Annotated in this window: 406 protein-coding genes, 1 tRNA gene, 1 other RNA gene, 7 pseudogenes and 1 riboswitch (2 of these 416 only partly in view); of the genes and pseudogenes, 219 read left to right on the plus strand and 196 right to left on the minus strand. The window is 59.6% G+C overall.

The window, feature by feature from the left end:
- A protein-coding gene (locus tag ACI77H_RS09175; protein ID WP_109634772.1) for a hypoxanthine-guanine phosphoribosyltransferase crosses the window boundary here: on the plus strand, window positions 1–355 show its 3' portion. Its footprint begins 203 nt before the window's first position; only the last 355 of its 558 coding nucleotides appear in the window; its start codon lies beyond the left edge, outside the window; its stop codon occupies window positions 353–355.
- Between the two features lie 4 nt (window positions 356–359).
- A complete protein-coding gene (locus tag ACI77H_RS09180) occupies window positions 360–833 on the plus strand; it encodes a WbuC family cupin fold metalloprotein (protein WP_407011630.1) in 474 nt (157 codons plus the stop codon).
- A gap of 7 nt (window positions 834–840) precedes the next feature.
- Here ACI77H_RS09180 and dauA read toward each other — a convergent pair whose 3' ends face one another.
- Complete coding sequence (gene dauA, locus ACI77H_RS09185; RefSeq protein WP_407011632.1) at window positions 841–2562, minus strand: C4-dicarboxylic acid transporter DauA; 1722 nt, start codon at window positions 2560–2562, stop codon at window positions 841–843.
- A gap of 151 nt (window positions 2563–2713) precedes the next feature.
- Here dauA and ACI77H_RS09190 point away from each other — a divergent pair, with 151 nt between their 5' ends.
- Both ACI77H_RS09190 and ACI77H_RS09195 read left to right on the plus strand, forming a co-directional pair.
- Complete coding sequence (locus tag ACI77H_RS09190) at window positions 2714–3199, plus strand: hypothetical protein (RefSeq protein WP_407011634.1); 486 nt, start codon at window positions 2714–2716, stop codon at window positions 3197–3199.
- Window positions 3200–3262: 63 nt separating this feature from the next.
- Entirely contained in the window at window positions 3263–3550 is a 288-nt protein-coding gene (locus ACI77H_RS09195) for a PA4642 family protein (RefSeq protein WP_392891246.1), read from the plus strand.
- Between the two features lie 140 nt (window positions 3551–3690).
- On the opposite strand, the gene mqo is transcribed toward ACI77H_RS09195, so the two are convergent.
- Both mqo and ACI77H_RS09205 read right to left on the minus strand, forming a co-directional pair.
- Complete coding sequence (mqo, locus tag ACI77H_RS09200; RefSeq protein WP_407011635.1) at window positions 3691–5199, minus strand: malate dehydrogenase (quinone); 1509 nt, start codon at window positions 5197–5199, stop codon at window positions 3691–3693.
- 738 nt (window positions 5200–5937) lie between these two features.
- Entirely contained in the window at window positions 5938–6171 is a 234-nt protein-coding gene (locus tag ACI77H_RS09205; protein ID WP_407011636.1) for a hypothetical protein, read from the minus strand.
- Between the two features lie 205 nt (window positions 6172–6376).
- Here ACI77H_RS09205 and ACI77H_RS09210 point away from each other — a divergent pair, with 205 nt between their 5' ends.
- Complete coding sequence (locus ACI77H_RS09210) at window positions 6377–6961, plus strand: YajG family lipoprotein (RefSeq protein WP_407011638.1); 585 nt, start codon at window positions 6377–6379, stop codon at window positions 6959–6961.
- Window positions 6962–7051: 90 nt separating this feature from the next.
- On the opposite strand, the gene ACI77H_RS09215 is transcribed toward ACI77H_RS09210, so the two are convergent.
- Window positions 7052–7258 carry a hypothetical protein gene (locus ACI77H_RS09215; RefSeq protein ID WP_150633098.1) on the minus strand — a complete coding sequence of 69 codons (207 nt, stop codon included), beginning with the start codon at window positions 7256–7258 and terminating at the stop codon, window positions 7052–7054.
- A gap of 195 nt (window positions 7259–7453) precedes the next feature.
- On the opposite strand from ACI77H_RS09215, the gene ACI77H_RS09220 reads away from it, so the two are divergent.
- Entirely contained in the window at window positions 7454–7738 is a 285-nt protein-coding gene (locus ACI77H_RS09220) for a hypothetical protein (RefSeq protein WP_407011639.1), read from the plus strand.
- A 63-nt stretch (window positions 7739–7801) separates the two neighbouring features.
- On the opposite strand, the gene ACI77H_RS09225 is transcribed toward ACI77H_RS09220, so the two are convergent.
- Entirely contained in the window at window positions 7802–8965 is a 1164-nt protein-coding gene (locus ACI77H_RS09225; RefSeq protein WP_407011641.1) for a 1-acyl-sn-glycerol-3-phosphate acyltransferase, read from the minus strand.
- A gap of 142 nt (window positions 8966–9107) precedes the next feature.
- On the opposite strand from ACI77H_RS09225, the gene ACI77H_RS09230 reads away from it, so the two are divergent.
- Genes ACI77H_RS09230 through ACI77H_RS09240 form a run of 3 tightly spaced genes read left to right on the plus strand, consistent with a single transcriptional unit; the run spans window position 9108 to window position 10219 of the window.
- Window positions 9108–9290 (plus strand): CPXCG motif-containing cysteine-rich protein, encoded by a 183-nt coding sequence (locus ACI77H_RS09230; protein WP_407011643.1) that lies wholly within the window; start codon window positions 9108–9110, stop codon window positions 9288–9290.
- A 9-nt stretch (window positions 9291–9299) separates the two neighbouring features.
- Window positions 9300–9560 carry a putative signal transducing protein gene (locus ACI77H_RS09235; protein ID WP_407011644.1) on the plus strand — a complete coding sequence of 87 codons (261 nt, stop codon included), beginning with the start codon at window positions 9300–9302 and terminating at the stop codon, window positions 9558–9560.
- A 35-nt stretch (window positions 9561–9595) separates the two neighbouring features.
- A complete protein-coding gene (locus ACI77H_RS09240) occupies window positions 9596–10219 on the plus strand; it encodes an SOS response-associated peptidase (RefSeq protein WP_407011646.1) in 624 nt (207 codons plus the stop codon).
- Window positions 10220–10324: 105 nt separating this feature from the next.
- Here ACI77H_RS09240 and ACI77H_RS09245 read toward each other — a convergent pair whose 3' ends face one another.
- The gene (locus ACI77H_RS09245; RefSeq protein WP_407011972.1) at window positions 10325–11167 is read right to left on the minus strand and encodes a methyl-accepting chemotaxis protein; all 843 of its coding nucleotides are present in this window, start codon (window positions 11165–11167) and stop codon (window positions 10325–10327) included.
- Window positions 11168–11179: 12 nt separating this feature from the next.
- A pseudogene (locus tag ACI77H_RS09250) lies at window positions 11180–12583 on the minus strand (HAMP domain-containing protein); the annotation flags it as partial.
- Window positions 12584–12739: 156 nt separating this feature from the next.
- Here ACI77H_RS09250 and ACI77H_RS09255 point away from each other — a divergent pair.
- Entirely contained in the window at window positions 12740–13558 is an 819-nt protein-coding gene (locus tag ACI77H_RS09255; protein WP_407011648.1) for a M48 family metallopeptidase, read from the plus strand.
- Between the two features lie 148 nt (window positions 13559–13706).
- Here ACI77H_RS09255 and ACI77H_RS09260 read toward each other — a convergent pair whose 3' ends face one another.
- The 3 genes from ACI77H_RS09260 to ACI77H_RS09270 all read right to left on the minus strand — a co-directional run bounded on the left by ACI77H_RS09260 (window position 13707) and on the right by ACI77H_RS09270 (window position 16542).
- Complete coding sequence (locus tag ACI77H_RS09260) at window positions 13707–14291, minus strand: TMEM165/GDT1 family protein (RefSeq protein ID WP_150633105.1); 585 nt, start codon at window positions 14289–14291, stop codon at window positions 13707–13709.
- Window positions 14292–14380: 89 nt separating this feature from the next.
- Window positions 14381–14504: riboswitch (yybP-ykoY riboswitch) on the minus strand.
- A gap of 40 nt (window positions 14505–14544) precedes the next feature.
- Window positions 14545–15543, minus strand: a complete 999-nt coding sequence (locus tag ACI77H_RS09265; protein WP_407011649.1) for a methyltransferase — start codon at window positions 15541–15543, stop codon at window positions 14545–14547.
- Between the two features lie 33 nt (window positions 15544–15576).
- Window positions 15577–16542 carry a 2-hydroxyacid dehydrogenase gene (locus tag ACI77H_RS09270; protein WP_407011650.1) on the minus strand — a complete coding sequence of 322 codons (966 nt, stop codon included), beginning with the start codon at window positions 16540–16542 and terminating at the stop codon, window positions 15577–15579.
- Between the two features lie 91 nt (window positions 16543–16633).
- On the opposite strand from ACI77H_RS09270, the gene ACI77H_RS09275 reads away from it, so the two are divergent.
- From ACI77H_RS09275 to ACI77H_RS09305, 7 genes are all read left to right on the plus strand, one after another.
- Complete coding sequence (locus tag ACI77H_RS09275; RefSeq protein WP_407011651.1) at window positions 16634–17263, plus strand: LysE family translocator; 630 nt, start codon at window positions 16634–16636, stop codon at window positions 17261–17263.
- A gap of 233 nt (window positions 17264–17496) precedes the next feature.
- Window positions 17497–19179: a fatty acid--CoA ligase gene (locus ACI77H_RS09280; RefSeq protein WP_150639811.1), complete on the plus strand. Its 1683-nt coding sequence runs from the start codon at window positions 17497–17499 to the stop codon at window positions 19177–19179.
- Between the two features lie 337 nt (window positions 19180–19516).
- Window positions 19517–21487 carry a DUF1302 domain-containing protein gene (locus ACI77H_RS09285; protein WP_407011652.1) on the plus strand — a complete coding sequence of 657 codons (1971 nt, stop codon included), beginning with the start codon at window positions 19517–19519 and terminating at the stop codon, window positions 21485–21487.
- 28 nt (window positions 21488–21515) lie between these two features.
- Entirely contained in the window at window positions 21516–22880 is a 1365-nt protein-coding gene (locus ACI77H_RS09290) for a DUF1329 domain-containing protein (RefSeq protein WP_150633111.1), read from the plus strand.
- Between the two features lie 174 nt (window positions 22881–23054).
- Window positions 23055–25793, plus strand: coding sequence for a LuxR C-terminal-related transcriptional regulator (locus ACI77H_RS09295; RefSeq protein ID WP_407011653.1), 2739 nt, complete (start codon window positions 23055–23057; stop codon window positions 25791–25793).
- 86 nt (window positions 25794–25879) lie between these two features.
- Window positions 25880–26521: an MBL fold metallo-hydrolase gene (locus tag ACI77H_RS09300; protein WP_008025937.1), complete on the plus strand. Its 642-nt coding sequence runs from the start codon at window positions 25880–25882 to the stop codon at window positions 26519–26521.
- A gap of 102 nt (window positions 26522–26623) precedes the next feature.
- Window positions 26624–27328, plus strand: a complete 705-nt coding sequence (locus tag ACI77H_RS09305) for an OmpA family protein (protein WP_407011654.1) — start codon at window positions 26624–26626, stop codon at window positions 27326–27328.
- 203 nt (window positions 27329–27531) lie between these two features.
- Here the strand turns inward: ACI77H_RS09305 and ACI77H_RS09310 are convergent, their stop codons facing one another.
- The gene (locus ACI77H_RS09310; protein WP_407011655.1) at window positions 27532–27966 is read right to left on the minus strand and encodes a YhcB family protein; all 435 of its coding nucleotides are present in this window, start codon (window positions 27964–27966) and stop codon (window positions 27532–27534) included.
- Between the two features lie 144 nt (window positions 27967–28110).
- Here ACI77H_RS09310 and ACI77H_RS09315 point away from each other — a divergent pair, with 144 nt between their 5' ends.
- The 3 genes from ACI77H_RS09315 to zapE all read left to right on the plus strand — a co-directional run bounded on the left by ACI77H_RS09315 (window position 28111) and on the right by zapE (window position 31306).
- Window positions 28111–28740: an alpha/beta hydrolase gene (locus ACI77H_RS09315; RefSeq protein ID WP_407011656.1), complete on the plus strand. Its 630-nt coding sequence runs from the start codon at window positions 28111–28113 to the stop codon at window positions 28738–28740.
- 24 nt (window positions 28741–28764) lie between these two features.
- Window positions 28765–30120 (plus strand): tryptophan--tRNA ligase, encoded by a 1356-nt coding sequence (locus tag ACI77H_RS09320; RefSeq protein WP_407011657.1) that lies wholly within the window; start codon window positions 28765–28767, stop codon window positions 30118–30120.
- A gap of 91 nt (window positions 30121–30211) precedes the next feature.
- The gene (gene zapE / locus ACI77H_RS09325) at window positions 30212–31306 is read left to right on the plus strand and encodes a cell division protein ZapE (protein WP_407011658.1); all 1095 of its coding nucleotides are present in this window, start codon (window positions 30212–30214) and stop codon (window positions 31304–31306) included.
- A gap of 88 nt (window positions 31307–31394) precedes the next feature.
- On the opposite strand, the gene ACI77H_RS09330 is transcribed toward zapE, so the two are convergent.
- The 5 genes from ACI77H_RS09330 to ACI77H_RS09350 all read right to left on the minus strand — a co-directional run bounded on the left by ACI77H_RS09330 (window position 31395) and on the right by ACI77H_RS09350 (window position 37865).
- Window positions 31395–32375 carry an asparaginase gene (locus tag ACI77H_RS09330; RefSeq protein ID WP_407011659.1) on the minus strand — a complete coding sequence of 327 codons (981 nt, stop codon included), beginning with the start codon at window positions 32373–32375 and terminating at the stop codon, window positions 31395–31397.
- Between the two features lie 69 nt (window positions 32376–32444).
- Window positions 32445–33647, minus strand: coding sequence for a hypothetical protein (locus ACI77H_RS09335; RefSeq protein WP_407011660.1), 1203 nt, complete (start codon window positions 33645–33647; stop codon window positions 32445–32447).
- Between the two features lie 15 nt (window positions 33648–33662).
- Window positions 33663–34550: a nitrilase family protein gene (locus tag ACI77H_RS09340; protein WP_407011973.1), complete on the minus strand. Its 888-nt coding sequence runs from the start codon at window positions 34548–34550 to the stop codon at window positions 33663–33665.
- A gap of 205 nt (window positions 34551–34755) precedes the next feature.
- Entirely contained in the window at window positions 34756–36702 is a 1947-nt protein-coding gene (locus ACI77H_RS09345; RefSeq protein WP_407011661.1) for a flavin monoamine oxidase family protein, read from the minus strand.
- Window positions 36703–36968: 266 nt separating this feature from the next.
- The gene (locus ACI77H_RS09350; RefSeq protein WP_191623776.1) at window positions 36969–37865 is read right to left on the minus strand and encodes a GlxA family transcriptional regulator; all 897 of its coding nucleotides are present in this window, start codon (window positions 37863–37865) and stop codon (window positions 36969–36971) included.
- A 244-nt stretch (window positions 37866–38109) separates the two neighbouring features.
- Here ACI77H_RS09350 and ACI77H_RS09355 point away from each other — a divergent pair, with 244 nt between their 5' ends.
- On the plus strand, window positions 38110–39246 hold the full coding sequence (locus ACI77H_RS09355) for an acyl-CoA dehydrogenase family protein (RefSeq protein WP_407011662.1): 1137 nt from the start codon (window positions 38110–38112) through the stop codon (window positions 39244–39246).
- A 90-nt stretch (window positions 39247–39336) separates the two neighbouring features.
- On the opposite strand, the gene ACI77H_RS09360 is transcribed toward ACI77H_RS09355, so the two are convergent.
- Window positions 39337–40377, minus strand: coding sequence for an NADP(H)-dependent aldo-keto reductase (locus ACI77H_RS09360; RefSeq protein ID WP_407011663.1), 1041 nt, complete (start codon window positions 40375–40377; stop codon window positions 39337–39339).
- Window positions 40378–40622: 245 nt separating this feature from the next.
- Here ACI77H_RS09360 and rplM point away from each other — a divergent pair, with 245 nt between their 5' ends.
- From rplM to ACI77H_RS09395, 7 genes are all read left to right on the plus strand, one after another.
- The gene (gene rplM, locus ACI77H_RS09365) at window positions 40623–41051 is read left to right on the plus strand and encodes a 50S ribosomal protein L13 (protein ID WP_007905295.1); all 429 of its coding nucleotides are present in this window, start codon (window positions 40623–40625) and stop codon (window positions 41049–41051) included.
- Window positions 41052–41065: 14 nt separating this feature from the next.
- Window positions 41066–41458: a 30S ribosomal protein S9 gene (gene rpsI, locus ACI77H_RS09370; protein WP_002555064.1), complete on the plus strand. Its 393-nt coding sequence runs from the start codon at window positions 41066–41068 to the stop codon at window positions 41456–41458.
- Between the two features lie 267 nt (window positions 41459–41725).
- Window positions 41726–42319, plus strand: coding sequence for a ubiquinol-cytochrome c reductase iron-sulfur subunit (gene petA / locus ACI77H_RS09375; RefSeq protein WP_150633468.1), 594 nt, complete (start codon window positions 41726–41728; stop codon window positions 42317–42319).
- Window positions 42319–43530 (plus strand): cytochrome bc complex cytochrome b subunit, encoded by a 1212-nt coding sequence (locus tag ACI77H_RS09380; RefSeq protein ID WP_008060256.1) that lies wholly within the window; start codon window positions 42319–42321, stop codon window positions 43528–43530. The genes petA and ACI77H_RS09380 overlap by 1 nt, the downstream gene beginning before the upstream one ends.
- A complete protein-coding gene (locus tag ACI77H_RS09385) occupies window positions 43530–44312 on the plus strand; it encodes a cytochrome c1 (protein ID WP_253431724.1) in 783 nt (260 codons plus the stop codon). Before ACI77H_RS09380 ends, ACI77H_RS09385 begins: the two co-directional genes overlap by 1 nt.
- 150 nt (window positions 44313–44462) lie before the next feature.
- On the plus strand, window positions 44463–45080 hold the full coding sequence (locus tag ACI77H_RS09390; RefSeq protein ID WP_007905304.1) for a glutathione S-transferase N-terminal domain-containing protein: 618 nt from the start codon (window positions 44463–44465) through the stop codon (window positions 45078–45080).
- A gap of 16 nt (window positions 45081–45096) precedes the next feature.
- Window positions 45097–45510, plus strand: coding sequence for a ClpXP protease specificity-enhancing factor (locus tag ACI77H_RS09395; protein WP_008037283.1), 414 nt, complete (start codon window positions 45097–45099; stop codon window positions 45508–45510).
- A 52-nt stretch (window positions 45511–45562) separates the two neighbouring features.
- Here ACI77H_RS09395 and ACI77H_RS09400 read toward each other — a convergent pair whose 3' ends face one another.
- From ACI77H_RS09400 to ACI77H_RS09415, 4 genes are all read right to left on the minus strand, one after another.
- Entirely contained in the window at window positions 45563–46141 is a 579-nt protein-coding gene (locus ACI77H_RS09400; RefSeq protein WP_008147477.1) for a BON domain-containing protein, read from the minus strand.
- A complete protein-coding gene (locus ACI77H_RS09405) occupies window positions 46138–46731 on the minus strand; it encodes a phosphoheptose isomerase (RefSeq protein ID WP_008025961.1) in 594 nt (197 codons plus the stop codon). The genes ACI77H_RS09400 and ACI77H_RS09405 overlap by 4 nt, the downstream gene beginning before the upstream one ends.
- 104 nt (window positions 46732–46835) lie before the next feature.
- Window positions 46836–47198: a YraN family protein gene (locus ACI77H_RS09410; RefSeq protein WP_019582357.1), complete on the minus strand. Its 363-nt coding sequence runs from the start codon at window positions 47196–47198 to the stop codon at window positions 46836–46838.
- The gene (locus ACI77H_RS09415; RefSeq protein ID WP_407011664.1) at window positions 47198–49009 is read right to left on the minus strand and encodes a penicillin-binding protein activator; all 1812 of its coding nucleotides are present in this window, start codon (window positions 49007–49009) and stop codon (window positions 47198–47200) included. The genes ACI77H_RS09410 and ACI77H_RS09415 overlap by 1 nt, the downstream gene beginning before the upstream one ends.
- A 176-nt stretch (window positions 49010–49185) precedes the next feature.
- On the opposite strand from ACI77H_RS09415, the gene rsmI reads away from it, so the two are divergent.
- The 18 genes from rsmI to lpxC all read left to right on the plus strand — a co-directional run bounded on the left by rsmI (window position 49186) and on the right by lpxC (window position 68678).
- Window positions 49186–50091 (plus strand): 16S rRNA (cytidine(1402)-2'-O)-methyltransferase, encoded by a 906-nt coding sequence (gene rsmI / locus ACI77H_RS09420; RefSeq protein WP_161990822.1) that lies wholly within the window; start codon window positions 49186–49188, stop codon window positions 50089–50091.
- A gap of 75 nt (window positions 50092–50166) precedes the next feature.
- Window positions 50167–50520, plus strand: an RNA gene (rnpB, locus tag ACI77H_RS09425) — RNase P RNA component class A.
- A 355-nt stretch (window positions 50521–50875) separates the two neighbouring features.
- Window positions 50876–51331, plus strand: coding sequence for a division/cell wall cluster transcriptional repressor MraZ (mraZ, locus tag ACI77H_RS09430; RefSeq protein ID WP_407011665.1), 456 nt, complete (start codon window positions 50876–50878; stop codon window positions 51329–51331).
- Entirely contained in the window at window positions 51328–52275 is a 948-nt protein-coding gene (gene rsmH, locus ACI77H_RS09435) for a 16S rRNA (cytosine(1402)-N(4))-methyltransferase RsmH (protein ID WP_407011666.1), read from the plus strand. Before mraZ ends, rsmH begins: the two co-directional genes overlap by 4 nt.
- Window positions 52272–52565, plus strand: coding sequence for a cell division protein FtsL (gene ftsL, locus ACI77H_RS09440; RefSeq protein ID WP_407011667.1), 294 nt, complete (start codon window positions 52272–52274; stop codon window positions 52563–52565). Before rsmH ends, ftsL begins: the two co-directional genes overlap by 4 nt.
- Window positions 52565–54304, plus strand: a complete 1740-nt coding sequence (locus ACI77H_RS09445) for a penicillin-binding protein 2 (RefSeq protein ID WP_214384926.1) — start codon at window positions 52565–52567, stop codon at window positions 54302–54304. The genes ftsL and ACI77H_RS09445 overlap by 1 nt, the downstream gene beginning before the upstream one ends.
- Window positions 54304–55767 carry a UDP-N-acetylmuramoyl-L-alanyl-D-glutamate--2,6-diaminopimelate ligase gene (locus tag ACI77H_RS09450; RefSeq protein ID WP_407011668.1) on the plus strand — a complete coding sequence of 488 codons (1464 nt, stop codon included), beginning with the start codon at window positions 54304–54306 and terminating at the stop codon, window positions 55765–55767. Before ACI77H_RS09445 ends, ACI77H_RS09450 begins: the two co-directional genes overlap by 1 nt.
- On the plus strand, window positions 55760–57127 hold the full coding sequence (murF, locus tag ACI77H_RS09455) for a UDP-N-acetylmuramoyl-tripeptide--D-alanyl-D-alanine ligase (protein ID WP_407011669.1): 1368 nt from the start codon (window positions 55760–55762) through the stop codon (window positions 57125–57127). Before ACI77H_RS09450 ends, murF begins: the two co-directional genes overlap by 8 nt.
- Window positions 57127–58209, plus strand: coding sequence for a phospho-N-acetylmuramoyl-pentapeptide-transferase (gene mraY, locus ACI77H_RS09460; RefSeq protein WP_407011670.1), 1083 nt, complete (start codon window positions 57127–57129; stop codon window positions 58207–58209). Before murF ends, mraY begins: the two co-directional genes overlap by 1 nt.
- Before the next feature lie 5 nt (window positions 58210–58214).
- Window positions 58215–59561, plus strand: a complete 1347-nt coding sequence (murD, locus tag ACI77H_RS09465; protein WP_407011671.1) for a UDP-N-acetylmuramoyl-L-alanine--D-glutamate ligase — start codon at window positions 58215–58217, stop codon at window positions 59559–59561.
- Window positions 59558–60775, plus strand: a complete 1218-nt coding sequence (ftsW, locus tag ACI77H_RS09470; protein ID WP_407011672.1) for a putative lipid II flippase FtsW — start codon at window positions 59558–59560, stop codon at window positions 60773–60775. Before murD ends, ftsW begins: the two co-directional genes overlap by 4 nt.
- Window positions 60765–61835, plus strand: coding sequence for an undecaprenyldiphospho-muramoylpentapeptide beta-N-acetylglucosaminyltransferase (gene murG / locus ACI77H_RS09475; protein ID WP_407011673.1), 1071 nt, complete (start codon window positions 60765–60767; stop codon window positions 61833–61835). The genes ftsW and murG overlap by 11 nt, the downstream gene beginning before the upstream one ends.
- Window positions 61828–63288, plus strand: a complete 1461-nt coding sequence (gene murC, locus ACI77H_RS09480; RefSeq protein WP_407011674.1) for a UDP-N-acetylmuramate--L-alanine ligase — start codon at window positions 61828–61830, stop codon at window positions 63286–63288. The genes murG and murC overlap by 8 nt, the downstream gene beginning before the upstream one ends.
- Entirely contained in the window at window positions 63285–64241 is a 957-nt protein-coding gene (locus ACI77H_RS09485; protein WP_407011675.1) for a D-alanine--D-alanine ligase, read from the plus strand. The genes murC and ACI77H_RS09485 overlap by 4 nt, the downstream gene beginning before the upstream one ends.
- A gap of 4 nt (window positions 64242–64245) precedes the next feature.
- Window positions 64246–65115, plus strand: coding sequence for a cell division protein FtsQ/DivIB (locus ACI77H_RS09490; protein ID WP_407011676.1), 870 nt, complete (start codon window positions 64246–64248; stop codon window positions 65113–65115).
- 15 nt (window positions 65116–65130) lie between these two features.
- Window positions 65131–66390, plus strand: coding sequence for a cell division protein FtsA (gene ftsA, locus ACI77H_RS09495; protein WP_008025987.1), 1260 nt, complete (start codon window positions 65131–65133; stop codon window positions 66388–66390).
- A 70-nt stretch (window positions 66391–66460) separates the two neighbouring features.
- Window positions 66461–67654: a cell division protein FtsZ gene (ftsZ, locus tag ACI77H_RS09500; RefSeq protein WP_150633452.1), complete on the plus strand. Its 1194-nt coding sequence runs from the start codon at window positions 66461–66463 to the stop codon at window positions 67652–67654.
- 112 nt (window positions 67655–67766) lie between these two features.
- Window positions 67767–68678 (plus strand): UDP-3-O-acyl-N-acetylglucosamine deacetylase, encoded by a 912-nt coding sequence (gene lpxC / locus ACI77H_RS09505; RefSeq protein WP_407011677.1) that lies wholly within the window; start codon window positions 67767–67769, stop codon window positions 68676–68678.
- Window positions 68679–68883: 205 nt separating this feature from the next.
- Here lpxC and ACI77H_RS09510 read toward each other — a convergent pair whose 3' ends face one another.
- From ACI77H_RS09510 to ACI77H_RS09540, 7 genes are all read right to left on the minus strand, one after another.
- Entirely contained in the window at window positions 68884–70386 is a 1503-nt protein-coding gene (locus ACI77H_RS09510; RefSeq protein ID WP_407011678.1) for a diguanylate cyclase, read from the minus strand.
- A gap of 69 nt (window positions 70387–70455) precedes the next feature.
- Window positions 70456–71766: an OprD family porin gene (locus ACI77H_RS09515; protein WP_407011679.1), complete on the minus strand. Its 1311-nt coding sequence runs from the start codon at window positions 71764–71766 to the stop codon at window positions 70456–70458.
- Window positions 71767–71960: 194 nt separating this feature from the next.
- On the minus strand, window positions 71961–72185 hold the full coding sequence (locus ACI77H_RS09520) for a hypothetical protein (RefSeq protein ID WP_407011680.1): 225 nt from the start codon (window positions 72183–72185) through the stop codon (window positions 71961–71963).
- Between the two features lie 234 nt (window positions 72186–72419).
- Entirely contained in the window at window positions 72420–73784 is a 1365-nt protein-coding gene (locus ACI77H_RS09525; protein ID WP_407011681.1) for a heavy metal sensor histidine kinase, read from the minus strand.
- Window positions 73774–74451 (minus strand): heavy metal response regulator transcription factor, encoded by a 678-nt coding sequence (locus tag ACI77H_RS09530; RefSeq protein WP_007916978.1) that lies wholly within the window; start codon window positions 74449–74451, stop codon window positions 73774–73776. Before ACI77H_RS09530 ends, ACI77H_RS09525 begins: the two co-directional genes overlap by 11 nt.
- Before the next feature lie 9 nt (window positions 74452–74460).
- A complete protein-coding gene (locus ACI77H_RS09535; RefSeq protein ID WP_407011682.1) occupies window positions 74461–77562 on the minus strand; it encodes a multidrug efflux RND transporter permease subunit in 3102 nt (1033 codons plus the stop codon).
- The gene (locus ACI77H_RS09540; RefSeq protein WP_407011683.1) at window positions 77559–78719 is read right to left on the minus strand and encodes an efflux RND transporter periplasmic adaptor subunit; all 1161 of its coding nucleotides are present in this window, start codon (window positions 78717–78719) and stop codon (window positions 77559–77561) included. The genes ACI77H_RS09535 and ACI77H_RS09540 overlap by 4 nt, the downstream gene beginning before the upstream one ends.
- A gap of 347 nt (window positions 78720–79066) precedes the next feature.
- Between ACI77H_RS09540 and ACI77H_RS09545 the strand changes: the two genes are divergently transcribed.
- The 3 genes and pseudogenes from ACI77H_RS09545 to ACI77H_RS09555 all read left to right on the plus strand — a co-directional run bounded on the left by ACI77H_RS09545 (window position 79067) and on the right by ACI77H_RS09555 (window position 81060).
- Complete coding sequence (locus tag ACI77H_RS09545; protein ID WP_407011684.1) at window positions 79067–79324, plus strand: hypothetical protein; 258 nt, start codon at window positions 79067–79069, stop codon at window positions 79322–79324.
- A 152-nt stretch (window positions 79325–79476) separates the two neighbouring features.
- Window positions 79477–79758, plus strand: a pseudogene (locus ACI77H_RS09550) (PAS domain-containing protein); the annotation flags it as partial.
- Between the two features lie 258 nt (window positions 79759–80016).
- Window positions 80017–81060, plus strand: a complete 1044-nt coding sequence (locus ACI77H_RS09555) for a methyl-accepting chemotaxis protein (protein WP_407011974.1) — start codon at window positions 80017–80019, stop codon at window positions 81058–81060.
- Here the strand turns inward: ACI77H_RS09555 and ACI77H_RS09560 are convergent.
- From ACI77H_RS09560 to norR, 5 genes are all read right to left on the minus strand, one after another.
- Entirely contained in the window at window positions 81057–81806 is a 750-nt protein-coding gene (locus ACI77H_RS09560) for a YkgJ family cysteine cluster protein (RefSeq protein ID WP_407011685.1), read from the minus strand. The genes ACI77H_RS09555 and ACI77H_RS09560 overlap by 4 nt on opposite strands.
- A gap of 83 nt (window positions 81807–81889) precedes the next feature.
- Window positions 81890–82216, minus strand: coding sequence for a hypothetical protein (locus ACI77H_RS09565; RefSeq protein ID WP_407011686.1), 327 nt, complete (start codon window positions 82214–82216; stop codon window positions 81890–81892).
- A gap of 162 nt (window positions 82217–82378) precedes the next feature.
- Window positions 82379–82837 carry a GNAT family N-acetyltransferase gene (locus ACI77H_RS09570; RefSeq protein WP_407011975.1) on the minus strand — a complete coding sequence of 153 codons (459 nt, stop codon included), beginning with the start codon at window positions 82835–82837 and terminating at the stop codon, window positions 82379–82381.
- 26 nt (window positions 82838–82863) lie between these two features.
- Window positions 82864–83766, minus strand: a complete 903-nt coding sequence (locus tag ACI77H_RS09575; RefSeq protein ID WP_407011687.1) for a chemotaxis protein CheV — start codon at window positions 83764–83766, stop codon at window positions 82864–82866.
- Between the two features lie 202 nt (window positions 83767–83968).
- Window positions 83969–85519, minus strand: a complete 1551-nt coding sequence (gene norR / locus ACI77H_RS09580) for a nitric oxide reductase transcriptional regulator NorR (protein ID WP_407011688.1) — start codon at window positions 85517–85519, stop codon at window positions 83969–83971.
- Between the two features lie 156 nt (window positions 85520–85675).
- Between norR and hmpA the strand changes: the two genes are divergently transcribed.
- Window positions 85676–86857, plus strand: a complete 1182-nt coding sequence (hmpA, locus tag ACI77H_RS09585) for an NO-inducible flavohemoprotein (protein WP_407011689.1) — start codon at window positions 85676–85678, stop codon at window positions 86855–86857.
- Between the two features lie 117 nt (window positions 86858–86974).
- On the opposite strand, the gene ACI77H_RS09590 is transcribed toward hmpA, so the two are convergent.
- The 5 genes from ACI77H_RS09590 to ACI77H_RS09610 form a co-directional block, all read right to left on the minus strand.
- Window positions 86975–87601: a transcriptional regulator gene (locus ACI77H_RS09590; protein ID WP_150633437.1), complete on the minus strand. Its 627-nt coding sequence runs from the start codon at window positions 87599–87601 to the stop codon at window positions 86975–86977.
- Window positions 87602–87691: 90 nt separating this feature from the next.
- Entirely contained in the window at window positions 87692–88819 is a 1128-nt protein-coding gene (locus ACI77H_RS09595; RefSeq protein ID WP_407011690.1) for an NAD(P)/FAD-dependent oxidoreductase, read from the minus strand.
- Between the two features lie 144 nt (window positions 88820–88963).
- Complete coding sequence (locus ACI77H_RS09600) at window positions 88964–89911, minus strand: ornithine cyclodeaminase family protein (RefSeq protein WP_407011691.1); 948 nt, start codon at window positions 89909–89911, stop codon at window positions 88964–88966.
- Window positions 89912–90052: 141 nt separating this feature from the next.
- Window positions 90053–91540, minus strand: coding sequence for an ATP-dependent RNA helicase RhlB (rhlB, locus tag ACI77H_RS09605; protein ID WP_407011692.1), 1488 nt, complete (start codon window positions 91538–91540; stop codon window positions 90053–90055).
- 98 nt (window positions 91541–91638) lie between these two features.
- Window positions 91639–92295, minus strand: a complete 657-nt coding sequence (locus tag ACI77H_RS09610) for an alpha/beta hydrolase (RefSeq protein WP_407011693.1) — start codon at window positions 92293–92295, stop codon at window positions 91639–91641.
- Between the two features lie 469 nt (window positions 92296–92764).
- Between ACI77H_RS09610 and ACI77H_RS09615 the strand changes: the two genes are divergently transcribed.
- The 6 genes from ACI77H_RS09615 to ACI77H_RS09640 all read left to right on the plus strand — a co-directional run bounded on the left by ACI77H_RS09615 (window position 92765) and on the right by ACI77H_RS09640 (window position 99119).
- Entirely contained in the window at window positions 92765–93796 is a 1032-nt protein-coding gene (locus ACI77H_RS09615) for an amino acid ABC transporter substrate-binding protein (protein ID WP_407011694.1), read from the plus strand.
- A gap of 65 nt (window positions 93797–93861) precedes the next feature.
- Entirely contained in the window at window positions 93862–95043 is a 1182-nt protein-coding gene (locus ACI77H_RS09620) for an amino acid ABC transporter permease (RefSeq protein WP_407011695.1), read from the plus strand.
- A gap of 10 nt (window positions 95044–95053) precedes the next feature.
- Window positions 95054–96151 carry an amino acid ABC transporter permease gene (locus tag ACI77H_RS09625; RefSeq protein ID WP_407011696.1) on the plus strand — a complete coding sequence of 366 codons (1098 nt, stop codon included), beginning with the start codon at window positions 95054–95056 and terminating at the stop codon, window positions 96149–96151.
- A 10-nt stretch (window positions 96152–96161) separates the two neighbouring features.
- Window positions 96162–96926, plus strand: coding sequence for an amino acid ABC transporter ATP-binding protein (locus ACI77H_RS09630; protein WP_092272917.1), 765 nt, complete (start codon window positions 96162–96164; stop codon window positions 96924–96926).
- Window positions 96927–97171: 245 nt separating this feature from the next.
- Window positions 97172–97831, plus strand: coding sequence for a FadR/GntR family transcriptional regulator (locus ACI77H_RS09635; protein ID WP_407011697.1), 660 nt, complete (start codon window positions 97172–97174; stop codon window positions 97829–97831).
- A complete protein-coding gene (locus ACI77H_RS09640) occupies window positions 97821–99119 on the plus strand; it encodes a CynX/NimT family MFS transporter (RefSeq protein ID WP_407011698.1) in 1299 nt (432 codons plus the stop codon). The genes ACI77H_RS09635 and ACI77H_RS09640 overlap by 11 nt, the downstream gene beginning before the upstream one ends.
- Here ACI77H_RS09640 and ACI77H_RS09645 read toward each other — a convergent pair whose 3' ends face one another.
- The 9 genes from ACI77H_RS09645 to ACI77H_RS09685 form a co-directional block, all read right to left on the minus strand.
- Window positions 99120–99770: a DUF1120 domain-containing protein gene (locus ACI77H_RS09645; RefSeq protein WP_407011699.1), complete on the minus strand. Its 651-nt coding sequence runs from the start codon at window positions 99768–99770 to the stop codon at window positions 99120–99122.
- Window positions 99771–99844: 74 nt separating this feature from the next.
- Window positions 99845–100441 (minus strand): DUF1120 domain-containing protein, encoded by a 597-nt coding sequence (locus ACI77H_RS09650; RefSeq protein ID WP_407011700.1) that lies wholly within the window; start codon window positions 100439–100441, stop codon window positions 99845–99847.
- A gap of 106 nt (window positions 100442–100547) precedes the next feature.
- Window positions 100548–101165: a DUF1120 domain-containing protein gene (locus ACI77H_RS09655; RefSeq protein ID WP_407011701.1), complete on the minus strand. Its 618-nt coding sequence runs from the start codon at window positions 101163–101165 to the stop codon at window positions 100548–100550.
- A gap of 79 nt (window positions 101166–101244) precedes the next feature.
- Window positions 101245–101868, minus strand: a complete 624-nt coding sequence (locus tag ACI77H_RS09660; RefSeq protein WP_407011702.1) for a DUF1120 domain-containing protein — start codon at window positions 101866–101868, stop codon at window positions 101245–101247.
- Between the two features lie 82 nt (window positions 101869–101950).
- Window positions 101951–103093: a DUF1120 domain-containing protein gene (locus tag ACI77H_RS09665; protein WP_407011703.1), complete on the minus strand. Its 1143-nt coding sequence runs from the start codon at window positions 103091–103093 to the stop codon at window positions 101951–101953.
- Window positions 103094–103103: 10 nt separating this feature from the next.
- Window positions 103104–105569 carry a fimbria/pilus outer membrane usher protein gene (locus tag ACI77H_RS09670; protein ID WP_407011704.1) on the minus strand — a complete coding sequence of 822 codons (2466 nt, stop codon included), beginning with the start codon at window positions 105567–105569 and terminating at the stop codon, window positions 103104–103106.
- A 117-nt stretch (window positions 105570–105686) separates the two neighbouring features.
- Entirely contained in the window at window positions 105687–106403 is a 717-nt protein-coding gene (locus ACI77H_RS09675) for a fimbria/pilus chaperone family protein (protein ID WP_407011705.1), read from the minus strand.
- 52 nt (window positions 106404–106455) lie between these two features.
- Window positions 106456–107076: a DUF1120 domain-containing protein gene (locus ACI77H_RS09680; RefSeq protein WP_407011706.1), complete on the minus strand. Its 621-nt coding sequence runs from the start codon at window positions 107074–107076 to the stop codon at window positions 106456–106458.
- Between the two features lie 66 nt (window positions 107077–107142).
- Window positions 107143–107772 carry a DUF1120 domain-containing protein gene (locus tag ACI77H_RS09685; RefSeq protein WP_407011707.1) on the minus strand — a complete coding sequence of 210 codons (630 nt, stop codon included), beginning with the start codon at window positions 107770–107772 and terminating at the stop codon, window positions 107143–107145.
- Between the two features lie 352 nt (window positions 107773–108124).
- Between ACI77H_RS09685 and ACI77H_RS09690 the strand changes: the two genes are divergently transcribed.
- The 4 genes from ACI77H_RS09690 to ACI77H_RS09705 all read left to right on the plus strand — a co-directional run bounded on the left by ACI77H_RS09690 (window position 108125) and on the right by ACI77H_RS09705 (window position 110727).
- On the plus strand, window positions 108125–108757 hold the full coding sequence (locus tag ACI77H_RS09690) for a response regulator (RefSeq protein ID WP_407011708.1): 633 nt from the start codon (window positions 108125–108127) through the stop codon (window positions 108755–108757).
- Between the two features lie 114 nt (window positions 108758–108871).
- Window positions 108872–109342 (plus strand): nuclear transport factor 2 family protein, encoded by a 471-nt coding sequence (locus ACI77H_RS09695; RefSeq protein WP_407011709.1) that lies wholly within the window; start codon window positions 108872–108874, stop codon window positions 109340–109342.
- 82 nt (window positions 109343–109424) lie between these two features.
- Entirely contained in the window at window positions 109425–109703 is a 279-nt protein-coding gene (locus tag ACI77H_RS09700) for a GIY-YIG nuclease family protein (protein ID WP_407011976.1), read from the plus strand.
- 88 nt (window positions 109704–109791) lie between these two features.
- Window positions 109792–110727: a glutathione S-transferase family protein gene (locus tag ACI77H_RS09705; protein WP_407011710.1), complete on the plus strand. Its 936-nt coding sequence runs from the start codon at window positions 109792–109794 to the stop codon at window positions 110725–110727.
- Window positions 110728–110805: 78 nt separating this feature from the next.
- On the opposite strand, the gene ACI77H_RS09710 is transcribed toward ACI77H_RS09705, so the two are convergent.
- Both ACI77H_RS09710 and yejK read right to left on the minus strand, forming a co-directional pair.
- On the minus strand, window positions 110806–111156 hold the full coding sequence (locus tag ACI77H_RS09710; protein WP_407011711.1) for a glutaredoxin family protein: 351 nt from the start codon (window positions 111154–111156) through the stop codon (window positions 110806–110808).
- Complete coding sequence (yejK, locus tag ACI77H_RS09715) at window positions 111156–112160, minus strand: nucleoid-associated protein YejK (RefSeq protein WP_407011712.1); 1005 nt, start codon at window positions 112158–112160, stop codon at window positions 111156–111158. The genes ACI77H_RS09710 and yejK overlap by 1 nt, the downstream gene beginning before the upstream one ends.
- A 406-nt stretch (window positions 112161–112566) precedes the next feature.
- Here yejK and ACI77H_RS09720 point away from each other — a divergent pair, with 406 nt between their 5' ends.
- Window positions 112567–112848, plus strand: a complete 282-nt coding sequence (locus ACI77H_RS09720) for an HU family DNA-binding protein (RefSeq protein ID WP_007905514.1) — start codon at window positions 112567–112569, stop codon at window positions 112846–112848.
- A 202-nt stretch (window positions 112849–113050) separates the two neighbouring features.
- On the opposite strand, the gene rlmF is transcribed toward ACI77H_RS09720, so the two are convergent.
- The 5 genes from rlmF to ACI77H_RS09745 form a co-directional block, all read right to left on the minus strand.
- Entirely contained in the window at window positions 113051–114076 is a 1026-nt protein-coding gene (rlmF, locus tag ACI77H_RS09725; RefSeq protein ID WP_407011713.1) for a 23S rRNA (adenine(1618)-N(6))-methyltransferase RlmF, read from the minus strand.
- 268 nt (window positions 114077–114344) lie between these two features.
- On the minus strand, window positions 114345–117191 hold the full coding sequence (locus tag ACI77H_RS09730; RefSeq protein WP_407011714.1) for a valine--tRNA ligase: 2847 nt from the start codon (window positions 117189–117191) through the stop codon (window positions 114345–114347).
- Window positions 117192–117411: 220 nt separating this feature from the next.
- On the minus strand, window positions 117412–117801 hold the full coding sequence (locus ACI77H_RS09735) for a DNA polymerase III subunit chi (protein ID WP_407011715.1): 390 nt from the start codon (window positions 117799–117801) through the stop codon (window positions 117412–117414).
- An 8-nt stretch (window positions 117802–117809) separates the two neighbouring features.
- Window positions 117810–118238 carry a DNA polymerase III subunit chi gene (locus ACI77H_RS09740; RefSeq protein ID WP_008026678.1) on the minus strand — a complete coding sequence of 143 codons (429 nt, stop codon included), beginning with the start codon at window positions 118236–118238 and terminating at the stop codon, window positions 117810–117812.
- A gap of 60 nt (window positions 118239–118298) precedes the next feature.
- Window positions 118299–119789 carry a leucyl aminopeptidase gene (locus tag ACI77H_RS09745; RefSeq protein WP_407011716.1) on the minus strand — a complete coding sequence of 497 codons (1491 nt, stop codon included), beginning with the start codon at window positions 119787–119789 and terminating at the stop codon, window positions 118299–118301.
- A gap of 311 nt (window positions 119790–120100) precedes the next feature.
- Between ACI77H_RS09745 and lptF the strand changes: the two genes are divergently transcribed.
- The 8 genes from lptF (at window position 120101) to pdxJ (ending at window position 128534) form a co-directional block, all read left to right on the plus strand.
- Window positions 120101–121219, plus strand: coding sequence for an LPS export ABC transporter permease LptF (gene lptF, locus ACI77H_RS09750; RefSeq protein ID WP_407011717.1), 1119 nt, complete (start codon window positions 120101–120103; stop codon window positions 121217–121219).
- Complete coding sequence (gene lptG / locus ACI77H_RS09755) at window positions 121212–122273, plus strand: LPS export ABC transporter permease LptG (protein WP_407011718.1); 1062 nt, start codon at window positions 121212–121214, stop codon at window positions 122271–122273. Before lptF ends, lptG begins: the two co-directional genes overlap by 8 nt.
- A 171-nt stretch (window positions 122274–122444) precedes the next feature.
- Window positions 122445–124244 (plus strand): translation elongation factor 4, encoded by a 1800-nt coding sequence (gene lepA, locus ACI77H_RS09760; RefSeq protein WP_407011719.1) that lies wholly within the window; start codon window positions 122445–122447, stop codon window positions 124242–124244.
- Between the two features lie 5 nt (window positions 124245–124249).
- Window positions 124250–125104: a signal peptidase I gene (gene lepB / locus ACI77H_RS09765; protein WP_407011720.1), complete on the plus strand. Its 855-nt coding sequence runs from the start codon at window positions 124250–124252 to the stop codon at window positions 125102–125104.
- Window positions 125105–125288: 184 nt separating this feature from the next.
- Window positions 125289–125978, plus strand: coding sequence for a ribonuclease III (gene rnc, locus ACI77H_RS09770; protein WP_010463056.1), 690 nt, complete (start codon window positions 125289–125291; stop codon window positions 125976–125978).
- Window positions 125971–126873, plus strand: coding sequence for a GTPase Era (gene era / locus ACI77H_RS09775; protein WP_123405550.1), 903 nt, complete (start codon window positions 125971–125973; stop codon window positions 126871–126873). Before rnc ends, era begins: the two co-directional genes overlap by 8 nt.
- A gap of 175 nt (window positions 126874–127048) precedes the next feature.
- Window positions 127049–127738, plus strand: coding sequence for a DNA repair protein RecO (gene recO / locus ACI77H_RS09780; RefSeq protein WP_407011721.1), 690 nt, complete (start codon window positions 127049–127051; stop codon window positions 127736–127738).
- 49 nt (window positions 127739–127787) lie between these two features.
- On the plus strand, window positions 127788–128534 hold the full coding sequence (gene pdxJ, locus ACI77H_RS09785) for a pyridoxine 5'-phosphate synthase (RefSeq protein WP_407011722.1): 747 nt from the start codon (window positions 127788–127790) through the stop codon (window positions 128532–128534).
- 129 nt (window positions 128535–128663) lie between these two features.
- Here pdxJ and mltF read toward each other — a convergent pair whose 3' ends face one another.
- Window positions 128664–130124, minus strand: a complete 1461-nt coding sequence (gene mltF, locus ACI77H_RS09790; protein ID WP_407011723.1) for a membrane-bound lytic murein transglycosylase MltF — start codon at window positions 130122–130124, stop codon at window positions 128664–128666.
- A gap of 274 nt (window positions 130125–130398) precedes the next feature.
- Here mltF and purL point away from each other — a divergent pair, with 274 nt between their 5' ends.
- Both purL and ACI77H_RS09800 read left to right on the plus strand, forming a co-directional pair.
- The gene (purL, locus tag ACI77H_RS09795; RefSeq protein ID WP_407011724.1) at window positions 130399–134295 is read left to right on the plus strand and encodes a phosphoribosylformylglycinamidine synthase; all 3897 of its coding nucleotides are present in this window, start codon (window positions 130399–130401) and stop codon (window positions 134293–134295) included.
- A 5-nt stretch (window positions 134296–134300) separates the two neighbouring features.
- On the plus strand, window positions 134301–134612 hold the full coding sequence (locus tag ACI77H_RS09800) for an NGG1p interacting factor NIF3 (RefSeq protein ID WP_407011725.1): 312 nt from the start codon (window positions 134301–134303) through the stop codon (window positions 134610–134612).
- A 241-nt stretch (window positions 134613–134853) separates the two neighbouring features.
- Here ACI77H_RS09800 and ACI77H_RS09805 read toward each other — a convergent pair whose 3' ends face one another.
- Entirely contained in the window at window positions 134854–137262 is a 2409-nt protein-coding gene (locus ACI77H_RS09805; protein WP_407011726.1) for a glucose/quinate/shikimate family membrane-bound PQQ-dependent dehydrogenase, read from the minus strand.
- Window positions 137263–137475: 213 nt separating this feature from the next.
- Window positions 137476–138858 (minus strand): carbohydrate porin, encoded by a 1383-nt coding sequence (locus ACI77H_RS09810; protein WP_407011727.1) that lies wholly within the window; start codon window positions 138856–138858, stop codon window positions 137476–137478.
- A gap of 437 nt (window positions 138859–139295) precedes the next feature.
- Here ACI77H_RS09810 and ACI77H_RS09815 point away from each other — a divergent pair, with 437 nt between their 5' ends.
- Both ACI77H_RS09815 and ACI77H_RS09820 read left to right on the plus strand, forming a co-directional pair.
- The gene (locus ACI77H_RS09815; protein WP_007903672.1) at window positions 139296–139526 is read left to right on the plus strand and encodes a VF530 family DNA-binding protein; all 231 of its coding nucleotides are present in this window, start codon (window positions 139296–139298) and stop codon (window positions 139524–139526) included.
- Window positions 139527–139528: 2 nt separating this feature from the next.
- Window positions 139529–140164, plus strand: a complete 636-nt coding sequence (locus ACI77H_RS09820) for a Pr6Pr family membrane protein (RefSeq protein ID WP_407011728.1) — start codon at window positions 139529–139531, stop codon at window positions 140162–140164.
- A 122-nt stretch (window positions 140165–140286) separates the two neighbouring features.
- On the opposite strand, the gene ACI77H_RS09825 is transcribed toward ACI77H_RS09820, so the two are convergent.
- Together ACI77H_RS09825 and ACI77H_RS09830 are read right to left on the minus strand one after the other, a co-directional pair.
- A complete protein-coding gene (locus tag ACI77H_RS09825; RefSeq protein WP_407011729.1) occupies window positions 140287–141072 on the minus strand; it encodes a siderophore-interacting protein in 786 nt (261 codons plus the stop codon).
- On the minus strand, window positions 141069–141644 hold the full coding sequence (locus ACI77H_RS09830; protein ID WP_407011730.1) for a PadR family transcriptional regulator: 576 nt from the start codon (window positions 141642–141644) through the stop codon (window positions 141069–141071). Before ACI77H_RS09830 ends, ACI77H_RS09825 begins: the two co-directional genes overlap by 4 nt.
- 486 nt (window positions 141645–142130) lie before the next feature.
- Between ACI77H_RS09830 and ACI77H_RS09835 the strand changes: the two are divergent.
- From ACI77H_RS09835 to ACI77H_RS09860, 6 genes and pseudogenes are all read left to right on the plus strand, one after another.
- Window positions 142131–142622, plus strand: a pseudogene (locus tag ACI77H_RS09835) (CS1 type fimbrial major subunit).
- 102 nt (window positions 142623–142724) lie between these two features.
- Window positions 142725–145247: a TcfC E-set like domain-containing protein gene (locus tag ACI77H_RS09840; protein ID WP_407011731.1), complete on the plus strand. Its 2523-nt coding sequence runs from the start codon at window positions 142725–142727 to the stop codon at window positions 145245–145247.
- Between the two features lie 3 nt (window positions 145248–145250).
- Window positions 145251–146540, plus strand: a complete 1290-nt coding sequence (locus tag ACI77H_RS09845; protein ID WP_407011732.1) for a hypothetical protein — start codon at window positions 145251–145253, stop codon at window positions 146538–146540.
- 52 nt (window positions 146541–146592) lie between these two features.
- A complete protein-coding gene (locus ACI77H_RS09850) occupies window positions 146593–147333 on the plus strand; it encodes a molecular chaperone (RefSeq protein ID WP_407011977.1) in 741 nt (246 codons plus the stop codon).
- A 5-nt stretch (window positions 147334–147338) separates the two neighbouring features.
- Entirely contained in the window at window positions 147339–147836 is a 498-nt protein-coding gene (locus ACI77H_RS09855; protein WP_407011733.1) for a CS1 type fimbrial major subunit, read from the plus strand.
- A 48-nt stretch (window positions 147837–147884) separates the two neighbouring features.
- A complete protein-coding gene (locus ACI77H_RS09860; protein WP_407011734.1) occupies window positions 147885–149150 on the plus strand; it encodes a hypothetical protein in 1266 nt (421 codons plus the stop codon).
- Between the two features lie 199 nt (window positions 149151–149349).
- On the opposite strand, the pseudogene ACI77H_RS09865 reads toward ACI77H_RS09860, so the two are convergent.
- A pseudogene (locus tag ACI77H_RS09865) lies at window positions 149350–149934 on the minus strand (NEL-type E3 ubiquitin ligase domain-containing protein); the annotation flags it as partial.
- 154 nt (window positions 149935–150088) lie between these two features.
- Window positions 150089–153205: a transglycosylase domain-containing protein gene (locus tag ACI77H_RS09870; protein WP_407011735.1), complete on the minus strand. Its 3117-nt coding sequence runs from the start codon at window positions 153203–153205 to the stop codon at window positions 150089–150091.
- Window positions 153206–153968: 763 nt separating this feature from the next.
- On the opposite strand from ACI77H_RS09870, the gene ACI77H_RS09875 reads away from it, so the two are divergent.
- Window positions 153969–155390 carry an amino acid permease gene (locus ACI77H_RS09875; RefSeq protein WP_407011736.1) on the plus strand — a complete coding sequence of 474 codons (1422 nt, stop codon included), beginning with the start codon at window positions 153969–153971 and terminating at the stop codon, window positions 155388–155390.
- 121 nt (window positions 155391–155511) lie between these two features.
- Here the strand turns inward: ACI77H_RS09875 and ACI77H_RS09880 are convergent, their stop codons facing one another.
- From ACI77H_RS09880 to ACI77H_RS09895, 4 genes are all read right to left on the minus strand, one after another.
- Window positions 155512–156636: an OpgC family protein gene (locus tag ACI77H_RS09880; protein ID WP_407011737.1), complete on the minus strand. Its 1125-nt coding sequence runs from the start codon at window positions 156634–156636 to the stop codon at window positions 155512–155514.
- A gap of 218 nt (window positions 156637–156854) precedes the next feature.
- The gene (locus ACI77H_RS09885) at window positions 156855–157139 is read right to left on the minus strand and encodes a putative quinol monooxygenase (protein ID WP_407011738.1); all 285 of its coding nucleotides are present in this window, start codon (window positions 157137–157139) and stop codon (window positions 156855–156857) included.
- A gap of 57 nt (window positions 157140–157196) precedes the next feature.
- The gene (locus ACI77H_RS09890) at window positions 157197–158816 is read right to left on the minus strand and encodes an FMN-binding glutamate synthase family protein (protein ID WP_407011739.1); all 1620 of its coding nucleotides are present in this window, start codon (window positions 158814–158816) and stop codon (window positions 157197–157199) included.
- Window positions 158817–158992: 176 nt separating this feature from the next.
- Window positions 158993–159793 (minus strand): response regulator transcription factor, encoded by an 801-nt coding sequence (locus tag ACI77H_RS09895; protein WP_407011740.1) that lies wholly within the window; start codon window positions 159791–159793, stop codon window positions 158993–158995.
- A gap of 126 nt (window positions 159794–159919) precedes the next feature.
- On the opposite strand from ACI77H_RS09895, the gene ACI77H_RS09900 reads away from it, so the two are divergent.
- Window positions 159920–160741: a carbon-nitrogen hydrolase family protein gene (locus ACI77H_RS09900; protein ID WP_407011741.1), complete on the plus strand. Its 822-nt coding sequence runs from the start codon at window positions 159920–159922 to the stop codon at window positions 160739–160741.
- 225 nt (window positions 160742–160966) lie between these two features.
- Complete coding sequence (locus tag ACI77H_RS09905; protein ID WP_407011742.1) at window positions 160967–162292, plus strand: APC family permease; 1326 nt, start codon at window positions 160967–160969, stop codon at window positions 162290–162292.
- A gap of 123 nt (window positions 162293–162415) precedes the next feature.
- On the opposite strand, the gene ACI77H_RS09910 is transcribed toward ACI77H_RS09905, so the two are convergent.
- Genes ACI77H_RS09910 through ACI77H_RS09930 form a run of 5 tightly spaced genes read right to left on the minus strand, consistent with a single transcriptional unit; the run spans window position 162416 to window position 170808 of the window.
- Window positions 162416–163822 carry an ATP-binding protein gene (locus ACI77H_RS09910; protein ID WP_407011743.1) on the minus strand — a complete coding sequence of 469 codons (1407 nt, stop codon included), beginning with the start codon at window positions 163820–163822 and terminating at the stop codon, window positions 162416–162418.
- The gene (locus ACI77H_RS09915) at window positions 163819–165630 is read right to left on the minus strand and encodes a DAHL domain-containing protein (RefSeq protein WP_407011744.1); all 1812 of its coding nucleotides are present in this window, start codon (window positions 165628–165630) and stop codon (window positions 163819–163821) included. Before ACI77H_RS09915 ends, ACI77H_RS09910 begins: the two co-directional genes overlap by 4 nt.
- Window positions 165627–166586 (minus strand): cytochrome-c peroxidase, encoded by a 960-nt coding sequence (locus ACI77H_RS09920; protein WP_407011745.1) that lies wholly within the window; start codon window positions 166584–166586, stop codon window positions 165627–165629. Before ACI77H_RS09920 ends, ACI77H_RS09915 begins: the two co-directional genes overlap by 4 nt.
- Before the next feature lie 44 nt (window positions 166587–166630).
- Window positions 166631–168505, minus strand: coding sequence for a putative bifunctional diguanylate cyclase/phosphodiesterase (locus ACI77H_RS09925; RefSeq protein ID WP_407011746.1), 1875 nt, complete (start codon window positions 168503–168505; stop codon window positions 166631–166633).
- A complete protein-coding gene (locus ACI77H_RS09930; RefSeq protein ID WP_407011747.1) occupies window positions 168502–170808 on the minus strand; it encodes a putative bifunctional diguanylate cyclase/phosphodiesterase in 2307 nt (768 codons plus the stop codon). The genes ACI77H_RS09925 and ACI77H_RS09930 overlap by 4 nt, the downstream gene beginning before the upstream one ends.
- Before the next feature lie 258 nt (window positions 170809–171066).
- On the opposite strand from ACI77H_RS09930, the gene ACI77H_RS09935 reads away from it, so the two are divergent.
- From ACI77H_RS09935 to ACI77H_RS09950, 4 genes are all read left to right on the plus strand, one after another.
- Complete coding sequence (locus ACI77H_RS09935) at window positions 171067–172446, plus strand: HD domain-containing phosphohydrolase (RefSeq protein ID WP_407011748.1); 1380 nt, start codon at window positions 171067–171069, stop codon at window positions 172444–172446.
- 201 nt (window positions 172447–172647) lie between these two features.
- Window positions 172648–173082: an NUDIX domain-containing protein gene (locus ACI77H_RS09940; protein WP_407011749.1), complete on the plus strand. Its 435-nt coding sequence runs from the start codon at window positions 172648–172650 to the stop codon at window positions 173080–173082.
- A 22-nt stretch (window positions 173083–173104) separates the two neighbouring features.
- Complete coding sequence (locus ACI77H_RS09945) at window positions 173105–173743, plus strand: LysE family translocator (RefSeq protein ID WP_407011750.1); 639 nt, start codon at window positions 173105–173107, stop codon at window positions 173741–173743.
- A gap of 2 nt (window positions 173744–173745) precedes the next feature.
- Entirely contained in the window at window positions 173746–174243 is a 498-nt protein-coding gene (locus ACI77H_RS09950) for a GNAT family N-acetyltransferase (RefSeq protein WP_407011978.1), read from the plus strand.
- Window positions 174244–174430: 187 nt separating this feature from the next.
- Here ACI77H_RS09950 and metR read toward each other — a convergent pair whose 3' ends face one another.
- On the minus strand, window positions 174431–175348 hold the full coding sequence (gene metR / locus ACI77H_RS09955) for a transcriptional regulator MetR (protein WP_407011751.1): 918 nt from the start codon (window positions 175346–175348) through the stop codon (window positions 174431–174433).
- Window positions 175349–175456: 108 nt separating this feature from the next.
- On the opposite strand from metR, the gene metE reads away from it, so the two are divergent.
- The 3 genes from metE to ACI77H_RS09970 all read left to right on the plus strand — a co-directional run bounded on the left by metE (window position 175457) and on the right by ACI77H_RS09970 (window position 179937).
- Complete coding sequence (gene metE / locus ACI77H_RS09960; protein WP_407011752.1) at window positions 175457–177769, plus strand: 5-methyltetrahydropteroyltriglutamate--homocysteine S-methyltransferase; 2313 nt, start codon at window positions 175457–175459, stop codon at window positions 177767–177769.
- Window positions 177770–178012: 243 nt separating this feature from the next.
- Window positions 178013–179047 (plus strand): alpha/beta fold hydrolase, encoded by a 1035-nt coding sequence (locus tag ACI77H_RS09965; protein ID WP_407011753.1) that lies wholly within the window; start codon window positions 178013–178015, stop codon window positions 179045–179047.
- A 224-nt stretch (window positions 179048–179271) separates the two neighbouring features.
- Window positions 179272–179937, plus strand: a complete 666-nt coding sequence (locus tag ACI77H_RS09970; protein WP_407011754.1) for a DsbA family oxidoreductase — start codon at window positions 179272–179274, stop codon at window positions 179935–179937.
- Between the two features lie 41 nt (window positions 179938–179978).
- On the opposite strand, the gene ACI77H_RS09975 is transcribed toward ACI77H_RS09970, so the two are convergent.
- Genes ACI77H_RS09975 through ACI77H_RS10000 form a run of 6 tightly spaced genes read right to left on the minus strand, consistent with a single transcriptional unit; the run spans window position 179979 to window position 187287 of the window.
- Window positions 179979–181367: a sigma-54-dependent transcriptional regulator gene (locus tag ACI77H_RS09975; protein WP_407011755.1), complete on the minus strand. Its 1389-nt coding sequence runs from the start codon at window positions 181365–181367 to the stop codon at window positions 179979–179981.
- Window positions 181357–183129, minus strand: a complete 1773-nt coding sequence (locus tag ACI77H_RS09980; RefSeq protein WP_407011756.1) for an ATP-binding protein — start codon at window positions 183127–183129, stop codon at window positions 181357–181359. The genes ACI77H_RS09975 and ACI77H_RS09980 overlap by 11 nt, the downstream gene beginning before the upstream one ends.
- Window positions 183130–183139: 10 nt before the next feature.
- Window positions 183140–184267 carry a GNAT family N-acetyltransferase gene (locus ACI77H_RS09985; protein WP_407011757.1) on the minus strand — a complete coding sequence of 376 codons (1128 nt, stop codon included), beginning with the start codon at window positions 184265–184267 and terminating at the stop codon, window positions 183140–183142.
- Window positions 184268–184281: 14 nt separating this feature from the next.
- Window positions 184282–185175 carry an alpha/beta hydrolase gene (locus tag ACI77H_RS09990; protein WP_407011758.1) on the minus strand — a complete coding sequence of 298 codons (894 nt, stop codon included), beginning with the start codon at window positions 185173–185175 and terminating at the stop codon, window positions 184282–184284.
- The gene (locus tag ACI77H_RS09995) at window positions 185172–186566 is read right to left on the minus strand and encodes an aspartate aminotransferase family protein (RefSeq protein ID WP_407011759.1); all 1395 of its coding nucleotides are present in this window, start codon (window positions 186564–186566) and stop codon (window positions 185172–185174) included. Before ACI77H_RS09995 ends, ACI77H_RS09990 begins: the two co-directional genes overlap by 4 nt.
- Window positions 186559–187287: an MtnX-like HAD-IB family phosphatase gene (locus ACI77H_RS10000; protein ID WP_407011760.1), complete on the minus strand. Its 729-nt coding sequence runs from the start codon at window positions 187285–187287 to the stop codon at window positions 186559–186561. The genes ACI77H_RS09995 and ACI77H_RS10000 overlap by 8 nt, the downstream gene beginning before the upstream one ends.
- Window positions 187288–187518: 231 nt before the next feature.
- Here ACI77H_RS10000 and ACI77H_RS10005 point away from each other — a divergent pair, with 231 nt between their 5' ends.
- Window positions 187519–188280, plus strand: a complete 762-nt coding sequence (locus tag ACI77H_RS10005) for a MipA/OmpV family protein (RefSeq protein ID WP_407011761.1) — start codon at window positions 187519–187521, stop codon at window positions 188278–188280.
- Between the two features lie 113 nt (window positions 188281–188393).
- On the opposite strand, the gene ACI77H_RS10010 is transcribed toward ACI77H_RS10005, so the two are convergent.
- From ACI77H_RS10010 to ACI77H_RS10075, 14 genes are all read right to left on the minus strand, one after another.
- Entirely contained in the window at window positions 188394–188792 is a 399-nt protein-coding gene (locus ACI77H_RS10010) for an EamA family transporter (protein ID WP_407011762.1), read from the minus strand.
- A gap of 10 nt (window positions 188793–188802) precedes the next feature.
- Window positions 188803–189177, minus strand: a complete 375-nt coding sequence (locus tag ACI77H_RS10015) for an EamA family transporter (protein ID WP_192420029.1) — start codon at window positions 189175–189177, stop codon at window positions 188803–188805.
- The gene (locus tag ACI77H_RS10020) at window positions 189174–190094 is read right to left on the minus strand and encodes an arginase (protein WP_407011763.1); all 921 of its coding nucleotides are present in this window, start codon (window positions 190092–190094) and stop codon (window positions 189174–189176) included. The genes ACI77H_RS10015 and ACI77H_RS10020 overlap by 4 nt, the downstream gene beginning before the upstream one ends.
- 141 nt (window positions 190095–190235) lie before the next feature.
- On the minus strand, window positions 190236–190565 hold the full coding sequence (locus ACI77H_RS10025; RefSeq protein ID WP_407011979.1) for a GlpM family protein: 330 nt from the start codon (window positions 190563–190565) through the stop codon (window positions 190236–190238).
- Between the two features lie 8 nt (window positions 190566–190573).
- Complete coding sequence (locus tag ACI77H_RS10030; protein WP_407011764.1) at window positions 190574–191902, minus strand: sigma-54-dependent transcriptional regulator; 1329 nt, start codon at window positions 191900–191902, stop codon at window positions 190574–190576.
- Complete coding sequence (locus tag ACI77H_RS10035; protein WP_407011765.1) at window positions 191899–193800, minus strand: ATP-binding protein; 1902 nt, start codon at window positions 193798–193800, stop codon at window positions 191899–191901. Before ACI77H_RS10035 ends, ACI77H_RS10030 begins: the two co-directional genes overlap by 4 nt.
- Before the next feature lie 100 nt (window positions 193801–193900).
- Window positions 193901–194635 carry an amino acid ABC transporter ATP-binding protein gene (locus tag ACI77H_RS10040; protein WP_045058016.1) on the minus strand — a complete coding sequence of 245 codons (735 nt, stop codon included), beginning with the start codon at window positions 194633–194635 and terminating at the stop codon, window positions 193901–193903.
- Window positions 194632–195303: an amino acid ABC transporter permease gene (locus tag ACI77H_RS10045; RefSeq protein WP_150631210.1), complete on the minus strand. Its 672-nt coding sequence runs from the start codon at window positions 195301–195303 to the stop codon at window positions 194632–194634. The genes ACI77H_RS10040 and ACI77H_RS10045 overlap by 4 nt, the downstream gene beginning before the upstream one ends.
- Window positions 195303–196049: an amino acid ABC transporter permease gene (locus tag ACI77H_RS10050; protein ID WP_407011766.1), complete on the minus strand. Its 747-nt coding sequence runs from the start codon at window positions 196047–196049 to the stop codon at window positions 195303–195305. Before ACI77H_RS10050 ends, ACI77H_RS10045 begins: the two co-directional genes overlap by 1 nt.
- Window positions 196050–196241: 192 nt before the next feature.
- Window positions 196242–197156: a glutamate/aspartate ABC transporter substrate-binding protein gene (locus tag ACI77H_RS10055; RefSeq protein WP_407011767.1), complete on the minus strand. Its 915-nt coding sequence runs from the start codon at window positions 197154–197156 to the stop codon at window positions 196242–196244.
- A gap of 348 nt (window positions 197157–197504) precedes the next feature.
- Entirely contained in the window at window positions 197505–199043 is a 1539-nt protein-coding gene (gene glpD, locus ACI77H_RS10060; protein ID WP_407011768.1) for a glycerol-3-phosphate dehydrogenase, read from the minus strand.
- 234 nt (window positions 199044–199277) lie between these two features.
- Window positions 199278–200033: a DeoR/GlpR family transcriptional regulator gene (locus ACI77H_RS10065; RefSeq protein WP_007916700.1), complete on the minus strand. Its 756-nt coding sequence runs from the start codon at window positions 200031–200033 to the stop codon at window positions 199278–199280.
- A 94-nt stretch (window positions 200034–200127) separates the two neighbouring features.
- Window positions 200128–201633, minus strand: a complete 1506-nt coding sequence (glpK, locus tag ACI77H_RS10070; protein WP_407011769.1) for a glycerol kinase GlpK — start codon at window positions 201631–201633, stop codon at window positions 200128–200130.
- Window positions 201634–201708: 75 nt separating this feature from the next.
- Complete coding sequence (locus ACI77H_RS10075) at window positions 201709–202560, minus strand: MIP/aquaporin family protein (protein WP_407011770.1); 852 nt, start codon at window positions 202558–202560, stop codon at window positions 201709–201711.
- A gap of 369 nt (window positions 202561–202929) precedes the next feature.
- Between ACI77H_RS10075 and ybaK the strand changes: the two genes are divergently transcribed.
- A complete protein-coding gene (ybaK, locus tag ACI77H_RS10080; RefSeq protein WP_407011771.1) occupies window positions 202930–203400 on the plus strand; it encodes a Cys-tRNA(Pro) deacylase in 471 nt (156 codons plus the stop codon).
- 15 nt (window positions 203401–203415) lie between these two features.
- A complete protein-coding gene (locus tag ACI77H_RS10085; RefSeq protein WP_407011772.1) occupies window positions 203416–204198 on the plus strand; it encodes a PhzF family phenazine biosynthesis protein in 783 nt (260 codons plus the stop codon).
- 113 nt (window positions 204199–204311) lie between these two features.
- On the opposite strand, the gene ACI77H_RS10090 is transcribed toward ACI77H_RS10085, so the two are convergent.
- Window positions 204312–205421, minus strand: coding sequence for an ABC transporter ATP-binding protein (locus ACI77H_RS10090; RefSeq protein WP_407011773.1), 1110 nt, complete (start codon window positions 205419–205421; stop codon window positions 204312–204314).
- Window positions 205418–206338 (minus strand): ornithine carbamoyltransferase, encoded by a 921-nt coding sequence (argF, locus tag ACI77H_RS10095; RefSeq protein ID WP_407011774.1) that lies wholly within the window; start codon window positions 206336–206338, stop codon window positions 205418–205420. Before argF ends, ACI77H_RS10090 begins: the two co-directional genes overlap by 4 nt.
- A 407-nt stretch (window positions 206339–206745) precedes the next feature.
- On the opposite strand from argF, the gene ACI77H_RS10100 reads away from it, so the two are divergent.
- The 3 genes from ACI77H_RS10100 (at window position 206746) to grxD (ending at window position 209715) form a co-directional block, all read left to right on the plus strand.
- On the plus strand, window positions 206746–207036 hold the full coding sequence (locus tag ACI77H_RS10100) for a hypothetical protein (RefSeq protein ID WP_407011775.1): 291 nt from the start codon (window positions 206746–206748) through the stop codon (window positions 207034–207036).
- 134 nt (window positions 207037–207170) lie between these two features.
- Window positions 207171–209276: a molybdopterin oxidoreductase family protein gene (locus ACI77H_RS10105; protein ID WP_407011776.1), complete on the plus strand. Its 2106-nt coding sequence runs from the start codon at window positions 207171–207173 to the stop codon at window positions 209274–209276.
- A gap of 97 nt (window positions 209277–209373) precedes the next feature.
- The gene (gene grxD / locus ACI77H_RS10110) at window positions 209374–209715 is read left to right on the plus strand and encodes a Grx4 family monothiol glutaredoxin (RefSeq protein WP_150639462.1); all 342 of its coding nucleotides are present in this window, start codon (window positions 209374–209376) and stop codon (window positions 209713–209715) included.
- Window positions 209716–209905: 190 nt separating this feature from the next.
- Here the strand turns inward: grxD and bfr are convergent, their stop codons facing one another.
- Window positions 209906–210379 carry a bacterioferritin gene (gene bfr, locus ACI77H_RS10115; protein WP_150709830.1) on the minus strand — a complete coding sequence of 158 codons (474 nt, stop codon included), beginning with the start codon at window positions 210377–210379 and terminating at the stop codon, window positions 209906–209908.
- Between the two features lie 198 nt (window positions 210380–210577).
- The gene (locus ACI77H_RS10120; RefSeq protein WP_394506593.1) at window positions 210578–210796 is read right to left on the minus strand and encodes a bacterioferritin-associated ferredoxin; all 219 of its coding nucleotides are present in this window, start codon (window positions 210794–210796) and stop codon (window positions 210578–210580) included.
- Window positions 210797–211111: 315 nt separating this feature from the next.
- Between ACI77H_RS10120 and ACI77H_RS10125 the strand changes: the two genes are divergently transcribed.
- Complete coding sequence (locus ACI77H_RS10125) at window positions 211112–211714, plus strand: peroxiredoxin (protein WP_017340570.1); 603 nt, start codon at window positions 211112–211114, stop codon at window positions 211712–211714.
- A gap of 159 nt (window positions 211715–211873) precedes the next feature.
- On the opposite strand, the gene rnt is transcribed toward ACI77H_RS10125, so the two are convergent.
- A complete protein-coding gene (gene rnt, locus ACI77H_RS10130; protein ID WP_007938919.1) occupies window positions 211874–212551 on the minus strand; it encodes a ribonuclease T in 678 nt (225 codons plus the stop codon).
- Complete coding sequence (gene pyrC, locus ACI77H_RS10135; protein ID WP_407011777.1) at window positions 212548–213594, minus strand: dihydroorotase; 1047 nt, start codon at window positions 213592–213594, stop codon at window positions 212548–212550. The genes rnt and pyrC overlap by 4 nt, the downstream gene beginning before the upstream one ends.
- Window positions 213595–213753: 159 nt before the next feature.
- Here pyrC and ACI77H_RS10140 point away from each other — a divergent pair, with 159 nt between their 5' ends.
- Window positions 213754–214662, plus strand: a complete 909-nt coding sequence (locus ACI77H_RS10140) for a flagellar protein MotY (RefSeq protein ID WP_407011778.1) — start codon at window positions 213754–213756, stop codon at window positions 214660–214662.
- Between the two features lie 129 nt (window positions 214663–214791).
- The gene (locus ACI77H_RS10145; RefSeq protein ID WP_007898502.1) at window positions 214792–216009 is read left to right on the plus strand and encodes an argininosuccinate synthase; all 1218 of its coding nucleotides are present in this window, start codon (window positions 214792–214794) and stop codon (window positions 216007–216009) included.
- Window positions 216010–216150: 141 nt separating this feature from the next.
- On the opposite strand, the gene ACI77H_RS10150 is transcribed toward ACI77H_RS10145, so the two are convergent.
- Complete coding sequence (locus tag ACI77H_RS10150) at window positions 216151–216786, minus strand: hypothetical protein (protein WP_407011779.1); 636 nt, start codon at window positions 216784–216786, stop codon at window positions 216151–216153.
- Between the two features lie 486 nt (window positions 216787–217272).
- Between ACI77H_RS10150 and ACI77H_RS10155 the strand changes: the two genes are divergently transcribed.
- Complete coding sequence (locus tag ACI77H_RS10155) at window positions 217273–217899, plus strand: response regulator transcription factor (protein WP_008032148.1); 627 nt, start codon at window positions 217273–217275, stop codon at window positions 217897–217899.
- 89 nt (window positions 217900–217988) lie between these two features.
- Here ACI77H_RS10155 and ACI77H_RS10160 read toward each other — a convergent pair whose 3' ends face one another.
- The 8 genes from ACI77H_RS10160 to metG form a co-directional block, all read right to left on the minus strand.
- Entirely contained in the window at window positions 217989–218168 is a 180-nt protein-coding gene (locus tag ACI77H_RS10160; protein ID WP_007898493.1) for a PA3496 family putative envelope integrity protein, read from the minus strand.
- Window positions 218169–218275: 107 nt separating this feature from the next.
- Window positions 218276–218914 (minus strand): endonuclease III, encoded by a 639-nt coding sequence (nth, locus tag ACI77H_RS10165; protein ID WP_407011780.1) that lies wholly within the window; start codon window positions 218912–218914, stop codon window positions 218276–218278.
- A gap of 25 nt (window positions 218915–218939) precedes the next feature.
- Window positions 218940–219449 carry an Rnf-Nqr domain containing protein gene (locus ACI77H_RS10170; RefSeq protein ID WP_407011781.1) on the minus strand — a complete coding sequence of 170 codons (510 nt, stop codon included), beginning with the start codon at window positions 219447–219449 and terminating at the stop codon, window positions 218940–218942.
- Window positions 219442–220053, minus strand: coding sequence for an RnfABCDGE type electron transport complex subunit G (locus tag ACI77H_RS10175; protein ID WP_407011782.1), 612 nt, complete (start codon window positions 220051–220053; stop codon window positions 219442–219444). The genes ACI77H_RS10170 and ACI77H_RS10175 overlap by 8 nt, the downstream gene beginning before the upstream one ends.
- Window positions 220050–221039: an RnfABCDGE type electron transport complex subunit D gene (locus ACI77H_RS10180; protein WP_407011783.1), complete on the minus strand. Its 990-nt coding sequence runs from the start codon at window positions 221037–221039 to the stop codon at window positions 220050–220052. The genes ACI77H_RS10175 and ACI77H_RS10180 overlap by 4 nt, the downstream gene beginning before the upstream one ends.
- Window positions 221026–222243: an electron transport complex subunit RsxB gene (gene rsxB / locus ACI77H_RS10185; protein ID WP_407011784.1), complete on the minus strand. Its 1218-nt coding sequence runs from the start codon at window positions 222241–222243 to the stop codon at window positions 221026–221028. Before rsxB ends, ACI77H_RS10180 begins: the two co-directional genes overlap by 14 nt.
- A complete protein-coding gene (locus tag ACI77H_RS10190; RefSeq protein ID WP_407011785.1) occupies window positions 222240–222809 on the minus strand; it encodes an electron transport complex protein RnfA in 570 nt (189 codons plus the stop codon). The genes rsxB and ACI77H_RS10190 overlap by 4 nt, the downstream gene beginning before the upstream one ends.
- Window positions 222810–222940: 131 nt before the next feature.
- Window positions 222941–224992, minus strand: coding sequence for a methionine--tRNA ligase (metG, locus tag ACI77H_RS10195; protein WP_407011786.1), 2052 nt, complete (start codon window positions 224990–224992; stop codon window positions 222941–222943).
- Between the two features lie 268 nt (window positions 224993–225260).
- On the opposite strand from metG, the gene apbC reads away from it, so the two are divergent.
- Window positions 225261–226355, plus strand: a complete 1095-nt coding sequence (gene apbC, locus ACI77H_RS10200) for an iron-sulfur cluster carrier protein ApbC (RefSeq protein WP_150631185.1) — start codon at window positions 225261–225263, stop codon at window positions 226353–226355.
- 94 nt (window positions 226356–226449) lie between these two features.
- Here apbC and ACI77H_RS10205 read toward each other — a convergent pair whose 3' ends face one another.
- Window positions 226450–227208: an SDR family oxidoreductase gene (locus ACI77H_RS10205; protein WP_407011787.1), complete on the minus strand. Its 759-nt coding sequence runs from the start codon at window positions 227206–227208 to the stop codon at window positions 226450–226452.
- Between the two features lie 154 nt (window positions 227209–227362).
- Here ACI77H_RS10205 and ACI77H_RS10210 point away from each other — a divergent pair, with 154 nt between their 5' ends.
- The 4 genes from ACI77H_RS10210 to groL all read left to right on the plus strand — a co-directional run bounded on the left by ACI77H_RS10210 (window position 227363) and on the right by groL (window position 230871).
- Window positions 227363–228094 carry a HugZ family protein gene (locus tag ACI77H_RS10210; RefSeq protein WP_407011788.1) on the plus strand — a complete coding sequence of 244 codons (732 nt, stop codon included), beginning with the start codon at window positions 227363–227365 and terminating at the stop codon, window positions 228092–228094.
- Window positions 228095–228160: 66 nt separating this feature from the next.
- Window positions 228161–228637: an FxsA family protein gene (locus ACI77H_RS10215; protein ID WP_407011789.1), complete on the plus strand. Its 477-nt coding sequence runs from the start codon at window positions 228161–228163 to the stop codon at window positions 228635–228637.
- Between the two features lie 247 nt (window positions 228638–228884).
- Window positions 228885–229178, plus strand: a complete 294-nt coding sequence (locus ACI77H_RS10220; RefSeq protein ID WP_017340553.1) for a co-chaperone GroES — start codon at window positions 228885–228887, stop codon at window positions 229176–229178.
- Window positions 229179–229227: 49 nt separating this feature from the next.
- On the plus strand, window positions 229228–230871 hold the full coding sequence (gene groL, locus ACI77H_RS10225) for a chaperonin GroEL (RefSeq protein ID WP_149657969.1): 1644 nt from the start codon (window positions 229228–229230) through the stop codon (window positions 230869–230871).
- Window positions 230872–231081: 210 nt separating this feature from the next.
- Here groL and ACI77H_RS10230 read toward each other — a convergent pair whose 3' ends face one another.
- Window positions 231082–231825 (minus strand): phosphatase PAP2 family protein, encoded by a 744-nt coding sequence (locus ACI77H_RS10230; RefSeq protein ID WP_407011790.1) that lies wholly within the window; start codon window positions 231823–231825, stop codon window positions 231082–231084.
- Between the two features lie 54 nt (window positions 231826–231879).
- Complete coding sequence (locus ACI77H_RS10235) at window positions 231880–233829, minus strand: LTA synthase family protein (protein ID WP_407011791.1); 1950 nt, start codon at window positions 233827–233829, stop codon at window positions 231880–231882.
- Between the two features lie 204 nt (window positions 233830–234033).
- Between ACI77H_RS10235 and colR the strand changes: the two genes are divergently transcribed.
- The 5 genes from colR (at window position 234034) to ACI77H_RS10260 (ending at window position 237756) form a co-directional block, all read left to right on the plus strand.
- The gene (colR, locus tag ACI77H_RS10240; RefSeq protein ID WP_407011792.1) at window positions 234034–234717 is read left to right on the plus strand and encodes a two-component system response regulator ColR; all 684 of its coding nucleotides are present in this window, start codon (window positions 234034–234036) and stop codon (window positions 234715–234717) included.
- On the plus strand, window positions 234707–235987 hold the full coding sequence (locus ACI77H_RS10245; RefSeq protein WP_407011793.1) for a sensor histidine kinase: 1281 nt from the start codon (window positions 234707–234709) through the stop codon (window positions 235985–235987). Before colR ends, ACI77H_RS10245 begins: the two co-directional genes overlap by 11 nt.
- Window positions 235988–236139: 152 nt before the next feature.
- The gene (locus ACI77H_RS10250) at window positions 236140–236808 is read left to right on the plus strand and encodes a class I SAM-dependent methyltransferase (RefSeq protein WP_407011980.1); all 669 of its coding nucleotides are present in this window, start codon (window positions 236140–236142) and stop codon (window positions 236806–236808) included.
- 4 nt (window positions 236809–236812) lie between these two features.
- On the plus strand, window positions 236813–237526 hold the full coding sequence (locus ACI77H_RS10255; RefSeq protein ID WP_407011794.1) for a lipopolysaccharide kinase InaA family protein: 714 nt from the start codon (window positions 236813–236815) through the stop codon (window positions 237524–237526).
- A 2-nt stretch (window positions 237527–237528) separates the two neighbouring features.
- Window positions 237529–237756, plus strand: coding sequence for a hypothetical protein (locus tag ACI77H_RS10260; protein ID WP_253431340.1), 228 nt, complete (start codon window positions 237529–237531; stop codon window positions 237754–237756).
- Between the two features lie 167 nt (window positions 237757–237923).
- On the opposite strand, the gene ACI77H_RS10265 is transcribed toward ACI77H_RS10260, so the two are convergent.
- The 10 genes from ACI77H_RS10265 to ACI77H_RS10310 form a co-directional block, all read right to left on the minus strand.
- Window positions 237924–240962, minus strand: coding sequence for a multidrug efflux RND transporter permease subunit (locus tag ACI77H_RS10265; protein WP_407011795.1), 3039 nt, complete (start codon window positions 240960–240962; stop codon window positions 237924–237926).
- A gap of 13 nt (window positions 240963–240975) precedes the next feature.
- Window positions 240976–242124, minus strand: coding sequence for an efflux RND transporter periplasmic adaptor subunit (locus tag ACI77H_RS10270; protein WP_407011796.1), 1149 nt, complete (start codon window positions 242122–242124; stop codon window positions 240976–240978).
- Window positions 242125–242336: 212 nt separating this feature from the next.
- Window positions 242337–243437: a DUF1513 domain-containing protein gene (locus ACI77H_RS10275; RefSeq protein WP_407011797.1), complete on the minus strand. Its 1101-nt coding sequence runs from the start codon at window positions 243435–243437 to the stop codon at window positions 242337–242339.
- A gap of 14 nt (window positions 243438–243451) precedes the next feature.
- On the minus strand, window positions 243452–244516 hold the full coding sequence (locus ACI77H_RS10280; RefSeq protein WP_407011798.1) for an imelysin family protein: 1065 nt from the start codon (window positions 244514–244516) through the stop codon (window positions 243452–243454).
- A gap of 25 nt (window positions 244517–244541) precedes the next feature.
- Window positions 244542–245969, minus strand: coding sequence for a di-heme oxidoredictase family protein (locus tag ACI77H_RS10285; RefSeq protein ID WP_407011799.1), 1428 nt, complete (start codon window positions 245967–245969; stop codon window positions 244542–244544).
- 197 nt (window positions 245970–246166) lie between these two features.
- Window positions 246167–247510, minus strand: a complete 1344-nt coding sequence (locus ACI77H_RS10290) for an imelysin family protein (protein ID WP_407011800.1) — start codon at window positions 247508–247510, stop codon at window positions 246167–246169.
- 235 nt (window positions 247511–247745) lie between these two features.
- Window positions 247746–249797, minus strand: a complete 2052-nt coding sequence (locus tag ACI77H_RS10295) for a putative bifunctional diguanylate cyclase/phosphodiesterase (protein WP_407011801.1) — start codon at window positions 249795–249797, stop codon at window positions 247746–247748.
- A 481-nt stretch (window positions 249798–250278) separates the two neighbouring features.
- A complete protein-coding gene (locus ACI77H_RS10300) occupies window positions 250279–250875 on the minus strand; it encodes a superoxide dismutase (RefSeq protein WP_008034365.1) in 597 nt (198 codons plus the stop codon).
- A gap of 175 nt (window positions 250876–251050) precedes the next feature.
- Complete coding sequence (locus tag ACI77H_RS10305; RefSeq protein ID WP_407011802.1) at window positions 251051–251653, minus strand: LysE/ArgO family amino acid transporter; 603 nt, start codon at window positions 251651–251653, stop codon at window positions 251051–251053.
- Window positions 251654–251658: 5 nt separating this feature from the next.
- Window positions 251659–252060 (minus strand): ACT domain-containing protein, encoded by a 402-nt coding sequence (locus ACI77H_RS10310; RefSeq protein WP_407011803.1) that lies wholly within the window; start codon window positions 252058–252060, stop codon window positions 251659–251661.
- Between the two features lie 96 nt (window positions 252061–252156).
- On the opposite strand from ACI77H_RS10310, the gene ACI77H_RS10315 reads away from it, so the two are divergent.
- The 4 genes from ACI77H_RS10315 to ACI77H_RS10330 all read left to right on the plus strand — a co-directional run bounded on the left by ACI77H_RS10315 (window position 252157) and on the right by ACI77H_RS10330 (window position 256049).
- Window positions 252157–253050 carry a LysR family transcriptional regulator ArgP gene (locus tag ACI77H_RS10315; RefSeq protein ID WP_407011804.1) on the plus strand — a complete coding sequence of 298 codons (894 nt, stop codon included), beginning with the start codon at window positions 252157–252159 and terminating at the stop codon, window positions 253048–253050.
- A 54-nt stretch (window positions 253051–253104) separates the two neighbouring features.
- The gene (locus ACI77H_RS10320) at window positions 253105–254097 is read left to right on the plus strand and encodes an NAD-dependent epimerase/dehydratase family protein (protein ID WP_407011805.1); all 993 of its coding nucleotides are present in this window, start codon (window positions 253105–253107) and stop codon (window positions 254095–254097) included.
- Window positions 254098–254205: 108 nt separating this feature from the next.
- Entirely contained in the window at window positions 254206–255081 is an 876-nt protein-coding gene (locus tag ACI77H_RS10325; protein ID WP_407011806.1) for an ATPase, read from the plus strand.
- Window positions 255082–255200: 119 nt separating this feature from the next.
- A complete protein-coding gene (locus tag ACI77H_RS10330; protein ID WP_407011807.1) occupies window positions 255201–256049 on the plus strand; it encodes a cache domain-containing protein in 849 nt (282 codons plus the stop codon).
- Window positions 256050–256142: 93 nt separating this feature from the next.
- Here ACI77H_RS10330 and ACI77H_RS10335 read toward each other — a convergent pair whose 3' ends face one another.
- Complete coding sequence (locus tag ACI77H_RS10335) at window positions 256143–257660, minus strand: MDR family MFS transporter (protein WP_407011808.1); 1518 nt, start codon at window positions 257658–257660, stop codon at window positions 256143–256145.
- A 79-nt stretch (window positions 257661–257739) separates the two neighbouring features.
- Entirely contained in the window at window positions 257740–258933 is a 1194-nt protein-coding gene (gene pobA, locus ACI77H_RS10340; RefSeq protein ID WP_407011809.1) for a 4-hydroxybenzoate 3-monooxygenase, read from the minus strand.
- A 179-nt stretch (window positions 258934–259112) separates the two neighbouring features.
- Here pobA and ACI77H_RS10345 point away from each other — a divergent pair, with 179 nt between their 5' ends.
- Window positions 259113–260009 (plus strand): helix-turn-helix domain-containing protein, encoded by an 897-nt coding sequence (locus tag ACI77H_RS10345; protein WP_407011810.1) that lies wholly within the window; start codon window positions 259113–259115, stop codon window positions 260007–260009.
- Between the two features lie 9 nt (window positions 260010–260018).
- Here the strand turns inward: ACI77H_RS10345 and ACI77H_RS10350 are convergent, their stop codons facing one another.
- Both ACI77H_RS10350 and ACI77H_RS10355 read right to left on the minus strand, forming a co-directional pair.
- Window positions 260019–260195, minus strand: a complete 177-nt coding sequence (locus ACI77H_RS10350) for a hypothetical protein (protein ID WP_191623667.1) — start codon at window positions 260193–260195, stop codon at window positions 260019–260021.
- Window positions 260196–260408: 213 nt separating this feature from the next.
- A complete protein-coding gene (locus ACI77H_RS10355) occupies window positions 260409–261314 on the minus strand; it encodes a LysR family transcriptional regulator (protein WP_407011811.1) in 906 nt (301 codons plus the stop codon).
- Between the two features lie 114 nt (window positions 261315–261428).
- On the opposite strand from ACI77H_RS10355, the gene ACI77H_RS10360 reads away from it, so the two are divergent.
- Both ACI77H_RS10360 and ACI77H_RS10365 read left to right on the plus strand, forming a co-directional pair.
- The gene (locus ACI77H_RS10360) at window positions 261429–262307 is read left to right on the plus strand and encodes an MBL fold metallo-hydrolase (protein WP_407011812.1); all 879 of its coding nucleotides are present in this window, start codon (window positions 261429–261431) and stop codon (window positions 262305–262307) included.
- Between the two features lie 41 nt (window positions 262308–262348).
- The gene (locus ACI77H_RS10365; protein WP_407011813.1) at window positions 262349–262963 is read left to right on the plus strand and encodes an NAD(P)-dependent oxidoreductase; all 615 of its coding nucleotides are present in this window, start codon (window positions 262349–262351) and stop codon (window positions 262961–262963) included.
- A 94-nt stretch (window positions 262964–263057) separates the two neighbouring features.
- Here the strand turns inward: ACI77H_RS10365 and ACI77H_RS10370 are convergent, their stop codons facing one another.
- Window positions 263058–263939 (minus strand): LysR substrate-binding domain-containing protein, encoded by an 882-nt coding sequence (locus tag ACI77H_RS10370; RefSeq protein WP_407011814.1) that lies wholly within the window; start codon window positions 263937–263939, stop codon window positions 263058–263060.
- A gap of 160 nt (window positions 263940–264099) precedes the next feature.
- Between ACI77H_RS10370 and ACI77H_RS10375 the strand changes: the two genes are divergently transcribed.
- The 6 genes from ACI77H_RS10375 (at window position 264100) to ACI77H_RS10400 (ending at window position 271524) form a co-directional block, all read left to right on the plus strand.
- Entirely contained in the window at window positions 264100–265737 is a 1638-nt protein-coding gene (locus ACI77H_RS10375) for a 5-guanidino-2-oxopentanoate decarboxylase (RefSeq protein WP_407011815.1), read from the plus strand.
- The gene (locus ACI77H_RS10380) at window positions 265734–267182 is read left to right on the plus strand and encodes an aldehyde dehydrogenase family protein (protein ID WP_407011816.1); all 1449 of its coding nucleotides are present in this window, start codon (window positions 265734–265736) and stop codon (window positions 267180–267182) included. Before ACI77H_RS10375 ends, ACI77H_RS10380 begins: the two co-directional genes overlap by 4 nt.
- Before the next feature lie 217 nt (window positions 267183–267399).
- The gene (locus ACI77H_RS10385) at window positions 267400–268503 is read left to right on the plus strand and encodes an ABC transporter substrate-binding protein (protein ID WP_407011817.1); all 1104 of its coding nucleotides are present in this window, start codon (window positions 267400–267402) and stop codon (window positions 268501–268503) included.
- 194 nt (window positions 268504–268697) lie between these two features.
- On the plus strand, window positions 268698–269606 hold the full coding sequence (locus ACI77H_RS10390) for an ABC transporter permease (RefSeq protein WP_407011818.1): 909 nt from the start codon (window positions 268698–268700) through the stop codon (window positions 269604–269606).
- A complete protein-coding gene (locus ACI77H_RS10395) occupies window positions 269603–270451 on the plus strand; it encodes an ABC transporter permease (protein ID WP_407011819.1) in 849 nt (282 codons plus the stop codon). Before ACI77H_RS10390 ends, ACI77H_RS10395 begins: the two co-directional genes overlap by 4 nt.
- A 17-nt stretch (window positions 270452–270468) precedes the next feature.
- The gene (locus ACI77H_RS10400) at window positions 270469–271524 is read left to right on the plus strand and encodes an ABC transporter ATP-binding protein (protein WP_407011820.1); all 1056 of its coding nucleotides are present in this window, start codon (window positions 270469–270471) and stop codon (window positions 271522–271524) included.
- A 279-nt stretch (window positions 271525–271803) separates the two neighbouring features.
- On the opposite strand, the gene ACI77H_RS10405 is transcribed toward ACI77H_RS10400, so the two are convergent.
- Window positions 271804–272733: an AraC family transcriptional regulator N-terminal domain-containing protein gene (locus ACI77H_RS10405; protein WP_407011821.1), complete on the minus strand. Its 930-nt coding sequence runs from the start codon at window positions 272731–272733 to the stop codon at window positions 271804–271806.
- Window positions 272734–273067: 334 nt separating this feature from the next.
- Between ACI77H_RS10405 and ACI77H_RS10410 the strand changes: the two genes are divergently transcribed.
- Entirely contained in the window at window positions 273068–273421 is a 354-nt protein-coding gene (locus ACI77H_RS10410) for a putative quinol monooxygenase (protein ID WP_407011822.1), read from the plus strand.
- 42 nt (window positions 273422–273463) lie between these two features.
- A complete protein-coding gene (locus tag ACI77H_RS10415; protein WP_407011823.1) occupies window positions 273464–273694 on the plus strand; it encodes a hypothetical protein in 231 nt (76 codons plus the stop codon).
- Here ACI77H_RS10415 and ACI77H_RS10420 read toward each other — a convergent pair whose 3' ends face one another.
- Complete coding sequence (locus tag ACI77H_RS10420; RefSeq protein WP_407011824.1) at window positions 273695–274324, minus strand: flavin reductase family protein; 630 nt, start codon at window positions 274322–274324, stop codon at window positions 273695–273697. It abuts the gene before it with no gap.
- A gap of 210 nt (window positions 274325–274534) precedes the next feature.
- On the opposite strand from ACI77H_RS10420, the gene ACI77H_RS10425 reads away from it, so the two are divergent.
- A complete protein-coding gene (locus tag ACI77H_RS10425) occupies window positions 274535–275290 on the plus strand; it encodes a hypothetical protein (protein ID WP_407011825.1) in 756 nt (251 codons plus the stop codon).
- 111 nt (window positions 275291–275401) lie between these two features.
- Here the strand turns inward: ACI77H_RS10425 and ACI77H_RS10430 are convergent, their stop codons facing one another.
- The 4 genes from ACI77H_RS10430 to ACI77H_RS10445 form a co-directional block, all read right to left on the minus strand.
- Window positions 275402–276721 carry an MFS transporter gene (locus tag ACI77H_RS10430; RefSeq protein WP_407011826.1) on the minus strand — a complete coding sequence of 440 codons (1320 nt, stop codon included), beginning with the start codon at window positions 276719–276721 and terminating at the stop codon, window positions 275402–275404.
- Window positions 276722–277039: 318 nt separating this feature from the next.
- Entirely contained in the window at window positions 277040–278374 is a 1335-nt protein-coding gene (locus ACI77H_RS10435) for a sigma-54-dependent transcriptional regulator (RefSeq protein WP_407011827.1), read from the minus strand.
- Window positions 278368–280134, minus strand: a complete 1767-nt coding sequence (locus ACI77H_RS10440; RefSeq protein ID WP_407011828.1) for an ATP-binding protein — start codon at window positions 280132–280134, stop codon at window positions 278368–278370. The genes ACI77H_RS10435 and ACI77H_RS10440 overlap by 7 nt, the downstream gene beginning before the upstream one ends.
- Before the next feature lie 434 nt (window positions 280135–280568).
- On the minus strand, window positions 280569–285215 hold the full coding sequence (locus ACI77H_RS10445) for a SpvB/TcaC N-terminal domain-containing protein (RefSeq protein WP_407011829.1): 4647 nt from the start codon (window positions 285213–285215) through the stop codon (window positions 280569–280571).
- A 336-nt stretch (window positions 285216–285551) separates the two neighbouring features.
- Here ACI77H_RS10445 and ACI77H_RS10450 point away from each other — a divergent pair, with 336 nt between their 5' ends.
- Both ACI77H_RS10450 and ACI77H_RS10455 read left to right on the plus strand, forming a co-directional pair.
- The gene (locus ACI77H_RS10450) at window positions 285552–286058 is read left to right on the plus strand and encodes a hypothetical protein (RefSeq protein WP_407011830.1); all 507 of its coding nucleotides are present in this window, start codon (window positions 285552–285554) and stop codon (window positions 286056–286058) included.
- A 42-nt stretch (window positions 286059–286100) separates the two neighbouring features.
- A complete protein-coding gene (locus ACI77H_RS10455) occupies window positions 286101–287825 on the plus strand; it encodes a hypothetical protein (protein WP_407011831.1) in 1725 nt (574 codons plus the stop codon).
- 121 nt (window positions 287826–287946) lie between these two features.
- Here the strand turns inward: ACI77H_RS10455 and ACI77H_RS10460 are convergent, their stop codons facing one another.
- On the minus strand, window positions 287947–289470 hold the full coding sequence (locus ACI77H_RS10460; RefSeq protein WP_003214142.1) for a fumarate hydratase: 1524 nt from the start codon (window positions 289468–289470) through the stop codon (window positions 287947–287949).
- A gap of 435 nt (window positions 289471–289905) precedes the next feature.
- On the opposite strand from ACI77H_RS10460, the gene ACI77H_RS10465 reads away from it, so the two are divergent.
- Genes ACI77H_RS10465 through ACI77H_RS10475 form a run of 3 tightly spaced genes read left to right on the plus strand, consistent with a single transcriptional unit; the run spans window position 289906 to window position 292719 of the window.
- Window positions 289906–291012, plus strand: a complete 1107-nt coding sequence (locus ACI77H_RS10465) for a GGDEF domain-containing protein (protein WP_407011832.1) — start codon at window positions 289906–289908, stop codon at window positions 291010–291012.
- A complete protein-coding gene (locus ACI77H_RS10470) occupies window positions 291005–291940 on the plus strand; it encodes an iron-sulfur-binding ferredoxin reductase (RefSeq protein ID WP_407011833.1) in 936 nt (311 codons plus the stop codon). Before ACI77H_RS10465 ends, ACI77H_RS10470 begins: the two co-directional genes overlap by 8 nt.
- A gap of 29 nt (window positions 291941–291969) precedes the next feature.
- Complete coding sequence (locus tag ACI77H_RS10475) at window positions 291970–292719, plus strand: enoyl-CoA hydratase-related protein (protein ID WP_407011834.1); 750 nt, start codon at window positions 291970–291972, stop codon at window positions 292717–292719.
- A 222-nt stretch (window positions 292720–292941) separates the two neighbouring features.
- Here ACI77H_RS10475 and pyk read toward each other — a convergent pair whose 3' ends face one another.
- Window positions 292942–294393 (minus strand): pyruvate kinase, encoded by a 1452-nt coding sequence (gene pyk / locus ACI77H_RS10480; RefSeq protein ID WP_407011835.1) that lies wholly within the window; start codon window positions 294391–294393, stop codon window positions 292942–292944.
- A 176-nt stretch (window positions 294394–294569) separates the two neighbouring features.
- Here pyk and ACI77H_RS10485 point away from each other — a divergent pair, with 176 nt between their 5' ends.
- Together ACI77H_RS10485 and ACI77H_RS10490 are read left to right on the plus strand one after the other, a co-directional pair.
- Window positions 294570–294947 (plus strand): tetratricopeptide repeat protein, encoded by a 378-nt coding sequence (locus ACI77H_RS10485; RefSeq protein WP_407011836.1) that lies wholly within the window; start codon window positions 294570–294572, stop codon window positions 294945–294947.
- A gap of 251 nt (window positions 294948–295198) precedes the next feature.
- Window positions 295199–295558 (plus strand): PilZ domain-containing protein, encoded by a 360-nt coding sequence (locus ACI77H_RS10490; protein ID WP_407011837.1) that lies wholly within the window; start codon window positions 295199–295201, stop codon window positions 295556–295558.
- Between the two features lie 89 nt (window positions 295559–295647).
- On the opposite strand, the gene ACI77H_RS10495 is transcribed toward ACI77H_RS10490, so the two are convergent.
- The gene (locus tag ACI77H_RS10495; RefSeq protein WP_407011838.1) at window positions 295648–295839 is read right to left on the minus strand and encodes a hypothetical protein; all 192 of its coding nucleotides are present in this window, start codon (window positions 295837–295839) and stop codon (window positions 295648–295650) included.
- A gap of 112 nt (window positions 295840–295951) precedes the next feature.
- Here ACI77H_RS10495 and ACI77H_RS10500 point away from each other — a divergent pair, with 112 nt between their 5' ends.
- The 3 genes from ACI77H_RS10500 to ACI77H_RS10510 all read left to right on the plus strand — a co-directional run bounded on the left by ACI77H_RS10500 (window position 295952) and on the right by ACI77H_RS10510 (window position 306511).
- Window positions 295952–301117: a Tc toxin subunit A gene (locus ACI77H_RS10500; protein WP_407011839.1), complete on the plus strand. Its 5166-nt coding sequence runs from the start codon at window positions 295952–295954 to the stop codon at window positions 301115–301117.
- Window positions 301118–301270: 153 nt separating this feature from the next.
- A complete protein-coding gene (locus tag ACI77H_RS10505) occupies window positions 301271–305878 on the plus strand; it encodes a neuraminidase-like domain-containing protein (RefSeq protein ID WP_407011840.1) in 4608 nt (1535 codons plus the stop codon).
- 90 nt (window positions 305879–305968) lie between these two features.
- Complete coding sequence (locus tag ACI77H_RS10510; protein WP_407011841.1) at window positions 305969–306511, plus strand: hypothetical protein; 543 nt, start codon at window positions 305969–305971, stop codon at window positions 306509–306511.
- A gap of 77 nt (window positions 306512–306588) precedes the next feature.
- On the opposite strand, the gene ACI77H_RS10515 is transcribed toward ACI77H_RS10510, so the two are convergent.
- From ACI77H_RS10515 to ACI77H_RS10540, 6 genes are read right to left on the minus strand one after another with little or no spacing between them, the layout of a single operon-like run.
- Window positions 306589–307920, minus strand: coding sequence for a DUF58 domain-containing protein (locus ACI77H_RS10515; protein WP_407011842.1), 1332 nt, complete (start codon window positions 307918–307920; stop codon window positions 306589–306591).
- A complete protein-coding gene (locus ACI77H_RS10520; RefSeq protein WP_407011843.1) occupies window positions 307917–308918 on the minus strand; it encodes an AAA family ATPase in 1002 nt (333 codons plus the stop codon). The genes ACI77H_RS10515 and ACI77H_RS10520 overlap by 4 nt, the downstream gene beginning before the upstream one ends.
- Complete coding sequence (locus ACI77H_RS10525) at window positions 308915–310078, minus strand: DUF4350 domain-containing protein (RefSeq protein WP_407011844.1); 1164 nt, start codon at window positions 310076–310078, stop codon at window positions 308915–308917. The genes ACI77H_RS10520 and ACI77H_RS10525 overlap by 4 nt, the downstream gene beginning before the upstream one ends.
- Window positions 310075–311622: a DUF4129 domain-containing protein gene (locus ACI77H_RS10530; protein ID WP_407011845.1), complete on the minus strand. Its 1548-nt coding sequence runs from the start codon at window positions 311620–311622 to the stop codon at window positions 310075–310077. The genes ACI77H_RS10525 and ACI77H_RS10530 overlap by 4 nt, the downstream gene beginning before the upstream one ends.
- A complete protein-coding gene (locus tag ACI77H_RS10535) occupies window positions 311609–312586 on the minus strand; it encodes a stage II sporulation protein M (protein ID WP_407011846.1) in 978 nt (325 codons plus the stop codon). The genes ACI77H_RS10530 and ACI77H_RS10535 overlap by 14 nt, the downstream gene beginning before the upstream one ends.
- Window positions 312583–313308: an RDD family protein gene (locus tag ACI77H_RS10540; RefSeq protein WP_407011847.1), complete on the minus strand. Its 726-nt coding sequence runs from the start codon at window positions 313306–313308 to the stop codon at window positions 312583–312585. The genes ACI77H_RS10535 and ACI77H_RS10540 overlap by 4 nt, the downstream gene beginning before the upstream one ends.
- Before the next feature lie 184 nt (window positions 313309–313492).
- Between ACI77H_RS10540 and sbcB the strand changes: the two genes are divergently transcribed.
- A complete protein-coding gene (sbcB, locus tag ACI77H_RS10545) occupies window positions 313493–314923 on the plus strand; it encodes an exodeoxyribonuclease I (RefSeq protein ID WP_407011848.1) in 1431 nt (476 codons plus the stop codon).
- Between the two features lie 100 nt (window positions 314924–315023).
- On the opposite strand, the gene mvaT is transcribed toward sbcB, so the two are convergent.
- On the minus strand, window positions 315024–315401 hold the full coding sequence (gene mvaT / locus ACI77H_RS10550; RefSeq protein ID WP_007933316.1) for a histone-like nucleoid-structuring protein MvaT: 378 nt from the start codon (window positions 315399–315401) through the stop codon (window positions 315024–315026).
- Between the two features lie 339 nt (window positions 315402–315740).
- On the opposite strand from mvaT, the gene purU reads away from it, so the two are divergent.
- Entirely contained in the window at window positions 315741–316589 is an 849-nt protein-coding gene (gene purU, locus ACI77H_RS10555) for a formyltetrahydrofolate deformylase (protein WP_407011849.1), read from the plus strand.
- A gap of 85 nt (window positions 316590–316674) precedes the next feature.
- On the plus strand, window positions 316675–316872 hold the full coding sequence (locus ACI77H_RS10560) for a hypothetical protein (RefSeq protein WP_407011850.1): 198 nt from the start codon (window positions 316675–316677) through the stop codon (window positions 316870–316872).
- A 231-nt stretch (window positions 316873–317103) separates the two neighbouring features.
- Here the strand turns inward: ACI77H_RS10560 and ACI77H_RS10565 are convergent, their stop codons facing one another.
- From ACI77H_RS10565 to ACI77H_RS10585, 5 genes are all read right to left on the minus strand, one after another.
- On the minus strand, window positions 317104–318099 hold the full coding sequence (locus tag ACI77H_RS10565; protein ID WP_407011851.1) for a YbhN family protein: 996 nt from the start codon (window positions 318097–318099) through the stop codon (window positions 317104–317106).
- Window positions 318096–318872 (minus strand): DUF2334 domain-containing protein, encoded by a 777-nt coding sequence (locus tag ACI77H_RS10570; RefSeq protein ID WP_407011852.1) that lies wholly within the window; start codon window positions 318870–318872, stop codon window positions 318096–318098. The genes ACI77H_RS10565 and ACI77H_RS10570 overlap by 4 nt, the downstream gene beginning before the upstream one ends.
- The gene (locus ACI77H_RS10575; protein WP_407011853.1) at window positions 318865–319986 is read right to left on the minus strand and encodes a glycosyltransferase family 4 protein; all 1122 of its coding nucleotides are present in this window, start codon (window positions 319984–319986) and stop codon (window positions 318865–318867) included. Before ACI77H_RS10575 ends, ACI77H_RS10570 begins: the two co-directional genes overlap by 8 nt.
- Before the next feature lie 215 nt (window positions 319987–320201).
- The gene (locus ACI77H_RS10580; RefSeq protein WP_407011981.1) at window positions 320202–321209 is read right to left on the minus strand and encodes a methyl-accepting chemotaxis protein; all 1008 of its coding nucleotides are present in this window, start codon (window positions 321207–321209) and stop codon (window positions 320202–320204) included.
- 114 nt (window positions 321210–321323) lie between these two features.
- The gene (locus ACI77H_RS10585) at window positions 321324–322091 is read right to left on the minus strand and encodes a cache domain-containing protein (RefSeq protein ID WP_407011854.1); all 768 of its coding nucleotides are present in this window, start codon (window positions 322089–322091) and stop codon (window positions 321324–321326) included.
- A 174-nt stretch (window positions 322092–322265) separates the two neighbouring features.
- On the opposite strand from ACI77H_RS10585, the gene ACI77H_RS10590 reads away from it, so the two are divergent.
- A complete protein-coding gene (locus ACI77H_RS10590; protein ID WP_407011855.1) occupies window positions 322266–323753 on the plus strand; it encodes a helicase HerA-like domain-containing protein in 1488 nt (495 codons plus the stop codon).
- A gap of 48 nt (window positions 323754–323801) precedes the next feature.
- Here ACI77H_RS10590 and ACI77H_RS10595 read toward each other — a convergent pair whose 3' ends face one another.
- Window positions 323802–324257, minus strand: coding sequence for a DUF721 domain-containing protein (locus tag ACI77H_RS10595; protein WP_017340487.1), 456 nt, complete (start codon window positions 324255–324257; stop codon window positions 323802–323804).
- A 307-nt stretch (window positions 324258–324564) separates the two neighbouring features.
- Here ACI77H_RS10595 and secA point away from each other — a divergent pair, with 307 nt between their 5' ends.
- The 4 genes from secA (at window position 324565) to ACI77H_RS10615 (ending at window position 330442) form a co-directional block, all read left to right on the plus strand.
- Entirely contained in the window at window positions 324565–327300 is a 2736-nt protein-coding gene (gene secA, locus ACI77H_RS10600) for a preprotein translocase subunit SecA (protein ID WP_407011856.1), read from the plus strand.
- A gap of 122 nt (window positions 327301–327422) precedes the next feature.
- On the plus strand, window positions 327423–328640 hold the full coding sequence (argJ, locus tag ACI77H_RS10605) for a bifunctional glutamate N-acetyltransferase/amino-acid acetyltransferase ArgJ (protein WP_407011857.1): 1218 nt from the start codon (window positions 327423–327425) through the stop codon (window positions 328638–328640).
- Window positions 328641–328862: 222 nt separating this feature from the next.
- Window positions 328863–329495, plus strand: a complete 633-nt coding sequence (locus tag ACI77H_RS10610; protein ID WP_407011858.1) for a glutathione S-transferase family protein — start codon at window positions 328863–328865, stop codon at window positions 329493–329495.
- Window positions 329492–330442: a Nudix family hydrolase gene (locus ACI77H_RS10615; RefSeq protein ID WP_407011859.1), complete on the plus strand. Its 951-nt coding sequence runs from the start codon at window positions 329492–329494 to the stop codon at window positions 330440–330442. The genes ACI77H_RS10610 and ACI77H_RS10615 overlap by 4 nt, the downstream gene beginning before the upstream one ends.
- A gap of 121 nt (window positions 330443–330563) precedes the next feature.
- Here the strand turns inward: ACI77H_RS10615 and ACI77H_RS10620 are convergent, their stop codons facing one another.
- The 3 genes from ACI77H_RS10620 to ACI77H_RS10630 are packed head-to-tail and all read right to left on the minus strand — an operon-like array spanning window position 330564 to window position 334147.
- Window positions 330564–331145 (minus strand): cob(I)yrinic acid a,c-diamide adenosyltransferase, encoded by a 582-nt coding sequence (locus ACI77H_RS10620; RefSeq protein WP_407011860.1) that lies wholly within the window; start codon window positions 331143–331145, stop codon window positions 330564–330566.
- A 2-nt stretch (window positions 331146–331147) separates the two neighbouring features.
- On the minus strand, window positions 331148–333184 hold the full coding sequence (locus ACI77H_RS10625) for an ATP-binding protein (RefSeq protein ID WP_407011861.1): 2037 nt from the start codon (window positions 333182–333184) through the stop codon (window positions 331148–331150).
- 45 nt (window positions 333185–333229) lie between these two features.
- A complete protein-coding gene (locus ACI77H_RS10630; RefSeq protein WP_407011862.1) occupies window positions 333230–334147 on the minus strand; it encodes a putative 2-dehydropantoate 2-reductase in 918 nt (305 codons plus the stop codon).
- Between the two features lie 140 nt (window positions 334148–334287).
- Here ACI77H_RS10630 and ACI77H_RS10635 point away from each other — a divergent pair, with 140 nt between their 5' ends.
- Entirely contained in the window at window positions 334288–334773 is a 486-nt protein-coding gene (locus ACI77H_RS10635; protein WP_007906601.1) for a YajQ family cyclic di-GMP-binding protein, read from the plus strand.
- Window positions 334774–334913: 140 nt separating this feature from the next.
- Window positions 334914–335756, plus strand: coding sequence for a mechanosensitive ion channel family protein (locus ACI77H_RS10640; protein ID WP_407011863.1), 843 nt, complete (start codon window positions 334914–334916; stop codon window positions 335754–335756).
- 84 nt (window positions 335757–335840) lie between these two features.
- Here ACI77H_RS10640 and ACI77H_RS10645 read toward each other — a convergent pair whose 3' ends face one another.
- Entirely contained in the window at window positions 335841–337154 is a 1314-nt protein-coding gene (locus ACI77H_RS10645; RefSeq protein ID WP_407011864.1) for an OprD family porin, read from the minus strand.
- 917 nt (window positions 337155–338071) lie between these two features.
- Here ACI77H_RS10645 and ACI77H_RS10650 point away from each other — a divergent pair.
- Window positions 338072–338497 (plus strand): HIT domain-containing protein, encoded by a 426-nt coding sequence (locus ACI77H_RS10650; protein WP_407011865.1) that lies wholly within the window; start codon window positions 338072–338074, stop codon window positions 338495–338497.
- A gap of 3 nt (window positions 338498–338500) precedes the next feature.
- Entirely contained in the window at window positions 338501–338707 is a 207-nt protein-coding gene (locus ACI77H_RS10655) for a SlyX family protein (protein ID WP_407011866.1), read from the plus strand.
- A 62-nt stretch (window positions 338708–338769) separates the two neighbouring features.
- On the opposite strand, the gene ACI77H_RS10660 is transcribed toward ACI77H_RS10655, so the two are convergent.
- A complete protein-coding gene (locus tag ACI77H_RS10660; protein ID WP_407011867.1) occupies window positions 338770–339372 on the minus strand; it encodes a cold shock domain-containing protein membrane protein in 603 nt (200 codons plus the stop codon).
- Window positions 339373–339680: 308 nt separating this feature from the next.
- Between ACI77H_RS10660 and ACI77H_RS10665 the strand changes: the two genes are divergently transcribed.
- The 19 genes from ACI77H_RS10665 to nadA all read left to right on the plus strand — a co-directional run bounded on the left by ACI77H_RS10665 (window position 339681) and on the right by nadA (window position 354848).
- On the plus strand, window positions 339681–340151 hold the full coding sequence (locus tag ACI77H_RS10665) for a Dps family protein (RefSeq protein WP_407011868.1): 471 nt from the start codon (window positions 339681–339683) through the stop codon (window positions 340149–340151).
- Between the two features lie 259 nt (window positions 340152–340410).
- Entirely contained in the window at window positions 340411–340749 is a 339-nt protein-coding gene (locus ACI77H_RS10670) for a ribbon-helix-helix domain-containing protein (protein WP_407011869.1), read from the plus strand.
- Window positions 340750–340885: 136 nt separating this feature from the next.
- Complete coding sequence (locus ACI77H_RS10675) at window positions 340886–341107, plus strand: FmdB family zinc ribbon protein (protein WP_010457489.1); 222 nt, start codon at window positions 340886–340888, stop codon at window positions 341105–341107.
- Between the two features lie 100 nt (window positions 341108–341207).
- On the plus strand, window positions 341208–342983 hold the full coding sequence (gene aspS / locus ACI77H_RS10680; RefSeq protein ID WP_407011870.1) for an aspartate--tRNA ligase: 1776 nt from the start codon (window positions 341208–341210) through the stop codon (window positions 342981–342983).
- 120 nt (window positions 342984–343103) lie between these two features.
- A complete protein-coding gene (locus ACI77H_RS10685) occupies window positions 343104–343850 on the plus strand; it encodes a YebC/PmpR family DNA-binding transcriptional regulator (protein WP_008072427.1) in 747 nt (248 codons plus the stop codon).
- A gap of 179 nt (window positions 343851–344029) precedes the next feature.
- A complete protein-coding gene (gene ruvC / locus ACI77H_RS10690; RefSeq protein WP_019693260.1) occupies window positions 344030–344554 on the plus strand; it encodes a crossover junction endodeoxyribonuclease RuvC in 525 nt (174 codons plus the stop codon).
- Between the two features lie 115 nt (window positions 344555–344669).
- Window positions 344670–345284, plus strand: a complete 615-nt coding sequence (gene ruvA / locus ACI77H_RS10695; RefSeq protein WP_407011871.1) for a Holliday junction branch migration protein RuvA — start codon at window positions 344670–344672, stop codon at window positions 345282–345284.
- A complete protein-coding gene (ruvB, locus tag ACI77H_RS10700; RefSeq protein ID WP_407011872.1) occupies window positions 345285–346346 on the plus strand; it encodes a Holliday junction branch migration DNA helicase RuvB in 1062 nt (353 codons plus the stop codon).
- Between the two features lie 127 nt (window positions 346347–346473).
- A complete protein-coding gene (ybgC, locus tag ACI77H_RS10705) occupies window positions 346474–346941 on the plus strand; it encodes a tol-pal system-associated acyl-CoA thioesterase (RefSeq protein WP_407011873.1) in 468 nt (155 codons plus the stop codon).
- Window positions 346931–347626, plus strand: coding sequence for a protein TolQ (gene tolQ / locus ACI77H_RS10710; RefSeq protein ID WP_017340467.1), 696 nt, complete (start codon window positions 346931–346933; stop codon window positions 347624–347626). Before ybgC ends, tolQ begins: the two co-directional genes overlap by 11 nt.
- 23 nt (window positions 347627–347649) lie before the next feature.
- Entirely contained in the window at window positions 347650–348102 is a 453-nt protein-coding gene (gene tolR / locus ACI77H_RS10715; protein WP_162491085.1) for a protein TolR, read from the plus strand.
- The gene (gene tolA, locus ACI77H_RS10720) at window positions 348102–349181 is read left to right on the plus strand and encodes a cell envelope integrity protein TolA (RefSeq protein ID WP_407011874.1); all 1080 of its coding nucleotides are present in this window, start codon (window positions 348102–348104) and stop codon (window positions 349179–349181) included. Before tolR ends, tolA begins: the two co-directional genes overlap by 1 nt.
- A 17-nt stretch (window positions 349182–349198) precedes the next feature.
- A complete protein-coding gene (gene tolB / locus ACI77H_RS10725; RefSeq protein ID WP_191623732.1) occupies window positions 349199–350479 on the plus strand; it encodes a Tol-Pal system beta propeller repeat protein TolB in 1281 nt (426 codons plus the stop codon).
- Window positions 350480–350531: 52 nt separating this feature from the next.
- On the plus strand, window positions 350532–351029 hold the full coding sequence (gene pal, locus ACI77H_RS10730) for a peptidoglycan-associated lipoprotein Pal (RefSeq protein ID WP_003178634.1): 498 nt from the start codon (window positions 350532–350534) through the stop codon (window positions 351027–351029).
- Between the two features lie 6 nt (window positions 351030–351035).
- Complete coding sequence (ybgF, locus tag ACI77H_RS10735) at window positions 351036–351869, plus strand: tol-pal system protein YbgF (RefSeq protein WP_407011875.1); 834 nt, start codon at window positions 351036–351038, stop codon at window positions 351867–351869.
- Window positions 351870–352035: 166 nt separating this feature from the next.
- Window positions 352036–352683, plus strand: coding sequence for a 7-carboxy-7-deazaguanine synthase QueE (gene queE / locus ACI77H_RS10740; protein WP_407011876.1), 648 nt, complete (start codon window positions 352036–352038; stop codon window positions 352681–352683).
- A gap of 1 nt (window position 352684) precedes the next feature.
- Window positions 352685–353377, plus strand: a complete 693-nt coding sequence (gene queC / locus ACI77H_RS10745) for a 7-cyano-7-deazaguanine synthase QueC (RefSeq protein WP_407011877.1) — start codon at window positions 352685–352687, stop codon at window positions 353375–353377.
- 63 nt (window positions 353378–353440) lie between these two features.
- A tRNA-Lys gene (locus tag ACI77H_RS10750) sits at window positions 353441–353516 on the plus strand.
- A 273-nt stretch (window positions 353517–353789) separates the two neighbouring features.
- On the plus strand, window positions 353790–354848 hold the full coding sequence (gene nadA / locus ACI77H_RS10755; protein WP_407011878.1) for a quinolinate synthase NadA: 1059 nt from the start codon (window positions 353790–353792) through the stop codon (window positions 354846–354848).
- Window positions 354849–354982: 134 nt separating this feature from the next.
- On the opposite strand, the gene ACI77H_RS10760 is transcribed toward nadA, so the two are convergent.
- The 12 genes from ACI77H_RS10760 to arcD (ACI77H_RS10815) form a co-directional block, all read right to left on the minus strand.
- Window positions 354983–355471 carry an RDD family protein gene (locus ACI77H_RS10760; protein WP_407011879.1) on the minus strand — a complete coding sequence of 163 codons (489 nt, stop codon included), beginning with the start codon at window positions 355469–355471 and terminating at the stop codon, window positions 354983–354985.
- A gap of 96 nt (window positions 355472–355567) precedes the next feature.
- Window positions 355568–355780 carry a cold-shock protein gene (locus tag ACI77H_RS10765; RefSeq protein ID WP_007977299.1) on the minus strand — a complete coding sequence of 71 codons (213 nt, stop codon included), beginning with the start codon at window positions 355778–355780 and terminating at the stop codon, window positions 355568–355570.
- Between the two features lie 391 nt (window positions 355781–356171).
- On the minus strand, window positions 356172–357296 hold the full coding sequence (gene gcvT, locus ACI77H_RS10770; RefSeq protein ID WP_407011880.1) for a glycine cleavage system aminomethyltransferase GcvT: 1125 nt from the start codon (window positions 357294–357296) through the stop codon (window positions 356172–356174).
- Window positions 357297–357337: 41 nt separating this feature from the next.
- Window positions 357338–358714 (minus strand): L-serine ammonia-lyase, encoded by a 1377-nt coding sequence (locus ACI77H_RS10775; protein ID WP_407011881.1) that lies wholly within the window; start codon window positions 358712–358714, stop codon window positions 357338–357340.
- 206 nt (window positions 358715–358920) lie between these two features.
- A complete protein-coding gene (gene gcvP / locus ACI77H_RS10780; protein WP_407011882.1) occupies window positions 358921–361773 on the minus strand; it encodes an aminomethyl-transferring glycine dehydrogenase in 2853 nt (950 codons plus the stop codon).
- Between the two features lie 11 nt (window positions 361774–361784).
- On the minus strand, window positions 361785–362168 hold the full coding sequence (gene gcvH / locus ACI77H_RS10785; RefSeq protein ID WP_084318989.1) for a glycine cleavage system protein GcvH: 384 nt from the start codon (window positions 362166–362168) through the stop codon (window positions 361785–361787).
- Between the two features lie 433 nt (window positions 362169–362601).
- Window positions 362602–364110, minus strand: coding sequence for a sigma-54-dependent transcriptional regulator (locus tag ACI77H_RS10790; RefSeq protein ID WP_407011883.1), 1509 nt, complete (start codon window positions 364108–364110; stop codon window positions 362602–362604).
- A 234-nt stretch (window positions 364111–364344) separates the two neighbouring features.
- On the minus strand, window positions 364345–364704 hold the full coding sequence (locus ACI77H_RS10795; protein ID WP_407011884.1) for a DUF5064 family protein: 360 nt from the start codon (window positions 364702–364704) through the stop codon (window positions 364345–364347).
- A 63-nt stretch (window positions 364705–364767) separates the two neighbouring features.
- A complete protein-coding gene (gene arcC / locus ACI77H_RS10800; RefSeq protein ID WP_407011885.1) occupies window positions 364768–365697 on the minus strand; it encodes a carbamate kinase in 930 nt (309 codons plus the stop codon).
- Between the two features lie 172 nt (window positions 365698–365869).
- Window positions 365870–366880 (minus strand): ornithine carbamoyltransferase, encoded by a 1011-nt coding sequence (locus ACI77H_RS10805; RefSeq protein WP_407011886.1) that lies wholly within the window; start codon window positions 366878–366880, stop codon window positions 365870–365872.
- A 69-nt stretch (window positions 366881–366949) separates the two neighbouring features.
- Window positions 366950–368206: an arginine deiminase gene (arcA, locus tag ACI77H_RS10810; protein WP_407011887.1), complete on the minus strand. Its 1257-nt coding sequence runs from the start codon at window positions 368204–368206 to the stop codon at window positions 366950–366952.
- 35 nt (window positions 368207–368241) lie between these two features.
- A complete protein-coding gene (gene arcD / locus ACI77H_RS10815; RefSeq protein WP_407011888.1) occupies window positions 368242–369669 on the minus strand; it encodes an arginine-ornithine antiporter in 1428 nt (475 codons plus the stop codon).
- A 426-nt stretch (window positions 369670–370095) separates the two neighbouring features.
- Between arcD (ACI77H_RS10815) and arcD (ACI77H_RS10820) the strand changes: the two genes are divergently transcribed.
- Window positions 370096–371523, plus strand: a complete 1428-nt coding sequence (gene arcD, locus ACI77H_RS10820; protein WP_407011889.1) for an arginine-ornithine antiporter — start codon at window positions 370096–370098, stop codon at window positions 371521–371523.
- Window positions 371524–371565: 42 nt separating this feature from the next.
- On the opposite strand, the gene ACI77H_RS10825 is transcribed toward arcD (ACI77H_RS10820), so the two are convergent.
- The 5 genes and pseudogenes from ACI77H_RS10825 to gap all read right to left on the minus strand — a co-directional run bounded on the left by ACI77H_RS10825 (window position 371566) and on the right by gap (window position 377122).
- Entirely contained in the window at window positions 371566–372897 is a 1332-nt protein-coding gene (locus tag ACI77H_RS10825) for a CoA transferase (protein WP_407011890.1), read from the minus strand.
- Between the two features lie 194 nt (window positions 372898–373091).
- Window positions 373092–373847: a methyl-accepting chemotaxis protein gene (locus ACI77H_RS10830; RefSeq protein ID WP_407011982.1), complete on the minus strand. Its 756-nt coding sequence runs from the start codon at window positions 373845–373847 to the stop codon at window positions 373092–373094.
- 150 nt (window positions 373848–373997) lie between these two features.
- Window positions 373998–375230: pseudogene (locus ACI77H_RS10835) on the minus strand (chemotaxis protein); the annotation flags it as partial.
- Between the two features lie 286 nt (window positions 375231–375516).
- Window positions 375517–375981, minus strand: coding sequence for a methylglyoxal synthase (locus ACI77H_RS10840; protein WP_407011891.1), 465 nt, complete (start codon window positions 375979–375981; stop codon window positions 375517–375519).
- Between the two features lie 139 nt (window positions 375982–376120).
- Window positions 376121–377122: a type I glyceraldehyde-3-phosphate dehydrogenase gene (gene gap, locus ACI77H_RS10845; protein WP_407011892.1), complete on the minus strand. Its 1002-nt coding sequence runs from the start codon at window positions 377120–377122 to the stop codon at window positions 376121–376123.
- A 220-nt stretch (window positions 377123–377342) separates the two neighbouring features.
- Here gap and edd point away from each other — a divergent pair, with 220 nt between their 5' ends.
- The 11 genes from edd to ACI77H_RS10900 all read left to right on the plus strand — a co-directional run bounded on the left by edd (window position 377343) and on the right by ACI77H_RS10900 (window position 390961).
- Window positions 377343–379169, plus strand: a complete 1827-nt coding sequence (gene edd / locus ACI77H_RS10850; protein WP_407011893.1) for a phosphogluconate dehydratase — start codon at window positions 377343–377345, stop codon at window positions 379167–379169.
- Window positions 379166–380116, plus strand: coding sequence for a glucokinase (locus ACI77H_RS10855; protein WP_407011894.1), 951 nt, complete (start codon window positions 379166–379168; stop codon window positions 380114–380116). The genes edd and ACI77H_RS10855 overlap by 4 nt, the downstream gene beginning before the upstream one ends.
- 172 nt (window positions 380117–380288) lie before the next feature.
- Window positions 380289–381020, plus strand: coding sequence for a response regulator (locus ACI77H_RS10860; protein ID WP_007903365.1), 732 nt, complete (start codon window positions 380289–380291; stop codon window positions 381018–381020).
- Window positions 381010–382479, plus strand: coding sequence for an ATP-binding protein (locus tag ACI77H_RS10865; protein ID WP_407011895.1), 1470 nt, complete (start codon window positions 381010–381012; stop codon window positions 382477–382479). The genes ACI77H_RS10860 and ACI77H_RS10865 overlap by 11 nt, the downstream gene beginning before the upstream one ends.
- A 204-nt stretch (window positions 382480–382683) precedes the next feature.
- Complete coding sequence (locus ACI77H_RS10870) at window positions 382684–383943, plus strand: AGE family epimerase/isomerase (RefSeq protein WP_407011896.1); 1260 nt, start codon at window positions 382684–382686, stop codon at window positions 383941–383943.
- Between the two features lie 117 nt (window positions 383944–384060).
- Window positions 384061–385368: an ABC transporter substrate-binding protein gene (locus tag ACI77H_RS10875; RefSeq protein ID WP_407011897.1), complete on the plus strand. Its 1308-nt coding sequence runs from the start codon at window positions 384061–384063 to the stop codon at window positions 385366–385368.
- A 160-nt stretch (window positions 385369–385528) separates the two neighbouring features.
- Window positions 385529–386437 (plus strand): sugar ABC transporter permease, encoded by a 909-nt coding sequence (locus ACI77H_RS10880; protein WP_314531714.1) that lies wholly within the window; start codon window positions 385529–385531, stop codon window positions 386435–386437.
- The gene (locus tag ACI77H_RS10885; RefSeq protein WP_407011898.1) at window positions 386430–387275 is read left to right on the plus strand and encodes a carbohydrate ABC transporter permease; all 846 of its coding nucleotides are present in this window, start codon (window positions 386430–386432) and stop codon (window positions 387273–387275) included. The genes ACI77H_RS10880 and ACI77H_RS10885 overlap by 8 nt, the downstream gene beginning before the upstream one ends.
- Before the next feature lie 4 nt (window positions 387276–387279).
- The gene (locus ACI77H_RS10890; RefSeq protein WP_407011899.1) at window positions 387280–388440 is read left to right on the plus strand and encodes an ABC transporter ATP-binding protein; all 1161 of its coding nucleotides are present in this window, start codon (window positions 387280–387282) and stop codon (window positions 388438–388440) included.
- 207 nt (window positions 388441–388647) lie between these two features.
- Window positions 388648–389994: a carbohydrate porin gene (locus tag ACI77H_RS10895; RefSeq protein ID WP_407011900.1), complete on the plus strand. Its 1347-nt coding sequence runs from the start codon at window positions 388648–388650 to the stop codon at window positions 389992–389994.
- A gap of 112 nt (window positions 389995–390106) precedes the next feature.
- Window positions 390107–390961 carry a D-hexose-6-phosphate mutarotase gene (locus ACI77H_RS10900; RefSeq protein WP_407011901.1) on the plus strand — a complete coding sequence of 285 codons (855 nt, stop codon included), beginning with the start codon at window positions 390107–390109 and terminating at the stop codon, window positions 390959–390961.
- Between the two features lie 148 nt (window positions 390962–391109).
- On the opposite strand, the gene ACI77H_RS10905 is transcribed toward ACI77H_RS10900, so the two are convergent.
- Window positions 391110–391970, minus strand: a complete 861-nt coding sequence (locus ACI77H_RS10905) for a MurR/RpiR family transcriptional regulator (protein ID WP_172825977.1) — start codon at window positions 391968–391970, stop codon at window positions 391110–391112.
- A 242-nt stretch (window positions 391971–392212) separates the two neighbouring features.
- On the opposite strand from ACI77H_RS10905, the gene zwf reads away from it, so the two are divergent.
- The 4 genes from zwf (at window position 392213) to ACI77H_RS10925 (ending at window position 395973) form a co-directional block, all read left to right on the plus strand.
- Window positions 392213–393682: a glucose-6-phosphate dehydrogenase gene (gene zwf / locus ACI77H_RS10910; RefSeq protein ID WP_150634016.1), complete on the plus strand. Its 1470-nt coding sequence runs from the start codon at window positions 392213–392215 to the stop codon at window positions 393680–393682.
- On the plus strand, window positions 393669–394382 hold the full coding sequence (pgl, locus tag ACI77H_RS10915; RefSeq protein ID WP_407011902.1) for a 6-phosphogluconolactonase: 714 nt from the start codon (window positions 393669–393671) through the stop codon (window positions 394380–394382). Before zwf ends, pgl begins: the two co-directional genes overlap by 14 nt.
- A 17-nt stretch (window positions 394383–394399) precedes the next feature.
- Window positions 394400–395065 carry a bifunctional 4-hydroxy-2-oxoglutarate aldolase/2-dehydro-3-deoxy-phosphogluconate aldolase gene (locus ACI77H_RS10920; RefSeq protein ID WP_407011903.1) on the plus strand — a complete coding sequence of 222 codons (666 nt, stop codon included), beginning with the start codon at window positions 394400–394402 and terminating at the stop codon, window positions 395063–395065.
- Window positions 395066–395247: 182 nt separating this feature from the next.
- Entirely contained in the window at window positions 395248–395973 is a 726-nt protein-coding gene (locus ACI77H_RS10925) for an intradiol ring-cleavage dioxygenase (RefSeq protein WP_407011904.1), read from the plus strand.
- Between the two features lie 2 nt (window positions 395974–395975).
- Here ACI77H_RS10925 and ACI77H_RS10930 read toward each other — a convergent pair whose 3' ends face one another.
- Both ACI77H_RS10930 and ACI77H_RS10935 read right to left on the minus strand, forming a co-directional pair.
- Window positions 395976–397157 (minus strand): aminotransferase class V-fold PLP-dependent enzyme, encoded by a 1182-nt coding sequence (locus tag ACI77H_RS10930; protein ID WP_407011905.1) that lies wholly within the window; start codon window positions 397155–397157, stop codon window positions 395976–395978.
- A 9-nt stretch (window positions 397158–397166) separates the two neighbouring features.
- Entirely contained in the window at window positions 397167–397403 is a 237-nt protein-coding gene (locus ACI77H_RS10935; protein ID WP_003213031.1) for a DUF3820 family protein, read from the minus strand.
- 204 nt (window positions 397404–397607) lie between these two features.
- Between ACI77H_RS10935 and ACI77H_RS10940 the strand changes: the two genes are divergently transcribed.
- From ACI77H_RS10940 to ACI77H_RS10955, 4 genes are all read left to right on the plus strand, one after another.
- A complete protein-coding gene (locus ACI77H_RS10940) occupies window positions 397608–398075 on the plus strand; it encodes a PA2169 family four-helix-bundle protein (RefSeq protein ID WP_407011906.1) in 468 nt (155 codons plus the stop codon).
- Between the two features lie 157 nt (window positions 398076–398232).
- The gene (locus tag ACI77H_RS10945; protein WP_407011907.1) at window positions 398233–400221 is read left to right on the plus strand and encodes an FUSC family protein; all 1989 of its coding nucleotides are present in this window, start codon (window positions 398233–398235) and stop codon (window positions 400219–400221) included.
- Window positions 400208–400414: a DUF1656 domain-containing protein gene (locus ACI77H_RS10950; protein WP_407011908.1), complete on the plus strand. Its 207-nt coding sequence runs from the start codon at window positions 400208–400210 to the stop codon at window positions 400412–400414. The genes ACI77H_RS10945 and ACI77H_RS10950 overlap by 14 nt, the downstream gene beginning before the upstream one ends.
- A 10-nt stretch (window positions 400415–400424) precedes the next feature.
- On the plus strand, window positions 400425–401285 hold the full coding sequence (locus tag ACI77H_RS10955) for an efflux RND transporter periplasmic adaptor subunit (protein ID WP_407011909.1): 861 nt from the start codon (window positions 400425–400427) through the stop codon (window positions 401283–401285).
- A 38-nt stretch (window positions 401286–401323) separates the two neighbouring features.
- Here the strand turns inward: ACI77H_RS10955 and ACI77H_RS10960 are convergent, their stop codons facing one another.
- Window positions 401324–401794 carry a MaoC family dehydratase gene (locus ACI77H_RS10960; RefSeq protein ID WP_008151121.1) on the minus strand — a complete coding sequence of 157 codons (471 nt, stop codon included), beginning with the start codon at window positions 401792–401794 and terminating at the stop codon, window positions 401324–401326.
- Window positions 401795–401836: 42 nt separating this feature from the next.
- The gene (locus tag ACI77H_RS10965) at window positions 401837–402781 is read right to left on the minus strand and encodes an alpha/beta hydrolase (protein ID WP_407011910.1); all 945 of its coding nucleotides are present in this window, start codon (window positions 402779–402781) and stop codon (window positions 401837–401839) included.
- 214 nt (window positions 402782–402995) lie between these two features.
- Here ACI77H_RS10965 and fadD2 point away from each other — a divergent pair, with 214 nt between their 5' ends.
- Both fadD2 and fadD1 read left to right on the plus strand, forming a co-directional pair.
- Window positions 402996–404684 carry a long-chain-fatty-acid--CoA ligase FadD2 gene (gene fadD2, locus ACI77H_RS10970; RefSeq protein WP_407011911.1) on the plus strand — a complete coding sequence of 563 codons (1689 nt, stop codon included), beginning with the start codon at window positions 402996–402998 and terminating at the stop codon, window positions 404682–404684.
- 382 nt (window positions 404685–405066) lie between these two features.
- Complete coding sequence (gene fadD1, locus ACI77H_RS10975) at window positions 405067–406767, plus strand: long-chain-fatty-acid--CoA ligase FadD1 (protein ID WP_407011912.1); 1701 nt, start codon at window positions 405067–405069, stop codon at window positions 406765–406767.
- A gap of 124 nt (window positions 406768–406891) precedes the next feature.
- On the opposite strand, the gene ACI77H_RS10980 is transcribed toward fadD1, so the two are convergent.
- A complete protein-coding gene (locus tag ACI77H_RS10980; protein ID WP_407011913.1) occupies window positions 406892–407269 on the minus strand; it encodes a hypothetical protein in 378 nt (125 codons plus the stop codon).
- A 200-nt stretch (window positions 407270–407469) separates the two neighbouring features.
- Between ACI77H_RS10980 and ACI77H_RS10985 the strand changes: the two genes are divergently transcribed.
- The 3 genes from ACI77H_RS10985 (at window position 407470) to def (ending at window position 409325) form a co-directional block, all read left to right on the plus strand.
- Window positions 407470–407661 carry a CsbD family protein gene (locus ACI77H_RS10985; RefSeq protein WP_010457349.1) on the plus strand — a complete coding sequence of 64 codons (192 nt, stop codon included), beginning with the start codon at window positions 407470–407472 and terminating at the stop codon, window positions 407659–407661.
- Window positions 407662–407832: 171 nt separating this feature from the next.
- Window positions 407833–408789 carry a YihY/virulence factor BrkB family protein gene (locus ACI77H_RS10990; RefSeq protein WP_407011914.1) on the plus strand — a complete coding sequence of 319 codons (957 nt, stop codon included), beginning with the start codon at window positions 407833–407835 and terminating at the stop codon, window positions 408787–408789.
- Complete coding sequence (def, locus tag ACI77H_RS10995) at window positions 408786–409325, plus strand: peptide deformylase (RefSeq protein WP_407011915.1); 540 nt, start codon at window positions 408786–408788, stop codon at window positions 409323–409325. Before ACI77H_RS10990 ends, def begins: the two co-directional genes overlap by 4 nt.
- Window positions 409326–409458: 133 nt before the next feature.
- Here the strand turns inward: def and ACI77H_RS11000 are convergent, their stop codons facing one another.
- Both ACI77H_RS11000 and ACI77H_RS11005 read right to left on the minus strand, forming a co-directional pair.
- Window positions 409459–410277 carry a class I SAM-dependent methyltransferase gene (locus ACI77H_RS11000; protein ID WP_407011916.1) on the minus strand — a complete coding sequence of 273 codons (819 nt, stop codon included), beginning with the start codon at window positions 410275–410277 and terminating at the stop codon, window positions 409459–409461.
- A 60-nt stretch (window positions 410278–410337) separates the two neighbouring features.
- Window positions 410338–410775, minus strand: a complete 438-nt coding sequence (locus ACI77H_RS11005) for a GNAT family N-acetyltransferase (RefSeq protein ID WP_407011917.1) — start codon at window positions 410773–410775, stop codon at window positions 410338–410340.
- Between the two features lie 432 nt (window positions 410776–411207).
- On the opposite strand from ACI77H_RS11005, the gene ACI77H_RS11010 reads away from it, so the two are divergent.
- The 4 genes from ACI77H_RS11010 (at window position 411208) to ACI77H_RS11025 (ending at window position 414774) form a co-directional block, all read left to right on the plus strand.
- Window positions 411208–412149 carry a fatty acid desaturase gene (locus tag ACI77H_RS11010; protein WP_407011918.1) on the plus strand — a complete coding sequence of 314 codons (942 nt, stop codon included), beginning with the start codon at window positions 411208–411210 and terminating at the stop codon, window positions 412147–412149.
- A gap of 135 nt (window positions 412150–412284) precedes the next feature.
- On the plus strand, window positions 412285–413076 hold the full coding sequence (locus tag ACI77H_RS11015; protein WP_407011919.1) for a phosphate/phosphite/phosphonate ABC transporter substrate-binding protein: 792 nt from the start codon (window positions 412285–412287) through the stop codon (window positions 413074–413076).
- Between the two features lie 154 nt (window positions 413077–413230).
- Entirely contained in the window at window positions 413231–413764 is a 534-nt protein-coding gene (locus ACI77H_RS11020; protein WP_407011920.1) for a sigma-70 family RNA polymerase sigma factor, read from the plus strand.
- Complete coding sequence (locus ACI77H_RS11025) at window positions 413761–414774, plus strand: ABC transporter substrate-binding protein (protein ID WP_407011921.1); 1014 nt, start codon at window positions 413761–413763, stop codon at window positions 414772–414774. Before ACI77H_RS11020 ends, ACI77H_RS11025 begins: the two co-directional genes overlap by 4 nt.
- A 127-nt stretch (window positions 414775–414901) precedes the next feature.
- Here ACI77H_RS11025 and gstA read toward each other — a convergent pair whose 3' ends face one another.
- On the minus strand, window positions 414902–415504 hold the full coding sequence (gene gstA, locus ACI77H_RS11030; RefSeq protein ID WP_407011922.1) for a glutathione transferase GstA: 603 nt from the start codon (window positions 415502–415504) through the stop codon (window positions 414902–414904).
- A 99-nt stretch (window positions 415505–415603) separates the two neighbouring features.
- Here gstA and ACI77H_RS11035 point away from each other — a divergent pair, with 99 nt between their 5' ends.
- The 3 genes and pseudogenes from ACI77H_RS11035 to ACI77H_RS11045 form a co-directional block, all read left to right on the plus strand.
- Entirely contained in the window at window positions 415604–416476 is an 873-nt protein-coding gene (locus ACI77H_RS11035; protein ID WP_407011923.1) for a LysR family transcriptional regulator, read from the plus strand.
- Between the two features lie 580 nt (window positions 416477–417056).
- Window positions 417057–417614: pseudogene (locus ACI77H_RS11040) on the plus strand (PAS domain-containing protein); the annotation flags it as partial.
- Between the two features lie 165 nt (window positions 417615–417779).
- A pseudogene (locus ACI77H_RS11045) lies at window positions 417780–418211 on the plus strand (methyl-accepting chemotaxis protein); the annotation flags it as partial.
- 92 nt (window positions 418212–418303) lie between these two features.
- Here ACI77H_RS11045 and ACI77H_RS11050 read toward each other — a convergent pair.
- The 3 genes from ACI77H_RS11050 to ACI77H_RS11060 all read right to left on the minus strand — a co-directional run bounded on the left by ACI77H_RS11050 (window position 418304) and on the right by ACI77H_RS11060 (window position 420771).
- Entirely contained in the window at window positions 418304–418867 is a 564-nt protein-coding gene (locus ACI77H_RS11050) for a hypothetical protein (protein ID WP_407011924.1), read from the minus strand.
- Between the two features lie 158 nt (window positions 418868–419025).
- Window positions 419026–419658 (minus strand): glutathione S-transferase family protein, encoded by a 633-nt coding sequence (locus ACI77H_RS11055; protein WP_407011925.1) that lies wholly within the window; start codon window positions 419656–419658, stop codon window positions 419026–419028.
- Window positions 419659–419739: 81 nt separating this feature from the next.
- Window positions 419740–420771 (minus strand): LacI family DNA-binding transcriptional regulator, encoded by a 1032-nt coding sequence (locus ACI77H_RS11060; protein ID WP_407011926.1) that lies wholly within the window; start codon window positions 420769–420771, stop codon window positions 419740–419742.
- 215 nt (window positions 420772–420986) lie between these two features.
- Between ACI77H_RS11060 and ACI77H_RS11065 the strand changes: the two genes are divergently transcribed.
- Both ACI77H_RS11065 and ACI77H_RS11070 read left to right on the plus strand, forming a co-directional pair.
- Window positions 420987–421520, plus strand: coding sequence for a gluconokinase (locus ACI77H_RS11065; RefSeq protein ID WP_407011927.1), 534 nt, complete (start codon window positions 420987–420989; stop codon window positions 421518–421520).
- Between the two features lie 82 nt (window positions 421521–421602).
- Window positions 421603–422955, plus strand: a complete 1353-nt coding sequence (locus ACI77H_RS11070; RefSeq protein ID WP_407011928.1) for a GntP family permease — start codon at window positions 421603–421605, stop codon at window positions 422953–422955.
- A 129-nt stretch (window positions 422956–423084) separates the two neighbouring features.
- Here the strand turns inward: ACI77H_RS11070 and alaC are convergent, their stop codons facing one another.
- Complete coding sequence (alaC, locus tag ACI77H_RS11075) at window positions 423085–424296, minus strand: alanine transaminase (protein WP_407011929.1); 1212 nt, start codon at window positions 424294–424296, stop codon at window positions 423085–423087.
- A gap of 139 nt (window positions 424297–424435) precedes the next feature.
- Between alaC and ACI77H_RS11080 the strand changes: the two genes are divergently transcribed.
- The 9 genes from ACI77H_RS11080 to ACI77H_RS11120 all read left to right on the plus strand — a co-directional run bounded on the left by ACI77H_RS11080 (window position 424436) and on the right by ACI77H_RS11120 (window position 434730).
- Window positions 424436–425098, plus strand: a complete 663-nt coding sequence (locus ACI77H_RS11080) for a LysE family translocator (protein WP_407011930.1) — start codon at window positions 424436–424438, stop codon at window positions 425096–425098.
- 66 nt (window positions 425099–425164) lie between these two features.
- Entirely contained in the window at window positions 425165–425650 is a 486-nt protein-coding gene (locus ACI77H_RS11085; protein ID WP_407011931.1) for a GyrI-like domain-containing protein, read from the plus strand.
- 261 nt (window positions 425651–425911) lie between these two features.
- Window positions 425912–426010 carry a K(+)-transporting ATPase subunit F gene (gene kdpF, locus ACI77H_RS11090; protein WP_095130908.1) on the plus strand — a complete coding sequence of 33 codons (99 nt, stop codon included), beginning with the start codon at window positions 425912–425914 and terminating at the stop codon, window positions 426008–426010.
- 167 nt (window positions 426011–426177) lie between these two features.
- Entirely contained in the window at window positions 426178–427884 is a 1707-nt protein-coding gene (gene kdpA / locus ACI77H_RS11095; RefSeq protein WP_407011932.1) for a potassium-transporting ATPase subunit KdpA, read from the plus strand.
- 10 nt (window positions 427885–427894) lie between these two features.
- Entirely contained in the window at window positions 427895–428590 is a 696-nt protein-coding gene (gene kdpC / locus ACI77H_RS11100; protein WP_407011933.1) for a potassium-transporting ATPase subunit KdpC, read from the plus strand.
- Window positions 428587–430656: a potassium-transporting ATPase subunit KdpB gene (kdpB, locus tag ACI77H_RS11105; protein WP_407011934.1), complete on the plus strand. Its 2070-nt coding sequence runs from the start codon at window positions 428587–428589 to the stop codon at window positions 430654–430656. The genes kdpC and kdpB overlap by 4 nt, the downstream gene beginning before the upstream one ends.
- Before the next feature lie 54 nt (window positions 430657–430710).
- Window positions 430711–433404 (plus strand): DUF4118 domain-containing protein, encoded by a 2694-nt coding sequence (locus ACI77H_RS11110; protein WP_407011935.1) that lies wholly within the window; start codon window positions 430711–430713, stop codon window positions 433402–433404.
- The gene (locus ACI77H_RS11115) at window positions 433401–434093 is read left to right on the plus strand and encodes a response regulator (protein ID WP_407011936.1); all 693 of its coding nucleotides are present in this window, start codon (window positions 433401–433403) and stop codon (window positions 434091–434093) included. Before ACI77H_RS11110 ends, ACI77H_RS11115 begins: the two co-directional genes overlap by 4 nt.
- A gap of 139 nt (window positions 434094–434232) precedes the next feature.
- Window positions 434233–434730, plus strand: a complete 498-nt coding sequence (locus ACI77H_RS11120) for a GNAT family N-acetyltransferase (RefSeq protein WP_407011937.1) — start codon at window positions 434233–434235, stop codon at window positions 434728–434730.
- A gap of 134 nt (window positions 434731–434864) precedes the next feature.
- Here the strand turns inward: ACI77H_RS11120 and ACI77H_RS11125 are convergent, their stop codons facing one another.
- Window positions 434865–435470: a pyridoxamine 5'-phosphate oxidase family protein gene (locus tag ACI77H_RS11125; protein WP_407011938.1), complete on the minus strand. Its 606-nt coding sequence runs from the start codon at window positions 435468–435470 to the stop codon at window positions 434865–434867.
- Window positions 435471–435477: 7 nt separating this feature from the next.
- Entirely contained in the window at window positions 435478–435963 is a 486-nt protein-coding gene (locus tag ACI77H_RS11130; protein WP_407011939.1) for a GNAT family N-acetyltransferase, read from the minus strand.
- 141 nt (window positions 435964–436104) lie between these two features.
- Here ACI77H_RS11130 and ACI77H_RS11135 point away from each other — a divergent pair, with 141 nt between their 5' ends.
- The 3 genes from ACI77H_RS11135 (at window position 436105) to ACI77H_RS11145 (ending at window position 438234) form a co-directional block, all read left to right on the plus strand.
- Window positions 436105–436530, plus strand: coding sequence for a YybH family protein (locus ACI77H_RS11135; RefSeq protein ID WP_407011940.1), 426 nt, complete (start codon window positions 436105–436107; stop codon window positions 436528–436530).
- A gap of 67 nt (window positions 436531–436597) precedes the next feature.
- Window positions 436598–436942: a YciI family protein gene (locus ACI77H_RS11140; protein WP_407011941.1), complete on the plus strand. Its 345-nt coding sequence runs from the start codon at window positions 436598–436600 to the stop codon at window positions 436940–436942.
- 56 nt (window positions 436943–436998) lie between these two features.
- A complete protein-coding gene (locus ACI77H_RS11145) occupies window positions 436999–438234 on the plus strand; it encodes an RNA polymerase sigma factor (RefSeq protein ID WP_407011942.1) in 1236 nt (411 codons plus the stop codon).
- Between the two features lie 98 nt (window positions 438235–438332).
- Here ACI77H_RS11145 and ACI77H_RS11150 read toward each other — a convergent pair whose 3' ends face one another.
- Entirely contained in the window at window positions 438333–439187 is an 855-nt protein-coding gene (locus tag ACI77H_RS11150; protein WP_407011943.1) for a LysR family transcriptional regulator, read from the minus strand.
- Window positions 439188–439276: 89 nt separating this feature from the next.
- Here ACI77H_RS11150 and ACI77H_RS11155 point away from each other — a divergent pair, with 89 nt between their 5' ends.
- On the plus strand, window positions 439277–439708 hold the full coding sequence (locus tag ACI77H_RS11155) for a multidrug/biocide efflux PACE transporter (protein WP_407011944.1): 432 nt from the start codon (window positions 439277–439279) through the stop codon (window positions 439706–439708).
- Between the two features lie 38 nt (window positions 439709–439746).
- On the opposite strand, the gene ACI77H_RS11160 is transcribed toward ACI77H_RS11155, so the two are convergent.
- The 4 genes from ACI77H_RS11160 to ACI77H_RS11175 all read right to left on the minus strand — a co-directional run bounded on the left by ACI77H_RS11160 (window position 439747) and on the right by ACI77H_RS11175 (window position 444483).
- Window positions 439747–440469 (minus strand): TylF/MycF/NovP-related O-methyltransferase, encoded by a 723-nt coding sequence (locus ACI77H_RS11160; protein WP_056725897.1) that lies wholly within the window; start codon window positions 440467–440469, stop codon window positions 439747–439749.
- Window positions 440466–441332: a hypothetical protein gene (locus tag ACI77H_RS11165; RefSeq protein WP_407011945.1), complete on the minus strand. Its 867-nt coding sequence runs from the start codon at window positions 441330–441332 to the stop codon at window positions 440466–440468. The genes ACI77H_RS11160 and ACI77H_RS11165 overlap by 4 nt, the downstream gene beginning before the upstream one ends.
- Window positions 441333–441581: 249 nt before the next feature.
- Window positions 441582–443195 carry an inorganic phosphate transporter gene (locus ACI77H_RS11170; protein WP_407011946.1) on the minus strand — a complete coding sequence of 538 codons (1614 nt, stop codon included), beginning with the start codon at window positions 443193–443195 and terminating at the stop codon, window positions 441582–441584.
- 265 nt (window positions 443196–443460) lie between these two features.
- On the minus strand, window positions 443461–444483 hold the full coding sequence (locus tag ACI77H_RS11175) for a transporter (protein WP_407011947.1): 1023 nt from the start codon (window positions 444481–444483) through the stop codon (window positions 443461–443463).
- A gap of 268 nt (window positions 444484–444751) precedes the next feature.
- Between ACI77H_RS11175 and ACI77H_RS11180 the strand changes: the two genes are divergently transcribed.
- Window positions 444752–446374, plus strand: a complete 1623-nt coding sequence (locus ACI77H_RS11180; protein ID WP_407011983.1) for a methyl-accepting chemotaxis protein — start codon at window positions 444752–444754, stop codon at window positions 446372–446374.
- Window positions 446375–446436: 62 nt separating this feature from the next.
- On the opposite strand, the gene ACI77H_RS11185 is transcribed toward ACI77H_RS11180, so the two are convergent.
- On the minus strand, window positions 446437–446745 hold the full coding sequence (locus tag ACI77H_RS11185; protein WP_407011948.1) for a PepSY domain-containing protein: 309 nt from the start codon (window positions 446743–446745) through the stop codon (window positions 446437–446439).
- A gap of 186 nt (window positions 446746–446931) precedes the next feature.
- Window positions 446932–448059 (minus strand): glycerophosphodiester phosphodiesterase, encoded by a 1128-nt coding sequence (locus ACI77H_RS11190; RefSeq protein ID WP_407011949.1) that lies wholly within the window; start codon window positions 448057–448059, stop codon window positions 446932–446934.
- Between the two features lie 220 nt (window positions 448060–448279).
- On the opposite strand from ACI77H_RS11190, the gene ACI77H_RS11195 reads away from it, so the two are divergent.
- Window positions 448280–448606 carry a DUF2025 family protein gene (locus ACI77H_RS11195; RefSeq protein WP_407011950.1) on the plus strand — a complete coding sequence of 109 codons (327 nt, stop codon included), beginning with the start codon at window positions 448280–448282 and terminating at the stop codon, window positions 448604–448606.
- Window positions 448607–448709: 103 nt separating this feature from the next.
- On the opposite strand, the gene ACI77H_RS11200 is transcribed toward ACI77H_RS11195, so the two are convergent.
- Complete coding sequence (locus tag ACI77H_RS11200) at window positions 448710–448922, minus strand: hypothetical protein (protein ID WP_407011985.1); 213 nt, start codon at window positions 448920–448922, stop codon at window positions 448710–448712.
- Window positions 448923–449111: 189 nt separating this feature from the next.
- On the opposite strand from ACI77H_RS11200, the gene ACI77H_RS11205 reads away from it, so the two are divergent.
- Window positions 449112–449423, plus strand: coding sequence for a hypothetical protein (locus ACI77H_RS11205; RefSeq protein WP_407011951.1), 312 nt, complete (start codon window positions 449112–449114; stop codon window positions 449421–449423).
- Here ACI77H_RS11205 and ACI77H_RS11210 read toward each other — a convergent pair whose 3' ends face one another.
- From ACI77H_RS11210 to ACI77H_RS11220, 3 genes are all read right to left on the minus strand, one after another.
- Entirely contained in the window at window positions 449424–449954 is a 531-nt protein-coding gene (locus ACI77H_RS11210) for a DUF1003 domain-containing protein (RefSeq protein WP_407011952.1), read from the minus strand.
- A gap of 71 nt (window positions 449955–450025) precedes the next feature.
- Window positions 450026–451102, minus strand: coding sequence for a diguanylate cyclase (locus ACI77H_RS11215; protein WP_407011953.1), 1077 nt, complete (start codon window positions 451100–451102; stop codon window positions 450026–450028).
- A 157-nt stretch (window positions 451103–451259) separates the two neighbouring features.
- On the minus strand, window positions 451260–451868 hold the full coding sequence (locus ACI77H_RS11220) for a TetR/AcrR family transcriptional regulator (RefSeq protein WP_407011954.1): 609 nt from the start codon (window positions 451866–451868) through the stop codon (window positions 451260–451262).
- A gap of 213 nt (window positions 451869–452081) precedes the next feature.
- Here ACI77H_RS11220 and ACI77H_RS11225 point away from each other — a divergent pair, with 213 nt between their 5' ends.
- Window positions 452082–453122, plus strand: a complete 1041-nt coding sequence (locus tag ACI77H_RS11225; protein ID WP_407011955.1) for an MBL fold metallo-hydrolase — start codon at window positions 452082–452084, stop codon at window positions 453120–453122.
- 137 nt (window positions 453123–453259) lie between these two features.
- Window positions 453260–454738: an amidase family protein gene (locus ACI77H_RS11230; RefSeq protein WP_407011956.1), complete on the plus strand. Its 1479-nt coding sequence runs from the start codon at window positions 453260–453262 to the stop codon at window positions 454736–454738.
- 32 nt (window positions 454739–454770) lie between these two features.
- Here the strand turns inward: ACI77H_RS11230 and ACI77H_RS11235 are convergent, their stop codons facing one another.
- The gene (locus ACI77H_RS11235) at window positions 454771–455091 is read right to left on the minus strand and encodes a helix-turn-helix domain-containing protein (protein WP_407011957.1); all 321 of its coding nucleotides are present in this window, start codon (window positions 455089–455091) and stop codon (window positions 454771–454773) included.
- On the minus strand, window positions 455084–455446 hold the full coding sequence (locus ACI77H_RS11240; protein ID WP_407011958.1) for a type II toxin-antitoxin system RelE/ParE family toxin: 363 nt from the start codon (window positions 455444–455446) through the stop codon (window positions 455084–455086). Before ACI77H_RS11240 ends, ACI77H_RS11235 begins: the two co-directional genes overlap by 8 nt.
- 36 nt (window positions 455447–455482) lie before the next feature.
- On the opposite strand from ACI77H_RS11240, the gene cas5 reads away from it, so the two are divergent.
- Window positions 455483–455751: the 5' portion of a CRISPR-associated protein Cas5 gene (gene cas5, locus ACI77H_RS11245; RefSeq protein ID WP_407011959.1), read on the plus strand. Its footprint extends 7 nt past the window's final position; 269 of the gene's 276 nt are visible here — the first part of the coding sequence; it begins with the start codon at window positions 455483–455485; its stop codon lies beyond the right edge, outside the window.

Here is a 455751-nt window from a genome sequence, read left to right on the forward strand (position 1 = left end):
GGAAGCGTCCTACCTGCACGCCACCCGTTATCGCAACGAAACCAGCGGCGGCGACCTGTTCTGGAAAGCCAAGCCTGAAGTGTCGTTTATCGACCGTGACGTGCTGATCATCGACGACATCCTCGACGAAGGTCACACCCTGGGCGCGATCATCGACTTCTGCAAACACGCCGGCGCGCGCAAAGTGCACACCGCCGTGCTGATCGACAAGGACCACGACCGCAAGGCTCGCCCGGACCTCAAAGCTGATTTCGTAGGCCTGCCGTGCATCGACCGCTACATCTTCGGTTACGGCATGGACTACAAAGGCTACTGGCGCAACGCCAACGGGATTTTTGCCGTTAAAGGAATGTAAGCATATGGCCGCGCCGAGCTTTCTTGATCAAGCCCTGTTCACTGAATTGGCCGAGAAGTCTGCGGCCAACCCGCGTGGACGCCAGCACCACAACTTTCATCAGATGGAAGACGCTTGCCATCGCATGGCGGTGGGGTTGCAGCCGTCCACGTATATCCCGCCTCATCGGCATCTGGGGGGCAACAAGGCTGAAACCTTGCTGGTCCTCAAAGGGCGGCTAGGGGTGTTGATCTTCGACGAGTCCGGCGTGGTGGTGAGCAAGCAAGTCCTGCAGGCCGGTGGCGACTGTGTCGGTGTCGACCTGCCAACCGGTGTGTTTCATGGTTTGGTGGTGCTGGAAGCCGACAGCCTGATGTTCGAGTGCAAGGCCGGCCCTTATCGCCCCGTCGGTGAAGGAGAGCTTGCTCACTGGGCGCCGCGCGAAGGCGAGCCTGGTGTGGCTGAATATCAGACGTGGATGCGCGCGCAGTTCGCCTGAAGCGCGCTCAATTTTCCCCGGCCAGCCAGCGTTCGCTTTTGCGACGTGCCTGTTCCAGGTTGTTCACGTAGGCCAGCTGACGCTGCTCCCGATGGATACCCGCGCGTCTGAGCTTCAGGCGCACTCGTGGGGTGGTCGCTACCAGAATCAGGCCTATGCCGTCCGTGCGGTAATCCCGGAGGATATTGTCGAAAGCCGCCAGTGCCGTCATGTCCAGCATGGGCACGGCGCTCATCTCGACGATCACCACTTTGACCTCCGGACTGAATTTGCGCAGCACCCCCAAGGCTTTTTCGGCCGCGCCGAAGAACAGCGGCCCGCGTATCGCATAGCAACGAACATGCGCCGGCATGTCCTGCAAGGCTTGATGGTAGGCGCGTGGCAGTTCGGCGGTGTCCGTCAGATCGCTCATGCGCTTGATAAATAACCCGGCGGCCAGCAACAGACCGACGCCGACGGCCATCACCATGTCGAACAACACCGTCAGGCTCAGGCAGGTCAACAAGACCAGCACATCGCTGCGCGGCGCGATGCGCAAGGTATGTATCACGTGCCGGGCTTCGCTCATGTTCCACGCCACCATGACCAGCAATGCGGCCAGCGCAGCCATCGGCAGGTAGCTGAAAAGCGGCGCGAGAACCAGTATCGCCATCAGCACCACCGCGCTGTGAATGATGGCCGCCAATGGCGAAAAGGCTCCGCTGCGCACATTGGTGGCACTACGGGCAATGGCCGCCGTGGCGGTAATGCCGCCGAACAGCGGTGCGATCAGATTGCCCAGGCCTTGGCCCAGCAGTTCTGCGTTGGGGTCGTGTTTGCTGCCGGTCATGCCATCCGCCACCACTGCACACAACAAGGATTCGATGGCGCCGAGCATGGCAATGGCGAACGCCGGCGCCATTAATTGACGGATCAAGTCGTAGGACAGGTGCAGCGGCTGGCCGTCGGGACCGGGTAGATTCCACGGCCAATCGAAGCTCGGCAGGAACGGCGGAATGCCAGGATGGCTGACGCCCTCGACCAGATAGCTGAAACGCTCACCCAGTGTCGCCACCGCCAACCCGCCGTGCTCCAGCGCCAATCCCAGGAGGGCACCGATGGTCAGCGCCACCAAATGCCCCGGAATCCTGGGCACCCACCGTGGCCAGACAATCAGAATGGCCAGGCAGGCGATGCCGATAATCCCGTCCCCCAGCCGAGCGCTGGGCAACGCGAGAATCAGTACGCCCAGTTGTTCGATGTAGTGTTGTGCCTGGCCTGCGGTGTCCAGGCCCAGCAAATCCTTCAATTGCAGGGTGGCAATGACAATGCCGATCCCGGCGGTAAAGCCCAGGGTGACCGGGTACGGAATGTACTGAATCAACCGCCCGGCCCGAATCAGCCCCAGGGCAATGAGGATGACCCCGGCAAGCATGGTGCAAAGCAGCAGGCCGCCCAGGCCATATTGTTGGGTGATGGGCAGCAGGATGACCACGAACGCGGCGGTCGGCCCACTGACATTGAAACGCGAACCGCCAGTCAGGGCGATCAGGGGCGCGGCGATCAGTACCGTATACAACCCTTGCTGGGGCGGTACACCTACGGCAATCGCCAGGGCCATGGCCAACGGGATGGCGATAATCCCTACCGTCACTCCGGCACTGATGTCGCCGCGTAAGCGTCTGAAGGTGTAGCCGGCATGCCAGGTCTGACGCCAAGCGGCGAACAACGGGGGAACGGAGAACGACATGAGCACTCCACGGTAGACGGTGCGCCGTTGATCGACGGCTGAAAGCTCTTCCAGTATGGCCAGCCTGGTACTGCGAAGTATTGACCCATATCGCTAATTCGCGCGGTTGATCCTCATGCTAGAGTGCTCGGCTTCGCCCTGGGAGCCCGTCATGAGCCTTTTGATCCGCAGCTGCGCCGCCCTCTTGCTGACCCTCAGCCTGCCGTTGGCCGCCGCACCGGCGCCGATGCATGCGCAGTTCCTGCCACCGGACGACCTGACCCTGCGTGACGCCGAACCCGAGCAGCAACAATTGCTGCAGGTCACCGAGTATTCGGTGGTGGTCGGCAGTCAGCGTCAGTCCACCCAACAACCGATTCCGGTGACGTCACCGCTGCTGATCCGCCTCAAGGGCAAATCCTTGAACAAGGGCGCGACCATCAATCAGGTGCTGGTCAACTTCGATGGCGAAAGCAAAAGCCTGAAAAAGCCGATCTACGACGAAAAAGGCAAAACCCTGACGCTGTTTTATCCGATGGCGCAGTACCGCGTAGTCATCGATTTGCTGCGCAACGACACGGTGTATTGCCAGTTCCTCAGTTACGCCAACGGTCATGTCTGGGCCGATCTGCACACCGGGGCGGTTCGTCCGCGTTGAGCCCGGCGGCCAGTGAGGGGTAAACTGCCCGCCCCGTGAAATGTCTGCGAGCTGGAGTCGGCAATGCGTAAAGATAAGAAACAAGTGATTGGTGACGAGATCGGCGACGAGCAGATCAAGTTGTTTCTCGATTTCGAACCGGTCGACGCCACTTCGCCGTCCCTGCACAAACTGATCAAGGCCTACCGTGGCCTGCGCATCGATGATTTCGAGCGTTTTCTGACGTTCTTCGTCGAAGCCGGTTTTGATCTGGACGGCAAGGATGAGCACGGCAATGACTTTGTCGCGGTGATCAAGGATCAACGCAATGCGCCGGATTACATCGAGCTGATCGAAAAGGCGCGCGGTTAAGGCCCTTTCATTCGGCGAAAAAACGCCCCGCTTTTGTAGGCGCCAGCAAGCCGGCGCCTACACAATCTGATTCGTCGTGAAACAGGCATAAAAAAACGCCCCGCTCTCAAAGAGAACGGGGCGTTTTTTATGCGCGATGATCAAGCGAAGCTTGGGGTCTCGCTGCTTTCTTCAACCAGTTCCAGTGCGATGTTGTTCTGCGTGTTGATCTTGCGATACAGCGCAGCATCGGTTTCCAGAACCTTTTCCCGGGCCGGGAAGATTTCTGCCAGTTTGGCTGCCCACTCGCCGGATGCTTTGGTCGGGAAGCATTTTTCGATCAGCTCCAGCATGATCGAAACGGTCACCGACGCGCCTGGCGAAGCGCCGAGCAGGGCGGCAAGGGAACCGTCCTTGGCCGCGACCAGTTCGGTACCGAACTGCAAAACGCCGCCCTTTTTCGGGTCCTTCTTGATGATCTGCACCCGTTGGCCGGCCACTTCCAGACGCCAGTCTTCGGCTTTCGCTTCAGGGTAGAAGCGACGCAAGGAATCCAGACGTTGCTCCATCGACTGCATCACTTCACTGACCAGGTACTTGGTCAGGTCCATGTTGTTTTTCGCCACGGCCAGCATCGGGCCGATGTTGCCGGCGCGAACCGACATCGGCAGGTCCATGAAGGAACCGTGCTTGAGGAACTTGGTGGTGAAACCGGCGTAAGGTCCGAACAGCAGGGACTTCTTGCCATCGACCACGCGGGTGTCCAGGTGCGGCACCGACATCGGTGGCGAACCCACCGCAGCCTGGCTATACACCTTGGCCTGGTGATGCTTGACCACTTCCGGGTTGTCGCAACGCAGCCACTGGCCGCTGATCGGGAAGCCACCGAAGCCTTTGCTTTCTTCGATGCCCGAGGCCTGCAGCAACGGCAATGCCGCGCCGCCCGCGCCGAGGAACACGAACTTGGCGTCGACTTCACGGGAGTTGCCGCTGTTGACGTCCTTGATGCTGACGGTCCAGCCGCTGCCGTTACGCTTGAGGCCAGTCACGCGCTTGCAGTACTTGACCTGGGCATCGGGTGCGCTGGTCAGGTGCTTGAGCAGTTGGTTGGTCAGCGCGCCGAAGTTGACGTCGGTGCCGTTCATCACGCGGGTCGCGGCGATGACTTCGTCAGCCGGACGACCAGGCATCATCAATGGCATCCAGTCGGCCATTTTTGCCTTGTCTTCGGTGTATTCCATGTCCGAAAAGGCATGGTGCCTGCTCAGCACGTTGAAGCGCTCCTTGAGGAAGGACACGCCGCCATCGCCCTGGACGAAGCTCAGGTGTGGCACCGGGCTGATGAAGGTCTTGCACGAGCCGAAGGTGCCTTTTTTGGTCAGGTAGGACCAGAACTGCTTCGACACTTCAAACTGAGTGTTGATGTGCACGGCTTTCTTGATGTCGACGGTGCCGTCGGCGGCCTGCGGCGTGTAATTGAGCTCACACAGCCCGGCGTGACCGGTACCGGCGTTGTTCCACGGGTTCGAACTCTCCGCGGCACCGGAATCCATCAGCTCGACGACTTCCAGCTTGATCGCGGGGTCGAGCTCTTTGAGCAGTACTGCGAGGGTGGCACTCATGATGCCGGCCCCAACCAGTACTACGTCGACTGCTTCGTTATGCGCCATTTAACGCGTCTCCAAAATCTGCAGCACCAAATTGTCGGCATGGCTGCCAGGTGTTCCGGGGCGTGTCAGTGTTGCCCCTGGTACCCATGGCAGTGTCGCCATGTCCGAATCTTCGCAATTTATCGCAACTTCGACGGACGCTACCGGCCGGGTCAATGAGGTCTATGAACTCATTTCAACGCGCGACTGGCAATTCGACTTATGGTCGAGACATCCGTTTGTGCAACCAAATCCGTAGCGGACAGGCTTCAGGCTCCGGTGTTCGAGGAATACTCGGTCCTGTGTCGTTGGGCTGTTTCAGACGCTAATGGTGCATGTTCAGACGCAAAACTATTCATTTGCTCGCCACACTCTTGTGAAGTTGTGAAAACCCGTTTTTTTCACGCTCTTTTGAAGACGTGAACCTCAAAAAAGGGCTGTCCCAGCCTGGCACTGTGCCCGGATGGATGGCCGCCATGGGATACATGACAGGCAAAACGGGCAAACAGCTCAGTGACCGAGCGTAATGACAGCTCTGCAGATTCGCGAAAAGTGGGGGTTTTGCTCAAGGAACAGCAAGCGCGCCAGCTTCACTCGATCTGTGTGGGCGGCTCTCTGTGGGCGGTGCGGGGTGCCAATACCGAAGCATTGACGATTGCTGCGAGGCCCGATCAGGAGACGTCCTTATAATCGGGGGGAGATTGTATCTAAGAAACGCAGGGAAATGGACGTGTTTAATGACTTTTATTAGGCGTCTGGTCAGGTCGCCAGCAGTTGTTGAGCGCGAGCACGGGGTTGGCGCTGGTTGACACGGGCACTGGCGGGCAGCGGATGGTGCAGCCAGTTGAGGCGGATTTCTTCGATTTCGACCCAGCCATCGCCCATCGGCTGGAGGCTGCACTGCTTGAACGCCTGGCAGTGGCCGTTGCGGTCGAGCAGGGCGAAGCTGCGGTGCAGCGGGCGTGGCGCAAACATCGAAATGAGATAACGCATGGCGAAGTACCTTGTGGGGTGGCTGCGGTGAAGTGTCCCGCAGTGCCGTGACGCGAAAGTGTATGGGGGGTGACAGATGCGTGACAGGAACCGGCTTCTCAGGGGGTTGTCAGACATTTCAGTATTCACTGCGAGGTGCTAGTTAGCGACGATGGCGCACCGCTATACTGCCGGCCTGTTTGTGCCTGATTCTGGAGAGAAGAGCATGTTGCAACGCCTGTTGTTCGGTTTGATCACTGTGACCAGTTTGACGCTGGTCGGCTGCGCCCACAGCCCGCAACAACTGACCCCGGAACCGAAGCTGACGACTCAGCTGGCCCCGGTCGGCCATGGCCAGCAAGTCGTGGTTCGAGTGGTCGACGGTCGTCCGTCGCCAACCCTGGGCACCCGTGGTGGCTTGTACCCTGAGACCAGCGCAATCACCGTGCAGGGCGCGCAGATTCTGCCCAAGCTGCAGGCTCAGGCCGAAGCCGCCGTGCGTTTGCTGGGTTTCACCCCGGTGTCCAATGGCATGAATGCGCCGCAACTGACCGTGACCCTGGCCGAACTGAAGTATCAGTCGCCCAAAGAAGGCATGTACGTGACTGAAGCGACGATTGGCGCGACCTTCCGCTCCGATGTGCAGAACGCCAACCGTCGTTACAGCGGTCGTTACGGTGCGTCGCTGGATCAGCGTTTCGGCATGGCGCCGAATCAGGAAACCAACACCAAGCTGGTCAGCGATGTGTTGAGCGATGCGTTGACGCGTCTGTTCAAGGACCCGACCGTGGGTCAGATTCTCGGCGAGTAACTTTTCGCTGAAATCAAAAAGCCCGGCGCCAGTGATGGCTCCGGGCTTTTTTGCAGGTGCAGTCCGCGCAGCGGGGGGAGAGGCGCGGTGTCAGGCGGCTTGCGAATAAAACTCCAGCACACTCACCCCCGTCAGCAAATCCGCCTCCGGCAGATCCGCATGTTGGTGCCCGCCGAGCGCGCAATACACCAGCCAATGGCGATCCTGGACGTTGAAGGCAAGGCTGCCGACCAAAGCTTGTTGTTCGTCGCTTTGGGCAATGAGATAGAGGCGATCCTGATTTTCGGCGTGCAGCATGACGGTTTCCATGTCGGTTTCGGTGGGGCGGGAGATTGGCGCATTCAGATGACGAAGCCATGACGCAGGACAGGAATCTGCCAAATGGTTCGTTACTTGTCTTAAAGCCAAGCGCGGGGCAGAGTGCTTTCGGTAGAATCCGCGCCGCGGTCGTCGATCTGGCGTCCGCCACACCTGTTTTGTCCGAGGTTCGTGATGTCGCTGCATTTGATGACGCTGTTTACCGCCCATCCCGCCAAATTGATCAACCTGCTCGCCTTGCTGCTGGCCTTCCCGGGCAGCTGGCTGCTGCACGCTACGCGTCGTCGTGAACAGCGCGCGTTGGCCAACCTTGAAGCGCAGAGCCAGAGTCGTCGCATCGATGAGCCGATGGTGCTGCTGGATGGGGCGACCTTGCGCATGAACCGGTTTTTCTATCGCTTCGGTTTTGCTTGCCTGGGGTTGGCGCTGCTGGTGTCGTGGATCAGCACGCGGGTCTGACACCTTCAGCGTGGAAACAAAAACGGCGCCCGAAGGCGCCGTTGTCGTAGCTGGTAAAAAATCCTACAGCGGCAATCCCGCTTTCACACGGTACTGATTGCGTACCGGCGTGGCGTATTGCAGTACCAAAAATGGACGATGTTCTTCCGGGCAGGCATCCAGACGCTGCTGCCATTGTTCCTGAGCCTTGGCCAGTTCGTCGGCGGCAAACACTGCAGCGGCGCTCGGCACCTGCAACTGCGGGTCGGCGTCCTTCCACTGCGCATAAGCCAGGTAGTGCACCGGAAACAAGCGGTAGCCGCCGAGGATTTGCTTGTCCATTTCGATCGCCAATTGCTTGGTGTCTTCGAACAGCTCGGTGATCGGCGCGGCGAAGTTCACGTGGACCCGGCCCTTGTAACCGGTGATGCCCTTGGCGATGCTGACGTCGTCCTCGCCCGGCACTTTGCTGTAGCTGCCGGTGGTGGCGCGGATATAGAGCTCGCGGGCCTTGGCCTGGTCGCACGGGTCGTATTCATAGCTGATCGACACCGGGGTGACGTTCAGCGAGCGGATGACTTCGCCGAACGGCTCGTCCTTGCGGCTCATGTGGAACATCTTGAGGATCGCCGACTCGGTACGGTCGTCGCCATCCTTGGCCCGGCCTTCGGCCTGGGCGATCCAGATCGAGGCGCAATCGTTGCGGATCGAATGATTGATGTAGGCCGACAGCAATTGGTAAGCCGCCATCTTCTCGCGGCGACCGGTGATCGAGCGGTGCACGATGAAGCTCTTGTTCAGGCGCATCAAATCGCTGACGAAAGGCTTTTGCAGCAGGTTGTCGCCAATCGCGATGCGCGGCGTCGGCAGGCCAGCGTGGTACACGGCATAGTTGACGAAGGCCGGGTCCATCACGATGTCACGGTGGTTGGCGATGAACAGGTAGGCGCTGCCGGACTTGAATTGCTCGACGCCGGTGTACGTGACACCGTCCGTGGCACGCTCGATGGTGTGGTCGACGTAATACTCGACTTTGTCCTGCAGCGTGGCCACCGAATCGATGCCGGCGAACTCACGGCGCAGCCGATGAGCTATAAGAGGTTTGAGCATCCAGCCGAAGGCACCGGCAAAACGCGGGAAGCGGAAGTGGGTGAGGATATCTAGAAACGCCTTGTCGCCGAGCAACCGTGCCAGCACCGCTGGTACCTCGCTGTCGTCGTAAGGTCGGATGGCATCGAATTCGCCCATCATGCTCTCTTGTTAGAAACGGCTAGGGTAAGTAAAGGTTTTGATCGAAAACCAACGGGGCACGGTCTGAAAAGTCAGCCAGACAAAAATAGCCCTGCAAATAGACCGGCGATTATACGCACAAGTCACCTGGGAGACCGCGATGCTGGAATCTGTAGAGTATGAATGCCCGTATTGTGGTGAAGCGGTCGAGACTTCGGTGGATCTTTCTGGTGGAGATCAGACCTATATTGAAGACTGTCAGGTGTGTTGTCGGCCGATTAAGTTTGTGTTGCAGGTTCATGGAGAGGAATGGCATCTCGAAGTGTTCAGCGAGAACGAGTGAGGGGCATCCATGCAGCGAATCTACGAACCGGAAAACCTGATGGAAGGCGAGTTGCTGCAAAGCATGCTGGCCAGCGAGGGCGTCGAGGCGCATCTGGTCGGCCGCGATTTGCTCGGCGGCACCGGCGAATTGCCGGTCTTCGGCCTACTGGGCTTGTCGGTGGATAACGACCAGGCCGAATACGCCCGTGAGCTGATCACCGCGTACAATGCCGCGCTGCCGCTACCCGGCGATGAACCGGAAAGCTTTCCCGGCACGCTGGTCTGTTAGGCTGACGTTCGTTTTATCAAGAGTCGTGTTGCCCCATGTGTGGACGTTATGCCCTGTTTCGCTGGAATCCCGCCTTCGCGGCCCTGCCAGGCTTCCCTGCCGATCAGCAGGCCCAGTGGAATATCTCTCCCAATGATTCGGTGTTGATGCTGCGTGCCGGCGCCGCCGGCGAGCGTGAGTTGGCCCGCGCCCGTTGGGGGCTGACACCGCCGTGGCTCACGGATCTGTCGCGTACGCCGGCCCATGCCCGCGCCGAAACCGTGGCGGAGCAACCGATGTTTCGCCAGGCCCTGCGCGAGCGCCGCTGTCTGCTGCCGGCCAACGGTTTTTACGAATGGCGCGGCACCACCCGCAAGCGCCCGTACTGGCTGACGCCGGGGGAGCGCTCAACGCTGTTTTTCGCGGCGATCTGGGAGGCGTATCCGGTGCAGGAGCAGGTGTGGTTGAGCACCGCTGTGATCACGCAACCGGCAGCGAGTCAGCGTCGGCCGTTGATTCTGGATACGGCCGGGCAGGAGGCGTGGCTCGATCCCGAGACGCCGTTGCATGTGTTGCAAGGGTTGCTGGCCAGTGAACCCGCAGCGTTGCGCGAGCGGGTGTTGGCGAACATGGTCAATGATCCGAAGCTCAATGGGCCGGAGTGTCTGACCCCTGGCTGATGGGTTGTCTTTACTGGCCCCATCGCTGGCAAGCCAGCTCCCACAGAGATTTATGGCGTACACAAAACCTGTGGGAGCTGGCTTGCCAGCGATGGGGCCTCTGGATCAAACCTTGAACTGATTGATCAACCGCCGCTGCTGTTCCGCCAGTTTGGTCAGATCCGCACTCGCCGCGCTCGACTCATCCGCCCCGCCGGCCACTTCATTGGCCACTTGCCCGATGTTGATCACGTTACGGTTGATGTCATCCGCCACCGCACTCTGTTCCTCGGCCGCACTGGCAATCTGCGTGTTCATGTCATTGATCACCGACACCGCTTGAGTGATCGCATCCAGCGCTTCGGCCGCTTTCGCTGCATGTTGCACGCTTTCGTCGGTGCGGTTCTGACTGTCTTCCATCACCCGCACCACATCACGTGTGCCTTGTTGCAACTGCTGGATCATGGTCTGGATTTCTTCGGTGGCCTTCTGGGTTTTCTGCGCCAGATTGCGCACCTCATCGGCCACCACCGCAAAGCCACGGCCCTGCTCGCCGGCGCGGGCCGCTTCAATGGCGGCGTTCAACGCCAGCAGGTTGGTCTGCTCGGCGATGCCGCGAATGGCGGTGAGGATCGCGTTGATGTTCTCGCTGTCCTTGGCCAGGTTTTGCACCACACCGACAGCCTTGCCGATTTCCACGGCCAGCACGCCGATCGATTGCGATGTGTCCCGCACGATTTGTTTGCCCTGAGCCGCAGCCTGATCCGCATGGCTGGCCGCTTGCGCCGCCTGTGTCGCGTTGCGCGCCACGTCCTGGGCGGTGGCGGTCATTTCATGCACCGCCGTGGCGACCTGATCGATCTCGACCATTTGCTTCTGCACGCCAATATTGGTGCGGATGGCGATGTCTGCGGTGTGTTCCGACGAGTCGCTGACGCTCTGCACCGATGCCACCACTTGGGTAATCATTGCCTGCAACTTGGCGAGGAAGGTGTTGAAACCTTTGGCAATCGAGCCCAGTTCATCGGCGCGATCGCTGGTCAGGCGACGGGTCAGATCGCCTTCACCTTTGGCAATGTCGTCGAGCATGGCCACCATCTGCTTGAGCGGTCGGGCGATGCCGTGGCCCACCAGCCAGATCACCAGCAAGCCGATACCGGCAATCAGCAGACCGACCATGGCCATGCCGAAGGTGTCGGATTTGCGCTGGGTGTTCAGATCACCCTGAAGTTTTTGCAAGTCGGCCATCACTGCGTTCAACGGCAGTTGCAGCATCAGCGTCCAACGCGCATCGGTCTGGCCGATGCCGAACGGCAAGTACAACTCGATCCGGCTCTGAGCCTTGTCGACGGTGTAGGTGACTTCGCCGCGCTTGAGATTGGCCATGTTGGCGATCTGCTGGCTGTCGAGGATGTCGCTGACCTTCTCGCCGAATTTGCTCGGGTCCTTGGTGTAGGCAACGATCCGGCCGTTACCGCCGATCAGGGCCATTTCACCGGCGCCGCTGTACAACTTCTGATTCGCGCCGAGGAGCATTTCCTGAATGAAGTTCACCGAGAGGTCGGCACCGACAATGCCCTGGAACGCACCGTTGAGCATGATCGGTTCAATGAACGAGGCGAGCATGACGATTTTGTCGCCGACCTTGTAAGGCGCCGGATCGATCACGCAGGATTTTTTGGTTTCTTTCGAGCACAGGTAGTACTCGCTGGCGCGCACGCCGGTGGACAGGGTTTTCTGGTCGTCGACGTCCACCAGTTTGTCCAGCCCCAGGCTGCCGTCTTCGTTGCGGAACCACCACGGCAGGAAGCGCCCGTTGCTGGCGTCGATGCCAACCACTTTGGTGTCGACGTAGGCCGCATCGTTGTGGTCGAGGGCGTTTTTTTCCCAGCCGATGTAGGTGCCGAGGATTTTCGGGTTTTTGGCGACGTTTTCCTTGATCAGGCTGATCAATTGTTCGCGGCTCAGGTTCAGTTGCGGCTGACCATCGGCGCCTGGCGTGCCGATCAAGGCGTTGACCCGCACCAGCCCGCCGGCAATCAGCAGCGGCGCTTCGAGTTCACGCTGGATCTGGCTGACCTGGGTTTGCGCCAGGGACGTCAGGCGCTGTTCGATGACTTGCTCGAATTGCGCCTGGGTCCGCTCTTGAACCATGTCTTGCGTCCGTGCGCCGGAAAACAACGCGTACAGCACCAGGGCTGCCACGACACTTAATACGATGGCGCCAGCGAGGGCCGCCACGGAAAACTGGATCGACTTGAATTTCATGGGTGCTCCGCACGCAAGAGGACTTCTGCGGTGTTGTATCGGCAGGGGGTTGGAGGGCCATGAGTGAGACATGGCGAAATGGCTGTTTTGGAGTGGTAGATGTCGCAAATGAATCATTGCGGGCCGTTACGGGCCGTGACGTGGAGGGTTATGTGAATTTTTTCCTGCGGTGATAGGAGCTTTATCCGAAATTTGCGTCTGTATGTCTGTTGTATCTGGCGTCGATACAATTCCACGCCTAGGATACGCGGCATGTTTTCAGGGAGTCTTTTGATGAACAAGCGATTGGTTTTGTGTGCACTAGGCGCGGGTCTGCTGCTCGCCGGTTGTCAGTCGGTCAACACCACCAGCGGCGGCGCTGTGGGCGTCGAACGCAAGCAGTACATGTTCAGCATGTTGTCCACGGATGAAGTCAACCAGATGTACGCCCAGTCTTATCAAAAGACGGTTGGCGAGGCGACCAGCAAAGGTGTGCTGGACAAGACCAGTAACGATGCCAGGCGCATCCAGGCGATTGCCGATCGACTGATTGCCCAGGCGCCGATTTTTCGTCCGGATTCGGCCCAGTGGAAGTGGGAAGTCAACCTGATCAAGAGTGACGAGCTCAACGCCAACTGCGGGCCTGGCGGCAAGATTATTTTCTACACCGGGCTGATCGATAGCCTGAAGCTCACCGACGATGAAATCGCCGCGATCATGGGCCATGAAATCGCCCACGCCCTGCGCGAGCACGGTCGTGAAGCGATGTCCAAGGCGTACGGCATCGAAATGGCCAAACAGGGCGCTGGTGCCTTGTTTGGTCTGGGCCAGGACAGCCTGGCCCTGGCAGACACCGTGGCCAACTACGGCATGACGCTGCCCAACAGCCGCGCCAACGAAAACGAGGCTGACCTGATCGGCCTGGAACTGGCGGCCCGCGCGGGTTACAACCCGAATGCCGCGATCACCTTGTGGAACAAGATGAGCAAGGCTTCGGAAGGTTCACCGCCGGAGTTCATGAGTACTCACCCGGCGTCGTCCAGTCGGATTGCTTCGTTGCAGGCGGCGATTCCGAAGGTGATGCCGTTGTACGAGCAAGCCAAGAAGTCCTGATCGTTATGCGTTGATGATGCTGACGCCTTCGCGGGGCAAGCCCGCTCCCACAGGTTTTGTGCCTTACACAAGTTATGTGAACGACCGAAATCCTGTGGGAGCGGGCTTGCCCGCGAAGAACGATAACGCGGTCTAAGGATCTACCGCGTCAAACCCACCCACTGCTCTGCATCGCCTTATACACCGCGACAATCGCCAGGACGAAGAACGCCGACGCCGCCAGTCGACGAATCAGGGTCAATGGCAATTTGTCCGCCGCGAAGTTACCCGCCAAGACCACCGGCACGTTGGCAATCAACATGCCCACGGTGGTGCCGATAATCACCAGCCACAGCTCAGGGTATTGCGCGGCCAGCATCACGGTTGCGATCTGAGTCTTGTCGCCGATTTCCGCGAGGAAGAACGCGATCAAGGTCGTCAGGAACGGCCCGAACTTGCGGGCGGTGCTGGCTTCGTCGTCATCCATCTTGTCCGGCACGAGGGTCCACAATGCCGTTGCAGTGAAGCTCGCGGCGAGGATCCAGTGCAACACCGCATCCGAGAAGAAACTGCCGACCCAGGCACCTACCGCACCGGCGGCTGCATGGTTGGCCAGAGTGGCGGCGACGATGCCGGCGATGATTGGCCACGGTTTGCGAAAGCGGGCAGCAAGGATGAGCGCGAGCAGTTGCGTCTTGTCGCCGATTTCGGCCAAGGCAACGATTGCGGTGGGAACGAGAAGTGAATCAAGCATCAGGGTTTTCCTAAGGGGCGGGTCGACACGGCTATGACACGTACAGCCTTCCCGCCCCGGGTAAGGTGTTCGTGTCATAGGTCTTGTCAAACCCTGGCTATCCGTCTGATGCGGACGCTTGGGTCGCATACGCCATGGTCTGAGGACCAAGTATGTTGACGTATGCCGGACGAGCATGGCGCTCGTGGGAGACTACTCCCCTAGGACGGAGCGGATTCTGCCTAGGCAAATCCGATTGGGCAAGCACAAATTTCTAACCGCGTTTGGCCCGGTAGATTCGGAAACCCTGACCCTCGGCCTTGATCGCGCACACGCCGAGGTGCTCTTCGATCAGCGGTTGGTACTTTAGGAAGCTGTTCGCAACCAAGCGAAGTTCGCCGCCGTTTTTCAGATGTTTCGCTGCTTTTCGCAGCAAGTTCTCCGTGGCGAAGTAATCGGTGTGCACGCCGACATGGAACGGCGGGTTGCTCAGAATCGCACTCAAACCCATCGGCGCCGCATCGATACCGTCACCGGTAATCACCTCGGCTTCCAGACCATTGGCCGCCAGTGTCAGGCGACTGCTGGCCGCGGCAAAAGCATCCACGTCGAGCAGCGTGACCTGATTGTGCGGATAACGACGCTTGACCGCCGCCCCCAAAACACCGGCGCCGCAGCCGAAGTCCAGCAAATGACCGCTGGGCAATTTGTCCAGGTGCTCCAGCAACAACGCGCTGCCGCGATCCAGCCGACCGTGGCTGAACACGCCCGGTAAACTGATGACTTTCAGCGGGCCTTCGGCCAATGGCAATTCATAGGTCTGGGCCAGGCTTTCCAGGGATTTGGCTTCTGGCGCATTGGCCACGGTGACCAGCCAGAGCTGGCAGTGACGCGCGCTGTCGAGCTTGCGCGGTTTGCCAAACGGGTTCAGTTGCTTGGCCGCGCCTTCGATGCCGCTGCGTTTTTCGCCGACCAGATACAGCTCACGCCCGGCCAGGCGCGAGGCGAGGGCGTTGAGGATGTAATCGGTGAGGTCTTTGGATTTGGGCAGAAACACCACGGCTGTGTCGAATTCGCGCTCGGGCGCCGTCACGCCGAAATGGCTGCGCTCGGCGAAGCGTGCGTCCAGCGCGGCCTGGTCGCCGGCGTGCCAGCACCAGCCATGGGCGTCGGGCAGGCGCCCGAGCAGATCGTCGGCGGGCAAACCGGCCAGCAGCACCGAACCCTGGAATAACTCGGCCTGACGAAGCAGTACTTCACTGCGCGGATCCATACTCTGCTCCTGTAAAAAAAGTGCCGCAGTTTATCAACTGACGACCCGCAGCGCCTTACCGCTGAAGTATCCCTGCGCGTTTTCGGTCAATTGCCCCACGATCCGCTGCCGCGCTTCACGACTGCCCCAAGCGTTATGCGGCGTCACGATCAAACGTGGAATGTCGGCGGCGAGTAACGGGTTGCCGGCGCTCGGCGGTTCGACGCTCAATACGTCCGTGGCTGCACCGCCGAGGTGGCCGTTGCGCAAGGCATCGGCCAGCGCCTGTTCATCAATCAAGCCGCCACGGGCGGTGTTGACCACGAAAGCACCAGGTTTCATCGAAGCCAGTTCGCGAGCACCGATGAAGTGGCGAGTGTGTTCGTTGAGCGGGCAGTGCAAGGTCAGCGCATCGATTTGCGGCAGCAGTTCATCCAGTGGCAAACGGTCCGGTCGGGCCGGGCGCCCCGGAATCTGCCCAAGCAGCACGCGCATGCCGAAGGCTTCGGCCAGTCGCGCGACCGCGCCACCCAGTTCACCGTGACCGAGCAAACCGAGGGTTTTGCCTTCCAGTTCGACGATCGGGTAGTCCAGCAGGCAGAACTGTTTCGCTTGTTGCCAGCGACCTTCACCGACGGCTTTCTGATAATCGGCGAGGCGCGTTGCCAGGTTCAGCAGCAGCATGATCGTGTGCTGCGCCACCGATGGCGTGCCGTAACCCTGGCAGTTGCAGACCGTCACGCCATGAGCGCGGGCGGCGGTGAGATCGACGTTATTGGTGCCGGTGGCGGTGATCAGGATCAGCTTCAACTCGGGGCTGGCGGCGATGGCGGCGGCGTCGATCAGGATTTTATTGCTGATGGCGACGGTGGCGCCCTTGAGACGTTCGATCACCTGATCCGGCGTGGTCTGCGCAAACAGTTGCAAATCATCGAAGCAGGCGCGCAATGGACTGAGGTCGAGATCGCCGAGGTCCAGCGATGGATGGTCGAGGAAAACGGCGCGGCGAGAGTTCGTCATCAACTGTACCTTTTGTGCATTGAACTGAAGGCGTAATGTGCCGAGCCTACCAGATGAAACAAACAGTTACGCTTGGCCAAGAGGAGCCCCCATGTACTGGACAGAGTTTTTCACCGTCGCCCTGATTCACCTGCTGGCCGTCGCCAGCCCCGGCCCGGATTTCGCCGTGGTGGTGCGTGAGAGCGTGACCCATGGTCGTCGCGCCGGTACCTGGACGGCGCTGGGCGTCGGTACGGCGATTTTCCTGCACGTCGGCTATTCGTTGCTGGGTATCGGGTTGATCGTGTCCCAGTCGATTGTGCTGTTTAACGCCTTGAAATGGGCCGCCGCTGCTTATCTGTTGTACATCGGCTTCAAGGCCCTGCGCGCGCAACCGGCGAAACCGCTGGCCGATGATCTGCATAAAGAAGCGGGTGAACGCACCGCTCGCGGCGCCTTCACCTCGGGTTTCGTGACCAACGGTCTGAACCCGAAAGCCACGCTGTTCTTCCTGTCGTTGTTCACCGTGGTGATCAATCCGCATACGCCGCTGGCGGTGCAGGCGGGTTACGGGGTTTACCTCGCGGCCGCGACCGCGGTGTGGTTTTGCCTGGTGGCGATGCTGTTCAGCCAGCAGCGTGTACGCGCCAGTTTCGCCCGCATGGGCCACTGGTTCGACCGGACCATGGGCGCCGTGCTGATCGCCATCGGCGTAAAACTCGCGTTTACCGAAATGCATTGATCTTGTAGGAGCTGGCTGGCTGGCGACGGCATCGCTGCGGTCTGTCAATTAGACCTTGGCGCTCCTGTCGCCAGCCAGCCGGCTCCTACAGGTCTGGATTGAGGTTGAGTGCTGGCGCAACGCTAGCATTTGCTGAATGTTGCAAATCATTCCTTCGGCTGATTTGGTTGTCATGGAAGGGCACTAGAGTGCTTTCTTTCAGTCACGACCGTGCAGTCAGAAAAGGGATTCTTATGTTGCAGACTCGCGTTATCCCCCCAGCCGAAGGCGCTTACCAGTATCCGCTGCTGATCAAACGGCTGCTGATGTCCGGCGCGCGCTATGAGAAAACCCGCGAGATCATTTACCGCGACCAGTTGCGCTACAGCTATCCGACCCTGATCGAACGGGTCGCACGGCTGGCCAACGTGCTGACGGCGGCCGGCGTCAAGGCCGGCGACACCGTGGCAGTGATGGACTGGGACAGCCATCGATATCTGGAATGCATGTTTGCCATCCCGATGATCGGCGCGGTGATTCACACCATCAACGTGCGCCTGTCGCCAGAACAGATCCTCTACACCATGAATCACGCCGAAGACCGCTTCGTGCTGGTCAACAGCGAATTCGTCGGGCTGTACAACGCGATTGCCGGGCACCTGACCACGGTCGAGAAAACCCTGCTGCTGACCGACCTGCCGGAAAAAACCGCCGACCTGCCGAACCTCGTCGGTGAATACGAGCAGTTGCTGGCGGCCGCGAGCACGCAGTACGACTTCCAGGACTTCGACGAAAATTCGGTTGCGACCACCTTCTACACCACCGGCACCACCGGCAATCCCAAAGGCGTGTATTTCACCCATCGGCAACTGGTGCTGCACACCATGGGCGTGTCGACCATCATGGGCGCCATCGACAGCGTGCGACTGTTGGGCACCAACGACGTGTACATGCCGATCACCCCGATGTTCCATGTGCACGCCTGGGGCTTGCCGTATGTGGCGACCATGCTCGGGCTCAAGCAGGTGTATCCCGGCCGCTACGACCCGGAATACCTGGTGGAGTTGTGGCGCAAGGAAAAGGTCACTTTCTCGCATTGCGTACCAACCATCCTGCAGATGGTCCTCAACGCCAAGGCTGCGCAAGACACCGACTTCGGTGGCTGGAAAATCGTGATCGGCGGCAGTGCATTGAATCGTGCGTTGTACGAAGCCGCCAAAGCCAAGGGTATTCAACTGACTGCCGCGTACGGCATGTCCGAAACCGGCCCGCTGGTGTCCTGCGCACACCTTAACGATGAGCTGATGGCGGGCACCGAAGACGAACGCACCACGTACCGGATCAAGGCCGGCGTACCGGGGCCCTTGGTGGAAGCGGCCATCGTCGACACCGACGGCAACTTCCTGCCCGCCGATGGCGAGACCCAGGGCGAACTGGTGCTGCGTGCGCCGTGGCTTACCGAAGGCTATTTCAATGAGCCGCAAAAGGGCGCCGAGCTCTGGGCCGGGGGCTGGCTGCACACCGGTGACGTGGCGACGCTGGACAGCATGGGCGTGATCGACATTCGCGACCGGATCAAGGACGTGATCAAGACCGGTGGCGAGTGGATTTCCTCCCTGGACCTGGAAGACCTGATCAGTCGCCATGTAGCGGTACGCGAAGTAGCAGTGGTGGGCATTGCCGATCCGCAGTGGGGCGAGCGCCCGTTTGCCTTGCTGGTGATCCGTGAAGGCCATGTAATCGGGGCCAGGGAACTCAAGGAACACCTCAAGCCGTTTGTGGAACTGGGGCACCTGAGCAAGTGGGCCATCCCGAGCCAGATCGCGCTTGTTACTGAAATTCCCAAGACCAGTGTCGGCAAGCTCGACAAGAAGCGGATTCGCCTCGACATCACTGAATGGCAAGCCAACAACAGCACCTTCCTCTCGACGCTTTAAGCGCCTTCCGGCGTGCCCGAAATGGCACGCCAGCCCCACCAAGCAAGCGCTTGGCTTGTGAAATCCGAATTTTCAGCCATCCTTCCCGTGCCGACAGGTGTCGGCCTGGCGAAAGGACTGTTCCAGAGTGGCCGGCAGCTGCAAATCACACTTTAGAGGGATCAAGCAGTACTACCTGCTGGCTATAGTCCGCTCAAGGATTTTTAAGAACGGGGCACACGCACAAAACGGGGCGATGCAACTTTGGAGTGAATTCGGAATGCCTTGGCTTCCGGTCAACCACAGCGTTTTTAAAAGTACTCACTGCCATAACAATAATGCACATGGAGTAGCGTCGATGACATCAGTAAACCAGTTCTGGCGCCGGGCTAAACTGCCCCTGGCTGTCAGTCTTGCCTCTTCGCTCGCCGGGCCCGCATTCGGCGTCAGTTTCAACGTTGGTGAAATCGAAGGTCAGTTCGACTCATCCCTGTCGATCGGTGCCAGTTGGTCTACCGAGAGTGCCAACAAGAACCTCATCGGCGCGAACAACGGCGGCCACGGTCTGTCCCAGACCTCCGATGACGGTCACTTGAACTTCAAGAGCGGGGAAACCTTCTCGAAGATCTTCAAGGGCATCCATGACCTTGAATTGAAATACGGCGACACCGGCATCTTCGTCCGGGGCAAATACTGGTATGACTTCGAACTTCAGGACGAATCCCGTCCGTTCAAGGACATCAGCAACGACAACCGCAAGGAAGGCGCCAAGTCCTCCGGCGGGCAGATCCTCGACGCCTTTGTCTACCACAACTACTCGATTGCCGATCAGCCGGGTTCCGTGCGTTTGGGCAAACAGGTGGTCAGTTGGGGTGAGAGTACGTTCATCGGCGGCGGCATCAACTCGATCAACCCGATCGACGTTTCCGCGTTCCGCCGTCCAGGTGCCGAGATCAAGGAAGGCCTGATCCCGGTCAACATGTTCTACGTGTCCCAGAGCCTGACCGAAAACCTGTCGACCGAAGCGTTCTATCAACTGGAATGGGACCAGACCGTAACCGACAACTGCGGCACGTTCTTCTCGCAACCGGACGTGATTTCGGACGGCTGCGACAACAACCTGGCCGTACTGCGGACCCGTAACGGGCTCAACAACTCATTGGCAGCCGCTCGTTTGCCAGCCGGGGCGCGTACCGCTGTCCTCAACACGCTGGCGGCCAGGGGCGTGAACTGGGGTAATCCGGATGAAGGCGCGATTGTTCGTCGTGGTCCGGATCGCGATGCGCGTGACAGCGGCCAGTTCGGCGTGTCCTTCAAGTACATGTTCGAGCCGCTGGATACCGAGTTCGGTGGCTATTTCATGAACTACCACAGCCGTGCGCCGATTTTCAGTGGCAAGGGCGCTCCAGCGAGTGCCTATAACGCGCAGGCACTGGGCGGCGCACTGGGCGGCGCACTGGTTGGCGCAGGCATTCCGCCCGCCAACGCGGGTGCCATCGTGGGTGGCCAGACGGGTCTCGCTGCACAGTTGTTGCCGTTGCAAGTGGCGGCTAACTCCAGTTACTTCGTCGAGTACCCGGAAGACATTCGTCTGTATGGCGTCAGCTTCTCCACCACGCTGCCTACCGGTACCGCGTGGAGCGGCGAATTCAGCTACCGTCCGAATGCACCCGTACAGCTCAACACCACCGATATCCTTTATTCCGGCCTGACCCCACTGGACTCGCGCGTCTCCGTGCTGCAAGGACAGCCAGGTGCGGATCAACATGGCTATCGCCGTAAGGAAATCAGCCAGCTGCAGACGACCTTCACCCACTTCTTCGACCAAGTGATGGGCGCCGAGCGACTGACCGTGGTGGGCGAGGTTGGCTGGACCCACGTCGGCGGCCTGGAAAGCACATCGAAAGCACGTTACGGTCGTGACCCGAGCTACGGCCCAGGCCCATTGCCAGGCGGTCAGTGCCAGGCATTGAACGCTTCGACCCTGGCGGGTGGAGCGCAAAACAACGTCAGCCGCTACTGTGAGAACGATGGCTTCACCACCACAGACTCCTGGGGTTATCGCGCTCGTGCCATCTGGGACTACAACAGCGTATTCGCCGGTGTAAACCTCAAGCCGAACATCGTCTGGTCTCATGACGTGAGTGGTTATTCGCCAGGCCCTGGCGGCAACTTCGAGGAAGGTCGCAAAGCGGTCAGCCTGGGTCTCGATGCCGAGTACCAGAACACCTACACCGCGTCCCTGGCCTACACCAACTTCTTTGACGGCAAGTACACCACCGTGGATGACCGCGACTTCGTTGCGCTCAGCTTCGGCGTGAACTTCTAAGCACTGTATTTTCAGGACGAACACACCTATGAAAACAACAAAGAGTCTGTTCCACGCTGGATTTCTGGGGCTGACGCTGCTGGCGACCAGTGTGATGGCAGCGGTCCCTGCGGCCGAAGCGGACAAGCTGGGCAAGAGCCTGACGCCGATGGGCGCCGAGATGGCGGGTAATGCCGACGGTTCGATTCCGGCCTGGAAGCCGTTGCCGAAAAACGCTGGCGCTGTCGACAGCAAAGGTTTCCTGGCCGACCCGTACGCCAGTGAAAAGCCGCTGTTCACCATCACTGCGCAGAACGTCGATCAGTACAAGGACAAACTTGCCCCGGGCCAGTACGCGATGTTCAAGCGCTACCCGGAAACCTTCAAGATGCCGGTTTACCCGTCCCATCGCGGCGCGACCGTGCCGGATGACGTGTTCGCTGCTATCAAGAAAAACGCCACGGCCACGGAGCTGGTATCCGGCGGCAACGGGTTGAAAAACTTCGAGACAGCCGTACCGTTCCCGATTCCAAAGACCGGCATTGAGGTTATCTGGAACCACATCACCCGCTATCGCGGTGGCAGCGTGACCCGTCTGGTCACCCAGGCCACGCCGCAGCCGAACGGCTCGTACAGCCTGGTGTACTTCCAGGACCAGTTCGTATTCCGCGACAAGATGAAGGATTACGATCCGGCGAACCCGGGCAATATCCTGTTCTACTTCAAGCAGGAAGTGACCGCGCCGGCACGTCTGGCCGGTGGTGTGCTGCTGGTGCATGAAACCCTCGATCAGGTGGCGGAGCCGCGTTCGGCGTGGGTCTACAACGCCGGTCAGCGTCGTGTGCGTCGTGCGCCGCAAGTGTCCTATGACGGGCCGGGTACCGCGGCGGACGGCCTGCGTACCTCCGACAACCTGGACATGTACAACGGGGCTCCGGATCGTTACGACTGGAAACTCGAAGGCAAGAAAGAGATGTACATCGCCTCCGACAGCTACAAGCTCGACGATCCGAAGCTGAAGTACGCCGACATTATCAAGGCCGGTCACATCAACCAGGACCTGGCTCGTTACGAGCTGCGCCGGGTCTGGCATGTGGTTGCAACCCTGAAGGAAGGTCAGCGTCACATCTACGCCAAGCGTGACTTCTACATCGACGAAGATACCTGGCAAGCAGCGGTCATCGATCACTACGACGGTCGTAACCAACTGTGGCGTGTGGCGGAAGCTCACTCCCAGAACTACTACAACGTTCAAGTGCCGTGGTACACCCTGGAAACCCTGTACGACCTGCAGTCCGGCCGTTACCTGGCACTGGGTATGAAGAACGAAGAGAAATCGGCGTATAACTTCGGTTTCACGGCCACCACCAGCGACTTCACACCGGCGGCATTGCGTCAGTCCGGGGTTCGTTAACCTGAACTGAACAGAGGCCGCATCCTCGAAAAAAGCCCCGACTGGTTCGGGGCTTTTTTTTGCGCGTAGACTTTTTGTAGCCATTTGTAGCAATAACCTTCAATACCTCTTCGTTTACCGCTAGTCTGCGGACATCTGCAACGCCGCCAACAGCATTTCAAACAAGAGCCGGCCATGACTGATCTGTCCCCACTTCCGGACCCTGCAAGCGTTACCGTCGCGACACTGGACGGGCGTTTTTTTCGTCCGCCATTGCCTGACGGTCATGTGCTGCGGCCTCGTTTATGCGAGCGCCTTAGCGCCGGTCTCGGTGGCAGGCTGTTGCTGGTCAGTGCACCGGCGGGGTTCGGCAAGAGTTCATTGGCGGTGGAGTTTTGTCAGGGGCTGCCGGCTCACTGGCAAAGCCTGTGGCTGGGTTTGAGTCCAAGGGACAACGATCCGGGACGTTTTCTCGAGCGACTGCTCGAAGGTCTACAGGACTTTTTTCCGCAATTGGGCAGGCAGTCCCTGGGCCTGCTGAAAATGCGCCAGCGGCATCAGCCCTTTGCCTTCGAAGAATGGCTGGACGGTTTGCTCGATGAGCTGGCCGTGCATTTGTTGCCGACGTCGCCCCTGCTGTTGGTTCTCGACGATTACCATCTGGCCCAGGGGCCGGTGCTTGATCGCTGCCTGCAATTTTTCCTCAATCATCTTCCCGACGGCTTGCTGGTGATGGTCACCAGTCGCCAGCGTCCGGACTGGCATCTGGCGCGCCTGCGGCTGTCCCGGCAACTGCTTGAGTTGAATGAGCAAGACTTGCGCCTGACCCATGATGAAGCCTTGACCCTGCTTGATCGGCACAGCACGTCGCTGCGCGGCGAGGCGCTGGAGAGCTTGATCCAGCGCAGCGAAGGCTGGGTTGCGGGCTTGCGTTTCTGGTTGCTGGCAGCTTCCGAGGCCGGCTCCGAAGGTGAGTTGCCCCAGTCCCTGAATGGCGGGGAAGGGCTGATTCGCGATTACCTGCTTGAAGAAGTCATCGATTGCCTGCCCGCCGAAGTGCAGTCATTCCTGTATGACACGGCGCCTCAGGAACGTTTTTGCAGCGAGCTGTGCGACGCCGTTCGCGAGGCGCATGACAGTGCCGAAATCCTCGGTTTTCTGCTCGCGCATCAGGTGTTCCTGGTACCGCTGGACGAGCACGGTCACTGGTATCGTTATCACCATCTTTTTTCCGACCTGCTGCGCACCCGGCCTACCCGTCAGGCCATGGTGCCGGCGGCCAGCCTGCACTTGCGCGCCTGTCGCTGGTTCAATGCGCAGGGCCTGCTCGACGAAGCAGTGGAGCAGGCGTTGCGCGCCGGGCACCTCGACGTGGCGGCAAACCTGGTCCAGAACCTCTCTGAAGAACAACTGCTGGCCGAGCAGAACGTCGGCATGTTGCTGCGCTGGAAAATGGACTTGCCCGACAGCCTGCTGATCAGCACGCCACGATTGATCGTGCTTTACAGTTGGGCATTGGGGTTGGCTTGTCAGCTGGACGCTGCCGAGGAGCTGGCCAGTCACCTGAGCCGCTTCCTGCCAGCGCCGTCGGCCACCGCGCAGAAATCCATGTTGGCGCAATGGCTGGCCTTGAGCGGGATCATTGCCCGTGGGCGCGGCAATCGCGAATTGACGTTGCTCTATTGCACCGAGGCGCTGGACAGCCTGCCATCGAAACGCTACGGCCAGCGCCTGATGTGTCTCTCGACCCTTTCAAACCTGGCCATTGCCGACGGCGACTTGTGGCGTGCCCGCGGTTTGAACCGCGACTCTCTTGAACTGGCGCAACGGGTCGGCAATCCATTGTTCGAAGCACTGGCTCATTACGACCGAGCGCGCGTGTTGCAGGCGCGAGGGGAAATCCTGCGTTCGCTGGATGAAGTCCGTCAGGGGCTGCAGCGCCTTCAAGGATTGTCGCCACAACGCCTGTATGCCGTGCGCGCTCGATTGACCTTGTACGAGGGGTTTCTAATGGCCCAGCGTCTGCAGCCACAGACCGCGCGGCTGCGTTTGCAGGCCGGTTTGACCGAAGCCCGCGCCTGTCGCGACATCAGCGTTCTGATCGGCCATTGCGTGATCGCCCGGCTCGAAGGCAGCAGCGGCGAGTTCGCCAAGGCCTTTGCCGAACTCGCCGAAGCCGAACGGCTGATGCACATCTGGGACGTACCGCCGATCTACTATCTGGCGATGATCACCCTGGTCAAATGCGAACTCTGGCTGGCCCAGGGGCGCACCGATCTGGCGGAAGCCTGGCTCGCACGACTGGGCCAGACCTACAACGGCGAACAGCCTGCGGCACCTCCGGAATTCCATCCGCAACTACCGCTGCATATCGAGTTGCAGCAGGCCTTGCTGGAGGTCATTCAGGGGCAGCCGATGCTCGCCGAGGGACGATTGAATGCGTTGCTTGAACATGGCCAGCAAACCGGACGTCAACTGCTCAGCGTAATGGCGCTGACGCAAAAAACCGAACTGCTCCTCGCCCACAACCGTGAGCCTGAAGCCCGGCTAGCCTTCGCCCAGGCCCTTGAAGCGGCCAGCGGTGGCGTCTTGCAACCATTCGACGGCCTGCTGAGCAAGTCTCCCGACTGGTTGCGCGAACAGCTGCAAAATGGTGCAACAGCGACAGTTTCGCAGAGCCTGTCAGAGCGCTTGCCTATCGTGCATGCGCGAGTTGCGCTGGAGCCCTTACAGTCCTGCGAACAACTCAGCTCCCGTGAACTGGCCGTTCTGAAACTCATTGCCCAAGGCTGCTCGAACCAGGAAATCAGCGATCAGCTGTTTATCTCCCTGCACACAGTGAAGACCCACGCCAGCCACATCAACAGCAAGCTCGGAGTTGAACGGCGCACGCAAGCGGTAGCGCGGGCGAAGGCGTTGGGGGTGTTGGGCTGACGTAGTGTGACGAGACACAAGCGGTCAATGGCTGGACGCAATGTGTGCGAAAATCCACCGTCCCCGTTTTTATCGAGCATGCCCCGATGTCCCAGCAACCGACCCTCATCCGCGAAACCTTCCCCGTCGGCCCTTTGCAGTGCAACTGCACGATCATCGGCGATCCGGTGACGAAGAAGGCCATCGTGGTCGATCCGGGCGGCAATCACGAATTGATCCTCGCACGGCTCGATGCCCTGGGCTTGAAAGTCGTCAGCATCATCCACACCCATGCGCACCTCGATCACTTCCTGGCCTCCGGTCAGTTGAAGGAGAAAACCGGCGCGACCCTGCACTTACACAAAGAAGATCAGTTCCTCTGGGACAACCTCGAGATGCAATGCCAGATGTTTGGTGTGCCCTACACGCCGGTTCCATCCCCCGATCGCTGGTTGGCCGATGATGAAGAACTCGCCTGCGGCTGCGGCGTAGCGTTGCACACGCCGGGTCATACACCGGGATCCATGAGCTTTTGGTTTTCAGAGGCTAAGCTGCTGATTGCCGGTGACACGCTGTTTCGTCGCGGGGTCGGGCGCACGGATTTGTGGGGTGGCGATCAGGCCACCATCGTGCGTTCGATCAAACAGCGGCTGTACACCCTTGATGAAGACGCAACGGTGGTGACCGGGCATGGTCCGGATACGCGTCTGGGCGATGAAATGCGCGACAACCCTTTTGTGCGGGCGTAAGGGTAATCGACGGAATTTTCCGCGGCTGAAATGATCCAACGCCCGCAAAGATCCAATGCCTAAGTCCGTTGCATCCCAGAATGCAAAAACCAGGAGCTCTTCATGTTCACCAAGCAGCGTTTGATTATTGTCGCTACGGCTGTGGCCTTGCTGTCGGGCTGCGCCTCGCCTAACCCTTACGACAACCAGGGGCAGGCCGACGGTGGTTCCACGGGCATGAGCAAAACCGCCAAGTACGGTGGCCTTGGTGCTCTGGCCGGTGCATTGGCCGGTGCCGCTATCGGCCACGACAACCGTGGCAAGGGTGCGCTGATTGGCGCCGCCGTGGTGGGGGCATCGGCTGCCGGTTACGGCTACTACGCCGACCAGCAAGAGAAAAAGCTGCGCGCCAGCATGGCCAACACTGGTGTTGAAGTGCAGCGCCAAGGCGATCAGATCAAGCTGATCATGCCAGGCAACATCACGTTCGCCACCGATTCGGCGAACATCGCTTCGAGTTTCTACCAGCCTCTGAATAACCTTGCCGGTTCCCTGAAAGAGTTCAATCAGAACCAGATCGAAATTGTCGGCTACACCGACAGCACCGGCAGCCGACAGCACAACATGGACCTGTCTCAGCGCCGTGCCCAGAGCGTCGCGACGTACCTGACTTCACAAGGGGTGAGCGGTACCAACCTGAGCGCTCGTGGCGCCGGTCCGGATAACCCGGTTGCCAGCAATGCCGACGCCAATGGCCGGGCACAGAACCGCCGCGTCGAGGTCAACCTCAAGGCGATCCCGGGCCAGCAGTATGGTGGTCAGCAGTAACCCGGCACGGCTCGGCAGTATCCGTAATCGCCTGATTGAACCCCAGGCGTAAAAAAAGTCCGCCCGATCCTCGGCAGATCGGGCGGGTTTCTTATGTCGCCAGTTCTGACCTCATCGCGAGCAGACAACCAACCCATCAGCAACAAAAAAGCCCCCGGACAATTCACGTGTCCGGGGGCTTTTTCATGTCGCGCGAAACCTGATTATTTCTTCAGGCCGTAATGCTCATCAAGCATGCCCGGCGCGTTCGGGGCTTTGGGGGCGTAGTCGCGAGGCGGCTCCTGATTGCGCGGCGGCGTCAGGCGCTCCCGTGGGGCTGCTGCCGCGTCGGCGTGCAGCGAGGCCAGCAGGCGTTGGCGGGTTTGCTCGTCCAGGGCCAGGCGGTTGGCACCCTCGGCGAGATGATCCTGCACTTCCTGATAGCTCTGAGTCAGTTTCTTGACCAGGTTTGCAGTGCTGTTGAAGTGGGTAACCACCTCGTTCTGATAACTGTCAAAACGTTCCTGAGTGTCATCCAGCTGACGTTGCGTGCTGCTGGGCGCGGCGTTCGGCACCAGGCGAGCGATCAGGAATCCAATGGCGACACCCACAACCAGGGCAAGAGTCGGCAACAACCAAACTAAGAGCGAGTGTTCCACGAGTCCTTCCTCTATAAACGGCTTTGCTTTACGTTAACGGCTCGAACCTGCGCTGTATACCGCGATTCACTCGCAATACATCGGCACAGACAATTTGCTAGACGAGTCGACCCGATTCGAGGTCACGGAGTTCCTTCCTTGCTTATGCGCGAAACCCCTGTAGTGATTGATGGCCCGGTCGGCCAAATGGAAGCTCTTTACCTGAACAATGAAGCGCCGCGCGGCATCGCGCTGATCTGTCACCCGAATCCGGTGCAGGGCGGCACCATGCTCAACAAAGTCGTGTCGACCCTGCAGCGCACTGCGCGCGACGCCGGTTTGATTACCTTGCGTTTCAACTACCGTGGCGTCGGTGCCAGCGAAGGCACGCACGACATGGGCACCGGGGAAGTCGACGATGCTCAGGCGGCGGCCGAATGGCTGCGGGCGAAACACCCCGACTTGCCGCTGACCCTGTTCGGTTTCTCCTTCGGCGGATTTGTTGCAGCCAGTCTCGGCGGACGCCTGGAAGCGCAGGGCGAGCAGCTCAAGCATGTGTTCATGGTCGCGCCAGCGGTGATGCGCCTCGGCGACCAAGACCCACTGCCGCAACAAGGCGAACTGACTCTGATCCAGCCGGAAACCGACGAAGTCATCGACCCGCAAGCCGTCTACGACTGGTCCTCGAAACTCGAGCGCCCCCATGAGCTACTGAAAGTGGCAGAATGCGGACACTTTTTTCATGGCAAGCTGACCGATCTCAAGGATCTGATCCTGCCGCGCCTTTCGAATTGATTGCAGTCTGACAAGCGATTACCCATGACGACTCGTACCCGTATCCTCACCGGCATCACCACCACCGGCACGCCGCACCTGGGCAACTACGCCGGCGCCATCCGTCCGGCGATCCTCGCCAGCCGCGACAGCAATGCCGATTCGTTCTACTTTCTGGCCGACTACCATGCCCTGATCAAATGCGATGACCCGCTGCGCATCCAGCGCTCGCGTCTGGAAATCGCCGCGACCTGGCTGGCCGGTGGCCTGGACGTGGACCGCGTGACGTTCTATCGCCAGTCCGACATCCCGGAAATCCCCGAGCTGACCTGGCTGCTGACCTGTGTCGCCGCCAAGGGCTTGCTCAACCGCGCCCACGCATACAAGGCTTCGGTGGACAAGAACGTCGAAACCGGCGAAGACCCGGACGCCGGCATCACCATGGGCCTGTACAGCTACCCGGTGCTGATGGCCGCGGACATTCTGATGTTCAACGCGCACAAGGTGCCGGTCGGTCGTGACCAGATCCAGCACGTGGAAATGGCCCGTGACATCGGCCAGCGCTTCAACCACCTGTTTGGCCAGGGCAAAGAATTCTTCACCATGCCTGAGGCGCTGATCGAAGAAAGCGTCGCCACGCTGCCCGGTCTCGACGGTCGCAAGATGTCGAAGAGTTACGACAACACCATTCCGTTGTTCAGCAGCGCCAAAGAGATGAAGGACGCGATTTCCCGAATCGTCACCGATTCCCGCGCGCCGGGCGAAGCCAAGGATCCGGACAACTCGCACCTGTTCACCCTGTTCCAGGCCTTCGCCACCCCGGCGCAGTCCGACGAATTCCGCAGTGAGTTGTTGCAGGGCCTGGGCTGGGGCGAGGCGAAGAACCGTCTGTTCCAACTGCTCGACAGCGAACTGGGCGAGTCCCGCGAGCGTTATCACCAACTGATCGAACGCCCGGCAGACCTGGAAGACATCCTGCAGGTCGGCGCCAGGAAGGCTCGTTCCGTGGCGACCCCGTTCCTGCACGAACTGCGCGAAGCGGTCGGCCTGCGTTCTTTCGTGGCCCAGACCCAAGTCGCGGCGACTACCAAGAAAAAAGCCGCGAAAGCCGCGCGTTTTGTCAGCTTCCGCGAGGACGACGGCAGTTTCCGCTTCCGTCTGTTGGCGGCCGATGGCGAGCAACTGCTGCTGTCACGCAACTTCGCTGACGGTAAAACCGCTGGCCAGGTGACCAAGCAACTGCAAGCGGGCCAGCCTCTGGACGTGCGCAATGAAGACCTGAGTTTCAGTGTCTGGCTGGAAGGCGAGTGCGTTGCCGATAGCCCGGCCTTCGCCGACAGTACTGCTCGCGACGTCGCCATCGACGCCCTGCGGATTGCGCTGACGCCGGTTCAGGAATAAATCAGCGGCTCGGCCCGACCAAGGGCTGATTGCCATTCCCACGGGCCGTCGCTACAGTGACGGCCCGTTTTTGTTGCCTTGCTAACGAATTATGACGCCCCTAGAACGATATCAAGCTGATCTGAAACGCCCGGAATTCTTCCATGACGCCGCGCAGGAAACCGCCGTGCGCCACTTGCAGCGCCTGTACGACGATTTGGTCGCGGCCTCGCAAAGCAAACCGGGCCTCTTCGGCAAACTGTTTGGCAAGAAAGAGCAGACGCCGGTCAAGGGCCTGTACTTCTGGGGCGGCGTGGGTCGTGGCAAGACCTACCTGGTCGACACCTTCTTCGAAGCGTTGCCGTTCAAGGAAAAGACCCGCACGCACTTCCACCGCTTCATGAAGCGTGTGCACGAAGAGATGAAGACCCTCGGCGGCGAGAAAAACCCGCTGACCATCATCGCCAAGCGTTTCTCCGACGAGTCGCGAGTGATTTGTTTCGATGAGTTTTTCGTCTCTGACATCACCGACGCAATGATCCTCGGCACGCTGATGGAAGAGTTGTTCAAGAACGGCGTGACCCTGGTCGCCACTTCGAACATCGTGCCAGACGGTCTGTACAAGGACGGCTTGCAGCGTGCGCGCTTCCTGCCGGCCATCGCGCTGATCAAGCAGAACACTGAGATCGTCAACGTCGACAGCGGCGTCGATTACCGTCTGCGTCACCTCGAGCAAGCGGAGCTGTTCCACTTCCCGCTCGACGAAGCGTCCCACGAAAGCTTGCGCAAGAGCTTCCGCGCCCTGACACCGGAATGCACAGCGGCCGTCGAGAACGACGTGCTGATGATCGAAAACCGCGAAATCCGTGCCTTGCGCACTTGCGATGACGTGGCCTGGTTCGACTTCCGCGAACTCTGCGACGGCCCGCGCAGCCAGAACGATTACATCGAACTGGGCAAGATCTTCCACGCTGTGCTGCTCAGCGGTGTCGAGCAGATGAGCGTCACCACCGACGACATCGCCCGACGCTTTATCAACATGGTCGACGAGTTCTACGACCGTAACGTCAAGTTGATCATTTCTGCCGAAGTCGAGCTCAAAGACCTCTACACCGGCGGTCGCCTGAACTTCGAGTTCCAGCGTACCCTCAGCCGACTGCTGGAAATGCAGTCCCACGAATTCCTGTCCCGGGCGCACAAGCCGTAGGACGATTCGGAAAATAAAAAGGGCCTGCATTTGCAGGCCCTTTTTTGTGCGCTAAATCCCGTTGGGTTTGGCTCCCACAAGGGGGGTGTCAGATTTCTTGGAGATAAATCTCCAGTTGATGTTGCCGCTGACAACCAACGAGCAACCACAACAAAATACGGGCTTTGCGAGGGCAAAGAAATCCGGCCATCAACGCGCCTTTATGGATCAGGTCCATCTCGCCGCCAATAAAACCGTAGGTGGACTGCGCGGTAGAACCGGACCCTGTCCGGGTTGCAATGATGACAGGGATTTTTCCGACGATAGTTTCGATCACTTCAGACCAGTTTTCCGGAACATGCCCTCCACCAAATCCTGCGATTACAAGCCCGTCGTATCCGAGGTCGAGGACGTTGCTCAGAAAAAGGCTGTCCGCAGAAAGCGAGACTTCCAACAGGGCGATTTTCTGCGCTGTTTGCTGCGGTAGCGGCAAGATTTTCCGCTGGGTTGGCGGGCGCATATATCGGACGCTGTTCTCAATGAGCATGCCGGCAGGACCGACGATGGGAGAGGAAAACGCCTGCAATGCCAATGAATCGGTTTTTCGGACAGCGCTCGCGGCGTGAATCTGCCCGTTCATGACCACTTGAGTGCCTCGCTTACGACTATTTACAGCCAGTACAACCCGGCAAGCATCCAACAGGTTCGCGGGACCATCGGCCCCCACGTGAGCGGCTGAGCGCATGGCGCCTGTGAGGACCAACGGTTCATCGTGGTCCCACAAATAGTCGAAAAAAGTGGCTGTTTCTTCGAGGGTGTCCGTGCCTTGGGTAATGACAACTCCGGCTGCACCTTGCTTGATCTGGAATTTCGCCCAGGAAAGGACGCTCAGCAAGAATTCGAAATCCAGTGATGCACTTGACATAAGTCCGAGTGTTTCAACGTTGACGCGTGCCAGTGTCGTCAGTTCCGGTACCGAATCCAGAAGCGTTTCGCCGGTGAGCGTGGGAATGACACCTTCACCGGCGTTCCTGGTTTGCATGCTTACGGTGCCGCCGAGCGCCGCGATGGCCAGTTTGGGTAAGTCCATGTGCTACCTCGCTTGAGCGTGAAGAGGTCGGCTGTACCGCGTCCGCGCTACAGCCGAATGGCTTGGGGATTAGTGGGTCATCAGGAAACCGATGAATGGAATGATCAGCAGCGTACTGATGGCCATGGACAAAACGTTGCCGATGAAACCATGCATGTCCGCCGGCAACCGCTTGGCAATCGCCCATGCCAGGGGTGGTGCAATCAAGGCCCCCAGCAGCGCGCTCATGACGATTACTTGCCAGCTGCCGCCGTACGTCAGCAGCGCCGCCGGCACCACCGACACCAGCGGAACGTAGGTGGGATACCAGTCATACGATATCCAGTGCCGACGCCATATCAGTACACCCAGCGCTGAAGTCAGTGCCTGTGCACCAATCAGCTGTGGCAGCAGCTGCGAACCGTAGACGGGACTCAACGGGTTAAGCGTGAACGCCAGCAAGGCGCCAAAAATCAGGCCGAGGCTTGCCCATTCGTTGCCAAAGAATGGCGCTTCCGAAAAGTCCGCCAGGACTCGGCGCATACTCCAGATCACGCCGTAGTCAGGCGTTTTGGCGGCGGTGGGTTCGGGCGCTGGGTCGCATGGTTTCGTAGATGGCTCTGACTTCACCAGGCTTGGCAGATAACGGCAGAGCAGAAAGGCCAGCACGCTGGCGACCGCCATGCCCGAGACATTACCAATCACCACGGGCAGTCCCAGCGGGTTGCACAGGTAATTGACCATCAGCAGACACATCGGAGTGACGAGCATGGCCCCCATGATTGCGCCGTTGACCGTGACCTTCCAGCCACCGCCAAACATCAGCACCGTTGCTGCCGGCAGTGAAACGAAGGCGGCGAAGGTAGGTTGCCAACTGGTGGCGGTTACCGTCCAGCCCCAAAGCAAGTTACTCAGCAGCAGCCCAAGCAATGAACTGGTAACCAGCCACGGCCATAATCCGCTGCCGTACGAGATGGCAAACCCTTGCCAGGATCTCCCGGTCCGATTCGCCCAGTAGGCCAGATAGGCGCCAGCCAACAGTCCGAGAGAGGCGAACTCGTGCTTGTAGAACGCCACTTCGCTGATGTCTCCGAGCACCCAGCGTAACCAGGCACTTGGTTCGGGAAGACCTGAAAGCAAATCGCCGTAACCGGGCCAATGAGCGGACCAGGCAGTACGGTGGGTGAATGAAAGCCAGGTCACCAGCAGTAGGGTGCCGATAATCAGCAGGATGATCGCCGTATCGAATGGCGATCGGTGGGCAAGCCGTTTTTTCTGGGTTGTGGTTTGCATGAGTCAAACCCCCTGTCAGCGCGGGAGGCACGAATGCTGGCGGTAACCGAGCATCTGATCGTAGAGATCGGCTCGGCGATCGCGATGCAGATCGTTCAGGTCGTTCCAGATGGGCGCGCTGCGGGCGCTGGTCAGGTCAATGTCAGCAAACAGGATTTCTTGTTGGTCCGCCGAGGCGACAGCCCCAATCGGCCAGCCATTGGTTCCGGCAATCAGCGAGCAGCCCAGATAACGAGCCCCTCGTTCTTCGCCGATTCGGCTGGCTGCGGCGATAAACACATTGTTTACATGCGCTGCGGTCATTGTCAGATACGAAGCCATGCACTTGCCGGCGTCATCGAACAGAGGTGGTGGCGTCCAGACCCAGTTGTTCAGGCTGCAAATGATATCCGCCCCTTGCTGACTCAGAATTCGCGGCACCTCTGGAAACCATATATCCCAACAGATCAGCAACCCGATACGTCCGATCGGTGTATCGAAAACCGGAAAACCCAGATCGCCTGGCGTGAACCACAGCTTTTCCAGGTTCCACAAATGAGCCTTTCGGTATTTGCCGATTAGTCCCTCAGGTCCGACCAGAACACCGGTATTGAACAGTCGCATGCCGTCGCGCTCGGCCAGACCAGCCACCAGATAAACCTTGTGCTGACGGGCGAATTCCATCCAGGTTTGCACGCTTGTGCCGCTGGGAATCATTTCCGAGTGGTCAAACGCATCCTGTCTATTGCTGAAGAAATACCCGGTGTTCGAGAGTTCAGGCAGGACGATGAGGTTCGCCCCGCCGTTTACCGCTTCCAGCGCCAATTGCAGGCTGCGATGCAGATTTCCCTCTCGATTGTCCACGCCGACCTGAGGGTCGAATTGCACGACTGCTACACGAACAGGGCTTGTTGGCTCACTCATTGTCGATGACCTCTTTTTATTGTTATTCACGCTGTTGAATTGCGTGCTTATAAGAGGTGAATCAACAGGTCGACGTAAGTCAGCCGCTTCCGTTTTGGGTGTAGTCCGGATCCCAAGATGGATGAGCGAGCTGTTTGGTCGGCATGCATGGGGAAGGCGTGGGGCAGAGCCAATGCCGGCATGCATGGCTCTGGAACAGGTGATGTCAGGTTTTGACGTTGTAGTGCGGATAGTCGCTCATGGAAAAGCCGCCGTTGAACGTCGCAGCTGTTTTGTTGCAGATGTGAATGACTGCATCGACGGCTCCGCGGAAACAGGGCTCCGTCCAGCCAGCATCAACTGAAAATGACTCTCCGGACAAATACAGGCCTGAAACATGCGCGAAGTCTCTGTTGTACTTCATCAGGCCTACGGCGTTGTAGTAGGTGCCGGGTCGGTACAATTTTGCACATCCCAGTGCATTTTTGTCGGTCATCCAGCGTTGGACCACGGCTTGATCAAGCGCGATGTAGGGAGAGATTTTCTCCTGGATATTGGCCGAGTTCATGAGAATGCGGTCCAGTTCCTTGGCGCATTTGCTGACCAGTTCCTTGTCGGTAAATGAGGCAAGTTTGGTGGCGTCGTCCTCCCATGTGTAACTCAGAAGGATGCAGTCATAGCTGTAGGTCTCGTTGTAGCGATAGGTGTAGACGTCGTGGATAAAGCTGTCGGTGACGATGGCTTGCGGGATTTTGTTGTTTTTCGACAGGAAAGTTTTCTTCAGCGGTGCGAAGACTTTACAGCTGGTTTCCCAATGCGCCGTTTTATAGGCGTTGATCGTCTCGAAAGGCAGCATTTGCGGCGTGAAGTTTTCAAGCTTGATTCGAGTTTCGATCAGCCAGGAGGGTAGGGTCATAATGACCGAGTCGAAATCATCGAACTGTTCCTGGGTGTGCTCGGTCTGGCTATGTTGCCAGTTGTAGTAGACGCGTATTTTCTGGTCGGCCAGTTTTTCGAGTTTTGTGACGGATGAGTCCGTCAGGAAACTGCTGCCCCTTTCATTGCAATGGTCGTAAAAAGATTTTCCGGTTTCGTCGGTTTTCATGAACAGCAGGCATTCGTCTAGAGCTGCGAGCCCGATATAGCGGGGGCTGTCGAAACTCAGCCCATTCGAATCAAACACCGCGTTGCTGTGCAGATAAGGAGAGGTCAGCGGATTGCCCAGCGAGTCAACTCGGCCGTGTATCAATTGCAACTGGCTGCTAAAACCGAATATGGCAGTACGCAAGGGATAAAGAGAGCAGACATCGTAAAAGGCGCCCCAGCTACCGTCACCGATTCCGATGGCATAAAAAATCGCTGACTCCTCTGCGGACATGCCCATTCCGCCGAAGTCTCCCGGCGAGCGTTCGTCCCACTCTTCCAGGGCCGGCATACTCACCAGGTCGCGAAAGGAAATGCTTTCGTATTTTTCGACGATTGCGGCCCATATGGTTTCCCATTCCTGGCTGGAGTAGACCTCTGCGACGTGCCGGGTCATCAGGTCGGCAAAGGCCTTCCACTTGGCATAAACCTTTTGCAGTTCATCGCCGGGAGGTGGTGTCTGGCCATCCTCATTTTCCCAGATGAGCATTTGCGGAGTTTGTCCGTCGCCCATGCTGCCCTCTCGCAGATAGATACCGGTCGAGGTCACCCATTGACTTCCGGGATTGGCGAAATCCGAAAATGCCAAATCAAACGTCTTCGCGTAATAGGCCATCAGCGAACGGCCGTCTGTCGGTGATTCGTCTGCCCTGTTGAAGAAGGGCATGCGCATTGCGCCCATTTCAAAGGGTGTGTGGCTGATCGAGGAGCGCTGGCTTCCAGGAATGGTCAGGTGGCGGCCGCCAATTCTCCTGGATTGTTCAATGAGGGTGATATCGGTAAAGCCGCAACGATAGAGTTCTCTGGCGGCAGTAAGCCCGGTGACACCTGCGCCGATGATGCAGATTTTATGGTGTGGATTGGTTGCCTTAGCGATGCCGTTTTCCTGTTCGACCAGTGCTCGATAGTCGAAACAGAGGTCTGGGGGATTTGGAAAACGTCCCGTCCATTTGTTGTCAGTCGAGCGCTTTGTTCGAGCGGCAGTCTTGGTCGCGTGTGCCGGGTATTCGTAGCTTGATCCGATGGTCACTGTTGATCTTCCCTGATATTGATAGCAGGGAAGAATGCTGAGTTTTTTAAGGGACTGCGTCTGTCGGCCGAATCGGGGGCTTTGTCGTTCTGTTTTCCGTGATTCGCGTAGGAAAGTGCATTGCCAATCCACCGTACATGCAAATCCCAGTGTGGGAGCGAGACCGGCTTGCCGGCGATAACGGTGTCAGTCACATCATTGCTGAATGTGCCGACGCCATCGCGGGCAAGCCCGCTCCCACAGGGATTTGTGTTCGTTTTGAGAGTTTATGCCGCCTGTTGAAACTGCTGCCGATACTGGTTCGGCGACAATTCCGTGTGCTGGCGGAACAGCCGCGCGAAGAAACTCGCATCGTCATACCCGACTTCATAACTGATGGTCTTGATGCTCTTGCGGCTGCCGGACAACAAGCCCTTGGCGGTTTCGATGCGCAGGCGTTGCAGGTAATGCAGGGGTTTGTCGCCGGTGGCTGTCTGGAAGCGGCGCATGAAGTTGCGGATGCTCATGCCATGCTCGCGTGCCACGTCTTCGAAGCGAAACTTGTCGGCGAAGTGTTCTTCGAGCCAGTGCTGGATCTGCAGGATGATCACGTCCTGGTGCAGCTTCTGCCCGCCGAAACCGATGCGTCCCGGTGAATAGCTGCGCTGCACTTCATAGAGAATGTCGCGGGCCACGGCCTGGGCCACGTTGGCGCCACAGAAGCGTTCGATCAGGTAGATGTAGAGATCGCACGCTGAGGTCGTGCCGCCGGCGCAATACAGGTTGTCGGCGTCGGTCAGGTGCTTGTCCTGATTGAGATAAACCTTCGGGAAACGCTCGGCAAAGGCGTTGAAGAAGCGCCAGTAGGTGGTCGCTTCCTTGCCATCGAGCAGCCCGGCTTCGGCGAGCCAGAACACCCCGGTGGCCTCGCCGCACAGTACCGCGCCGCGCGCATGTTGCTGGCGCAACCACGGCAGGACCTGTGGATAACGTTGGCAAAGGGTTTCGAAATCGTCCCAGAACGCCGGGAGGATGATGACGTCAGCGTTTTCCAGGCCACCGTCCACCGGCATGATCACGTCGCTGAAGCTGTTGACCGGTTTGCCGTCGGGGCTGACCAGGCGCGTTTCGAACGCTGGTGTCAGGCCCTGGCCCAGTTGTTTGCCGTAACGCAGGCTGGCCAGGTGGAAGAAATCCTTGGCTTGCATGAGGGTGGAAGCGAAAACCCGGTCGATAGCCAGGATGCTGACGCGCCGTAAGGGCGTGGAGACTTGGTTAGACATAATTCAACTTTATTCTTATAGGGGAAAGTGGTCACCAGACGGCTGGATCGTCTTATTTTTTGTCTGATGTGTCCAGTGTCCTGTATCGGAAGCGAGGCTTAGTCTCTGAAGGTCTATTCCTTCTAACAATAACGACAGGTGCCGCATGATCCCCAGAACCTTGTTCAGTTCCGAGCACGAACTTTTTCGCGACAGCGTGCGAACGTTCCTCGAAAAAGAGGCTGTGCCGTTTCATGGGCAGTGGGAGAAACAGGGTTATATCGACCGCCAACTCTGGAACAAGGCGGGGGAGGCCGGGATGTTGTGTTCGCATCTGCCAGAAGAATACGGCGGGCTGGGAGCGGATTTTCTCTACAGTGCGGTGGTGATCGAAGAAGTTGGGCGTCTGGGGCTGACCGGGATCGGTTTTTCCCTGCATTCCGACATCGTCGCGCCGTACATCCTGCATTACGGCAGCGAAGCGCTGAAACACAAATACCTGCCAAAACTGGTGTCTGGCGAGATGGTCACCGCGATCGCCATGACCGAGCCGGGTGCCGGTTCCGACCTGCAAGGGGTGAAAACCACTGCAGTGCTTGATGGCGACGAATACGTGATCAACGGTTCGAAGACGTTCATCACCAACGGCTATCTCGCGGACCTGGTGATTGTCGTGGCCAAGACCGACCCGAAGGCTGGCGCGAAGGGCACCAGTCTGTTTCTGGTCGAAGCCAATACGCCGGGCTTCGCCAAGGGCAAGCGCCTGGAAAAAGTCGGCATGAAGGCGCAGGACACCTCGGAGCTGTTCTTTCAAGACGTTCGGGTGCCCAAGGGAAACCTGCTGGGCCAGGCCGGAATGGGCTTCGCGTATCTAATGCAGGAATTGCCGCAGGAACGTCTGACGGTTGCGGTTGGCGGACTGGCGTCGGCTGAGGCTGCGCTGCAATGGACTTTGGAGTACACCCGCGAGCGCAAGGCGTTCGGCAAGGCGATTGCGGATTTCCAGAACACCCGTTTCAAACTGGCGGAGATGGCAACCGAAATCCAGATTGGCCGGGTCTTTGTCGATCGCTGCCTGGAATTGCACCTGCAAGGCAAGCTCGACGTGCCGACGGCGGCGATGGCCAAGTATTGGGGAACGGACCTGCAATGCAAGGTGCTCGACGAGTGCGTGCAGTTGCATGGCGGCTACGGATTCATGTGGGAGTACCCGATCGCTCGGGCATGGGCGGATGCACGGGTGCAGCGGATTTATGCCGGGACTAACGAAATCATGAAGGAGATTATTGCCAGATCCTTGTAGGAGCCGGCTTGCCGGCGATCGGGTCGGCGCGGCCTGACAGGGCGCCGCGTCGTCTTTGATCGCCGGCAAGCCAGCTCCTACATGTTCGGGTTACGGCGCAGGATTCGGGTGATCCTTGTGGATCGCCTCAATTCCCGCCAGCACTTCATCGGAAAGTTTCAGCTCGAAACTGGCAATGTTGCTGTCCAGCTGTTCCAGCGTCGTCGCGCCAATGATGTTGCTGGTCACAAACGCTTGCTGCGTCACAAACGCCAAGGCCATTTGTGCTGGGTCCAGGCCGTGTTCACGGGCCAATGCCACATAACGGCTGCACGCAGCTTCCGACTGTGGATTGAAATAGCGGCTGAAGCGGCTGTAGAGGCTCAGGCGACCTTTCGGCGGACGCGCGCCACCTTCGTACTTGCCCGACAGGAAACCGAACGCCAGCGGCGAATAGGCCAGCATGCCGCATTGTTCGCGGATGGCGATTTCCGCCAGGCCGACTTCGAAGCTGCGGTTGAGCAGGTTGTAGGGGTTCTGGATCGATACCGCACGCGGCCAGCCACGGGCTTCGGCCAGCGCCAGGAAACGCATGGTGCCCCACGGCGTTTCATTGGACAGGCCGATGTGGCGGATCTTGCCGGCCCGGACCTGTTCGTCCAGCGCTTCGAGGGTGTCCTCCAGCGGGGTCAGGTTCGCTTCGCTCTTGTGTTTGTAGCCCAGTTGGCCGAAGAAGTTGGTGCTGCGCTCCGGCCAGTGCAACTGATAGAGGTCGATGTAGTCGGTCTGCAGGCGCTTGAGGCTGGCGTCCACGGCTTCAGTGATGTGCTGGCGGTTGTGGCGCAGGTTTTTGTCGCGGATGTAGTCGATGGTGTTGCCGGGGCCGGCGATCTTGCTGGCCAGGATCCAATCGGTGCGATCACCGCGGCTTTTGAAGTAATTGCCGATATAGCGCTCGGTGGTGGCGTAGGTTTCGGCTTTAGGTGGTACCGGGTACATTTCGGCGGTGTCGATGAAATTGATCCCGGCGCTTTTGGCCCGTTCAATCTGGGCGAAGGCTTCAGCTTCACTGTTTTGCTCGCCCCAGGTCATGGTTCCGAGGCAGATGGCGCTTACGTTCAGATTGGTTCGGCCTAGCTGGCGATAGTCCATCGTGTGCTCCTTGGGCAAAACAATCATAAAAGCAGGTTGAAATATTTTTCGCAATCTGCATAATTGCGCACCTCTTTCTGCAGTGGAAGTGATGCGCCGCCGCCGAAGAATCTTGCCGTTGAACGGACGCGCCGACCCGAGCCCCCGAAAGCGTCTGTATCCGGCTGCCTTTGACTTGTCAAAGTACGCACTATTCAGTAAGATCCGCCGTCTAATTTACAGGGCGGCCCCTGAGGCTATAAAGAATGAAAACTTTTACTGCTAAACCGGAAACAGTACAGCGCGACTGGTTTGTCGTCGACGCTGCAGGTCAGACCCTGGGTCGTCTGGCCACCGAAATCGCGAGCCGTCTGCGTGGCAAGCATAAAGCTGAGTACACTCCTCACGTTGACACCGGCGATTACATCGTCGTTATCAATGCCGAGCAGATTCGTGTAACTGGTGCTAAAACCACCGACAAGATCTACTACTCCCACTCCGGTTTCCCGGGCGGCATCAAGTCGATCAACTTCGAAAAGCTGATCGCTAAAGCCCCTGAGCGCGTGATCGAGACCGCGGTCAAAGGCATGCTGCCTAAGAACCCGCTGGGTCGCGACATGTATCGTAAGCTGAAAGTCTATGCGGGCGCTGTACACCCTCATACTGCTCAGCAGCCCCAAGAACTGAAGTTTTAACGGAATAGTTCATTATGTCGGCGACTCAAAATTACGGCACTGGCCGTCGCAAGACCGCAACCGCACGCGTTTTCCTGCGTCCGGGTACTGGTAACATCTCCATCAACAACCGTTCGCTGGATAATTTCTTCGGCCGCGAAACTGCCCGCATGGTAGTTCGTCAGCCGCTGGAATTGACTGAGACTGTCGAGAAGTTCGACATCTACGTCACCGTGATCGGCGGTGGTGTAAGTGGTCAAGCTGGCGCAATCCGCCACGGTATCACTCGCGCACTGATGCAGTACGACGAAACCCTGCGTGGCGCTCTGCGCAAAGCTGGCTTCGTTACTCGCGATGCTCGTGAAGTTGAACGTAAGAAAGTCGGTCTGCGTAAAGCGCGTAAGCGTCCGCAGTACTCGAAGCGTTAATTCGCTTTCTCGTTCAAAAAGAACGCCCAGTTTCCTCGCGGAGCTGGGCGTTTTTTTATGGGCGCGATTTATCAAAGAATTGCTCTGTGACAACTTGCCACATCCGCAGAGGCCCTATACTACAAGGCTTGGCAGTGGAGCCCTTCGGTAATTACCTTGTCAGAATTGGGGCTTTTCATTACCATTCGGCAAAATTTTTATAAGTACATAGTTTTACTTAGTAGATGCCTGATTTAACAGGCCACAAAGCTGATGGGAGAGGACTGAATGAGCAATGACGGCGTGAATGCAGGCCGGCGTCGCTTCTTGGTAGCAGCCACATCCGTGGTGGGTGCTGCAGGAGCGGTGGGGGCTGCGGTCCCGTTCGTGGGGTCATGGTTTCCCAGTGCCAAGGCGAAAGCCGCAGGTGCACCGGTGAAAGTGAATGTCAGCAAAATCGAGCCAGGCCAGCAGATGATTGCTGAGTGGCGCGGCCAGCCGGTATTCATTGTCCGCCGTACCGAGGAAATCCTGGGGAATCTGAAAAAGATCGAGGGCCAGTTGTCTGACCCGACCTCCAAGAACTCGACACAACCGACCTATGTCGACCCGGAAACGCGTTCGATCAAGCCAGAAGTTCTGCTGCTGATCGGTATCTGTACGCACCTGGGTTGCTCGCCAACCTTCCGTCCCGAAGTGGCACCTGCTGATCTGGGCAAGGACTGGGTAGGCGGTTATTTCTGCCCGTGCCACGGTTCCCACTACGATCTGGCTGGCCGTGTCTACAAGTCGCAGCCTGCGCCTTTGAACCTGCCAGTTCCCCCGCATTCCTATGAGACCGATGAGATCATTGTCATCGGCGTCGATACGGAGAAAGCGTGATGAGCAAGTTCATGGATTGGGTTGATGCGCGCTTTCCCGCAACCAAAATGTGGGAAGACCATCTCAGCAAGTACTACGCCCCGAAGAACTTCAACTTCTTCTATTTCTTTGGTTCCCTGGCGCTGCTCGTTCTGGTCAACCAGATCGTTACCGGTGTTTGGCTGACCATGAGCTACACCCCGTCGGCTGAAGAAGCTTTTGCTTCCGTCGAATACATCATGCGCGACGTCGAGTACGGCTCGATCCTGCGTCTGCTGCACTCCACCGGCGCTTCGGCGTTTTTCATCGTGGTTTATCTGCACATGTTCCGTGGCTTGCTCTACGGTTCGTACCAGAAGCCGCGTGAGCTGGTGTGGGTTTTCGGCATGCTGATCTACCTTGCGCTGATGGCGGAAGCCTTCATGGGTTACCTGCTGCCGTGGGGCCAGATGTCCTACTGGGGTGCCCAGGTGATCATCTCGCTGTTCGGTGCGATCCCGGTTATCGGTAACGACCTGACCCAGTGGATCCGCGGTGACTACCTGATTTCCGGTATCACCCTGAACCGCTTCTTCGCCCTGCACGTCGTGGCCCTGCCGATCGTGATACTCGGTCTGGTGGTGTTGCACGTTCTGGCGCTGCACGAAGTGGGGTCGAACAACCCGGACGGTGTGGACATCAAGAAATACAAAGACGAAAACGGCGTACCGCTGGACGGCATTGCCTTCCACCCGTACTACACCGTGAAAGATATCGTCGGCGTGGTGGTGTTCCTGTTCATCTTCTGCTCGATCGTGTTCTTCTTCCCGGAAATGGGCGGCTACTTCCTTGAGAAGCCGAACTTTGAAGTGGCGAACGCGTTCAAGACGCCAGAGCACATCGCTCCTGTTTGGTATTTCACGCCGTTCTACGCGATTCTGCGGGCGGTTCCGGACAAGCTTCTGGGCGTTATCGCCATGGGCGCGGCCATCGCTGTGCTGTTCGTCCTGCCATGGCTGGACCGTAGTCCGGTCAAGTCGATGCGCTACAAGGGCTGGATGAGCAAGATCTGGCTCTGGGTGTTCTGCATTTCGTTCGTGATTCTGGGCGTGCTGGGTGTTCTGGCGCCGACTCCGGGTCGTACGTTGCTGTCGCAGGTATGTACTTTCCTGTACTTCGCCTACTTCATTCTGATGCCGTTCTACACCAGGCTCGAGAAGACCAAACCGGTTCCGGAAAGGGTGACTGGCTGATGAAAAAGCTATTTGCTGTACTGATTCTTGCTGCTTTGCCTGTACTGTCCTTCGCCGCTGAGCACGGTGGTCCCGAGCTGGAAAAGGTCGATATCGACGTTTCCGACAAGGCCGCCATGCAAGATGGCGCACGTACATTCGCCAACTACTGCATGGGCTGCCACAGCGCCAAGTTCCAGCGCTACGAGCGTGTTGCCGACGATCTGGGTATTCCTCACGATCTGATGCTGTCGAAGCTGGTGTTCACTGGTGCCAAGATTGGCGACCACATGAACATCGGCATGCAGCCGGCTGACGCCAAGACCTGGTTCGGTGCGGCACCGCCTGACCTGACTCTGGTGGCTCGTGTTCGCGGTACGGACTGGCTCTACGGCTACCTGAAATCGTTCTACGAAGACCCGTCGCGTCCTTGGGGCGTGAACAACAAGGTCTTCCCGAACGTGGGCATGCCGAACGTCCTGGTGGGCCTGCAAGGTCGTCAGGTCGTCGGTTGCAAACAGGTGCAGATCGTCGAAGACGGCAAGAAGCAATATGATCCGCTGACCGGTACCGCGCTGACTCATGAAGCGTGCGATCAGCTGACCATCGTGCCGAAGAGCGGTGCTCTGACCGAAGAGCAGTTCGATGAGAAGGTCAAGAATCTGGTAACCTTCCTCGCTTACTCGGCTAACCCGGTTAAGCTGCAGCATCAGCGCATTGGTACCTACGTCTTGCTCTACCTGGCGTTCTTCTTCGTATTCGCTTACTTGCTGAAGCGCGAATACTGGAAAGATGTGCACTGATAAAGTTTCAAGCAATTGCTGTTAATCGCGCGCGCCCAAGGGTGTCTCTGAAGGTGTAACGAGTCTGGTGATCCAGGCGTTACGGGAGGCGCCCTCTGGGCGCGCGCGTTTTTCCGCTTCCGATAATTTCAACAAGCGAGGAGGACCGCCATGGGCGTGACCAATCGGTTGGCCTGTTACTCCGACCCCGCCGACCACTATTCCCACCGAGTGCGCATCGTACTTGCAGAGAAGGGTGTCAGCGCCGAGATCATTTACGTGGAAGCTGGTCGCCAGCCGCCTAAACTGATTGAGGTGAACCCTTACGGAAGCCTGCCCACCCTGGTCGATCGTGACCTGGCGTTGTGGGAGTCGACCGTGGTGATGGAATATCTGGATGAGCGTTACCCGCACCCGCCTTTACTGCCGGTTTATCCTGTGGCGCGTGCCAACAGTCGCCTGCTGATTCATCGTATTCAGCGTGACTGGTGTGGCCTGGTGGATCTGATCCTGGATTCGCGGACCAAGGAAGCCGCCCGTGTCGTGGCTCGTAAGGAGCTGCGTGAAAGCCTGACTGGTGTGTCGCCGTTGTTCGCCGACAAGCCGTTTTTCCTCAGCGAGGAACAAAGTCTGGTGGATTGCTGCCTATTACCAATACTCTGGCGCTTGCCTATTTTGGGTATTGAACTGCCACGGCCAGCCAAGCCGTTGCTTGATTATATGGAGCGCTCGTTTGCGCGTGAGGCTTTCCAGGCGAGTCTGTCTGGTGTCGAACGCGATATGCGCTAAGGCTTAAGGAGCCGCTATGAACTCCAGTCGACCTTATCTGGTCCGCGCGCTCTACGAGTGGATTGTGGACAACGATTGCACCCCGCACATGCTGGTCAATTCCGAGTATCCGTCGGTGCAGGTGCCACAAGGTTTTGCCAGCGATGGGCAGATTGTCCTGAACGTCTCGCCGGCCGCCGTGCGTCATCTGCACATGGATAACGAAGCGGTCAGCTTCGAAGGGCGCTTCGGTGGCGTGCCGCACACCTTGTACGTTCCTATCGCATCGATCCTGGGTATTTACGCCCGGGAGAACGGCCAGGGCATGGTGTTCGATCTGGAATCGCCTATGGAAGACGAGGAAGAGATCGAGCCGGATGATGATCTACCGCCACCCGACAGTGAGCCGCCGCGTCCAAGCGGTCGACCCAGTTTGAAAGTGGTGAAGTAATAAAAAAAGGCGATCCGGATGGATCGCCTTTTTTGTGCCTGCATGTTGCGTGTCAGTCGATGTACTCAAACAACTTCACAATCTTCTGCACGCCGGAAACGCCCTGCACCAGATTGGTTGCCTGAGCCGCTTCCTGCTTGGTCAGCAGACCCAGCAAATAGACGATGCCGTTTTCAGTGACAACCTTGATGCGCGAGCCCGGGATGTTCGGATCGGTGAGCATCTGGGTCTTGATCTTGGACGTCAGCCAGGTGTCGTTCTGGCGGGCAAGGAAGCCGGAGGGCGGCAGCACTTGCAGTTCGTTGTGCACCGTCTTCACGCGCTGGACGGCGGCGGCGGCCTGTTCGGCCTTGGCCTTGAGATCGGCGCGTGGCGTTTGTCCGGCGAGTAGCACGACGCCGTTGAAGCTGGTGACGACGATGTGCGAGTCGTTGTCCAGGGCCGGATCGGCCTTGGCGATGTTCACGCCGACCTTGGTGTCGATCAGAGAGTCGTCGATCTTGCTGCCGAAGGTGCGCGTGCCGCGGTCGTCTTCAATCGGTGCTTCGCGGCTGGCGTTAACCACCGAGGTGCAGCCGCTGATGCCGAGGCACAGGGTCAAGGCCAGAAGGCCTAGGCGATTAGGGGTCATTCTTCACTCCCGAACAGTTGGCTGTCGATCAAGTCGCAAAGGCAGTGGATCGCCAGCAGGTGGACTTCCTGAATACGTGCGGTGACGTTGGCCGGTACGCGAATCTCGACGTCCTCGGGCAATAGCAGCGACGCCATGCCGCCGCCATCGCGACCGGTCAATGCTACGACAATCATTTCGCGATCATGTGCGGCCTGGATCGCTTGAATAATGTTCGCCGAGTTACCGCTGGTGGAAATCGCCAGCAGTACGTCGCCCGGTTGGCCGAGCGCGCGGATCTGCTTGGAGAAGATTTCGTTGTAGCTGTAGTCGTTGGCGATCGAGGTGATCGTCGAGCTGTCGGTGGTCAGCGCGATGGCCGGCAGGCTCGGACGCTCGCGTTCGAAGCGATTCAGCAACTCGGACGAGAAGTGCTGGGCATCGCCAGCAGAACCGCCGTTGCCGCAGGAAAGCATTTTGCCCTCGTTGAGCAGGGCGTTGACCATTACTTGGCTGGCTTGCTCGATGTGCGGTGCAAGTACGTCCATCGCCATTTGCTTGGTGTCGATACTGGCCTGAAAAAGCTGGCGAATTCGGGATTGCATGTCCATCTGTGTGACCTTAATTAGCGCGGCTACTTGGCACATGAATGTGCAGCCCGCAAAGCAAAGAGCAAAATTGTTGGGTGAAAGTGCCCGGTTCGGGACGCACGCGATCAGCTGTCGAAGGCATTCTGCAGCCAGTTCAACTGATCGAGGTTGCTGTCGATGGCAACCACGTCGAAACGGCAGGGGGAATTGGCCCAACGCGACTCGCGCTGAAGAAAATACTGCGCGGCAAATATCAGCTTCTGCCGTTTGCGCTCATCGATGCTATCGAGCGCGCCACCCCATTGAGTGTTTTTTCTGTAGCGAACTTCAACGAATACTACTGTATCGCCATCAAGCATGACCAGATCAAGCTCGCCGCGTTTACACAACCAGTTCTGCGCCAGCAGGCGCAGACCCTGTTGTTGAAGATGCTCGAGCGCATGGCGCTCGGCATCTTTACCGCTTTGCTGGCGTGACCTGTCAGGCATTAGCGCGGGGTGTCCGGCAGGCGTTGAACCTGACCGCTGACGAACTGCGCCCACGGCAACTGACGCACGACGCGCTGGTTCTGAGTCATGCCCAAGCTGCCCGATTGACCCTCGATGCGGCTGTCCGGCAGTGCCTTGAGTTGTCCCAGGCGCGGAGCCAGGCGGTAGGCATCGACGCCCATCGCATACAAACGACCCAGGCTGCCGGCGGCTTGTGGCCATTGTGCAGTCACTTGCTTGCGCAGTGGGTCGTTGGCATCCAGTAACCATGGGGTTTCGCAGAAACGAATGCCGTTCATGTCGTTGTACTGATTCACGTCGCCGCTGGCACTGAACACGTGGGACGTGGCGTAAACCGGCACATCGCCTGCGTACTGGAAGTTCAGGGTCGGTTTGATCTGCTGGGCCTGCTGAGGTGTTGCGGCCAGGAAGATGAACTCGATGTCCTGGCGGCGCGAAGGTTGGGCGGCGACCTGCGAACCGACAGTGCTTTGCAGGCTTTTGGCGCGGCCTTCGCTCTGGCGCAGCTGGAACATGTCGGCGATCTGCTGGGCCAGTTGCACTGGCTGATCAACGCGCTCGGTGGCAACGATGCTGCCGCCGTTGGCTTGCCAATCCTGGCTGAACGCTCTGAGGACGCGGTCGCCCCATTCGCCTTTCGGCACCATGATCGCGGCGCGATGCAAGCCGTCGGCGCGAGCGCGACGGGACACTTCACGGGCTTCGTCTTCAGCGGCAAGACCGAACTGGAACAGCTGGGCCGGTCCTTGTTCGCCTTCGCTGTAGTTCAGCGCCAGGGTCGTGATCGGCAACTGCGGACGAGTGCTGAGTTGTTTGACCAGCGGTTTTTCCAGTGGGCCGACAACCAATTGCACGCCATCGGCCTGAGCCTTGCGATAGAACTCGTCCATCGATGTCAGGCGCGAGCTGTCATAGAACTCGATGGCAGGCGGCTTCTGGCCGGCCTGTTGAGCCTGGTAGTGCGCTGCCATGAAGCCTTCGCGAAGCGCTTTGCCGACCGATGCCAGCGGCCCGTCTTGCGGCAGCAGCAGGGCGATCTTGCTCAGGGGTTGGCTGGCCAGTTCCTTGAGTTTGGTCAGTGGCAGCGGCAGTTGAATAGCGGCCGGGTGCTTAGGGTTCTGGGCGCGCCAGTTGTCGATCGCGGCTTGTTGCTGCTCAAGCGTACCGGCCGTTTTAACCGCCAGCGCCAAGCCCATCCAGCCGCCGAGGTCGTCGTTGGTGGTCGGTTGCAATTGGTCGGTTGGCAGCGAGGCGATCAGAGTCCAGATCGCTTCGTGGTTTTTGCCTGCCGCTTCACCGCTCAACATCGGCGCGATGAAAATACGCTCCCGTGCGGCAGGGAGGGTCTGCCCATCGGCCTCAAGGGCGCGGGCATGCACGGTGCCGGTGCGAACCTGTTGCTCGACAGGCAATTCACCCAGGCGTTGCAGGCTCGGATGGCTTAGCGCGGTCAGTGCCGCTTTCGGCTGATTGCGCACCATGGCCAGTTCGGCTGCCAGCGTGCTGGCGAATACCTGTTGGCCGGGCTTGAGTTGCTCGACCGGCACTTGTTGCAGGATTTGCGCGGACTGGCCGGCATTGCCCTGACGATAAGCGAGGTCGGCCGCACTCAGGCGAAACAGCGCGGCTTGTTCCGGCGTTTTGCTTTTGGCGGCCTGATCGAGCAATTGCTCGATACTGGCATCCGGGGTCCGTGGAAGTTCGCCAAGGCTGGAAGAGGGCGAGCTGGCGCAAGCCGCCAGCAAGGCAGCGAGGCAGAGGGCAGTGAACAGCCGCAGGCAAGCGATCATGTAGTGTTCCTGATACTCGATCAAATTAGCGTGGAATTGTACCCAAGCACTGGCCGGGGCGCGATGTTACTGGCGTGAATCGATCAATTTAGCTCGTATAAATGTTGCAGCGCGGCACCAGAACCGGAAAAACCCGGGGGTGCTTGCACGTATCGCAAGCGTCGCTACGCGCTACAATGGCGGCTTTTACCGACCATGAGGTGTGCGCTTTGACTGCTCCAGGTGCTTTGAATTCCGCTGCTGGCTCGCTTTATGTGGTGGCGACGCCCATCGGCAACCTGGACGACATCAGTGCGCGCGCGCTGAAAATCCTGCGCGAGGTGGCATTGATCGCCGCCGAGGATACCCGTCATTCCCAACGGTTGATGCAGCACTTCGGCATCCCCACGCCGCTGGCGGCCTGTCATGAACATAACGAACGGGACGAAGGTAGCCGCTTTATTACCCGCCTGCTCGCTGGCGACGATGTTGCACTGATCTCCGACGCCGGGACGCCGCTGATCTCCGATCCGGGTTATCACCTGGTGCGTCAGGCCCGCGCGGCGGGGATCAATGTAGTGCCGGTCCCGGGGGCCTGCGCATTGATCGCAGCACTCTCGGCGGCAGGTTTGCCGTCGGACCGTTTTATCTTCGAAGGCTTCCTGCCGGCCAAGGCTGTCGGGCGGCGTGCTCGTCTGGAGTTGGTCAAGGAAGAACCGCGCACGCTGATTTTCTACGAAGCCCCGCACCGCATCCTTGAGTGCCTGCAAGACATGGAGCTGGTCTTCGGTGGCGAGCGCCCGGCGTTGCTGGCGCGAGAACTGACCAAAACCTTCGAAACATTGAAAGGCCTGCCATTGGCCGAGCTGCGCGAGTTCGTCGAGTCGGACAGCAATCAGCAGCGTGGTGAGTGCGTGGTGTTGGTGGCGGGCTGGTCCGCCCCCGAGACTGAAGATGCCGTCAGCAGTGAAGCGATGCGCATCCTTAATCTGTTGCTCGAAGAAATGCCGCTCAAGCGTGCCGCAGCATTGGCGGCGCAAATTACCGGCGAACGCAAGAATGTCCTGTATCAGGTCGCGCTGGATAAGCAGAAGGGCGAGTGAAACCCGACGTGCTGGAGTGGCTGCAGGTGTTTATCGCTTGTTCTTCGCCCGCTCTGCCGTTAACCTTCGCGGCGGAGAGTCGATCGGACAGTCGCTGCCCTCTATGAAAATTAGGGGGGGGAGGAAAGTCCGGGCTCCATAGGGCGAAGTGCCAGGTAATGCCTGGGAGGCGTGAGCCTACGGAAAGTGCCACAGAAAATAACCGCCTAAGCGCTTCGGCGCCGGTAAGGGTGAAAAGGTGCGGTAAGAGCGCACCGCACGTCTGGCAACAGTTCGTGGCTAGGTAAACCCCACTTGGAGCAAGACCAAATAGGGTCCCAAGGCGTGGCCCGCGCTGGGACCGGGTAGGTTGCTAAAGATGTCCAGTGATGGCCATCGTAGACGAATGACTGTTCAAGACAGAACCCGGCTTACAGATCGACTCTCCACCTTTTTCCCCCTCCCTGTTTGAATCGTTGAGCAGGGCGCTCGTAGTGGCAATTTCCCTCCTGCACAATCAATCGCATAACCTCTTTTGTAATACCGAAAAAATCTTACTCTTAACAAACTACTTTAACTTCTGAGCGCAGCCTTCTGTGCTGATTCAAGTTATTGAGAAAATTCATCCGCCAGATTGCCGTTACCCCTCCTGATACGCTCCTAAATCTCAGTTCTGTAAGGGTTTTCCTTTAATCCGCGCCTTGACGGTGCGGTGGCCGCATTCCTATAGTGTGCGCAAGTGGCGGAAAGTGGCATGAAGTGGGTTTTTTGAACGCAAAACGCTAACATTTGGAGAAACGCTGACGTGTTTCGCGGAGCTAACGCTATCAGTCTCGACGCAAAGGGCCGTCTCGCTATGCCGAGCCGGTACCGTGACGAGCTCGTTTCGCGTAGTTCCGGTCAGTTAATCGTCACAATTGATGCCGTTGATCCATGTTTGTGTGTTTACCCCCTCGATGAGTGGGAAATTATTGAAACCAAACTGCGCGCACTGCCTTCGCTTCGCGAAGAGAACCGCCGCCTGCAACGTTTACTGATTGGTAATGCCGTCGACCTCGAGCTCGATGGCAGTGGTCGTTTTCTGGTTCCACCGCGTCTTCGCGAATATGCCAGGTTGGATAAGCACGCGATGCTGGTAGGCCAACTGAACAAGTTCCAATTGTGGGACGAGGATGCCTGGGATGCGGTTTCTGCCGCTGACCTGGCTGCTATTCAACAACCGGGCGCCATGCCTGATGAACTGCGTGATTTGATCCTGTGACTATTGATAGCGGCTTTAACCACATCACCGTACTGCTTGACGAAGCCGTCGAGGCTCTCGCCGTACGTCCTGATGGCTGCTATCTGGACGGCACGTTCGGACGTGGCGGGCACAGTCGGCTGATTCTCAGCCAGCTCGGTCCCGAGGGTCGGTTGCTGGGGTTTGACAAGGATCCTCAAGCGATTGCCACCGGGCAGACGCTAGCGGCCGAAGACGGCCGCTTTGTCGTTGTGCAGCGCAGCTTTGCCGAGCTCGGTTCGGAAGTCGCCGAACGCGGTCTGGCCGGCAAGGTCAGCGGCGTTTTGCTCGATCTGGGCGTGTCCTCGCCGCAGCTCGACGACCCTGAGCGCGGTTTCAGTTTTCTCAATGATGGCCCGCTCGACATGCGCATGGACCCGTCCCGCGGGATCAGCGCAGCCGAATTCGTCAACACCGCGCCGGCGGAAGAAATCGCCCGGGTGTTCAAGGAATACGGCGAAGAACGTTTCTCCGGTCGCATGGCTCGTGCCGTGGCTGAGCGTCGCGACATCAAGCCGTTCGAGCGCACCGGCGACCTGGCCGAAGTCCTGAAAGTCGCCAACCCGGCGTGGGAAAAGGGCAAAAACCCCGCTACCCGTGCCTTCCAGGGCCTGCGTATTCACGTCAACAACGAATTGGGCGATCTGGAAGCCGGTCTCGAAGCCGCGCTGGAATCCCTGGAAATCGGTGGCCGTCTGGTGGTCATCAGCTTCCACTCGCTCGAAGACCGCATCGTCAAACTGTTCATGCGCAAACTGGTGAAAGGCGAAGCCGACAACCTGCCGCGCAACCTACCGGTACGTCACGTCGCTTTCGAACCGAAAATCAAAGTCCATGGCAAAGCGCAGTCCGCCTCCGAGGCCGAACTCAAAGCCAACCCACGTTCCCGTAGCGCCGTCATGCGCGTCGCGGAGAAGCTGCGGTGAGCAAGCTTTTCGCCAAGCCACTTCCCGGCGGAAGCTTTTTCATGCTGCTGCTGTTTGTGGGCGTGCTCGTGTCGGCCATCGGTGTGTCGTACAGCGCCCACTGGAACCGTCAGCTGTTGAACTCGCTGTACAACGAGTTGAGCGTGCGCGACAAGGCGCAGGCGGAATGGGGGCGGCTGATTCTCGAACAGAGTACCTGGACCGCGCACAGCCGTATCGAAGTGCTGGCCACCGAGCAACTGAAGATGCGCATTCCTGGCGCCGCTGAAGTGAAGATGGTGGCGCCATGATGAAACTCGAAGGCGCAATGTTCCCATGGCGGTTTCGCCTGGTGGTGGGTTTGCTCGGTGTCATGGTCGCAGCGATTTGCTGGCGAATCATTGACCTGCAAGTGGTCGACCGTGCCTTCCTCAAAGGCCAGGGCGACGCGCGCAGCGTTCGTCACATCCCGATTCCGGCTCACCGTGGTCTGATCACCGACCGTAACGGCGAGCCTTTGGCTGTCAGTACCCCGGTCACCACGCTGTGGGCCAATGCCAAGGAAATGCAACTGGCCAAAGAGAAGTGGCCCGCATTGGCGGCCGCATTGGGTCAGGATCCGAAAGCCCTGGCCGAGCGTCTCGAAGCCCAGGCCAACAAAGAATTTATCTATCTGGTGCGCGGGCTGACGCCTGAGCAAGGCCAGTCCGTGCTCGACCTGAAAGTGCCCGGTGTTTACGGCATCGAAGAATTCCGCCGTTTTTACCCGGCCGGCGAAGTAACGGCGCACATGGTCGGTTTTACCGACATCGATGACCACGGTCGTGAAGGTGTCGAACTGGCCTATGACGAATGGCTCGCCGGTGTCGCCGGCAAGCGTCAGGTGATCAAGGACCGGCGCGGTCGACTTATCAAAGATGTTCAGGTGACAAAAAACGCCAAGGCCGGCAAGCCCTTGGCGTTGTCCATTGACCTGCGTCTGCAATACCTGGCCAACCGTGAGCTGCGCAACGCGATCATCGAGAACGGCGCCAAGGCCGGCAGCCTGGTGATCATGGACGTGAAGACCGGCGAGATCCTCGCCATGGTTAACCAGCCGACCTACAACCCGAACAACCGTCGCAACCTGCAACCGGCGATGATGCGTAACCGCGCGATGATCGACGTGTTCGAACCGGGTTCGACCATGAAAGCGATTTCCATGAGCGCCGCCATCGAAACCGGCCGCTGGAAACCGACTGACACCGTCGAGGTGTACCCGGGCAGCTTGCAGATTGGTAAGTACACCATCAAGGACGTATCCAAGACCGAAGGTCCGGTCCTCGACCTGACCGGCATCCTGATCAACTCCAGTAACGTCGGCATGAGTAAGGTCGCGTTCGATATCGGCGGCGAAACCATTTTCCGTCTGGCACAGAAAGTCGGCCTCGGCCAGGACACCGGCCTCGGCTTCCCGGGCGAGCGCGTGGGCAACCTGCCGAACTACCGCGAGTGGCGCAAGGCTGAAACCGCGACGCTGTCCTACGGCTACGGCATTTCCGTGACCGCGATCCAGTTGGTCCACGCCTTCTCGGCCCTGGCCAACAACGGTCGCCTCGCGCCGCTGACCCTGATCAAGACCGACAAGGCGCCGCAGACCACGCAAGTGCTCCCGGAAGCCGTCGCCAAGACCATGCAAACCATGCTGCAACAAGTGATTGAGGCGCCGCGCGGTGTATTCCGCGCGCAAGTGCCGGCGTATCACGTGGGCGGCAAGTCGGGTACTGCGCGTAAAACGTCGGTCGGTACCAAAGGCTACGCCGAGAATTCCTACCGCTCGCTGTTCGCAGGCTTCGGCCCGATGAGCGATCCGCGATACGCCATTGTGGTGGTGATCGATGAACCGACCAAAGCCGGCTACTTCGGTGGTCTGGTCTCGGCGCCGGTGTTCAGCAAAGTGATGTCCGGGACCTTGCGCCTGATGAACGTCACGCCGGACAACCTGCCGCCGGTGCAACAAGCCAACGCAACACCGGTCGTTCCGCTGAAAGCCAATGGAGGGCGCGGCTGATGTCTCTGAGTCTGAACAAGATTTTCGCCCACGCCGGTCGCGATCTGTTGATCCGCGAACTGACACTGGACAGCCGCAACGTACGGGCTGGCGATCTGTTTCTTGCCGTCCCTGGCGGCAAGTTCGACGGGCGCGCACACATTGCCGATGCCTTGCAGCGCGGTGCAGCGGCGGTGGCGTATGAAGTCGAAGGCGCCACCGTGTTGCCGATCACGGACGTGCCGCTGATTCCGGTCAAAGGCCTGGCGGCGCAGCTGTCCGATATCGCCGGGCGTTTCTACGGTGAACCGAGCCGCCACCTGAACCTGGTCGGCGTGACCGGGACCAACGGCAAAACCAGCGTGACCCAATTGGTTGCACAAGCACTGGATTTGCTCGGCCAGCATTGCGGCATTGTCGGCACCCTGGGCACCGGATTTTACGGCGCGCTGGAAAGCGGCCTGCACACCACGCCGAACCCGATCGCCGTGCAAGCGACCCTCGCTGACCTGAAAAAGGCTGGCGCCAAAGCCGTGGCGATGGAAGTGTCTTCCCACGGCCTGGATCAGGGTCGCGTGACTGCATTGGCGTTTGATGTGGCGGTGATGACCAACCTTTCCCGAGATCATCTGGATTACCACGGCACCATGCAGGCCTATGGCGAAGCCAAGGCCAAGCTGTTTGCCTGGAATGATTTGAAATGCCGGGTGGTGAACCTCGACGACGATTTCGGCCGGCAACTGGCCGCCGAAAAACGTGAGTCGCGCCTGATCACCTACAGTCTGCTCGACAGCAGTGCCTACCTGTTTTGCCGCGAAGCGCAGTTCGACGACGAAGGCGTGCGCGCCACGTTGGTCACGCCGCAAGGCGAGCATCATCTGCGCAGCACCTTGCTCGGCCGCTTTAACCTGAGCAACGTCCTGGCAGCGGTCGGCGCCTTGCTCGGTCTCGACTACGCGCTGGACGAAATCCTCAAGGTCCTGCCAAAACTCGAAGGCCCTGCCGGACGCATGCAGCGCCTGGGCGGCGGCACTCAGCCGCTGGTGGTGGTCGATTACGCCCACACCCCGGATGCGCTGGAAAAAGTATTGATGGCCCTGCGTCCACACGCCAAAGGTCGTTTGCTGTGCCTGTTCGGCTGTGGCGGTGATCGCGATCGCGGCAAGCGTCCGCTGATGGCTGAAGTGGTCGAACGTCTCGCTGATGGCGTGCTGGTGACGGATGACAACCCGCGCACCGAAGACCCGGCAGTGATCTTTGATGACATCCGCGCCGGTTTCACCAACGTGGATAAGGTCACGTTCGTCGCCGGTCGTGGTCAGGCTATTGCGCAGTTGATCGCCAGTGCTTCAGTGGATGACGTGATTGTCCTGGCCGGTAAAGGCCACGAGGACTATCAGGAAATCAACGGCCAGCGCCATGACTTCTCGGATCTGGTCGAGGCTAATCATGCCTTGACCGCGTGGGAGGCGGCTCATGCTTAAGAACCTGAAACTGAGCGAACTGACCAGCGCACTGAATGGCCGCTTGATCGCCGTAGATGCCACGTTCCATGGCGTCAGCATCGACAGCCGTGCGATCAAGTCGGGCCAACTGTTTATTGCGTTGACCGGCCCGCGTTTCGACGGTCATGACTATTTGAACGACGTGGCGAACAAAGGCGCCGTGGCTGCCCTGGTCGAACGCGAAGTGGCCGACAGTGCGCTGCCGCAATTGCTGGTCAAGGACACACGTCAGGCCCTTGGGCAACTGGGTGCGATGAACCGTGCAGCGTTCACTCATCCTGTCGCCGCCATCACCGGTTCCAGCGGCAAGACCACGGTCAAGGAAATGCTCGCGAGCATCCTGCGCACCCGCGGTCCGGTGTTGGCGACTCGTGGCAACCTCAACAATGACCTCGGCGTGCCGCTGACCTTGCTTGAGCTCGCGCCGGAACACACCGCCGCAGTGATCGAACTCGGCGCTTCGCGCCTCGGCGAAATTGCCTACACCGTCGGCATGACCAAGCCCCATGTGGCCGTGCTCAACAACGCCGGGACCGCCCACGTTGGCGAGTTTGGCGGGCCGGAAAAAATCGTTGAAGCCAAAGGCGAGATTATTGAAGGGCTGGCGGCCGATGGCATTGCCGTGCTCAACCTTGACGACAAGGCATTCGAGATCTGGAAGACCCGCGCTGCCGGTCGCAAAGTGCTGACCTTCGCCCTGAGCAACGTCAGCGCCGACTTCTACGCCAGCGATCTGGACCGTGACGCGCGCGGCTGCCCGGCGTTCAATCTGCACAGTCCTGAAGGTGTGGAGCACGTTCAACTGAACCTGCTCGGCACCCATAACGTCGCCAATGCCATGGCCGCCGCCGCTGCGGCGCACGCCTTGGGCGTGTCGCTGTTCGGCATCGCCACCGGCCTCGGCGCGGTGCAGCCGGTCAAGGGCCGCACCGTCGCGCAGCTGGCCAGCAATGGCATGCGCGTGATCGATGACACTTACAACGCGAACCCCACCTCCATGTGCGCCGCCGTTGATATACTCGCCGGCTTTTCCGGTCGCACCGTTCTGGTGCTCGGGGATATCGGTGAGTTGGGCGATTGGGCGGAGCAGGGGCACCGCGATGTGGGTGAATACGCCCGCGGCAAGGTTTGCGCGCTTTACGCGGTCGGGCCATTGATGGCTCACGCCGTAAACGCTTTTGGCGAGCAGGCTTATCACTTCACCACGCAGGCTGAACTGATCAAGGCCCTGGGCGCCGAGCAAGACACAAACACCACCATTTTGATCAAGGGCTCGCGCAGCGCTGCGATGGAAAACATCGTCGCCGCTTTGTGCGGGTCCAGTCTGGAGAAGCATTAATGCTGCTGCTGCTAGCGGAGTATCTGCAACAGTTCTACAAAGGCTTCGCGGTCTTTCAGTACCTGACCCTGCGCGGGATTCTCGGTGTGCTGACCGCGCTGGTTTTGTCGCTGTGCTATGGCCCGTGGATGATCCGCACGTTGCAGAATCGTCAGATCGGCCAGTCCGTTCGTAACGACGGTCCGCAATCGCACCTGTCCAAATCCGGCACTCCGACCATGGGCGGTGCACTGATCCTGTCGTCCATCGGCGTCAGCACTTTGCTCTGGGCTGACCTGAGCAACCGCTATGTGTGGACCGTGTTGCTGGTGACGTTGCTGTTCGGTGCCATCGGTTGGGTCGATGACTATCGCAAGGTAATCGAGAAAAACTCGAAAGGCTTGCCGAGCCGCTGGAAGTATTTCTGGCAGTCGGTGTTTGGCCTCGCCGCGGCGATCTTCCTTTATAAGACCGCTGCGACCCCGGTCGAAACCACCCTGATCCTGCCGATGCTCAAGGACTACAGCATTCCGCTGGGCGCAGGCTTCATCGTCCTGACCTATTTCGTGATCGTCGGTTCGAGCAACGCGGTCAACCTGACCGACGGCCTCGACGGCCTGGCGATCATGCCGACCGTGATGGTCGGCGGTGGCCTGGGGATTTTCTGCTACCTGTCGGGTAACGTGAAATTCGCCGAATACCTGCTGATCCCGTACGTACCCGGAGCCGGTGAGCTGATCGTGTTCTGCGGTGCATTGATCGGTGCGGGCCTCGGGTTCCTGTGGTTCAACACCTATCCGGCACAAGTCTTCATGGGTGACGTCGGCGCGCTGGCGCTGGGCGCAGCCCTGGGCACCATCGCGGTGATCGTCCGGCAGGAAATCGTCCTGTTCATCATGGGCGGCGTGTTCGTGATGGAGACCCTGTCAGTCGTCATTCAGGTTGCCTCCTTCAAACTGACCGGTCGCCGTGTGTTCCGCATGGCGCCGATTCACCACCACTTTGAACTCAAGGGCTGGCCCGAGCCACGCGTGATCGTCCGTTTCTGGATCATCACCGTGATTCTCGTGTTGGTCGGCCTTGCCACCCTGAAGCTGAGGTAGAACGAGTGTCTCTGATCGCTTCTGACCACTTCCGCATCGTTGTCGGCCTCGGCAAGAGCGGCATGTCCCTGGTTCGCTTCCTGGCGAACCGGGGCACGTCGTTTGCCGTGGCCGATACGCGGGAAAATCCACCGGAACTGGCCACGCTCAAGCGTGACTATCCGCACGTGGAAGTGCGTTGTGGCGAGCTGGACTTCGAATTCCTGTGCCGTGCCGACGAGCTCTACGTGAGCCCCGGCCTGGCGCTGGCGACCCCGGCCCTGCAGGCCGCCGCCGCCCGTGGCGTGAAATTGTCCGGCGACATCGAGTTGTTCGCGCGTAATGCGAAGGCGCCAATTGTCGCCATCAGCGGTTCCAACGCGAAAAGCACCGTGACCACGCTGGTGGGCGAGATGGCGGCTGCGGCCGGTAAGCGCGTCGCGGTCGGCGGCAACCTCGGTACGCCGGCGCTGGACCTGCTTAGCGATGACGTCGAGTTGTACGTGATGGAGCTGTCGAGCTTCCAGCTCGAAACCACCGACCAACTCAACGCCGAAGTGGCGACCGTGCTCAACGTCAGCGAAGACCACATGGACCGCTACAGCGGTCTGCCGGCTTATCACCTGGCCAAGCACCGGATCTTCCGTGGCGCCAAACAGTTCGTGGTCAACCGTCAGGACGCCCTGAGCCGTCCGTTGATGGGTGAAGGTCAGCCATGCTGGACCTTCGGTTTGAGCAAACCCGATTTCAAGGCCTTTGGGATCCGGGAAGAAGACGGCGAGAAATACCTGGCCTTCGAATTCCAGAACCTGATGCCGGTGCGCGAGTTGAAAATTCGCGGTGCCCACAATCAGTCCAACGCCCTGGCGGCTCTGGCCCTGGGGCACGCGGTCGGCCTGCCGTTCGACGCCATGCTGTCGAGCCTGCGCACGTTCGCCGGTCTCGAACATCGCTGCCGGTGGGTCCGTGACCTGGACGGTGTGAGCTACTACAACGATTCCAAAGCCACCAACGTCGGCGCCGCATTGGCCGCCATCGAAGGGTTGGGCGCGGACATCGACGGCAAGGTCGTGCTGATCGCCGGTGGCGACGGCAAGGGCGCCGAGTTCAACGATCTGCGTAATCCGGTGGCGGCCAACTGCCGCGCCGTGATCCTGATGGGCCGTGACTCCGACAAGATCGGTGAGGCCATTGGCGACGCCGTGCCGCTGATCCGCGCCACTTCGCTGGTCGAAGCGGTTGAGCAATGCCGCGCCGCTGCGCAACCGGGCGACGTGGTGCTGTTGTCGCCGGCCTGCGCCAGTTTCGACATGTTCAAGAATTACGAAGACCGTGGTCACCAGTTCGTCCGCGCCGTGGAGGATCTGGCATGAGCCTGCTCAACATCATCAAGCCGTATCCTTCGCCGCTCATTACCGGACGCGGCATCGACCTCGACTTTCCGATGCTCGCCGGTTGCCTGGCCTTGCTCGGCCTCGGGCTGGTGATGATCGCGTCTGCTTCGACCGAAGTGGCGGCCGTGCAGTCGGGCAGTGCGCTGTACTACATGATTCGCCATTTGATCTACGTGGTGTTGGGCCTGGGTGCCTGCATCGTCACCATGATGATTCCGATCGCCACTTGGCAGCGCCTGGGCTGGCTGATGCTGATTGGTGCGTTCGGTTTGCTGGTGATGGTGATCATTCCCGGGATCGGCCGTGAAGTGAACGGCTCGATGCGCTGGATCGGTTTCAGTTTCTTCAACGTGCAGCCGTCCGAGATTGCCAAGGTGTTCGTGGTGATCTACCTCGCCGGGTATCTGGTGCGGCGCCAGAAAGAAGTGCGTGAAAGCTGGATGGGCTTCTTCAAGCCGTTCATCGTGCTGCTGCCGATGGCAGGTCTGTTGCTGATGGAGCCGGACTTCGGTGCAACCGTCGTGATGATGGGCGCTGCGGCGGCGATGCTGTTTCTCGGCGGGGTCGGGCTGTTCCGGTTCTCCTTGATGGTGGTTCTGGCAGTCGCGGCGGTGGTGTTGTTGATTCAGGTGCAGCCGTATCGAATGGCGCGTCTGACCAACTTTGCCGATCCGTGGGCGGACCAGTTCGGCGCCGGCTACCAGTTATCGCAAGCCTTGATCGCGTTTGGTCGCGGTGAATGGCTGGGCGTAGGCCTGGGCAACAGCGTGCAGAAACAGTTCTACCTGCCGGAAGCCCACACCGACTTCGTGTTCTCGGTCCTGGCCGAAGAGCTGGGAGCCGTGGGTTCCTTGTTCACCGTGGCGTTGTTCGTGTTTGTCTGTATTCGCGGCATGTACATCGGTTATTGGGCCGAGAAGGCCAAGCAATTCTTCGCCGCTTATATCGCGTACGGCTTGTCATTCCTGTGGATTGGTCAGTTCCTGATCAACATCGGGGTGAACGTCGGTCTGCTGCCAACCAAAGGCCTGACCCTGCCGTTCCTCAGTTATGGCGGCAGTTCGTTGGTGATCTGCTGTGCCTGTCTCGGTTTGTTGCTGCGCATTGAATGGGAGAGTCGAACCCATCTGGGCAGTGAGGAGATGGAATTCCATGAGAGCGACTTCGCCGAGGAGCCGACCCATGGGCGCTAACGTATTGATCATGGCGGGCGGCACCGGTGGTCACGTGTTTCCGGCACTGGCCTGCGCTCGCGAGTTCCAGGCCCGTGGTTACACGGTGCATTGGCTCGGGACGCCGCGCGGCATTGAAAACGATCTGGTGCCGATGGCCGGCATCGAGCTGCACCGCATCAACGCCAGCGGCCTGCGCGGCAAGGGCAAGTTGTCCCTGCTCAAGGCGCCGCTGATGTTGCTCAAATCCGTCTGGCAGGCGCGGGCGATCATTCGTCAGTTGCAGCCGGTGTGCGTGGTTGGCTTCGGTGGTTACGTGACCGGTCCTGGTGGCGTTGCAGCCAAACTGGCCGGCGTGCCGGTGATCGTTCATGAACAGAACGCCGTGGCCGGTACCGCCAATCGGTTGCTGGTGCCGTTGGCCGCCCGAGTCTGTGAAGCGTTCCCTGACACCTTTACCCTGTCGGACAGCCGACGGACCACCGGTAACCCGGTGCGCACCGAGCTGTTCCTCGATACCCCGCGACCAGCCCTGGCCGGTCGCAAGGCGCGTTTGCTGATCCTCGGCGGAAGCCTGGGCGCAGAACCGTTGAACAAGTTGCTGCCTGAAGCCCTGTCGCAAGTCGCCGTCGACCTGCGCCCGGAAGTGTTCCATCAGGCCGGCAAAAACCACGATGAAGTGACTGCAGAGCGCTATCGCGCGGCTGGCGTCGAGGCGCAAGTGCAGCCTTTCATCAAAGACATGGCCCATGCCTATGGCTGGGCCGACCTGGTGGTGTGCCGTGCAGGCGCGTTGACCATCAGTGAACTGGCCGCCGCCGGTCTGCCCTCGATGCTGGTGCCTTTGCCCCACGCGATCGACGATCACCAGACCCGCAACGCCGATTATTTGGCCCGTGAAGGCGCTGCCTTCCTGATGCCGCAAAGAACGACTGGCGCAGCGGATCTGGCCGCACGCCTGACAGAGGTCCTGATGCAACCACAACGACTCACCGACATGGCCACTGCGGCACGCCGCCTGGCCAAACCCGATGCGACCCGTAACGTGGTCGATACCTGCCTGGAGGTGGCCCATGGTTGAGAATCAGAAAGCCATGCCACAACCGGAAATGCGCCGCATCCGTCGCATCCACTTCGTCGGTATCGGCGGCGTGGGCATGTGCGGTATCGCCGAAGTGTTGCTGAACCTGGGCTATGAAGTGTCCGGTTCCGACCTGAAAGCTTCGCCGGTCACCGAGCGTCTCGAATCCTTCGGCGCCCAGATTTTTATCGGCCACCGTGCCGAGAACGCTGCCGCCGCCGACGTGTTGGTGGTGTCGAGCGCCGTGAACACCTCCAACCCGGAAGTCGCCACCGCGCTTGAGCGCCGTATTCCGGTGGTGCCGCGTGCCGAGATGCTGGCTGAACTGATGCGCTATCGCCACGGCATCGCCGTTGCCGGTACGCACGGCAAAACCACCACTACCAGCCTGATCGCTTCGGTGTTCGCCGCCGGTGGCCTCGATCCGACGTTCGTCATCGGTGGTCGCCTGAATGCAGCCGGCACCAATGCCCAGCTCGGCACCAGCCGCTACCTGATCGCCGAAGCCGACGAGAGCGACGCCAGTTTCCTGCACTTGCAGCCACTGGTGGCCGTGGTCACCAACATCGACGCCGACCACATGGCGACCTACGACGGCGACTTCAACAAACTGAAGAAAACCTTCGTCGAGTTCCTGCACAACCTGCCGTTCTACGGTTTGGCAGTGGTGTGCCTGGACGATCCGGTGGTGCGTGAAATTCTGCCGCTGGTCAAGCGCCCGACGGTCACCTACGGCTTCGGCGACGATTGCGACGTGCGCGCAATCAATGTCCGTCAGCAAGGCATGCAGACTTTTTTCACCGTGCTGCGCCCTGAGCGCGAGCCGTTGGATGTCTCGGTCAACATGCCGGGCAACCACAATGTATTGAACGCCTTGGCGACCATCTGCATTGCCTCCGATGAAGGCGTCAGCGATGAAGCCATTGTCCAGGGCCTGTCCGGGTTCCAGGGTGTCGGCCGCCGCTTCCAGGTCTACGGCGAACTGCCGGTTGAGGGCGGCAACGTGATGCTGGTCGACGACTACGGTCACCACCCGACCGAAGTCGCCGCCGTGATCAAAGCCGTGCGCGGTGGCTGGCCGGAGCGTCGCCTGGTGATGGTTTACCAGCCGCACCGCTACAGCCGCACCCGCGACCTGTACGACGATTTCGTCAATGTACTGGCCGACGCCAACGTCCTGCTGCTGATGGAAGTCTATCCGGCCGGCGAAGAGCCGATTCCGGGCGCGGACAGCCGCAAGCTGTGCAACAGCATCCGTCAGCGCGGTCAGCTCGACCCGATCTACATCGAGCGCGGCGTCGATCTCGCACCTGTCGTCAAGCCGCTGCTGCGTGCCGGCGACATCCTGCTGTGCCAGGGCGCCGGTGATATCGGCGGTCTCGCACCGAAACTGTTGAACAGTCCGTTGTTCGCTGGCGCCGTTGCCGCGCCGAGCGTGGGGAAGTTGAAATGACTGCTGCTTACGCCAACCTCGTCTCCACTATTGCGCCGAAAGATTTCGGCCGCGTCGCCGTGCTCTTCGGCGGCAAGAGTGCCGAGCGCGAAGTGTCCCTGAAGTCGGGTAACGCGGTTCTCGAAGCGCTGCAAAGCGCGGGTGTGGACGCGTTCGGTCTCGACGTCGGCGATGACCTTTTGCAGCGTTTGCTCAACGAAAAAATCGACCGCGCGTTCATCATTCTCCACGGTCGTGGCGGTGAAGACGGCAGCATGCAAGGCCTGCTGGAATGCCTGGGCATTCCGTACACCGGCAGCGGCATTCTGGCGTCGGCACTGGCCATGGACAAACTGCGCACCAAGCAGGTCTGGCACAGCCTCGGCATTCCGACGCCACGCCACGCGGTACTGAGTTGCGAGGCCGATTGTATTTCGGCGGCGACGGAACTGGGCTTCCCTTTGATCGTCAAACCGGCCCATGAAGGTTCAAGTATCGGGATGGCCAAAGTGACTTCCGCGCCCGAGTTGATTGAAGCGTGGAAAGCGGCCAGTACCTACGATTCGCAAGTGTTGGTCGAGCAATGGATTCAAGGTCCGGAGTTCACCATCGCCACCCTGCGTGACCAGGTGTTGCCACCGATTGCCCTGGGCACGACGCACAGTTTCTACGACTACGACGCCAAGTACGTGGCTTCCGATACTCAGTACCGGATTCCATGCGGCCTGGACAGCAACAAGGAAAAAGAACTGATGGACCTCACGGCGAAAGCCTGTGAGGCGCTGGGTATCGCCGGTTGGGGCAGGGCTGACGTGATGCAGGACGCCGAAGGGCAGTTCTGGTTCCTCGAAGTCAACACCGCACCGGGCATGACCGATCACAGTTTGGTCCCGATGGCGGCCCGTGCCGCCGGTCTGGATTTCCAGCAATTGGTCCTGGCGATCCTGGCCGCCAGTGTTGAGGTTCGAGGGTAAGACCATGCAAGGCGCACAGCTAAGACATCAGCCCCCTCCAGCACCCGGCCGCAAGCCGGTGCCGCGGGGTGCCAGCCGAATGGTGGCCAAAGAGCCGATGTCTGCGCGCCTGCCGAAAGCCAATTTTGGTTTTCTCAAAAGCCTGTTCTGGCCGGTGCTGCTGGTTGCGCTGGGGTTCGGCACTTACGAAGGCGCACAGCGTTTGCTGCCGTACGCCGACCGGCCGATCACCAAGGTCGCGGTGCAGGGCGACCTGAGCTACATCAGCCAGCAAGCGGTGCAGCAGCGAATCGCCCCGTACGTGGCGTCGAGCTTCTTCACCATCGACCTGGCGAGCATGCGCACCGAGCTGGAACAGATGCCATGGATTGCCCACGCCGAAGTGCGTCGGGTGTGGCCGGATCAAGTGGTGATCCGCCTGGAAGAACAACTGCCGGTGGCCCGTTGGGGCGATGAGTCGCTGTTGAACAACCAGGGTCAGGCGTTCACCCCGCGTGAGCTGGCGAACTACGAACACTTGCCACAGCTGTTCGGCCCACAACGGGCTCAGCAGCAAGTGATGCAGCAATACCAGGTACTGAGCCAGATGCTCAGGCCGTTGGGCTTCTCGATTGCACGCCTGGAGTTGCGTGAACGGGGCAGCTGGTTCCTGACCACCGGTGCCGGCAGTTCGGGCCCGGGGATCGAACTGCTGCTGGGCCGCGGCAACCTGGTGGAAAAGATGCGCCGTTTCATTGCCATCTACGACAAGACGCTTAAAGAACAGATTACGAACATTGCGCGCATCGATCTGCGCTACGCCAACGGCCTCGCTGTTGGCTGGCGGGAACCTGTAGCGCCCACGACAGCCCAACCCGCTGTCGCGAAGAATTAAGAAGAGGCAGGACCCATGGCAAACGTGCAAAGCGGCAAAATGATCGTCGGTCTCGATATCGGCACCTCCAAGGTGGTGGCGCTGGTAGGCGAGGTCTCGGACGACGGCACGCTGGAAATCGTCGGGATCGGCACTCATCCGTCCCGCGGCCTGAAGAAAGGCGTGGTGGTGAACATCGAGTCCACTGTGCAGTCGATCCAGCGCGCAATCGAAGAAGCGCAGCTGATGGCCGGTTGCCGGATCCACTCGGCGTTCGTCGGCGTGGCCGGCAATCACATCCGCAGCCTGAACTCCCACGGCATCGTCGCGATTCGTGATCGCGAAGTCAGCTCCGCCGACCTTGAACGCGTCCTCGACGCTGCCCAGGCCGTGGCGATCCCGGCGGATCAGCGCGTATTGCACACCCTGCCGCAGGATTACGTGATCGATAACCAGGAAGGCGTTCGTGAACCTCTGGGCATGTCCGGCGTACGTCTGGAAGCCAAGGTCCACGTGGTCACCTGCGCCGTCAACGCCGCACAGAACATTGAAAAATGCGTGCGCCGCTGCGGCCTGGAAATCGACGACATCATTCTCGAGCAACTGGCGTCCGCGTACTCGGTGTTGACCGATGACGAGAAAGAGCTGGGCGTGTGCCTGGTGGACATCGGCGGTGGCACCACCGACATCGCGATCTTCACTGAAGGCGCGATCCGTCACACCGCGGTGATCCCGATTGCGGGCGATCAGGTGACCAACGACATCGCCATGGCGCTGCGCACCCCGACCCAGTACGCCGAAGAAATCAAGATTCGCTACGCCTGCGCCCTGGCCAAACTGGCCGGTGCCGGCGAAACCATCAAGGTCCCGAGCGTGGGCGACCGTCCACCGCGCGAGCTGTCCCGCCAGGCCCTGGCCGAAGTGGTCGAGCCGCGTTACGACGAGCTGTTCACGCTGATCCAGGCCGAACTGCGTCGCAGCGGCTACGAAGACCTGATCCCGGCCGGCATCGTGCTGACCGGTGGCACGTCGAAGATGGAAGGCGCGGTCGAACTGGCCGAAGAGATTTTCCACATGCCGGTCCGCCTGGGCGTGCCGCATGGCGTCAAGGGCCTCGACGACGTGGTGCGCAACCCGATTTATTCCACCGGCGTCGGCCTGTTGATGTACGGCCTGCAGAAGCAGTCCGACGGGATTTCGTTCTCGGGCATCAGCAGCCGCGACAGCTACAGCAATGACGAACCGAAAGCCGCCCTGCTCGATCGCATCAAGAGCTGGGTACAAGGCAACTTCTGAAGAATTACCGCAGCACCGTTGTAGATACAGGCAGTAGGCGAAAAAACTAGAGAATCAAAGGAGAGGGAAAATGTTCGAACTCGTAGACAACATCCCCGCAAGCCCGGTAATTAAAGTTATCGGTGTTGGCGGAGGCGGCGGCAACGCTGTCAACCACATGGTCAAGAGCAACATTGAAGGCGTTGAATTCATCTGCGCCAACACTGATGCCCAGGCGCTGAAAAGCATCAGCGCGCGGACCATCCTGCAACTGGGCACCAGCGTGACCAAAGGTCTCGGCGCTGGCGCCAACCCTGAAGTAGGTCGTCAGGCCGCTCTCGAAGATCGTGAGCGCATTGCCGAAGTCCTGCAGGGCACCAACATGGTGTTCATCACCACCGGCATGGGCGGCGGTACCGGTACCGGTGCTGCGCCGATCATTGCCGAAGTGGCCAAGGAAATGGGGATCCTCACCGTTGCGGTGGTGACCCGTCCGTTCCCGTTCGAAGGTCGCAAGCGCATGCAGCTCGCCGACGAAGGCATCCGCCTGCTGTCGGAAAGCGTCGACTCGTTGATCACCATTCCTAACGAGAAGCTGCTGACCATCCTCGGTAAGGACGCCAGCCTGCTGTCGGCTTTCGCCAAGGCTGACGATGTACTGGCCGGTGCCGTTCGCGGTATCTCCGACATCATCAAGCGTCCGGGCATGATCAACGTCGACTTTGCCGACGTGCGTACCGTGATGAGCGAAATGGGCATGGCGATGATGGGCACTGGCTGCGCCAGCGGTCCGAACCGTGCACGCGAGGCCACCGAAGCGGCCATTCGCAACCCGCTGCTGGAAGACGTGAACCTGCAAGGTGCACGCGGCATCCTGGTGAACATCACCGCCGGTCCTGACCTGTCCCTGGGTGAGTACTCCGACGTGGGTAGCATCATCGAAGCCTTCGCTTCCGAGCACGCGATGGTCAAGGTCGGTACCGTTATCGATCCTGACATGCGCGACGAGTTGCACGTGACTGTGGTTGCCACCGGTCTGGGCGCGAAAATCGAGAAGCCTGTGAAGGTCATCGACAACACGGTTCACACTTCCATGGCGTCGCAGCCGCAACAATCGGCTCCCGCTCGTCAGGAAGCGCCAGCGGTTAACTACCGTGACCTGGACCGTCCGACCGTCATGCGCAACCAGGCTCAGGCCGGTGCTGCGACTGCCGCGAAGATGAATCCGCAAGACGATCTGGATTACCTGGACATCCCGGCTTTCCTGCGTCGTCAGGCCGATTAATGGAATGTATCAGGGCTATGAAGGTGATTGGTGTTCAGCAAAGGCGCGGTCTGCTATCATCGCCAGCCTTTGTTGATACCAGTTCGCAATTTGCGCTGAAGCGGCCCAAGCCATGATTAAACAACGCACACTGAAAAATATTATCCGTGCCACAGGTGTCGGCCTGCACTCCGGGGAGAAGGTATACCTGACCCTCAAGCCTGCACCTGTCGACACCGGCATCGTGTTTGTTCGTGCCGATCTGGACCCCGTGGTGCAGATTCCTGCTCGCGCGGAAAACGTTGGCGAAACCACGATGTCGACCACGCTGGTCAACGGTGACGTCAAAGTGGACACGGTGGAGCACTTGCTCTCGGCCATGGCTGGCCTGGGCATCGATAACGCCTACGTCGAGCTCTCCGCGTCCGAAGTCCCGATCATGGATGGTAGCGCTGGACCTTTCGTATTCCTGATTCAATCGGCCGGCCTGGAAGAACAGGACGCACCGAAGAAGTTCATCCGGATCCTGCGGGAAGTGACAGTGGAAGATGGCGACAAGCGCGCCACTTTCGTCCCTTTCGAAGGTTTCAAGGTGAGTTTCGAGATCGATTTCGATCACCCGGTTTTCCGTAACCGCACACAAAGTGCAAGCGTGGATTTTTCCAGTACTTCGTTCGTAAAAGAAGTCAGCCGCGCCCGTACCTTTGGTTTCATGAGTGACATCGAGTACCTGCGCAAGCACAACCTCGCACTCGGCGGCAGCGTTGAAAACGCTATTGTGGTCGACGCGGATGGTGTACTGAACGAAGACGGCCTTCGCTATGAAGACGAATTCGTGAAGCACAAGATCCTCGATGCAATTGGTGACCTCTACCTGCTGGGCAATAGCCTGATTGGTGAGTTCAAGGGCTTCAAGTCCGGACATGCATTGAACAACCAGCTGCTGCGCAAGTTGATTGAGCAGACAGATGCTTGGGAAGTCGTGACTTTCGAAGACGCCAGCACTGCACCGATCTCTTACATGCGTCCGGTTGCGGCGGTGTAAGCAAAAAACCTCTCTAGTTTTTAAAGGCTGCCTTCGGGTGGCCTTTTTTTATGCCTGCCGGAAAGTGATGCGGTGTTCATTCTGGCCCCATCGCGGGCAAGCCCGGCTCCCACAGGTTATGCGTCGTACCCAAATCTTTGGCATCCCCCGATACCTGTGGGAGCCGGGCTTGCCCGCGATGAGGGCGGTCGTAACACCTTGGACCTCACTGCGTAGCCACCACCCGATTCCGCCCACTTTCCTTCGCCTGATACAGCGCCTTGTCCGCCGCAAACAGCAACTGTTCAAGGCTGGTATCGGTGGTCGGGGTCCAGGTGCTGATGCCAATACTGACAGTGATCGGTGATTCCACCCCTGCCACAAACGGCAGTTGCTCCACCGCAGATCGAATGTGTTCAGCAATCTGCTGTGCCCCCGCGCTGTCCGTTTCCGCCAGGATGACCGAAAACTCCTCCCCTCCGTAGCGGGCGACCAGATCCGTCGGGCGCCGTACGTGCTCGGCGATCACTTTGGCCAAGGCACGTAGCGCATCGTCACCCGCCTGATGGCCATGTTGATCGTTGAACGCCTTGAAGTGGTCGGCATCGATCATCAGCACCGACAGCGGTTTGCCGGAGCGTTGCGCGCGAAACCACTCATGACGCAGGGTTTGATCGAGCATTCGGCGGTTGGCCACGCCGGTCAGCGCATCGGTGGCGGCCAATTGTGCGAGTTCCTGCTCGGCGTTGTGCCGCAGGCGCAACTCCCGACACAGCAGCCATGTCAGCCAGAGCAGGCCGATGCACAGAACGCCGGTGGCGAAGCTGATCACGATCGCGGTGCGTTTCCAGGTGGCGAACACCTCGTTGCCGGAGAGGGCGACGATCACTGTCAACGGCAGGTTGCCGACCCTGGAAAAGGTATACAGCCGTCGCTGCTGGTCAACGCTCGACACGCTGTCGAAGCTGCCACTGCCCTCGCGCAGGATGCGCACGACGTTCGGGCGGCTGGCGAAGGTTTTGCCGATCGAGTCGTTTTCCAGATAGGGCTTCTGCGCCAGCAAAATACCTTCGTCGTTGATGATCGACAGCGCACTGTCGGTGCCGATGTTCAGGCTATTGAACAACTGATCAAAGTAGCTCAAGCGCATCGACGCCACGGCGACACCCATAAAATCGCCGGTGGCCGAGGAGATGCGGCGGCTGAAGCTGATGCGCCATTCGTCGCTGTCGTCGCAGTCGCAACGGGGCTTGAACGGCCGACTGATGAACATGCCGCTGTCGCGGTTGAAGGCGTGCGCGAGGAAGTAATCGCGATCGGCAAAGTTGCCGGGCTTGGGCTCGATCAACGACGAGTCGGCCAGCACCTCGCCGTGCTTGTCCAGCAACAGAATGTCACCCTTGAAGCGTGCCGTGGTAGAGCGGTCAAACAGCACGAGGTGGCGGATTTGCGCTGACACCTGCTTTAAGTCATCCCGTTGCGAGGCGGCAATCAGGCCTTGCAGGGTCAAGTCGTAGAGTTCGACGGTACGCAGCACGTCGGCATTGATCAGTTGCGCAATCGTTGTAGCACCGCGTGTGGCCGCCTGCTGGGCGTTGGCGTGTTCGCGGATCAGCAGGAAGGTGACGATGCTGAGAATCGCAATGACTGTCAGGGAGCTGCCGAGGATCACCATGAGCTCCGGGCGGCCGGTCTTGGCTGAAACGAGTGGGGGGCGGCTCGCGAGCATGGGAAATAGGTCTGCTTGAGGAGCAAAAAAAAAGGCCAGCAAAACGCGCTGGCCTTTACTGCCTAGAGCTTAGAAGACATTGAGCGGGTAGTCGACGATCACCCGGTATTCGTCGGTGTCCTGATCCAGCGCGCCATAGCCATTGCCGCCACGGTTGGTGGCCCATTGCAGGCGCACTGCCAAGTCCTTGGCCTTGCCGTCCTGGACCACGTATTTGAGGTCGACATCGCGTTCCCAGTGCTGGGCATTTTTGCCGTCGGCGCTGTACCACGACGCATAACCGCGACTCTGCAGGTCGACCTTGGTCAGGTCCAGCTCGCCCCGGGAGTAAGACACTGCCGAGGTCAGGCCGGGTAGGCCGAGTCCGACAAAGTCGTAGGCATACTTGAGTTTCCACGAGCGTTCATTCGGACCGTTGAAGTCGGAATACTGCTGAGAGTTGTCGAGAAAAATGCTGTCGCCCTGGCTGATGTAATCGAACGGTGTATTGCCGTTGACCCGCTGGTAGGCGGCGGTGACGCTGTGATTGCCCACGCCGACGGTGAAATGCAGGCTGTAAGTGTTGTTGTCGATGTTGCCCAGCAGCGCATCACCGGTGTCTTGCGTGTGATAAATGTGCAGGCCCGGGTTGAGGCTGACTCGTTCGTTCAGCGCGTAGGTGTAATCAAGGTCGTAGTAGTACTGGTTCCAGATGTCCTTGAGCTCGGCGGCGTAAAGGCTGCTGGTCAACCCCGGCAGGCCGCTCCAGGCCACGCCGGCCCAATTCAGGTGCTGGCTTTCGTCGCCCTCGGCGAGGCTGCCATAAGAGGTGCCGATGCGCGTATGACCGCTTTGGTTGTAGGGCTTGGTGAAACTCGCCTGGCCACCTTCGATCAGAAAACCGTCGAAGCTGTGATTGCTCAGGCTGACGCCGCGAAAGGTCTGCGGCAGCATGCGCGTCTCGCCGCCGGCGATCACCGGGTTAGTGAGAAACAGGTCGCCCGCCTTCAGCTCGGTATTGAAGGCGCGCATTTTCAGTGTGCCCCCCGCCGTTGAAAACGACCCCGGCGCTTTGCCGTTGCCCTCGCCGATCGGCAGGATGCTCGAATTGTCAGTGCCGCCACCGCCGTCGAGCTTGAGCCCGAGCATGGCGTGGGCATCGACGCCGAAACCGACGGTGCCGTCGCTGAAGCCTGATTCGAAAATGCCGAGGAAACCCTGGCCCCATTCGATGTTATCGTCCGCCTGCTGCAGGCGGTTGCGGTTCATGTAGTAGTTGCGGGCATTAAGGTTGAGGCTCGCCCCTTCGACGAAACCCTCATGATCGGCTGCTTCGACGTTGATCGGCATCGTTACGGCAATTGCAATGAACAGCGGATTGAATCTTTGAGGGAAACGCACTAGCGGTACAGCTCCTTGGGTCAACTGAACACTTCATTGTTTTGAAGTGCGGGATGGTTCTTGTTAGCGAAAACGAACCGGACAGCGTGTGAACCACAACAAAAAAAAGCCGCTGATAGCAGCGGCTTTGAAGACAACTTTTCAGCAGGAAGAGCCGATGAAAAGTGTCGAGGGAAATGGAGCGATGTGAGCGATCAGCTATCTTTCTCGACCCGTGGCTGGGTCTGAGTGGTCGACGCTTGAGGGGTTTGCGCGGCGTCTTGAGCCTTGGCCGTCATTTCGCGCTGATGTTCTTCAAACGCCGCAGCGCGCGCGGCATTGTGCGCGACGAAGGCCTGCGACTCTTCAGCCATGGCGAACGGGGAGAGGAACAAAGAGGACAAAACGAAAGCGCTGGCAATACCCATAGTGTTGGACATCTTTAAAACCTTCTTGCTTGGCAAGTGCTGTTTGGTGGCGCAAAGATAAGGACCTTGGCCGATGGGAAACAGAGCTCATTCAAGAAAGGACTGTTGCGCGATAAGCAAAGATCCCAGTGTGTAGGCGCCTGCTTGCCGGCGATCGGTCTTCAGTTTTGCGCTGTTTTTGAAGACGCTATCGCTGGCAAGCCAGCTCCTACAGGGGGCGCGGCGTGGGGCGAGATTTTCAGGGCTTCAAACGGGAAGGTGGATGCCGAAGGTATTCATGCCATGGTCACTGCGCACAAACACATCCCCGCCGTGCATCAGCGCAATCGCCTTGACGATCGCCAACCCCAGACCATGGTTGTTGCCACTGTTGCTGCGCGACGCATCGACTCGATAAAAGCGCTCGAACAATCGAGGCAGATGTTCGTTGGCAATCGGCGCACCGGGGTTTGCCACACCGATACTCACCTGATGCTCTTCGACGTCGATCCGCACCTGAATCACCTGTCCGGGTTCAGTGTGCTGCACCGCGTTGCTCAGCAAGTTGATCAGCGCCCGGCGCAGATGCGCGATCTCGATCCGCACTTGCGCATCGCCACTGACCTGCACCTGAACCTGCGCATCTTCAAGAATGAAATCCAGATACTCCAGCGTCGTCGCCACTTCATCCGCCAGCGAGGTGGACATCAGTTTGGTGGCTTTGCTGCCTTGGTCCGCGCTGGCGAGGAACAGCATGTCATTGATGATCGAACGCAGTCGCTCAAGCTCCTCAAGGTTCGATTGCAGCACCTCGAAATAGTGTTCCGCCGAGCGCCCGCGCGTCAGCGCAACCTGGGTCTGACCAATCAGGTTGGTCAGCGGTGAGCGCAGCTCATGAGCAACGTCGGCGTTGAACGACTCAAGCCGCGAGTAAGCCTGTTCGACCCGTTCCAGGGTGGAGTTGAACGAGTTGACGAACTGATTGAGCTCCGGCGGCAACGACGACAGGCGCAAGCGCCCGGAACGCAACGGCGGCGCCAGGCGCTGGGCCTCCTGGGACAACTTGATCAACGGTTTGAGGCCGATCCGCGCCACCCAATAACCGAGGGCCGAAGCCAGCAACACGCCGACAATCGCCAGGCTGATCAGCGCAATCAGCAGATGATGTTGTGTTTGAAAAAACGTCTCGGTGTCGATGCCGATCATGAAGCGCAACGGCGGGCGTTGATCCTTGGCCGGGAATTGGCTGACCAGCACTTTCATGGGATAAGGCTGGTCCGGCAGCTGCAAGTCACGCATTCCCAGGGGGCCTTCGGCAAAGGCGCGGATCTGCGGTGTCGGGTTGCCATATTCGTAGTGTGGATCGCCGCTGATGATCCAGAAACTGATGCGTTTGTCTTCTTCGCCGAGCAGCTTGAGCTTGTTGTTGATCTTCACCCAATGCTCGGGCGTGCCGTAACGGCCGACGGTGGATTCGAGCACGCTGTAACGCGCATCCAGCTCGGCTTCGGGCAGCAAACCCAAGCCTTTATCGACCTGCTGATAGAGCGCCCAGCCAATCAACAGAAAGACCAATAGCGCCACCAGCGTGAACATTCCGCTGAGACGCAGGGCAATCGAATTACTGGACACCACGGCTCTCCAACACATAACCCATGCCACGGATCGTGTGCAGCAGTTTCTCATCGAACGGGCCGTCGAGTTTGGCGCGCAGGCGTTTGATCGCGACTTCGACGACGTTGGCATCGCTGTCGAAATTGATGTCCCAGACCATTTCGGCAATCGCCGTTTTCGAGAGGATTTCACCTTGCCGGCGGGCCAGCACGCTGAGCAGCGAAAACTCCTTGGCGGTCAGGTCCAGGCGCGTGCCGGCGCGGGTTGCCTTGCGGCTGATCAGATCGATCCACAGGTCGGCGATGCTCACTTGCACCGGTTCATGGCCGCCGCTGCGCCGGGTCAGGGCTTGCAGGCGCGCCACCAGTTCGAGGAAAGAAAAGGGTTTGCCGAGGTAATCGTCGGCGCCGTCGCGCAGGCCTTTGATGCGGTCTTCGACACGCTCGCGGGCGGTGAGCATGATCACCGGGGTTTGCTTGCGTGCACGCAAGGCGCGCAGCACGCCGAAGCCATCGAGGCCCGGCAACATTACGTCGAGGACGATCACCGCGTAGTCGCTTTCCAGCGCCAGGTGCAGGCCTTCGACGCCGTCCCGCGCCAGGTCCACGGTGTAACCCTGTTCCGTCAGGCCGCGGTGCAGATAGTCCGCGGTTTTTTCTTCGTCTTCGATAATCAGAACGCGCATGGCCCCGCCTCAGTCTGTGGTCGCCAGCACCGTCATGGGGGCTGGTTCTGGCCGATGGAAAAGCCGCTCCAGCCACAAGTATATGACCGGAGTGGTAAACAGCGTCAGCGCCTGGCTCACCAGCAAGCCGCCGACCACCGCGATGCCCAATGGCTGGCGTAGTTCGGCGCCGGTGCCGTAGCCGAGCATCAGCGGCAGCGCGCCGAGCAGGGCGGCGAGGGTGGTCATGATGATCGGGCGGAACCGCGTGATGCAGGCCTGGAAAATCGCTTCTTCCGGCGGCAAGCCACGGTTGCGTTGGGCGTCGAGCGCGAAGTCGATCATCAGGATGCCGTTCTTCTTGACGATGCCGATCAGCAACACCAGCCCGATCAGCGCCATGATCGAAAAGTCCTGGCCGCAAATCCACAGCATGATCACCGCCCCGAGCCCCGCCGAGGGCAGGGTCGAGATGATGGTCAACGGGTGTACGAAGCTCTCATAGAGCACGCCAAGAATGATGTACACCGCCACCAGCGCCGCGAGAATCAGCCACGGCTGGCTGGCCAGCGAACTCTGGAACGCCTGGGCCGCGCCCTGGAAATTGCCGCTCATGGCCGCCGGCATGCCGATCTCGGCCTTGGCCTGGTTGAGCATGATCACCGCATCGCCCAACGCGACGCCGGGCGCCAGGTTGAACGACAGGTTGGCGGCCGGGAACATCCCGTCATGGGCGATCGACAACGGGCCCACCGTCGGCGCATCGAATTTCGCCAGCGCCGACAACGGCACCATTTCTCCACTGAGCGGCGAGCGCAGGTAGAAATAGTTGAGGCTTTCGGCCTTGCCGCGTTGCTGGGTGTCCAGCTCCAGGATCACGTTGTACTGGTTGATCTGGGTCTGGAATTCGTTGATCTGCCGCTGACCGAATGCGTCGTACAGCGCTTCATCGACATCACTGGCGGTCAGGCCGAAACGTGCGGCGGCGCTGCGGTCGATGCTGATGTGGGTGATGCTGCCACCCAGTTGCAGGTCGTTGGAAATGTCGCGAAACCCCGGGTTGCTGCGCAGTTTTTCCGTCAGGCGCTGGGTCCAGGTGCTGAGGGTCGCGCCGTCGTTGCTCTTGAGCACGTATTGATACTGCGCGCGACTCGGGCCGGAGCTGAGGTTGATGTCCTGGCCCGCACGCAGGTACAGCACGATGCCTGGGACCTTCATCAGTTGTGGACGGATCCGGTCGATGAACTCGCTGGCCGAGACGTCGCGCTCGCTGCGTTTTTTCAGGGAGATCCAGAAGCGGCCGTTGGCGATGGTCTGGTTACTGCCGGAGACACCGACGGAGTGGGAAAACGCCGCGACCGCTGGATCTGCCGCGACGATTTCCGCCATTGCCAGGTGTTTTTTCACCATGTCGCCGTAGGAAATATCGGCGGCAGCTTCGGTGGTGCCGAGGACAAAACCGGTGTCCTGCACCGGGAAGAAGCCTTTGGGAATGAAGATGTAACCGGCGATGGCCAGCGCCAGGGACAAGCCGAACACCCCGATCATCAATTTCTGATGGGCGAGGGCCCGGCGCAGGCCTTTTTCGTACCACGCCAGCAAACGTTCGCCGAACGTGGGTTTGCTGTGGGCGTGATGCACCGGTGCTCGCATGAACAGCGCGGCGAGGGTCGGCGCCAAGGTCAGCGATACCACCACTGAAATCATGATCGTAGACGTGGCCGTCAGGGCGAATTCCTTGAACAGCCGCCCGACCACGCCACCCATGAACAGCAGCGGAATGAACGCCGCCACCAGCGAAAAACTGATCGACACCACGGTAAAACCAATCTCGCCGGCGCCTTTGATCGCCGCCTCGCGCATGCCATCGCCGGCCTCCAGGTGCCGGTGAATGTTCTCCACCACGACAATCGCATCGTCGACCACAAACCCCACGGCCACCACGATCGCCACCAGTGTCAGGTTGTTCAGGCTGAAGCCCATGATGTACATCAGGGCAAAACTGGCCACCAGCGAAACACCCAGCACCGCCGACACAATCAGCGTCGCCGACCACTGACGCAGGAACAGCGCCATCACCGCCACTACCAGCATGATCGCGATCAACAGGGTGATTTCTACTTCATGCAACGAGGCGCGGATGGTCTGGGTCCGGTCCACCAGCACTTTGACCTCTACCGATGCCGGCAGCATCGCTTCGAGGCCGGGCAGCGCCGCTTGAATGCGATCCACGGTTTCGACAATGTTGGCGCCCGGTTGCCGGGAAATCACCAGGTTCACCCCGGGCTTGTCTCCGGCCCAGGCTTGCACGTAGGCATCTTCCGAACCGTTGACGACCTTGGCGACATCCTTCAGGTGAACCGGCGCACCATCCTTGTAGGAAACGATGAGCTGGCCGTACTCCTCGGGATGGAACAACTGATCGTTGGTCGACAGCGTCGAGATGCTCGATTCGCCGTACAGCGCGCCCTTGGCCAGGTTGAGGCTGGTTTGCTGGATCGCCAGACGAATATCCGCCAGCGTCAGGCCGATGGCCGCGAGTTTGTCTGCCGAGGCTTGAACGCGAATCGCCGGACGTTGCTGACCGGTGATGTTGATTTGGCCGACACCGTCGATCTGGCTGATCTGACGGGACAGCAACGTTTCCACCAGGTCACTGAGTTCGGGGCCGGGCATCAGGGTTGAGTTGATGCTGAGAATCAGCACCGGGCTATCGGCCGGGTTGACCTTGCGCCAGGTCGGCAGGTTCGGCATGTCCTTGGGCAGTTTGCCGGCGGCGGTGTTGATCGCGGCCTGCACTTCCTGCGCGGCGGTGTCGATGCTTTTGTCGAGGGTGAATTGCAGGGTCAGGTTGGTCGAGCCGAGGGCGCTGCTCGAGGTCATCTGCGACACGCCGGGGATGGCGCTGAACTGCACTTCAAGCGGCGTGGCCACCGAAGAGGCCATGGTTTCCGGGCTGGCGCCGGGCAGTTGCGCGGCCACCTGAATGGTCGGAAATTCGGCTTCCGGCAGCGGCGCGATGGGCAGCCGTGGGAACGCAATGACGCCGAGCAGTACCAGGGCGAACGTCAGCAGGATCGTCGCCACCGGATGATCGATGCACCACGCGGAAACCGAGCCGTGGCCCTTCATGGTTTCGGCTCCGTTTGCACCACTTGCGGTGGTTCGGTCAGCACCTGCACCGTCGAGCCGGGCTTGAGCCGCGATTGGCCGTCGCTGACCAGCACGTCGCCGGGTTTCACGCCTTTGATGATGTCCTGGCCGCTGCCTTGGTAAACCATTTGTACGGTGACGGTTTCGACCTTGTCGCCCTTGACCCGGTACACGAAGTGTTGATCGAGACCGCGCTGTACGACGGTGGGTGGGACCACCAACGCACCTTTATCCAAAGCTGTCTGAATTTTTACCGTTACCAGCAGGCCCGGCCAAAGTTTTTGCCCGGCATTATTGAATTCAGCCTTGGCGCGGATGGTCCCGGTGTTGGCGTTGATTTGGTTGTCGATCAGGGTCAGGTGCCCTTCGCCCAGCAGGTTGCCGGTTTCGCCGTCGGTGTCGGCACCGATGTAGGCCTTCACCAGGGCGTGCTGCGGATCGTTGATCAGGCCTTGCAGGGTCGGCAGCATCTGCTGCGGCAGGGAGAACTCCACGGCAATCGGATCGATCTGCGTCACGGTGAACAAGCCTTGGGTGTCGGTCATGCGCAGGAAGTTGCCTTCGTCCACCGTGCGAATCCCGACGCGACCGGTGACCGGGGAGCGAATCTGTGTGTAGGAAAGCTGCACCTGAGCGGCGTCAATCGAAGCCTGATTGCCTTGAGCCGTGGCTTTCAGTTGGTTGACCAGCGCTTGTTGCTGGTCGTAAGTCTGCTTGGACACGCCGTCGTCGACGCTCAGCAGTTTGTAACGCTTGAGGTTGACCAGCGCCACTTGCAGTTGTGCCTGGCTTTCGCCCAGTTGCGCGCGGGTCTGGTCGAGGTTGGCGCGGATCGAGCGGTCGTCAATGGTGGCGAGCAGGTCGCCTTTGTTCACCAATTGGCCTTCTTTAACCAGGATTTTGGTGAGGATGCCGTCGATTTGCGGACGCACCACCACACTGTGCAGGGACAGCACCGAGCCGATGCCGCTGACATAACGCGGAACGTCTTTTTCGCTGACGTTGATCACTCGAACCGGGATCGCCGTGGGCGCGGCGAGTTTGGCCGTGGCCGGTTTGGTGGCGTACCACACGCCCAGCGCTGCCAGGAGAATCAGAAGGGCGGCGAGCAGGGCGGGTTTTTTCTGAATTCGCATGCGAGTGGGACGCCGGGGCTGGGAGGTCGGAGTTTGGTCAGGGTTATACCTTCCTTTATAAACCTGTTCACCGGTCAGGAAGGTGACTGCTAACTGACGGCGCTGTCAGTTTGGGATGTGTGGTGATTGATCTGGCCTCATCGCTGGCAAGCCAGCTCCTACACGGGATCGCGGTGTACACAAATCTCCCGTAGGAGCCAGCTTGCTGGCGATGGCGTCAGGCCTGTCACCACAAAACCCGACGGACTCGCTCGCCGCGTGAAGCCTGCCGCCCCCGACACAGGTATACTGCCGCCTTTCGCGGCCCGCTGACCGGGCCCGACTCTTTTGCATCACCCGGAGCTTTCATGACTTCCCCGACACAACCGCCGGTTGCCGACGCTTTGAGCGACGACCAGGCAGACCTGCCAGACAGCGTCGACTCCAGCGCAGACAGCGAAACCAAAGCCGCGATCCCGGCATTCAAGTTCCCGTTCAAACCGGGTGATCTGGCCGCCGCGAAGACGGCCAGCCAGCCCTGGTACAAGAACGGCGCCAAGAACGGCCACACCAAGACCCCCGGTGCAGCGCCTCCCGGCACCCGTCGTTCGATGGGCAAGCGCTGAGTTTCACCCCGCCACCATCGGCCATCGGCTGCGGTTTTCAATCGCGGTGATGGCTAAGTGCTCATATCCTGAGCCAGATCAACGTTTGTGGAATCAGTGCGCTTAGAGTCAGCAGCCCTGCCGACTCTTTCCATTCAACGAGCGCGCTTTCCATGAAGATCAACCTCCCGGTGACCGGCCGTAATGTCGACGTTGCGGCTGATGCGAACATCCTCTCGACCACTGATCTGACCAGCGCGATTACCTACGCCAACGACGACTTCATCAACATCTGCGGTTATAGCCGGGAGGAGTTGCTGGGCTCGCCGCACAACTTGCTGCGCCACCCTGACATGCCGGCGGCGGCTTTCGCGCACATGTGGCAGGCCCTCAAAAGCGGCCGTTCATGGATGGGGATGGTGAAAAATCGCTGCAAGAATGGCGATCATTATTGGGTCAGTGCGTATGCCACGCCGGTGACGCAGAACGGCAAAACCGTGGAGTATCAGTCGGTCCGGACCCAACCCTCGGCACATCAAATCGAAGCCGCGGAAAAAGCTTACACACAGCTTCGCAGCGATCGCACATCGCTTTGGCAGCGGCGGCCCGTGCTCGGTCCGGGTCTCAAGATGATGGCACTGTTCGGCGCAACATTGGCCTGTGTGGTGGGCATCGAAGCGTGGTTGAACCCTTCGTCAGCCATTTTCGGCGCACTGGCGTTTGTCGTGGGCAGTGGGTTGGCGGCGGTCGGAACAGTATTGGTGTTGCGCCCGCTGAAGGCGTTGACCGAGCGCGCCCGGCAGATTGCCGATAATCCGTTGAGTCAGGCTGTCTACACCGGCCGCCGCGATCAATTCGGCCAGATCGAGTTTGCCTTGCAGATGCTCGAAGCGCAGGTCGGCGCAGTGGTGGGGCGCATCGGCGATGCGTCGCATCGCCTGGCCGGGCATGCGGCGGAACTGGTCGATCACCTGCAAGGCAGCCACAACAGTACGCTGGCCCAGCAGACTGAAACCGATCAGGTGGCGGCGGCGATTGATCAGATGTCTGCCAGCGTGGCCGAGGTTGCCAGCCATGCGCAGCAGGCGTCGCAGGCGGCCGACCTGGCCGGCAGCGAAACCCGGGAAGGTCATCGATTGGTCAGTGAGAGTCGCCAGGCGGTGCTGCGTCTGGCCGAGGAACTGGCCAGCGCCACCGAGGTGATTCATCACCTGGAGGGGCACAGCAGCGAGATTACCGGCGTGCTGGACGTGATTCGCAGCATCGCCGAACAAACCAATCTGCTGGCCCTTAACGCAGCTATCGAAGCGGCGCGTGCCGGGGATGCCGGGCGTGGTTTTGCGGTGGTGGCCGATGAAGTCCGTGGCCTGGCCCAGCGCACTCAGCAATCGACCAACGAGATTCAGCGCATGATCAGCACCCTGCAAAACAGCACGCGCGACGCGGTGGTGGTGATGCAACAAAGCAGTGAACAGGTGGACAACAGCGTCGAGCAGGCCCGACGCGCCGCCGATGCGCTGGAGGCGATCAGTCGGCGGGTCAATCAGATCACGCAAATGAGCCTGCAAATCGCTTCGGCGGTCGAAGAGCAGAGTACCGTCAGCGAAGACATCAACCGCAACATCATCAGCATCCGCTCGGCCTGCGAGGTCACGGTCAGTGAGGGGCAGCAAAGCCAGGCGAATTCCTCCGATGTGGCGGGGCTGGCGGGGGACTTGCAGTTGTTGGCGCAAGAGTTCTGGCGAACACGTCGCTAAGCCGCCCGCAGGGAAATGAACGCATAGTTGAGCGGCGCCTCGGTGGCCACGTGCGCACCGGCCGCCAGCACTTGCCCGGCAATGTCGTCACCCGAAACGTGGAACTGCCAGGCACTGCCCGATCCTGTCAGCGGCTGTTGTGCCACCTGATCGACGACCGTGGCGAACGCGTTCATGTCTGGCAGGTAGGCGGTGAATCCATCGCCCTTCAGGGCTGTGGTACGAATCCCCAGAGATGCGCAAATCGCCTCTTTGCTGCGGATATCATCGCGATCCGCCTGACGGGAGTGCTGGATGAGACGTGCGAGCTCCTGATCGACCAGTTCACCGCCAATGATCAGGTCCGGGCCTTTTTCCCACGATTCGGGCGGACAGTCCTTGATCGCCGGGTTGAGGGGGATGTGCGGATTGATTTCCATCGGATAGATGCGGCACACCAGCGGCCGGCGTTCGTAGATGCGGCAGAGGTTGTCTTCGTCAAGATTCCGGCAGGGGCCGACGTTGTAAGCCGCAAACGTGATGGCCACGTACGCTTCGCAGGCGCCGCTTTGAACCACCACCGAACGCCGTTCGGCATGTTCGCGTTGCTGCATCGGCAGGCCAAGGCCGTTGCCGAGGAAGCCTTCCACCAGCACGATCACCTGACCGCCGTCGGCCGCCCACATCCGGGCCTCGGCCAGGGTCAGGGGGACGTGATGGTCATTGCAGCATTTGCCACAACCTACGCAGGAAAACGTTGTATTCATCGAAGGATCAGTCGCCTATCAGGGCCGGAAATGGCGACAGAATGCCACCGCAGAAGTCAGCGTCGAAGCAAGTTATGCGCCATTCACCGGGATTTGGCGGGTGTGCGGATGGAGTCCCATTCGGTCACGTAGGCGGTTTTGGTCTTTTTGTTGTAGAGACACAGCTCGGTGCCTTGCTGGCCTTTCATGTGTTTTTGCGGGTAGCGGCCTTGCAGGAGCACGGCGGTGTAGTCCACACGGTCGTCGAACTGTGCGGCTTTGCCGACGGGGGAGGCGTCTGTCAGGCCGCTGGCCTTGGTGCAGCTGGCGAGCATGGCTTTGTCGAAGGCGGCCCACGCCTCGGGGCTGGAGGCGTGCACTTGCGTGGCGAGGGCGGTGAGGCAGAGGAAGGTGAGGGTGGTGGCTTTCATTGTTCAGGCATCCTTGGGCGTATGTGGGCCGAGTATGCCTGATGGTATGAGGTTGAATGTGTCGACCTCTTCGCGGGCAAGCCCGCTCCCACAGGTTGTGTGTCGTATTCATCTTTTGCGAACGGCACACAACCTGCGTGGCTTGCCCGCGATGGCGGTGTATCAGACTGGAACCGGCTCGCGGCGGACCACAGTCATGCCGGCACTTTCATACAAACGCTGTGCCCGAAGGTTGTCTTCCAATACCTTCAAATCCACAAAACCTTCGCGCCGCTGCTGAAACACTCTGAATGCATTCAACAGCAACGCCCGGCCCAAACCCCGACCCTGTGCTCGCGGGTGCACCACCAGATTCTTGATGTAGGCGCTGGTCCAGCACTGGCAGACGCCAACGATACCGTCGGCATCCTGCGCAACGAAGCACAGGGAGGGATCGTATTCAGGGTCGGTTTCAAACCGCTGTTGCCAGACATCCAACGCCGGTACGCGACCGCCACCTTCCAGATAACCCAGCTCCATCAAACGATGAACGGCGTCTGCCAGTTCTGGCCGATATGCGTGCAGGACAATTCCCTGAGGCCAGGATATTACGGGCACAACCTCAACCAGGTTGCGCCGCATCAGCAAGCAAAATGCCTCGTCCACACTCAGTGACCTTGTTCGGCGACCGCTTTGGCCGCTTCGATCAGGCACTTGGTCAGCTCCGGTGAAGAGAACTTGGTCAGCACCGCGTTGGCGCCGGCCAGACGCGCTTTTTCGCTGTTCATCGCGCTGTCCAGCGAGGTGTGCAGCAGCACGTACAGGTGCGAAAAATCCGGGGTTTCGCGCAGGGTGCGGGTGAAGGCGTAGCCGTCCATCTCCGACATTTCGATGTCCGAAACAATCAGGTTGATCTGCTGGGCGGTGCCTTGCAGGTCCAGCAGGCAATCAATGGCTTCCTTGGCGCTGCGTGCGGTATGGCATTGCAGGCCGAGGTTGCGCAGGGTGTGCACCGATTGCTGCAGGGCCACCTGGCTGTCGTCGACCACCAGAATGCGCGCATTGCCGAGCACTTCGGCGTCTTCCATGCTCAGTTCGGTCGGGGCGGTTTCGATCTGCGCCGGGGCGATCCCGTGGATGACCTTTTCGATGTCCAGCACCTGCACCAGCGTGCCGTCCACCGAGGTCACGCCAGTGATGTACGAACGCACACCGCCGGAGCCGAAGGGCGGCGGACGGATGTCGGTGGTCAGGCAATGGACGATCTTGCTCACCGCTTGAACGTGCAGGCCCTGTTTGGAGCGACTGACGTCGGTGACGATCAGGCAGCCACCGTTCGGGTCTTCCAGCGGCCGCTCGCCGATCGCACGGCTGAGGTCGATCACCGACAACGAGGTGCCGCGCAGGGTGGCGATGCCTTTGACGTGGGGGTGGGACTCCGGCAGCTTGGTCAGCGGCGGGCAGGGGATGATTTCACTGACTTTGAGCAGGTTGATCGCCATCAGCTTGCCGCTGCGCAAGGTAAACAGCAGAAGCGAAAGTGAGTCTGCGCGGGCTTTGGTGGAGGACATAAAAACCTTCTGTGGAAAAAGGTGATGGGCGAATGGAAGTCGCCAAAAGCTATCGATGCCGGGTTATCGACTTGATAGGGGCATGCTTTAGGCTAAATGCCGATGTACAGCGAAATGCTGTCCGGAATCTGTAGGAGCCAGCTTGCTGGCGATGGCGTACTCAAGGGCGCCATCGCCAGCAAGCTGGCTCCTGCAAAAGCGGTCACTTCATGCCCAGTCTTTTGGCCATCCGCCCAAGATTCGCCCGATCCAAGCCTAGCTCACGCGCGGCGCTCGCCCAATTGTTGTGGTGCCGTTCCAGGCAAGCGCTGATCAATTGCCGTTGGTAATGTTCAGTTGCCTCACGCAAATCCCCCGACACCAACGCCAGCGGAGCCGCGACCGGTTGTTCGGCCGCCACTTCAACACGGCCATTGGGCAAATCCAGATCCGCCGCACTCAAGCTGAGAATCTTCGGCCGTTCCTTGCAGTTACCCAGCGCTTTCAGCGCGCTACGGCCAATCAAGTGCTCCAACTCCCGCACATTGCCCGGCCAGTCATACGCCAGCAACGCGGCTTGAGCATCACTGTTGAGGCGCAGGCTGTTGAGGCCCATGCGCGAACGGTTCTGCTCGAGGAAGAAACCGCTGAGCAGCAGCACATCCCGGCCGCGATCCCGCAGGGCCGGCACCAGTAGCGGGTAAACGCTCAATCGGTGGTAGAAATCGGCGCGATAGCGGCCGCTGCGCACTTCCTCGGCCAGATCACGGTTGGTCGCGGCAATGAGCCGCACATCGACCTGATGTTCTTTATCCGACCCCAATCGCTGCAATTGACCGCTTTGCAAAACCCGCAGCAATTTGGCTTGCACCGTCAGCGACAGTTCGCCGACTTCATCGAGGAACAGCGTGCCGCCATTGGCCAGTTCGAATTTGCCGCGACGGTCGCTGGTCGCGCCGGTAAAGGCACCACGCACGTGGCCGAACAACTCGCTTTCCACCAGCGTGTCCGGCAGCGCGGCGCAGTTGAGGCTGATGATCGGCTTGTCGGCCCGGGGCGAGGCGGCGTGAATCGCCTGGGCCACCAGTTCTTTGCCGACCCCGGTTTCACCGGTAATCAGCACGGTCAGGTCGCTGCCGCCGACCAGGCTGACTTCCTCCACCAAACGTTTGTGCGCCTTGCTCTGGCCGATCATCTCGCGGTTCTGCTGGCCGCTGGCCTGTCGGTAAACCTCGGCGCGCTGATGTTCGTCTTCAACACGATTGGCCAGCCGTTCGATGCGCTCGGCGGCATTGACCGTGGCGGCGGCGAGGCTGGCGAAGGCTTGCAAGGCGTCCAGTTCGATCGGCTCGAAACGCTCCGGGTCAAGGGCGTCGAGAGTCAGCAAACCCCACGGGCGCTCGTCGATAAACAGCGGGCAGCCCATGCAATCGTGGACTTCCAGGTGATCGTCGAGGCCATCGACCAAGCCGTCGTATGGGTCGGGCATGTCGCTGTCGGCGGCGAAGCGGGTCGGGCCGGGGCTGCTGAGCAGCGCCTCGAAGCGTGGGTGTTCGCTGACCTTGAAGCGTCGGCCGAGGGTGTCGGTGCTCAACCCGTCGACGGCCAGCGGCACCAGCCACTCGCCATCGAGGCGCAACAGTGCGGCGGCATCGCAGGGGAGCAGGGCGCGCATGGCTTCGAGCAGGCGCCGATAGCGCTCGCCCTCGGGGAGTTCGCGGGACAGGTCCGAGACCAGGGGAAGCAGCGTGGTGAGCAAGGATTTTGCAGTCATAGTGACTCCATGTAGTCGGGATGACTATAAGTCAGGCTGTGTCGTTATGACTATCGTGTTTTTAAGTTGTTGATTTATAAGAATTAAATAGCTGGCACGGAAACTGATAAAGAGAGCGTAATCAATTAGAAACCCAAGTAGCTCAGGAGTCACCTTATGCTCAGCGTTCAAGACCGTGCAATCGTCAAATCCACTGTGCCGTTGCTGGAAAGCGGCGGCGAAGCACTGATCACGTATTTTTACCGCATGATGCTCTCCGAATATCCGGAAGTCCGCCCGCTGTTCAACCAGGCGCACCAGGCCAGCGGTGATCAGCCCCGCGCCCTCGCCAACGGCGTGTTGATGTATGCGCGCCACATCGATCAGCTCGACCAGTTGGGCGACCTGGTGGCCAAGATCATCAACAAGCATGTGGCCCTGCAAATTCTTCCGGAACACTATCCGATTGTTGGCACCTGCTTGCTGCGTGCGATTTCCGAAGTGCTGGGTGACGAGATCGCCACACCGGAAGTGATGAGCGCCTGGGGTGCGGCTTACGGGCAATTGGCCGAGATCCTGATCGGTGCCGAAACCAGCATCTACGACCAGAAAGAACAGGCACCGGGCGGCTGGCGCGGGGCGCGGGAATTCATCGTCGCGGCCAAGGTCGAGGAAAGCGCGGAAATCATCTCGTTCTACTTCGAGCCGGCGGACAAAGGTCCGATCCTCGCCGCAGAGCCTGGCCAGTACATCGGCATGAAACTGATCCTCGAGGGCGAAGAGATTCGTCGCAACTATTCGCTGTCGGCCCTGGCGAACAAAGGCCAGTACCGTATCAGCGTCAAGCGTGAAGACGGTGGCCGCGCCTCCAACCATCTGCACGATCAATTGCACGTCGGTTCCAGCATTCAGTTGTTCCCGCCATCGGGCGAATTCACCCTGACCGACAGCGACAAACCGTTGGTGCTGATCAGCGGCGGCGTCGGCATCACTCCGACCCTGGCGATGCTCGAAGCGGCACTGGCGACCGAACGGCCGGTGCATTTTATCCACTGTGCCCGCAATGGCAGTGTTCACGCTTTCCGCGACTGGATCGATGGATTGGCCGAACGTCACCCGCAACTCAAGCGTTTCTATTGCTACGACGAAGATGACGGCGTGAGCCCGGCGGCGCACAAGGTCGGGTTGTTGAGTCAGGAACAACTGGGCGAGTGGTTGCCGCAGCAGCGTGATCTGGATGCGTACTTCCTGGGGCCTAAAGGCTTCATGGCGGCCGTGAAGCGTCACCTGAAAGCCTTGGGTGTGCCGGAGAAGCAAAGCCGCTACGAGTTCTTCGGCCCGGCTTCGGCGCTTGAATAACACCCTATCCTTGTAGGAGCCGGCTTGCCGGCGATGGCGATTTTGAGGTCGCCATCGCCAGCAAAGCCGACTCCTACAGTTGCGTGTTTCGCAGGCAATCCGGGGGGAGGCGGTTGTTTAGCCCTTCAATTCCTTCAAATGCTTGTACACCGTCGCTCTCCCCATGTTCAGCACGTTGGCCACATAATTCGAGGCGCTTTTGCCCTTGAAGGCGCCTTCGGCGTGCAAGGCCAGCACCAGTTCGCGTTTGTGGTCGCGGGTCAGCAGGTTCAGGCTCAGCTGACGCTCGCGCAGCCAGCCGTGGAGGAAGGTGTTGATCCGCTCCTGCCAGTCATCGCGGAACAGTGAGTCCGGTTGCGGAATCAGCTTGTTCGGCGACAGGAACAGGTCCAACGCAGCCTTGGCATTTTCGAACAGCGAAATATTCAGGTTGATGCACAGCACCGCCAGCGGATGACCGTCGCTGTCGCGCAGCACGCTGCTCAGGCTGCGAATCTTCTGACCATCCCAGTTCAACTTTTCGTATGGCCCGATGTTTCGTTCGCTGATGTCATCGCTGAGCATGTCTTCCAGCGCGGCATCGTCGCCGACTTCGCGTTTGGACAGATTGTTGGCGATGTAATCGATCTTTTGCGTGCGCAGATCGTGCAGCACCACCTCGGCGTGGGGGAAGAACAACGTGGCGATGGCATCGGCGATCGCGCGGAAGTTGTCCAGGGCCGGGTCTTTTACAGGTGCGTTCATACAGTGGAGCTCCAGGCAGCGTCAGCGCCCTGCAAAAAGGGCGCTGGAAGTTTGCCGTAATCGTGTCGACACGTCACCTGAGCACGTGGATCAGCCCAGGCGAGCGGGGGAGAGCATCCCGGCATCCAGGCCGAAGCGCGTGAGTTGCTCGGGCAGTGCTTCACCGCGTACCAGCGCGGCGCTGGCCTGGCCCATGGCGGGCGAAGTCTGGATGCCGTAGCCGCCTTGCGCCGCGACCCAGAACAGCCCCGGCACCTGCAGATCGAAGCCGGACAGCAAATCGCCGTCGGCGACGAAGCTGCGCAGGCCGGCCCAGGTGCGGGTCGGACGGCGGATGGTCAGGGTGGTGGCATCTTCGATCTGGTAGATGCCCATGGCGATGTCCAGTTCTTCGGGCTGCACGTCGTGTGGTTCGACCGGGTCGGCGTTGGCCGGCGAGCCGAGGAACATGCCGGCGTCGGGCTTCATGTAGAACGACTCGTCGAGGCTGACCAGCATCGGCCAATTGTGAATGTCCACGCCTTCCGGCCCGGCGAAGATGAACGCCGCACGGCGCTTCGGTTGCAGGCCCAGCGGCCTGGCACCGGCCAGTTCGCCGATCTTGTCGGCCCAGGCACCGGCGGCGTTGATGATGACCGGGGCGCTGAAGGTCTGGCCGTTGGTTTGAACCTGCCACACGCCTTCGCCGCCGCGGGTCAGGCTCAGGACTTCAGTGTCGGTATGCACTTCACTTTTGTTGCGTCGGATGCCGCGCAGGTAACCCTGGTGCAAGGCGTCGGTGTCGATGTCGCTGGCGGTCGGATCGTAGATCGCGCCATGGACTTTTTCCCGGCGCAGGATCGGCAGGCGCACGCAGGCTTCTTCGGCGTTGAGCAGTTGCATCTCCGGCACCGTGGCTTTGGCGCTGAGGTATTGATTGTTCAGTTCGGCCGGGTCGCCAGTGAAATCCACGGTCATCTCGCCACGCGGGGTCAGCAGCGGGTGTTCGCAGAAACCGGCGGGCGGGGCGTCGAAGAAATCGCGACTGGCCTGGGTCAGTGCCCGGACCTGCGGTGTGCCATAAGCGGCGGTGAACAGTGCGGCGGAACGTCCGGTGGAGTGGTAGGCCGGATGGGATTCGCGTTCGAGCACGATCACTCGGGCGTGCTGCGACAGCCAGAAACCGGTGGAAGCGCCGGCGATCCCGCCGCCGATGATGATGAAGTCTGCCTGGCTCATGAACGTCTCCTGTCGAGCGTAAATGCCATTGCTAAAGAGAAACCTGTGGGAGCCGGGCTTGCCCGCGATTGCATCACCGCGGTGTGCCTGATTGAGCTTGGCGTCTGCATCGCGGGCAAGCCCGCTCTCACAGGGTTTGTGATGTCAGTGCTGTAGGCGGTAGATGGCGTTGGCCACCGCGATGTCTTCCAGGCCCAGGCCGATCGAGCGGAAGAATACGTGGCGGTCGTAATCGGGGCGCTGGACCTTTTCGCTGATCAAATCCGGCAAGTCGCCGACGATCGCGTTCCTGTCCCAACCATGCTGTTCGCCGGCAATCAGCATTTCGCCCGCCGAGCCTGGCGTGGTCAGACGATAGTCGCAGAAGACGTGCATGTCGTTGAGGCTCTGCGGCGGCACTTCGTGGGCGCGAGGTGCGTTGGTGCTGATGGAGGTTATCAACGCTGGTTTGCTCAGGGTTGCCGGATCCATCACTGGCCCCGCTGACGACGTGCACAGCATGATCACGTCGGCTTCCTGAAGGGCTGTTTCACAACTGTCGACCAGCGTCAGGCGTGGATCGAGACCTTTGAGCTGGGCCAGTGCGTCTGGACTCAGATCGTTCAGGCCTTGTGAATAGAGGCTGATGCTTTGCCAGTCCCGCAGGTTCTTCACGTAATGCAGGTGCGCCTGGGCCACTTTGCCACTGCCGATGATTGCCAGGCGCCGGGCTTCAAGCGGAGCGAGGGCGTCCACCGCAACGGCGGTCGCGGCTGCGGTGCGCGCAACGGTCAGTTCACCGGCATCGCACAGCAACAGCGGCTGGCCGGTGTGCATCGACATCAGCAAGGTCCACGCGGTTACCAGCGGGCCTTGTTCGCGCACGATGTACGGCGACGTCTTGACCCCGTAGACACCGTCTTCGGCCAGCACGCCCAGGTAGTTGATGAAGTCGCCGGCGCCCTTGGGGAATTCCACCAGTTGCTGCGCCGGCTGCACCGCTTGCCCGGCAGCCAGGTCGCGGAACAGTTTGCGCAGGATCTGCGGAACGTCGACCTGTGCCAGCAGTTCGCGGGCCTGGGGTTGGGTGATCACATGAGGCGTGCTGGACATGGTCGGCTCCGGGAGCTGGAAGTAAACTAATTTGTCTATTATGGACTTTTAGTTCTGCCGAGCAAGCTCCTGTTGAAAAAAAACCGAACGAAAAAAAAGCGCAGTCCGTTGCCGGCTGCGCCTCTTTTAGTGCGACCCGCGTTACGGGTGCTTGCGCTCAACCGCCCGCAACAGATGCGTCGGTGGCGTTTCACAGCTGATTTTGCGACCCAGCAGCGCCTCGATGGACGGTAACTGGTAGGAGTCGTCTTCACCGGCAAAACTGATGGACACGCCATCGGCGCCGGCCCGACCGGTACGACCGATACGGTGCACGTAGTCGTCCGGGACTTCCGGCAGGGTGAAGTTGATCACGTGGCTGATGCCGTCGATGTGAATGCCGCGACCGGCGACATCGGTGGCCACCAGCACGCGGATCTTGCCTTCGCGAAAGCCTTCCAGGGTCTTGATGCGCTTGTGCTGCGGCACATCGCCAGACAATTGCGCGGCGTTGACGCCGTCGCGCACCAGGCGCTCTTCGATGCGCCGCACTTCATCCTTGCGGTTGGCGAAGACCATCACCCGCTCCCAACCGTTGTCGTTGATCAGGTTGTAGAGCAGCTTGTACTTGTCGGCGCCGGCCACCGCGTAGATGTGCTGCTCGACGTTTTCGCTGGCCACGTTCTGCGACTCGATCTCGACGATCGACGGCTCGGTGGTCCATTGCTTGGCGAGGTTCATCACGTCTTCGGTGAAGGTCGCGGAGAACAGCAGGGTCTGGCGCTCGTTCTTCGGCGGGGTCTGGCGAATGATCTGACGCACTTGCGGGATGAAGCCCATGTCGAGCATGCGGTCGGCTTCGTCGAGGACCATGACTTCGACCATGTCCAGGTGCACGTCGCCGCGCTGGTTGAAGTCGAGCAAGCGGCCCGGGGTGGCGACGAGGATGTCGCAATGACGCGCTTCGAGGTGCTTGAGCTGCTTGTCGAAGTCCATGCCGCCGACAAACGTCATGACGTTGAGGCCGGTGTACTTGGTCAGGTCGGCGGCGTCTTTGGCGATCTGCACCACCAGTTCGCGGGTTGGCGCGATGATCAGCGCCCGCGGTTCACCCATGTAGCGTTCCTTGGGCGGCGGTGTTTCCAGCAACTGGGTGATGATCGAAACCAGGAACGCCGCGGTTTTGCCGGTGCCGGTCTGGGCGCGACCGATGGCGTCTTTGCCGGCGAGGGTGAAGCCCAGCACCTGAGCCTGGATCGGCGTGCAGTACGGGAAGCCCAGGTCCTGGATGGCGTGCATCAGTTCCGGGGCGAGTTTGAAGTCGTGGAATCGGGTTTTGCCTTCCTGGGGTTCGACGACAAAATCTTCGAGTTTCCAGGGAATGACCGGCGCTTTTGGCTTGGGTTCGCGACGCGGTTTTGCCGGTTTCGGCACTTCGCTGCTCGGTTGTTCGGGGGTCGCCTCTTCAACAGGCGGGAGGGCCGGTGTCGCGACAGGCTCTTGTTTCGGTGCCGCTACGGGGGCGGTCCGGCCAGACTGATTACCGTCGGTGCGGTGGCTGGGGGTGTGAGACGGAGCGCTGGAGACTGGCGCGAGCTGCTCAGTCTCGCTTTTACCGAACATTTTCTTGAGTGCTTTGAGCACGGTCATCTCATCAATTGATTAAGGAATATACGGCGGCCAGTGTAATGCAAGAACCGGGCGCGGCGTAGGGGGATGGATCAATGGGCTGTTTTTCGCCTGAGCCGTTAACGCAGGCGTTCAGCGAGCCAGGCGTCGATGTCGCGAATTTCCTCGGGTAACACTTCGTGACCCATTGGGTATTCCTGCCATGTCACGGTGACACCATGCTGCTTTAAATACTCATAGGCGGTGCGCCCCATCGAGTTTTGCACCACGTCATCGTACTGACCGTGCAACGACAGCACCGGAATACGCTGTTGGCTCGCGGAGAGTTGCAGTTGATCGTTGAAGGTCGGTGCATAAGTCGAGAGGGCAAGTACGCCGCCCAATGCTCCCTGCCATTTCACAAACGCGGTGTGGAATACCACGGCGCCGCCCTGGGAAAAACCTGCCAGAAAAATCCGCGAGGCGTCTATTCCGCCCGCGCGCTGCTCTTCGATCAAATCAATCACCCTTTGCGCCGACTCTTCCAGCTGCTCGCGGCTGATTGCACGCGCCGGGCTCATGGCCAGAATGTCGTACCAGCTCGGCATCTCGTAACCACCATTAATGGTCACCGCACGGGTCGGTGCCTGAGGCAGGACGAAGCGGGTCGTCAGCAGGGTTTCTTGCAGAGCCTCGGCCACCGGCAGGAAGTCATAGCGGTCGGCGCCCAGGCCGTGCAGCCAGATAACGCAGGCGTCTGCGGGCTTGACGGGTTGAAGAATCAAGGGCTCGGTCATGGCTGCTCCAATTTTGTGCGTGCGCTCTCATTAAGTGCGAGATGTAAGTGCGCGTCTGGTTGATCCGTTAAGAAGATGTCGCAAGGCTACAAGTTTTGCTATTGACCTGTCGCTGAATCGCTTTAGCGAGCGGTCTGGTACGGGCTTTGCTATGGGAAAGCCTGTACGAAAATCCCACGCCTGTCGGTAACACTATCAGGCCATTGTTCCTGGTGGGATAGCAAAAAAAATCCGGTGATGGATGTTCGCCAGCGGCCGCTACGGGCTTCGCGAACGTGAAAGGGCTACAGCCCGTTCGGCCGATTGGTGAGAAGTGAGTGGTCCATGATTTGGATTTTCTCCTACTAGACTCATAGCTAAGGTCTTACGTCGGTCGACCCCAAAAAAAGCCAACACGGGTCGACAACGCCTCATAAGGGTGCGACTGGACTCACGCTCCGACACAACAAGAGCAAAACTGGAGGTTTGAATGAAGATGTTGAAATCCACCCTGGCCATCGTGACTGCAGCCGCAGTGCTCGGTGTCAGTGGGTTCGCTCAGGCGGGTGCAACCCTGGATGCAGTGCAGAAGAAAGGTTTCGTACAGTGCGGCGTCAGTGATGGCCTGCCTGGTTTTTCGGTTCCGGACTCCAATGGCAAGATCATCGGTATCGACGCCGACGTCTGCCGCGCTGTGGCCGCTGCCGTATTCGGCGACGCGACCAAAGTCAAATTCAGCCAGTTGAACGCCAAGGAGCGCTTCACCGCGCTGCAGTCCGGCGAAATCGACGTGCTGTCGCGTAACACCACCTGGACCAGCTCCCGCGATTCGGGCATGGGCCTGGTGTTTGCCGGCGTGACTTACTATGACGGCATCGGTTTCCTGGTAAACAGCAAGCAGCTGGGCGTGAAAAGCGCTAAAGAGCTCGACGGCGCCACCATCTGCATTCAAGCCGGTACCACCACCGAGCTGAACGTTTCCGACTACTTCCGCGGCAACGGTCTGAAATACACCCCGATCACTTTCGACACCTCCGATGAAAGCGCCAAGTCGCTGGAATCCGGTCGTTGCGACGTGCTGACCTCCGACAAATCCCAGCTCTACGCACAACGCAGCAAGCTGGCGACCCCGAACGACTACGTCGTTCTGCCGGAAACCATCTCCAAGGAGCCTCTGGGCCCGGTCGTGCGTAAAGGCGACGAAGAGTGGTTCAGCATCGTCAAGTGGACTCTGTTCGCCATGCTCAACGCTGAAGAAATGGGTATCACCCAGAAGAACGTTGAAGCTGAAGCCAAATCCACCAAAAACCCGGACGTTGCTCGTCTGCTGGGCGCTGACGGTGAATACGGCAAAGACCTGAAAGTGAAGAAAGACTGGGTCGTGCAGATCGTCAAGCAAGTGGGCAACTACGGTGAAGTGTTCGAGAAAAACCTCGGCAAGGGCACTCCGCTGGCCATCGACCGCGGGCTGAACGCTCTGTGGAACAACGGCGGCATTCAATACGCACCACCAGTGCGCTGATGGTTCTATCACCCGGTAGGCCAACTGCCGGGTGATGTTCTGTTCCATTACATCCGGGGCACTTCATGCAAAATTCAATCGGCGCACCAAAGCAGAGGCTCAGCCTCAGCGATCCCAAAGTGCGTGCGTGGCTATTTCAGATCATCACCATTGTGGCGGTGGTCTCGATGGGCTGGTATCTGTTCGACAATACGCAGACCAACCTTCAACACCGGGGCATTACCTCCGGTTTCAGCTTTCTGGAGCGCAGTGCCGGTTTCGGTATCGCTCAACACCTGATCGACTACACCGAATCGGACAGCTATGCCCGGGTGTTTGTCATCGGCCTGCTCAACACGCTGCTGGTGACCTTCATCGGCGTGATCCTGGCGACCATCCTCGGGTTCATCGTCGGCGTGTCACGGTTGTCGAAGAACTGGATCATCAGCAAGCTGGCGACTGTTTATGTGGAAGTCTTCCGCAACATTCCGCCGCTGCTGCAAATCCTGTTCTGGTACTTCGCGGTATTCCTGACCATGCCAGGGCCCCGCAACAGCCATAACTTCGGCGACACCTTCTTCGTCAGCAGCCGCGGCCTGAACATGCCGGCCGCATTGGCGGCGGACGGTTTCTGGCCGTTTGTGGTCGGCGTTGTCGTGGCCATCGTCGCCATCGTCCTGATGTGCCGCTGGGCCAACAAGCGTTTCGAAGCCACCGGTGTTCCGTTCCACAAGTTCTGGACCGGCCTGGCGCTGTTCCTGGTGATCCCGGCGTTGTGCGCGCTGATCTTCGGTGCCCCGCTGCACTGGGAAATGCCCAAGCTGCAAGGCTTCAACTTCGTCGGTGGCTGGGTGCTGATCCCGGAACTGCTGGCGCTGACCCTGGCCCTGACCGTGTACACCGCGGCGTTCATCGCCGAGATCGTGCGTTCGGGCATCAAGTCGGTCAGCCACGGCCAGACCGAAGCGGCTCACTCGCTGGGCCTGCGCAACGGTCCGACGCTGCGCAAGGTGATCATCCCGCAAGCCCTGCGCGTGATCATCCCGCCGCTGACCAGCCAATACCTGAACCTGGCGAAAAACTCTTCGCTGGCGGCCGGTATCGGTTATCCGGAGATGGTCTCGTTGTTCGCCGGTACGGTGCTGAACCAGACCGGTCAGGCGATCGAGGTGATTGCCATCACCATGAGCGTGTACCTGGCGATCAGTATCAGCATTTCCCTGCTGATGAACTGGTACAACAAGCGCATTGCGCTGATCGAGCGGTAAGGAAAAGCGCATGAGTACTCATACTTTCAAGCCTGACATGCCTCCACCGAGCAGCAGCATCGGTGTGGTCGCATGGATGCGCGCGAACATGTTCTCCAGCTGGCTCAACACCCTGCTGACCCTGTTTGCGTTCTATCTGATTTACCTCGTCGTGCCACCGATCCTCGAGTGGGCGATCATCGACGCCAACTGGGTCGGCACCACCCGCGCCGACTGCACCAAGGAGGGCGCCTGCTGGGTGTTCATCCAGCAGCGTTTCGGCCAGTTCATGTACGGCTACTACCCGGCGGACCTGCGCTGGCGCGTGGACCTGACCGTGTGGCTGGCGGTCATCGGCGTGGCGCCGTTGTTCATCTCGCGCTTCCCGCGTAAAGCGGTGTACGGGCTGAGCTTCCTGGTGCTGTACCCGATCATCGCCTACTTCCTGCTGCATGGCGGTCTGTTCGGCCTGAGCAACGTGGCGACCAGCCAATGGGGCGGCCTGATGCTGACCCTGGTGATCGCCACCGTCGGTATTGCCGGCGCGTTGCCGCTGGGCATTGTGCTGGCCCTGGGCCGTCGTTCGAACATGCCGGCGATTCGTGTGGTCTGCGTGACTTTCATCGAGTTCTGGCGCGGCGTGCCGTTGATCACGGTGCTGTTCATGTCCTCGGTGATGCTGCCGCTGTTCCTGCCTGAAGGCATGAACTTCGACAAACTGCTGCGGGCGCTGATCGGCGTCATCCTGTTCCAGTCGGCCTATGTGGCCGAAGTGGTGCGCGGCGGTCTGCAAGCGATTCCCAAGGGTCAGTACGAAGCGGCTGCCGCGATGGGCCTCGGTTACTGGCGCAGCATGGGCCTGGTGATTCTGCCGCAAGCCCTGAAGCTGGTGATCCCGGGCATCGTCAACACCTTCATTGCGCTGTTCAAGGACACAAGCCTGGTGATCATCATCGGCCTGTTCGACCTGCTCAACAGCGTCAAACAAGCTGCCGCCGACCCGAAATGGTTGGGCATGGCCACTGAAGGCTATGTGTTCGCGGCCCTGGTGTTCTGGATTTTCTGTTTTGGCATGTCGCGCTATTCCATGCATTTGGAACGCAAGCTCGACACTGGCCACAAGCGTTAGGAGTTCTGAAATGAGCGAAGCAATCAAACAGCCTGTGAGCCCTGAAGGCATTATTCAGATGCAGGGCGTGAACAAGTGGTACGGCCAGTTCCACGTGTTGAAAGACATCAACCTGAACGTTAAACAGGGCGAGCGTATCGTCCTGTGTGGCCCGTCGGGTTCCGGCAAATCCACCACCATCCGCTGCCTCAACCGTCTGGAAGAACACCAGCAGGGCCGCATCGTGGTCGATGGCGTGGAACTGACCAACGACCTCAAGCAGATCGAAACGGTCCGCCGTGAAGTCGGCATGGTGTTCCAGCACTTCAACCTGTTCCCGCACCTGACCATCCTGCAGAACTGCACGCTGGCGCCGATGTGGGTGCGCAAGATGCCCAAGCGTAAAGCGGAAGAAATCGCCATGCATTACCTGGAACGCGTACGCATTCCGGAGCAGGCGCATAAATTCCCGGGGCAATTGTCCGGCGGTCAGCAACAGCGTGTGGCGATTGCCCGCGCGCTGTGCATGAAACCGAAAATCATGCTGTTCGACGAACCGACGTCGGCCCTCGACCCAGAGATGGTGAAAGAGGTTCTGGACACCATGATCGGCCTCGCCGAAGACGGCATGACCATGCTCTGCGTGACCCACGAAATGGGCTTCGCCCGCACCGTGGCCAACCGCGTGATCTTCATGGACAAGGGCGAAATCGTCGAGCAGGCTGCGCCGAACGACTTCTTCGATAACCCGCAGAACGACCGCACCAAACTGTTCCTGAGCCAGATCCTGCATTGATCGAAGCCAGGCCGTGAAAAAAACCCGGACGCTGTTCCGGGTTTTTTTCGCCCGCAGAAACCCACCACGATCCCTGTACGAAATGGCGCTCCGGGCGCGAAATTGTAGGAGCTGGCTTGCCGGCTATAGCGGTGTGTCAGGCGATATCACGGGTGGCAGGCGGGGTAAACCCGTTTGCCCTGTCGGACTAAGCTGACTAACATGTCCGAAAATTCATCCTATGATTGGATGAAAGGGCGAATCCTATGTCAGAAATGTCTCCATTAATTAAGCGATCCCTGGTCGATCAGGCCTTGGACCAATTGCGCCTGCGCATCACCGAAGGCGTCTGGACCGTCGGCCAACGTCTGCCCACCGAGCCTGAGCTGTCGGCAGAACTGGGCATCAGCCGCAACACCGTGCGCGAAGCCATGCGTGTGTTGGCGTTTTCCGGTTTGATCGAAATCCGTCAGGGCGACGGCAGCTACCTGCGAGCGGTGATCGATCCGCTGGACACCCTGAAGGCGTTGTCGCGCTGCTCGCTTGAGCAAGCGCGAGAAACCCGGCACATTCTTGAAGTCGAGGCCATCGGCCTTGCCGCGATCCGCAGGACCGACGAAGACCTCATCGAATTACGCAAAGCACTCAACATCAGCGGCGATCACTACCACGGCGATCTCGACAGCTACATCGCCTGCGATCTGGTGTTCCACCGTCGCCTGGTAGACGCCGCGCACAACCCCACCCTCAGCGAGTTGTATCGCTATTTCTCCAGCATCGTCGGCGCGCAATTGCGCCAGACCTTGAACATCACGCCACGCCGTCAGGCCGTGTTCGACCTGCATATCGAACTGCTCGATGCCGTCGAACAACGCGACCCGGAACGCGCCAAAGCCTTGTCGAGGCAGTTGATCAATGAACCTTGAAACCGAGAACGCCATGTCCAGTCATAACGCTCAAGCCAAACGCACGGCGGAGCTTGAAGAGCTGCTGATCGACGCCGAGGCCGATGACGAAGCGGTCCAGCAAAGTCACCCGATCCTGCGCCGTCCGTGGCTGTTGTTACTGGGCCTGATTCTGGTGGCACTGAACCTGCGCCCGGCGCTGTCGAGCATGGCGCCGATGCTCAGCGAGGTCTCGAAAAGCCTCGGGTTGTCGGCGGCGCAGGCCGGTTTGCTGACGACCTTGCCGGTGCTGTGCCTCGGCCTGTTTGCGCCATTGGCGCCAATTCTGGCGCGACGTTTCGGCGCTGAACGCGTGGTGTTGGGCATTCTGCTGACGTTGGCCGGCGGGATCATTCTGCGCAGTTCCTTCGGTGAGATCGGTCTGTTTGCCGGCAGTGTATTGGCCGGTGCGAGCATCGGTGTGATCGGCGTTCTGCTGCCGGGTATCGTCAAACGCGACTTCGCCAAACACGCTGGAACCATGACCGGCGTCTACACCATGGCGTTGTGTCTGGGCGCGGCCATGGCAGCAGGCGCGACCGTGCCATTGAGCGAGCACTTCGACAAAAGCTGGGCGCTGGGCCTCGGCTTCTGGGTGATTCCGGCGTTGGCGGCGGCGATTTTCTGGTTGCCGCAAGTCGGGCAGAAACACGGCGCGCACAACGTGGCCTACCGCGTTCGCGGTTTGTTGCGCGATCGATTGGCCTGGCAAGTGACCTTGTACATGGGCCTGCAATCCTCCCTGGCCTACATCGTGTTCGGCTGGTTGCCATCGATCCTGATCGGTCGCGGCCTCACGCCGACCCAGGCCGGCCTGGTGCTGTCGGGTTCGGTGCTCATTCAACTCGCCAGTTCTTTGGCCGCTCCTTGGCTGGCCACGCGCGGCAAGGATCAGCGCCTGGCGATCGTGATCGTCATGGCGCTGACCCTCGGCGGTCTGTTCGGCTGCCTCTACGCACCGATCGAAGGCCTGTGGGGTTGGGCGATTCTGCTCGGTCTGGGGCAGGGCGGTACGTTCAGCCTGGCGTTGACCCTGATCGTGCTGCGCTCGCGGGACTCGCACGTGGCGGCGAACCTGTCGAGCATGGCCCAGGGTTTCGGTTACACCCTGGCGTCCATGGGGCCTTTCGCGGTGGGCATCGTGCACGACTGGACCGGTGGCTGGAACGCCATAGGCTGGATCTTCGGCGTGATTGGCCTCGGCGCCATCCTTGCCGGCCTCGGTGCCGGGCGTTCGTTGTACGTGCAGGTGGTCAGCGAAAAGGTCTGACTACAGGTAAACAACTTCCAGGGTCGCCGAGCCGTCGAGCTGCACCTCGGTGCTCAGGTCCAGTTCGGAGGTGGGCGCGATGACCGTTTCAACCGTCACCCGGCTGGTCAGATTGCGAATGGCAACCGGGCCGGCGCTGCTGCCTGCGCTGTCGGTAAAACCGAGATAGCTTCGGGAGCCAATCGGAATGGCCTGGCTGTTCGACGAACTCCAGGCTTTGCCGCCCGTGGTCGAGTCGGTTCGATAGACCTGCGTCAGGTCGTCCACCACCGTGCTGACGGGATCGAAGTTCAGCGAATACAAGCCGATTTTATTGTGGCTTTGGTCGTGGTTCAGGCCGTAATAAATCTCGCTGTTGACGATGGCCGAGCCGTCGCGGTTGTCGCGCATCAGCAGGGCAAATCGCGCGGGCGCATTGCACTGAATATTGAGGTCGAGTGTCTGGTCGCGCAGTCGCGTGCGTTTGTCGGCGCTGAGGTCCTGCCGGGAGATTTTTCCGTAGTCGACGAGTCCGCTGTTGGACAGCATCGGAGTGCAGGCGAGGGGGGTGATGGTGCCTTTGACGCTCAGGTCAACCGCAGATGTCGCGAGAGCGTGGTGGGCAGTGCTGAACAGTAAGGTTGCCGAGAGGGCTGTGAAGTATTTGTTCATTCATGAAAATCCTTTTCGTGGATTTGCCGTGTTCCAGTGCCGCATCACCGTTGCCGATAATGCGGCGCCCCGAATTACAGGTAGTTCATCTCAAGCGTTGCAGAACCATCGATCAGGACTTCGTTGGTCAGATCAAGTCCGTCGGCCCGCGCAATCGAAGCAACGATGCCCAGGTCCATAGTTACGTGCTGAATAGGGATCGGAAAGCCCGGATTTCCGGTGGCCGCCACCGACATGTATTGTCCGGGCCACATGAAAATCTGGGACTTCCAGTCGTTCTTCCCATCCACGGAGTTGATTGTCTGTACGGCTACGCCATCGGCGACGGCATTTATCATCGTCAGAAAATAATTCCCCAGCTTCTGGGTTTCATTGATTTTGCCCAAGCCGAAATTCAGGCTGGAGGCAGACGAGGCCGAGCCGGGGCGATTTTCCTTGGCAAACAGGGCGAAGGGCATGGGACCGTCGCACTTCACGTCCAGCGTCAGTGTTCGGTCTTCGAGGCGGGTCGACGTGTCCTGTTTCAAATCCTTTGCCGAAATCTTTCCATAATCGACGATACCGCCGCTGGACAGGTTCGGCGTGCACGCGTTCGGGGTGATGAGGCCTGTGACCGTCAGGTCTGTCGACGAGGCGAAGGTGAGTGGTGAAGCCAGGACGATGAACGCCATCGTCAGAGCCTGTGGAATTTTTGTCATGGGACAGGTTTCGCTGTGTGGGGTGAGCGGAATCAGTCCTTGCCCGAAGCAGGACCTCGGGCAAGGTCGGGCTACGGGGTTATGGGTAGTCGATGGTGAGGGTGACCGAGCCGTCGAGCAGGACGTCGTTGGTCAGGTCCAGTGAGTCGGCGCGGGCGATTTCGGTCCAGATTCTAAGGTCTGTCTGCAGGTCCTTGATTGCAATTGGCGTCGTCGGGCCACCGAGCGCACCAAACGCGGAGAGTTTTTCATTGTTGAAATACGATTCATTTATCCACGTGTTGCCATTGTCCAGGGATACCAATGGGGACACGGCAACGCCATCTCCTATCGGTGCCATAAACCGTACGTCGAAACTGCCGAGCTTCTGATCGACATTGATATAGCCCAGGCCGAATTGATTGCTACCAGTACGCGTTCCGGATTTGTTATCGGTCGGAAGCAGCCTGAACGCGACGGGTGCGTCACAGTTCACGGTTAGCTGCAAGATCTCGCTAGGCAGTTGCGTGGGTTTGTCCTGATTCAATTCTTTGGCTGAAAACTTGCCATGATCGACGATCCCGCCACCGGAAAGCGTCGGCGTACACGCGTTCGGGGTGATGAGGCCTGTGACCGTCAGGTCTGTCGACGAGGCGAAGGTGAGTGGCGAAGTCAGGACGATGAACGCCATCGTCAGAGCGTGTGGAATCTTTTTCATGGGACAGGTTTCGCTATGTGGAGTGAGCGGAATCAGTCCTTGCCCGAAGCAGGACCTCGGGCAAGGTCGGGCTACGGGGTTATGGGTAGACGATGGAGAGGGTGGCCGAACCATCGAGAGCGACTTCGTTGGTCAGGTCCAGTGAGTCGGCGCGGGCAATTCGAGCCAATACCCTAAGGTTTGTCTGCAGATCCTTGATGGCAATCGGCGTGGCCGCGCCCCCTACAGCGCCGAATGCCGAGAGCAGGTTAGGCTCCACTAAACGGCTAGCAAACCAAGTACTTCCATTGGTAGTGGACACCAATGGCTGTACGGCAACACCATCTGCTATGGGGTCCTGGATTCTTACAATGAAACTACCAAGCTTCTGATCAACATTGATAAAGCCGAGTCCGAAATCGCTGCCATCATAACTCGTGCCGGACTTGTTATCGGTCGGTAACAACCTGAACTCAGTCGCTGCGTCACAGTTCACGGTGAGCTGCAATGTCTCCCAGCCCAGTGACGTGGCTTGGTCCGGCCTCAAGTCTTTGGCTGAACGCTTGCCATAATCGACAATCCCGCCACCGGCAAGCGTCGGCGTACACGCGTTCGGGGTAATAACGCCAGTCACCGTCAAATCAGTGCTCGAAGCCGCCAGCGCATAAGGCGCAACGCCAATCAGCGCAGTGGCGGAGAGTGCTGCAAAGTACTTTTTAATCATTGTTTACTCACTTCTTAGGTAGTGCCCTGACTGCCCCGAGACGTTCAAGTGCGTCCCGGATCCAGCAGGATCGGGTTGGGTGTTACAGGTAAATAATCTCGATCGTTCCCGCGCCATCGAGGTCGATGGCGCTGCTCAGGTCCAGGCTGTTGGTGGGGGCGATGACGGCGTCGACGGTCACCGTGGCGCTGAGGTTCTGGATCAGCACCGGGCCGGCGCCGCTGCCGGCGTTGTCGGTGAACGCCAGGTAGCGGCTTTTGCCGATGGCAACCGGGCTGGCGCTGCCGGTGCTCCAGGCCATGCCGGCGGTGCTGGAGTCGGTTCGATAGAGGCGGGCGAAGCCGTCGGCATGGGCGGTGGCCGGGTCTACGCGCAGTGAAAAACGGCCAATCCTGTTGCCGCGGCTGTCCTTGCCCAGGCCGTAGTCGATCTCGCTGTCGAGCGTCGCCGAACCTGAGCGGTTGTCATGCATGACCAAGGCGAAGGACGCCGGCGCGTCGCAGCCGACCATCAGCGTCAACGACTTGGGCGGCAGGTGTGTGTCCTTGTCTGAGTGCAGGTCTTTTTTTGACAAGGTGCCGAAGTCGACCACACCGCCGTTGGACAGCACCGGCTCGCAGGCTGCCGGAGCGAAGCGGGCGCGCAAGGTCGCCTCGCGAGTGAGTCCGGGTGCGACGGCATCGAACGCCCCGAAGGCTTCCCAGGTCACCGCGTCACGCACTTGCATGCCTTGCTCTTGAACCCAGGCCGTCAGCTCAAGCTGCGCCGAGAAACTGCGGCCCTGCATTGGCGCGCCTGCCTGCAGCGGGACGACCCCGTGCTTCGGTCGCCAGATCAGGCTCGACGCCATCTCTGCCGGTGGCTGACCGACCCCGGCAATTAACCCGATCTCGACCGATTGCCCATCGAGCACGGCGTCGCGAATCCGCATCTGATAGCTGCCGCGTTCGGCGAAGTGAAAGCGTTCGGCGGTCGCGGCCATGGCCCGGTAGAACAGGCTCATGTCGATGGGCTGCGCACAGCTCAAGGTCAGGCTGAGCTGGCGCACACCGAGGTTGCGCTCCGGTGCGGCATCGGGCCGTATCGCCCGGTTCATCAGCCCGTAATCGAGCACCGGCTGGCTCAGGTTGAACTGGCAGTCGTCCGTGGACGCCGAGGCCAGTGGCGTGAATCCGCTCAGTGCCAGGGGCGCCAAGGTCAGCAGCAGATAGCGTGACAGGTTCATGAAGTCATCCTCAGAGTGCTCGGCACTTGGCGGGGGCGGTTTCGTAGTACGCGTTGGTGTCGGCGTCGGCGGGCAGTTCGAAGCGCAGTTCGCAGCGCTCCAGCCCCGGCGCGCTGATCCACAACGGGCGGCGGTCGAGGACGTTGGGCAAAAACACCAGGCCGCCGTCCTGCACCAGGGTCACGAACTCGCCATCCTCGGTATTCACGGAGGCCCCGCGCGGCAGGGGCGCGCCGTTGGCGGTGGTGGCCTTGAGCAAGGCGCGACGGGTCATCGTGATGCCGAATTCAACATTGTCGACGGCGCCGCGACCGGCCGAAATCACCGCCAGCCCGTTGTGAATGTCGGCGTTGCGCGGCAGGGTTTTGGTGTCGACTTCCACCGGGCTTTTGCCGTAAGCCGTCACTTGCGGGATCACCGCCTGACCTTGCCAGTCGGTCCACACCGGACCGCTGGGCGTCGACACTTTGATCGAACCCATGTCGCCCACCGACAGCAGCGCAAAGGTGTCGCTCACCGGGTACGGCGACAGCGTCACGCCGCCGCCGTGCAACACCGCGCCGCCGCGAGCGCTGGCCTGATAGCTGGAGCGCTCGGCATCCGCGCGGGTGTAATTGAGATCGAGCTGGGTGTAGCGCGGCAGCAGCGAAACGCCGGCCGTGGACTGCACCTGTTTATTGCGCGTGTCGTGTTCGACGCCAACCCGGTAACCCAGTTGATCGTTGACCCGTTCACTCAAGCCCACGCCGCTGCGGTATTCGCCGGCGGAACTGCGCACCCAGGTCCGCGCCCGGCGGTTCTCGCCCAGCGGAATGCTGAGGTTCAGGTAGACGCTGTCATCGTTGCGGTTCGAACCGCTGACCTGCCATTCGGCGGTCGCCGAGACGGATACGCCAGCGATGCTGGTGCCCCAGGACGCGAGGGCGCGGCTGCTGCTTTGACCGTCGAACGAGCTGGAGCGGCTGAAGCCGCTGCTGAAGGCGCCGAGCCATGGATGCGACCACGACAGGGCCGCGTTTTGCTGATCGCGGTAACGGGATTTGCTGTTGTCGGAGGTGTTGGCGAACACCGCATCTTCCAGCTCCCGGTAGCCCTGGGTTCGGTAAGAACTGCCGGCATTCAGCGCCCACTGATCGTTCAAGCGATGCGAGACGCTCAGGTCAGCCTGAAGCCCCTGACTGGCTTGTTTGCCGCTGGCGTCCGCGCCGGTCAGTGTGGCTTGCACCTGGGTCACGGGCGAGGGCAACAGGCCGACGCTGCCACCCGCTGCGCGATAGTCGGCGGCGCCGGTCAGGCCGGCGCTGAGCAACACTTGCGGGGTGAGCGCACCGCTCCAGCCGCCGCTGATGACCCAGGGATCGCCCCCCTGCGCGTCACCGACACTGCGCACCTGACCGACGCCCAGCGAATAACCGGGCGCGGGCAGGCCGATCCCCAACATGGCGGCCGGCACGGTAAAACGGCGCTCGCTGCCATCGTCCTCTTTGATCGTGACTTCCACGTCGGAGTGCGTGTTGAGCCGCCGCACGTTGGTCAGCGCGAACGGGCCGGCCGGCACCACCGTGGAATGGATCAGCGAACCGTTCTGGCGGACCTCGACCTGGGCCTGACTGTTAGCGATCCCTTCAATGACCGCGCCTTGCTCTTCGACTTGCAGCGCCTGCTCGTTCAGCACTTGCACGCCGGTGATCTGCGCACCGGCGAGCACCGGGTTGTAGAGGTTGATCTGACCCGCCTGCAGCACCGCTTCCTGGCTGGCGAAAGTGCGCTGGGCGTAGGCCGCAATGTGCGTGGTGCGGGAAATGTCGTCCTGCCAGGTCTGCACCTGACGGCTGCGCACGATCCAGTCACCGGCATTGAAGCCCAGTTCGGTGTTGGCCGAGGCGTAGCGGCTGGTGCTGTCGCCAGAACGGCTGTGCAAACCGGTGACGTCGTAGTTGATCAAACCGGCAATGCCGCCGGTTTGATAGCCGGAAAAATCCCGGGCAGTGGGGCGTATCGCGTCGGTGGGTACGATCAACGACAGGGCCAGGCTCGCCGGGTCCGGGTTGATGACGGTCTGCGGCGCGGTGCCGAGAAAATCGTGGCACTGGCCATCGTCCAGCGTAATTGCCGGCACCGTAAGGTTTGCCGCATCGAGCAGCGCGCGATCGAAGCACAAAGCCCCTTCGCGATTGAACGTGACGTCGACCCGGCCACGGCGCTGGCCGTTGACGGTGAGCGTGACCGGGTGGCGCCCGGCCGTGAACTGCGGCGCCTGCATCAGCAGCGTCGCCAACGCCGGATCGATGCCGCGTTGCAGCAACGTGTCTTTGTCGAACGACGCCGGCAGCGACACCTCACCGTAGGCGTCGAGCATCATCAGCGCATTGCTCAGCAGCAACGCCCATGTGGTTTGCCGCCATGGATGAGGGCGAGCGGCGGCCCGAATAGCGGGCACGGCTTCGCCATCACGGTAATTCGATACTGTGTTCATCAGGTTCACTTGGGTTATTGCGGCGTGCGGTTACAGGCACGCCTGTGGCAACGGCCAAGCGGCCATCGCCTTGAAACATGGGCGTTCATCGTTCCTTGATGATGCCGTCAGGGTGGTTCAGGACTGGATGGGCGCCTCGTAATGCGGCACTGCAAAGCCGTAGACCGTCGCCGGTTGAAAACGCACCTGGGTGGCGGCGCCTTCGGGCACCTTGATGCTGATGTGTTCACCGGGCAGCACGTAGGTTTTCGGCAACATCGCGTTGCCCGTCGACGGCAACAATTGCACTTCCTGGCCCAGACGCACCACATACGGCGTGTCGTTGCGCACGGTCAGTTGCCCGTCCTTCAGCGACCATTTCAGATCGGTCCACGGCGTGCGATTAGGCGCCAGGCCTTTGGGGTGCAGGATCACCGGCAAATTCTGCCGCACCGTTACGCCGACCCGCGCCTGACCTGCCTCGGCGGGCGCTTTGCCCTGGGGGATGCCTTCGAAGATCACCCGCTTCAAACGCTGGGTCAGCAAGGGTTTTTCCGATTGCAGAATGAACCGCACCAATTGAGTTTTACCCGCTTCGACGCGCGCCAGCGGTGGTGTCACGAACACCAGCGATTCGCTGTCTTCGGCAATGTCTTCGAGGGTGACGTGCATCAACGCCAGGTTGGCATCGGTGTTGGTCACGGACACGGACGCTTCGCCGTCGGCCTCGTTGACGATGACCACCGAAGTGTCCGGCACCATGCCGTCGGCCTGGGCGTGTGCGGTCAGCAGCAGGGCGAATACGCCGATGCCGGAATGGAACAGATGACGGGTGACTTTGGAAAACATCGTCATGACATGTCTCGTTGAATGTTCGAAAAAAATGGAGCCGGGAATACCCGGCCTATCAATAATTCAGTTGCACGGTGACATGCCCGTCGATGGGGATTTCGTCGGTCAACGGCAGGTCGTTGGCGCGAACGATGGTGGTAAACGCCGTGAGCCGCGCACGCAAATCCTTGATGGCAATCGGTGTGCTCAGGTCGTTCAATGCCGCGAACGCGGTCCGGCCGGCGTGCCCCAGGTAGGAGGACACTCGCCAGGTGGCACCGTCGTTGAGGGAAATGATGGATCTCACCGCAACCCCATCGGCCACCGTATCGAACAGGCCCAGTGCAACGCTGCCCAGGTTCTGATCGTCGTTGATGGCGCCCAGCCCGTGACTATTGGGGTGGAAGGCGGAAGTGCCTTTGCGGTTGTCGATCGTCGTCAGGGTAAACGGCGTGGCGCCACCGCAATTCACCTCCAGATACAGCGTGCCGTTTTCCAGGGCCGTGGGCTGGTCCGGCCTCAGGTCTTTTACCGTCACTTTGCCGTGGTCGACGATGCCGCCGCCGGACAGGCTGGGTGTGCAGGCGCTGGGGGTGATCAGGCCGGTGACGCTCAGGTGGGTGCTGCTGGCGGCGAAGGCCACGGGGGCGCAGGCGATCAACAGTGGGGTCAATAGAGCGAGGGAGCATCTGTCCATGATGGGTCGTCCTTTGAGTGAGCGGGCAACGCCGTGTGTCGGGCGTTACCCGTTGATGAACATGGCTTAACGGTAAATGACTTCGAGGGTCGCGGCGCCGTCGATCGGCACTTCATCGGTGAGGGTCAAACTGTCAGTCCGGGCGATGATTGCGCCCACTTCCATATCCACAGTCAGATTCTTGATTGGGGTCGGCAACAAGGTTCCCGTAGAACGATCGCCAAATGCAGTCCATGTTCCGGGAACATGTCCGGCGACGGTAGAGGGGGACCACGTAGTGCCCCGGTCCGCGGAAACGAGGACGTCTATTGAGCCGTTTTCCGTGGTTGCACCACTAAAGCCCAGATCAAACCCACCGAGCTTCTGGTTGGTATTGATCAGGCCGAGACCATACAAGTGCGAACGAAATGCGGAGTTCTCGCGATTGTCTTTCAGGTGCAATGCAAACGTTTGTGCGGCATCGCAATCAACGGTCAATTTCAACGAGGGGCGGCCTAGAAAGGTCCAATTGGTTTGGTTGAGATCCTTGACTGACCACTTTCCGAAATCCACGACACCGCCATTGGCCAGGCTAGGTGTGCAAGCCACCGGAGTGATGATGCCCGCGACGGTCAGGTCAGTACTGGATGCCGCGAACGCCGACGATCCACCGGTCAGCAGCAAGGCAGCGGTCAGAAGGGGTAAACGCTTGTTCATATATGGCTCTTCCTTGATGAACGATAGTTGGGAGTTGCCCTATACGGGCAGGGCGCAATCTATCGGTCGAAGTAGCCAGGCGGAATGCAACTAATACGAAAAGGGAGGGGGCGGTGTATGAAAGCGTGTTGCGGACTACAAATCGTTCTCCTAAATCACGTTGTCTGTAGTCCTTCTGTGCAGCCGATGTAGCTTGTAAATGTAGGGCGGTTCTTTTTGTTGCATAGGAGAAAGACCTGGCCCCCGAATACATTGGGTGAGGTGGTTTTACGCTCGGGAAAGGGCGTTGTGGTAGGACCCGGACAGCGCTATTTTTCGCGCATTCCAGTCACCAAACAGGATAAATCCGACAATGCGCGTAATCATTGCTGACGACCATCCGGTCGTTCGTATCGGCATGCGAATGCTCGTCGATCTGAACCGGACATGTGTGGTAGTAGGGGAGGCGGAGGGGCCCGACAGTCTGTTGAGTCTGCTGTGCACGATGCCTTGTGATCTGTTGATCACCGACTTTTGCATGCCGGGCAACTTGCAGGCCGATGGGCTGAAGATGCTGAGCCGGGTGCGACGTGGCTACCCGACGATGCCGATCATTCTGGTCACGATGTTTGCCAACGTCACTACGCTGAGGGCGGTGTTTGCACAAGGCGTGGTGGCGATCATCGACAAAGGCGCGTCGGCCAAGGAACTGCCCCAGGCGATCAAATCGGTGGGTGAAGGGCGTCGTTATATCAGCGAGTCGTTGCGCACGGCGCTGCTTCAGGCAGACGCGCGCGGTCAGTCGGGTTCCGCTGTGCTTTCGGCAAAAGAGCACGAAGTGGTCAGAATGCTCGCCAGTGGCATGACCGTCAGTGAGATCGCCGGTCACTTCAAGCGCAGCGTTTCGACCATCAGCAAACAGAAAAACATGGCCATGCAGCGGCTGGGCATTTCCACGGATGTGGACCTGTTTGCCTATGCCCGTGAGAGTGGCATGGTGCATTAGGCTTGGGCACACCAGAGGGTATTTGCGCCACGAATGCCAGTAGTGTTCCGGTCATTAGTTGACTATCGTGCAGGCAATTCTACGAAACCCGTTTTCAAACCAGGGAGCCTGTCCATGAGTGATGCCCACAACGCCTTGATCACCCGGTTCTACGAGGCCTTCCAGCGCCTGGATGCCGAGGCCATGAGCGCCTGCTACACCGACGACGTGGTATTCAGTGATCCGGCGTTCGGCGAATTGCGCGGGCGCGACGCGGGTGACATGTGGCGCATGCTCACCACCCGGGCCAAGGATTTTTCCCTGACCTTCGATAACGTGCGCAGCGATGAACGCAGCGGCGGTGCGCATTGGGTGGCGACGTATCTGTTCAGCCAGACCGGCAACACGGTGGTCAACGATATCCAGGCCCGTTTTGTCTTTCGCGACGGCAAGATCTGCGAGCATCACGACCGCTTCGACCTGTGGACCTGGTCGCGTCAGGCGCTGGGGTTCAAGGGCTTGCTTCTGGGCTGGACGCCGCTGGTGAGAAACGCCGTTCGCGCTCAGGCCTTGAAGGGGCTGAAGGCATTTCAGGCCAGTCGCTGATAAGATCGCGGCTTGTTTCCTTTCAAGCCTTGATCGTCACGTGAACCCGCCGAGCGAACCCGCCGCTATTGCCCTGGAACCGATGCTGCCTGTCAGCAAACCCTGGTTCGTCTACCTCGTTCGCGCGGCCAACGGTTCGCTCTACTGCGGGATCAGCGACGATCCCGTACGCCGCTTCGCCACTCACCAGAGCGGCAAAGGCGCGCGCTTCTTTCTCTCCAGCCCGGCCGTGGCGTTGGTCTACACCGAAGTCTGTCGCGATAAAAGCGAAGCGCTGCGCCAGGAACGGTTGATCAAAAAACTCAAGAAAAGCGCCAAGGAGTGCCTGGTGGCGACCTTTGCTGCCGGCTTATCAATCTGACTGATATGTTCCCATCAGGTGGATGGGTGGGATGCTCGCGCAATGCGCGCTAAGCTGCGGATTCCCTATCCATGCGGCGGAGCCGAGCATGTCCGAGTTGATTCTTCATCATTACCCGACGTCCCCTTTCGCCGAAAAGGCCCGCCTGCTGCTGGGCTTCAAGGGCCTGTCCTGGCGCTCGGTGAAAATTTCGCCGGTGATGCCAAAGCCCGACCTGACTGCTTTAACGGGGGGCTACCGCAAGACGCCGGTGTTGCAGATTGGCGCCGATATTTATTGCGACACCTCGCTGATCGCTCGTCGTCTGGAGCAGGAAAAAGCCTTGCCGGCGTTCTTCCCGGAAGGCCAGGAGATGATCGCCGCGACCTTCGCCGCGTGGGCGGACTCCGTGGTGTTCCAGCATGCGGTCAGCCTGGTGTTTCAGCCGGAATCGATCGCTGTGCGCTTCGGCGCTATGCCGCCAGAAGCGATCAAAGCGTTCCTGGCTGATCGCGCCGGGTTGTTCAGTGGCGGCAGCGCCACCCGGTTGTCCGCCGAGCAAGCCCGGCATCAATGGCCGACGATCATGGGGCGCCTGGAGCAGCAGCTTCAGCGCGAGCAGGGAGACTTCCTGTTTGGCGAACCGTCGATTGCCGACTTTGCTCTGGCGCATTGCCTGTGGTTCCTCAAGGCTACGCCGGTGACTGCACCGTTGGTCGATGCTTATCCGGCGGTTTCTGCGTGGTTCGGGCGGGTGATGGGCTTCGGTCATGGCGCGTCCAGCGAGATGACGTCCGAAGAGGCGTTGGAAGTGGCGCGCAACGCGACACCGGCCGTGTTGCCGGATGAGCAGTTTGATGAACCGAATGGGTTTGAGGCGGGCCAGCAGGTGGTCATCGCGGCGACCGATTACGGTGTTGATTCTGTGGCCGGGGAGTTGCTGTTTGCCGGGAGGGAGGAATTGATACTGCGCCGGGAGGATGAACGTGGCGGCGTGGTGCATGTGCACTTTCCGCGATTCGGATTTCGCATCGAAAAACAGTAAGCGCGGATTACTGGTCATGCACCGACCTGTAGGCGCTGGCTTGCCAGCGCCTAAAAAGGATTGAGTCGTGCTGAAGCGTTACTTCAGGGCCGCAAGAATGGCGTCCGGGTCATATCCGCGAATCAGCGTCCCGTTGACATCGATGATTGGAATCCCGCCACCACCCAACGCCTCGTAGGCCTTGCGCGCCTCGGCGTCCTTCTCGATATCGAATGCCTTGTACGGAATGCCTTTCTGATCGAGAAAGCGCCGGGTCAGTTTGCAGTAACCACACCATTCAGTGGCGTAGAGCACGACATTGGCCTTGGCCTGGGTTTGCTCCGACACCACCTGCGAAGGCTTGAACACCCGCTCGATCTTGCCCCAGTTCTGATAAACCACGACCACCAGCAAGATCAGCAGGCATTTCTTCAGCACGCTGCCAAGCATCAGTTGCGTCGCTTGAGCTGGTCAGTCAACTGAGTCGGCAAACCTTTGATGATCAGCGTGCCGGCTTCTTCGTCGTACTCAATCTTCGAGCCCAGCAGGTGCGCTTCGAAGCTGATCGACAGCCCTTCGGCGCGACCGGTGAAGCGGCGGAACTGGTTCAGCGTGCGCTTATCCGCCGGAATCTCCGGCGACAGGCCGTAGTCCTTGTTGCGGATGTGATCGTAGAAGGCTTTCGGGCGTTCTTCGTCAATCAGCCCGGAGAGTTCTTCCAGGCCCATGGGCTCGCCCATTTTTGCCTGGCTGCTGGCGTAGTCCACCAGGGTCTTGGTTTTTTCGCGGGCGGACTCTTCCGGCAAGTCTTCACTTTCCACGAAGTCGCTGAACGCCTTGAGCAGCGTGCGGGTTTCACCGGGGCCGTCGACGCCTTCCTGGCAGCCGATGAAGTCGCGGAAATACTCCGAAACCTTTTTGCCGTTCTTGCCTTTGATGAACGAAATGTACTGCTTGGACTGTTTGTTGTTCTGCCACTCGGAGACGTTGATCCGCGCCGCGAGGTGCAACTGGCCCAGATCGAGGTGGCGGGACGGAGTCACGTCCAGCTGATCGGTCACGGCAACGCCTTCACTGTGGTGCAGGAGCGCGATGGCCAGGTAATCGGTCATGCCCTGCTGATAATGGGCAAACAGCACGTGGCCGCCCACCGAGAGGTTCGACTCCTCCATCAGCTTTTGCAGGTGTTCCACCGCCACACGACTGAACGCCGTGAAATCCTTGCCGCCATCGAGGTATTCCTTCAGCCAGCCGCTGAACGGGTGCGCACCGGACTCGGCATGGAAGAAACCCCAGGCCTTGCCTTGTTTGGCGTTGTAGCTCTCGTTGAGGTCGGCAAGCATGTTCTCGATGGCGCTGGACTCGGCCAGTTCCGAGTCACGAGCGTGGAGAACTGCGGGTGTGCCGTCGGGTTTTTTGTCGATCAGGTGGACGATGCAATGACGGATCGGCATGGGCTTCTCGGCTGTTTGAAGCGGATGGTTGGAGAGAGCAGGGCAGGCTCCCGAAAAAGTGCCAAGTGTACCGCAACCACTGGTTTTGGCGCGGTGCGAAGGGCAATTCGCAGGCGTGCGGCAACGCTTATGCAATTTTTTCCGGTTTTAGAGCAATAAAGCTGACCAAATGGGTAGCTAGAGGCGGATATTTCCCCGTCTCTGTGCTAGTTTTGCCCCGTCTTACGCGAAGTCACTGCGTTAAGCGTGCATTCAGCATTTGTCAGGTCGAACCAAACCCTGATTTCGGTATCTATAACCCCGATCCCGTGGTTATTGGCCGAGGGTGCCAGATCCAGAAGATCGGGCTCGATGGCTGACACTGCACTCTGCAATCCATATGAATTTGATAGGGAAGGAACACTACATGGCTCTTACTAAAGACCAACTGATCGCCGACATCGCTGAAGCTATCGACGCGCCAAAAACCACCGCGCGTAACGCTCTGGACCAACTGGGCCAAATCGTTGCCGATCAGCTGGAAAACGGCGGCGAAATCACTCTGCCAGGTATCGGCAAGCTGAAAGTGACTGAGCGTCCTGCCCGTACCGGCCGTAACCCTTCGACTGGCGCTGCCATCGAAATCGCTGCCAAGAAAGTTATCAAGCTGGTTGTGGCCAAAGGCCTGACCGACGCTGTTAACAAGTAAGACGCAGTAAAAAAAACCGTGCTCCGGAGTGATCCGGGCACGGTTTTTTTGTGTCTGTGATTCAGCGACTGACTCGCAGACACCACTAAACCAATTGTGGGAGCGGGCTTGCTCGCGAAAGCGGTGTGTCAGTCACCATTAAAGTCGACTGATTCACCGCTTTCGCGAGCAAGCCCGCTCCCACATTGTTGATCTGTGTTGATCAGTTACCCTTGCGAGCCCAACGCTCGCGCCAAGCCTGCTGCTCGGACTTGGTCTGGAACGTCCACGCCACGAAGCGGCTCTGTTTCTGGCCCTGGGACATCTCCACCACCTGACTTTCCAGTACGCCAGCCTTTTTCAGCGCGGTCTGGATAGCCGGCAGGTTCGAGGCTTTCGAGACCAGGGTGCTGAACCACAGCACTTTGTGCTGAAAGTGCGCGCTCTCGGCGATCAGTTGCGTCACGAAGCGGGCTTCGCCGCCTTCACACCACAATTCCGCCGATTGCCCGCCAAAGTTCAATACCGGCAGTTTGCGTTTCGGGTCGGCGCGACCCAGAGCGCGCCATTTGCGCTCGCTGCCTTTGGTCGCTTCGTCCATCGACGCGTGGAACGGCGGGTTGCACATGGTCAGGTCAAAACGCTCGCCCGGCTCCAACAGGCCCAGCAGGATGTGCTTGGGATTGGTTTGCTGACGCAGTTGGATAGCCTTGTTTAGCCCGTTGGACTGGACGATGGCTTTGGCGGCGGCCACGGCCGTCGGGTCGATTTCCGAACCGAGGAAGTGCCAGCGGTAATCGCTGTAGCCGATCAGCGGATAGACGCAGTTGGCGCCCATGCCGATATCCAGCACCTTGACCGGCGCCCCACGCGGGATCTCGCCGTCGTTGACGCTGGCCAACAGGTCGGCCAGGAAGTGCACGTAGTCGGCACGCCCCGGCACCGGTGGGCACAGGTAATCAGCCGGAATGTCCCAGTGGGCCACGCCGTAGAACGACTTGAGCAACGCCCGGTTGAACACTCGCACCGCGTCCGGGCTGGCGAAATCGATGCTTTCCTTGCCGTATGGGTTGAGGATCACGAACTTCGCCAGTTCTGGCGTGCTCTTTATCAGCTCCGGGAAGTCGTAGCGACCCTGGTGGCGATTGCGCGGGTGCAGGCTGGCCTTCGGACGGGGTTCCACGGCGTTGGCCGGGGTGGCGGAGTCAGGCTTCTTGCGCGCAGGGCGGGGTGTGCGGGGGGCGTTCATGGGTGTGGTCGATTCGGGTATGGCTGAAAGTGGGGGGCATTGTCCCACATCCGGGCGTTGCGAACGCAATTGTGACGGAACAGCACGATCCCCTTGTGGGAGCGGGCTTGCTCGCGAAGGCGTCGCGTCAGTCGATATCATCATTGACTGATCCACCGCTTTCGCGAGCAAGCCCGCTCCCACAGGGGATGTGCGGTGTTTGGAGGAAAGTGGCAGGCACAAAAAAGGGAGGCCGTTGCGGGCCTCCCTTTTTCATTGCGATTCGCCGTTACAGGCTGGCAATCCGCGCATGCTGCTCGGCCAACTTGCCCAAAGCCTGTTCGGCCTCAGCCAGTTTGGCGCGTTCTTTCTCGATGACTTCGGCCGGGGCCTTGTCGACGAAACCGGCGTTGGACAGTTTTCCGCCGACCCGCTGGACTTCGCCCTGCAAGCGCAGGATTTCCTTGTCCAGACGCGCAAGCTCTGCATCTTTGTCGATCAGGCCGGCCATCGGCACCAGCACTTCCATCTCGCCCACCAGCGCGGTGGCGGACAGCGGTGCTTCTTCGCCAGCAGCCAACACGGTGATCGATTCGAGGCGAGCCAGTTTCTTCAGCAGGGCTTCGTTCTCGGTGAGGCGACGCTGATCTTCGGCGCTGACGTTTTTCAGGAACAGGTTCAGCGGCTTGCCTGGACCGATGTTCATTTCGCCACGGATGTTGCGCGTGCCGAGCATCAGTTCCTTAAGCCACTCGATGTCGTTCTCGGCGGCTGGATCGATGCGCTCTTCGTTGGCCACAGGCCAAGGCTGCAGCATGATCGTCTTGCCTTCGATACCGGCCAGCGGCGCGATGCGCTGCCAGATTTCTTCGGTGATGAACGGCATGAACGGGTGCGCCAGACGCAGGGCCACTTCCAGTACGCGCACCAGCGTGCGACGGGTGCCGCGCTGACGCTCGACTGGTGCGTTTTCGTCCCACAGCACAGGCTTGGACAGTTCCAGGTACCAGTCGCAATATTGGTTCCAGATGAACTCGTACAAGGCTTGTGCCGCCAGGTCGAAGCGGAACTGGTCGAGTTGACGGGTCACTTCGGCTTCGGTGCGTTGCAATTGCGAGATGATCCAGCGATCCGCCAGCGACAGTTCGTAGGCTTCGCCGTTCTGGCCGCAGTCTTCGCCCTTGTCCAGAACATAACGTGCGGCGTTCCAGATCTTGTTGCAGAAGTTGCGATAGCCTTCGACGCGACCCATGTCGAACTTGATGTCGCGACCGGTGGACGCCAGCGAGCAGAAGGTGAAGCGCAGGGCGTCGGTGCCGTAGCTGGCGATGCCGTCGGCAAACTCGTCGCGGGTCTGCTTCTCGATCTTCTTCGCCAGTTTCGGCTGCATCATGCCGGAGGTGCGTTTCTGCACCAGATCTTCCAGCTCGATACCGTCGATGATGTCCAACGGGTCCAGGACGTTGCCCTTGGATTTGGACATCTTCTGGCCCTGGCCATCGCGGACCAGACCGTGAACGTAAACGGTCTTGAACGGAACCTGCGGGGTGCCGTCTTCGTTCTTCACCAAGTGCATGGTGAGCATGATCATCCGGGCAACCCAGAAGAAAATGATGTCGAAACCGGTGACCAGCACGTCGGTGGAGTGGAATTTCTTCAGGAATTCGGTCTGCTCAGGCCAGCCGAGCGTCGAGAACGTCCACAGGCCCGAACTGAACCAGGTGTCGAGAACGTCGTTGTCCTGTTGCAGCGCAACGTCCGGGCCGAGGTTGTGCTTGGCACGCACTTCGGCTTCGTCGCGGCCGACGTAGACCTTGCCCGACTCGTCGTACCAGGCCGGAATCCGGTGGCCCCACCACAACTGACGGCTGATGCACCAATCCTGGATGTCGCGCATCCACGAGAAGTACATGTTCTCGTACTGCTTCGGCACGAACTGGATACGCCCGTCTTCGACAGCCGCAATCGCCGGTTCAGCCAATGGCTTGGTCGATACGTACCACTGGTCGGTCAGCCATGGCTCGATGATGGTGCCGGAGCGATCGCCTTTCGGCACTTTCAGGTTGTGATCGTCGACGCTGACCAACAGGCCGGCCGCGTCGAACGCGGCAACGATTTGCTTGCGCGCTTCGAAGCGGTCAAGGCCGGCGTATTCGGCCGGGATCTTGCCGTCGATGCTTTCGTTCAGCGTGCCGTCGAGGTTGAACACCTGACAGGCCGGCAGGACGGCAGCGTTCTTGTCGAAGATGTTCAGCAGCGGCAGGTTGTGGCGTTTGCCGACTTCATAGTCGTTGAAATCGTGGGCCGGGGTGATTTTCACGCAACCGGTACCGAATTCAGGGTCGCAGTAATCGTCGGCGATGATCGGGATGCGGCGGCCGACCAGCGGCAGCTCGACAAATTTGCCGATCAAGGCTTTGTAGCGCTCGTCGTTCGGGTTAACCGCGACGGCGGAGTCGCCGAGCATGGTTTCCGGGCGAGTGGTCGCGACGATCAGGAAATCGTTGCCTTCAGCGGTCTTGGCGCCGTCGGCCAGCGGGTATTTCAGGTTCCACAGGAAACCTTTTTCGTCGTGGTTTTCCACTTCGAGGTCGGAAATCGCCGTGTGCAACTTGGTGTCCCAGTTGACCAGACGCTTGCCGCGATAGATCAGGCCGTCTTCGTGCAGGCGCACGAACGCTTCTTTAACGGCTTCCGAGAGGCCGTCGTCCATGGTGAAGCGCTCACGGCCCCAGTCCACGGACGAGCCGAGACGGCGGATCTGACGGCTGATGTTGCCGCCGGACTGATCCTTCCATTCCCAGACTTTCTCAAGGAATTTCTCACGGCCCAGGTCGTGACGATTCTGGCCCTGGGCTTCGAGTTGGCGTTCCACCAGCATTTGCGTGGCGATACCGGCATGGTCGGTGCCCGGTTGCCACAGGGTGTTGCGACCCTGCATGCGGCGGAAACGGATCAGGGCGTCCATGATCGCGTTGTTGAAGCCGTGACCCATGTGCAGGCTGCCAGTGACGTTCGGCGGCGGGATCATGATGGTGTAGGACTCGCCCGCGCCTTGCGGGGCGAAGTAATTCTCAGACTCCCAGGTGTTGTACCAGGAAGTTTCAATGGCGTGCGGCTGGTAGGTCTTATCCATGCGCGGCGGGACCCTATTGGCATTAATTCAGGAAAAGCCGACGAGTATAGCGGGGCATCATGGATAGGGCGAGCAGGGGCAGACCGGGCGCGTCTTCGAAATGAGTGCGATCCCTGTGGGGGCGGGCTTGCCCGCGAAGGCGATGTGTCTATCAGCAGGTTTGTTTCTGACACTCCGCCATCGCGGGCAAGCCCGCTCCTACAGTGGGTTGCGTGTTCGTTTAATCGTTGTACTGGCTCAACAACCGCTCCAGACGCGCACTAAGGCGGCGTTTGATTTCGGTTTCGATGTGCGGGGCGAAGTCGTCGATCACGTCTTGCATGATCAGTTGCGCGGCGGCGCGCAGTTCGCTGTCCAGGTGCAGCAGGTCGTCAGGACCTTTGCTGGCGGAGGGTGCCGGTTGTGCGGTAACGGTGGTTGGCGTCGGTTCGACGGTGGGCTGGCTGGCGCTGACCGTGTCGAACAACATCGGAATCTGTTCCTGGTCACCGTCCTCGACCGTGTCGGTCAGCAGTGGTGGTTGCAGGTTGTCATCGCCGAGCAGTTGGCGGATCGACTCAAGGTCGTCCAGCAGATGCGCGGACTTTTGCAGCGGTTTTGGAGTGTCCATCGGAATGCTCAGAGTCGCTGTAAACGGTGATCTTGCAGAGGATAGCCCTGTTCGCGGTAGAAACGGAAACTCTCCCGCGCAGCCGTGCGTATCGCCGGATCCTCCACCACCACTTCCGCCACGCGGGCGAATTTGTTGGCGAAGGCCGGGACTTTCAGGTCGAGGTTGACCAGCAAATCCTGATGTTGACCGCAGTCATCGCCAAGACCCAGGACGATCAAACCGTCCGGCTCGCTTTCGGCGGGGCCGTGGGGCACGAAGCTTTCGCCCTTGAACGCCCACAGACGCGCATCGAGGTCGTCACGCTGGGCGGCATCGCTGCAATGCAGATAGATGCGGTGGCCCATGCGCCAGGCTTTATCGGTGAGCTTGCAGGCAAAATCCAGCCGCGCCGAAGGATCGGCGCTGGGCAGGATATAGAAGTCGACTTTGGTCATTGCGGTTCCTGAGCCTTGAGCGGCGTCGCCCGAAAGCAACGCCGCCCGAGGTCATCGGTTTCAGGCTTTGGCGCGGTCCAGCAGGTACTGGGTCAGCAATGGAACCGGGCGGCCAGTGGCGCCCTTGTCCTTGCCGCCGCTGGTCCAGGCCGTGCCGGCGATGTCCAGGTGCGCCCAGTTCAGGTTCTTGGTGAAGCGCGACAGGAAGCAGGCTGCGGTGATGGTGCCGGCTTTCGGCCCGCCAATGTTGGCGATGTCGGCGAACGGGCTGTCCAGCTGCTCCTGATACTCATCGAACAGCGGCAGTTGCCATGCACGGTCGTCGGCAGCCTTGCCGGCGCTCAGCAGTTGGCCGATCAGTTCGTCGTTGTTGCCCAGCAGGCCGGAGGTGTGCGCGCCCAATGCAACGACGCAGGCGCCGGTCAGGGTCGCGATATCGATCACGGCTTGTGGCTTGAAGCGCTCGGAGTAGGTCAGGGCATCGCACAGCACCAGACGGCCTTCGGCGTCGGTGTTGAGGATTTCCACGGTCTGGCCGCTCATGGTGGTGACGATGTCGCCCGGACGCGCAGCGTTGCCGCTCGGCATGTTCTCGGCGCAGGCGAGGATGCAGACCAGGTTGATCGGCAGCTTCAGTTCGAGCACGGCACGCAGGGTGCCGAAGACGCTGGCGGCACCGCCCATGTCGTACTTCATTTCATCCATGCCGGCGCCCGGCTTCAGGCTGATGCCGCCGGTGTCGAAGGTGATGCCTTTGCCGACCAGGGCGTACGGCTTCTCGGATTTCTTGCCGCCGTTGTATTGCATGACGATCAGGCGCGGCGGCTGGGCGCTGCCCTGGCCGACGGCGTAGAACGAGCCCATGCCCAGTTCCTTGATCTTCTTCTCATCAAGGACTTCGACTTTCAGGCTTTTGAATTCTTTACCGAGGTTTTTCGCTTGCTCGCCGAGGAACGTCGGGTGGCAGATGTTCGGCGGCAGATTGCCCAGGTTGCGGGTAAACGCCATGCCGTTGGCGATCGCGGTGGCGTGGGCCACGGCGCGTTCGACTTCAGCCTGGGCCGCCTTGATGGTCACGAGGGTGACTTTCTTCAGGGCGCGAGGTTCGGCTTTCTGGCTCTTGAACTCGTCGAAGGTGTATTCGCCGTCGACCAGGGTTTCGGCCAGCAGGCGGGTCTTGCCGTAGCTGTCGCGACCCTTGACGATCACTTCGTCCAGCGCCAGCACGGCATCGCTGCCGCCCAGGCCTTTAAGGGTGTTGAGGACACCGGCGATGATTTTGCGGAACGGGCGGTCACCCAGCTCTTCGTCCTTGCCTACGCCAACCAGCAACACGCGTTCGGCCTTGAGGTTTGGCAGGCTGTGCAGCAACAGGCTCTGGCCAACCTTGCCGGCCAGGTCGCCGCGCTTGAGTACAGCGCTGATGGCGCCGCCGCTCAGTTCGTCGAGTTGTTTGGCCACGGCACCGAGCTTGCGGCCTTCGCCGACAGCGACCACCAGCGTGGCGGTTTTCAACGTTTCCGGGTTAACGCTTTTTACAACCAGTTCCATGTCCGGGTCCCTGAATGATGGGTCAACACGCGAGTGCTCGACGACAGACGTTCGAGCCTGCTTATTTATAGTGCGAAAGACGCAAGTCACGGCTTGCGACAAAGGCCGCAGTTTGAACCTCGCTACCGGCGCCTGACAACCCTCGGTTGTACGATCTTCGGCGCTTTGACCGCCTGCGTAACCATGCGCAGTGACAGGCGCACCCAATCACAGGATAATGCGCCAACTTTTTTCGGCGGCTCTGTCTTGCGGGCTGCCTGATACGTTTGCTTGTTTGGCCGCCTTAGCCTGACAACCCTGGAGTGTCTGGTTTGATCGTCTTCCGTTACCTATCCCGCGAAGTCCTGTTGACCTTGAGCGCCGTCAGCGCCGTGCTGCTGGTCATCATCATGAGCGGACGCTTCATCAAATACCTCGCCCAGGCGGCGGCTGGTCTTCTGGACCCTGGCTCGCTGTTCCTGATCATGGGTTTTCGTCTGCCAGGCTTTCTGCAGCTGATCCTGCCGCTGGGCCTGTTTCTCGGGATCCTGCTGGCCTACGGTCGCCTGTACCTTGAAAGCGAAATGACCGTGCTCTCCGCCACGGGCATGAGCCAGCAGCGTCTGTTCACCATGACCCTGTTTCCGGCCACCCTGGTGGCACTGGTGGTGGCATGGCTGAGCCTGAGCCTGGCGCCGCAAGGGGCCAATCAGTTCCAGTTGCTGTTGAACAAGCAAGACGCGCTGACCGAGTTCGATACCCTCGAGCCGGGTCGCTTCCAGGCCCTGCGTGACGGCACCCGGGTGACCTACACCGAAACACTGTCGGATGACCGCATCAACCTCGGCGGCGTGTTCATTTCGCAAAAGAACATCTCGTCGGCCAACAAGGATCGCGGGATTTCCGTGTTGGTGGCCGAGAAGGGGCGTCAGGAAATCCGCCCTGACGGCAACCGCTACCTGATTCTCGACAACGGTTATCGCTACGACGGTAATCCGGGGCAGGCCGACTACCGTGCGATCAAGTACGAAGAGTACGGCGTGTTGCTGCCTAAACCGGACGTCAGCGACGAAGTCACCGACCGTGATGCAATGCCCACCAGCTCGTTGCTCGGCAGTGATGACTTGCGTTCGCGTACCGAGCTGCAATGGCGTTTGTCGTTGCCGTTGCTGGTCTTCATCGTGACCCTGTTGGCGGTGCCGCTGTCGCGGGTCAATCCGCGTCAGGGCCGTTTCCTCAAGCTGCTGCCGGCGATTCTTCTTTATATGGCTTACCTGAGCATCCTGATTGCCGCTCGCGGCGCCCTCGAAAAGGGCAAGATCCCGCCCGCGCTGGGCTTGTGGTGGGTTCACGCGATCTTCCTGGTCATCGGCCTTGGCTTGCTCTATTGGGAACCCTTGCAGTTGAAGCGGGCGAGTCGCCGCAGCGCGCTGGAGGTGGCCCGTGGTTAAGCTCGATCGCTACATCGGTAGCAGCGTCTTCATCGCGATCCTGGCGGTACTGGGGATTATTCTCGGCCTGGCGACGCTGTTCGCTTTCATCGATGAAATGGGTGAAGTCAGCGATACCTACACCCTGCTCGATGTCCTGAGCTACGTCCTGCTGACCGCGCCGCGCCGGCTCTACGACATGTTGCCGATGGCGGCGCTGATCGGCTGCCTGATTGGCCTAGGCAGTCTGGCCAGCCACAGCGAGCTGACGATCATGCGCGCAGCTGGCGTGTCGGTCGGGCGGATCGTCTGGGCCGTGATGAAGCCGATGCTGATCCTGATGGTGGTGGGTGTGTTGATTGGCGAATACATCGCACCGGCGACCGAAAGCACCGCGCAGGCCAACCGCTCGCTGGCTCAAGGCAGTGGCGACGCGCAGAGTGCCAAGCATGGCCTGTGGCACCGTCAGGGCGAGGAGTTCATCCACGTCAACTCGGTACAACCCAACGGCGTGCTGTACGGCGTGACCCGCTATCGCTTCGACGATCAGCGGCACATGCTGTCCTCGAGCTTCGCCAAGCGCGCGCAGTTCGACAAGGATCACTGGCAGTTGAGCGATGTTACGACCACGCTGTTCCATGACAAGAGCACCGAAGTGGTCACGGCCCCGGTCGAGCGCTGGAACGTTGCGCTGAGCCCGCAACTGCTGAGCACCGTGGTGATGTCGCCGGATTCGCTGTCGATCACCGGCCTGTGGGGTTACATCCACTATCTGGCGGATCAGGGGCTGAACAATGGCCGTTACTGGTTGGCGTTTTGGGTCAAAGTGTTGCAGCCGCTGGTCACTGCCGCGCTGGTACTGATGGCGATTTCCTTCATCTTCGGTCCGTTGCGCTCGGTCACCCTTGGTCAGCGGGTGTTCACCGGCGTACTGGTGGGCTTCACCTTCCGCATCGTCCAGGATCTGCTGGGGCCTTCAAGCCTGGTGTTTGGCTTCTCGCCGCTGTTTGCGGTGCTGGTGCCGGCGGGTGTGTGCGCCCTGGCGGGTGTCTTCCTGCTGCGCCGAGCCGGTTGATCACGGGTATTTCCCGACGTTGCTGGTGAGAAAAAACGCCCCTGTCGCAAGACCGGGGCGTTTTTGTAGGTGCCGTCTGACCTGTGAACGTGACGCTTGCGCCGTGGATCAGGTACAATTCCCGGCTATTTTTCGGCGGGCTATGCCTGCAGCCTTTTTGAGTGTTGATCCGTGAGTGATTTGAGTCATATCCGCAATTTCTCCATCATCGCCCACATTGACCATGGCAAGTCGACGCTGGCCGATCGCTTCATCCAGATGTGCGGCGGCCTTGCCGAGCGCGAAATGGAAGCCCAGGTGCTGGACTCCATGGACCTGGAACGTGAACGCGGGATCACCATCAAGGCCCACAGCGTCACCCTTTATTACACCGCTCGCGATGGCATCAAGTACCAGCTGAACTTCATTGACACCCCGGGCCACGTTGACTTCACCTATGAAGTCAGCCGGTCGCTGGCGGCCTGTGAAGGTGCGTTGCTGGTGGTCGATGCCGGTCAGGGCGTGGAAGCGCAGTCGGTTGCCAACTGCTACACCGCGATCGAACAGGGCCTGGAAGTCATGCCCGTGCTGAACAAGATCGACCTGCCGCAGGCCGATCCGGATCGCGTGAAAGAAGAAATCGAGAAAATCATCGGCATCGATGCCACCGATGCGGTCGAGTGCAGCGCCAAGACCGGCCTGGGCGTCGATGAAGTGCTCGAGCGTCTGGTTCACACCATTCCTGCGCCAACCGGTAACTACGAAGATCCGCTGCAAGCGTTGATCATCGACTCCTGGTTCGACAACTACCTGGGCGTTGTTTCCCTGGTTCGCGTGCGTCACGGTCGCGTGAAGAAGGGCGACAAGATCCTCGTCAAATCCACCGGCAAGATCCACCTGGTGGACAGCGTCGGTGTGTTCAACCCGAAACACACCCCTACGGCTGACCTCAAGGCTGGCGAAGTGGGCTTCATCATTGCCAGCATCAAGGACATTCACGGCGCGCCAGTGGGCGACACCCTGACCTTGAGCTCGACGCCAGACGTCGACGTGCTGCCAGGTTTCAAACGCATTCAGCCGCAGGTCTACGCCGGTCTGTTCCCGGTCAGCTCCGACGACTTCGAAGACTTCCGTGAAGCCCTGCAAAAGCTCACGCTCAACGATTCGTCCCTGCAATACACCCCGGAAAGCTCCGACGCCCTGGGCTTCGGCTTCCGTTGCGGGTTCCTCGGCATGCTGCACATGGAAATCATCCAGGAGCGCCTTGAGCGCGAGTACGACCTGGACCTGATCACCACGGCGCCGACGGTAATTTTCGAGCTGTTGCTGAAAACCGGGGAAACGATTTACGTCGATAACCCATCCAAGCTCCCGGACGTGTCTTCGATCGAAGACATGCGTGAGCCGATCGTGCGGGCCAATATTCTTGTTCCGCAAGAGCACCTGGGCAACGTCATTACCCTGTGCATCGAGAAGCGTGGCGTGCAGCACGACATGCTGTTCCTCGGGACCCAGGTCCAGGTGACCTACGATATTCCGATGAACGAAGTGGTCCTGGACTTCTTTGACCGTCTGAAATCCACCAGCCGTGGCTATGCTTCGCTGGATTACCATTTCGATCGTTACCAATCGGCTAGTCTGGTGAAGCTGGATGTGCTGATCAACGGTGACAAGGTCGACGCCCTGGCGCTGATCGTGCACCGTGACAATGCGCACTACAAAGGTCGCCAGTTGACCGAGAAGATGAAAGAACTGATTCCGCGCCAGATGTTCGACGTCGCGATCCAGGCCGCCATTGGCGGGCAGATCATTGCGCGGACCTCCGTCAAGGCACTCAGAAAGAACGTATTGGCCAAATGCTATGGCGGTGACGTTAGCCGTAAGCGCAAGCTGTTGGAAAAGCAAAAGGCCGGTAAGAAACGCATGAAGCAAGTCGGCAACGTGGAAATTCCACAAGAAGCCTTCCTTGCAGTGCTCAGGTTGGATAGTTAGGTCCTATGTCACTAAATTTCCCGCTGTTGCTGGTCATCGCCGTGTTCGTCTGCGGCCTGTTGGCGTTGCTTGATCTGGTTTTTCTGGCGCCGCGTCGGCGTGCCGCTATCGCTTCCTATGAGGGCAGCGTCAGCCAGCCTGACGGGTTGGTGGTCGAGAAGCTGAACAAAGAGCCGCTGCTGGTCGAATACGGCAAGTCGTTCTTTCCGGTGTTGTTCATCGTGCTGGTCCTGCGTTCGTTCCTGGTGGAGCCGTTCCAGATTCCTTCCGGCTCGATGAAACCGACCCTGGATGTTGGCGACTTCATTCTGGTGAGCAAGTTTTCTTACGGGATCCGCCTGCCGGTGATCGACAAGAAAGTCATCGAGGTCGGTGATCCGCAGCGCGGCGATGTGATGGTGTTCCGTTACCCAAGTGATCCGAACGTCAACTACATCAAGCGTGTGGTCGGCCTGCCGGGTGACCAGGTTCGCTACACCGCCGACAAGCGCCTGTTCGTCAACGGTGAGTCGATTGCCGAGCAGCTGGTCGGCTCCGAGCCGGGCACGCTGGGCAGCGCCGAGCTCTACAAGGAAAAACTCGGCGCCGCCGAGCACCTGATCCGCAAGGAAATGAGCCGTTATCGCGCATCGCCGGACCATACGTGGACCGTGCCCGCCGGGCACTACTTCATGATGGGCGACAACCGCGACAACTCGAACGACAGTCGTTACTGGGATGATCCGAGCATTCCCAAGGATCTGCTGGGCATGGTTCCCGACAAGAATATCGTCGGCAAGGCCTTCGCAGTCTGGATGAGCTGGCCGGAACCCAAACTCAGTCACCTGCCGAATTTCTCGCGGGTTGGCCTGATCAAGTAATCACACACGGCGCTGTTGAACACAGCGCCGAATGCATTTCTGGAGTCGCCACAATCGGCGCCAGAGGCATGAAAACAATGATATTCAGGACGTAATTTTTGAACACAGCGTTAATTGTCCCAAGCCTGCGCCGCACCACGGCGATGGCGGTGGAATCCAGCCACGAACTCAGCGTGGGTAAACCGTGAGCGTCTCCTTAAGCCGTCTAGAGCGTCAGCTCGGCTACACCTTCAAAGATCAGGAACTGATGGTCCTGGCCCTGACTCACCGCAGTTTTGCCGGGCGCAACAACGAACGCCTGGAATTCCTCGGTGATGCCATCCTCAACTTCGTCGCTGGCGAGGCGCTGTTCGATCGCTTCCCGCTGGCGCGCGAAGGCCAGTTGTCGCGTTTGCGCGCACGTCTGGTGAAAGGTGAGACTCTGGCTGTACTGGCCCGCGGTTTCGATCTGGGCGAGTACTTGCGTCTGGGTTCCGGCGAGTTGAAAAGCGGCGGTTTCCGTCGCGAGTCGATTCTGGCCGATGCCCTGGAAGCGTTGATTGGTGCGATTTACCTGGACGCCGGCATGGACATGGCGCGTGAGCGCGTACTGGCCTGGCTGGCCGGCGAGTTCGAAGGCCTGACACTGGTCGACACCAACAAAGATCCAAAAACCCGCCTGCAGGAATTCCTGCAGTCCCGTGGTTGTGAGCTGCCGCGTTACGAAGTGGTGGATATCCAGGGTGAGCCGCATTGCCGGACGTTCTTCGTCGAATGTGAAATCACCTTACTGAATGAAAAAAGCCGAGGTCAGGGTGTGAGTCGTCGTATTGCCGAACAGGTAGCGGCCGCCGCAGCACTGATTGCCCTGGGTGTGGAGAATGGCAATGACTGATTCAACCGCAACACGCTGTGGCTATGTTGCCATCGTCGGCCGTCCCAACGTGGGCAAGTCCACGCTGCTGAACCACATTTTGGGTCAGAAGCTGGCGATCACCTCGCGCAAGCCGCAGACCACCCGTCACAACATGCTGGGCATCAAGACCGAAGGCGCGATCCAGGCCGTCTACGTCGATACCCCGGGCATGCACAAGGGTGGCGAGAAAGCCCTGAACCGCTACATGAACAAAACCGCTTCGGCGGCGTTGAAAGACGTCGACGTGGTGATCTTCGTGGTTGATCGCACCAAGTGGACCGACGAAGACCAGATGGTCCTGGAGCGCGTCCAGTACGTGACCGGCCCGCTGATCGTGGCGCTGAACAAGACCGACCGCATCGAAGACAAAGCCGAGCTGATGCCGCACCTGAGCTGGTTGCAGGAACAGCTGCCGAACGCGCAGATCATGCCGATCTCGGCCCAGCACGGGCACAACCTTGAAGCGCTGGAGCGGGTGATTGCCGGTTACCTGCCTGAAAACGAGCACTTCTTCCCGGAAGACCAGATCACCGACCGCAGCAGCCGCTTCCTCGCCGCAGAACTGGTACGCGAGAAAATCATGCGCCAGATGGGCGCCGAGCTGCCGTACCAGATCACCGTCGAAATCGAAGAGTTCAAGCAGCAGGGGAAAACCCTGCACATCCATGCGTTGATCCTCGTCGAACGTGATGGCCAGAAGAAGATCATCATTGGCGACAAGGGCGAGCGCATCAAACGCATCGGCACCGAGGCGCGCAAGGACATGGAGTTGCTGTTCGACTCCAAGATCATGCTCAACCTCTGGGTGAAAGTGAAAGGCGGCTGGTCCGACGACGAACGCGCGCTGCGTTCGTTGGGTTACGGCGACCTGTAAAACTCGGATTTCTGCTACACCGATGAACCCCTGTGGGAGCGGGCTTGCTCGCGAATAGGATGTAACATTCAGCATTGATGTTGACTGTTACACCGCTTTCGCGAGCAAGCCCGCTCCCACATTGGTTTAGGGCTGTTTGTAAAACTGCGCTCCCTCATTGAGAACTGCGACGCCCATGTCCCAAACCCCGCCCCCCGGCCAACTCGCCTACGTCCTCCACTCCCGCGCTTACCGCGAAAACAGCGCGTTGGTGGACTTCCTCACGCCGCAAGGTCGGCTGCGGGCGGTGTTGCGCAGTGCGCGGGGCAAGGCCGGGACGCTGGCGCGGCCGTTCGTGCCGTTGGAGGTCGAATTTCGGGGGCGTGGTGAGTTGAAGAATGTCGGGCGCATGGAAAGCGCCGGCATTTCCACCTGGCTCAACGGTGAGGCGCTGTTCAGCGGCCTTTATCTGAATGAGTTGCTGATTCGCCTGCTGCCGGCAGAAGATCCTCATCCGGCAGTCTTCGATCACTACGCCGCAACCTTGCTCGCGTTGGCCGAAGGCCGTCCGCTGGAACCGTTGCTGCGCTCCTTCGAATGGCGCCTGCTCGACGATCTCGGGTACGGCTTCGCGCTGTCCACCGACATCCATGGCGAGCCCATCGCGCCGGACGGCCTTTACCGTTTGCAAGTCGATGCAGGTCTGGAGCAGGTCTATCTGTTGCAACCCGGTCTGTTCAACGGCACTGAACTGCTGGCCATGGCTGACGCCGACTGGTCAGCTCCCGGTGCGCTGTCCGCCGCCAAGCGTCTGATGCGCCAGGCGCTGGCCGTTCACCTGGGCGGTCGCCCCCTCGTCAGTCGCGAGTTGTTTCGCAAGCCCTGATCACCCCGTATGCTGTGCACCGAACTTTCCCCTCTTCAGGAGCGCTTCCGTGACCACCAGCAATCGCATTCTTCTTGGCGTGAACATCGACCACGTTGCCACCCTGCGCCAGGCCCGGGGCACTCGCTATCCCGATCCGGTCAAGGCTGCACTGGACGCGGAAGAGGCGGGCGCTGACGGCATCACCGTGCACCTGCGTGAAGACCGGCGGCACATCCAGGAGCGCGATGTTCTGTTGCTCAAGGATGTGCTGCAAACCCGCATGAACTTCGAGATGGGCGTCACCGAAGAAATGATGGCGTTCGCCGAGCGCATCCGTCCGGCACACATTTGCCTGGTGCCGGAAACCCGTCAGGAGCTGACCACCGAAGGTGGCCTGGACGTGGCGGGGCAGGAAGCGCGGATCAAGGCTGCGGTGGAGCGCCTGGCGAAGATCGGTTGCGAAGTATCGCTGTTCATCGATGCAGACGAGCGTCAGATCGAAGCATCCCGTCGTGTCGGTGCCCCGGCGATTGAATTGCACACCGGCCGTTATGCCGATGCCGAGACGCCGACCGAAGTGGCTGAAGAACTCAAGCGTGTCGCCGATGGTGTGGCGTTTGGCCTGGCGCAAGGGCTGATCGTCAACGCGGGCCACGGTTTGCACTATCACAACGTAGAGGCGGTCGCGGCGATCAAAGGCATCAACGAATTGAACATCGGCCATGCGCTGGTGGCGCATGCGTTGTTTGTCGGGTTCAAGTCGGCGGTGTCTGAAATGAAGGCGTTGATTCTGGCAGCTGCGTTGAAGGGCTAAGACCGAGGCGCTGCCATCGCGGGCAAGCCACGCTCCCACGGGTTTCGCGTCGAATACACGATTGTGGTTCAACACGGTACCTGTGGGAGCGGGCTTGCCCGCGATAGCGTCATTGAAAACGGCGTAGATCTAAAGCTGCGGGGTTTCCTGGCTCGGCTTGGTCTTGTCGACCCCCGGCACATGCAGATTGCCCTCGGCAACCTGATTGCCTTCAAGCTGTGGCTGCGTTACCCACGTCAGGATGTCGTAGTAACGACGGATGTTCGCCACAAAATGCACCGGCTCGCCACCCCGGGCGTAGCCGTAACGGGTTTTGCTGTACCACTTCTTTTCCGACAGGCGCGGCAGGATCTTCTTCACGTCCAGCCACTTGTCCGGGTTCAACCCTTCCTTGGCCGCCAGTTTGCGCGCGTCATCCAGGTGACCGCTGCCGACGTTGTAGGCCGCCAGTGCAAACCAGGTGCGATCCGGCTCCTGGATCGATTCATCCAGTTGATCCTTCATGTAGGCCAGGTACTTGGCGCCCCCCATGATGCTCTGTTTCGGATCGAGGCGATTGGACACGCCCATGGCCTGCGCGGTGTTCTGGGTCAGCATCATCAGGCCGCGTACGCCGGTCTTCGACGTGACGGCCGCTTGCCACAGGGACTCCTGATAACCGACCGCCGCCAGCAGGCGCCAGTCGACTTTCTCTTTCTTGGCGTAGGTTTTGAAGTGTTGTTCGTACTTGGGCAGCCGTTGCTGCAAGTGCTGGGCGAAGGTGGTGGCGCCCATGTAGCCGAGCACATCGACGTGGCCGTAATAACGGTCCTTCAGGCGTTGCAGAGTGCCGTTCTTCTTCACCTTGTCGAGGTAGGCGTTGATCTCGTTGAGCAGGCTGTTGTCGTCGCCGGCGGCCACGGCCCAGCTTTGATCGCTGGCGTCACCGAGGTCGAAGGCGACCCGAATGTTGCTGAAATAGACCTGGTTCATCGCCACTTCGTTGGAGTCAACCAGGGTCAGATCGATCTGGCCTTCATCGACCATGCGCAGCAGGTCGACGACTTCAACCGCGTCGGACTCTTCGTATTCAATGCCGGGAAATTTCTGCTTCAGCTCCGCCAGTTGCCCGGCGTGGGTGCTGCCCTTGAGCACCATGATCTTCTTGCCGACCAGATCCTTTGCATCGGTCGGCCGCGACTGGCCGTTGCGGTAGATGATCTGCGGGGTGACTTCCAGATAGGAGTGGGAGAACCGCACCTGCTGCTTGCGCGCTTCGCTGCTGACCAGACCGGCCGCTGCGATGACCGGGCCGTTGGGCTTGCCCACCTGGTTGAACAGGTCGTCGAGGTTGTCGGCGGTTTCGATCTTGAGTTCGACCCCCAGATCGTCGGCGAAGCGTTTCACCAGCTCGTATTCGAAGCCGGTTTCACCGTTGCGATCCTGAAAGTAGGTGGCGGGGCTGTTTCGGGTAACCACCCGCAGCACGCCATCCTCCTTTACGCGCTCCAGCGTGTTGGGTTTATCAACACAGCCACTGAGCATCAGGAAGAGTCCGGTTGCGATCAGCCATTTGGCGTACCGCGGACGCAAAGCCGTTGGGGAAAACATCTGCGCAGTATACGCAAAGGACCACGAGCGCCATATCTCGACAGCGAAGGCCTTGTCTGCTAGAGAGCGAAAAACCGCTCTGGAGCCCACAGGAATGGGCCCGAACTGCATTTTGTGACACAAAAAATAACACCTGGCTGACCGCTGTTTCGGCTCCGAATACCCGGCCCGACGTCCGGGTGACGCCGCCCGTACCGTTTCGGGTGATGTCGCGGGCGGTTTAGGCTAGAATGCACGGCCTCAAAGCACACCCCTTCCCGAGGCTGTCCCGAAGATGTTGATCCTGCGCGGCGCTCCTGCCCTTTCTGCCTTTCGCCACAGCAAACTCCTTGAGCAACTGAGCCAGAAGGTTTCGGCTGTCAGCGGCCTGTATGCTGAATTCGCTCACTTCGCCGAAGTTACCGGCGTCCTGACCGGCGACGAACAGCAGGTGCTCGCGCGCCTTCTGAAGTACGGTCCAAGCGTTCCGGTTCAAGAACCGACCGGTCGCCTGTTCCTGGTGTTGCCGCGTTTCGGCACCATCTCGCCGTGGTCCAGCAAGGCCAGCGACATCGCTCGCAACTGCGGCCTGAGCAAGATCCAGCGCCTGGAGCGCGGCATCGCGTTCTACGTCGCCGGTCAGTTCAGCGACGTTGAAGCCCAGCAGATTGCTGATGTGCTGCACGACCGTATGACCCAGATCGTCCTCGGTAACCTCGAACAGGCCGCCGGCCTGTTCAGCCATGCAGAGCCGAAGCCGCTGACCGCGATCGACGTGCTGGGTGGCGGCCGCGCCGCGCTGGAAAAAGCCAACACCGAGCTGGGCCTGGCCCTGGCCGAAGACGAGATCGATTACCTGGTCAACGCCTTCGTCGGCTTGAAGCGCAACCCGCACGACATCGAACTGATGATGTTCGCCCAGGCGAACTCCGAGCACTGCCGTCACAAGATCTTCAACGCCAGTTGGGACATCGACGGCCAGAGCCAGGAAAAAAGCCTGTTCGGCATGATCAAGAACACCTACGTGATGCACAGCGAAGGCGTGCTGTCGGCTTATAAGGACAACGCTTCGGTGATCGTCGGCAACGTCGCCGGCCGTTTCTTTCCGGACCCTGAAACCCGCCAGTACGGTGCGGTGCAGGAACCGGTGCACATCCTGATGAAAGTCGAGACGCACAACCACCCGACCGCGATTGCCCCGTTCCCGGGTGCGTCCACCGGTTCCGGTGGCGAGATTCGCGACGAAGGCGCTACCGGTCGTGGCGCCAAGCCAAAGGCTGGCCTGACCGGTTTCACCGTTTCCAACCTGCAAATCCCGGGCTTCGAACAGCCGTGGGAAGTGCCGTACGGCAAGCCAGAGCGCATCGTTACTGCGCTGGACATCATGATCGAAGGCCCACTGGGTGGCGCCGCGTTCAACAACGAATTCGGTCGTCCGGCCCTGACCGGTTATTTCCGTACCTTCGAACAGTCGATCACCACCCCGCGTGGCGACGAAGTTCGCGGTTACCACAAGCCGATCATGCTGGCGGGCGGCATGGGTAACATCCGTGCCGAACACGTACAGAAAGCCGAAATCACCGTCGGCTCCAAGCTGATCGTCCTCGGCGGCCCGGCGATGTTGATCGGTCTGGGTGGCGGCGCCGCTTCCTCCATGGCCACCGGCACCAGCTCGGCTGACCTGGACTTTGCTTCGGTACAGCGCGAAAACCCGGAGATGGAACGTCGCTGCCAGGAAGTCATCGACCGTTGCTGGCAGTTGGGTGACAAGAACCCGATCAGCTTCATCCACGACGTCGGCGCGGGCGGTCTGTCCAACGCCTTCCCGGAACTGGTGAACGACGGCAACCGTGGCGGTCGCTTCGAACTGCGCAACATTCCAAACGACGAGCCGGGCATGGCCCCGCACGAAATCTGGAGTAACGAATCCCAGGAACGTTACGTTCTGGCAGTTGGCCCAGCTGACTTCGAGCGCTTCCAGGCGATCTGCGAACGTGAGCGTTGCCCGTTTGCCGTGGTCGGCGAAGCCACTGCCGAGCCGCAACTGACGGTCACCGACAGCCACTTCGGCAACAGCCCGGTGGACATGCCGCTGGAAGTGCTGCTGGGCAAAGCGCCGCGCATGCACCGTTCGGCCGTTCGTGAAAACGAACTGGGCGACGATTTCGATCCGTCGACACTTGAGATTGCAGACTGCGTCGAACGCGTTCTGCATCACCCGGCCGTGGCGAGCAAAAGCTTCCTGATCACCATCGGCGACCGCACCATCACCGGCCTCGTGGCCCGTGACCAGATGGTCGGCCCGTGGCAGGTTCCGGTGGCCGACGTTGCCGTCACCGCCACCAGCTTCGACGTCTACACCGGTGAAGCGATGGCCATGGGCGAGCGCACTCCGCTGGCTTTGCTGGACGCTCCGGCGTCGGGCCGCATGGCCATCGGTGAAACCCTGACCAACATCGCCGCGTCGCGCATCAACAAGATTTCTGACATTAAGTTGTCGGCGAACTGGATGTCGGCTGCCGGTCACCCGGGCGAAGACGCGCGCCTGTACGACACCGTGAAAGCAGTCGGCATGGAATTGTGCCCGGACCTGGGGATCACCATTCCGGTGGGCAAGGACTCCATGTCCATGGCCACGCGCTGGAACGACGAAGGCGTCGACAAGACCGTGACTTCGCCGATGTCCCTGATCGTGACCGGTTTCGCGCCAGTGGCTGACATCCGTCAGACCCTGACCCCGGAACTGCGCATGGACAAGGGCACCACCGACCTGATCCTGATCGATCTGGGCCGTGGCCAGAACCGCATGGGCGCCTCGATCCTCGCTCAGGTTCACGGCAAGCTCGGCTCGCAAGCGCCGGACGTCGATGATGCCGAAGACCTCAAAGCCTTCTTCGCTGTGATCCAGGGCCTCAACGCCGACGGTCACCTGCTGGCGTACCACGACCGTTCCGACGGTGGTTTGCTGACCAGCGTCGTCGAAATGGCCTTCGCCGGTCACTGCGGTCTGAGCCTGAACCTCGACGGTCTGGCGGAAACTTCCGCCGACATCGCCGCGATCCTGTTCAACGAAGAACTGGGTGCTGTGATCCAGGTTCGTCAGGACGCCACGCCGGACATCCTCGCGCAGTTCAGCGCCGCCGGTCTGGGCGACTGCGTGTCGGTGATCGGTCAGCCGATGAACAACGGCCAGATCAACATCACCTTCAACGGCGAAACCGTGTTCGAAGGTCAGCGTCGTCTGCTGCAACGTACCTGGGCTGAAACCAGCTACCAGATCCAGCGTCTGCGTGATAACGCCGACTGCGCCGAGCAAGAGTTCGACGTGTTGCTGGAAGAAGATAACCCGGGCCTGAGCGTCAAGCTGAGCTTCGACGTCAACCAGGACGTTGCCGCGCCTTACATCAAGAAAAACATCCGCCCACAGGTTGCCGTACTGCGTGAGCAGGGCGTCAACGGCCAGGTTGAGATGGCTGCAGCGTTCGACCGCGCCGGTTTCAACGCAATCGACGTGCACATGAGCGACATTCTGGCCGGCCGTGTCGACCTGAACGAGTTCAAAGGTCTGGTCGCTTGCGGCGGTTTCTCCTACGGTGACGTACTGGGTGCCGGCGAAGGCTGGGCCAAGTCCGCACTGTTCAACAGCCGTGCTCGCGATGCGTTCCAGGGTTTCTTCGAACGTAACGACAGTTTCACCCTCGGCGTGTGCAACGGTTGCCAGATGATGTCCAACCTGCACGAGTTGATCCCGGGCAGCGAGTTCTGGCCGCACTTCGTGCGTAACCGTTCCGAGCAGTTCGAAGCCCGCGTGGCGATGGTTCAGGTTCAGGAGTCGAACTCGATCTTCCTGCAAGGCATGGCCGGTTCGCGCATGCCGATCGCCATCGCTCACGGTGAAGGTCACGCGGAGTTCTCCAGCGAAGAAGCGTTGCTGGAAGCCGATCTGTCCGGTTGCGTGGCGATGCGTTTCGTCGACAACCACGGCAAGGTCACCGAAAACTACCCGGCCAACCCGAACGGTTCGCCGCGCGGGATCACCGGTTTGACCAGCCGCGACGGTCGCGTGACGATCATGATGCCGCACCCGGAACGTGTGTTCCGCGCCGTGCAGAACTCGTGGCGTTCGGAAGACTGGAACGAAGACGCGCCATGGATGCGCATGTTCCGTAACGCTCGCGTGTGGGTGAACTAAGCGCCGTGTACAAGCTCAGCTTTTTTGTTCCGGCCAGCCATGTCGAGGTGGTCAAAAGCGCTGTATTCGCTGCCGGTGGCGGACGGATCGGTGCTTACGATCACTGCGCATGGCAGGTGTTGGGCCTGGGTCAGTTTCGCCCATTGGATGGCAGTCAGCCGTTCATTGGCGAAGCAGGGCAGGTCGAACAGGTTGAGGAATGGAAAGTTGAGCTGGTGGTGGCGGATGAGTTGATCCGGTCGGTGGTGGCCGCTTTGAAACAGAGCCATCCCTACGAGACACCGGCTTATGAAGTGTGGCGGTTGGAGGTTTTTTGATCCGCTGGCCGCTGTATTGAAAAACCCGCCAAGGCGGGTTTTTTGTTGCCCGCCATTTGTCGAACCTGCACGTAACCCCCTGTAGGAGCTGGCTTGCCAGCGATGGCGTCCTGGCAGCCAGCATCAACGTTGAATGCTGAACCGCAATCGCCGGCAAGCCAGCTCCTACAGGGAATTGCAGACCCACAAAAAAAGGCGACCCCCTCGCGGGAGTCGCCTTCGTTTTAACCGCCGCTAAAACTTACTCGGACAGTTTGTACGCAATCACATAGTCACCCTGTTTGGTGCCCAGCGAACCGTGACCGCCCGCCACGACCAGCACGTATTGCTTGCCGTCCTTGCCGGTGTAAGTCATCGGTGTGGTTTGCGCGCCGGCCGGCAGGCGACCTTCCCACAGTTGCTTGCCGTTTTTCACGTCGTAGGCGCGCAGGTACTGGTCGAGGGTGCCGCTCAGGAAGCCGACGCCACCCGCGGTGGTGAACGTGCCGCCCAGGCTAGGCACGCCCATGCTCAGCGGAATCGGAACCGGCGAACTGTCGCGCACGGTGCCGTTCTTGTGCTTCCACAGGACTTTGGCGGTGGTCAGATCGATCGCCGCCACATAGCCCCACGCCGGCGCCTGGCACGGCAGGCCCATTGGCGACAGCAGCGCTTCGAGGACTACACCATACGGCGCGCCTTTGTTCGGCTGCACGCCTTCGGTTTCGCTTTTGCGCGGGCCTTGGGCCGCGATTTCGGCGGCCGGGATCATTTTCGATTTGAACGCCATGTAGCTCGGGTTCACGAAAGCGATCTGACGCACCGGGTCAACCGAGAAACCGCCCCAGTCGAACACACCGAAGTTGCCGGGGTAAACGATCGAACCCTGCAGCGACGGCGGGGTGAACGGGCCGTCGTAGCGCATGGATTTGAAGTCGATCCGGCAGATCAGTTGATCGAACGGGGTGACGCCCCACATGTCGCGCTCTTGCAGCGGCGGCGGCATCAGGTTGAGGTCGGATTTCGGTTGGGTCGGCGAGGTGTGATCACCTTCGACAGCGCCCTGAGGCACCGGCACTTCGTTGATCGGCACGATCGGTTGGCCAGTGCTGCGATCCAGCACGTAGATGCTGCCTTGCTTGGTGGACGCCAGGACCGCCGGCTTCACGCCGTCAGCGGTTTTCAGGTCCATCAGGGTTGGCTGTCCACCGACGTCCATGTCCCACAGGTCGTGGTGGGTGAACTGCATGTGCCAGCGCACGTGCCCGGTGGCGATGTCGAGGGCCGTCAGGCCGGCGGCGTGCAGTTCCGATTCCGGCGTGCGTGCGCCACCGAACTGGTCCGGTGTCTGGTTGCCCATCGGCAGGTACAGCATGCCGAGTTTTTCGTCGACGGCGAACATCGACCACATATTCGGCGAGTTGCGGGTGTAGACCTTGCCTTCAGCAATCGGCGTGGTGTCGTCCGGGTTGCCGCTGTCCCAGTTCCACACCAGTTTGCCGGTGTGCACGTCGAACGCGCGGATCACGCCGCTCGGCTCGTCGGTGGAAACGTTATCGGTGACGTGGCCGCCAATCACCACCAGGTCCTTGGTGACCGCTGGAGGCGAGGTGGAGTAGTAACCGCCGGCGTTGAAACCGCCGATGTTGGCACTCAGGTCGACCTGGCCTTTGTTGCCGAAGTCTTCGCACATCTTGCCGGTGTCGGCGTTCAGGGCGATCAGACGGGTGTCGGCGGTCGGCAGGAAGATCCGGCGCGGGCAAGCGCTGGCGACAGGCGCGCTGGCGCTGCCGGTCGGGCTTTGCTCGGAGGCGTAAGCCGCGTCATCGTGATACGACACACCACGGCAGGTCATGTGCGCCCAACCCTTGAAGTTCGCCGCATTCTGCGTGGAGAGTTTCGGATCGAAACGCCAGATTTCCTTGCCGGTGTCCGGGTCCAGCGCGATCACCTGGCTGTGCGGCGTGCACACGTAGAGCATGCCGTTGACTTTCAGCGGGGTGTTTTCAGCGGTGGTTTCACCCGGATCGTTCGGCCCCGGCAGGTCGCCGGTGCGATAGGTCCAGGCCGGAACGAGCTTGTTCACGTTCTGCGGGGTGATCTGTGCCAGTGGCGAGTAGCGATCACCGTGGGCGCTGCGGCCGTAGGAGTTCCAGTCACCGTCGGGCATGGCCGGGGCGGTGTTGGTCATGCCCGGCACGCTGTCGCGGTCCAGTTGGCCTTTGATTTCACCGGGGTTGGTGAATTGGCTGGCCAGAGCAGCAACGCCCGCCAGCACCACGGCTACGCTCAGCGCGCCGGTGCCTTTCGGTGCAGCGCCTTCACGCAGCAGCGGACGGCGGAACCACGGCAGCAGCATGACAATACCCAGTGCGAACAACATCGCCAGGCGCGGCACCAATTGCCACCAGTCCAGGCCGACTTCCCACAGGGCCCAGACGGTACTGGCGAACAGGACCAAGGCGTACAGCCCCAAGGCTGCGCGGCGGGCAAGAAGCAGCAGCACGCCGGTCAGTGCCAGGCCGATACCGGCCAGCAGGTAATACAGCGAGCCGCCGAGCATGCTCAGCTTGATCCCGCCGGCCAGCATGGCCAGGCCCATTAGCAGAAGCAGAATGCCGAGCAGGGTCGGCAATAGACGGCTTCGACTCAAAGCACCATCAGTGCTCATAGTGTGGTTCTCCGTGACGTTTCAAGTAGTCCCGCGCAAGTTCACTGTAGATGACGATCTGGCGCGGGCATGGTTCAGATAAAAACTGTTTGGTTGATGCGATCCCTGTAGGAGCCGGCTTGCCGGCGATGGCGCTGTGTCAGTCGACATCTGTGCTGGCTGATCCACCGCCATCGCCGGCAAGCTTGCTCCTACAGGGTTTTGTGGCGTTGGTTAGAACGAGGACTGGATCTTGATCCCGCCAATCAGCGCGTCATCGACCTTGTCCACGCCACCGGGGTGGCGGATGTATTGCAGGTTCGGGCGCACGGTCAGCCAGTTCGTGACGTGCACGCCGTAATAGAGTTCGGCGCTGTATTCGGTGTCCTGCGGCGGCAGGAAGCTCGGATCGTCAAAGTCGTAGACCGCATGGGCCTGATTGCTCGCCTCGGCGTTCTTGCGGTACGCCGGATTGACATGAACCCGGGCCATCGCGAGACCGATGTCATCCTTGGACCGTGCATCGAACAAACCTTTGTAGACGACGCCGGCCTGGACATAGTTGTCGATGGCGTTGGTCTTCTTGTCGTGCATCGTGCCGTTGGCGAACACGCTCAGGCCACGGGAGTGGTCACTGGCACGACTGGTGAGTTGCTGTTGCACGCCGAGCCACACGCCGTGCTTGCTCGATGCGCTGCGGTAGGCCTCGCCACTCAGGGCGGCGGGCTGACCATTGCGGTCCTTGTAGGCATCGGTGGCGTTGGCGTTGCTGTAGTAATAACCGGCGCGGTATTCGCCCGGCAGGCCATTGAGCTTCGGCGTCCAGACCAGTTCCACCGGCAAAATCGCACCTTGGGTGCCACTGCCGCTGAGCTTGAAACCGTTGCCGCGATCGAGGTTCGACGGGTTCTGCTCATACGCGCCGACTTGCGCGTACAGCTCTGGTGTCAGGTGATATTTGACCCGCATCGCCCATTGGCTGACCGGCCAGTTGTACCAGATGCCGCCGACCCAGTTGCCGACCTGCGAGCCGCAGAACGCCAGGTTCTGGAAGTCGCAGGGGAAGCTGTTGAAGTCTTCGCCTTCACCGAAACGGCCGACCTTGATGTCGAGTTTCCGGTCGAAGAATTTCTGCTGATACCACATCTGCGTCAGGCGCCAGGTTTGCCCGCGACCCCAGACTTCTTGCGCTGAAGTGAAACCGCCGACCCGTGGATCATTGATCCGGTCGTTGCTGATGTTGTTGCCGTTGCGCTCGGTGATGGTTAGCTGGAATTCAGCGTCGTCCCAACCGAGGATCTTCTGCAGATCGAGATGCGTACCGAGGCCGAACTGATCGCTGTAGCGCGCGGTGCGGTCATGGTCGTAGCCGCCGTGCAGGTTGCTGCCCATTTCACCGGTGTAATCGACTTTGAAGTCGTAGCCTTTTTCCGAAAGTTCGGTGCGCGTGCCGTTCCAGTCGCCGAGCATCCACGGCGATTCGCTGTCGAAGGCCGGGGCGGCCTGAACGCAGGTGGCGAGGCCCAACGCGGTGAATCCGCTGATCAGGTTCAGGGCTTTTCGGTTGGCAACAGCGGCTAAGACAGCGCTGTCTCGCGATGATTGAAGATAAGGCATAGAGAGGGAATTCTTGGTCTTTTTCTGGGGAATGAACTGAAAGCAGCAAGGATGGAGCGATGAGCGGAAGCGTTTCAGCTTGTCGGGCGCAAGGATAATGTTCTGTTACAAATAGAGAAAGACCTTTTCCTGACATGAATTCTTTCGGATTTGGTAACAGTCAGCACACAAGTCGGGAGATGGGTGAAATCACTGTAGGAGCTGGCTTGCCAGCGATAGCGGCGTATCAGTCACCATCGTCGTTGCCCATGAAATTGCCCTCGCTGGCAAGCCAGCTCCTACAGGGGATCGCGTGATCCCGTAGATAAGCGATCGCATTCAAATGTTTTGTTCCGTTTCGCCTACATTCAACAGATAGCGCACAGAACCCTTCCACCCGAACACCCCCTCGGCTAAGGTGCGCGGCTTCCAATTCATCTCTCGCGTGAAGGCCCGGCATGACCGAACAGAACAACAACCCGCTGCACGGCGTGACGCTGGAGCAAATCCTCAACGCGCTGGTTGAACATTACGAATGGTCGGGGCTGGCCGAGCGCATTGACATCCGCTGCTTCAAGAGTGATCCGAGCATCAAGTCGAGCCTGACCTTCCTGCGTAAAACCCCGTGGGCGCGGGAGAAAGTTGAACGCTTGTACGTCAAGTTGATGCGCACCAAGCGACCGCTCTGAACATGGTCAGCCAGTCTGCCGCGAGGCGTCGTTTTGTCGCGGTGGCGGCGCTGCTCGGCTGGGCGGGATTGAGCATTCAGCTGTACCTGATTTTCTATTCGCGCTGGGCGCTGGGCGCCAGTCTGCTGGGTGGGCTGGTGAGTTTTTTCAGCTATTTCACCGTGCTCAGCAACACGTTGGTGGCCACTGTGCTGACCTGCGCACTGACGTCCCGCGAATCGGCAGCGCGACGCTGGTTTTTGCAGCCGTGGGTGAGCAGCGGGATTGCCGTGAGCATTACCTTGGTCGGCCTCGCCTACAACGTCCTGTTGCGCCATCTGTGGCATCCCGAAGGCTGGCAATGGCTGGCCGATGAACTGCTGCACGACGTCATGCCGCTGCTGTTTCTGGCCTGGTGGTGGGTGTGCGTGCCCAAAGGCACCTTGGGTCTGCGGCACATCGCGCTGTGGGTGATTTACCCGTTGGTGTACTTCGCGTATGCCCTGCTGCGCGGGCATCTGCTGGCGACTTATCCGTACCCGTTCATTGATGTCGACACGCTGGGTTATCCACAGGTGTTTGTGAATGCCGGCGGATTGTTGGCGGGGTTTGTGCTGATTGCCTTGCTGGTGATCGCGTTGGATCGTCGTCGAGGCTGATCACCGTAATTCTGAAAAACCCGGACCTGCAGGAGCCGGCTTGCCGGCGATGGCGTCCTTGAGATCAATGCAAGATTCAACGGCCCCATCGCCAGCAAGCTGGCTCCTACAGGTCTGCGTTGTTATTCCTCGTCGCTGTCGTCCAGCCGCCAATAGCCGACGGCTTTGACCAACTGATCGTTCAGCCCGTGCTCGTCCAGCAGCACCCGACGAATCTGCCGCGATACTTTGCTCTCGGTCGCCACCCACGTGTACAGATGGCCGGCGGGCACCTGTAATTCCTTCACCGTGGTCAGCAGATTGTTCTTGCCGCCGTCGCGCAACATCCAGATCACATGGACCTGCGCCGGGCTTTCGAGCTTCTGCTGTTCCGCGCCGTTCTCCACTTCAATGATCACCAGCGCCCGGCGATTGGCTGCCAGACCTTCCAGACGCCGCGCAATTGCGGGGATCGCCGTCTCATCACCGATCAGCAGATAGCTGTCGAACATGTCCGGCACGATCATCGAACCGCGCGGCCCGCCGATGTGCAGGAACTGCCCTGGTGTGGCCTGTTCGGCCCAGGTCGAAGCGGGGCCGTCGCCGTGCAACACGAAGTCGATGTCCAGTTCCAGGGTGTCGAGGTCGTAGCGACGTGGCGTGTAATCGCGCATGGCCGGCATCGGGCCGTTGTCCTTGCCGGCACCGAGCACCAGGGTTTCCAGCGCCGCGTGTTCTGCGGCGTTCTGCGGGAACAGCAATTTGACGTGGTCGTCGGTGCCGAGGCTGATAAAACCTGCCAGTTCAGGGCCGCCCAGGGTAATCCGGCGCATGCGCGGGGTCAGGTCAACCACGCGCATCACTTGCAGGCGACGGCGTTTGATTTCATGCATGACACGGTGAATGGTGTGCTCGATCACTTCAGTCATTCAGCTTTCTCCGCAGCGGGTTGAACGAAGGGGCCATCGACGATGGCTTTGGCGGTGTCGTTGAGCAGGGCGGCGACCCGAATGATTTCTTCCGCGCTCCAGCGACCGTGGTGCAGTTGCAGCGCATGACGCAGGTTATGCACCGCTTCGTGGATCTCGGGCGGCCGGTCATGGCCGCGCAACGAGCGCTTGCTGACATCGATGCGCATCCGCACGCCATCCAGTGCAACCGCTTGCTCACTTAAAGACAGACGACCGGCGTCGGTCACGCTGTAGCGTTTTTTTCCGCCTTCGGCATCGCCCTGGATCATTTCGCTTTCTTCCAGAAAGGTCAGGGTCGGGTAGATCACGCCGGGGCTGGGGCTGTAGGCGCCGTCGAACATGCCTTCGATCTGGCGGATCAAATCGTAGCCGTGGCAGGGCTGTTCGGCGATCAGTGCCAGCAGCAGCAATTTCAGATCGCCGGGGGCAAACACCCGTGGGCCGCGGCCGCCGCGTTCGCGACCGGGGCGTTTCTCGAAGCCGTCGCGGCCGTCGCCGTGTTCGCGGTGGGGGGAATGATGGTCTCTCATTTTTCCTTCTCTCTGTCGTGTTTAGATACAACTTAAGATATATCTTACCGAGAAGGCAAGCGAACAGGACCGACGGTCGCCTGGATGTAGGACGGTCTGACGGCTGAATGCGGAGGACTCTTATTTAGAGTAATTAAACTAATGTAGGCAGTTGTGAGTGTGTTCACACTGGCTGGATGAAATAAGTAGTATAGATCTTACAGAAGTTGTAACTGAATCTATCTGTATGATTTTTTATTTAATACTGTAGGTAGTATTTTTCTTACGTCTAGATAGTAGAAATCGTATTTTTAATATTTTTTCCTCATGGTTGTGGGCTGTTTTAACTACAAGTTAATCGGATTTATCCTACTTACTTTATCGAGCTGTTGATTGATCATGCCCCGGCGTCGAAAGTGGGGCCAAATAGCCATCGTTCGTAGCTGGTATTAGCTCCTTTGAAAGCTTTCTACGGTTCAATCCTATGAATAAAACAGGTACTTGATAATGTTCAAAAAGTTTGCAATCGCCGTTCCGATGACCCTCCTGGCCCTGAGTTCTTCGATGGCGTTCGCTGCGGAAGAATCGCGCAGCACCATCAACATTACTGCTGAAATTCCGAGCTCGATCTTTCATGCCTAGCCTGTAAACCCGGAGTTTGGTAAAGACGAGAAAATGAGTTACCGCGTCCTTGACGGAACCCTGGCAGATATCGTTGGCCAGTACGATATCAAGCACAGCGAGGGCCCGGTGCACGCCTACGTCGAAGGCGGTCCGCAACCCTTGTTCAACGGTTCTGTGGCGAAAAACATTACCCTGACTTATACCTTCAATGGAAAGGAATTGACCGGTACCAGTCAGGAAGTGGTAAGTGATACCGAAGCCACTGCCGGCATGCGTGCGGATCTGCGTATTTCCGCAACCAAACCCACTGCCACTCAGGTCGGCAGCTACTCCGCCAATCCGGTCGTGATTTTCGATGCCGTGCCCCGCACTTAAGCCTTGATCCAAGGCTCGTCCTTATTTGATGACCTGACCGATCGGCAGACGATTTTTTGTCTGTCGATCGGCCTACATATTTATCCATAGAGTATTTCGTTCATGTTCCCGATGACTCCCATCGCGGCGGCGCTTGCACTTTTTTTTTGTGCAACGGCCTTGGCCGCACCCACGGAAAACGGAACTACACCGAGAAGTTTGCTGGCGCAGGCCAAGGGGCTGCCGAGCGAGTTTGAAGAACACTTCTTTGAGGTGCCGCTGGCGGTGCGGGTGGAACTTGACCAACAGTTTCTCGGTGAGGCGATGGTCGTGTTAACCCGCGACGACCGCATCACCCTCGTCGACTTCACTGATGTCAGCGACAGCACGATCAAGCCCAGTGAACGCGACATCTGGGCCAACTATCTGAAACAAGGCGTGGCGCTGGGCGACTGCAAGGCGAAATGCCCCGAGCAGCTATTGGCCGTGCACTACAGCCTGGAAAACTCGCTGCTGTCGATCCTCACGGAAAACGCCGAGCGCGACAATCAGGAGCAGCGTTATTACAACCAGCCCGAAGGCGGCAGCACCGGGTTGATCGTGCGCAACCAGCTGAACCTCAACGGTGGCCAAAACCAGGACCTGGGCGGGCGATATGGTCTTGAAGCCAGCAGCAGCCTCGGTAACTGGACTCAAGCGGTGAACCTGCAATTGTCGCGACTGGGCGGTGTGGATAACCAGACCTATCACGCCGTGCATGAGCTTTATACCCAGCGTGAACTGGAAGGCAACTTTGTGCGCCTGGGCTATTTCACCCCCACCTCCGAAGGGCTGACCCGCCAGCCACGCTCCTTCGGCGCCAGCCCGGACACCGCAGTGGGTGTCATGTACGGCAGCTCCGACAGCCTGGCCATCAACAACCCGAAACCGTCGGTCTACCCGATCTACGTCACGGCCAATCGCCAGGGTTCGGTGGAAATCTATCGCGACGGTTTGCTGATCAACACGCAGGCGATGCCGGCCGGTTTGCAGACCCTCGACACGCGACCCTTGCCCGGCGGCATCTATGAAGTGGAAGTGCGCCTGATCGAAGACGGCAAGATCACCTCCAGCACCCAGGAGCTGGTCTACAAACCGAACAACTGGCGCAATCATGACGAGCGCTGGCGCTACAACCTGTTCGCCGGGCGTGAATCCAAATTGCTCAGCAACTGGGACGATCAGAACGACGGCGACCTGACGACCGGTGCCGCCTTCAACTTTCTGCTGCACCCGCGCGTCATCCTCGGCCTGTCGGGTCGACAGGTGAAAGACGCCCTGCAATACGGCACCTCGGTCGATTGGGCCATCGTCAACAATGCCAGCGTCTACGCCAACGTCTACAAAACCGAGGACTACGGCACCGGCCTCGATGTGCAGGGCCTTTATTCCTACGGCAACGGCAGCATCGTCGCCAGTCACAATCGCAGCTGGCTCGACACAACCCGGCTCTACGACACGCTGCCGGACGGCACGCGTGTGCGACAGCGCAACGTATTTATCGGCCAGACCAGCAACTCGTCGATGTCGGTGAACCATCGGCTCACCACCAAAAGTTCGGTCAATGCCCGGGTGTCTCATAGCGAAGGCAACACCGAAGGGGTCGGCGTCGATCTGGGTTGGAGCCAGCGCAGCCGATTGTTCGGCAGCGACGCCAACTGGCGCTTGTCGCTGTTCGACAGACCGGGCAGTTTCAGCTCCGGCAATGACCGCAATCGTGGTGTCGACCTGAGCGTCAACATTGCCCTGGGCGGTCCGGGCGAACAGATCTCCGGCAGCATCGGCACCCGTACCGCTCGCGACGGCGGGCGCGATAACAATGCCTCGATCACCTACCGCAAAGATTTGCAGGATCACCTGCTGCAAAGCGTTTCCGCCACGGCCATCACCGACACCTATGGCATCGGCATGAACGCGATGGCGACGATGCAATCGGACCTGGCCAACGCCGACGGTTTTATCCAGCGTTCCTCTTACAACAACGACTTAACCGGTGGCCTGAACCTCGACAGCACCGTCGCGGTCGGTGGGCAAAAAATGGTCGTGACCAGCCAGTCCCAACGCAACGGTGCGGGCATGATCATCGATGTCGAGTCGGACATCGATGACATCGCCCTGCGTGCCGACGATTTGAGCGGCGGCAGCGCAATCCTCAAGCCCGGGCGCAATTTCGTGCCGATCACCGCCTACAAAAGCAGCTCGGTCAGTTTCGACTTCGAGGGCAATCACGTTCCGGCCGCGACCATCCAGCCGGCCCGCTCCAGCTATCACCTGAACAAGGGCGGCGTGGACTACCGCAAGATCACCATCAGCAAAACCCTCACCGTGCTCGGCCGCTTGATCGACCCCCAGGGCAAACCGCTCAAGGGCCACCACATCATCAACCACGCCAGCCGTGGGGTCAGTGAAGTGGACGGGTTCTTCTCGATGGAAATGAAGGCCGGCTCGCCGACCCTGGAAGTGCGGTATGGCGATCAGTTGCTGTGCCAGTTCCGCCTCGACCCGAGTGGTGCGCGCCGTGAGAACGATGTGTTGATGATTGGGGATTTGCGGTGTACGCCGGATACGTTGGCGGATGTAACTTATAAAGCCGAGAGCGCTGGTTAAACTATGAATGGCTTGGATGGAATTAAACGAGTATTTAAAATAAGTGCGGTGTGTGCCTTGCTGTCGGGTCTGTTGATACCCGTGGTTGCCGTGGCGGATGTGGTGGAGATTAGTGCGGAGTTCGTACCTGATCCTTCGAATCCAGCATTTAACAGTTTCAAAAATACCACGCCGCCTAGTGGGTTCTGCGCGATACAACCGTTTTGGTGTAATGTAAATAAAGTATTTAGTATTCAAAGTAATATTACTGCCGAATCTAAAGATCCCATTCTGGCTAATCATGCGCTGCGTCAGGGGCCAATGTTTCAGATTCCAGCGCAGTGGCGTGATCTGGAAGTATTCCATGAAGGCGGTATCGAATCAGCAACCGTCCAGCTCCGTGTCGTGAGTATAGGCGCGAACTACCTTCTGAACCCCTCTGTGAGGGAGTTGATTGGAAGGCCTGAGGTGTCTCTTTCAAAGGCGCATGGACTTTTATGGGGAGGGCGCGAGACAGATTACTCTATTGGTCAATGGAGCAGTCCACCTCGTCCTTGCCGCTCGACAATCAATGTGCACTATTATGAGAACACTTGGGGCAGTTTCTACTGGACGGTTCCGGACGGGCAAGCATGTGGAAAAACAGCGGCTTTTGATATTCCCAGCTTCGCTTATTCAAGGCTGGACTTGATGTATGAGCTTGTGACACCCAGTCCACTGAAAATGAAGGCGGGTATTTACACTGGAAGAGTACGCTATGGCGTTGGCCCGATGATGGACTTTGACTTGGGGGACGTTATGGTGCCCAGTGATAACGAACTGGTCTTTAACTTCACTCTGAAGGTTGATCATATATTCAAGGTCGAGATCCCCCCGGGTGGCAACACCGTCGTCCTGCTGCCACAAGGTGGCTGGCAGGCTTGGATGAACCAAGGTCGCAAACCTACGCGATTGTTCCGTGATCAAACCTTCAATATCTGGACCTCTACGCCATTCAAGATGAGCCTGGAGTGCGAGCATTACGCGGCCAATAGTACCTGCGCGTTACAGGACGATAAAAATAATCAAGTGCCGGTGGATGTCTCGGTGAGTTTGCCCAGTGGTTTAAGCGACGCAGAACGGCAATCGGTGAGCCGGCGCCGATTGCGGGTAGATGGCGTCGGGACGGAAAACTTCGAACCCGCTCTTTACGTTGATCGCAAGCCCGGAACCTTGCACTTCGAAGTGAGTAAAGGGGCTGTGGAAGAAATGCTGACGCGAGACAGTCGTCACTATTCTGGCGATATCACCGTTATTTGGGATTCGGAAATTTAGTTAGCACGTTGGCGGTCGCGCCTGATGCTTTTTAATGAATGAGGTTTTAATGATGAAGCGTCTGTTGGCACTGTTTGGGTTTTATCTGTTTTCTCACGCGGTTCATGCGGGTCCAAGTATCAATGTGGGGGTGGTCTACGACTACCTGGATGGCGATAAAAGCACCTACCTGAAACGGGTGTTCAACGGTGGCGACAGCACCGCCTTCGTCAAGGTCAATATTCTCGAGATCGTCTATGACGCCGACGGCAAGTCGCAGGAAGTGCCGCTCAAATCCAGTGCCGACGGGAGCACCCGGGACGGCTTGATGGCCAGCCCGGCGCGGCTGATCGTGCCCGCCAGTGGTATGCAGGGCACGCGACTGTTGTACATGGGCGAACGGGATCGCGAGCGCTATTTCCGCGTGCGTTTTGTGCCGGTGGTGCCCGAGAAGGAAGACGAGTTCGCGGTTTCCGTTGAAGAGCGCGAGGAATACAAGAAAACCCTGTCCGCCGGGGTCACGGTACTGGCGGGGTATGGCACGGTGTTTTTTGTTCGTCCCAAAGACACGCGTTTCGCCAGCGTGATCGAGAACGACGCGAGCCATTACCGTATCCGCAACAACGGCAACACCGTGGTGGTGATCGATGAGTTCAAGGACTGCTCGGTCAAGAACGACCAGGACTGCATGCCCACCACCAAGCATCACATTCTGGCGGGCCGCACTTTCGAGTTCGAGAAACAGGCCGGTCGCGACTACCGCTTCACCCTGGTTGAAGGCGAGAGCAGCAAGAAACTCGACGTGAAAGGCTGATGATCATGTTCAGAAAACTGACGGTGTTGCTGCTGCCTGCGCTGGTGCTGTGGGCCAGTTCGGCATTTGCCGCCCGCGAGGTGCATCACTTCGAGGTGTTCGTGACGATCCCGAGCCAGGCGTTCTACGTCATTCCCGCCGACCCCGGCTGGATTCACCGCGAGCAGCAATTGCCGTGGAATCTGGTGACCTCGACCCTGGGCAGCTTGCGCAAGTATTTCGATGTGAAGAATGAAGCCGGCTCCATCGAAGCCCGGCTTGAGGGCAGGCCTTTTCTGTCCAACGGCACGGATGCCCATGACATCGGTTTGCGCGTGCTGTTCAACGGCCATGTGCTGAATGAACTGGACAGTAGCGAAGTGGTGTCAATGAGCGATGCCGCGCCGGGTAAACGGGTGTTGCTGGAGATCGTGCCAATGCCGCCTGACGATGGGGTTTACAAACCGGGCAGCTATTTCGGCAGCGTCAATTTGATTTTCAATGCAGTGCTGCCGGGTGCGTGATGCGATGAAAGACTGGCTGTCGACCTGACTCGTTTCAGAGGAAAAAACATGAATCATTCAGTGGGCCCGGGGCGACAGGTACGTTGCTGTGTCGGGATCGGGATTTTATCGTTGCTCACCTGTTCTTCAGCCTGGTCGGAAGAAGTCTCGATCCTGGCGTCGTTCAGACCGGATTCTGCAAACCCTGAGCAGAACACATTCAGGAATGACACACCTTCCAGTGGTTATTGCGCGAGTTATCCCCTCGAGTGCCATGCCAGCGAGACGTTCAGCCTGCGCGTGCCGATACAGTTCAACTCCAATGCGCCGATCGAGGCGAATCATCCGTCGTCGCGCCAGGGTGCTACGTTCAAAGTCCCTGCTCAGTGGCGCGAGTTTTCCGTGGTGCATGAAGCGACGGGCGAACCCGAGACGGTCAAGGTTCGAATTGCAGGTCTGGGCTCCCAGTATGTGACGGAGGACGTTGTCAGGCTTGTCGGTGGAGGGAGCGACTATCGACAAGCCCACAATCAACTGTGGGGCAACAGTTGGGTGAATGCGCCCGCTCCCTGTCGTTATAGTGGCGTAGGGGCTTACGGGTCGACTTACTATGCCTTTTTCTGGAAAACACCCGCCGAGGCCAGCTGCGATAAGCAGGCCAGGTTCAGCGTGCCCTGGCTGCGTTACAACTATCTGGACTTCGCCTATGAACTGATCACACCGAACCCGTTGGGTATGTCTACGGGCCGTTATTCGGGAAGCCTGACCTACAGCGTCGGACCGAACGGTGATTTCGACATGGGTGACGTTATGCTGCCAAGCGATTCGACACTGAAGCTGAATTTCACTCTGGAAGTGCAGCACACGCTCAAGGTGGAAATTCCACCCGGCGGCAATCGCGTTGAGCTGGTCCCGCAGGGCGGCTGGCAAGCGTGGCTGACGCAGGGGCGCAAGCCGGTACGGCTGTTCCGCGATCAGACGTTCAATGTGTCTTCGTCGAGTCGTTTCAAGATGAGCCTCGACTGCCAGTACACCCTGGATGGCAACCGCTGTTCGGTGCGCGATCCGGTTTCCAGTCATTTCGTACCGCTCGACGTCAGCGTGACCCTGCCCAATGGCCTGGTGGATGCCACAGCGCAACCGGTCAACCGCCGACCGTTGCGGCGCGACGGCATTGGCACCGAACTGTTCCAGCCACGCTTTTATGTCGATCGCAAACCGGGAACATTGCACTTCGAGATTGCCCGGGAGGAGGTCGGCGAAATGCTCAAACCCGGTGTCGCCCGATCCTACTCCGGCCTTGTCACGGTCATCTGGGATTCGGAAGTGGGTTAAGGGTTGAACCCTGATGCATCACCCGATGCATCAGGGTTTTGTGGTTATTGCCGTGCGTCTTTTTGCAGCGCTGCACGGGTCAGCTTTCTGCTCAGCTCTTTTTCTTCGTAGCCCATATCGTGAAGCAATCCGCCGTAGACCTCATCGGTCATGTCTTGATCCGTCAGCACCACACTCTCATCAATAACCGGGTTTCGGCGCTCACGCTTGCCAAACGGCGAAACAGCATCGACTCCGCTTGCCAGGGCAAACCGAGGCGCTGGGCCAGGCCGGTTTCGTTGGCGAGGTACACCTCCACTTCATCGGGATTGCCCGGCCGGCTGCCGAAATCGGCCCGGGCAATGTCATCCACGCGCGCGAGGCGAGCGGCACCTTTGGCCAGGTTCAGCAGTTTGCTTTCAAGCACGGCGTTGGACGTCGACAAGGCATGGGCTTCGGACGCGACATCGACGTCGACACCGAACTGTTTGAGCAACGCGTCGGTCAGCAACGGTTCGACGAACGCGTAAACGCCTTGCACCTTTTCCATGACCTGGTCGAGTGTGTTTTGAGCGGACCAGAGTTCAAGATTGGCTGCTTGTAATGGCGCGTGATCGAAATCCCTGGCGCTCTGTATCCATTGCCCTGAAGCCGTTTGTGTGAGGCTCAGTTCATGAATCCGTCGCAGTGAAGCGCCTTTGAAGGTGGGGTGGATGCGGTTCTGGATGAACGCGTAGTGGCGACCTTTGTTGTCGTCGTCCCCGGATGTCGGTAGCGCTGATATACGTCCGTGTAAGTCAGTCATGCTTTTAATAAACCTTGAGCATTAAGTGGAGTGACCAGCCTAACGCCCGAGGCTCAAAGTAAAAGTTTGAATTACCGCTGCTTGATCCGCGTTCCTCTGTGTAAAGGCATTGGAATTATCAATGCCGAAAATAATTAATTACCGCCATCGTTTATCAGCGTCGCGCCACCTCCACGGGCAGGCATTGGGTATGCGTGCCCGGTTGCAGATACGGCGTGAGAATCGGTGCCATGCCCTTGAGTACTTGCACCGGTAAGGCCGAGGTGAATTTGAAGGCTTCGGCGGTGCTCCCTGGGACGAATGCGGTCAACGTACCGAAGTGGCTGTCGCCGACATAGAACACAAAGGTCGCCGTGCGGTTGATCGACTTCGAACTCAGAATCCGCCCGCCGGAACCAATGGCTTCGATGCGGTTGTCGCCGGTCCCAGTCTTGCCGCCCATGGCCAGCGGCTTGCCATCGGGGGTGACGAACGTGCCGGAAACACGTTTGGCCGTACCGGCGTCCACCACGTGCGACAAGGCTTCGCGCATGGCCGCGGCCACTTCGGACGGCATCACCCGTTTGCCGACATCCGGGTCGTTGATCAGCTTGGTTTCGTAGGGCGTATTCGCCGCGAAGTGCAGGCTGTCGATGCGCAGCGTCGGCATGCGCACGCCGTCGTTGAGGATGGTGCCGATCAGTTCCGCCAACGCTGCCGGGCGGTCGCCGGAACTGCCGATGGCGGTGGCCAGCGAGGGCACCAGGTGATCGAACGGATAGCCGACTTTCTGCCAGCGCGCGTGAATGTCGAGGAACGCTTCGATCTCCAGCATGGTGCGGATGCGGCCATCGCGGGCACCCTTGTGTTTGCTTTTGAATAGCCAGCTGTAGACTTCCTGGCGTTCAAACTGGCTGGCCTTGACGATATCGCTCCACTTGGCGTCGGGATGATTCAACAAATAACCGATCAGCCACAGATCCAGCGGGTGGACCTTGGCGATGAAGCCCTGGTCCGGCAAGTCGTAGAGCCCGGGGCTGTAGTTTTCGTAAAGCCGTTGCAGACGTTCGTCCGTGAGTTTTTCGGTGAGCTTGGCGCCGGCGAGGTGCGAGCGCACGAAGGTGTTGAAGCTCTCCTGACTGGCTTGCGGCAACAGATAGCGATGCACCGCGGCCATGCGAATCGGCGTCGGGCGCATGCTGTCGAGGAAGGTTTCGAGCCGTGCCTGGGTGTCCTTGTTTTTGTATCTCTTCCAGAACTTCAGCAGGAACGAAGTGCCTTCGCGGTCGGCGAACTCGGCGAGGTATTCCTGACGCCGCGGGTCGCGGTCGTCCCCGAGCAGGGCGGCGCTGTTGTTCGGGCCGGAGTAGGTGGTGTAGCGCACCAGGTCACGCATCAGCCGAATGAACGGCAGGTTGATCGATTCGCGCAGGGCATCGCGCAAGGTCGGTATGCGACCGTTGTCTTCCTTGCGGAAGTTGACGAAGGTATGCAGCCCGCCGCCGGTGAAAAAGGCTTCGCCGGGGCTGGCCGAATATTTGCGGTCCAGTGCGGCGCTGAGCATGGCCGCCAGGTTGCGGTCCTTGTTCTGGATCAGGTACTCGACGGCCCATTGGCTCAGGCGATCCTGATCCGGGACGTCGACTTTCTTCAGTTCCGGGACGGTCATTTCGGCGTACTTGTCGTGCAGCTCGGCGATGATTTGCAGATAAGTCGTCAGCACCCGCATTTTCGCGGTCGAGCCCAATTCCAGTTTGCTGCCTTCGTTGATGTCGAATGGCTGATCGGTGCTGTCGGTCTGCACGCGCACCCGCGAACCGTCCGGGGTCAGTTCGAACAGGGTGAAGCTGTAGCGCACTTGCGTGGTGCTGGTGGGCGTGAGCAGGCGTTCGCCCATCAAACCGATCTGCGTGGCAAACGCCGGGTCGGCCAAATGCTTGAGGTACTCGGTGACCTGGGTTTGCAAATCGCCTTGCAGGGTGCTGGTGGCCGAGAGATCGAGGCGGTCGAGGTCGTACAGCGGACGATTGAGCAACCCGCCCAGGCGACTGCGCGCCACGCTGATGCCTTTGTTGGTTTCGATCGGTTGAATGGTCGGCTGGGTCTGCCAGTCGCGATACACCACTTTGCTGGCCAAGGCGGCGGCAGCGAACGGCGCGTCGATCACAAAGTTTTGCGCCAGCAGGCGAATGTGGCTGTCGGTGAGTTCGGCCAGTTCGTCGTGGCCCTTGGACAGGTAGTGGGAAGGGCGGCGCTGGGCAATCATCAACGACAGCATCTCTCGCAGGGCCAGGCCTTTTTCCGCCATGGCCTTTGGATCCGTGTCGGTACTGAGCAACCGTTCGTTGGCCTGGTTGAAATCGGCGCCGTACCAGACGCGCAAACCTTCGGCCATGCCGTGCACTTCGCCGTGGCCGGGCACGGCGGACAGCGGCACGCTGTTGAGGTAATCCCGCACCACGTTCTGCCGAGCTACAAGCGTTTCCGGCCCGGCCTGATAGGCGCGCACGCTGGCGGAAATCATCTGGCGGATTTTTTCCCCGCCGGATACGGTCAAGCCGTCGGGCGAATGCCGGTACTTCTCCAGCTGCGTCGCGAGGGTACTGCCGCCTGCCGATTGGCCAGGCATGTGCAGCAACTTGGCGACCTGCGACCACGCGGCCATGCCGAACCGTGGCCAATCCACGGCGGGGTTGGCCCGGGGCTGACGAGGGTCGAGCAGGAAGCGGTTTTCGATGAACAGCAAACTGCTGACCACCACCGGCGGGATCGCGTCAAAGCTCGAATAGAGTTGCTGTGGGTATTTGTACTGATACAGCGGTGCCGCGCGGCAATCGGTGATCGACAATCCGGCCTGGATCTTCTCCGCATAGGGCACGAAAAAGCCTTTGTCGGTGTAGTCCATCAACGGTTGGGAAAAGCGGGTTTGTGCCGCAACGACGTAGTCGCGCTTGATCAGGCGCGGCAGGAATTCACCCAGAGCGCTGTAGCCCAGACGCAAGTCAAAAGGCCCGGCCCCTGGATAGCGAATGGCATCGCTCGGGCCGGGCTTCAGTTCGTAGTTCAGGGTCGCGGCATATTTGCTGACTTCCCGGGATTGAAACTTCGAGGTACGCATTTCCCTGGCAGCGGCCAACCCCAGAACGATCAGGATAATCAACACCAATAACCAAAACGCCTTCCACCCGTGTTTGGTGCGACTACGACGGGGTTTTTCGGGTATAGGCGCTTCATCCACACGTTCAGTCGGAACCACAGTTTTACTCGTATCGGTTTGCCATAACGCGCCCATAGTCGACTGATCCATTCACGCAGATTGATCTGACTTGTCTGAAGCTTAGACGGTGGATGGTGCCGGTGAAAAAATTGTGAACACCCGGATATCGAATATTCACCGTCGCGAGTGATGAGCGACGGTTCTTTTTTGCCGGCGCTGGTTTGCCGGCGATGGCGATTTCACGGACGCCATCGCTGGCAAGCCAGCTCCTACAGGGTTGAAGTGACCCCGATGTTTTTGCCCCCCCCGATCCGTAGGAACCGGCTTGCCGGCGATGGCGATTTCATGGGCGCCATCGCTGGCAAGCCAGCTCCCACAGGGTTGAAGTGACCCCGATGTTTTTGCCCCCCCCGAGCCGTAGGAGCCGGCTTGCCGGCGATGGCGATTTCATGGACGCCTTCGCTGGCAAGTCAACTCCCGCAGGATGGCTGTAATAGAGCCATCGCTACGTAAATGCTGCCTAGGTAGGGGCATGACGATGCACCAATGCTGTGCAATACTTCGCGCCGTTTTAACGGTGGAAATTACTGAAAAAGTCAGGTAATGCACCTCCGTAAATCGCGCTATAGCCGAGATTTCTCGCTGAATGTTGTGGTTTATAGAGTGAAAACTCCTGTTGGAAGCTTTTTATACTGCACGCCCCGCTGATCTTGCAGGTTTTGTCCTACAAGACGGTCCTGCCCACGAAGCAGGTCCGGTTTCAGACAAGCAATGGCTTATCGGTCAGCGCTTCGACACTCGGTGGCCATATCCAATAACAAGACGAGGTTGTACCCCTATGCCAGTCGGCAATCACCTGCCCCACGGCGAGCCCGCTCAGGGCGGCCCGCTTAAACGCGAACTCGGCGAACGGCATATTCGCTTGATGGCGCTCGGTGCCTGTATCGGCGTCGGTCTGTTTCTCGGTTCGGCCAAGGCCATTGAAATGGCTGGCCCGGCCATCATGCTGTCCTACATCATCGGCGGTCTGGCGATCCTGGTGATCATGCGCGCCCTCGGCGAAATGGCCGTGCATAACCCGGTCGCCGGCTCCTTCAGCCGTTACGCGCAAGATTACCTTGGCCCGTTGGCGGGGTTCCTGACGGGCTGGAATTACTGGTTCCTGTGGCTGGTGACCTGCGTCGCGGAAATCACCGCCGTGGCGGTGTACATGGGCGTCTGGTTTCCCGAGGTGCCGCGCTGGATCTGGGCACTCGCGGCGTTGATCAGCATGGGCTCGATCAACCTGATCGCCGTAAAAGCCTTCGGTGAATTCGAGTTCTGGTTCGCCCTGATCAAGATCGTCACCATCATTGCGATGGTGATCGGCGGCGTCGGCGTGATCGCGTTCGGCTTTGGCAACGACGGCGTGGCGTTGGGGATTTCCAATCTCTGGGCTCACGGCGGCTTCATGCCCAACGGCGTGCAAGGCGTGTTGATGTCCCTGCAAATGGTGATGTTCGCCTACCTCGGTGTCGAGATGATCGGCCTGACCGCCGGTGAAGCGAAGAACCCGCAGAAGACCATTCCGAACGCCATCGGCTCGGTGTTCTGGCGGATTCTGCTGTTCTACGTCGGCGCGCTGTTCGTGATCCTGTCGATCTACCCGTGGAATGAAATCGGCACCCAGGGCAGTCCATTCGTGATGACCTTCGAGCGTCTGGGCATCAAGACCGCTGCGGGCATCATCAACTTCGTGGTGATCACCGCCGCACTGTCGTCCTGCAACGGCGGCATCTTCAGCACCGGGCGCATGCTCTACAGCCTGGCGCAGAACGGTCAGGCCCCGGCCGGTTTTGCCAAAACATCGAACAACGGGGTGCCGCGTCGTGCGCTGCTGCTGTCGATTTTCGCCTTGTTGCTGGGCGTGCTGCTGAATTACCTGGTGCCTGAAAAAGTCTTCGTCTGGGTGACCGCGATCGCTACGTTCGGCGCGATCTGGACCTGGGTGATGATCCTGCTGGCCCAGCTCAAATTCCGCCAAGGCCTGAGCGCCAGCGAACGGGCCGGGCTGAAATACAAGATGTGGCTGTACCCGGTCAGCTCGTACCTGGCACTGGCGTTTCTGGTGTTGGTGGTCGGCTTGATGGCGTACTTTCCGGACACTCGTGTGGCACTTTATGTCGGCCCGGCGTTCCTGGTGCTGCTGACCGTGTTGTTCTACGTGTTCAAGCTGCAACCGACCAATGTGTCGCAAGGTGCGGTGCGTTCGGCTTCGTAAGTCGTAACGCTTGAAATGAAAAAGCCCCGGTCAATTGGCCGGGGCTTTTTAATGGCAGATGAGATCTTCTGTGGTGAGGGGATTTAGCGAGTCGTCGCCACAAGGTTTTACACCGTCAATATCAGGCGGCGGCGACCTGTGCCGGCCGGGTCAATCGCTTATTGAAATCCAGCCAAGCCCCGAGCAACGCCATCAACCCCGCACCCACCAGGGCTGTGAATATCTGCATGGCAAACGCATCGTCGGTCATGGCATTGACCATGTCCGCCAGCGGCGCCAACAGCACGCCGAGGCAGAAGATCTCCAGCGAATAACGGCCCATGCGACAGCTTTGCTGCGCCAGCCAGTTTTGCGTCCAGCCGGTATCCGGCAACAGTTTCGCCGTGACGTACGCCAGCGCCAGGAAGTGCAGCAACCGTACCGGCGACAGGTCGGTCTTGCTGATCGGATACAACAGATTGCTCAGCCACGCGGGCATCAGCGCGTCATGAATTTCCGGCCACCGCCACGAGACGGTCAGCACGCCGGTGACCACCACGTACACCGCGGCGCTGACAAACAACGGCCGGCGCAGCAGCGGGCGCGTGTCGGGTAATCGGGGGCGCTGCCCGTGCGTCGCCGCCGCGCCGCCGAGTACGAACAGCAGTTGCCAGACCACGGGGTTGAAGTACCACACGCCATCCTTGATGGCCGCCAGGTTCCAGCCGAACCACGGCGCCAGCAAGTACACGGTCAACGACACGGCCACCACCGCCCACGGTTTGTGCACCAGCAGCGGCAACACCAGCGGCAAACCGGCCAGCAGCACGATGTACAGCGGCAGCGGGTCCATGAGGTTCGGTTTGAAGCGCAGCAGCAGTTCGTCGACCAAGGCTTGCTGCGGGTTGGTGATGAAATGGTGCATGCCCATTTCCTCCACCAGATCCCTCGTTTCCACGTGGCTGTTGGCGAAGAACACGATGCCCATCAGCATCGCCAGCAGGAAAATATGCACCACGTAGAGCACCCAGACACGGCGCAGGATCTTCACGCAGGCAATCAGATAACCATCGCGTCGGAAGATTTTTCCGTAGGCCAGAACGGCTGCGTAACCGGCGAGAAACACGAAAATTTCGGCGGCGTCACTGAAACCGAAATTACGCGGGGTGATTTGCCCGAGGGGGTTGTGAGGTACGTGATCCCAGAAGATGAAGATCAGCGCCAGGCCTCGAAAAAAGTCGATCCGGTGATCGCGTTCAAACGTCATGACAGCGGGCTCGTGAACGGGTGTTGAATAAGGAGTGGCCAGCGCTGCAAAAGGTTGCGCGCCGCACATCGGCGGCGCGCAGGGTGGCGTGATTCGACGGCAATTGCAAAAAACTCGCTATTACTGAATGTCTCAAATGTCCCTGGCTGAATGAATACGCCCGCTGGGCCATAAAAGAGTCGGCCCCGATCCAGGCGCTTCGCGGGTGACGACGGGCGTCAGAACGCATCCATCAGCACAACAATGCAATCCCGGGCCTGGAAACGGTTGATCTGCGGCACCAACCGCCGAAAATGTTCAGACTGGCAATGAGCATCCAGCGCCGCCTGATTCGGCCATTGTTCGATGAAGATAAAGTGGCCGGAGTCTTTTTGATCGATGAACAGGTCGTAAGCGATGCAATCGGGCTCCAGTCGAGTCTTCTCGACCAGTTCGGCATACCAGGGGCGAACGGTTTCAATGTGTTCGGGTTTGATGAAATCCCGAGCGATGACTTTCAGCACGAAGTTCTTCCTTGGTGTAAAGCCAGCCTCCCTATGAGACTGGCGTTCAAACAGTGTTTACGAAGCAGCCAACTCATTGGGCTCAAAACTGTCCGCCCGCGCCATCTGCCACATGCGCGAGTAAAACTCGCCGTTGACCTCGCCGGTGAGCAATTCCCCCGGTTTCAAAAACACATGCAGTTGCGAGAACAGTTTGATCTCGGTCGCCGACATGCGCCGCACCAGGTGCTTGGCCGACAATTGCGACGGATGATCGAGGCCGGCGGCGGCGAGCATTTCCGCCAGGGCCTTGAGGGTGTTGCGGTGGAAGTTGAACACCCGCTGGGCCTTGTCGGGGACGACGAGGGCGCGCTGGCGCAGGGTGTCCTGGGTGGCGACGCCGGTCGGGCATTTGTTGGTGTGGCACGACTGCGACTGGATGCAACCGATGGCGAACATGAAGCCGCGCGCCGAGTTGGCCCAGTCGGCGCCGATGGCCAGCACGCTGGCGATGTCGAAGGCGCTGACGATCTTGCCGCTGGCGCCGAGTTTGATTTTGTCCCGCAGGTTCAGGCCCACCAGCGTGTTGTGCACGAACAGCAGACCCTCGCGCATCGGTACGCCGATGTGGTCGGTGAATTCCACAGGCGCCGCACCCGTGCCGCCTTCCTTGCCATCGACGACGATGAAGTCCGGAAGGACGCCGGTTTCCAGCATGGCCTTGGCGATGCCCATGAATTCCCATGGGTGGCCGAGGCAGAACTTGAAGCCCACCGGTTTACCGCCGGACAGTTCACGCAATTGCTGGATGAAGTGCATCAGTTCGATCGGCGTGGAAAACGCACTGTGCCGCGACGGCGAGATGCAGTCTTCACCCATCAGGATGCCGCGGGTTTCGGCGATTTCCTGGGTGACTTTGTGCTTGGGCAGAATCCCGCCGTGGCCAGGTTTGGCACCTTGGCTCATCTTGATTTCGATCATCCGCACTTGCGGGGTTTGCGCTTGGGCGGCGAAGCGTTCCGGGTCGAAGCGCCCGTCTGCCGTGCGGCAACCGAAGTAGCCGCTGCCGAGTTCCCAGGTCAGGTCGCCGCCGTTTTCCCGGTGGTAGGCGCTGATGCTGCCTTCGCCGGTGTCGTGGGCGAAGTTGCCGAGCTTGGCGCCCTGGTTCAAGGCGCGAATGGCGTTGGCGCTGAGCGAGCCGAAACTCATCGCCGAGATGTTGAACACTGACGCCGAATACGGCTGCGTGCACTGCGGGCCGCCGACGATCACTCGAAAACTGCCCGGGTCACTCAACGGCGCCGGGCGCATGGAGTGGCCGATGAATTCGAAACCCGACTGGTACACGTCGATCAACGTGCCGAAGGGTTTGTCGGCGCTTTCGTTCTTGGCACGCGAGTAGACCAGCGAGCGCTGGGCCCGGGAGAAGGGCAGGGCGTCGCTGTCGGACTCAAGCAGGTATTGGCGGATTTCCGGACGAATGCCCTCCACCAGATAGCGGATGTTGCCGAGGATCGGGTAGTTGCGACGCACGGCGTGCGGGCTTTGCAGCAGGTCGAACAGGCCTACGAGGCTCAGGACGCCGGTGACTGCGGTGATCGGCCAGAGCCAGTCGTGTTCCAGGAACGGCAAACTGGCGAGGGTGAAAATCACGCAAGCGGCAAAGAAGGCGTAGCGGCTCAGGAGTGACAGGCTCATACGGTTTCCTTGGGTTCGGACTCGGTTGTTATCAGGCCAGGATTCACACTAAACCCTGTGGGAGCGGGCTTGCCCGCGATTGCGTCATGTCAGCTAACTGATATTTTTCTGAAAGGTCGCTATCGCGGGCAAGCCCGCTCCCACAGTGGAAAAGCGTCAAGCCCACCACTGGACAGTCAGGCATTCTGCGCCTGGAGAAAAATCGAAAACAGCTCGGACTGGGACTTGATCCCCAGCTTGCTGTACATGTGTTTTTTATGGACTTTCACGGTTTCGACAGAGATTTCCAGCTTACGGGCGATTTCTTTACTGGAGCAACCGCTGAGCATCAAACGCCCGACATCCAGCTCGCGCGCGGTCAGTTGCGCCCCTTTGAGTTGCTGCACCGAAGCTTCCAGCTGCACCCGCCAGTCGCCTTGCACCGGCGCCGGTGCGAGGGCCACGACTTCGTTGATTTCGTAAGGCAGGCGCTGGCGCAACAAGCCCAGTACCCACGGCTGGATCAATGACAGCAACGCGATCTGCTGGCCGCTGAAGCGCTGTTTGCTGCCCAGCGACAGGCACAGCGTACGGTCGCCTTCGAGCTGACAATTGAACTGGATTTCATCGGCCACCACATTCAGACGAAAGTAGCGCTGGTAATACTCGGTCAGCTCGAAATGCTCCGGCGCCACTTCCGACAGGCGATACAGCCCGGTGCGCGATTGCTCGCGGCAGGCAATGTAGAACGGGTCGAGCAAGTACAAACCGCGCAGGTAATCCTGAAACAACTGATCCGGGCTGCCGTCTGCACCCGGGCATTCGGCGAACACTTGCGGGTGCTGATCGGCGCTGAAAAGCAGCGCCACCCAGCTGTCGAAGGTCACGTATTGATCCAGTAACCGGACAAGCTGGGTCCAGAAATTGGGCTTGTCGAGGGCGTCGATCAGTTGCCCGACCGAACGGTGCCAGGCGATGTCGTCTAACGAGAGTGTCATGGGTCTACCCCTATCGGGTTACCCCGGCCGCGTGATTCCCTGGCCGGTTGCTTGCTGCGCATACTGGCGCACAGACAACGACCGGGCAATCTTTCTGCCGCCCGGCCACTCGAACAAGGACTACCCATGAAGGTCGAACTCGCCCAACTGGCGGGCCGTGACAACGACACGGCTTACAACCTCGAACGCGCGCTGGCGGCGATTGCGGCCTGCGCGGCCGATACGCAGCTGATCATGTTTCCCGAAAGCCACTTGATGGGCTTCCCGTCGGCCGAGACCGTGGCAGCCGTCGCCGAACCGCTGGACGGGCCGAGCGTCAGCGCAATCGTCGCCGCTGCCCGCGAGCGCAACATCGCCGTGGTGATCGGTACGGCGGAGAACGACAACGGTCGCTTTTTCAACACCACGCTGCTGATCACCCCTAAAGGCATCGCGCTGAAATATCGCAAGACGCACCTGTGGGCGTCGGACCGCGGCGTGTACGAGCCGGGCGACCGCTACGCCACGTGCCTGTGGAACGGCGTGCGGGTCGGCCTGCTGATCTGCTACGACATCGAATTCCCGGAAACCGCCCGCGCCCTCGCGCAACTGGGCGCCGAACTGCTGATCGTCACCAACGGCAACATGGACCCATACGGCCCGACACACCGCACCGCGATCATGGCCCGCGCCCAGGAAAACCAGGCATTTGCGCTGATGGTTAATCGGGTAGAAGCGGGGGATGGCGGATTGTTGTTCGCCGGCGGCAGCGCGCTGGTGAATCCGCTGGGCACGCTGTTGTTCGAGGCCGGGCGGGAGCAGGGGCAGTTCTCGGTGGCGCTGGATCTGAATCAACTGACGGCGGCGCGGCAGGATTATCGGTATCTGGATGATCAGCGGCTGAAGTTGCCGGGGGAGTTTGTTGAGCATGCTTCTGGATTGCGGGAGTTGCTGATTCCCAAGGGCTGATCCTGATTCTGTGTCGCCCGGGCTGACGCCTTCGCGAGCAAGCCCGCTCCCACATTGGTTTTGTGAACGCCCGAGATCAAATGTGGGAGCGGGCTTGCTCGCGAAGAGGCCCAGACAGGCAGCACACCTGTTTGACCTTTCTCCCAAGAACAACAATCGCAACACCCGTAATTTGCGCCGAACTCGGCTCTGCCATAAATCCAATAAAATTCGGAGTAGTCGCTCATGGCTCGTTTGCAACGCACCCTCTCATTAGGGTCGGTGGTGCTGTTCGGCATCGCCTACATGACGCCGATCATTGTGCTCGGCACGTTCGGCATCCTCGCTCAATCCACCGCTGGCATGGTGCCGGCCGCGTACCTCGCGGCGCTGGTGGCGATGTTTTTCACCGCCATGAGTTACGGCCGAATGGCTTCGGCGTTTCCCGTGGCCGGCTCGGCTTACAGTTATGTGCGCAAGGCCATCAGCCCGAAGCTCGGCTTCATTGCCGGTTGGGCGGTGCTGCTCGATTACCTGTTTCTGCCGATGGCGATCTGGCTGATCGGTGCGGCTTACCTCAACTCCGCATTCCCGGCGGTGCCACAATGGATCTGGGTGCTGGCCTTCATCGGCATCACCAGTGCGATCAACATCGTCGGCCTGAAACTGGCCAACGGCATCAACGCCTTGCTGATGCTGGTGCAGTTTCTGGTGCTGATCGCCTTCGTCGCGCTCTGCGTGCATTACGTCGGCGGCGATGCGAGCACGCCGTTGTGGTCGGTGAAACCGTTCTTCAACGGTGACATGCAGATGCCACTGATCATGAGCGGCGCCGCCATTGCCTGTTACTCATTCCTCGGTTTCGACGCGGTCAGCACCCTGACCGAAGAAACCCGCGACCCGCGCCGCACCATCCCGCGGGCGATCATGTTGATCACGCTGATCGGCGGGCTGATCTTCGTCGGCGTGTCGTACTTCGTGCAGATCGCGCACCCGTCGTTCCAGTTCGACAGTGTCGATTCGGCGGCCTATGAAATTGCCCGCAACATCGGTGGCGACCTGTTCGTGTCGATCTTCCTGATCGGCTTGATCGTCGGTCAATTTGCCTCGGGGCTGTCGGCTCAGGCCAGCGGTTCGCGCCTGCTCTATGCCATGGGCCGGGACGGGGTGCTGCCGAAATCCTTCTTCGGTATGTTGCATGAACGTTTCGGCACGCCGATCAACAGCATCCTGCTGTGCGCAGTGGTGGCGCTGCTGGCGCTGAAACTGGACGTCACCACCTCGACTTCCTTCATCAACTTCGGCGCGTTCCTGGCGTTCAGTCTGGTGAACCTGTCGGTGATCTTTCACTACTGGATCGGCGGCGAGAAGAAAGGCCTGCGTGAATGGGTGTTGTTCCTGATCTTCCCGTTCATCGGCCTGGCGGCGGATTTGTGGCTGATGGTCAGCCTCGATCACCTGGCGATTTACCTGGGGCTGAGCTGGCTGGCGATTGGCGTGGTGTACCTGGCGGTGCTGACCGGCGGATTCCGTCGCCAGCCACCGGAGATGGATTTCCAGGAAGCCACCTGACCTCTGAGCTGATGAGCAACCTGTGGGAGCGGGCTTGCCCGCGATAGCGGTGGATCAGCCAGCATGTCTGTTGGATGTGACTCCGTCATCGCGGGCAAGCCCGCTCCCACAGTTGACAGGTGTTCAGGCCGCTGAGTTTGATTGGTGAATCGGCAATTCGACGCGGAAAGTGCTGCCAACACCGACTTCACTGCGCACCAGAATATTCCCCCGGTGTTTCTTCACGATGCCATAGGACAGGGACAATCCCAGCCCTGTCCCCTGGCCCACCGGTTTGGTGGTGAAGAACGGGTCGAAGATTTTTTGCAGGCTGGCCGGCGGGATGCCGGTGCCGGTGTCGGCGACTTCGATCCACACCGTTTCACCGTCAATCCCCGTGCGCAAAGTGAGGGTGCCGCGTTCCGGGCCGATGGCCTGCGAGGCATTGACGATGAGGTTCATGATCACCTGGTTGATCTGTGAGGGCAGGCATTCGATGTCGGGGAGGTGCTGATAGTCCTTCACCACATCGGCCTTGTACTTCAGTTCATTGGCCACGATGTTCAGCGTCGATTCGATGCCTTGCTGCAGATTCGTCCACTGCCATTCCTGGTTGGAGTCCACCCGCGAGAAGTCCTTCAGGTCTTTGACGATCTGCCCGACGCGGCTGATGCCGTCCTTGGATTCCTTGATCAGCAACGGTATGTCGTCGCGCAGGAATTCCAGTTCGACCCGGTCACGCAACTGCTTCAAACGCTCGACCAGCTCGCGGGAACCGATCGCCTCTTCCGCATCCCGATAAGCGTCGAGCATTTCCTGCAGCTGTTTGAAATAGCCGTCGAGGGTGCCGAGGTTGGAAGAAATGAAACCGATGGGGTTGTTGATTTCATGGGCGACGCCGGCCGCCAGTTGTCCCAGTGACGCGAGTTTTTCCGACTGCACCAATTGCGATTCAAGCTGTTTGCGTTCGTCGATTTCCCGTTGCAATGCCTCACTGGCCTGTTTGAACTGGGTCGTTCTCTGGTCCACCAGATGTTCCAGATGGCTCATCTGCACAAGGGCCCGTTCGGTCATGTCCCATTTGGTCAGCAGGGTGTTGGCCATCTGCCGGACTTCAATGTTGTCGAAGGGCTTTTTCAGAATCAGCAGCCGGTCGTGCGCGTGCAAACGGTCCAGCAGCTCATCCCAGGAATAGTCGGAGTAGGCGGTACACACCACCACTTGCAGGCGCGGGTCTTCCTGCCACAGATGCTCGATGGTTTGTGCGCCGTCCCAGCCTTCGGGCATGCGCATGTCGACGAAGGCCAGCGCGTAGGGCTGGTTTTCCTGCAAGGCTTGCTTGAGTTTGCCCAGGCCCTCTTGCCCGCCATACGCCGAATCCAGATCGAACAGGGCGCGGCTGGATTTCACTTTACTGCCGAACAGCGCAGCCTCCATCTCGTCCAGTTCGAGGGTCTGCACGGGTGTCGGCGTGAGGATCTTGCGGAAGTCCACATGAATGGACGGCGTGTCATCGATCAGCAAAATACGTCGGTTCGACAGCTCGTTCATGCCTCCTCCGTAACGGTTTTCAGCGGGATCTGCAGGGTGAACTGTGCGCCCTTGCCCGGCCCGTCGCTATGGGCGGTGAGGTGACCGTTCATCTCGATGGCCGCCAGTGCGCAACTGTGCAGGCCGAAGCCGTGACCTTCCTTGCGGGTGGTAAACCCGTGGGCAAAGATGCGCGTCATGTTTTCCGGGGCGATGCCTTCGCCGTCATCCTTGACGCTGACTTGCAGCGTGGTGTCGTCGACGATTTTGACCCCGAGGGTCATCTGTCGCGGGCGGTTGCTGAGGTCGGACATCGCGTATTTGGCGTTGCTGATCAGGTTGATCAGGATCAGCAGCAAGCGGTGCTTGTCGCCCATGACCTGCGGCACCTCGCCGTACTCCTTGACCACCTTGACGTGATGACGGGTCAGCGCGCCGGAATTCATGCGCAGCGCGTCCTCCAGCAATTCGCTGATGTGCAGCGGCTCCATCAGGCTGTTGGCGCCCGCGTAGGATTGCTGGGTGGAGACGATGTCTTTGATGTGGTCGACACTTTTGCTCAGTTGGGCAAGTTCGTCGGTCATGCCTTGCTGTTCGAGGGCGATGGCCTCGACCAGTTGGTTGAGGTAGCCGGGCAGCAACTTGCCTTTCTCATCCTGGGTCAGGAAGGTGCCGAGGTCGCCGGGGTGCTCGTTGATCAGTTGCATGGCTTTGCCCAACCCTTGGGCCTTGCTGGCGCGCAGTTTGCGCGAGACCAGATCGGCCGAGATGTTGACGCTGTTGAGCACGTTGCCGACGTTGTGCAGCACGTTGGTGGCAATCTCGGCCATGCCGGCCTGGCGCGCAGTGTCGAGCAGCTCGCTCTGGGTATCCTTGAGTTCGCGGGTACGTTCTTCCACCCGCAGCTCGAGGTCGTCATTGGCGGTTTTCAACGCTTTGTTGACGCGATTGATGATGGTAAAACTGCGCATCAGGTGAATGGCCAGGTACACCAGCAGCAGGACCAGCAATACAGAGAACACCAACATATAGAGGTGATAGCGCTGCTCGACGGCATCGGCCTGTTGCTGGTCGGTGTTCAACAGGCTGGTAATGTCATCCAGACGCTCGGCGACAGGAATCGCTTCGATGTTTTCCAGCAGGCGATTGACCACCGGTTGTTCGCGCAGGATCAGTGAAATGTGCTTGCTCAGAATATCGATCGGGCTGTGAAACTGCTCTGGCAGGCGCAACTTGTTCACCCCGAGTTTGTTCAGCCCGACCAGAATCTCGGCGGCCTTGTCGTCGGAAGTGACTTGGGCGAATTCCAGGCTGCTGAGCAGCAAGTCGTAAGTGTCGGTGGCGATGTTCTGCAGTTGCAGTTTGTCGCCGTCGACCAACCGGGCCAGTTGCTCCTGAATGTCGTCCTCGGCGGTGGGCAGGAACGCCAGTGAATTGCGCAACACTGCGTTGTGGGACTTGAACTGCTCCACCAGCCGGGTCTTTTCCTGGATGGCGGCCAGGTACGCATCATGGCCGGCGCGCCAGGTCGGCGAGTCGTTGCGGCCATGGTTCGACTCCATAGTGTCGAACCGCTCCCACAACTGCGTGATTTCGGTCAGCGGTGTGACCAGCGGATCGTAGTTGTGGTTGGTGGCGATCCTGGCCTTGAGAATCTCGGTTTCCCATTGCGCATTCAGCTGTTTGATCTGGCCGATCAGGTCCCGGGATTCGGCGTAGCTCGAGGTCTGGTTCGAATTCGATTTGATGTACAGGAAGAGCAGCGTCGAGGCCAGTACCAAAGCGACGGCGCCCAGCAGGGCGAGACTGCGGCGGCGGGACATTTTCATAAGGGTTTGCCTCCCCATTCACCGGTCAGGGTCTTGAGGAATTTGATGATCAGGGTTTTGTCCTCGTCGGAAGGAATGCGCCCGAGCTGGAACGTGAACATCACGTCCACCGCCTCTTCCAGCGTGTTCGCCGAACCGTCGTGAAAATACGGCGGGGTCACCGCGACATTGCGCAGGCTCGGTACCTTGAACACATTGCGGTCCTCTTCATCCAGGGTGACCAGATAGCGACCCAGGTCGGTGTCGCTCGGGTTGCCGCGAACCTTGAAGTAATCGCCCATGACGCCGAACTTCTGGAACATGTTGCCGCCGATGTTCACGCCTTGATGGCAGGCGATGCAGCCATAATCCTTGAAGCGTTGGTAACCGTATTTTTCCTCGGTCGTGAGGATGTCGGTGTCCCCCAACAGGTATTGATCAAACCGTGAGTTGCTGCTGAGCAGCGTACGTTCGTACGTGGCCAGGGCGTTTTGCACATTGTTCATGGTCACGCCGTCCGGGTAGGCGTTGCCAAATGCGCTGCGGTAGTCCGTGTCGGCGGACAGTACTTGCACCACGTGTTCCCAGTTGCTGCCCATTTCGCTGGGGCTCTGCACCACTTCATGGACCTGGGATTCCAGGGTGTCGGCGCGCCCGTTCCAGAACTGTCGGAAGTTCAGGGAGGCGTTTAACACACTGGGGGTGTTGATCGTCACTGGCACACCGTTGAAGCCGATGGAAAACGCCCGGGTATCGGCACCCCCTTTGTCCAGATGATGACAACTGGCGCAAGACAGCGAGTTGTTGACCGACAGGCGCGGTTCATTGAACAACTGGCGGCCGAGTTCGACCCGCATCGGGTTTTGCTGTGGCACCGGGGGCAGCGGTTTGAGCGGCTCATCGAGCGGCGCGGCGACGGTGCTCAGGCAGAACCCGAGCAGCGGCACCAGGAGCAGACAGTGAATGGACGGCGACATCTGATAATTCCTTGGCTGATAGCCCATGTGTCGTGGCGCATCGTTCACGTGGCGGTGAATGGAGCAGACTTTGCGGACCGAAGATAACGGACGAAGCTATCCGGTTCCACGGCTTTGCTGAAGTAGTAACCCTGGCCCTCCTCGCATTGATGGGCCTTGAGGAAATTCAGTTGTTCGAGGGTTTCCACCCCCTCGGCGATGATGGTCAGCTTGAGGCTGCGGCCCAGGCTGATGATGGCGCTGACCAGCGCGGCGTCGTTGCTGTCGGTGCTTAAACCGCGAATGAACGACTGGTCGATTTTCAGCACGTCGATGGGAAAGCGACGCAGGTAGCTGAGGCTGGAGTAGCCGGTGCCGAAGTCATCGATGGCCAGCCGAATACCCATGACCTTGAGTCGGTTCAGGGCAGTGACGGTGGTATCGATGTTTTGCATCAACACGCCCTCGGTGATTTCCAGTTCCAGCAACCCCGGCTCCAGGCCGGTTTGTTCGAGGGTCTGTTCGATCCCGTCGACAAAGTCGCGCTGACGGAAATCGATGGCCGACATATTCACCGACATGCATATTTTTGGCAGTCCTTCGGCTTGCCAGGCGCAGGCTTGCCGGCAAGCCTCGGCCAGCACCCATTTGCTCAGTGGCACGATCAGGCCGCTGTCTTCGGCGACACTGATGAACTCCGATGGGTAGACCAGCCCGTGCCCCGGTTTTTGCCAGCGGATCAACGCCTCGGCACCGACCACCTGGCCGCTGCCCAGGTCCAGTTTGGGCTGGTAATGCAGGACAAACTCATTGCGCTCCAGCGCCAGGCGAATACCGGTCTCGATGCTTTGCTGATCCCGTGCACGCTGGTTCATTTCATCGATGAAAAAGCTGAAATCGTTCGGGCCGCTTTCCTTGATGTTGCGCATCGCGGTTTCGGCTTTCTTGATCAACTCGATGGCGTCGAAACCATCGTCGGGATAAATGCTGATGCCCAGGCTGGCGGTCAGGCTCAGGTCGTGGCCGGCGATGTGCTGGGGCGCACGGATGGCGGTCAAGAGTTTTTCGGCGATGCCCTTTGTCTGCTGGGGGTGGCGGATATCGGCAAGGATCACCACGAATTCGTCGGAGCCATAGCGAAACACCGAATCTGACTCGCGCACGGTGGTCACCAGATTGCGGCTGACCTGTTTCAACATCTCGTCACCGGCCGGATGACCGAGTGCATTGTTGATGCGCTTGAAGCGGTCAAGCCCCAGAAACATCACTGCCAGTTGCTTGTCATGACGGCGGGACAACGCCAGTGACTGGTTCAGCCGGTCACCCAACAACGTGCTGTTGGGCAACTCGGTCAACACGTCGTACTGCAGCAGGTGCGACACCTTGAGCAACTCGTAAACCCGCGCCTCGATGGTTTGCTCCAGGCTCAACACTTTCATTGCCGCGTCCTGCGCCATCTGCCACTTCCAGGTCAGGGCACTGGCCATCTGGCGGATTTCCAGGCTGTCGAAGGGTTTTTTCAGCACCAGCATCTGGTCGCCAAACTCCAGCCGTTCGGCCATGGCTTCCCAGGTGTAATCCGAATACGCCGTGCACAACGCGATTTGCAGGTGCGGGTCGGCCCGCCACAGTTGCTCGATGGTTTCCAGACCATCCCAGCCAGGCGGCATGCGCATGTCGGTGAACACCAGCGCATAGGGACGACCTTCGGCCAATGCGCGTTTAACCAGTTCGAGGGCTTCCTGCCCCTGATACGCCGAGTCGAGCTGAAACGTCAGGCGATCCATCTGCTGCGTGCCGAACAGTGCCGCTTCAGTACTGGCCAGGATCTGTTCTTCGTCGGTGTCGGGGCCGAGGATCTTGCGAAAATCATCATGGATCGAAGGCGTGTCATCGACGATCAGGATGCGCCGGTTGGTCCGCACGAAAGGCGCTTTCATCCTTTGTCCTCCGTGGACCGTTGCGGGTTGTCCCGGATCGGCCCGATGTCGTGCCTTGTCGGCACGATGCTTCCGGCTTTCAGCAACTCGGCGGCCTGCTGGCTGCTGACCGCTTTGCTGAAGAAGTAACCCTGGGCGTTCATTGGCGACCCGGTGGCCATCAATGAACTGCGCTGTTCCTGGGTTTCGACCCCTTCAGCGATGATTCCGATCCCTACGTCCCGAGCGAAATTGATGATGGCGCGCAAGGTGTTGGCACTGGCCGGGTCGCGGGCCGCGGTGTCGATGAAGGCCTGCGCGAGTTTCAGGTGGTTGACCTGGTAGGTCTTGAGGTAATCGAACGACGAATACTCGGTGCCGAAATCATCGATGGCGATCTTCACCCCCAGCTCACGCAAGCGCGGCAGCACATCGTTGTGGGTCCATTTGGTCTGGGCCAGCGTCGCCTCGGTGACGTCGAAGCGCAGGTCCCAGGCGCAGAGCTCCCAGCGGGCGGTGGTGCGCAGCACGTCATAGATCAGCTCCGGGCCGCTCTTGAGTTGGGCCAGGGACAGCTTGATCGCAATCACCGGGGGGGCGACGCCTTCATCCCGCCACTGGCGCATTTGCTGGCAGGCACGATCCAGCACCCAGTGACCGAGGGCGATGATGGTGCCGGTTTTTTCCGCGGCCGGCAGGAACGCTGAGGCATCGAGCAAACCGCGCTCGGGGTGATTCCAGGTGACCACCGCTTCCATGCCGAGGATCTTGCCGGTGCTCAGGTCCACTTCCGGCCAGTAATGCAGCTCCAGTTCTTCATGTTCGATGGCCTCCCTCAATTCGCTGGCGATGGTCATGCGTTCGACCACTTCCTGATTGATCTCCTCGGAGTGGAAGTGGTACTGGTTGCGGCCCTTTTCCTTGGAGCGATAGAGCGCCATGTCGGCCTGGGTCAGCAGGCTGTCGGCGCTGGTGCTGGCCGGGCTGTAACTGCTGATGCCGATGCTGACCGACACCCGGACCTCGTTGCCGGCCAGGGAGTAGGGCAGCACCAGCGCGTCGCGGACCTTGGTGGCCAGGGCCGCGGAGTGGGTCGGGTCACTGACGTCCAGTTGCAGGATCGCAAACTCGTCGCCGCCGAGGCGGGCGACGATATCGTTCTCACGCACGCAGGCCTTGATCCGGCGGGCGACTTCTTGCAGCAACAGATCGCCCACCGGGTGCCCGAGGGTATCGTTGATGCGTTTGAAGTGATCCAGGTCCAGATAGAAGATGGCAAACGGCATCGCGCCCCGACGGGCAGCGGCGAAGGCCTGGTGCAGGCGCTCGATCAGCGTCGCGCGATTGGCCAGCCCGGTCAGCCCGTCGGTGCGCGCCAGCAGGGCGATTTTCTCCTCGGCCAGTTTGCGCTCGGTGACGTCAATGATGATGCCTTCGACTTCCAGCAAGCGGCCTTCATCGTCGCGCACCGGGATGTAGCGGTTTTCCACCCAGCGCCAGTCACCTTCGCCGGTGCGCATCCGAAATTCGATGGAAGCCCCGGCGGCATGGCGGTCCAGCACCCGCGCCATCGCCGTGTCGACCTTCGCTTGATCCTCGGGATGAATCAGCTCCTGGGCCCAATTGGCCGAGGCGACCAGTTTCGCCGCGACGTGCCCGTATTTGGTGATGTTGTGCGAGATGTACATCAGTGGAAACGACGGCTCGCCCCGCAGCCGATACAGAATGGTCGGGCTGTTCTGCACGATGATGTTGGCATCGGACAGCTCGCGGGTGCGCTCTTCGACCGCTTGTTCCAGCAGCGACATTTTCAGCGCCGCGTCTTCGGTCATTTGCCACTTGGCGGTCAGGGCGCTGGCCATCTGCCGGATTTCGATGGCGTCGAAGGGTTTCTTCAGAATCAGCAGGCGATCGCCCAATATCAGGCGCTCGTCGATGTCCTCCCAGGAATAATCGGAATAGGCCGTGCAAAGCGCCACTTGCAGCTTGGGATCGACTTGCCACAGGCGCTCAATGGTTTCCAGGCCGTCCCAGCCGGGTGGCATGCGCATGTCGATGAAGGCCATCGCATAAGGCAGGTCGTTGGCCAGGGCCGTTTCGACCTTGTCCAGTGCTTCGAGGCCCTGAAACGCTGAGTCGAGGACGAAACTCTGCAGCGTGACGGCCGCCGTGGTGCCGAACAGGACGTTTTCAGCGCTGGTCAGGCTGTCGTCGTCAAACGAAGGCGGGCTGAGGATCTTGATGAAGTCCGCGTGGATCGAAGTGGTGTCGTCGACGATGAGAATCCGACGATTGGTCCGCGACAGCAGCGTATTCATCGCCATTTGCCGGGACTGGCAGCAGTTGAGTACACCGTGTTCATAAGGGGCATCCTTTCCCTGACCACCTGGCCGAACGTACAGATTATGGATCCGAGTGAAGTGAGCATAGTCGCCCGGATCGGACTTCGCGCAACTGACTGAAACGAATCGTTGCGGTGGTGGGTCGAAAATCATCTAGCCTGTAGGTCAGGATCCGGCAATAGGGGATGTTTGCCCGGTTCCCGACATATCGCTGTAGCTGTTTTCGCTTGAGGTAATGCCATGGAAGAGCAACTCCCCACCTCGTATGCCGATAAACCCAAGGTGCTGCTGGTCGACGATGAGGAGTCCATCCTCAACAGCCTGCGTCGATTGTTGCGCGGTCAGCCTTACGAGGTGCTGCTGGCCACCAGCGCTGCCCAGGCGTTGGACATCATGGCGCAACAGCCCATCGACCTGGTGATGAGTGACGCGCGCATGCCCAACATGGACGGTGCCACGCTGCTGGCCCTCATCCACCAGCGTTATCCCGAAACCGTGCGGATCATGCTGACCGGTTATGCCGATCCGTCAGCCATTATCAAAGCCATCAATGACGGGCAGATTCACCGTTACATCAGCAAGCCCTGGCACGATGAGGAAATGCTGCTGGTATTGCGCCAATCACTCGCCTTTCAGCATTCCGAGCGTGAACGGTTGCGTCTGCTGCAGGAAACGCGGGAACAGAACGAGAAATTGAAGCGGCTCAACGCCACCCTGGACAAACGCGTCGCCTCCCGCACCGCTGAACTGCAGCAGACCGCCGACATGCTCGACCTGGCCTACGAAGAGCTCAAGCACAGCTACGTCACCGCCACCGAAATGTTCTCGCTGCTGGCCAACTTGCGAATGCCGCCGGCCAAACAGACCAACCGCCAGATCATCGAGCTGGTGCGGGTGCACTGCAAGCTTCATGGCCTGGACGAAGGCACCAGCCGCGACCTGACCATGGCGGCGGCGCTCTACAACATCGGCAAGCTGAGCTGGACCGACAGCATGATGACCGCCCCCGTGGACCTGCTGCATCACAACGATCGCGAGCGTTATCGCAATTACCCGAAACAGAGCGAATCGTTGTTGATGACGCTCGATCCGATGAAGGATGCCGCCCGTCTGATTCTTCACCATCAGGAGCATTGGGACGGCAGCGGTTTCCCGGACCGGCTCAAGGGCGAGGCGATACCGGTTGGGTCCCGGCTGTTGAAACTGGCCGTGGATTTCATCGAGTTGCAGCGCGGGTTGATCCTGGAACGGCAGATGAACAGTGATGAGGCATTGGTGTATATCCGCAGCTATGCCGGAAAACTCTACGACCCCGGGATGGTGGAGGATTTCATTCAGGTGTGTGCCGCGTACCTGAGCGATGTTTCCCTGGCCGATCCGACGGTCAAGGTCATGACCACCCGGGAATTGGCGGCCGGGATGATCCTGGCGCGCAACCTCAATGCCGATAACGGCATGCTGCTGCTCAATGCCGGCAAGGTGCTGAACGGGCCGCTGGTGGAAAAGCTGATCGCCTTCGAAGCCATGGAAGGCGCGAGATACAGCATTTTTGTGAGGGTGCCGGAAGAATTGAGCGGCGCGATTCTCGAGACGGATCAGGTTCCCCCGGCCCTGCACTGATACTCTGCAGGAGCGAGCTTGCTCGCGATGAACCTGAGAACGCTGCGGGCTGCCAGGCCTACAGCGTTATCGTTGACGATCATCGCGAGCAAGCTCGCTCCTACAAGGGGCGGGTACTGCTCTGCCAGAGGTTTTTCGGCGTGACGACCTACCGATACACATGTGATCCTTGCGCCTTTCATCCAAGGCCGATCCAAATCCATGCCCCTTACATCCGCCACATCACCGTGCCTCATCCACATCGCCGCCGCCCTGTTGATCGGTCCCGACGGTCGCACACTGCTGGTGCGCAAGCGTGGTACTGAAGCGTTCATGCAACCGGGCGGCAAGATCGAAGCCGATGAACAACCGATCCACGCCCTGGCGCGTGAGCTGGAAGAAGAGTTGGGATTGGCAATCAATCCGGCGCATGCCACCTATCTGGGGCAGTTTTCGGCTCCGGCCGCAAACGAGCCGGGATTTGTCGTACAGGCCGAACTCTTTCAGCTGACCATCGATTCGGACGTATCGCCGGCGGCGGAGATCGAAGAGGTGCGCTGGATCGACCCCGCCACCGATGGCGATGTCACGCTGGCGCCATTGACACGCGACCTGATCCTGCCGTTTTATCGAGCCTCGCTGAACGCAATCGCCTGATCATTCATGCCAAGGAACCGTCATGATCCCGCTTCAAGACTTGCTGATCTTCGCCGCTGCCGCGTTGCTGATGGTACTGACGCCGGGGCCGAACATGATCTACCTGATCTCCCGTTCGATCTGCCAGGGGCGCAAGGCCGGAGTGACTTCGTTGCTCGGTGTGGTGGCGGGTTTTTTTGTGCACCTGTTCGCCGCCGCAGCGGGATTGACCGCTGTGTTCCTCGCGGTGCCGATGGCCTATGAAGTGTTGAAGTGGGCGGGCGCGCTGTACCTGGTGTGGCTGGCCTGGCAGGCGGTGAAACCGGGCGCGCGTTCACCGTTCGAGGCACAGCAGTTACCGCCGGACTCCTCGCGCAAACTGATCACCATGGGCTTTTTGACCAGCGCCCTGAACCCCAAGATCGCCGTGTTCTACCTGTCGGTGTTTCCGCAGTTCATCACCCCTGAGCATGGTTCGGTGTTCACCCAGAGCATCATCCTCGGCCTGACCCAGATCAGCGTCAGCTTCTGCGTCAACCTGTTGATCGCGCTGTTCGCCGCCGGTATCGCGTCGTGGTTCGTCAACAACCCGACCTGGCTAGCGGTGCAGCGTTACTTCATGGGGTTCGTGTTGGCGGCGCTGGCCGTGCGGCTGATGCTTGAGCAACGACGGACGGCGTGAACATGTGGATTGAACAGCTTGATGCCAGCCATGCCCTGGACTATCGGGCGTTGATGCTCGAAGCCTACGACCTGCATCCCCAGGCGTTTACCTCCACCGTGCGCGAGCGCGTCACGATGCCGCTGAGCTGGTGGGAATCGCGCCTGACCGGCAAGCTCGATGTGGTGTTCGGGGCGTTTGAGGAAGGGCGGTTGGCAGGCATCGTCGGCCTCGCTTTCGAACCTCGGGAAAAGGCCCGGCACAAGGCGACGCTGTTTGGCATGTATGTGTCTGGCAAGGTCCGTCAGCGCGGGCTCGGTTATCAACTGGTGCAAGCGGCCTTGAGCGAAGCGCAAACCCACCCGGGCCTGAGGCTGATCCAGCTGACCGTCACCGCCGGCAATGAGGCCGCGTTCAACCTGTACCGGCGATGCGGCTTCATCCAGTTCGGCCTCGAACCGCTGGCGGTGCGGGTGGGCGAGGACTACTTCGACAAGATCCATATGTGGCGAGAAATCTGAATCCACCACGATCCACATGTGGCGCGAGATCTGAATCCACCACGATCCACATGTGGCGCGAGATCTGAATCCACCACGATCCATTGTAGGAGCCAGCTTGCTGGCGATAGCGATGTGTCAGGCGCCATTGACGTTGACTGATCCGCCGCCATCGCCAGCAAGCTGGCTCCTACAGGTCGGTGTCGATCTAGCGGACGGCGCTGACGCCGTCCAAGGTGGAGAACGACGTGTCCTTGGCCGTCAGCAAAAAATCGCGCATGTACGGCGCATCCAGCATGTCCGCACGAATCCCCGCGTACAACGTCGCAAACAATCCCTTCTCGCCCAACCGTTTGGCCTTCACGTAGCCCCGTGAACTGTATTCATGCAGCGCCCAATGTGGCACGCCGCACACGCCGCGACCGCTGGCCACCAACTGCATCATCATCACCGTCAGTTCCGAGGTGCGGACCTGGGCCGGTTCGATGTCGGCCGGCTCGAGGAAGCGGGTGAAGATGTCCAGCCGATCACGTTCCACCGGATAAGTGATCAGGGTTTCCGGGAGCAAATCCTCCGGAACGATGTAGGCCTTGTTCGCCAAACGGTGCTGGTTGGCGACCGCGAGCATGGCTTCATAGGTGAACAGCGGCACATAGGTGATCCCGGCCAGTTCCAGCGGATCGGAAGTCACCACCAGATCCAGATCACCACGGGCCAACGCCGGCAGCGGCGCGAAAGAGAAGCCCGAGGCCAGGTCCAGCTCGACTTCCGGCCAGGCATCGCGGAACTGGTCGATGGTCGGCATCAGCCACTGAAAGCAACTGTGGCACTCGATCGCCATGTGCAAGCGCCCGGCGGTGCCACCGGCCAGCCGCGCGATATCACGTTCGGCGCCGCGCAGCAGCGGCAAAGTGGCGTCGGCCAGTTGCAGCAGGCGCAAACCGGCGCTGGTGAAGCGCACCGGCTTGGTCTTGCGCACGAACAGCGGCATGCCCATGCGCTCTTCCAGCTCCTTGAACTGATGGGACAGGGCGGACTGCGTCAGGTGCAGGCGGTCGGCGGCATCAACCAGGCTATCGGCTTCGCGCAAGGCGTGCAGGGTCTTCAGGTGGCGGATTTCAAGCACCGGATGGCTCCATGAGGAAAACTTGTGATCAACACGAAAAGGTTGAGTTTGTCTCATGTTGGGTTGGCTGTCGACAATGGCGCCATCTTTTACAGGGAGAAACACACCATGGCTCTGGCCCACACACTTGGTTTTCCGCGCATCGGCGCTGACCGCGAACTGAAAAAAGCCCTCGAATCCTACTGGAAGGGCGATCTCGATCAGGACGCGCTGAAAAACGTCGGTCACCAACTGCGCGCCACCCACTGGCAATTGCAGAAAGACGCCGGTATCGACCTGCTGCCGGTCGGCGACTTCGCCTGGTACGACCAGGTCCTGACGCATTCCCTGACGTTCGGTGTGATCCCGGAGCGTTTCGCCAGCGCCAAGGATGCCCAGGGCCTGCCGACCCTCGACACCCTGTTCGCCATGGCCCGCGGCGCTACCGCCACCTGCTGCGGCGGCGAACATGCCAAGGCGCAATACGCCCAGGAACTGACCAAGTGGTTCGACACCAACTACCACTACCTGGTCCCGGAATTCAGCGCTGACCAGCAGTTCAAGCTGAGCTGGGAACAGCTGTTCGACGAAGTCGACGAAGCCAGGGCGCTGGGCCACAACGTCAAACCGGTGATCATCGGCCCGCTGACTTACCTGTGGCTGGGCAAGGCCAAAGGCAACGACTTCGACAAGCTCGACCTGCTGGAGCGCCTGCTGCCGATCTACGGTGAAATCCTCGGTCGCCTCGCGGCACAAGGGGTGGAGTGGGTGCAGATCGACGAACCGATCCTGACCCTCGACCTGCCGCAAGAATGGAAAAATGCCTTCGAACGCGCCTACCACATCCTCCAGTATTCGCCGCTGAAAAAGCTGGTGGCGACCTACTTCAGCGGCCTGCAGGACAACCTCGGCCTGGCCGTCGGTTTGCCCGTACAAGGCTTGCACATCGATGCGGTGCGCGCGCCGGACCAACTGCTCCACGTGCTCGATCGTCTGCCGACCTACAAGATTCTTTCGGTGGGCCTGGTCAACGGCCGCAACGTCTGGCGCTGCGAGCTGGAGCCGGTGCTCGCACAACTGCAATTCGCCCAGGAACGCTTCGGCGACAACCTGTGGGTCAGCAGTTCCTGCTCGCTGCTGCACAGCCCGGTGGACCTGGAGCGCGAAGACAAACTCGACCCTGAATTGAAAAGCTGGCTGGCGTTTGCGGTGCAGAAATGTGGCGAAATCGCCGTGCTGCGCGATGCCCTCAACGATCCGCAATCGCCCAAAGTGCAAGCCGCGCTGGCCGAAAGCCGGGCGACTCAGGCCAGCCGTGCCGAGTCCCCGCGCATCCATAAAGCTCAAGTGCAAGCCCGCATCAATGCCATTGGTGCCGCCGACAGCCAACGCCACTCGCCGTTTGCCAAGCGCATCGAGCAACAGCGCGCACGGTTGCAATTGCCCGTGTTCCCGACCACCACCATCGGTTCGTTCCCGCAGACCGGTTCGATCCGTCTGGCGCGTCAGGCGTTCAAGCAAGGCAAGCTGTCGGCCAACGACTACACCGACGCCATGCGCAGCGAAATCCGTCACGCAGTGCAAGTCCAGGAGCGCCTGGGCCTGGACGTGATGGTGCACGGTGAAGCCGAACGCAACGACATGGTCGAATACTTCGCCGAGCAACTGGACGGCTACTTGTTCACCCGCTTCGGTTGGGTTCAGAGCTACGGTTCGCGCTGCGTCAAACCGGCGGTTATCTACGGTGACCTGAGCCGTCCGAAGGCCATGACCGTCGACTGGATCACTTATGCACAGAGCCTGACCGACAAGGTCATGAAAGGCATGCTCACCGGTCCCGTGACCATGTTGATGTGGTCGTTCCCGCGTGAAGACGTTTCACGCAAAGTCCAGGCGCAGCAGTTGGCATTGGCCCTGCGTGACGAGGTGGTCGACCTGGAAAACGCCGGTATCAAGATCGTGCAGATCGACGAAGCCGCGTTCCGCGAAGGCTTGCCGCTGCGCCGGGCGCAATGGCAGGAATACCTCGACTGGGCGGTGGAAGCGTTTCGCTTGAGCGCCTCCGGCGTGCGCGATGAAACCCAGATCCACACGCACATGTGCTACAGCGAATTCAACGACGTGATCGAATCCATCGCGGCCATGGACGCTGACGTGATCACCCTCGAAACCTCGCGCTCGGACATGGAGTTGCTGGAGGCCTTCGAAGCGTTCGATTACCCCAACGACATCGGCCCGGGCGTCTACGACATCCACTCGCCACGGGTGCCGGACACGGCCGAGATGGTCAAGTTGATGAGCAAAGCGGTGAAGCGCATTCCGGCGCAGCGGTTGTGGGTGAATCCGGATTGCGGGTTGAAGACCCGGGCGTGGCCGGAGACTGAGGCGGCGTTGGTGAACATGGTGGCGGCGGCGCGGCAGTTGCGCAGTCAGTTGGCTTAAATCTGCTGCGTTCATTCCGGCGCCTTCGCGAGCAAGCCCGCTCCCACAGTGGATTGAGGTCGTACACAATTCTGCGAAGGACACAAATCCTGTGGGAGCGGGCTTGCTCGCGAAGCAGGCGATCCGGTCCCGAATATGACCGTTCAGCACTCTTCATCAAACTGTCACGCAACTGTGGCAGCGCGCTTGAACAAATTTCATCAGACTCGCGCTCTACTGGGGTTCTGCGTTTCGGTGTTTTTCATGCGTGCACGATTTTTCTCAACGGCGGCCTTCCTGGCCGCATTGTTGTTTGGCCTGCCGTCCTTTGCGGCGTCTCGTTGCGATATCAATGTTCCGACCGAACGGGTCGATCTGGCGCAGGTCAGCCTGGCGTATCAGAGCATCGGCCGTGCCTCCGATCCGGCGTTGCTGCTGGTGATGGGTTTGGGGGGGCAGTTGATTCACTGGCCGGACGAGGTGGTGGTCGCGCTGTGCCAGCAGGGTTTTCGGGTGATTCGGTATGACAATCGCGATGTCGGCCTGTCCACCTGGCGGCAATCACCTGTCGACGCCAACCTGACCTTCGAAGTGCTGCGCTACAAACTCGGCTTGCCGGTATCGGCGCCGTACTCCCTGACAGACATGGCCGACGATGCGCTGGGCTTGATGGATGCCTTGCACGTCGAGCAATTCCACGTGCTGGGCGCGAGCATGGGCGGGATGATCGCCCAGCACATGGCGGCCATGGCGCCGCAGCGGGTCGAGAGCCTGACGCTGATCATGACCAGCTCCGGCGCCGAAGGCTTGCCGGCGCCGAACGCGGCGCTGGTGCAACTGCTTTCGCGCCGCGGCGCGCCGAGCCGTGAAGTGGCGCTGGAGCAGCAAGCCGACTTGCTGGCGGCGTTGGGCAGTCCGACGGTGAGCGATGACCGGCAGGTGTTGCTGCATCAGGCGGCACTGTCCTATGACCGTGCGTTCAACCCCGAGGGCGTGAAGCGCCAGATCATGGCGATCCTCGCCGAGCCGAGCCGGGTGGCACTGCTCAATCAACTGCGCGTGCCGACGCTGGTGGTCCACGGCACTGCCGATCCGCTGTTGCCGGTGATGCATGGCGTGCACCTCGCGGCGCATATTCGGGGCAGTCAGTTGAAGCTGATTCCGGGGCTGGCCCATCGTTTTCAGGAGGCCTTCAAAGCGCCATTGCTGGCGGCGGTGTTGCCTTATTTGCAGGCTCATCGCGAAGACACTTCGCATTGGGCGCAGATCGATCCGGTGGTTGAACACAACCTTCTGTAACGATGTCGGCCTTGACAGCGATGCAGGGTTTGGAGGCCCCATCGCCAGCAAGCTGGCCCCTACAGACCGGGTTAACCGAAATCTATCGGTACACGCGTAACCGTGTAGGAGCTGGCTTGCCAGCGATAGCTACCTGTCAGTCGATCAATTTCTGGCAGATGTACTCCGTTCCACAGGTGTATCGTTCAACCTTTGCGGCCCGTATCCAGCCTTCGAGGTGAGTGATGAGTACCCCCCTGAAAATCGATTTCGTCAGCGACGTGTCCTGCCCCTGGTGCGTCGTCGGTCTGTATGGCCTGACCCGGGCGCTGGATCTTCTGGGCGATGAAGTCCAGGCCGAGATCCGCTTCCAGCCGTTTGAGCTGAACCCGAAGATGGGCCCCGAAGGTCAGAACATCACTGAGCACATCACCGAGAAATATGGCTCGACCCCCGAGCAGTCGCAGAAGAACCGCGAAATGATCCGTGCGCGTGGCGCCGAAGTCGGTTTCGCCTTTCGCACCGACGCCAACAGCCGCATCTACAACACCTTCGATGCTCATCGCTTGCTGTACTGGGCGGGGCTTGAGGGGTTGCAGTTCAATCTGAAGGAGGCGTTGTTCAAGGCGTATTTCACGGAGGGCGGCAATCCTGCCGATCACGCTCAGTTGGCGCAGATCGCGCAAAGCGTTGGCCTGGACCGCCAGCGGGCCGAGGCGATCCTGGCGTCGGACGCGTTCGCCAAAGAAGTCCGTGAGGAAGAGCAGTTGTGGCTGTCGCGTGGGGTGAGTTCGGTGCCGACCGTGGTGTTCAACGGGCAATACGCGGTCAGCGGCGGGCAGCCAGTGGAGACCTTTGTCGGGGCGATTCGGCAGATCTTGAGCGAAACAAAAGGCGGTAGCGTTAGCTGATCGCGCGGCCGCCGAATTCCCGCAGGTGTGTGTTGCGGGAATTAGCGGACGATTTTGTCTACATGGATGCCCAGTTTTTTCAGTCGATACCAGAAGCTGCGCTCGGAAATTCCGATCAACTGCGCCGCCGCGGCCTGCACGCCGTTGCTCTGTGCCAGCGCCGCCAGAATGTAGGTTTTCTCCACCTCGGCCAGCGCCGCTTCGAGGTCGGCCGGTACGCTGCCCTCAGCGATCAGCGTGCCACCGCCGTCGGCACTTGCAGCAAACAGATACGCCGGCAAGTCTTCCTCTTCAATCACCGTACCCGACGCGACAATGGTCGCCCGCTCCACGCAGTTCTGCAGTTCGCGAATATTCCCCGGCCACGAATACCGGGCCATGGCCTGCAACGCTTGCGCGCTGAAACCGCTGAAACGTTTGCCGGCCGCAGCCCCCAGCGTGTGGGCGAAATGCCGGGCCAGCGGGGCAATGTCTTCGACCCGTTCGCGCAGGGCCGGCAGCGGAATCGGGAAGACGTTGAGGCGGTAGTAAAGGTCTTCGCGAAATTCCTTGTTGGCCACCGCGTCCAGCAGGTTTTTGTTGGTCGCGGCGATCACCCGCACATCGACTTTGCGTTCGCGCGGATCGCCCACCGGTTCGATCACTCGCTCCTGCAAGGCCCGAAGTATTTTTGCCTGCAAGGCCAGCGGCATTTCGCCGATTTCATCGAGAAACAGCGTGCCCTTGTCAGCCTGCTGAAAACGCCCGACGCGATCTGCCACTGCACCGGTAAACGCGCCTTTGCGGTGGCCGAACATTTCGCTTTCCAGCAGCCCCTCGGGAATCGCCGCGCAGTTCACCGCGACAAAAGGTTTGTCGGCGCGATTGCCGTGGGTGTGGATCGCCCGGGCGACCATTTCCTTGCCGGTGCCGCTTTCGCCGGTCAGCAGAATCGTCGCGTTGCTTTCGCGCACCGAATCGACCGCTTGCAACACCCGCCGAAAGCTTGGGCTGTCGCCGATCAGGCTGTCGATCTGCCGGTGTTCGTCGAGCTCGGCGCGCATGCGCTGGTTGTCTTTGAGGATGTCGCGAAATTGCAGGGCCTTGCTGACGGTGATGTCCAGCTCATCAATGTCGAACGGCTTGGCGATGTAATCGAAGGCGCCGTTACGCATCGACTGCACGGCGTTTTTCACCGTGCTGTAGGCCGTCATGACGATCACCGGCAATTGCGGGAAACGGTTTTTGATTTCCGCCAGCAGTTGCGGGCCGTCCATGCCGGGCATGCGCCAGTCGCTGATCACCAGGTCGATGTCCTCGCACTCCAGCACCTTGAGCGCGTGCAGGCCGTTGCCGGCGGTGAACACCACAATGCCGTTCTGACTGAGCGCCGAGGCCAGCAGGTCGCAGAGCTTGGGCTCATCGTCGACCACCAGTACGTTATGTGTCATCGCTGCCCTCGTCGAAGTCTTCACCGTTGGCCGGAATGTACAGGCTGAACGTGGCCCCGGCATCTTTTTCACTGACGCATTCAATGCGCCCGTCATGACTTTCCATGATCGAGAACACCTTGGCCAGACCCAGCCCGGTGCCTGAGGCTTTGGTGGTGACGAACGGTGTGAAGATCCGCTCGAGCATGTCCGGTTCGATGCCTTGGCCGGTGTCGGCAATGCTGATCACCGTGCAGTGCTGATCGCTGCTGATGCCGAGTGTCAGCCGCCCGCCGTCGGGCATGGCGTCGATGGCGTTGACGATCAGGTTCAGGCCGGCCTGCTTGATTTGCCGGGCGTCGGCGTAAAGGGTCGCGGTGGGCGATTGATCATCGATTTGCACATCGATGTTGTGGCTGGCCAGCTCGGGTGCGCAGAAACCGACCAGTTCATCCACCAGCGGGCGCGCCAGTTGGGTCGAGCGCATCGGCGCGCTGGGTTTGGCGAAGTCGAGGAAGTCGGTGATCAGGTCGTTGATCCGGCTGACTTCGCTGACCACGTATTCCAGGTGACGCTTGTCGGTCTCGGGCAAATCGGCGCGCCGGTGCAGCAGTTGCGTGGCGGTTTTGATGATCCCCAGCGGGTTGCGGATTTCATGGGCCAGGCCCATTGCGACTTCGCCCAGCGCATGCAGGCGATCACGCCGGCGCAGTTGCGATTCCAGATGCTGTAACTCGGCGAGGCGTTCGCTCATGTGGTTGAAGGTGCTGCTCAGTTCCGCCAGTTCGTCGCCGCCGCTGACCGGCAAGCGCTGGCGATAATCCCCGGCGATCACCGCTTGTACGCCTTTGGACAGCCCGCGCAACGGCTTGGTCAGGCGCTGCGACACCAGCCAGCCAACCGCCAGGGACGCTGCCGAGCTGAGCAGGAAAATCAGGATGAACAGGTTGCTCTGATTGACCAGCCCGACCAGGCTGGTGTGGCGCAGCAGACCGCTGAAAATCACCCCTTGCAGCTCGCCGTTCTCGTTGAGGATCGGTCGGTAGATGCCGCTGTAGCGGTTGGTGAACTGTTCGATCGGCTGCTTGGTGCTGCGCAGGATCTGCTCGATTTTTTCCGGCACCGCCGCCGGGTGATCCTCGAAGCGCTGGGTGGAGAAAATTTCCGAGAAGTCATTGGCCTTGGCCAGATACAGGCGCAGGTCCAGCGAGTGCACTTCGGCCACGCTGGTGAGGAAACTGCTGTCGAGGTAGGTGGCAATCACCAGTTTGTAGTTGACGCCGTCCTGGTCGGTTTCGAATGTCGAGACCACCGTGCCGGTAGAGACGCCGCCGACTTGCAGGGTCTGCAATACCGCTTTGGGCGCGGTGCTGATCTGGCGGACGATGTCATCGGCGGCGGTGCTGAACACCACTTTGTGATCGCTGGTGCGCACCAGCGCAACCACGTCGATGCCCATGGAGTCGGCGATGTCGGTGGTCAGTTTGTTGTGCTTCGCCGAGAGTCGATCGGTGGGCGATCGGGTGTAGCGCAGGAACAACTGCGCGGTCCGGGCGTTGTCGCGCAGGATTTCGCTGATTTCGTCTTCGACGATCTTGGTCGACTCCTGCAGCCAGATGCGCACGTTGCTGTCGAAAATCTGCGACAGCGTGGTGGCCGCCAGTTCGGCGGCGATCATCGTCGGAATCACGCTGACCAGCCAGAACGCCAGCACCAGTTTGCGCTGCAGGCTCCAGCCAGAGAGGGCGAAAGGTCGGGCGTTGGTGCGTGAGTCTTTGGTCATTGTGCTTCGCTTATTGCTGCTCGCTGATCGCAGCAGCCATGGCAGGGTCGGAACGGTCCGGTCGGATAAACACTTTCACGACGCGCAACAGGCTGTCGAGCAAGCGGTTGCGATGGCGGAAAAACACGGTGTTGCCGGTAAACGAGCAACCCAGGCGCAGCTTACTGGCATAACCGGCCTGGCCGCACGCGTAGATCGGGATGCCGTGCTCAATACAGTAGTCGACATTGGCCAGCCAGCTGCGCACGTAGAGGTTGTGTTCACGGGTGCGGGCCAGGTCGTGGGCGAAAAACTTGTCGACCAGTCGCTGATCGTCGAGCAGCACAAGGTTGAACGCCACCAGTTCTTCGCCAAGCCAATACAACACACACGCGGCACGTTCATCGAGGTGTTCCAGGACCTGGCGGAAGTAGCCGGGCGGCAGGCGTTCGAACGCGAGATCGCTGCGGCTCAGCGTGGCCTCGTAGAGCGCCATCATGCGCGGCAGCAGGTCATCGACCGAGCGCCGCCACTCTATGCGCGGCCCCTGACCGCGCAGGGTGCGGCGCAGGTCTTTGCGGGTGGATTTGCCGAGCGTGCCGAGGTACGCGTCCACCGAGCCAAAGCGGATCGGCAGTTCGGCGCTGGGCAGGCCCGGCATGCTTTGCAGACCCGCGTCCTGACACACCTGCAACCACTGAGGGTCGCGGTGAGAGGCATCCTTGACGGCCAGCAAACCGATCCCGGCCTGATCGGCATCGTCGCGCGCCAGCCGCAAGATTTGTTGAAGCAGGTCCACGCGCCGCACCGGGTCGATGTGTCGCGCGGTCCCGACATGGCACTGTTCGGCCACCGGCGAACCGAGGGCATACAGGCGCACGTCGAACAGTCCCGGCCACTGGTGACGCAGCCGTTCGCTGATGCGTTTGCCCAGCCCCTGAACCGTGGTGTCCAGCGAGTAAGCGGTGGTGAACGCCACGGCCGCTGCGATCAATATCTCGTCTTCGTACAGCGCCAGATAGCGCCATTGAAAGTCTGCGATGCCGGCCCGTTCAACCGCCCGGTAGTAATTCCAGTCCTCCAGCTCGGCAGGGAAACAGGCATTCCAGGCATCGCGGTCGATGGCCTCGATCGTCGAAAAGGCAAAGGCTGTGATCACTTGGTTTCCTTGGGTCAGGCCAGTTGCCGATAGTCCTGGCGCAGGGGTTTCGGGGGGCAGCGCTGTTGAATGAACCGTTGCTGGATGAAGTCCGCGCTCAGCTCCACCACGCGGCGGTATTGCAGGTCGACGGTGATCATGTGGTAGCAGTCGTCGAGCAGGATTTTCACTACCGGCCCGCCGAGTTTGCGTTCCACATAATCGGCGTTCCAGCGGCTGGTGATGTCGTCTTCGCGCGAGTGCAGCACCAGCGTTTGCGTGGTGATCTGCGGCATGCGTTTTTTCACCGCCGCCACCAGTCGATGCAGTTCCCGGACACTCACCCCGGACATGGTCAACAGCCCGGCGTTGCTGCTTTCGCCGGCCTTCATCTGCCGCTCGACGATCGCTCGCAGGCGTTCGTCCTTGATGCCGAACGGTGATTTTTCGTTGAAGCGGCACAGGTGCACGCCAAACGGAATCGACATCACCAGGCTGCTCAATTTTGCCACCCAGGGCATGTTCCAGCCGTCGTAACGCAGCGTGGTCGAATACAGCAGCAAGCCTTCGATCTGCCCCGGATGCTCGGCGGCGAGGTACATCGACAACACCGCGCCCATCGACAAACCGCCGACGAACACATGCTCGTGTTTGCGCCGCACGCCGATGAACGTGTTGCGTGCGCTCTCGTACCAGTCGCGCCACCCGGTGGCTTGCAGGTCAGCGTTGTCCCCGCAGTGCCCGGCCAGCGTCGGCACGTACACCGTGCAGCCAGCCTTGGCCAGACCGATGGCGACCCGACGCAATTCAGTCGGGGTGCCGGTGAGGCCGTGGATCAACAGCACCGCGACCTCCCCGCTGCCGAGAACGAAACCGGCGCTGCCTTCGCCCATGTCGATCTCGTCTGCCCTTGAAAAAGTGGGTTTCATCGTTTCATCGCCCGATGCAGCAGACGATCGAGCAGGGCGATGCCCAAGTCGATTTCCGGGTAGCTGATTTCCAGCGACGGCGCGAGGGTGATGACGTTTTTGTAGTAACCGCCCACATCAAGAATCAGGCCCAGGCGTTTGCCGTCGATTTCGATGTCGCCCTTCATGCCTTCTTCGACCATGAAGTCGAGTGTTGCCTTGTCCGGGGTGAAGCCGTCCGGGCCACAGATTTCGCAGCGCAGCGCCAGGCCCAGGCCATCGACATCGCCGATGATCCGGTAGCGTTTCTGCAAGTCTTTCAAGCCTTCGAGGAAGTACTTGCCCTTGTTCATGACCATCGCGCCGTAATCGACTTCGCTGGTCATCTTGAACATTTCCAGGCCCACCGCCGTGCCCAACGGGTTGGAGGCGAACGTCGAGTGGGTCGAGCCTGGCGGGAAGATTTTCGGGTTGATCAACTCTTCCTTGGCCCAGATGCCGCCCAGTGGGTTGAGGCCATTGGTCAGCGCTTTACCGAAGACGATGACGTCGGGTTTGACGTCGAAGTGCTCGATCGACCACAACTTGCCGGTGCGCCAGAAGCCCATCTGGATTTCATCGACGACCATCAGAATGCCGTGCTGGTCGAGCACATGCTTGAGTTCGCTGTAGAAGTTCATTGGCGGAATCACGTAGCCGCCGGTGCCCTGGATCGGCTCGACGTAGAAGGCTGCGTATTCGCTCTGGCCGACTTTCGGGTCCCAGACGCCGTTGTATTCGGTCTCGAACAGGCGAGCGAATTGCTGCACGCAATGGCTGCCGTATTCTTCCTTGGTCATGCCTTTCGGGCCACGGAAGTGGTACGGGAACGGGATGAAGTTAGCGCGTTCGCCGAAGTGGCCGTAGCGGCGGCGATAGCGGTAGCTGGAGGTGATCGACGATGCACCGAGGGTGCGCCCGTGGTAACCGCCCTCGAAGGCGAACATCAGGCTTTTGCCGTTGGTGGCGTTGCGCACGACTTTCAGCGAGTCCTCGATGGACTGCGACCCGCCGACGTTGAAGTGCACGCGACCGTCGAGGCCGAACTTCTTCTTCGCGTCGACCGCGATCATTTCCGAAAGCTCGATCTTGCCTTTGTGCAGGTATTGGCTGGCGATCTGCGGCAGGGTGTCGATCTGCTGTTTCAGCGCATTGTTCAGGCGCGGGTTGGCGTAACCGAAGTTGACCGCCGAGTACCACATTTGCAAATCGAGGTAGGCCTGGTCTTCGGTGTCCCAGACGTAGGAGCCTTCGCAACGGCTGAAGATGCGGGGTGGATCGATGTAGTGAACGGTGTCGCCGTAGGAGCAGTATTTGGCTTCTTTATCCAGGAGGATCTGGTCTTCTGCGGTGGCGATTCGAATATCAGACATGGTGGAGGCGTTCCTTTTTTTCCGCGTGGAGAGCTTCTGCGTTGAAAGTTTTTACGTTGAAGGAGCTGGCGTTGGCGGCACTGGCGCTTGGCAGCAAGGCCAGCAACGCAGGCAGTTCGGCAAAGCTGTCGAAGCGCGCGTAGGCGATACCGTTGCGCTCGCAGTGCTCGGCCAGGCGATCCTTGGCGAACACGAAATCGGCGGAGGCAGCCACGCACATGTCCGACTGGCCGTCGCCGATCACCAGCACCCGTTTGGTACTGGGGGTGGATTTGCATTTGCAGTTGCCGGAGGCGGCGCGGCAGGCGTCGCTGGCATGCGGGAAGTCGATGCGCCAACTGTCATGATCGAGCTGGCGCAGGCGGTTGGCGAGGATCGGCAAGAGGCTGACGTAGTGGCGTGCCAGGATCCGCGCGATGCCTTGTTCGATGCCATCGCTGACCACTTCGAGGGAGGCGCCGAGGCCGATCACGTGGTCGACGAAGTCGGGAAAGTCCGGGTCGATCTCGATTGTGTCGAAGAATCCGAGCAGCTCGGAAGGTGTGGCCTTGACCAGCGAGAGCTGGCGGCTGAGGCATTCACGGGAACCGATGTCACCCGCCAGCCACTCATTTTCGATCGCTTCCCAGCTCGGGTCGGCGAACCGGTGAAGGATGCTGTCGATCACGTCGGTGCGGGTGATGGTCCCGTCAAAATCACACACGATATGCCAGTCAATCATCTGCGTTACCTGTCTTGTAAAAAGTCTGCGCTGGGTGTGCTGTCTGCGCTGCAAAGGGGGTAGAGCAGGGACTGTGCCAAACGGGTTTGGCCCAGCAGGGCTGGGGTTGTGGCGTGTGTTTGTGTCGGCGAAGCTACAATTTTTGTAGGTCGCTACAAACAACATGAGTGCTTGCGCAGGGAGCGCGATCCGGGGATTGATGCGCGCATGTCCCGTTCAAGGAATTGCCTCATGTCGAGGATTACTGTTGCTCTATTCGCCGCGCTGACGTGCCTGTCGGCCAACGTTTCTGCGGCCGGCATCACCGGCGAAGCCGGGGTTGGCCTCAGCTATCAACCGCACGACCCGACCGGCAGCCGTTACGAAACCCGGCCGGTGCCGTACCTCGATCTGGACTGGGGCGATGTCAGCCTGAGCACCGATGACGGGTTGACCTGGAATGCGTTCAAGGCCAACGGCTTCAGCGCCGGGCCGTTCGTCAATTACCTGCCGGGACGCACCTCCAACGGCAAGCTGCAAGGCTTGCGCGATGTGCCGGACATGGGCGAAGTGGGCGGGTTTGTGCAGTACGCGCCGGCCGACTTCTGGCGGGTATTTGCCTCGGTGGGCCAGGCGGTGGGCGGGCGCGGCGGGCAGGGTGGGGTGTTGGGACGGGTCGGTGGGGAGGTGGGTTATCCACTGGGGGGCGGGGTGATCGGCAGCTCAAACCTGACCGCGCATTTTGCCGATGCGCGGCAGAATCAGACGTTCTTCGGCGTCAGTGCCGACGAGTCCCAGGCCTCGGGGATCCGCCCGTACAACGCCGGCGGTGGCTTGCAGAACGTGGCGCTGACCCAGAGCTTCGAGTTTCCCCTGGCGCCGCAGTGGTCACTGCTGACGAGCGCGAGCTGGATTCACCTGACGGGGGCGGCGGCGGACAGCAGCATTGTCAAACAGGTCGGGCATACCAACCAAGGTGAAGTGCAGGCTGCACTGGCCTACAAGTTCGACTAGAGAAGTTTGTTGTCAGGGCTGACGCCTTCGCGGGCAAGCCCGCTCCCACATGGGCGGTAAATAACCTGTGGGAGCGGGCTTGCCCGCGAAGGCGTCCTTGAATTCACAGAGAGCTAACTGTCTTCACCCTCCGCCAGCAACGCAATCCCCCCCATGATCACCGCCACCCCCACCCAGTGCAGCACGCTGATCTGCTCGCCCAGCCCCAGCCAAGAGCCGAGCAAAACCCCGACGAACACCAGCGAACTCAACGGAAACGCCAAGGACAAACTGCTGCGACGCAGAATCAGCATCCACACGAAAAACGCGCAGACGTAGCAAACAATCGCCAGCCACACCCCCGGATTCATCGCCACCGCCGTCAACCATTGCAGGTTGAAATCCATCTGCCCCAGTTGATCGCCGCCGACCTTGGTCGCGATCTGCCCGGCGCTTTCAAAACCGATCAACAGCGCCCACAGCACAACGGTGCCGAGGCGCTCATGCAGCCAGTCGGTCTTGCCTCTGATCATCGATTGAGCCTCATGCATGGGCGACACACACGAGCATCACGCCCGCCGTAATCACCAGGGTGCCGAGCCAGCGCCGCCGGCTGACGGTTTCGCCGAGGATCAGTTTGCCGGCCAGTACCACGCCGCAATACGCCAGCGCGGCGGCCGGAAACAGCAGGCTCAGCGGCGCGCGGGACAGGGCTTCGAGCCAGACAAAAAACTCGATCACGTAGGCACCGATCCCGCACCACAGCAGCGGCGCGTTGAACACTTGGCCCCAAAACGCATTCAGGCGAAAACCGCCTTCAAGCTCCGGCAAACGGTCGAGTCCGAGCTTGAAACAGAGCTGGCCAATGACGTCCAGCACGATGGAAAACGCCACGAGAACAATCACGGTCAGGGTCATGGGAACAGCTCCTCGAACAGCTCGATCAGCGCCTGATTGGTGGCCGAGTTACGCAGCAGATCGTCTGCGCTCCAGCGTTCCGCCGGCGGCTGGTCGGTCTTGGCTTCCCAGCGTTTGAAGGCGTTGCTGAAGGCGGGGCGGGCGTATTCGCCGCAGATGTCGATGCCGATGACTCGCTTGTGCGCGGCCAACACACGTATCGCTTGCAGCAGATGGCTCAGGCGCATACCGCCCTGATCCCAGTTGGTCGCCGCGTCTTCGCTGGCCAGCACGTCTTTGTCGATGGTGATCCACACCGCCTCGGTGGGCAGGCTGGTGATCAATTGTTCGAGAAACACCGGCCAGTCCAGTTCGGCGAGGTTGCGCCAGTGCAGCTGGTTTTCCAGTTGCCGATGCCCGGCACCATCGCCGACCCGGCCCCAGACTTTCGAGGGTGGATGCTGCCACGGAAACAGCTGCAACACCCCGCGTTTCAGGGCGCTGAGGTTGCCGCCCTTGATCTGTGGATTTTGCAGGTCATCGCTGCACGGGCCGAGGGTGACGATGCGCTGGATGTTCGGCAGCTTCAGTGCCTGGTTGACCCACGAACCACAATGTCGACGCGGCGCGAAGTGGACCCAATCGGGGTGATTGTCGAAGTGGATCAGGCTTGTCGGTGCCGGCAAATCAGTGAGAAAGGCCGGGGTCAAATGGTGGTAATCGCCGGAGCCGACGAAGAAGATTTCCGGTTGCGGGCCGCTGTGGCGCGGACGTTGTTGCAAGCGTTCGGCGAAACGGCGCCAGGTGCGCTCGCTGGACCACAGCCGCAATTTCGGGCCGAGGTCGAGCAGGTCCAGGCGTTTCGCGCCGCCGCTGTCGAGCAACCGTGCAATAGGGGCCTGGGCAGTCAGGCTGTGGTCGAGATCTAAAATGTTCAAGGTCGCAATTCACCCTTGGCAGACCCTCCCAGACACCGGCTCCATCCATCATGAAGGCCGGCCGAGAGGGCTTTTGGGGGTAAATGCAAGGGGCGGGCCAGCGCTGGCGTGTGTACCCGTTCCCCCTACACGGGAATGTGGTCAGGCCTGGAAGCGAAGCCAAACGCTGACGAGGATGGTAGCCGCCATCAACCACGCCACCGCAGCCACCGCGAGCGAAGCCTCCAGTCGCATCCGGTCGACCATCAGGTACAACGTCGCCAGATAGATGAAGTACGGAATGATCGACCACATGCCAAACACGATGGTGGTCTTCAAATCGTCCAGCGAGCGCCCTTTGCCGACGATGTAGTGCGCAATCAGCGCGAAGGTCGGAAACAGCGGCACCAGGCCGGCGATGTAATAGTTTTTGGTCTTGGCCAGCGCAGCGAGGATCAGCACCACCGCCGCGCCCAGGGTGGCCTTGAGCAGCAGGTCCATCAGTGGCTCAGTCCGTACTTTTTCACTTTGTCGAACAGCGTGGTTTTGGCCATGCCCAGTTCCAGGCTGGCCTGGGTCAGGTTGCCACCGCTGCGTTGCAAGGCGTCGCTGAGCAGGTTGCGTTCGAAGGCTTCCACCGCTTCGGCGAAGGCCAGGCCCTGATTGCTGCCGCTGGCGCCGGACTTTTTGAAGGCCGGCAAACCGAGGGCATACCGCTCGGCAACGTTGCGCAGTTCACGGACGTTGCCCGGCCAGTCGTGGCTCATCAGGTTTGACACGGTCTGGTTGTCCAGCTCCGGCACGGCGCGGTCGAAGCGCAAGGACGATTGCTGCAGGAAGTGTTCGAACAGTTGCAGGATGTCTTCGCGGCGTTCGCGCAGCGGCGGCAGTTCCAGGGTCACCACGTTCAGCCGGTAATACAAGTCGCTGCGGAATTCGCCGGCCTTGCTCGATTCGTCGAGGTCGGACTTGGTTGCCGCGATCACCCGGCAATCCACCGCCACACTCTGGTTCGAACCGAGGCGCTCCAGGGTGCGTTCCTGCAACACCCGCAGCAGTTTGATCTGCAACGGCAATGGCATGCTTTCCACTTCGTCGAGGAACAGCGTGCCGCCGTCGGCGTGTTCGATCTTGCCGATCCGCCGCTTGCCGGCGCCGGTGAAGGCGTTGGCTTCGTGGCCGAAGATTTCACTTTCGAACAGGTTCTCCGGCAGCCCACCGCAGTTCAGGGCAACGAACTGTTTGGTGTGACGCCGACTGAAGTCGTGCAGGCAGCGTGCGACCAGTTCTTTACCGGTGCCGGTTTCGCCTTCGATCAGCACGTTGGCCGAGGTATCGGCGACGTTGGCGATCAATTCCCGCAGGTTCTGCATCGCTGGCGAACGACCGATAATCCGGCCTTCCAGGGAATCCCGTTCCGCCAATTGCCGGCGCAACGTAGACACTTCCCGCGCCAGGCTGCGCTGCTCGAGCGCGCGGCGGGCGACATCCACCAGACGTTCGGGGGAGAAAGGTTTCTCCATGAAGTCATAGGCGCCTTTCTGCATCGCGCCGACGGCCATGGAGATGTCCCCATGGCCGGTAATCAGCACCACCGGCAGGCTGCGATCGCGCGCCTTGAGCCGGGTCAGCAATTCCAGGCCATCGATGCCCGGCAGGCGAATGTCACTGATGACGATGCCGGCAAAATTGTCGCCGACCCGTTCCAACGCTTCTTCGGCGCTGCCCACGCCGACGCAGGGAATGTCTTCCAGGGTCAGCGCCTGCTGGCAGCCGAGCAGCACATGAGGATCGTCTTCGACGATCAGCACACTAAGGTCGTTGTTCATATTGGCTCGGCTTGAAGGGGGCTTACCAACGGTAAACTGAGGACGAAGGTGGTACCACCGCTGGCCGGGTGCTCGACACCCAGGTGTCCGCCGGTGGCGGCGGCCAGGCTGGCGGAGAGGGTCAGGCCGAGGCCCAGGCCATGCTCGCCGGGTTTGGTGGTGAAGAATGGCTCGAACAGATGCTTGCGCGCTTCGGCGTCGATGCCGTGGCCGTTGTCGCGCACCCGCAGGCGATACTTGCCGTCGAACACTTCGCCTTCGAGCCACAACTCCGGTTGGGGCTGCGACTGCATGGCGTCAAGGGCATTGCCGATCAGGTTGACCAGAATCTGCTCCAGGCGGGTCTGGTCAATCTGCACCTGTACGTCGGCGAATTCGCGATGCAATTGCAGCGGGACACTTTCCACGCGAGCGCCGAGCAGTTGCAGCGCGGCGTCCACCGCTTTGCCGAGGCAGGCCTGGCCTTTGTCGTCGCCGCGCCGGGCAAAGGAGCGCAGGCTCGCGGTGATCCGGCCCATGCGATCGATCAGTTCGTTGATGGTCTTGAGGTTGGTGCTGGCCACATCCAGTTGCCCGCGCTCGAGAAAGCGCACGGTGTTGCCGGACAAGGTGCGCAGTGCCGCCAGCGGCTGGTTCAATTCGTGGGCGATGCTGGTGGACATCTGCCCTATGGCTGCGAGTTTTCCGGCCTGCACCAGTTCATCCTGGGCGCGGCGCAAGGTCTCTTCGGCCTGACGGCGTTCACGGATCTGGCTCTTGAGTCGCTCGTTGCTGGCGCGCAGGTCGGTGGTGCGTTCGGTAATCCGACGCTCCAGTTGATTGTTGGCTTCCTGCAAGGCTTCCCGGGCGGCGAGGCGGGTGGCGATCACCTTGCGGCGCTCGTTCCAGGCAATCAGCAGGAACGCCACCAGGGCAAACGCCACGGCCACCAGAATCCCCTGATTGATCGCTTCGCGACGCAAATCCTGCAGTGGCGTGAGCAGAGTGAAATTCCACGGGGTGTCGCTCAAGGGGCGGGTTTGCGAGAGGTAACTGATGTCCTCTTCGTCGGATTCCACTTCGCTGTTGGCCGGGAAGGTCAGTTTTTCCTCGCCTTCGGCCAGTTTTTCCCGGGCCAGCGGTTGCAGCTCGTTCAGTGGAAACCAGTAGTACTGAAGGCTGCGGGCGAGTTTTTCCTTGGTCTCGTCGCTCAACGGCACGACTGATTTCAACCGTCGCGCCGGATCGCTGGAAAGAATGATGATGCCATTTTCGTCGCTGACAAAGGCTTCGAGGCGCGCGCGCTGCCAGCGTTCTTCCATGGCTTCGAGGCGAACTTTGACCACCGCGACACCGATGATCTTGCCGTGTTCTTCCAGGCCATGGGCCAGGTAATAACCGGGTTCGCCGTTGGTGCTGCCGATGCCATAGAAGCGGCCCGGCTGACCGCGCACGGCGTTCTGGAAGTAGGCGCGAAAGGACAGGTCTTCACCCAGGTAACTGTCGACGTCGCGCCAGTTGCTGGTGGCCATGACGCGACCGGTGGTGTCCATCACGTAGATGGCCCGACTGCGGCTGCGCCGGTTCAGGCCTTCGAGGTATTCATTGACCGTTTGCCGGTGTTCCGGCGATGGGTCGGCCAGCAGCTTCGAAACGCTGGTTTCGAGCTCCAGCAGGCTGGGCAGGTAGGTGTACTTGCTGATCTCGCTCTCGACGGCGCGGGCGTGCAGTTCGAGCTGACGCTGGCCGTTCTCGCTGAGGCTGCGGATCCCGTAGTGCTCGCTGACCCAGAAGCCGAGGTAACCCAATCCGATCATCAGGGCGATGACCAGCGGTGGCAGGAACAGATGGCGGATCAGACGGGGTTTCACGACGAGTGATGGCGGCGCGGCGCGATAGAGAGTGGGGTCGCATTTCATCACAGATGCCTTGGGTCAACCACAACACAAATCTCAAACCATCACCGACCCCTGCAGGAGCCGGCTTGCTGCGGGCTCCTACAAGGACGCGGTGTCTTTCTTAGTGCTGCAGAATCTTGTTGAGGAAGTGCTGCGTACGCTCGGCGCGGTGGCTGATGTCGCCGAAGAACTCTTCTTTCTTGCAGTCTTCGATGATTTTGCCGGCGTCCATGAAGATCACCCGATCCGCCACTTTACGGGCGAAGCCCATTTCGTGGGTCACGCACATCATGGTCATGCCTTCGTGGGCCAGTTGCACCATCACGTCGAGCACTTCGTTGACCATTTCAGGGTCGAGTGCCGAGGTCGGTTCGTCGAACAGCATGACGATCGGGTCCATCGCCAGCGCACGGGCAATCGCCACACGCTGTTGCTGACCACCGGAGAGCTGGCCCGGATGCTTGTGAGCGTGCGCCGAGAGACCCACGCGCTCCAGCAATTGCAGGCCTTTTTTGGTGGCCTCTTCCTTGCTGCGGCCCAACACCTTGATCTGCGCGATGGTCAGGTTTTCGGTGATGGTCAGGTGCGGGAACAGCTCGAAATGCTGGAACACCATGCCCACGCGTGAACGCAGTTTCGGCAGGTTGGTCTTTGGGTCGGCGATGGAGGTGCCATCGACCACCACATCACCTTTCTGGAACGGTTCCAGTGCGTTGACGCATTTGATCAGGGTGGATTTGCCGGAGCCGGACGGGCCGCAAACCACGATCACTTCGCCTTTTTTGACCTCGGTGCTGCAGTCAGTCAGTACCTGGAAGTCGCCATACCACTTGTTGACATTCTTGATAGAGATCATACGGCAAACCTTTTTTGCAGACGCTTGACCAGCAGCGAGGCGGCAAAGCTGATTGTGAAGTACACGAGACCTGCGAAGATCAGGAACTCATTCGAGCGGCCGATGATGTCGCCACTGGCACGCGAGGCATTGAGGAAGTCCACCAGACCGACCGCATACACCAGCGAGGTGTCCTGAAACAGGATGATGCTCTGTTGCAGCAGCAGCGGGGTCATCTTGCGGAACGCTTGCGGCAGGATGATCAAACGCATCATCTGGCCGTACGTCATGCCCAGGGCTTGGGCGGCGCCCATCTGGCCTTTGGGAATCGACTGCACACCGGCGCGGACGATTTCGCAGAAGTACGCCGCTTCGAACATCATGAACGCCACGATGCACGAGGCGAATGCGCCGATCGGAGTGTCTTCGCCGGTGATCCAGCGCAGCACGAACGGCACCGCCAGGTAGAACCAGGTGATGACCAGCAGCAGTGGGATCGAACGGAAGTAGTTAACGTAGGCGCCGGCGATGTTCGACAGCAGCTTGCTGTGGGACAGGCGCATCAGCGCGAGGATCGTGCCGAGGATGATCCCGCCGACGACGCCCAGCGCCATCAGTTGCAGGGTCATGACCATGCCGTTCCACAGACCCGGCAGGGACGGGATGATGCCCGAGAAGTCGAATTCCATCATTTACCCCCTACGGAGATCAGGCCCGGTACGGCGACTTTCTTCTCGACCAGGCGCATGAGCAGCATCAGGCTCATGTTCAGGGTGAAGTAGATCAGCGTTGCCAGGGTGAAAGCTTCGAACAGGTTCGCGGAAAACTCGGCGGTCTGTTTGGTCTGCGCGAGCAACTCCATCAGGCCGATCAGCGAGGCGACGGAGGTGTTCTTGAACACGTTCAAGAATTCCGAGGTGAGCGGCGGAATGATGATCCGGTAAGCCTGGGGCAGCAGCACGTTCCAGTAGATCTGTGGCAGCTTGAAGCCCATGGCGCGAGCCGCGGCTTCCTGGCCTTTCGGCAACGCCTGAATGCCGGTGCGCACTTGTTCGCAAACGCGAGCGGTGGTGAACAGGCCCAGGCAGACAACAACGCTGAGGAACGCCGAGGTGGTCGGGTTCAGGTCTTGCTTGTACCAGTCCTGCAGGTTTTGCGGCAGCAGATCGGGCACCAGGAAGTACCAGATGAACAGCTGCACCAGCAATGGCACGTTACGAAACAGTTCGACGTAACAGGTCGCGATGCCCGACACGATGCGATTCGGTACGGTGCGCATGACGCCCAGGATCGAGCCCAGCGTCAGGGCGATGATCCAGGCCACGATGGCGATGGCAATGGTCCAGCCCAAACCGGTGAGGTACCAGTCGAGATAGATCTCACTGCCCACGCCGGTGGACTTGAAGAACACGCTCCAGTCCCAGTTGTAATTCATTAGGGTCTCCCCTCGGATTCGATCGATGTACTAGTGCCCGCCTGGGGAAGCTCCGTTCCCGCCCGACTTGAGAGTCAGGCACACGCGATCGGCTCGACAGCCACCGGTTCGAGTGTTTCCAGAAATACCAGCAGGGAGTGACAACCTCCTGAGAGAGTAGTAGCCCTCTCAGGAGGTAAGGTTAGTCAGAAATCAGGATTTCTTGTCGTCAGCCGCTTTATCGGTCGGATTGGCGATCAGGGCCTTGAGCTCGTCGCTCATCGGGAAGCTCAGGTTCAGGCCTTTTGGCGGGATTGGCTGCATGAACCATTTGTCGTAGATCTTGTTGATCTCGCCCGACTTGTAGGTTGCCACAATGGCGTCGTCTACAGCCTTCTTGAACGGCTCGTCGCCCTTGCGGACCATGCAACCGTAGATTTCGTAGGACTGTGGAGTGCCGGTGACGGCCCAGTCATCGGCCTTCTTGGCCTTGGCCGCTTCACCGGCCAGCAACGCGTCGTCCATCATGAACGCGACGGCACGGCCCGATTCCAGCATCTGGAAGGATTCGCCGTGGTCCTTGGCGGAGATGACGTTCATGCCCATCTGCTTGTCGGCGTTCATCGACTTGAGGAGGCGCTCGGACGTGGTGCCGGCAGTGGTCACGACGTTCTTGCCTTTCAGGTCGTCGAAATCCTTGTATGCCGAGCCTTTCTTGGACAGCAGGCGAGTACCGATTTCGAAGATGCCGACGGAGAAGTCAACTTGCTGCTGACGCTCGACGTTGTTGGTGGTGGAGCCGCATTCCAGATCCACGGTGCCGTTCTGCACCAGCGGGATACGGGTTTGCGAGGTCACCAGGTTGTATTTGACCTGAAGGTTAGGCAGGTCCAGGTCTTTCTTGATCGCTTCAACGATTTTCAGCTGGATATCGTGGGAGTAGCCAACCGGTTTGCCGGAAGCGTCCGCGATATAGGAAAACGGAATGGAAGCGTCACGATGCCCGAGGGTGATGGTGCCGGACTCTTTGATCTTCTTCAGTGTGCCGGTGAGTTCGGCCGCGAAAACTGGAGTGGTAATCAGAGCGGCAGCAATGGCTGCGCCCAGGATATGGGGAACGATGCGCATCAAATTTTCCTCGACATTGTTTTTTTTATGGAGCCAGTTCATCGGCCCTTTTGTGCTTCGAATGTCTGTCGGCTTCTTATAGGTCCGCGCAACAAGCATTCGTCCAAGAGTGTAGAGCATGACTCGTGCCAGACCAGGCGGCTAAGGTCAAATTACTGATTTATAAGGATATTTAATATTTATGGCGTGTTTTTTGGTGTTAGAGAATCCGGTTAACCGAATAGACCGATAGGTCATGTTCGGAAAACCGAATGCAAGGATCGCCGCTACAGCGGATTGATGTTTCCCGAATACAAAAAAGCCCCTGAATCGTGAGATTCAGGGGCTTTCGTTTGAACGGAGGTGAGATCAGGCCGCTTCGATCTTGCTACGGTTCTGCTCGACCTTGCTCAGGTAATCCGCGAGCTTCTGCTGCTCGGCCGGGGTGGTGAACAAGCCCAGTTTGCTGCGGCGCCACAGAATATCGTGCGCTGTGGTTGCCCACTCTTCGCTGCACAGGTAATCGACTTCGCGGGTGTAGAGACCGCCGCCGATGTGCTCGCCCAGGTCACTGAGGCTTTGCACGCCTTCGAGCATGCGCCAGGTGCGGCTGCCATAAGTGGTGGCCCAGCGGCGCGCGATTTCGGTCGGCACCCAGTCGAACTGGTCACGAAGCCGCGAGCTCAGCGCCTGCGGGGTGGTCATGTCTTCGCCGCCCGGCAGGGTCGCCGTGGCGGTCCAGCTCGGTTTGATGTGGGTGAAATACGGCGCCAGTTGCGCCAGCGCCGACTCGGCCAGTTTGCGGTAGGTGGTCAGCTTGCCGCCGAACACCGACAGCAACGGCGCTTCTTCGCCCGTGCCCGACAGCGCGAGGGTGTAGTCGCGGGTGACGGCCGACGGGTTGTCGGATTCGTCGTTGCACAGCGGACGTACACCGGAATAGCTGTGCAGGATGTCGTCGCGGCTGATCTGCTTCTTGAAGTGGGCGTTGACCACTTTCAGCAGGTAATCGGTTTCGCCTTCGGTGATCGCCACTTTGGCGGGATCGCCGGTGTACTCACGGTCGGTGGTGCCGATCAGCGTGAAGTGGTTGAGGTACGGAATGGTGAAGACGATGCGCTGATCTTCGTTTTGCAGAATGTGCGCGTGTTCGCCTTCGTACAGCTTCGGCACGATCAGGTGGCTGCCCTGGATCAGGCGGATGCCGTACGGCGATTCCATCTTCAGGTCATCACGAATGAACTTGGCGACCCATGGGCCCGCCGCATTCACCAGCGCCTTGGCGCGAATCGAAAACAGGCTGCCGTCGGCGCGTTCCAGGTGCAGATGCCACAAACCCTTGGTGCGGCGAGCGCTCACGCAGCGGGTCTGGGTGTGAACATGGGCGCCGTTCTCGCGGGCGGCCATGGCGTTCAAGACCACCAGACGCGCATCGTCGACCCAGCAATCGGAGTATTCGAAGCCTTTAGTGATTTCGCTTTTCAGCGGGCTGTCCGGGCCGAACTTCAGGCTTTTCGAACCTTCCAGTTTTTCCCGTTTGCCCAGGTTGTCATAAAGGAACAACCCCGCGCGAATCATCCAGGCCGGACGCAGGTGCGGACGGTGCGGCAGGACGAAACGCATTTGCTTGACGATGTGTGGCGCCTTGGCCAGCAGCACTTCGCGCTCGGCGAGGGCTTCGCGGACCAGGCGGAATTCATAGTGTTCGAGGTAGCGCAAGCCACCGTGGATCAGTTTGCTGCTGGCCGACGAGGTGTGGCTGGCCAGGTCATCCTTTTCGCAAAGGAACACCGAAAGACCGCGACCGGCGGCATCCGCTGCGATCCCCACGCCATTGATCCCGCCACCGATGACGGCGATATCGTAGACCTCGGCGAGTGGGGGCGTAGGCAAGGTAGAAGTGGGCATCGGCTGGCCTCGGTTTTTTTGATTTTGGTATTGGATTTCGAACATAAATGTTCATTTGCGAAAATGGTAGCCCATAAAGCCGCCCACAGCCAGTTAACTTCGATTGAAAATACTGATCGAAGGGCGGTTAAAGGAAAATTTTCGAACATTGAAGGTAGAGAGAGGGGGTATTGCGGAGGCATTACTGTAGGAGCCAGCGAGCCGGCTCCTACAAGGTTGTTTCAGTCTTCGGGGTTAAACGACCTCAAGCCGAATCTTGTGCTGACTCAACAACTGCGCCAGCGCAGGCACCGGCTGCTGATCCGTCACCAGGCAATCGATCAAGCTGATTGGCCCCAGGCGAATCATGGCGTTGCGCCCGAATTTGCTCGAGTCCGCGGCCAGAATCACCTGTCGTGCATTGGCAATGATCGCCTGCGACACCCGCACTTCCTGATAATCGAAGTCCAGCAGACTACCGTCTTCATCGATGCCGCTGATACCGACCAGGGCGAAGTCGACCTTGAACTGGTTAATGAAGTCGACACTGGCCTGACCCACCACGCCACCGTCGCGCCGCACATTGCCGCCCGTCAGCAGAACGTCGAAGTCATCCTTGGCACTGAGCATCGACGCCACATGCAGGTTGTTGGTGATGATCTTCAAGTGATTGTGGTTGAGCAGCGCCCGGGCGATCGATTCGGTGGTGGTACCGATGTTGATGAACAGCGAGGCGTGGTCGGGGATCTGTGCGGCAATGGCTTCGCCGATACGCTGCTTTTCATCGCGCATCTGATCGGCGCGCATCGCGTAGGCGGTGTTTTCGACGCTGGAATCGTAAGCTGCGCCGCCATGATAGCGACGCAGTAAATTGGCTTCCGCGAGCTGATTGATGTCGCGGCGGATGGTCTGCGGTGTGACGACGAACAGCGTAGCCATTTCCTCGATGCTGACATAGCCGCGTTCGCGGACCAGTTCGAGGATTTGCTGCTGACGGGGAGGCAGATTCATGGGGCTTCCTTTGGCTGCCGTGCAAAATTTGCCCATGATGCCGCAGGAATCTGCTCCCTACCAGTTACATACAGATACGAGTACTTACGTTGGCTTATTCAGCGCCTTCATGAGGTTCCCAGTCACGAGTGCGGCTGACCGCTTTTTTCCAGCCGGCGTAGAGTTTTTCCTTCGCGGTTTCGTCCAGTGTCGGTTCGAATTCGCGTTCGATGACTGCTTTGCCGCGCAACTCTTCCAGGCTGCCCCAGAAGCCACACGCCAGACCGGCCAGGTACGCCGCACCGAGTGCGGTGGTTTCGCGCATTTGCGGGCGCTCGACCTGAGTACCGAGGATGTCGGCCTGAAATTGCATCAGGAAATTGTTCGCCACGGCACCGCCGTCAACGCGCAAGGCTTTCAGGCGTTCGCCGGAATCCTGTTGCATGGCGTCGAGCACGTCGCGGGTCTGGTAGGCAATCGACTCCAGCGCTGCACGAATAATGTGATCCACGCGTACGCCGCGAGTCAGGCCGAACAACGCGCCACGAGCATACGGGTCCCAGTACGGAGCGCCCAGGCCGGTGAAGGCCGGCACCAGGTACACGCCGTTGCTGTCCTTGACCTTGTTGGCGAAGTATTCGGTGTCGTGGGCGTCATTGATGATTTTCAGTTCGTCACGCAGCCACTGAACGGTGGAGCCGCCGTTGAACACCGCGCCTTCCAGCGCGTAGGCCACTTCGCCACGCGGGCCGCAAGCGATGGTGGTGAGCATGCCGTGCTTGGACTTCACCGCTTTGTCGCCGGTATTCATCAGCAGGAAGCAGCCGGTGCCGTAAGTGTTTTTCGCCTGGCCTGGCTCGACGCACATCTGGCCGAACAGGGCGGCCTGCTGGTCACCGGCGATACCGCCGATGGCGATGCCGCTTTTGGTGTGGCCGTAGATTTCCGACGAGGATTTAACTTCCGGCAGCATCTCGCGCGGAATATCCAGCACCTCCAGCATCTTCGCATCCCACTCCAGGGTGTGGATGTTGAAGAGCATGGTGCGCGAGGCGTTGGTGTAGTCGGTGACGTGGACTTTGCCACCGGTAAATTTCCAGATCAGCCAGCTGTCGATGGTGCCGAACAGCAGTTCGCCGTTGCGCGCACGCTCACGGCTGCCTTCGACGTTGTCGAGGATCCACTTGAGTTTGGTGCCGGAGAAGTACGGGTCGGTGACCAGGCCGGTGGTGTCGCTGATGTATTGCTCATGGCCGTCACGCTTGAGTTGCTGGCAGATTTCGGTGCTGCGGCGGCACTGCCAGACGATCGCGTTGTAGATCGGCCGGCCGGTGGTCTTGTCCCAGACCACGGTGGTTTCGCGCTGGTTGGTGATGCCGATGGCCGCGACCTGGTCGTGATGCAGGCCGGCTTGCGCCAGGGCCTCGACCATCACGGCGCTTTGGGTGGCGAAGATTTCCATCGGGTCGTGCTCAACCCAACCGGCTTGCGGGTAATGCTGGGCGAATTCGCGTTGGGCGGTGCAAACCACGTTCGCGTCGCGGTCGAAAATGATCGCGCGGGAGCTGGTCGTACCCTGATCGAGGGCAATGATGTAGTTCTTATTCTGAATGTCGGTCATGTCGATTGCCTTGGACGAAATAAGGGAGTGAGGTGAGGCGCGCGATCAGATGGGCAGGACCACGCGCCAACGGTATCAAGAAGTTCTTGGTTTGCCGTCAATGGCCGGTGTTGCGTCCTTTGTAGCAGGTTCGGTGCTGGGCAGATGACGGGCAATCAACCCGCGATACGCTGCAGCACCGAGGCAGGCACCGACAATCGGTGCAAAAATCGGAATCAGGAAATACGGGATATCGCGCCCGCCAGTGAAGGAAATTTCACCCCAGCCGGCGAAGAAAGTCATCAGTTTGGGACCGAAGTCGCGCGCCGGGTTCATCGCAAAACCGGTCAGCGGGCCCATCGAACTACCGATCACCGCGATCAGCAGGCCGATCAGCAGCGGCGCCATTGGCCCGTTTGGCAGACCGTTGTTGTCGTCGGTCAGGGACATGATCACGCCCATCAGGACCGCGGTAATGATCACTTCAACCAGGAAAGCCTGGGCGGTGGACAAGGCTGGGTTCGGGAAGGTGGAGAACACCGACGCCAGTTCGAGGCTGGCTTGAGTGCCGCGGACCATATGGTGAGTTTGTTCGTAATCGAAGAATAGATTGCTGTACAGCGTGTAAACCAACAGCGCGCCACAGAAGGCGCCAGCCACCTGGGCAAGAATGTAAAACGGCAGTTTGCGTTTTTCGAAGTCGGCGAAAATGCTCAGCGCAATGCTCACGGCAGGATTGAGGTGCGCTCCTGAAACCCCGGCGGTCAGGTAGATCGCCATGCTCACGCCGACGCCCCAGATGATGCTGATTTCCCACAGGCCAAAACTGGCACCCGCGACCTTGAGCGCGGCAACGCAACCGGTACCAAAAAAGATCAGCAGTGCAGTGCCCAGAAACTCGGCCATGCATTGGCTCGAAAGTGACGGTTGTTGTAAAGCAGTTGTCATTGAAAACCTCTTTGTTTTTGTTGTCTGGCGCTTTTTTCGTCATGGCCAAAGCGCGATTTTCACCAGGGCAGGATCCCCATCCTGTTCCTGGCTTACTGCCGGGTGTTGCGTTGTCACGTTGTACGGTATTCAGATTCGAAAAAATATAGACAAGAAACACTGCTGTCAAAGGTCGAAAGTGAACTGTCGGTCACAATGTAACTATTAGTCACATGAATGATCGTTTTGTTTTGCGGGAAGGACGAACTCTGACGAACGGTAAAGAATCGCGCCAAACGCGGGAAAAGCTGCCGTGATAGAGCCTTTTATGGAGCAATGTCCTAGAATCCAGCGCAGTATTTTTTCTCTGCCGCCCAGTCTGGAGCTGTCATGACCCCCGCATTGGATTTGTTGAAAAAAGTTCGTGCCGAACATCGCGTGCACAGTTACGAACATGATCCAAAGGCTGCTTCCTATGGGCTGGAGGCCGCGGAGAAACTGGGTCTGGACCCGGCGCAAGTGTTCAAGACGTTGCTGGCGGCCAGCGAGAAGGGGGAATTGCTGGTGGCGGTGGTGCCGGTCGTCGGAAGTCTGGACTTGAAGGGCCTGGCTCATGCAGCCGGGGTGAAAAAAGTCGAAATGGCCGATCCGGCCGCCGCGCAACGCTCCACCGGTTATCTATTGGGCGGCATCAGCCCGCTTGGACAGAAAAAGCGCCTGCGAACCTTTATTGATCGTTCGGCCCAGCCCTTCGCCAGCATTTTTGTCAGTGCCGGCAGGCGTGGTCTGGAAGTGGAACTGGCCCCCGCAGTATTGGCCGAACACACACAGGCCAAGTTCGCCGATATCGGCCGCGCCTGAATCAGGGAGAAGGTTATGCAGCTTGAGTTTCATCAGGTCGATGCGTTCAGCGATCGGCCGTTCAGTGGTAACCCGGCGATGGTCTATCGGCTCGATGCCTGGCTCGCCGATGAGTTGATGCAGAAAATTGCCGCTGAACATAACCTCGCCGAAACCGCTTTCGTGGTGCGTGAAGGGCAGGGCTGGCACATCCGCTGGTTCACTCCGACCACCGAGGTGCCTTTGTGTGGGCATGCCACCCTGGCCAGCGCTTATGTGTTGTTCGAGATCTATAAAGAACCGGTCGAACGCCTGGACTTCATTTGTAAGTCCGGCCCGCTGAGCGTGAGTCGTGAGGGCGGTCGCTTATGGCTGGATTTCCCGGCAATCGTGCCGTCTGAAGTCGGCGTGACACTGGATGTTGAACGTGCCTTGGGCGTCGAAGTGGTCGATGTGCTCGGTTCAAATGAATTATTTGTGGTACTGGAGTCCGAGCAGGCGGTGCTCGATTGCCAGCCAGACATGGTCGCATTGGCCAAACTGCCGTGGCCGGGCGCCATTGTCACCGCCAAGGGCAGCAAGCATGATTTTGTGTCGCGGTACTTCGCGCCGGCGATCGGAATCAATGAAGACCCGGTGACCGGTTCGACCCATTGCAGTCTGATTCCGTACTGGTCGAAACGTTTGAGCAAGTCGAGCCTCACGGCGTATCAGTGTTCGAAACGCGGCGGGGAGTTGTTCTGTCGACTGGAAGGCGATCGGGTCAAGATCGGCGGGAATGCGACGCTCGTTGCGAGCGGAACATTGATGTTGGGTTGAGCGCAATCCTTGTAGGAGCAGGCTTGCTCGCGATGAACGATAACGTGGTGTCTCAGTTAAACCGCGGTGATGCTATCGCGAGCAAGCTTGCTCCTACAGAAGCGGTGGGGGGCTCAGTTGGCGGTGCTGTGCCGCCGGACACCGGAGTCCACCGCAGGAATCTGCGCCGCCATACTGCCAGACGCCTGGAACAGCACCAGATGATCGGCCGATACACGAATGCCAACCTCTGCACCCACCAAATGATCCGCATGGCTCGGGAAGATCGACTCAAGTTGCGCGCCTGTCGGCAACTGCAACCGATACAGCGTCGACGCGCCCTGGAAAGACTTGCCGACAATCCGCGCCTTCAAGCCACTGTCCGGTGCATAAACGATATCGTCCGGACGTAGCAGCACATCCACCGCACCACCAATCGGCCAGGTGTAAGCCCGATTGCCGCGCAACTCACCCAATTCGGTCTGCACCGATTCCGGGCTGCTCAGCTGGCCACGAATGAAGTAGCCCTGACCAATGAAACTGGCCACATAGGGCGTCAGCGGTTCGTGATACAGGTTGTAGGGCGTGTCCCACTGTTCCAGGCGACCTTCCTTGAAAACGCCGACGTGGTCGCTCACCGCGAAGGCTTCTTCCTGATCGTGAGTCACCAGAATGGCGCTGGTGCCACGGGTCTTGAGAATGTCGCGCACTTCATGGCTGAGCTTGCGCCGCAGTTCGCCGTCGAGGTTGGAGAACGGTTCGTCGAGCAGCAGCAGTTGTGGTTCCGGCGCCAGGGCGCGAGCCAGGGCGACACGCTGTTGCTGACCGCCGGAGAGCTCATGCGGAAAGCGTTTGCCGAGGTTTTTCAGGTTGACCAGTTCCAGCAGCTCTTCGATAACGCGATCCTTTTGTGGATGCTTGCGAATCCCGAACGCGATGTTCTCGGCCACGCTCAAATGCGGAAACAGCGCGTAATCCTGGAACACCATGCCGATCCGGCGTTTCTCCGGCGCGAGGGTAAAACCGGCGCTGGAGATCGTCTCGCCCGCCAAGGTGATTTCACCTTCGTACACCGGTTCGAAACCGGCAATTGCCCGCAGGGTCGTGGTTTTGCCGCAGCCCGAAGAGCCGAGCAGGCAACCGATGTCGCCGGCATTCAAATGCAGGTTGAGATTTTGCACAACGCGCTGGTCTTGATAGCCGCAAGCGAGGTTGCGCAGGTTTAGCAGTAATGGCTGGCTCATGCGTGGTGGTACGCCGGTTCGACGAGAAACTCGAGCAGGGCCTTTTGTGCGTGGAGGCGGTTTTCCGCTTGATCCCAGGCGACGGAGCGGCTGTCGTCCAGCAGGTCGACGCTGATTTCTTCGCCACGGTGCGCCGGGAGGCAATGCATGAACAGCACGTCCGATGCGGCCAGATCGAGCAGGGCGCGGTTGACCTGGAATGGCGCGAACAGCTTCAGGCGTTTGGCGGTTTCCTCTTCCTGGCCCATGGAGGTCCAGACGTCAGTGCTCACCAGATGAGCGCCGCGCACGGCATCCTTCGGATCCCGGACGATGGTCACCCGATCACCGGCCCTGGCCACGAATTCAGGGGTGGGCTCATAGCCTTCAGGGCAAGCGATGCGCAGCTGGAAGTCGAACTGGATCGCCGCTTCTATATAGCTGTTGCACATGTTGTTGCCGTCACCGATCCAGGCAACGGTCTTGCCCTGGATCGAGCCGCGATGTTCGAGGAAGGTCTGCATGTCGGCCAGCAACTGGCACGGGTGCAGGTCATCGGACAGGCCATTGATCAGAGGGACGCGCGAATTGGCGGCGAATTCGGTCAATGTGCTGTGGGAAAACGTACGAATCATCACCGCATCGAGCATGCTCGACATGACAATGGCGGCGTCGCCGATCGGTTCGCCACGGCCCAGTTGGGTGTCGCGCGGCGACAGGAAGATCGCCTGGCCGCCGAGCTGGATCATGCCGGCCTCGAACGAGATGCGGGTGCGCGTGGAGGACTTCTCGAAAATCATCCCGAGCACGCGGTTTTTCAGAGGCTCGAACAGTACGCCGCGGTTACGCAGGTCTTTGAGCTCAACGCCTCGACGGATCACGCTGACCAGCTCTTCGGGCGTGCAATCCATCAGGGAGAGAAAGTGCCTTGCGCTCATCATTGACTACCTTTTTGCTACAAACCGCAGATGCTCAAAGCCTTGTTTAACGGAACAACGGGCGAGACCTGCGGCGTAAGCCGCTCAGGGCGACGAAATAGGGGAAGGCGCGATCTTATAATTAAATGTCGCGTCTTACCAATAGGGCTACGGTTTTTAGGGGATTTCAGAGGGGCTATGGGGTGACCGCAGTAGCGCTTTTGAAGCCTGTTTCCTGACAGCAGCCGCTCATTTGTACACTGGGGCTGCGGGGCTTTGCAATCAAACAGGGCGGGAGTGGTGCGCTGATGGTCGGTTTCTGACCCTACATTCGAGACGCCTGTTGGCCATGTGCCTCGTCTGAAACACTTGCTAATGCAATGTGCTGGGTTATAACTAAGTCACGAGCGACGCAGGAAGCCTTCGGAATGGAATCGAAAGAACAGCAATTGATGGAATTACTTGGCCTCACGGCCCGCTCACTGACGCATCTCACCGCTTCCATGACCTCAATGTCCTTTGAGCTTTTGCGAAGTAACGACGACGTGACCAAAGCTGCTGGCCGGCGGATGATCGACCGCATGGCGACTATCAGCGCCGGGCTCGACGAGCACTGGCGGCTGATCGGCGAACTCACTGGCGTGCACGTCGCTCACGAACAGATAGAAACCATCCAGGAGATTCAGTTGCAGGCGCCGCCGAGGCTGCCGTCGACTTGATCACGAGCGGTCATCGGCTGGCCTGATGGCTGCCGATTCACAAGACGAACGTCGCTGGCGCGGCGGCGGGTCACGCGCCATAGTTTTGTTCCCGCGGCTGTTATTGCCCGCCCAGAACAAGACAGAGACTGGCCATGACCAAGACTCTCCATCACCGTGCCTGCCACCTGTGTGAAGCCATCTGCGGCCTGACTATCGAGACCACTGAGCTCGACGGCGATGTGCAGATCACCTCGATCAAGGGCGATGCCCTCGATACGTTCAGTCGCGGGCACATCTGCCCCAAGGCCGTTGCCCTGCAAGACATCCAGAATGATCCTGACCGTTTGCGTCAGCCGATGCTGCGTGTCGGCAGCGAATGGCAGCCCATTGCGTGGGAAGACGCCTTCAATCTTGTAGCAGAACGCCTGGCCGCGATACAGGAGCGCCACGGGCAGAATTCGGTGGCGGTTTATCAAGGCAACCCCAGCGTGCACAACTACGGGCTGATGACCCACAGCAATTACTTTCTTGGCCTGCTGAAAACCCGCAACCGGTTTTCCGCGACGTCGGTTGATCAGTTGCCTCATCACTTGACCAGTCATTTGATGTACGGCCACGGTTTGCTGTTGCCGATCCCGGACATCGATCACACCGATTTCATGCTGATCCTTGGCGGCAATCCGCTGGCCTCCAACGGCAGCATCATGACCGTGCCGGATGTGGAAAAGCGCCTGAAGGCAATTCAGGCCCGGGGCGGCAAAGTGGTGGTGGTCGATCCGCGCCGCAGCGAAACGGCCGCGATGGCCGATCAGCATCTGTTTGTACGTCCGGGTGGCGACGCGGCATTGCTGTTCGGGCTGCTCAACACGTTGTTTGCTGAAGGCCTGACCCGCGACAGCCATTTGCCGATCGACGGTCTGAATGAGGTGCGCGAGGCCGTCGCGGGTTTTACCGCCGAAGCCATGAGCCCGTTGTGTGCCGTGCCGGCCGAGCAAATTCGTCAATTGGCGCGGGACTTCGCGGCAGCGCCGACTGCGGTCTGTTACGGGCGTATGGGCGTTTCTACCCAGGCGTTTGGCACGTTGTGCCATTGGCTGGTGCAGTTGATCAACCTGGTCACTGGCAATCTCGATCGTGTCGGTGGTGCGTTGTGCACCGAGCCGGCGGTAGACCTGGTGGCATCTACCTCGGGCGGGCATTTCAACCTGTGGCAGAGCCGCGTGTCCGGGCGTCCGGAATACGGCGGCGAGCTGCCGGTGTCGGCGCTGGCCGAAGAGATGCTCACTGAAGGGGAGGGGCAGGTCCGCGCGCTGATTACCGTGGCCGGCAATCCGGTGCTGTCGACGCCCAATGGCCGACAACTCGAACAGGCGCTGGACGGGTTGGAGTTCATGGTCAGTATTGACCTGTACATCAACGAAACCACGCGCTATGCCGATCTGATCCTGCCGTCCACCTCAGCCCTGGAAAACGATCACTACGACACCACGTTCAATATGTTTGCGGTGCGTAACGTCAGCCGGTTCAACCGCGCGATCCTGGCCAAACCGGAAGGCGCGTTGCACGACTGGGAGATTTTCGTCGGGCTGGCCGAGGCGTTTGCCGCGAAGACCGGCAAGGAGCTGAAACCGACGATTCCCCCTGCGCAGATGATCGACCGTGGCTTGCGAATGGGGCTGTATGGCGACGCTGCGCCGCAGAAGCTGTCCTTGGCGACGCTGTTTGATCAACCGCATGGGGTCGATCTTGGCGCACTGAAATCCAACCTGGCGCCACGCCTGAAAACCGCCAATCAGCGCGTTCAGGCAGCGCCGGCGGCGATCCTTGCCGACCTCGCGCGATTTGCGGCGCTGCAGGCCCCGGCTGCAGATGAACTGCTGATGATTGGCCGTCGTCACGTGCGCAGCAATAACTCGTGGATGCACAACTACCACCGTCTGGTGAAAGGCAAGCCGCGTCATCAATTGCTGATGCATCCAGATGACCTCGCCAGTCGCGGGCTCAGCGATGGACAGCGCGTGCGGGTCAGTTCCCGGGTCGGCATGATCGAAGTGGAAGTGCTGGGCAGTCTGGATATGATGAAAGGCGTGGTCAGCCTGCCGCACGGTTGGGGCCATGCGCGGCCCGGTGTACAGATGACGATTGCCAGCGGACAGCCGGGGGCTAGCGCCAATGACTTGACCGACGAGTGTCAGCTCGATGAGTTGTCGGGGAATGCGGCGTTGAACGGTGTGCCGGTGACCGTGGCAGCGGCTTGATCGAGTCTGTCGGGGAGACCGAGCATGGCGCTCGGGTTTCCGTTACAATGCGCCACCGTGCCGACCCCTGAGTCGGAAAGTTCAGCCGAGGTGCTTCATGGATATCATCGAAACGATTAAAGAGCAGATTGCCAACAACACCATTCTGCTTTACATGAAAGGTTCGCCGAATGCCCCGCAGTGTGGCTTCTCCGCGAAAGCCGCGCAGGCCGTGATGGCATGTGGTGAAAAGTTTGCATACGTGGACATCCTGCAGAACCCGGAAATCCGCGCCAACCTGCCAAAATACGCCAACTGGCCAACTTTCCCGCAACTGTGGGTGGGTGGTGAGCTGGTCGGCGGTAGCGACATCATGACCGAGATGGCTGCCGACGGTTCGCTGCAAAGCACCATCAAGGCGGCTGTTGAAGCGGCTGCTGCGACCAAGACCGAAGCCTGATTCGGTCCTTTGTAGAAGCAAGCTTGCTCGCGATTAACGATGGCGCGGTATTCCTGCAAGATCGCGCCGCCCGCATCGCGAGCAATCGAGCGTCGACCGGCTGCTCCTACAAGAGAGAAAGCATTAAAAAGCCCCGCCTCTTCAAAAGAGCGCGGGGCTTTTTATTGTCTCGAGTTTAACGAGCGCTAACTTACTCTTCGCCCATCTGCGATTGCAGATAGTTCTCAAGACCGATTTTATCGATCAAGCCCAGTTGGGTTTCCAGCCAGTCGATATGTTCTTCTTCGGATTCAAGAATATCTTCGAGCAGTTCACGGCTGCCGAAGTCGCCAACGGTCTCGCAGTGAGCGATCGCGACTTTCAAGTCGGCATGGCCGGTGCGTTCGATACGCAGGTCGCACTCAAGCATTTCCTGGGTGTGCTCGCCGATCTGCAGCTTGCCCAGGTCCTGCACGTTCGGCAGGCCTTCCAGGAACAGGATGCGCTTGATCAGCTTGTCCGCGTGTTTCATCTCGTCGATGGACTCGTGGTATTCGTGCTTGCCGAGCTTGTTCAGACCCCAATCTTCATACATGCGCGCATGCAGAAAATATTGATTGATCGCGACCAGCTCATTGGCAAGGATCTTGTTGAGATGCTGGATGACTGTAATGTCGCCTTTCATATGGGGTCCTGCCCTGTAATAGCTGTCTATAAAGCGGAGTTTGAGCCGCACAACTAAGAGTGTCAAACCTAAGTTATTGAAACTTAAATGAAAATTAATCGGAATAAGAATGTTTGTGTTCCGCGTCTAGTGCGTAACCAATTGATTTTCAGGCATAAAAAAACCGGACATGAAGTCCGGTTCTTTGAAATAGGGTATTTACGCGGCAGTAAATTCTGCCGGGAAAGGAATCGCGGCCTGGGCTGTCTGCAATTTGGTCAGGGTTTCACGCACCACTTCCTTGGCAAGGCAGGCGCATTTACCGCATTGGCTGGCTACGCCGGTAGCCTGGCGGACTTCCTTGTAGCTGCAGCAACCTTCATAGATTGCTTCGCGGATTTGTCCGTCGGTGACGCCAGTGCAGAGGCAGACATACATAAGCTAAGAACCGTCGCTGGTGGTGACTCAGTTGCGATGGATCTTAATGTTAACGAGAATGATTGTCAAAGTGGTTTCTGAAAGCTTTCCGCTATAACCGTGCATGGCTGACGAACGGTTTGCTCGAGGGCAATCTGCCAGTAAGCGCTGCATCGGCAATTTAAGGTGTTGGCGAAAAACCGTTGAAGACAGCTCAAAAACGCAGTGTATGATGGCCGGTCCTTATGAAGCGGGTGGGTGTCACAGGGCTGTCGCCTGAGGGTGGCAGGCTGGCGCAAACCCGGAACTTCACGTTTTTACACCAGGAGATATTCAATGAGCGTACTCGTAGGCAAGCAAGCCCCTGACTTCACCGTACCGGCCGTACTCGGCAATGGCGAAATCGTCGACAGCTTCACCCTGTCTTCGGCCATCAAAGGCAAATACGGCCTGGTGTTCTTCTACCCGTTGGACTTCACCTTCGTTTGCCCATCGGAGCTGATCGCTCTGGACAACCGCATGTCCGACTTCAAGGCCCGCAACGTGGAAGTGATCGCCGTTTCGATCGACTCGCACTTCACTCACAACGCATGGCGCAACACCCCGGTGAACAATGGCGGTATCGGCCAGGTTCGCTACACCATGGCTGCCGACATGAAGCACGAAATCGCCAAGGCCTACGACGTCGAATCCGAAGGCGGCGTGGCTTTCCGTGGCGCGTTCCTGATCGACGACAAAGGCGTTGTCCGCTCGCAGATCATCAACGACCTGCCGCTGGGCCGTAACATGGAAGAGCTGATCCGTCTGGTCGACGCGCTGCAATTCCATGAAGAGCATGGCGAAGTTTGCCCTGCCAACTGGAAGAAAGGCGACAAAGGCATGACCGCTTCGACCGAAGGCGTCGCGGCTTACCTGACCGAGAATGCTGCTGCCCTGTAAGGCGCGTTCGAGGCATAAAAAAACCGGCCGTTGAGGCCGGTTTTTTTGTGGGCGGAAGAAACACAGGTCCCTGTAGGAGTCGGCTTGCTGGCGATGAACGACGACGCGATCTTGCTGTTAAACCGCGTCGCCTGCATCGCGAGCAGGCTCGCTCCCACATCAGTCGTTGTAGTCTTCCCAGCCGCCCATTTGTTTCCAGCGATTGACGATGCCGCAGAACAGCTCAGCCGTCTTCTCGGTGTCGTAGCGAGCCGAGTGGGCCTCACGACCGTCGAAGTCGATGTCCGCCGCCTGACAGGCCTTGGCCAATACGGTCTGGCCGTACGCCAAACCAGCCAGGGTGGCGGTGTCGAAGCTGGAGAACGGATGAAACGGGTTGCGTTTCATGTCCAGGCGCGCAACTGCCGCGTTGAGGAAGCCCAAATCGAAGCTGCTGTTATGACCGACCAGAATCGCCCGTTTGCAGCCGTTGGCTTTCAACGCCTTGCGGATGCCACGGAAGATGTCGGTCAGCGCCGCTTCTTCACTCACTGCCATGCGCAGCGGGTGATCGAGTTTGATCCCGGTGAACTCCAGCGCCGCCGCTTCGATGTTGGCGCCTTCAAAAGGCTCGACGCGGAAGAAGTAGGTGTGATCAGGGTATACAAAACCCTTCTCATCCATGGCGATGGTGGTGGCGGCTATTTCCAGCAAGGCGTCAGTGGCAGAGTTGAAACCACCGGTTTCAACGTCGACAACGACTGGCAGGTATCCACGGAAGCGAGCTGCCATCGGGTGGCGTGGACCACCTCCGCCGCCTTGACCGTCCTGTTCGTCGTCGAAATGGTCTTCACTCACGCGTGTTCCTCCAGCAGGCGCCAGCGCAGTTTTTCACCGGCGCGCAGCGGGATAACGGTCAGCTCGCCAAATGGCAGGCTGGTTGGGGCGGTCCACTCATCGCGGACCAGAGTAATGCGATCGGTGTTTACCGGCAGGCCATAGAAGCGCGGGCCGTTGAGGCTGGCGAAGGCTTCGAGCTTGTCCAGCGCGTTACGTTGTTCGAACGCTTCGGCGTACATCTCGATCGCCGCATAAGCGGTGTAGCAACCGGCACAGCCGCACGCGGCTTCTTTGGCATGCTGGGCGTGAGGCGCCGAGTCGGTGCCGAGGAAGAACTTTTCGCTGCCGCTGGTGGCGGCGTCGAGCAGGGCTTCCTGGTGGGTATTGCGCTTGAGTATCGGCAAGCAATAGAAGTGCGGCCGAATCCCGCCCACCAGCATGTGGTTGCGGTTGTACAGCAAGTGATGCGCGGTGATGGTTGCGCCGACGTTGGCCGGGGCCGCGTTGACGAACTGCACGGCGTCAGCGGTGGTGATGTGTTCGAACACCACTTTGAGCGTCGGGAAACGCTCGACCAATCGACGCATGTGCTCATCGATGAAGATTTTTTCGCGGTCGAACACGTCGACATCGCCACGGGTGACTTCACCGTGAATCAGCAAGGGCATCCCGACTTCGGCCATAGCCTCGATCGCCGGGAAGATCTTGTCGATACTGGTGACGCCAGAGTCCGAGTTGGTGGTCGCGCCGGCCGGGTACAGTTTGGCGGCGTGCACGAAACCGCTGGCCTTGGCTTCACGAATTTCTTCGGGCTGGGTACGGTCGGTGAGGTAAAGCACCATCAACGGTTCGAAACGGCTGCCGGCCGGACGTGCAGCGAGAATCCGCTGGCGATAGCCGTCGGCTTCAGCGGCGTTGCGCACCGGAGGTACCAGGTTGGGCATGATGATGGCGCGACCAAAGGTGCGCGCGACATCCGCAACGGTATTGGTCAACACGGCACCATCGCGAAGATGAATATGCCAGTCGTCGGGACGCAGCAGGGTCAGGCGGTCGGACATGAGGGGATTCCAGGCGGGTCAAACTGAGGGGAATGCTACCGGAAAAGACTCTCTCAGGCACTCGCTATCAAGTTTTGCAGGAAGCTTCCGATATCCAACAGGTATGCCGTAAACATGTGTGTGTCGGTCTTTTTGTTGTAGAAGCCAGTGGAGCCTCCCGTGCGCCAGCGTTATTTAGCCTTGCTCAGTGTGTTTGCCAGCCTTCCCGCAATGGCGCTCACTTTCCAGACCCGTCTGGAGAGCATCGAGTGGACGGTCGAAGGGGACAAGTTCGAGTGCCGCCTGACTCAACCGATCACCGATTTCGGTTCCGGTGAGTTCGTTCGCCGCGCCGGCGAGCAGGCGACGTTTCGTCTGAAAGCCTATAACTCGATGGTCGGCGGCGGCTCGGCGACCCTGTTGGCGGCCGCAGCACCCTGGCAGCCGGGGCGTGGCGACATCAACCTCGGCTCCGTGCAGATCGGCAGCGGCAATGTGCTGTTTAACAGTTCGCAAGTTCAGGCCGGGCGCCTGATCAGTGGCCTGATGGATGGGCGAAGCCCGGTTGTCCGACACTATTCGGGTGATGGCCGGGTGTCGGAAGTGCGGTTGTTGCCGGTCAAGTTCAGCAAGGCGTTTAACGATTATCAGGGCTGTGTGGCGAAGCTGCTGCCGAAGAATTTCGAACAGGTCAAACAAACGCAGATCGGCTTTCCCGGCGACGGTCTGGATCTCGATGCGCAAGCCAAGGCTCAGTTGCAGGTGATGCTGGAGTTCATGAAGGCCGATCCGACGGTCAATCACATCGAACTCGACGGCCACTCCGACAACAGTGGCAATCGCCTGACCAATCGTGACTTGTCGCGGCGACGGGCTCTGGCGGTCATGGAATTCTTCAAGGCCAACGGGTTTCAGGAATCGCAGATCACTGTACGTTTTCACGGCGAGCGCTATCCCTTGGCGCCCAACACCAACTCTGCCAATCGGGCGAAGAACCGTCGGGTCAATGTGCAGCTCGCACGGGTCGCCCCCACCGAGCACCCGGCGCCTCAGGCAACAGCAGCGGCGAGCGCGGCGAAGACGTCCTGAACCGGCTGTCATCGTCGCCCGTTCGACATAATCTGTCGCTTCGTCGTCATAAGCTGTCGCGCCTCTGTAAATTATTCTGCATGACCGGTAGACTTGACGGCTTTCCGTAGAACCCCGTGGAGTGATGGCATGGCGGACGTAAACAAGGTCGTTCTGGCGTATTCCGGCGGCCTGGACACTTCGGTGATCCTCAAGTGGCTGCAGGATACTTATAACTGTGAAGTGGTGACCTTCACCGCTGACCTGGGTCAGGGCGAAGAGGTCGAGCCGGCCCGCGCCAAGGCTCAGGCCATGGGCGTAAAAGAAATCTACATCGACGATCTGCGCGAAGAATTCGTGCGTGACTTCGTATTCCCGATGTTCCGCGCCAACACCGTTTACGAAGGCGAGTACCTGTTGGGTACTTCCATCGCTCGTCCGTTGATCGCCAAACGCCTGATCGAAATCGCCAACGAAACCGGCGCTGACGCCATTTCCCACGGCGCCACCGGCAAGGGCAACGACCAGGTTCGTTTCGAACTGGGTGCGTACGCCTTGAAGCCAGGTGTGAAAGTAATCGCTCCGTGGCGCGAATGGGACCTGCTCTCCCGTGAAAAGCTGATGGATTACGCTGAAAAGCACAACATCCCGATTGAGCGTCACGGCAAGAAAAAATCCCCGTATTCGATGGATGCCAACCTGCTGCACATCTCCTATGAAGGCGGCGTGCTGGAAGACACCTGGACCGAGCACGAAGAGGACATGTGGAAGTGGACTGTCTCCCCGGAGAAGGCTCCAGACAAGGCGCAGTACCTGGAACTGACTTACCGCAACGGCGACATCGTTGCACTGGACGGCGTTGAAATGACGCCGGCCACCGTACTGGCGACCCTCAACCGCATTGGCGGCGAACACGGTATCGGCCGTCTCGACATCGTCGAGAACCGTTACGTGGGCATGAAGTCCCGTGGTTGCTACGAAACCCCTGGCGGCACCATCATGCTGCGCGCCCACCGTGCGATCGAATCGATCACCCTGGACCGCGAAGTGGCTCACCTCAAAGACGAGCTGATGCCTAAATACGCCAGCCTGATCTACACCGGTTACTGGTGGAGTCCTGAGCGTCTGATGCTGCAACAGATGATCGATGCGTCCCAGGCCCACGTGAACGGCGTTGTGCGCCTGAAGCTGTACAAGGGCAACGTGATCGTCACCGGTCGCAAGTCCGACGAATCGTTGTTCGACGCCAACATCGCGACCTTCGAAGAAGATGGCGGCGCCTACAACCAGGCCGACGCGGCGGGTTTCATCAAGCTCAATGCGTTGCGCATGCGTATTGCGGCAAACAAAGGTCGCAAGCTGTTCTGAGATCTTTGACCCGCTGATGGGATGTGTGGCCTTGTCCTGGACAAGGCCACACATTTGAAAATAGGGATTTTCTGTCTGACATTGCGATTCAACATTCTTGTTGTTTTGGATACCTTCCTGTCTGCTCCTCTCCCATTGATCTTAAAGAGCTACTGCCTGCTGTGTGTCAGCCCGGCAATATTGATCAATGACCGTCACGTCATGTGAACTCAAATTGTAAGCAATACAGAACGTTGTGCTGCTGCGTTTTTTTGCGTTTCTGCAAAATTTGAGTGCGCTTTCTTTCAGTAACGTCTCCGACTCGCCAACAACGAGAAACACGATAACGCGTGTCGAATTCCCCATGGGCCGGCGAAGCTTTTCCAGAAGGGTGCGGAACTCATTTTTTTTGTTCATCCTCCGCGCGTCAATGATGTGCAGGTTTTTCATTGAGACGGGCAGCCGAATAGGGGGGTGGACCGAGAGAGTTGCCGGTAAATCAATCTCGTCGTGCGGACCTTGTGCGTTACCCGAACGCTCTGTGTTGTCCATGACTTTTATGAAATGCTCTCCCTTCTCAAAGTCGGAAGGCGCATACAACGATCGATAATTGAAGTTAAGTGTGGCAAAGAAAAGAAACAGCAGGTAAAAGGGGAAACTGATCAAAAACCAGATATAAATCGCCTTGTTTTCCTCGTCGAGAAAGGGCAGAGAGAGGGCGGCTGAAGTTTCAGACAGTGTTGCGAATATCGCGATGAGTGTCATGGGGTTGGTGACTCGTTGTTTGAGTTTTATCATATTTTTTACTCATATAAGTTTGTCTTTTCTCATTGGTTGGTTTGGGTTTGTCAGGGTGTTAAGTTGCTATGGTAACGGTGGATTTATAAAACGGATATATCTGTTTTGCTATTAATTACCTATTAATTGACTTTTGCTGTAACGCTTTATGTGTGATGTTTCTGGTGTAAGGAGCAGGCCGGAAAATATCGGTTACCCTACAAGCGTAGCTCACGTGCTGGCGTGTGTCGGATCATCTGGATTTACTGTTATTGTGTGGTGCGCTGGTTGTACGCCGATACAAAAAACCGTTGAAAGCTGAAATATCATGAGACAGATAAAGTTTCTGGTGCGCTGTGTTTCAAGTTTTTTTGTAAGAATATTCCGCGTTGTTTGTAGGGAATGTCTCTCGGTGCGGGTGGCCGGGGGGGGCGGCATGCCATGGGTGAAACGACTAGGCTATTGTGCGGGCTCTAAAAATTCGAACAGCGAAAATTGGAATTGCCCATGAATAAAGTGCTGATCGTGGATGATCACCCCGTCATTCGTCTTGCGGTACGTATGCTGATGGAACGTCATGGCTACGAAGTTATTGCAGAAACAGATAATGGCGTGGATGCATTGCAACTAGCTCGTGAACATATGCCGGATATTGTCATTCTGGATATTGGAATACCAAAGCTGGATGGGCTGGAAGTTATTGCACGTTTGGCTTCGGCAGCGATGCCAATGAAAGTACTGATATTGACTTCACAGGCCCCCGGGCATTTTTCGATGCGTTGCATGCAATCCGGTGCTGCCGGATATGTGTGCAAACAACAGGACCTCACTGAGTTGCTCAGTGCAATAAAGGCTGTATTGTCAGGCTACAGTTACTTTCCCAATCAAGCCCTGCACACCGTGCGCTCCAGTTTGGGGAATGCCAGTGAAGCCGATATGGTGGATCGTCTTTCGGGGCGGGAGATGATGGTTTTGCAGCAACTGGCCCGCGGCAAGACCAACAAAGAAATTGCCGATGGAATGTTTCTCAGCAATAAAACCGTCAGTACTTACAAGACACGGTTGTTGTTGAAACTTAATGCGCGGTCACTGGTTGACCTGATCGAACTGGCTCAACGCAATGGGCTGGTATGACTGCACAGTGCTTGGCGGGGCGTAAAGAGTGGGCATTTTCAAGGTTTCGCACCTAGTAAAAAGCCTCCGTTTCGGGAGGCTTTCAGGTGTCATAGGTCAAAATCATAATCGGCCAATTGCTTTTGCAGCCGGCGCTCCTCCAGAAGATTGTCGATGGTGCGGCGTTTGCTCAGGTTGGTCTTTGCCACTTCAACCACCGGTTCCGCGTCATCGGCCTCAACGGGTGTGAAGTCGTCTTCTACGTCCAATTGCTCTTTGCCAGTGCTCATTAGGTTAACTCCAGGCTAAGACTGCCTTTGGCGCCCCTTATATCGACAATCGCCCCGCGGGTAAAAAAGATTTTTTCAATCGATAAATCGAAAAACCTAATAGCGCCTCAATCGTCCGAAGTCTTTTGCTTGTATTCACACAGGTCTTCTATCCGGCAACTGCCGCAGCGAGGCTTGCGGGCCAGGCAAACGTAACGTCCATGAAGAATCAGCCAGTGATGGGAGTCGAGCAGATATTCCTTGGGCACGAACTTCATCAATTTTTTCTCGACCTCGACCACATTCTTGCCGGGAGCGATGCCGGTACGGTTACTGACCCGGAAAATATGGGTGTCCACAGCCATGGTCAGTTGGCGGAAGGCAGTATTGAGCACCACGTTGGCGGTCTTGCGGCCGACACCGGGTAACGCTTCCAGCTCTTCACGGGTCTGCGGCACTTCCCCGCCATGACGTTCCACCAGCAAGCGGCAGGTCTCGATCACGTTTTTTGCCTTGCTGTTGAACAGACCGATGGTCTTGATGTACTCGGACAGACCTTCCACGCCCAACGCGTAAATCGCCTGCGGCGTATTGGCGACCGGGTAGAGTTTGGCGGTGGCTTTATTGACGCCGACATCGGTCGATTGTGCCGAGAGAATCACCGAGATCAGCAATTCGAATGGCGAGGAGTAGGCCAGTTCAGTCTTCGGCTCCGGGTTGTCTTCATGCAACCTGCGGAAAATTTCCAGACGTTTTGTGGCATTCATGTGCAGTGCGTTTCCTCGAAAGTGATCAATGTGAGGGAGCGGGGCGGGGCCACGCTTGCCAGGCGGCGATCAGCAGTCCCAGCAGAATGAATCCGCCAGGTGCCAACGTGGCCAGGCGCAAGCCACCGTCGCCGAGGAGTTCGCGCAGCAGGCCCAGGCCGACCATCAGCGCGCCGAACAGGACACACAGGCGCAGGCGCTCCCGCCATGCACTCTGGAAAAATCCGGTGTGCTCCAACACGACGCATTGCAAAGCGATCAGTCCTGCATAAATCCCCGAATGCTGGTGCCATTGAAGTGACCAGACTTGGGCGACAAGTTCCGCGCAACTGGTCAGCGTGGCCGCCAGCAGGACACCGGCCAGCAAACGGGCTGTCGGGATCAGTCGGGATCGCAAGGCCGCCATGCTCGCACCAAACGCACCGATCACCGCGATAAACATCAACCACACACCCAGCGCAGTCAGTAACGAGTCAGTGGCGCCGATCAGCGGCGCGAGCATCAGCGCGTTCTGTACATTCGCGGACTTACTCATGGAGGTTGCTCCCGATCAACTGATGCGAGTGTTCATCGAAGTAGCGCAAAGCGTCGTGGATCGCATTGATCACGGCTCTGGAGGTAATAGTCGCACCGGTAATTTGATCGAATTGACCCTGATCTTTTTTCAAAGCCCACCCGCTGGCGGCGGGTTCGTTCAAGGATCTGCCAGTGAAACCCTGAAGCCAGGTATTGGGCCAGTCGGCGATTCGCGCACCCAGGCCCGGGGTCTCCGATTGTTTCAGGGTTTTGACCCCGAGCAACTTGCCGTTCGCGTCGATGGCAATCAGCAAATCGATGGCCCCCGCGTACCCGATGGTCTGGCTGCGCAGCAGGACAGCCGCGGGTTGGCCGGCCTTGCTGGCGAGGTAGCCGCTCAGCAAAGTGCTGTTGGTCAATGCCGTGTTGTCGAGGTGCAGCGGCTGTTCCAGCGGCTGATTGTCGTAACGGTCAGCGGGCAGCAGATCGAGTAGGTTGTGGCTGTCGATCCGTCGCTGTTCGGCCTCGATACGCGGCGCGCTGCTGTACTGCACAAGGTAGGTCGCAGTAATCCCCAGGCCTGCCAGCAACAGCAGAATCACAACGCTCGACGTTCGGCTCATGGCGAAATCTGCTCCTGCCTGGACGCGACACAGCGCTCCAGCGCCGGCACGCAGAGGTTCATCAACAGCACCGCAAACGCCACGCCGTCCGGATAGCCGCCCCAGGTGCGAATCAGGTAGGTCAGCAATCCCACACCCGCGCCGAACAGCAGGCGGGCGCCGGGGCTTTTGGCGCCGGACACCGGTTCTGTGACGATAAAGAATGCGCCGAGCATGCTCGCGCCGCTCAGCAGATGAAACAGGGGAGAGCCATGGGAGTCGGAGCCCGAGCCGTTCCAACAAAGCAGGCTGATGACGAACAGGCTGGCAAGCATGCCCACCGGCGCATGCCAGCTGAATACTTTCCGTTGCAGCAGAAACAAACCGCCCGCCAGAAAAGCCAGGTTGACCCATTCCACGCCGCGCGCGCCGAAGTGGCCGAACGCCGGGTTACCGGTAAAGAGTTCGTCCATGGTCAGGCTTTTGTTGATTCGCAGGCTGTCCAGCGCCGTGGCCTGGACCCAGGCATCCGGCGTCTGGCTGAGGCTGAAACCGAACACTTGCTGCAAACCGCCGAGCAGGTCCATGCCGTGCGACGAAGGCCAGTGAGTCATTGGTTGGGGAAAGGTCACCAGCACCAGAGCGAAACCGAGCATCGCCGGGTTGAACGGGTTTTTCCCCACACCGCCATACAGCTGTTTGCCGAACAGCGCGAATGCCGTGGCGCAGACCGTCAACCACCAAGGGCAGTACGGCGGCAAGGCCAGGGCCAGCAGCGTCGCACTGACCAGCGCGCTGCCGTCGCTCAAGGTCGGTTTGAGCGGGCGTTTGCGCAGCCACAACACCGCCGCTTCAACGGCCAGCGCGGTGACGCCGGCCAGCATCAGATTGATCAACACGCCCCAGCCAAACAACCAGAACAACACCAGCATCCCCGGCACGGTGGCCAGCAATACCAGCTTCATGGCCTGCTGAAGGCGCTCGTCGACCGATTCAAGGGCTGACATAGGCATCCACCTGACGCTCGGCTTCTTGCAAGCGGGCGCGCGCCTTGTCCATTAACTCGGCGGGGGTGTCGGTGCGACGTTCGAGTTTGCTGACATCGGCGCGAGCGTAGGCCAATTCGGTTTTCAGCTGTCGAAGCTGGCTGTCCATGGGGCGCTTTTCGACACGTGCCAGGTCAGGTAACGGTTGTTCGCTGGCGGCTTCTGCCGCGTGCAGGGCTTTTTCAGCGTCGCCGAGTGCGCGCTTCAGGGCTTCGATTTGCTCGGCCGGTGCGTCACTGGTTTGCGCTTTCTTGAGTTCGGCGCGGCGCATGGCCAACTGGATTTTCGCCCGTTTCAGCTCGGCGTCCTTTACTGGCGCCGCAGGCACAGCGGCGGGGGGGGCGCCGCTTTCCAACTGCGCCAAGGCGTGTTCGGCGGCGTCGAATTGCTGTTGCAGGACGATCAGTTGTGACTGCTGTTCGAAGGTTGGCGGATGGCCAAACGCCTTGAGCGATTTGTTCAGTTGCGCGCGGCTCATCGCCAGGTCGATTTTGGCTTGTTTCAACGCCGCGTCGGCATTGGCCGATTTTTGCGTGCGGACTCTCTCCAGTGCGGCTTGAACCGGGTCGAGCGTAGTCACTTCACTGTGCTGCTGCGCAGCGCGATGGGCCCGGGCCTGACGCTCGGCGAGTTTCTGTTCTTCTTCGCGGTGCAAGCGCGCGTTGCGTTGTTCAAAGCGACGCCGCGCGTGGTTGCGTTTTGCGGTGCGCGCCTGTTGTTCTTCAGGGCTGAGCGCCAGGCCACCGACAATCGGCAGCACCGTGGCCAGCGGCAACGGCCGCATTTCGATGCAATCTACCGGGCAGGGGGCCACGCAGAGGTCGCAACCGGTGCATTCGTCGATGATCACCGTGTGCATCAATTTCGCTGCGCCGACAATGGCGTCTACCGGGCAGGCCTGAATGCACTTGGTGCAACCGATACATTCTGCTTCACGGATATAGGCGATCTGTGCCGGGGCCGAACCGCGACTGACGTCCAGTTCCAGCACCGGTACTTTCAGCAATTCAGCCAGGGCCGCGATAGTTTCGCTGCCGCCGGGCGGGCACTTGTTGATCGGTTCGCCGCTGGCGATGCCTTCGGCGTATGGCTTGCATCCGGGATGACCACATTTACCGCACTGGGTCTGCGGCAAGAGGGCGTCGATGCATTGAATCAGACTCATGTTTTGATCAGTCCGCTGAAACCGAGAAAAGCCACTGCGATCAGTCCGGCGCCGATCAGGTCGATCGGCAGGCCGCGAAAGGGCAGGGGAACATCGTTATCGAGGGTGCGCTGGCGCAAGTCGCTGAACAGACTCAGCACCAGCCAGAAGCCCAGCCCGGCGCCCAGACTAAGGGCCGTGGCGTGGAAAAATCCTTTGTCGTCCTGAACGTTGATCAACGCCAGACCGAGCACTCCGGCATTACCGAGCAGCAGCGGCCAGAGCCCTTCGAACGAAAGCGTCGAAAACACCTTCGGCAGCAGCTTTAGCAGCGGCGTGATCAACAACACGCTCAGCGGCAAGAACACGAACAGACGCAATGAAGTCAGTTCCAGCGGCATCAGTAGCCAGTGGTACAGCGCGTAGCCGAGCATTCCGACGATCAGCATCAGGCACGTCGTCGCAATGCCCAGCGCATGCACCTGACGGCGCTCCGCGTTCAATAGCGGATCGACGCCCAGCGGCCAGTGCAACACGAAGTTGTTGATCAAGGCAGCGCTGATAAGCGTAAGAAAAATCTCGGTCATGGTCGTGCCGGCAAGAGAAGGCCTGTCTACCTGAAGGTTAGGCATTATCCGGCAAGGAAGGAGGGTGGGCCAGACATGAAAATCCCACAGGCGCGCCGGGCACGACTGTGGGATCGGTTTAGCGCAGGCGCTTACTTGATGCGTTGGCCTGGCTTGGCGCCGCTGTCGGGGCTGAGCAGGTAGATTTCTTCACCGCCAGGACCGGCCGCCATCACCATGCCCTCGGAGATACCGAACTTCATTTTCCGTGGCTTGAGGTTGGCGATCATCATGGTCAGGCGACCATCGAGCTTGGACGGATCCGGATAAGCGCTCTTGATGCCGGAAAACACGTTGCGTTGCTCATCACCGATGTCGAGGGTCAGGCGCAGCAGCTTGTCAGCGCCTTCAACGGCTTCGGCCTTGACGATCAGCGCAACGCGCAGGTCGACGGCGGCAAACGCATCGAAGTCGATCTCCGGCGACAGCGGATCCTTCGCCAGTTCACCGTTGCCGGCAGGTGCCGCGTCGCCGGTGTCGGTCTGGCTCGCGGTCAGGTCTTCTTTCGAAGCATCGGTCATGGCTTGCACTTTTACCGGGTCGATGCGGGTCATCAACGGTTTGAACTCGTTCAACTGATGATTGCTGAGCAAGGTCGCGTGATCGTTCCAGGTCAGTGGCGCAACGTTCAGGAATGCCTCGGCATCGGCGGCCAGCAATGGCAGCACCGGTTTGAGGAAGATCACCAGTTGGCGGAACAGGTTGATGCCCAGGGCGCAGATCGCCTGGACTTCGTCGTGCTTGCCTTCCTGTTTGTTCAGTGACCAAGGAGCCTTGTCGGCAATCCAGGCGTTGGCGCGGTCGGCCAGGCCCATGATTTCGCGCATGGCGCGGGCGAAGTCGCGGGCCTCGTAGGCCTCGGCGATGCTTGGCGCGGCAGCGAGGAATGCGTCGGTCAGTTCCGGCGCAGCGTTACCCGCCACCAGCACACCGGCGTTGCCTTTCTGGATGAAACCGGCGCAACGGCTGGCGATGTTGACCACTTTGCCCACCAGGTCGGAGTTGACCTTCTGCACGAAGTCTTCGAGGTTCAGGTCCAGATCGTCGACGCCACGGCCCAGCTTGGCCGCGTAGTAATAGCGCAGGTATTCCGGCGACAGGTGGTCGAGGTAAGTCCGCGCCTTGATGAAAGTGCCCCGGGACTTGGACATTTTCTGACCGTTGACGGTCAGGTAGCCGTGCACGTTGATGCCGGTCGGTTTACGGAAACCGGCGCCTTCGAGCATCGCTGGCCAGAACAGCGCGTGGAAATTGACGATGTCCTTGCCGATGAAGTGGTACAGCTCGGCGGTGGAATCCTTGGCCCAGAACGCGTCGAAGTCCAGGTCTGGACGACGGGCGCACAGGTTCTTGAAGCTGGCCATGTAGCCGATCGGCGCGTCCAGCCAGACATAGAAGTATTTGCCTGGCTCGCCTGGAATCTCGAAACCGAAGTACGGCGCATCGCGGGAGATGTCCCACTGCTGCAGGCCGGCATCCAGCCATTCGGCGATCTTGTTCGCGACGGCGTCTTGTAACGTGCCGCTGCGGGTCCAGGTTTGCAGCATCTCCTGGAAGTCCGGCAGCTTGAAGAAGAAGTGCTGGGAATCCTTGAGCACCGGGGTGGCGCCAGAGATGGCCGACTTCGGATCCTTCAGGTCGGTCGGCGCGTAGGTCGCACCGCATTTTTCGCAGTTGTCGCCGTACTGGTCTTCGGTGCCGCATTTCGGGCAGGTGCCCTTGATGAAGCGGTCGGCCAGGAACATTTTCTTTTCCGGGTCGAAGTATTGCGTGATCGAGCGCTGGGCAATGTGCCCGGCGTCGCGCAGTTTCAGGTAGATCTGGCTCGACAGCTCACGGTTTTCTTCGGCGTGAGTCGAGTGGAAGTTGTCGAAATCCACCAGGAACTCGGCAAAGTCGGCGCTGTGTTCAGCCTGGACGTTGGCGATCAGTTGTTCCGGGGTGATGCCTTCCTTTTCCGCGCGCAGCATGATGGCCGAACCGTGGGCGTCGTCGGCGCAGACATAGATGCATTGGTTGCCGCGGTGCTTCTGGAAGCGCACCCACATATCGGTCTGGATGTATTCCAGCATGTGGCCAAGATGGATCGAACCATTGGCATAGGGCAGGGCGCTGGTGACGAGGATCTTGCGTGGCTCGGACATGGGGCTCGGCTACTTGATGAAACGGAGGTCGGCCACTATAAAGCGCCGGCGCATATTTTTCACCCCGTGCGCCTGTTTCATTGGATGAGCAACAGGGATTCGCGCAACGGCACATGTCCCTGCAGGAGCCCGGCTTGCCGGCGATGGCAGACGTGTGGACACCATCGCCGACAAGCCGGGCCCCTACAAATCTTTTCGGCATCCCGCCAAACCATCAGAACAGGTACGATACCCGCCTGATTTTCCAGTCTTGCTATCGGAGTTGCCCATGAGCGCCGTCAATCGCGCAGCGGTGGAAGCCGTCCTTCGCCAGTACACCGACCCTTACCTGAACCAGGATCCGGTCAGCGCCGGGTGTGTGCGCAACATCGAGATCCAGGGTGATCGTGTCAGCGTCCAGCTGGAACTGGGTTACGCCGCCGGCCTGTTCAAGAGTGGCTGGGCGCAGATGCTGCAAATGGCCATCGAAGGCCTCGACGGCGTCAGCAGCGCCCGCGTTGACATCACCAGTGTGATCGCCGCGCACAAGGCTCAGGCACAGATTCCGGGCCTGGCCAACGTCAAGAATGTCGTGGCCGTGGCGTCCGGCAAGGGCGGCGTGGGCAAATCCACCACCGCCGCCAACCTCGCGCTGGCCCTGGCCCGCGAAGGCGCCAAGGTCGGGATTCTGGATGCGGACATTTACGGTCCGAGCCAGGGCATCATGTTCGGCATCCCCGAAGGCACCCGACCAAAGGTCAAGGATCAGAAGTGGTTCGTACCGATTGAATCCCATGGCGTCGAAGTGATGTCCATGGCGTTTTTGACCGACGACAACACGCCGATGGTCTGGCGCGGTCCAATGGTCTCCGGCGCGCTGTTGCAACTGGTGACACAAACCGCCTGGGGCGATCTGGATTACCTTGTCATCGACATGCCGCCCGGCACTGGCGACATCCAGCTCACCCTGGCGCAAAAAGTCCCGGTGGCCGGCGCGGTCATTGTCACCACCCCGCAAGACCTGGCGTTGCTGGACGCGCGCAAAGGCGTGGAGATGTTCCGCAAGGTCAACATCCCGGTGCTGGGCGTGGTGGAAAACATGGCCGTGCACATCTGCTCGAACTGTGGGCATGCCGAGCATCTGTTCGGTGAGGGCGGGGGTGTGAAGCTGGCCAGCCAGTACGGCGTCGAACTGCTGGCCTCGTTGCCGCTGGCAATGGCCATTCGCGAACAGGCCGACGGTGGCAAGCCAACGGTGATCGCCGAGCCGGACAGCCCGATTGCGATGGTGTATCAGGAACTGGCCCGCCACGTCGGCGCGCGGATCGTGTTGCAGGAAGCGGTATCGCCGGCGATGCCGAACATCACCATCAGCGACGATTGAGCTGCGCTTTTGTAGGAGCCCGGCTTGCCGGCGATGACGTATCCAAGTCCGCCATCGCCGGCAAGCCGGGCTCCTACAGGACTGTAGTGGTATTTTAGATCCGCAACCCGCCATCCATCTCCAGGATCCGGCCGGTGTAGTAGTCGTTCTCGAAAATGTACGCCGCCGAATGCGCGATCTCTTCCGGTTTGCCCATGCGTTTGAGCGGAATCCCGGAGGTCATTCTCTCCAGCGCTTCCGGTTTCATGCCCAGCGTCATCTCGGTTTCGATAAAGCCCGGCGCAATGCCTGCCACGCGAATGCCATAGCGCGCCAGTTCCTTGGCCCAGGTCACGGTCGCCGCAACGACACCGGCCTTGGCCGCGGAGTAGTTGGTCTGGCCGACGTTGCCGGCGCGGGAGATCGAGGAGATATTGATGATCGCGCCGCTGTTGTTCAGCTCGACCATTTTCGCCGCGACTTCACGGGTGCACAGGAACACGCCGGTCAGGTTGACGTCGATCACCGCCTGCCATTGGGCCAGACTCATCTTGGTCATCTCGCCGTCCTTGACCTTCAACAGCAGCCCGTCACGCAGGATCCCGGCGTTGTTGATCAAACCATGGATTGCGCCAAAATCTTCGGCCACCTGAGCGACCATGTGCGTCACTTGCTCTTCATTGGCGACGTTGCACAGATAGGCGCGGGCCTCGACACCCTTGGCCTTGCACGCGGCAACGGCGTCATCGAGTTTTTCCTGGTTCAAGTCAACCAGCGCAAGCTTCGCGCCTTTGCCGGCGAAATACTCGGCCATGGAACGGCCTAAACCCTGGCAACCGCCAGTGATAATGATTACTTTGTCAGTGAGTTGCATTCGCATGCCCCGGTAACAGGTTGGAGTGGTCTTCCTTCAAGAGAGCCTCTCGATCTGCACCGGACGTGCACATGAGAACTGCCCGATGGCGGACTGGAACTTTCACCAGTCGCCTGTCCGTTTTTTCGACGGATTCTATATAAGGAGTCATAAATTGAGCGTTGAAGCGGCCAAGAATGCCCGAGAATTGCTTCTCAAGGAATACCGCGCAGTGTTGTCGACGCACTCCAAGGCGATGCCCGGTTTCCCGTTCGGCTCCGTGGTTCCGTACTGCCTGGACGAGCAGGGCCGGCCGCTGATCCTGATCAGCCGCATCGCCCAGCACACTCACAATCTGCAGAAAGATCCGAAGTGTTCGCTGTTCGTCGGCGAGCGCGGGGCCGAAGACGTGCAAGCGGTCGGCCGCCTGACGTACCTCGCCGAAGCCGAAATACTCGAGGACGCGGCGGCGATTGAAGCGGCCGCCGAACGCTACTATCGGTACTTCCCGGACTCGCAGAATTATCACAAGGCCCACGATTTCGATTTCTGGGTGCTCAAGCCTGTACGTCACCGTTACATCGGTGGCTTCGGCGCGATTCATTGGGTCGATCAGCTGACGTTGGCCAATCCGTTCGCCGGCAAGGCCGAAGTGAGCATGGTCGAGCACATGAACGCCGATCACGCCAAAGCCATCGCCCACTACGTCGAACTGGCGGGCCTGCCGAACACCGAGCCGGCACAACTGGCCGGGATCGACACTGAAGGCATGCACCTGCGCATTGGTCAGGCGCTGTACTGGCTACCGTTTCAAGTCCCATGTAATACGCCGACACAAGTCCGCGAAGCCTTGGTTTTTCTGGCTCACGCCGAAGCCTGGCCGAAAAATGAAGTGGCCGATGCTTGAATTCACGAAAGGGCGACGTCATCTAGGGGAGACTGGCAAGGCATTCTTGCGTTGAGGAACCATTTGATGCGCCCTTTTTTATTGCTCTTTGTACTGTTTCCGGTGTTGGAGCTGTTCGTATTCGTCAAGGTCAGCGGTGCGATCGGGTTTTTCCCGGCGCTGCTGCTGGTCATACTCGGCTCGATGCTCGGTGTGTTCGTGCTGCGCATCGCCGGCCTGGCAACCGCGCTGCGTGCGCGTGAAAGTCTGAACCGCGGCGAGCTGCCGGCCCAGACCATGCTCGAAGGCCTGATGCTGGCCCTGGCCGGTGGTCTGTTGATCCTGCCGGGCTTCGTCACCGACGCGCTGGGGCTGATCATGTTGCTGCCAATCTCCCGTCGACTGCTGGCCAATAAAATGCGCCAGCGTGCCGAAGAGGCGGCGATCCGTCAGCGTGCGTTCGCCGAAGATCTTCAGCCACGTGGCGGCCCTGCTCCGCGCGAGCCGCTGGGCCGTGAGCCGAACGTGATCGAAGGTGAGTTCGAACACCGCGATTCCAAATAAATCGTTTCACCTGCGCGGCACCTTCGGGTGCCGTGTTTGTTTTCGGGGTATCAACGCAAAAAATTTCGATCTCCGCCCTTGTAATAAGCTTATGCGCCCTTATGTAACGGTCACCGCAAGGTTTCTGGCAATCACGCCAGACAGACTTCCGCGTCTCGCTTGTCGAGTCGCACCCGGCACCGCCGGATTTGTTAAACCCGCCGGGAATACACCGGCCGATGAAAACCACAATTAGGAGAGATCGACAATGAAGCTTCGTCCTCTGCATGACCGCGTCGTCGTCCGTCGCAGCGAAGAAGAAAAGAAAACCGCTGGCGGTATCGTCCTGCCAGGTTCGGCTGCTGAAAAGCCAAACCAGGGCGAAGTCCTCGCTGTAGGCCCAGGCAAAGTTCTGGAAAACGGTGAAGTGCGTGCGCTGTCCGTGAAAGTGGGTGACAAGGTTGTTTTCGGCCCTTACTCCGGCAGCAACACTGTGAAAGTTGACGGCGAAGACCTGCTGGTCATCGGCGAGAGCGAAATCCTCGCTGTAGTCGAAGGCTGATTCCCCGCTCATTTTCCCGCTACTACAAAGTATTTAAGGAATATCGATCATGGCTGCTAAAGAAGTAAAATTCGGCGATTCCGCCCGTAAGAAAATGCTCGCCGGTGTCAACGTCCTGGCTGACGCAGTAAAAGCGACCCTGGGCCCTAAAGGCCGTAACGTGATCATCGAGAAGAGCTTCGGCGCTCCGACCATCACCAAGGACGGCGTTTCCGTAGCCAAAGAAATCGAGCTGAAAGATCGCTTCGAAAACATGGGCGCGCAGCTGGTCAAAGACGTTGCCTCCCGTGCCAACGATGACGCAGGCGACGGCACCACCACCGCTACCGTTCTGGCCCAATCGATCGTCAACGAAGGCCTGAAAGCCGTCGCTGCCGGCATGAACCCGATGGACCTGAAACGCGGTATCGACAAAGCGACCATCGCAATCGTCAAAGAGCTGAAAGCCCTGTCCAAGCCTTGCGCTGACACCAAGGCCATCGCTCAGGTCGGCACCATCTCGGCCAACTCCGACAACTCCATCGGCGACATCATTGCCGAAGCCATGGAAAAAGTCGGTAAAGAAGGCGTGATCACCGTTGAAGAAGGCTCGGGCCTGGAAAACGAACTGTCGGTCGTTGAAGGCATGCAGTTCGACCGTGGCTACCTGTCCCCGTACTTCGTCAACAAGCCAGAGACCATGACTGCCGAGCTCGACGGTCCGCTGATCCTGCTGGTCGACAAAAAAATCTCCAACATCCGCGAAATGTTGCCAGTACTGGAAGCCGTTGCAAAAGCCGGCCGTCCACTGCTGATCGTGGCCGAAGACGTTGAAGGCGAAGCCCTGGCGACTCTGGTTGTGAACAACATGCGTGGCATCGTTAAAGTTGCAGCCGTCAAGGCTCCAGGCTTTGGCGACCGTCGCAAGGCCATGCTGCAGGACATCGCTGTTCTGACTGGCGGTACCGTAATCTCCGAAGAGATCGGTCTGAGCCTGGAAAGCACTACCCTGGAACACCTGGGTAATGCCAAGCGCGTGATCCTGTCCAAAGAAAACACCACCGTGATCGACGGTGCCGGCGTTGAGACTGATATCCAGGCTCGCGTTCTGCAGATCCGTCAGCAAGTGGCCGACACTTCGTCCGACTACGACCGTGAAAAACTGCAAGAGCGTCTGGCCAAGCTGTCCGGCGGCGTTGCAGTGATCAAGGTTGGCGCTGGTTCCGAAGTTGAAATGAAAGAGAAGAAAGCCCGCGTTGAAGACGCCCTGCACGCTACCCGTGCAGCCGTTGAAGAAGGCGTGGTACCTGGCGGCGGCGTGGCACTGGTTCGCGCTCTGCAGGCTATCTCCGAACTGAAAGGCGACAACGCCGATCAAGACGTTGGTATCCAGTTGCTGCGTCGCGCTGTTGAAGCGCCACTGCGCCAGATCGTTGCCAACTCCGGCGACGAGCCAAGCGTAGTAGTCGACAAGGTCAAGCAGGGTTCGGGTAACTACGGTTACAACGCTGCTACCGGCGAATACGGCGACATGATCGAAATGGGTATCCTGGACCCGGCTAAAGTGACTCGTTCGGCTCTGCAGGCAGCAGCTTCCATCGCCAGCCTGATGATCACGACCGAAGCCATGATCGCCGAGATCAAGGAAGAAGGCGGTGCTGGCGGCGGTATGCCAGACATGGGCGGTATGGGTGGCATGGGCGGCATGATGTAAGCCAGCCTTACCCCTGTACTAAAAACCCCGTCTGCGAAAGCAGGCGGGGTTTTTTATTGCATTCGATTTACCGAATCTTGAAATTGCATCGGACCACTGTGGGGAATGCAGACCGGCTTGCCGACGATAGCGGTATATCAATCACCATCAATAGTGAATGTCATGGCCACATCGCGAGCAAGCTAGCTGCTCCCTAATTGATTTTGTATTTCAGGCGCTGACCGGCTGTGCTTCTGACTCTCTCTTAGCCTTGGAAGCAGGTCGATACAGGATGTAGTAATACGACCCCAGACAAATCAGCCAGCAGAAAATCGCTGTCCACACGTTGTGCGAGAAAAAGTGCGCGCCCTGCAGCATCCGGCCAATAGAAAACACCGTGCCCAGCGCGAAAGCGAACACCAGTGCCTTGCGCGCCAGGCGCGGACGACGGTCGCGCAGCACGAAGAACAGCGCAAACAATGTGAAGCCGGTCGCGGCATGGCCACCCGGCCAGCAACGACCGGGTTTGTCGGTGGGTGGGCGCGGGCTGAGGAGTTCGCTGTAGGTTTCATGTCCGCCGAATTGCTCCAGGCTCCATGGGCATTGAACCGCGGTCACCGCTTTGACGGGCGTGACAAAAGACGTCGCCAGGCCAAGGGACAGCACCAGGCAGCCCAGTTCCCGTTTGAACGGTTTAAGCCTGTCGATGAAAAAGGCACCGATGAAACCGAAGATGGAGAACACCGAAAAGGCGATAACCACTTGCTTGGCACGGTCATGCAGGATGTCTTCGAGGAAAAAACTGTGGCGCCCGATGAAGTCTCCGGCCACCGGGTCATAGAACAGCCGGGCCAGGTCCATGTCCACGGACGTCAGTTCGAGCAGCAACAAAATGATCGCGGCAGCGGCGGGAACACCCAGGCACACCCAGAAATTGAGCGGGCGAGAGGCGGGGCGGACAGCGGTTGATGGCATAACGGATCCTGAACAATGGAAAACGCCCCGGGGCATCAGCCCGGGGCGATTGGATTAACGTTCGCTGACTTGGTCGGTGCCCTCCATGGGCGCCCTCCAGCCAAGCAGCTGTTGCTTGAAGCCATAACTGGCCGTTTGGTAATAGGTGATTGCCCGTGTGATCAAGGGATCGCTGTGCGTGGCGCGTGATTCGCGACTTTCGGTAAGTGCCTCATCATGACGGCGCAAGCCCTGGCGTGGACTCAGGATCGCCAGATCTTGCCCGTCGAACAGGCCCAAGTGCTGGTAATTGCCAACGACCACACGCGGCGGCAGTGGATTGTCTTGCAACAGGTTACGACCGAAGAACGTCGACTGATAGTCCAGATTCAGCAGACCCAGCAACGTCGGGGCCAAATCGATCTGGCTGGCCAGTTGCGCTGTTTCCCGGGCCTCAATCAGTTTCGGTGCATAAATGAACAGCGGAATCTGATAGTTGCTGATCGGCAAGTCCTCTCTGCCTGCACTGCCGGCCGTATGGTCGGCGACAAAGACAAAGAGGGTGTTATCAAACCACGGCTTCTGGCGTGCCTGATCCAGAAACTGACCGATGGCATAGTCCGTGTATTTCACCGCGCCGTCGCGACCATTGCCGGACTTGATGTCAATCCGGTTGTCCGGGTAGGTATAGGGACGATGGTTGGATGTGGTCATCAATTGCAGCAGGAACGGCTGTTGTTTGGCGTAGTCGGCGTCGGCCAGCTTCAGGGTCTGGGTATAGAGGTCTTCATCGGCCATGCCCCAGGCGTTTTTGAAGTGGATTTCAGACTCATCGACACTGCTCTGGTCGACTACACGGTAACCGTTGCCGCTGAAGAATGCGTTCATGTTGTCGAAGTAGCCGCGCCCGCCATAGACAAACACGCTGTCGTAACCCACGGCACTCAGTTGCTGGCCCAGGCTGGCGAAACCGCTTTCACGCCCCACACGCTTGACGATCGAACGTCCTGGCGTCGGAGGAATTGCCAGGGTGATGGCTTCCAGGCCGCGATCAGTGCGGGTGCCGGTGGCATAGAAGTTGTTGAAATACAGGCTCTGTTTGCGCAAGGCGTCAAGGTTGGGGGTGAGGTTGCGGTCATCACCGTTGCTGCCCATGTACTTGGCGCTGAAGCTTTCGATGGTCACCAGCACGATATTGGGTTTTCGCAGGGTGCCGGGATTGTCGATCATCCGGCGAATGTCTTGTGGGTCTTCGCCGACGAAGCGGGCGTTGGGTTCCCTTAACTCGTCACGAATTTGCTGCGCCACAACGGCGGGTGGCAGGCTGCTGTAGAACTGCGGGTAATCGAGTTCATTGTTACGAAAGGCGGCGAAGAATTGATACGGGCCGTTGCTTGCCAGTTCGTTCTGATAGGCGTTCCCACCCTGGGCGCGCGGCGCGTCCTGACTCAACAACTGTAAGCTCAGCCCTGCAACGACCAATAGGCCCAAGGCATTCAATAGACGGCCGCGCAAGGGCGGCAACGGTGCCTCAAGCGCGGCATTGAAGGGTTTGCGCAGCGCAAGACTCAGGGCTATGGAAAGTGCCGCCAGGATGCCCATCAGTGTGCCGATCGGGTAAGACTCGAGCAGGTTGTTCAGCACTTCGTCGGAGTACACCAGATAGTCAACGGCGATGAAGTTGAAGCGCACACCAAACTCATCCCAAAACAGCCATTCGGCCACGGACGTGAACAACATGGCGAACAGGCTGATTGTCAGCAGCCCCTGAAGGACCCAACGGTGGCCACTGCGGCGCCACAAGGCTGGCGGGCAGAACACCAGGTAGAGGCCCATCGGCAGCATCGCGTAAGCAATGAAACCCAGGTCATACATCAAACCAATGCCAAACACCGATACCAAGCCGCTGCCGGCTTCATCCAGGTGAGTGAGCAAGAGTAGCGTTCGGGTCAGGAAGAAAATGGCCAGCCAGATGCCGCTAACCAAAAGGAGAAAACGCATGGGTGCAGTCTTGAAAAAGTCCATTGTGTATACATTCCTTGATGCGGGTTGCGCGAGAGTCTCGCCTGGGTACTGTAGTCGGCTTGTGAATCGATAGTGAAAAACTTGTTAACGGAGCAAATCGGTTGAGCAAATTGATTCTGCGACCCGCAGCCCTAGCTCTCAGCCACACTTGGCCTTAAGCTGCGCGGGCCAAGACGGCCGTTACTGTGTACGGAGGAGGTGCCCATGCGAATTCTGTTGGTTGAAGACAACCGCGATATCCTGGCCAATCTGGCCGATTACCTGGGGCTCAAGGGCTACACCGTGGATTGCGCGCAGGACGGTTTGTCGGGCCTGCACCTGGCGGCAACCGAGCACTACGATTTGATCGTGCTCGACATCATGCTGCCGGGCATCGACGGCTATACCCTGTGCAAACGCCTGCGCGAAGACGCTCGCCGTGATACCCCGGTGATCATGCTCACTGCCCGCGATCAACTGGACGACCGCCTGCAAGGCTTCAAGTCCGGCGCCGATGATTACCTGATCAAACCCTTTGCCCTGTCTGAACTGGCGGCGCGGATCGAAGCCGTGATGCGTCGGGCGCAGGGCGGCGGTCGTCGCACCTTGCAGGTGGGCGATCTGAGTTACGACCTCGATACCCTGGAAGTCACCCGCGAGGGCCGCTTCTTGAAGCTCAACCCGGTGGGCCTGAAATTGTTGGCCGTACTGATGCAGAAAAGTCCGCACGTCTTGCGCCGGGAAATTCTCGAAGAGGCCCTGTGGGGCGATGACTGCCCGGACAGCGACAGCCTGCGCAGCCACGTCCACCAATTGCGCCAGGTGATCGACAAACCGTTCGCCAAGCCTTTGCTGCAAACCGTGCACGGTGTGGGTTATCGCTTGGCCGAGGGCCGTGATGGAGTTTAAGCAGAGCCTTGCTCAACGGATCATCATCGCCTTTGCGCTGATGAGCGCATTGGTGGCAGGCGCCTTTGCCATGGGCATTGTGGCGACCGTGCACCTGGTGGAAGAAAAACTGATTTCGGCAGGTCTGGGCGGCGATCTCCAGCGTCTGTTGCTGATGGACAGTGTCTCGGACTGGAGCCATCGCCCTGAGCCAGACCAGCTGTTTTATTTCAGCGGCGGGCCGGGCGATTTCGAGCTGCCCAAGGATTTGCGTCATCTTGAGCCGGGTTTTCACGAGGTGTTCCGAGAGCAGCTGTCGTATCACGCGATGGTCGAAGTCGTCGACGGCCGGCGTTATGTGCTGCTGCAGGACCAGAGTGATTTCGAAGAACGTGAACGGGTGTTGTTCGCGGTGGTGCTGGTGGGCTTCGTCCTGAGTCTGGCGTTGGCGGTATTCCTCGGCTGGATCCTCGCGCGCAAAGTGATGGCGCCCGTGGTGCGCCTCGCCCGGCAGGTGCGTCATCGCGATCAGCTCTTGGGACTGGCGCCCCCGTTGGCACCGGACTACGCCGCTGATGAAGTGGGCGAGTTGGCCGTGGCCTTCGACGCCACTCTAGGCCGACTGCGCCAGGCGTTGACCCGGGAGCGTTTGTTCACCAGCGACGTCAGTCACGAATTGCGCACCCCGTTGATGGTACTGGCCAGTTCCTGTGAGCTGCTGCTGGAAAACCCCGGCATCGACCAGCGCGGTCGGGCTCAAGTCGAGCGAATCGCCCGTGCCTGCGAAGAGATGCGCGAGCTGGTGCAGACCTTCCTGATGTTGGCCCGCGCCCAACGTGAAGACGCCAGCATGGCACCGCAGCAGTCCTTGAGCCAGATCGCCGACGGACTGCTCAATTTGTGGCGAGAACCGATCGAGACGAAAGGCTTGTCGCTGATGTTTGAACCGGGCAATCCGGCCAGCACCTGCTACAACGCCACCCTGCTGCACGCGGTCATGGGCAACTTGCTGCGCAACGCGCTGCATTACACTGAACGGGGTTTCATCCGTTTGACGCTGACGTCCACCGGTTTCACGGTCGAGGACAGCGGTGTGGGCATTCCCGAGGAAAAACGCGAGGCGATGTTCGAGCCGTTTGTGCGTGGCAGTGAGAAGCGCGGTGAAGGCTTGGGGTTGGGTCTGTCGTTGGTGCAGCGGATCTGCGAAAACCAGGGGTGGACTGTCGGCCTGACGAACATGGAACCCAATGGCTGCCGTTTTCAGGTGGAGTTGAGCCAGCGAGACAGTTGATTTCGTTGGTGGCCCTCGGCCATTGTCGTCACCCTGTAAAACCTTGAAATACATCGGGGTTTTACACCACGATTTTTTCACGAAGGCATGACCTGACGCTGACACGCCACTCACTAGGGTAGTGGTCATCAGACATTCAGGAGTCCTTCATGATGGCTGGCCCGATCAAACTTGATTTTTCCGAAAAATACGACGATCAACACGCACAGAAATACCTGCGCAAACATCAGGACGGGCTCGGTCGCCGACTGTCCCATTGGCGTGACGAGCAACTGGTGCGCAAGGCTTTGACACTGGCCGGTGAGCCTGGTCTGGTCCTCGATTTGCCCTGCGGTGCCGGGCGCTTCTGGCCAGTACTGGCGGAAAAAACCAACCGGGTGATTATCGGAGCGGACAACTCCGAGTCGATGGTGAGGATCGCTTTGAAGGCGCAACCGGCCGATGTGGTGAAACGGGTACAACCCTTGCACACCTCTGCTTTCGACATCGCCTTGCCTGATAACGCCGTCGACAGCATTTTTTGTATGCGCTTGATGCACCACATTGGTGAAGCCGAGCATCGACAGACCATTCTGCGTGAATTCGAGCGCGTCACGCGTGACAGCGTGATCCTTTCGTTGTGGGTGGACGGCAACTTCAGAGCCTGGAAACGCAGGAGGCTTGAAAAAACACGTGGGCATCTCGGTTACCAGAATCGATTTGTGTTACCGGCTGCTACGATCGAAAAGGAGTTCGAACAGGCGGGATTTCGTATTCAGGAACAACTGGACTTTCTACCGCTCTATGCCATGTGGCGGGTTTATGTATTACGCAAGAGGTAACTCAATGGCAGTGCAATGTGCAGCAGAAACGGACGTTGCTTCCCAAGACCGCTTTGACTATTTCTGGAATCAGCGCGGTGAATGGGTTGAAGAACCCAATGCCCGTCGCGGTGGCGAAAGTGGCGTACAGCGTATCAAGAGCAGCAGTGGACAGCTGCTCTACGCCAAACGTCAGACCGGACATATCTATCGTAGTTGGTTGCATCCATTCGGTCGGCCTACGGTGTTGCGTGAGCGAGATGCGCTCCTGGGAATGCGCCTGATCGACGTGCGCGTTCCGGAAATCGTTTTCTGCGGGGCGCAGCACGACCCGGTTTACAAGTGGCGCGCATTGCTGGTGACCAAGTCACTGGACGGTTTCGAAGAAATCGAACACTGGTATGCAGGCGGTGGTCGCGAGCGTCATGGCGAGGCGGTGCATGATCGGGTCCTGAAGGTTCTGGCCGAGAATCTGGCCCGCATGCACAAGAGCCGGTGGCAGCACGGCTGCCTTTATCCCAAGCACATATTCGTGCGCGTCACCGGCGAAGGCGAGGCCGCCCACGTTGAGGTTGCGTTGATCGATCTGGAGAAGTGTCGGCAGCGTTTGACCGCCCGTCGCGCCGCTGTCCATGACATGCGGCAACTGCGTCGCCATTCGTCGTTCAGCACCACGGACTGGAAAAATCTCGTCTACCTTTACGAGACGGCGTTTGGCAGCGCTATCAAAGGTTTATAGCAATGAAACTCGAAATTGCACGAGGTTTGTTCTTGATAGGAGCCTTGGCAGTTGCTTCACTGGCGGTGGCTGCTTGGGAGCAGCCCCGCACGCAAGTCCTCAGTTCGGTGAACGGGGACGCGCGTTGTCCGATGCCGCGGGTTGCGAAGGCGACCGTTGCAACCCAACCCGATCATGATTTATTGCTGTTCATGTTCGGACTTTCTCAAGGACTGAGGCCGCAGAGTTGACCAGATTGAAGCCCAAATAAAAGGCCTCGCATATGCGAGGCCTTTTTTGTGCCCGATGCCTCACGGTTTGCACCACCCTTTGTAGGCGCTGGCTTGCCGGCGATGGAGTCTCAGTCGACATCACCGTAACTGACACTCCATCGCCGGCAAGCCAGCTCCTACAAAGGTTATGCGCGCTGTACAGGCTTATCGGGTTTAGCCAGCAGCGTGTACACGCACGGCAACACAAACAACGTAAACAGCGTCCCGATCGACATCCCCGTAGCGATCACCATGCCGATGTCGAAGCGGCTGACGGCGCCCGCGCCCGTGGCGATGATCAATGGCACCATGCCGAACACCATTGCGGCGGTGGTCATCAGCACCGGTCGCAGGCGAATGGCCGCCGCTTCTTCCACTGCTTCGCGCGGCGTCAGGCCCTTGTCCTTGCGCAACTGGTTGGCGAACTCGACGATCAGGATCCCGTGCTTGCTGATCAATCCGATCAGTGTCACCAGCCCGACCTGGGTGTAGATGTTCATGCTCGACCAGCCGAGGAACAGCGGAATCAACGCGCCGCAGATCGACAGCGGCACGGTCACCAGAATCACCAGCGGGTCGCGAAAGCTTTCAAACTGCGCGGCCAGCACCAGGAAAATGATCGCCAACGCCAAGGCAAAAGTGACCCATAGCGCGCTGCCTTCCTGAACGTATTGTCGCGATGCCCCGGCATAGTCGACTGCAAAACCCGCTGGCGCTTCTTCCCGGGCAATCTGACGCACGGCGTCGAGTGCTTCACCCATACTCACCAGCGGAACCCCGGACAGGATGGCCGAGTTGAGCTGCTGGAACTGATTCAGTTGCCGTGGGCGTGCCCGGTCGGTCACGGTAATCAGGGTCGACAGGGCCAGCAGTTCACCCTTGGTGTTCTTCACGTAATAGTTGTTCAGCCAGTCGGGGTTGTCCCGGAAGGGCCGTTCGACCTGCGCGATGACTTTGTAGCTGCGACCTTCAATGGTGAAGCGGTTGATCTCCGCCTCGCCCAGCAGCGTCGCCAGCGTACCGCCCAGATCCTGCATCGACACGCCCATTTGCGCGGCTTTCGCCCGATCGATATCGACCACGACTTCAGGTTTGTCGAAGGCCAGGTCAACGTCGACGAAGGCAAATTTGCCGGACGCCATGGCGCGCTTTTTCACCCGGTCCATCACTTGCAGCAACGACTCGTAATCGTTGGCGGTATTGACGACGAACTGAAACGGCAGCCCCTCACCGGTGCCCGGCAGGGAGGGCAGGTTGAAGCCGAAAACCTGCAACCCTGGAATGCTTGCGAGTTTGCTCTGGACCAAGGGCAGGATTTCCATTTGCGTGCGGTCGCGCTCGTTCCACGGTTTCAGCAGGAAACCGCCAATCCCCGATTGCACGCCGTTGAAGCCGTTGATCTGGAACGAGGAGTAGTACTCGGGAAACGCTTTGAAGATGCTGATGAACTCGTCGGTGTAGGTGTTCAGGTAGTCGAGGTTGGTCGGCTGCGGGGCGTTGGCCAGCATGAAAATGATGCCCTGATCCTCGTCCGGTGCCAGTTCCGATTTGGTGAAGGTGAGCAGCACCGGAATCAGGCACAACACAATCACCGCGAACACCAGCACCACCGGCCGCGTGTTGAGCGTGCCGTGCAACAGGCGCTGGTAGCGGCGCTTGAGTCCCTCGAAGATCAGGTCCAACCGGTGAGCGAGGCCGCTGGGGTTTTCGTCGTGGCGCAGCAGAAAGGCGCACATCATCGGCGACAGTGTCAGGGCGACGATGCCGGAGATCACCACCGCCCCGGCCAGGGTCAGGGCGAACTCCTTGAACAGCGCCCCGGTGAGGCCGGTCAGGAAGCCGATCGGTGCGTAGACCGCCGCCAGGGTGATGGTCATCGAGACCACCGGCATGGCGATTTCCCGGGCACCTTCAATGGCTGCGTCCAGCGGCGTCTTGCCTTCTTCGATGTGCCGGTGGATGTTTTCCACCACCACGATGGCGTCGTCTACCACCAGGCCGATGGCCAATACCATTGCCAACAGGGTCAGCAGGTTGATCGAGTAGCCCATCATCTGCATGAAGAACATCACGCCGATCATCGACAACGGAATCGTCACCACCGGGATCACCACAGAACGCAACGCGCCGAGGAACAGGAACACCACGACGATAACGATCAACACTGCCTCAAACAGGGTTTTCACCACTTCGTCGATCGAGGCCTGGATGAACAGCGTCGCGTCGTAGGCAATTTCACCCTTGAGGTTCGGCGGCAGCTGGGCTTCCAGGTCCGGCATGATCTTGCGTACTTCCTTGATCACGTCCAGCGGGTTGGCGCCGGGCGTGGCCTTGATGCCGATGTACACCGAGGGCGTGCCGCCGAAGGAGCTGATGGTGTCGTAGTTTTCTGCGCCCATCTCGACCCGCGCGACATCGCTGAGCAGCACCCGACTGTCGCCGTCGACCTTGAGTGGAATCGCGGCGAAGGCTTCGGCGGATTTGAGCTCGGTGTTGGCGTTGATGCTGGTGACCACGTACTCGCCTTTCACTTCGCCGGCGGCGGAGAGGAAGTTGTACTTGCGCACGGCATCGGTCACATCGCTGGCGCTCAGGCCGAAACCGGCCAGTTTCAACGGGTCTAGCCACAGGCGCATGGCGAAAACCTGGTTGCCGAGAATCTCGGCCTCGGCCATGCCCGGCAGGGTCGCCAGTTTTGGCTGGATGACCCGTGACAGGTAATCGGTAATCTGCGGGTTGCTCAGCTCCTTGCTGAAGAAACTGATGTACATCAGCGCCGATGCATCGGCGGCCTCCTTGCTCAACACCGGGTCTTCAGCGTCCTGAGGCAACTGGTTTTTCACTTCGTTGGCCTTGGCCAGCAACTCGGTGAACAAGCGGTCGCTGTTGGAACCGATGCGTGCGTAGATCGAGATCACCGAGAAATTCTGGCGACTGACCGAGGTCATGTAGTCGATGCCTTCGGCACTCGCCAGGCTCTGCTGCATCGGCTGGGTGATGTAGCCCTGGATGGTTTCGGCGTTAGCCCCGGGGTACGCGGTGGTCACCGTGATCAGGGCGTTTTCCATTTGCGGGTATTGGCGCAACGGCAGCTTGCTCCAGGCCTGGAAGCCCAGCAGCACAATCAACAGGCTGACCACGGTGGCGAGCACCGGGCGACGGATGAACGGGTCGGTAAAAGCCATGGGGATTCCTTGATCAGTCCGCGCGCGGCGTGCTGCTCTTCTCGGCTAAGGTCTTGTCGTCGCTGATGGCAATGTGCGCGCCGTTGTCCAGTTTGATCTGGCCGGCCGTGACCACTTTTTCGCCGTTCTGCACGCCTTTGGTAATCATCACCTGACCATCGCGTCGCTCGCCGGTTTCGATGAAACGGCGTTCGGCGATCAGAATCGGTTGGCCCTTGTCGTCTTTTTCGACGCTGCCGTCTGCGGTTTTTTTCTGCGCAACCACGTACAGCGAGTTGCCATACAGCGTGTACGTGATTGCGCTTTCCGGCACGACGATGCGCGGCTGCGGGTCGGGCAGCATCACCTGCAGGCTGGCGAACATGCCCGGAAGCAGTTTGCCATCGGGGTTGGCCAGGGTCGCGCGGACCTGAACGTTGCGGGTGCTGTTTTCAACTTTCGGGTTGATCGCGCTGATGGTGCCGGGGAAATTTTGCGTCGGGTAAGCCGAGACACTAATTTGCACCGGTTGGCCGACAGCGATCTTTGGCACCGACTGCTCGGGCACGAAGAAGTCCACGTAGAGGCTGCTGAGGTCTTGCAGGGTGGCAATGATAGTGCCGCTGGCGAGGTAGTCGCCGACGTCGACCTGACGGATGCCGATGGTGCCGCTGAACGGCGCGACGATGCGCTTTTTGGCCAGCGATGCCTTGAGCTGGTTGACCGTTGCCTTGTTCTTTTTCAGCACCGCCGAGAGCCGGTCGAATTCACCTTTGGAAATCGCCTGGCTGCCCACCAGTTGACTGCCGCGGCCGTAATCTACCTGGGCCAGCCCGAGGTCGGCTTGCGCGGTTTCCAGCAAGGCGCTTTCCACGCCAGTGTCGAGTTGCACGATCGGCTGACCGGCCTTGACCTTCTGCCCGGACTCGAACTGCACGTCGGTGACGGTACCGGCGACTTCCAGGCTCAGGTCGACGCCTTGCAGCGCCTTGAGTGTGCCGACCGTGGGCAGGCGGGCCTGCCACGGCTGCTCGGTCGCGGTGGCCACCGCGACGCTGATCGGCGGTTTCGGCGCAGCGAAGCCTTGAATCATCGTATAGATGGAAAAGGCTTTATAACCGGCCAGGACCAGGACGATCAGCAGAACAACACCCAACATGATCAGCATGCGGCGACGCAGCATATTTCCACTTCCTTGGAGAAAATCAGGCGAGACAGTCGGGCACATTACTCCGAGTGCACAGGGTATTCCAATCGATGTTTTCGAGGTTTCCCCAGCCTGTAGGAGCCGGCTTGCCGGCGATGGGGCCTTAAGCTATTGCGGTGATCTTCAGATCGCCATCGCTGGCAAGCCAGCTCCTACAGGGTGAATGCGTTTGCCGAGGTGCTGCTCCATTACGCCATCAAATGCAGGTGGTTATCCCAGAGCCCCGCAGGCAGTTCGAGGGGTTTTGCAACAAGGTTTGTCTGGCGGCAATCGTAGTACCGGCATCGGCCCTGTCCCGACGTCACGACGAATCCGTCGGCCACCGCACCGACCCCTGCGCAATCGGGAAGCGGCGCATCCAGGCGCACTTCACCGCTGTCCAGGTCCCAGATGAAAAAGCGATTGCCCCGTGGCGCGGTCAACGCAACCAGGCGCAAATCACTGTGCACCGCGACGCTGGCGGTGTAATGCCCCATCGCTTGCAACTGGTGCTCAGGCACCGGGAACGCCACGAACGGTTGGCCTGGACGCTTGATTGCCAACAGCTCCGAAGACTCAAAGGAGGGCCCCATGAATTGCTGGCTGGCGACGATGGTGCCGTCGCTGGCGATTCCCAGGTGCCGCACGCTGTTCATTGGTTGAGCGAGGGTTTCCTTGCTCAGCAGCGTACCGTCGCGTTGCATCAGCACCAGGCTCGGTTCCATGGCGTTGAGGTTCATCTCGACCCGGCTTTCCGCCTCGGTGCGGATGCCGCCGTTGGCCACCACCAGGGTTTCGCCATCGGGCATCCACGACACCTGATGCGGGCCGATGCCATGGGTCGAAATCTCGCCGCTGTGCACCAGGCGCTCGCCTTCGAACCTGTACACACCCAGCAAGCCGCGACCGGGATCGGACGTGTCGTTCTCGGTGGCGTACAGCCAGTCGCCGCTCCGGTGAATCACCGCGTGACCGTAGAAATGCCGGTTCGGCTGTGAGGCCACGGTTTGCAGCAGCGTGCCGTCGCGCAGGTCGATCAGGTGGCTTTCGGTGCCCGGACGCCGGGCGACGAACAGCGCGATCGGCCGCGTCGGGTGGTTGATGATGTCGTGGCAACGCTGGCCGACCTGGGTGGCGAACACCCGCGTACCGTCCAGCCGATACCCGACGGCGTAGTGCTTGCCGTCGCCATCGTCCCGCGCCGACAGCAGCAGCGGGCTTTTGTCCTTTTGCTTGAACAGCGTCCAGCCGCCCAGTGTCACTGCTCCCAGCAGCAAACTACCTAACGTCAGAGCCTGTCGTCGCAGCATGGCACTCACCCTCATCAGTCACCGTCGTTGGCGTTGAAGCCCAGTTGGATGCCCAGCGCCTTGGCCAGTTCGCCTTCGTGCAGGCGGTGGACGACGTTGAGGCTGTCGTAGATATCGTTGAGCTGCTGGCGACCGGCGTCGTCATTGAGCATTTCGGTCAGCGAGCGCTGGTTGCTGGCGAACAGTTTCAAGGACGCGGCGTAAGCGGCGTCGATTTTGTCGGCCAGTGGTTTCTGCTCGCTTGGCAACAAACCGCGCAAGCCTTTGTTGTCGACACCTTCCCAGACCGTTTTGGCGGCGGCGAGGCTGGCTTCAAGGCCGGTCAGGGACGACTGGCTGCGCCAGGCATCGGCCTGGAACGGTTGTGGCACACCCTTGCTCTGGCGGCCCATCGGTGTGCCGAGTTTTTTCTTCAGGGTGTCGAGTGCGGTGACTTGCACACGCAGCAAATCGGCGATGGCTTCATGGGAATCGGCGTAGCGCTGGTTCGGGAATTTGCTCATCTGCGCGAGCATGCCGTCGGTGTTGTTCCAGCTCTTCAGAATCTCTTCGGCCAGCTGTTTCTGCCGTTCGCCAATGGCTTTGAGCAGTGGGCAGTATTTGGCTTTCTGCGCGTCGTTGGCCACGTCAGGCTTGCTGTCGAACAGGATGTATTCGTAGGCCGAGAGGCCCTGGACCACAACGCTGGATTTGGCCAGGGCCGCCGCATCGATCTGCGGCTGGGCGCTGACCAGTTGCTCGACCTGACGGCCGACGAGGTTTTTCTTGTCCGGCCAGAACTGCACTTGCCAGGCGCGGTTGCCCTCGGCCAGCGGCCCGATCAGCAACGGTTGCAGCTCGGCCCAGGCTTTCTGCGCATGCAGGAAGTCGGCGCGGGCGGTGTCGAGGTTTTCCTTGCCTTCGCAATAGGCCAGCGCGCTGACGGCCAACTGGCGGTCGGCTTCAACCCAGCGCGTGTAGGTGGGCAGGATCACCGACTTGGCGATGGCGGCCGAGGTGACGGCCTGCGGATCCTGCGGTGAGCAAGCGCCGAGGGCGAGTGCGGCAAGGCTGGTGAACAACAACTTGGGACGGAACATATCGGGCTCCCGCTAAGGAATACGTTTAAAGGGAATTCAAAAACGCCAGCAACGCAGCGCGCTGCTCGGCATTGAAAGACAAAACCTGTTGCTGGGCCGCTTTTGCTTCGCCGCCATGCCAAAGCACGGCTTCGAGCAGATTTCGGGCGCGGCCGTCATGCAAGAACTGAGTGTGGCCACTGACTGCCTGCGTCAGGCCGATGCCCCACAACGGCGGCGTGCGCCAGTCGCGGCCACTGGCCTGGAATTCGCTGCGGTTGTCGGCCAGACCTTCGCCCATGTCGTGCAGCAGCAGATCGCTGTAGGGGCGAATCACTTGATTGGCCAACTCGGGTTCCGCGGCGTTGGCGGCGGTGGTGTATTTCGGCGTGTGACAGGACTGGCATCCGGCCTGGTAAAACAGATTCTTGCCGGCCAGCACTTCTGGCGTGCCGACATCGCGGCGTGCCGGGACTGCGAGGTTGCGGCTATAGAACAGCACGAGGCGCAGGATGTTGTCGCTGACTTCCGGTTCGCCGTCCGGGCCGTTGCCATTCGGCGCCTGTTTGCAGGCGGTTTGCGCGTCGGTGCAGTCATCGATCGGTCTCAGGCTCGTCGTGAGGCCCATATCACCGGAAAACGCGTGAACGTTCTGTTGATTGAGGTTGGGTTGCCCGGCTTTCCAGCCGAATCGCCCAACGACCGTTTTCTGTTGCGCGTCATCCCAGACCTGATTCGGCCGACCATTGATGCCGTTTTTTTCTTTGGCTTGCGCGGCGGCATTGGCGAGGAGCGCGTCTTCCGGGATCGCCTCGAGCAGGCCGAGGCCAATCATCGGCGGGGCGACGCGCGCCGAGAAACGCGTGTCCGGGTGCATCGGGCCGTAGTTGAGCTGAGTCATCTGCAAGGTCGGTTTGCGCAACTCGACTTCGGTGCCGTCCTTGAAACGCACCGGTACCGGCGTGTAGTCGACCCGAACCTTGCCTTCCGGGGTCACGCCGGGCACCGACATGTCCTGGAACTGGCCGCCGTAGACCGGTTCCGGCACAACGCCGAGCTGCTCGATGACTCTGGCGTATTGCGGCGCATCGGGAATCGACAGGCGAACCAGCATCGACACCGCGTTGGCCGCATCGGGCGTGGGCGGATGACCGCGGCCGTCCTTGATGTGGCAGTTCTGGCAAGCATTGGTGTTGAACAACGGGCCGAGGCCATCCCGGGCGGTGGTGGTCGACGGGGCGATCACCCAGGGGCTGCGGAAAAAGCTGTTGCCGACGCTGAAGTCCACACGCCGCGACGGCGGCAGGTTGGCGGAGGGCAGGGAAAAGGCGTTCTGATCGGTCTTGCGCACGGTCGCGCTGCCACCGGACCGGGCTTCACCGGGTTCGGCCTGGGTAAAACGCGGGGCGTCATCGCAGGCACTCAGGCCCAGGGCCAGAAACAGTGCGGACAAGCGAAGAGGCAGCGAGGGCATCAGACATCCTGCAATACGAGCAAAACAAGGGCGCAAAGTCTAACAGGGCAGGGGAGTTTGAATAAGAGGAATTATCGTTTGGTTGATGTGGGGCAGGGTTTCCTGCAAACGGCGCTCTTACATTGGGGGGGCGGTGTTTGGCAGGCATGAAAAAGGCGACCCGAAGGTCGCCTATTTAATCACTCAGCCAGCGTTGATCAGAACTCGTGATCAGCGTTGTCCGGGTTCAGGTCGCTGATGCCCAGTTTGCCAGCGGCGGCTTCGATCGAACCGGTCTGCTTGACCAGCGACGCGATCGCGTCACGGACGATCTGGTTGCCAGCCGTGTTGCCGGCGGCGATCAATTGGTCGTAGTGCTCACCCTTGTTGGCGTGATCGACCATGATCTGGATCTTGGCTTCGGTCGCTGCCAGATCGGCTTTCAGCGCGGTGTCGGCGGCCGGATCGGCCTTGGCCACCAGGGACGACAGGCTGGCGCCGGTCATTTTGGTGCCATCTACGCGGGTGTATTCGCCGAGGTACACGTTACGAACGCCTTTGGCATCGTAGAAGTGCGAGTTGTGGGTGTTGTCGCTGAAGCAATCCTGTTCGTCTTCCGGGGAGTTGGCTTCCAGGGAAACCTTCATGCGCTCGCCCGCCAGTTCACCCAGGGACAGGCTGCCCATGCCGAACAGCATTTTGCGCAAACCGGTTTCGGCAGGCTCGGCTTCCAGGGTGGCGCGATAGTTGTCAGCCACGTTCGGCTTCCAGTTGCCGACCATTTCTTCCAGGTCGCTGACCAGCAGCTGAGTCACGGACTTCAGGTAGGCGCGACGACGATCGTTGTGACCGCCGGTGGCGCCTTTGCCTTCCAGGTAGTCGGAAGCTGGACGGTTGCCGGCGCCAGGGCCGGTGCCGTTCAGGTCCTGGCCCCAGAGCAGGAATTCGATGGCGTGGTAGCCAGTGGCGACGTTGGCCTCGGAACCACCCAGCTCGTTCAGGCTGGCAAGTTTTTCCGGGGTGATGTCTTTCACGTCGACCTTGTCTTCGCCGACCTGAACTTCAGTGTTGGCGATGATGTTGGCGGTTGCGCCCGGGTTACCCAGTGCGTGCTCGTAGGATTTGTCGACGTAGTCGATCAGGCCTTCATCCAGTGGCCAGGCGTTCACCTGACCTTCCCAGTCGTCGATGATGGTGTTGCCGAAGCGGAACACTTCGCTCTGCAGGTAAGGAACGCGGGCAGCGACCCACGCAGCTTTGGCGGCTTTCAGGGTGTCGGCGTTCGGTTTCGCGAGGAAGGCGTCGACAGCGGTTTGCAGGGTTTTCGCGGTGGATTCGGCATCGCTGTAAACGGCGAAGACGATGTCGGCGTAATGCGCGACAACGGCTTTGGCAGCGGCTTCGTCGACTTTGCCGGCAGCAGCAGGCGCAGCAGCCGGGGCCGTGGTAGTAGCGGCTGGCGTAGGCGCTGGAGCGGCAGCTTTGTCTTTGCCTTCGCCACAACCGGCGAGGGAAATAGCGATGGCCAACAGACTGGCGGTAGCCAGAGGCATACGAATCATGGCGAACATCCTGCTTCGAGAAGGGGGTGGAATAGCGCAGCGAGGGCGCAAAGCTGCGACATAATGCAAATCTTTCGCATTATCTGTAAAGGGTTGTGCTTGGAAATATTTCTTATTCAGGCCGTGATTGTGTCGCAGGTCAAAAGATCGCCGCCTCGTTTCACTCGACAGCTCCTACATTGGTGCGTCTGTAGGAACTGTCGAGCGAAACGAGGCGGCGATAGCTTTTTGATTTTTACAAAATGGCCGCATTGCTGCGCTGAGCCTGTTTCAGATAGGCGCCCAGTTCTCTTGCCGGCAGCGGCTTGCTGTAAAAGTAGCCCTGACCTTCGTGGCAGCCTTCGGAAATGATGTAGGCCTCTTGCTCGACGGTTTCCACGCCTTCGGCAATGACCTGCATGCCAAGGCTCTTGCCCAGCTGAATGATCGCTCGAACGATGGTCGCGTCATCGTCGTCATCGAGCAGATCCTGTACGAAGCTCTTGTCGATCTTGATCTTGTCCAGCGGCAGGCTTTTCAGGTAACTCAGCGATGAGTAACCGGTGCCGAAGTCGTCGATGGCAATCAACGCGCCGGATCTACGCAGGCTCAGCAGATGCTGGGCGGCGGTGCTGATGTCTTCCATCAGGCCGGTTTCGGTGACTTCCAGCTCCAGGCTGCGCGGTGGCAGGCGGTACATTTGCAACAGGTTGTTGACCACCCGTGGCAGCTCGGCGTGGTGCAACTGCACCGTGGACAGGTTCACCGCCATGCGCAGGTCGGTGAAGCCCTGGTCATGCCAGTCGCGCAACTGTTTACAGGCCTGATCCAGCACCCATTCGCCAATGGCAATGATGGTGCCGTTCTGCTCGGCCAGCGGGATGAACAGGTCCGGCGGTACCAGCCCGTGTTCGGGATGTTGCCAGCGAATCAAGGCCTCGACGCCGACCACCCGATGATCGCGGTAGCTGATCTGCGGTTGGTAGACGAGATAGAACTGGTTGCGGACCAGGGCATCGCGCAGGTCCTTTTCCAGTTCGCGACGGCGCCGCATCTCGGTGTCGACACTGGCGATATAGAACTGATAACGATTGCGTGAGCGAGTCTTGGCCAGGGTCATGGTCTGCTCGGCTTTTTGCAGCAGCTTCTCGGTGCTGTCGCCGTCCTCGGGGAACAGCGTGATGCCGATGGTGGCGCGCAAGCGAATTTCTTGATGATCGAGGGCAAATGCCGCTTCCAGGTCATCGAGAATGCTTTGCGCCAGTTCGGCGGCTTCGTAGGGTTGTTCGATATCGGCCTGAACCAGTGCGAACTGGTCGCCGCCCAGTCGGGCGAGGGCGCCAAGGCGACCGCTGTGGCCCCGCAGGCGATCAGCCAGCGCCAGCAGCAGTTGGTCGCCGGTCTGATAGCTGAACTGTTCGTTGATGCCCTTGAAGTCATCGAGACCGACACACAACACCGCGACCCGGCGTTGCAGTTTGCCGGCGTCGATGAGGATCTTGTCCAGTTGCTGTTGCAATTGCTGGCGGTTCGGCAGGCCGGTCAGGAAGTCGTACTGGGCCATGCGCAGCAGGCTGTTTTCCGCTTCGTGGCGCAGGTGGGTGTTGCGCTCGATGGACTCGAGCAACTGGTTGGCGGTGTTGATCCAGATGCCCAGTTCGTTTTTCTCGTGGCCTTTGAGCTGCGGAATCTTGTGCTCGCTGGGGCGGTCCGGGTTGATTTCGGTCAGGTGCTCGATGATCCGCGACAGCGGTTTGGTCAGTAGCCAGTGGTAGACCAGATACAGCACGAGCCCCATGGCGAGGGCGCGCAATACCCCGGAAATGAAAATGATGACTGAACTGACGATGAACCCTTGCCCGTAGGTGGCGGTATCGAGGGTGATGCTCAGGTCTCCGTAGTACTCGCTGTACGGGCCACGACCCACCAGTTGAGTGGTGAAGGTGCGTTCCTTGCCGAGGATCAGGTCGGTCAGCCAGCGGCTGCTGGATTGCTGCAACTCGCGGGACTTTTGCGCCAGCATGGCTTCATTGGGATGGCCGATGGAGGCCTGGCGTACGGCGTCGTCCTGAAACAGGCCTTCAATTACCTGCATGCCCATCTCCCGGTCCAGGCTGTAGACGGCCTGGGTCGAGGGGTCGCGGAACATGTCGAGGATGCGCTGGGCATCGCCGGCCACGGCCTGGCGTGTTTTATAGGCATCGAAAACGATCTGCGCGCAGCTCAAGACCACGCCGACGATCAATGCCGACAGGAGCACGACCCGGAGCAACTTCACCGACAAGCTGTTCTTGAGTTCCAGCTTCAAAGAGTCATTCCTTGTTCCGTGCAGGTAGCATCAAGTTGCCATGAGTATTGGCAATCCCGTGATGGCAGTCAAAGGGACAATCAAACACAGGGGAATTTGCCTGTGGGGTTGGCCGAAATGCTGTTGCCTGGAGTATTTGCCCAATTAGTACTGTGTCGGTAGTCGAGTCCTTCAACTTTAGGGGGATTTGGACATTTTTTCCTTTTGGTTGATGGTAGACGTCTGTGGCGTAGGGGCAAGGGGGGGGGACAGCTGGTTTCATTGTGGGAAATGCCTGTTCCACTGTAGGCGTTGGCTTGTCGGATCGCCGCACCGCAGCGATGGCGCTGTTTTTGTGGATGTACCCAGACCTTGCAGGAGCTGACTTGCCAGCGATAGCGGCAGAACGGCCGACCCAATCTCCCGGAATGCCGGACGTTCGAACGTTTTCGAACCTATAAAAAAACCCGGCAAAAGCCGGGTTTTTTGACTGGCGTCGAGCTTAAGCGGTGAAGGTTTTGCCTTCGAACTGCTCAGCCACGAATTTCCAGTTGACCAGGTTCCAGAACGCTTCGACGTATTTCGGACGAACGTTGCGGTAGTCGATGTAGTAAGCGTGTTCCCAGACGTCGCAGGTCAGCAGCGGGGTATCGCCGTTGGTCAGCGGGTTGCCGGCGCCGATGGTGCTGGCCAGGGCCAGGGAACCGTCAGCCTTTTTCACCAGCCAGCCCCAACCGGAACCGAAGGTGCCGATGGAAGTCTTGCTGAACTCTTCCTTGAACTTGTCGAACGAACCGAAGGAAGCATTGATGGCTTCAGCCAGTGCGCCGGTTGGTTGACCGCCGGCGTTTGGCGCCAGGCAGTTCCAGTAGAAAGTGTGGTTCCAGACTTGAGCGGCGTTGTTGAAGATACCGCCCGAGGAAGACTTGACGATTTCTTCCAGAGTCTTGCCTTCGAACTCGGTGCCTGGCACCAGGTTGTTCAGGTTCACGACGTAGGTGTTGTGGTGCTTGTCGTGGTGGTATTCCAGAGTTTCCTTGGAAATGTGCGGCTGCAGGGCATCGTGTGCGTAAGGCAGCGGCGGCAATTCGAAAGCCATGATGATTCTCCTAATCAGGTCAGTTGCGGTGAGCGCAAGGCCGATCACGGGCGGCCATACAAGCGCCGGGGAGTTTGTACTCTTTGCGGCGCATCGAACCGGATCATAGCACCGGGGGTGCGGCATAACCACGCAACAACTGTGTGGAATAGAGGTTCCAGAGCCTTTTGGAATATCAGGAAGCGATGATCAGTTGGCCGGCTACGGTGAACATCATGACGGCCACCAACAAATCAAGGATTCGCCAGGTACCTGGCCGGGCCAGCCACGGCGCCAGCCATGCGGCGCCGAGCGCCAGGGTGAAAAACCACAGCAACGACGCACTGGCCGCTCCGACCACATAAGCCCCAGGCTCGGTTTGTTGCGCACCGAGAGAGCCAATCAGCAACACGGTATCCAGATAAACGTGCGGGTTGAGCAAGGTCACCGCCAGGGCGCTGAGCATCACCGCGCGCAGCGAACGTACCGTCTGGGTTTCGCCCTGTTGCAGACTTTGCTTTGAGCAGGCCCGACGCAGTGCGAGGCTGCCGTACCACAGCAGGAACGCCGCACCACCCCAGCGAGCGATGGCCAGTAATGTCGGGTTTTGCGCCAGCACGGTCGCCAGACCGAATACGCCGGCCGCCACCAGCAACGCATCGCAGGTCACGCAGAGCGCCGCCACCGGCAGGTGATGTTCACGTCGCAGGCTCTGGGCCAGTACAAACGCATTCTGAGTACCGATCGCCATGATCAGCCCCGCGGCCACCAACAGGCCGTTCACATAGCTTTGCCACATAAGTTTTACTCCGCGTTGGCTGCCAGATCCCGCAGCACTTGCAGGGCGTGTTCGGCATCGGCCTGGCCGACAAATAAATGATCGTGGTAGTAACCGGCGATCACGTTGCAGCTGATCCCGGCCTGACCCAATGCGCTGGCGAATGCGGCGGTCAGCCCCACGGCCTCCAGGGCCGAATGCACGTTGAGGGTGATCCAGGCTGCAACGTAGTCGAAGCTGAAACCGGCCTGTTCTGCGTGGGAACGTTGCAGAATCACCGTCAGACCTTCCTGCTCGCGAAAGCTGCCAACAATTTCGAGGCCCGATGGCAACTGACCGTCACGCAGGGTGCAGAACACGTATTCGCCTGCGTTGAGTTGCGGGCTCATGCTGCGTAGCAATGTGGCCAATGAAGTTTCGCCAGCCATGTCGGTCATCCTTGTTCAAGAGTTCTTGCCGGGCATTCTCTGCTGCTAACCTGTATAAGAAAAACCAATCATGCTGATCGCTCATTAGGAAAACTGATGTTCGACTATAAATTGCTGTCTGCCTTGGCTGCGGTGGTTGAGCAGGCCGGTTTCGAACGTGCCGCGCAGGTGCTCGGGTTGTCGCAATCGGCGATCTCGCAGCGCATCAAATTGCTGGAAGCGCGGGTCGGCCAACCGGTGCTGGTGCGGGTTACGCCGCCCGCGCCGACGGAAATCGGTCGGCGCTTGCTCAACCATGTGCAGCAAGTTCGCTTGCTGGAGCGCGATCTGCAGACGCTGGTCCCGGCGCTGGATGAAGAAGGCCTGCCGGAACGTCTGCGTATCGCCCTGAACGCCGACAGCCTCGCCACGTGGTGGGCCGAGGCGGTCGGTGACTTTTGCGCCGAGCAACATTTACTGCTGGATCTGGTGGTCGAAGACCAGACCGTCGGCCTTAAACGCATGCGTGCAGGTGAAGTGGCGGCATGTGTCTGTGCCAGTGAACGTCCGGTGGCCGGGGCGCGCAGCGTCCTGTTGGGGGCCATGCGATATCGCGCACTGGCCAGCCCGGCGTTCATCGCCCGGCATTTTCCGCAAGGCGTTCGCGCCGAACAGTTGTCGAAAACACCGGCGCTGGTGTTTGGGCCGGACGATTTCCTACAGCATCGCTACCTCGCATCCCTCGGCGTAGACGGCGGTTTCGAACACCATTTGTGCCCATCATCCGAAGGCTTCATTCGCCTGACGGAGGCCGGTCTTGGCTGGGGACTGGTGCCGGAATTGCAGGTGCGCGAGCAACTTGAGCGCGGCGTTCTGGTGGAGCTTTTGCCAGATAAGCCCATCGATGTGCCGCTGTACTGGCATCATTGGCGCAATGGCGGTCAGTTGCTGGGGTTGCTGACTGATCAATTGGTGCGCTCGTCAAGGCAATGGCTGGTGCCGTTGACCTGAGCGGCAGCGTCAAGACCTCACGCACTACGCAAAACGAAATATTCGGAGCACTACATGAAGATTCTGGTCACCGGCGCAAGCGGCTTCATCGGCGGACGCTTTGCGCGTTTCGCCCTGGAGCAGGGCCTTGATGTACGGGTCAACGGTCGCCGGGCCGAAAGCGTCGAACACCTGGTGCGCCGTGGCGCCGAGTTCATTGCGGGCGACTTGAGCGACCCGCAACTGGCACGCGACCTGTGTTCCGACGTCGAAGCCGTGGTGCATTGCGCCGGGGCTGTCGGCGTGTGGGGACGCTATCAGGACTTTCATCAGGGCAACGTGCAGGTCACCGAAAATGTGGTCGAAGCCTGCCTCAAGCAACGGGTACGCCGACTGGTGCATTTGTCCTCGCCGTCGATCTACTTCGACGGCCGCGATCACCTCGGATTGACCGAAGAGCAGGTGCCCAAACGCTTCAAACATCCCTACGCCGCGACCAAATTCCTCGCCGAGCAAAAGGTCTTCGGCGCCCAGGAGTTCGGCCTCGAAACCCTGGCCTTGCGCCCGCGTTTCGTGACCGGTGCCGGCGACATGAGCATCTTCCCGCGACTGCTGAAAATGCAACGCAAAGGTCGCCTGGCAATCATCGGAAACGGTTTGAACAAGGTCGATTTCACCAGCGTGCAAAACCTCAACGAAGCCTTGCTCAGCAGCTTGTTGGCCAGTGGTTCGGCCTTGGGCAAGGCCTACAACATCAGCAACGGCACGCCGATTCCGTTGTGGGATGTGGTCAATTACGTCATGCGTAAAATGGACGTCCCACAGGTCACCCGCTACCGTTCCTACGGCTTGGCCTATGCGGTGGCGGCGCTCAACGAGGGCGCGTGCAAGCTGTGGCCGGGTCGCCCCGAGCCGACCCTGTCGCGCCTGGGCATGCAGGTCATGAACAAAAATTTCACCCTGGACATCAGTCGCGCGCGGCATTATCTGGATTACGATCCGAAGGTCAGTCTGTGGACGGCCCTCGACGAGTTCTGCGGCTGGTGGAAGGCTCAGGACATTCACTGACAAATCCCGTTACTGAACGCAGAGTAGGGTTCAGGGTCAATCGATGCGGCTGACGGGTTTATACTTCGCCGCATCAAGCCATCACCGCGTTCCACAAAGGTTGACTCAATGTCCATGCGTAACGATGCCAACGACGACTTCGACGATGTACCGAGCCTGCGTGCCGACAGCCTCGACGACGATGATTTTGTGCCCACCGCCCGCACCGCCGTGCATTCGCGTACGCCGCCGGTGGTCAAGGTCAGGGCTGCCAGCACCGGTCCGTTGTGGGCTCTGGTCGGCGCCTTGTTCTTTGCGTTCGCGGGCCTTGCCTGGTGGAGCTTTCAGCAGATTTCGCTGATGGAACAGCAACTGGTGGCGACCCAGGAAAGTTTCGCGCGTATCAGTGAGGATGCAGCGGGGCGCTTGCAGGACATTTCCGGCAAGGTGGTCGCCAGCCAGACCAACGTCACCAGCGACAGCGAAGCGCTGAAACTGCAAATCAAGCAGCTGGAAAGCAAACTCCAGGACCAGAGCAAGCAGCAGCAAGGCGTTGTCGGCCAGACCTCGGACCTGGACAAGCGCCTGGCGCAAATGACCGCGCAAACCACCGATCTGGACAAGCGCCTGGCGCAAGCCACCGCCCAGAACACCGAGCACCAGACCGCCAACACGCAATTGCAGGCCCAGGTCAAAGCCCTGGGCAGCGAACTGGCCGCCCTGAAAAGCGCCCCGGCGGACACTGACAAATTCGACGCGCAGCTGAAAAGCCTCGGCGCCGACATCGTTGCGTTGAAAAAACAAGGCAACCCGAGCGCCGCCATCGAACGACTGGAACAAGACATCATCGTGCTCAAAAGCGAACAGGACAACCGCCCGGCCGCCGGGCCTGCCTCGTCCAACACCGCCGAGTTCGACGCTTTCCGCGCTTCTGTCACCCGCAATATCAACACCCTGCAGGCGCAGATCCAGAATTTGCAGCAGCAGTTGCGGGCCAAGCCTTGAGGATGAAGGCGCGGTAATTCGCTGCAATACCATTTTGCAGACTGCGGTTCGCTGAATATCCATACATGCCCCATTGCCGTCTACGCTCTTCAAACACCGAAGAGAACGAGGGATGCGCAATGGGGTTTTTGCACAGGTTGGCCCTCCTGGGCGGGATGTTGTTGCTGTGCCTGGGGCAGGCGCAAGCCGCCGGGGCCGAGAAGGATGACAGCCAGGCCGCCAAGGCCTTGCTGGAAAAAGCTCTGGCTTATTACCACGACAATGGCGACAAGGCGTTTGCGGCCTTCAGTCGTCAGGGCGAGTTTGTCGACAAGGACCGCTACGTATTCGTGCTCGATACCAAAGGCGTGATGCTCGCCAGCGGTGGGCCTTCTTCGGCGTTGATCGGGCGAGAGGTGTCGGATGTGCTCGGGCCGGATTTGCAGAAAGCCTTCAAGGACGCATTGAAAGTGCCCGAGGGCAATGGCATTCAGCAGGCGGAGTATCGCTGGCAGAACTGGTCCGATGGCAAGGTCGAACGCAAGCATGTGTTCTATCAACGGGTCGGCCAGCGGATTCTGGCGGTGGGTTACTACTTGCCACGGGCCTCGGCGGAGCAGGCGATGGCGTTACTGAACAAAGCGGCAACCGACCTGGCCAAGGACGAGAAGGGCACGCTCACGGCGATCAACTCGCTCAAGGGCGGTTATTTGCAGGATGACCTGTATGTGTTTGTCGTCGATCTGGACACCCAGCGCTATGTCGCCCACGGTACCAACCTGCGGCTGATCAATACCGATTTCGGCAAGATCAAGGACCCTGAAGGCAAACCGGTTGGCGAGCCGATCCTCGCGTTGATTGGCAAGCAGGATTACGGCGAATACGCCTATCGGTGGAAAAACCCGGTGACCGGCAAGGTCGAGGACAAGCATGCGTACCTGAAGAAAGTCGGGCATTTTCTGGTGGCGGTCGGGTATTACAGCCCTTGATGATGGGGTGCATGGGATGACGTCATCGCCGGCAAGCCAGCGCGCGCTCCCTGTAGGCGCTGGCTTGCCGGCGATGGCCGCGACTCGGTGTATCTATCGAGCCTTGTCTTCGCGCCCACGCAACACCCGGTTCGGCATGGCAATCGCCGCCGCCAACCCGAGCAACGACACCGCTGCACTGACCATCAGCAAATGCCGGAAGGTCAGCAGCAACTCGGCACGCAAGGCGTTCTGCGCATCCCCCGGCGCGGCGTTCAGACCGTCCAGCAAGACGTTCCCCGAACTGCCCTCGGCAATCAGCGTCGAGCCAGCGAGGTGGGCGAAACTCGAGTCCTGCAGGAACGCCAGCAACAACGCCGACATCAACGCCACGCCCACCGCGCCGCCCAGGGAGCGGAACAGGTTGGTGGTGCTGGTCGCCACGCCGATGTCCTGTTGTTCCACCGAGTTCTGCGTCCCGACCAATGACGTCGGGAACTGCATACCGGAGGCGATCCCGCTGAGCACCATGAACAGACTGCTGAGTACCACAGCCTGTGGCGGACTGAACGCCATGCCGAGAATCGAGATCGGCATGAGAATGGCGCCCGTGAGGATCATCGGTTTGTAGCGTCCGGTCACCGAGGTTCGGCGCCCGGCGAAATACGCGCCGATCGGCAAACCCATGGCCAGTGGCAACAGGTGCAGCGCGGCACTGTCGGCCCTGGCGCCGGTCACGCTCTGGAAGCGCAACGGCATCAGCACAATCAGCGAAATCGCCTGGAAACTGGTGAAAAAAATCGTGCACCAGCACAGGATCGCATTGCGGTTGGCGAACAGGTGCATCGGCAGCAAAGGCTCCCGCGCACGGCGCTCATGCCAGACGAACAACGCCAGGACTACTACCGCACAACCCAGCAACCCCAACACCTCGGCGCTGCGCCAAGAATGACCCTGGCCGACCTGAGTAATGCCGAGCAACAAAGCCGTCAAACCGATGATCATCAACACGGTGCCGAGGTAATCGATGATCGGCTTGCGCTGCGGTATCGGGAGTCCGACCAAGGTGTGGCGGGCCACCAGCCACGCGCCCAGACCCAGCGGCAGATTGATCAGGAACACCCAGCGCCACGACAGGTATTCGGTCATGTAACCGCCGAGCACCGGCCCGGCCACGCTGGCCACCGCGTACATGCTGCTGAAATAACCTTGATAGCGACCGCGTTCGCGGGGCGGCACGATGTCGCCGATGATCGCCTGGCTGACCGAAATCATCCCACCGGCGCCAATGCCCTGAAGAATCCGCGCCAGCACCAATTGCTCCATGCTCTGGGCCATGCCGCAGAAAAGCGATGCAATCGTGAACAAGCCCATGCCAAACAGCATCAACGTGCGCCGACCGTACAGGTCGCCGAGTTTGCCGTAGATCGGCACCGCCACGGTCATCGCCACCATGTAGCCGGAAATCACCCAGGCCAGCAGGCTGACGTCCTTGAACTGCGCGGAAATGGCTGGCATCGATACGGCGACAATAGTCTGGTCCAGCGCGCCGAGAAAAATCGCCAGCATCAGGGCGATCAGCACGCTGCGGATGGCCGGTTTAGGCGTGTCAGGCTGGTTGAGATTGGTCACGTTGGAACCTGCGGGCAGTGAAAGTCCCGCAAGAGGTAATGGCGAGCGGGGATGCTCGCCAGTGTAAGTCGGTAGCAGGCTATTCGATAGCCTCGTAAGGAAGCCCGACATAATTTTCTGCAATGGTTTTTCGACCCGCCTCAGAGCTGACGAAGTAGTCCAGTTCCGACTCACTGATGCGCTGGCTGAACTCGTCGTGATCGTCAAAGCGGTGCAACATCGAGGTCATCCACCAGGAAAACCGCTCGGCTTTCCAGACCCGGCGCAGGCAGACCTCGGAGTATTTCGCCAGCAAGTCGACGCGGCCCTCGCGGTAAACCTTCAGCAGGATATTGAACAACGTACTGACGTCACTGGCCGCCAGGTTCAGGCCTTTGGCACCGGTCGGCGGGACGATGTGCGCGGCGTCGCCGACCAGAAACATCCGCCCGTATTGCATCGGTTCGACCACGAAACTGCGCAACGGCGCGATGCTTTTTTCGATGGACGGCCCGGTCACCAAGGACTCGGCCAACGCAGCAGGCAGCCGGGATTTGAGCTCATCCCAGAAACGCTGATCGGACCAGTTCTCGACGTGTTCGTCAGCAGGAACCTGAAGGTAATATCGGGTGCGCGTCGCCGAGCGCATGCTGCACAGGGCAAACCCGCGTTCGTGACGGGCGTAGACCAACTCATCGTGGACCGGTGGCGTGTCGGCGAGAATGCCGAGCCAGCCGAATGGATAAACCCGTTCGAACACCTTCTGGTTTTCAGCGGGAATCGATTGCCGCGCCACACCATGGAAACCGTCGCAACCGGCTATGTAATCGCAATCGAGCCGATACGTTTCGCCGTCCTTTTCGAACGTCACGAACGCTTCATCGGTTTTCATGCCGTGAGGTACGACATTGCTGGCTTCGTAGATCGTCTGCGCGCCGGCCTCCCGACGAGCGGCCATCAGGTCGCGAGTGACCTCGGTTTGCCCGTAGATCATCACGTTTTTGCCCCCGGTCAGGGCGTGCAGATCGATGTGCACCCGGCGCCCGTCGAGGGCCAGTTCGAAACCGCCGTGAACCAGCCCTTCGGCATCCATGCGGCGGCCGACGCCGGCCTGACGCAGCAGCTCTACCATGCCTTGTTCGAGGACACCGGCGCGAATTCGCCCGAGCACATAGTCCGGGGTCTGGCGTTCGAGGATGAGGGTGTCGATACCGGCGTTGTGCAGCAATTGGCCGAGCAGCAAACCAGAGGGGCCGGCGCCAATGATGGCGATTTGGGTTTTCAGCGTTTTCATTGTTTTTATGACTCGCAAGCTCCACACGACCTGCGTCGGTGAATGATTTTTATGGATCGAGTGCTTGCATTTTTCACTTGCGGGTCTGTCAATTGAAGGTGAAAACTGAGCCGATAGCTGAACATTCTGCCAATCGGTGCGATTATCGCCCGCCACCTCCCGAGGCCTGGATTGAAGTTATGAACAAGCCTGCCCTGCCTTCGATACCGGTGTTCAAGCTCTACGGTGAAAGCCTGGACTGGCCGACCCCGGACTTGCTGCACTGCGAAACCATTTCCAAACGCAGCCGCGAGCATCAATGGGAAATCAAACCCCATCGCCACGCCGATTTATGCCAGTTGCTCTTCGTGTTCAAAGGTCAGGCAGAGCTTGAAATCGAAGGCACGCGCACGCAGCTGAACGAGCCGGCAATCCTGGTTCTGCCGCCGTTATCGGTGCACGGTTATCGTTTTTCCGAAGATGTCGAAGGGTTTGTCGTGACGCTCGCCGCGCCACTGGTCGCCCATCTTCAGGCGCAACTGGGCAACTCGGTGAATGCCCTGGCCCAGGCCGAAAGTTATCCGGCCAGCAACGACAGCGATTACCTCAACAGCCTGTTTTCTGCGCTGCAAACCGAATACACCGGTCATCAACCGGCCCGGGAAATGCTTATGCATTCGCTGGTCAGCGTGATCATGGTGTGGGTCAGCCGTCAGGCGCTGCAGCGACGCTCGGCGACTCAGCGTCCGCAGCGCGCGCGGGAATACCTCAACGGGTTTATTCAACTGGTGGAAGAGACCTATCGCCAGCACGTCAAGGTCGAAGACCTGGCGCATCGGCTGGGGATTTCGGTATCGCACCTCAACGGCACGTGCCGTGAACTGGCGGGACAACCGGCGTTGCAGATCATGCACGAGCGGCAATTGCTGGAAGCCAAGCGCTTGCTGACCTACACCAGCATGACCATTTACGAAATGTCCGATGTGTTGGGGTTTTCCGATCCGACCAACTTCACGCGCCTGTTCCGACGGCGTGTGGGGATCTCGCCCAAGGCATTCCGCGACCGCTTGAAGGCCGATCAGGACAACGAGGCCTGAGCCCCTGCGTCACCGGAGGGCGTTGAGGGTCGCGTTGTGGGGGATACAGCGCTCGAAGTTACAGCTCGCGTACTCACGGGGCAGGTTGCGCAACTGCTCAACGCGCCAGGCCGCAGTGCCGTACAGCGCCAGCGTCGCCGCGCAGGTGATGAAAATAGCGAGGTATCTTCTTGTTTTCGTGTTCATGGCGTTGACCTCTGAACGAATACCCTTCGGTACTCCTTTCAGCATAGGTCAGCGTCGGTGAGTTGCCAGTCACGCGTTGTGCGCATGTAGGCCGACATTCAGAACACTGATGTTCCCTGTGGGAGCGGGCTTGCCCGCGATGACGGCCTTCCTGTCAACAATGATGTGACTGATAGATCGCTATCGCCGGCAAGCCGGCTCCTACAAGGGCGGTTACAAGCCGATATCCCACGCCGGTTCTTCCGGAAACCGCAGCACCAGGAAATCCAGCACGCTGCGCAGGGCCGCCGGCATGTGTTTGCGTGAGGCATACACCGCGTAGATATTCATCTGGCGCGGTTCGGCCTGGGGCAGCAGGCGGATCAGTTCGCCGCTGTGGATATGCACACCCGCCTGATAACTCGGCAGCATCGCCACCCCGGCACCGGCCATCGCGGCGCGCAGCAGGGTGCTGGCTTCGTTGGCGCTGATGTTGCCCTGCACCGGTACCGAGACCGGTTCGCCGTCCTGTTCGAAATGCCACAGGCTTTTGCCGAAGTAGGAGTGGGTCAGGCAGTTGTGCTGGCTCAGGTCTTCCACCCGTATTGGCGTCGGGTGCTCTTGCAGGTAAGCGGGAGAAGCGCAGATCACCGAGCGGCAGACCGTCAGCCGCCGCGCAATGAGGTTCGGGTCCAGGTCATTGCTGGTGCGAATCGCCAGATCGATGCGCTCATCCACCAGGTTCACGGTGCGGTCGAGCATCTGCAGGTCGATGCTGACGCCGGGGTAACGTTTGACGTAGGCGGCCATCGCCTCCGCCAATTGCGCCTGGCCGAACGAGGTGCTGACGCTGATCCGCAGCAAGCCACGTGGCGCATCGTCGGGTTCGCTGACAGCGGCCTGCATGTCCGTGGACAGGTCGAGCATCTGCCGACAGCGCGGCAGGATTTCACTGCCGGCAGCGGTCAGGCTCAATTTGCGTGTGGTGCGATGCATCAGACGCGCGCCGACCCAGTCTTCCAGTTCCGCCAGATACCGCGAAACCACTGGCCGCGACAGGTCCAGGTGATCGGCGGCGGCCGACTGGCTGCCGAGGTCGACCACCGTAACAAATACGCGCATTGCTTGTAGACGATCCATGATTTGCCCGATTTCAGAAACAAACTATGTTCCAGCATCGCATTTTTTGTACTGAGTCAGGCAACTAAGCTCTGTTCCATCGCCAATCATGGCACTCGGACAACGGAGAATCAGATGATCGGTTTCACCTCGCTCAAGCGTATTTTGCTGGCCACGGCCACCCTCGGTTTCGCGGCTCACGCGTCGGCATCGGCGCTGACGCTAGATGTTTACAACCCCGGCGAGAAAGCGATCTTCCCGGTGACCTCGGTGCTGGTCAGCGGCGAGAAAGACGCGATTCTGGTGGACGCGCAATTCGGCAAATTCCAGGCCGAGCAAGTGGTGGCAAAAATCCGCGCCAGCGGCAAGCAACTGACCACCATCTACATCAGCCACGGTGACCCGGATTACTACTTCGGCCTCGACACCCTGACTGCCGCGTTCCCCAACGCCAAGGTGCTGGCCTCGCAGCCGACCGTGGACCACATCAAGCAAACCGTGGACGGCAAACTGGCGTTTTGGGGTCCGAAAATGGGTGCCGACGTGCCGGCCAAAACCATCGTGCCGGACGTGCTCAAGGGCGACAGCCTGATGCTCGAAGGGCAGAAGTTGCAGGTCGTAGGTCTTGAAGGCCAACAACCGGATCGCACCTTTGTGTGGATCCCTTCGATCAAGGCAGTGGTCGGTGGCGTGGTCGTCGCAGAAAACATTCACGTGTGGATGGCCGATACCCAAACCGCGCAGTCCCACGCTGATTGGCTGGCTACACTGCATTCCATCGAAACCCTGAAACCGCACACCATCGTGCCGGGTCACTACCTCGGTGAGAGCGCCCGTTCTTTGGCTTCCGTGCAGTTCACTGCCGATTACATCAAGGCCTTCGACGAAGAAACCGCCAAGGCCAAAGACGCTGCCGCGCTGATCGCCGCGATGAAAAAACGCTACCCGAAGCTGGGCGAAGAAAGCTCGCTGGAGCTGAGCGCCAAAGTCGCCAAGGGCGAGATGAAGTGGTAACCCGATTGCCCCACTCAAACTGATCCACACGGGAGAACGTCATGAGCAACATCGCAATCATCGGTGCCACCGGCCGTGCCGGCAGCCAACTGTTGGAAGAAGCCCTGCGTCGTGGTCATAGCGTTACGGCCATCGCGCGCGACACCTCGAAAATCGGCCAGCGTGCCGGGGTGGTCAGCAAGAACGTTGACGCCCTCGATGCCCAAGCGTTGCAAGCGGCAATCGCAGGTCATGACGTGGTGATCAGCGCCGCACACTTCGCGACCCTTCCTGCCAGCGCCGTCATCGGGCCGGTGAAACAGGCCGGAGTGAAACGTCTGTTGGTGGTCGGCGGTGCGGGCTCGCTGTTGCTGCCGGACGGTACTCGCGTTATCGACAGCAAAGGTTTCCCTGAAGCTTACAAAACCGAGGCCAGTGCCGGTGCGTTGTTTCTGCAGAACCTGCGTCAGGAACCGCAACTGGACTGGACGTTTGTCTCGCCCTCGGCAGAGTTTGTCGAAGGTAAGCGCACGGGGTCGTTCCGGATCGGCAAGGATGATTTGCTGGTGAGTGCGGCGGGGCGCAGCTGGATTACGTTTGCTGATTACGCGATTGCGATGCTGGATGAAGTCGAGACGCCGAAGCACTCCCGTCAGCGGTTTACTGTCGGCTATTGATGGCGCGGCTTATACCTTCGCTGGCAAGCCAGCTCCTACAGGTGGGCAATATGAACCTGGTAGGAGCCGGCTTGCTGGCGATGCTTTTGGGCCTTCACCGACTCTGGGCCTGCTCCACCAACCACCCCATCAACTCACGTAACTTCGGCGAAGGCCCGGGTTTTTCCGGAAACACCAGGTAATACGCCAACCCGGTTTTCACCTTCAATTCAAACGGCATGACCAGCCGCCCGGCGCTCAGGTCATCGCCAATCAATGACCAATCGCCAATCGCCACACCGGTCCCTTGGGACGCCATCGACATTGCCAGGTCCAGGGTTTCAAAATGCTGGCCTTTGCTGACATTGCTCAAATTAAGGTCCGCCGCTTTCAACCAGGCATTCCAGTCGCGCTCATCCCGCGTCGGGTGCAGCAGCAAGTGTTGTTGCAGATCCGCCGGCGTCTGCAAGGCCTGTGGCCCTTCCAGCATCGGTCGTGAACACACCGGGGTCAGTTGCTCGTCGAACAGCAGATAAGACGTCAACGCACTGTCCGGCGGCGCGCCATACATCACCGCCGCATCGAATTGTTCGCGATGAAAATCCACGCCGTGCTTGACCGTCGTAGTCAACTCCACCGGCACATCCGGACGCTCCCGTTGCCACTGTAAAAGGCGCGGTAACAACCAGCGCATCACACAGGTCGGCGCCTTGAGTTGCAGGGTTTCGCGCTTCTCGCCGATCTGTTCGACCGCCTCGTCGATCAGGCCGAAAATCTGCTGTACCCGTGGCAGCCACTCCCGTCCTTCAGCGGTCAAATCCAGGCCGCGGGCCTGGCGAATGAACAGCTCATAACCCAAATGTTCTTCCAGCCCGGCGATCTGTCGACTCACCGCGCCCTGGGTGATGAACAGCTGTTCGGCCGCACGGGTGAAGTTGCAGCACTGCGCGGTGATCAGAAAAGTGTGCAGCGCCGGCAGGGGAGGCAATCGTTTCATTGGGATCCAAGGTATGACGTGAGGACATGGCTAGTATGACTTTTTATCCATTGTTGCGGCTACGTGTCGCCCGTTCCAATGAGGCCATCCCTGGACCTGCCCGCTCATCATAAACACTGCGCAGGCCCGGCGTCTCAAACGAACAAAAAGGGCAAAAAACATGGCGACGTGCGGCGAAGTATTGGTCAAGTTACTCGAAGATTACGGGGTTGAGCAGGTATTCGGCATCCCTGGGGTTCACACCGTGGAGCTGTATCGCGGGCTGGCCCGTTCGAGCATCAACCACGTCACTCCGCGTCACGAACAGGGTGCCGGTTTCATGGCTGACGGTTATGCACGCACCAGCGGCAAACCGGGTGTGTGCTTCATCATCACCGGCCCGGGCATGACCAACATCACCACCGCGATGGGCCAGGCCTACGCTGATTCGATTCCGATGCTGGTGATCTCCAGCGTGCAATCGCGCAGCCAGTTGGGCGGCGGTCGCGGCAAGCTGCACGAACTGCCGAACCAGAGCGCCTTGGTCGGCGGCGTGGCAGCGTTCTCCCACACGCTGATGTCGGCGTCGGAATTGCCGGGCGTATTGGCCCGCGCCTTCGCGCTGTTCCAGGCCGGTCGCCCGCGTCCGGTGCACATCGAAATTCCATTGGACGTGCTGGTCGAGGAGGCCGACGACCTGCTCAGCAGTCTGCCGGTCAACATCGACCGTGCCGGTGCTGCGCCAAGCGCGATCAGCCGCATGACCGAGCTGCTCGCTGGCGCCAAGCGTCCGCTGATTCTGGCCGGTGGCGGTGCCATCGATGCCGCTGCCGAATTGACTGAGCTGGCCGAACTGCTCGACGCGCCGGTCGCCCTGACCATCAATGCCAAAGGCATGCTCGAATCCAGCCATCCGCTGTTGATCGGTTCGACCCAAAGCCTGGTCGCAACCCGCGCCCTGGTGGCCGAGGCCGACGTTGTGTTGGCGATCGGCACCGAACTGGCCGAGACCGACTACGACGTCACTTTCGCCGGAGGTTTCGAGATTCCCGGCGTGCTGCTGCGCGTGGACATCGACCCTGACCAGACCGTGCGCAACTACCCGCCTAAGGTCGCCTTGGTGGCCGATTCGCGCAACGCTGCCCAAGCCTTGCTGAGCGCGCTGTCCCAAAAAACGCTGGCCGAGCGCCGCAACGATTGGGGTCAGGTCCGTGCCGCACGTCTGCGCGAAGACCTCGCCGCCACCTGGGATGCGCCGACACTGGCCCAGACCTGCTTCCTCGAAACCGTCCTGCAGGAATTGCCGGACGCGGTGTTCGTCGGCGATTCGACCCAACCGGTGTACACCGGCAACCTGACCTTCAACCCGGAACGCCCACGCCGCTGGTTCAACTCGTCCACCGGCTACGGCACCCTCGGTTACGCCTTGCCGGCGGCGATTGGCGCGTGGCTCGGCGGTAACGCTGAAAACGGTGAGCGTCCTCCGGTGGTGTGCCTGATCGGCGATGGCGGTCTGCAATTCACCCTGCCGGAACTGGCCAGCGCCGTTGAAGCGCGCACCCCGGTGATCGTCCTGCTGTGGAATAACCAGGGCTACGAAGAGATCAAGAAATACATGGTCAACCGCGCCATCGAACCGGTCGGCGTAGACATCTATACCCCGGACTTCATCGGTGTCGCCAAGGCATTGGGCTGTGCGGCCGAAGCGGTCAACGGCGTCGAGCAACTGCGCAGCGCCTTGCGCGTCGCCGCCGATCGTCAAGGCCCGACGCTGATTGAAATCGATCAGACCCAGTGGATGAAGGCGGTGTCGAAATGACTTTTCCCACCACCCTCGACGGTCTGTTCATTGACGGAAAATGGTCAGCCGGCAGCGAACACCTGCGTGTGATCAACCCGGCCACTGAAGCGCTGCTGACCACCGTGAATGGCGGCGATGCAAACGCGGTCGACCAAGCGGCAAACGCAGCGACCGAAGCCTTCAAGGCCTGGTCGCAAACCACTGGCGCAGAGCGTGGCGCGATCCTGCGCAACATCGCCGCCGGCGTACAGGCCGGTCGCGAGCAATTGATGCATCTGCAGTCGAGCAACAATGGCAAGCCGCTGTTCGAAGCGTCCATCGACGTCGATGACGTGATCGCCACGTTCGAGTATTACGCCGGCCTGGCCGAAGGCCTCGATGCCAAGCAAGACAGCAACGTCGAGCTGCCGACCGACGACTTCAGCGCCCGTGTGCGCCGCGAGCCTGCGGGTGTAGTCGGCCTGATCGTGCCGTGGAATTTCCCGATGGTCACCACTGCCTGGAAACTTGCGCCGGCCCTGGCCGCCGGTTGCTGCGTGGTGCTCAAGCCCTCTGAAGTGACGCCGCTGCCGGAGCTGGAGCTGGCGGCGATCATCGCTGACTCTGGTTTGCCGAAGGGCGTGTTCAACGTGGTCTGCGGCACCGGTCTGGCGGTCGGCGCGCCGATGTCGGCAGACCCGCGCATCGCCAAGATTTCCTTCACCGGCAGCAACGCGGTCGGTGTGCAGGTGATGCAACGCGCCGCCGAAACCGTGAAGGGCGTGAGCCTGGAGCTGGGCGGCAAGTCGTCACTGTTGGTACTCGCCGACGCAGATATCGAACTGGCCGTGGAAGTGGCCTGTGGCGGTGGTTTCTTCAACGCCGGGCAAATGTGCTCGGCCACCAGCCGCGTTCTGGTCGCCGATGAACTGGCCGACGAATTCCTCCTGCGCCTGAAGGCCCGCGCCGAAGCCATCCGCGTGGCCGACCCGTTCGACCCGAACGTGGAAATGGGCGCATTGGTCAACCAGGCGCAATACCAGCGCGTGCTCGGCCACATCGATCGCGGTTTGAGTGCCGGCGCCAAGCTGATTTGCGGCGGCAATCGCCCTGCGGACCTGCCTCGCGGATATTTTTTGCAGCCGACGATTTTCACCGAAGTGCCCCTCGACAGTGCGTTGTGGTGTGAAGAGATTTTCGGCCCGGTGATCTGCGTGCGCAGTTTTACCTCCGAAGCTGAGGCGATTGCCCTGGCCAACGACAGCCAGTTCGGTTTGGTGGCCAGTGTCGTGACGCGCGATGCCGAGGCGGCGGATCGAGTCGCCAACGCTTTGCAGGCGGGGCTTGTGTGGATCAACGCGCCGCAAGTGATTTTCCCGCAGACCGCCTGGGGCGGCTACAAGCAGAGCAGCATCGGCCGCGAATTGGGGCCGTGGGGCTTGCAGGCTTTTCAGGAAATCAAACACGTGATTCGCGCGGTCTGACGGCACGAAAAAGGTGAGCGCATGCCTTGAAAGGAGGCATGCGCTGGCGTCATGGCTTCAATGAATTTTTATCGATAGTCAGGTGTTTTGCACGACCTCAGGATGAAACCGCCGGCTCAGCTTCAGCCCTTTGAAACCGTGGGCTAACGCAGACCTGGCCGCGCGGATGCAACGGTTGCGACCAACCTCATACTTAAAAAAACAAAGGGAGTCCGTAATGGGCGAGCACGATCTGAACAGACGTCAATTCATCAAAACCGTGGGCGTGGCCTCGGTTGCAGCGGCGGCCATGAGCTTGCCCTTCGTCAAGGCCAATGCCAGCGACACTCGATTCCAAGGCAAGACCCTGCGCTTGTTGACCTGGTCCGACGACACCGGCCTGGCAGCGCTGCGCAACATTGCGGCAACGTTCGAAGACAAGTACGGCTGCAAGGTCATCGCTGACCGCACCGGCAGTACCTCGGAAATGGTCGCCAAACTGAAAGCCGGCGGTGATCGTCCGCAATACGACATCATCACCCTGGCCGGCGTCGGCGCCGAAGGTCTGGCCGCCGCCAACCTGCTCGAAAAACCCGACCTCAACCGCATTCCCAACCTGGTGGATGTTCCGGAGAAATACCGTACCGGCGCTAATGGTCATGGGATCGGTTACCTACTCTGGTGCAACAGCCTGGTTTACAGCACCCGCACCATCAAAGAGGCGCCGACCAGCTACGCCTCGCTGTGGGATCCCGAGTTGGCGCCGAACATCTTCCTGCCGCCGCCGAACTGGACCGAAGCGATGGACCTGATCATCATCGCCGCCAAACTGGCCGGTGGTGACGAACACAACATCGAACCAGGCTTCAAGAAGCTCGCCGAGTTGAAGGATCGCGTAGTGACCCTGGGTGAAAACCCGAACCAGATCGCCGAGCTGTTCCGTACCGGTTCCCTGGACATGGGTGGTTTGTACGCACCGGCTTTCTTCCCGAAACAGATCCGCGATCCGGCCTACGGTCTGGGCGCCACGTTCGGCATGAAAGAAGGTTTCTACACCGACCTGATGCTCTCGGTCATGCCAAAGAATCGTCCGGGCGATACCGACCTGACCTACGCGTTCATCAACCACTCTCTGGACCCGCTGGTGCAGGGCAAGATGGCTGAAGACATCTACAACGGTCCGGTCAACGCCAAGGCGATCATCTCCGCCGAAGCGCGCAAGAGCCCTTACATCCTCACGCCTGAGCAGATTGCCGAGAAGGCGATCATGCACGACAACGCCTTCCTGGCCACCGTGCATGACCAATGGATTCGTCGCTACACGGAAATCTTTTCTTCCTGATTGAGTGGCGAACACAAGTCTTAAGAGCACCACAAATCAAATGTGGGAGCGGGCTTGCTCGCGAACGCGGTGTGACATTCAGCATTGATGTCGGCTGACACGGCCTCTTCGCGAGCAAGCCCGCTCCCACACTAGAACGTTGTCGCTTCAAGTCTTGTGTTTGTCAGCTGCTTTCCATTGACGAGACCCTTGCTATGGAACACCAACCTCTGACTCATCCGGTCGCCGCCGCTGCAACGCGCGCCAATCGGGGTGTTTCGCCGACGACCCGTGCCTGGCTTTTCCTCACGCCATCGATGCTGTTTCTCGGCGTGCTGATTGCCGCCAGCCTGCTGGTGCTGCGCATGAGCGTCGGCACCAAAGGCGCGGAATGGACCGGGTTCAGCCTGGCCAGCTACGCCCAGTTGCTGGAACCGTATTACCTCAAATCCTTGCTGCTGACCTTGCGCCTGGCGCTGATCAGCGCAGTGATCGCCGTGGTGCTGGCGATCCCGGTGGCCTACACCATGTCGCGCCTGACTTCGCCGTTTGTGCGCAGAATCTTCCTCGCCGCGGTGCTGCTGCCGTTGCTGGTCAACCTGCTGCTGCAAAGCTACGGCTGGCTGGTGATTCTCGGCCCGGGCGGGATGCTCAATCAGGCGCTGATGGGCCTGGGCCTGATCAAGCGCCCGATCATGCTGCTGTACAACCAGAACGGCGTGTTGATGGGCCTGGTGCAAACCGCGTTCCCATTGGCCGTGTTGCCGATTGCCAGCGCCATGCGCGGCGTCGCCCGCACTTACGAAGAGGCCGCCGCCACGCTGGGCGCCAGTCGCTTTCAGGTGTTCCGTCAGGTGGTTCTGCCGATGAGTTTTCCGGGGATCATCACCGGCGCGACCCTGGTGTTCGCTTACAACGCCAGCAGCTTCGTGGTGCCGTTGTTGCTCGGTGGCCGGCGCGTGCCGATGCTGGCGGTGATGGTGCATGACCAGATCGCCCCGCTGATGAACTGGCCCGCCGCGTCCGCCGCCGGTGTGGTGCTGATTGTCACCACGCTCGCGATCATGACCTTGTCCGAATACATCACCGGCCGTCGTCGGCGCATGCTGGAGGCTTCGCAATGAGCTCTGTGATCAAGAAGCGTTATGGGCTGCTGCCCGGTGAAACCGGCAAGTTTGCCGGCATCCTCTCAGGCTTCATTCTGCTGCTGGCGGTGTTGCCGATCCTGACCATGATCGTCATGTCGTTCAGCGGTGCGTCGAACCTCGACTTCCCGCCGAGCAGCTACAGCCTGCAATGGTACAAGGCCGCCTGGCACACCTTTGTCTCGCCGGATTCCAGCGATGTGCTGAGCCTCGGCAAAGCCATGACCACCAGTCTGATGGTCGCGTGCCTGACCATGGTCTTCGCCACCCTCATCGCGGTGCCGGCGGCGTACGCGCTGACCCGTTGCGAGTTCCGCGGCAAAGCGGTGGCGTTGCAACTGATGTCGCTGCCACTGGTGTTCCCGATGGTGGTGTTGGGCCTGGCGTTGCTGCTGGTGTTCGACAGCCTGCCGTTCCAGATGACCACCTCGCGGCTGGTGATTGCCCACGTGATCCTGGCGCTGCCGTTTGTGGTGAAAAACTGCACGGCGGCGATGCTCTCCATCGGCAGCGAAGTCGAAGAGGCCGCGCAAATGCTTGGTGCTTCGCCAACGCGGGCGATCATCGATGTGGTGGTGCCGCTGATGAAGTCGGGGATTCTCGCGGGAATGCTGCTGGCGTTCATCGTCTCGTTCAACGAATTCACCGTGACCTATTTCCTTTACACCATCGACGTGATGACCGTGCCGATCTGGATGTACAGCCGCACCGTGTCGTCGCTCGACCCCACCGTATTTTCGTTTGCCGTGCTGATCGTGCTGATCGACTTCGTCCTGATCTGGGCGTTGGAGAAGCTGGTCGGTGAAGGTGGCGTTTCGTTCTGATTCTTGAGGTGATTCATATGTCTGGTCTGATTCTGGAAAACGTCGAGAAACATTACGGCTCGGCCTGCGCGGTAAAGGATGTGAACCTGCATTTGCCGGAAGGCAAACTGGTGTGTTTCCTCGGACCTTCGGGTTGCGGTAAAACCACCTTGCTGCGAATGATCGCCGGGCTCGAAACCCTGACCGGCGGCGAGATTCGCCTCGACGGTGAAGACATTGGCCACACCCCGGCGCATCAACGCAATTTCGGCATGGTGTTTCAATCCCTGGCGCTGTTCCCGCACATGACCGTGGGGGAGAACATCGCTTATCCGCTGAAACTGCGCGGGGTCAGCAAGGCTGATCAGCAGGCGCGGGTGGTGGAACTGCTGGAGCTGATTCAGTTGCAGGAAATGATTGATCGCCCGGTGGCGAAACTGTCGGGCGGCCAGCGCCAGCGTGTGGCAATTGCCCGGGCGATTGCCAGCCACCCGAAAATCCTCCTGCTGGATGAGCCGCTGTCGGCGCTGGACGCCAAGCTGCGTGAGTCGATGCAGGTGGAGATTCGTCAACTGCAACAACGCCTGAACATCACCACCATCATGGTCACCCACGATCAGCGTGAAGCGATGACCATGGCCGATATCGTTGTGGTGTTGGGTGAGCATCGCGTGCAGCAGGTGGGCACGCCGATTGAGATTTACCGGCACCCTGCCAACGAATTCGTCGCCGACTTCATCGGCTCGGGCAACATCTTCCCGGCCACGGCACTGGGCAACGGCAAAGTGGGCCTGCCTGGCGGCGATGCACTGGAAGTGCCGATCTGCAGCAGCATTGTGGTCGGCGAGAAGGTGAAAATGCTGATCCGTCCGGAAGACCTGCAACTGTCGCACCCGCAGGCAACGGCGGGGAATCGCTTGCTGGGCACCGTGACGTTCGTGCGTGATATCGGCGCGACGATCGAGACCACCGTGGAGTGTTCGGGCGTGTCGTTCACGGCGCTGAGCACGCCGTGTCAGGGGTTTGGGTTGAGCATTGGCAACCCGGTGTCGGTGACCTTGCCGGCAGAGGCTTGCCGCGTACTCGGCGCCTGATCCCGATTGATGTGGGCCTTACTGGCCCCATCGCTGGCAGGCCAGCTCCCACAGGTTCATCGGTGTTCACACGATTTAGTGATCACCCGCAATCCTTGTGGGAGGCTTGTCGGGTGCTCGGCGCCTGATCCTGAATTTTTATAGCCTGACCTGGCCTCATCGCTGGCAAGCCAGCTCCCACAGGTTACATCGGTGTTCACTTATTGTGTGATCACCCACAATCCTTGTGGGAGCTGGCTTGCCAGCGATGAGGCCAGTAGCGCCACCGCTGGTTCCGGATCAGACGGTCAACCGCAACCGCGCCAAATCCCTTAAAGGCGGCGCCCCGAACAACCGGCTGTACTCCCGGCTGAACTGCGACGGGCTTTCATACCCGACGCGATACCCCGCCGCCGACGCTTCCAATCCTTCCGCCAGCATCAACCGTCGCGCTTCCTGCAAGCGCAGCTGCTTCTGATACTGCAACGGACTCATCGCCGTCATCGCCTTGAACCGGTGGTGCAAGGTCGACACGCTCAAATTCACTTCCTTGGCCAGATCATCGATGCGCAGCGGCTGCTCGTAATTGCCGTTGAGCCATTTGATCGCCTGGCTGATGCGATGGCTCTGGCTGTTGGCGATGGCAATTTCGTATAACCGATAGCCCTGCTGACTGCGCAATAACCGATAGAGAATCTCCCGACGAATCAGCGGCGCGAGCATCGCGATGTCTTTTGGCGCGTCCAGCAAACGCGCCAGGCGTAGCACGGCGTCGAGCATCGCGGTGTCGATCCGTTCGACATACAAGCCACGACCGGTCGGCCGGGTTGGTACGCCCAAAGGACCGGCGTCGGCAATCAGCGCGGTGATTTCCGCCGGATCGATGTCCAGCCGTACCGAGAGGATCGGTTCCTCAGACGTTACGTTCACGATCCGCCCACTCAGGGGCATGGAAACCGACACCACCAGGTAGTTCAGCGGATCGTAATTGAAGAGTTCGTCGGCCAGCCTGACCTCTTTTCGCCCCTGCGCCATGATGCACAACGCCGGTTGCGCCAGCACCGGGGCGAAGTCATGGGACTGGCTGTGCTTGCCCATGAACAGCGAGGTGACGGCAGTGGCATAAGTGCCATCCTCCATCGTGTTGCGACGGATGATGGCCGCCAGTTCCGCGCGCTGCTTCTCCATGTCGGCGTCCAGCGGGGCTTGAAAGTGATCGAGCGACGACATGCAGGGCATCCTCGGCGAAGCAGTGGTGATGGGCAGAGCTTAAGTTTGTGCAAGTCAGGGCGGTAGACACATCCTGCGAAAAGCTTGCCTGATTCTGCACGGGGTTGCAGAGGTGGGTGGCGATGTCTGTTTAGCGCAGGGAAAACTTGCTCGAACCTCGTGTTTCAGCCCCGTGACAGGTTTTACACATTGTTACAGGTGCTGAAGGCAGCTTCGCAGGATTGTGCAACAAGCCGGCAGGAATCGACTAACGGGGCGGCGTGCGGGCGCTTAACCTTGAATCCTGTCGCAGCCCGTTCCACGGCTGCCACTCGAGTACCTGGGAGGGTTGAACATGTCTACGCAGATCCCCGTCAGTCATATGGCCTTCGTTCGGGCCCGTGCCGGGCGTTCGGCGGAACTCGGCGCACGCCTGAGCGCCTTGATCGAACCGTCGCGCACCGCGCCTGGCTGCCTGAGTTTTTCCCTGCAGCATTCACAGTGCGATCCGGAGTTGTGGCTGGTGTCCGGTTTCTGGACCCATCAGCAAGCCATGACCGCCTATTTCAGCACGCCGGCGATGGAGATTTTCGCCGAGCTGGTGCAGGAGCTGGTGGTCAACAGCCTGGATTTTCATACCTTCAAGGAAGTGTCTGCGGCCCAAGCGTTGGGGCAGTCCCGGTCGTGGGTACACAAACTCGCGGGTTGAGGGTTTAATGGCGCAACTCTCCCTCAGCCAGGATCCGCGACCATGGCACGCAAAGCCTTTGACACCTTCGAAGCCGTCTCCGCCGTAGTGCCCCGCGAGGGCGGTTATTACGCAGCGATTGCCACCAAAGCCATCGGTGGTTCGGGCGCACCGCGCTTCAACAAATTGCTGGAAGACCAGACCTTCAAGACCGCCAAAGACGCGGACGAGGCTGCCGCCCTGAAACTGACGCACCTCAAGGGCGTCGGCGAAGACGGCGAGCTGATCTGGTAATTACTTGACCGCCCCCGGGCGGAACATCTTGAACAACGCTTCCGGGCCCAGCTGAAAGTAATCCGCTGGCCCGCCACCGCGCAGAATCGGTTCTGCGGCGGCGGTGTCGTACACCCCGTCCTTCAACAGCCATTTGGCGATGTGCACGGCGACCACTTCGCCGAGAATCAGCCAGCTCGGCACCACGTTGCCGTCGGCGCGTTGCAACTGAATGATCTGCGTGACCTTGCACTCGAAGGACACCGGGCTTTCGGCGACCCGTGGCACCTGAATGATTTTCGACGCGACAGGCGTCAGCCCTGACAACTCGAACTCGTTGACCTCAGGCCCGACCATCGCGCAGCTCTGGTTCATCTGCTCGGCCAGCGGCCGGGTCGCCAGGTTCCAGGCGAATTCGCCGGTCTGCTCGATGTTGTTCAGGCTGTCTTTGCGTCCGACGCTGGAGAACCCGATGATCGGCGGAATGTAGTTGAAGGCGTTGAAGAAGCTGTAAGGCGCCAGGTTCAAGCGGCCTTCGGCATCCTGCGAAGAAATCCAGCCGATTGGGCGCGGGCCGACGATGGCGTTGAACGGGTCATGGGGCAAGCCGTGGCCGTTGGCGGGTTCGTAGAAGTGGATGTCGTCAGCCATGGCTCGGGTTCCTGAATTCGGTTCTTGGCAAAGACGGCCATAGTGCAAGGACTGACGGGTTATTTCCAGCGTCGGAACCGGCCAAACGACTGTGCGTATTTGCATTCATGACAGTTTTTTCATAAAGCACTCACCTGTTTTTCACCGTCTTGCCTCCAGTCTGCGCGCAACCTGAGAACAGGCTTGCACGCACAATGGAGTTCACCCCCGATGAATAAACTTCCCCAAATCACCTTGGCGTTCTGGGTGATGAAAATCTGCGCGACGACCCTGGGGGAGACCGCAGGCGATTTGCTGTCGATGACCCTCAACGTCGGTTACGCCCTCAGCTCGCTGATACTGATCAGCGTGTTCGTGCTGACGCTGGTTACGCAGTTGATGTCCAAGACCTACAAACCGGTGCTGTACTGGATCGTGATTCTGTCGACCAGCACGGCGGGCACCACCATGTCCGACTTCATGGACCGTACCCTTGAGTTGGGCTATGCCACCGGCTCGATGATTCTGATTGCGATACTGGCAGGGATTTTCGCGGCGTGGCGCTTGAGCGGCGATTCGCTGAACGTCACCAAGGTCCAGTCCTTTCGCGGCGAGATGTTCTATTGGATGGCGATTCTGTTTTCCAACACCTTGGGCACGGCGCTGGGCGATTACCTGGCCGACGATTCGGGCCTGGGCTTTGCCGGGGGCGCGTTGCTGATCGGCTCGACGATTGCGGTGGTGGTGTTGCTCAAATACTTCACGAAGATTTCGTCGGTGGTGCTGTTCTGGGTGGCGTTTGTATTGACTCGGCCATTTGGCGCGACGTTGGGTGACTTCCTGACCAAACCTCATGAAAAAGGCGGTCTGGATTTCGGCACCATTGGTTCATCGCTGGTGTTGGCGGGGATTCTGCTGGTGATGATTGCGGGCGCGTCGTATGCGCAGAACAAGTACGGGAAGCAGGCGGTTGGCGAGTTGAGTTGATACCGAGTCGCGGCCTTCGCTGGCAAACCAGCGCCTACAGAATGTCTGCGTCCTGTAGGCGCTGGCTTGCCAGCGATGAACTCACCACGTTTTATCTGAAAAACGCAACGGTCAGTCCGTCTCGATCCGCGAATGCTTGCGGGTGTCTTTCATGGTGATGTACACCAGCAACGACACGGCAATACACGCGGTGACATACCAGTAGTAACCGGTTTCCATGCCGATGCTCTTGAACCACAGTGCGATGTATTCAGCGGTACCGCCGAAGATCGACACGGTCAGCGCGTATGGCAGGCCAACGCCCAGTGCGCGGATTTCAGTCGGGAACAGCTCGGCTTTGACCACCGCGTTGATCGAGGTGTAACCGCTGACGATGATCAGCGCTGCCATGATCAGGAAGAACGCGCCCCACCAGGATTGAATGGTGTGCAGGGTGGTGAGGATCGGCACGGTGAACAGCGTGCCGAGGATACCGAAGGCAATCAGGATCGGCCGACGACCGACTTTATCCGACAGCCCGCCGATGATCGGTTGCAGGCACATGAACAGGAACAGCGTGGCAGCGGAAATGGTGGTGGAGTCGGAGATGCTCATGCCGACGGTGTTCACCAAATATTTCTGCATGTACGTGGTGTAGGTGTAGAACGCCAGGGTGCCGCCCATGGTCAGGCCGACCACAGTCATCAGTTCCTTGGGATGGCGCAGCAAGGTGCGCATCGCACTTTCCTTGGCCTTCTCTTTCTTGGTGAACGACTCGGTTTCTTCCATGCCGCGACGCAGGTAGAGCGCGACCACGGCACACAGCGCGCCGATGGCGAACGGGATGCGCCAGCCCCAGGCGTACAGCTCTTCGGTGGTCAGCACTTGTTGCAATACGATCAGCACCGCCAGTGCTATGAGCTGGCCGGAGATCAGGGTCACGTACTGGAAGCTGGAGTAAAAACCGCGACGTTCCTTGGTCGCCATCTCGCTGAGGTAAGTGGCCGAGGTGCCGTACTCGCCACCGACCGACAGGCCTTGCAGCAGACGGGCGAAAATCAGCAGGATCGGTGCGCCGATGCCAATGGTTTCATAACCGGGGCTCAGGGCGATCAGCAGTGAACCGAAGCACATCAGGTACACCGAAGCCATCAGCGCTTTCTTGCGCCCGGCCTTGTCGGCATAGAGGCCCATCAGCCAGCCACCGATCGGGCGCATCAGGAAGCCCACGGCGAAGATCGCGGCGGTGTTGAGCAGTTGGGCGGTGGTGTCGCCTTTGGGGAAAAACGCTTTGGCGAAGTACAGCGAGAAGGCGGCGTAGACGTACCAGTCGTACCACTCGACCATGTTGCCGACCGAACCGCTGAAGATCGATTTGATGCGACTGGCGGTGGTTCTTTCTTTGGCAGGCACGGCGGCCGATCCAAGGGGCAGGGCGTTGGAGTTATCCATTGAAGGATCCTTCGTTTAATTGTTTTTGTGGAGCGCGTTGAAACGCAGCCTGCGAGGGCTATAGCAGGAGGTGTGCCAATCGAGAGAGGGCCGGTTTAGAGGGGGGTTGACGCTTGAGTGAGCGGAAATCCGCTTATTGTGGAGGGTTGGTGGGCGGAAAGTCGCTTATTTCGGGCTTGGATTTACTGTGTCTGTACTGACGCCATCGCGGGCAAGCCCGCTCCCACAGGGTTATCAGTTGGCCGCAAAATAGTGGTCAACCCCTATTCCTGTGGGAGCGGGCTTGCCCGCGATGAGGCTGGATCAGGCAACAAAAAATCAGCTGCCGTGCAGGAACATCTCCCGCGTCAGCCCATGCCGCTGCATCTTTTCATTGAAGGTGCGACGCGGCAGTTGCAACTCTTCAAGCACCGCTTTCACATCGCCCTTATGCCGCGTCAACGCCGCGCGAAGGCAATGTGCTTCGAACGCTTCCGCTTGCGCCGCCAGCGACTGGCCTGGATCGATCTCGACCGGTTCCGGCTCACCCAGCCCCAACACCTGCCGCTCGGCCACGTTCGCCAGTTCGCGCACATTGCCCGGCCAGTCATGGCTCAGCAAATGGCTCAACTGCGGGCCACTCAGTGGTGGAAATGTGCGCCCCAATCGTTCGGCAGCGCTTTGCGCAAATGACTCGAACAACAGCGGAATGTCTTCGCGGCGTTCGCGCAGCGGCGGCAAGCGCAACTCGGCGACGTTCAACCGATAGGCCAGATCCTCGCGAAACCGCCCGGCCCGCGCCTCGTCCAGCAGATCGGGTTTGGTCGCAGCGATGATCCGCAAATCCACGCGAATGCTCTGATTGGAACCCAAACGCTCCAGCTTCTGTTCCTGCAACACCCGCAGCAATTTCACCTGCTGGGCCAGCGGCATGCTTTCGATTTCATCGAGGAACAGCGTGCCGCCGTCGGCGTATTCGAGCTTGCCGATGCGTTTGCCCTGAGCGCCGGTGAACGCGCCGCTCTCGTGCCCGAACAGCTCGGCCTCGAACAACTGCTCGGGGATCGCCGCGCAGTTGAGCGCGACAAACGGCTTGTCGGCACGCGGGCCGAAGTCGTGCAGGCAACGGGCGACCAGCTCCTTGCCGCTGCCGGTTTCACCGCGAATCAACACGTTGACCGGCAACGCCGCCAGATCCATCACTTGCCGACGCAGGGTCTGCAAGCCACGGGACACGCCGAGCAACGTCGCGTCGAGTTTGGCGCGGTTATCGGCCTGCTCGTGCAACGCGCGGTTTTCCAACACCAGGCGGCGCTTGTCCAGCGCACGGCGCAGGCTGCCGAGCAGGGTTTGCGGGCTGAAGGGTTTTTCGAGGAAGTCGTAGGCGCCATCGCGCATCGCATCGACCGCCATCGGCACGTCGCCGTGCCCGGTCAGCAGAATCACCGGCAAGTCGGCATCGCGGCACTGCACTTCGGCGAGCAGTTCCAGCCCGGTCATGCCGGGCATGCGCACGTCGCTGAGGATCACCCCGGGAAAATGCTTCGGCAACTGCGCCAGGCATTCATCGGCGCGGCTGAACAGCTGCACCTCGAAACCCGACAGGCTCAGCCATTGCTCGACGGCGCTGCGGATGCTGCTTTCGTCGTCGACCACCATCACTGAATTCAGCATGCGCCGGGCGCCTCCGGATCGATGGGCAGGGTGAGGGTGAACACCGCGCCGTTGTCGTGGTTGTCGGCACTCAGGCGGCCGCCCGATTCGTGAACGATGGCAAAGGATACGGCCAGACCGATGCCCAGGCCATCGCCCACCGGTTTGGTGGTGAAAAACGGATCAAAGACCTTCGGCAGATTCTCTTCGGCGATGCCGCCACCGTTGTCGATGACGCTCAGGCGCCACAGTTGTTCGTCGGCTTCGAGGCGGATTTCCAGGCGTTTGCAGGGTTTGTCCTGCATCGCATCCAGGGCATTGCGCAGCAGATTGATCAGCACCTGTTCCAGACGAATCGCATCGCCCCGCACCCACGCCGGGCGTGTCAGGTGCAGCACGGTGCTGACCTGTTCATCGCGCAGACGCGTGTCGAGCAGTTGCAACGATTGGTCCACCACCGACGCCAGATCCAGGCGTTCGCGCAAGCCGCTGGGGCTTTTGCGGGCGAAGGTTTTCAGGTGGCCGGTGAGGGCGGCCATGCGCGTCAGCATGTCATCCACCGGTTTCAGTGCCTTGTAGGCGTCGTCGACCCGGCCGTGATCGAGCAACAGCCGCAAGGTCGCCAACTGCATGCGCTGCGCGGTCAGCGGTTGATTGATTTCATGGGCCAGCGCTGCGGACATCTGGCCGAGGGCGGCCAGTTTGGCCGATTGCACCAGCCCGTCCTGCGCTGTGCGCAGGTCGCGGGTACGCTCTTGTACAAGCTGTTCGAGCTCTTCGCGACTGCGCTGGCGCAGCTTCGCCAGACGCCAGCGCTGGTTGAGGAACAGCAACAGAAACACCAGCGCCAACCACAACCCGGCAGCGGCGAGCGCGGCGTTGCGGCTGTCTTCGAACGCCACTTGCGGGCGCCGCAGCAAGTGCAGCGTCCAGCCTTCGGTGCTCAGCGGCAGGGATTCCCACAGGTAATCCGCTTGGCCGTCCGGTCCTTGCACCCGCGCCAGTTCACTGTTGTCGTCAAAGCGCCGTAGCGATTGATAGTCCAGCAGCGTCAGCGGCTGCTTGTCGTATTGGCGGGTGACCTTGAGCTCGGCGTGATCGCTGTCACTCAGCGGTTTCAACTGGCGATAGCGCCAGCCCGGCTGATTGGCGATGAAGATGATTCCGCGTGCATCGCTGACCAGCAGCGTGTCGCTGCCCTGCCGCCATTCGCGCTCCAGTTCGGGAAACTCGAGTTTCACCACCATCGCGCCGAGAAACCGGCCATCGTCATCGTTGACGGCGCTGGACAGGAAATAACCGGGAATCCCGCTGGTCACGCCTACCGCATAAAAACGCCCGGTGCCCTGGGTGCGGGTCTGGCTGAAGTAGGGACGAAAACCGTAGTTGTGGCCAACGTAACTGCTGGGCAAGCGCCAGTTGCTCGCCGCCACGGCGAGGCCGGTGTGGTCGAGCAGTTCCAGGGTCGAGGACTTGGCCGCACCGTTGATCTTTTCCAGTTTGCGGTTCAGCGCGTCCTGCAATTGGGGCGTCACCGGCCCGTCAAGCGCCGAACGCAACTCCGGGTCCAGCGCCAGCACGGCGGGCAGGGCGCGGTAACGTTCGATCAGGGTGTGCAGGGAGGTGGCGTACAACCCCAGTTGTTGATTGGCGCGGGCAGCGTCTTCCACCAAGGCCTGACGCTCGGTGTGGCGCATGGCCAGGGTGGCTGCGAGGGCTGCGCCGGCGAGGATCAGGAAAGTATAGAGCGTCAGGCGCAGGGTTCTGGAAGTCGGCAGCATGCGGTGAGCAACAGGCGGAAAGAGGGGCGAGCACCATAGCATGCGCGATGTTCTCCCGGTTTGCTCAGCCCTGTTTCTGCCGACGCATCGATCACTTCATTGGCAAAGGCACAGCCATCGATGATGGGTAGAAGTCGGGCTCGCCCCGTCGTTTCTGCGCCGCCTGCAGGTCAATGAGCCACCCGGCGCCGGCCGGCATCCACACTGTCAACGCAGAACACCGTCCCCGACAGACTGTAAACAGTGGCCAGATTCGGTTGCACTGCAGGCGCCAGAACACGCGGATCGCGTTGCGCCACCCAGCGTCCGACGGGGGCGTGCCGTTGGACAGCCACACGCGCTTCAGCGATGAACTCGTTAATGTTCCGCCGGCAGTACACCACCTGACGCACCGGCACGCGTCGGTCGCGGGGTGTTTGAATGAATGTTTGTGCTCAATGCAGCGTCCTGTTATCGCGGCGTTTTTTGGCCGGTGGCTCATCAAACAGATCGTTTTCATCGAAGGCGATGACGTACCAGCAGCGATAGCGCTGTTCCCGGCGCAGCGGTTTGAGTTCCGAGTTTTCGCCTTGCGGCATTTTTTTCGCCAGGATGGTGTGGGTCGGCCGGCCCGCGGCATCGTAGAGCTGCTGGTCGTGATAGGCGAACACGCGTAGCGAGTCATCGTTGATACGTCGAAACTGATCCGCGAAGTAAGGCCGGTAAATCCGCACTTTCTCGCCCTTGTTGTTGTATTCGACCGGTTCGCTGACCCGCCAGCGCCGTGGAGCTTCGGCTTCTTCCGGGGTGCCGTCTTCCTTGAGTTTCAGCGTGCCGTCTTCCAGCACCACCCAGGCCTTGCCGGGCTCGACTTCCTGCTTGGTTTGCAGCACCCGGCCAAAGCCATCCTGATGGATGACGGCGACGCGTATCTGCAATTCTGGATCGCCCGGGTAACGGTCCGCCTGCAGGGTCGCGACGTGCACCGGTTCCCGGCGAACGGTTTTCACGAAATCCCCAAGCAGGTTTTCGTGCTCGCTCGGCGCTTCCAGCTCCAGCACATGCTGGCGGGCGCGGTCGCAGAGGTGGCCACTGGGGAGCACAAAACCTTCGGATCGGGCCCAGGCCAACCATTCGGCACTCGGTGGTTCGGTCTGCGGGATGCGACCCATCCAACTGAAAGGATCGCTGAACATGGCCATGGCGAAATTGCCGAGGGCTTCCCGGGGAGCTTCGATGGCATGGGCCGGGCTGCGGTCGTCAAGTGGCAGGTAGTTGCGCAGCGAGTGAAAGCCGACTTTCTCGCCCAGTTCCGTGCCATAAAAACTGGTGACCAGCACTTCGCCAAAGGCGTTGTAGCAGGCTTCCTGAGTGTTTTGATTGGGGTCTCTGATCGCCGCGGGTAGAAACGTGCAGTAATCAGTGGCGATGGTCTGAGTGATGCAACCGTCCGGTAATTCGATTGCCGTGTGCAGGCACCAGTAGGGGTCATACGTGACTTTGGTGACGCCGTGACTTTGCGTCTGCTGGAAGGATTCGACGTTGTAGAAACCCTCGGAGTCATGGTATTTCGGGAAACCACGGTGCACAGACCACAGGTAGTTTTTCGCCTCGCTCGGATCGTCAGGTTCGGTCTGTTCCACCTCGGGCAGGAACCACTTCATGATGTGATAGCCGACCTCGGGTGATTCAAGCTTCTCCTTGAGATTGAAGGGCATCTGACCCTGCTCATTTTTGAGTTTGTCGTAAGCGCTCAAGGCGTGGGCATCCAGTTCGGCGATTTCTACGTAGCCAGGCAGCGCGTGAACAGTTGCTTTGCCTTTTTCCAGGGGCTGGTGGGTGTCAGGGTCAATGTATAACTGCATCGACATGCCGGCGAGCACCGACTGCTTCGCCCATTCACCCTCGTCCTTGCTCCACTCCAGAAAGTTCTTGTGGTGGATATCTTTGGCAGTCAACTGCAGCTTTTCCAGCACCAGCGCATTGCCGCGCTCGCGATACGGCAACCCCAGTCGAAAAGGCTGTCCCGGTTTCCAGGTCGCGTCATCGTACAGATGGATGGGCTCGGCCTTGGACTCGGTCAAATACCAGCGTTGTTGCGCATCATCATGGGCGTCCTTCCAGTATCGGTTTTCATGCTCGTCGTCGAAGGGCGGTGTGCTATCGGTTTTGCGCCGTGCGTAGTAGACGATGAAGGCGTGCAGCAGACTGCCGAACTCATCCCATTTCAGATTGAGGGTGTGCTCGCAGCGTGGATCGTCGGGCATTTCAGGTTCGTACTGATAGCTGATCGATTCCAGCGCCATGGGTTGCAGTACGGCATAGGGGTAGTGCTCGCTTTTTGCCCGCAGCAGGCGTACCAGAAAGCGAGCTTCCGTCACCGCATAGGGCACCACGGGATTATCCGAAGCGAATATTTCAGAGCGCAATGTCGAGCCGCTGAGCGATCGTGCGATCTGGCGGGTCGTTTCCTCGTCAGGCTCAAGCGGTTCGCCAGCCCTGTCCCGTAGGTGGAAGCGTTCCAGTTTGGTCGGTTGCAGCGCAACAGCCTGCGCATCGCCGCTGTAATACCCGACCCCTGGCTGATCAATGGATTTGCCAACGTGAAACCAGGTTTTACTCAGGATCGGCGCGGTGAACCCCTCGCTTGCGCGCTCGGCCTCGGTCGCTTCGGTGTCGGTCTGCAATAACAGGCCAAAACCGCGGAACTCCCGTTCGAAGGGGTCGTAGTAACCCTGGCGGTAACTCATGAGCTGGGTCAGTTTATTAACGGTGATCTCATCGACCTGAACCTGGCGCTTGACCAGATGCATGGCGAATGGCACTTCGGACTCGACGACAGCGTCTTTGTCGATCAGGTGGTGTTCGTATTCCTCATCGAGGAACTCCTGCGCCGAACTGCGATAGTCGATGAAACTGAGGGCGCCCATGTTGTTGTTGCTGCGGTTGACCAGGTACGGCTTGGCGTGGACGAAATCGTAGCGCCAGTGTCGAGGGGATATGTGCGGTACGGTCAGGACCAGGCTGGTGCAACCCAGTCCCAGCAGGTCCGCCGTGGTGACCTGACACAAGCGGTCATAACGCACGCCTTCAGGCCAGGGCACTTCAACCGGTTCGGTGGCGAAGCCCTTTCCGCAGTGGTTCATGAAGATCAGAAAGCCATCGGATTGCAGATAGATCAGGTCCGTTGCGCCCGAACCATCGAGGTCCGCGAGGAGCACTTGCGAGGCATTGAATGTCTCGTAAGGAAACGTCGGTGAGCTGAGCACGATTCTTTTTCCGAAGCGCCCATGACCGAGGTTGGGCCAGCACTCCAGGCTGTTGTGACGGATACGGAACAGGTGCTGTTTGCCGCTGCCCAGCACGTCACTGAAACCCACCACTTCAGTTTCCGAATTGCTCGGCAGTGGCAGGTCGTCGTCATTGTCGTGGGGCACATTCCGCCCGGCACTGAAGCCTTTGTCATCGCCCAGATTGGTGTACAACCGCACGCTGTTGCTGCCGATCAGGGCCACGTGAGTGCGCCCGTCACCGACCAGGTCGGCCATTTGCGCCTGGGGATGGAAATACTCCAGCGGGAAGGCTTTATAGGGGACAAAACCTGACCACTGGCGGTCAGGATTCATGGTGAAACAGCCATTCATGTTCGGGGCGTGCACGCCCCATTCGAGCTTGCCGTCACCGTTCAGGTCGGTGAGCGTCTGACGCAGCGGTTTACTGCTGTCGGCCAGCGGAATGTACGGCAGTTCTGTCAAGTCGCCGTAGCGAACGTCATCGCTGGGGTAGTTCGCGCGCAACGGTTCGCGGTAATACCAGGCCTTGTCGTAGCGACATAAAATGCCGGGCATGCCTTTGCCGTACAAATCCACCAACTGGTAACGCTGACCGTCGTTGAGGCCTGGCATCTGCGGGAAATCTTTCCAGCCAGGTTGATCGGCTTTTTCCGGATCGAAGGGCGCGTAGTTGAATTCGAACGGTGGCCGGCTCTCGATATCGTGATGCTTGCTATAAGCCTGAAGATGAGCGGCGGTCAGATGATTGTAGTCCAGGGCGCCTTGGTGGTGCTGCAGAAAAAGCCGTTGAACCAGTTTCGGTGAGGCACCCAGTTCGTCAGGGAAATGGTGGAACATCAAGACCTGCCGGCACAGGCGGCGAGTGCCCAGTTCGAATCCGTAATCGTGATTCCAGAACGGGTCGCTGCGTTCGAGCCATTCGCCGTACTGATCGCCTTGCTCTAAGTACTCAAGGCCGTAGGCCGGTATTTGCGTCAGGTCGTGGCTGCGTTCGCCGTAATCGAACAGCAGATGAAAGTGGAAAACGACGTCTTTCCAGCCACCGACGTTCAACGAATACAGTTCTGCCTGCGCTACCGCATTGCCATACAGCACCCGGTGCAGATACCGCTGGGCACGGTAATCGCGAAAATCCGGCGCGACCGGCTCTTCCGTTTCGGCCTTGTACTCATAGACGATGTGCTCGCCGCGGGGAGTGACGGTTTCGTCCAGCAGCCAGACCCCGACGCGTTCGGGTTCCTGTGGGTTGCTGGCGTCCCTGGGTTCTGCCCGGCGCGAGGCCAGCGTCTTGCCATAGACATGGAGATTGCCATCGGCGCTATGAATCAGCCAGAAACCTGCCGCATCGTCGGTACTGATCAGCCGTTCGATTTTGGCAAAACCGCCCTCGATGCGTGGCTGATAGCGAATGGCTCGATAGCTTGTGGTCCCGAGGGTGACGGGTCTGTCGACGATCTCGCCATTGGCGTCCAGCTCCGGCATCCAGGTTTCGCCGTCGGGGCCGACCATCAGATCCTGCCGCTTGTCGTACAGCGGAACGCCCTTGCTCGTGCGCACCGTTATCGCATTCACGGTCAAATGCCAGCCGATACCGAAAATACTGTTGCCCACATGGCTGCTGTAGCCAAGCGAAAGGGCCGGCACCATTTCCCGGTTGGGTGCCTGGGAGACAGGCAGCGGCAGACTCAGCGAGGCGGCCCCCGTGGTACCGACCGCACCCCAGCCGCCAAAACTGGCAATCGCGCCGCCGATTTTCGGTTGGGCGGGGGCTGAAATATTGATAGTGCCTTTTTGTTCTTCCGTGGCCATTTCTATTTTCCACCTGACAAGGACGCACAAGTGCATTCAACTTATCAGGGGATTTGGGGGTTGTGACCTGTCATATCTGACAGGTGTTCAACATTGTTGAAAAGTACTTTCGGTGTGTGGGATTAAACAGCCAGCTTCCCGATTTAAAAAACGAAAAAGACCGTGCCGAATAGTTAATTCCTGTCTGATATATCGAAAAGAACAATTAATGTGTTCTTTTTATTCCTACAAGAGCTAAAAAACTGTCATGTATGACAGTCGCTGCCGATCGTACTTTTACCGATAGTGAAGTAACTGGATCTTTACAGTCATGTTCGACTATCGGGAGACGCCCCAATGGCACTTGATCGAAAATCTGAAGCAAGCTTTTCCGCTACACCGTTGTACCTTTGCCATGGTGGTTCCCATACCTTCACTTTGAAGGCTGAAGAGCACAGTCCCTGGGTCAACCAGGAATTTGAGGAGGGCGGGGCTGTCTGGACGATCAATTGCCCGCCTAAAGGTCCTGATGCGCCGGTGGAAGCGCTCCAGTTTTGGGTTCAAATCGAGTACACCTCGCCGGCCTGTAAAGTTGATGCCTCACTGGGGCATCACCGGCTAGTTCTTGATGATGTAATCGGTGGTGAGCAGTTTCAGGTGCTTGAGTATGGCGAACAGGCTGAGCTCGAGGTGCTTGAGAGTTCTAACTACACCAAGGGGGCTGCGGGGGTTTCGGCCCTTTGGAAGTTGGGAGATAGGGAAATCAAGTGGGCTGAGCCTGATGCCGACGGCTGGGTGCGGCATACATTCATTCCACCCGCCGCGGGCGTCCACGCTCTGAGTGTCACAGTGCCTAGTTTGTAATATGAGCAGGGCGAAATCCGTAAAGAGGTCTCGGTCCATGCGTTGACGCTGACGCCATGGGGCAACGATGCTGTCTTGGAGTTAGATGGGGAGCCGGTGGTAGATGTCATTGATCGAGGGCTCGTCTTCACGCGTGGGAAGTCGTATCCGTTGAGTCTTTTGAATGAAAACCTGCTGCTCAAGGACTCTACGCTTACCTTGAATTCAAACGGTGATCCGACAACTTTGGGTCTCTCCTTTGATCCAGATTTAGGCATGGCACGGACAATGGAAGCAAAAGAAATGCCATGGTCTATCAGCTCGTCGCCCGGTAACCACACAAGTGGCCTGTTTACATTCAAAGTCGCCTGTTCGAAGCTCAAAAAAGACTGGGATGTAACCGCACACCTGATTTCGGAGTCAATGGCGGACGAAGTGGCACGGGTTGAAGTCAACGACCTGCTTATTTCGGAGCTTGGGGCGATATTTTTCCGCGAAGACACTCGCCCGCTGACGGTGACCTTTGAACCCGGAATGCGTGGATTGTGGGTGGCGTTGGAGGAGGTCGGTGAACCGGCTCTTGGAATGAAATACTCTCCGGCGCTCAAAACGCTGGTTCAAGTACCGGAGAGTCTGAAACTGAGTTGGCAGGTTACGGGAGGGGAGAGCACCGGTATTTTCTGGCTACAGATCGTGTGCCCTGATGTATCGGAACCATTTGGTATCAAGGGTAGGGTGGTATCCAGAATTGCGGCCGAAGAAATAGAGGCTCTCCGGCTCGGTTGGGTGACTCTCGACCTCAAAAAACCGGAACCCAAATTTATTCGTGACACCACGAACCAACTAATCTTGCAGATAAAGCCCGAGAGTGCATTGATTGGCATGAAGGTCGCTTTAGTAGCTGTGGACGGTGATCCGGATCTTGGGATGAGTTATGTTCCAGATTTGGGGGAGTCCAATGCGAGAGTGATACCTGCTGACGGAAAACTATTGTGGGGGGTCCGCCCGGGCAAGGTCAAAAGCGGGCTTTTCGGGCTGCACTTACGCTTTATCGAAATCGATGCAGTTTTGCCTTTAGTTTGTCGGTTGTTATCTAAAAATGTTTCGGATGAAGTAACAAGGCTTGAGGTCGATGGTAAGGTTGTTACAGCGCCTCTAGTGGTTTTTCTCCATGGAAAAACGCATCAGATCTCCGTGACTTTTCAGCCTTGGATGCAAGGGCTTAATACGTACTTGGGTAGTGATGGCAAATTTATAGTGTCTAATCCGCCATTAATGGAGTCCGTTGAGATTCCGGATGATCTAACTGTTAATTGGCAAGTAAATAACACTGGGGTCAGCACTTTCAATGGTGTCACTGTTAGTGTGCGAGGGGATAGAGCACCCATAGTAGAGATGGCGAGTATGGGTATCTCGTCTCGACACTTATCGGAAAACCTCTTGGATGAAATTCAATACTTCTTTCTTAACAAGAAGTCAATAAATCTGAGTCTGATGGATCTTGGATTTGATAATTCGGGTAAAAATGTCATAGAGTTGCAGTTCAAGGGGGCAACCAATACATATGGGGCTTTACAAGGAATAGGGGTGGTTTTAGAAGCAGTAGATGATGGTTTAGGTTCTGATCTGGTATTTGAACCTCCTTTGGGTGAGGTTCGATATTTTTCGAATAACCATTACGTTCAATGGAGAGTTCTCGGTGTTTCGCAAAGTAGCTCTTTTAATCTGAAGTTGCGTTTTATTTATTTTGATGCGGAATATATATTGCATTGTCGACAGTTGTCGTAGTGGTTTTTTGATGTTGAGAGCAGTCGCAGGTGTATGAACGGAGAAAGTGGATGTAGCGGTTTTATTAAATCGCGCTGTTTTTCTAAAACAGCGCGATTTTTTTTCATCAGCAGCTAGTCGCTTACTGCACTTCCACCGCCAGACTCTCACTGATCTTCTTCTGCCAGATCGCAGGCCCAGTGATATGCACCGACTCACCCTTGCTATCAACGGCAACGGTGACCGGCATGTCTTTCACGTCGAACTCGTAGATCGCTTCCATGCCCAGTTCGGCGAACGCCACCACGCGGGATTTCTTGATCGCTTGCGCCACCAGGTAAGCCGCGCCGCCGACTGCCATCAGGTAAACGGCTTTGTGGTCCTTGATCGCTTCGATGGCGGTCGGGCCGCGTTCGGATTTGCCGATCATGCCCAGCAGGCCGGTTTGCTCGAGGATCTGGCGGGTGAACTTGTCCATCCGCGTTGCAGTGGTCGGGCCAGCCGGGCCAACCACTTCTTCGCGCACCGGATCAACCGGGCCGACGTAGTAGATGAAGCGACCTTTCAGGTCTACCGGCAGGGTTTCACCCTTGTTCAGCATCTCGACCATGCGCTTGTGCGCGGCGTCGCGACCGGTGAGCATCTTGCCGTTGAGCAGGACGGTTTCGCCCGGCTTCCAGCTCTGCACGTCTTCCGGGGTCAGGGTGTCGAGGTTGACGCGACGGGCCGACGGGCCTGCTTCCCAGACGATTTCCGGGTAGGCGTCCAGCGGTGGCGCTTCCAGGGAGGCCGGGCCGGAACCGTCGAGCACGAAGTGCGCGTGACGGGTGGCGGCGCAGTTCGGGATCATGCACACCGGCAACGAAGCGGCGTGGGTCGGGTAATCCATGATCTTCACGTCGAGCACGGTGGTCAGGCCACCGAGGCCCTGGGCGCCGATACCCAACTGGTTGACCTTCTCGAACAGCTCCAGGCGCATCTCTTCGATACGGTTGGACGGGCCGCGCTTCTTCAGCTCGTGGATGTCGATGGATTCCATCAACACTTCTTTGGCCATCACCGCGGCTTTCTCGGCAGTGCCGCCGATGCCGATGCCGAGCATGCCCGGTGGGCACCAGCCGGCGCCCATGGTCGGAACGGTTTTCAGCACCCAGTCGACGATCGAGTCGGACGGGTTGAGCATGGCCATTTTCGACTTGTTCTCGGAACCGCCGCCCTTGGCCGCCACGTCCACTTCCACGGTGTTGCCCGGAACGATGGAGTAATGGATAACGGCCGGTGTGTTGTCCTTGGTGTTTTTACGAGCGCCCGCCGGGTCGGCGAGGATCGAGGCACGCAGGACGTTTTCCGGCAGGTTGTACGCCTGGCGTACGCCTTGGTTGATCATGTCGTCCAGGCTCATGGTGGCGCCATCCCAACGCACGTCCATGCCGACACGGACGAACACGGTGACGATGCCGGTGTCCTGGCAGATCGGGCGGTGGCCGGTGGCGCACATGCGCGAGTTGATCAGGATTTGCGCCATCGAGTCACGGGCCGCTGGCGATTCTTCGCGCAGGTAGGCTTCGTGCATCGCCTGGATGAAATCCACGGGGTGGTAATAGGAAATGAACTGCAGGGCGTCAGCAACGCTCTGAATCAGGTCGTCTTGCTTGATCACGGTCATGAGTCGCGCTCCTCTAAAAGACGGGAACATTCAATAAGGTGCTTGCAGCTTGGGTGCATCGGTCGGTTGCAAGCACCTTTCAAGGCACGCCGGGCATGCTGGCGCGACGCTAAAAAGGCGCGGCAGTATAACGCGCCTCGCAGGCGGGCACACGCGCCGACAGTCAATCGTTGGTCGCATAGGTCGTCGATACGGATTGAGTCTGCGAGCACGATCCCCTGTAGGAGCCGGCTTGCCGGCTCCTACAGGTCCGCATTCGCGAGCAAGCCCGCACACAAAGGATCGTGCGCAAATTAGTGTTCAGTCGGTCATCGCATTGGCGCCAGTTTAAAGCTCAAAAATTGAATGGTCATTTATCAGACACGCCACTAAAGTGGCATTCGGTCTGTAGAGTAGGACACTCGATCAGCCTCCTTTCGCACGGTGAGTCAACGATTGACCCATAACGCTATCCAGCGCCTTTTGCTCAAACGTTTTGCCCTTGCGGCCGGCACCTACGCCCTGGCTCTACTGCTGCTGTGGCTGGCGTTTTTCACCGGCCACTACGATGAGCCCCTGGCCAACGTCGCCGTTGGCAGCGCATTGGTGGTCATCAGCCAGGCAGCGCTGTTCGCGGTGTTTTACAGCGGCTGCAATCTGCGGTTTTCCGATCCCAGTCTGACTGAAACGCAAGTATTACTCGGGCTGGGCTGGCAAACCTGGCTGATCGCCAATCTGGACGAGGCCCGTGGCGCGTTCCTGGTGTTCTACGTGCTAATTCTGTTGTTCGGACTGTTTCACCTGTCGCGCCGCGCCTTTGCGCGGTGCGCGTTGCTGGTGTTTTTCAGTTTCAGCGCGATCACGCTGTGGGAGGGCTACCACTTTCAGTTGGCCGACCCGGCGCTGGCCGCGTTGCAGGTGTGCGTGCTGTTTATCGTGCTGGTCTGGCTGGAGCTTTACGCTCGATACGTCCAGGCCTCGCGTCAACGGATGCGTCAGCGCCGCTTTGCCTTGCAGGCGCATCAGGACACCCTGCGCGGGATGATGCGCCAGCTCGAAGACCTGGTGGCCACCGACGAATTGACCGGATTGTTCAACCGCCGGCATTTCCTGCGCATGGCCTCCCGTGAGCTCAACGCCATGGAGCCCGGCGTGGTGCATGGCCTGGCGTTGATTGACCTCGACCACTTCAAGCGCATCAACGACGTGCACGGCCACGCTGCTGGCGATCAGGTGCTGCAAGCCTTTGCCGGTGTGGCCAGCGCTTGCCTGCGCGAGGGCGATGTGCTGGCCCGTTATGGCGGTGAAGAGTTCGTAGTGCTGCTGCCCGATTGCAGTGCCGAACGCCTGACCTCCTGTTGCGAGCGGTTGCGGATTGCCTTCACCGACGTCGAGTTGATCGGCCTGAAGGTCGGCAATCTCAGCCTGTCGGCGGGCATGACCCTGCTGGAACTGGGCGACGATCTCGACGACGCCTTGCAGCGTGCCGATCAGGCGCTCTATCGCGCCAAACGCGGCGGCCGCAATCGTTGCGCGGCGGCGTGGGAGAACGTCGATGCCTGAGTTACGGGTCGGCGATCGGCAATGGTCGGTGGCAGTGGGCAGCAACCTGCTCGACGCGCTGAATCAAAACGGCGTGTCCGTTCCCTACAGTTGCCGCGCCGGCAGTTGTCATGCCTGCCTGGTGCAATGCACGCAAGGATTGCCGAGTGACAGCCGCCCCGATGCCCTGAGTGCAGAGCAGCGTCAGCAAGGCTGGCGCCTGGCGTGCCAGTGTCAGGTGGTCGAGGATTTGCAGGTACATGCCTTCGACCCGCAACAGGACGGTCGTCCGGCCGAGGTCGCCGCCGTCGATTGGTTGAGCAGCAGCGTTTTGCGTCTGCGCCTGACGCCACTACGCCCGTTGCGCTACAGCGCCGGACAGCATCTGGTGTTGTGGAGCGGCAACGTGGCGCGGCCTTATTCATTGGCCAGCCTGCCGGAAGAAGACCGCTTTCTGGAGTTTCACCTTGATTGTCGCCAGCCCGGCGCATTCAGTGCCGCCGCGCGTCATTTGCAGATCGGCGACTCGCTGCGGCTCGGCGAGCTGCGTGGCGGCGCGCTGCATTACGACGCCGACTGGCACGCCCGCCCGCTGTGGCTGATGGCCGCCGGCACCGGGCTGGGCCCGTTGTTCGGCGTCTTGCGCGAAGCCCTGCGCCAGGATCACCAAGGCGCCATCCGCGTGATTCACCTGGCTCATGATGCCGATGAGCATTATCTGGCCAAACCCCTGCAAGCCATGGCCGCCAGCCGCCCCAACCTCAGTATCGAGCTGTGGACACCGACCGAGTTGCCCGCGGCTTTGGCGCAACTGCGGCTTGTTTCCCGGCAAACCCAAGCCTTACTCTGCGGGTCCCCCGACAGCGTCGACGCCTTCGCCCGGCGCCTGTACCTGGCGGGACTGCCGCGCAATCAACTGCTGGCCGACGTCTTCCTGCCTCGCGGTTGAGCGCTGATTTTTCAGACGCGAGACCTTCCATGACCGATGCCATCCAGATTGAACGCGAACGCGGCCTGTTGACCTTGCGCCTGAATCGCCCCGACAAGAAAAACGCCCTGACCCGTGCGATGTACGGCCACTTGGCCGAAGCGTTGAAACAGGCTGATATCGACCCCGAAATCAACGCCGTGCTGATCACCGGCAGCGCCGAGTGCTTCACCGCCGGCAATGACATCGCCGACTTCATTCAACAACCGCCGAGCAACCTCGACAGCCCGGTGTTCCACTTCATGCTCAACCTGCTCGAATGCCGCAAACCGGTGATCGCTGCCGTGGCTGGCGCCGCCGTGGGAATCGGCACGACGCTGCTGCTGCATTGCGATCTGGTGTATGTCGCCCGTGACGCGCGATTGCGCATGCCCTTCGTCAATCTTGGCTTATGCCCGGAATTCGGCTCCAGTCTTTTATTGCCTCGCTTGCTTGGGCATGCCAAAGCGTCTGAGTTGTTGCTGCTGGGCGAAGGCTTCAGCGGGGAGCAAGCGGCCGAGTGGGGGATTGCCACCGAAGCCCTGGGCAGTGGCGAAGCGGCGTTGGCCAAGGCACGGGAAATGGCCCTGCGTTTCGAATCGCTGCCGCCGGAAGCGGTGCGCATCAGCAAGCAATTGATGAAGGCCCCGGACCGCGAGCAACTGCGCAAGGTGATCGAAGAAGAGGGCGCGTTGTTCACCCAACGGCTGCGCTCGCCGGAGGCGATTGCGGCGTTGTCGGGGTTTATCAATCGGCATTGAATTGGCGTTGGCCGGGCGAGCCTCATCGCTGGCAAGCCAGCTCCCACAGTGGTCGGTATTGTTCACAAATCGTGTGACCGCCACAAAACCCTGTGGGAGCGGGCTTGGTCTGGGCGGCATTCCGACGAAGGGGCCAGATCAAGCGAAACATTTTTTGGATCAGAAACCAAAAAAGCCCCGCCATTCACATGGCGGGGCTTTTGTTTTTCAGCAACCGTTCACTCAGACCTGCGGGTCGCCAACGTGCAGGATTTTCATCCCGTTGGTGCCGCCGGTGGTGTGGTAGCTGTCGCCCTTGGTCAGGATGACCCAGTCGCCTTTCTCTACTACGCCGCGCTTCACCAGCTCGTCGATAGCCTTCTGGCTGACTTCATTAGGCGCCAGCGAAGCCGGATCGAACGGGATGGTGTACACGCCACGGAACATCGCTGCGCGCGCCTGGGCTTCGCGGTGTGGTGTGAACGCGTAGATCGGCACCGAAGAACGGATGCGCGACATGATCAACGGCGTGTAGCCACTTTCGGTCAGGGCGATGATCGCCTTCACACCCGGGAAGTGGTTGGCGGTGTACATGGCCGCCAGCGCGATGCTCTGGTCGCAGCTTTCGAAGACCTTGCCGATGCGGTGGCTGGAGGTCTTGCTGGTCGGGTGCTTTTCAGCGCCGACGCAGATGCGCGCCATCGCTTGCACGGCTTCCAGCGGGTACAGGCCGGCAGCACTTTCTGCCGAGAGCATCACGGCATCGGTGTAGTCGAGCACGGCGTTGGCTACGTCAGACACTTCGGCACGGGTCGGCATCGGGTTCTGGATCATCGACTCCATCATCTGGGTCGCGACGATCACAGCCTTGTTGTGGCGGCGTGCGTGCAGAATGATTTTCTTCTGGATGCCCACCAGCTCGGCGTCGCCGATTTCCACACCCAGGTCGCCGCGAGCAACCATCACCGCGTCGGACGCTTCGATCAGCGCGTCGAGGGTCGCGTCGTCAGCCACGGCTTCGGCACGTTCAATCTTCGCCACCAGCCAGGCAGTGCCGCCGGCTTCGTCGCGCAGTTGACGGGCGTAGTTCATGTCGGCAGCGTCGCGCGGGAAGGACACGGCGAGGTAGTCGACCTGCATTTCTGCGGCGAGCTTGATGTCGGCCTTGTCTTTCTCGGTCAGGGCTGGCGCGGTCAGGCCACCGCCGCGACGGTTGATGCCTTTATGGTCGGACAGCGGACCGCCGATGAGCACGGTGCAATTCAGTTCGGTGGCGGTGGCGGTATCGACGCGCATCACCACGCGGCCGTCGTCGAGCAGCAGCTCGTCGCCCACACCGCAGTCCTTGACCAGGTCCGGGTAGTCGATGCCGACCACTTGCTGGTTGCCTTCGGTCAGAGGATGGCTGGTGGAGAAGGTGAATTGATCACCGATCTTCAGCTCGATCTTCTTGTTGGCGAATTTGGCAATACGGATTTTCGGGCCTTGCAGGTCACCCAGCAGGGCGACGAAGCGGCCGTGCTTGGCAGCGAGGTCACGCACCAGTTTCGCGCGAGCCTTGTGCTCGTCGGGGGTGCCGTGGGAGAAGTTCAGGCGGGCGACGTCCAGGCCAGCCAGAATCAGCTGTTCGAGAACTTCCGGCGAGTTACTGGCCGGGCCAAGGGTAGCGACGATTTTGGTACGACGGACGGACATGCAAAGACTCCTGAGTTCAAGCGCTGAGTGAGGCTACTATGGTCCGTGGGTGTAGTCATTGTTCATGTGCACTACTTTTTGTGAAGAGCTTTGTTATTCGTTTCTTTCTTTAACCGAACAATCCTGAAGATTTCCGCTCACGGGTCGATACAGAGTTCAAGACAGGAGAACCCCCAATGCGATTCGTGCTCATAGCCGCCCTTGCCCTCAGTGTCGTGGGCTGCACCCGTTTTTCGATGAACCATCATTTGAATAATGCCTACAGCGCTTATGACCGTGGCAATTGCGAGCAGGTGACGCTCGAACTGTCCAAAGTCGAACGCGCCAGCCGCGCGCGGCCTTATGTGTGGCCAGAGGTATCGATGCTGCGCGGTTTGTGTCTGGAACGGCAGAAAATGTTCGTCGATGCGGCGCAAACCTATCAGTTCATCCAGACGGCGTACCCGCAAAGCGAGTACGCCTACCGCGCCCGCGCCCGCTTGGAAACCTTGCAGTCGCTGGGTCATTATCCGCTGCGCAGCACAGCCGCCGTGGTTCGCCCGACCCGGTTCTGATTGCAGTTGTCATCCCAAGGCTGGCTCACCCACGACGGTGAGCTATAGTCCAATGACCGGTTCAGAGCCTTGCCTCTCAACCGAGGTAACACCTGTGATCGGCAGGAGTAAGCGACAGCGGTTGCATGGACTGGCGCACCGGGATCGGGGAGAGCGCGCCCATTGCCTGGCTCTTGTTTGATAAAGGCAGGCAGGCCCGTTCCGAAGTATTAGTGCGGCTCTGCTTAAGGGCCTTGCCGGGCGAATTGCGCATGTTCACTGACCGCCGGATCGAGCGGCATCAACTGCCGTATTTTCTGAAAGTGTTCAACGGTGTCACCGACAAACCGATTGGTTTCCTGGGTAACGTCTCCGCTGATGGGCTGATGCTCATCAGTCAGTTCCCGATGATGATCGGCGCCGATTTCGATCTGCGCCTGAAAATCCCCATGATCGATGGCTGCCAGCAAGTCATCGACTTCAAGGCTTTCTGCCTGTGGTGCCATGAAGACACGACCCCTCACCACTATGACGCCGGGTTCAGCCTGCAACGGGCACCGCCGGAGTATGGGCAATTGGTCGGGGCGTTGAAGCAGTACTTCAGTTTTCAGCCGTTGCCGGCTTCGGCGTGAGTTGAATCGGCATCGCGAGCTTGCTCCCACGTTAGATCGGCTATGAACTCCCTCGATCAACTGTAGGAGCGAGCTTGCTCGCGATGGCGTCAATCCAGACACCCCAAAAGCAACGACTGCGCGACGCCGCCGACCCCCTCTGCCTGATCGCTCTCCAGCGACTTATCCATCCCCAACTCACTCAACTGATAAGTCCCACGGCCATAGGGTGTGCCTTGTTGTCGAGGCTGTTGGTCAACGTAATTTCGCACATACCACTCGTCGGGACTGTCAGTTTTCACAGGTGTGGCACTTGTGGCGTACAGCGTAAAAAAGACCTCGGATGCAGTCGCATATTCGCTCTCCAGCCTTCGGGCCAATCAGAGCGCACTTCCTGACAGGCTGGAGGCAACAATGAGCAAGGACTTCACCAACCCACCCCTCAAGCAACTGTTCGACATGACACCAGGTGTGCAAGACGCATCGGCCATGGGAAACGTCGAGCGCTACATTGAAGAAGGCGGCTCGGTTTTCAATATGTTGAAGATGGGGCCTCAGCGCTTGGTGGAGACGTTCGGACTGCACAGCAGTGACGCGAAAGTGCTGCTGGACAAAGCCCAGGTCCTGGCGGTGCATACCGCTCGTGAGTTTCGCGAACAACGCCTGGTGAGGCCTGGACCTCCCAATCCGCTGCATCGGACCGGTATCAGTGCGTGGGCGGGCGGACCTACTTTCGACGATTTGTTCGACCCGGATTGGGAAGGTGCGAGCCCGTCACAGAGCCCGGATTCGAGCATTTCTCCGGTGGCGTATTTTTTGCGACTGGTGTTGCTGGCCCGAGATCTTGAAGCCCGATCCAAGAACAACGCAGGGTTGATTGAGTTCGAAACCCGGCGGCCCGATCTTGTCAAGCTCATCCTTGACACAACGAGCATGTTCCAGATCAAACCAACCGTATCCCTGGTCAATGAAGTGCTGGAAAGCATCATCGAATCGTTCCTCACGCCGGCAGCGTTGAACAATCAAGTGGTCGATGACCATTTGCTGGAGCAGCGTTTTCCATTCCGCTCCATGCCGTTCGAGTGGTATTTCGAACAATGGAAGCAGGTATTGGAGGTGAACAAACTGTCTCTGGGGGAGGTCGTGCGGACCATCGATGAGTCCGGCCCCTACTTCAAACAACCAGGTGCCCGTGGCGTTTTTTCGGACATTGCGCTGCATCAATCCTGCAACATCGGGCCACAAGGGCAACGCTTGCTGACCGAGAGTTTTCTTCCCGTCAGAGCGACTACCGCCGAATGGACAAAGTTCTATAGCGATAATTTTGGCTCGACGGGCACTGAGCTGCTGGACTCGGTGCATTTCTGCGCCAAGACCTCAATTGAGGCAGAGGCCCTGACCTCATTGTTGTCGATTGAAGGTTACGCACCGAAGCGTTCCAGCAATGTGGAGTGGCCGCAACCGGAAGGGCCGGAAGACTCGCAGTTATCCAAAGAGTTCGGTTCGGCCTACATCAATCATGGCGACGAAAAAGTGATTACGCTGTCGGATCCCGCAGCGGGTAAAACTCGTCAATTCACCAACGCCATCGGCAACCGGTTTGAGCGGATAAACCGGATTCTTCGCCTCAGTCGCTGGCTGGAGTTGCCTGTGGACCAATGCGATCGGCTGATCATGGCCGCGTTCAAAGCGGAGCTGCGGGGGGACATCCTTGACCCGGAAGTCCGCAAAATCGCGCTGTCAAGTAAACCTTCCCGGATCACTTCCAATACCTTGCGGGCCATCGGCCTGTTTCAGGAGTTTCGCCTGCGCTTCAAATGCTCAGCCGAGCAATTTGCGGCCCTGATTGATGAGATTTCCCCTTATAGCCGTGGGGAAGGACTTTCACAGTTCGACCGTATCTTCAACGCCCAGGCATTTTTTGATACGCCGCTGAAGGCGGACAACGGTTACTTCGCGATCGAAGCGCAAACTCGCGCCGACAAGCGCACCGTCGATCAGATTTGCACCAGCCTGGGCATCAATCAGGAGACCTGGCGCTACCTCGCACGCTTCGTGGCCAAGAGCTACAACCTCAGGGACGAACTGCAACGCAGCCTGCCGATACTCTCTTCCTTGTATCGTTTGGTATTGCTGGCTTCGTTCCTGCGCATCAGCGCCATAGAACTGGCGGCATTGCTGGAGACCTTCAGCGAGAAAAACGGCAGCGAATTGCTCCAACGCGTGCTCGGCGAATCCAGGTTACTGATCAGCGGCACCAGCGGCGTTGGCGACGTTTTGAACGTGATGCAGGCGGTGCAATCCTGCGTCCAGTGGGCGCAGGAAAACGACTTGAGCGTGCTTTGGCTCGTGCAGAAGGTGGCGCCCGTGATCGCACCTCCTTTGGCCACTGAAGCAGAAGTCACGCTGCTGCAGGAAGTCCACAAGCGACTGCACCCGGTGCGATTCTCCGAGGCCGCGCTTCGGGCCGCAGGCGTACCTCAAAGCAATGATTCCGCGCAGGCGGGCTGGCTGACACTGCTTGATAATGTCGTTGACGCTAATGGCCTGGTGTTGGGGAAAGAAGGCGATGACGAGGACTACGAGCGGGTGGCTCGCGGAGAAATTCAAACGGCTGTCGAGATGGCGAACTTGCCGCCTGGGGATGTTGAGCGTGTTCGCAGCGTAATTCTGGCATTGCTGCTGCAAGCCAGGGATGCGCAACGGGCAGTGGTGCAGGAAAGTTTGTCGGTGTATTTGAGCATTTCACAGGACCTGGCGCTGCCGTTACTCCGTTGGGTCAATACGAACGGTGTTTACCTGCTGTTGTTGGAGACGGCGCGAGCGCTGGACGCCGTCACTTCAGGTACGGAGAAGGTCAAGGTCGGCGATGATGTGCTCAGCTTGCTGGCACACCTGGTACGACGTGCTGAAGTGGTTCAACAACTGGGGCTGAGTTCCGCCATGCTGATGGCCCTGACCCTGCGAGAGAACTGGGAGTGGTTTGGCCTCAAGCATCCAAAAGAGCTCACGCTCAGCACCTTGTATTACCTGACGCTGTTTCAGCGGGTGGTGGCCGAAACCGGACAGCCCGCGGAAAAACTTCTGCATTACCTGGAACTGGTCAATGGGCTTCCGGAGAGTCTGACCCCTGAGGATGTGCGCCTGATTCGTGACTCTGCGGCAAGCTTGCTGGCGGAAGTGGTGCAGTGGGGCGTCAGGGAGGTGCTTGAATGCATCCTTTATCTGAAGCCGGAGGCCTCGAGAGTCCCGATCATTCGCGATATGTCGTCCCTGGATACCCTGCTGCGAATCCGTGCACTGGCGATCAGGACCGGGCTGGATGCCAAGGCCATCATCGGGTTGGGCGCGCTCACGCCGGACAGCGACAAGTACGCCTGCCGAAGCGCAGCAGAACATGTCCTGGAAAAATTGTCCGAGTCGGCCATTCAGGGCCAGGCGCAGTTGATCGGTGAAGTCGGCCAGAGCGTGACTCATGAAATCAGGTGCATCAACGACACCCTGATCGCCAATGTGGACAATCAATACGCCTTGATCGAACTGACCTTGCGTGATCTCACCAACCAGGTCGTGCCGAATGTCACGGTGAGCTGGAGCAGTGATCGTCCCGGATTACTCGCCAGTACGTCGATCACCGATAATGAGGGGCGTGCGGTGGTTCGCTTCAAACCGGAAAAATCGAAGTGGATGGGGGCTGTGCAAGTCAAAGCCACTTATGGCCTGGCCCAAGTGGTGTACTCGCCGAAAATTCTTATTGATTACGATGAGTCGTCGCTGGACTTCGACACCATAAGTAGCGATCCCGTCGGCAAAGAATTTTTGGCGGGTGGACAGGCATTTTTTGAAGCGGCTGTTCGTCTCGTGGATGGTTACAGCAACCCAGGGGTTGGTCGTACCGTGACATTTGCCGGGCGGGGAGTCGTTCCCGACCCGTGGTCGGTAAGCACGGATGAAAATGGCTTTGCCCGCACCCGAATCACCAGTATCGAACCCATTCAGAACGCGAGCGCAGTGGCCAGTTACAGCAACAGGGATCCGCTTGTCATCACTAGCATTACCTTTGTCGACAAGCCGTTCATCAAACTGTTGGAGGTGGTTTCGATGGCCGTTGCAGGGCAGCCAATGGTGATTCATTGCCATGTGATTGGCCTTGGCAAACTTCCGTCGGTCGGCGAGGAGGTCGGATTGTATTCGGGAACCGGCACGGACCCGATCGAAACGATTAAAACCGACGAAAACGGTATCGCTAAATTCACGGTGAGCGCGCCGCAAGCAGGAAATCAGTCCTTCACCGCCAAGGTGAAAATGGGGCAGCAGCAACTCGACATTTACGTGGCCAGCGGTGTGACTATTCACGGCGAGTCTCTGGACTATAAATTTCCCGTGGCGGGGGCACCCACCTCGTTGTGGGTCGAAACGCGGGAGGCCACGCACAATCAGGCGAAAGCGGTTGCCAGATGCCCGATCTGGTGGACAGTGACCAAAAAAACCACCAACGCTCGAAAGACGGTCGCAGGCCCGATCTCCTATCCGACGGACGCGTTGGGCCGTTCGACCTTCCCTTACGAGTTTCCAGAGGCGGGCGACTATGTGGTGACGGCAGACCGGTTAAGTACCCCGGAAGACAAACGCACGTTCAACATTACGGTCGTCGCGGCTATCAATTGGGTATTCAAATTGACGGACACCACAACAGCGACCGTCATCCGGCAAGTGACTGCCCGGGAGCGACTGGAATTTATCAGGGGCCGTCGCTATACGCTTGAGATCGACATGCCGGAATCAGTCGACCTTTCCGATGCGCGGGCCATGCTGGCCTGGACCGGTGAGTTCTCCGCCAATGGCCTGGGGATGGAGTTCACTCCGAAAACCGGTGCCTATGTGCTGGTAGGTGACAAGAAGACCCTCAGTTGGGACATCGTCTGCAAGGATCTGCGCAACAGCACGTTTGACCTGACGTTCTCCTGCAACCGGATTGACCAGCGCCTGGTGTTGCCTGGCCGTCTGGATGCACCGGCGCCGCAACTGATCTACCCCGCCGATGGCTCGCAAAAAGTGGAAGTCCAAACGCTGCTCCACGGCAAGGGCAGCCCGTCAGCCCAGATCTACATCTTTGAAAACCGGGATGAGAAGGCCCTGCTGGCCCGGACCAGCGTGCGTGACGATGGCACATGGTCGGTGAGGTTGGCCGAATTGCTGTCGACGGGGCCGCATGTGTTGTCGGTCAAGCAGCGGCATATCGATACGACCGAGGCGTGGGCAGTGGATGCTCGCGTAACAGTGACTGGCGCGTTTGTCGACAAACCAACAGTCCTGAGACCCGCCTCGGGCAGCACGGTCAGGGTTGAGTCCTGGATTGAGGGTTTGGGCATGCCTGGCGTTGAAGTGCGTGTGGTGAAGGCCAATTCTCCAACAGTAATTTATGCCCAGGGGATAGTGGACAAAAACGGCCATTGGCGGGTCCAGTTCAAGCCGAACCTTCTGCCGGGCGCACATGCCTTAGCGGCTGGGTTTTATGTGGAGGGGCTAGAAACATCGCAGTGGACCGGCTTGTCGTTGACAGTTGTTCCAAAATCTTAACGAGTCGGTATCGAAACCTGTTGTTGTAAAGTTGATTGAAAGATGAAGGCGCACTATCGAAAGACTGGAAACTGCAGTGCAGTATCCAGTCTTTCGCGGACTTCATCATGCCGAACAATACCCAGGGTCATGCAGGGTTTCAGGAGAATAACAGTGGAAAATTCTATTATTGGTAATTTGGAAGAGCGTCGTTGCATGGCCCTTGCGGACTTCTATCTTGGGAAAGTTGCACCGACTGAATCTGAAAGCAAACCGCTAAAGCTCACCTCGCTCCATGATTTGTATCACTACTTGCTTTTGGATAGTCAGGTCGGCCAGCAATTAGAGACATCGCGTCTGGCTGAGGCCATTGCTTGTCTGCAACAGTACATTGGCGCAATTTACAGTGGCCTGGAACCTGGGCATACAAAGGAGTTTACCCGCGATGAGTTAGTGGCCTGGCATCAGCGCTATTGCAATATCAGCGACTGGGCAGGTTATCAGATGTTGTGCGATTATTCGGAAAACTGGATAAATCCGACGCTACGCCTGACAAAATCCGAATCATTCAAAGAGCTTGAAAATAACCTCGGTCAAGCAAGCCTTAGCGATGCATCAGTGCAGATGGCCTTGTTTGAACACTTGAAAAACTTTGAAGAAATTTGCAACCTCGATATGTGTGCGGGGTACATCGACAGTCTTGACGGTACGGGAACGGGAAAGGGGGAGAACTTCAAGAATGCCGATTACTACTTGATTGCTCGGCAAAGGGTGCAACCTTTTGGCTATTTCTGGCGTAAAGCCCATGTCGAGTTAAATGCCAACAGCACGTTTCTCCCGCCGGCGGCCTGGACCGAATGGAAACCCATTGGCATTCCCGTTTCGGCGACGGTGCTGGCGATGCGGCCGGTGTTTTTCGCTGGGCGTCTGATGATCGTTCAGGCCGAAGGGTTGCAAGGGCCAGACAAGGTTGAAAAAGACAATGACGGTAAGGACATCACCGTGCCGGGCACTTGGCAGGTTGAGGTCAAGCTGTCTTATCTGGCCGTGAACGGAATTTGGTCGACGCCTTTGAGCCTGGGCAAAAAGGAATTTGCCAAGGCGTCCGAGGCGTCTGCGCGTCTGGTGGTGGTGACCTATTCCGGGACGACAAAAGATGTCGACGACACGCTGGCGGTGTGCTTTACCACTACGGACTTGCCTGCTGGTTTAACAATAGCGGAGGAAACGGATGAGCAGGAGCTCGGATGGATTTTCGCTCAGCGTAATGCCTTGTTTGAGCCGCAAACTCCCGACATCGCAAGTCTGAAGGTGTTGGCCAATGGGCGCTTTGCCAATCAGAACGGTTTACAGCACAAGCTTTTGCTTGGCGAACGCGCGGTACTGAGTCAAAAACGGTTGCCTCCATCAGTCGTGGCTGCTGTTGATCAGACTCGAGAAGGGAAGTTAAGTAAGTTTATTTCCTTGAATTTAAATTTCGCGAGTCGAAAAAGTGTAGTGGAGGGGGCGCTTCAGGCGACCAACGTATTACAAGTTCAAGGTGTCTATGATCTTGCTGGTTATGATTTTGAATTGTTAAAATTGCATATTAAGGACGTTTTCGAATTACCGGAGGGGGGCTGGACTGCGCAATATACGATAAATAAAATCGGTGCTAATTCCATTAGTCTGTCGGTGGTGACGGAGAAAGCCTTCCCCTTTTCATTGTGTCTGGATGATGTAAATGGGAAGCCAGTTGATATAGGCGTTTATTCGGTTGGAGATTTCGTAAAAGACAATAATAATTGGTATACGTTGTCTAGAAACATTGTTCTTACGCCTAAGCAGATGGAAGCGCTCTGGCTAATCAGGCGTTCAGAGATTGAGAGTGGTGCAGGGTTCAGTGTTTTTATGTTTGATAAATCCTGGTCGTTCAAACAAAAGACAGGTACTGCGTTCGCGCTGTCTGTGTCACGGTCCACTGAAAAAGTCGCAATGGCTCTTAAAATTTTGGACGGTAATACAGTTCTTCCAGGCCAATGGCAATCCCAAAGTTCATTAGAGGGCTGGTATGAAACCCCCTGGATCGAGTATCGCTGGACGGGTGACCCAGTCGGTAAAAAACTGAGTGTTGTCTGGGGTGAAAACCCTGAAGGCCGTTATGGTCGAGACCGCTATGACATCGAGATCAAACAGGTTCCCAACGCCAGCAACGTACCTTTGCTCAGCAAACAGGCCTCCGGCGCGCAGTTTCTGGATACTCGACCACTGGCAGTCACGGGGGTCCAATGGATACGCCTCAACTCTCTTTTCGGCCCTCAACTGGTGGCCAAGGCAGCTATTTCCATCGATGAGCTCTTGTCCCTGGCCACTCAGAATACCTTTGAGCCCGGACCAGTGAGCGGCAATGTCGCTATCGATTTCAACAGCGCCCACGGGCAGTTTTACTGGGAGCTGTTTTTTCATTTGCCGTTCCTGATTGCCCATCGCCTGTGTGAAGAGCGCAACTACCAGGAATCGCAGCGCTGGTACCAATACATATTCAACCCGCACATTCGAACCGCACGCCCGGGGGAAAAGGACCCAAGTGAACGCTTTTGGCTCTGTCGTCCCTTGCTGGAACCAGGAGACCTCAGCTACGAAGCCAAAAGCCTGGTGGACCCCGATGCCATCGCGTTTTCGGACCGGATTCACTACCGCAAAGCCATTTTCATGGGGTACGTGCGCTGCATCATTGCCCACGCCGATTCGCTTTACCGGCGGTTGACCCGCGACAGCCTGGTGGCGGCGAAACTGCAATACGTGCGTGCCTTGTCGCTGATGGGCCCGGCCCCCACTGCAAAAGCCATGAGCCGCTGGACGCCTCAGTCCGCAGAAGACATTCTCGGCGCCAAACCAGTGGCCGGTGCCTCGTCGCTGGAGACGTTCGCGCGGTCATTGAACGTCGACGTCGCGAACCTGCCGGCACGAGTCAATGGGACGCCCGACTTCGAACTGTTGGGGTTGGAAGATGTGCTGCGCCCATTCACCAACGATCAATTGCTCGACACCTGGAAATACATTGAAGAGTGCCTCTGGAACATGCGGCACAACCTGACCATCGATGGCAAACCAATGTCGTTGCTGTTGTATGCGCCGCCGACCAACCCGCTCGATCTGCTGCATGCACAGGCCGGTGGTTCATCGGGCGCGTCGCGCAACGCGGGGGGCTGGCTGAATATTCCGCACTATCGTTTTCGCACGATGCTGTCCACGGCGCAAAATGCGGTGCAAACCCTTATCGGGTTTGGCCGTGAGGTGCTTCAGTTGATGGAACAGCGTGATCGTGGGCAGCTGGAAGAATTGCAGCACAGCCATGTCATTGCACTGGGGGCACATGCGGTCACCATTCAGGAGGAGACGATCAAGCAGTTGCAGGCTTCCGAAGCCGCTTCAAAGAACAGTAAAAAAATGATTGAAGAGAAGGTTACCTACTATAGGGAGGTTCGTGATAAAGGCCTTTTGGCGTGGGAAGCAGGTGGGGATGTTCTGGCGCTCGCGGGTAAGATTGTTGGTGCATCCTCTGTAGTGCCAGACGCTGCTTCCGGCGCTGCTGACACTCCCCCCAACACTGTCATGGCAACAGCAACGGCAAGCCTGCCTCCCACTCTCGTCACAGTTGTCGGTGGCGGTCAACGCGGTGCGTCATTAAACAAGTCCGCTGCAGTGATAAGGGCTGGCAGCGCAGTATCCTATGCGGCTGGCGAGGCCTCGCAGCGGGCTGCTTACTACTATCGCCGAGATCAGGAATGGGCACATCTCGAAAGCCAGGCAAACAGCGAACTGATGGTCATCGAGGAGCAGCTCAAAAGCCATCACCACACACTCCTCGCAGCCAAAGCCAGCCTGGCTCAAACGAAAAAAGCCAACGAAAATGCCCAGGAGATTTACGCGTTCTACAAAACCCGGGCCACCAACGTCGAACTCTATCGCTGGCTATTGAGCCAGATGGCCACGTTGTACTTCCAGGCCTATGACGCCGTCGTGGCGTTGTGCTTGAGCGCGGAAGCCAGCTTCCAGTACGAGATGGGTGATTTCGACACGCGGGTGATTCGTCCCAACGTCTGGATGGACAATCGCCACGGCCTGAGCGCCGGGCAGTCGATGCAGCTTGACCTGCTGCGCATGGAACGCATGTTCCTGGAGCGCAACGAGCGTCGACTGGAGCTGACCAAGACGATCTCCTTGCGCCAGCTGTTCGAGCAAGGCAAGTACGCACTGGCAACCCCCTGGGAGTCGGTGATCGGTGAACTCAAGAAGGGCAAACTCGATTTCGAGTTCAGCCAGCGGATGTTCGACAGCGATTACCCAGGTCATTACTGCCGACAGATCACCAGCCTCTCACTGTCTTTTCCGGCGGTGCTTGGCCCTTATCAGGATGTTCGCGCAACCCTTACGCAAATCAGTAGCGCCACGGTGCTCAAAGCCAACATCGATTCGCTTGATTATTTTTATGGTGCCGAAGAAAACCCAATGCCGCCCCTCGATGTTTTGCTCAACCCACGGAGCCACCAGCAAGTAGGGGTCAGCCACGGCGTTGAGGATTCCGGCATGCATCAGGTGAATTTCGGTGATGAACGCTATCTACCGTTTGAGGGCACCGGCGCTGTTTCGCAATGGCGACTCGCGTTTCCGCGATCGACATCAGTTGACCAGAATAAGCTGATCAGCAGTCTGACGGACATCATTGTGCACGTGCGTTATCTGGCGAAGGCCGGTGGTACGGCTTACACCGAAGCGGTACTGGACAAACTGGGCGATTGAGCGCGAAGCGGCCCTGAGTACGGGGTGCTGACAAACGCAATGAATGGCAGTGGGCTGCATCTACAACCATGGATCAATAGAGGTGAAATCATGATGAGCGAAGACGAAATCCAGGGCCGTAATCTGGTTAAAGATGGCAGGTTTCCTCCGACGACGTGGAGAAGTAATTGGACCCACGATGGCGTCGGGAACGCGGTGACACGTGCGGATTCTGATTACGGTAACTACCTAATGATGAATCAAAAGGCTGGTGTTTCTCAGGCATTCGATACGGCGACCTTTACTGAGGAGCAACTGACGGGGGCAAGTTATCGGATTTCATTTCAGTATGAAAACTACGGGGAGGGCGGCAACGCCGGGGTAGAGATTGAAAATGATTCCGGGAAGAGAGATTTTATTGATTTGAGCGGCAAAAAAAACAGGCAGCCGCTAGCCGACTGGAATCACTATCCCTCTTATGAGATCAAGGATGTGGAGGCGGCCGATAAAAAAATTACTTTGCGCCTGCAGGGTTCTGATTTAAGTGAGTCGTTTGGATTGCGAATCACTGACATCAGCGTGGAGCTGCATCTCGTGCCTCTCAAGTTGAGCAAGCTCGATGTCGACGGAAGGTCTTATGAGGTACCCGCCTGAGTTTGTGTGTTGCGCAACCGTTGATGGCTGCGGCAGTCTTGGGCGCGAGTGAATGGGGGGCAGGGCATGACAGTCGGTTAACTCATCCCTGCTTTTTTCCAGCTCATGTAACGCGTCACCAACGCCGCCCCCAGCTCCCCGGGCAGTGCATCTACCACCGGCACGCCATGAGCGTTCAACCGCTCATGGCATTCGGCTCGTGCATTTATGTAATCCACGGTCCCGCAATACGTCAGCGCTTCGTTCAACGTTTGCACGGGTGACTGGCGCAGGGTGTCGAGCACGTCTTCTCTCAGGCTGGCGACAAGTACCCGATGTTGCTTGCTCAGCCGATTGACGGCGGTCAGGAGTTCTTCATCGTCTTCGTCCCGTAAATTGGTGACCAGAACCACCAATGCCCGCCGCTTTTGTCGGGCCAGTAATTGGGTTGTGGCCGCTTGATAATCCGCACTGCGTTGAGTGCTGTGCAGGTCGTACACCGTGTTGAGCAACACGTTGAGTTGCCCTGCCCCTTTCACCGGCGCGAGATAACGCGGTTGATCGCTCGCAAAGGTGCTCAGCCCCACCGCATCGCCCTGGCGCAACGCCACGTAACTCAACAGCAGACAGGCATTCAGCGCGTGATCGAAATGCGCCAGTTCACCGTCCTGGCTGCGCATGCGCCTTCCGCAATCGAGCATGAAAATAATCTGTTGATCGCGCTCGTCCTGATACTCCCGCGCAATCGGGGTGCGTTGGCGGGCGGTGGCTTTCCAGTCGATCTGACGCAAGCTGTCGCCTTCGCGAAACTCCCGTAGCTGATGAAACTCCAGGCCCAGGCCGCGCCGCTGTCGCTGGCGTACGCCGAGTTGGCTGAGCCAGTTGTCCACGGCCAGCAGTTGGCCGCCGTAGAGGCGGGCAAAATCGGGGTAGACGCGGGTGTGGTCGGTGACGCTCAAAAGGCGCTGGCCGGACCACAGGCCCAATGGACTTGGCAGGTTGATTTCACAGTGATCGAAGCTGAAGTGACCTCGCTTGAGTGGGCGCACGCGGTAGCCGACCAGGCTGTGCTGGCCGGGCTGAAGTTCGACTGGCAGGGGCAGGTTTTCGAAGCTCAGGCCGTCGGGGACGTGGTCGAAAATTCGCAGGGTCAATGGCTGGGGAAAGTTGTGCTGAACCTCCAGCCGCACTTCGCTCCAGCGACCGAGTGCCAGGCTGCCGGGCATTTGTCGTGTTACCCGGGGTGAGGGCAGGCGTGTGAGGCGGGCAGCATCGAGTATTGCCAGGACCAGTAGCGCCAGCAGTAAACCCCAGTTGATCGCCAATAGACTTGAAGGCAGCGCAATGTCCAGTGCGCGCAAGGTGCCCAGTACGATGCCAATGGCCAGCAGGATTGCGAGCCAGATCAGCAGCAGGCGCGAGGGTTTCACAGGCGCGGTGCCGGCACTTGATCGAGCAGTTGCCGCAGCACGTGATCGACCTCCAGCCCTTCGATATCCAGCTCCGGTGCAAGGCGCACGCGGTGGCGCAACACCGCCAGTGCGCAGCCCTTGATGTCATCCGGAATCACGAATTCACCGCCACGCAACAAGGCCCGCGCCCGGGCGCAGCGCACCAGCGCAATGGACGCCCGAGGCCCGGCGCCGAGGGTCAGGCCGGGCCAGCTGCGGGTGGTGCGGGCCAGGCGTACGGCGTAGTCGAGGACTTGGTCGTCCAGCGGCAAATCACTGGCGATGCGTTGCAAGGCCAACACGTCCTTGGCTTGCAACACAGTGCGCAGCGGCTGCACATCGAGCATGTCGGCCCGGGTCGAACGGCTGACCTGACGCACCATGTTCAACTCCTGTTCGGCGTCAGGGTAGTCCATGCGCACCTTGAGCATGAAGCGGTCGAGTTCGGCTTCCGGCAGCGGGTAAGTGCCTTCCTGTTCGATGGGGTTTTGCGTGGCGAGCACCATGAACGGCTGCGCGATGGGCAGAGCGCGGCCTTCGAGAGTGACTTGCCGTTCCTGCATGGCTTCGAGCAACGCGGCCTGGGTTTTCGCCGGGGCGCGGTTGATTTCATCGGCGAGCAACAGGTTGGTGAATAACGGCCCTTTGCGCAGTTTGAATTGCTCGGTCTGCAGGTCGTACACCGCGTGCCCGGTGACGTCGCTGGGCATCAGATCCGGTGTGAACTGAATGCGCGCGAATTCGCCGCCAAAGCAGCGGGCGAGGGCGCGCACCAACAAAGTCTTGCCCAGCCCTGGCACGCCTTCGAGCAACACATGGCCGCCGGCAATCAGCGCGGTGAGCACGTCGTCTATCACTGTGTTCTGGCCGATCACGGCTTTTTGCAGTTCGACTCTTACCGCTTGGGCCAGGTGACTGGCGCGCTGGCGTTGCTGCTCGGCGTGGCTCGGTGCGCCGGGCTCGATCTGTTCACTCATAAGGCGTTCCTCAAGGTTTGCAGGTGGGCGACCTGACGGCTGAATTCAACGCTGGACAGCCGTTGCTTCGGTCGCGGGCTCATGGCCTGGCTGATAGCGCGTGTGGGTTGGCCGGTCAGGCGTGCGAGCACCAACCATTGTTCGGCGACGCCGAGTTGTTCAAAACCGGGATGACGGCGCCGCACCCGGCGCAGGATGTCTTGCTGCAAGGCTTGCAACAGACGGTCCTGACCGCTGTGGCGCAAGATGAAATCGGCGCTGGCACGCAGGTGTTCCTGAAGTTGCCGGCGGGCTCTGGGCATCGGTTCAATCACTGGGCCGTGGCGCACGCCGACATGCCAGAGGCCAAGGCCGATCAGGGCGATAAGTGCGACCAGTGCCTGAGGGAAATAGCGCAGCAACAAGGTCAGCAGGCTGTCGTGATCAGTGTTGAACATCAACGTCACTTGGGTGTTCGCGGTCAGGTACCAGAGCAGCCAGGCGTTGTCGTATTGGTCGATGGCCGGGGTTTTCCACAGGTCGGCATCGGTGACTACGGTGATCGAGCCGAGCCCGTGGTTGAGCTGCATCATGTGCGTGGCCTTGCTGCTGTTGGCCCAGGCTTGCGCGAGATTTTTCGGGTCTTCGAGATGGAATGCGGTATCGAAGGTGGCGTAGGCCGGCGCGTCTTCGTCCTCAAGATACAGTTTGGTCAGGTTGGGGTAAGGATCCTTGCCGGCATCCGGCGGCGGGTCCTTGAGATCTTTGCTCAATGACTGATGCACCTGGACCCGGTCGAGCAGCAGGTCATTGCTTTGGCCGGTTTTTTCATCCCATAGCGATTCGGCGATGAACAACAGACGCCCGCCGGCGCGGGTCCAGTTCATCACTTGGTCTATCTGCCGTGGGGTCATGTTGTACCGGTCGCCGAACAGCAACAGGCTGTGCTGGCGCGGGTCCAGAGCCGGCAGCACGTCGAGGCTGTTGGCATGGCCGACAGTCAGGCCCTGTCTGCGCAGGAAATGCTCGGCGGCCAGATAAGGGTTGGCCAAGGCTTCGGGCGAGGGGCCGTGATCGATGTCCGTCTGATAGGGCGTTGCCTTGAAATACAGATAAACACTCAGCGCAGCCAACAGCACAGCGAAGAACACGCCGGCCACCCGCCAGAGCCGCCGGTTCAATGCGCCGCTCCCGGACTGAACAGCGCTCGCCAGCCGTCACAGAGTTCCTGTTGCACCTGCGCGGGGGGCAGGTGATGCCCGTACGCCATGTTCTGCCAGTGCCCCGTCAGTTTTTTGCTGAAGGCCAACAACGCGGGGTGCCGCAGGTGTTCGACGCGCTCCAGCACCTCGCCTTCGGTGTCGGCCGGTTTCAGCGCCATGTTGTAGTCGTGCAGCAAGTGGCTGAGCAGGGCGCGATAGAGCAACCCGAGCGCCTCACGCGGATTGGATTGCCAGAGACTTTCAGCGCTGGCGGCAATGTCGGCGGGCAGGGTTTCGCGGCTGAGGTCCAGGCCGAATGCTTGCTGTGGTAGCGGCCGTGCGACGTTGCGCGGCAACCCCGGCCGGCGACTGACGAACGCCTGCAACCAGTCACGGTAACGCCAGACCAGCACACTGATGGCCCCGACCACCGTCCCCCACAGCAGCACTTCAATCAGGGACGCCAAGGCACCGAAACGCTGGGTATCCAGCAACTTGAGCAGCGCCTTCAGCCACTCGGGAGCTTTGCCATCGTCCTGAGTTTCGGCGTCGGGTTTGTCTTCGCCGCCAAAACGATAGCGGGTGACCGTTTCCTTGTTCTTGAACGGCGGCTGATCAAGGATCGTCTTGATGCTGTCCCGGGACGCCTGACTGGTCAGAGGCTGGTCCAGCAGACGCGGGCTGTCCGGCGAAACGACTGACTCAGCGGCCCATAGGTTTTGCGCCGCTGGCATCAGTAAAAATGCCGCCAGCAGCAGGGCGACGGCGGTACTGCTCAAGCGCTGGCGCAGGCGACGGAACACCAACTCGATATCCCAGGCCTCCAGCACCGTGCGCCGGTTCAAATAAAGGCTGAAGCCGCAGGCCACATAAATCGGTTCCCACACCACCAGCACCAACACGTAAAACACGTTGGTCAGGTGTTCCAGCCAGTTCCAGTCTTGTGTGGCGGCGGACAGCAATGTCTGCCAGCTCCAGTCGAGTTCGACCTGTTGCGGCAGGAGCAGATAAAACAGCACCATCAAGCCAATCCACAGCGCACTTTCCAGATGCACGCCGATGATCGTCAGCCAGCGCGCCGCGCCGCCGTCGCGTTGCAATAGCACCTGCAAGCGCTGTTGCCGCGCTTGCCCACTGAGGCCTTCGAGTTGCACCACCGGCATGAGGAAACTGCGACTCAGGCTCAAGCGTCGCCAGGTCAGACTGGCGAGCAATTGTGGCTTGAGCAGTCGCGGCCAGTGGCGCAGCGCCTGTTTCAAGGTGGGCGTTTCACCGAACATGGCTTTGGACAGGATGTACAACGGCAGGCGTTCGAACGCCGGTTTCAGCCACCAGAAAATGAACGCGGCAAGGGACGGTGAATCCCACAGCAACAAGGTGAGCAGGGCGAAAATCGGCAAGGTCACGATGGCCCAGCTGGTCATCAGCAGGCGTCGGTGTCGCTGGCTCAGCAGGACGCCGAGGTCCATGGCTTCCCAGGTGGTGCGGGGGCGGATCACCACGGTGGCGTCACTCAGGCGCATGACGAGTCCGTCCGGCAAACAGCAGATACATCGCCACCAGACACCAAAGCGCCGCGCCGACCAGATATTTGGTCATCGGCGTCGGCCCGGTCATCGACGACCAGTAGGCTTCAATAAACGCGGCAATCAGTAGAAACAGCATGACCCCGCAAATCAGCAATACGCTTTTGCGCGCCGCGACTCGCAAGGCTTCGGCGCGTGGCAGACGTCCCGGCGCAATCAATGCCCAGCCCAGTTGCAGGCCGGCGGCACCCGCCAGAGCAATGGCGCTGAGTTCGAAAGCGCCGTGGCCGATCACGAACGACCAGAAGGTTTGCCCGTAGCCAATCTGCGTCAGGTGCCCGGCTACCGCGCCGATCATCAAGCCATTGAAGAACAGGAAAAACACGCTGCCCAGACCAAACAGCAAACCGCTGGCGAAGGTCTGAAACGCGATGCCGATGTTGTGCATGATGTAGAAGCCGAACATGACCCAGTCTTCACTGGCCGCCCGTTCCGCCGAGCGACCCAGGTGTCCGGCGTTGGGGTCGTACATGCTTTGCATGTCACTGACCTGTTGTGCCGGGATCAGGTTGTAGACCAGGTCCGGGAACAGATACACCAGCAGCGCGAAGCCGATCAGGCTGCCGAAAAACATCAGGCTGGCGGCAAGCACGAAGCGCCACTGTTCGCGCACCAGCCGCGGAAAATCCGCGAGGATGAAACCGAGGACATTGGCACCCAGACGGCTGCGATGCCGATACAGTTGTTGATGCCCGCGCAGGACCTGTTGCTGCAACGAGTCGATCAGAAAACTGCTGTAACCGCGTTCCTGAGCCAGCGCCAGGTGCTGGCAGAGCCTTCGATAGTCTTTCGCAAAACTGGCGACCCGTGAGGTGTCTTTGTTGCGCTCCAGCCTGTCGAGCATGAGGGAAAACTGCGCCCATTCAGCCTTGTGGCGATTCTCGAAAAGACTTTGCTTCATGCGGGGCCCAACAAGCCGCGGGCGATGCCGTTGAGTTCCGCCACGGCGCGTGGCGCTGGAACCTTCAACGGTTGCGCGAGGAGGGTGGCGAGCTCGGTGACCCGTGCTTCGGAGAGTTCCCCCTGGCGTTCGGCAAACCCGAGGATGGCGCGTTGCTCGGTCAGCGTCAGGGAGAAGGCCGGACGTCGTGGTTCAGCGTCGGGCACTTGCGGTCGGGTGAGCGGCTGTTCGCGGTAGATCACCAGCGTGCCGGCGGCCAGGTCGCCGAGGCGTTTGAAGCTGGGATGTTGCAGGCAACTGATGGCGCCGAGGAAATAGCCGAACGGCAACAGGTCGACGAATCGCAGCAGGTTGCGCAGCAGCGAAGCGGACCAGCCGATCGGTGTGCCGTCATCCTGCACGACCCGCAGGCCCATCCATTGCTTGCCCGGCGAGCACCCCTGATTGAGCACTTCGAACAACACCATGTACCACCAGCTCACGGCGAACAGCAGGATTGAGCCCAGCCCGGCGCCGAGTTTCCCCAGAAACGCCAGGACAATAAACAGCAGGCCCAGAATCAACCCGCGCAGCCCGAGGTCGATGGAGAACGCCAGCGCACGCACCATCAACCCGGCCGGGCGCAGTGGCAAGTCGATGCCTTCCGGCGTTTCAACCTGATACCGCGTATCCAGTGGCGGGGACAGCGTCGCTTTCCTTGGCAGTGCTGTGGTCTCGAGCATGGGCAACCTGATGATGTGGCCTGATCGGGATTCTCTGTGGGTCCGATGCTAGCAGCCTCACGGGGGAAAACGACATAACTATGTATTGCACGGTGCGTGGTCAGAGGTGATTGAATGCAAGATTGCTGGCCGGGGCGGGATGTGAGCGCCTAGACTTCGCCGATCTTCAGTTCAGGAATAGCCCGTGACCTCGATCTTCTGGTACGACTATGAAACCACCGGCATCAACCCGCGTTGTGACCGTCCGCTGCAAGTGGCGGGGCTTCGCACTGACTTTGATCTCAATGTCATAGACGAGCCGGTCAATCTTTATTGCCAGCCCAGTGAAGACATCCTGCCGCATCCGATGGCCTGCGCGATCACCGGCATCACGCCAGGCCAACTCACCGAGCACGGTTTGAGTGAAGCCGATTTCATGACTCGGGTACACGCGCAGCTGGCGGCGCCGGGCACCTGTGGCGCGGGTTACAACACCTTGCGTTTCGATGACGAGATGACTCGTTACAGCCTGTACCGAAATTTCTTCGACCCCTATGCCCGCGAGTGGCAGGGCGGGAACAGTCGTTGGGACCTGATCGATGTGGTGCGAGCGGCGTATGCCTTGCGGCCCGATGGCCTGGTTTGGCCGACGGACGCCGAAGGGCGGGTGACGCTCAAACTCGAACGCTTGACCGCCGCCAATGGCATCGATCACGGCAATGCGCACGAAGCATTGTCGGACGTTCGCGCGACCATCGCGCTGGCGCGTTTGATTCGGGAAAAACAGCCGAAGCTCTACGATTGGCTGTTTCAGTTGCGCAGCAAACAAAAGGTGCTGGATCAGGTTCGGCTGTTGCAGCCGATGGTGCACATTTCCGGGCGTTTTTCGGCGGCACGCAGTTATGTCGGGGTGGTGTTGCCGCTGGCCTGGCATCCACGCAACAAGAACGCGTTGATTGTCTGTGACCTGCACCTGGACCCTCAGGGGTTGCTGGATCTGGATGCCGAGACCTTGCGCCAGCGTTTGTATACCCGCCGTGATGAACTGACCGAGGGCGAATTGCCGGTGCCGCTCAAACTTATCCACATTAACAAGTGCCCGGTGGTGGCGCCGTTGTCGGTGCTGCGTCCTGATGATCAGCAACGCCTGGGGCTGGATATGGCGCTTTATCAGGAGCGCACGCTGCGGCTAAGTGCCGCACAAACAGTTTGGCGCGATAAAGTTCAGGCCATTTATACCCGCGAGGATTTCGCCCAGAGCCAAGACCCTGAACAACAGTTATGCGATGGTTTTATCGGTGATCGGGACCGGCGTCTTTGTGAGCAAGTCCGCGCGGCTGACCCGGCGCAATTAGCGCAAGAACAATGGCCGTTCGATGATGAACGTTTGCCTGAATTATTGTTTCGATATCGCGCACGTAACTTTCCCGATACGTTGAGTTTCGAAGAGCAAGAACGCTGGCGAATATTCTGTCTGCAACGTTTGTCAGCGCCCGAGTGGGGGGCGCCCAATACCCTGGAATCATTCGTAGAAGCCGCAGCCCAATTGAACATTACTGCGACGCCGTTCCAGCAAGAGGTGCTCAATGAGTGGAACAATTATGTCCAGACATTGCGCAAACGTTTGAATCTTTGAAAATGAAAAAAACTCAGGCCTGAATTTCAGGCATAAAAAAACGCCAGCGATTGCTGGCGTTCTTTTTTGTCGCGGATGTGGCTGCGACAAGCTTTGCGGCTTAGCCCAGCAGGGTAGCCCAGCCTTCAACCACGTCACCGCCCCACTTGGCTTTCCACTCTTTCAGGGTTTTGTGGTTGCCACCTTTGGTTTCGATGACTTCGCCGTTGTGCGGGTTTTTGTATTGTTTAACTTTGCGAGCACGCTTGGTGCCAGTAGTTTTTACTGCGCCGCCGCGTGGTGCCTTGGTTTTGGACTCTGGATCCAACAGCGCAATGATGTCACGCAGGGACTTGGAGTATTCGCCCATCAGGGTGCGCAGTTTGCCTTCGAATTCCAGCTCGGTTTGCAGTTTGTCGTCTTGGGACAGGTTCTTCAAACGGGCTTGCAGCTCTTTGATAGCTTCTTCGGTGGCACGATATTCGTTGATCAAGGACATGGGGACTACCTTATGTTGGGCGCTGGATGGCAGGTGACAGTGCGGCAATAATAGTCAGGGTGTTTCATCAAGTAAACATTTAAACCGGAGTTTATTTAAATTAGTTTTCGTGAATAGGGCACAGGCTGGATGTGCAGTTAAATAGTGTGACCCAGGTATCACAGATATTCACAATTGAGCACTTGAAGATTGGCAGCAAGAGCACCATTGCGCGGGTGAACGGGGCCTTTAAAGCTTGTGCCTGGCGTCCTCGCTCAACGCAAGGTGTCATCTATACTGCAGTTTTTGTGCGCAATGGCTAGAATGGCGGCCTTTGCGAAGTTCTGGAGTTTCCCCCTCATGCGCACTTTTCGGCTAGTGATTGCTTGCCCGGACCGCGTCGGCATCGTTGCTAAAGTCAGTAACTTTCTGGCGTCACATAACGGCTGGATCACTGAAGCGAGCCATCACTCGGATAATCTCAGTGGCTGGTTCTTCATGCGTCACGAAATTCGGGCCGATTCTCTGCCTTTCGGTATCGAGGCCTTCCGCGATGCGTTCGCGCCGATTGCTGAAGAGTTCTCGATGAACTGGCGCATTACCGATACCGCGCAGAAGAAGCGCGTGGTGTTGATGGCCAGCCGCGAGTCCCATTGCCTGGCTGACTTGCTGCACCGCTGGCACAGCGATGAACTGGACTGCGAAATTTCCTGCGTGATCTCCAACCATGATGATTTGCGCAGCATGGTCGAGTGGCACGGCATTCCGTACTACCACGTGCCGGTCAATCCGCAGGACAAAGAGCCGGCGTTCGCTGAAGTCTCGCGCCTGGTCAAACAGCACGATGCTGAAGTGGTAGTACTTGCCCGTTACATGCAGATCCTGCCGCCCGAGTTGTGCAGCGAATATGCGCACAAGGTCATCAACATTCACCACAGCTTCCTGCCGTCGTTCGTCGGGGCCAAGCCTTATCACCAGGCTTCCATGCGTGGGGTGAAGTTGATCGGTGCGACTTGCCACTATGTGACCGAAGAACTGGACGCCGGCCCGATCATCGAGCAAGACGTTGTGCGCGTCAGCCACAGCGACAGCATCGAAGACATGGTGCGTTTCGGTCGCGACGTCGAGAAGATGGTGCTGGCCCGCGGTCTGCGTTATCACCTGGAAGACCGGGTGCTGGTGCACGGCAACAAGACCGTAGTGTTCTGATACCCGCACGACACGGTTGAAATTCGAAGGGCCTGGGCGTTCAATCGCTCAGGCCCTTCGCCGTTTCTGCACTGAGGACATGACCATGGCCGATCCATTGGACAAAGCCACCGCCAAAGCCCCCGCGACATTGGGGGAGGGGTGTTTGAGCCGCTATGACCCGGATGACTTGGGCCCTGAAGATGGCACGGAGTTTCCGGGGGCGGCGGAGTTGTGGGAGGCGTTGAATCCTAAACCTGATACTGACCTTGCAGGAGCCGGCTTGCCGGCGAAGCGGTCTTGAGGTCTGGCGCCTGGCTGTTTTGATTGTGTCCATATCCGTTTTTGCGGTAACGGCTACCTAACAACACCGCGAGGCGGCCCGTTTCTTCAAGCGTACGCATTCCCCTGTGGGAGCTGGCTTGCCAGCGATGGAGGTTAACGATAACGCGTGCTGTCTGAATGAACGCGCCGTCTGGCCCCCCATCGCTGGCAAGCCAGCTCCCACAGTGGATTGTTGGCAGACGCCTAAGCCCTAAGCCTGCCCAAACCTCATCAACTTCTTCAACAACGGCCGCCCAAGCATCAACAAAAACACCGGCCCCCCCACCACCAGATAAAAGTAATACGTCACCGCCCGCCAAATCAGAATCGCCGCCGCCGCCGTGGATTTCCCCACCATGGGTGCCAGCAAGGCGGCCGAGGTCAACTCCGCCGCCCCCGCGCCACCCGGCAGCAGACTGAACTGCCCCGCGCTCAGCGAAAGCATCTGAATCAGAAAACTCCAGGCCCACTGCAAATCCGCGCCGAGCCCACGCAACGCCAGGTACAGCACGCTGTAGCGCAGCAGCCAATGCACACAGGTCAGGGCAAACACCTTGATCAATGTCTGAAAGGGCAACTTCAGCGTGTCAGTGAACGCCGCAAGGAAGTGCAGGAGTTTTCGCGCCCAGCGCAGACGCGTGGTGCCTTTGACATTGAGGCGAGCGAGCAGCCGCCCGCTCAGGCGAATAAGCAGTCGATGGTAGCGCGCGATCACCACACAACTGAGCAGCCCGCCGAACATCGACATCGCACTGACGGTCAGCAGCCACTCCATGCGTTCGCTGAGGTGCTGAAACAGCGCATAAATCAGAATCCCGCTTAACGCGCAGAGAAAGAACAGCAGATCGCTGAGCTGGTCCATGGCGAAAACCGCGCTGCCCCGTGCCGGCCGCACCCCGTTGCGCGCCAGCAGCGCCATGATGGTCAGCGGTCCGCCGCTGCCGCCGGGTGTGGCGCAGTAGGCGAACTCGGCGGCCATCACCACGCCGAGGCTTTTGACCGGGCTGACCTTGTCGCGCTGATCGCCCAACAACAGGCGCAAGCGCATCGTGTTCACCACCCAGCACAGCAGGATCATGCCGAACATGATCAGCAGCCAGCTCAATGGAAAGCTTTGCAACCGCGACCAGGTCTGGTTGCCGCCAAGCAGCAGCGGAATCAGCACCGCCGCGAGCAGCGCGACAAACAGCAGAATCCCCCGGCTCATGCGGCGCGACCGACACAGTCGCCGTGCCGCGCCAGCCAACGCGCCTTGGTCATCGGCACCCGGCCCTGGTCGAGCAATCGCTTGAGAGTTTGCAGCCAGTAATCGCGTGCGAACCGATGACGCATGTCCACCGGGTGCAGGCCCAGACGAATCACCGGCGCCTGGCGCCAGCGTTGTTCGCGCTGATCGCTGACGAGCTTCGACAAGCCGCGCCGCCAGGCACTGCGCGCACTCCAGACCAGTCCCGGCGCATTGACCGGGGTGAAATCCGGCAGACGAAACAGATGCTGCGGATCGCTGGTGTAACTCAGTGGCAACTGGCGCAAGGCCTTGCGCGTACCTTCGCTCATCAGCCAGGCCGGGGCGACGAATCCTTCGAGCGGCCAGTTAAAGCGATGGAACAATTCGATACCCGCTCGCAGACGCGCTAGGGCAGCGTCTTGGGACAGTCTGTAAAACTCGCCTTCGTGGGTATAAATGCGGCGCATGAACCAGTCTCGTGGCGTGATGGGCGGCGACTCATCATCACAATGAAAATAGCCGTGCAGCGCCAGTTCGTCACCTCGGGCGACACGGCTGGTCAGCACGCGGCGGAACCCCGGGTGTGCCTCCAGATCGTTGTGTCTGTGGAAGTCCGGCACCACCAGCCAGGTCATCGGCACCTCGCCCAAGGCGTCGACGGCTTCGACAAAAGGTTGGTAATCGGCCCAGGTGTGCGGCGCGACGTCATGCAGCACGAGTAACAGACTGGGCGCGGTCATGGGCTCAAGCATTGGCGGCCAGCGGCCATTGGCTGCCGAGGACGGCGTGATAATGGCCCAGCAGGCTGTTGACCACCGTGTCCCACGAGTAATGCCGTTCGACATGGCGGCGCGCCAGTTGGCCGAGCGCGGCGCTACCCGAACTGAACAACTCCCGTACCGCGTTGGCCATTGCCACCGGGTCGTTCGGTGCGCAAAGCAGCCCGCATTCTCTGTTGATGATTTCCTCAAAGGCCCCAGCGGCCACGGCCACCACCGGAATGCCGCTGGCCATGGCTTCGAGGATCACCAGGCCAAACGTTTCCTGGTCACCGGCATGCAGCAGCGCATCGGCGCTGGCCATCAGCCTCGCCACCTGTGCCGCCGGGCAGAATTCATCGATGACGGTGACGTTGTCCGGGACCGCGGCCGGCATCGACGAGCCCACCAGCAGCAGGTGATAACGCCGGCCCAGGCGTCGCATGCACTCGAGCAGCACCGGCAGGTTCTTTTCCTTGGAACCACGCCCGGCAAAAATCAGCAGGTGCGTATTTTCATCGATGCCCAGTTCGGTCCGCAGACCCGAGTCTCGGGCGTCGGGATGAAAGGTTTGCAGATCGACGCCCAACGTTTGGACAAAAACGTTGTTCACACCCAGGCTGGTCAGTTTGTCGGCCATGATCCGGCTCGGCGCCAAGACCCGGTCGAAGTTGCCGTAGAGCTTTTTGACATACGCTTCGACGTTGGTTGTGAGCCAATTGCCCATGCGATTGCTGACCAGCAGCGGCAAGTCCGAGTGATAAAAGCCGATCACGGGCACATCGAGTTGGCGGCGGGCATCGAGCGCCGCCCAGGCTGTGAGATACGGGTCGCCGACTTCGATCAGATCGGGCTGCAAATCCTGCAGGACATTTCGCCAAGGGGCGAGACGGAGAGGGAAGCGATAGCCCTTGCCGAAGGGCAGGGCGGGGGCCGGTACCGTGAAAACGCCATCCTGTTCGCTCAGGTGTGAGCCGGGGATCAACAGGCTATGGCGAATGCCGGGCTTGACCCCCAGGCGACGGTGTTTTGCATCCAGATACGTGCGCACGCCACCGCTGGCAGGGGCGTAGAACATGGTTATGTCAGCGATATGCACGATGAACATCCCTCCGGTCCCGTGGCGCTCCCTCGGTTGACCTTTATGAAGGATAGATGTTCGGTTGGGGTTTTGTGGCGGGTGCAGCAAGTTGTGCGGTGTCTGGCAGGGCCTCATCGCGGGCAAGCCCGCTCCCACAATGATTTTTGGTGGACACTAATTATGTGTACAACTGGGATCACTGTGGGAGCGGGCTTGCCCGCGAAGGGGCCCGCAAGAGCGACTTAAATCCTGAAACTGCCTACCAACTGCTTGAGACGGGCCGCCTGCTGCTCCAGGTCCGAACACGCCCGCAACGTCGATTGCAGGTTTTCCACGCCTTCCTGGTTCAGCGTATTGATCTCGGTAATGTCGACGTTGATCGACTCCACCACCGCTGTCTGTTCCTCGGTCGCCGTCGCCACGGACTGGTTCATCCCGTCGATCTCGCCAATGCGCAGCGTCACGCTGTTCAGGCGCTCGCCCGCCAGGTTGGCGATCTCCACGCTGTCCTGACTGTGGCGCTGGCTGTCGCTCATGGTGCTGACGGATTCGCGGGCGCCGACTTGCAGCTCCTCGATCATGGTCTGCACCTGCTGCGCCGATTCCTGCGTGCGGTGCGCGAGGTTGCGCACTTCATCGGCCACCACGGCAAAACCACGTCCGGCTTCACCGGCACGCGCCGCTTCGATCGCGGCGTTGAGCGCCAGCAGGTTGGTTTGCTGGGAAATGCTGGTGATCACTTCGAGAATCTGCCCGATGTTCACGGTTTTGCTGTTCAGCGATTCGATGTTGGTACTCGATGCGCTGAGCATGCTCGACAGTTGGTTCATCGCGACGATGCTGCGATCCACCACCTGTTGACCGTCTTCGGCGAGGCTGCGCGCATCGCTGGCCTGACTCGACGCCTGGGCGGCGTTGCGCGCAATTTCCTGGGCTGCAGCACCGAGCTGATTGATCGCGGCGGCAACGCTGCTGGTGCGCGAAGCTTGCTGGTCGGAGTTGTACATCGACGAGTTGGAGGCCGCGACCACACGCAGCGCCACTTCGTTGACCTGGCCGGTAGCCGAAGAGACTTCGCGGATCGAGGTGTGAATGCGCTCCACGAAACGGTTGAACGCGGTACCGAGCAGGCCGAATTCATCGTTGTTCTGGATCGTCAGGCGTTTGGTCAGGTCGCCCTCACCGTCGGCGATGTCGGCCATGGCGCGGGTCATGACGTGCAGCGGCTGGATCAGGATGCGGATCAACATGCCCAGCAAGGCAATGATGAACGCGACTGCGATGACGGTCGCAATCACTGCCGAAGCGCGGAATTCGCTGAGTTTCGCGAAGGCTTTGTCTTTATCCACCGACAGACCGATGTATCAGTTGACGGAAGACAGGCCTTTGATCGGGGTGAAAGTGACGATGCGGGTCTTGCCATCGACTTCTATTTCACTGAAATCGCTGCTGATGCGCGGCGTGTTTTTCGGATACGCCTCGGTCAGGGATTTCATCACCAGCGCTTTGTCCGGGTGCACCAGGATCTTGCCGTCGGCGCTGACCAGGAACGCATAGCCCATGCCATCGAAGTCCAGCGCATTCAGGCTGTCAGCGATCACTTGCAGGCTCAGGTCACCACCGACCACACCGATATTCTGACCGTCCTTGAGCACGCTGTTGACGATGGAAATGACCAGTTGGCCAGACGCCAGATCGATGTAGGGTTCGGTCAGTGCCGAGCCGCTGGTGCTTTGGGCGCTCTTGTACCAGGGGCGGGCGCGCGGGTCATAGCCATCCGGCATTTTGCTGTCCGGGCGGATGATGAAGGTGCCATCCTTGTTGCCCAGGTAAGCACCCATGAAGGTCGACGTCACCGCCTTCTGCTCCAGCAGCTTGGCGACGTTGCCAATGTCAGTGTTCAGCGCGGCGTTTTGTGAGAGGTTTTCGATCAGCAGACTGCGCCCGGTCAGCCAGGTCTGGATATTGTTGGCCGTCACGCCGCCCATTTTTTGCAGATTTTTGTCCAGGTCCTCGCGAATGGCGTTGCGCTGCAGATAGTCGTTGTACAAGGTGAACGAGGCGAACGCGGCAATGACGATGAGCGCGGCGGCAAGCAGGATTTTATGGCTGAAGCGCAGATTTTTGTTCATGGCTTGGGGTTCCGCTAAGGTCTTAATGCCCAAGGCGTGCTTTTATAAAGAAACGCACTGTGGGCGGTCATGAAAACAAGCTGATATTTCCGTCCTCTCCTTAGGGGGATTATTTAGGCTTTTCAGTCTTTTATATCGGCAGTGCAGGATTAAAGATTAACCAAAGGTGACCAAATGCCTGATTCATCGCAACTCGTTATCGGTGCCGATCTCGCGGGGCAACCGATCGCCCAGGCCATGCGCCTGGCGAACCGTCACGGTCTGGTCGCAGGCGCTACCGGGACCGGCAAGACCGTGACTTTGCAACGACTGGCCGAAGCGTTCAGCGATGCCGGCGTGGCCGTGTTTGCGGCGGATATCAAAGGTGACCTGTGCGGCCTCGGCGCTGCCGGCAACCCGCAGGGCAAGATCGCCGAGCGAATCGCCGGGATGCCCTGGCTGAACCACACACCTCAGGCGTATCCGGTCACCTTGTGGGACATCCACGGTCAGTCCGGTCATCCCTTGCGCACAACCTTGAGCGAAATGGGCCCGCTGTTGATTGGCGCCCTGCTGGAGTTGACCGACAGTCAGCAGTCGGCGCTGTATGCCGCGTTCAAGGTCGCGGACCGCGAAGGCCTGTTGCTGCTGGACTTGAAGGACCTGAAGGCGCTGCTCAATCACCTGCGCGACCATCCTGAATTGCTGGGCGATGACGCCGCACTGATGACCACCGGTTCCAGCCAGGCCCTGTTGCGCCGATTGGCGACCCTGGAGCAACAAGGCGCTGAAGCCTTGTTCGGCGAGCCGGCGCTGCAACTCGAAGACATTCTGCAACCGACCGCCGAGGGGCGCGGGCGTATCCACTTGCTGGATGCCAGCCGCCTGGTGCATGAAGCGCCGAAGGTCTACGCGACGTTCCTGTTGTGGCTGCTGGCAGAGCTGTTCGAGCAACTGCCGGAGCGCGGCGATGCCGACAAACCGCTGCTGGCGCTGTTTTTCGACGAAGCGCATTTGTTGTTCGCCGATACGCCCAAGGCGTTGCAGGAGCGACTGGAGCAAGTGGTGCGGTTGATTCGTTCGAAAGGCGTGGGCGTGTATTTCGTCACCCAATCGCCGGGCGACTTGCCGGATGACGTGCTGGCGCAGCTCGGCCAGCGCATCCAGCATGGCTTGCGTGCGTTCACCGCCAAGGAGCAGAAATCCCTGCGGGCGGTGGCCGACGGTTTCCGGCCCAACCCGGCCTTCGATGCCTTGTCGGTGTTGACCGAACTGGGGATTGGCGAGGCGCTGGTCGGCACGTTGCAGGACAAGGGCACGCCGGAGATGGTCCAGCGCGTCCTGGTGGCGCCACCGCAATCACGGATTGGGCCGCTGAGCGAAACCGAGCGCACATTGCTGATCGCCGGTTCGCCGTTCAAAGGACGCTATGACAAACCGGTGGACCGCGAGTCGGCCTATGAAGTGCTGATGGGGCGCAAAGGCTTGACGCCAGAACCCGAAGCCGCGCCGGGCAAACCTGTGCCAGAGGAACCGAGCTTCACCGACAAGGCCGGGGAGTTCCTTGGCACGGCGGCAGGACAGGCGCTGAAATCGGCGATGCGACAGGCGGCCAATCAATTGGGCCGACAGTTGGTGCGCGGGTTGATGGGGTCATTGCTCGGCGGTAGCAAGCGCCGCTAGCGAGTGGGCGCAAGCTAAAGCCGGTCTCGCTCCCACCATGGATGTGTGTCAGTCCTTGGGTTTGGCGTGAGCCGCCAACCGCTCCAGCGCTGCTCGCAGATTAGGATCGCTGATCCCCTCCGCCGTCGCCTGAATCGTCGCGCCCGCATCGCTGGACAAACTGATGGTATGCCCGGCCGCTCCTTGCTGAACGGTCGGCGGTTGCACCTTGAACAGAATCCGCGTCAGGCTGGCAAACTCATCGAACATCTGTAATTGCCGTTGCAGACGCTTCTGTTGATAACGCAGGCGCGTTGCCCAATGACCGTCAGTGACAATCAGCAACAGACTGCCTTCGCGCCACGACGCCACATGGCAATGCTCGCGGGCGGCGGGCTGCAATTGGCTTTCGAGCAGGCGTTGTAAATGACCCAGGCGTTGAGCGTGGCCAAAAATGGCTTTCAGCGGTTTGGCTTCGCGAAGCAGAACAGCGGGTGCTCTGGCCGTAAGAGGGCGAAATGCCATGATCAGACACCTGAAGTAACAGAGCCGCCATGGTAGCAGAAAGCACTGGATGCGCCCGAGCCATTGCTTTGCGCGTGCTTTACCCATTAAATCAACAAGTAACTTCTGCTGTAACTGGCTTGAAGTTCAGCAAAAAGCCCTTATTTTAAGTGAGCCCCGTAACTGCGCAGTGCATGCATCGTGGAATAACGCCACTTTCCTCACCATCGTTTCCGGGTAGAATGCTCGTTCGCATGCGGCCATGAGGGCTGCACGGGCGACTCACGGGGCCGCCCTCCATCCCTTTAGTGTGGAAGATCCTGCCGATATGTTTGCGCCTTTGTTAAAGAAACTTTTTGGAAGCAAGAACGAGCGTGAAGTCAAACGCATGCTCAAGACGGTGCAATTCGTCAATGCCTTCGAAGAGCAAATGGTGGCCCTTTCGGACGATCAATTGCGTGCCAAGACAGATGAGTTCAAGGCCCGCATCGCCAAAGGGGAAACCCTCGACAAGCTGCTGCCAGAAGCCTTTGCGGTCGCACGCGAAGCCGGCAAGCGCGTCATGGGTATGCGTCACTTCGATGTCCAGCTGATCGGCGGCATGACCTTGCATGAAGGCATGATCGCGGAAATGCGTACCGGTGAAGGCAAGACCCTGGTGGCTACACTGGGCGTTTACCTCAACGCGCTGTCCGGCAAAGGCGTGCACGTGGTGACCGTGAACGACTACCTGGCCCGCCGTGACGCCAACTGGATGCGTCCGCTCTACGAATTCCTCGGCATGACGGTCGGTGTGGTCACGCCATTCCAGCCGCCGGAAGAGAAGCGTCTGGCCTACGCCGCCGACATTACCTACGGCACCAACAACGAATTCGGTTTCGACTACCTGCGCGACAACATGGCGTTCAGCATGGAAGAAAAATTCCAGCGCGAACTCAACTTTGCCGTGATCGACGAAGTCGACTCCATCCTCATCGACGAAGCCCGTACCCCGCTGATCATTTCCGGTCAGGCCGAGGACAGCTCCAAGCTGTACATCGAGATCAACAACCTGATCCCGCAGCTGGAACTGCACGTTGAAGAAGTCGAAGGCGAAGTCACCAAGGCCGGTCACTACACCGTTGACGAGAAGACCCGTCAGGTCGAACTCAACGAAGCCGGTCACCAGTTCATCGAAGACATGCTGACCCGTGTCGGCCTGCTGGCTGAAGGCGAAAGCCTGTATTCAGCGCACAACCTGGGCCTGCTGACCCACGTTTATGCCGGCCTGCGTGCGCACAAGCTGTTCAATCGCAACATCGAATACATCGTGCAGGACGGTCAGGTAGTCCTGGTCGACGAACACACCGGTCGTACCATGCCGGGTCGCCGTCTGTCCGAGGGCCTGCACCAGGCCATCGAAGCCAAGGAACATTTGAACATCCAGGCCGAAAGCCAGACATTGGCCTCGACCACGTTCCAGAACTACTTCCGTCTGTACAACAAGCTGTCCGGCATGACCGGTACTGCGGACACCGAAGCGTTCGAATTCCATCAGATCTATGGTCTGCAGGTCATGGTCATCCCGCCGAACAAGCCTTTGGCGCGTAAAGACTACAACGACCTGGTGTTCCTGACTGCCGACGAGAAATACGCGGCGATCATCAACGACATCAAGGAGTGCATGACCCAGGGCCGTCCGGTGCTGGTGGGTACTGCCACTATCGAAACTTCCGAGCACATGTCTGCGCTGCTGCAGAAGGAAGGTATCGAGCACAAGGTCCTGAACGCCAAGTTCCACGAAAAAGAAGCCGAGATCATTGCTCAGGCCGGTCGTCCAGGCGCACTGACCATCGCCACCAACATGGCCGGTCGTGGTACCGACATCCTGTTGGGCGGTAACTGGGAAGTGGAAGTCGCGTCTCTGGAAGATCCAACGCCGGAGCAGATTGCCCAGATCAAGGCCGACTGGCAGAAGCGTCACCAGCAAGTGCTCGAATCGGGCGGTTTGCAGGTTATTGCGTCCGAGCGTCACGAATCGCGCCGTATCGACAACCAGTTGCGTGGTCGCGCCGGTCGTCAGGGTGACGCCGGTTCCAGCCGTTTCTATCTGTCGCTGGAAGACAGCCTGATGCGCATCTTTGCCTCTGACCGGGTGAAGAACTTCATGAAGGCATTGGGCATGCAGTCCGGTGAAGCGATCGAGCACCGCATGGTGACCAACGCCATCGAGAAGGCTCAGCGCAAGGTTGAAGGCCGCAACTTCGACATCCGCAAACAACTGCTCGAGTTCGACGACGTCAACAACGAACAGCGTAAAGTGATCTATCACATGCGTAACACGTTGCTGGCCGCCGACAACATCGGTGAAACCATCGCCGACTTCCGTCAGGACGTACTCAACGCGACTGTCAGCGCCCACATTCCACCGCAATCGCTGCCTGAGCAGTGGGACGTGGCCGGTCTGGAAGCGGCGTTGCAGAGCGACTTCGGTGTGGCGCTGCCGATCCAGCAATGGCTCGACGAAGACGATCACCTGTACGAAGAGACCCTGCGCGAGAAACTGATGCAGGAGCTGATCGCGGCGTACAACGAGAAAGAAGACCAGGCAGGCGCCGAGGCGCTGCGTACCTTCGAGAAGCAAATCGTTCTGCGCGTTCTGGACGATCTGTGGAAAGACCACCTGTCGACCATGGACCACCTGCGTCACGGCATCCACTTGCGTGGCTATGCGCAGAAGAACCCGAAGCAAGAGTACAAGCGCGAGTCGTTTACGCTGTTCTCCGAGTTGCTGGATTCGATCAAGCGCGACTCGATCCGTGTGCTGTCGCACGTCCAGGTTCGCCGTGAAGACCCGATCGAAGAAGAACAACGCCTGCGTCAGGAAGCCGAAGCACTGGCGGCGCGCATGCAGTTCCAGCACGACGAAGCACCGGGTCTCGAACAACCCGAACTGCTCGGTGAAGAGGTTGATGTAGCCCTCGCCATCGCACCGGTTCGCAACGAACAGAAGCTGGGCCGTAACGAGCTCTGCTACTGCGGTTCGGGCAAGAAATTCAAGCATTGCCACGGGCAGATCCAGTAAAACCCGTTTCATACGCTGAAATATCCGCGCCGCGACCGGCATCAGCCGTCGCGGCGTTTTGCCATTTACACCACCGTTCTTCCTGAAAGCGGTGCTGACATCATTTATTAAGGAGCGCATTCATGGCTGTTGGTCTTGGTCCTTTGCCAACGTTGCACCCGGTTGCCGGTTTTGAACTCGGTATCGCTTCGGCCGGCATCAAGCGCCCGGGGCGCAAGGATGTCGTGGTCATGCGCTGCGCCGAAGGTTCGACCGTGGCGGGTGTGTTTACCCTGAACGCCTTTTGCGCCGCTCCGGTGATCCTCGCCAAGCAACGCGTGCAAGGCCCGGTGCGTTACCTGCTGACCAACACTGGCAATGCCAACGCCGGCACTGGCGAACCAGGTCTGGCCGCCGCCGAGCGCACCTGCGCGAAGCTGGCTGAACTGACCGGCGTGGATGCCAGCCTGGTGCTGCCTTACTCCACGGGTGTGATCGGCGAACCGCTGCCGGTCGAGAAGATCGAAGGCGCGTTGCAAGCGGCTCTCGACGACCTGTCGGTGAACAATTGGGAAGCGGCCGCCACCGGCATCATGACCACCGATACCCTGCCGAAGGGCGCCAGCCGCCAGTTCCAGCATGACGGCGTGACCATCACCGTCACCGGCATCAGCAAAGGCGCGGGCATGATCCGTCCGAACATGGCCACCATGCTCGGCTACATCGCCACTGACGCCAAAGTCTCCCGCGATGTGTTGCAAAACCTGTTGCTGGACGGCGCCAACAAGTCGTTCAACCGCATCACCATCGATGGAGACACCTCGACCAACGATTGCTGCATGCTGATTGCCACCGGTCAGGCTGCGCTGCCGGAAATCACCTCCGCCAGTGGTGAGTTGTTCGCCAAGCTGAAGCAGGCCGTGTTCGAAGTGTGCTTGGACGTGGCCCAGGCCATCGTTCGTGACGGCGAAGGCGCGACCAAGTTCGTCACCGTTGAAGTCAACGGCGGCGGCAATCACCAGGAATGCCTGGACGTCGGCTACACCGTGGCGCACTCGCCGCTGATCAAGACCGCGCTGTTCGCCTCCGACCCGAACTGGGGCCGCATCCTGGCGGCGGTCGGCCGTGCTGGCGTACCGAACCTGGACGTGAGCAAGATCGACGTGTTCCTCGGCGAAGTCTGCATCGCCAGCCGGGGCGCCCGCGCATCGACCTACACCGAAGCCCAGGGCGCGGCGGTGATGCAGCAGGAAGAAATCACCATCCGTATCGAACTGGGTCGCGGCGACTGCAGCGAAACCATCTGGACCACCGACCTGTCCCACGAATACGTGAAGATCAACGCCGAATACCGTACCTGATTCCTCTGTAGGAGCCGGCTTACCGGCGAAGGCGTCTTCAGCAGCGATTGATAGGTTGAAGCCGCTGCCGCTATCGCTGGCAAGCGAGCTCCTTCAGTTGACCCCGTCGGCCACAAGACTGGTGGCTGACGAAGATCCCTGTGGGAGCGGGCTTGCCCGCGATGACGGCCGACCGGACTCCAGAGATTCTGGCTCGTCCCCTCTGACAAGAAGGCACCTAGCATGTCCTTGCACCTGATCATCGGCGACAAACTGCATTCCTCCTGGTCCCTGCGCGGCGCGCTGGCCCTTGACCTGGCCGGTGCCCCGTACACCGAAGAACTGATCAAACTGAACCAGCCGGACACCCGTGAGCGGTTGCTCAAGCATTCGCCAACCGGCAAAGTCCCGCTGCTGAAAACCGAGCACGGTACCGTTGCCGATTCCCTGGCGATTGCCGAGTACCTCGCCGAACAGTTCCCCGACGCTGGCCTCTGGCCTAAAGATACCGCCGCCCGCGCCCAGGCACGTTCGGCGTGCGCCCAGATGCATGCCGGTTTCTTCGCCATGCGCGGCAACATGCCGTTCGACCTGAGCCGCGACGCCCCGTTGTCGCCAACGCCGGCTGACGTCCAGGCGGACATCGAACGCATGCTGGCGTTGTGGGCGGAGTGCCGGGCAGTCGCGAGCGAAGCCGGTCCATTCCTGTTTGGCGGCGCGACCCTGGCCGATGCCTTCTTCGCACCGATTGCCGTACGCCTGCGCACCTACCAGGTGAAGTTACCGGCGGCGGATGAGGCCTACGTCGAAACGATCTACCAATGGCCAGCCTTCAAGGCCTGGCAAAAGGCGGGTCTGGAGGAGGTCGGGCAGTGAAACGAGTACACGTAGCCGCCGCGGTTATCCGCGATAGCAGCGGCAAGATCCTGATCGCCCGGCGTGCCGACACTCAGCATCAGGGCGGTCTTTGGGAGTTCCCGGGTGGCAAGGTCGAGGCTGACGAATCCGTGCAAACCGCGCTGGCCCGTGAGCTTCATGAAGAACTGGGGATTGTGGTCAACGCCGCGCGACCGTTGATCAAGGTCCGTCATGACTATCCGGACAAGCAAGTGTTGCTGGATGTCTGGGAGGTCTCGGACTTTTCCGGCGAACCTCACGGCGCCGAAGGCCAGCCTTTGGAATGGGTGGCGCCGCGCGATCTGCCGAGCTATGAATTCCCGGCCGCCAACCAGCCGATCGTTGCGGCGGCGCGGTTACCTGGGGCGTACCTGATTACGCCTGAAGATCTGGAAACCCCGGCGCTGCTGCGCGGTATCCAGAAAGCCATCGCCAACGGGATCAAGCTGATCCAGCTGCGAGCGCCCAACGGCTACGACCCGAAATACCGCGATCTGGCGGTGGACGCGGCGGGGCTGTGTGCCGGCAAGGCGCAGTTGATGATCAAGGGGCCATTCGAATGGCTGGGCGATTTCCCGTCGGCCGGTTGGCACATCACCTCGGCACAATTGCGCAAATACGCGGCTGCCGGCCGCCCGCTACCGGCGTCGCGCTGGTTGGCGGCATCCTGCCATAACGCTGAGGAACTGGCGCTGGCCGAGCAGATGGGCGTGGATTTCGTGACCCTGTCGCCGGTGCAGCCGACCCTGACACATCCGGGGGCTCCGCCGTTGGGCTGGGAACAGGCTTCGGTGTTGATCGAGGGGTTCAGCAAACCGGTGTTCTTGCTGGGTGGTGTGGGGCCAGCACAAGTTGATAAAGCCTGGGCGGCAGGCGCCCAAGGTGTCGCGGGGATTCGGGCATTCTGGCCTGATGCTTTGGTGTAACTACCGGCCTCATCGCGGGCAAGCCCGATCCCACAGGTTTAGTGGCGTTCACAGATTTTGTGTACGACACCGGTCACTGTGGGAGCGGGCTTGCCCGCGAAGGCGTCCTTGGAGGCGCCGACTAAACCTCAGGCTTCACCGCCGGCTGCCACAAAATTTCCGCAATCCCCTGCCGTTTGGCGATCAACCGCGCCGCCACAAACAGCAGGTCCGACAGCCGATTGATATAGGCCAACCCAACCCCGGTCAACGGCTCGACGGCATTCAAATGCTGACACCGCCGCTCGGCACTGCGCGCCAGGCTTCGGCACACATGCGCCTGGGCAATCAGCGTGGAACCCCCGGGCAGAATGAAGTTCTCCAGCGGTCCGAGTTCCTCATTCCACACATCGATCGACGCTTCCAGGCGTTCAATTTCCGTCGCATTCAGCGCCTGATACACCGGCATCGCCAGCTCTCCGCCCAGATCGAACAGCCGATGCTGGCAAGACGCCAACACCTCGATCACTTCGTTCAATCCTGGAAACTGGCCACGTTCCTCTTCCAGCCCGGCCAACAGCACGCCGACCTGGCTGTTCAGCGTATCGACTTCGCCAATGGCCTCGATTCGCGGGTGATCCTTAGGCACGCGGCGGCCGTCGCCCAGCCCGGTTTCGCCTTTGTCGCCGGTGCGGGTGTAAATCTTCGACAAGCGAAAGCCCATGGTTACCTCGAAAGCTGATTGAGTTCTTGGGAGACGAGCGGGGTGCTCGTCAACGGCAGGCGCAAGGTAAAACACGTGCCCTGGCCCAGGGTCGATTGCACTTCCATCTGACCCTTATGGTTGTTGGTGATGATGAAATACGAAACCGACAGGCCAAGCCCGGTGCCCTGGCCGATTTCCTTGGTGGTGAAGAATGGCTCGAAGGTGCGTTTGCGCACGCTCTCGCTCATGCCGATGCCGTTGTCCTCGACCTGGATTTCCGCCCACGGCGGATTCAGCTTCGTGCGCAGGATGATCCTTCCCGGCTCGCAGCCGTCCTCGCGCTGGTGAATGGCTTGCGCGGCGTTTTTCAGCAGGTTGAGCAGCACCTGTTCAAGTTCGTTGGCTGTGCCCGGCACTGGGCCCAGAGCGGGATCGAACTGACGAATGATCGCCTGCCCCTTGAAGTCGAAGCCAATTGCCAGGTCAAAGTCGTTGCCGGCGATTTCCACGGCTTGATCAATCAGCGCCGGCAAATCGCAGGGCGCCATTTGCCGCGTGCTGCGGCGGCTGAAGCTGAGCATGTGGGTGACGATTTTCGCCGCCCGGGCGCCTGCTTGTTGAATGCCGTCGAGCAACTGCGGCACCTCACGTGCTTTCAAGTACTCATTGACCGTGTCCAGTTCGATGCCGACATGCTCCGCTTGTTCGAGGTTTTTCGGCAATTCGGGGGACAGGCGTCGGCGAATATTCTGCACGTTGTGCAGGATTGCGCCGAGCGGGTTGTTGATCTCGTGGGCCATGCCGGCGGCGAGACCGCCGACCGAGAGCATTTTTTCCGACTGCACCATCATTTCTTCCAGCGACAGGCGCTGGGTGATGTCGTCGATCCGGATCACCACGCCACGACCGGCACCGCCCATCAGCGGGTAGAAGGTCAGGGCGTAATGCTTGGGTTCTTCATCCTTGAACCACGTCACGCGTTCGATCTTCGCCACCGTGTGCTGCTCGACGGTTTGCTTGAGCTGCGGCAGAAACGGCTTGAGCGGTTCGAAGGCGAGGAAGATTGGCTGATTCAGCGCTTCGTCCAGGCGTGTTCCGGAGAGGGCGCTGGCCTCCTGATTCCACTGTGTCACGTAAAGCTGCTCGTCCAGGGCAATCAGCGCCGAGGGCATGGAGTCGATGATGCTGTTGAGGTAATTCTGGAACCCGGTGAGTTTCTTCTCGATCTTGCTGCGCACCTGGACTTCGAGCTCCAGTTTGCGGTTGGTGTGGCGGGTTTCTTCGGCCAGGCCCTGGGCCTGATCGTAAGCGGCCTGGGAGTCGTCCCGCGCCCGTTTCAGTTGCTGCTCCCGTGCCTCGATGCGCGAGAGCATGGTGTTGAACGCCTCGGCCAGACTGCCGATTTCATCGTGGTTGCCGCGGGAGGCTCGCAGGGCGTAGTTCTCTTCCCGGGTAACTTGCCGGGACAACTCTTCGAGTTGATGGATCGGTCGGGTAATCAGGCGTTTGATCTGGCGGGCAATCACCAGCCACAACAGCACGCTGAAGATCAGAATGCCGAGGCTGGCGGTCAGGGTCCCAGTATAGAAAGCCATCGGCAGTTCGCTGCTGGCGACCAGCAGCAAGTGGCCGGGTGCAGTGCCGGGGCGGGGCAGGGTGATTATTTGGTTGCTGCGAAATTCGGTGGCTTGCCAGGATTCGATGTGGCGGTAGCGCTCCGGCAGGTTCAAATGATCGCCGCGTTGCAGCTGCGCCAGCCTTTCGCCCTTGCCGTCATACAGCGCCGCTGCGCGCAATGGTGAATAACTGTTGAGCTCATTGAGCAGCCGTTCGGCGCTCTGCGGCGACTGTAATGCTTCCGCCACCAGGCTCGGGTTGGACACCAGTCGGCCGATGGTCTGCAAGGCCTGGGGCGCCATGCTTTCCTGGGAAATGTAGTACGCGGCGCTGATAAAGGTCAGGTTGGCAACCAGCAGAACGGTGGTCAACAGCACCAGCAGGGCGGCCAGCAATTTCTGGCCGACGGGAAGGTTTTCAAGGCGCTGGCGCAATGGCATCAGGTTTTTCGCTGAAAAGGAACAAGTGGCCAGCGTAGCCGCTGCTCAGTCGCTGGGCAATCCAAGGCTGTGCAGATGGGCGATCAACCGCTGTTGCAACTGGTTGAGGTGCGGAAGGTTCAGTTTATGTCGCGAAGCCACTTTGCAGACGTAGCCCAACAGGTAGCTGATTTCGGTTCGGCGTCGATTCGCGACGTCCTGGTACATCGAGGAGTAATTGGCTGCTGTGGCGTGAATCACCCGCTCAACCTCCTGCTGGAGGTCTTCGGCGGCTGCCGGTTGGCCGCAGCGCTCAAGCAATTCGGTCAGTTCGCCGCAGAGGGTGGCGACTTCACAATGATGGTCCTGTAATCCGCCATTGCGGCAATCATGCAACACCGTCAACGGATTGATCGCACAGTTGAGTGCGAGTTTTCGCCAGAGCCTTGTGAGAATGTCGGTGCTCCATTCGTGGGGGATTCCGGCGGCGCTCACGTCATCCAGCCAGATCGGCGCCACGGGATGACCGGCATCCCCCAGCCAGGTGTAACCGTGGCCGGCGAACACCACGCGCCAGTCACCGTCGCGAAACGCGCCTTCAGTGCTCGAGGCGCAGATGCAACGCGCCTGCGGCACCTGCGCGGCGACGGCGTCCTGACTGCCAAGCCCGTTCTGCAACAGGATCAGCTCGGCGCCGGGCGCGAGGCGTGGTGCCAGTCGGGCCACGGCCTGCTCGGCATCGTAGGCTTTGCACGCCACCAGCAGGCGATTGATCGGCTCTTCGCTGTCGGCCGTCTCGCCGGGGATGGCATACGTTGTTGCCTCACCGTGCTCCACCAGCGTCAAGCCCCCCGCTGCCTGATAAGCCTGCAAGCGCGACACATCCCGCAGGATCAGTCTGACCGGTACCCCGGCTCGCGCCATACGAGTGGCCCATAACGTGCCGAGGCTGCCGGCGCCCAGAACATGCCAGGTGGTGGACATCAGCTTTTTGCTCTGTTTAAGGCGCGCATCGGACGCTCGCAGTGAATGAAGGGAAAGACCCGTTATAATCAGCGCGGATTTTAACCGCAAGCCAGGCGTGCTCCTTCGTGATCGAGCGCGCCCTTTATTGGAGAGATTACATGCCGTCGTTCGACGTGGTATCCGAACTGGACAAACACGAAGTCACCAACGCGGTCGAGAACGCCGTCAAGGAACTCGATCGTCGTTATGACCTGAAAGGCAAGGGCACCTTCGAGTTCAAGGAAAAGGACCTGACCGTCAATCTGACCGCTGAAGCCGATTTCCAGCTCGAAGCAATGATTGAGATCCTCAAGCTGGCGCTGGTCAAGCGCAAGATCGACGTGCAGTGCCTTGAAGTCAAGGATGCCTACGCGTCGGGCAAGCTGATGAAGCAGGAAGCCGTCCTCAAGGAAGGCATCGATAAAGAGCTGGCGAAGAAAATCGTCGCTCACGTCAAGGACGCCAAACTCAAGGTGCAGGCCGCCATTCAGGGCGAGCAAGTGCGTATTACCGGAAAAAAACGTGACGATCTGCAGGAAGCCATTGCGGCCCTGCGTGCCAAGACGTTCGACATGCCGTTGCAGTTCAACAACTTCCGCGACTGACCTTTCAGGCGGGAACCTCTCGGCGTTTTCGGCGTCCGAGGCCCAAGCAGCGGCAGAAGGACTGGTCCCGGGGAGGGCGCAGTCTTTTCTGCCGCTTATTTTTTTCGCGTGCCGGGTGGCCGGAAATCAGGAGAACGTAGATGGACTTGAATGCTGAAGTGGACAACCTGGTCAAGGCGTCCCAAGCCTGGATTCCGATGATCATGGAATACGGCAGTCGTGTGCTGCTGGCGATACTTACGCTGGCCATTGGCTGGTGGTTGATCAACAAAGTGACGCAAAAACTTGGCGGCCTGCTCGCACTGCGTAACGCCGACCTGGCCCTGCAAGGCTTCATCAGCAGCCTGGCGAACATTATTCTCAAGGTGTTGCTGATCGTCAGTGTGGCGTCGATGATCGGCGTGGAAACCACCTCCTTCGTCGCGGCGATCGGTGCGGCGGGTCTGGCCATTGGCTTGGCGTTGCAGGGTAGCCTGGCGAACTTTGCCGGTGGCGTGCTGATTCTGTTGTTCCGTCCGTTCCGTATCGGTGACTGGATCGAAGCTCAAGGGGTTGCCGGCACTGTCGACAGCATTCAGATCTTCCACACCGTGCTGCGTACGGGCGACAACAAAACCATCATCGTTCCTAACGGCAACTTGTCGAACGGCATCATCACCAACACTAACCGTCAACCCACCCGCAAGGTTGTGTTTGATGTCGGCGTGGATTATGAGGCGGACTTGCAGAAGGCTCGCGAAGTATTGCTGGAACTGGCCAATGATGAACGCATCCTGGCTGAGCCGGCTCCGCAGGCTGTCATTTCGACGCTGGGTGACAGTTCGATCACTGTTTCCTTGCGCGTGTGGGTGAAGACGGCGGACTACTGGGATGTGATGTTCATGTTCAACGAGCAGTCCCGTGACCGGTTGAAAACGGCGGGTATCGATATTCCGTTTCCACAGCGAGTCATTCGCGTGGTTCAGGAATCTGCGGTGCAGTAAGCAATAAAAAAGGCGCCGACCTTAATCAGGTCGGCGCCTTTTTGGTTCAACAGCGCTTCAAGACGCTGTCGAACTACTGGGCAATTACAAGATGCTCAGTGGGTATTCAACGATCAGGCGCACGTCGTTGTTGTTGCCGTTGTTTCCGAGATTGTCATTTGCACGGTAAACCGCGCTACGGAAACGGAAGGACAGGTCTTTAGCCGGGCCTTCTTGCAAGACGTACTTGGCTTCGTAGTTGAGTTCGTGTTCCTTGCCTTCGCCAGCACCACCGGTATCGATATTGTCGCCCTTGACGTATCGGGCCATGAAGCTCAGACCTGGCACACCGTAGGAGGCCATGTTGAGGTTGTAGGCAGCCTGCCAGGAACGTTCATCTTTATTGTTGAAGTCGGAGATTTGGATGGAGTTGGCTACGTAGATAGTACCGTTGCCGTCTACGCCATAAGCGTAACCCGCGTCACCCGTGGAGCGTTGGTGAGCGATGGTGAACTTGTGCGCGCCCAAAGTGTAGGCAGCTGCCAAGGACCAGATTTTGTTGTCAACTTCACCAGCCAGTTCCTTACCATCACCCTTGGTTCTGTAGCCGTTGAAGTCGAAGTTCAAAGACTGGGTGTCTGCGATCGGCAGGGTGTAGTTGAGGTTGATGTATTGCTTCTTGAAGTAGTCTTCAACGTCGGAAGCAGCGATGCCGCCCGCGAAATTGTCAGAGAACTGATAGGTTGCGCCACCAATGTTGGCGCTGGTCAGGCCTTTGGTGCCCTTGCCATTAATGCTGTCACGGCCCATGCCAGTTTGCGAACTCAAGGCAGTGAAGCGACCGCCATATACTTCCAGGCCCTGGATTTCCTTGCTGGTGATCAAGGTGCCGGTGGCAACTTCAGGCAGCATGCGGCTATCGTCAGTGGTGAAAACCGGGCTGGCTACAAATTGGTTACCGTATTTCAGGACGGTGTCAGACAGGCGGAATTTTACAGCGCCGCCAGCTCTGGACTGAGTGTCTTCCGGGTTGCCGTCGCTGTCATTGGCGAACAAACCATTACCCGCGCGACCGGAACCACCATCAACTTTGACGGAGCCGCCTGCAAATGCGTCTACACCGACACCGATGGTGCCTTGGGTGAAGCCGGATCCATAAGTGAGCAGTTCGCTAAGACCGGTATCCTGGCGATAGCCGCTGAGTTTGTTGTTCGGGCCAGAGGTGTAGTTGCCGTTGGCTCTACGGACGTTACCATTGCCGTCTTTGTAATCGCGGTTCATGTACTCCATACGGGTCTTGGCGACCAGAGTACTGTCTTCGATAAAGCCCTTGGATTCTTCCTGGGAAGACGCAATTGCGAACTGCGAGGTGCCTGCTGAAACAGCCAGTGCGATCATGCTCCACTTCATCACGCGCATCGTGATTTGCTCCTTTGGTTTTTAGAAGAGTACTGCCGTCCCACCTGTTTTATTATCTGGGCGGCTCTTTCTTTTTGTGTCGGCGCAAACTTATATCACGCCGACCATGTTGGCGATACTTGCGTATCTAACCTTTCAGCTTCTTTACGACCCTGTCGTAAACAGCTTGGTAGATGTCGCAAATTTACAGCCCCAATGCAACCGGAATGACAACTGCAGGCGCTGTTTTCCAAGGCTTGAGCATCGGTAAAAAGAGTCCCTGGTGAAACGTTTGAATCTCCATCGGGCGACCCTGCCACTGTTTTTATTTGCCTGAAGGCTCCCACTTCCGGTGGTTGCTTTGCAGGCGATATGAGTGTGAATGCAACAAGCGTGCACAAATCAGGAAACGGCTGTTTTTTTTTATGAACGCCTGCCTGTTACCGTAAAAACCTCATAAAACCGGGGGTTACAAGCACCTTTTGATGGGGCTTGACGCCATGGTTTGCATCGTGTTGTGCCGTCCCGGTCGACTGCGTGACAACCAAAAACGTTACCGGTTCACCCCGCCAGTGAGTAATTGGCGGATACCCGACGCACTCAGCGTAGACGCACTGTGCGGTTTTGGTGCAAAAAATCTTAATCGCTGTGCTGAATTCATACAGCATGACTATTGGGTGAGTGCGAACAGGTCGTTGTCTGCCAGTCATTTCAGCGTTTTTTGCATGGTTATCGGTTCTGTAATGGTGCGCCCTTGCGAAAAATGTCTCTTATCGGGGCGTACATTCTGCAGTTCGCTCAAATTTCGTTGGGCCTGCGGCCGTGGTTCGTCGTGAAGCCGGCGGTGTTCGCAGGTATGCTGCCGTCCTGTCGCTTGGTGCGTCGTCCTGTGTGAGGGGCGCTAAGCTGAAAATGATGACCAGACGGGAGTGCGCGCAGTGTTCGCTTTAGATCCACGGCTTCAACAAGACACGCTACCGATCGGAGATTTCCCGCTCAGCCGGTTGCTGTTGTCCAACGATTCGAATTATCCCTGGTTCATCCTGGTGCCACGTCGCGAGGATATCAGTGAGTTATTTCAGTTGAATGTCGCCGATCAGCAGCAAATGTGGGAGGAAACGACCGCGCTGGCGGAAATACTCAAGGACTCGTTTGACGCGGACAAATTGAATGTCGCTACATTGGGTAACGTCGTCAGCCAGCTGCATATGCATGTGATTGTGCGCAAACACGAGGATGCCGCCTGGCCAGCTCCGGTTTGGGGCAAGCACCCGGCGAAGCCTTACAGTGCAGAGCAGATCGAGGTGATTCGTGAGCGGCTGCGACTGGTGTTGACCAATGACTTTACGTTTCTGGAGGGTTGAATCATGAGCCTGGAAGAACGCGTTAATGATCTTGAAAGCCAGTTGGCCTTTCAGGATGACACCATCCAGGCATTGAGCGATGTGCTGGCGACGCAGCAGCGTGCCGTTGAGCGTCTGCAACTGCAAATGGCCGCATTGCTCAAGCGGCAGGAGGAAATGGCTGGCCAGTTCGAAACGTTCGAAGAAGAAGCGCCACCACCGCATTACTGAACATGCAGGCCAAAAAAAACCGCGGACAGCCATGCAGTTCGCGGTTTTTTTTCAGCCTTGAATCAGCGTCGCGGCAATGCGGCGATCACGTCCTCGGCTTGCAGGCCCTTGTCACGATTCATGACGGAGAACTCCACGCGCTGGCCTTCGACCAAAACGCGATGACCTTCGCCACGAATGGCCCGGAAATGCACAAAAATATCATCGCCGGAATCACGGGAAATGAACCCGAAGCCTTTGGATGTATTGAACCACTTCACGGTGCCGGTATCGCGGTTGGTCATGTCATAGCTTGGCGAAGCAGTGGCCGGTGAAGATTTGTAGAAGCTGATGGCCAGGTGCAGAAGCACGGCGATCAGGGCCGCCAACAGGCTGAACAGAACGGCAGGTTGACCGGCGATGACAGGCATCGGCGCTAGCAACGTCAGGGTTTGCAATACGACAGTGAGGACCAGCAGGGCGCTGACCAGATTTTGCAGTTGATGACGCGGGCCTTTGTTCCAGTAAGGGATAACAGGAGCGAGGGTGAGGTTGAGCAGGCCGAAAAAGGCCAGGTAAAGCGCATCGGGTTGTTGCAGGTAAGGAACAGCTTCGGATCGCAGGCTAGGGATGAAGGACAGCAGCAGGGCCGCTGCGCCCATTAGCAGGTGGACGATTTTCAACATTTTGATTAACTCACGTTAAGACGGATCACAAGGAAGAGCTGACGGAGCACGGTTCGCTTCAGAACAATAAGAGGCGTTGGGCACGTACCCGCTATCAGCCTATGCGCAACGCCCGGAAAAATAGGGCTTGGCGACACACTGTCTATTTAACAGCAAAGCTTGCAGCTACTCAAATCAGGGAGTCCAGCGGTTCACCGGGGGCGTTTTGTCGCAGGGGGCGGGGGCATTCCCGGCTGCGGTGTGGCGACAGGCTTGCTAGAGTGGTTCTGCACCTGTCGGATGAATTCGATCACCTTTAGGGGAAAAACATGGCAATCGATATCGGTATCAGTGAAGAGGATCGCAAGTCCATCGTCGACGGACTTTCGCGTCTGCTGTCGGACACTTATGTACTTTATTTGAAAACCCATAACTTCCACTGGAATGTCACCGGTCCCATGTTTCGGACCTTGCACCTGATGTTCGAGGAGCAATATAACGAGTTGGCCCTGGCCGTCGATTCGATTGCCGAGCGTATTCGTGCGCTGGGCTTTCCTGCTCCGGGTGCCTATTCCATTTATGCGCGCCTTTCTTCTATTAAGGAGGAACCGGGCGTGCCCAGCGCAGAAAACATGATCAAGCAACTGGTCGAAGGGCAGGAAGCCGTCACGCGTACGGCGCGCGGGATCTTTCCCCTGCTCGACAAAGTCAGCGACGAGCCCACGGCGGATTTACTGACCCAGCGCATGCAGGTTCACGAGAAAACCGCATGGATGTTGCGCTCATTGCTGGATGAGTAACGCGTTCAGCGCGCGGATGGCGCCTTGCGGGCGTTGTTCGCGCTCGGTCGTTCCTGCCCCTTTTCGTTGAATGATTTTGCGTCAGTGTATGTAGGAAATAGTCCGGACTAGGACGGTCTCCATGATCCGCCTTCAGTTGTTGGCTTATCCTACGTGGATGGTCAAAAAGTCATCTGGATATAACTTTGCGCCTGCGCTTTTATAAGAATCACAGCATGACTCTTATAAGAACCAGGGATGGCAAAGGAGTGTCAACGGTATGGTTTATGAAGACAGGCGAAGCGAGGGGAGGAACGGTTCATTCAGGGATGTAAGGATCGATCCGTTTGTCAGTGAGTTCGATATGGGCCTGGCCCAGCCATTATCCCGATCCGTACGCTTGAATGGCTTTGCCACCTGCTTGCGGCTTGAGCAGGTGTATTGGGATATTTTGGGGGAAATGGCCAGGATCAATTGCTGCTCGGTCAGTGCGTTGTTGTCCCACGTGGATCGAGAAGTGCATTTGCGCCACGGCGGGGTGAAGAATTTCAGCGGGCTGGTGCGGGTTGTCTGCGTTGTGCACAGCCTGAAGGAGGGGAGTTGCGTCGTCATGGTTTAGCCGTGATGGTGGAATGTATCGTGTGTCAGTCTGTGCAGTCTTACGGCTGCACAGGCTGCATTTAATGGATATAATCCCGCTCTTTGCCGCAAAACCCAGCGTGCGCGGTAGCAATCTGATCGCCGAGACAACCCCCATGCCGATGTACGACTATCAATGTGCTTCCTGTGGTCATCAGTTGGAAGCCATTCAAAAGATCAGCGCAGCACCGCTGGTCGACTGCCCTGCCTGCCAGGCGCCAGAGCTGAAGAAGATGCTGTCCATGCCGGGCTTCCGCCTCAGCGGAACCGGCTGGTACGAAACCGATTTCAAGACCGGTTCCAAGAAGAACCTGGCCGGCGGCGATAAAGCCGACTAGGGTCTGGAGCCTGAGTTGAACGACACGTGCGAGCTCTTGCATCACCCCGTGTGCAAGGCCTCTAACCGAATTTCGAATTACGAGAAGTGAAACCACTACCATGATGCGCAGCCATTATTGCGGCCAACTGAACGAAAGCCTGGAAGGCCAGGAAATTACCCTTTGCGGATGGGTTCACCGTCGCCGTGACCACGGTGGGGTGATTTTCCTCGATATCCGTGATCGTGACGGTCTGGCCCAGGTGGTGTTCGACCCTGACCGCGCTGAAACCTTCGCCGCCGCCGACCGCGTGCGCAGCGAATACGTGGTGAAAGTGACCGGCAAGGTACGCCTGCGTCCGGCCGGTGCCACCAACGCCAACATGGCGTCGGGCATGATTGAAGTGCTGGGCTACGAGCTGGAAGTGCTGAACGAATCGGAAACCCCGCCGTTCCCGCTCAACGAGTTCTCCGACGTCGGTGAAGAAACCCGCCTGCGTTACCGCTTCCTCGACCTGCGTCGTCCGGAAATGCTCGAGAAGCTGCGTCTGCGTTCGCGCATGACCACCAGCATCCGTCGTTACCTCGACGAGAACGGCTTCCTCGACGTCGAGACGCCGATCCTGACCCGCGCCACCCCTGAAGGTGCTCGCGACTACCTGGTGCCGAGCCGTACTCACGCCGGTTCGTTCTTCGCCCTGCCGCAATCGCCGCAGCTGTTCAAGCAACTGCTGATGGTCGCCGGCTTCGACCGTTACTACCAGATCGCCAAATGCTTCCGCGACGAAGACCTGCGTGCCGACCGTCAGCCTGAATTCACCCAGATCGACATCGAAACCAGCTTCCTCGATGAAAAAGACATCATGGGCCTCACCGAAGGCATGATCCGCACCTTGTTCAAGGAAGTGCTGGATCTGGAATTCGGCGACTTCCCGCACATGACCTTCGAAGAAGCCATGCGTCGTTACGGTTCCGACAAGCCGGACCTGCGTAACCCGCTGGAACTGGTGGACGTTGCCGACCAGCTCAAAGAAGTCGATTTCAAAGTTTTCAGCGGCCCTGCCAACGATCCGAAATGCCGTGTTGCCGCATTGCGCGTTCCAGGCGCGGCGAGCATGCCGCGCAAGCAGATCGACGACTACACCAAGTTCGTCGGCATCTACGGTGCCAAGGGCCTGGCGTACATCAAGGTCAACGAGCGTGCCAAAGGCGTTGAAGGTCTGCAGTCGCCAATCGTCAAGAACATCCCTGAAGCCAACCTCAACGTGATCCTCGATCGCGTGGGTGCGGTCGATGGCGACATCGTGTTCTTCGGTGCCGACAAAGCCAAGATCGTCAGCGAAGCCCTTGGCGCTTTGCGCATCAAGGTCGGCAATGACCTGGACCTGCTGACCTGCAAGTGGGCGCCAATGTGGGTCGTCGACTTCCCGATGTTCGAAGAAAACGACGACGGCAGCTTCAGTGCCTTGCACCACCCGTTCACCGCGCCGAAGTGCACCCCGGAAGAACTGGAAGCCAACCCGGCGACCGCGCTGTCCCGTGCCTACGACATGGTCCTGAACGGCACCGAGCTGGGTGGCGGTTCGATCCGTATCCACCGCAAGGAAATGCAACAGACGGTATTCCGCCTGCTGGGTATCAATGAAGCCGAACAGGAAGAGAAATTCGGCTTCCTGCTCGACGCCCTGAAATACGGCGCGCCGCCGCACGGTGGCCTGGCCTTCGGTCTGGACCGTCTGGTGATGCTGATGACCGGCGCCCAGTCGATCCGTGAAGTGATCGCCTTCCCGAAAACCCAAAGTGCTGCCGACGTGATGACGCAAGCACCGGGTGCTGTCGATGCCAAGGCATTGCGCGAATTGCACATTCGTTTGCGCGAAACGCCAAAGGCTGAGTAAGGCTGACCCTGAAGGCGCATCCTCATGGGATGCGCCTTTTCTTTAGGTCGAGATTTTTTGTTTGCTGGCCGGCACTCCGTGTGTGGCGGGCAATGTTTCAAAGAGAATTCGGAGCGAGTTATGGCGGGTCATTCCAAGTGGGCGAACATCAAGCACCGCAAAGAACGTCAGGATGCCAAGAAGGGCAAGATTTTCACCAAGTGGATTCGTGAACTGACCGTTGCTGCCCGCCAGGGCGGCGGTGATCCGGGCTCCAACCCGCGCCTGCGTCTGGCGCTGGACAAAGCGCTGGGTGCGAACATGAGCCGCGACATCATTGATCGCGCAGTGGCTCGCGGTGCGGGTGCTGCCGATACCGACGACATGGTCGAGCTGACCTACGAAGGCTACGGCCCGGGTGGCGTGGCGGTAATGGTCGAGTGCATGACCGACAATCGCAACCGCACTGCAGCGGCTGTTCGCCATGCCTTCAGCAAATGCGGCGGCAATCTCGGTACCGACGGCTCCGTGGCTTATCTTTTCGAACGCAAGGGGCAGATTTCCTTCGCCCCGGGCGTGGATGAAGACGCGTTGATGGAAGCGGCCATGGAAGCCGATGCCGATGACGTGGTCACCCACGAAGACGGCTCGATTGACGTGTTCACCTCGTTCGCCGGTTTCTACTCCGTGCGTAATGCGCTGGAAGCTGCAGGTTTCAAAGGTGATGACGCGGAAATCGTCATGCTGCCGACCACCAGTGCCGAGCTGGACCTGGAAGGTGCCGAGAAAGTCCTCAAGCTGATCGATATGCTCGAAGATCTGGATGACGTACAGAACGTCTATTCCAACGCGGATATCCCCGAGTCGGTGGCCGCACAGCTCGGTTGATCGCTCGCGCCATTGTGTAGGAGCCGGGTTGCCGGCGATGAGGCCCTCAAACCTTGCGCCGCTCTTGAGGTCGCCATCGCTGGCAAGCCAGGCTCCTACAGGTTGGCGGTGTTCTTCCGTCATGTCTCATCGACACTGCCTGTTCGATGCTGGCCTCACTCTTTCAAGCCGCAGGCGTTATGACTTTAATTCTTGGTATCGACCCCGGTTCGCGCATCACCGGTTATGGCGTGGTACGCGATACCGGGCGTGGCTGCGTATACGTGGCGTCGGGCTGTATTCGCACCGGTTCCGGCGAGCTGCATGAGCGTTTGCAAATCGTCTATCGCGGCGTGCGTGAAGTCATCCAGACCTACGGCCCGGTGACCATGGGCATCGAAAAGGTCTTTATGGCCCGCAATGCCGACTCCGCGCTGAAGCTCGGCCAGGCGCGCGGTGCGGCAATCGTTGCCGGTGCCGAAGAAAATCTGGAAATCGCTGAGTACACGGCCACCCAAGTCAAGCAGGCAGTGACTGGGACCGGCGCGGCGAATAAAGAGCAGGTGCAAATGATGGTCATGCACATGTTGAAGTTGACCAGCAAACCGCAAATCGATGCCTCGGACGCCCTGGCCATTGCCATTTGCCATGCTCACACCCGTTCCAGCCTGTTGCCGCATGGCCTGGGCACGGCACGCAGTCGTGGCGGGCGCCTGCGTCTCTGATAGCATCAGCAGTCTTTTTTACGGAATCAGGGTTTTGTGCCTGTGTTGTCGGCGCAAAACCCTTGTTCTGTCAGTCGCCAGCCACCGAACTGGCCAACGCTCAAGGATCTGAAACGTGATTGGACGCTTGCGCGGCACACTGGCTGAGAAACAGCCACCGCACCTGATTCTGGATGTAAACGGTCTGGGGTATGAGCTGGAAGTGCCCATGACCACGCTGTATCGCTTGCCGTCGGTCGGTGAACCGCTGACGTTGCACACCCATTTGGTCGTACGCGAAGACGCGCAGTTACTCTATGGTTTTGCCAGCAAGCGTGAGCGAGACTTTTTTCGCGAATTGATCCGTCTCAATGGTGTAGGGCCGAAATTGGCCCTGGCGTTGATGTCGAGCCTGGAAGTCGATGAGCTGGTACGTTGCGTGCAATCCCAGGACACCTCGGCCCTGACCAAGGTGCCGGGCGTCGGCAAGAAGACCGCCGAGCGTTTGCTGGTGGAACTCAAGGATCGCTTCAAGGCGTGGGAAACTGTACCAGCGATGTTCGCTCTGGTGCCGAACCAGCCGGGTGGGCCGGATGTGGCGCCAGTCGCCACCGCCGAAAACGACGCGGTCAGCGCACTGATTTCCCTGGGCTACAAGCCGCAGGAAGCCAGCAAGGCGATTTCCGCGATCAAGGAGAAAGGTTTGAGCAGTGAAGACATGATTCGTCGTGCCCTGAAGGGAATGATCTAAGTGATTGAAGCTGATCGTCTGATAGCCGCCACGCCGGGCCCGCGCGACCGCGAGGAAGTCCAGGATCGGGCGATTCGTCCTGTCAGCCTGGCCGAATACATTGGCCAGCCGACCGTTCGCGAGCAAATGGAGTTGTTCATCCAGGCTGCCCGTGGGCGTAACGAATCCCTGGACCACACGCTGATCTTCGGCCCGCCGGGCCTGGGTAAAACCACCTTGGCCAATATCATCGCCCAGGAAATGGGCGTGTCGATCAAAAGCACCTCGGGTCCGGTGCTTGAACGCCCGGGTGACCTCGCCGCGCTGCTGACCAACCTTGAGCCGCACGACGTGCTGTTCATCGACGAAATCCACCGCTTGTCGCCGATTGTCGAAGAAGTGCTGTACCCGGCGATGGAAGATTTCCAGCTCGACATCATGATCGGCGAAGGCCCGGCTGCCCGTTCGATCAAGCTGGATCTGCCGCCGTTCACGCTGGTGGGGGCGACGACGCGCGCCGGCATGCTGACCAATCCGCTGCGCGACCGCTTCGGCATCGTCCAGCGTCTTGAGTTCTACAGCACCGCCGACCTGGCGACGATTGTCAGCCGTTCGGCGACTATCCTTGGCTTGCCGCTGGACCCGGAAGGGGCTTTTGAAATCGCCCGCCGTGCCCGTGGTACTCCGCGGATCGCCAACCGACTGTTGCGCCGGGTGCGTGATTTCGCCGAAGTTCGTGCCAATGGCCACATCACCAAACCGATTGCAGATCTCGCGTTGAATCTGCTGGATGTCGACGAGCGTGGCTTCGACCACCAGGACCGACGTCTGCTGTTGACCATGATCGAGAAGTTCGACGGTGGACCGGTCGGCGTAGACAGTCTGGCCGCCGCGATCAGCGAAGAGCGTCACACGATCGAAGACGTGCTGGAGCCGTATCTGATCCAGCAGGGCTATATCATGCGCACACCGCGGGGGCGGGTGGTCACTCGGCATGCCTATCTGCATTTCGGTTTAAATATTCCGTCACGATTGGGCGAGATGCCCGTGGTAGACGAGTTCCTCGATGCCGTGGACGATTAATTAACATTTGCGGGCAGATTTTTCGGGCATTGTGCTGTCCTAGGACCGTGGTTTTGCCAGAAAGCCGTGAATCAATGAAAAACAGTTGCCTCGCCGGATTGGCAACCTGAGGAGTAAGCACTAGAGTATGCGCGCGCAAAACGGGCTTGAGCCGTTCGCACATCGTTGTCGCGTTTATTACGAGGACACCGATGCGGGCGGCATCGTGTATTACGTAAATTACCTCAAGTTTATGGAACGGGCTCGAACCGAGCGGCTCCGGGAGCTGGGCTTTGCCCAATCCCAGCTGGCAGGGGAGGACCTGTTGTTTGTCGTGCATTCCAGCGAAGCGCGTTACCACGCGCCGGCGCGACTGGACGACGAGCTGTTGGTAAGCGCTGAAGTAATCGAATTGAACCGTGTCAGCCTGCGCTTTAAACAGCAGGTCAGGCGAGCCACGGATAATGCGCTGCTCTGTGAAGGGCAGTTTTTGGTGGCCTGTGTGCGCACTGACAGTTTGAAACCCCGGGCCATTCCCGAAGCTCTACGTGCGGCCTTTGCCGGCGTGAGCGGCGCGGGTACACACTCAAAGCAGGAGATAAAGCGTGGAAGCTAACGTCGTCGACCATTCCTCCATGTGGAGCCTGGTCAGCAATGCCAGTATCGTGGTGCAACTGGTAATGCTGATCCTGGTAGCCGCATCGGTGACCTCATGGATCATGATTTTTCAGCGCAGCAACTTGCTGCGCGCCGGTCGACGTGCCCTGGAGAGCTTTGAAGAGCGCTTCTGGTCGGGTATTGACCTGTCCAAACTCTACCGTCAGGCCGGCAGCAACCCTGATCCGGATTCTGGCGTCGAGCAGATCTTCCGTGCCGGTTTCAAAGAGTTCTCCCGTCTGCGCCAGCAGCCAGGCGTTGACCCGGAAGCGGTCATGGAAGGCGTAGCCCGTGCCATGCGTGTCGCTATTTCCCGCGAAGAAGAAAAGCTCGAGCAGAGCCTGCCGTTCCTCGCCACTGTCGGTTCCGTCAGCCCGTACATCGGTCTGTTCGGTACCGTCTGGGGCATCATGAACTCCTTCCGTGGTCTGGCGACTGCCCAGCAAGCAACCCTGGCCACCGTGGCTCCAGGTATTGCCGAGGCACTGATTGCCACCGCGATCGGCCTGTTCGCCGCCATCCCGGCCGTTATCGCCTACAACCGTTTTGCCGCTCGCAGCGAAACGCTGATCAGCCGCTACTACACCTTCGCCGATGAATTCCAGGCGATCCTGCACCGCAAAGTGCACACCAGCGAAGAATAAGCAGGTAATTTCCAATGGCTTTAATCGCTCGAGCTCGCAAAAAGCGCAAGCCGGTCGCCGAGATGAACGTGGTGCCTTACATCGACGTGATGCTGGTACTGCTGGTCATCTTCATGGTGACCGCGCCGATGCTCAATCAGGGCGTGAAAGTTGATCTGCCCAAGGTTTCCAGCGAAGCCTTGCCGCAGGACAACAACACCCAGGTCCTGACCATTTCGATCAAGGCTGACAAGACCTACTACTGGAACCTTGGCAGCGAAGTCGACACGCAAAAGCAGCAGGACAAGGCAATGACCTTGCCGCAAATGACTGACGCCGTGACCAAGATCATTCGCGCCGGCACCGAAGGCGGCAAGCGTACCCAAGTGTTCATTCGCGGTGACAAGACCGTTGATTACGGCTCCGTCATGGGTGCGATGGGTGGGTTGCAGAAAGCCGGAGTCGGTAACGTTGGCTTGATTACCGAGGCGCCCTGATGCAGCAACAGCGAGAGCCAACAGCCTCGGAAAGCTACTTCTGGCCTAGTGTCTGGGCGATTGTCTTGCACGTGCTGGTTTTCGGCATGCTGTTCGTCAGTTTTGCCTTCACACCGGAGCTCCCGCCGGCCAAGCCGATTGTCCAGGCGACCCTGTACCAACTGAAATCGAAAAGTCAGGCGACCACCCAGACCAATCAGAAGATTGCGGGTGAGGCGAAGAAATCCGCCGCGCGCCAGACCGAAGTCGAACAGATGGAGCAGAAGTTGATCGAGCAGGAAGCGATCAAGGCCGCGGAACAAAAGAAGGAAGACTCAGCTCAAAAAGCCGAAGAATCCAAGAAAGCCGACGAGACCAAGAAAGCGGAAGAGGCTAAAAAGGCTGATGAAGCCAAGAAGGCCGACGAAGCGAAGAAGACCGCCGAAGCCAAAAAGGCCGAAGAGAAACAATTGGCTGATATAGCCAAGAAGAAATCTGAAGAAGAAGCCAAGAAAGCGGCTGAAGAAGAGGCCAAAAAAGCGGCCACTGAAGAAGCCAAGAAGAAGATCGTCGAAGACGCGAAGAAGAAAGCCGCGGAAGACGCCAAGAAGAAATCTGAAGCTGAAGAGGCGAAAAAGAAAGTCGCCGAAGATGCGAAGAAGAAAGCTGCTGCCGATGCTGCGAAGAAGAAATCGCAGGAAGCGGCACGTAAATCCGCCGAAGAGAAAAAGGCTCAGGCCCTGGCAGATTTGCTTTCCGACACGCCGCAGCGTCAGCAGGCCTTGGCGGATGAGCAGGGTGACGAAGTCGCCGGCAGTTTCGATGATTTGATTCGTGCTCGTGCAGCGGAAGGCTGGGCTCGTCCACCTTCGGCACGCAAAGGCATGACGGTCGTGCTGCAAATCGGCATGTTGCCGGACGGTACGGTGACTTCGGTCAGCGTGTCCAAGTCCAGTGGTGACGGTCCGTTTGACGCTTCGGCTGTAGCGGCGGTCAAGAATATTGGACGTTTGACAGAAATGCAGGGAATGAAGCCGGGCGATTTCGCCCCGTATCGTTCATTCAAGATGACATTCACACCTGAGGATCTAGCCTTGTGAGAAACCTTCTTCGAGGAATGCTTGTCGTGATCTGCTGCATGGCAGGGATAGCGGCGGCAGATGAAAAAAACATTCTGGTCACCAGCGGCAGTGATCGGGCAACTCCGATCGCCGTTGTTCCGTTCGGCAACCAGGGCGGTAGCGTGCTGCCGGACGACATGGCCGAGATCATCGGTAACGACCTGCGCAACTCGGGTTACTACTCGCCGATTCCAAAGCAGAACATGATCAGCCAGCCGAGCCAGGCCAGCGAAATCATCTACCGTGACTTCAAGGCGCTCGGCGCTCAGTACGTCATGGTTGGCAGCATTGCTCCAGCGGGCGGTCGCCTGCAGGTTCAATATGCACTGTTCAACGTCGCCACCGAACAGCAAGTGCTGACCGGCAGCGTGTCGGGCAGCGTTGATCAACTGCGCGACATGTCGCACTACATTGCGGACCAGTCGTTCGAAAAACTCACCGGTATCAAAGGTGCGTTCTCGACACGTCTGCTGTACGTGACTGCAGAGCGTTTCTCCGAGAAGAACACGCGCTACACGCTGCAACGTTCGGATTATGACGGTGCCCGCGCCGTGACTCTGCTGCAATCGCGCGAGCCGATCCTGTCGCCGCGTTTCGCACCGGATGGCAAGCGCATCGCTTATGTGTCGTTCGAGCAGAAGCGTCCGCGCATTTTCATGCAGAACATCGACACCGGTCGCCGTGAGCAGATCACCAACTTCGAAGGCCTGAATGGCGCGCCAGCCTGGTCACCGGATGGCAATCGACTGGCGTTCGTGCTGTCGAAAGACGGTAACCCGGACATCTATGTGATGAACCTGGGTTCGCGTCAGATCACTCGCGTCACTAACGGTCCCGGCATCAACACCGAACCGTTCTGGGGCAAGGATGGTTCGACCCTCTACTTCACTTCAGACCGGGGCGGCAAGCCTCAGATCTACAAATCCAGCGTTAGCGGCGGCGGTGCGGAGCGTGTGACCTTTATCGGTAACTACAACGCCAACCCTAAGCTTTCGGCTGATGAAAAGACCTTGGTGATGATCCATCGCCAGGATGGCTTCACTAATTTCAAGGTGGCGGCCCAGGATTTGCAGCGCGGAAGCGTAAAAATCCTCACTGATAGCACTCTGGACGAGTCGCCTACTGTTGCGCCCAACGGCACCATGGTAATCTACGCCACCCGCCAGCAGGGCCGGGGAGTCTTGATGCTCGTGTCCATTAATGGACGCGTAAGGCTCCCGCTTCCTACCGCACAAGGCGAAGTCAGAGAACCTTCCTGGTCCCCTTACCTGAACTGACGCGGCGCTACACGTTTCACTTAACACACTGGGGTTCATTAGGAGTTTCACGATGGAAATGCTGAAGTTTGGTAAATTTGCTGCGCTGGCTCTGGCCATGGCTGTAGCTGTAGGTTGCTCGTCCAAAGGCGGCGACAACGCCGGTGAAGGCGCTGTTGATCCAAACGCTGGTTACGGCGCTAACACTGGTGCCGTTGATGGCTCCCTGAGCGAAGAAGCTGCTCTGCGCGCAATCACCACCTTCTACTTCGAATACGACAGCTCGGACCTGAAGCCAGAAGCCATGCGCGCTCTGGACGTTCACGCCAAAGACCTGAAAGCAAACGGCGCTCGCGTTGTTCTGGAAGGCAACACCGACGAACGTGGTACTCGTGAGTACAACATGGCACTGGGCGAGCGTCGTGCGAAAGCCGTTCAACGCTACCTGGTACTGCAAGGTGTTTCCCCAGCTCAGCTGGAACTGGTTTCCTACGGCGAAGAGCGTCCAGTTGCTACCGGTAACGACGAGCAGTCCTGGGCTCAAAACCGTCGCGTCGAACTGCGTAAGTAATTCGTCATGCGAACGTGCCGTCGTGCTGTAACTGTTTTGGCTCTCAGCCTCGCACCGCTTGCGGTGTGGGCTGCGGTTCCTGTGGTCGAGGACAATTCCGGCTATAACAATAGCGGGAGTAGTTATCCGCCTGCGGGTTACGGTACGAACGGCGCCTATGCCGGGGGAGGGGTTTCGGCCCCTGTCTCGGCACAGGGCGAGCTGTTCAACCAACTGCAATCGATGCAGGAGCAGATCTCGCGCCAACAAGGTGTGATTGAAGTTCTGCAAAATGATGTAGCGCGTATGAAGCAGGAAAACCTGGAGCGATACCAGGATCTTGATCGGCGCATTGGAACCGGCGTTGCACCAGCCGCGACTCCACAGAATTCTTCTTCCGGTGGCGAACTGAATGCCCCCGGCGCAGCAGCAGGTGCAGGGGCGGCAGCCGCTCAAGCGCCTGCCGCGGGTAGCGAACCGGCGGATCCGGCGAAGGAAAAACTGTATTACGATGCGGCCTTCGACTTGATCAAAGCCAAGGATTTCGATAAAGCCAGCCAGGCTTTCTCGGCTTTCCTGCGCAAATACCCGAACAGCCAATATGCGGGCAATGCCCAGTACTGGTTGGGCGAAGTGAACCTGGCCAAAGGCGATCTGCAAGGTGCAGGTCAGGCTTTTGCCAAGGTTTCGCAGCTGTACCCAAAGCACAACAAAGTGCCTGATTCGTTGTACAAGCTGGCTGATGTAGAGCGCCGCCTCGGTCATCCCGACAAGGTAAAAGGCATTCTGCAACAGGTTGTGTCCCAATATCCGGGCACTTCCGCCGCTCAGCTGGCCCAGCGCGATCTGCAACGCATGTAAGCCTGCTTGACCCATTTAGAAGAAACCCGCGCTTGTCGCGGGTTTTTTCGTTAGAATTCACGCCCTTTTTATGAAACACGCTTTTTGGGGCCTGCGCGTTGGCGGGGTTCCTTAAAGTGCCTGACGGAGGCGGACAGCCTGTTTAGCTGTTACGCCCGTGGCGACTATGCAAGAAACATTGAGAATCACCGAAGTTTTCTACTCGTTGCAGGGGGAAACGCGGACTGCCGGGCTGCCCACCGTTTTTGTGCGCCTGACCGGTTGCCCACTGCGTTGCCAATACTGTGACAGCGCCTATGCGTTCTCTGGCGGCACTGTCCGTACGCTCGACGACATCCTCGAGCAAGTGGCCGGTTTTCGCCCGCGTTATGTGTGTGTCACCGGTGGCGAGCCGCTGGCGCAACCCAATGCCATTCCATTGCTCAAGCAGTTGTGCGACGCCGGTTACGAAGTGTCACTGGAAACCAGTGGTGCACTGGATATCTCGGCGGTTGATTCACGCGTCAGTCGCGTAGTCGACCTGAAAACCCCAGGTTCGAAGGAAGCACATCGCAACCTTTACGAAAACATCGAACTGCTCACCCCCAACGACCAGGTGAAATTTGTCATCTGCTCGCGGGAAGACTACGACTGGGCCGTGTCGAAGCTGATTCAGTACGGTCTGGATCGCCGCGCTGGTGAAGTGCTGTTCTCGCCAAGCCACCATGACCTGAATGCTCGGGACCTGGCGGATTGGGTGGTGGCGGACAACCTGCCAGTGCGTCTGCAACTGCAGCTGCATAAATATCTTTGGAATGACGAGCCGGGGCGCTGATATGACTGAGCAACTGAATACTGCTGAAAAACGTGCAGTCATCCTGCTGTCCGGCGGACTCGACTCGGCGACGGTCGTGGCGATGGCTCGTGCTGAAGGCTACAGCTGCTACACGATGAGTTTCGATTATGGTCAGCGCTCTCGCGCCGAATTACACGCCGCCGAACGTGTTGCCCGGGACCTGGGTGTGGTTGAGCATAAAGTCATCGGTCTGAACCTGAATGGCATCGGCGGTTCGGCACTGACCGACAGCAGCATCGATGTGCCAGAAGAGGCGGGCGAAGGCATTCCGGTGACTTACGTGCCGGCTCGCAACACGGTGTTTCTCTCCCTCGCGCTAGGCTGGGCCGAAGTGCTCGGCGCGCGAGACATCTTCATCGGGGTGAACGCCGTCGATTACTCCGGCTATCCGGATTGCCGTCCCGAGTTCATCGAGTCTTTCGAGCGCATGGCCAATCTGGCAACCAAGGCCGGTGTCGAAGGCAATGGCTTCCGCATTCAGGCGCCCCTGCAAAACCTGAGCAAAGCACAGATCGTCCAGGCGGGCGTGAAGCTCGGTGTCGATTATGGCCTGACCGTTTCCTGCTATCAGGCGGACGATAAAGGCTACGCTTGCGGCAAATGCGACAGCTGCAGACTGCGTGCAGAAGGCTTTGCAGCGGCCGGAATCAGCGACCCAACACCTTATTTCTGATTTATTTCAAATAAGGTGTTGAATAACCTATAAAAATCAGTATTATACGCGCCACCACACAGCGGGTCGTTAGCTCAGTTGGTAGAGCAGTTGGCTTTTAACCAATTGGTCGTAGGTTCGAATCCCACACGACCCACCATTTTTGTAGCAGTTTTAAAAGTCTGGAAGGCCCACGAAAGTGAGGATTTCCGGATTTTTTTTTGCCCGCGATTTAAGGTTGGCTCAAGGCGGGGCTGCACCGCGTGACGCAGGTCAGAATGATCTTTTGCATCCACGGGATATTCTGTAGCCTTGCGCAACTTCAACGCTGTCCGTACCTGATGAATACTCACACTCCCGGCGGTACCCTGATGGGTCCGGAGCCGGGTGTATACTCGACTTTCGCGCGAAAGCGCCTGCAGGTCTTGCGAACATGACGCAGATTTCCGAACGCCTTCTGGTTCAAGCTCACCTCGACGCCAAGCAGCCCAAGCCGCTGACTGTCGAGGAAGAGGCTTATTACCGTGCCGCCATCGCCGCCGAGCTCAAGGCTCAGGACGCGGTGCTGGTTGCCCACTTCTATTGTGATCCAGTCATTCAAGCCCTGGCCGAAGAAACCGGTGGCTGCGTCTCCGACTCGCTGGAGATGGCCCGCTTCGGCAATGCTCACCCGGCCAAGACCGTGGTGGTCGCCGGTGTGAAATTCATGGGCGAGACGGCCAAAATCCTCAACCCTGAAAAACGCGTGTTGATGCCGACCCTGGAAGCGACCTGCTCGCTGGACCTGGGTTGCCCGGTGGAGGAGTTTTCTGCGTTCTGCGATCAGCACCCTGAACGCACTGTCGTGGTGTATGCCAATACATCAGCAGCCGTTAAAGCCCGGGCGGACTGGGTCGTGACTTCAAGCTGTGCGCTGGAAATCGTTGAAAGCCTGATGGATAACGGCGAGACGATCATCTGGGGCCCGGACAAACACCTGGGCACCTACATCCAGCGCCAGACCGGCGCCGACATGCTGCTGTGGGACGGTGCCTGCATCGTTCACGAAGAGTTCAAGTCCAAGCAGCTTGAAGACATGAAAGCGTTGTACCCGGACGCGGCCATTCTGGTGCACCCGGAATCGCCGACCTCGGTGATCGAACTGGCGGACGCCGTCGGCTCCACCAGTCAATTGATCGCAGCGGCGCAGAGCCTGCCGAACCAGACGCTGATCGTGGCCACCGACCGTGGCATCTTTTACAAGATGCAGCAGCTGTGCCCGGACAAGATCTTTATCGAGGCACCTACGGCAGGTAACGGCGCGGCGTGCCGCAGTTGCGCACACTGCCCGTGGATGGCGATGAATACGCTTGAGCGTACGCTGAAGGCCTTGAAGGAGGGGACGAACGAGATCTTTGTTGATCCGGCGTTGATTCCTCAGGCGATCCGCCCGTTGAAGCGCATGCTCGACTTTACGCAAGCAGCGCGGATGAGGCTGGCCGGTAACGCCTGAGTTTGTTCAGTCAAGTCGCAAAAACTGTGGGAGCGAGCTTGCTCGCGATAGCGGTCTGTCAGTCATATCAATGTTGACCGATGCGCCGCTATCGCGAGCAAGCTCGCTCCCACAGTGGTTTTCGTATGGCTGGATTACTTGGTCTTCTTCGGAATTCGAACCAGTTGCGTGTTCGAGTACATGTCATGCCAGCTGCGTTTCTGTTTATCGAACAGTGACCAGAAGAACCCAAGGCCAACGCACAACAGCGACGCAATCGACACGACAAAGCGCAGCAGCGCCTGCCACAGGCTGATGGATGAGCCATCGGCGTTCTGCACGCGGATGCACCATACCTGCATGCCCAGGGTCTGGCCGGACCAGGTCCAGAACTTGGCGAAAAAACCGAACAGCACAAACAGCAGCACAGTCGACAGCAGTGGATCGCCGTCCAATGCACCGGCTTCGGTCAGGGTGCGCATTTTGTCTTCGCCGATGATCGCCATCTGGATCATCTTGTAAAGCCCACTGGTGACGATCAGTAGAGCGGTGCACAGCAGGAAGTCATAGAACATTGCTGCCAGACGACGGCCCAGGGTCACGGCGGGAAAGTCGCCCTGAGGGTTGAGCAAGTGTTTCGACATGGCAGGGCTCTCGACGAAAAAAGAAGCCATTTTACGGATTTACGCGCACAAAAAAGCCCCTGATGTCAGCATCAGGGGCTTTTTCGTAACAGAAGGTTAGGCTTCTGCTTGTACTTCGTCAGCCTGCATGCCTTTCTGGCCTTGCACGGCGATGAAGGTCACTTTCTGGCCTTCTTTCAGGCTCTTGAAGCCGTTGCCCTGAATAGCGCGGAAATGCACGAACAGATCCGGACCGCTTTCTGGAGTGATAAAACCAAAACCTTTCTCGTCGTTAAACCACTTGACGGTACCGCTCTGACGTTGGGACATTTCTTATTTCCTTTGACGCAAAAATTAATGACAGTCTCCTTCTCATGAAAGAGTACTGGGGCTGGTTGCAGGAGAGTAAGAAGACGTCGAACGGGATGTAGCTAACTTGTAGGCTACTGCCCAGGTCACGATTCCAAGCGACCCATGCAAACACAGTGAACAAACTCTACGCCAACTATGGGAGAAAAAACAAGCCCCGCGAAAGGGCCGGTTTTGCTCAGGTTGACCGCAGTAGTTCGTGCACTAGTGTTGGCTTATTCGATAGTGGTGTTCAATTGTTTTCGGACGTTATAAGGCAAGTTCACAAACGAAGCGGCGCACTGTTTTATGGCGGTTGCGTTACACATTAGTGCACTGTTAACGCAACCGCGTTACTTATAGGAACAGTCAATCAGCCACGATAGTAGCGTTGTGGAACAAATGGCATTTTGCTTACAAGCAAGGGCACCTTTTTCCCACGAACGATTGCGAACACGGGCGTGTCGACGGCGATGTACGCGCTGTCGAGATAACCCATCGCCAGAGGACCGCCAAGGGTCGGACCGAAACCACCGCTGCAAACGCTACCGATGATGTCGCCTGCTTCATTGACGATCTCTGCGCCTTCACGCACGGGTGTACGTTCCTGGGGTAGCAGGCCTACGCGCTTGCGGCTGACACCGGCTTGCTGCTGGGCGAACACGCTTTCCGCGCCAGGGAAACCGCCGGCCCGCGCGCCATCGGTACGGCGCGGCTTGGAGATGGCCCACAACAGGCTCGCTTCAATCGGGGTAGTTTCGGTGTTCATGTCGTGGCCGTAGAGGCACAGGCCGGCTTCCAGGCGCAGCGAATCACGAGCCCCCAGGCCAATGGCCGCGACTTCTGGTTCGGCCAACAGGGCACGAGCCAATGCTTCGGCGTTGGCAGCCGGTACGGAGATTTCGAAACCGTCTTCACCGGTGTAGCCGGAGCGGCTGACAAAGCAGTCCACGCCCAGCAACTTCACGCGAGCGAACTGCATGAAGGTCATCTTCGCCACTTCTGGTGCCAGGCGTGCGAGCACCGTGACGGCGGCCGGGCCTTGCAACGCGAGCAGGGCGCGCTCTTCGAACAGCGGCTCGATAGTGCACTGATCACCGATGTGCTGGCGCAGATGCGCGAGGTCCTGATCCTTGCACGCGGCGTTGACCACCAGGAACAGTTCGTCGTTGCCCAGGTTGGCGACCATCAGGTCATCGAGGATACCGCCGGTCTCGTTGGTGAACATGGCGTAACGCTGCATGCCCACCGGCAGGTCGATGATGTCCACCGGCACCAGGGTTTCGAGGGCCTTGGCGGCATTGGCGCCGGTCAGGCGGATCTGGCCCATGTGCGAAACATCGAACAGCCCGGCCTGATCACGGGTGTGCTGGTGCTCTTTCATCACGCCCAACGGGTATTGCACCGGCATGTCGTAGCCGGCGAACGGCACCATGCGGGCGCCGAGTTCGATGTGCAGTGCGTGCAACGGGGTTTTCAACAGTTGTTCGGTGGACATATCCAGCTCCTGAAAAAGTGTGCAGATGCAGTGAGCGCGCATCAGCACTCGATAATGTTGACCGCCAAACCGCCACGGGCGGTTTCCTTGTATTTGCTTTTCATGTCGGCGCCGGTCTGGCGCATGGTGCGGATGACCTTGTCCAGCGAGACGAAGTGCTGACCGTCGCCGCGCAGGGCCATGCGCACGGCATTGATGGCCTTCACCGAACCCATCGCGTTGCGCTCGATGCAAGGCACTTGTACCAGCCCGCCAATCGGGTCGCAGGTCAGGCCGAGGTTGTGTTCCATGCCGATTTCGGCGGCGTTTTCCACTTGTTGCACAGTGCCGCCAAGCACTTCGCACAAGGCGCCGGCCGCCATCGAACAGGCCACGCCGACTTCACCCTGACAACCGACTTCGGCGCCGGAGATCGAGGCGTTTTCTTTGTAGAGAATGCCGATGGCCGCTGCGGTCAGCAGAAAACGTACGACGCCGTCTTCGTTGGCGCCGGGGATGAAGCGCATGTAGTAGTGCAAAACCGCCGGGACGATGCCCGCTGCGCCGTTGGTGGGCGCGGTAACCACGCGTCCGCCGTTGGCGTTTTCCTCGTTGACCGCCAAGGCGTACAGATTGACCCAGTCCAGTACCGACAGCGGATCGCGCAGGGCCGATTCCGGGTTCTTGCACAATTGCCGGTGCAACGCGGCGGCACGACGTTTGACCTTCAAACCGCCGGGCAGAATGCCTTCGTTGCGGCAACCGGCGTCGACGCAGTCCTGCATCACTTGCCAGATGTTCAGCAGGCCGGCGCGGGTTTCCGCTTCCGGGCGCCAGGCACTTTCGTTGGTCAGCATCACCTGGCTGATCGACAGGCCATAAGTGGCGCAATGACCGAGCAGGTCCTTGGCGCTTTTGAACGGGAAGGTCAGCGGCGTGGCGTCTTCGACGATGCGGTCGGCGCCGGCGGCGTCTTCATCGACGACGAAACCACCGCCGACCGAGTAGTACTCGCGACTGCGGATCTGTAGCCCCGCCGCGTCGAACGCGCGAAAGATCATGCCATTGGGGTGATAGGGCAATGGTTTACGGATCATCGCCAGGTGTTCTTTCTCGTTGAACGCAATGCTGTGTTCGCCGAGCAGGTTCAAGCGTCCGTTGCCACGAATCTCTTGCAGACGGGCGGCGACGGTTTCGGTGTTGACGGTGTCCGGGTGTTCACCTTCCAGGCCGAGCAACACAGCCTTGTCGCTGCCGTGGCCCTTGCCGGTGGCGCCGAGTGAGCCGTAGAGCTCGACTTTGACGCAGGTGGTGGCGGCCAGCAGCCCTTCACGGCGCAAGCCTTCGGCGAAACGCGCAGCGGCGCGCATCGGGCCGACGGTGTGGGAGCTGGAGGGGCCGATGCCAATCTTGAACAGGTCGAACACGCTTAACGACATGGTTGTTCTCCGGTTTCTTGTTATAGGAATTCGCGGAATCTTGGGCTTTGCACCGACCCCTGTGGGAGCGGGCTGGCTCGCGAAAGCGGTGTGTCAGGCAACATGGATGGTGCCTGAACCACCGCTTTCGCGAGCAAGCCCGCTCTCACAAGGGGATATACGGTGTTCTTGAAAGTGGGGGCGAGCAAGCCCGCCCCTACTCAGTTTTAAGCGTAGCTTTCGATCGACGGGCAGGCGCACACCAGGTTGCGATCGCCGAAGACGTTGTCGACGCGACCGACCGGCGGCCAGTATTTGCCTTCGATCAACGACGCGACCGGATACACAGCCTGCTCGCGGCTGTACGGATGCGTCCACTCGCCGACCAATTCCGCTGCGGTGTGCGGGGCGTTTTTCAGCGGGTTGTCGTCCTTGTCCAGCGTGCCGTTTTCCACTGCGCGGATTTCTTCGCGGATGCGGATCATGGCGTCGCAGAAGCGGTCCAGTTCTTCCTTGGATTCGCTTTCGGTCGGTTCGATCATCAGCGTGCCGGCGACCGGGAACGACATGGTCGGGGCGTGGAAACCGAAGTCGATCAGGCGCTTGGCGACGTCATCGACGCTGATGCCGCTGCTGTCTTTCAGCGGACGCAGGTCGAGGATGCATTCGTGGGCTACAAGGCCGTTGCTACCGGTGTACAGCACTGGGTAGTGCTCTTCGAGGCGACGGGAAATGTAGTTGGCATTGAGGATCGCCAATTGCGAAGCGCGCTTCAGACCGGCGCCACCCATCATCCGAATGTACATCCAGGTGATCGGCAAAATGCTTGCGCTGCCGAACGGTGCCGCGCAGACCGCGCCTTCCTTGCGCTCCATCTGGGCGTGGCCCGGCAGGAACGGGGTCAGGTGCGACTTGACGCCAATCGGGCCGACGCCCGGGCCGCCACCGCCGTGGGGGATGCAGAAGGTTTTGTGCAGGTTCAGGTGCGACACGTCGCCACCGAACTTGCCCGGCGCGCAGAGGCCGACCATTGCGTTCATGTTGGCGCCATCGATGTAGACCTGGCCGCCGTTGTCATGAACGATGCCGCAGATTTCGCGGATGCCTTCTTCGAACACGCCGTGGGTCGACGGGTAGGTGATCATCAGCGCGGCGAGGTGTTCGCGGTGCTCGATGGCCTTGGCGCGCAGGTCTTCGATGTCGACGTTGCCGCGTGCGTCGCAGGCGGTCACGACCACGCGCATGCCAGCCATGTTGGCGGTGGCCGGGTTGGTGCCGTGGGCGGACGACGGGATCAGGCAGATGTCGCGACGGTCTTCGCCACGGCTCTGGTGATAGGCGCGAATCGCCAGCAGGCCGGCGTACTCACCTTGCGAACCGGCGTTCGGTTGCAGCGAGATCGCGTCGTAACCGGTGGCGGCACAGAGCATCGCTTCCAGTTCATCGGTCAGTTGCTGGTAACCGGCACTTTGCGCGGCCGGGGCGAACGGGTGCAGGGCACCGAATTCAGCCCAGGTCACCGGGATCATTTCGCTGGCAGCGTTGAGTTTCATGGTGCACGAACCCAGCGGGATCATGGTGCGATCCAGGGCCAGGTCCTTGTCGGCGAGCTTGCGCAGGTAGCGCATCAGCTCGGTTTCCGAGTGATAACGGTTGAACACCGGGTGGCTGAGGATCGGCGACTGGCGAACCAGAGCGGCCGGGATGGTGCTAGCCACAGAGGCGGCGAGGGCGGCGAAGTCCGGCAGCGCTTTGCCGTCGGCGAACAAGGCCCACAGCGTTTCGACATCAGCTTGCGACGTGGTTTCGTCGAGGGACAGGCCCAGACGTTCGCCATCGACTACGCGCAGGTTGATCTGCTGCGCACGTGCCTTGTCGTGCAGTTTGGCGGTGTTGGCGCCGGTGTTCAGGGTCAGGGTGTCGAAGAAGCTGGCTTGCTCGACGGTCAGGCCCAGTGCGCTCAAGCCTTTGGCGAGGATCGCGGTCAGGTGATGAATGCGGTTGGCAATCTGCGTCAGGCCTTTCGGACCGTGGTACACGGCGTACATGCTGGCGATGTTGGCCAGCAGAACCTGTGCGGTGCAGATGTTGCTGGTGGCTTTCTCACGGCGGATATGTTGCTCGCGAGTCTGCATGGCCAGGCGCAGGGCCGGCTTGCCGAAACGGTCCACCGAGACACCGACCAGACGGCCCGGCATGTCGCGCTTGAACGCATCTTTGGTAGAGAAATAAGCCGCGTGCGGGCCACCGAAGCCCAGCGGCACGCCGAAGCGTTGTGCGCTGCCGATGGCCACGTCAGCGCCGAATTCACCCGGCGGGGTCAGCACGGTCAAGGCCAGCAGGTCAGCAGCGACCGCCACCAATGCATTGGCCGCGTGGAAGCGCTCGGTCAGTGCACGGTAATCAAACACGTCACCGTTGCTGGCCGGGTATTGCAGCAGCGCGCCGAAGAACGGCGTTACGTCGGTCAGTTCGAGTTCGTCGCCGACCACCACGTCGATGCCCAACGGCTCGGCACGGGTGCGCAGCACGTCGAGGGTTTGCGGGTGGCAATGCACGGAGGCGAAGAAGGCGTGGCTGCCCTTGTTCTTGCTCAGGCGCTTGCAGAAGGTCATTGCTTCGGCAGCGGCGGTGGCTTCATCGAGCAGCGAGGCGTTGGCGATCGGCAAACCGGTCAGGTCGCTGATCAGGGTCTGGAAGTTCAGCAGCGCTTCGAGACGACCCTGGGAAATTTCCGGTTGGTACGGGGTGTAGGCGGTGTACCAGGCCGGGTTTTCCAGCAGGTTGCGCAGGATCGGCGACGGCGTGTGCGTGCCGTAGTAACCCTGGCCGATGTAGGTCTTGAACAGCTGGTTCTTGGCGGCAATGCCTTTGATCAACGCCAGGGCGTCGGCTTCGCTCAGGCCGTCGTCCATGCCGAGGACGCTGGTGCCTTTGATGCTTTCCGGAATGACGCTGGCGCTCAGGGCTTCCAGTGAGTCGAAACCGAGGCTGTTGAGCATCGCTTGCTCATCGCCGGAACGCGGGCCGATGTGGCGCGCGATGAATTCGTTGGCGGTCGTAAGATTTACTTGAGTCATGTCAGCGCTCCTCAGGCTTCGGCGTTGGCTTTGATCAGACGGTCGTAAGCGTCCTGATCCAGCAGTTTGGCGACAGCCGAGGCGTCGGCAGGCTGGAAGCGGAAGAACCAGCCTTCGCCCAGCGGATCTTCGTTGACCAGTTCAGGGCTGCTGTCCAGCGCCGGGTTCACTTCCAGCACTTCGCCGTCGAGTGGCATGTACACGCCGCTGGCGGCTTTTACCGATTCCACGGTGGCGGCTTCTGCGCCTTTGTCGTAGGACTGCAGCTCAGGCAGTTGTACGAAAACCACGTCGCCCAGAGCGTTCTGTGCGAAAGCGGTGATGCCGACGGTGACGGTGCCATCAGCTTCGGTACGCAGCCATTCGTGATCTTCAGTAAAACGCAACTCGCTCATGGAAACTCCTAAGGGGGCCAGACTCGTCTGGTGGACGCGATTGAATGCTTGGGCAAAAGCCCTGCTTTATGGGTGGTTACTTAGCAAAATCGCGGCCAATGTTGTTTTTGTGTTTAAAAACAATAGCTTATGAGTTTCATGTGGCCGTTGTGTTGCAGCGACTGTAGCGAAATCGATACAGCGCGAGCCGAAGAAAAAAGCCTAGGTGGATCAAAGCCTTGCACTGCGGTCGTTAGGAGGGGGTGTATCGATATCATTCCGCTGTAGCGCTTTCAGTACAGGTGGAGGTCGTTTTTAGGCAGGATTTCGGTTGAACACAAAACCTGTGGGAGCGGGCTTGCCCGCGATGTCGTTCTAACATTCGACATGGATGTGGAATGTGATGGCCTCATCGCGGGCAAGCCCGCTCCCACAGGGATTTGCTTTGACTGGATTACGGCTTGTTGGGAATGCCGTACTTGCGCAACCGATGGGCAATTGCCGTGTGCGAAGTTTGCAGGCGGTTGGCCAATTGCCGGGTCGAGGGGTAGCTGACGTAGAGTTTTTCCAGCAGGGTCTTTTCGAACTCTTCCATCGCCTGTTCCAGGCTGTCGACCTCGCTGTCGCTCTGGCGCGCCACCGAGGTGCCGGCGATGTCGAGGTCGCCGATGTCCACCAGGCTGCTTTCGCAAATTGCCGCCGCGCGGAAGATCACGTTCTGCAATTGCCGCACGTTGCCTGGCCAGCGGTTGCCCAGCAGCGCCGGGTAAGTGCCCGGTGCCAGGCGACACACCGGGCGCTGAATCTGCGCGCAAGCCTGCTGCATGAAATAGCGCGCCAGCAGCAGAATGTCCTGGCCGCGTTCGCGCAGCGGCGGGACTTCGACATTGAGCACGTTGAGGCGATAGAACAGGTCTTCGCGGAACGAGCCTTCGCTGACCATTTTTTCCAGATCGCGGTGCGTGGCGCTGAGGATCCGCACGTTGACCTTCACCTCACGGTCACCGCCCACTCGACGGAAACTGCCGTCGTTGAGGAATCGCAACAATTTCGCCTGTAAGTACGGCGACATCTCGCCGATCTCATCGAGAAACACCGTGCCCTGGTTCGCCAATTCCATCAGCCCCGGTTTGCCACCCCGTTGTGCGCCGGTGAAGGCGCCGGGGGCGTAGCCGAACAGTTCGCTTTCGGCGAGGTTCTCTGGCAATGCCGCGCAGTTCAGCGCCAGGAAGGGTGACGTGTGCCGGGCACTGATGGCGTGACATGCGCGGGCCACCAGTTCTTTACCGGTGCCGGTTTCGCCCTGGATCAACAACGGCGCATCGAGGGCTGCAACCCGCTGCGCGCGGGCCTTGAGCGTACGAATCGCCGGGGATTCGCCGAGCAGTGCATCGAACCCTTCGGCATGGTCGTGGTGCAGTGCCGATAGGCGTTCGCCGATGCGATTCGGTTGATACAGCGTCAGCAGCGCGCCGGCGTCGGTGATCGGCGTGGCGTCCAGTAACAGGGTCTGGCCGTTGACGGTGATCTCTCGCAGCGGCAGGCGAAAGCCTTGTTCCAGCAGGGTGTCGAGCAGGGCGGGATCGGCAAACAGATCCGCGATGCTTTCACCGGCCGGTTCGCGACCGTACAGGGCGATCAGCGCCGGGTTGGCCAGCAGCACCTTGCCGTTGCTGTCCAGGGCCAGAACCGGGTCGGTCATCGCGGCTAGCAATGCATCGAGTTGCAAGTGCCGACGCTGACCGGGAAGGATGTCGACCACCGTCATCGCCTGCACACCACGCACACTGAGCAAGGCATCGCGCAGTTCTTCGAGCACGTCCGGGCTCAGGGTCGGAGCATCGATGTAAACGTTGGGCGGGACCATTTCCACCGCATCCAGATTGAGATTGCGCCCACCGAGCAGGGCCAGGACTTCCTGGGTGATGCCGACGCGGTCGATGAAGCTGACGTGGATACGCATGGGGCGATTTTTGGTTCTGGAGTGCGGAGGGTGGCAAGTATGCCTTGCAGGAGGGTGTTAGGTGAAATCCAGCGCAAGCCTCGCGCCACTCCACAATCCCTGTGGGAGCGGGCTTGCTCGCGAAAGCGGTGTGTCAGTCGCCATCAATGTTGCCTGACACTCCGCATTCGCGAGCAAGCCCGCTCCCACAGTTGATTGTTGGTGTTCGCAGAATTGTGTTCGGCACAGAACCCTTTATTCCAGGTGTTCGGGTTTCACCGGATCACCGGATTTGACGTCGAGCTGAGCCCGCACATCTTCGAACATTTCGTCGTAGGTCTTATGCATCGACGCGATGTTGGCGCTGGTGGGCATGCCGTGCTTTTGTGCGATGTGTGTGGCATGCCGGGCGAAATCAAACGCCTGGTCCTTGGGCAGGAAGAATTCTTCCGTCAGGTCTTTGCCCTCAATGCTGCCGTGCATCTTGAACAGCATGCCTTTGCCTTCCTTGGGATCCTGGGTGACTTCATAGTCGATGCACAGGTTGTAGCTGTAATCGTCCTTGTTCAGCGCGTGGCGCTCAATGTGCAAATGACCGGGCTCGAACGTAGCCATATTCATCTCTCCTTCGAAGGCATTGGAGAACGGCAGACTCCGGGCCTGCCGCCGAGTTTCTTTTTAGCGGTAAGTAATGCCAGGTTTCGCCGTGCTGATGCGCGTACCGGCCTTGCCCTGGACGATCGCCTCGATGTCCGAGAGTGAACCGATCACCGCAGTTTTTCCAGTATGGCGGGCGAATTCGCAGGCTGCCTGAACCTTCGGCCCCATGGAGCCGGCGGCAAAACCGAGTTTCTCCATGTCGTCCGGGTGCGCCTGGGCGATGGCTTTCTGGGTCGGTTTACCGAAATCGATAAAGGCTGCGCTGACGTCGGTGGCGATCACCAGCAAATCACTGTCCAGCTGTTCGGCCAGCAGCGCCGAGCACAGGTCCTTGTCGATCACCGCTTCCACGCCTTGCAGTTTGCCGTGGGCACCATACATGGTTGGAATGCCACCGCCGCCAGCACAAATCACGATGCTGCCTTTTTCCAGCAGCCATTTGATCGGGCGGATTTCGAAGATGCGTTTCGGTCTCGGGCTGGCCACCACGCGACGGTATTTATCGCCGTCCGGGGCAATCGCCCAGCCTTTTTCGGCGGCAAGTTTTTCTGCCTCGGCCTTGGCGTACACCGGGCCGATGGGTTTGCTCGGGTTCTGGAAGGCCGGGTCGTTGGCGTCGACTTCAACCTGGGTCAGGAGCGTGGCGAAGGGCACTTCGAAGTCCAGCAGGTTGCCCAGTTCCTGTTCGATGATGTAGCCGATCATGCCTTCGGTTTCGGCACCGAGCACGTCCAGCGGATACGGCGAAACCGAGGTGTAGGCCGCCGCTTGCAGCGACAGCAGGCCGACCTGCGGACCATTGCCGTGGGCGATGACCAGTTCATTGCCGGCGTAAATCTTGGCGATTTGCTCGGTGGCAATCCGGATGTTGGCGCGTTGATTGTCCGCGGTCATGGGTTCACCACGGCGGAGCAGGGCGTTACCGCCCAGAGCAACGACGATACGCATGATTCAGTCCTTCTACAGAGAGCGGGCTAACGACTCGATCTACTGTGGGAGCGGGGCTTGCTCGCGAAAGCGTCCTGTCAGTCACCATTAATGTTGGTTGACAGGATGCTTTCGCGAGCAAGCCCGCTCCCACATTTCGACCGTGTTTCGTCAGTGGGAGCCGGGCGAGCCGTTAGATATCCGCCAACGCCGATACCAGAATCGCCTTGATGGTGTGCATGCGGTTTTCCGCTTGCTCGAAGGCGATGTTGGCCGGGGATTCGAAGACTTCTTCAGTCACCTCGACGCCATTGGCCAGGTTCGGGTAGCGCGCGGCGATGTCTTTGCCGACCTTGGTTTCGCTGTTGTGGAACGCCGGCAGGCAGTGCATGAATTTCACGCGAGGGTTGCCCGAAGCCTTCATCATCGCCGCGTTGACCTGGTATGGCAGCAGTTGCTCGATACGCTCGTCCCACGCTTCCACGGGCTCGCCCATCGATACCCAGATGTCGGTATGGATGAAGTCCACGCCCTTGACCGCTTCTTTCGGGTCTTCGGTGATGGTGATGCGGGCGCCGCTTTCTTCGGCGAAGGCTTTGCACTGGGCGATGAAATCAGCGTGCGGCCACAGCGCTTTCGGCGCGGCAATGCGCACGTCCATGCCCAGTTTCGCGCCGATCATCAGCAGCGAGTTGCCCATGTTGTAGCGGGCGTCGCCGAGGTAGGCGTAGCTGATGTCATGCAGCGGCTTGTCGCTGTGTTCGCGCATGGTCAGGGTGTCGGCGATCATCTGCGTCGGGTGGAACTCAGCGGTCAGACCGTTGAACACCGGCACGCCGGCGAACTTGGCCAGCTCTTCGACGATCTCCTGCTCGAAGCCACGGTACTCGATGGCATCGAACATCCGCCCCAGCACGCGGGCGGTGTCTTTCATGCTTTCCTTGTGGCCGATCTGCGACGACACGGGGTCGATGTAGGTGACGTGGGCGCCCTGGTCATGGGCCGCGACTTCGAAGGCGCAACGGGTGCGGGTCGAGGTTTTTTCGAAGATCAGTGCGATGTTCTTGCCTTGCAGGTGCGGACGCTCGGTGCCGGTGTACTTGGCGCGCTTGAGGTCGCGGGACAGGTCGATCAGGTAGTTGAGCTCGCGAGTGGTGTGGTGCATCAAGCTCAGCAAGCTGCGGTTACGCATATTAAAAGCCATGGTGGATCTCCTTAGGTTTCGGTTATCCCCCGACCTCACGCTTTATAAGGGTGAGGTCGGGCACACAAATTAATAATCGATAGGGTCGCGAATGATCGGGCAGGTCATGCAATGGCCGCCGCCACGGCCGCGACCGAGTTCGCCGGCGCTGATGGTGATGACTTCCACGCCAGCCTTGCGCAGCAAGGTGTTGGTGTAGGTGTTGCGGTCGTAGCCGATCACCACGCCCGGCTCCAGGGCCACCACGTTGTTGCCGTCGTCCCATTGCTCGCGCTCGGCGGCGAAGCTGTTGCCGCCGGTTTCCACCACGCGCAACGCTTTGAGGTTGAGGGCCTTGGCGACGGTGTCGAGGAAGTTGGTTTCTTCGCGGCGAATGTCGATGCCGCCCGCTTTGCTTTCGTCAGGACGCAGGGTGAAGGCGACGATCTGGTTCACCACTTCCGGGAAGATGGTGACGAGGTCGCGGTCGCAGAAACTGAACACCGTGTCCAGGTGCATCGCCGCACGGGACTTCGGCAGGCCGGCGACGATTACTTTCTCGACGGCTTTGTTCTTGAACAGGTTCACCGCCAGTTGGCCGATGGCCTGACGGGACGAGCGTTCGCCCATGCCGATCAACACCACGCCGTTGCCGATTGGCATCACGTCGCCGCCTTCAAGGGTGGCGCTGCCGTGTTCCTGATCCGGGTCGCCGTACCAGATTTCAAAGTCGGCGTTGGTGAACTGCGGGTGAAATGTGTAGATGGCGCTGGCCAACAGGGTTTCCTGACGGCGCGCCGGCCAGTACATCGGGTTCAGGGTCACGCCACCGTAGATCCAGCAGGTGGTGTCGCGGGTGAACTGGGTGTTGGGCAGCGGCGGCAGAATGAAACTGGAGTGGCCGAGGAAGTCGCGGAACATCTGAATGGTCTTGCCGCCGAAGCTGTCCGGCAGGTCGTCGGCGGAGACGCCGCCAATCAGGAATTCGGCGATCTTGCGCGGCTCCAGGCTGCGCAGCCACGAACCGACCTCGTGGATCAGGCCGAGGCCGACCGAATTGGCGGTGACCTTGCGTTCGAGAATCCAGTCCAGCGCTTCAGGAATCGCGACGATGTCGGTCAGCAGGTTGTGCATTTCCAGCACGTCGATATTGCGTTCGCGCATTTTGGTGACGAAGTCGAAATGGTCACGCTTGGCCTGGGCGACCCACAGCACATCATCGAAAAGCAGCTCGTCGCAGTTGTTCGGGGTCAGCCGCTGGTGGGCCAGGCCGGGGGAGCAAACCATGACTTTGCGCAGTTTGCCGGCTTCGGAATGTACGCCGTACTTAACTTTTTCCGTGGTCATTACAGTGATCCTCCAGATGACAAATCAATCGGGTATTACAGGGTCAGGAAGCCGTCATACAGACCGTAGGCCGCCACCAGGGCGCCCACGACGACTGCGGCGAAAATCAGCTTCTCGACGTTAGTGAAAACCGGTTTGTTGACTTCAAGCTTGGCCTTGGCGAACAGGATCGCGCCGGGGGCATAGAGCAGGGCGGAGAGCAGCAGGTATTTGACACCGCCGGCATAGATCAGCCAGATCGCGTAAATCAGTGCGACGCTGCCGATAAGCAGGTCTTTGCTGCGTTCGGCTGCAGCGTTTTCATAACTCTCGCCGCGCACCGCCAACAGAAAGGCGTAAGCCGCCGACCACAGGTATGGCACCAGAATCATCGAGGTGGCGAGGTAGATCAGCGACAGGTAAGTGCTGGCCGAAAACAGCGTAATGACCAGGAACAGTTGCACCATCGCGTTGGTCAGCCACAAGGCGTTGACCGGTACCTGGTTGGCGTTTTCCTTGCGCAGGAACGCCGGCATGGTGTGGTCCTTGGCGGCGGCGAACATGATTTCGGCGCACAACAGCACCCACGACAGCAGCGCCCCCAGTAACGAGATGATCAGGCCGACGCTGATCAGCACCGCGCCCCACGGACCGACCACATGTTCCAGTACGGCCGCCATTGACGGGTTCTGCAGCTTGGCCAATTCCGGTTGGGTCATGATGCCCAGCGACAGCACGTTCACCAGCACCAGGAACAGCAGCACGGTGATGAAGCCGATCACGGTGGCTTTACCGACGTCGCTGCGCTTTTCCGCACGCGCCGAGAAAATGCTCGCGCCTTCGATACCGATGAACACCCACACGGTGACCAGCATCATGTTGCGCACCTGGTTCATCACGCTGCCCAGGTCCGGGTTTTTCAGGCCCCAGATGTCGGCCGTGAAGATGTCCAGTTTGAAGGCGAAAACAGCGATCAACACAAACAGCAGCAGCGGCACGACCTTGGCGACGGTGGTCACCAGGTTGATGAACGCTGCTTCCTTGATCCCGCGCAGCACCAGGAAATGCACGGCCCAGAGCAGCACCGACGCACCAATCACGGCGGCAACCGTATTGCCCTCGCCGAAGATCGGGAAGAAGTAACCGAGGGTGCTGAACAGCAAGACGAAGTAACCGACGTTGCCCAGCCAGGCGCTGATCCAGTAACCCCACGCGGACGAGAAACCCATGTAGTCGCCGAAACCGGCCTTGGCATAGGCGTAGACACCGCCGTCCAGGTCCGGTTTTCGATTGGCGAGGGTCTGGAACACGAAGGCCAGGGTCAGCATGCCGACCGCGGTGATGGCCCAGCCGATCAGCACGGCACCGACGTCGGCACTGGCCGCCATGTTCTGCGGCAAAGAGAAGATCCCGCCACCAATCATCGAGCCGACAACCAACGCAACCAGTGCGCCGAGTTTCAGTTTTCCGGGGGATTCAGACATTGCATGACTCCAATGCAGGAGAATAGAAACAACAGATTAATTCTGTTCGCAATTCAATGAGCTGACATAGATCAGTGCATGGCTACATTCCATTGTTAATGAAAGACTTATGAATCTTTCCCGGGCATAACGGTATTGCTGGAAAAGCCCTTTCCAGAGGCCTCGGCCAGAAAGATCAGGAATGGAGCGTATTTGTTGGAGCCTTTAAGCTAGTTCGTTTTCAGGTTTACGCAAATATTTGACAGTTGTTTCAGTACTGAATTGATTGATTAGGATCAACACACAAAGCTGCTGTTGCCGACTGCAGCTATAGAAAAATCGGCTATAGAGACAAGACGCGGATTGCCATTAATTAATAAATGTTATTACCGTTTACCTATTTAGTTAAAGTTATTCCTTAGTGGCGAGAAACAAGGAGACGCTGGAATGTCGCAACCGACGCAAAAACTTCGCCTGAGGGCACTGATCGCGCTGGTGGTGGGATCGATGATTGGCGGCGGGATTTTTTCCCTGCCACAGAACATGGCCGCCCGTGCCGATGCTGGCGCGATATTGATCGGTTGGGCGATCACCGCCATCGGCATGCTGACCCTGGCCTTCGTGTTCCAGACGCTGGCCAATCGCAAGCCCGAGCTGGACTCCGGGGTGTATGCCTACGCCAAGGCCGGGTTCGGCGATTACATGGGGTTCTCGTCCGCCTGGGGTTACTGGATGAGCGCCTGGCTGGGTAACGTCGGCTACTTCGTCTTGCTGTTCAGCACCCTCGGGTACTTCTTTCCGATGTTTGGCCAGGGCAACACGTCCATCGCCATCGGCTGCGCCTCGGTCCTGCTCTGGGCCGTGCATTTTCTGGTGATGCGCGGGATCAAGGAAGCGACGTTTATCAATCAGCTGACCACCGTGGCCAAGATCGTGCCGCTGATCATGTTCATCGTCATCGCCGCCGTGGCGTTCAGGGCAGACATCTTCACTCGCGACATCTGGGGCCACAGCAACCCAAGTTTCGGAGGGGTGATGGATCAGGTGCGCAACATGATGCTGGTCACGGTGTTTGTGTTCATCGGCATCGAGGGTGCCAGTGTGTATTCGGCGCGGGCGGAAAAACGTTCGGATGTCGGCCGGGCGACGGTCATCGGTTTTCTCGGCGTGCTGGCGTTGTTGGTGCTGGTGAACGTGTTGTCGCTGGGGATCATGAGTCAGCCGGAATTGGCCAACCTGCAGAATCCGTCTCTGGCGGCGGTGCTGGAACACATCGTCGGGCCGTGGGGCGCGTTGTTGATCAGCATCGGCCTGGCGATTTCGCTGCTTGGCGCGTTGTTGTCCTGGGCGCTGCTCTGCGCCGAGATCCTGTTTGCCACGGCGAAAGACAACGCCATGCCGGCCTTCCTGAAAAAGGAAAACGCCAATCATGTGCCGGTCAATGCGCTGTGGCTGACCAACGTGATGATCCAGATTTTCCTGTTGATCACGCTGGTTTCCGCCAGTACTTACACCAGTCTGATCTACCTCGCATCGTCGATGATTCTGGTGCCGTATCTGTGGTCGGCGGCGTATGCGGTGCTGTTGAGCGGGCGCGGCGAAACCTACGAGCATGCCTCGGCGGAACGGACCAAAGACTTGCTGATTGGCGGCATCGCGTTGAGTTATGCGGTGTGGCTGTTGTACGCCGGCGGGGTGAAATATTTGCTGCTGTCGGCGTTGTTGTATGCGCCGGGGGTGATTCTGTTCGCCAAAGCCAAACACGAGCAGGGCGAACCGCTGTTTACGCCGATCGAGAAAGGGATTTTTACCGCTGTCCTCAGCGGCGCCGGGTTAGCGGCGTATGGCTTGTACAGCGGATTGCTGTCGTTGTGAGGTTGCTGCTGGGGGCTCAGCCGTCCTATGGCTTGCCAGCGGTCACCACCATTGCGCGCGATGGGAACCCAGGTCTGACGCTGGAAGCGCCCACTGCAAAGGTGTTCCGGTGATTTTCAATGGCACATGAAGCCGATGCGCCGGGCCCCAGGGGGTTTGCTCAACCAACAGACCCTGATCGTTTTCATCTTCTGCCCGCAACGCCACGGCGGTTCCTGCGCCATTTTCAATCAACAACTTCGCCGTCCGCGCCAGTGACAACCGTGCCGACCCGCCCCGTCCCAATAGCGTGATCGCCGCAGCCGCCATCAAATAACCGGTCGCATGATCAAGCGCCTGCACCGGCAACGGCGTCGGTTTATCCGCCTTCTTCCATTGCATCCCCGTCTCGGCAATCCCGCTGCTCATTTGCACCAGGCTGTCGAAGCCGCGACGGTTCTGCCATGGCCCGCTCCAGCCGTAGGCGTTGAGGCACACATCAATCAGGCCAGGCGCGAGTGCCTGCCGTTCGGCAATGCCGTAACCCAACCTTTCTAATGCGTCGGCGCGGTAGCCGTGGAGCAGAATGTCGGCGTCCTTGAGCAAGCTTTCGAACACGATGCGATCGGCTTTGGCATGTAAGTCCAGGCGTGCGCAGCGTTTACCCAGGGTGACTTCCGGCACCACGCCGGGTTCGTTCCAGCTCGGTGGGTCGATGCGCAAGACATCGGCGCCGAGGCCGGCGAGAAAGCGACTGGCGACCGGGCCGGCGAGCACGCGGGTCAAATCCAGCACCTTGATCCCGGCCAATGGTTGGGCCACTGAACCTTGCCACGGTTTGACGGTGTGGCTGCTGTGGCTAAAGAACTGAATCAGCGGCTCGGCGTTCACCGCCTGACCTTGGGGATGCGCCTGCCATTGCGCCCAGCTGCGCATTTCGGCGGCGCAGCCACCGGCCTCGACCACGGCCTGCTCCAAATCGGTTTTCGTCCACTGCGCAACCTTGCTCGCCACGTCTGCGCGGTCGGCACACGCGCCGAGCACTTTCTGCGCGCCAGCACGGTGATGAGGTGCGTTGGTGTGCAAGCGGATCCAGCCGTCACTGGTCGGGTAGTCGCCGGCCACTCGGTCCCAGGGCGGAGGAACGCTCCAGCCGACGGGGCGGATCGACGTCGCGAACCAGAAAGACGCGAGGCGCCGGTCGACTTCTAGGTTAGGCAACCGGGCGGTGTGCTGCCGCAGCAACGCGCTGACAGCCTGACCGGCAGCGGCAATACTGGCGCAGGCCAGGTCGGTGACGGCAAACGCCGAGGGCAGGGCGCCACTCGAGGTGAACGGAATCGGGGTGCGGGGCAAGCCGAGTGCGGCTTGAATGGACGTGAGTAAATCAGTCATCGAAGGCCCTCCGGAAGAGGGCCTGAGCATAGATCAAAACACCGCTCAGTTAGATGAAAACGCGGGTAGTCAGCCGAACGCGAACGTGTAGGAGCCGGCTTGCCGGCGATAGCGGTGTGTCAGCTGACATCTACGTTGGCTGATACACCGCCATCGCCGGCAAGCCGGCTCCTACAGGGATTTGCGGTGTAGATTTACACGCGGAACTGATCCATCAGTTTCATCTGGTGGGTGGTCAGCGAATTGAGCTGGCTGCTGATCTGCGCCGATTCGGTGGCCTGGCCGGTCAGGGTTTCGGTGACGGTGCGGATCGCCGAGACGTTGCGGTTGACCTCTTCGGCCACGGCGCTTTGCTGTTCGGCGGCGCTGGCGATTTGCAGGTTCATGTCGCTGATCACGGTGACCGCGTCGCTGATTTTGCTCAACGCTTGCACGGCTTGCTGAATTTGTCCGGCGTTGCTGTGCGCCTGGGACTGGCTCGAATGCATGGTGGCGACCACGCCGCGGGTGCCGGTCTGGATGCGTTCGATGACGATGCGGATCTCTTCCACTGAATCTTGCGTGCGCTTGGCCAGGTTGCGCACTTCATCGGCCACCACCGCAAAGCCGCGACCGCTTTCCCCGGCACGGGCGGCTTCGATTGCCGCGTTAAGTGCCAGCAGGTTGGTCTGCTCGGCGATGCTGCGGATCACTTCCAGCACCGAACCGATCTGCTCGCTGTTGACCGCCAGCGCTTCGACTTCGGTCACGGCTTTACTGACTTCGTCGGCCAGCTGATTGATGTCGCGGGTGCTGCGTTCGATGATCGACATGCCATCACGGGCCGATTGATCTGCACCTTTGGCTGCGTTGGCCGCGTTCGAGGCGCTGTTGGCGACTTCATGAGCCGTGGCGCTCATTTCGTTGGACGCGGTGGCCACCTGGTCGATTTCGCGGAACTGCACCTGCATGCCTTCGCTGGTCTGACGGGCGATTTCCGAAGACTGGTCGGCAGTGCCACGGGCGTCGGTGATGCTCTGTTTGATCTGGGCGATGGTCGGTTGCAACTTGTCGAGGAAACGGTTGAACCAGCTGACCAGTTCCCCCAGTTCATCTTTCTTGCTGTAGTGCAGACGCTGGGTCAGGTCGCCGTCGCCACTGGCAATTGCCTTGAGCATCTCGGCGACGCTGTTGATCGGCCGGGTCACGCCCGATGCCGTCAGCCAGATCAGCAACAGCCCGACGAGGCCGGCAGCGACCGCCACCAGTACCGCGTTGATCGTGCCGCTTTGCTGAGCGTCATCGAGAACCGCTTGCAGCTTCACTGAATCGGCCAGCAGCACTTGCTTCGGCAGGTCGATCACCACGCCCCAGGCTTTGGAGTCGCTGATCGGGCTGACCGGGTACACGGCACGGATCAAGTCGCCTTGTTCGATGATTTTCGGTGCGCCACCGCTGAGCAATTGCAGGACATCCTTGCCCTCTGCGCCCAGGGTCTCACCGATGCTTTTGCCGACTTTGCTGGCGTCGACGCTGTAACCGGCGAGCACGCCGCTGCCAGAGACAATCAGCATGTGCCCGGCGCTATTGAACAGATCACGCTGGGAATCGGCTGCCGCTGCCTGCAGTGCGTCGAGGGCGATGTCCACACCAACCACGCCGATGGCTTTGCCGTCCACCAGCAGCGGTACGGAAATGGTGGTCATCAGCATTTCCTTGCCGCCGACGGTATCGGCATACGGGTCCAGCAGGCAGGTGCGCTTGCTGTCGCGAGGGCAGGTGTACCAACTGTTATAAGGCGTGCCGCTGAGGCTCAAGGTGGTTTTGGTCATGTCGGCTTCAACCATGATCGTGTTGATCCCGGCACCACCGGCGCGGCTCCAGTAACTGGCGAAACGACCGGCCTCGTTGGACTGGCGAGCCGCGTCATTGGCGAACTCGCTGTCTTTGCCGTCCAGCCCGTTGGGTTCGAACGCCAGCCAGATCCCCAACACCTTGCTGTTGCGCTCGAACGCGGTTTTCAGGCTCTGGTTCAACTCTTCACGCAGGGCACCGGCCTCAAGCGAGCGCTTGGCGGCCATGTTGCGCATGTCCTTGATCTGGTCCGCCAGGGCGGTCACCACCAGCAGGTTTTCGCCAAAGGTTTTCTGCACCCGCACCGCTTGCTCGGCGGCTTTGGCCTGCAGCAAGTCCTGCACGCTGTCAGTGAGCATTTTGCGGCTGGAGGCGCTGACCAGTTCATCGTTCTGGTTGGTCTGGTAGAAGTTCATGCTGACGATCAGGGCGACCACGCCCAGCAGGCAGAGACCGGAGAGCAGAACTATTTTCAGGCGGATGGACAGAGAGTCGAACATAGGACGAACTCGCGAAGGGATGAAGTGTTGGCTGTGAGTCGAGGTCGACCCGGTTCGCCAAATCCATTCAGCGCCATTTATTGCTCATCGGCGTGGGGCGAGGATCCATGATGGTGGCTCCGACGAACGGTCATGGTTGAACGTTTGCGCGGGAAAATGTGCCGAAAAGTAGCGTAAAACGAGGGAAAATCGCGGTGATGCATCAGGATGCAGCGAACCTGATCCATCTTGAACGGACGATGATTTCCATTATCCGTTCAAGTGGTCAGTGATTGAGCCGAGAGGTTCAGGCGCGACCCTGCAGATAGGTCGCGTAATCAGGGATGCGATGGGCGTGCGCCTGATCCATCAACGGGCTGCTGAGCAGGTAGTCAGCGCTGCATTCATTGCAGGCGACGGGGATGTTCCAGACGGCTGCCACGCGCAGCAATGCCTTGATGTCCGGGTCGTGCGGCTGTGGTTCGAACGGGTCCCAGAAGAACACCAGCATGTCGACCCGCTGTTCGGCGATTCGCGCGCCGAGTTGCTGGTCGCCGCCCAGTGGGCCGCTGATCATGCTCTCTACGGGCAGGTCGAGGCGTTGTTGCAATAACAACCCCGTGGTGCCGGTGGCGACCAGTTCATGTTGCGCGAGCTTGTCTTTGTGCCGCTCGGCCCAGTCCAGCAAAAACACCTTGCAGTGGTCATGGGCGACCAGGGCAATGCGTTTGCGCGCCGCCACGGTCTTTTGCGTGAAGCTGATTCCGATCATGGGTTGTTCCGCTGGTAATTGACCGACGATGGCGATCTCGGGGACACCGCAATCCTGTAGGAGCCGGCTTGCCGGCGATGGCGATCTTGAGGACGCCATCGCTGGCACGCCAGCTCCTACAGGGTTGTGCAGGGCGGACTTACTCGGCGTTGCACAGCGCCAGGCAGTTATCGAGCATGCGGTTGGAGAAGCCCCATTCGTTGTCGTACCAAGCCAGAACCTTCAGCAGTTTGCCGCTGGATTTGGTGTGGTTGGCGTCGAAGATCGACGACAGCGGGTTGTGGTTGAAGTCGCTGGAGACCAACGGCAGGGTGTTGTAGCCCAGAATCTTCGAGTGCTGGGCGGCTTCTTTGAGCAGCGCATTCACTTCATCGGCCGACGCTTCGCGCTTGAGCTGCACGGTCAGGTCTACCAGCGACACGTTGATCACCGGCACACGCACCGCCATGCCGGTCAGTTTGCCCGCCAGTTCCGGCAGCACCAGGCCGACCGCTTCCGCCGCACCGGTCTTGCTCGGAATCATGTTCTGGGTGGCCGAGCGGGCGCGATACGGGTCGGTGTGGTAGACGTCGGTCAGATTCTGATCGTTGGTGTAGGCATGAATCGTGGTCATCAAACCGCTTTCGATGCCCAGTTCTCGGTGCAGCACCTGAGCCACCGGGGCCAGGCAGTTGGTGGTGCACGACGCGTTGGAAATAATCTGGTGGGATTGGCGCAGAATGTCGTGGTTCACCCCATAAACCACAGTGGCGTCGGCGCCTTTGGCCGGGGCCGAGATGATCACTTTGCGTGCGCCGGCCGTAATATGCGCGGCGGCTTTGGCCCGGTCGGTGAACAGACCGGTGCATTCGAAGACGACATCGATCTTTTCAGCGGCCCAAGGCAGCTCGGCCGGGTTACGAATGGCGCTGACGGAAATACGGTCACCGTTGACGGTCAGGCTTTCCTGATCGTGCTGGACATCGGCATCGAACGTGCCGTGAACAGTGTCGTACTTGAGCAGATGAGCGTTGATCGAGCTGTCACCAAGGTCATTGATGGCAACGATCTGCAGGTCCTGACGGTAGCCTTGGGTATACAGTGCGCGCAGGACGTTGCGGCCGATACGGCCAAAACCATTGATTGCGATTCGAAGAGTCATTTAACAGGGCCGCCGTCGTTTTGTTGTTGGAATTGCAAGATTATTCGCATAAAAATAGAAAACAAGCCTTTTTAGTGGCAATATTTTGTTCGATCTACAACGAGTGACCTGAATCAACTGGTCCGAATGATCAAGAAAGCCGTCTGTCATCCCAACCACAACGGCACTTGTTCAGCATAGACAATCAGGTCGCCACATCCGTTAGCCTGGAGTTCTACACATGCATCCCCGCGTCCTTGAGGTCACCGAACGGCTTATCGCCCGCAGCCGCGCAACCCGCGAGGCTTACCTTGCGCTCATTCGCGGTGCAGCCAGCGACGGTCCGATGCGCGGCAAGCTGCAATGCGCCAACTTCGCCCACGGCGTCGCCGGTTGCGGCACCGAAGACAAGAACAGTCTGCGGATGATGAACTCCGCCAACATCGCGATTGTTTCGTCATATAACGACATGCTCTCGGCGCACCAGCCGTACGAAGTCTTTCCCGAACAGATCAAAAAAGCCCTGCGCGAAATCGGCTCCGTCGGCCAGTTCGCCGGTGGCACCCCGGCCATGTGCGATGGCGTGACCCAAGGCGAGCCGGGCATGGAACTGAGCCTGCCAAGCCGTGAAGTGATCGCGCTGTCCACCGCGGTTGCCCTTTCCCACAACATGTTCGACGGCGCGCTGATGCTCGGCATCTGCGACAAGATCGTCCCGGGCCTGATGATGGGCGCGCTGCGCTTCGGTCATCTGCCGATGATCTTCGTGCCGGGCGGGCCGATGGTCTCGGGCATCTCCAACAAGCAGAAAGCCGATGTGCGCCAGCGCTATGCCGAAGGCAAGGCCAGCCGCGAAGAGCTGCTGGAGTCGGAAATGAATTCCTACCACAGCCCCGGCACCTGCACTTTTTACGGCACCGCCAACACCAACCAGTTGCTGATGGAAGTCATGGGCCTGCATTTGCCAGGCTCGTCTTTCGTCAACCCGAACACGCCGTTGCGTGATGCGCTGACCCGCGAAGCGGCGCATCAGGTCACGCGCCTGACCAAGCAAAATGGCAACTTCATGCCGATCGGTGAAATCGTCGACGAACGTTCGCTGGTCAACTCGATCGTGGCGCTGAACGCTACCGGCGGCTCGACCAACCACACCTTGCACATGCCGGCCATCGCCATGGCGGCGGGCATTCAACTGACCTGGCAGGACATGGCCGACCTCTCTGAAGTCGTGCCGACCCTGAGCCACGTCTACCCGAACGGCAAAGCCGACATCAACCATTTCCAGGCAGCGGGCGGCATGTCGTTCCTGATCCGCGAACTGCTGGAAGCCGGGCTGCTGCACGAAAACGTCAACACCGTGCTTGGCCATGGCCTGAGCCGCTATACCCAGGAACCGTTCCTCGATAATGGCGAATTGGTCTGGCGCGAAGGCGTGACCGACAGCCTCGATGAAACCATCCTGCGCCCGGTCGCTCGAGCGTTCTCGCCTGAGGGCGGCTTGCGGGTGATGGAAGGCAACCTCGGTCGTGGGGTGATGAAAGTCTCGGCGGTCGCTTTGGAAAACCAGATCGTCGAAGCACCGGCGATGGTGTTCCAGGATCAGCAGGACCTGGCCGATGCGTTCAAGGCCGGTTTGCTGGAGAAGGATTTCGTTGCCGTCATGCGCTTCCAGGGCCCGCGCTCCAACGGCATGCCGGAACTGCACAAGATGACGCCGTTCCTCGGCGTGCTGCAGGATCGCGGCTTCAAAGTCGCGCTGGTGACTGACGGGCGCATGTCCGGCGCTTCGGGGAAAATCCCGGCGGCGATTCACGTCAGCCCTGAAGCGTATGTGGGCGGCGCTTTGGCCCGCGTGCAAGAGGGCGATATCATCCGCGTCGATGGCGTCAAAGGCACCCTGGAGATTAAGGTCGACGCCGCCGAATTCGCCGCGCGCGAACCTGCCAAAGGCCTGTTGGGCAACAACATTGGTAGCGGTCGCGAGCTGTTTGGTTTCATGCGCATGGCCTTCAGCTCCGCAGAGCAGGGCGCCAGCGCCTTTACTTCTGCCCTGGAGACGCTTAATTGAAACTGGCTTTGGTCGGTGACATCGGTGGGACCAACGCACGTTTCGCGTTGTGGAAAAACCAGCAACTGGAATCGATCCAGGTGCTGGCGACGGCGGACCATGCCAGCCCGGAAGAGGCGATTGCGCTCTACCTGAGCGGGCTCGGTCTGGCGTTGGGTTCGATTGGTTCGGTGTGCCTGTCGGTGGCCGGCCCGGTGAGCGGCGACGAATTCAAGTTCACCAACAATCACTGGCGCCTCAGTCGCAAGGCGTTCTGCCAGACCTTGCAGGTGGAGCAACTGCTGCTGGTCAACGATTTCTCGGCGATGGCGCTGGGCATGACGCGCTTGCAGCCGGGCGAATTCCGCGTGGTTTGCGAAGGCACGCCAGAGCCATTGCGTCCGGCGGTGGTGATTGGTCCGGGCACGGGGTTGGGCGTTGGCACGTTGCTCGACTTGGGCGAGGGTCGCTTCGCCGCGTTGCCGGGCGAGGGCGGGCACGTCGATTTGCCGTTGAGCAGCCCGCGTGAAACTCAGCTGTGGCAGCACATCTTCAACGAGATTGGGCATGTCAGCGCTGAAACCGTGTTGAGCGGCGGCGGCTTGCCGCGAGTCTATCGGGCGATCTGCGCGGTGGACGGGCATGTGCCGGTGCTCGAAACGCCCGAAGCGATTACCGCGGCCGGTCTGGCGGGTGATCCGATTGCCCTCGAAGTGCTGGAGCAGTTCTGCTGCTGGCTCGGTCGCGTGGCCGGCAACAACGTGCTCACCACTGGTGCGCGCGGTGGCGTGTTTATCGTCGGTGGCGTGATTCCGCGGTTTGCCGATTTCTTTGTCGAAAGCGGTTTTGCCCGGTGCTTTGCCGACAAGGGCTGCATGAGCGATTACTTCAAGGGGATACCGGTGTGGCTGGTGACGGCGCCGTATTCCGGGTTGGTGGGTGCGGGTGTGGCGCTCGACCAGGCATAAGACCGAGTCGCTTCCATCGCTGGCAAGCCAGCTCCTACAGGGTTTTGGTGTTCTTGAATTCGACGCGAATCCTGTAGGAGCTGGCTTGCCAGCGATAGGGCCCTCACGGACACATAGATTTATGATCGATCAGGCATAATCCGCTCCATTCAAACAACAAGGACGCCGCCCCGTGAGCTCAGTCAACAAGTCGATTTTGTTGGTCGATGACGATCAAGAGATACGCGAGTTGCTGGACACCTACCTGACCCGTGCGGGTTTTCAGGTACGTACCACGCCCGACGGCGCCGGTTTCCGCCAGGCGTTGAACGAGGCGCCGAGCGATCTGGTGATCCTCGACGTGATGCTGCCGGACGAAGACGGTTTCAGCCTCTGCCGCTGGATTCGCCAGCACCCGCGTCAGGCGCAAGTGCCGATCATCATGCTCACCGCCAGCTCCGACGAAGCCGACCGCGTCATCGGCCTGGAGCTGGGCGCCGACGACTACCTCGGCAAACCCTTCAGCCCCCGTGAATTGCAGGCGCGAATCAAGGCCTTGTTGCGTCGTGCGCAATTCGGTCAGGAGCGTTCCGGCAGTGAAGTGCTGGCGTTCGATGACTGGCGGCTGGACATGGTCAGTCATCGGCTGTTCCACATCGATGGCGAAGAAGTGATTCTCTCCGGCGCCGATTTCGCCCTGCTGAAACTGTTCCTCGACCACCCCCAGGAAATCCTCGACCGCGACACCATCGGTAATGCCACCCGTGGCCGCGACCTGATGCCGCTGGACCGCATCGTCGACATGGCGGTCAGCCGTTTGCGCCAACGCCTGCGCGACACGGAAAAACCGCCGCGACTGATTCGCACCGTGCGCGGCAGCGGTTATCAGCTGGCAGCCAATGTGGTTGCCAGCAATGGTCACTGAGGTTTTGCGCAAGCTCGCGGCAAAGGTTCCGGTCCCGCGTTCGCTGCTCGGGCGGATGCTGCTGTTGACCTTGCTCGCCGTGTTGTTCGCCCAGGCCTTGTCGAGTGTGATCTGGGTCTCGCAACTGCGCGCCACGCAGCTGGAAGGCCTGGTCACCAGCGCCCGCAGCCTCGCGCATTCGATGACCGCCAGTGTCAGTTATTTCCGCTCGTTGCCCGTCGCATTCCGGCCGCTGGTGCTCGACCAGTTGCGCAGCATGGGCGGCACCCGCTTCGTGGTCACCCTCAACGACAAACCCCTGGGCATGCAAGTGCTGCCGATCACCCCGCGCAAAGAGGCGGTGCTCAAAGCCGTGGACGAAGTGCTGCGCCAGTCGCTGGGGCAGGACACCGATATCTCGGTGACGTTCGTCAGCCCCGAAGACCTGCGAATCTTCAACGGCGGCCTGAAACTCGACGAATTGCCGCGCTCCTGGGCGCATTACGCGCTGACGCTGGAGCCGGTAAATCCGCCGGTGCTGGTCACGCAAATCCAGATGGCGCCGGGCGAGTGGTTGTACATCGCCTCGCTGTTGCCCGAGCCCTACACCAGCCTTGAAGAGCAAGGTCTGCCGGCGCAGCAAGTCTGGTTCATCATTCTCACCAGCGGCTTTTTGCTGTTGTTCATCGGCCTGCTGGTGCATTGGCAAAGTCGTCCTCTCAAGCGCTTGGCGCGGGCGGCGCGGGACATGTCCCTCGGGGCTGAGGTCGAGCCGGTGGCGGAGGGCGGCGGCAGTGAAGTGGTGGAAGTGGGCCGGGCTTTCAATGCGATGCGTGAACGCATCAGCCGTTACCTGACCGAACGCAGCCAGTTGTTCAGCGCGATTTCCCATGATTTACGCACGCCGATTACCCGTTTGCGCCTGCGCGTGGAATTGCTTGAGGACGAAAGGCTGCAAGCCAAATTCGGTCGCGATCTGGATGAGCTGGAGCTGCTGGTCAAAGGGGCGCTGCAATGTGTGAAAGACACCGACATTCACGAGAACATTGAGCCGGTGGACCTCAACCATGTGCTCGATTGCCTGGTGGAGCCGTATCTGGCGCCTAACGGCAATGGTCGCGTGACCCAGCAGGGGCGCGCGCTGGCAGCGTATCCGGGCAAACCGCTGGCGCTCAAACGCTGCATCGGCAACCTGATCGACAACGCCTTGAAGTACGGGCAGAACGCGCACCTGCACATCGATGACGACGAGAACGCGTTTGTCCTGCATGTCGACGACGAAGGGCCGGGTGTGCCGGAGCAGCGGCTGGAGCAGGTGTTCGAGCCGCACTTCCGTCTGGCCGGTCAGCAGCAGGGGTATGGGTTGGGGTTGGGGATTGCGCGCAACATTGCGCATAGCCATGGCGGGGAGGTCAGCCTGCAAAACCTGCGTGAAGGTGGGTTGCGGGTGACGTTGCAGTTGCCGCGCTCATTTGACTGACACACAAACAATTGTAGGCGCCAGCTTGCTGGCGATAGCGTCATTGAAAGCGCCATCGCCAGCAAGCTGGCGCCTACAAAAGCAAACTGCAAAACATTCTGCGAAATGTCACAACTCAGTGACATAACTCGCCCCCTTCGTTACAAGCCCGCCACCGCCCGTTGTTTAGACTGCCCGCAGTCATAACAACAAAAAAGGCACCCCATGGACACCTTCCAACCCGCGTTCAGCAGTTGGCTGAACGCCCCCGCCCATCAGCAATGGCTCGCCGCCGAAGGCCTGCGCCTGCTGGCATTCGCCAAGGCGTCGAAGCTTGCCGATGGCTTCGGCAATCTCGACGAAAAGGGCTGTCTCCCGGCCCATGCCCGCGCCGAAACCATGAACACCGCGCGCATGACCCACAGCTTTGCCATGGCGCATATCCAGGGACTGCCGGGTTTCGCCGAGCTGGTGGATCATGGCATCAACGCCCTCCGTGGGCCGTTGCGTGACGCCGAACATGGCGGCTGGTTCGCCACCGCGCATCCTGCTGACGACAACACCGGCAAGGCCGCTTACCTGCACGCCTTCGTCGCCCTGGCCGCCAGCTCAGCGGTGGTCGCGCAACGACCCGGTGCGCAAGCCTTGCTCGATGACGCGATCCACATCATCGACACGCATTTCTGGAGCGAGGAGGAGGGCGCGATGCGCGAATCCTTCAACCGCGACTGGCGTGAGGAGGAACGTTATCGCGGCGCCAACAGCAACATGCACGCCACCGAAGCCTTCCTCGCCCTGGCCGATGTCACCGAAGACAAACGCTGGTTGTGCCGTGCGCAACGCATTGTCGAGCGTGTGATCCATGGTCACGCCGCCGCCAACGATTACCTGGTGGTCGAGCATTTCGACCGCGACTGGCAGCCGCTGCGCGACTACAACCACGACAACCCGGCCGACGGTTTTCGGCCTTACGGCACCACGCCGGGCCACGGCTTCGAGTGGGCTCGACTGTTGCTGCACCTCGAAGCGGCGCGGGTGCACGCCGGGATGCTGACCCCCGGCTGGCTCGTCACCGACGCGCAAAGACTCTTCGAACACAACTGCCGGCACGGCTGGGATATCGACGGGCTGCCCGGGATTGTCTACACCCTCGACTGGGACAATCGCGCAGTGGTTCGCCATCGTTTGCACTGGACCCATTGCGAAGCCAGCGCCGCCGCCAGCGCGCTGCTCAAGCGCACCGGCGAGGCGCAATACGAAAGCTGGTATCGACTGTTCTGGGAATTTTGTGAGCGATATTTCATCGATCGCTGCGAGGGCAGTTGGCACCATGAGCTCAATCCGCAGAACCAGCCGAGCGCTGATATCTGGGGTGGGAAACCCGATCTTTATCACGCCTGGCAAGCCGTGTTGATTCCGCGCCTGCCGCTGGCGCCGAGCATGGCCAGTGCCTTGGCGAGGTTGTCCCAGAGCGGTTCTATGTAACCATGCGGTGACATTCACGCGTCCCTTCGTTACCTGCGAGGGGATGACTCCTGTTTAAAATCCAATGCAGCGCAAGCACCAGACTTGCATGCATAACAACAAGAAAGGTACTTCTAGATGAATGCGATTTCTCGCCTCGCTACTGTCATTTCTCTCGCGTCGCTGCTTCCCCTCAGTGCATTTCCCCTCAGTGCCCTTGCCGCCGATTCCAAAGGTTCAGTGGAAGTCGTTCACTGGTGGACGTCGGGTGGTGAAAAAGCAGCGGTCGATGTCCTCAAGGCTCAAGTCGAAAAAGACGGCTTCACCTGGAAGGACGGCGCAGTCGCCGGTGGTGGCGGTTCCACGGCCATGACCGTACTGAAAAGCCGCGCAGTCGCCGGTAACCCGCCAGGCGTTGCCCAGATCAAGGGTCCGGACATCCAGGAGTGGGGCAGCACTGGCCTGCTCAGCACCGACACCCTGAAAGACGTCGCCAAGTCGGAAAAGTGGGATGAGCTGCTGTCGAAGAAAGTCTCCGACACCGTCAAGTACGAAGGTGACTACGTCGCCGTTCCGGTGAACATTCACCGCGTGAACTGGCTGTGGATCAACCCGCAAGTGTTCAAGAAAGCCGGGATCGACAAAGCCCCGACCACCCTCGAAGAATTCTACGCCGCTGGCGACAAGCTCAAGGCCGCCGGCTTCATCGCGCTCGCCCACGGTGGCCAGCCTTGGCAGGACAGCACGGTGTTTGAAGACGTGGTGCTCTCGGTCATGGGCGCCGACGGTTACAAAAAAGCGCTGGTAGACCTGGATCAGAAAACCCTTTCCGGGCCTGAGATGATCAAGTCGTTCACCGAGCTGAAAAAACTCACTGGCTACATGGACCCGAACCGCGCCGGTCGTGACTGGAACATCGCTGCGGCCGACGTCATCAACGGCAAGGCCGGTATGCAGATGATGGGCGACTGGGCGAAAAGCGAATGGACTGCGGCGAAGAAAGTCGCCGGCAAGGACTACCAGTGCGTGCCGTTCCCGGGCACCGAAAAAGCCTTCACCTACAACATCGACTCGATGGCTGTATTCAAGTTGAAAGCTGATCGCAAGGGCGACATCGCCGCCCAGCAAGACCTGGCCAAAGTTGCGTTGGGTACGGACTTCCAGAAAGTCTTCAGCATCAACAAGGGTTCGATCCCGGTCCGCACCGACATGCTGAACGAGATGGACAAGCTCGGTTTTGACGCCTGCGCTCAAACCGCCGCCAAGGACTTCCTGGCGGACGAGAAGACCGGCGGCCTGCAACCAAGCATGGCGCACAACATGGCCACTTCCCTGGCCGTGCAAGGCGCGATCTTCGACGTGGTCACCAACTTCATGAACGACAAGGATGCTGACCCGGCCAAGGCCAGCGCCCAACTGGCATCGGCTGTAAAAGCCGCCCAGTAATCCCGGAGCCGCAGGTACGCCTGTGGCCTGACCCGACGCGCTCTACTGTAGGAGCCGGCTTGCCGGCGAGGCGGTGTGCCTGACACACCGCGGAGCCTGAATCGCTGGCAAGCCAGCTCCTGCAGATTGCTCTTCACTTCTCTGAACCTGGATTATCCCGATGAGCTCTGTGGCGGTTTTCAGCAAAGCCTCACCGTTCGATGCGCTGCAACGCTGGTTACCCAAGTTGGTACTCGCGCCAAGCATGCTCATCGTGTTGGTTGGTTTCTACGGTTACATCATCTGGACATTCGTACTGTCCTTCACCAATTCCAGCTTCATGCCGAGCTACAAATGGGTCGGCCTGCAGCAATACACCCGGCTGCTGGACAACGATCGCTGGTGGGTCGCGAGCAAGAACCTCGCGCTCTTCGGCGGCATGTTCATCGGCATCAGCCTGGTGTTGGGCGTGTTCCTCGCGGTGCTGCTGGACCAGCGCATTCGCAAGGAAGGCTTCATCCGCACCGTTTACCTGTACCCGATGGCGCTGTCGATGATCGTCACCGGTACCGCGTGGAAATGGCTGCTCAACCCAGGCCTGGGCCTGGACAAAATGTTGCGTGACTGGGGCTGGGAAGGCTTCCGACTCGACTGGCTGGTGGATCAGGATCGCGTGGTTTACTGCCTGGTGATCGCCGCCGTGTGGCAAGCCTCCGGGTTTGTGATGGCGATGTTCCTGGCCGGTTTGCGCGGTGTCGATCAATCGATCATCCGTGCCGCACAAGTCGACGGTGCGAGCCTGCCGACCATCTATTTGAAGATCGTCTTGCCGAGCCTGCGCCCGGTGTTTTTCAGCGCCTTCATGATCCTCGCGCACATCGCGATCAAGAGCTTCGACCTGGTGGCGGCAATGACTGCGGGCGGTCCTGGCTACTCATCCGACCTGCCGGCGATGTTCATGTATTCCTTCACTTTCAGCCGTGGCCAGATGGGCATTGGTTCGGCGAGCGCCATGCTGATGCTCGGTGCCGTGCTGACCATCCTCGTGCCGTACCTGTACTCCGAATTGCGAGGCAAGCGCCATGAGTAATCAACTTGGCAAACCCGCCTTGAGTTTCAGCCGCATCGCGATCTACGCCACGCTGTTGCTCGCCGCGGCGGTCTATCTGATCCCGCTGGTGGTGATGCTGCTGACCAGTTTCAAATCCCCGGAAGACATCCGCACCGGCAACCTGCTGAGCTGGCCGACTGTCATTGACGGCATCGGCTGGATCAAGGCCTGGGACAGTGTCGGCAGCTATTTCTGGAACTCGGTGAAAATCACCGTGCCCGCCGTCCTGATCTCCACTTTCATCGGTGCAATGAACGGCTACGTGCTGTCGATGTGGCGCTTCCGCGGTTCGCAACTGTTCTTCGGCCTGTTGCTGTTCGGCTGCTTCCTGCCGTTCCAGACCGTGCTGCTGCCAGCCTCGTTCACCCTCGGCAAGCTCGGCCTGGCCAACACCACGACCGGTCTGGTGCTGGTGCACGTGGTCTACGGTCTGGCGTTCACCACGCTGTTCTTCCGCAACTACTACGTGAGCATCCCGGATGCGCTGGTCAAGGCGGCTCGCCTGGATGGCGCGGGCTTCTTCACGATCTTCTGGAAGATCCTGCTGCCGATGTCGATCCCGATCGTGATGGTCTGCCTGATCTGGCAGTTCACCCAGATCTGGAATGACTTCCTGTTCGGCGTGGTCTTCGCCAGCGGCGATGCGCAGCCAATCACCGTGGCCCTGAACAACCTGGTCAACACCAGCACCGGGGCCAAGGAATACAACGTTGATATGGCCGCCGCGATGATCGCCGGGCTGCCGACACTGCTGGTCTACATATTCGCTGGCAAGTATTTCCTGCGTGGGCTGACGTCCGGCGCGGTCAAGGGGTAGAAACATGGCAACTCTCGAATTACGCAACGTCAACAAAACCTACGGCGCCGGTTTGCCGGACACCCTGAAAAACATCGAACTGAAGATCGATGACGGTGAGTTCCTGATTCTGGTCGGCCCGTCGGGCTGCGGTAAATCCACGCTGATGAACTGCATCGCCGGCCTGGAAACCATCAGCGGTGGCGCGATCCTGGTGGACGACGCTGACATCAGCGGCATGAGCCCGAAAGATCGCGACATCGCCATGGTGTTCCAGTCCTATGCGCTGTACCCGACCATGAGCGTGCGCGACAACATCGCCTTCGGCCTGAAGATTCGCAAAATGCCCACGGTGGAAATCGACGAAGAAGTCGCTCGCGTGGCCAAGCTGTTGCAGATCGAGCATCTGCTGGGCCGCAAGCCCGGCCAGCTCTCCGGTGGTCAGCAACAGCGCGTGGCGATGGGCCGTGCCCTGGCGCGGCGACCGAAGATTTACCTGTTCGACGAACCGCTGTCCAACCTCGACGCCAAGCTGCGGGTCGAGATGCGCACCGAAATGAAACTGATGCACCAGCGCCTGAAAACCACCACGGTTTACGTGACCCACGACCAGATCGAAGCGATGACGCTGGGCGACAAGGTGGCGGTGATGAAGGACGGGATCATCCAGCAGTTCGGCACGCCGAAAGACATCTACAACAACCCGGCCAACCTGTTCGTGGCGAGCTTCATCGGTTCACCGCCGATGAACTTCATCCCTCTGCGTTTGCAGCGCAAGGACGGTCGTCTGGTGGCGCTGCTCGACAGCGGTCAGGCGCGCTGCGAATTGCCGTTGGGCATGCAGGACGCCGGTCTGGAAGACCGCGAAGTGATCCTCGGCATGCGCCCTGAACAAATCGTGCTGGCGGGCAGCGAAGCCAATGGTTTGCCGACCATTCGCGCCGAAGTGCAGGTCACCGAACCGACTGGTCCCGACACGCTGGTGTTCGTCAATCTCAACGGCACCAAAGTCTGCTGCCGCCTGGCGCCGGACGTCGCACCGGCCGTGGGCGAGACCCTGACCCTGCAATTCGATCCATCGAAAGTGCTGCTGTTCGATGCCAAGACCGGAGAGCGCCTGGGGGTGGCCGGTGTGGCGAAAACCGAAGTGCACAGCGCCAACGTGACCCAATTCAAAGGCCGCTGAAGATCAATGTAGGAGCCGGCTTGCCGGCGATAGCGGACTGACATTCAACATCAATGTCGACAGTTAAACCGCTTTCGTCGGAACGCCGCCCGCAGCAAGCCGGCTCATGCAAAGGGGAGATCCGCGGCGGGTGGCCTGTCACCCGTCGCAACCGATGTAACCGCGTTAGATAAAAACAGTTAATAACAATAAAACGAGGATGTAGGGATGAAGAAGAACAACAACGCTCAGCTTATCTGCCAGTTGTCGGCGATTGCGGCAATGATGCTGGCCGGTAGCGTGCACGCGGCTGACGCGTTCAGCGCCGATTCCGAATGGATGACCGGCGATTGGGGTGGCGAGCGGACAAAGCTGATCGAACAAGGCATCGACATCAAGATGGACTACGTCGGTGAAGTAGGCGGCAACCTTCACGGCGGCTACAACAACGACAAGACAGCGCGTTACGCCGACCAGTTTGGCCTGGGCGTTGCGCTGGACCTGCAAAAGCTGTGGGGCTGGGATAACACCCAGGCGAAGATCCAGCTGACCAACCGTAACGGCGAAAACATCTCCAATGACCGTGTCGGCGACCCGCGCGCCGGCACCTTGAGTTCCTCCCAGGAAGTCTACGGTCGTGGCCATATGGTGCGTCTGACCCAGTTGTGGATCAAGCACCAGTTCCTCGACGGCAAACTGGACGTCAAGGCCGGTTACTTCGGTGAAGGCGAAGACTTCAACACCTTCCCGTGCGAGTTCCAGAACCTGGCGTTCTGCGGTTCCCAGGTGGGTAACTGGGCAACCAACATCTGGTACAACTGGCCGGTTAGCCAGGCTGCGGTCCGCGTGAAGTACAACATCTCGCCTGAGTTCTATGCGCAGATCGGCGCGTACAACCAGAACCCGTCGCAACTGGAACACGGTAACGGCTTCAAGCTCAGCGGCAGTGGTACCAAAGGCACCGTGTTGCCGGTCGAACTGGTCTGGTTGCCAAACCCGAACAACCTGCCGGGCGAATACCGTGTCGGTTACTACAAAAGCACGGCGAAGGCCGATGACGTTCGTGAAGACGAAAATGGTGCTGATGCGGCCACCAGTGGCAACGCTTACCGCAGCCACAGCAGCAAGTCCGGGTACTGGTTCGTGGCGCAGCAGCAGCTGACCGACCACAACGGTGACAAGAGCCGCGGCCTGACCGTTTCGGCCAACGCCACGTTCCACGATAAGGACACCAACATCGTCGACAACTACCAGTCGCTGATGCTGGTGTACAAAGGCCCGTTCGATGCGCGTCCAAAAGATGACGTCGGTATCGGTGCCGCCCGTATCCATGTCAACGATGACGTGAAGAAAAACGCCGAGTTGGTCAACGCCTCCAACAATGTCACTGACTATCAGGATCCGACGTTCTCGCCACTGCGTAACACCGAGTACAACTACGAGATCAACTACGGCTTCCACGTTACCAACTGGCTGACCGTGCGTCCTAACCTGCAATACATCACTCACCCGGGCGGTGTGGATGAAGTCGATAACGCGCTGGTCGCCGGGGTGAAAATTCAGTCGGTGTTCTAACGCTGTTGCGATAAGCTCCTCTCTATGTGCGCATTTTTGCGGACAGCCCAGGCTGTCCGCTTTTTTTTGGGGTGGCGCCCCCCGGTAAAGATGATTTTCAGGACCGTGGCACATGCATGAGCATCCGCTACAACGCTTCTTCAAATCCTTGCGCGAACGTCCGGTGTTTGCGTGGGAGCGTTATCAGATGCGCGACGTATTGGTGATCGACCACCCACTGTGTCAGGCAGTGTTCAGTCGTCAGGGCGCGCAGTTGCTGCACTTTCAGCCCAAGGACCAGAAGCCCTGGCTCTGGTGCGCGGCGAAGTGGCCGCACGTCGGTGCGATTCGCGGCGGTGTGCCGGTGTGCTGGCCGTGGTACGGACGGCATCCGAGTGAAAACGCCTGGCCGTCCCATGGCTGGGCGCGGTTGCTGGACTGGAAACTCCTCGACAGCAGTCATGACGACGACGGCGTGCGGCTGCACTGGCAACTGCAGTTGTGCGACTGGCAAGTGGACCTGCATGCCCACCTTGGCGAACGCATGGAGTTGCGCCTGAGCACCGAGCATCAAGACAGCCTGCCGTGCCAATTGAGTCAGGCATTGCACGCCTATTGGCGTATTGGTGATGTCGGTGAGATAGCGCTGTCTGGGCTCGACGGCGCGCAAGGTTATGACCAGTTGAACCGACAGGCTTGCCAGCAGGAAGGCGAGTTGCGGGTGGAGGGCGGCTGTCAGCGGGTGTTCCAGCATGACGGCGAATTGCAGCTCAAGGACCACGCCTGGCAGCGGGAATTGTGTATCGATACCGGCGATGATGCAGACACGGTGGTCTGGCATCCCGGGACGCGGCCGCTATTGGGCGTCAGTTGGAACGAGATTTCCGAGTTTGTCTGTGTGGAAGCGGCGAGCGGCGGGACCGATAGCCTGAGCCTGGCGCCGGGGCAGAAGGCGCATTTGAGTTTGCAGGCAAGGGTTGGGGCTTAGCTCAATTCTGCGGTGTTGTACCGGGCCTCATCGCGGGCAAGCCCGCTCCCACAGGTTCGGTGGCAGTCGCAGGTTTTGTGCTCGACACGGACACTGTGGGAGCGGGCTGGCCCGCGATGAGGCCAGATCAGGTAATGAACATATTGGCCTAGTTGAACTCATCCCCTACCGGATACCGGCTCGCATTCAGGCTCTCTTTGATCTTGCGCAAATGCGGCTGGAAATCCACGCCACGGCGCAACGTCATGCCGGTCGCTAACACGTCCAGCACGGTCAACTGAATGATCCGCGACGTCATCGGCATATAGATGTCGGTGTCTTCCGGCAATGGAATGTTCAGGCTCAGCGTACTGGCCTTGGCCAGCGGTGAACCCTCGGCCGTCAGACCGAGCACCGAAGCGCCGTTTTCCCGGGCGATACGCGCCACTTCCACCAGTTCGCGGGTGCGACCAGTGTAGGAAATGATCACGAACAACTCACCGGTGTGCGCCACTGAAGCAATCATGCGCTGCATCAGCACGTCCGCATGGGCGGTGACGGCCAGGTTGAAGCGGAAGAATTTGTGCTGTGCGTCCAGCGCCACCGGGGCTGAAGCGCCGAGGCCGAAGAAGTGGATCTGCCGAGCCTGGATCAACAGGTCGACGGCGCGGCTGATCAGATTCGGGTCGAGTGCCTGCAAAGCGCTATCCAGTGAGGCGATGGCGCTGCCGAAAATCTTCTTGGTATAGGCTTCCGGATTGTCGTCGGCCTCGACCGCGCGGCTGACATACGCCGCACCGCTGGCCAGGCTCTGGGCCAGTTGCAGCTTGAGCTCCGGGTAGCCGCTGACGCCGAACGAACGGCAGAAACGGTTGACCGTCGGCTCGCTGACCTTGGAGGCCTGGGCGAGGGCGGCGATGCTGAACCGGGTGGCCTGCTCTGGGTTGAGCAGGATCACTTCGGCGACTTTGCGTTCTGCCTTGTTCAGGTCTTCAAGACGATTCTGGATCTGTTCCAGTAAATTTCGCACGCGGTCCATATGGTTTCCTAGGTTCGCCTACAAGAGTGCTCTGCGATGCAAGCAAGCGTGCTGCTATGCAAATTGGGACTTTGATACTGTCCCAAACGGTGGCCTATCCTACTGATGGCTCCGACCGACCACCACTCGGAATCTGTATTTTGCGAAAATGTTGTGGTTATTACTACATTTCTGCTTGAGCGATGCCTTGAAAAAAGGTATTTGTAGCTTAACTTGATAAAAGAACAAACATCATGCCTTCGATTACGGTTGAACCGTGCACCTTTGCCTTGTTCGGCGCGCTTGGCGATCTGGCCCTGCGCAAGCTGTTTCCTGCCCTCTATCAACTCGACGGCGCAGGCCTGCTGCACGAAGACACGCGCATCATCGGGCTGGCCCGTGAGCCCGGCAGTGAGCAGGAGCATCTGGCGTTCATCGCTGCCGAGCTGCGCCGCTATGTCGGTGCCAAAGAGCTGGATGAAGCGGTGGTCGAACGCTTTCTGGCTCGCCTGACCTATCTGCACGTCGATTTCCTCAAGTCCGAAGACTATGTGGCCCTGGCCGAAATGGCCGGCAGCGCTCAACGAGTGATTGCCTATTTCGCCACGCCAGCCGCCGTTTATGGCGCGATCTGCGAGAACCTGGCGAAGGTCGGTCTGGCCGAGAACACCCGCGTGGTGTTGGAAAAGCCGATCGGTTCGGACCTCGAATCCTCGCGCAAGGTCAACGACGCCGTGGCGCAGTTCTTCCCGGAGAATCGCACCTACCGCATCGACCACTACCTGGGCAAAGAGACCGTTCAAAACCTCATCGCCCTGCGTTTCGCCAACAGCCTGTTCGAAACCCAGTGGAACCAGAATTACATTTCCCACGTGGAAATCACCGTGGCCGAGAAGGTCGGGATCGAAGGCCGCTGGGGCTACTTCGACAAGGCCGGTCAGCTGCGGGACATGATCCAGAATCACCTGCTGCAACTGCTTTGCCTGATCGCCATGGACCCGCCGGCTGACCTGTCCGCCGACAGTATTCGTGACGAGAAAGTCAAAGTGCTCAAGGCGCTGGCGCCGATCAGCCCGGAAGGCCTGACCACCCAAGTGGTGCGCGGCCAGTACATCGCCGGGTACAGCGAAGGCAAACCGGTTCCTGGCTACCTCGAAGAACCGAATTCCAACACACAGAGCGACACCGAAACCTTCGTTGCCCTGCGGGCCGACATCCGCAACTGGCGTTGGGCCGGCGTGCCGTTTTACCTGCGTACCGGCAAGCGCATGCCGCAAAAACTGTCGCAGATCGTCATCCACTTCAAGGAACCGTCGCACTACATCTTCGCCCCCGAGCAGCGCCTGCAAATCAGCAACAAGCTGATTATCCGCCTGCAACCGGACGAAGGCATTTCCTTGCGTGTGATGACCAAAGAACAAGGCCTGGACAAAGGCATGCAGCTGCGCAGCGGTCCGTTGCAGCTGAATTTTTCCGACACCTGGCGTAGCGCACGGATTCCCGATGCCTACGAGCGGTTGTTGCTGGAAGTGATGCGCGGCAATCAGAACCTGTTTGTCCGTAAAGATGAAATCGAAGCCGCGTGGAAGTGGTGTGACCAGTTGATCGCCGGGTGGAAGAAATCCGGTGATGCGCCCAAGCCGTACGCGGCCGGGTCCTGGGGGCCGATGAGCTCAATTGCACTGATCACGCGGGACGGGAGGTCGTGGTATGGCGATATCTAATTTACAACTGCCGCAGGGCGTCAGCGCCCACGCGTTCAAAAGCCCGGTGCTGCTGGCCGAAGGCCTGGCATTGCAGGTGGCCAGGCAACTGAGCGACGCAATCGAGGCTCAAGGCACGGCCACGCTGGTGGTGTCCGGCGGACGCAGTCCTGTGGCGTTTTTCCAGCACCTGGCCAAGCAGGCACTGGACTGGTCGAACGTGGTCGTCAGCCTGGCGGATGAGCGCTGGGTGCCGGTTGAACATGCCGACAGCAATGCCGGTCTGCTCAAGCGTTACCTGTTGCAAGGCCCGGCCGCCAAGGCTCAGTTCCTGAGCCTGTACAGCGCCAGCGCCAACCTTGAACAAGCGGCCGAACAGGCTGATCGCTTGCTCGCCGAGCTGCCGGCGATTGACGTGCTGGTGCTGGGCATGGGCGACGACGGCCACACCGCGTCGCTGTTCCCGAACAGCCCGAACCTGGCCGACGCCTTGAAAAGCGACGGCACCCGTCGTTGCTACCCGATGCTGGCACCCACCGTACCGCATCAGCGCCTGACCATGAGTCGCGCGTTGCTGGCCTCGGCCAAACACACCGCTCTATCGATTTCCGGTCAGTCCAAGCTGGCCACCCTGAGTGCCGCATTGGCCGGTGACGATGTCGCCGCCATGCCGATTCGCGCGTTTCTGCAACCTACGTTAGAGATTTACTGGTGCCCATGAGCCAAGGAACAGCCGCTATGACAATCCCATCCCCGACCGTTTCCATGGCGGACAAAGTTGCCCTGATCGACAGCCTCTGCGCCAAGGCGCGGATTCTGCCGGTGATCACCATCGCTCGCGAACAGGACGTGCTGCCATTGGCTGACGCCCTCGCGGCCGGTGGCCTGACAGCCCTGGAAGTGACCCTGCGTTCGCAGTTCGGCCTCAAGGCCATCCAGATCCTGCGCGAGCAGCGTCCGGAACTGGTGACCGGTGCCGGCACCGTGCTCGATCGCCAAATGCTGGCCGCCGCTGAAGCCGCTGGTTCGCAGTTCATCGTCACACCGGGCATCACCCGTGATCTGCTCGAAGCCAGCGTCAGCAGCCCGATCCCGCTGTTGCCAGGCATCAGCAACGCCTCGGGCATCATGGAAGGCTACGGCTTGGGCTATCGCCGCTTCAAGCTGTTCCCGGCGGAAGTCAGCGGTGGCGTCGCGGCAATCAAAGCCTTGGGCGGGCCGTTCGGCGAAGTGAAATTCTGCCCGACCGGCGGCGTCAGCCCGGCCAACATCAAGAGCTACATGGCGTTGAAAAACGTGATGTGCGTGGGCGGTAGCTGGATGCTTGATCCGGAGTGGATCAAGAACGGCGACTGGGCCCGCATTCAGGAATGCACCGCCGAGGCCTTGGCGCTGCTGGACTGATTTGCTTTTACCCAACACTTCGTTGTGTGTTCTACGGCTTTACGGTGCGCTTGGTCGGTGCACCGTTTTTTTTGCCCAACGAAAAACCATTTTCCGTAGGCGCCGGCTTGCGATACATAGTTACCGCATCTCGCCACTGATCCAGCGTTAACCTGCGTTCATCTTATGGAAAAGAGAACGTCATGGACGCCACCACCCCAGTTACACCCTCACCAGCGGCTTACCTGCTGTCACCCGAACAGATTGCCGGCCCGTATTTTCGCAATCCGAAACTGATCAGGCGAAACATCAGCGAAGGCATGGACGGCATTCCGTTGGTGCTGCGGCTGACGATCATCGATGCAATGACCCGTGAACCCGTCAAAGGGGCCATCGTCGACATCTGGCATTGCAGCGCTCGCGGCACCTATTCGGGGTGGAGCAAAATCAACCCCGACAAGGAAGTCGACGTCGGCGACATCGGCGCGATCCCGCGTACCGACGACGACACTTATCTGCGCGGCGGGCAGTTCACCGACCAGAAGGGCATCGTGCGGTTTACCACGATTTATCCGGGGTTCTATGCCGGTCGCGCGCTGCACATACACGTCGCGGTCCGAGTCACTGCCGGCAACAACTATCTCGAAGAGCGCCACGTCGCCTGGGTCGGCCAACTGTACTTTCCCGAAGTGGCCTCGCGCTCGGTGCTCAATGCCCGGGAATACAGCGGTCGAACCGTCACCGCGCTGACCAACGACGAGGATTACTACTACGCCACCATGGGCGGCGAAGCCTCGACCCTGAACGTGCACACCCTCGGTCGCGACTCGAAAGAAGACGGTTTTTTCGGGCACATGACCATTGGCATCGACACATTCGCGATTTCATCGCAGATCAAACCGGAGGACTTCGACAAGTACACCGTGTGATGTCAGCGCAGCTCGTTCAGTGCCATGCTCAGCGCATCCATCTCTGCTGCGGTGGTGGTCAGTCCCGGCGTGATGCGGATGCACGGACCACTCGCTGCACCGCTGCGAGCCACGGTGAACAGGTTGTAGTCCTTGAGCAGCCGTTCGGCCATTGCTTGTTGGTCGGCGTGCCGGGTAAAGCGCATCGACGTGATGCCGCAATACAGTCGCGGGTCGTCCGGGGTCATCACGTCGATGCCCGGCAAGTCACGCACGGCGCTGACCCAGCGATTGCGCAGGTAATTGAGCCGAGCGCCCTTGGCGGTGGAACCGCCCATTGCCCGATGCTCTTCGAACACCAGCGGCAGGGTCAGCAGCGCCGGGATGTTGGGCGTGCTGTACGGTGTGCGGGCGCGAATGTCGGTGATCGGGAAATGCATTTCGCCCATGTCCGGGTCGATGTCGGCGAGGCGCTCCGGGGCAATGTAGATGAAGCCCAGAGTCAGCGGCGCACCGATCCATTTGTGCAGGTTGAAACCGGCGAACGCGATGCCGAGGTCATCGAGATTGAACTCGATCTGGCCGAGCGCATGGGCGCCGTCGAGGATCACGTCGATCCCGTGTTCCCTGGCGGCGGCAGCAATCGCCCGCACCGGCATCACCAGACCGGTGCGGTGAGTGACGTGAGTCAGGGCCATCAGTTTGAGCTTTGGGTATCGCACGAAGGCGTCGCGGTAAGTCGCCAGCAAACTGTCGAAACTGGCGGGGTGTGCATGTTCGATCTCGATCACTTCCACACCGCGATGTCGGGCCAGCCAACGCATCGCGCCTTTGACCGTGTCGTATTCCAGATCGCAGATCAGCACCTGGTCACCGGGTTGCAAGCGATTGTAATTGCGGATCAGCGATTGCAAACCGTCCGAGGCGTTGCGGGTGAAGGCGACGGATTCAGCCGTCACGCCCACCAGGTCGGCGAGCTGTGCGCGAACCTGTTCGTTTTCAACCTGTTCGAAACGCTGGCGCACATGCACCGAGTTGCTGCGATTGATGAGTTCGATGTTGCGCTGGTATTCCTCGACCACCGTGCGCGACATGCGCCCGAAGTAACCATTTTCGAGGTTGATCGGGCCGGGTTCGACGGCATAGCGGTCGGCAAAGGTTTGCCAGAACATTTCATCACGGGCGCGGCGGGCGTTATCGGGCATGGGGACGGCTCAGTGGCGAGGGGCGGGTTTGCCGTGTTTGGCGCGCAGCGGTTCAAGCAGCTCCGACAAACCGTTGTGATCGATTTCCTGCATCAGGGCGAGCAGGCCCCCCAGTTCTCCATGGGGGAAGCCTTCGCGGGCGAACCAGTTCAGGTAGGGGCCGGGCAGGTCGGCAATGATGCGGCCCTTGTATTTGCCGAAAGGCATTTCGCGGGTAATCAGCAGTTCGAGCTTTTCAGGGTTCATCAATCGGTCGTCTTGATTCAACAGCCTTGGAAAATACAGGCATTCTGCATGCAGGCCAATTGACAGATCATGCAAAAAAAGCGGATACAGATTTTCTCTTTGATATTAAGTTATTGAAATATAAGTAATAAATTATCAATTCAAAGCTGGCATGCACGGTGCAATACCTATTGCATCTTTCATCAACCCGCAAGGAATTGAAAAATGACCGACCTCAATAAAGAAGCGATCTCTGTACTCAACGACCTGATTGAAACCAGTAAAGATGGTCAGGAAGGGTTCAAGACTTGCGCTGAAGACATCAAACATCCTGAACTGAAAACGCTGTTCATCACTCGCTCCGCCGACTGCGCCACTGCGGCCTCCGAACTGCAAACTGCAGTTCGTTCGATGGGCGGTGATCCGGAAACGTCCACCAGCGTCAGCGGTGACTTGCATCGTCGCTGGGTCGACGTGAAAGCGGTGTTCACCGGCAAAGATGAAGAAGCCGTGCTGAACGAAGCCGAACGCGGTGAAGATCATGCGCTGAAGGCTTACAAAGAAGCCATCGAGAAAATCAATAAGCACAACCTGGTGGGCATTCGTGACCTGGTTGAACGTCAGTACCATGGCGTGCAACGCAACCACGATCAGGTGAAAGCCCTGCGCAACCAGGCTCGCGCACGTTCGTAAGCGCGTAAAGTCTGTCAAAAACGCCAGCCAGCCTGGCGTTTTTTTGTGCCTGGGTTTTAGCGCTGGACGCCTGATAGATAGCCAGCTAATAATTTGTTTTCCAAGTCACTTCGATGAACCCGACTATCGTTAAATCGTCCCTTCAAGAGTGTTTTACGTGCCCATCACTTTGCAGGCTTTATTCGCGCCTGACCGCCGCGCCCTACAGTTCGCGATCAAGACGCTGATCGGTGGCGGCCTGGCATTGTGGCTGGCATTGCGCTGGGGCCTGGAGCAACCGGCCTGGGCGCTGATGACAGCGTTCATCGTCGCTCAACCGTTGTCCGGGATGGTGGTGCAAAAGGGCTTGGCGCGGTTGCTGGGGACGCTGATCGGGACCCTGATGTCGGTGGTGTTCATGGGCCTGTTCGCCCAGACGCCGTGGCTGTTTCTGCTGGCATTGGCGTTGTGGCTAGGGTTGTGTACGGCGAGTTCGACGCTGTTGCGCAGTGCCTGGTCTTATTCATTTGTGCTGGCCGGTTATACGGTGGCGATCATCGCGTTACCGGCCATCGCCCATCCGCTGACGGTGTTCGACCAAGCCGTGGCGCGCTGCACGGAAATCTGTCTGGGCATTCTCTGCGCCACCGCCGCCAGTGCGTTGCTGTGGCCGATGCGGGTCGAGCGGCAATTGGCGGACCAGGCACGCGCTGCGTGGCACAGTGGCATGCATGCCGCACGCGCAACCCTGGCCGGCGATGGTCAGGCGCGCAAGGGCTTGCTGGAAATCCTCGGCCGAATCGTCGCGGTGGATGCTCAGCGCGAACATGCCTGGTTCGAGGGTGGGCTGGGCCGGCAGCGTGCAAGGGCCATCAGCGGGCTGAGCCAGAAGCTGTTGATGCTGCTACGCATTGCGCGCTCGGTGCGGCGGCAATGGAAGCAGCTTGAACCGCAGGAAGCCGAGCAGTTGATGCCGTGGATGACTGAGGTTCAGGACGCGCTCGCCAGCCCGGACCCCGCAACGCTGCAAGCCTTGCGCCCGCGTTTGCTCGATGCCAGCCATGACCCGCAGATCAGTTCCGCGCAGAGTTACTGTCTGGTCCGTTTCGCCTTGTTGATGGATACCGCGATGGCGGCGAACGCGGCATTGACTGCGGTGGAGGAGGGCAAGGAAACCGTCGACCCGCCGCGCGCCCTGACGCCGCACCGCGATCTGTCATTGGCGCTGGTGTTCGGCGCGCGCAGTGCTCTGGCGTTTCTGGTGGTGGCGTGTTTCTGGCTGGCCACCGCGTGGCCCGCCGCCTCCGGGGCGTTGCTGTTGACCTGCGTGGTGTGCAGTCTGTTCGCCAGTCGCGAAAACGGCGCACAAATCGGCATGAGTTTCATGCGCGGTATTTTTCTGGCGATCCCGGCGGCGTTCATCGTCGGCCAGATTCTGTTGCCGCAGTGGAGCGGTTTTGCATTGCTGTGCATGGGCATGGGCGTGCCGTTGTTCTTCGGCGCGCTGGGCATGGCCAGGCCGCAGATCGGCGCCACGGCCACCTCGTTCTGTCTGCATTTCATCGTGCTGGTGTCACCGCTCAACGCGATGAAATTTGATGTCGCGACGTTCTTCAACAGCGCTCAAGCCATGGTGGTGGGTGTCGGTGCGGCGGTGTTGGCGTTTCACTTGCTGATCCTGCGCAACCCGACGTGGCACGGTCGGCGCTTGCTGGCGGCGACCCTCGGCGACCTGGTGCGCCTGACCCGGCGTAATCTGCGCGGTGCCGAAAGCTGGTTCGGCGGACGCATGGCCGACCGCTTGCTGCAACTGGCGCGGCACTACCCGGAACTGCCGGAACCGGCGCGCAGTCGATGGGACGACGGCTTGCTCGGACTCGATATTGGCGATGAGTTGCTGCATTTGCGCTTGAGTCTGGCGGTGGCGCAGGCACCGGTCAGTGCCGCGCAGCGGCGGTATCTCGAGCAACTGGAAAACGTCCTTGAGCAAGGCCCGTCCGGCCACTGCGCGGATGCACTGGAACAACCCAGCGAAGAGTTTTTGAAGACTTTGTACGCATTGCCGCCCAGTGATGCGGTGAAACTGGCCCAGGGCGCGGTGCTGCAATTGCAAAACAGCTGGCGCGCCTGGTGCCATCAACAGGAGCAAAGCCATGGGCTTGCGTGAATGGTCGGTGGGCGGCGTGCTGCTCAGTCCTTTTCTGATTTATGTGCTGCTGGCGCTGCTGGTCACCGGGGGGGGGCGTCTGCTGTTGCGCCTGACCCCGGTCGGTCGCTGGATCTGGCACGAAGCGCTATTCGATTGCGCCTTGTACGTCTGTGTATTGACCGTGATCACCGTCGTCCTCGGACCTTTATAAGGAGTTGAACATGCGTACACCCGTACGTGTCGCGGTAACCCTGTGCCTGGTGGCGCTGGCGATTTTTGCCGGCTTCCATTTGTGGCAGTACTACATGCTCACGCCGTGGACCCGGGATGCACGGATTCGCGCCGACGTGGTGGTGATCGCCCCGGATGTGTCGGGCTGGGTGCGTGAACTCAAAGTCTTCGACAACCAGGCGGTGAAGGCCGGCGATCTGTTGCTGAGCATCGATCGCGACCGTTTCGAAGCGGCGCTGGAGAAGGCGCAAGCGGTGGTGCAGACCCGCCAGCAGCAACTCAATCTGCGTGAACGCGAAGCCAGTCGTCGCGCCAGCCTCGGGCCACAAGCGATCAGTGCCGAGCTGCGCGAGAACGCGCAAATCAACGCCGGCATCGCTCGTGGCGAACTGCGTGAGGCTCAGGCCGAAGCCAAGGTCGCCGAGCTCAACCTCGCCCGCAGTCAGGTCCATGCGCCACGCAGCGGCCACATCACCAATTTGCGTCTGGCCCAAGGCAACTACGTGAATGCCGGGCAACCGGTGATGGCGTTGATCGATGATTCAACGTTTTATGTGCAGGCGTATTTCGAAGAAACCAAACTGCCGCGGATTCGCGTCGGCGATCCGGTAAAGGTCTGGTTGATGAGCGCGGGAGAGGCGCTGGAAGGGCATGTGGAAAGCATCAGTCGCGGCATTACTGATCGCAATACCACGCCGGATGGGCAGTTACTGGCAGAGGTGGAGCCGACATTTAACTGGGTGAGACTGGCGCAGCGGATTCCGGTGCGAATCAAACTGGACAAGCTGCCCGAGGGGATCAACTTGAGTTCGGGGATGACGGCGAGTGTGCAGGTGCAGGAGCGGCCATAAGACCTGTAGGAGCGAGCTCCTACAGGTGTGCGCAGGGCTCAGCCGATGCTGATCGCCGGCAGAGTAGGCAGTGTTACGGTCTGCTGCTTACGCGGCGCCAGAATCTCCGCCTCGCCATCCACCACCAGCTCATCGCGCTGGTTGAACACGCGCGTGGCAATGCGCACACGAAACTTCGGCAGCTTCTCCAGAATCTCCAGGCGCACCGTCAGCGTGTCGCCAATCTTCACCGGCTTCTGAAAGCTCATCTGCTGACCGATATAAATTGTCCCCGGCCCCGGCAATTCGCAGGCAACCGCAGCGCTGATCAGTGCGCCGCTGAACATGCCGTGAGCGATACGCTCCTTGAACATGGTGCCGGCGGCGAACTCGGCGTCCAGGTGCACCGGGTTGTGGTCACCCGACATGGCGGCGAACAACTGAATGTCACGCTCTTCGACCGTCTTGCTGTAGCTGGCGGTCTGGCCGACTTCGAGGGCTTCGTATGGGGTGTTGGTAACCTGGGTCATCTGTTTCAATTCCTGTGACAAATCAAAAAAACCACAAAAAAACTATTCGGATCGGAGCGGGCGACGGTGGCTCAGGGCTTGCGCGATCCAGCTCAGCACATCGGCCGTCACTTCATCGCGATTGCTCTCGTTGAACAGTTCGTGCCGTGCCTGCGGATAAATCGTCAGCTGCAGGCTCTGGCTGCCAGCGGCGCGTAGCGCATCGGCCAGATCTTTCAGACGCTTGCCTTGACTCACCGGATCACATTCACCGCCAATCACCAGCAACGGCAGGCCCGGATCGATCTGAGCGAGATTGGACGCTTTGCTGATTTGCTGCAAGCCGCCGAGCAAATCGATCCACAGTTGATTGGTGCAGCGAAAGCCGCAGAGCGGGTCGTTGGCGTACAAGTCGACCTCTGCCGGGTCGCGGCTGAGCCAGTCGAAGCGGGTACGGGCCGGTTTGAAGGCCTTGTTGAAGGAGCCGAACGACAGCCATTCGATCAACGCGCTTCGGCCCTTCGGTCCCTGGCGCAGTCGTTCCAGGCGGGCAATCTGCCGCGCCGCACGGTAAAGCGCCACGGGCTGGAAGTTCGAGCCGCTGAGCACCGCGCCATGGAGGCTGGCGCTGTGATGCAGCAGATAAGCCTGGGCGATGTAGCTGCCCATGCTGTGCCCGAGCAGCACAATCGGCACGCCGGGATGTTGCTGGCCGATGTGCTGGTTGAGGCTGGCGAGGTCGCCGACCACCTTGCACCAGCCATCGTCGTCGGCGAAATGGCCGAGTGTCCCGTTTTCGGCAGTTTTGCCATGTCCACGCAGGTCAGGTGCGTAGACGCCGTAGCCCTGTTCACAGCATTTTTCGGCCAGACGGGCATAACGCTCACTGTGCTCGGCCATGCCGTGAGCCAGCAGGATCACCGCTTTCAACGGCGCGGCGGGCAGCCACTGGTTGACGAAGAGGCGGCTGCGGTCACTCGCGGTCAGCCAGAAGGTGTCGTGGATCATGGCGATTCCTTTGCATGGGCTCGGTCCATTGTATAGCGCATCCTGCGCTTGCCGTCTGATCAGGCCACGCCACGGCACCAAGATTCACACGGTCAATGACGGTTGTTGGCATATTTGCCTGATTCGCCATAGCTGCTAGTGTCCGTGAAGCTCCGCTTTTCAAAGGTGACAGAAAAGCGGCCCCGGATCGGTTCAGGTAAAGAGGACAAGAACAATGCAACCTGATTTCTGGAATGACAAACGCCCGGCCGGCGTACCCCTGGATATCGATCAAGGGGCCTACAAGTCAGTGATCGAGGTGTTCGAGCGTTCCTGCAAAAAATTTGCTGACCGCCCGGCCTTCAGCAACATGGGTGTCACCTTGACCTACGCCGAACTGGAACGCTACAGCGCCGCGTTCGCCGGCTACCTGCAAGCCCACACCGACCTGGTGCCGGGGGATCGCATTGCGGTGCAGATGCCCAACGTCCTGCATTACCCGATTGCCGTGTTCGGTGCGTTGCGCGCCGGGCTGATCGTGGTCAACACCAACCCGCTGTACACCGCACGGGAAATGCGTCACCAATTCAAGGATTCCGGTGCCCGCGCGCTGGTCTATCTGAACATGTTCGGGCAGAAGGTCCAGGAAGTGCTGGCCGACACCGACATTCAGTACCTGATCGAAGCAAAGATGGGCGACCTGATGCCCGTCGCCAAGGGCTGGCTGGTCAACACCTTGGTCAGCAAAGTGAAGAAAATGGTCCCGGACTACTCCTTGCCGCAGGCCATTTCCTTCAAGAGCGCGCTGCGTCTGGGCCGGGGCCTGGGCATCAAACCGTTGAACGCCGGTCTCAACGATATCGCCGTGTTGCAATACACCGGCGGCACCACCGGTCTGGCCAAGGGCGCGATGCTGACCCACGGCAACCTGGTGGCGAACATGCAGCAGGCGCGCGCCTGCCTCGGCCAGTTCGGCGATGACGGCCAGCCATTGTTGCGCGAAGGGCAGGAGGTGATGATCGCGCCGCTGCCGCTGTACCACATCTATGCCTTCACGGCGAATTGCATGTGCATGATGGTGACCGGCAACCACAACGTGCTGATCACCAATCCACGAGACATCAAGGGCTTCATCAAAGAGCTGAAAAACTGGCGGTTCTCGGCGTTGCTGGGGCTCAACACGTTGTTCGTCGCGTTGATGGACCACCCGGACTTCAAGACCCTGGATTTCTCCAGCCTCAAGCTCACCAACTCCGGCGGCACTGCGCTGGTCAAGGCCACCGCCGAGCGCTGGGAACAGCTCACCGGTTGCCGCATCACCGAAGGTTACGGCCTGACCGAAACCTCGCCGGTGGCGTGCACCAACCCGTACGGCGACAAATCCCGGATCGGTACGGTCGGCCTGCCGGTGCCGGGCACCACGTTGAAAGTCATCAACGATGAAGGCGTCGAGCAACCGCTGGGCGAACGTGGCGAGCTGTGCATCAAGGGCCCGCAGATCATGAAGGGCTACTGGCAGAAACCGGAGGCCACCGCCGAAGTGCTGGATGCCGAAGGCTGGTTCAAGTCCGGCGACATTGCGGTGATCGACCCGGACGGTTTTGTGCGCATCGTTGATCGCAAGAAAGACATGATCATTGTCTCGGGTTTCAACGTGTACCCGAACGAGATCGAAGACGTGGTGATGGCTCACCCGAAAGTCGCCAACTGCGCAGTCATCGGTGTGCCGGATGAGCGTTCGGGCGAGGCGGTGAAGTTGTTTGTGGTGGCGCGTGAGTCGGGGGTCAGCCTTGAGGAGCTGAAGGCTTACTGCAAGGAAAACTTCACGGCGTACAAAGTGCCCAAGCACATCGTGTTGCGTGAGTCGTTGCCGATGACGCCGGTGGGCAAGATTCTGCGGCGGGAGTTGCGGGATATCGCCTGATCGTTGAAAGGCAGCGCTTTGCGCGAATCGCGGGCATGCCCGCTCCTACAGGTTGGGTGTTGTTCAAGCAGTAAGTGAACGACACCAACCCTGTAGCAGTGGGCTTGCCCGTGATGCTTTTAGGGGAAGAGGCCCCGATTTGTGGGGCTTTCAGAGCGTTATAGAATTTTTGCTCTAAAATGACTGCTTGTTATTCTCGAGTCACAAATGTGACTGTAGAGGCCGCTTTTGGCTCTAGTCGGCCCTTGGCAAAGCTGCTACTCTCGGCGCGCTTTGTGACCTCTCGGCCTCTCTAAAAAGCCAGACTCACCAATAATCAAACACCAATAATAATCGCATCAAATGCGGTATTTGAATTCGCGTTGCTGAGGAGTGGGCTTCCATGATCGAAGACTTCTGGAAGGATAAGTACCCTGCCGGGATTGCTGCCGACATCAATCCGGACGAGTATCCGAATATTCAGGCAGTGCTGAAACAGTCCTGCCAGCGCTTCGCCGACAAGCCGGCATTCAGCAACCTGGGCAAGACAATCACCTACGGTGAACTGAACGAATTGTCCGGTGCCTTTGCCGCTTACCTGCAACAGCATACCGACTTGCAGCCGGGCGATCGAATCGCCGTGCAACTGCCCAACGTGTTGCAGTACCCGGTCGCCGTGTTCGGTGCCATTCGCGCCGGGCTGATCGTGGTCAACACCAACCCGCTGTACACCGCGCGGGAGATGGAACACCAATTCAACGATTCCGGTGCCAAAGCCCTGGTCTGCCTGGCCAACATGGCGCATCTGGCCCAGACCGTCGTGCCGAAAACCGGCGTCAAGCACGTCATCGTCACCGAAGTCGCCGACCTGCTGCCGCCGCTCAAGCGCCTGCTGATCAACAGCGTCATCAAGTACGTGAAGAAGATGGTCCCGGCGTATCACTTGCCCAAAGCCGTCAAGTTCAACGACGTGCTGAGCAAGGGCCATGGCCAGCCCGTGGCGGAAGCCAACCCGGACAGCGGCGATGTCGCGGTGCTGCAATACACCGGCGGCACCACCGGCGTGGCGAAGGGCGCAATGCTGACCCATCGCAACCTTGTCGCCAACATGTTGCAGTGCAAGGCGCTGATGGGTTCCAACCTGAATGAAGGTTGCGAGATCCTGATCACGCCGTTGCCGCTTTACCACATCTATGCCTTCACCTTTCATTGCATGGCGATGATGCTGATCGGCAACCACAACATCCTGATCAGTAACCCGCGCGACCTGACGGCGATGGTCAAGGAACTGTCGAAGTGGAAGTTCAGCGGCTTCGTCGGCCTGAACACGCTGTTCGTTGCCCTGTGCAACAACGAAGGCTTCCGCAAGCTGGATTTCTCGGCGCTGAAAGTCACCCTGTCCGGCGGCATGGCCCTGCAACTGGCCGCGGCCGAGCGCTGGAAAGCGGTCACCGGTTGCGCCATCTGTGAAGGTTACGGCATGACCGAAACCAGCCCGGTCGCGACCGTAAACCCGATCCAGCACATCCAGATCGGCACGATCGGCATTCCGGTGCCGTCGACCCTGTGCAAAGTTATCGACGATGCCGGCGTTGAGCAGCCGTTGGGTGAAATCGGCGAACTGTGTGTGAAAGGCCCACAGGTCATGAAGGGCTACTGGCAGCGTCAGGAAGCCACCGACGAAATGCTCGACAGCGAAGGCTGGTTGAAAACCGGTGACATCGCGCTGATCCAGCCTGACGGCTACATGCGCATTGTCGATCGCAAGAAAGACATGATCCTGGTGTCCGGTTTCAACGTGTACCCGAATGAACTGGAAGACGTGCTAGCGACCCTGCCGGGCGTGCTGCAATGCGCGGCCATCGGTGTTCCGGACGAGAAGTCGGGCGAGGCGATCAAGATTTTCATCGTCGCCAAGCCGGGCGTGACCCTGACCAAGGAGCAGGTGATGGAGCACATGCGTGCGAACGTTACTGGCTACAAGGTGCCGAAAGCCGTCGAGTTCCGCGATGCGCTGCCGACGACTAACGTTGGCAAAATCTTGCGTCGTGAGTTGCGTGATGAAGAGTTGAAGAAGATCAACGCGAAGAAAGTAGGCGCGTAAATAAAAAGCCCCGCAGATGCGGGGCTTTTTGTTCTGAAGCTGTAGGAGCCGGCTTGCTGGCGCATCAATCAACGTCGATGACGCCTGACACACCGCTATCGCCGGCAAGCCGGCTCCTGCAATGTTACTGCCGGAACGGCGCGAAATTGACGTTGGTGCCCGCCGGGCGCATGTCCTGCAAGTACGAATCCTTGTCCGCACTCAACTCCAGGCTCAACGCAGCCTTGCGTTTGCCCTGATTGCGCACCACCAGGCCTTCGAGCTTCTCGCGCAGGAACACCGTCGGCACTTTCAGGTGCAGCAGTTCGTCGGTGTCCGGCGTGTGCATCAGCAGGTGAATCCATTCGTACTGACCAATGGCCAGGCGTCCCACCGGGAGATCGAACCACCAGATGTTGCGGTTACGGTTCAATTCGGCGAAATGGCAGTTGTTGACGCCAAGCACAGCACCGCCGAGTTCCAGGTTTCTGCGGGCAATGGCCTGCTTTTTATCGAGTTTCATAACATTCCTACGGGATTGGATCTTCAGCGCCATGGCCTGAATACGTTGCGCATTCTCGGGGGTTGGTCGGCAAACATAAAGCCCAACCTGCACAGAACGATGAAATGTCGCCGGGAAAATAAATGAAACTCCGTGCAAACGCCCCCGGTCAATCCTTGTGTAACGACTTTTCTCGTTCAATTGTTCACAGGAGAAACACCATGAGCAGCACTGGCGATAAAGTAAAAGGCATGGCCAACGAAGCCGCCGGCAACGTCAAGCAAGGCGTCGGCAAGGCCACCGGTAACGACAAAATGCGCGCCGAAGGCGTTGTGCAGGAAAGAAAAGGCGAAGCTCAGCAAGCAGTGGGCAAAGCCAAGGACGCGATCAAGAAAGGCGTCGACAAGGCTTGATTCGGCCTTGGGTGAGTATCAGAAACGGCCATCCACGGATGGCCGTTTTTGTGTCAGCCTGAACTTGCACACTGAAATTGTTTCAAAGTCGCCAAGTAGGCTACTTTGATGTAGAAAACGGCCCCTGAGTCGCCACGACTTCAACCCGATTTGCGGCGAAAGGAGACGCTAATGTTTTTCCCCCACATGAAAGGCCTGCGCCTGCACCGTGTCATGGTGCGCACGGTGACCGAGTTCGTCGATGACGAGATGTCGACCTATGCCTCGGCGTTGGCCTATCAGATGTTGTTTTCGTTGTTCCCCTTCATTCTTTTCCTGATCGCCCTGATCGGTTTCCTGCACTTGCCGGACTTCTTTTCCTGGCTGCGCCTGCAATCGGAACTGGTCCTGCCGCCCCAGGCGCTGGAGCAGGTGAACCCGGTGATCGACCAGCTCCAGCAATCCAAGGGTGGTTTGCTCTCGGTCGGTATTGTCATTGCGCTGTATACGGCCTCGGCCGGCGTGCGACTGATGATGAGCGCGATGAACGCCGCGTACGACGTGGTCGAAGGCCGGCCGTTCTGGAAGCGTTTTCCGCTGTCGGTTTTCTACACCATCGGCATTGCCGGGATGTTGCTGATCGCCGCCGCGTTGATGGTCCTCGGGCCGCAGGTGATGGGCTGGATTGCCGCGCAGGTCGGGCTGGAAGACTTCATCGTCACGGTCTGGACCCTCCTGCGCTGGCCGGTCATCGTTATTCTGATGATGATCGCGGTGGCGCTGATCTATTACGTCATGCCCGACGTCAAACAGGAGTTTCGCTTCATCACCCCCGGCTCGGTGCTGGCGGTGGTGGTGTGGATCATTGCGTCGTTGGGCTTTGCGTTTTACGTCAAGACGTTCGCCAACTACAACGCCATGTATGGCAGTATCGGCGCGATCATCGTGCTGTTGCTGTACTTCTACATTTCCGCTGCGGTGCTGTTGCTTGGCGCGGAAATGAATGCGGTGATCGAACACATGTCGACCGAAGGCAAGGACCCTGGCGAAAAGGTCCCCGGCGAGCTCGACCATGAACACAAACACCACGTTTCGGGACTGGGTCGGGACCACTCGATCAAACCGAGCACTGACGAAGCCATCAAATGATCCGTGAAATCCTGAAAATGGGCGACGAGCGCCTGCTGCGCATCGCGCCGCCGGTCCCCGCCGAGATGTTCGACAGCCCCGAGCTTTGGCAACTGATCGATGACATGTTCCAGACCATGGAAAGCGTCGGCGGGGTCGGTCTGGCCGCGCCGCAGATCGGTGTCGACCTGCAACTGGTGATCTTCGGTTTCGAGCACAGCGAGCGTTATCCCGACGCTGAAGCGGTGCCGCAGACGATTCTGATCAATCCGTTGATCACGCCGTTGAGCCCGGTGATGGAAGAGGGGTTTGAAGGTTGCCTGTCGGTACCGGGATTGCGCGGCGCGGTGGATCGCTATCACCAGATTCGCTATGAAGGTTTTGATCCGAAGGGCGAGCCGATCATGCGCATCGCTTCGGGGTTTCACGCGCGTGTGGTACAGCACGAATGCGATCACCTGATCGGCCGGTTGTACCCGTCGCGGATTAGCGATTTCAGCAAGTTCGGCTTCACCGAAATCATGTTCCCCGACCTCGACCCGAACGCCGACGACTAAAGCCAACGCAGGACCAATGTGGGAGTGAGCCTGCTCGCGATAGCGGAGTGTCAGACGACATCAATGTTGAATGACAGATCGCTATCGCGAGCAGGCTCACTCCCACAGGGGATATCCATCAGCCTTTAGTGCTTTACTTCGCGGGTTTGACGAACCGCAACGTCATCCGGTCCGACTCGCCAATCGCCTGATACTTCGCTTTGTCCTTCTCCCCCAGCGTCAGCGCCGGCGGCAGTGTCCAGACGCCTTCCGGGTAATCCTTGGTGTCCTTTGGATTGGCATTGACCTCGCTCTGCCCCTCAAGCTTGAACCCGGCATCGGTCGCCAGTTTCACCACGTAATCGGTGGTCAGGTAACCGCTGTGCTTGATGTCATCCAGCGATGCCCCGTCCTTGGCCCGATGATCGACCACGCCGAGCACGCCGCCCGGTTTCAACACCTTGAAAAACGCCGCGAACGTCAACGATGCAGTATCGGGCAGCACCCAGTTGTGCACATTGCGGAAGGTCAGCACCGTGTCCGCCGAACCGGGCTTGCCGAACACCGGGGCTTTCGGGTCGAACTCCAGAACCTGCGCCTTCGCATAGTGCGCCGGGGCAGCGGCGAACTTGGCCTTGAGCTTTTCCTCATTCTTGCGCGCGTAGTCGCTGACCGTCGGCGCCTGGACCGCCGCCACGTACTGCCCGTGATCCTTGAGCAACGGCGCGAGCCATTCGCTGTACCAACCGTTGCCGGGGGTGATTTCAATGACGGTCTGCTTCGGCCCCAGACCGAAGAACTGCAACGTCTGCTGCGGATGGCGATAACCATCGCGTGCGACGTTCTCCGGCGCGCGCCAGGTGCCTTGCGCCACCTTGGCATATTGCTCGGCAGAAACCGTTGGCGGTTCGGCGGCGTGGCTGGACACGGGGACAAACAGGGCAAGCGTCAGAGCGAGAAGGGCGGGTTTCATGGCGCATCCCAGAGAGGTCGAAGTCGACTCCGAGGCTAGCACGCGGCAATCCTGGGCCGATCACACATTATCGATGGACGACCTCACCAACGGTTCTAAGCCCATGGCGATCATCGGTTTGCTGCGTGCGTAGCGGCTCAAGCGTTCGACCATGGCGTAGGGCATGGACGGATCGAAGGTAAAACCGCGACGTTCATAAAATCCGCGCAAATCCGGGTGGCAGAACAGCCAGACCGGTTGTTCGAGGCCGTTTACCGCTTCGGCAATCAGCGTCGCTGCGATCCCTTGTTCGCGGCACGAAGGATCGACGAACAAACCGGTCAACCAATGCCCGCCCGAGACCGGGCGCAAGCACAGCGCCGCAATGATCTCCTCACGCCTGGCCACCCACAACTGAGCGTCGCGGACCGCTTTCATCGAGGATTGGTGAGCACGATAAAACTTGTTCATCAGGGGCCATAACGGCTCGGCGAGCAAGGTGTACTGGGTGTCGGGCATGGGCTGGGTCTGTGTGTGCGCAAAGCGGGCGATTATAAAAGAACGCGCGGCGGGGGATAGGTGTATACCTGATCTCACATCCCGTATGAGTGGAGTACGTATCATGGCCAAAGGCATGGATTCAAAAAAAGCAGCGAAGAAAAAACCGGCGAAAACCGCCGATGAAAAACGCGCGGACAAGAAGGCCAAGAAGGTGGATGTGTTCGGCCATTAAGCTGTAAGCATGAAACCCACGTCCCCCTGTAGGAGCCGGCTTGCCGGCGATGGACTTTCAGACCCCGCGTTTATTCTTTGTAAACGCGTCATCGTTAACGCCCATCGCTGCGGTGCGGCGATCCGACAAGCCAGCGCCTACAGGGGGCGCAAAATAATCTGCAAGATTTCCCGATGCCATTGCACAGAAGGGGACTGGTCCCCGATCTGAGCAACGCCATGCCCCATTACTTCGATAGCGCCCACCGAGAAGAAATCGAAACCCTGCGCCAACGCCTGACCGCTCGCACCGAGTGGCCGACCTGGTTGCTATTGATCGGCGTGTACGTCGGCTGGTTCAGCATCGTGCTGGCCAGCGATCGATTGGGCATCTGGTGGAGCACGTTGCTCCTGATTCCGCTGGTGGTGCTGTGGTTGTCGGTGCAGCACGAATTGCTCCACGGTCATCCCACCCGCTGGACCACGCTGAACAAAATCCTCGGCTACGCACCGTTCGCCGTCTGGTACCCCTACACCCTCTATCGCGACAGCCATTTGCTGCATCATCGCGACGAAGACCTGACCCTGCCGGGCATCGATCCGGAAAGCCGTTACCTGAGCGCCGAGCGGTGGCAGGGCAGTTCCGTCTTTGAACAGAGCCTGTACTGGTTGAACAAAACCTTGCTCGGGCGCTTCATCCTCGGTGCGCCGCTGGCCTTGCTGGCGCTGGCGCGCGAAGAACTGCAACGCCTGCAATCGGGTGATCGGCAGGCCTGGTTGATGTGGCTGACCCACGGCGCACTGACCGTGTTGGTGTTGCTGTTTATTGCCCGTTACAGCGTGGTGCCGGTGTGGCATTACCTGTTGCTGATCAGCGTGCCGGCGCTGTCGATTGCCATGGTCCGCTCCTACTATGAACACCGCCCCCATGCGCAACCCGAGCAACGTACGGTGCTTAATGAAGCCGGCTGGCCATGGCGCTGGCTGTTTCTGAACCTCAATTTTCATCTGGTGCATCACGACCTGCCGGGCCTGCCCTGGTACGACTTGCCCCGCGCCTACCACGCGCGCCGCGAGCAATGGGTGGCGCGCAGCGGCGGGTTTCTGGTGCAGGGTTATGGCCAGTTGTGGCGTGAGAATGGGATAACGGCGATCGACAGCCCGGAACATCCATTCCACTGATTGCGAATACGTAACCCTGTAGGAGCCGGCTTGCTGGCGATAGCGGTTTGCCTGGCAACAATGATGTCGACTGACCCTCCGCCATCGCCAGCAAGCTGGCTCCTACAGTTGATTTTCGTTGTATGGACGATTTTGATGACTCAACACCTCGCCGAATTACTGATGTATGTCGCCCCCGAACCGATCCGTCAGGCCAACGAGCGCTGGCTTACGCGAATCCTCGAACGGCTCGGCGCCACCCGCCGCCACGCCGAAGGGCTGTCGCTGATGGCGCTGTGGCTGTCCCCGCAGTTGCTGCTGACCCAAACCTGCGGCTACCCGCTGATGACCGCATTGCGCGGCCAGGTCCGGATCATCGGCCGGCCTCGCTACGAACTGCCGGACAGCAGCGGCGGCAACCATTGCAGCCTGCTGCTGAGCCGTGCCGATGATTCACGCCGGACCTTGCCCGCCTTTTTCGGCAGCCGTGGCGTGATCAACGGCGAAGACTCCAACAGCGGCATGAACCTGTTGCGCCAACGACTGGCGCCGTTGCACCGCGACGGGCAGTTCTTCGCCAGTGTCGGCCTCAGCGGCAGCCACCGCGAGAGCCTGCGCTGGTTGCGCGAAGACCAGGCCGACCTCGCCGCCATCGACAGCGTGACCTTCGCCTACCTTGCGCGCCACGCCGAAGAGGCAGTGGCGGGATTGCGAGTGGTGGTGCGTAGCGCGTTCAGCCCGACCTTGCCGTACATCACCGTGGCGACTGCTAGCGATGAGCAAGTCGAGGCGTTGCGGCAGGTGATGAACCAGACCTTGCGCGAATTGCCCGACGTCGCTGAAGTCCTTGGGTTGCATGAAGTATTACCGGCGAGCGAGAGCGACTATCAGGTTGTTCTCGATTATCAGCAAGAAGCTGAGGCGTTGGGGTTCGGGCGCCTGCGTTGACTGAAGACCATTGGGGCGATCCATCAAACACCACGTTTATTCTTAAAACGAATATAAAAATGCATTTTAAGTATTATTAAAGCATAAGGCTCCTTGCTAGGATTCGCGTCACCGGACCACCGGACATTCAGCGACCCTAACCCTTGGAGCCTCTATGTCCGGCACCGACGTATCCCATCGAAATGACGTGGGCGGATTGTTCCGTGCCCATTACCCCTGGCTGTGCACTCGGTTGCGCCTGCTCCTGGGAGCCAGTTCCAGTGTCGAAGACATCGCCGCCGAAACCTTCGTGCAACTGCTTGAATCGCCGGGGCTGACGCCGATCCGCGAACCTCGCGCCTTGCTCACCACCATCGCCCGCCGACTGATTTATCAGCTCTGGCGCCGTCGCGATCTGGAGCGCCAGCACCTCGATCAACTGCAACATCTCGATCAGCCACATGCGTCCTCGCCCGAAGATTTGCTGCAACTGACCCAGGCGTTGCACCGCCTCGACCGGACGCTCGAACGTTTACCGGGCAAAGTCCGGGCGACGTTCCTGTTGTCGCGCATCGATGGCCTGACCTACCCGCAAATCGCCGCCGAACTGGGCATATCCCAGCGCTCGGTCAGCGTCTACATGACCCGCTCCCAAGCGTTGTGCACCCAGCACAGCGCCAATGAACCCTTGCACCAGAGGTCCGCATGAAATCGATCAAAACCCTGCTCGGCAGTTCGCTGCTGGCCCTGAGCCTTATGGCGACCCACGCTCCTGCCGCAGAAAAAACCGCGCCGATCCACTTCGGCGACATCACCTGGGAAAGCGGCAGCCTGATCACCGAGATCCTGCGGTTGATCGTTGAAAAAGGTTACGGCTACCCGACCGACACCTTGCCGGGCAGCACGGTCAGCCTCGAAGCAGCATTGGCCAAAAACGACATTCAAGTGATCGGCGAAGAATGGGCCGGTCGCAGTCCGGCGTGGGTCAAGGCTGCGTCGGAAGGCAAGGTGTTTGGGCTGGGCGACACGGTCAAAGGCGCCACCGAAGGCTGGTGGGTGCCGGAATACGTGATCAAGGGCGACCCGGAGCGCGGGATCAAACCGCTGGCGCCGGAGCTGAAATCCGTCGCCGATCTGGCGCGCTACAAAGACGTGTTCCGCGACCCCGAGGACCCAAGCCGCGGACGCTTCCTCAACAGCCCGACCGGCTGGACCTCGGAGATCGTCAACAGTCAGAAACTCAAGGCCTACGACCTGACCGCCAGCTTCGTCAACTTCCGCACCGGCTCCGGTGCGGCGCTGGATGCCGAAGTGGCATCGTCGATCCGTCGCGGCAAACCGGTGTTGTTCTACTACTGGTCGCCGACGCCGCTGTTGGGTCGCTTCAAACTGGTGAAACTCGAAGAACCGCCGTTCGACGCCGAAGCCTGGAAGACCCTGGCCGATGCCAACAATCCAAACCCCAAAGGCACGCGCTCGATGCCGGCGAGCCTGGCGATCGGCGTGTCTGCGCCGTTCAAGACGCAGTATCCGGATTTGGTAGCGTTCTTCGAGAAAGTCGATTTGCCGATCGATCTGCTGAACCAGACGCTGGCGCAGATGAGCGAAAAACGCCAGCAACCGCGTCAGGTGGCGCAAGCGTTTTTGCGTGATCAGCCGCAGATCTGGAAGGGTTGGGTGCCGGGTGAAGTGGCTACAAAAGTGAGTGCGAGTTTGTAGTTCTGCTGTGATTGGAAGATCGCCATCGCGGGCAAGCCCGCTCCCACAGGGTTCGTTGGTGTTCACGTATCTAGTGGCACACAGCCGATCCTTGTAGGAGCTGGCTTGCCAGCGATGGTCTCAAGGCTTACGCAGATTCTGCGGCCAACGCCGCTTGCACTGTCGGGCGCAAATCCACTCGAGCCTGAAACCGCAGCAACGCCGGCCATTCATTCAAATCAATCGCAAACAACGGCGCCCACCGCAGCACCGTAAACAAATACGCGTCGGCAATGCTGAAGCCACCTGTCAGCAGATAATCCTGCCGCTCCAGCGTCTGGCACAACACGGCAAAGCGCTTGAACAGTTTCTGCTTGATCAGCGCTTTCACTTCTTCAGGGAACTGTGTGTTGAACAGCCAGCCCAGCCCGCCATGAATCTCCGTCGAAACGAAATTCAGCCACTCCTGCAACCGTACCCGCTCGAACGTTCCATTGGCGGGCGCCAGATTCGCCTCGGGTCGCAAGTCCGCGAGGTACTGCAGGATCGCCGGGCCTTCAGTCAGCACGTCACCGTTGTCGAGTTGCAGCGCCGCAACGTAGCCCTTCGGGTTGATGGCGAGGAAATCGGCACCGCTCGCGGTCTGTTTGGTGCGGTTGTCGACACGGATCAACTGGAACGGCAGGTCCAGTTCACGCAGCACAATGTGCGGTGCCAGCGAGCAGGCTTGGGGGGCGTAAAACAGCTTCATCGGCGGGGCTCTGGTTGGGGATTTGCGCCAGTGTCATAGTGCGCGGGACCATCGGTAAAATTAATTTTCCAGAAAATTGCCATAAGGAAAGCTACTGCCATGATGAATCTGATGCACTGGCGAATGGTGGTGGCAGTGGCCGATACGGGCAACATTACCCGCGCGGCCGAGCGGGTCGGCATGACCCAGTCAGGCGCGAGTCAGGCGTTGGCGCTGATCGAGGAAACCCTCGGTGTGCAGCTGTTCACTCGGGAGAATCGTCAAACGCTGCCGACCGCCATCGGCCTGCCGGTCATCGAGCAGGCCCGGACCATGCTCGGTGCCCTGGAAAACATCCGCAGTACCGTTGATGCCGCGAAAGACATCCAGTGCGGGACGATTCGCCTGGCGAGTTTCCCCATGGTGCTGGCGACCTTTCTACCGCCGCTGCTGCGCACTTTCAGTCGGCTTTACCCCGGCATTCAGGTGGTCGCGCTGGAAGTCCGCGACGACGAAGTGGAAACCCTGCTCGGCGCCGGTCTGGTGGATGTCGGCGTGGTGTTGAACCCGGCGCCGGAGCGCAATGCCGGTCGTTTGGGGCGCGATGCCTGGGTCGCGGTTTTGCCCGGCGGCCATCCCTTGGCGCGCCGCTCGACTGAACAAGGCGTCACCCTCGCGGAGTTGGCAGACCAACCGTTTGTGCTGGCCACGGGCGGCTGTTCGACCAACGCCCGCAGCCTGGCCATCGATGCCGGTCTGCAATTGCGCGACGTTCGGGTCGAGGTCCGCGAGTGGAGCAGTGCGTTCACCCTGGTGCGGGAAAACATCGGGGTAACGCTGGTCCCGGAAATGACCTTGCCCAGCCATCTCCAGGGGCTGCGTGTGGTGCCGGTCAAACCGCGTATCGATCGCGAGTTTGCCTTGGTGGTCGCTGCAAACAAACAACCCTCGGCGGCGGTGCAGGCGTTGTTGGGAATGCTGGCTGAACAATAAGTCGGGCGTTAGCTGAACCGTTTTTGTCCTCGATACTGGCCGACTAATGGCCTTGCAAGCCTATTGCGGCTGGCTATGCTCAGTTCTGAGTAGCCATGTCGGTCGCCATTTGAAGGCCGTCAGGCCCGCTTCAAGAGTGCGCAACCCAAGGCGCCGATGCGAGCACAAGGAGCGTTACGGTAAAGGGAATGACTTATGGAAAAAACGTTAGGGCTGGCCCGGTCCCGGGCTATCAAGAGATGGATGTCTTGATAAGAGCGTTGCAACATGGACTCTCCGATTCAACATCATTGATCACCTGACAATTCCTCCTTTGGAGGAACGCGTGTGCCTGTTCCATGGAACGTTGTGGTGGATACGTTGAAAGACCGCAGAACTTTCATCAATCAAATGACCGCGCTTAGGGTGATACGACCATGTTTAACCTACATCACAAGGCTGACCTGCTGGAAATCGAGCGTTACAACTGTGCGCTGAGCGAGGCCAACGCCAAATTGGCCGCCGTCAGCCGTTCGATGGCGATGATTGAATTCACCCTGACGGCATCGTGCTTGATGCCAACGACAACTTTTGCAAAGTCATGGGTTACAGCGCCGAAGAAGTGCGCGGTAAACATCACCGGATCTTTTGCGAAGAAGCGTTTTATCGCAGTGAAGCCTACGCCCAGTTGTGGCGTGACCTGGCCCGTGGCGAGCCGGTCAGCGGGACTTTTTTACGCTTGAACAAGAGCGGCAAGGAGATCTGGCTCGAGGCCAGTTACCTGCCGGTTATCGGTGCCGACCGGCAAGTCAGCAGTGTGATCAAAGTCGCGACCGACATTTCGGACCGGATTAACAAGGAACACGAAAACGAAAGCATGCTCGCGGCAATCGGTCGGTCCATGGCGGTGATCGAATTCACTCCCGAAGGCAATGTGATCACCGCCAATGAAAACTTTCTGAAGACCACGCATTACGCGCTCAACGAAGTCGCTGGCCAGCATCACAGACTGTTTTGCCATCGCGCCGAAGCCGAATCGCCGTCTTACAAAGCGTTCTGGGCTTCACTGAATCGCGGTGAATATCACTCACACCGTTTCGAACGCAGAGACAAGCACGGCCATACCATTTTTCTCGAAGCGTCCTACAACCCGTTGTTCGACGCCCACGGCCGATTGTACAAAGTGGTGAAGTTCGCCAGCGACATCACGCTACAAGTGACCACGCTGCAGACGGCAGCGGAGTCGGCCCACAGCACTTCTGTACAGAACGACGCCTGCGCGCAGAAGGGGTCGAAGGTGGTGCAGCAGACGGTGCAGATCATTCAGGACATCTCCAGGGACTTGAACGAAGCCGCGCTGAGCATCGATGCAGTGAGCAAACAGTCCGACATCATCGGCACCATCGTTCAGACCATTCGCGGCATTGCCGACCAGACCAACCTGCTGGCGCTCAACGCAGCCATCGAGGCGGCTCGGGCCGGGGAACACGGTCGAGGGTTCGCGGTGGTGGCGGATGAGGTTCGCAGCCTCGCGGCGCGCACGAGTCAGGCGACGCTGGAGATTGTCGAGGTGGTGCGCAAGAACCATGATTTGTCGTTGAGCGCGGTGTCGAGCATGCAGTCGAGCCTGAGCCGCACCGGTCTTGGGGTGGAACTGGCGAACGAAGCGGGGGAGGTGATTCTGGAAATCCAGCAGGGCTCGCGGCATGTGGTGGATGCGATCAGCCAGTTCAATTCAACGTTGCAGTTGAACTGAAACATTGACCTGTAGGAGCCCAGCTTGCTGGCGATGGCGTTTTTGGATACGCCATCGCCAGCAAGCTGGCTCCTACAAAAGCATCAGCACGGTTACAGCGATGCGAGGAATTTGTCGACCACCTGGGCGCTGCCTTTCTCATTGCTGCTGCCGTTTTCTTTCTCGGCCTGCGCCAGTTTGATCTTGTCTTGCAGGCGCTCGGCAATCTCTTTACCGATTGCCAGTTGTTTCTCTGGCGGCATGGCTTTGAGGTCTTCTTCGGTGATCCCCATCTCCTTCAGAATACTGTCGCGCAACCGCTGTTCCGGGGTTTTGCTCATGTAGTCCTTGAAGTCGGCCATGGCGCTGCTTTCGGCGGCCTTCGGCACTGTCGAGGCATCGGTGGCTTGCAACGCGACACGGGTTTTGGCGAACGCTTCATCGACGTTGTCGCTGATTTTGTTGGCGGCGTTGACCTGTTCCGTGGCGAGTCTGGAAGCGGACGCCTGGACCTTGCCGTCGTTCTTCAGGTTTTGCAGCTGGATATTGTTTTGCACGCTCTGCATCAACACGGCTTGCAGGCCACCCTGAAGACCCGCAGCGGCGTCCGCGGTCGGTTCGTCGCCCGGCTTTTTGGGGAGCGGCGTCATTAGGTTTTGTTTTGCACTGACCAACATGATGAGTAGACCTTGTAGGTGTTTGCGGTGCAGCGATTTCAGCAAATAGCGTGCCTAAGCAATAAACCCCAATAAATTCAATGGATTATGTTTTTGCTTGAGCTGTTGGCGGAAGAATTGCGGTCAACCTTTGCCGCCCGACGGCAGCAGTCGACTGATCAAGGCAGGCCGTTGCAGCCGTGTTTGAGGAATCCGGGGCGTTGCGCCAGGCGTTGGAAATATTCGTCGATGGCCGGGAAATCCGGGCGATCCATCGGCGTCATCAGCCAACGGTTGACTGATAGCCCGATGACGATATCGGCCAGCGTGAACCGTGGCCCGGCCACATACGCTTGGGTGGCCGCGAGCTGATGTTCGAGGATGCCCATCTTCTGGTTCCAGCCGCGTAAACCCGTGGCAATCCGGTGCGCGTCCTGGAACTCCGGGTCTTTGCGTACCAGCGCCGTGAACGCGTAGCTCCAGGACGAATTGAGATCGGTGGCTTGCCAATCCATCCACTGCTCCACCCGGGCGCGCGCCGCCGGTTCGTGCGGCAGCAATTCAGCGTGCGGGTGTTTGCCGGCCAGATAACGGCAGATGGTGTTGGACTCCCACAGCACGCCCGCATCGTCGATGATCACCGGCACCTGTGCGTTGGGGTTGAGCCGGACAAACTCGGGACTGTGGGTCGACGCATACCCGCTGCCCCAGTCCTCGCGCTCGTAGGAAAGGTTCAGCTCGTCGCAGGTCCACAGGACTTTTCTGACGTTGATGGACGACGCTTTACCGAGGATCTTCAGTGCATGTTCCATGGAGCTGCTCCTTTAGCGATTGGACGCTTCTGGAAGGTCAGAATACCCCTGTAGGAGCCAGCAAGCCGGCTCCTACAGGTGTTACGTGCTCTCGCGCACTTTCAACTCAAACCCCATGTCCTGCACCGGTTTCGCCACCGTATTGCCCGCCATTAACGTCAGCATCTGCTCCGCCGCACGTCGGCCAATCGCCTCGCGCGGGGTGCTGATGCTGCTGAGGCGCGGGACCATGTGCGCCGAGGCCGGCAGGTCGTTGAAACCGAGGATCGCCACTTGTTCGGGGATTTTGATCCAGCAGCGCATGGCTTCAAGCAGGGCGCCTTGGGCCAGGTCGTCGTTGCCGAAGAAGATCGCATCGACATCGGGATGACTGGCGATCAGTTGCAGGAACAATTCGCCGCCCAAACCGACGGAAGAGGCGCGCGGCGTCAGTACTTCCAGGTCCGGGTCATAGCGACCGGCCTTTTGCAGGGCTTTGCGGAAACCTTCGCCGCGCAGCAAGGTGCGTTGATCCAGTTGCGCACCGATGTACGCCAATCGTTGGCGACCGCGAGAGAGCAAATGCTCCGCCGCTGTTTCGCCGGCCGCCAGTTGCGAGAAACCCACGCAATTGAGGCCGGCGGCGCTGTCGAGTTCCATCATGTACACGCAGGGAATATTGCTCGCCTCGATCATCCGCCGCGAACTTTCGGTGCGATCAAACCCGGTCAACAGCAAGCCGCGCGGCTGATAGGCCATGTAATTGCGCAGCAGGTTTTCTTCTTCATCACGCGAGTAATGGAAGTTGCCGATCAGCACTTCGAAGCCCTTCGGTCGCAAAACCTGATGAATGGCTTCCAGGGTGTCGATGAACAGCAAGTTGGACAGTGACGGCACCAAAACCACCACAGAATGGCTCTGGGCCGAGGCTAATGCGCGGGCGGCGGGGTTGACCACGTAGTTGAGTTCAAGCGCGGCTTTCTGGACTTTTTCCACCAGTTCGGTGGCCACCGTGCTCACGCCGCGCAAGGCGCGGGAGGCGGTAATCGGGCTGACGCCGGCCAGTCGAGCTACTTCATTGAGGGTTGGGCGGCCAGTGGTTCGCGTATTTTTATCGTTTTTGGGGGAGGTCATCGGGCGGCTTGCCAAACAAAATTCAAGGTACTAAGGTAGCGCTGTCCCGATGCAGCTGCAAATGCGTAAGCGAGTTTTGCCTGAACCTCGCTTTTCGGCGTCGGCAACGAACATGCTGCAACCCACAAAAATGACAAGAAGGCGTCGGCAACTTCTGCTTTTGAACGAGTGTCATAGCTTTCAAAGGTAGCGCTGTCTGCGCGCTGAGGTGTTACATGAATCATCCCATCACCGCCCTGGTCATCATGGGCGTTGCCGGTTGCGGCAAGACCTGCGTCAGCGAAGCCCTGTGCGAGCTCAGCGGCGCCACGGCCATTGAAGGCGACACTTTTCACCCCACCGCCAATATCGAAAAGATGAGCGCGGGTATCCCTCTGAACGACGACGACCGCGCCGGCTGGCTCGACAGCCTGTGCGATGAACTGCGCCGCGTCGACGCCACCGGCCAGCGCCCGGTGCTGACCTGCTCGGCGCTCAAACACAGTTACCGTGAAGTACTGCGCAGTGCCTTGCCGGGCCTGGGCTTTGTGTTCCTGGAACTCACACCGGAAGTCGCCGCCGATCGCGTCTCCCATCGGCCCGGCCACTTCATGCCGTCGACCCTGATCGACAGCCAGTTCGCCACCCTTGAATCCCCCGTCGGCGAACCGCTGACGTTGGCCCTCGACGCCTCGAACCACAGCGTCGACCAATTGGCGCAGCAGGCGCATGCCTGGTGGCTGGAACACGGCCTGAAACGCGCCGGTTAATTTTTGCTTGAAAAGATAGCGCTGTCCTTATGGCTTTCGAATTACCCGCTTTAATAACAACAACAACCAGGAGACACCCCTAATGTTTGGCATGTCCCACGAGACGTTCCTGCTGCTCGATGCAGTGGTCACGGTGATCGGGCTTATCGTCCTGATCACCAAGTTCAAATTTCACCCGTTCATTGCCCTGATCATTGCCGCAGCCTTTCTTGGGCTGACCTCCGGCATGCCGATCGGCACCGTGATCAAGGCGTTTCAGGACGGCTTCGGTGGCGTGCTCGGCTTCGTCGGGATCATCCTGGCGCTGGGCACGATGCTCGGCAAAATGATGGCCGAGTCGGGCGGGGCGGATCAAATCGCGCAGACGCTGATTCGCGCGTTCGGCAAGGACAAGGTGCAGTGGGCAATGATGTTCGCCGCGTTCCTGGTCGGCATTCCGCTGTTCTTCGAAATCGGTTTCGTGCTGCTGATCCCGCTGGTGTTCATCGTCGCCCGGCGTACCGGCGTGTCGATCATCAAGATCGGTATCCCGCTGCTGGCCGGTCTGTCGGCGGTGCACGGTCTGGTTCCGCCACACCCGGGCCCGTTGCTGGCCATCGGCGTGTTTGGTGCCGACATCGGTAAAACCATTCTGTACGGCCTGATCGTTGCGCTGCCGACGGCCATCATCGCTGGCCCGATCTATGGCACGTTCATTTCCAAATACATCCCCGGCCATCCTAACCAGGAGCTGGTCGATCAACTGGCGCGCGAACCGGATTCGGCTGAGCTACCGAGCTTCAGCATCACCCTGATCACCGTGTTGCTGCCGGTGTTCCTGATGTTGCTCAAGACCTTTGCCGACGTGGTCCTGCCGGAAGGCAATTTCGCCCGCTCCTTCATGGACCTGGTCGGTCACCCGATCTCGGCGCTGTTGTTGGCGTTGCTGCTGTCGCTGTACACCTTCGGCCACAAGCAGGGCATGGGCTCGAACAAGATTCTCAAGTTGCTCGACGCCAGTCTGGCGCCGACCGCTGCGATCATTCTGATCATCGGTGCCGGCGGTGGTTTCAAGCAGATGCTGGTGACCAGCGGTGTGGGTGACGTGATCGGCCACATGGCGGTGAACGCGCAGATCTCGCCGATTTTGCTGGCGTGGCTGGTGGCTGCGGTGATCCGTATTGCGACCGGTTCGGCGACCGTGGCGACCATTACTGGCGCGGGCATTGTGGTGCCGGTGGTGGGGATGATTCCGGGTGTGAACCGTGAGTTGCTGGTGCTGGCCACCGGTGCCGGTTCGTTGATTCTGTCTCACGTCAACGACGCGGGTTTCTGGCTGGTGAAGCAGTACTTCAACATGACCGTGGCGGAAACCTTCAAGACCTGGACAGCGATGGAAACCATCCTGTCTGTGGTCGGTCTGGGCTTCATTCTGCTGCTGTCGATGTTCGTTTAAAGCAGTAGCACCGCAAAACAAATGTGGGAGCGGGCTTGCTCGCGAAAGCGGACTTACATTCAACATCTACTTTGAATGTTATGTCCCCTTCGCGAGCAAGCCCGCTCCCACAGTGTTATGTGTCAGGTCTCAGGATTTGCTGATCAGCCCATCCGTCCTGAACATCCCGCGAATCCCGCGCACAGCCTGACGAATCCGGTCCTGGTTTTCGATCAGCGCGAAGCGCACATGATCGTCCCCATATTCCCCGAACCCGACACCCGGCGAAACGCAGACCTTGGCCTCGGCGAGCAGTTTCTTGGCGAACTCCAACGAGCCAAGGTGCGCGTAGGCTTCGGGAATTTTCGCCCAGACGTACATCGACGCTTTCGGATTCTCGACCATCCAGCCCAGCTCATGCAGGCCTTTGACCAGCACGTTGCGACGCTGCCGATACTGCTCGGCGATGTCTTTCACGCACTGCTGATCACCTTCCAATGCCGCAATCGCCGCGACTTGCAGCGGAGTAAAGGTGCCGTAGTCGTGGTAACTCTTGATCCGCGCCAGGGCGTTGACCAGTTCAGCGTTGCCGACCATGAAGCCGATGCGCCAGCCCGCCATGTTGTAGCTCTTGGACAGGGTGAAAAACTCCACCGCAATGTCCTTGGCGCCCGGCACTTGCATGATCGACGGGGCTTTCCAGCCGTCGTAGACGATGTCGGCGTAGGCCAGATCGTGGACCACCAGCACGTCGTACTGCTTGGCGAGGGCGATCACCCGTTCGAAGAAATCCAGCTCCACGCACTGCGCGGTGGGGTTGGACGGGAAGCCGAGAATCATCATTTTCGGTTTCGGGATCGAGCCGCGAATCGCGCTTTCCAGTTCGGCGAAGAAGTCCACGCCCGGAATCAACGGCACCGAACGCACCTGGGCGCCGGCAATCACCGCGCCGTAGATGTGAATCGGGTAGCTCGGGTTCGGCACCAGCACGGTGTCGCCCTGATCGAGGGTGGCCAGCATCAAGTGCGCCAAGCCTTCCTTGGAGCCGATGGTGACAATGGCTTCGGTTTCCGGGTCGATGTCGACCTCGTAGCGATCCTTGTACCAGTTGGAAATCGCCCGGCGCAGGCGCGGAATACCCTTGGACGTGGAGTAGCCGTGAGTGTCTTCGCGTTGGGCGACGGTGACGAGTTTTTCGACAATGTGCGGCGGGGTCGGGCCGTCGGGGTTGCCCATGCTGAAGTCGATGATGTCTTCGCCACGACGACGGGCGGCCATCTTCAGCTCGGCAGTGATGTTGAATACGTAAGGGGGGAGTCGATCTATGCGCGCAAAGCGGCGCGGCGAACCTGGGTTAGCCATTGTTGCCTCGGATAACGTGAGCGCCCGGAACCGTCCGAGCGACGCTGGTCACTGCGGTGACCTGTTGCGGAAGATAAGGGGTGGCATGGCACACTGTCCAGCCAGTGTGTAAACAAATTTTTCCGAAGGATAACGGTTGATGGAATTTAGCAGCGGCTTCTTGCTGAGCCTTTCTCTGTGCCTGGACATCGGCGTGGCCAACATCGCGATGATCACCTTGGCGATGCAACGCGGCTATTTTCAAGGCTTTGCCCTGGGGTTGGGGACCTGCGTCGGCGACCTGATTTATGCGGTGCTGGCGCTGGCCGGCATGACCGTTTTGCTGCAGTACGAAACCGTACGCTGGGTGCTGTGGATCGGCGGTTCGGCGCTGCTGATCTATTTCGCGGCGAAGATGATCTATTCGGCCATTCACCACGAGGCGCTGTTGGCGCAGACCGCTGAAGTCGGGCGCAACTCTCACCGCAAAGAGTTTTTCCGTGGGATCTTTCTCGCCATGTCGTCACCCAGCGCCATTCTCTGGTTCGCGGCGGTGGGCGGTACGTTGATCGCGCGGTCCGGCGGTGGCGGGGCGCTCAGCTCGGCACTCTTTCTCGGCGGTTTCCTTTGCGCCGGGTTGCTGTGGTCCGCCGGCCTGTGCTTCGCCGCGAGCCATGGCGGCAAGTTGCTCGGCGACAAGCTGCTGCGCTATTCCTACATGGCATCGGCGGCGATCTTCTGCTATTTCGCAGTCTACGTGCTCCTATCGGGGTACAACGAGTTCGTCGGCTCGGGCACCGTGGAGGCGTTGCATACGCTGTAATTGGGCGAATCGGGATTGGCTTCTATACTCCCAGCCGAACCCACTTTTTGTACCAGGAGTCGAGTCATGGATGAGCAAACAGGCGTCGAAACGCCGGAACCACGCTTCGAGCACGGGCACTTCCTGCTCATTGCAGGGCTTGGTGGACGATTTACCGCCGACACCACTAAAGGCATTCCCGATCTCTGGGATAAATTCATTCCCGAGATTGGCAAAATTCCCGGTCAAAAAAACGAAGTGACCTACGGCATCTGTTGCAATCCGGATGGCAAGGGCGGCTTCGAATACATTGCCGGCGTTGAAATCAGCAAGCTCGACGACCTGCCCGACAAGTACCGCTGGGTTGAGGTTCAACCTCAGCATTACGCAGTGTTCGAGCACAAGGGCTCTCTGGATACGCTGCCCCAGACCTTCCAATACATCTGGAAAACCTGGCTGCCGCAGTCCGGCTATCAGGCAGCGGATGCGCCGGAATTCGAACGCTACAGCGAAGACTTCAACCCAAAGCTCAACACCGGTGTGCTGGAAATCTGGCTTCCACTCAAGTCGTAATCAGCCGAGCCCGCGACGGGCACTTAACGGTGCCCGTCCAAAGCTGCCGTTGACCCCTCGCATCCCCCCCGCACACCGTCCGTTCCGTTCGTTCTATACGCCGTCTTAATACCGCTGCCCCCAATCAGTGCCCGTCCTTGATACCCCCTCACTTAACCTGCACGGCGCAGATAAGAGCGCGTATTCAGTGCGTTTTTTTGCGCTGACGCGCTCTACCGGGACCCGATTGCGGGTGCCTTCGTTTAGTCAGGGGGAGCTGTCTTGTTAACACTCGAGTTCATCTACATCGCCAGCGGCCTGTGCGCCGCCCTGTTGTTTGCCTACCTGGGTTACGCCCTTATCCGTGCAGAGAAGTTCTGATGGCCGCAGTCATTGCGGCACAGGCGTTTTTATTCGCCCGCCAGGGCGGTCTTGAAAAAGGAAACCGGCAATGTACGACCTGATTTTCATGGGGGTTAGCGTGGTGTTTTTTGCTGCGACAGCCATGGTCATCGTCGCCATGGGCAAGATTTGAACGGAGCATCGACATGTTGAGCACTATGCTGGAATTTGCGCTGATTCTCGGGCTGATGACCGGGCACGCCGTTTTGATGGGGAAGTGGCTGACGCGGGTATTCACCGGGCGAAAGCATGCTCTGGTTGAGCGCGCCACTTATCGTTTGCTGGGGATCGATTCGACCGAAACCATGGGCTGGGCGCGTTACGGCTCGGCCCTGTTGCTGTCGAACGCGGCCATGATGTTGCTGGGTTACATCGTGTTGCGCCTGCAAGGTTTCATGCCGCTCAACCCCTTGGGGCTGAGCGCGCAAACACCGGATCTGGCGTTCAATACCGCGGCGTCTTTTATCACCAACACCAACTGGCAGGCGTATTCAGGTGAAACCAGCCTGTCCAATTTCAGCCAGATGGCGGTCATTACCTTCCTGATGTTCGTCGGCGCAACAGCGGGCGTTGTGGCGGCGGCGGGTTTTATTCGCGGCCTCAGTCGGTCGAACTCCGCTGACATCGGAAACTATTGGGTGGACTTCACCCGCACGCTGTACCGGGTGATGTTGCCGCTGTGTTTTGGCATGGCGCTGGTGTATGTCTGGCAAGGCATGCCCCAAACCCTCAACTCCCAGGCCCTTGTCTCCACGCTGGAAGGCGCGCAACAGCAATTGATTGTTGGCGCGGTGGCGAGTTTCGAGTCCATCAAGCACATCGGCACCAACGGCGGTGGCTTCTTCAGCATGAACGCCGCGCACCCGTTCGAAAACCCGACGCCGCTGACGAACATGCTGCATATCCTCAGCATGCTGCTGATCCCGTCAGCGCTGACGTACACCTTCGGCAGCATGCTGATGCGTCGGCGTCAGGGCTGGGTGTTCTTTGGCACATTCCTGGTGATGTTCGTCGGCTTTCTGAGCATCGTTTACACCGCCGAACAAAGTGGCAACCCGCTGCTGACCCGAGTGGGCGCGGATCAGGTGCTGTCGGCCACCCAGAGTGGCGGCAACCTGGAAGGCAAGGAGCTGCGCTTCGGGATTGCCGACACCAGCCTGTTCGTGACCACCACCACCGGCGCCACCACCGGCTCGGTGAATGCCATGCATGACTCGCTGACGCCCATGGGCGGCTTCGTACCGCTGGCGCAGATGATGCTCAACTGCGTGTTCGGTGGCGACGGCGTGGGCTTTATCAACCTGATCCAGTACGCCCTGCTGACAGTGTTTCTGGTGGGCATGATGATCGGTCGCAGCCCGGAATTCCTTGGCAAGAAGATCGAGGCACGGGAGATCAAGCTGGTCATGCTCTCGGTGCTGGCACACCCGGTCTGCATTCTCGGCTTCACTGCCCTGGCGGCACTCTGGCCCGACACCCTCAACAGCCTCAACAACCAGGGGCCCCATGGCTTCAGCGAGGTGCTGTATGCCTACACCTCGGGCACGGCCAACAACGGTTCGGCGTTCGCCGGATTGAACGCCAATACGCCGTTCTTCAACACCACCATCGGTCTTGCCATGTTGCTCGGACGATTCTTCACGATGCTGCCGATGCTCGCGGTCGCCGGTTCCCTGGCGATGAAAAAGAACATCCCGGCCGGTGCTGGCACCATCCCGACGGCCACACCGCTGTTCATGTTTCTGGTGGTGTTCGTGGTGTTGGTGGTGGGCGGCCTGACTTTCCTGCCGGCGCTCGCGCTCGGCCCGCTGGTTGAGCAACTGCAGTTGCTGACCGGCCAGACCTACAAGTGAGGGGGCTGTGATGACTCAAGTACAAACCCAAACCAAGATGCGATTTCTATTTGTCGGCCTGTTGCGCCCGGTGCTGGTTTCGGCGGCATTCTTCATGCTGCTGACCGGGCTGGCGTATCCGTTGTTCACCACGCTGGTGGCCAACGTGCTGTTCCCGTTTCAGGCCCAGGGCAGTCTGGTTGAACGGGACGGGTTAGTGATCGGTTCGGCGGTGATCGGCCAGCATTTCACTCGCCCCGAGTATTTTCAGGGGCGTCCGAGCATGACCCTCGGCGCCGACCCACTGGACCCGAGCAAGAGCGTGGCACAGCCATACAACGCCGGTTCCAGTGGCGCCAGCAACCTTGGCCCGACCAGCCAGAAGTTGATCGACGCCGTGGCCCAGCGCGTCGAAACCTACCGCCAGCAGAACGGCCTGGCAGCCGATGCGCAGGTGCCGGTGGACGCGGTCACCGCGTCGGCGTCCGGCCTCGACCCGCACATCTCGGTGGCCAACGCACAGATTCAGGCGTCGCGCGTCGCACGCCTGCGTCACCTGCCGCAAGCCGATCTGTTGAAACTGGTGAACGCCCACACCGAGCAACGCACCTTTGGCTTGCTCGGCGAGCCCCGGATCAATGTGCTGCAACTCAACCTCGCGCTGGATGCCTTGACGCCTGTGCATCAGCCATCCCTTGCGGCCAGTGAACAAGAGAAACAACCATGAGTAAGCAAGCTCGTTTGCCTTTGTTTGACCGTGGGTTGTTGCTCACGGCGTGCCTGGATGCTTTCAAAAAACTGCTACCCCAGGCGCAGTGGAAGAACCCGGTGATGTTTGTGGTGTACCTGGGCAGCATCCTCACCACGCTGTTGTGGGTGCAATCACTGGTCGGCAAGGGAGAAGCCCCCAGTGGTTTCATTCTCAGCATCACGCTGTGGCTGTGGTTCACCGTGTTGTTTGCCAATTTCGCCGAAGCCCTCGCCGAGGGCCGCAGTCGGGCCCAGGCGGCCAGCCTGCGCGGGATGAAGCGCCAGACCCTGGCCAAGCTGTTGCAGCAACCCCGGCACGGTTCCGCCTGGCGGCCAGTGCCTTCCAGCGAACTGCTCAAGGACGCGGTGGTGTTGATCGAGGCGGGCGATCTGGTGCCCCTCGACGGCGTGGTGATCGAAGGCGTGGCGTCGGTGGATGAAAGCGCGATTACCGGGGAATCGGCACCGGTAATTCGCGAGGCGGGCGGCGACTTTTCATCGGTCACCGGGGGCACAAAAGTGCTGTCGGACTGGCTGGTGGTGCGCATCAGCGTCAATCCCGGCGAGTCGTTTCTGGATCGCATGATTTCCATGGTCGAGTCCGCGAAACGCCAGAAGACGCCCAACGAAGTGGCACTGACCATTCTGCTGGTCGGCCTGACCTTTCTGTTTCTGCTGGTGATCGTGACCCTGGGCCCGTACTCGTTGTTCGCGGTGGGCATGAGCGGCGGCGACGTGGTCAGCGCAACGGTGCTGGTGGCGCTGCTGGTCTGTCTGATCCCGACGACCATTGGTGGTCTGTTGTCGGCGATTGGTGTCGCGGGCATGAGCCGGATGATGTCGGCCAACGTCATTGCCACTTCCGGGCGAGCCGTGGAAGCGGCGGGTGACGTTGATGTCCTGCTGCTGGACAAGACCGGCACCATTACCTTGGGTAATCGCCAGGCCAGCGCTTTTCTGCCCGCGCCCGGCGTCAAGGAATCGGAACTGGCGGACGCCGCGCAACTGGCCTCGCTGGCCGACGAAACACCGGAAGGCCGCAGTATCGTGGTGCTCGCCAAGCAGAAGTTCGACCTGCGGGCGCGGGACCTCAATGCCTTGGGGGCGAGCTTCGTGCACTTCACCGCGCAGACCCGCATGAGCGGCGTCGATCTGGCCGGTGGCCGGTGCATCCGCAAGGGCGCGGCAGATGCCATTCGCCAGCACATCGAGGCGCTGGGCGGCAGCTTTCCATCCGCGTTGCAGGCCAGGGTCGATGAAGTCTCGCGCCGTGGCAGTACGCCGCTGGTCGTGTGCGAGGGTGAACAGGCATTGGGCGTGGTCGAGCTCAAGGACGTGGTGAAGGGGGGCATCAAGGAGCGCTTTGCCGAACTGCGGCGCATGGGGATCAAGACGGTCATGATCACCGGCGACAACCGCCTGACGGCGGCAGCGATTGCCGTGGAAGCCGGGGTTGACGACTTTCTCGCCGAGGCCCGGCCGGAAGACAAGCTGCAACTGATCCGCGACTACCAGGCGCAGGGCAAGCTGGTGGCGATGACCGGCGACGGCACCAACGATGCGCCGGCACTGGCCCAGGCGGACGTGGCAGTGGCCATGAACAGTGGGACTCAGGCCGCCAAGGAAGCGGGCAACATGGTCGATCTGGACAGCAACCCGACCAAGTTGATCGAGGTGGTTGAAGTCGGCAAGCAGATGCTCATGACGCGCGGCGCGTTAACCACCTTCAGCGTGGCCAACGATGTGGCCAAGTATTTTGCTATCGTACCGGCCGCATTCGTCGCGACCTATCCGCAACTGGGCGCCCTGAACGTGATGCACCTGAGCAGCCCGAACTCGGCGATTCTCAGCGCGGTGATCTTCAATGCCCTGATCATCGTGTTTCTGATCCCGCTGGCGCTCAAGGGTGTGACCTACCGAGCCATCGGCGCGGCGGCGTTGCTCAATCGCAACCTGCTGATCTATGGCCTCGGTGGCGTGCTGGTGCCATTCGCGGGGATCAAGGTGATCGACATGCTGTTGGCCGGGCTTGGCCTGGTTTGAAAGGACTGACTGCACGGCGCCCTCTGTGGCGCCGTGCCGTTGAAAAGGATTGCCATGCTCGTAACTGATACGTTCACCGCTTCGCGTGACGGCCGCCCTGATCCCGACGCGCTGCTGGAGAAGCTGCAACAAGATGAACAGGCCGCCTTGCGCGGCAAATTGCGCATCTATTTCGGCTCCAATGCCGGGGTGGGGAAAACCTGCGCCATGCTCAGCGCGGCCCAGCGCGAAGTGGCCCAGGGCCGTGACCTGGTGGCGGGTGTGGTCGAAACCCATGGCCGCCGGGAAACCGCGGAACTGCTCAGCGGTCTGGAACTGCTGCCGCGCTACAACGTGATGCACCGCGAGTGTGCCCTCAGTGAGTTCGATCTGGATGCCGCGCTGGCGCGACGTCCGGCGGTGCTGCTGGTGGATGAACTGGCTCACAGCAACGTTCCCGGCTCGCGTCACCCCAAACGCTGGCAGGATGTCGAAGAACTGCTGCGTGCCGGCATCGACGTCTGGACCACCCTCAATGTCCAGCACCTGGAAAGTCTCAACGATATCGTCAGCGGGATCATCGGCATCCGGGTGCGCGAGACCGTGCCCGATCATCTGTTCGACGATGCCCATGAAGTGGTGGTGATCGACCTGCCGCCCGATGACCTGCTGCGCCGTCTCAAGGAGGGCAAGGTCTACTTGCCGCCTCAGGCCGAGCGTGCGTCCCGGCATTTCTTTCGCAAAGGCAACTTGCTGGCCTTGCGCGAACTGGCGCTGCGGCGTACTGCCGATCGCGTCGATGCACAGATGCGCGACTATCGCCGCGAGCGGTCCATCAACACGGTTTGGCCCGCGCGCGAGCGTTTACTGGTGGGCGTAGCGGGTTACCCTTCGGATGAACGTCTGGTGCGGGAAGCGGCGCGTCTGGCGCAAAAGCTTGAAGCGGACTGGATTGTCGTCCATGTGCCTTCGGTTCAGCGCCGTGAAGCGGGGGCGAACCGCTATGCCGCCGCCATGAAAACCCTCGCGCTGGCCGCTGAATTCGGCGCCGACACGGCCACGCCGTCAGGCATGGACGTGGCCGAGACCCTGGTGGCGTTTGCCCGTGAACATAACGCCAACCGCCTGGTGCTCGGGCATTACCCGCGCAAGGTTTGGCAATTCTGGCATCAGTCGATCAGTGACCGTATCAGCCGTCGTCACCCCGAGATCGATCAGATTGTCATCGCTCATGGCCCGTTGCCCGTCGTGGTAGCGGTTGCACTGAACACCGATGCAGCGTTGCCGCCGAGCAGGGCTCCGGCGTATCTGTGGGCCAGCCTTGCCTGTTTTGCCGCCACGGCGGCGGCCGCCTTGTTGCTGCAGGTGTTTGATCTGGCCAACGTGGTCATGCTGTTTTTGCTCACAGTGGTGTTGGTCGCCCTGCGTTACGGGCGCGGGCCGGGTGTCTGGGCGGCGATGCTGGCGGTGCTGTGTTTTGATTTCTTCTTCGTCCAGCCACGCTGGTCGTTCACGGTCAACGACACGCAATATTTCTTTACCTTCGCCCTGATGCTGGGGATTGCCTTGATCACCGGTCAACTGACGGCCCGCCTGCGTCATGAGGCGCGCACCGCTGCTGGCCGTGAGCGGCGCGCGACGTCATTGGCGAGGCTGGCGCGCGACCTGTCGGCGGCGCTGACGGTGGAGCAGATCACCGAGGTGGCGCTGCGCACCTTCAGCGGCGTGTTTGAAGCGCGTGTCGGGTTGGCGCTGCCGGACGCTATAGACAGTGTCCATTGCAGTGGCGCCGGGGCATTCCCGATCGATGAGAGCATTGCCCAATGGGTGTACGACCACGGCCAACCCGCGGGTCAGGGCACCGATACGCTGGCGGCCGCTCAAGGCCGCTATTTGCCGTTGAAGGCGCCGATGCGCGTACGCGGCGTGTTGGTGCTCGAACTGGCGGAACCCGAGCGATTGAGCGAGCCTGAAGAACAGCGTTTACTCGAAGCGTGTATGAGCCAACTGGCGATCGCGCTGGAGCGGGTGCATTTCGTCGAAGTGGCGCAGAGCACCCTGGTGCAGATGGAGGGCGAGCGCATGCGCAATACGCTGCTCGCCGCGATCTCACATGACCTGCGCACGCCGCTGACGACCATTATCGGCGCGGCCGATGCGGCGACGCCCCATGCGCCGCCCGGACCGCTGACACAGTTGCTGGGCGGTATCCGCGATCAGGCCAGTTCCATGCAGCGGTTGATCGAAAACCTGCTGGACATGGCCCGGATGCAGGAACGCGGGGTGCGCCTGAACCGGCAATGGCACTCGCTGGAGGAAATCGTCGGCAGCGCGTTGCGGCAACTGCGCGAGCCGTTGGCACGGCATGTCGTGCGCACAGCGCTGTCGCCGCAGTTGCCGTTGGTGGAAGTCGATGCGCTGTTGATCGAGCGCGTGCTGGTCAACCTGCTGGACAACGCCGCCAAGTACACCCCGGCCGGAACGCTGGTGCAGGTTGCCGCGCGGCAAGAGCAGGACAGCATTGTGCTGGAGGTGATCGACGCCGGCCCCGGTTGTCCTCAAGGCAGCACGCCGCAAAGCTTGTTTGAACCGTTCACGCGGGGTCAGCAGGAGTCAGCCGTGGCCGGCATCGGCCTTGGGTTGGCGCTGGCAAAACGCATTATCCAGGCCCATGGCGCAACGATCGAGGCGCAACCCCAGGCCACCTCGGGCATCCGCTTTGTCATCACTCTACCGGCGGGTCACCCGCCTTCCATGGAATCGCTATGACCAGTGCACGCATCCTCATTGTCGAGGACGAGGCCAACATCCGCCGTTTCATCGGTATCGCGCTGCAGGATGAAGGTTTTCAGGTGTTCGAAGCCGATAACGTCAAACGCGCCCTGATCCACGCCGCCAGCCGCCAACCGGATCTGGTGATCGTCGATCTGGGCCTGCCCGATGGTGACGGCAAACACTTGATCAGCGAGCTGCGAGGCTGGATGACGGTGCCGATTCTGGTGCTGTCGGCCCGTGATCGCGAAGAGGAAAAAGTGGCGGCGCTGGATGCGGGTGCCGACGATTACCTGGTCAAACCCTTCGGCGTGCCCGAGTTGCTGGCGCGAATCCGTGCCCAGTTGCGTCGACATGTGCAGAACGGGACCGCCGCCGTCACCAGCAAGGTGACGTTCGGCATGATCGAAGTGGACCTGGCCACGCACGAGGTCCGGCGCGAGGGCCAGTCGGTGCACTTGACGCCCATCGAGTATCGCCTGCTGTGCGCGCTGATTCGCGGACAAGGCCGGGTCATGACCCATCGCCAGTTACTGCTGGACGTGTGGGGCCTGGACTACGTTGATCGTGCTCACTACCTGCGGGTGCACATGGCGCACCTGCGGCAAAAGCTGGAGGCCGATGCGGCCCAGCCGCAGCATTTCATCACCGAATTGCAGGTGGGTTATCGCTTGGTGGGGCTGTAGAGAAGGGCAGGTGCTGGTGGCAACGCCAGGCCTTGTCACAGGAGTGCCAAGTATCGGGGCGTTCGAGGGCCGGCAAGTGTTGTTAGAATTGGCGACCGATACTCTGTCATCTCACTTGCCCCAAGGTTGCTGTTCTGCCATGAACTCGTCGAACCCTGTCATCCGAAACGTCCTGCCCGTTGACCTGGACCGCTGCTACGCCATCGAAACCGTTGCCTACGAAGGCGACGAAGCCGCCACCCGAGAAAAAATAGCTACCCGCATCGCCACCTGGCCCGAGGGGTTTATCGTCGCTGAAGTGGACGGCGTGGTCGCCGGTTTCATCAACTCCGGTGCGGCGTTTCAGGTCGAGATGTCGGACGAAGCGTTCAAGGAACTGATCGGCCACGATCCGGCCGGCCCGCACGTGGTGATCATGTCGGTGGTGGTGCATCCGGATTATCAGGGGCAGGGCCTGGCGAAACGCCTGATGGGCGAGTTCATCGCGCGCATGCGTGCACTGGGCAAGACCAGCATCAACCTGATGTGCAAAGAGCGGCACATTCCGTTGTATGCCGGATTCGGGTTTGCCTACATCAAACCTTCCGCGTCAGACCACGGCGGGATGGCGTGGCATGAGATGGTGTTGGCGTTGTAACCCCATTTACCAAACACAGAAGATCCCCCGTAGGAGCCGGCTTGCCGGCGATAGCGGTGTGTCAGGCGCCATCAATGTTGATTGATGCGCCGCCATCGCCGGCAAGCCGGCTCCTACAGGGGTTAGGCGTCGTGTCAGTAGAGGCTGTCGCGCACCCTCACCGGCGCTTCCCGGTCATACGTCTCGGCATCAAACGCCCCATCATTCAAGCGCTTGTGAAACGCCCCCGCCGTCGGCAGCGCCGAGCGATCCAGGTGCTTCTCGGGGTTCCACACCTCCGAACGCACCATCGCTTTCGAGCAGTGAAAAAACGCCGCCTCCACCGTCACCAGCATCACCGTGCGCGCCGGTTTGCCGTTGACCGCGAAGCTTTCCAGTAACCCCGGTTCATCGCTGATCTGCGCCGTGCCGTTGACCCGCAACGTCTCGCCGATCCCCGGAATGATGAACAGCAGCGACACCCGCGAATCGAGCACCACATTGCGTAGTGTGTCGATGCGGTTGTTGCCCGGGCGATCCGGGATCGCCAGGGTGCGCGCATCGAGGATTCGCACGAAACCCGGTGTGTCGCCACGCGGCGAACCGTCCAGGCCGTCGGGGCCGACTGAGCTGATGATCAGCAGCGGCGAGGCGCGGACCATCGCTTGATAGTCCTCGTTCAGAAAGGTGATTTGCTTGCGCACGGCGCGCTCGTGGGGCTGGCCGTAGATTGCTTCCAGTGCTTCGATGCTGTCGAGCATAACCACCTCAGAAAATCAGGCCCATGCGCCGTTCGTAACCGATCCGGCCCTTGTAGGCTTCGCCGCTGTCGACCCAGCCGAATTTGGCATACAGCGCAATGGCGGCTTCGTTGTCCGCATCCACCGACAACTCCAGCGCCTTGATCTCCGGAAATGCCTGACGCGCCACGTCGGGCAAGGCTTGCAGGCAGGCCTTGCCATAACCTTTGCCCTGATGACGCTGATCGACTTGCAACGCATGCAGGGTGGCGCTGTGTTCGTCGGCCCAGGCGGGTAGCACCGGCGGGCGTTTGAGCAGCAGGAAAGCCACCGGAACATCCTCGGCCAGCAGGGCAAATCCTTGGACGCCGGGGCCGGGTTTGGACAGCAGGGTGTGCAACGCACCGTGGATGTCGCCGGAGAACCTGATTTGTTCCTGGTGAACTTCAATGGCCTCGACCTGCTGGCGCTGGTGCGCGTTCAGGGTTTCGTAAGGCACGAGTCGGGCTGTCACTGGAGTGTCCTTTTTCCAACAGAAATGAGCCTCGGATTCTAGCGAGTTTGCGCCCATGGTTTATTTTTATTTCGACTGTCGATTTGGCGTTTTGCCAGGCGACTAAGGGTGCCATCACAACAAAAACCACGGAGAACCACCATGAACGCGACTCACGAAATCGAGACCTTGATCGACACCTATCGCCAGGCGGTGATCGCCAAGGATGTCGAGAAAATCATGGCCCTGTATGCCGACGACCTTGTCTCCTACGACGCGGTCAAGGCCCTGCAATTTCGCGGCAAGCCCGCCTACCGCGCGCATTGGCTGGAGTGCATGGAAATGTGCCAGGGTCCGCACACGTTCGACTTTGACCACATGAACATCGTGGCCGACGAGCACATCGCCTTCGCCCATTGGCTGGTCCATTGCGGCGGCACCAACGACAAGGGTGAAACCCAGGCCTGCTGGATGCGGGTGACCGCCTGCTATCGGCGCGAGGCCGGCCAATGGCGCATCGTCCACGAACACTGGTCGGCCCCGTTCGACATGATGAGCGGCACTGTGCTGTTCAACCTGGAGCCCTGATCGTCGGGAAGTGACACCCAGGCGCCAAACAGCAGCCATAGTTGGTCAGTCCGATCCGGAGAGCCCCATGAAGTATTTATGCTTGGTCTACAGCAACGAACAGGCGTTGCACTCACTGCCCGACAGCCCCAAGGACGCCGAGTGCATGGCCTACGCCGAATCGATCCAGGGCAGCGGCCGCATGCTTGCCGCCGAAGCGCTGGAGTCGGTGCAGACCGCCACCACCGTGCGTATGCGCAACGGCAAAGTGTCGATCACCGACGGCCCGTTCGCCGAAACCAAGGAGCAGTTGGCCGGCTTCTACCTGATCGACGCCAAGGACCTTAATGAAGCCCTGCAAGTCGCCGGTAACATTCCGGCAGCCCGGGTCGGCTGCGTCGAGGTGCGACCGGTTCGTCAATTGAATCCCTGAGAACAACAAAAAGGAGATCCTGTGCTGACGCAGTTGACTGAAGGCATTCGGGACTGATGGCTGACGTGTCGGTCAAGGCTCGGGTCGAGCAGGTTTACCGCGAAGAGTCGCGGCGGATCCTCGCGACCCTGATCCGTTTGCTCGGTGATTTCGACCTCGCCGAGGAGACCTTGCACGAGGCTTTTTTCATCGCGGTCGAGCGTTGGCAGCGTGACGGTGTGCCGGACAATCCACGCGCCTGGCTGGTGTCCACCGGGCGCTTCAAAGCCATCGACGGCTTGCGCCGGCGCGCGCGGTTTGCCGCGTCCCGGCCGATGCTGATCGCGCAACTGGAAGCGCTGGAGCAGGTCGACTGGAGTGACGAAGACGTGGAAGACGATCGCCTGCGTTTGATCTTCACCTGCTGTCACCCGGCACTCGCGGCGGATGCTCAAGTGCCGCTGACACTGCGCGAAGTCTGCGACCTGACGACCGAAGAAATCGCCCGGGCGTTTCTCTCCGCACCGGCCACCATTGCCCAGCGCATCGTGCGCGCCAAAGCGAAAATCCGCGACGCGAAGATCCCGTATCAGGTGCCGACCCTGGCGGAGTTGCCCGAACGTCTCGACAGCGTGCTACGGGTGATTTACCTGGTGTTCAACGAAGGTTACTCGGCGTCCGTCGGTGCAGAATTGACTCGTGAGGATCTGACCCGCGAGGCCATCCGGCTCGGGCGATTGGTCATGGAGTTGCTGCCCGAACCCGAAGTGCTGGGCCTGCTGGCGCTGATGCTGTTGCATGAGTCACGACGCCCGGCGCGAACGTCGGCCAGTGGCGAGTTGATTGTGCTGGATGAGCAGGACCGTTCGCTGTGGGATGCCGAGTTGATTGCCGAAGGCTGCGCGCTGATCGCGCGGGCGCTGACCATGCGGCGATTCGGGCCTTACTGCTTGCAAGCGGCGATTGCGGCGGTGCATGCCGAAGCGCCGACGGCGGGGGAGACGGACTGGGCGCAGATTGCGGGTTTGTATGAGGTGCTGTTGGCGGCGGTGCCTTCGCCGGTGATTGAGCTGAATCGCGCGGTGGCGATTGCCAAACGCGATGGACCATTGGCGGGGTTGACGTTGGTTGAAGGGATTCTCAATCGCGGCGAATTGCCGGATTACCACTTGGCGCATTCGGCGCGGGCGGAGTTTTGTCGGCAGTTGGGCCGGGTGGAGGAAGCGCGGGCGGCCTATGAGCGGGCGCTGGAATTGACGCAGCAAGTGCCGGAGCGGCGGTTTATCGAGGCGCGGATCAAGGCTTTAAAGTGAGGTGATCTGGCGGGCCCCATCGCGGGCAAGCCCGCTCCCACAGGTTCAGCGCAAAACCTGTAGGAGCCGGCTTGCCGGCGATAAGGTCCGCAGGACCTTCATTCCAGCATCTTGCCCAACAACCAGCTCCCCGCCGGCCCCGGCGGATGCAGCCGCGACCACAGCGCATCGACGAACAACGGCCTTGGCCAGCCGCGCACCTTCAATTCCTGCAACGTCCCGGCACCAAAACGCCCCACCAGCCATCGCGGCAACGGCGCCCAGCCGAATCCACCTTGAGCCATTTCCAGCAGCATCAAATAACTCGGTGCCGACCAGACGCGGCCCTTCGCACGGCTTTCATATGGATTGACGATCGTCGCCAGACGCAACTCCCGGTGCAGTTGCAGGCTGTCCTGATCGATGTTCGCCAGCGCTGCCAACGGATGCTCGCGGGATACGAACAAGGCGATTTCGGTACGCTCTGCCACCGTCGAGCTGACCAGGTCTGGCGGGTAACTTTCCTGTTGCTCGGCGAACGCCACATGCGCCCGACCGCTTTGCACCAACGCCACCAGGTCATCGCATTCGGCGATCAGGCATTCGAGTTCCAGATCCGGGTAACGCTGCTCGAACGCACTGAGCGCTGCTTCGAAGCGGTCAGACTGATAGGTGTCGGAGATCGCCACGGTCAGCTTCGGCTCAACCCCTTGGGACAACTGGCTGGCGGTCATTTCCAGGCGACTGGTGGCCGCGAGGATGTCCTCGGCCCGTTGCAACATCACGTGCCCGGCCGGGGTCAATGTGGGCTTGCGGCTGCTGCGGTCGAACAGCACCAGATCCAGATCAATCTCCAAACTCGCCACCGCCGCGCTGATGGTCGACTGACTGCGCCCCAATTTGCGCGCCGCCGCAGAAAACGAGCCTTGGGTCGCCGCTTGCACAAACGCCTGCAACACTTCCTGGGAAGCCATGAACTATCGCCTTGATCGATGGTTATTGGTTATGAAGTATCGGTGTGAGAGTGGATCATGGCAACCACAGTCACTCAGGAGCTCTGCTCATGAACATGCAAAAATCCATCACCGAACGTATTTTCCAGGCCATCGGCTTTGAGCTGCTGGCCATCGTGATCTGCACCCCGTTGCTGGCGTGGATCATGGACAAACCGATGCTCGACATGGGCGTCGTCACCGTGGTCATTGCGGCCCTGGCCCTGGCCTGGAACGTAATCTTCAACGGGATGTTTGACCGCGTGCTGGCGCGATTCGAGATCGCGCACAACGCTTGGACGCGAGTCGTCCATGCGCTGCTGTTCGAAGGGGGGTTGGTTGCGGTTGGCGTGCCGCTGATTGCCTGGTGGCTCAACGTCAGCCTGTGGCAGGCGTTCGTGCTGGACATCGGGGTGTTGCTGTTTTTCCTGCCGTACACCTACGTTTACCACTGGGTGTATGACGTGGTGCGCGAGCGATGGGTGATGCGTATACCCCTGTAGGAGCCAGCAAGCCGGCTCCTACAGGGGCTGGTGATGCGTTAAACGTGGAAATAACCTACGCAGCTATCAAACGGCAGACGCTTGAGTTCGATCTTGTTCAGGTCCAGCACTTCGCGCAGGGCTTTGGTTTCGCCCGGGAAGTTGCGGTAAGCCACTTCGTCCAGTACCACGATCGCGCCTTTTGGCATGTACGGCAGGAAGGTTTCCAGCGCGACTTTGGTCGATTCGTACAGGTCGGTGTCGAGGATCAACATGGCCACGACCAGGTCCGGGCGGGTCTTGACCCACTCTGGCACGGTCTTGACGATGTCGCCCTTGACCAGCTCGCAACGCGGGATGCGGTTGACCGGGCGCAGCAGGTCGTTGGCGTCGATCATGTCCTGGATCAGCGACTGGTCGGTGTCGGCGAACATGGTCTCGTTGACGTCGGCCGGGTCTTCTTTCTTGTCGATGCTCTGGAAGCCTTCGAACGTGTCGAAGCCAACGATCGAACGGTTGATCGCGTACGGCTCGAGAATCATCGACAAGTGCATGTACAGCATCAGCGAGTTGCCCTTGTACACGCCGCACTCGATGATCGCGCCCGGTACTTCAGCGACTTTCTTGAACAGTTCCATGCGCGACAGCGCGGCGGTCACGCCGATGCGGTTGGCGAAAACGAACGGTGCGTCGGCCACGTACTCGGCATCGACCCGTTTCAGAACGTTGGTACGGGTTTCGTTGTACTGGGCCTCGGCAGGCGTGATGCGACGCTTGGTCATGCTTCGATTCCTTGGAAATTAGAAAAGTCGTGGGCGTGGAAATAGTCTTTGAAGCCGGCGCCGACGTCAGGGCAGGCGCTGTCGACGTTGACTGCGCCACGCTTGTGCTTGAGGTCGTCGAGGTGCATCAGGCGGAAATCCACACTGAAGCGGGTTTGTTGCGTGTAGTTGGGCACCGTGCCGTGCAGGTGTGACCCCGAGAAAATCAGCATCTCGGCGGTGTTGCCGGCGATGCGTATTTCGGACGCGGTGTTGATCGCTTCGGTGGGCACCGGGTGCTGGCGTGCCTCTTCCTTGACGTTGTCCTTGGCGCGTTGGCGTTGTACGCCAATCCAGTCCGACAGGCTCCATTGCGCCGAGGTGTTTTTCACCGGGGCATCGAAGTAGGCCGGGTTGATCATCATGGTCTGGTCCGGCTGGATCGTGTAGACCGGCATCCAGGTATTGATCTGGCAATCGACGCCGCCGTACCAGGTGTCGCGATGCGGCTTGTAGGCATAGCTGACGCCCGCATGCAGGTAGTCGTAGTTCGGCACGACGCGGATACGCGGTACGTCGAAGATGAATTCTTCGGGGGCTGCACCGATCTCTTCGGTGAAGCTGCGAATCAGCTCTTTGGCACGCAGGCTGTTGGTGAACTGGCCTTTGAGGCGGGTCACCAGTACGACGAATTCTTCCACCGGCATCAGCGTGTGCAGCGCCTGGTGGTTGGTCTCGCCGTCGAAGGCCGCGGTGATGCTTTCCTGGGCGAACGCACACAGCTCCTTGGCGGCGCGCAGTTGTGTGTTCAGGAAGATGTCGCCGCCGTAGATGGCTTCTTTGAAGTCAGCTTTGTGTTGAAGCTGATTGATGTACAGATTCACGGTTCCTCTCCTGAATACATCGAGTCTCTTAAGAGTCGGCCACACGTTAGCAAACTGAAGCGCAATCCGGTGAGCGGTGGCTCAATAAAAGCGCAATCCCCTGAATTTGCGACGAAAAGCATTCTCCAGACGAAAAAAAACCCTGTGGGAGCGGGCTTGCTCGCGAAGAGAGAGTGTCAGTCGACATAAATGCAGCTGACATACCGCCTTCGCGAGCAAGCCCGCTCCCACAGGGGGATTGTGTTGACGCTAGAAAATCTGGGTGAACAACCAATACAAACTGCCCGACAGCAGAATCGCCGCCGGCAAGGTCAGCACCCAGGCCATCAGCAGATTGCGGATGGTCTTCATCTGCAAACCGCCGCCGTTGGCGACCATGGTCCCGGCCACCCCCGAAGACAACACATGCGTGGTCGACACCGGCAGCCCGAACATGTCCGCCGCGCCGATGGTCAGCATGGCCACGGTTTCCGCCGAGGCGCCTTGCGCGTAAGTCAGGTGGGTCTTGCCGATCTTTTCGCCGACGGTCACCACAATGCGTTTCCAGCCGACCATGGTGCCCAGGCCCAGCGCAATCGCCACCGCGATTTTCACCCACAGCGGAATGAACCGCGTCGAGTTGTCGATCTGCTGCTTGAACAGTTGCAGCTTGCCGCTGGTGTCGGCGTCGAAGTTGCCGACCTTGTTCTTGTCCATCAGGCGAATGGTTTCGCTGGTCAGGTACATGTCGTTACGCACGTTACCCACGGCTTCGGCGGGTACTTTGGACAACGAGCCGTAACCCTTGACCTCGGCGCCAATGCGGCCAGTGAGCGCGGCGAGGGCCGGGATCAGTTGCGGCGTGGCTTCCTTGCTGCGCACGTATTCGGACAGCACCGGACGCGGGTCGGCCGGTGCCGGCAGCGGCGAACTTTTCATCAGCGCTTGCTGGGTGACTTCGGCGACGGCCGCGAACTGCAAGGCCTGATCGGCCGGCATCGTACGGTTCAGCGCGTACGCCATTGGCAACGTACCGACCAGAATCAGCATGATCAGGCCCATGCCTTTCTGGCCATCGTTGGAACCATGGGCAAACGACACGCCGGTGCAGGTCACGATCAACATGCCGCGAATCCACCACGGTGGCGGCGTGTTGCCTTTCGGCGCCTTGTACAACGCGCGATTCTTGACGAAGACGCGCAGCGCCAGCAGCAACAACGCGGCAAAACCAAAGCCGACCAGCGGTGAAAGCAGCAACGCATAACCGATCTTGGTAGCCTGCGCCCAGTCCACGCCGCTGGTGCCATCGCGACCGTGCATCAGGGCATTGGCCACACCGACACCGATGATCGACCCGATCAACGTGTGCGATGAAGACGCCGGCAAGCCCAGCCACCAGGTGCCGAGGTTCCACAGAATCGCGGCGATCAGCAGGGCGAAAATCATCGCGAACCCGGCGGACGAACCGACTTGCAGAATTAGCTCCACCGGCAGCAGGGCGATGATGCCGAATGCCACCGCGCCGCTGGACAGCAACACCCCGAGGAAGTTGAAGAACCCGGACCAGGCCACTGCGAAATTCGGTGGCATCGAGTTGGTGTAAATCACCGTGGCCACCGCGTTGGCGGTGTCGTGGAAACCGTTGACGAACTCAAAGCCCAGCGCGATCAGCAGTGCCACGCCCAGCAACAGAAACGGCGTCCAGGTGGTGACCACCGTGCCGAGTTCGTTCATGTCGTGCATCAGGCTGTACGCGGTGAACAACAACCCGCTGGCCAACACGCCGAAGAAAATCACCAGGGTGAACAGGCTGGGTTTCTTGTCGAGCTGTGGTCTGGCGCTGCTGGCGGGCGCCTGGGCAGCGGTGAAGGAAGGAGTAGCCATGCCGGACAATCCTGAGGGGGAAGTGTGTCGGCCATGATCGTTGCCAAATGTTACAGGGAAGCTGCGTTGGGTCAGTGTTTGGGGCTTTTGTCGTTCCGTTGATCTAATTTACCTCGGAAGCAGGCGGTGTGAATGTGCCGACGTCTTCGCGGGCAAGCCCGCTCCCACAGGGTTTGCTGTGAACGCAGCATCTGTGAACGACAGCGTTCACTGTGGGAGGGAGCTTGGTCTGGGCGGCATGCCGACGAATGGATTTCAGCAGTGCTCAATAATCCTGACGCTTACGAAACGCCCAACGCCCCGCAATCACCGTAAACGTTGCCACCAGCGCCACCAGAATCCAGAACCCCTCCGGATCCTGAGAGAGCGGCACCCCACCCACATTCATCCCGAAGAAACCGGCAATGATGTTGATCGGCAGCGCCAGCACCGTGACCACGGTCAAGGTGAACAGCGTGCGGTTGCTTTGCTCGTTGAGGTTGGCGGCAATCTCTTCCTGCAACAGCTTGATCCGCTCACCCAGCGCCGTCAGGTCGTTGATGATCAGCGCAAATTCCTCGGTGGACTTGCGCAGCTCCTTCACGTCTTCCTTTTGCAACCATTGCGGCGGGCGATTGAGCAGGCGCAGCAACGAGCCCGGCTCCAGCGCCAGCAGCCGTTGCAAGCGCACCAGCACCCGGCGATTGGCGCCCAGCTCCGCGCGGTTGGTCGACAGCCGCGAGGACAGCAACTCATCTTCGATCTGATCGACGCTCTGGCTGGTCTTGCGCACGATCTGCGTCAGCACCTCGCCCTGGTCGCGCAGCAAATGCACGAGCAATTCCAGCGGCGAGCGAAAGCGCTCACCGGCCTTCACCGAGGAACGCAACTTGTCCACCGAGTGCAGCGGTTGCAGGCGCGCGCTGATGATCAGCCGACTGCGGGCGCACACCCACAGCGTCGACACATCCGAGGAGATCATGCTGCTGAGGTTGAACACCACGTCGTTGACCACTGCCAGCAGCGCCGAATCGACATGCTCGATACGCGTCGAACGCGAGCCTTCATGCAAGGCTTCGAAAAATTCGTCGGGCAACTCCAGATGACTTTTCATCCAGCGCTCGCAGGCAGCGTGGGCGAGGTTCAGGTGCAACCAGAGAAACTCGTCGCTGTCGTCCGGTTGTTGCAGGGATCGCAACGCCATGGCCGAATCGATTTCCCGACCGCGTTCGCCGGGACGAAAACTGAAACCGTACAGCAGGCCGAACAGGTCGGGGTCGCGATGGCTTTGGTCAATGCTGTGGTTCATGAGGTCTCGCAGTGATAGGCGCCTGTCGCGGGTTTCACAGGTTCACTTGAGCCGCATCATCGCAAGGCGTGTTGACAGTTTTGTGACAACTTCGTGGAGCTGGCCAAGTGCCTTGTACCGGTGGTCGGAAGCGCTCAAGAACGGTGCCGACACGCCGATGACGCAGGTGTTGATTGTTGTGGTGCGAGTTGTGAACCCGCATTGCCGACAGGGATGTCCGGACACCTTGCACGCCAGCGTGCTTCATCCCTGCCATGAGTATCACTCGATGTTGCAAAAATCCCTGAGAGCACAAATCCTCGCCTTGTTGAGCGGCAGCCTGCTGGCCATGTTGCTGATCGCCCTGGCCTGCTTTCACTTTCTGTCCAGCGGCGTTCAGAGCTACGCAAACCTGATCGACGGCCCGCTGCACACCTCGCAATTGATCGATGAAGCCAACCTGCAATTCAAGGTGCAGGTCCAGGAATGGAAAAACGTTCTGCTGCGTGGCAAGCAACCGGCGGACCTGGACAAATACTGGAAGCAATTCGAAGACCGTCAGCGCGACGTGCAGGGCATCCTCGGCGAACTGGCCGGGCAGAACGGCATCGAGCCGCCACTCAAGACCCGCATCGAACGCCTGCGTGACGAACACCGCTTGTTAGGCGCGGCGTACCAGAAGGGCCGCGATGCCTACGTGGCAGCCGGTGCCGATCCAACGGCCGGCGACACCGCCGTGAAGGGCGTGGACCGGGCGACCAGCGATCAGATGAGTGAACTGGTCAGCGAATTGCGCAAGCAGGGCGTCGAGCAATCGAAGCTGATCAGCGCCAGCGCCGATCGCACCGTGTTGCTGGGCATTATCGTGATGCTCGCGTCGGGCCTGTTGATCGGGTTGTTGAGCCTGTGGCTGGTCAACCGCAACCTGGTCGAGCCGATCCGCAAACTGATCGACTACGTGGCGCAACTCAGCCAGGGCAAGTTTGCCGAACGCGTGGCCAGCACTCGCCAGGATGAGTTGGGCAAGTTGGCGATAGCGGCCAATACGCTGCGCGATTTCCTCGCCGAAACCTTCAGTCGTTTGCAGGTCAGTGCCAAGGATCTGGACGGCGCCAGCAGTGAGTTGAAAGCGATCGCCTCCCTCATGGCCAGCGGCACCAACGAGCAATTCAACCGCACCGACCAGGTGGCCACGGCGATGAACGAAATGTCTGCCACCGCGCAAGAAGTCGCGCGCCACGCCGCCGATGCCGCGCGTGCCGCCGACGATGCCGACCAGTCCGCCCAGCAAGGCGAAAAAGTCATGCAGGGCACCATTTACACGATCACCCAGATGCGCGGCGAAATCGCCAACACGGCGACCGTCATTCGCCAACTGGAAACCGACAGCGGTCGCATCGGCAAAGTGCTGGAAGTGATTCGCGGCATCGCCGAACAGACCAATCTGCTGGCACTCAACGCCGCCATCGAAGCGGCCCGCGCCGGTGAAGCGGGGCGTGGTTTCGCGGTGGTGGCCGATGAAGTCCGTAGCCTGGCCCAGCGCACGGCGGCGTCGATCATCGAGATCAACCAGATTATCCAGACCGTGCAAACCGGTGCGGTGGACGCGGCCCAAGCCATTGAAAGCGGCCAGTCGCGCAGCGAAGAAAGCGTGCAGCAAGTGACCGAGGCCGGTGCCATGCTGGAACGCATCACCCATGCCGTGGAATCCATTCGCGACATGAACCGCCAGATCGCCACCGCCGCCGAAGAACAGACCTCAGTGGCCGAAGACATCTCGCGCAACCTCACCGAGATCACCAGCATTGCGAGCACCAACCTGGACAACGTGCAACGCACCGAAGCGGCCAGCCACAACCTGCATGGGTTGTCCGGTCAGTTGAATGAAGTGACGGCGCGTCTGAGCGCGTAAGGCCTCACCGGACGCAAAAAAGCCGCACGATCCGAAAATCGTGCGGCTTTGTTTTGTGTGTATCAGTCGTCTTGCTTGTTTTTCAGGACTTCGCCGGTAGCGGCGTTCAAGTCCACGTCCCATTCAACGCCTTTGGCGTCTTTGAGTTCAACTTCGTACTCGTAGATGGTGGAGTGTTTGTCGAGGTCGCTGTCGGTGATCGTGGCACCCGGATGCAACTTCAGAACGATCTGGTTCAGCTCTTCCAGCGGCTTGATCTTGCCGTCCTTGACCAGTTGAGGGATTTGATCGACTGGAACATCAGCAGCTTGCGCCAGGCCAGCGGTGAGGGTCAGGGCAGCAGCAGTGAACAGGGCAGTCAAAGTCTTCATGAGGTTCTTTCCTTGGGTGAGCCGTTTAAGTGGGGCCAGACTAACTGTGGCAACTTAATTCACCCTTAATTCCAAAAGCATCGCCGGCAAGCCGGCTCCTACACGTTTGAGTCGTTGATAAAAGTTGTGAACGACACGGACCTGTAGGAGCCGGCTTGCCGGCGATGCGGGCGACTCGGTCCTGGATCAATAACCGTTGTTCTGCAACAACTGCGCAACGGTGCCCGCCGCCGGACGCTTGTAGAACTTCAACAGTTCGCTGGCGCGGTTGGTGAAGATGCCATCGACGCCGGCGTCCATGGCTTTCTGGTAATCCACCGCATCATCGATGGTGTAGACGTGCACCAATAAACCCTGATCGTGGGTGTACTGGTTCATCCACGGTTTGACCAGGTCCGAGTAGCTCTGATCGCCACCCTGGGTCAGTGCTGCAGAAGGCCCCGTGCCGATCGCGCCCTGAGCCTTGGCATACTCGACCCATTGCTGGAATTCGGCTTTGTCCTTCGGCTCCTGTTTGGCGTAGTACGTGGCTTTGTCCTTATCGCCAGACTCGGCGAACGTCACCTTGGACTTAGGCTCGATACTGCCTTCGCCGACCCACAACAGCAGGATCTTCGGCACTTGCGGCATTTCTTTTTCCAGCAGTTCGAGGCTGCTCTTCTCGAAGGTTTGCAGCACCACCTTGCCTTTACCCTGGCCGACGGCGAGCTCGCTTTTCGCCAGTTTCGAACCGGCCGCGCTCAACCAGCCGCGGTCCTGAAGTTTTTCCTTGAGGTCGCGCTCGATGCCGGGGAATTGCTTCGGCTCCTTGGTTTCAATGTACAGGCCGGGTTTGTGCAGCGGATTGCCCTGGGCGATGTCGATGATTTCGTCGAGGGTCAGGATTTTCAGACCGGCGAAAGAAGGGCGCGCGCGATCCGGGTAAGCCGTGTTGAACCAACTGCCGGCATCGAGGGTTCTCAGCTCGGCGATGGTGAACGCGTTGGCCGGGCTGTCCTTGCGCTCGGGGAATTTGCTGGCGACGTCGGTGGTGCGTTGCAGGTTGTTGTCGTGCAGGGCAAACAGCACGCCGTCCTTGCTGCGTTGCAGGTCCAGTTCGAGGTAGTCGGCACCCAGATCGCGCGCCAGTTTGTAAGCGGCGGCGGTGGATTCCGGTGCATCGAAGGACGCGCCGCGGTGAGCGATCACGGCCGGATGCGGGATCCCCATTCGGGACGCGAGCGCCGTGGGGCCTGGCTCGCTGGCGGCCTGTGCCTGACCGAGGCCAAGCAGCACGCTTAGCAGCAGGGCACTTTTGGTGAAAGTAACAGGCATGGTCGAGATCCTTTCGCAGAGAGTTTTCAAAGACGTCCCTTTTAACAACTGAGCGCCGCTTGCGCTATCGCGAGACCGACATAAACGTGTTTAAAGCCCATTTTTTCGGCGCATTTGTGCGGTTCTTTGCAGTACTCTTGGCCCCGGCAGTTTCCCGGCAGAGGGAACGCCATTCATCCTGCCCTGCGTGTAAACCATTGATCACTTGTGTGAGGTTTATATGCGCATCACTTCCGAACTCATCTGCCAGGCCGCCGACCAACTCAAAGGCTTCGTCGGCCTCAATCGTAAAACCGGCCAGTACATCGTGCGTTTCAGCGAAGACTCCTTCGGCATGGACGTGGCGGATGACGGCATCATTCCTGTGAGTGAATTCGTCTGGGCGCCGGGGCCGGAGCAGGCCATGACACTGAAGCGCGAGCTGATTCAGTTGTTGCTGGACCAGAACATCGATGACCGGATCAACATTACCGAGCCGTTGCGGGTGTACATGAATCGGCGGGAAGTGCCGCAGATTTCGGCGGTGCGCCGTCTTGTGCAGCGTTGAGATTTGCCGTGTTTGTGCTGGCCTCATCGCTGGCAAGCCAGCTCCTACAGGTTATGTGTACAACGCCAAACCCTGTAGGAGCTGGCTTGCCGGCGATGACGGACTAAAGGACACCGCAACGGTTACTGCTTGAACGCATAGGCCCGCTCAACCTTGCACACCCACGTAGTGCGGCGGGCACGCACCAGAAACCGTCGAAGTCCTGCCGCGGCGTGTCCTCGTCGATGCCATCGGTGGCCAACCACTGGAACTGCACATTCAGGCCGGTGTGTTCGGCAGCGATGCCGAGGGCGACGGGGATGGCGTTGTTTTCCATGAGGGTTCTCGACGCTTGTTGAATGCTGGAACCCACTATAGATCGCTGTCTTCACCGGAAAGAGCCTTCAACGTTGAGTGCTTTTAACCTAATGCAGGTGTCGACTTTTCTGATTGTTCATACCCCTGGCGACCTCTACTTTGACGTCAGTCATTCGACTGAATTGTTAAGCGATGGAGAGCGATAACAATGAAGAAAACAGCAGTAAAGCTATTGGTATTGTGCTTTTGCGCAGGCGCGTGGCCGGTCATGGCGCAGCCTTTTACCTGTGGCGGGAAATTTCTCGGCAGCGACACACAAGCGGAGTTGGCGCAGGCCATCATCGAGGACGGTGGCCGTGCAGTCGGCGTTCAGCGGGTGTTCACGATTTGCCAAAAGGGCGTCATCCAGATCGTGCTGGACGGCAATAACGAGACGTCGACACCCAGCTATAAAAAACGCTGGCAGCAACGTGCAGTCGCACTGCTTCAAGTACCCACAGACAAGGTAACTGTTCGCTGATCAGTGGCTCGGCGAATCCTTGCGCACGAAATGCTGGTGCATTTCCGACGTCAGGCTTTCGATGCGTTCAGTGAGGGTCTTGGTCATTTCGGTGAGGCGGGTGTTTTGCTCGAGCAATTCGAGCAATTGCGCGGTGTTCTGCGCTGCTTGGGCCTGACGTTCACTGTTGGCCACGGCCAGCGCTTCGCGGTGCTGCGCGTCGGCGTCGGACTGAGCTTTGTCCCGTGCTGCCTGGCGGGTCTGGGCCAGCAGAATCAAGGGTGCGGCGTACGCCGCTTGCAGGCTGAACGCCAGGTTGAGCAGGATGAAGGGGTAGGCATCGAAGTGGGTGATGCCGGACACGTTGAGAAAAATCCATAGCGCGACGATCAGCGTCTGCGCGCCGAGAAACACCGGCGTGCCGAAGAATCGTGCAAAGGCTTCGGCGCGCAGGGCAAATTTGTCATTACCGAAGGTCGGCGCCAGGTGAGCGTGAGGACGGTGGAAACGCAAGTGATCGACGGGCGCGGTGGTTTTGCTTTCGGTGGTCATGATGCTCTCTGCTGGGCGCTGGGACTGAGCCCCACTATAGCGCCAGCGCCCGGCGATCCGTGCAACTGTGGCTAAATCGCCAGCGTGACAGCGCTGTTGCGCTCGGTATCGCTGGCGGCTAAACAGATTTTATTGCGGCCGGTATTTTTGGCGGTGTAGAGGGCTTTATCCGCGTCATCGAGCCAGGTGATGGCATCGGTGAAGGACGGATGATAAGCCGCCAGGCCGATGCTCAGGCTGATCCGCAGCTCGGGTATTTCCTCATGCCGGTAGTTGTGCAGGACTTCACGCAAGCGTTCCATGACATCCCGTCCCTGATGCAACGGCATGCCGGGCAGGATCACGCAGAATTCATCACCACCATAGCGCCCGGCCAGATCGCATTCGCGAAGGTTGCGTTTGAGTTCGGCGCTCAACTGGCGCAGCACCGAGTCACCAACGATGTGCCCGTAGGTGTCGTTGATGGGTTTGAAGTGATCAATGTCTATCAAGGCGATCGCGGCGGGTTGCCGATGTGCGCGACAGCGGTGGAACTGCAGCTGCAGCAGGTCCTTCCAGGCACCGTGGTTGAGCAGGCCGGTCAGGCTGTCGGTACGGCTCAGGGCACTCAAGGCGCGTTTGTGTTCGGACAGTTTGATCGCCAGCCGATAACAGACCATACCCACCGCCAGCGGGTAGAGTGTGAGCATTGGCAGACACGCCCACACCTGCATCGGCGTGGCATAAGGGGTAAAGGCTGCGCCAAACAGCAGCAACGAAATCGTCCCTCCTGCCACTTGAGCAAGGGAGCCCTGAATGAACAGACGCTGACCTCCGGCCGCGACATTGTTCATTGCCATCATCGAAAGGATGGTCACGGTGGTGAGTGGGTTGAACTGAAAGGTCGCCACCCAGAACCCGCCGAGCAGCGAATCGTAGAGTAGGTTGCGGCGCTCTGCCTTGTAGGGAAAAGTCGATTGGGTCGACAGTTGATAGGCCAGGTGCGGCCAGACATAACCATTGAATAGCAGCAGTACCCAGACCCAGACCGGCAGGCTCAACGGATAGAGTGCGGCGGCCACGCTGATGCAGCCGATGCCCATGCCAATAGTTCGGGGCAAGTAAATACGTCTGGTAAATGACAGGCCCTTGCCGCGTTGATTTTCCATAATGTCCTGCGCCAGATTCATTCTGAAACACACTGCCGTGTTTTATTCAGAGTTACCGTTCATCGGTAAAATGGCGGACATTGTCATTTATTCCAACGGGAATAATCAGTGTCCTTCGGAGCCATTTAACAGTTGCAGGGCGCAGCGAACGCTTGATTTAGAGCTGGTAGCAGGCGAGGAACATGTCCAGGGCAGAGTCCGCGACGGTGGTCTGCATCTCGGGCGAAAGGCCAGGCAACCCCATGGAAATCTGTGGCCAGAAGGCAAAGGACTTGAGCATTCCCTGAATCTGTTGAGCGGCAAACGACGGGTCGACCGGCTTCAGTCGGCCATCGGCCTGCGCGGCACGAATCCACACCGTTAAGCCTTCTTCACGTTCGCCCATTCGCGCGACCATGTTCTGCGCGCGTTCGGGGGAATGGATGGTGGCCGCGATGGCGACCCGCGCCAGGTCGAGAAAATTGTCATCGCCCAACATCTGCAATTTCGCCATCAGCATCCGGCGCATCTGGTCGCGCAGCGGCAGGTCAGGGCGGTAGGACGTTTCCTGTTCGGCCGTCACCCGTGCCCATAACTGATTGAGGATTTCGGCGAACAACTCTTCCTTGCTGGGGAAGTGGTTGTAAACCGTGCGCTTCGACACGCCAGCGGTGGCGGCAATTTTGTCCATGCTGGTGATATCGAAACCGTGGGCACGGAATTCGGCAATCGCCGCGTGAATGATCGCTTCGCGTTTTCGGTCGGTCAGGCGCTGTGGAGCTGTCATAAGTACGCTTCGGCAGAAGAAAATTAGAATTACACTCGGCAGTTTACTTGTGATCGGGTTTGATGCAACCTAGAAACTACACTGTGCAGTGTAATGTTTGGTTAATCCTGCACAGCCAAAAATACAGTGTTCGGCTGATGCGTGCGTGCCTTGGCCATTTACCGTCCCACCGCAGAAACTGCGACCCCTGCGGTTTCCTGGAGTCATTCAGTCATGGCCAATTCCACTAACGCCTCTGCGCTTGAAGCTTCCCGTCAGGTAGAAGGGCATTTCAAAAACCATGTGCCCGTGCAACGTGAAGGCTTGCGAAAAATGCTGCGCATCATGTGGAAGATGATTTTCCACAAGCCACGCAACACCCGACCGACCGCTGCCGTCCCGGTGCAACGCCTGACCCATGATGCGTTGATTGCCGCGCCCAATCACAGCGTCTATCGCCTTGGCCATTCCACGGTATTGCTCAAACTGCGAGACAAATTCTGGATCACCGACCCGGTCTTCGCCGAACGCGCTTCACCGGTGCAATGGGCCGGCCCGAAACGCTTTCACCAGCCACCCATCAGCCTCGAAGAATTACCACCGATTGAAGCGGTGATCCTGTCCCACGATCACTACGACCACCTCGATTATGAGGCCGTGCTCAAACTGGCGGACAAAGCCAACTACTTCCTCACCCCGCTGGGCGTCGGCGACACCCTGATCAAATGGGGCATCGACGCCAGTAAAGTGCGCCAGCTCGACTGGTGGCAGGGCACCGAAGTCGACGGCATCCAATTCATCGCTACCCCGTCGCAGCACTTTTCCGGCCGCGGCCTGTTTGATGGCAACAGCACCCTGTGGGCCTCGTGGGTGATGATCGACGCCGACACGCGGATCTTCTTCAGCGGTGACAGCGGCTACTTTGACGGCTTCAAACGCATCGGCGAACAGCACGGCCCGTTCGACCTGACACTCATGGAAACCGGCGCCTACAACGTCGAGTGGCCACATGTGCACATGCAGCCCGAGCAAACCCTGCAAGCGCACATCGACCTGAGAGGCCGCTGGTTACTGCCGATTCACAACGGCACCTTCGATTTGTCGATGCACGCCTGGTATGAACCCTTTGACCGAATTCTGGCCTTGGCCTGGGAGCGCAGTGTTTCGATTACTACGCCGCAGATGGGTGAGGCGTTTAATGTGATGTATCCGCAGCGGGGGAGTGTTTGGTGGTCTGAGGTGGAGCAGCAGGTGTATCAGGAGAGTGTTGGCTGAGCGAGCTACAGATGGGCGCGAATATTCATACGTGATCCCGCGCCAAGAGATGACGGACATTTCCAGCAGCGTCTGTAGGCTTGGAAAGCGAGTGAGCTCATTCACTCGCTATCAGTCATCACAAGGATCTTTATCGCATGGATGTAACACTAAACGACGCTACGCAAAGGCTGACACCCCTGTTGGGGCTCGAATATTTAAGTGTCGATGAGCTCAGCCAAAGAATGGAGCGCAAACAGCTGAGTGCTGTAGCGCTCGTGCAGTACCTGCTGCACCGGATCGAGTTGCTGGATAAACAGGGACCGGCGATCAACGCGATCATCGAACTCAACCCAGATGCATTAGCCATTGCTGAATCACTGGACCTGGAGCGTCAACGTGGACACGTCCGGGGACCTCTGCATGGCATTCCGGTGTTGCTCAAAGACAATATCGATACGTCCGACCAGATGCAGACCAGCGCCGGGTCGTTGGCCATGGTCGGGCAACCGGCCGCCCAAGATGCTTTCATCGTGCAACGGCTCAGAGCAGCAGGGGCGGTGATTCTCGGAAAAACCAACCTCAGTGAATGGGCCAACTTCCGCGATCCAGCCATCCCCGATGGGTGGAGCAGCCGAGGTGGGCAAACCAAAAACCCGCACGTGTTGAGCGAATCGCCTTACGGCTCAAGCTCAGGCTCCGGCGCGGCGGTTGCCGCAGGTTTTGCGCCGCTGGCAGTCGGAACGGAAACCGTCGGCTCGATTATCGCCCCGGCGTCCGTCAACGGCGTGGTGGGCCTCAAGCCTACCGTGGGCTTGCTCAGTCGTAGCGGCATCGTCCCGGTGAGTCAAAAAGTCGATACTCCCGGGCCCATGGCGCGCACCGTTCGAGAGGCGGCACTGCTCTTGAATACGATGACCGGCAGCGACGACGCCGAACCGGTCAAAACACCGCACGCCATCAGCGGCGTGGACTATACGGCTTTGCTGATTCCGCATTCACTGGTCGCACGGCGCATCGGTTATCCCGTCAAGTTCGATACCCGCGTCGAGGCTGCACAGCTCGACCCTCAGTTTTCCCGTGCACTGGAAGTCATGCAAGCCGCAGGGGCGACATTGATTCCGGTGGCGTTCGATGATCCTCAATCCCTAACGCCGGAGGAGGTGGAAAACGGATTCCGGATGGGTATCAAGCGTGATCTTCCGCGATACCTGGCTAAACGAAGCGGTCTTGCAATCCAGAACCTGAAGGATCTCCTGCAACACAACGAGCGCTCCACCGGCGCCGAGGGTTTTGGGCAAGCCACGTTGAACGCGGCCAACAACGTTGATTTTGACGAGAACACGTACAACGAGTTGTGGCAAAAAATTCAAAGCGAAAATGCGGCTGTCATCGACAACGTAATGCTTGAGCATCAGCTGGATGCGGTGGTGTGGGACGTGGGCTCCCCAGGGTTGAACGTCACTGCGTTGGCTGGTTATCCCGGCGTCATGGTGCCTTCCGGGGTGGACGATTACGGAGTGCCTACCTCTGTGTTCTTCTTCGGGACTCGCTGGAGCGAGGCCCATCTGCTGGCTATTGCTTATGGGTATGAACAAGCTTCCAACGCAAGGCCAACGCCTGCGTTCAAACCGTAAAGGCTTCTAACGCAAACACTGGGATTTTTACTTCAGGTGAAAACCACCTCAATTCGCCCCTCTTTTCTCGATTGAGGGGCTGACTTGACCACGATCTGCACGTCTCGCCCAAGCAGGGATAAGCATTCCATCATCTTTGCTTCACTAATGCCGCGAAACTTCCCGCGCAACATTTCAGAGAGCTTGGGTTGGGACAGACGCAAAATTTCAGACGCTTGAACCTGAGTCCAATGGCGAGCCTTTATGATTTCGCCAATTTTTGCGGCCAGTTGGGATTTGACGCGCATTTCATTGGCGTTGGGCGTCGAGAGGTCTTCGTAGACGTTGCCGCTGCTTTCTTCGATTTCAATCATGATCTGATCCTTTTGCGTGGTCTTGCGCCGCCTGAAGTCTCTCCTTGATCAAATCGATGTCGGACTGCGTGGTTCTGATACCCGAAGTCGACTTCTTCTGAAAGCAGTGCAGAACATAAATGGCATTACCAAAACGGACGGTATAAACGGCGCGATAGCTGTTCGTATCGAAGTCCTCGACCACTTCAAGGACAGCAGCACTACCAAAACCCTTTAGAGGTTTCGCGTCAGGGTGTTTTGCACCGCTTTGTGCCAAATCAAGTGCATAACCAAAAACGTCCTGTACATCGGCGGGCATCTGTTTGAGATCTTTTTTACTGCTACAAATCCACCAGAGTGACTTCCTTGTACTCATGCGAAAATATACCTATATGGGAATAATCGTCAATCGATGATTTCTTTCACTCGACCATCGCGAAATCAGCGCGCCCCATCGGTTCCGCTACCGACCCTTTCATATTCATCCCCCGCCCCGGCGCAAACCCCGGGAAGAACACCAACCCCTCCGACTCAAACCGATACGCCAACGCCAGCCGATCAGCATCCGCCACATCACGCCGGGCCTCAAATCGCACAATCGCGTCGACCGAAACGCCAGACTCCCGAGACAGCTCATCCACGCTCCAACCCAACATCGCCCGGGCCTGGGCGCAATGGGCG

The organism is Pseudomonas sp. O230 (genome assembly GCF_045447035.1).
Lineage (GTDB): Bacteria > Pseudomonadota > Gammaproteobacteria > Pseudomonadales > Pseudomonadaceae > Aquipseudomonas.

Excerpts from the sequence above, each read along its gene's own strand:
- ACI77H_RS10010 (WP_407011762.1), bottom strand. The coding sequence starts at position 188,792 with ATGATCAGAGGCAAGACCGACTGGCTGCATGAGCGCCTCGGCACCGTT.
- ACI77H_RS10490 (WP_407011837.1), top strand. The coding sequence starts at position 295,199 with ATGTTCACTGACCGCCGGATCGAGCGGCATCAACTGCCGTATTTTCTG.
- queC (WP_407011877.1), top strand. The coding sequence starts at position 352,685 with ATGACTGAGCAACTGAATACTGCTGAAAAACGTGCAGTCATCCTGCTG.
- ACI77H_RS11135 (WP_407011940.1), top strand. The coding sequence starts at position 436,105 with ATGAACGCGACTCACGAAATCGAGACCTTGATCGACACCTATCGCCAG.
- gcvP (WP_407011882.1), bottom strand. The coding sequence starts at position 361,773 with ATGACTCAAGTAAATCTTACGACCGCCAACGAATTCATCGCGCGCCAC.
- ACI77H_RS09315 (WP_407011656.1), top strand. The coding sequence starts at position 28,111 with ATGCGCGAAACCCCTGTAGTGATTGATGGCCCGGTCGGCCAAATGGAA.
- ACI77H_RS11055 (WP_407011925.1), bottom strand. The coding sequence starts at position 419,658 with ATGGAACATGCACTGAAGATCCTCGGTAAAGCGTCGTCCATCAACGTC.
- ACI77H_RS10435 (WP_407011827.1), bottom strand. The coding sequence starts at position 278,374 with ATGCTGAATTCAGTGATGGTGGTCGACGACGAAAGCAGCATCCGCAGC.
- ACI77H_RS10360 (WP_407011812.1), top strand. The coding sequence starts at position 261,429 with ATGATCGGTTTCACCTCGCTCAAGCGTATTTTGCTGGCCACGGCCACC.
- ACI77H_RS10015 (WP_192420029.1), bottom strand. The coding sequence starts at position 189,177 with ATGACCCTGACCGTGATTGTTCTCGTGGCGTTTTCCATCGTGCTGGAC.
- ACI77H_RS09655 (WP_407011701.1), bottom strand. The coding sequence starts at position 101,165 with ATGAAAAAGATTCCACACGCTCTGACGATGGCGTTCATCGTCCTGACT.
- gcvT (WP_407011880.1), bottom strand. The coding sequence starts at position 357,296 with ATGTCCACCGAACAACTGTTGAAAACCCCGTTGCACGCACTGCACATC.
- ACI77H_RS09950 (WP_407011978.1), top strand. The coding sequence starts at position 173,746 with ATGTGGATTGAACAGCTTGATGCCAGCCATGCCCTGGACTATCGGGCG.
- ACI77H_RS09305 (WP_407011654.1), top strand. The coding sequence starts at position 26,624 with ATGTTCACCAAGCAGCGTTTGATTATTGTCGCTACGGCTGTGGCCTTG.
- ACI77H_RS10170 (WP_407011781.1), bottom strand. The coding sequence starts at position 219,449 with ATGAGTAAGTCCGCGAATGTACAGAACGCGCTGATGCTCGCGCCGCTG.
- lpxC (WP_407011677.1), top strand. The coding sequence starts at position 67,767 with ATGATTAAACAACGCACACTGAAAAATATTATCCGTGCCACAGGTGTC.
- ACI77H_RS10180 (WP_407011783.1), bottom strand. The coding sequence starts at position 221,039 with ATGTCAGCCCTTGAATCGGTCGACGAGCGCCTTCAGCAGGCCATGAAG.
- mltF (WP_407011723.1), bottom strand. The coding sequence starts at position 130,124 with ATGTTTTCCCCAACGGCTTTGCGTCCGCGGTACGCCAAATGGCTGATC.
- ACI77H_RS11175 (WP_407011947.1), bottom strand. The coding sequence starts at position 444,483 with ATGAACCACAGCATTGACCAAAGCCATCGCGACCCCGACCTGTTCGGC.
- ACI77H_RS10950 (WP_407011908.1), top strand. The coding sequence starts at position 400,208 with ATGGGCTTGCGTGAATGGTCGGTGGGCGGCGTGCTGCTCAGTCCTTTT.
- ACI77H_RS10305 (WP_407011802.1), bottom strand. The coding sequence starts at position 251,653 with ATGTGGCAAAGCTATGTGAACGGCCTGTTGGTGGCCGCGGGGCTGATC.
- ACI77H_RS11025 (WP_407011921.1), top strand. The coding sequence starts at position 413,761 with ATGAAATCGATCAAAACCCTGCTCGGCAGTTCGCTGCTGGCCCTGAGC.
- ACI77H_RS10895 (WP_407011900.1), top strand. The coding sequence starts at position 388,648 with ATGAAGAAGAACAACAACGCTCAGCTTATCTGCCAGTTGTCGGCGATT.
- fadD1 (WP_407011912.1), top strand. The coding sequence starts at position 405,067 with ATGATCGAAGACTTCTGGAAGGATAAGTACCCTGCCGGGATTGCTGCC.
- ACI77H_RS09575 (WP_407011687.1), bottom strand. The coding sequence starts at position 83,766 with ATGTCCTCCACCAAAGCCCGCGCAGACTCACTTTCGCTTCTGCTGTTT.
- ACI77H_RS09670 (WP_407011704.1), bottom strand. The coding sequence starts at position 105,569 with ATGAACACAGTATCGAATTACCGTGATGGCGAAGCCGTGCCCGCTATT.
- ACI77H_RS10990 (WP_407011914.1), top strand. The coding sequence starts at position 407,833 with ATGTTTTTCCCCCACATGAAAGGCCTGCGCCTGCACCGTGTCATGGTG.
- ACI77H_RS10560 (WP_407011850.1), top strand. The coding sequence starts at position 316,675 with ATGGCCGATCCATTGGACAAAGCCACCGCCAAAGCCCCCGCGACATTG.
- ACI77H_RS09230 (WP_407011643.1), top strand. The coding sequence starts at position 9,108 with ATGCTGGAATCTGTAGAGTATGAATGCCCGTATTGTGGTGAAGCGGTC.
- ACI77H_RS11010 (WP_407011918.1), top strand. The coding sequence starts at position 411,208 with ATGCCCCATTACTTCGATAGCGCCCACCGAGAAGAAATCGAAACCCTG.
- ACI77H_RS10280 (WP_407011798.1), bottom strand. The coding sequence starts at position 244,516 with ATGTTCCGTCCCAAGTTGTTGTTCACCAGCCTTGCCGCACTCGCCCTC.
- ACI77H_RS10055 (WP_407011767.1), bottom strand. The coding sequence starts at position 197,156 with ATGCGCATCGTTCCCCATATCCTGGGCGCAGCCATTGCTGCCGCTCTG.
- grxD (WP_150639462.1), top strand. The coding sequence starts at position 209,374 with ATGGATATCATCGAAACGATTAAAGAGCAGATTGCCAACAACACCATT.
- ACI77H_RS09195 (WP_392891246.1), top strand. The coding sequence starts at position 3,263 with ATGCGTAAAGATAAGAAACAAGTGATTGGTGACGAGATCGGCGACGAG.
- arcD (WP_407011889.1), top strand. The coding sequence starts at position 370,096 with ATGTCGCAACCGACGCAAAAACTTCGCCTGAGGGCACTGATCGCGCTG.
- ACI77H_RS09910 (WP_407011743.1), bottom strand. The coding sequence starts at position 163,822 with ATGAACGAGCTGTCGAACCGACGTATTTTGCTGATCGATGACACGCCG.
- ACI77H_RS10530 (WP_407011845.1), bottom strand. The coding sequence starts at position 311,622 with ATGCGCCTGAGTGACGCCACCGTGGTGATCCGCCCCCGCACCACCTGG.
- ACI77H_RS09825 (WP_407011729.1), bottom strand. The coding sequence starts at position 141,072 with ATGACTGAAGTGATCGAGCACACCATTCACCGTGTCATGCATGAAATC.
- ACI77H_RS09220 (WP_407011639.1), top strand. The coding sequence starts at position 7,454 with ATGTCGCTGCATTTGATGACGCTGTTTACCGCCCATCCCGCCAAATTG.
- ACI77H_RS10040 (WP_045058016.1), bottom strand. The coding sequence starts at position 194,635 with ATGATCTCTATCAAGAATGTCAACAAGTGGTATGGCGACTTCCAGGTA.
- ACI77H_RS10880 (WP_314531714.1), top strand. The coding sequence starts at position 385,529 with ATGAGCTCTGTGGCGGTTTTCAGCAAAGCCTCACCGTTCGATGCGCTG.
- ACI77H_RS09650 (WP_407011700.1), bottom strand. The coding sequence starts at position 100,441 with ATGGCGTTCATCGTCCTGGCTTCACCACTCACCTTCGCCTCGTCGACA.
- argJ (WP_407011857.1), top strand. The coding sequence starts at position 327,423 with ATGGCTGTTGGTCTTGGTCCTTTGCCAACGTTGCACCCGGTTGCCGGT.
- ACI77H_RS10085 (WP_407011772.1), top strand. The coding sequence starts at position 203,416 with ATGCAGCTTGAGTTTCATCAGGTCGATGCGTTCAGCGATCGGCCGTTC.
- ACI77H_RS09240 (WP_407011646.1), top strand. The coding sequence starts at position 9,596 with ATGTGTGGACGTTATGCCCTGTTTCGCTGGAATCCCGCCTTCGCGGCC.
- ACI77H_RS11220 (WP_407011954.1), bottom strand. The coding sequence starts at position 451,868 with ATGACAGCTCCACAGCGCCTGACCGACCGAAAACGCGAAGCGATCATT.
- ACI77H_RS09875 (WP_407011736.1), top strand. The coding sequence starts at position 153,969 with ATGCCAGTCGGCAATCACCTGCCCCACGGCGAGCCCGCTCAGGGCGGC.
- ACI77H_RS09920 (WP_407011745.1), bottom strand. The coding sequence starts at position 166,586 with ATGTCGCCGTCCATTCACTGTCTGCTCCTGGTGCCGCTGCTCGGGTTC.
- colR (WP_407011792.1), top strand. The coding sequence starts at position 234,034 with ATGCGAATTCTGTTGGTTGAAGACAACCGCGATATCCTGGCCAATCTG.
- ACI77H_RS09630 (WP_092272917.1), top strand. The coding sequence starts at position 96,162 with ATGAGCGAAGCAATCAAACAGCCTGTGAGCCCTGAAGGCATTATTCAG.
- ACI77H_RS11225 (WP_407011955.1), top strand. The coding sequence starts at position 452,082 with ATGGCCAATTCCACTAACGCCTCTGCGCTTGAAGCTTCCCGTCAGGTA.
- ACI77H_RS10960 (WP_008151121.1), bottom strand. The coding sequence starts at position 401,794 with ATGACCCAGGTTACCAACACCCCATACGAAGCCCTCGAAGTCGGCCAG.
- ACI77H_RS09245 (WP_407011972.1), bottom strand. The coding sequence starts at position 11,167 with ATGATTACCCAAGTGGTGGCATCGGTGCAGAGCGTCAGCGACTCGTCG.
- ACI77H_RS09890 (WP_407011739.1), bottom strand. The coding sequence starts at position 158,816 with ATGAGCCTGTCACTCCTGAGCCGCTACGCCTTCTTTGCCGCTTGCGTG.
- ACI77H_RS10425 (WP_407011825.1), top strand. The coding sequence starts at position 274,535 with ATGAATAAACTTCCCCAAATCACCTTGGCGTTCTGGGTGATGAAAATC.
- ACI77H_RS09745 (WP_407011716.1), bottom strand. The coding sequence starts at position 119,789 with ATGGAACTGGTTGTAAAAAGCGTTAACCCGGAAACGTTGAAAACCGCC.
- ACI77H_RS10405 (WP_407011821.1), bottom strand. The coding sequence starts at position 272,733 with ATGTCGTCGCTCGATCACTTTCAAGCCCCGCTGGACGCCGACATGGAG.
- ACI77H_RS09280 (WP_150639811.1), top strand. The coding sequence starts at position 17,497 with ATGTTGCAGACTCGCGTTATCCCCCCAGCCGAAGGCGCTTACCAGTAT.
- ACI77H_RS10390 (WP_407011818.1), top strand. The coding sequence starts at position 268,698 with ATGGAACACCAACCTCTGACTCATCCGGTCGCCGCCGCTGCAACGCGC.
- ACI77H_RS10430 (WP_407011826.1), bottom strand. The coding sequence starts at position 276,721 with ATGGATAACTCCAACGCCCTGCCCCTTGGATCGGCCGCCGTGCCTGCC.
- ACI77H_RS09225 (WP_407011641.1), bottom strand. The coding sequence starts at position 8,965 with ATGGGCGAATTCGATGCCATCCGACCTTACGACGACAGCGAGGTACCA.
- kdpA (WP_407011932.1), top strand. The coding sequence starts at position 426,178 with ATGTTGAGCACTATGCTGGAATTTGCGCTGATTCTCGGGCTGATGACC.
- ACI77H_RS10825 (WP_407011890.1), bottom strand. The coding sequence starts at position 372,897 with ATGACTGATTTACTCACGTCCATTCAAGCCGCACTCGGCTTGCCCCGC.
- ACI77H_RS11205 (WP_407011951.1), top strand. The coding sequence starts at position 449,112 with ATGAAGAAAACAGCAGTAAAGCTATTGGTATTGTGCTTTTGCGCAGGC.
- ACI77H_RS10075 (WP_407011770.1), bottom strand. The coding sequence starts at position 202,560 with ATGACAACTGCTTTACAACAACCGTCACTTTCGAGCCAATGCATGGCC.
- argF (WP_407011774.1), bottom strand. The coding sequence starts at position 206,338 with ATGAGCGCAAGGCACTTTCTCTCCCTGATGGATTGCACGCCCGAAGAG.
- ACI77H_RS10470 (WP_407011833.1), top strand. The coding sequence starts at position 291,005 with ATGCCTGAGTTACGGGTCGGCGATCGGCAATGGTCGGTGGCAGTGGGC.
- recO (WP_407011721.1), top strand. The coding sequence starts at position 127,049 with ATGTCCCAAACCCCGCCCCCCGGCCAACTCGCCTACGTCCTCCACTCC.
- ybgC (WP_407011873.1), top strand. The coding sequence starts at position 346,474 with ATGCGCGCGCAAAACGGGCTTGAGCCGTTCGCACATCGTTGTCGCGTT.
- ACI77H_RS10590 (WP_407011855.1), top strand. The coding sequence starts at position 322,266 with ATGCCTGATTCATCGCAACTCGTTATCGGTGCCGATCTCGCGGGGCAA.
- nadA (WP_407011878.1), top strand. The coding sequence starts at position 353,790 with ATGACGCAGATTTCCGAACGCCTTCTGGTTCAAGCTCACCTCGACGCC.
- ACI77H_RS11050 (WP_407011924.1), bottom strand. The coding sequence starts at position 418,867 with ATGTTGGTCAGTGCAAAACAAAACCTAATGACGCCGCTCCCCAAAAAG.
- ACI77H_RS11120 (WP_407011937.1), top strand. The coding sequence starts at position 434,233 with ATGAACTCGTCGAACCCTGTCATCCGAAACGTCCTGCCCGTTGACCTG.
- ACI77H_RS11060 (WP_407011926.1), bottom strand. The coding sequence starts at position 420,771 with ATGACCTCCCCCAAAAACGATAAAAATACGCGAACCACTGGCCGCCCA.
- nth (WP_407011780.1), bottom strand. The coding sequence starts at position 218,914 with ATGAATGCCACAAAACGTCTGGAAATTTTCCGCAGGTTGCATGAAGAC.
- ftsW (WP_407011672.1), top strand. The coding sequence starts at position 59,558 with ATGAGCCTGCTCAACATCATCAAGCCGTATCCTTCGCCGCTCATTACC.
- fadD2 (WP_407011911.1), top strand. The coding sequence starts at position 402,996 with ATGCAACCTGATTTCTGGAATGACAAACGCCCGGCCGGCGTACCCCTG.
- pyk (WP_407011835.1), bottom strand. The coding sequence starts at position 294,393 with ATGTCCGTCCGTCGTACCAAAATCGTCGCTACCCTTGGCCCGGCCAGT.
- ACI77H_RS11240 (WP_407011958.1), bottom strand. The coding sequence starts at position 455,446 with ATGAGTACAAGGAAGTCACTCTGGTGGATTTGTAGCAGTAAAAAAGAT.
- ACI77H_RS09945 (WP_407011750.1), top strand. The coding sequence starts at position 173,105 with ATGATCCCGCTTCAAGACTTGCTGATCTTCGCCGCTGCCGCGTTGCTG.
- ACI77H_RS10445 (WP_407011829.1), bottom strand. The coding sequence starts at position 285,215 with ATGGCCACGGAAGAACAAAAAGGCACTATCAATATTTCAGCCCCCGCC.
- ACI77H_RS10655 (WP_407011866.1), top strand. The coding sequence starts at position 338,501 with ATGAGCCTGGAAGAACGCGTTAATGATCTTGAAAGCCAGTTGGCCTTT.
- ACI77H_RS10865 (WP_407011895.1), top strand. The coding sequence starts at position 381,010 with ATGGTCACTGAGGTTTTGCGCAAGCTCGCGGCAAAGGTTCCGGTCCCG.
- purL (WP_407011724.1), top strand. The coding sequence starts at position 130,399 with ATGTTGATCCTGCGCGGCGCTCCTGCCCTTTCTGCCTTTCGCCACAGC.
- ACI77H_RS09665 (WP_407011703.1), bottom strand. The coding sequence starts at position 103,093 with ATGAACCTGTCACGCTATCTGCTGCTGACCTTGGCGCCCCTGGCACTG.
- ACI77H_RS11145 (WP_407011942.1), top strand. The coding sequence starts at position 436,999 with ATGGCTGACGTGTCGGTCAAGGCTCGGGTCGAGCAGGTTTACCGCGAA.
- ACI77H_RS09275 (WP_407011651.1), top strand. The coding sequence starts at position 16,634 with ATGTACTGGACAGAGTTTTTCACCGTCGCCCTGATTCACCTGCTGGCC.
- ACI77H_RS09845 (WP_407011732.1), top strand. The coding sequence starts at position 145,251 with ATGAATGGCTTGGATGGAATTAAACGAGTATTTAAAATAAGTGCGGTG.
- ACI77H_RS10120 (WP_394506593.1), bottom strand. The coding sequence starts at position 210,796 with ATGTATGTCTGCCTCTGCACTGGCGTCACCGACGGACAAATCCGCGAA.
- ACI77H_RS09740 (WP_008026678.1), bottom strand. The coding sequence starts at position 118,238 with ATGACCAAAGTCGACTTCTATATCCTGCCCAGCGCCGATCCTTCGGCG.
- ACI77H_RS10065 (WP_007916700.1), bottom strand. The coding sequence starts at position 200,033 with ATGAATCTGCCTCCCCGTCAGCAGCAAATCCTCGAACTGGTCCGCGAA.
- ACI77H_RS10595 (WP_017340487.1), bottom strand. The coding sequence starts at position 324,257 with ATGGCATTTCGCCCTCTTACGGCCAGAGCACCCGCTGTTCTGCTTCGC.
- ACI77H_RS10940 (WP_407011906.1), top strand. The coding sequence starts at position 397,608 with ATGACCGACCTCAATAAAGAAGCGATCTCTGTACTCAACGACCTGATT.
- ACI77H_RS10285 (WP_407011799.1), bottom strand. The coding sequence starts at position 245,969 with ATGCCCTCGCTGCCTCTTCGCTTGTCCGCACTGTTTCTGGCCCTGGGC.
- ACI77H_RS11235 (WP_407011957.1), bottom strand. The coding sequence starts at position 455,091 with ATGATTGAAATCGAAGAAAGCAGCGGCAACGTCTACGAAGACCTCTCG.
- ruvC (WP_019693260.1), top strand. The coding sequence starts at position 344,030 with ATGACTTTAATTCTTGGTATCGACCCCGGTTCGCGCATCACCGGTTAT.
- ACI77H_RS09260 (WP_150633105.1), bottom strand. The coding sequence starts at position 14,291 with ATGCTTGATTCACTTCTCGTTCCCACCGCAATCGTTGCCTTGGCCGAA.
- ACI77H_RS10890 (WP_407011899.1), top strand. The coding sequence starts at position 387,280 with ATGGCAACTCTCGAATTACGCAACGTCAACAAAACCTACGGCGCCGGT.
- ACI77H_RS09320 (WP_407011657.1), top strand. The coding sequence starts at position 28,765 with ATGACGACTCGTACCCGTATCCTCACCGGCATCACCACCACCGGCACG.
- ACI77H_RS09730 (WP_407011714.1), bottom strand. The coding sequence starts at position 117,191 with ATGGATAAGACCTACCAGCCGCACGCCATTGAAACTTCCTGGTACAAC.
- ACI77H_RS09735 (WP_407011715.1), bottom strand. The coding sequence starts at position 117,801 with ATGGACACTCCAAAACCGCTGCAAAAGTCCGCGCATCTGCTGGACGAC.
- ACI77H_RS10245 (WP_407011793.1), top strand. The coding sequence starts at position 234,707 with ATGGAGTTTAAGCAGAGCCTTGCTCAACGGATCATCATCGCCTTTGCG.
- ACI77H_RS09535 (WP_407011682.1), bottom strand. The coding sequence starts at position 77,562 with ATGAAGGGCCACGGCTCGGTTTCCGCGTGGTGCATCGATCATCCGGTG.
- ACI77H_RS10000 (WP_407011760.1), bottom strand. The coding sequence starts at position 187,287 with ATGATTGACTGGCATATCGTGTGTGATTTTGACGGGACCATCACCCGC.
- ACI77H_RS11185 (WP_407011948.1), bottom strand. The coding sequence starts at position 446,745 with ATGAAGACTTTGACTGCCCTGTTCACTGCTGCTGCCCTGACCCTCACC.
- ACI77H_RS09905 (WP_407011742.1), top strand. The coding sequence starts at position 160,967 with ATGGCTCGTTTGCAACGCACCCTCTCATTAGGGTCGGTGGTGCTGTTC.
- ACI77H_RS09995 (WP_407011759.1), bottom strand. The coding sequence starts at position 186,566 with ATGTCTGATATTCGAATCGCCACCGCAGAAGACCAGATCCTCCTGGAT.
- ACI77H_RS10420 (WP_407011824.1), bottom strand. The coding sequence starts at position 274,324 with ATGGCTGACGACATCCACTTCTACGAACCCGCCAACGGCCACGGCTTG.
- ACI77H_RS09295 (WP_407011653.1), top strand. The coding sequence starts at position 23,055 with ATGACTGATCTGTCCCCACTTCCGGACCCTGCAAGCGTTACCGTCGCG.
- arcC (WP_407011885.1), bottom strand. The coding sequence starts at position 365,697 with ATGCGTATCGTCGTTGCTCTGGGCGGTAACGCCCTGCTCCGCCGTGGT.
- ACI77H_RS10370 (WP_407011814.1), bottom strand. The coding sequence starts at position 263,939 with ATGAAACGATTGCCTCCCCTGCCGGCGCTGCACACTTTTCTGATCACC.
- ACI77H_RS10005 (WP_407011761.1), top strand. The coding sequence starts at position 187,519 with ATGTCGAGGATTACTGTTGCTCTATTCGCCGCGCTGACGTGCCTGTCG.
- ACI77H_RS10325 (WP_407011806.1), top strand. The coding sequence starts at position 254,206 with ATGTCCATGCGTAACGATGCCAACGACGACTTCGACGATGTACCGAGC.
- ACI77H_RS09335 (WP_407011660.1), bottom strand. The coding sequence starts at position 33,647 with ATGCAAACCACAACCCAGAAAAAACGGCTTGCCCACCGATCGCCATTC.
- ACI77H_RS09340 (WP_407011973.1), bottom strand. The coding sequence starts at position 34,550 with ATGAGTGAGCCAACAAGCCCTGTTCGTGTAGCAGTCGTGCAATTCGAC.
- metE (WP_407011752.1), top strand. The coding sequence starts at position 175,457 with ATGGCTCTGGCCCACACACTTGGTTTTCCGCGCATCGGCGCTGACCGC.
- ACI77H_RS10580 (WP_407011981.1), bottom strand. The coding sequence starts at position 321,209 with ATGTTGATCCGCATCCTGATCCAGCCGCTGCACGTCATGACCCGCGCC.
- mvaT (WP_007933316.1), bottom strand. The coding sequence starts at position 315,401 with ATGTCCTTGATCAACGAATATCGTGCCACCGAAGAAGCTATCAAAGAG.
- ACI77H_RS11140 (WP_407011941.1), top strand. The coding sequence starts at position 436,598 with ATGAAGTATTTATGCTTGGTCTACAGCAACGAACAGGCGTTGCACTCA.
- tolA (WP_407011874.1), top strand. The coding sequence starts at position 348,102 with ATGCAGCAACAGCGAGAGCCAACAGCCTCGGAAAGCTACTTCTGGCCT.
- rsmI (WP_161990822.1), top strand. The coding sequence starts at position 49,186 with ATGGCGGCTTTTACCGACCATGAGGTGTGCGCTTTGACTGCTCCAGGT.
- ACI77H_RS10775 (WP_407011881.1), bottom strand. The coding sequence starts at position 358,714 with ATGTCGTTAAGCGTGTTCGACCTGTTCAAGATTGGCATCGGCCCCTCC.
- ACI77H_RS10460 (WP_003214142.1), bottom strand. The coding sequence starts at position 289,470 with ATGACCGTGATCAAGCAAGACGACCTGATTCAGAGCGTTGCTGACGCC.
- ACI77H_RS09625 (WP_407011696.1), top strand. The coding sequence starts at position 95,054 with ATGAGTACTCATACTTTCAAGCCTGACATGCCTCCACCGAGCAGCAGC.
- mqo (WP_407011635.1), bottom strand. The coding sequence starts at position 5,199 with ATGGCGCATAACGAAGCAGTCGACGTAGTACTGGTTGGGGCCGGCATC.
- ftsA (WP_008025987.1), top strand. The coding sequence starts at position 65,131 with ATGGCAAACGTGCAAAGCGGCAAAATGATCGTCGGTCTCGATATCGGC.
- murC (WP_407011674.1), top strand. The coding sequence starts at position 61,828 with ATGGTTGAGAATCAGAAAGCCATGCCACAACCGGAAATGCGCCGCATC.
- ACI77H_RS10565 (WP_407011851.1), bottom strand. The coding sequence starts at position 318,099 with ATGAGCCGGGGGATTCTGCTGTTTGTCGCGCTGCTCGCGGCGGTGCTG.
- ACI77H_RS09930 (WP_407011747.1), bottom strand. The coding sequence starts at position 170,808 with ATGGCGATGAATACGCTGCTGTCGCGGACCAATCGTCGGATTCTCATC.
- ACI77H_RS10885 (WP_407011898.1), top strand. The coding sequence starts at position 386,430 with ATGAGTAATCAACTTGGCAAACCCGCCTTGAGTTTCAGCCGCATCGCG.
- ACI77H_RS10215 (WP_407011789.1), top strand. The coding sequence starts at position 228,161 with ATGCGCCCTTTTTTATTGCTCTTTGTACTGTTTCCGGTGTTGGAGCTG.
- ACI77H_RS10300 (WP_008034365.1), bottom strand. The coding sequence starts at position 250,875 with ATGGCTTTCGAATTGCCGCCGCTGCCTTACGCACACGATGCCCTGCAG.
- ACI77H_RS10365 (WP_407011813.1), top strand. The coding sequence starts at position 262,349 with ATGAGCAACATCGCAATCATCGGTGCCACCGGCCGTGCCGGCAGCCAA.
- secA (WP_407011856.1), top strand. The coding sequence starts at position 324,565 with ATGTTTGCGCCTTTGTTAAAGAAACTTTTTGGAAGCAAGAACGAGCGT.
- ACI77H_RS09565 (WP_407011686.1), bottom strand. The coding sequence starts at position 82,216 with ATGAAAGCCACCACCCTCACCTTCCTCTGCCTCACCGCCCTCGCCACG.
- ACI77H_RS10275 (WP_407011797.1), bottom strand. The coding sequence starts at position 243,437 with ATGCTGCGACGACAGGCTCTGACGTTAGGTAGTTTGCTGCTGGGAGCA.
- ACI77H_RS10630 (WP_407011862.1), bottom strand. The coding sequence starts at position 334,147 with ATGTCCACCACCTGGCATGTTCTGGGCGCCGGCAGCCTCGGCACGTTA.
- ACI77H_RS09405 (WP_008025961.1), bottom strand. The coding sequence starts at position 46,731 with ATGGACATGCAATCCCGAATTCGCCAGCTTTTTCAGGCCAGTATCGAC.
- ACI77H_RS09660 (WP_407011702.1), bottom strand. The coding sequence starts at position 101,868 with ATGATTAAAAAGTACTTTGCAGCACTCTCCGCCACTGCGCTGATTGGC.
- ACI77H_RS10635 (WP_007906601.1), top strand. The coding sequence starts at position 334,288 with ATGCCGTCGTTCGACGTGGTATCCGAACTGGACAAACACGAAGTCACC.
- ACI77H_RS10790 (WP_407011883.1), bottom strand. The coding sequence starts at position 364,110 with ATGCGTATCCACGTCAGCTTCATCGACCGCGTCGGCATCACCCAGGAA.
- ACI77H_RS10145 (WP_007898502.1), top strand. The coding sequence starts at position 214,792 with ATGGCGGACGTAAACAAGGTCGTTCTGGCGTATTCCGGCGGCCTGGAC.
- ACI77H_RS10440 (WP_407011828.1), bottom strand. The coding sequence starts at position 280,134 with ATGCTGCCGACTTCCAGAACCCTGCGCCTGACGCTCTATACTTTCCTG.
- ACI77H_RS09595 (WP_407011690.1), bottom strand. The coding sequence starts at position 88,819 with ATGAGCCAGGCAGACTTCATCATCATCGGCGGCGGGATCGCCGGCGCT.
- ftsZ (WP_150633452.1), top strand. The coding sequence starts at position 66,461 with ATGTTCGAACTCGTAGACAACATCCCCGCAAGCCCGGTAATTAAAGTT.
- ACI77H_RS09935 (WP_407011748.1), top strand. The coding sequence starts at position 171,067 with ATGGAAGAGCAACTCCCCACCTCGTATGCCGATAAACCCAAGGTGCTG.
- gstA (WP_407011922.1), bottom strand. The coding sequence starts at position 415,504 with ATGAAGCTGTTTTACGCCCCCCAAGCCTGCTCGCTGGCACCGCACATT.
- ACI77H_RS10290 (WP_407011800.1), bottom strand. The coding sequence starts at position 247,510 with ATGATTCGTATGCCTCTGGCTACCGCCAGTCTGTTGGCCATCGCTATT.
- ACI77H_RS09690 (WP_407011708.1), top strand. The coding sequence starts at position 108,125 with ATGCGCGTAATCATTGCTGACGACCATCCGGTCGTTCGTATCGGCATG.
- ACI77H_RS10410 (WP_407011822.1), top strand. The coding sequence starts at position 273,068 with ATGTCTACGCAGATCCCCGTCAGTCATATGGCCTTCGTTCGGGCCCGT.
- kdpC (WP_407011933.1), top strand. The coding sequence starts at position 427,895 with ATGACTCAAGTACAAACCCAAACCAAGATGCGATTTCTATTTGTCGGC.
- ACI77H_RS09855 (WP_407011733.1), top strand. The coding sequence starts at position 147,339 with ATGTTCAGAAAACTGACGGTGTTGCTGCTGCCTGCGCTGGTGCTGTGG.
- ACI77H_RS09915 (WP_407011744.1), bottom strand. The coding sequence starts at position 165,630 with ATGAAAATGTCCCGCCGCCGCAGTCTCGCCCTGCTGGGCGCCGTCGCT.
- gap (WP_407011892.1), bottom strand. The coding sequence starts at position 377,122 with ATGACTCTTCGAATCGCAATCAATGGTTTTGGCCGTATCGGCCGCAAC.
- ACI77H_RS10965 (WP_407011910.1), bottom strand. The coding sequence starts at position 402,781 with ATGATCCACGACACCTTCTGGCTGACCGCGAGTGACCGCAGCCGCCTC.
- ACI77H_RS11015 (WP_407011919.1), top strand. The coding sequence starts at position 412,285 with ATGACTCAACACCTCGCCGAATTACTGATGTATGTCGCCCCCGAACCG.
- ACI77H_RS09390 (WP_007905304.1), top strand. The coding sequence starts at position 44,463 with ATGGGCGTGACCAATCGGTTGGCCTGTTACTCCGACCCCGCCGACCAC.
- gcvH (WP_084318989.1), bottom strand. The coding sequence starts at position 362,168 with ATGAGCGAGTTGCGTTTTACTGAAGATCACGAATGGCTGCGTACCGAA.
- kdpB (WP_407011934.1), top strand. The coding sequence starts at position 428,587 with ATGAGTAAGCAAGCTCGTTTGCCTTTGTTTGACCGTGGGTTGTTGCTC.
- ACI77H_RS11215 (WP_407011953.1), bottom strand. The coding sequence starts at position 451,102 with ATGGAAAATCAACGCGGCAAGGGCCTGTCATTTACCAGACGTATTTAC.
- ACI77H_RS09215 (WP_150633098.1), bottom strand. The coding sequence starts at position 7,258 with ATGCTGCACGCCGAAAATCAGGATCGCCTCTATCTCATTGCCCAAAGC.
- ACI77H_RS11210 (WP_407011952.1), bottom strand. The coding sequence starts at position 449,954 with ATGACCACCGAAAGCAAAACCACCGCGCCCGTCGATCACTTGCGTTTC.
- ACI77H_RS09620 (WP_407011695.1), top strand. The coding sequence starts at position 93,862 with ATGCAAAATTCAATCGGCGCACCAAAGCAGAGGCTCAGCCTCAGCGAT.
- ACI77H_RS10100 (WP_407011775.1), top strand. The coding sequence starts at position 206,746 with ATGGAATCGAAAGAACAGCAATTGATGGAATTACTTGGCCTCACGGCC.
- purU (WP_407011849.1), top strand. The coding sequence starts at position 315,741 with ATGCGCACTTTTCGGCTAGTGATTGCTTGCCCGGACCGCGTCGGCATC.
- ACI77H_RS10230 (WP_407011790.1), bottom strand. The coding sequence starts at position 231,825 with ATGCCATCAACCGCTGTCCGCCCCGCCTCTCGCCCGCTCAATTTCTGG.
- zapE (WP_407011658.1), top strand. The coding sequence starts at position 30,212 with ATGACGCCCCTAGAACGATATCAAGCTGATCTGAAACGCCCGGAATTC.
- ACI77H_RS09180 (WP_407011630.1), top strand. The coding sequence starts at position 360 with ATGGCCGCGCCGAGCTTTCTTGATCAAGCCCTGTTCACTGAATTGGCC.
- ACI77H_RS10155 (WP_008032148.1), top strand. The coding sequence starts at position 217,273 with ATGAATAAAGTGCTGATCGTGGATGATCACCCCGTCATTCGTCTTGCG.
- ACI77H_RS09695 (WP_407011709.1), top strand. The coding sequence starts at position 108,872 with ATGAGTGATGCCCACAACGCCTTGATCACCCGGTTCTACGAGGCCTTC.
- ACI77H_RS10640 (WP_407011863.1), top strand. The coding sequence starts at position 334,914 with ATGGACTTGAATGCTGAAGTGGACAACCTGGTCAAGGCGTCCCAAGCC.
- dauA (WP_407011632.1), bottom strand. The coding sequence starts at position 2,562 with ATGTCGTTCTCCGTTCCCCCGTTGTTCGCCGCTTGGCGTCAGACCTGG.
- ACI77H_RS09415 (WP_407011664.1), bottom strand. The coding sequence starts at position 49,009 with ATGATCGCTTGCCTGCGGCTGTTCACTGCCCTCTGCCTCGCTGCCTTG.
- ACI77H_RS10765 (WP_007977299.1), bottom strand. The coding sequence starts at position 355,780 with ATGTCCCAACGTCAGAGCGGTACCGTCAAGTGGTTTAACGACGAGAAA.
- ACI77H_RS09975 (WP_407011755.1), bottom strand. The coding sequence starts at position 181,367 with ATGACACATAACGTACTGGTGGTCGACGATGAGCCCAAGCTCTGCGAC.
- ACI77H_RS09400 (WP_008147477.1), bottom strand. The coding sequence starts at position 46,141 with ATGACCCCTAATCGCCTAGGCCTTCTGGCCTTGACCCTGTGCCTCGGC.
- ACI77H_RS10260 (WP_253431340.1), top strand. The coding sequence starts at position 237,529 with ATGAAACTCGAAATTGCACGAGGTTTGTTCTTGATAGGAGCCTTGGCA.
- ACI77H_RS09490 (WP_407011676.1), top strand. The coding sequence starts at position 64,246 with ATGCAAGGCGCACAGCTAAGACATCAGCCCCCTCCAGCACCCGGCCGC.
- ACI77H_RS11180 (WP_407011983.1), top strand. The coding sequence starts at position 444,752 with ATGTTGCAAAAATCCCTGAGAGCACAAATCCTCGCCTTGTTGAGCGGC.
- ACI77H_RS09290 (WP_150633111.1), top strand. The coding sequence starts at position 21,516 with ATGAAAACAACAAAGAGTCTGTTCCACGCTGGATTTCTGGGGCTGACG.
- norR (WP_407011688.1), bottom strand. The coding sequence starts at position 85,519 with ATGACTGCAAAATCCTTGCTCACCACGCTGCTTCCCCTGGTCTCGGAC.
- ACI77H_RS10270 (WP_407011796.1), bottom strand. The coding sequence starts at position 242,124 with ATGCTGCGTCGCCGCATGCTGATCATGTTGGGTGTTGTTCTGCTGATC.
- ACI77H_RS09540 (WP_407011683.1), bottom strand. The coding sequence starts at position 78,719 with ATGCGAATTCAGAAAAAACCCGCCCTGCTCGCCGCCCTTCTGATTCTC.
- ACI77H_RS10920 (WP_407011903.1), top strand. The coding sequence starts at position 394,400 with ATGACAATCCCATCCCCGACCGTTTCCATGGCGGACAAAGTTGCCCTG.
- rplM (WP_007905295.1), top strand. The coding sequence starts at position 40,623 with ATGAAAACTTTTACTGCTAAACCGGAAACAGTACAGCGCGACTGGTTT.
- ACI77H_RS09925 (WP_407011746.1), bottom strand. The coding sequence starts at position 168,505 with ATGAAAGCGCCTTTCGTGCGGACCAACCGGCGCATCCTGATCGTCGAT.
- ACI77H_RS09385 (WP_253431724.1), top strand. The coding sequence starts at position 43,530 with ATGAAAAAGCTATTTGCTGTACTGATTCTTGCTGCTTTGCCTGTACTG.
- ACI77H_RS09450 (WP_407011668.1), top strand. The coding sequence starts at position 54,304 with ATGTCTCTGAGTCTGAACAAGATTTTCGCCCACGCCGGTCGCGATCTG.
- ACI77H_RS10045 (WP_150631210.1), bottom strand. The coding sequence starts at position 195,303 with ATGGAATTCGACTTCTCGGGCATCATCCCGTCCCTGCCGGGTCTGTGG.
- ACI77H_RS09710 (WP_407011711.1), bottom strand. The coding sequence starts at position 111,156 with ATGCTTGGCAGCGTGCTGAAGAAATGCCTGCTGATCTTGCTGGTGGTC.
- ACI77H_RS11160 (WP_056725897.1), bottom strand. The coding sequence starts at position 440,469 with ATGACCAAGCGTCGCATCACGCCTGCCGAGGCCCAGTACAACGAAACC.
- edd (WP_407011893.1), top strand. The coding sequence starts at position 377,343 with ATGCATCCCCGCGTCCTTGAGGTCACCGAACGGCTTATCGCCCGCAGC.
- ACI77H_RS10190 (WP_407011785.1), bottom strand. The coding sequence starts at position 222,809 with ATGACCGAGATTTTTCTTACGCTTATCAGCGCTGCCTTGATCAACAAC.
- apbC (WP_150631185.1), top strand. The coding sequence starts at position 225,261 with ATGAGCGCCGTCAATCGCGCAGCGGTGGAAGCCGTCCTTCGCCAGTAC.
- ACI77H_RS10345 (WP_407011810.1), top strand. The coding sequence starts at position 259,113 with ATGAACAAGCCTGCCCTGCCTTCGATACCGGTGTTCAAGCTCTACGGT.
- ACI77H_RS10250 (WP_407011980.1), top strand. The coding sequence starts at position 236,140 with ATGGCTGGCCCGATCAAACTTGATTTTTCCGAAAAATACGACGATCAA.
- ACI77H_RS10150 (WP_407011779.1), bottom strand. The coding sequence starts at position 216,786 with ATGATAAAACTCAAACAACGAGTCACCAACCCCATGACACTCATCGCG.
- ACI77H_RS09265 (WP_407011649.1), bottom strand. The coding sequence starts at position 15,543 with ATGGATCCGCGCAGTGAAGTACTGCTTCGTCAGGCCGAGTTATTCCAG.
- ACI77H_RS10925 (WP_407011904.1), top strand. The coding sequence starts at position 395,248 with ATGGACGCCACCACCCCAGTTACACCCTCACCAGCGGCTTACCTGCTG.
- ACI77H_RS10415 (WP_407011823.1), top strand. The coding sequence starts at position 273,464 with ATGGCACGCAAAGCCTTTGACACCTTCGAAGCCGTCTCCGCCGTAGTG.
- petA (WP_150633468.1), top strand. The coding sequence starts at position 41,726 with ATGAGCAATGACGGCGTGAATGCAGGCCGGCGTCGCTTCTTGGTAGCA.
- ACI77H_RS10090 (WP_407011773.1), bottom strand. The coding sequence starts at position 205,421 with ATGAGCCAGCCATTACTGCTAAACCTGCGCAACCTCGCTTGCGGCTAT.
- tolB (WP_191623732.1), top strand. The coding sequence starts at position 349,199 with ATGCTTGTCGTGATCTGCTGCATGGCAGGGATAGCGGCGGCAGATGAA.
- ACI77H_RS09410 (WP_019582357.1), bottom strand. The coding sequence starts at position 47,198 with ATGCCTGACAGGTCACGCCAGCAAAGCGGTAAAGATGCCGAGCGCCAT.
- ACI77H_RS10510 (WP_407011841.1), top strand. The coding sequence starts at position 305,969 with ATGATGAGCGAAGACGAAATCCAGGGCCGTAATCTGGTTAAAGATGGC.
- ACI77H_RS09685 (WP_407011707.1), bottom strand. The coding sequence starts at position 107,772 with ATGAACAAGCGTTTACCCCTTCTGACCGCTGCCTTGCTGCTGACCGGT.
- mraY (WP_407011670.1), top strand. The coding sequence starts at position 57,127 with ATGCTGCTGCTGCTAGCGGAGTATCTGCAACAGTTCTACAAAGGCTTC.
- ACI77H_RS10660 (WP_407011867.1), bottom strand. The coding sequence starts at position 339,372 with ATGTTGAAAATCGTCCACCTGCTAATGGGCGCAGCGGCCCTGCTGCTG.
- rsxB (WP_407011784.1), bottom strand. The coding sequence starts at position 222,243 with ATGAGTCTGATTCAATGCATCGACGCCCTCTTGCCGCAGACCCAGTGC.
- ACI77H_RS09610 (WP_407011693.1), bottom strand. The coding sequence starts at position 92,295 with ATGACCGAGCCCTTGATTCTTCAACCCGTCAAGCCCGCAGACGCCTGC.
- ACI77H_RS10760 (WP_407011879.1), bottom strand. The coding sequence starts at position 355,471 with ATGTCGAAACACTTGCTCAACCCTCAGGGCGACTTTCCCGCCGTGACC.
- glpK (WP_407011769.1), bottom strand. The coding sequence starts at position 201,633 with ATGACCGACATTCAGAATAAGAACTACATCATTGCCCTCGATCAGGGT.
- ACI77H_RS09965 (WP_407011753.1), top strand. The coding sequence starts at position 178,013 with ATGCGTGCACGATTTTTCTCAACGGCGGCCTTCCTGGCCGCATTGTTG.
- ACI77H_RS09680 (WP_407011706.1), bottom strand. The coding sequence starts at position 107,076 with ATGGACAGATGCTCCCTCGCTCTATTGACCCCACTGTTGATCGCCTGC.
- ACI77H_RS10805 (WP_407011886.1), bottom strand. The coding sequence starts at position 366,880 with ATGGCTTTTAATATGCGTAACCGCAGCTTGCTGAGCTTGATGCACCAC.
- arcA (WP_407011887.1), bottom strand. The coding sequence starts at position 368,206 with ATGACCACGGAAAAAGTTAAGTACGGCGTACATTCCGAAGCCGGCAAA.
- ACI77H_RS10205 (WP_407011787.1), bottom strand. The coding sequence starts at position 227,208 with ATGCAACTCACTGACAAAGTAATCATTATCACTGGCGGTTGCCAGGGT.
- ACI77H_RS11110 (WP_407011935.1), top strand. The coding sequence starts at position 430,711 with ATGCTCGTAACTGATACGTTCACCGCTTCGCGTGACGGCCGCCCTGAT.
- ACI77H_RS10535 (WP_407011846.1), bottom strand. The coding sequence starts at position 312,586 with ATGAAGCAAAGTCTTTTCGAGAATCGCCACAAGGCTGAATGGGCGCAG.
- ACI77H_RS11070 (WP_407011928.1), top strand. The coding sequence starts at position 421,603 with ATGTTTGGCATGTCCCACGAGACGTTCCTGCTGCTCGATGCAGTGGTC.
- yejK (WP_407011712.1), bottom strand. The coding sequence starts at position 112,160 with ATGCCGATCCGTCATTGCATCGTCCACCTGATCGACAAAAAACCCGAC.
- metG (WP_407011786.1), bottom strand. The coding sequence starts at position 224,992 with ATGTCCGAGCCACGCAAGATCCTCGTCACCAGCGCCCTGCCCTATGCC.
- ACI77H_RS10175 (WP_407011782.1), bottom strand. The coding sequence starts at position 220,053 with ATGAGCCGAACGTCGAGCGTTGTGATTCTGCTGTTGCTGGCAGGCCTG.
- ACI77H_RS09380 (WP_008060256.1), top strand. The coding sequence starts at position 42,319 with ATGAGCAAGTTCATGGATTGGGTTGATGCGCGCTTTCCCGCAACCAAA.
- alaC (WP_407011929.1), bottom strand. The coding sequence starts at position 424,296 with ATGGCTAACCCAGGTTCGCCGCGCCGCTTTGCGCGCATAGATCGACTC.
- ACI77H_RS10320 (WP_407011805.1), top strand. The coding sequence starts at position 253,105 with ATGAAGATTCTGGTCACCGGCGCAAGCGGCTTCATCGGCGGACGCTTT.
- ACI77H_RS11195 (WP_407011950.1), top strand. The coding sequence starts at position 448,280 with ATGCGCATCACTTCCGAACTCATCTGCCAGGCCGCCGACCAACTCAAA.
- ACI77H_RS09635 (WP_407011697.1), top strand. The coding sequence starts at position 97,172 with ATGTCAGAAATGTCTCCATTAATTAAGCGATCCCTGGTCGATCAGGCC.
- ACI77H_RS10330 (WP_407011807.1), top strand. The coding sequence starts at position 255,201 with ATGGGGTTTTTGCACAGGTTGGCCCTCCTGGGCGGGATGTTGTTGCTG.
- pgl (WP_407011902.1), top strand. The coding sequence starts at position 393,669 with ATGGCGATATCTAATTTACAACTGCCGCAGGGCGTCAGCGCCCACGCG.
- glpD (WP_407011768.1), bottom strand. The coding sequence starts at position 199,043 with ATGCCCACTTCTACCTTGCCTACGCCCCCACTCGCCGAGGTCTACGAT.
- ACI77H_RS10035 (WP_407011765.1), bottom strand. The coding sequence starts at position 193,800 with ATGAAATGCGACCCCACTCTCTATCGCGCCGCGCCGCCATCACTCGTC.
- ACI77H_RS09355 (WP_407011662.1), top strand. The coding sequence starts at position 38,110 with ATGATCCCCAGAACCTTGTTCAGTTCCGAGCACGAACTTTTTCGCGAC.
- ACI77H_RS11080 (WP_407011930.1), top strand. The coding sequence starts at position 424,436 with ATGGAATTTAGCAGCGGCTTCTTGCTGAGCCTTTCTCTGTGCCTGGAC.
- hmpA (WP_407011689.1), top strand. The coding sequence starts at position 85,676 with ATGCTCAGCGTTCAAGACCGTGCAATCGTCAAATCCACTGTGCCGTTG.
- ACI77H_RS09190 (WP_407011634.1), top strand. The coding sequence starts at position 2,714 with ATGAGCCTTTTGATCCGCAGCTGCGCCGCCCTCTTGCTGACCCTCAGC.
- rpsI (WP_002555064.1), top strand. The coding sequence starts at position 41,066 with ATGTCGGCGACTCAAAATTACGGCACTGGCCGTCGCAAGACCGCAACC.
- ACI77H_RS09870 (WP_407011735.1), bottom strand. The coding sequence starts at position 153,205 with ATGGGCGCGTTATGGCAAACCGATACGAGTAAAACTGTGGTTCCGACT.
- ACI77H_RS11065 (WP_407011927.1), top strand. The coding sequence starts at position 420,987 with ATGAATCATCCCATCACCGCCCTGGTCATCATGGGCGTTGCCGGTTGC.
- ACI77H_RS09705 (WP_407011710.1), top strand. The coding sequence starts at position 109,792 with ATGTCCGAGTTGATTCTTCATCATTACCCGACGTCCCCTTTCGCCGAA.
- ACI77H_RS09900 (WP_407011741.1), top strand. The coding sequence starts at position 159,920 with ATGAAGGTCGAACTCGCCCAACTGGCGGGCCGTGACAACGACACGGCT.
- ACI77H_RS09810 (WP_407011727.1), bottom strand. The coding sequence starts at position 138,858 with ATGCCTTATCTTCAATCATCGCGAGACAGCGCTGTCTTAGCCGCTGTT.
- ACI77H_RS09815 (WP_007903672.1), top strand. The coding sequence starts at position 139,296 with ATGACCGAACAGAACAACAACCCGCTGCACGGCGTGACGCTGGAGCAA.
- ACI77H_RS10670 (WP_407011869.1), top strand. The coding sequence starts at position 340,411 with ATGGTTTATGAAGACAGGCGAAGCGAGGGGAGGAACGGTTCATTCAGG.
- ACI77H_RS10030 (WP_407011764.1), bottom strand. The coding sequence starts at position 191,902 with ATGAACAACGACCTTAGTGTGCTGATCGTCGAAGACGATCCTCATGTG.
- groL (WP_149657969.1), top strand. The coding sequence starts at position 229,228 with ATGGCTGCTAAAGAAGTAAAATTCGGCGATTCCGCCCGTAAGAAAATG.
- ACI77H_RS09615 (WP_407011694.1), top strand. The coding sequence starts at position 92,765 with ATGAAGATGTTGAAATCCACCCTGGCCATCGTGACTGCAGCCGCAGTG.
- ACI77H_RS10665 (WP_407011868.1), top strand. The coding sequence starts at position 339,681 with ATGGCAATCGATATCGGTATCAGTGAAGAGGATCGCAAGTCCATCGTC.
- ACI77H_RS09675 (WP_407011705.1), bottom strand. The coding sequence starts at position 106,403 with ATGACGATGTTTTCCAAAGTCACCCGTCATCTGTTCCATTCCGGCATC.
- ACI77H_RS11035 (WP_407011923.1), top strand. The coding sequence starts at position 415,604 with ATGATGAATCTGATGCACTGGCGAATGGTGGTGGCAGTGGCCGATACG.
- ACI77H_RS10540 (WP_407011847.1), bottom strand. The coding sequence starts at position 313,308 with ATGCTCGAGACCACAGCACTGCCAAGGAAAGCGACGCTGTCCCCGCCA.
- ACI77H_RS10350 (WP_191623667.1), bottom strand. The coding sequence starts at position 260,195 with ATGAACACGAAAACAAGAAGATACCTCGCTATTTTCATCACCTGCGCG.
- ACI77H_RS09285 (WP_407011652.1), top strand. The coding sequence starts at position 19,517 with ATGACATCAGTAAACCAGTTCTGGCGCCGGGCTAAACTGCCCCTGGCT.
- rhlB (WP_407011692.1), bottom strand. The coding sequence starts at position 91,540 with ATGACCGTGCTCAAAGCACTCAAGAAAATGTTCGGTAAAAGCGAGACT.
- ACI77H_RS11150 (WP_407011943.1), bottom strand. The coding sequence starts at position 439,187 with ATGGCTTCCCAGGAAGTGTTGCAGGCGTTTGTGCAAGCGGCGACCCAA.
- ACI77H_RS09830 (WP_407011730.1), bottom strand. The coding sequence starts at position 141,644 with ATGAGAGACCATCATTCCCCCCACCGCGAACACGGCGACGGCCGCGAC.
- ACI77H_RS10930 (WP_407011905.1), bottom strand. The coding sequence starts at position 397,157 with ATGCCCGATAACGCCCGCCGCGCCCGTGATGAAATGTTCTGGCAAACC.
- ACI77H_RS10830 (WP_407011982.1), bottom strand. The coding sequence starts at position 373,847 with ATGCAGGTGCAGTTCCGCGAAATCGACCAGGTGGCCACCGCGTCCAAC.
- ACI77H_RS10645 (WP_407011864.1), bottom strand. The coding sequence starts at position 337,154 with ATGCGCGTGATGAAGTGGAGCATGATCGCACTGGCTGTTTCAGCAGGC.
- ACI77H_RS10875 (WP_407011897.1), top strand. The coding sequence starts at position 384,061 with ATGAATGCGATTTCTCGCCTCGCTACTGTCATTTCTCTCGCGTCGCTG.
- ACI77H_RS09940 (WP_407011749.1), top strand. The coding sequence starts at position 172,648 with ATGCCCCTTACATCCGCCACATCACCGTGCCTCATCCACATCGCCGCC.
- ACI77H_RS09570 (WP_407011975.1), bottom strand. The coding sequence starts at position 82,837 with ATGCGGCGCAACCTGGTTGAGGTTGTGCCCGTAATATCCTGGCCTCAG.
- ACI77H_RS10935 (WP_003213031.1), bottom strand. The coding sequence starts at position 397,403 with ATGAACCCTGAAAAGCTCGAACTGCTGATTACCCGCGAAATGCCTTTC.
- lepB (WP_407011720.1), top strand. The coding sequence starts at position 124,250 with ATGTCACTAAATTTCCCGCTGTTGCTGGTCATCGCCGTGTTCGTCTGC.
- ACI77H_RS11190 (WP_407011949.1), bottom strand. The coding sequence starts at position 448,059 with ATGCCTGTTACTTTCACCAAAAGTGCCCTGCTGCTAAGCGTGCTGCTT.
- ACI77H_RS10105 (WP_407011776.1), top strand. The coding sequence starts at position 207,171 with ATGACCAAGACTCTCCATCACCGTGCCTGCCACCTGTGTGAAGCCATC.
- ACI77H_RS09840 (WP_407011731.1), top strand. The coding sequence starts at position 142,725 with ATGTTCCCGATGACTCCCATCGCGGCGGCGCTTGCACTTTTTTTTTGT.
- arcD (WP_407011888.1), bottom strand. The coding sequence starts at position 369,669 with ATGTCTGAATCCCCCGGAAAACTGAAACTCGGCGCACTGGTTGCGTTG.
- ACI77H_RS09360 (WP_407011663.1), bottom strand. The coding sequence starts at position 40,377 with ATGGACTATCGCCAGCTAGGCCGAACCAATCTGAACGTAAGCGCCATC.
- ACI77H_RS10380 (WP_407011816.1), top strand. The coding sequence starts at position 265,734 with ATGACTTTTCCCACCACCCTCGACGGTCTGTTCATTGACGGAAAATGG.
- ACI77H_RS09720 (WP_007905514.1), top strand. The coding sequence starts at position 112,567 with ATGGCTCTTACTAAAGACCAACTGATCGCCGACATCGCTGAAGCTATC.
- ACI77H_RS10870 (WP_407011896.1), top strand. The coding sequence starts at position 382,684 with ATGGACACCTTCCAACCCGCGTTCAGCAGTTGGCTGAACGCCCCCGCC.
- ACI77H_RS10475 (WP_407011834.1), top strand. The coding sequence starts at position 291,970 with ATGACCGATGCCATCCAGATTGAACGCGAACGCGGCCTGTTGACCTTG.
- ACI77H_RS10160 (WP_007898493.1), bottom strand. The coding sequence starts at position 218,168 with ATGAGCACTGGCAAAGAGCAATTGGACGTAGAAGACGACTTCACACCC.
- ACI77H_RS11085 (WP_407011931.1), top strand. The coding sequence starts at position 425,165 with ATGGATGAGCAAACAGGCGTCGAAACGCCGGAACCACGCTTCGAGCAC.
- ACI77H_RS11125 (WP_407011938.1), bottom strand. The coding sequence starts at position 435,470 with ATGCTCGACAGCATCGAAGCACTGGAAGCAATCTACGGCCAGCCCCAC.
- ACI77H_RS09445 (WP_214384926.1), top strand. The coding sequence starts at position 52,565 with ATGAAACTCGAAGGCGCAATGTTCCCATGGCGGTTTCGCCTGGTGGTG.
- ACI77H_RS10315 (WP_407011804.1), top strand. The coding sequence starts at position 252,157 with ATGTTCGACTATAAATTGCTGTCTGCCTTGGCTGCGGTGGTTGAGCAG.
- ACI77H_RS09860 (WP_407011734.1), top strand. The coding sequence starts at position 147,885 with ATGAATCATTCAGTGGGCCCGGGGCGACAGGTACGTTGCTGTGTCGGG.
- aspS (WP_407011870.1), top strand. The coding sequence starts at position 341,208 with ATGATGCGCAGCCATTATTGCGGCCAACTGAACGAAAGCCTGGAAGGC.
- ACI77H_RS09395 (WP_008037283.1), top strand. The coding sequence starts at position 45,097 with ATGAACTCCAGTCGACCTTATCTGGTCCGCGCGCTCTACGAGTGGATT.
- ACI77H_RS10795 (WP_407011884.1), bottom strand. The coding sequence starts at position 364,704 with ATGGCTACGTTCGAGCCCGGTCATTTGCACATTGAGCGCCACGCGCTG.
- ACI77H_RS09270 (WP_407011650.1), bottom strand. The coding sequence starts at position 16,542 with ATGACGAACTCTCGCCGCGCCGTTTTCCTCGACCATCCATCGCTGGAC.
- ACI77H_RS10585 (WP_407011854.1), bottom strand. The coding sequence starts at position 322,091 with ATGAACAAAAATCTGCGCTTCAGCCATAAAATCCTGCTTGCCGCCGCG.
- pyrC (WP_407011777.1), bottom strand. The coding sequence starts at position 213,594 with ATGTCCGACCGCCTGACCCTGCTGCGTCCCGACGACTGGCATATTCAT.
- ACI77H_RS09700 (WP_407011976.1), top strand. The coding sequence starts at position 109,425 with ATGCTGCCTGTCAGCAAACCCTGGTTCGTCTACCTCGTTCGCGCGGCC.
- ACI77H_RS11170 (WP_407011946.1), bottom strand. The coding sequence starts at position 443,195 with ATGGCTACTCCTTCCTTCACCGCTGCCCAGGCGCCCGCCAGCAGCGCC.
- rlmF (WP_407011713.1), bottom strand. The coding sequence starts at position 114,076 with ATGAACGCCCCCCGCACACCCCGCCCTGCGCGCAAGAAGCCTGACTCC.
- ACI77H_RS09545 (WP_407011684.1), top strand. The coding sequence starts at position 79,067 with ATGACTTCCCCGACACAACCGCCGGTTGCCGACGCTTTGAGCGACGAC.
- ACI77H_RS09600 (WP_407011691.1), bottom strand. The coding sequence starts at position 89,911 with ATGTCCAGCACGCCTCATGTGATCACCCAACCCCAGGCCCGCGAACTG.
- ACI77H_RS11155 (WP_407011944.1), top strand. The coding sequence starts at position 439,277 with ATGAACATGCAAAAATCCATCACCGAACGTATTTTCCAGGCCATCGGC.
- ACI77H_RS09850 (WP_407011977.1), top strand. The coding sequence starts at position 146,593 with ATGAAGCGTCTGTTGGCACTGTTTGGGTTTTATCTGTTTTCTCACGCG.
- ACI77H_RS10485 (WP_407011836.1), top strand. The coding sequence starts at position 294,570 with ATGCGATTCGTGCTCATAGCCGCCCTTGCCCTCAGTGTCGTGGGCTGC.
- ACI77H_RS11005 (WP_407011917.1), bottom strand. The coding sequence starts at position 410,775 with ATGCCCGACACCCAGTACACCTTGCTCGCCGAGCCGTTATGGCCCCTG.
- ACI77H_RS10985 (WP_010457349.1), top strand. The coding sequence starts at position 407,470 with ATGAGCAGCACTGGCGATAAAGTAAAAGGCATGGCCAACGAAGCCGCC.
- ACI77H_RS10310 (WP_407011803.1), bottom strand. The coding sequence starts at position 252,060 with ATGGCTGGCGAAACTTCATTGGCCACATTGCTACGCAGCATGAGCCCG.
- ACI77H_RS09300 (WP_008025937.1), top strand. The coding sequence starts at position 25,880 with ATGTCCCAGCAACCGACCCTCATCCGCGAAACCTTCCCCGTCGGCCCT.
- ACI77H_RS09640 (WP_407011698.1), top strand. The coding sequence starts at position 97,821 with ATGAACCTTGAAACCGAGAACGCCATGTCCAGTCATAACGCTCAAGCC.
- ACI77H_RS10520 (WP_407011843.1), bottom strand. The coding sequence starts at position 308,918 with ATGAGTGAACAGATCGAGCCCGGCGCACCGAGCCACGCCGAGCAGCAA.
- murG (WP_407011673.1), top strand. The coding sequence starts at position 60,765 with ATGGGCGCTAACGTATTGATCATGGCGGGCGGCACCGGTGGTCACGTG.
- ACI77H_RS10450 (WP_407011830.1), top strand. The coding sequence starts at position 285,552 with ATGGCACTTGATCGAAAATCTGAAGCAAGCTTTTCCGCTACACCGTTG.
- ACI77H_RS10500 (WP_407011839.1), top strand. The coding sequence starts at position 295,952 with ATGAGCAAGGACTTCACCAACCCACCCCTCAAGCAACTGTTCGACATG.
- ACI77H_RS11020 (WP_407011920.1), top strand. The coding sequence starts at position 413,231 with ATGTCCGGCACCGACGTATCCCATCGAAATGACGTGGGCGGATTGTTC.
- ACI77H_RS10900 (WP_407011901.1), top strand. The coding sequence starts at position 390,107 with ATGCATGAGCATCCGCTACAACGCTTCTTCAAATCCTTGCGCGAACGT.
- ACI77H_RS09645 (WP_407011699.1), bottom strand. The coding sequence starts at position 99,770 with ATGAACAAATACTTCACAGCCCTCTCGGCAACCTTACTGTTCAGCACT.
- def (WP_407011915.1), top strand. The coding sequence starts at position 408,786 with ATGATCCGTGAAATCCTGAAAATGGGCGACGAGCGCCTGCTGCGCATC.
- era (WP_123405550.1), top strand. The coding sequence starts at position 125,971 with ATGACTGATTCAACCGCAACACGCTGTGGCTATGTTGCCATCGTCGGC.
- ACI77H_RS10355 (WP_407011811.1), bottom strand. The coding sequence starts at position 261,314 with ATGGATCGTCTACAAGCAATGCGCGTATTTGTTACGGTGGTCGACCTC.
- ACI77H_RS09235 (WP_407011644.1), top strand. The coding sequence starts at position 9,300 with ATGCAGCGAATCTACGAACCGGAAAACCTGATGGAAGGCGAGTTGCTG.
- ACI77H_RS09880 (WP_407011737.1), bottom strand. The coding sequence starts at position 156,636 with ATGACGTTTGAACGCGATCACCGGATCGACTTTTTTCGAGGCCTGGCG.
- ACI77H_RS09980 (WP_407011756.1), bottom strand. The coding sequence starts at position 183,129 with ATGACCAAAGACTCACGCACCAACGCCCGACCTTTCGCCCTCTCTGGC.
- ACI77H_RS10675 (WP_010457489.1), top strand. The coding sequence starts at position 340,886 with ATGCCGATGTACGACTATCAATGTGCTTCCTGTGGTCATCAGTTGGAA.
- queE (WP_407011876.1), top strand. The coding sequence starts at position 352,036 with ATGCAAGAAACATTGAGAATCACCGAAGTTTTCTACTCGTTGCAGGGG.
- ACI77H_RS11000 (WP_407011916.1), bottom strand. The coding sequence starts at position 410,277 with ATGAAACCCGCCCTTCTCGCTCTGACGCTTGCCCTGTTTGTCCCCGTG.
- ACI77H_RS09255 (WP_407011648.1), top strand. The coding sequence starts at position 12,740 with ATGAACAAGCGATTGGTTTTGTGTGCACTAGGCGCGGGTCTGCTGCTC.
- ACI77H_RS09895 (WP_407011740.1), bottom strand. The coding sequence starts at position 159,793 with ATGACACTCTCGTTAGACGACATCGCCTGGCACCGTTCGGTCGGGCAA.
- ACI77H_RS10235 (WP_407011791.1), bottom strand. The coding sequence starts at position 233,829 with ATGGACTTTTTCAAGACTGCACCCATGCGTTTTCTCCTTTTGGTTAGC.
- ACI77H_RS10980 (WP_407011913.1), bottom strand. The coding sequence starts at position 407,269 with ATGAAACTCGATAAAAAGCAGGCCATTGCCCGCAGAAACCTGGAACTC.
- ACI77H_RS09510 (WP_407011678.1), bottom strand. The coding sequence starts at position 70,386 with ATGCTCGCGAGCCGCCCCCCACTCGTTTCAGCCAAGACCGGCCGCCCG.
- ACI77H_RS10840 (WP_407011891.1), bottom strand. The coding sequence starts at position 375,981 with ATGATCGGAATCAGCTTCACGCAAAAGACCGTGGCGGCGCGCAAACGC.
- ACI77H_RS11230 (WP_407011956.1), top strand. The coding sequence starts at position 453,260 with ATGGATGTAACACTAAACGACGCTACGCAAAGGCTGACACCCCTGTTG.
- ACI77H_RS10385 (WP_407011817.1), top strand. The coding sequence starts at position 267,400 with ATGGGCGAGCACGATCTGAACAGACGTCAATTCATCAAAACCGTGGGC.
- ACI77H_RS09330 (WP_407011659.1), bottom strand. The coding sequence starts at position 32,375 with ATGGACTTACCCAAACTGGCCATCGCGGCGCTCGGCGGCACCGTAAGC.
- ACI77H_RS09210 (WP_407011638.1), top strand. The coding sequence starts at position 6,377 with ATGTTGCAACGCCTGTTGTTCGGTTTGATCACTGTGACCAGTTTGACG.
- ACI77H_RS09205 (WP_407011636.1), bottom strand. The coding sequence starts at position 6,171 with ATGCGTTATCTCATTTCGATGTTTGCGCCACGCCCGCTGCACCGCAGC.
- ACI77H_RS11200 (WP_407011985.1), bottom strand. The coding sequence starts at position 448,922 with ATGGAAAACAACGCCATCCCCGTCGCCCTCGGCATCGCTGCCGAACAC.
- ACI77H_RS10620 (WP_407011860.1), bottom strand. The coding sequence starts at position 331,145 with ATGGGCTTTCGCTTGTCGAAGATTTACACCCGCACCGGCGACAAAGGC.
- ACI77H_RS10220 (WP_017340553.1), top strand. The coding sequence starts at position 228,885 with ATGAAGCTTCGTCCTCTGCATGACCGCGTCGTCGTCCGTCGCAGCGAA.
- pal (WP_003178634.1), top strand. The coding sequence starts at position 350,532 with ATGGAAATGCTGAAGTTTGGTAAATTTGCTGCGCTGGCTCTGGCCATG.
- ACI77H_RS09485 (WP_407011675.1), top strand. The coding sequence starts at position 63,285 with ATGACTGCTGCTTACGCCAACCTCGTCTCCACTATTGCGCCGAAAGAT.
- ACI77H_RS10375 (WP_407011815.1), top strand. The coding sequence starts at position 264,100 with ATGGCGACGTGCGGCGAAGTATTGGTCAAGTTACTCGAAGATTACGGG.
- ACI77H_RS09970 (WP_407011754.1), top strand. The coding sequence starts at position 179,272 with ATGAGTACCCCCCTGAAAATCGATTTCGTCAGCGACGTGTCCTGCCCC.
- murF (WP_407011669.1), top strand. The coding sequence starts at position 55,760 with ATGCTTAAGAACCTGAAACTGAGCGAACTGACCAGCGCACTGAATGGC.
- ACI77H_RS10610 (WP_407011858.1), top strand. The coding sequence starts at position 328,863 with ATGTCCTTGCACCTGATCATCGGCGACAAACTGCATTCCTCCTGGTCC.
- ACI77H_RS10955 (WP_407011909.1), top strand. The coding sequence starts at position 400,425 with ATGCGTACACCCGTACGTGTCGCGGTAACCCTGTGCCTGGTGGCGCTG.
- pobA (WP_407011809.1), bottom strand. The coding sequence starts at position 258,933 with ATGAAAACGCTGAAAACCCAAATCGCCATCATTGGCGCCGGCCCCTCT.
- ACI77H_RS10050 (WP_407011766.1), bottom strand. The coding sequence starts at position 196,049 with ATGAATTACAACTGGGACTGGAGCGTGTTCTTCAAGTCCACCGGCGTG.
- ACI77H_RS10575 (WP_407011853.1), bottom strand. The coding sequence starts at position 319,986 with ATGTTCATCGTGCATATCGCTGACATAACCATGTTCTACGCCCCTGCC.
- ACI77H_RS10400 (WP_407011820.1), top strand. The coding sequence starts at position 270,469 with ATGTCTGGTCTGATTCTGGAAAACGTCGAGAAACATTACGGCTCGGCC.
- ACI77H_RS10265 (WP_407011795.1), bottom strand. The coding sequence starts at position 240,962 with ATGGCTTTTACCGACCCGTTCATCCGTCGCCCGGTGCTCGCCACCGTG.
- ACI77H_RS09590 (WP_150633437.1), bottom strand. The coding sequence starts at position 87,601 with ATGAACGCACCTGTAAAAGACCCGGCCCTGGACAACTTCCGCGCGATC.
- ybaK (WP_407011771.1), top strand. The coding sequence starts at position 202,930 with ATGACCCCCGCATTGGATTTGTTGAAAAAAGTTCGTGCCGAACATCGC.
- ACI77H_RS09530 (WP_007916978.1), bottom strand. The coding sequence starts at position 74,451 with ATGCGCGTTCTGATTATCGAAGACGAAGAAAAAACCGCGGACTATCTG.
- ACI77H_RS10685 (WP_008072427.1), top strand. The coding sequence starts at position 343,104 with ATGGCGGGTCATTCCAAGTGGGCGAACATCAAGCACCGCAAAGAACGT.
- ACI77H_RS09560 (WP_407011685.1), bottom strand. The coding sequence starts at position 81,806 with ATGAATACAACGTTTTCCTGCGTAGGTTGTGGCAAATGCTGCAATGAC.
- ACI77H_RS10255 (WP_407011794.1), top strand. The coding sequence starts at position 236,813 with ATGGCAGTGCAATGTGCAGCAGAAACGGACGTTGCTTCCCAAGACCGC.
- bfr (WP_150709830.1), bottom strand. The coding sequence starts at position 210,379 with ATGAAAGGCGACATTACAGTCATCCAGCATCTCAACAAGATCCTTGCC.
- ACI77H_RS09990 (WP_407011758.1), bottom strand. The coding sequence starts at position 185,175 with ATGAAACCCACTTTTTCAAGGGCAGACGAGATCGACATGGGCGAAGGC.
- ACI77H_RS10395 (WP_407011819.1), top strand. The coding sequence starts at position 269,603 with ATGAGCTCTGTGATCAAGAAGCGTTATGGGCTGCTGCCCGGTGAAACC.
- ACI77H_RS11115 (WP_407011936.1), top strand. The coding sequence starts at position 433,401 with ATGACCAGTGCACGCATCCTCATTGTCGAGGACGAGGCCAACATCCGC.
- ACI77H_RS09805 (WP_407011726.1), bottom strand. The coding sequence starts at position 137,262 with ATGAGCACTGATGGTGCTTTGAGTCGAAGCCGTCTATTGCCGACCCTG.
- ACI77H_RS10570 (WP_407011852.1), bottom strand. The coding sequence starts at position 318,872 with ATGCTTGAGCCCATGACCGCGCCCAGTCTGTTACTCGTGCTGCATGAC.
- ACI77H_RS09520 (WP_407011680.1), bottom strand. The coding sequence starts at position 72,185 with ATGTCCAACACTATGGGTATTGCCAGCGCTTTCGTTTTGTCCTCTTTG.
- zwf (WP_150634016.1), top strand. The coding sequence starts at position 392,213 with ATGCCTTCGATTACGGTTGAACCGTGCACCTTTGCCTTGTTCGGCGCG.
- ACI77H_RS09820 (WP_407011728.1), top strand. The coding sequence starts at position 139,529 with ATGGTCAGCCAGTCTGCCGCGAGGCGTCGTTTTGTCGCGGTGGCGGCG.
- ACI77H_RS10625 (WP_407011861.1), bottom strand. The coding sequence starts at position 333,184 with ATGCCATTGCGCCAGCGCCTTGAAAACCTTCCCGTCGGCCAGAAATTG.
- ACI77H_RS10125 (WP_017340570.1), top strand. The coding sequence starts at position 211,112 with ATGAGCGTACTCGTAGGCAAGCAAGCCCCTGACTTCACCGTACCGGCC.
- ybgF (WP_407011875.1), top strand. The coding sequence starts at position 351,036 with ATGCGAACGTGCCGTCGTGCTGTAACTGTTTTGGCTCTCAGCCTCGCA.